The organism is Paraburkholderia acidicola (assembly GCF_002362315.1).
GTDB classification, from domain to species: domain Bacteria; phylum Pseudomonadota; class Gammaproteobacteria; order Burkholderiales; family Burkholderiaceae; genus Paraburkholderia; species Paraburkholderia acidicola.
On record NZ_MTZV01000006.1, the window covers coordinates 1438287 to 1899659 of the forward strand.

The 461373-nt window shown below is 61.2% G+C and carries 401 protein-coding genes, 4 pseudogenes and 2 riboswitches (2 of these 407 running past the window's edge); of the genes and pseudogenes, 190 read left to right on the forward strand and 215 right to left on the reverse strand.

The features are described from left to right. The 4 genes in view from BWP39_RS25180 to BWP39_RS25195 are tightly spaced (each overlapping or abutting the next) and all read left to right on the forward strand, a layout consistent with a single transcriptional unit that may run on beyond the window. Positions 1-644 carry the 3' portion of a sugar ABC transporter substrate-binding protein gene (locus BWP39_RS25180; RefSeq protein WP_096724982.1) on the forward strand. The gene continues 361 nt to the left of window position 1, outside the view, so the window shows 644 of its 1005 coding nt (coding positions 362-1005); its start codon lies off the left edge, out of view; the stop codon is at positions 642-644. Beyond that, positions 645-2210, forward strand: coding sequence for a sugar ABC transporter ATP-binding protein (locus tag BWP39_RS25185; protein ID WP_096724983.1), 1566 nt, complete (start codon positions 645-647; stop codon positions 2208-2210). Beyond that, on the forward strand, positions 2207-3238 hold the full coding sequence (locus BWP39_RS25190; RefSeq protein ID WP_096724984.1) for an ABC transporter permease: 1032 nt from the start codon (positions 2207-2209) through the stop codon (positions 3236-3238). Before BWP39_RS25185 ends, BWP39_RS25190 begins: the two co-directional genes overlap by 4 nt. Next, positions 3231-4190, forward strand: coding sequence for an ABC transporter permease (locus tag BWP39_RS25195; protein WP_096724985.1), 960 nt, complete (start codon positions 3231-3233; stop codon positions 4188-4190). Before BWP39_RS25190 ends, BWP39_RS25195 begins: the two co-directional genes overlap by 8 nt. A gap of 3 nt (positions 4191-4193) precedes the next feature. On the opposite strand, the gene BWP39_RS25200 is transcribed toward BWP39_RS25195, so the two are convergent. The 8 genes from BWP39_RS25200 to BWP39_RS25235 all read right to left on the reverse strand — a co-directional run bounded on the left by BWP39_RS25200 (position 4194) and on the right by BWP39_RS25235 (position 11257). Continuing rightward, the gene (locus BWP39_RS25200; protein WP_235851510.1) at positions 4194-5150 is read right to left on the reverse strand and encodes an ABC transporter permease; all 957 of its coding nucleotides are present in this window, start codon (positions 5148-5150) and stop codon (positions 4194-4196) included. Positions 5151-5278: 128 nt separating this feature from the next. After that, positions 5279-6796, reverse strand: a complete 1518-nt coding sequence (locus BWP39_RS25205; RefSeq protein WP_096724987.1) for a sugar ABC transporter ATP-binding protein — start codon at positions 6794-6796, stop codon at positions 5279-5281. Positions 6797-6914: 118 nt separating this feature from the next. Further along, positions 6915-7850: a 2-hydroxyacid dehydrogenase gene (locus BWP39_RS25210; protein WP_096724988.1), complete on the reverse strand. Its 936-nt coding sequence runs from the start codon at positions 7848-7850 to the stop codon at positions 6915-6917. A gap of 47 nt (positions 7851-7897) precedes the next feature. Continuing rightward, positions 7898-8689 (reverse strand): class II aldolase/adducin family protein, encoded by a 792-nt coding sequence (locus BWP39_RS25215; protein ID WP_096726162.1) that lies wholly within the window; start codon positions 8687-8689, stop codon positions 7898-7900. Between the two features lie 69 nt (positions 8690-8758). Next, positions 8759-10096 (reverse strand): MFS transporter, encoded by a 1338-nt coding sequence (locus BWP39_RS25220; RefSeq protein ID WP_096724989.1) that lies wholly within the window; start codon positions 10094-10096, stop codon positions 8759-8761. 238 nt (positions 10097-10334) lie between these two features. Next, positions 10335-10589: an H-NS family nucleoid-associated regulatory protein gene (locus BWP39_RS25225; RefSeq protein ID WP_096724990.1), complete on the reverse strand. Its 255-nt coding sequence runs from the start codon at positions 10587-10589 to the stop codon at positions 10335-10337. A gap of 23 nt (positions 10590-10612) precedes the next feature. Then, entirely contained in the window at positions 10613-10867 is a 255-nt protein-coding gene (locus BWP39_RS25230; protein WP_133116931.1) for a hypothetical protein, read from the reverse strand. An 81-nt stretch (positions 10868-10948) separates the two neighbouring features. Further along, positions 10949-11257 carry a hypothetical protein gene (locus BWP39_RS25235; RefSeq protein WP_096724992.1) on the reverse strand — a complete coding sequence of 103 codons (309 nt, stop codon included), beginning with the start codon at positions 11255-11257 and terminating at the stop codon, positions 10949-10951. 126 nt (positions 11258-11383) lie between these two features. On the opposite strand from BWP39_RS25235, the gene BWP39_RS25240 reads away from it, so the two are divergent. The 3 genes from BWP39_RS25240 (at position 11384) to BWP39_RS25250 (ending at position 13657) form a co-directional block, all read left to right on the forward strand. Beyond that, complete coding sequence (locus tag BWP39_RS25240) at positions 11384-11944, forward strand: TetR/AcrR family transcriptional regulator (RefSeq protein WP_096724993.1); 561 nt, start codon at positions 11384-11386, stop codon at positions 11942-11944. A gap of 124 nt (positions 11945-12068) precedes the next feature. After that, on the forward strand, positions 12069-12494 hold the full coding sequence (locus BWP39_RS25245) for an organic hydroperoxide resistance protein (protein ID WP_096724994.1): 426 nt from the start codon (positions 12069-12071) through the stop codon (positions 12492-12494). Positions 12495-12637: 143 nt separating this feature from the next. After that, on the forward strand, positions 12638-13657 hold the full coding sequence (locus BWP39_RS25250) for an alpha/beta hydrolase (protein ID WP_096724995.1): 1020 nt from the start codon (positions 12638-12640) through the stop codon (positions 13655-13657). A gap of 96 nt (positions 13658-13753) precedes the next feature. Here the strand turns inward: BWP39_RS25250 and BWP39_RS25255 are convergent, their stop codons facing one another. Next, entirely contained in the window at positions 13754-15157 is a 1404-nt protein-coding gene (locus tag BWP39_RS25255) for an MFS transporter (protein WP_096724996.1), read from the reverse strand. 568 nt (positions 15158-15725) lie between these two features. Between BWP39_RS25255 and BWP39_RS25260 the strand changes: the two genes are divergently transcribed. After that, on the forward strand, positions 15726-16205 hold the full coding sequence (locus BWP39_RS25260; protein ID WP_096724997.1) for a Fur family transcriptional regulator: 480 nt from the start codon (positions 15726-15728) through the stop codon (positions 16203-16205). Between the two features lie 21 nt (positions 16206-16226). On the opposite strand, the gene zigA is transcribed toward BWP39_RS25260, so the two are convergent. Further along, positions 16227-17444: a zinc metallochaperone GTPase ZigA gene (gene zigA / locus BWP39_RS25265; protein WP_096724998.1), complete on the reverse strand. Its 1218-nt coding sequence runs from the start codon at positions 17442-17444 to the stop codon at positions 16227-16229. A gap of 172 nt (positions 17445-17616) precedes the next feature. Between zigA and BWP39_RS25270 the strand changes: the two genes are divergently transcribed. From BWP39_RS25270 to BWP39_RS25285, 4 genes are all read left to right on the forward strand, one after another. After that, positions 17617-18489 carry a LysR substrate-binding domain-containing protein gene (locus BWP39_RS25270; RefSeq protein WP_096724999.1) on the forward strand — a complete coding sequence of 291 codons (873 nt, stop codon included), beginning with the start codon at positions 17617-17619 and terminating at the stop codon, positions 18487-18489. A gap of 128 nt (positions 18490-18617) precedes the next feature. Further along, on the forward strand, positions 18618-20723 hold the full coding sequence (locus tag BWP39_RS25275) for a LamG-like jellyroll fold domain-containing protein (RefSeq protein WP_096725000.1): 2106 nt from the start codon (positions 18618-18620) through the stop codon (positions 20721-20723). Between the two features lie 11 nt (positions 20724-20734). Then, positions 20735-20986 (forward strand): hypothetical protein, encoded by a 252-nt coding sequence (locus BWP39_RS25280; RefSeq protein WP_133116932.1) that lies wholly within the window; start codon positions 20735-20737, stop codon positions 20984-20986. 31 nt (positions 20987-21017) lie between these two features. Beyond that, positions 21018-23144 carry a phosphocholine-specific phospholipase C gene (locus tag BWP39_RS25285; RefSeq protein WP_096725002.1) on the forward strand — a complete coding sequence of 709 codons (2127 nt, stop codon included), beginning with the start codon at positions 21018-21020 and terminating at the stop codon, positions 23142-23144. 56 nt (positions 23145-23200) lie between these two features. Here the strand turns inward: BWP39_RS25285 and BWP39_RS25290 are convergent, their stop codons facing one another. The 8 genes from BWP39_RS25290 to BWP39_RS25325 form a co-directional block, all read right to left on the reverse strand. Then, positions 23201-24196 carry an AraC family transcriptional regulator gene (locus tag BWP39_RS25290; protein ID WP_096725003.1) on the reverse strand — a complete coding sequence of 332 codons (996 nt, stop codon included), beginning with the start codon at positions 24194-24196 and terminating at the stop codon, positions 23201-23203. Positions 24197-24357: 161 nt separating this feature from the next. Beyond that, entirely contained in the window at positions 24358-24960 is a 603-nt protein-coding gene (locus BWP39_RS25295) for an HD domain-containing protein (RefSeq protein ID WP_096726163.1), read from the reverse strand. 44 nt (positions 24961-25004) lie between these two features. Continuing rightward, complete coding sequence (locus BWP39_RS25300; protein WP_096725004.1) at positions 25005-25784, reverse strand: aldolase; 780 nt, start codon at positions 25782-25784, stop codon at positions 25005-25007. Positions 25785-25804: 20 nt separating this feature from the next. Beyond that, on the reverse strand, positions 25805-27130 hold the full coding sequence (locus BWP39_RS25305; protein WP_207557090.1) for an MFS transporter: 1326 nt from the start codon (positions 27128-27130) through the stop codon (positions 25805-25807). Positions 27131-27260: 130 nt separating this feature from the next. Then, positions 27261-28778 carry a carboxylesterase/lipase family protein gene (locus BWP39_RS25310; RefSeq protein WP_157915182.1) on the reverse strand — a complete coding sequence of 506 codons (1518 nt, stop codon included), beginning with the start codon at positions 28776-28778 and terminating at the stop codon, positions 27261-27263. Between the two features lie 324 nt (positions 28779-29102). Next, positions 29103-29552, reverse strand: coding sequence for a winged helix-turn-helix transcriptional regulator (locus BWP39_RS25315; protein WP_096725006.1), 450 nt, complete (start codon positions 29550-29552; stop codon positions 29103-29105). Positions 29553-29726: 174 nt separating this feature from the next. Continuing rightward, complete coding sequence (locus BWP39_RS25320; RefSeq protein ID WP_096726165.1) at positions 29727-30722, reverse strand: LacI family DNA-binding transcriptional regulator; 996 nt, start codon at positions 30720-30722, stop codon at positions 29727-29729. A 97-nt stretch (positions 30723-30819) separates the two neighbouring features. After that, positions 30820-32205 carry an MFS transporter gene (locus BWP39_RS25325; RefSeq protein ID WP_235851474.1) on the reverse strand — a complete coding sequence of 462 codons (1386 nt, stop codon included), beginning with the start codon at positions 32203-32205 and terminating at the stop codon, positions 30820-30822. A 369-nt stretch (positions 32206-32574) separates the two neighbouring features. On the opposite strand from BWP39_RS25325, the gene BWP39_RS25330 reads away from it, so the two are divergent. From BWP39_RS25330 to BWP39_RS25360, 7 genes are all read left to right on the forward strand, one after another. Further along, positions 32575-34389 carry an IlvD/Edd family dehydratase gene (locus BWP39_RS25330; RefSeq protein ID WP_096726166.1) on the forward strand — a complete coding sequence of 605 codons (1815 nt, stop codon included), beginning with the start codon at positions 32575-32577 and terminating at the stop codon, positions 34387-34389. A gap of 78 nt (positions 34390-34467) precedes the next feature. Continuing rightward, positions 34468-35664: a fumarylacetoacetate hydrolase family protein gene (locus tag BWP39_RS25335; protein ID WP_096725008.1), complete on the forward strand. Its 1197-nt coding sequence runs from the start codon at positions 34468-34470 to the stop codon at positions 35662-35664. Between the two features lie 168 nt (positions 35665-35832). Further along, entirely contained in the window at positions 35833-36111 is a 279-nt protein-coding gene (locus BWP39_RS25340) for a hypothetical protein (RefSeq protein WP_096725009.1), read from the forward strand. After that, positions 36108-36398, forward strand: coding sequence for a hypothetical protein (locus BWP39_RS25345; protein ID WP_096725010.1), 291 nt, complete (start codon positions 36108-36110; stop codon positions 36396-36398). Before BWP39_RS25340 ends, BWP39_RS25345 begins: the two co-directional genes overlap by 4 nt. A 24-nt stretch (positions 36399-36422) precedes the next feature. Further along, entirely contained in the window at positions 36423-38072 is a 1650-nt protein-coding gene (locus BWP39_RS25350; protein ID WP_096725011.1) for a PepSY-associated TM helix domain-containing protein, read from the forward strand. Between the two features lie 252 nt (positions 38073-38324). Beyond that, complete coding sequence (locus BWP39_RS25355; protein WP_133116933.1) at positions 38325-38696, forward strand: hypothetical protein; 372 nt, start codon at positions 38325-38327, stop codon at positions 38694-38696. Positions 38697-39083: 387 nt separating this feature from the next. After that, on the forward strand, positions 39084-40226 hold the full coding sequence (locus BWP39_RS25360) for a porin (RefSeq protein ID WP_096725013.1): 1143 nt from the start codon (positions 39084-39086) through the stop codon (positions 40224-40226). 91 nt (positions 40227-40317) lie between these two features. On the opposite strand, the gene BWP39_RS25365 is transcribed toward BWP39_RS25360, so the two are convergent. Beyond that, the gene (locus BWP39_RS25365) at positions 40318-42522 is read right to left on the reverse strand and encodes a TonB-dependent receptor (protein ID WP_096725014.1); all 2205 of its coding nucleotides are present in this window, start codon (positions 42520-42522) and stop codon (positions 40318-40320) included. Positions 42523-42824: 302 nt separating this feature from the next. Next, positions 42825-45137, reverse strand: a complete 2313-nt coding sequence (locus tag BWP39_RS25370; RefSeq protein WP_096726167.1) for an FdhF/YdeP family oxidoreductase — start codon at positions 45135-45137, stop codon at positions 42825-42827. A 177-nt stretch (positions 45138-45314) separates the two neighbouring features. Here BWP39_RS25370 and BWP39_RS25375 point away from each other — a divergent pair, with 177 nt between their 5' ends. The 4 genes from BWP39_RS25375 (at position 45315) to BWP39_RS25395 (ending at position 49961) form a co-directional block, all read left to right on the forward strand. Then, complete coding sequence (locus BWP39_RS25375; protein WP_096725015.1) at positions 45315-46730, forward strand: aminotransferase-like domain-containing protein; 1416 nt, start codon at positions 45315-45317, stop codon at positions 46728-46730. Positions 46731-46744: 14 nt separating this feature from the next. After that, positions 46745-47011, forward strand: coding sequence for a helix-turn-helix domain-containing protein (locus BWP39_RS25380; RefSeq protein ID WP_096725016.1), 267 nt, complete (start codon positions 46745-46747; stop codon positions 47009-47011). Positions 47012-47122: 111 nt separating this feature from the next. After that, positions 47123-48439, forward strand: coding sequence for a YihY/virulence factor BrkB family protein (locus BWP39_RS25385; protein ID WP_096725017.1), 1317 nt, complete (start codon positions 47123-47125; stop codon positions 48437-48439). Between the two features lie 391 nt (positions 48440-48830). Then, positions 48831-49961, forward strand: a complete 1131-nt coding sequence (locus BWP39_RS25395; RefSeq protein ID WP_096725019.1) for a porin — start codon at positions 48831-48833, stop codon at positions 49959-49961. Between the two features lie 166 nt (positions 49962-50127). On the opposite strand, the gene BWP39_RS25400 is transcribed toward BWP39_RS25395, so the two are convergent. The 3 genes from BWP39_RS25400 to pdxR (BWP39_RS25410) all read right to left on the reverse strand — a co-directional run bounded on the left by BWP39_RS25400 (position 50128) and on the right by pdxR (BWP39_RS25410) (position 53521). After that, entirely contained in the window at positions 50128-50997 is an 870-nt protein-coding gene (locus BWP39_RS25400; protein ID WP_096725020.1) for a proteasome-type protease, read from the reverse strand. A 220-nt stretch (positions 50998-51217) separates the two neighbouring features. Then, a complete protein-coding gene (locus BWP39_RS25405; RefSeq protein ID WP_091008254.1) occupies positions 51218-51664 on the reverse strand; it encodes an HU family DNA-binding protein in 447 nt (148 codons plus the stop codon). Positions 51665-52054: 390 nt separating this feature from the next. Continuing rightward, the gene (gene pdxR, locus BWP39_RS25410; RefSeq protein ID WP_096725021.1) at positions 52055-53521 is read right to left on the reverse strand and encodes a MocR-like pyridoxine biosynthesis transcription factor PdxR; all 1467 of its coding nucleotides are present in this window, start codon (positions 53519-53521) and stop codon (positions 52055-52057) included. A 109-nt stretch (positions 53522-53630) separates the two neighbouring features. Between pdxR (BWP39_RS25410) and BWP39_RS25415 the strand changes: the two genes are divergently transcribed. The 4 genes from BWP39_RS25415 (at position 53631) to BWP39_RS25425 (ending at position 56776) form a co-directional block, all read left to right on the forward strand. Beyond that, on the forward strand, positions 53631-54068 hold the full coding sequence (locus tag BWP39_RS25415; protein WP_096725022.1) for a carboxymuconolactone decarboxylase family protein: 438 nt from the start codon (positions 53631-53633) through the stop codon (positions 54066-54068). 289 nt (positions 54069-54357) lie between these two features. After that, positions 54358-54711: a hypothetical protein gene (locus tag BWP39_RS31585; protein WP_133116934.1), complete on the forward strand. Its 354-nt coding sequence runs from the start codon at positions 54358-54360 to the stop codon at positions 54709-54711. Between the two features lie 48 nt (positions 54712-54759). Next, positions 54760-55536 (forward strand): hypothetical protein, encoded by a 777-nt coding sequence (locus BWP39_RS25420; protein WP_207557093.1) that lies wholly within the window; start codon positions 54760-54762, stop codon positions 55534-55536. A 46-nt stretch (positions 55537-55582) separates the two neighbouring features. Then, on the forward strand, positions 55583-56776 hold the full coding sequence (locus BWP39_RS25425; protein WP_096725023.1) for a transporter substrate-binding and LysM peptidoglycan-binding domain-containing protein: 1194 nt from the start codon (positions 55583-55585) through the stop codon (positions 56774-56776). Between the two features lie 156 nt (positions 56777-56932). On the opposite strand, the gene BWP39_RS25430 is transcribed toward BWP39_RS25425, so the two are convergent. Further along, positions 56933-58459 carry a peptide MFS transporter gene (locus BWP39_RS25430; protein WP_235851475.1) on the reverse strand — a complete coding sequence of 509 codons (1527 nt, stop codon included), beginning with the start codon at positions 58457-58459 and terminating at the stop codon, positions 56933-56935. Positions 58460-59332: 873 nt separating this feature from the next. On the opposite strand from BWP39_RS25430, the gene BWP39_RS25435 reads away from it, so the two are divergent. From BWP39_RS25435 to BWP39_RS25465, 7 genes are all read left to right on the forward strand, one after another. Then, positions 59333-59905 (forward strand): cupin domain-containing protein, encoded by a 573-nt coding sequence (locus tag BWP39_RS25435; protein ID WP_096725024.1) that lies wholly within the window; start codon positions 59333-59335, stop codon positions 59903-59905. 183 nt (positions 59906-60088) lie between these two features. Then, positions 60089-61729, forward strand: coding sequence for a peptide ABC transporter substrate-binding protein (locus BWP39_RS25440; RefSeq protein ID WP_096725025.1), 1641 nt, complete (start codon positions 60089-60091; stop codon positions 61727-61729). Positions 61730-61745: 16 nt separating this feature from the next. Continuing rightward, a complete protein-coding gene (locus tag BWP39_RS25445) occupies positions 61746-62684 on the forward strand; it encodes an ABC transporter permease subunit (protein WP_096725026.1) in 939 nt (312 codons plus the stop codon). Positions 62685-62688: 4 nt separating this feature from the next. After that, on the forward strand, positions 62689-63591 hold the full coding sequence (locus BWP39_RS25450; protein ID WP_096725027.1) for an ABC transporter permease: 903 nt from the start codon (positions 62689-62691) through the stop codon (positions 63589-63591). 1 nt (position 63592) lies between these two features. Next, complete coding sequence (locus tag BWP39_RS25455; RefSeq protein ID WP_096725028.1) at positions 63593-64627, forward strand: ABC transporter ATP-binding protein; 1035 nt, start codon at positions 63593-63595, stop codon at positions 64625-64627. Further along, a complete protein-coding gene (locus BWP39_RS25460; RefSeq protein WP_096725029.1) occupies positions 64624-65649 on the forward strand; it encodes an ABC transporter ATP-binding protein in 1026 nt (341 codons plus the stop codon). The genes BWP39_RS25455 and BWP39_RS25460 overlap by 4 nt, the downstream gene beginning before the upstream one ends. A 151-nt stretch (positions 65650-65800) precedes the next feature. Next, positions 65801-67294: an OprD family outer membrane porin gene (locus BWP39_RS25465; RefSeq protein ID WP_096725030.1), complete on the forward strand. Its 1494-nt coding sequence runs from the start codon at positions 65801-65803 to the stop codon at positions 67292-67294. A gap of 79 nt (positions 67295-67373) precedes the next feature. Here the strand turns inward: BWP39_RS25465 and BWP39_RS25470 are convergent, their stop codons facing one another. Further along, positions 67374-68225, reverse strand: coding sequence for an oxidoreductase (locus BWP39_RS25470; RefSeq protein WP_096725031.1), 852 nt, complete (start codon positions 68223-68225; stop codon positions 67374-67376). A gap of 151 nt (positions 68226-68376) precedes the next feature. Here BWP39_RS25470 and BWP39_RS25475 point away from each other — a divergent pair, with 151 nt between their 5' ends. Continuing rightward, on the forward strand, positions 68377-69249 hold the full coding sequence (locus tag BWP39_RS25475) for an AraC family transcriptional regulator (protein WP_170043901.1): 873 nt from the start codon (positions 68377-68379) through the stop codon (positions 69247-69249). 39 nt (positions 69250-69288) lie between these two features. Here BWP39_RS25475 and BWP39_RS25485 read toward each other — a convergent pair whose 3' ends face one another. Next, complete coding sequence (locus BWP39_RS25485; protein WP_096725033.1) at positions 69289-70158, reverse strand: IclR family transcriptional regulator; 870 nt, start codon at positions 70156-70158, stop codon at positions 69289-69291. 58 nt (positions 70159-70216) lie between these two features. Beyond that, positions 70217-70462: a hypothetical protein gene (locus BWP39_RS31590; protein ID WP_133116936.1), complete on the reverse strand. Its 246-nt coding sequence runs from the start codon at positions 70460-70462 to the stop codon at positions 70217-70219. On the opposite strand from BWP39_RS31590, the gene BWP39_RS25490 reads away from it, so the two are divergent. Genes BWP39_RS25490 through BWP39_RS25520 form a run of 7 tightly spaced genes read left to right on the forward strand, consistent with a single transcriptional unit; the run spans position 70461 to position 77251 of the window. Then, positions 70461-71552, forward strand: a complete 1092-nt coding sequence (locus BWP39_RS25490; RefSeq protein WP_096725034.1) for an ABC transporter ATP-binding protein — start codon at positions 70461-70463, stop codon at positions 71550-71552. The genes BWP39_RS31590 and BWP39_RS25490 overlap by 2 nt on opposite strands. Beyond that, complete coding sequence (locus tag BWP39_RS25495) at positions 71545-72444, forward strand: ABC transporter permease (RefSeq protein WP_096725035.1); 900 nt, start codon at positions 71545-71547, stop codon at positions 72442-72444. The genes BWP39_RS25490 and BWP39_RS25495 overlap by 8 nt, the downstream gene beginning before the upstream one ends. Before the next feature lie 9 nt (positions 72445-72453). Beyond that, positions 72454-73248, forward strand: coding sequence for an ABC transporter permease (locus tag BWP39_RS25500; RefSeq protein WP_096725036.1), 795 nt, complete (start codon positions 72454-72456; stop codon positions 73246-73248). Then, the gene (locus BWP39_RS25505; protein WP_096725037.1) at positions 73248-73595 is read left to right on the forward strand and encodes a (2Fe-2S)-binding protein; all 348 of its coding nucleotides are present in this window, start codon (positions 73248-73250) and stop codon (positions 73593-73595) included. The genes BWP39_RS25500 and BWP39_RS25505 overlap by 1 nt, the downstream gene beginning before the upstream one ends. Beyond that, positions 73592-75031, forward strand: coding sequence for an FAD/NAD(P)-dependent oxidoreductase (locus BWP39_RS25510; RefSeq protein ID WP_096725038.1), 1440 nt, complete (start codon positions 73592-73594; stop codon positions 75029-75031). Before BWP39_RS25505 ends, BWP39_RS25510 begins: the two co-directional genes overlap by 4 nt. Beyond that, complete coding sequence (locus BWP39_RS25515; protein ID WP_096725039.1) at positions 75024-76193, forward strand: NAD(P)/FAD-dependent oxidoreductase; 1170 nt, start codon at positions 75024-75026, stop codon at positions 76191-76193. Before BWP39_RS25510 ends, BWP39_RS25515 begins: the two co-directional genes overlap by 8 nt. A gap of 11 nt (positions 76194-76204) precedes the next feature. Next, positions 76205-77251 carry an ABC transporter substrate-binding protein gene (locus tag BWP39_RS25520; protein WP_096725040.1) on the forward strand — a complete coding sequence of 349 codons (1047 nt, stop codon included), beginning with the start codon at positions 76205-76207 and terminating at the stop codon, positions 77249-77251. A 46-nt stretch (positions 77252-77297) separates the two neighbouring features. Here the strand turns inward: BWP39_RS25520 and panE are convergent, their stop codons facing one another. The 4 genes from panE to BWP39_RS25540 form a co-directional block, all read right to left on the reverse strand. Then, positions 77298-78233, reverse strand: a complete 936-nt coding sequence (gene panE, locus BWP39_RS25525; protein WP_096725041.1) for a 2-dehydropantoate 2-reductase — start codon at positions 78231-78233, stop codon at positions 77298-77300. A gap of 141 nt (positions 78234-78374) precedes the next feature. Further along, a complete protein-coding gene (locus BWP39_RS25530; RefSeq protein WP_096725042.1) occupies positions 78375-79874 on the reverse strand; it encodes a serine hydrolase domain-containing protein in 1500 nt (499 codons plus the stop codon). 40 nt (positions 79875-79914) lie between these two features. Then, positions 79915-80970 (reverse strand): ornithine cyclodeaminase, encoded by a 1056-nt coding sequence (locus BWP39_RS25535; protein ID WP_096725043.1) that lies wholly within the window; start codon positions 80968-80970, stop codon positions 79915-79917. A 118-nt stretch (positions 80971-81088) separates the two neighbouring features. Continuing rightward, on the reverse strand, positions 81089-82018 hold the full coding sequence (locus BWP39_RS25540; protein ID WP_096725044.1) for a LysR family transcriptional regulator: 930 nt from the start codon (positions 82016-82018) through the stop codon (positions 81089-81091). Between the two features lie 206 nt (positions 82019-82224). Between BWP39_RS25540 and BWP39_RS25545 the strand changes: the two genes are divergently transcribed. Beyond that, positions 82225-83433, forward strand: coding sequence for a porin (locus BWP39_RS25545; RefSeq protein ID WP_096726169.1), 1209 nt, complete (start codon positions 82225-82227; stop codon positions 83431-83433). A 66-nt stretch (positions 83434-83499) separates the two neighbouring features. Here BWP39_RS25545 and BWP39_RS25550 read toward each other — a convergent pair whose 3' ends face one another. The 12 genes from BWP39_RS25550 to BWP39_RS25605 form a co-directional block, all read right to left on the reverse strand. Continuing rightward, positions 83500-85329 carry a dipeptide ABC transporter ATP-binding protein gene (locus BWP39_RS25550; protein ID WP_096725045.1) on the reverse strand — a complete coding sequence of 610 codons (1830 nt, stop codon included), beginning with the start codon at positions 85327-85329 and terminating at the stop codon, positions 83500-83502. Further along, on the reverse strand, positions 85326-86156 hold the full coding sequence (locus BWP39_RS25555) for an ABC transporter permease (protein WP_096725046.1): 831 nt from the start codon (positions 86154-86156) through the stop codon (positions 85326-85328). Before BWP39_RS25555 ends, BWP39_RS25550 begins: the two co-directional genes overlap by 4 nt. Beyond that, positions 86157-87098, reverse strand: coding sequence for an ABC transporter permease (locus BWP39_RS25560; protein WP_096725047.1), 942 nt, complete (start codon positions 87096-87098; stop codon positions 86157-86159). It lies immediately after the preceding gene. A gap of 8 nt (positions 87099-87106) precedes the next feature. Further along, a complete protein-coding gene (locus tag BWP39_RS25565) occupies positions 87107-88693 on the reverse strand; it encodes an ABC transporter substrate-binding protein (RefSeq protein WP_096725048.1) in 1587 nt (528 codons plus the stop codon). A 38-nt stretch (positions 88694-88731) separates the two neighbouring features. Beyond that, positions 88732-89592, reverse strand: coding sequence for a hydrolase (locus tag BWP39_RS25570; RefSeq protein WP_096725049.1), 861 nt, complete (start codon positions 89590-89592; stop codon positions 88732-88734). 226 nt (positions 89593-89818) lie between these two features. Next, entirely contained in the window at positions 89819-90715 is an 897-nt protein-coding gene (locus BWP39_RS25575) for a GntR family transcriptional regulator (RefSeq protein ID WP_096725050.1), read from the reverse strand. Beyond that, positions 90712-93363, reverse strand: coding sequence for an aconitate hydratase AcnA (acnA, locus tag BWP39_RS25580; protein WP_096725051.1), 2652 nt, complete (start codon positions 93361-93363; stop codon positions 90712-90714). The genes BWP39_RS25575 and acnA overlap by 4 nt, the downstream gene beginning before the upstream one ends. A 77-nt stretch (positions 93364-93440) precedes the next feature. Next, positions 93441-94889 carry an efflux transporter outer membrane subunit gene (locus tag BWP39_RS25585; RefSeq protein WP_096725052.1) on the reverse strand — a complete coding sequence of 483 codons (1449 nt, stop codon included), beginning with the start codon at positions 94887-94889 and terminating at the stop codon, positions 93441-93443. A gap of 30 nt (positions 94890-94919) precedes the next feature. Beyond that, positions 94920-96521, reverse strand: a complete 1602-nt coding sequence (locus BWP39_RS25590) for a DHA2 family efflux MFS transporter permease subunit (protein WP_096725053.1) — start codon at positions 96519-96521, stop codon at positions 94920-94922. Between the two features lie 19 nt (positions 96522-96540). Continuing rightward, complete coding sequence (locus tag BWP39_RS25595) at positions 96541-97626, reverse strand: HlyD family secretion protein (RefSeq protein WP_096725054.1); 1086 nt, start codon at positions 97624-97626, stop codon at positions 96541-96543. Positions 97627-97713: 87 nt separating this feature from the next. Next, positions 97714-98130, reverse strand: coding sequence for a MarR family winged helix-turn-helix transcriptional regulator (locus tag BWP39_RS25600; RefSeq protein WP_096725055.1), 417 nt, complete (start codon positions 98128-98130; stop codon positions 97714-97716). A 99-nt stretch (positions 98131-98229) separates the two neighbouring features. Continuing rightward, positions 98230-98658, reverse strand: coding sequence for a MarR family winged helix-turn-helix transcriptional regulator (locus BWP39_RS25605; RefSeq protein ID WP_096725056.1), 429 nt, complete (start codon positions 98656-98658; stop codon positions 98230-98232). Between the two features lie 168 nt (positions 98659-98826). On the opposite strand from BWP39_RS25605, the gene BWP39_RS25610 reads away from it, so the two are divergent. Then, positions 98827-100011 (forward strand): MFS transporter, encoded by a 1185-nt coding sequence (locus BWP39_RS25610; protein WP_096725057.1) that lies wholly within the window; start codon positions 98827-98829, stop codon positions 100009-100011. A gap of 29 nt (positions 100012-100040) precedes the next feature. On the opposite strand, the gene BWP39_RS25615 is transcribed toward BWP39_RS25610, so the two are convergent. Together BWP39_RS25615 and BWP39_RS25620 are read right to left on the reverse strand one after the other, a co-directional pair. After that, positions 100041-100463 carry a phasin family protein gene (locus tag BWP39_RS25615; protein WP_096726170.1) on the reverse strand — a complete coding sequence of 141 codons (423 nt, stop codon included), beginning with the start codon at positions 100461-100463 and terminating at the stop codon, positions 100041-100043. A gap of 230 nt (positions 100464-100693) precedes the next feature. Beyond that, positions 100694-102028, reverse strand: a complete 1335-nt coding sequence (locus tag BWP39_RS25620; RefSeq protein WP_096725058.1) for an MFS transporter — start codon at positions 102026-102028, stop codon at positions 100694-100696. A gap of 122 nt (positions 102029-102150) precedes the next feature. On the opposite strand from BWP39_RS25620, the gene BWP39_RS25625 reads away from it, so the two are divergent. The 3 genes from BWP39_RS25625 (at position 102151) to BWP39_RS25635 (ending at position 104412) form a co-directional block, all read left to right on the forward strand. Beyond that, positions 102151-103173, forward strand: a complete 1023-nt coding sequence (locus tag BWP39_RS25625) for an asparaginase (RefSeq protein ID WP_207557094.1) — start codon at positions 102151-102153, stop codon at positions 103171-103173. Positions 103174-103175: 2 nt separating this feature from the next. After that, positions 103176-103883 carry a GntR family transcriptional regulator gene (locus BWP39_RS25630; protein ID WP_133116937.1) on the forward strand — a complete coding sequence of 236 codons (708 nt, stop codon included), beginning with the start codon at positions 103176-103178 and terminating at the stop codon, positions 103881-103883. A gap of 97 nt (positions 103884-103980) precedes the next feature. Then, a complete protein-coding gene (locus tag BWP39_RS25635; protein ID WP_096725060.1) occupies positions 103981-104412 on the forward strand; it encodes a nuclear transport factor 2 family protein in 432 nt (143 codons plus the stop codon). On the opposite strand, the pseudogene bamA reads toward BWP39_RS25635, so the two are convergent. Together bamA and BWP39_RS25645 are read right to left on the reverse strand one after the other, a co-directional pair. Further along, a pseudogene (gene bamA / locus BWP39_RS25640) lies at positions 104413-106659 on the reverse strand (outer membrane protein assembly factor BamA); the annotation flags it as partial. 167 nt (positions 106660-106826) lie between these two features. Continuing rightward, entirely contained in the window at positions 106827-107225 is a 399-nt protein-coding gene (locus tag BWP39_RS25645; RefSeq protein ID WP_091008402.1) for a hypothetical protein, read from the reverse strand. Between the two features lie 595 nt (positions 107226-107820). Between BWP39_RS25645 and BWP39_RS32640 the strand changes: the two genes are divergently transcribed. Next, positions 107821-108198, forward strand: a complete 378-nt coding sequence (locus tag BWP39_RS32640) for a GIY-YIG nuclease family protein (protein WP_096725062.1) — start codon at positions 107821-107823, stop codon at positions 108196-108198. 149 nt (positions 108199-108347) lie between these two features. Here BWP39_RS32640 and BWP39_RS25655 read toward each other — a convergent pair whose 3' ends face one another. Together BWP39_RS25655 and BWP39_RS25660 are read right to left on the reverse strand one after the other, a co-directional pair. After that, entirely contained in the window at positions 108348-109619 is a 1272-nt protein-coding gene (locus BWP39_RS25655) for a three-Cys-motif partner protein TcmP (protein WP_096725063.1), read from the reverse strand. A gap of 29 nt (positions 109620-109648) precedes the next feature. Beyond that, positions 109649-110506, reverse strand: a complete 858-nt coding sequence (locus BWP39_RS25660; protein ID WP_096725064.1) for a DUF5131 family protein — start codon at positions 110504-110506, stop codon at positions 109649-109651. Positions 110507-110716: 210 nt separating this feature from the next. Between BWP39_RS25660 and BWP39_RS25665 the strand changes: the two genes are divergently transcribed. Further along, entirely contained in the window at positions 110717-111541 is an 825-nt protein-coding gene (locus BWP39_RS25665; RefSeq protein ID WP_207557095.1) for a three-Cys-motif partner protein TcmP, read from the forward strand. 773 nt (positions 111542-112314) lie between these two features. Continuing rightward, complete coding sequence (locus BWP39_RS25670) at positions 112315-114171, forward strand: ABC transporter ATP-binding protein (RefSeq protein ID WP_096725065.1); 1857 nt, start codon at positions 112315-112317, stop codon at positions 114169-114171. A 138-nt stretch (positions 114172-114309) separates the two neighbouring features. On the opposite strand, the gene BWP39_RS25675 is transcribed toward BWP39_RS25670, so the two are convergent. The 5 genes from BWP39_RS25675 to BWP39_RS25690 form a co-directional block, all read right to left on the reverse strand. Then, on the reverse strand, positions 114310-126942 hold the full coding sequence (locus BWP39_RS25675; protein WP_207557096.1) for an autotransporter-associated beta strand repeat-containing protein: 12633 nt from the start codon (positions 126940-126942) through the stop codon (positions 114310-114312). A gap of 638 nt (positions 126943-127580) precedes the next feature. Further along, entirely contained in the window at positions 127581-127748 is a 168-nt protein-coding gene (locus tag BWP39_RS31775) for a hypothetical protein (RefSeq protein ID WP_157915183.1), read from the reverse strand. 59 nt (positions 127749-127807) lie between these two features. Beyond that, positions 127808-128464, reverse strand: coding sequence for an HAD family hydrolase (locus BWP39_RS25680; RefSeq protein ID WP_096725067.1), 657 nt, complete (start codon positions 128462-128464; stop codon positions 127808-127810). A gap of 3 nt (positions 128465-128467) precedes the next feature. After that, positions 128468-128860: a RidA family protein gene (locus tag BWP39_RS25685; RefSeq protein ID WP_096725068.1), complete on the reverse strand. Its 393-nt coding sequence runs from the start codon at positions 128858-128860 to the stop codon at positions 128468-128470. 28 nt (positions 128861-128888) lie between these two features. Next, positions 128889-130028, reverse strand: a complete 1140-nt coding sequence (locus BWP39_RS25690) for an alanine racemase (RefSeq protein WP_096725069.1) — start codon at positions 130026-130028, stop codon at positions 128889-128891. An 87-nt stretch (positions 130029-130115) separates the two neighbouring features. On the opposite strand from BWP39_RS25690, the gene BWP39_RS25695 reads away from it, so the two are divergent. Together BWP39_RS25695 and leuA are read left to right on the forward strand one after the other, a co-directional pair. Beyond that, positions 130116-131024, forward strand: coding sequence for a LysR family transcriptional regulator (locus BWP39_RS25695; RefSeq protein ID WP_096725070.1), 909 nt, complete (start codon positions 130116-130118; stop codon positions 131022-131024). A gap of 470 nt (positions 131025-131494) precedes the next feature. Next, on the forward strand, positions 131495-133210 hold the full coding sequence (gene leuA, locus BWP39_RS25700; protein WP_096725071.1) for a 2-isopropylmalate synthase: 1716 nt from the start codon (positions 131495-131497) through the stop codon (positions 133208-133210). 124 nt (positions 133211-133334) lie between these two features. Here leuA and BWP39_RS31595 read toward each other — a convergent pair whose 3' ends face one another. After that, entirely contained in the window at positions 133335-133583 is a 249-nt protein-coding gene (locus BWP39_RS31595; protein ID WP_133116938.1) for a hypothetical protein, read from the reverse strand. Between BWP39_RS31595 and BWP39_RS25705 the strand changes: the two genes are divergently transcribed. Genes BWP39_RS25705 through BWP39_RS25715 form a run of 3 tightly spaced genes read left to right on the forward strand, consistent with a single transcriptional unit; the run spans position 133582 to position 135842 of the window. Beyond that, entirely contained in the window at positions 133582-134868 is a 1287-nt protein-coding gene (locus BWP39_RS25705) for a SpoIIE family protein phosphatase (RefSeq protein WP_133116939.1), read from the forward strand. The genes BWP39_RS31595 and BWP39_RS25705 overlap by 2 nt on opposite strands. A gap of 2 nt (positions 134869-134870) precedes the next feature. Further along, complete coding sequence (locus tag BWP39_RS25710; protein WP_096725073.1) at positions 134871-135434, forward strand: SiaB family protein kinase; 564 nt, start codon at positions 134871-134873, stop codon at positions 135432-135434. Between the two features lie 15 nt (positions 135435-135449). Then, positions 135450-135842 carry a DUF1987 domain-containing protein gene (locus BWP39_RS25715; RefSeq protein ID WP_096725074.1) on the forward strand — a complete coding sequence of 131 codons (393 nt, stop codon included), beginning with the start codon at positions 135450-135452 and terminating at the stop codon, positions 135840-135842. Between the two features lie 36 nt (positions 135843-135878). Here BWP39_RS25715 and BWP39_RS25720 read toward each other — a convergent pair whose 3' ends face one another. Continuing rightward, on the reverse strand, positions 135879-137051 hold the full coding sequence (locus BWP39_RS25720) for a 4-hydroxybenzoate 3-monooxygenase (RefSeq protein WP_096725075.1): 1173 nt from the start codon (positions 137049-137051) through the stop codon (positions 135879-135881). Between the two features lie 404 nt (positions 137052-137455). On the opposite strand from BWP39_RS25720, the gene BWP39_RS25725 reads away from it, so the two are divergent. Next, positions 137456-139357, forward strand: coding sequence for a DUF3857 domain-containing protein (locus tag BWP39_RS25725; RefSeq protein WP_096725076.1), 1902 nt, complete (start codon positions 137456-137458; stop codon positions 139355-139357). A 306-nt stretch (positions 139358-139663) separates the two neighbouring features. Next, positions 139664-140137: an Lrp/AsnC family transcriptional regulator gene (locus tag BWP39_RS25730; RefSeq protein WP_091008441.1), complete on the forward strand. Its 474-nt coding sequence runs from the start codon at positions 139664-139666 to the stop codon at positions 140135-140137. 5 nt (positions 140138-140142) lie between these two features. Here BWP39_RS25730 and BWP39_RS25735 read toward each other — a convergent pair whose 3' ends face one another. From BWP39_RS25735 to BWP39_RS25755, 5 genes are all read right to left on the reverse strand, one after another. After that, positions 140143-141405, reverse strand: a complete 1263-nt coding sequence (locus BWP39_RS25735) for an ABC transporter substrate-binding protein (protein WP_096725077.1) — start codon at positions 141403-141405, stop codon at positions 140143-140145. Positions 141406-141442: 37 nt separating this feature from the next. Then, on the reverse strand, positions 141443-142975 hold the full coding sequence (locus BWP39_RS25740; protein WP_096725078.1) for an AMP-binding protein: 1533 nt from the start codon (positions 142973-142975) through the stop codon (positions 141443-141445). A gap of 183 nt (positions 142976-143158) precedes the next feature. Next, positions 143159-143362, reverse strand: coding sequence for a DUF2783 domain-containing protein (locus tag BWP39_RS25745; protein ID WP_096725079.1), 204 nt, complete (start codon positions 143360-143362; stop codon positions 143159-143161). 20 nt (positions 143363-143382) lie between these two features. Then, a complete protein-coding gene (locus BWP39_RS25750; protein WP_096725080.1) occupies positions 143383-145101 on the reverse strand; it encodes an FAD-dependent oxidoreductase in 1719 nt (572 codons plus the stop codon). Between the two features lie 61 nt (positions 145102-145162). Beyond that, on the reverse strand, positions 145163-146122 hold the full coding sequence (locus tag BWP39_RS25755) for an MBL fold metallo-hydrolase (protein ID WP_096725081.1): 960 nt from the start codon (positions 146120-146122) through the stop codon (positions 145163-145165). Between the two features lie 294 nt (positions 146123-146416). On the opposite strand from BWP39_RS25755, the gene BWP39_RS25760 reads away from it, so the two are divergent. The 7 genes from BWP39_RS25760 (at position 146417) to BWP39_RS25790 (ending at position 153101) form a co-directional block, all read left to right on the forward strand. Next, on the forward strand, positions 146417-147247 hold the full coding sequence (locus BWP39_RS25760) for an IclR family transcriptional regulator (RefSeq protein WP_096726173.1): 831 nt from the start codon (positions 146417-146419) through the stop codon (positions 147245-147247). Then, the gene (locus tag BWP39_RS25765; RefSeq protein ID WP_096725082.1) at positions 147244-148101 is read left to right on the forward strand and encodes an IclR family transcriptional regulator; all 858 of its coding nucleotides are present in this window, start codon (positions 147244-147246) and stop codon (positions 148099-148101) included. The genes BWP39_RS25760 and BWP39_RS25765 overlap by 4 nt, the downstream gene beginning before the upstream one ends. A 46-nt stretch (positions 148102-148147) precedes the next feature. Beyond that, positions 148148-149131, forward strand: a complete 984-nt coding sequence (locus tag BWP39_RS25770) for an MBL fold metallo-hydrolase (RefSeq protein WP_207557097.1) — start codon at positions 148148-148150, stop codon at positions 149129-149131. A 12-nt stretch (positions 149132-149143) separates the two neighbouring features. After that, positions 149144-150205 carry a CobW family GTP-binding protein gene (locus BWP39_RS25775; RefSeq protein ID WP_133116940.1) on the forward strand — a complete coding sequence of 354 codons (1062 nt, stop codon included), beginning with the start codon at positions 149144-149146 and terminating at the stop codon, positions 150203-150205. Positions 150206-150598: 393 nt separating this feature from the next. Continuing rightward, positions 150599-151387, forward strand: a complete 789-nt coding sequence (locus BWP39_RS25780) for a DUF4118 domain-containing protein (RefSeq protein ID WP_096725084.1) — start codon at positions 150599-150601, stop codon at positions 151385-151387. After that, on the forward strand, positions 151387-152274 hold the full coding sequence (locus BWP39_RS25785) for an alpha/beta hydrolase (protein ID WP_328590133.1): 888 nt from the start codon (positions 151387-151389) through the stop codon (positions 152272-152274). The genes BWP39_RS25780 and BWP39_RS25785 overlap by 1 nt, the downstream gene beginning before the upstream one ends. Then, positions 152271-153101, forward strand: a complete 831-nt coding sequence (locus BWP39_RS25790) for a MipA/OmpV family protein (protein ID WP_207557100.1) — start codon at positions 152271-152273, stop codon at positions 153099-153101. Before BWP39_RS25785 ends, BWP39_RS25790 begins: the two co-directional genes overlap by 4 nt. Before the next feature lie 31 nt (positions 153102-153132). Here BWP39_RS25790 and BWP39_RS25795 read toward each other — a convergent pair whose 3' ends face one another. Next, the gene (locus BWP39_RS25795; RefSeq protein WP_096725086.1) at positions 153133-153966 is read right to left on the reverse strand and encodes an SDR family oxidoreductase; all 834 of its coding nucleotides are present in this window, start codon (positions 153964-153966) and stop codon (positions 153133-153135) included. 104 nt (positions 153967-154070) lie between these two features. On the opposite strand from BWP39_RS25795, the gene BWP39_RS25800 reads away from it, so the two are divergent. Next, positions 154071-154985 carry a LysR family transcriptional regulator gene (locus tag BWP39_RS25800; protein WP_096725087.1) on the forward strand — a complete coding sequence of 305 codons (915 nt, stop codon included), beginning with the start codon at positions 154071-154073 and terminating at the stop codon, positions 154983-154985. On the opposite strand, the gene BWP39_RS25805 is transcribed toward BWP39_RS25800, so the two are convergent. The 4 genes from BWP39_RS25805 to BWP39_RS25820 form a co-directional block, all read right to left on the reverse strand. Next, a complete protein-coding gene (locus tag BWP39_RS25805) occupies positions 154954-155811 on the reverse strand; it encodes a class I SAM-dependent methyltransferase (protein ID WP_096725088.1) in 858 nt (285 codons plus the stop codon). The genes BWP39_RS25800 and BWP39_RS25805 overlap by 32 nt on opposite strands. A gap of 102 nt (positions 155812-155913) precedes the next feature. Then, complete coding sequence (locus BWP39_RS25810; RefSeq protein ID WP_096725089.1) at positions 155914-156780, reverse strand: MurR/RpiR family transcriptional regulator; 867 nt, start codon at positions 156778-156780, stop codon at positions 155914-155916. A 66-nt stretch (positions 156781-156846) separates the two neighbouring features. Continuing rightward, on the reverse strand, positions 156847-157935 hold the full coding sequence (locus BWP39_RS25815) for an ABC transporter ATP-binding protein (protein WP_096725090.1): 1089 nt from the start codon (positions 157933-157935) through the stop codon (positions 156847-156849). Between the two features lie 48 nt (positions 157936-157983). Further along, on the reverse strand, positions 157984-158757 hold the full coding sequence (locus BWP39_RS25820) for an SDR family oxidoreductase (RefSeq protein WP_096725091.1): 774 nt from the start codon (positions 158755-158757) through the stop codon (positions 157984-157986). A gap of 274 nt (positions 158758-159031) precedes the next feature. Between BWP39_RS25820 and BWP39_RS25825 the strand changes: the two genes are divergently transcribed. The 3 genes from BWP39_RS25825 (at position 159032) to BWP39_RS25835 (ending at position 162169) form a co-directional block, all read left to right on the forward strand. After that, the gene (locus tag BWP39_RS25825; protein WP_096725092.1) at positions 159032-160264 is read left to right on the forward strand and encodes an ABC transporter substrate-binding protein; all 1233 of its coding nucleotides are present in this window, start codon (positions 159032-159034) and stop codon (positions 160262-160264) included. Positions 160265-160415: 151 nt separating this feature from the next. After that, positions 160416-161327 carry a carbohydrate ABC transporter permease gene (locus BWP39_RS25830; RefSeq protein WP_096725093.1) on the forward strand — a complete coding sequence of 304 codons (912 nt, stop codon included), beginning with the start codon at positions 160416-160418 and terminating at the stop codon, positions 161325-161327. After that, positions 161324-162169, forward strand: a complete 846-nt coding sequence (locus BWP39_RS25835) for a carbohydrate ABC transporter permease (protein WP_096725094.1) — start codon at positions 161324-161326, stop codon at positions 162167-162169. Before BWP39_RS25830 ends, BWP39_RS25835 begins: the two co-directional genes overlap by 4 nt. 3 nt (positions 162170-162172) lie before the next feature. On the opposite strand, the gene BWP39_RS25840 is transcribed toward BWP39_RS25835, so the two are convergent. The 5 genes from BWP39_RS25840 to BWP39_RS25860 all read right to left on the reverse strand — a co-directional run bounded on the left by BWP39_RS25840 (position 162173) and on the right by BWP39_RS25860 (position 166881). Then, positions 162173-162424, reverse strand: a complete 252-nt coding sequence (locus BWP39_RS25840) for a hypothetical protein (protein WP_096725095.1) — start codon at positions 162422-162424, stop codon at positions 162173-162175. Positions 162425-162478: 54 nt separating this feature from the next. Next, positions 162479-163012 (reverse strand): GNAT family N-acetyltransferase, encoded by a 534-nt coding sequence (locus BWP39_RS25845; protein WP_096725096.1) that lies wholly within the window; start codon positions 163010-163012, stop codon positions 162479-162481. Positions 163013-163162: 150 nt separating this feature from the next. Beyond that, positions 163163-164893, reverse strand: a complete 1731-nt coding sequence (locus BWP39_RS25850) for an ABC-F family ATP-binding cassette domain-containing protein (protein ID WP_096725097.1) — start codon at positions 164891-164893, stop codon at positions 163163-163165. Positions 164894-165203: 310 nt separating this feature from the next. Next, a complete protein-coding gene (locus tag BWP39_RS25855) occupies positions 165204-165920 on the reverse strand; it encodes an O-methyltransferase (protein ID WP_096725098.1) in 717 nt (238 codons plus the stop codon). 79 nt (positions 165921-165999) lie between these two features. After that, positions 166000-166881 carry a LysR family transcriptional regulator gene (locus BWP39_RS25860; protein WP_096726176.1) on the reverse strand — a complete coding sequence of 294 codons (882 nt, stop codon included), beginning with the start codon at positions 166879-166881 and terminating at the stop codon, positions 166000-166002. Between the two features lie 140 nt (positions 166882-167021). Between BWP39_RS25860 and BWP39_RS25865 the strand changes: the two genes are divergently transcribed. From BWP39_RS25865 to BWP39_RS25875, 3 genes are all read left to right on the forward strand, one after another. Then, positions 167022-168017 (forward strand): alcohol dehydrogenase catalytic domain-containing protein, encoded by a 996-nt coding sequence (locus BWP39_RS25865; protein WP_096725099.1) that lies wholly within the window; start codon positions 167022-167024, stop codon positions 168015-168017. Positions 168018-168505: 488 nt separating this feature from the next. Next, a complete protein-coding gene (locus tag BWP39_RS25870) occupies positions 168506-169561 on the forward strand; it encodes a glycoside hydrolase family 18 protein (RefSeq protein ID WP_096726177.1) in 1056 nt (351 codons plus the stop codon). 158 nt (positions 169562-169719) lie between these two features. Next, entirely contained in the window at positions 169720-171186 is a 1467-nt protein-coding gene (locus tag BWP39_RS25875) for a glycoside hydrolase family 64 protein (protein WP_207557102.1), read from the forward strand. A 77-nt stretch (positions 171187-171263) separates the two neighbouring features. On the opposite strand, the gene BWP39_RS25880 is transcribed toward BWP39_RS25875, so the two are convergent. Next, the gene (locus tag BWP39_RS25880) at positions 171264-172418 is read right to left on the reverse strand and encodes a DUF6765 family protein (protein ID WP_207557103.1); all 1155 of its coding nucleotides are present in this window, start codon (positions 172416-172418) and stop codon (positions 171264-171266) included. Between the two features lie 403 nt (positions 172419-172821). Between BWP39_RS25880 and BWP39_RS25885 the strand changes: the two genes are divergently transcribed. Continuing rightward, on the forward strand, positions 172822-173325 hold the full coding sequence (locus BWP39_RS25885; RefSeq protein WP_096725101.1) for a GNAT family N-acetyltransferase: 504 nt from the start codon (positions 172822-172824) through the stop codon (positions 173323-173325). Positions 173326-173387: 62 nt separating this feature from the next. On the opposite strand, the gene BWP39_RS25890 is transcribed toward BWP39_RS25885, so the two are convergent. Continuing rightward, complete coding sequence (locus BWP39_RS25890) at positions 173388-174359, reverse strand: AraC family transcriptional regulator (RefSeq protein ID WP_096725102.1); 972 nt, start codon at positions 174357-174359, stop codon at positions 173388-173390. A gap of 94 nt (positions 174360-174453) precedes the next feature. Here BWP39_RS25890 and BWP39_RS25895 point away from each other — a divergent pair, with 94 nt between their 5' ends. The 5 genes from BWP39_RS25895 to BWP39_RS25915 all read left to right on the forward strand — a co-directional run bounded on the left by BWP39_RS25895 (position 174454) and on the right by BWP39_RS25915 (position 179800). Next, positions 174454-175287 (forward strand): oxidoreductase, encoded by an 834-nt coding sequence (locus BWP39_RS25895; RefSeq protein ID WP_096725103.1) that lies wholly within the window; start codon positions 174454-174456, stop codon positions 175285-175287. 488 nt (positions 175288-175775) lie between these two features. Continuing rightward, on the forward strand, positions 175776-176090 hold the full coding sequence (locus tag BWP39_RS25900) for a hypothetical protein (protein WP_096725104.1): 315 nt from the start codon (positions 175776-175778) through the stop codon (positions 176088-176090). Between the two features lie 5 nt (positions 176091-176095). After that, a complete protein-coding gene (locus BWP39_RS25905) occupies positions 176096-176995 on the forward strand; it encodes a helix-turn-helix transcriptional regulator (RefSeq protein ID WP_133116941.1) in 900 nt (299 codons plus the stop codon). A 976-nt stretch (positions 176996-177971) separates the two neighbouring features. Further along, complete coding sequence (locus BWP39_RS25910; RefSeq protein ID WP_133116942.1) at positions 177972-178778, forward strand: helix-turn-helix transcriptional regulator; 807 nt, start codon at positions 177972-177974, stop codon at positions 178776-178778. A 512-nt stretch (positions 178779-179290) separates the two neighbouring features. Continuing rightward, on the forward strand, positions 179291-179800 hold the full coding sequence (locus BWP39_RS25915; protein ID WP_096725107.1) for a DoxX family protein: 510 nt from the start codon (positions 179291-179293) through the stop codon (positions 179798-179800). A gap of 48 nt (positions 179801-179848) precedes the next feature. Here BWP39_RS25915 and BWP39_RS25920 read toward each other — a convergent pair whose 3' ends face one another. The 8 genes and pseudogenes from BWP39_RS25920 to BWP39_RS25955 all read right to left on the reverse strand — a co-directional run bounded on the left by BWP39_RS25920 (position 179849) and on the right by BWP39_RS25955 (position 188424). Beyond that, entirely contained in the window at positions 179849-181111 is a 1263-nt protein-coding gene (locus BWP39_RS25920) for a multidrug effflux MFS transporter (protein WP_096725108.1), read from the reverse strand. A 248-nt stretch (positions 181112-181359) separates the two neighbouring features. Then, complete coding sequence (locus BWP39_RS25925) at positions 181360-181620, reverse strand: type II toxin-antitoxin system Phd/YefM family antitoxin (RefSeq protein ID WP_096725109.1); 261 nt, start codon at positions 181618-181620, stop codon at positions 181360-181362. 181 nt (positions 181621-181801) lie between these two features. Then, positions 181802-182815: a porin gene (locus BWP39_RS25930; RefSeq protein ID WP_207557104.1), complete on the reverse strand. Its 1014-nt coding sequence runs from the start codon at positions 182813-182815 to the stop codon at positions 181802-181804. A 71-nt stretch (positions 182816-182886) separates the two neighbouring features. Continuing rightward, on the reverse strand, positions 182887-185316 hold the full coding sequence (locus BWP39_RS25935) for a glucose/quinate/shikimate family membrane-bound PQQ-dependent dehydrogenase (protein WP_096725111.1): 2430 nt from the start codon (positions 185314-185316) through the stop codon (positions 182887-182889). 96 nt (positions 185317-185412) lie between these two features. Then, a complete protein-coding gene (locus BWP39_RS25940; RefSeq protein WP_096725112.1) occupies positions 185413-186516 on the reverse strand; it encodes a porin in 1104 nt (367 codons plus the stop codon). A 327-nt stretch (positions 186517-186843) separates the two neighbouring features. Further along, on the reverse strand, positions 186844-187548 hold the full coding sequence (locus tag BWP39_RS25945) for an SDR family NAD(P)-dependent oxidoreductase (RefSeq protein WP_096725113.1): 705 nt from the start codon (positions 187546-187548) through the stop codon (positions 186844-186846). Between the two features lie 188 nt (positions 187549-187736). After that, positions 187737-187862: pseudogene (locus tag BWP39_RS32695) on the reverse strand (IS6 family transposase); the annotation flags it as partial. Positions 187863-187869: 7 nt separating this feature from the next. Continuing rightward, positions 187870-188424, reverse strand: coding sequence for a substrate-binding domain-containing protein (locus tag BWP39_RS25955; RefSeq protein ID WP_207557105.1), 555 nt, complete (start codon positions 188422-188424; stop codon positions 187870-187872). On the opposite strand from BWP39_RS25955, the gene BWP39_RS25960 reads away from it, so the two are divergent. Beyond that, positions 188404-188973 carry a LysR substrate-binding domain-containing protein gene (locus BWP39_RS25960; RefSeq protein ID WP_207557106.1) on the forward strand — a complete coding sequence of 190 codons (570 nt, stop codon included), beginning with the start codon at positions 188404-188406 and terminating at the stop codon, positions 188971-188973. The genes BWP39_RS25955 and BWP39_RS25960 overlap by 21 nt on opposite strands. Before the next feature lie 275 nt (positions 188974-189248). Here BWP39_RS25960 and BWP39_RS25965 read toward each other — a convergent pair whose 3' ends face one another. Genes BWP39_RS25965 through BWP39_RS25980 form a run of 4 tightly spaced genes read right to left on the reverse strand, consistent with a single transcriptional unit; the run spans position 189249 to position 194789 of the window. Then, positions 189249-189797, reverse strand: a complete 549-nt coding sequence (locus tag BWP39_RS25965) for a hypothetical protein (RefSeq protein ID WP_096725115.1) — start codon at positions 189795-189797, stop codon at positions 189249-189251. Beyond that, on the reverse strand, positions 189781-191535 hold the full coding sequence (locus BWP39_RS25970; protein WP_096725116.1) for a TIGR02594 family protein: 1755 nt from the start codon (positions 191533-191535) through the stop codon (positions 189781-189783). Before BWP39_RS25970 ends, BWP39_RS25965 begins: the two co-directional genes overlap by 17 nt. Positions 191536-191575: 40 nt before the next feature. Then, a complete protein-coding gene (locus tag BWP39_RS25975; RefSeq protein WP_207557107.1) occupies positions 191576-192106 on the reverse strand; it encodes a hypothetical protein in 531 nt (176 codons plus the stop codon). 7 nt (positions 192107-192113) lie between these two features. After that, a complete protein-coding gene (locus tag BWP39_RS25980) occupies positions 192114-194789 on the reverse strand; it encodes a type VI secretion system Vgr family protein (RefSeq protein WP_096725117.1) in 2676 nt (891 codons plus the stop codon). Between the two features lie 570 nt (positions 194790-195359). On the opposite strand from BWP39_RS25980, the gene BWP39_RS25985 reads away from it, so the two are divergent. The 11 genes from BWP39_RS25985 to BWP39_RS26035 all read left to right on the forward strand — a co-directional run bounded on the left by BWP39_RS25985 (position 195360) and on the right by BWP39_RS26035 (position 205477). Further along, complete coding sequence (locus tag BWP39_RS25985) at positions 195360-195635, forward strand: PAAR domain-containing protein (protein WP_207557108.1); 276 nt, start codon at positions 195360-195362, stop codon at positions 195633-195635. Positions 195636-195750: 115 nt separating this feature from the next. Then, positions 195751-195978: a hypothetical protein gene (locus BWP39_RS25990; RefSeq protein ID WP_133116943.1), complete on the forward strand. Its 228-nt coding sequence runs from the start codon at positions 195751-195753 to the stop codon at positions 195976-195978. Between the two features lie 420 nt (positions 195979-196398). Then, positions 196399-198771 carry a bifunctional salicylyl-CoA 5-hydroxylase/oxidoreductase gene (locus BWP39_RS25995; RefSeq protein WP_096725120.1) on the forward strand — a complete coding sequence of 791 codons (2373 nt, stop codon included), beginning with the start codon at positions 196399-196401 and terminating at the stop codon, positions 198769-198771. After that, the gene (locus tag BWP39_RS26000; protein WP_096725121.1) at positions 198768-199559 is read left to right on the forward strand and encodes an SDR family NAD(P)-dependent oxidoreductase; all 792 of its coding nucleotides are present in this window, start codon (positions 198768-198770) and stop codon (positions 199557-199559) included. Before BWP39_RS25995 ends, BWP39_RS26000 begins: the two co-directional genes overlap by 4 nt. Then, on the forward strand, positions 199556-200113 hold the full coding sequence (locus BWP39_RS26005) for a MarR family winged helix-turn-helix transcriptional regulator (protein ID WP_096725122.1): 558 nt from the start codon (positions 199556-199558) through the stop codon (positions 200111-200113). Before BWP39_RS26000 ends, BWP39_RS26005 begins: the two co-directional genes overlap by 4 nt. A gap of 25 nt (positions 200114-200138) precedes the next feature. Beyond that, positions 200139-201002, forward strand: a complete 864-nt coding sequence (locus BWP39_RS26010; RefSeq protein ID WP_096725123.1) for an enoyl-CoA hydratase family protein — start codon at positions 200139-200141, stop codon at positions 201000-201002. Position 201003: 1 nt separating this feature from the next. Next, positions 201004-202206 carry an acyl-CoA dehydrogenase family protein gene (locus BWP39_RS26015; protein ID WP_096725124.1) on the forward strand — a complete coding sequence of 401 codons (1203 nt, stop codon included), beginning with the start codon at positions 201004-201006 and terminating at the stop codon, positions 202204-202206. Then, positions 202203-202655 (forward strand): acyl-CoA thioesterase, encoded by a 453-nt coding sequence (locus BWP39_RS26020; RefSeq protein WP_096725125.1) that lies wholly within the window; start codon positions 202203-202205, stop codon positions 202653-202655. Before BWP39_RS26015 ends, BWP39_RS26020 begins: the two co-directional genes overlap by 4 nt. Beyond that, positions 202652-203056, forward strand: coding sequence for a RidA family protein (locus BWP39_RS26025; RefSeq protein ID WP_096725126.1), 405 nt, complete (start codon positions 202652-202654; stop codon positions 203054-203056). The genes BWP39_RS26020 and BWP39_RS26025 overlap by 4 nt, the downstream gene beginning before the upstream one ends. Before the next feature lie 16 nt (positions 203057-203072). After that, complete coding sequence (locus tag BWP39_RS26030) at positions 203073-204710, forward strand: AMP-binding protein (protein ID WP_096725127.1); 1638 nt, start codon at positions 203073-203075, stop codon at positions 204708-204710. Between the two features lie 95 nt (positions 204711-204805). Continuing rightward, entirely contained in the window at positions 204806-205477 is a 672-nt protein-coding gene (locus BWP39_RS26035) for a glutathione S-transferase family protein (protein ID WP_096725128.1), read from the forward strand. A 10-nt stretch (positions 205478-205487) separates the two neighbouring features. Here the strand turns inward: BWP39_RS26035 and BWP39_RS26040 are convergent, their stop codons facing one another. Further along, positions 205488-206183: a winged helix-turn-helix transcriptional regulator gene (locus BWP39_RS26040; protein ID WP_096725129.1), complete on the reverse strand. Its 696-nt coding sequence runs from the start codon at positions 206181-206183 to the stop codon at positions 205488-205490. A gap of 129 nt (positions 206184-206312) precedes the next feature. On the opposite strand from BWP39_RS26040, the gene BWP39_RS26045 reads away from it, so the two are divergent. The 3 genes from BWP39_RS26045 to BWP39_RS26055 all read left to right on the forward strand — a co-directional run bounded on the left by BWP39_RS26045 (position 206313) and on the right by BWP39_RS26055 (position 209209). Continuing rightward, positions 206313-206753 (forward strand): VOC family protein, encoded by a 441-nt coding sequence (locus BWP39_RS26045; RefSeq protein WP_096725130.1) that lies wholly within the window; start codon positions 206313-206315, stop codon positions 206751-206753. A gap of 31 nt (positions 206754-206784) precedes the next feature. Then, entirely contained in the window at positions 206785-208260 is a 1476-nt protein-coding gene (locus tag BWP39_RS26050) for a DHA2 family efflux MFS transporter permease subunit (protein ID WP_096725131.1), read from the forward strand. A gap of 115 nt (positions 208261-208375) precedes the next feature. Further along, positions 208376-209209: an AraC family transcriptional regulator gene (locus BWP39_RS26055; protein ID WP_096725132.1), complete on the forward strand. Its 834-nt coding sequence runs from the start codon at positions 208376-208378 to the stop codon at positions 209207-209209. Between the two features lie 35 nt (positions 209210-209244). On the opposite strand, the gene BWP39_RS26060 is transcribed toward BWP39_RS26055, so the two are convergent. From BWP39_RS26060 to BWP39_RS26070, 3 genes are all read right to left on the reverse strand, one after another. Continuing rightward, entirely contained in the window at positions 209245-209544 is a 300-nt protein-coding gene (locus tag BWP39_RS26060) for a hypothetical protein (protein WP_096725133.1), read from the reverse strand. A gap of 109 nt (positions 209545-209653) precedes the next feature. Then, a complete protein-coding gene (locus BWP39_RS26065; protein ID WP_096725134.1) occupies positions 209654-209893 on the reverse strand; it encodes a DUF4148 domain-containing protein in 240 nt (79 codons plus the stop codon). Between the two features lie 352 nt (positions 209894-210245). Further along, complete coding sequence (locus tag BWP39_RS26070) at positions 210246-211454, reverse strand: cytochrome P450 (RefSeq protein WP_096726181.1); 1209 nt, start codon at positions 211452-211454, stop codon at positions 210246-210248. Positions 211455-211767: 313 nt separating this feature from the next. Between BWP39_RS26070 and BWP39_RS26075 the strand changes: the two genes are divergently transcribed. Next, positions 211768-212091, forward strand: a complete 324-nt coding sequence (locus tag BWP39_RS26075; protein ID WP_096725135.1) for a DUF4148 domain-containing protein — start codon at positions 211768-211770, stop codon at positions 212089-212091. Positions 212092-212326: 235 nt separating this feature from the next. Further along, positions 212327-213364 (forward strand): alpha/beta hydrolase, encoded by a 1038-nt coding sequence (locus BWP39_RS26080; protein WP_096725136.1) that lies wholly within the window; start codon positions 212327-212329, stop codon positions 213362-213364. 105 nt (positions 213365-213469) lie between these two features. Here the strand turns inward: BWP39_RS26080 and BWP39_RS26085 are convergent, their stop codons facing one another. Both BWP39_RS26085 and BWP39_RS26090 read right to left on the reverse strand, forming a co-directional pair. Then, positions 213470-214024 carry a thioredoxin family protein gene (locus BWP39_RS26085; protein ID WP_096725137.1) on the reverse strand — a complete coding sequence of 185 codons (555 nt, stop codon included), beginning with the start codon at positions 214022-214024 and terminating at the stop codon, positions 213470-213472. A 1-nt stretch (position 214025) separates the two neighbouring features. Then, positions 214026-214742, reverse strand: a complete 717-nt coding sequence (locus tag BWP39_RS26090) for a cytochrome c biogenesis CcdA family protein (protein WP_096725138.1) — start codon at positions 214740-214742, stop codon at positions 214026-214028. A 568-nt stretch (positions 214743-215310) separates the two neighbouring features. On the opposite strand from BWP39_RS26090, the pseudogene BWP39_RS32570 reads away from it, so the two are divergent. Then, a pseudogene (locus BWP39_RS32570) lies at positions 215311-215421 on the forward strand (ESPR domain-containing protein); the annotation flags it as partial. Between the two features lie 207 nt (positions 215422-215628). Continuing rightward, positions 215629-219171, forward strand: a complete 3543-nt coding sequence (locus tag BWP39_RS32645) for a YadA family autotransporter adhesin (protein ID WP_456238527.1) — start codon at positions 215629-215631, stop codon at positions 219169-219171. 61 nt (positions 219172-219232) lie between these two features. On the opposite strand, the gene BWP39_RS26100 is transcribed toward BWP39_RS32645, so the two are convergent. The 5 genes from BWP39_RS26100 to BWP39_RS26120 all read right to left on the reverse strand — a co-directional run bounded on the left by BWP39_RS26100 (position 219233) and on the right by BWP39_RS26120 (position 225642). Further along, positions 219233-219679, reverse strand: a complete 447-nt coding sequence (locus BWP39_RS26100) for a winged helix-turn-helix domain-containing protein (RefSeq protein WP_096725139.1) — start codon at positions 219677-219679, stop codon at positions 219233-219235. A gap of 27 nt (positions 219680-219706) precedes the next feature. Next, positions 219707-220621, reverse strand: coding sequence for an alpha/beta hydrolase fold domain-containing protein (locus tag BWP39_RS26105; protein WP_096725140.1), 915 nt, complete (start codon positions 220619-220621; stop codon positions 219707-219709). 32 nt (positions 220622-220653) lie between these two features. After that, positions 220654-222771, reverse strand: a complete 2118-nt coding sequence (locus tag BWP39_RS26110; protein ID WP_096725141.1) for a cellulase family glycosylhydrolase — start codon at positions 222769-222771, stop codon at positions 220654-220656. A gap of 1 nt (position 222772) precedes the next feature. Then, positions 222773-224056: an SGNH/GDSL hydrolase family protein gene (locus BWP39_RS26115; RefSeq protein WP_207557110.1), complete on the reverse strand. Its 1284-nt coding sequence runs from the start codon at positions 224054-224056 to the stop codon at positions 222773-222775. A gap of 209 nt (positions 224057-224265) precedes the next feature. Beyond that, on the reverse strand, positions 224266-225642 hold the full coding sequence (locus tag BWP39_RS26120; protein ID WP_096725142.1) for a pectin acetylesterase-family hydrolase: 1377 nt from the start codon (positions 225640-225642) through the stop codon (positions 224266-224268). Between the two features lie 576 nt (positions 225643-226218). Between BWP39_RS26120 and BWP39_RS26125 the strand changes: the two genes are divergently transcribed. Beyond that, positions 226219-228780 carry a phosphocholine-specific phospholipase C gene (locus BWP39_RS26125; RefSeq protein WP_096725143.1) on the forward strand — a complete coding sequence of 854 codons (2562 nt, stop codon included), beginning with the start codon at positions 226219-226221 and terminating at the stop codon, positions 228778-228780. A 133-nt stretch (positions 228781-228913) separates the two neighbouring features. Here BWP39_RS26125 and BWP39_RS26130 read toward each other — a convergent pair whose 3' ends face one another. Next, positions 228914-229924, reverse strand: a complete 1011-nt coding sequence (locus BWP39_RS26130) for an AraC family transcriptional regulator (RefSeq protein WP_096725144.1) — start codon at positions 229922-229924, stop codon at positions 228914-228916. A gap of 173 nt (positions 229925-230097) precedes the next feature. Further along, positions 230098-231498 carry an alpha-L-fucosidase gene (locus BWP39_RS26135; RefSeq protein WP_096725145.1) on the reverse strand — a complete coding sequence of 467 codons (1401 nt, stop codon included), beginning with the start codon at positions 231496-231498 and terminating at the stop codon, positions 230098-230100. 415 nt (positions 231499-231913) lie between these two features. Between BWP39_RS26135 and BWP39_RS26140 the strand changes: the two genes are divergently transcribed. From BWP39_RS26140 to BWP39_RS26150, 3 genes are all read left to right on the forward strand, one after another. Beyond that, positions 231914-232690 carry an IclR family transcriptional regulator gene (locus BWP39_RS26140; RefSeq protein ID WP_096725146.1) on the forward strand — a complete coding sequence of 259 codons (777 nt, stop codon included), beginning with the start codon at positions 231914-231916 and terminating at the stop codon, positions 232688-232690. A 175-nt stretch (positions 232691-232865) separates the two neighbouring features. Next, entirely contained in the window at positions 232866-233543 is a 678-nt protein-coding gene (locus BWP39_RS26145) for an RraA family protein (RefSeq protein ID WP_096725147.1), read from the forward strand. Further along, on the forward strand, positions 233544-234875 hold the full coding sequence (locus BWP39_RS26150) for an MFS transporter (protein ID WP_207557111.1): 1332 nt from the start codon (positions 233544-233546) through the stop codon (positions 234873-234875). A gap of 66 nt (positions 234876-234941) precedes the next feature. Here BWP39_RS26150 and BWP39_RS26155 read toward each other — a convergent pair whose 3' ends face one another. The 4 genes from BWP39_RS26155 to BWP39_RS26170 form a co-directional block, all read right to left on the reverse strand. Continuing rightward, the gene (locus BWP39_RS26155) at positions 234942-235718 is read right to left on the reverse strand and encodes a DeoR/GlpR family DNA-binding transcription regulator (protein WP_096725148.1); all 777 of its coding nucleotides are present in this window, start codon (positions 235716-235718) and stop codon (positions 234942-234944) included. A gap of 123 nt (positions 235719-235841) precedes the next feature. Further along, on the reverse strand, positions 235842-238289 hold the full coding sequence (locus tag BWP39_RS26160; protein ID WP_096725149.1) for a GcvT family protein: 2448 nt from the start codon (positions 238287-238289) through the stop codon (positions 235842-235844). A 458-nt stretch (positions 238290-238747) separates the two neighbouring features. Continuing rightward, positions 238748-240277, reverse strand: coding sequence for a family 20 glycosylhydrolase (locus BWP39_RS26165; protein ID WP_170043902.1), 1530 nt, complete (start codon positions 240275-240277; stop codon positions 238748-238750). A 239-nt stretch (positions 240278-240516) separates the two neighbouring features. Continuing rightward, positions 240517-242586 (reverse strand): family 20 glycosylhydrolase, encoded by a 2070-nt coding sequence (locus tag BWP39_RS26170; RefSeq protein ID WP_170043903.1) that lies wholly within the window; start codon positions 242584-242586, stop codon positions 240517-240519. 1050 nt (positions 242587-243636) lie between these two features. On the opposite strand from BWP39_RS26170, the gene BWP39_RS26175 reads away from it, so the two are divergent. Together BWP39_RS26175 and BWP39_RS26180 are read left to right on the forward strand one after the other, a co-directional pair. Continuing rightward, positions 243637-244287 carry an O-methyltransferase gene (locus BWP39_RS26175; RefSeq protein ID WP_096725152.1) on the forward strand — a complete coding sequence of 217 codons (651 nt, stop codon included), beginning with the start codon at positions 243637-243639 and terminating at the stop codon, positions 244285-244287. 164 nt (positions 244288-244451) lie between these two features. Next, positions 244452-246272, forward strand: a complete 1821-nt coding sequence (locus BWP39_RS26180; RefSeq protein ID WP_096725153.1) for a S10 family serine carboxypeptidase-like protein — start codon at positions 244452-244454, stop codon at positions 246270-246272. A 66-nt stretch (positions 246273-246338) separates the two neighbouring features. Here the strand turns inward: BWP39_RS26180 and BWP39_RS26185 are convergent, their stop codons facing one another. Continuing rightward, positions 246339-247760, reverse strand: a complete 1422-nt coding sequence (locus BWP39_RS26185) for an amidase (protein ID WP_096725154.1) — start codon at positions 247758-247760, stop codon at positions 246339-246341. A gap of 155 nt (positions 247761-247915) precedes the next feature. Between BWP39_RS26185 and BWP39_RS26190 the strand changes: the two genes are divergently transcribed. Continuing rightward, positions 247916-248329: an LIC_13387 family protein gene (locus BWP39_RS26190; protein ID WP_096725155.1), complete on the forward strand. Its 414-nt coding sequence runs from the start codon at positions 247916-247918 to the stop codon at positions 248327-248329. 26 nt (positions 248330-248355) lie between these two features. Here BWP39_RS26190 and BWP39_RS26195 read toward each other — a convergent pair whose 3' ends face one another. Continuing rightward, complete coding sequence (locus BWP39_RS26195) at positions 248356-248937, reverse strand: flavin reductase family protein (RefSeq protein ID WP_096725156.1); 582 nt, start codon at positions 248935-248937, stop codon at positions 248356-248358. Positions 248938-249143: 206 nt separating this feature from the next. Here BWP39_RS26195 and BWP39_RS26200 point away from each other — a divergent pair, with 206 nt between their 5' ends. The 5 genes from BWP39_RS26200 to BWP39_RS26220 all read left to right on the forward strand — a co-directional run bounded on the left by BWP39_RS26200 (position 249144) and on the right by BWP39_RS26220 (position 255510). Next, positions 249144-249767: a trimeric intracellular cation channel family protein gene (locus BWP39_RS26200; RefSeq protein ID WP_096725157.1), complete on the forward strand. Its 624-nt coding sequence runs from the start codon at positions 249144-249146 to the stop codon at positions 249765-249767. 117 nt (positions 249768-249884) lie between these two features. Next, complete coding sequence (locus tag BWP39_RS26205) at positions 249885-251306, forward strand: pyridoxal phosphate-dependent decarboxylase family protein (RefSeq protein WP_096725158.1); 1422 nt, start codon at positions 249885-249887, stop codon at positions 251304-251306. A 58-nt stretch (positions 251307-251364) separates the two neighbouring features. Beyond that, complete coding sequence (locus tag BWP39_RS26210; protein WP_096725159.1) at positions 251365-252171, forward strand: isocitrate lyase/PEP mutase family protein; 807 nt, start codon at positions 251365-251367, stop codon at positions 252169-252171. A gap of 215 nt (positions 252172-252386) precedes the next feature. Beyond that, on the forward strand, positions 252387-254078 hold the full coding sequence (locus BWP39_RS26215; protein WP_096725160.1) for a fibronectin type III domain-containing protein: 1692 nt from the start codon (positions 252387-252389) through the stop codon (positions 254076-254078). A gap of 190 nt (positions 254079-254268) precedes the next feature. Next, a complete protein-coding gene (locus BWP39_RS26220) occupies positions 254269-255510 on the forward strand; it encodes a lipase family protein (protein ID WP_170043904.1) in 1242 nt (413 codons plus the stop codon). Positions 255511-255591: 81 nt separating this feature from the next. Here the strand turns inward: BWP39_RS26220 and BWP39_RS26225 are convergent, their stop codons facing one another. Together BWP39_RS26225 and BWP39_RS26230 are read right to left on the reverse strand one after the other, a co-directional pair. After that, positions 255592-256836, reverse strand: coding sequence for an SGNH/GDSL hydrolase family protein (locus BWP39_RS26225; protein ID WP_096725161.1), 1245 nt, complete (start codon positions 256834-256836; stop codon positions 255592-255594). Positions 256837-256889: 53 nt separating this feature from the next. Then, positions 256890-257771, reverse strand: coding sequence for a helix-turn-helix transcriptional regulator (locus tag BWP39_RS26230; RefSeq protein ID WP_157915185.1), 882 nt, complete (start codon positions 257769-257771; stop codon positions 256890-256892). Positions 257772-258025: 254 nt separating this feature from the next. Here BWP39_RS26230 and BWP39_RS26235 point away from each other — a divergent pair, with 254 nt between their 5' ends. Next, positions 258026-259165, forward strand: a complete 1140-nt coding sequence (locus BWP39_RS26235; protein WP_207557113.1) for an MFS transporter — start codon at positions 258026-258028, stop codon at positions 259163-259165. 53 nt (positions 259166-259218) lie between these two features. Here BWP39_RS26235 and BWP39_RS31780 read toward each other — a convergent pair whose 3' ends face one another. Continuing rightward, on the reverse strand, positions 259219-259362 hold the full coding sequence (locus BWP39_RS31780; RefSeq protein WP_157915186.1) for a hypothetical protein: 144 nt from the start codon (positions 259360-259362) through the stop codon (positions 259219-259221). A gap of 51 nt (positions 259363-259413) precedes the next feature. After that, complete coding sequence (locus tag BWP39_RS26240) at positions 259414-260175, reverse strand: sulfite exporter TauE/SafE family protein (RefSeq protein ID WP_096725164.1); 762 nt, start codon at positions 260173-260175, stop codon at positions 259414-259416. An 82-nt stretch (positions 260176-260257) separates the two neighbouring features. Here BWP39_RS26240 and BWP39_RS26245 point away from each other — a divergent pair, with 82 nt between their 5' ends. Beyond that, positions 260258-261163, forward strand: a complete 906-nt coding sequence (locus tag BWP39_RS26245) for a LysR family transcriptional regulator (RefSeq protein ID WP_096725165.1) — start codon at positions 260258-260260, stop codon at positions 261161-261163. 41 nt (positions 261164-261204) lie between these two features. Here BWP39_RS26245 and fabV read toward each other — a convergent pair whose 3' ends face one another. Together fabV and BWP39_RS26255 are read right to left on the reverse strand one after the other, a co-directional pair. Beyond that, positions 261205-262395, reverse strand: coding sequence for an enoyl-ACP reductase FabV (gene fabV / locus BWP39_RS26250; protein ID WP_096726186.1), 1191 nt, complete (start codon positions 262393-262395; stop codon positions 261205-261207). Positions 262396-262505: 110 nt separating this feature from the next. Then, positions 262506-262991 carry an Lrp/AsnC family transcriptional regulator gene (locus tag BWP39_RS26255; RefSeq protein WP_096725166.1) on the reverse strand — a complete coding sequence of 162 codons (486 nt, stop codon included), beginning with the start codon at positions 262989-262991 and terminating at the stop codon, positions 262506-262508. Between the two features lie 161 nt (positions 262992-263152). On the opposite strand from BWP39_RS26255, the gene glmS reads away from it, so the two are divergent. After that, on the forward strand, positions 263153-264982 hold the full coding sequence (gene glmS / locus BWP39_RS26260; RefSeq protein ID WP_096725167.1) for a glutamine--fructose-6-phosphate transaminase (isomerizing): 1830 nt from the start codon (positions 263153-263155) through the stop codon (positions 264980-264982). Positions 264983-265243: 261 nt separating this feature from the next. Here glmS and BWP39_RS26265 read toward each other — a convergent pair whose 3' ends face one another. From BWP39_RS26265 to BWP39_RS26285, 6 genes are all read right to left on the reverse strand, one after another. After that, entirely contained in the window at positions 265244-267097 is a 1854-nt protein-coding gene (locus BWP39_RS26265) for an ATP-dependent nuclease (RefSeq protein WP_328590126.1), read from the reverse strand. Positions 267098-267273: 176 nt separating this feature from the next. Continuing rightward, entirely contained in the window at positions 267274-268803 is a 1530-nt protein-coding gene (locus BWP39_RS26270) for a lysozyme inhibitor LprI family protein (RefSeq protein ID WP_207557114.1), read from the reverse strand. Positions 268804-268857: 54 nt separating this feature from the next. Then, positions 268858-269010, reverse strand: coding sequence for a DUF4236 domain-containing protein (locus BWP39_RS32170; protein WP_207557255.1), 153 nt, complete (start codon positions 269008-269010; stop codon positions 268858-268860). 144 nt (positions 269011-269154) lie between these two features. Further along, positions 269155-275775 carry a DUF3320 domain-containing protein gene (locus BWP39_RS26275; protein ID WP_096725168.1) on the reverse strand — a complete coding sequence of 2207 codons (6621 nt, stop codon included), beginning with the start codon at positions 275773-275775 and terminating at the stop codon, positions 269155-269157. Between the two features lie 475 nt (positions 275776-276250). Next, on the reverse strand, positions 276251-276514 hold the full coding sequence (locus BWP39_RS26280; protein WP_096725169.1) for a DUF2164 domain-containing protein: 264 nt from the start codon (positions 276512-276514) through the stop codon (positions 276251-276253). Between the two features lie 95 nt (positions 276515-276609). Further along, positions 276610-277509: a LysR family transcriptional regulator gene (locus tag BWP39_RS26285; RefSeq protein ID WP_096726188.1), complete on the reverse strand. Its 900-nt coding sequence runs from the start codon at positions 277507-277509 to the stop codon at positions 276610-276612. 137 nt (positions 277510-277646) lie between these two features. On the opposite strand from BWP39_RS26285, the gene BWP39_RS26290 reads away from it, so the two are divergent. The 5 genes from BWP39_RS26290 to BWP39_RS26310 all read left to right on the forward strand — a co-directional run bounded on the left by BWP39_RS26290 (position 277647) and on the right by BWP39_RS26310 (position 282404). Next, a complete protein-coding gene (locus tag BWP39_RS26290) occupies positions 277647-278429 on the forward strand; it encodes an SDR family oxidoreductase (RefSeq protein WP_096725170.1) in 783 nt (260 codons plus the stop codon). 31 nt (positions 278430-278460) lie between these two features. After that, positions 278461-278871 (forward strand): nuclear transport factor 2 family protein, encoded by a 411-nt coding sequence (locus tag BWP39_RS26295; RefSeq protein ID WP_096725171.1) that lies wholly within the window; start codon positions 278461-278463, stop codon positions 278869-278871. Between the two features lie 34 nt (positions 278872-278905). Beyond that, the gene (locus BWP39_RS26300) at positions 278906-279259 is read left to right on the forward strand and encodes a nuclear transport factor 2 family protein (protein WP_096725172.1); all 354 of its coding nucleotides are present in this window, start codon (positions 278906-278908) and stop codon (positions 279257-279259) included. Positions 279260-279427: 168 nt separating this feature from the next. Beyond that, positions 279428-280648, forward strand: coding sequence for an AAA family ATPase (locus BWP39_RS26305; protein ID WP_096725173.1), 1221 nt, complete (start codon positions 279428-279430; stop codon positions 280646-280648). A 4-nt stretch (positions 280649-280652) separates the two neighbouring features. Continuing rightward, positions 280653-282404 (forward strand): cobaltochelatase CobT-related protein, encoded by a 1752-nt coding sequence (locus BWP39_RS26310; protein WP_096725174.1) that lies wholly within the window; start codon positions 280653-280655, stop codon positions 282402-282404. Between the two features lie 32 nt (positions 282405-282436). On the opposite strand, the gene BWP39_RS26315 is transcribed toward BWP39_RS26310, so the two are convergent. Beyond that, on the reverse strand, positions 282437-283420 hold the full coding sequence (locus tag BWP39_RS26315) for a nitrilase-related carbon-nitrogen hydrolase (protein WP_207557115.1): 984 nt from the start codon (positions 283418-283420) through the stop codon (positions 282437-282439). Positions 283421-283522: 102 nt separating this feature from the next. Here BWP39_RS26315 and BWP39_RS26320 point away from each other — a divergent pair, with 102 nt between their 5' ends. Further along, on the forward strand, positions 283523-284413 hold the full coding sequence (locus tag BWP39_RS26320; protein WP_096725176.1) for a LysR family transcriptional regulator: 891 nt from the start codon (positions 283523-283525) through the stop codon (positions 284411-284413). A gap of 88 nt (positions 284414-284501) precedes the next feature. Beyond that, positions 284502-285881, forward strand: coding sequence for an NYN domain-containing protein (locus BWP39_RS26325; RefSeq protein ID WP_096725177.1), 1380 nt, complete (start codon positions 284502-284504; stop codon positions 285879-285881). Between the two features lie 137 nt (positions 285882-286018). On the opposite strand, the gene BWP39_RS26330 is transcribed toward BWP39_RS26325, so the two are convergent. From BWP39_RS26330 to BWP39_RS26340, 3 genes are all read right to left on the reverse strand, one after another. Beyond that, positions 286019-287170 (reverse strand): AI-2E family transporter, encoded by a 1152-nt coding sequence (locus BWP39_RS26330; RefSeq protein ID WP_096725178.1) that lies wholly within the window; start codon positions 287168-287170, stop codon positions 286019-286021. Positions 287171-287264: 94 nt separating this feature from the next. Then, complete coding sequence (locus BWP39_RS26335) at positions 287265-287450, reverse strand: CsbD family protein (RefSeq protein WP_091011695.1); 186 nt, start codon at positions 287448-287450, stop codon at positions 287265-287267. Between the two features lie 141 nt (positions 287451-287591). Further along, positions 287592-289100: a helix-turn-helix transcriptional regulator gene (locus BWP39_RS26340; protein ID WP_096725179.1), complete on the reverse strand. Its 1509-nt coding sequence runs from the start codon at positions 289098-289100 to the stop codon at positions 287592-287594. A gap of 160 nt (positions 289101-289260) precedes the next feature. Here BWP39_RS26340 and BWP39_RS26345 point away from each other — a divergent pair, with 160 nt between their 5' ends. Continuing rightward, positions 289261-289986 (forward strand): ArsR/SmtB family transcription factor, encoded by a 726-nt coding sequence (locus tag BWP39_RS26345; protein ID WP_096725180.1) that lies wholly within the window; start codon positions 289261-289263, stop codon positions 289984-289986. Positions 289987-290011: 25 nt separating this feature from the next. Here BWP39_RS26345 and BWP39_RS26350 read toward each other — a convergent pair whose 3' ends face one another. Continuing rightward, positions 290012-290899: a transglutaminase family protein gene (locus BWP39_RS26350; RefSeq protein ID WP_096725181.1), complete on the reverse strand. Its 888-nt coding sequence runs from the start codon at positions 290897-290899 to the stop codon at positions 290012-290014. After that, positions 290896-293538: a circularly permuted type 2 ATP-grasp protein gene (locus BWP39_RS26355; RefSeq protein ID WP_096725182.1), complete on the reverse strand. Its 2643-nt coding sequence runs from the start codon at positions 293536-293538 to the stop codon at positions 290896-290898. Before BWP39_RS26355 ends, BWP39_RS26350 begins: the two co-directional genes overlap by 4 nt. On the opposite strand from BWP39_RS26355, the gene BWP39_RS31785 reads away from it, so the two are divergent. Beyond that, positions 293527-293685, forward strand: a complete 159-nt coding sequence (locus BWP39_RS31785; RefSeq protein ID WP_157915187.1) for a hypothetical protein — start codon at positions 293527-293529, stop codon at positions 293683-293685. The genes BWP39_RS26355 and BWP39_RS31785 overlap by 12 nt on opposite strands. Here BWP39_RS31785 and BWP39_RS26360 read toward each other — a convergent pair. Beyond that, positions 293660-297172: a transglutaminase family protein gene (locus BWP39_RS26360; protein ID WP_096725183.1), complete on the reverse strand. Its 3513-nt coding sequence runs from the start codon at positions 297170-297172 to the stop codon at positions 293660-293662. The two genes, BWP39_RS31785 and BWP39_RS26360, sit on opposite strands and share 26 nt — an antisense overlap. A 272-nt stretch (positions 297173-297444) precedes the next feature. Here BWP39_RS26360 and BWP39_RS26365 point away from each other — a divergent pair, with 272 nt between their 5' ends. Next, entirely contained in the window at positions 297445-298521 is a 1077-nt protein-coding gene (locus BWP39_RS26365) for a zinc-binding metallopeptidase family protein (RefSeq protein ID WP_096725184.1), read from the forward strand. A gap of 33 nt (positions 298522-298554) precedes the next feature. Here BWP39_RS26365 and BWP39_RS26370 read toward each other — a convergent pair whose 3' ends face one another. Beyond that, positions 298555-299556: an alpha-E domain-containing protein gene (locus BWP39_RS26370; RefSeq protein WP_096725185.1), complete on the reverse strand. Its 1002-nt coding sequence runs from the start codon at positions 299554-299556 to the stop codon at positions 298555-298557. A gap of 72 nt (positions 299557-299628) precedes the next feature. Then, positions 299629-301101, reverse strand: a complete 1473-nt coding sequence (locus tag BWP39_RS26375; RefSeq protein WP_096725186.1) for a circularly permuted type 2 ATP-grasp protein — start codon at positions 301099-301101, stop codon at positions 299629-299631. 484 nt (positions 301102-301585) lie between these two features. Here BWP39_RS26375 and BWP39_RS26380 point away from each other — a divergent pair, with 484 nt between their 5' ends. After that, a complete protein-coding gene (locus BWP39_RS26380; protein ID WP_096726189.1) occupies positions 301586-302779 on the forward strand; it encodes an SGNH/GDSL hydrolase family protein in 1194 nt (397 codons plus the stop codon). A 21-nt stretch (positions 302780-302800) separates the two neighbouring features. Here BWP39_RS26380 and BWP39_RS26385 read toward each other — a convergent pair whose 3' ends face one another. The 5 genes from BWP39_RS26385 to BWP39_RS26405 all read right to left on the reverse strand — a co-directional run bounded on the left by BWP39_RS26385 (position 302801) and on the right by BWP39_RS26405 (position 305636). Next, the gene (locus BWP39_RS26385; protein ID WP_096725187.1) at positions 302801-303319 is read right to left on the reverse strand and encodes a GNAT family N-acetyltransferase; all 519 of its coding nucleotides are present in this window, start codon (positions 303317-303319) and stop codon (positions 302801-302803) included. A 60-nt stretch (positions 303320-303379) separates the two neighbouring features. Then, positions 303380-303832 (reverse strand): GNAT family N-acetyltransferase, encoded by a 453-nt coding sequence (locus BWP39_RS26390; RefSeq protein WP_096725188.1) that lies wholly within the window; start codon positions 303830-303832, stop codon positions 303380-303382. Positions 303833-303847: 15 nt separating this feature from the next. Then, on the reverse strand, positions 303848-304273 hold the full coding sequence (locus tag BWP39_RS26395; protein WP_096725189.1) for an HIT family protein: 426 nt from the start codon (positions 304271-304273) through the stop codon (positions 303848-303850). 91 nt (positions 304274-304364) lie between these two features. Continuing rightward, complete coding sequence (locus BWP39_RS26400; RefSeq protein ID WP_096725190.1) at positions 304365-304889, reverse strand: hypothetical protein; 525 nt, start codon at positions 304887-304889, stop codon at positions 304365-304367. 66 nt (positions 304890-304955) lie between these two features. After that, positions 304956-305636: a TetR/AcrR family transcriptional regulator gene (locus BWP39_RS26405; RefSeq protein ID WP_096725191.1), complete on the reverse strand. Its 681-nt coding sequence runs from the start codon at positions 305634-305636 to the stop codon at positions 304956-304958. 108 nt (positions 305637-305744) lie between these two features. Here BWP39_RS26405 and BWP39_RS26410 point away from each other — a divergent pair, with 108 nt between their 5' ends. Further along, positions 305745-306863, forward strand: coding sequence for an FAD-dependent oxidoreductase (locus tag BWP39_RS26410; RefSeq protein ID WP_096725192.1), 1119 nt, complete (start codon positions 305745-305747; stop codon positions 306861-306863). Between the two features lie 39 nt (positions 306864-306902). Here the strand turns inward: BWP39_RS26410 and BWP39_RS26415 are convergent, their stop codons facing one another. Together BWP39_RS26415 and BWP39_RS26420 are read right to left on the reverse strand one after the other, a co-directional pair. Then, positions 306903-308807: a S9 family peptidase gene (locus BWP39_RS26415; RefSeq protein WP_096725193.1), complete on the reverse strand. Its 1905-nt coding sequence runs from the start codon at positions 308805-308807 to the stop codon at positions 306903-306905. Between the two features lie 79 nt (positions 308808-308886). Continuing rightward, on the reverse strand, positions 308887-309852 hold the full coding sequence (locus BWP39_RS26420) for a GlxA family transcriptional regulator (protein WP_096725194.1): 966 nt from the start codon (positions 309850-309852) through the stop codon (positions 308887-308889). A 149-nt stretch (positions 309853-310001) separates the two neighbouring features. Here BWP39_RS26420 and BWP39_RS26425 point away from each other — a divergent pair, with 149 nt between their 5' ends. From BWP39_RS26425 to BWP39_RS26435, 3 genes are all read left to right on the forward strand, one after another. Continuing rightward, positions 310002-310706, forward strand: a complete 705-nt coding sequence (locus tag BWP39_RS26425) for a GNAT family N-acetyltransferase (protein WP_096725195.1) — start codon at positions 310002-310004, stop codon at positions 310704-310706. Positions 310707-310747: 41 nt separating this feature from the next. Further along, positions 310748-311605, forward strand: coding sequence for an SDR family oxidoreductase (locus tag BWP39_RS26430; RefSeq protein WP_096725196.1), 858 nt, complete (start codon positions 310748-310750; stop codon positions 311603-311605). 80 nt (positions 311606-311685) lie between these two features. Continuing rightward, complete coding sequence (locus BWP39_RS26435; protein ID WP_096725197.1) at positions 311686-312087, forward strand: hypothetical protein; 402 nt, start codon at positions 311686-311688, stop codon at positions 312085-312087. A 3-nt stretch (positions 312088-312090) separates the two neighbouring features. Here BWP39_RS26435 and BWP39_RS26440 read toward each other — a convergent pair whose 3' ends face one another. Beyond that, positions 312091-312882, reverse strand: coding sequence for a PhzF family phenazine biosynthesis protein (locus tag BWP39_RS26440; RefSeq protein ID WP_096725198.1), 792 nt, complete (start codon positions 312880-312882; stop codon positions 312091-312093). Between the two features lie 244 nt (positions 312883-313126). Here BWP39_RS26440 and BWP39_RS26445 point away from each other — a divergent pair, with 244 nt between their 5' ends. Then, positions 313127-314980: an acyl-CoA dehydrogenase gene (locus BWP39_RS26445; protein WP_096725199.1), complete on the forward strand. Its 1854-nt coding sequence runs from the start codon at positions 313127-313129 to the stop codon at positions 314978-314980. A gap of 64 nt (positions 314981-315044) precedes the next feature. After that, positions 315045-315827 (forward strand): SDR family oxidoreductase, encoded by a 783-nt coding sequence (locus tag BWP39_RS26450; protein ID WP_096726190.1) that lies wholly within the window; start codon positions 315045-315047, stop codon positions 315825-315827. Between the two features lie 109 nt (positions 315828-315936). Here BWP39_RS26450 and BWP39_RS26455 read toward each other — a convergent pair whose 3' ends face one another. Further along, entirely contained in the window at positions 315937-316305 is a 369-nt protein-coding gene (locus tag BWP39_RS26455; protein WP_096725200.1) for a DUF4440 domain-containing protein, read from the reverse strand. A gap of 115 nt (positions 316306-316420) precedes the next feature. Between BWP39_RS26455 and BWP39_RS26460 the strand changes: the two genes are divergently transcribed. Continuing rightward, positions 316421-317683, forward strand: a complete 1263-nt coding sequence (locus tag BWP39_RS26460) for an MFS transporter (RefSeq protein WP_096725201.1) — start codon at positions 316421-316423, stop codon at positions 317681-317683. Positions 317684-317739: 56 nt separating this feature from the next. Here BWP39_RS26460 and BWP39_RS26465 read toward each other — a convergent pair whose 3' ends face one another. Then, positions 317740-318696, reverse strand: coding sequence for a DUF1571 domain-containing protein (locus tag BWP39_RS26465; RefSeq protein ID WP_096725202.1), 957 nt, complete (start codon positions 318694-318696; stop codon positions 317740-317742). Positions 318697-318709: 13 nt separating this feature from the next. Next, positions 318710-319189 carry a hypothetical protein gene (locus tag BWP39_RS26470; protein WP_096726191.1) on the reverse strand — a complete coding sequence of 160 codons (480 nt, stop codon included), beginning with the start codon at positions 319187-319189 and terminating at the stop codon, positions 318710-318712. 336 nt (positions 319190-319525) lie between these two features. Here BWP39_RS26470 and BWP39_RS26475 point away from each other — a divergent pair, with 336 nt between their 5' ends. From BWP39_RS26475 to BWP39_RS26485, 3 genes are all read left to right on the forward strand, one after another. Next, positions 319526-320392 carry a DMT family transporter gene (locus BWP39_RS26475; protein WP_096725203.1) on the forward strand — a complete coding sequence of 289 codons (867 nt, stop codon included), beginning with the start codon at positions 319526-319528 and terminating at the stop codon, positions 320390-320392. Positions 320393-320459: 67 nt separating this feature from the next. Next, positions 320460-321713 carry a lanthionine synthetase C family protein gene (locus tag BWP39_RS26480; RefSeq protein ID WP_096725204.1) on the forward strand — a complete coding sequence of 418 codons (1254 nt, stop codon included), beginning with the start codon at positions 320460-320462 and terminating at the stop codon, positions 321711-321713. Between the two features lie 7 nt (positions 321714-321720). After that, entirely contained in the window at positions 321721-322266 is a 546-nt protein-coding gene (locus tag BWP39_RS26485; RefSeq protein WP_207557117.1) for a DUF6886 family protein, read from the forward strand. 64 nt (positions 322267-322330) lie between these two features. On the opposite strand, the gene BWP39_RS26490 is transcribed toward BWP39_RS26485, so the two are convergent. The 5 genes from BWP39_RS26490 to BWP39_RS26510 all read right to left on the reverse strand — a co-directional run bounded on the left by BWP39_RS26490 (position 322331) and on the right by BWP39_RS26510 (position 327771). Then, positions 322331-323092, reverse strand: a complete 762-nt coding sequence (locus BWP39_RS26490) for a glucose 1-dehydrogenase (protein ID WP_096725205.1) — start codon at positions 323090-323092, stop codon at positions 322331-322333. A gap of 77 nt (positions 323093-323169) precedes the next feature. Next, entirely contained in the window at positions 323170-324303 is a 1134-nt protein-coding gene (locus BWP39_RS26495; protein ID WP_207557118.1) for an MFS transporter, read from the reverse strand. A 269-nt stretch (positions 324304-324572) separates the two neighbouring features. Then, positions 324573-324938 (reverse strand): hypothetical protein, encoded by a 366-nt coding sequence (locus BWP39_RS26500; RefSeq protein ID WP_096725207.1) that lies wholly within the window; start codon positions 324936-324938, stop codon positions 324573-324575. 62 nt (positions 324939-325000) lie between these two features. Next, complete coding sequence (locus BWP39_RS26505; protein ID WP_096725208.1) at positions 325001-326476, reverse strand: M81 family metallopeptidase; 1476 nt, start codon at positions 326474-326476, stop codon at positions 325001-325003. Next, entirely contained in the window at positions 326476-327771 is a 1296-nt protein-coding gene (locus BWP39_RS26510; RefSeq protein WP_096725209.1) for an MFS transporter, read from the reverse strand. Before BWP39_RS26510 ends, BWP39_RS26505 begins: the two co-directional genes overlap by 1 nt. A 232-nt stretch (positions 327772-328003) precedes the next feature. Between BWP39_RS26510 and BWP39_RS26515 the strand changes: the two genes are divergently transcribed. After that, positions 328004-328921, forward strand: a complete 918-nt coding sequence (locus tag BWP39_RS26515) for a LysR family transcriptional regulator (protein ID WP_170043905.1) — start codon at positions 328004-328006, stop codon at positions 328919-328921. Between the two features lie 39 nt (positions 328922-328960). On the opposite strand, the gene BWP39_RS26520 is transcribed toward BWP39_RS26515, so the two are convergent. Further along, a complete protein-coding gene (locus BWP39_RS26520; protein WP_096725211.1) occupies positions 328961-329899 on the reverse strand; it encodes a S66 peptidase family protein in 939 nt (312 codons plus the stop codon). A 180-nt stretch (positions 329900-330079) separates the two neighbouring features. Next, positions 330080-331498, reverse strand: a complete 1419-nt coding sequence (locus BWP39_RS26525) for an aminotransferase-like domain-containing protein (RefSeq protein WP_096725212.1) — start codon at positions 331496-331498, stop codon at positions 330080-330082. Positions 331499-332044: 546 nt separating this feature from the next. Between BWP39_RS26525 and BWP39_RS26530 the strand changes: the two genes are divergently transcribed. Further along, positions 332045-332620 carry a helix-turn-helix domain-containing protein gene (locus BWP39_RS26530; protein ID WP_096725213.1) on the forward strand — a complete coding sequence of 192 codons (576 nt, stop codon included), beginning with the start codon at positions 332045-332047 and terminating at the stop codon, positions 332618-332620. Here BWP39_RS26530 and BWP39_RS26535 read toward each other — a convergent pair. Next, on the reverse strand, positions 332617-333114 hold the full coding sequence (locus tag BWP39_RS26535; RefSeq protein ID WP_096725214.1) for a DinB family protein: 498 nt from the start codon (positions 333112-333114) through the stop codon (positions 332617-332619). The two genes, BWP39_RS26530 and BWP39_RS26535, sit on opposite strands and share 4 nt — an antisense overlap. A 73-nt stretch (positions 333115-333187) precedes the next feature. Continuing rightward, complete coding sequence (locus BWP39_RS26540) at positions 333188-339121, reverse strand: autotransporter-associated beta strand repeat-containing protein (RefSeq protein ID WP_170043906.1); 5934 nt, start codon at positions 339119-339121, stop codon at positions 333188-333190. Positions 339122-339802: 681 nt separating this feature from the next. On the opposite strand from BWP39_RS26540, the gene BWP39_RS26545 reads away from it, so the two are divergent. Beyond that, positions 339803-340189, forward strand: a complete 387-nt coding sequence (locus BWP39_RS26545; protein ID WP_096725216.1) for a VOC family protein — start codon at positions 339803-339805, stop codon at positions 340187-340189. A gap of 24 nt (positions 340190-340213) precedes the next feature. Here the strand turns inward: BWP39_RS26545 and BWP39_RS26550 are convergent, their stop codons facing one another. The 10 genes from BWP39_RS26550 to BWP39_RS26595 all read right to left on the reverse strand — a co-directional run bounded on the left by BWP39_RS26550 (position 340214) and on the right by BWP39_RS26595 (position 348612). Then, a complete protein-coding gene (locus BWP39_RS26550) occupies positions 340214-340804 on the reverse strand; it encodes an aminoglycoside phosphotransferase family protein (protein ID WP_207557120.1) in 591 nt (196 codons plus the stop codon). Between the two features lie 149 nt (positions 340805-340953). Continuing rightward, entirely contained in the window at positions 340954-341358 is a 405-nt protein-coding gene (locus BWP39_RS26555; protein WP_207557121.1) for an ASCH domain-containing protein, read from the reverse strand. A 72-nt stretch (positions 341359-341430) separates the two neighbouring features. Next, entirely contained in the window at positions 341431-342780 is a 1350-nt protein-coding gene (locus BWP39_RS26560) for a S8 family peptidase (protein WP_157915188.1), read from the reverse strand. Positions 342781-342881: 101 nt separating this feature from the next. Next, positions 342882-343592, reverse strand: a complete 711-nt coding sequence (locus BWP39_RS26565; protein WP_096725220.1) for a TorF family putative porin — start codon at positions 343590-343592, stop codon at positions 342882-342884. A 166-nt stretch (positions 343593-343758) separates the two neighbouring features. Further along, a complete protein-coding gene (locus BWP39_RS26570) occupies positions 343759-344376 on the reverse strand; it encodes a zf-HC2 domain-containing protein (protein WP_096725221.1) in 618 nt (205 codons plus the stop codon). A gap of 44 nt (positions 344377-344420) precedes the next feature. Continuing rightward, the gene (locus BWP39_RS26575; RefSeq protein WP_096725222.1) at positions 344421-345014 is read right to left on the reverse strand and encodes an RNA polymerase sigma factor; all 594 of its coding nucleotides are present in this window, start codon (positions 345012-345014) and stop codon (positions 344421-344423) included. Positions 345015-345021: 7 nt separating this feature from the next. Continuing rightward, positions 345022-345639, reverse strand: coding sequence for a heme-binding beta-barrel domain-containing protein (locus tag BWP39_RS26580; RefSeq protein ID WP_096725223.1), 618 nt, complete (start codon positions 345637-345639; stop codon positions 345022-345024). 69 nt (positions 345640-345708) lie between these two features. After that, complete coding sequence (locus tag BWP39_RS26585) at positions 345709-346794, reverse strand: TIGR03118 family protein (RefSeq protein WP_096725224.1); 1086 nt, start codon at positions 346792-346794, stop codon at positions 345709-345711. Positions 346795-347102: 308 nt separating this feature from the next. Beyond that, a complete protein-coding gene (locus BWP39_RS26590; protein ID WP_096725225.1) occupies positions 347103-348122 on the reverse strand; it encodes a MerR family transcriptional regulator in 1020 nt (339 codons plus the stop codon). Between the two features lie 97 nt (positions 348123-348219). Then, a complete protein-coding gene (locus tag BWP39_RS26595) occupies positions 348220-348612 on the reverse strand; it encodes a nuclear transport factor 2 family protein (protein ID WP_096725226.1) in 393 nt (130 codons plus the stop codon). Between the two features lie 49 nt (positions 348613-348661). On the opposite strand from BWP39_RS26595, the gene BWP39_RS26600 reads away from it, so the two are divergent. The 7 genes from BWP39_RS26600 (at position 348662) to pqqE (ending at position 353763) form a co-directional block, all read left to right on the forward strand. Then, entirely contained in the window at positions 348662-349138 is a 477-nt protein-coding gene (locus BWP39_RS26600) for a GNAT family N-acetyltransferase (RefSeq protein WP_207557123.1), read from the forward strand. Between the two features lie 305 nt (positions 349139-349443). Next, entirely contained in the window at positions 349444-349518 is a 75-nt protein-coding gene (pqqA, locus tag BWP39_RS26605; protein WP_091012800.1) for a pyrroloquinoline quinone precursor peptide PqqA, read from the forward strand. Positions 349519-349642: 124 nt separating this feature from the next. Beyond that, positions 349643-350647, forward strand: a complete 1005-nt coding sequence (locus BWP39_RS26610) for an alpha/beta fold hydrolase (RefSeq protein WP_096725227.1) — start codon at positions 349643-349645, stop codon at positions 350645-350647. After that, on the forward strand, positions 350644-351564 hold the full coding sequence (gene pqqB, locus BWP39_RS26615; protein ID WP_096725228.1) for a pyrroloquinoline quinone biosynthesis protein PqqB: 921 nt from the start codon (positions 350644-350646) through the stop codon (positions 351562-351564). Before BWP39_RS26610 ends, pqqB begins: the two co-directional genes overlap by 4 nt. 11 nt (positions 351565-351575) lie before the next feature. After that, on the forward strand, positions 351576-352283 hold the full coding sequence (pqqC, locus tag BWP39_RS26620) for a pyrroloquinoline-quinone synthase PqqC (RefSeq protein ID WP_096726194.1): 708 nt from the start codon (positions 351576-351578) through the stop codon (positions 352281-352283). Next, positions 352280-352570 carry a pyrroloquinoline quinone biosynthesis peptide chaperone PqqD gene (pqqD, locus tag BWP39_RS26625; RefSeq protein WP_096725229.1) on the forward strand — a complete coding sequence of 97 codons (291 nt, stop codon included), beginning with the start codon at positions 352280-352282 and terminating at the stop codon, positions 352568-352570. The genes pqqC and pqqD overlap by 4 nt, the downstream gene beginning before the upstream one ends. Positions 352571-352572: 2 nt before the next feature. Beyond that, positions 352573-353763, forward strand: coding sequence for a pyrroloquinoline quinone biosynthesis protein PqqE (gene pqqE / locus BWP39_RS26630; protein WP_096725230.1), 1191 nt, complete (start codon positions 352573-352575; stop codon positions 353761-353763). Positions 353764-353811: 48 nt separating this feature from the next. Here pqqE and BWP39_RS26635 read toward each other — a convergent pair whose 3' ends face one another. Continuing rightward, a complete protein-coding gene (locus BWP39_RS26635; protein ID WP_096725231.1) occupies positions 353812-355605 on the reverse strand; it encodes a c-type cytochrome in 1794 nt (597 codons plus the stop codon). A 1360-nt stretch (positions 355606-356965) separates the two neighbouring features. Between BWP39_RS26635 and BWP39_RS26640 the strand changes: the two genes are divergently transcribed. Continuing rightward, positions 356966-358963 carry an arabinofuranosidase catalytic domain-containing protein gene (locus tag BWP39_RS26640; RefSeq protein ID WP_235851516.1) on the forward strand — a complete coding sequence of 666 codons (1998 nt, stop codon included), beginning with the start codon at positions 356966-356968 and terminating at the stop codon, positions 358961-358963. Positions 358964-359065: 102 nt separating this feature from the next. On the opposite strand, the gene BWP39_RS26645 is transcribed toward BWP39_RS26640, so the two are convergent. Then, positions 359066-359635 carry a cysteine hydrolase family protein gene (locus tag BWP39_RS26645; protein WP_096725233.1) on the reverse strand — a complete coding sequence of 190 codons (570 nt, stop codon included), beginning with the start codon at positions 359633-359635 and terminating at the stop codon, positions 359066-359068. A 260-nt stretch (positions 359636-359895) separates the two neighbouring features. Between BWP39_RS26645 and BWP39_RS26650 the strand changes: the two genes are divergently transcribed. Further along, positions 359896-360237, forward strand: coding sequence for a hypothetical protein (locus BWP39_RS26650; RefSeq protein ID WP_096725234.1), 342 nt, complete (start codon positions 359896-359898; stop codon positions 360235-360237). A 2-nt stretch (positions 360238-360239) separates the two neighbouring features. Continuing rightward, a complete protein-coding gene (locus BWP39_RS26655; RefSeq protein ID WP_096725235.1) occupies positions 360240-361124 on the forward strand; it encodes a 4-hydroxy-tetrahydrodipicolinate synthase family protein in 885 nt (294 codons plus the stop codon). An 8-nt stretch (positions 361125-361132) separates the two neighbouring features. On the opposite strand, the gene BWP39_RS26660 is transcribed toward BWP39_RS26655, so the two are convergent. Both BWP39_RS26660 and BWP39_RS26665 read right to left on the reverse strand, forming a co-directional pair. After that, entirely contained in the window at positions 361133-361642 is a 510-nt protein-coding gene (locus BWP39_RS26660; protein ID WP_268877183.1) for a GNAT family N-acetyltransferase, read from the reverse strand. Positions 361643-361755: 113 nt separating this feature from the next. Beyond that, entirely contained in the window at positions 361756-362346 is a 591-nt protein-coding gene (locus BWP39_RS26665) for a TMEM165/GDT1 family protein (RefSeq protein ID WP_091012803.1), read from the reverse strand. Positions 362347-362359: 13 nt separating this feature from the next. After that, positions 362360-362542: riboswitch (yybP-ykoY riboswitch) on the reverse strand. A gap of 154 nt (positions 362543-362696) precedes the next feature. Continuing rightward, positions 362697-362863, forward strand: a riboswitch (yybP-ykoY riboswitch). Positions 362864-362873: 10 nt separating this feature from the next. Here BWP39_RS26665 and mntP point away from each other — a divergent pair. Next, positions 362874-363443: a manganese efflux pump MntP gene (gene mntP, locus BWP39_RS26670; RefSeq protein WP_096725237.1), complete on the forward strand. Its 570-nt coding sequence runs from the start codon at positions 362874-362876 to the stop codon at positions 363441-363443. Here mntP and BWP39_RS26675 read toward each other — a convergent pair. After that, a complete protein-coding gene (locus BWP39_RS26675) occupies positions 363440-364978 on the reverse strand; it encodes an FAD-dependent monooxygenase (RefSeq protein WP_207557124.1) in 1539 nt (512 codons plus the stop codon). The genes mntP and BWP39_RS26675 overlap by 4 nt on opposite strands. A 52-nt stretch (positions 364979-365030) precedes the next feature. Here BWP39_RS26675 and BWP39_RS26680 point away from each other — a divergent pair, with 52 nt between their 5' ends. Beyond that, positions 365031-365669 carry a TetR/AcrR family transcriptional regulator gene (locus BWP39_RS26680; RefSeq protein WP_096725239.1) on the forward strand — a complete coding sequence of 213 codons (639 nt, stop codon included), beginning with the start codon at positions 365031-365033 and terminating at the stop codon, positions 365667-365669. 188 nt (positions 365670-365857) lie between these two features. Beyond that, entirely contained in the window at positions 365858-367216 is a 1359-nt protein-coding gene (locus tag BWP39_RS26685; protein ID WP_096725240.1) for an epoxide hydrolase family protein, read from the forward strand. 52 nt (positions 367217-367268) lie between these two features. Here BWP39_RS26685 and BWP39_RS26690 read toward each other — a convergent pair whose 3' ends face one another. Then, complete coding sequence (locus BWP39_RS26690; RefSeq protein ID WP_207557125.1) at positions 367269-367781, reverse strand: cupin domain-containing protein; 513 nt, start codon at positions 367779-367781, stop codon at positions 367269-367271. Between the two features lie 128 nt (positions 367782-367909). Further along, complete coding sequence (locus BWP39_RS26695; protein WP_235851477.1) at positions 367910-368779, reverse strand: oxidoreductase; 870 nt, start codon at positions 368777-368779, stop codon at positions 367910-367912. Positions 368780-368862: 83 nt separating this feature from the next. Between BWP39_RS26695 and BWP39_RS26700 the strand changes: the two genes are divergently transcribed. Continuing rightward, a complete protein-coding gene (locus BWP39_RS26700) occupies positions 368863-369798 on the forward strand; it encodes a LysR family transcriptional regulator (protein WP_096725242.1) in 936 nt (311 codons plus the stop codon). A gap of 61 nt (positions 369799-369859) precedes the next feature. Here BWP39_RS26700 and BWP39_RS26705 read toward each other — a convergent pair whose 3' ends face one another. Beyond that, a complete protein-coding gene (locus tag BWP39_RS26705) occupies positions 369860-371335 on the reverse strand; it encodes an MmgE/PrpD family protein (RefSeq protein WP_096725243.1) in 1476 nt (491 codons plus the stop codon). Between the two features lie 267 nt (positions 371336-371602). Between BWP39_RS26705 and BWP39_RS26710 the strand changes: the two are divergent. Further along, positions 371603-372739 (forward strand): annotated as a pseudogene (locus BWP39_RS26710) (thioredoxin family protein); the annotation flags it as partial. Between the two features lie 147 nt (positions 372740-372886). Beyond that, complete coding sequence (locus BWP39_RS26715; protein ID WP_096725245.1) at positions 372887-373315, forward strand: VOC family protein; 429 nt, start codon at positions 372887-372889, stop codon at positions 373313-373315. A gap of 30 nt (positions 373316-373345) precedes the next feature. Here the strand turns inward: BWP39_RS26715 and BWP39_RS26720 are convergent, their stop codons facing one another. Both BWP39_RS26720 and BWP39_RS26725 read right to left on the reverse strand, forming a co-directional pair. Beyond that, complete coding sequence (locus BWP39_RS26720) at positions 373346-373864, reverse strand: AAA family ATPase (protein ID WP_328590127.1); 519 nt, start codon at positions 373862-373864, stop codon at positions 373346-373348. 219 nt (positions 373865-374083) lie between these two features. After that, entirely contained in the window at positions 374084-375001 is a 918-nt protein-coding gene (locus BWP39_RS26725; protein WP_096725246.1) for an alpha/beta fold hydrolase, read from the reverse strand. A gap of 153 nt (positions 375002-375154) precedes the next feature. Here BWP39_RS26725 and BWP39_RS26730 point away from each other — a divergent pair, with 153 nt between their 5' ends. Beyond that, on the forward strand, positions 375155-375736 hold the full coding sequence (locus BWP39_RS26730) for a CGNR zinc finger domain-containing protein (protein WP_096725247.1): 582 nt from the start codon (positions 375155-375157) through the stop codon (positions 375734-375736). A gap of 34 nt (positions 375737-375770) precedes the next feature. Here BWP39_RS26730 and BWP39_RS26735 read toward each other — a convergent pair whose 3' ends face one another. The 5 genes from BWP39_RS26735 to BWP39_RS26755 form a co-directional block, all read right to left on the reverse strand. Next, entirely contained in the window at positions 375771-377045 is a 1275-nt protein-coding gene (locus tag BWP39_RS26735; RefSeq protein WP_096725248.1) for an RNA polymerase sigma factor, read from the reverse strand. Positions 377046-377053: 8 nt separating this feature from the next. After that, positions 377054-377461 (reverse strand): VOC family protein, encoded by a 408-nt coding sequence (locus tag BWP39_RS26740; RefSeq protein ID WP_096725249.1) that lies wholly within the window; start codon positions 377459-377461, stop codon positions 377054-377056. Positions 377462-377538: 77 nt separating this feature from the next. Continuing rightward, the gene (locus BWP39_RS26745) at positions 377539-378075 is read right to left on the reverse strand and encodes an SRPBCC family protein (protein WP_096725250.1); all 537 of its coding nucleotides are present in this window, start codon (positions 378073-378075) and stop codon (positions 377539-377541) included. An 11-nt stretch (positions 378076-378086) separates the two neighbouring features. Next, positions 378087-378512: a YciI family protein gene (locus tag BWP39_RS26750; protein ID WP_096725251.1), complete on the reverse strand. Its 426-nt coding sequence runs from the start codon at positions 378510-378512 to the stop codon at positions 378087-378089. 135 nt (positions 378513-378647) lie between these two features. Further along, the gene (locus tag BWP39_RS26755) at positions 378648-379001 is read right to left on the reverse strand and encodes a YciI family protein (RefSeq protein WP_096725252.1); all 354 of its coding nucleotides are present in this window, start codon (positions 378999-379001) and stop codon (positions 378648-378650) included. 175 nt (positions 379002-379176) lie between these two features. On the opposite strand from BWP39_RS26755, the gene BWP39_RS26760 reads away from it, so the two are divergent. Further along, positions 379177-379365 carry a glycine zipper 2TM domain-containing protein gene (locus BWP39_RS26760; protein WP_096725253.1) on the forward strand — a complete coding sequence of 63 codons (189 nt, stop codon included), beginning with the start codon at positions 379177-379179 and terminating at the stop codon, positions 379363-379365. Between the two features lie 31 nt (positions 379366-379396). Here BWP39_RS26760 and BWP39_RS26765 read toward each other — a convergent pair whose 3' ends face one another. Further along, on the reverse strand, positions 379397-380845 hold the full coding sequence (locus BWP39_RS26765) for a glycosyltransferase family 2 protein (RefSeq protein WP_096726197.1): 1449 nt from the start codon (positions 380843-380845) through the stop codon (positions 379397-379399). 57 nt (positions 380846-380902) lie between these two features. Further along, positions 380903-381508 carry a cytochrome b gene (locus BWP39_RS26770; RefSeq protein WP_096725254.1) on the reverse strand — a complete coding sequence of 202 codons (606 nt, stop codon included), beginning with the start codon at positions 381506-381508 and terminating at the stop codon, positions 380903-380905. A 208-nt stretch (positions 381509-381716) separates the two neighbouring features. Between BWP39_RS26770 and BWP39_RS26775 the strand changes: the two genes are divergently transcribed. The 3 genes from BWP39_RS26775 to BWP39_RS26785 all read left to right on the forward strand — a co-directional run bounded on the left by BWP39_RS26775 (position 381717) and on the right by BWP39_RS26785 (position 384910). Then, positions 381717-382793, forward strand: coding sequence for an asparaginase (locus BWP39_RS26775; RefSeq protein ID WP_096726198.1), 1077 nt, complete (start codon positions 381717-381719; stop codon positions 382791-382793). Between the two features lie 183 nt (positions 382794-382976). Continuing rightward, positions 382977-383759, forward strand: coding sequence for a transporter substrate-binding domain-containing protein (locus BWP39_RS26780; RefSeq protein ID WP_096725255.1), 783 nt, complete (start codon positions 382977-382979; stop codon positions 383757-383759). Between the two features lie 35 nt (positions 383760-383794). After that, a complete protein-coding gene (locus BWP39_RS26785) occupies positions 383795-384910 on the forward strand; it encodes a succinylglutamate desuccinylase/aspartoacylase family protein (protein ID WP_096725256.1) in 1116 nt (371 codons plus the stop codon). Between the two features lie 67 nt (positions 384911-384977). Here the strand turns inward: BWP39_RS26785 and BWP39_RS26790 are convergent, their stop codons facing one another. Continuing rightward, positions 384978-386192: a DUF2252 domain-containing protein gene (locus BWP39_RS26790; protein WP_096725257.1), complete on the reverse strand. Its 1215-nt coding sequence runs from the start codon at positions 386190-386192 to the stop codon at positions 384978-384980. A gap of 210 nt (positions 386193-386402) precedes the next feature. On the opposite strand from BWP39_RS26790, the gene BWP39_RS26795 reads away from it, so the two are divergent. The 6 genes from BWP39_RS26795 (at position 386403) to BWP39_RS26820 (ending at position 390201) form a co-directional block, all read left to right on the forward strand. Beyond that, entirely contained in the window at positions 386403-386831 is a 429-nt protein-coding gene (locus BWP39_RS26795; RefSeq protein ID WP_096725258.1) for a TOBE domain-containing protein, read from the forward strand. Positions 386832-386889: 58 nt separating this feature from the next. Next, positions 386890-387297, forward strand: a complete 408-nt coding sequence (locus tag BWP39_RS26800; protein ID WP_096725259.1) for a DUF2946 domain-containing protein — start codon at positions 386890-386892, stop codon at positions 387295-387297. An 82-nt stretch (positions 387298-387379) separates the two neighbouring features. After that, on the forward strand, positions 387380-388873 hold the full coding sequence (locus tag BWP39_RS26805; RefSeq protein ID WP_096725260.1) for a PepSY-associated TM helix domain-containing protein: 1494 nt from the start codon (positions 387380-387382) through the stop codon (positions 388871-388873). 13 nt (positions 388874-388886) lie between these two features. Then, complete coding sequence (locus tag BWP39_RS26810; RefSeq protein WP_091011774.1) at positions 388887-389069, forward strand: hypothetical protein; 183 nt, start codon at positions 388887-388889, stop codon at positions 389067-389069. Between the two features lie 166 nt (positions 389070-389235). Then, positions 389236-389745 carry a molybdopterin-dependent oxidoreductase gene (locus tag BWP39_RS26815; protein ID WP_096726199.1) on the forward strand — a complete coding sequence of 170 codons (510 nt, stop codon included), beginning with the start codon at positions 389236-389238 and terminating at the stop codon, positions 389743-389745. A 132-nt stretch (positions 389746-389877) separates the two neighbouring features. Further along, the gene (locus BWP39_RS26820; RefSeq protein WP_091012816.1) at positions 389878-390201 is read left to right on the forward strand and encodes a winged helix-turn-helix domain-containing protein; all 324 of its coding nucleotides are present in this window, start codon (positions 389878-389880) and stop codon (positions 390199-390201) included. A gap of 23 nt (positions 390202-390224) precedes the next feature. Here the strand turns inward: BWP39_RS26820 and BWP39_RS26825 are convergent, their stop codons facing one another. Further along, on the reverse strand, positions 390225-391574 hold the full coding sequence (locus tag BWP39_RS26825; protein ID WP_096725261.1) for a DUF2325 domain-containing protein: 1350 nt from the start codon (positions 391572-391574) through the stop codon (positions 390225-390227). A 188-nt stretch (positions 391575-391762) separates the two neighbouring features. Here BWP39_RS26825 and BWP39_RS26830 point away from each other — a divergent pair, with 188 nt between their 5' ends. Further along, positions 391763-392881, forward strand: coding sequence for a 3-deoxy-7-phosphoheptulonate synthase (locus tag BWP39_RS26830; protein ID WP_096725262.1), 1119 nt, complete (start codon positions 391763-391765; stop codon positions 392879-392881). A 63-nt stretch (positions 392882-392944) separates the two neighbouring features. On the opposite strand, the gene BWP39_RS26835 is transcribed toward BWP39_RS26830, so the two are convergent. Beyond that, a complete protein-coding gene (locus tag BWP39_RS26835) occupies positions 392945-393826 on the reverse strand; it encodes an alpha/beta fold hydrolase (RefSeq protein ID WP_096725263.1) in 882 nt (293 codons plus the stop codon). Between the two features lie 86 nt (positions 393827-393912). On the opposite strand from BWP39_RS26835, the gene BWP39_RS26840 reads away from it, so the two are divergent. Further along, complete coding sequence (locus BWP39_RS26840; RefSeq protein WP_096725264.1) at positions 393913-394818, forward strand: LysR family transcriptional regulator; 906 nt, start codon at positions 393913-393915, stop codon at positions 394816-394818. Positions 394819-394835: 17 nt separating this feature from the next. On the opposite strand, the gene BWP39_RS26845 is transcribed toward BWP39_RS26840, so the two are convergent. The 4 genes from BWP39_RS26845 to BWP39_RS26865 all read right to left on the reverse strand — a co-directional run bounded on the left by BWP39_RS26845 (position 394836) and on the right by BWP39_RS26865 (position 399655). Continuing rightward, entirely contained in the window at positions 394836-395396 is a 561-nt protein-coding gene (locus BWP39_RS26845; RefSeq protein WP_096725265.1) for a GNAT family N-acetyltransferase, read from the reverse strand. Between the two features lie 19 nt (positions 395397-395415). Beyond that, positions 395416-396330: a PhzF family phenazine biosynthesis protein gene (locus BWP39_RS26850; RefSeq protein ID WP_096725266.1), complete on the reverse strand. Its 915-nt coding sequence runs from the start codon at positions 396328-396330 to the stop codon at positions 395416-395418. 622 nt (positions 396331-396952) lie between these two features. After that, entirely contained in the window at positions 396953-397597 is a 645-nt protein-coding gene (locus BWP39_RS26860; RefSeq protein ID WP_096725268.1) for an HAD family hydrolase, read from the reverse strand. 141 nt (positions 397598-397738) lie between these two features. Next, on the reverse strand, positions 397739-399655 hold the full coding sequence (locus tag BWP39_RS26865) for a M3 family metallopeptidase (protein ID WP_096725269.1): 1917 nt from the start codon (positions 399653-399655) through the stop codon (positions 397739-397741). Positions 399656-399772: 117 nt separating this feature from the next. On the opposite strand from BWP39_RS26865, the gene BWP39_RS26870 reads away from it, so the two are divergent. Continuing rightward, entirely contained in the window at positions 399773-400183 is a 411-nt protein-coding gene (locus tag BWP39_RS26870; RefSeq protein ID WP_096725270.1) for a GNAT family N-acetyltransferase, read from the forward strand. Beyond that, complete coding sequence (locus BWP39_RS26875) at positions 400152-400988, forward strand: SDR family NAD(P)-dependent oxidoreductase (RefSeq protein ID WP_235851478.1); 837 nt, start codon at positions 400152-400154, stop codon at positions 400986-400988. The genes BWP39_RS26870 and BWP39_RS26875 overlap by 32 nt, the downstream gene beginning before the upstream one ends. 744 nt (positions 400989-401732) lie before the next feature. Here BWP39_RS26875 and BWP39_RS26880 read toward each other — a convergent pair. After that, on the reverse strand, positions 401733-402647 hold the full coding sequence (locus tag BWP39_RS26880) for a LysR family transcriptional regulator (RefSeq protein ID WP_096725272.1): 915 nt from the start codon (positions 402645-402647) through the stop codon (positions 401733-401735). A gap of 104 nt (positions 402648-402751) precedes the next feature. Here BWP39_RS26880 and BWP39_RS26885 point away from each other — a divergent pair, with 104 nt between their 5' ends. After that, complete coding sequence (locus BWP39_RS26885) at positions 402752-403633, forward strand: aldo/keto reductase family oxidoreductase (protein WP_096725273.1); 882 nt, start codon at positions 402752-402754, stop codon at positions 403631-403633. Positions 403634-403674: 41 nt separating this feature from the next. Here the strand turns inward: BWP39_RS26885 and BWP39_RS26890 are convergent, their stop codons facing one another. Then, a complete protein-coding gene (locus tag BWP39_RS26890; protein ID WP_096725274.1) occupies positions 403675-404427 on the reverse strand; it encodes an AAA family ATPase in 753 nt (250 codons plus the stop codon). Between BWP39_RS26890 and BWP39_RS31790 the strand changes: the two genes are divergently transcribed. Continuing rightward, on the forward strand, positions 404426-404578 hold the full coding sequence (locus tag BWP39_RS31790) for a hypothetical protein (protein WP_157915189.1): 153 nt from the start codon (positions 404426-404428) through the stop codon (positions 404576-404578). The genes BWP39_RS26890 and BWP39_RS31790 overlap by 2 nt on opposite strands. Before the next feature lie 202 nt (positions 404579-404780). Here BWP39_RS31790 and BWP39_RS26895 read toward each other — a convergent pair whose 3' ends face one another. The 6 genes from BWP39_RS26895 to BWP39_RS26920 form a co-directional block, all read right to left on the reverse strand. Then, a complete protein-coding gene (locus BWP39_RS26895) occupies positions 404781-405356 on the reverse strand; it encodes a cupin domain-containing protein (protein WP_096725275.1) in 576 nt (191 codons plus the stop codon). 45 nt (positions 405357-405401) lie between these two features. Next, on the reverse strand, positions 405402-406247 hold the full coding sequence (locus BWP39_RS26900) for a protein-L-isoaspartate O-methyltransferase family protein (protein WP_207557127.1): 846 nt from the start codon (positions 406245-406247) through the stop codon (positions 405402-405404). A 91-nt stretch (positions 406248-406338) separates the two neighbouring features. Then, complete coding sequence (locus tag BWP39_RS26905; RefSeq protein WP_096725277.1) at positions 406339-407283, reverse strand: class I SAM-dependent methyltransferase; 945 nt, start codon at positions 407281-407283, stop codon at positions 406339-406341. 286 nt (positions 407284-407569) lie between these two features. After that, positions 407570-408592, reverse strand: a complete 1023-nt coding sequence (locus BWP39_RS26910; protein ID WP_133116946.1) for a hypothetical protein — start codon at positions 408590-408592, stop codon at positions 407570-407572. A 349-nt stretch (positions 408593-408941) separates the two neighbouring features. Beyond that, on the reverse strand, positions 408942-409700 hold the full coding sequence (locus tag BWP39_RS26915; protein ID WP_096725279.1) for an SDR family oxidoreductase: 759 nt from the start codon (positions 409698-409700) through the stop codon (positions 408942-408944). A 65-nt stretch (positions 409701-409765) separates the two neighbouring features. Then, positions 409766-410515 (reverse strand): SDR family oxidoreductase, encoded by a 750-nt coding sequence (locus BWP39_RS26920; RefSeq protein ID WP_096725280.1) that lies wholly within the window; start codon positions 410513-410515, stop codon positions 409766-409768. A 101-nt stretch (positions 410516-410616) separates the two neighbouring features. Here BWP39_RS26920 and BWP39_RS26925 point away from each other — a divergent pair, with 101 nt between their 5' ends. Further along, positions 410617-411537 carry an AraC family transcriptional regulator gene (locus tag BWP39_RS26925; protein WP_096725281.1) on the forward strand — a complete coding sequence of 307 codons (921 nt, stop codon included), beginning with the start codon at positions 410617-410619 and terminating at the stop codon, positions 411535-411537. 77 nt (positions 411538-411614) lie between these two features. On the opposite strand, the gene BWP39_RS26930 is transcribed toward BWP39_RS26925, so the two are convergent. Together BWP39_RS26930 and BWP39_RS26935 are read right to left on the reverse strand one after the other, a co-directional pair. Beyond that, a complete protein-coding gene (locus BWP39_RS26930; RefSeq protein WP_096725282.1) occupies positions 411615-412556 on the reverse strand; it encodes an alpha/beta fold hydrolase in 942 nt (313 codons plus the stop codon). 150 nt (positions 412557-412706) lie between these two features. Next, positions 412707-413447: an SDR family oxidoreductase gene (locus tag BWP39_RS26935; RefSeq protein WP_096725283.1), complete on the reverse strand. Its 741-nt coding sequence runs from the start codon at positions 413445-413447 to the stop codon at positions 412707-412709. Positions 413448-413547: 100 nt separating this feature from the next. Here BWP39_RS26935 and BWP39_RS26940 point away from each other — a divergent pair, with 100 nt between their 5' ends. Further along, entirely contained in the window at positions 413548-414468 is a 921-nt protein-coding gene (locus BWP39_RS26940) for a LysR family transcriptional regulator (RefSeq protein WP_096725284.1), read from the forward strand. A gap of 8 nt (positions 414469-414476) precedes the next feature. On the opposite strand, the gene BWP39_RS26945 is transcribed toward BWP39_RS26940, so the two are convergent. Continuing rightward, entirely contained in the window at positions 414477-415457 is a 981-nt protein-coding gene (locus BWP39_RS26945) for a bifunctional helix-turn-helix transcriptional regulator/GNAT family N-acetyltransferase (protein ID WP_096726200.1), read from the reverse strand. Positions 415458-415525: 68 nt separating this feature from the next. After that, on the reverse strand, positions 415526-416230 hold the full coding sequence (locus BWP39_RS26950; RefSeq protein ID WP_096725285.1) for an SDR family NAD(P)-dependent oxidoreductase: 705 nt from the start codon (positions 416228-416230) through the stop codon (positions 415526-415528). A 173-nt stretch (positions 416231-416403) separates the two neighbouring features. Here BWP39_RS26950 and BWP39_RS26955 point away from each other — a divergent pair, with 173 nt between their 5' ends. Then, the gene (locus BWP39_RS26955) at positions 416404-417321 is read left to right on the forward strand and encodes a LysR family transcriptional regulator (RefSeq protein ID WP_096725286.1); all 918 of its coding nucleotides are present in this window, start codon (positions 416404-416406) and stop codon (positions 417319-417321) included. Position 417322: 1 nt separating this feature from the next. Here the strand turns inward: BWP39_RS26955 and BWP39_RS26960 are convergent, their stop codons facing one another. From BWP39_RS26960 to thrS, 5 genes are all read right to left on the reverse strand, one after another. Next, positions 417323-418216 carry a metal-dependent hydrolase gene (locus BWP39_RS26960; protein WP_096725287.1) on the reverse strand — a complete coding sequence of 298 codons (894 nt, stop codon included), beginning with the start codon at positions 418214-418216 and terminating at the stop codon, positions 417323-417325. A gap of 131 nt (positions 418217-418347) precedes the next feature. Further along, the gene (locus BWP39_RS26965; protein ID WP_096725288.1) at positions 418348-418524 is read right to left on the reverse strand and encodes a DUF1427 family protein; all 177 of its coding nucleotides are present in this window, start codon (positions 418522-418524) and stop codon (positions 418348-418350) included. A gap of 19 nt (positions 418525-418543) precedes the next feature. Next, a complete protein-coding gene (locus BWP39_RS26970) occupies positions 418544-419512 on the reverse strand; it encodes a quinone oxidoreductase family protein (protein ID WP_096725289.1) in 969 nt (322 codons plus the stop codon). A 148-nt stretch (positions 419513-419660) separates the two neighbouring features. After that, positions 419661-420476 carry an AraC family transcriptional regulator gene (locus BWP39_RS26975; protein ID WP_096726201.1) on the reverse strand — a complete coding sequence of 272 codons (816 nt, stop codon included), beginning with the start codon at positions 420474-420476 and terminating at the stop codon, positions 419661-419663. A 104-nt stretch (positions 420477-420580) separates the two neighbouring features. Then, positions 420581-421846 (reverse strand): threonine--tRNA ligase, encoded by a 1266-nt coding sequence (gene thrS, locus BWP39_RS26980; protein ID WP_096726202.1) that lies wholly within the window; start codon positions 421844-421846, stop codon positions 420581-420583. Positions 421847-422186: 340 nt separating this feature from the next. Between thrS and BWP39_RS26985 the strand changes: the two genes are divergently transcribed. The 3 genes from BWP39_RS26985 to BWP39_RS26995 all read left to right on the forward strand — a co-directional run bounded on the left by BWP39_RS26985 (position 422187) and on the right by BWP39_RS26995 (position 426260). Further along, positions 422187-422675: a GNAT family N-acetyltransferase gene (locus tag BWP39_RS26985; protein WP_096725290.1), complete on the forward strand. Its 489-nt coding sequence runs from the start codon at positions 422187-422189 to the stop codon at positions 422673-422675. A 318-nt stretch (positions 422676-422993) separates the two neighbouring features. Further along, positions 422994-424664: a phospholipase C gene (locus BWP39_RS26990; RefSeq protein WP_096725291.1), complete on the forward strand. Its 1671-nt coding sequence runs from the start codon at positions 422994-422996 to the stop codon at positions 424662-424664. 144 nt (positions 424665-424808) lie between these two features. Then, positions 424809-426260: a cytochrome-c peroxidase gene (locus BWP39_RS26995; protein ID WP_096725292.1), complete on the forward strand. Its 1452-nt coding sequence runs from the start codon at positions 424809-424811 to the stop codon at positions 426258-426260. Positions 426261-426594: 334 nt separating this feature from the next. On the opposite strand, the gene BWP39_RS27000 is transcribed toward BWP39_RS26995, so the two are convergent. After that, on the reverse strand, positions 426595-426885 hold the full coding sequence (locus tag BWP39_RS27000; RefSeq protein WP_096726203.1) for a hypothetical protein: 291 nt from the start codon (positions 426883-426885) through the stop codon (positions 426595-426597). Positions 426886-427036: 151 nt separating this feature from the next. Between BWP39_RS27000 and BWP39_RS27005 the strand changes: the two genes are divergently transcribed. Beyond that, a complete protein-coding gene (locus tag BWP39_RS27005; protein ID WP_096725293.1) occupies positions 427037-427570 on the forward strand; it encodes a GNAT family N-acetyltransferase in 534 nt (177 codons plus the stop codon). A gap of 48 nt (positions 427571-427618) precedes the next feature. On the opposite strand, the gene BWP39_RS27010 is transcribed toward BWP39_RS27005, so the two are convergent. Continuing rightward, entirely contained in the window at positions 427619-428659 is a 1041-nt protein-coding gene (locus BWP39_RS27010) for an alpha/beta fold hydrolase (protein ID WP_235851518.1), read from the reverse strand. 193 nt (positions 428660-428852) lie between these two features. On the opposite strand from BWP39_RS27010, the gene BWP39_RS27015 reads away from it, so the two are divergent. Together BWP39_RS27015 and BWP39_RS27020 are read left to right on the forward strand one after the other, a co-directional pair. Further along, complete coding sequence (locus BWP39_RS27015; protein ID WP_096725295.1) at positions 428853-429494, forward strand: helix-turn-helix transcriptional regulator; 642 nt, start codon at positions 428853-428855, stop codon at positions 429492-429494. A 60-nt stretch (positions 429495-429554) separates the two neighbouring features. Further along, the gene (locus BWP39_RS27020; RefSeq protein ID WP_096725296.1) at positions 429555-430520 is read left to right on the forward strand and encodes a threo-3-hydroxy-L-aspartate ammonia-lyase; all 966 of its coding nucleotides are present in this window, start codon (positions 429555-429557) and stop codon (positions 430518-430520) included. Positions 430521-430537: 17 nt separating this feature from the next. Here BWP39_RS27020 and BWP39_RS27025 read toward each other — a convergent pair whose 3' ends face one another. Together BWP39_RS27025 and BWP39_RS27030 are read right to left on the reverse strand one after the other, a co-directional pair. Continuing rightward, a complete protein-coding gene (locus BWP39_RS27025; RefSeq protein WP_407944806.1) occupies positions 430538-431779 on the reverse strand; it encodes an MFS transporter in 1242 nt (413 codons plus the stop codon). 179 nt (positions 431780-431958) lie between these two features. Continuing rightward, positions 431959-432870, reverse strand: coding sequence for a LysR substrate-binding domain-containing protein (locus tag BWP39_RS27030; protein WP_096725297.1), 912 nt, complete (start codon positions 432868-432870; stop codon positions 431959-431961). A gap of 79 nt (positions 432871-432949) precedes the next feature. On the opposite strand from BWP39_RS27030, the gene BWP39_RS27035 reads away from it, so the two are divergent. Continuing rightward, complete coding sequence (locus BWP39_RS27035; protein ID WP_096725298.1) at positions 432950-433600, forward strand: glutathione S-transferase family protein; 651 nt, start codon at positions 432950-432952, stop codon at positions 433598-433600. Positions 433601-433683: 83 nt separating this feature from the next. Here BWP39_RS27035 and BWP39_RS27040 read toward each other — a convergent pair whose 3' ends face one another. Together BWP39_RS27040 and BWP39_RS27045 are read right to left on the reverse strand one after the other, a co-directional pair. Beyond that, entirely contained in the window at positions 433684-434238 is a 555-nt protein-coding gene (locus tag BWP39_RS27040) for an SRPBCC family protein (protein WP_096725299.1), read from the reverse strand. Next, positions 434235-434609 carry an ArsR/SmtB family transcription factor gene (locus BWP39_RS27045; protein ID WP_096725300.1) on the reverse strand — a complete coding sequence of 125 codons (375 nt, stop codon included), beginning with the start codon at positions 434607-434609 and terminating at the stop codon, positions 434235-434237. The genes BWP39_RS27040 and BWP39_RS27045 overlap by 4 nt, the downstream gene beginning before the upstream one ends. Before the next feature lie 217 nt (positions 434610-434826). Between BWP39_RS27045 and BWP39_RS27050 the strand changes: the two genes are divergently transcribed. Continuing rightward, positions 434827-435021, forward strand: coding sequence for a DUF3562 domain-containing protein (locus tag BWP39_RS27050; RefSeq protein ID WP_091011876.1), 195 nt, complete (start codon positions 434827-434829; stop codon positions 435019-435021). 37 nt (positions 435022-435058) lie between these two features. Here BWP39_RS27050 and pdxR (BWP39_RS27055) read toward each other — a convergent pair whose 3' ends face one another. Further along, positions 435059-436576 carry a MocR-like pyridoxine biosynthesis transcription factor PdxR gene (gene pdxR, locus BWP39_RS27055; RefSeq protein WP_096725301.1) on the reverse strand — a complete coding sequence of 506 codons (1518 nt, stop codon included), beginning with the start codon at positions 436574-436576 and terminating at the stop codon, positions 435059-435061. A gap of 121 nt (positions 436577-436697) precedes the next feature. Between pdxR (BWP39_RS27055) and BWP39_RS27060 the strand changes: the two genes are divergently transcribed. Beyond that, positions 436698-437159 carry a GNAT family N-acetyltransferase gene (locus BWP39_RS27060; RefSeq protein ID WP_096726205.1) on the forward strand — a complete coding sequence of 154 codons (462 nt, stop codon included), beginning with the start codon at positions 436698-436700 and terminating at the stop codon, positions 437157-437159. Between the two features lie 259 nt (positions 437160-437418). Next, a complete protein-coding gene (locus BWP39_RS27070; protein ID WP_096726206.1) occupies positions 437419-439116 on the forward strand; it encodes an acid phosphatase in 1698 nt (565 codons plus the stop codon). A gap of 35 nt (positions 439117-439151) precedes the next feature. Here BWP39_RS27070 and BWP39_RS27075 read toward each other — a convergent pair whose 3' ends face one another. The 3 genes from BWP39_RS27075 to BWP39_RS27085 all read right to left on the reverse strand — a co-directional run bounded on the left by BWP39_RS27075 (position 439152) and on the right by BWP39_RS27085 (position 441694). Continuing rightward, positions 439152-439733 carry a DUF3501 family protein gene (locus tag BWP39_RS27075; protein ID WP_096725303.1) on the reverse strand — a complete coding sequence of 194 codons (582 nt, stop codon included), beginning with the start codon at positions 439731-439733 and terminating at the stop codon, positions 439152-439154. A 34-nt stretch (positions 439734-439767) separates the two neighbouring features. Further along, on the reverse strand, positions 439768-441105 hold the full coding sequence (locus tag BWP39_RS27080) for a heterodisulfide reductase-related iron-sulfur binding cluster (RefSeq protein WP_096725304.1): 1338 nt from the start codon (positions 441103-441105) through the stop codon (positions 439768-439770). A gap of 166 nt (positions 441106-441271) precedes the next feature. Next, positions 441272-441694, reverse strand: a complete 423-nt coding sequence (locus tag BWP39_RS27085; protein WP_096725305.1) for a rubrerythrin family protein — start codon at positions 441692-441694, stop codon at positions 441272-441274. A gap of 243 nt (positions 441695-441937) precedes the next feature. Here BWP39_RS27085 and BWP39_RS27090 point away from each other — a divergent pair, with 243 nt between their 5' ends. Together BWP39_RS27090 and BWP39_RS27095 are read left to right on the forward strand one after the other, a co-directional pair. Further along, entirely contained in the window at positions 441938-442297 is a 360-nt protein-coding gene (locus tag BWP39_RS27090) for a DUF3564 domain-containing protein (RefSeq protein ID WP_096725306.1), read from the forward strand. A 177-nt stretch (positions 442298-442474) separates the two neighbouring features. Continuing rightward, positions 442475-443788: a hypothetical protein gene (locus BWP39_RS27095; RefSeq protein ID WP_133116947.1), complete on the forward strand. Its 1314-nt coding sequence runs from the start codon at positions 442475-442477 to the stop codon at positions 443786-443788. A 139-nt stretch (positions 443789-443927) separates the two neighbouring features. Here the strand turns inward: BWP39_RS27095 and BWP39_RS27100 are convergent, their stop codons facing one another. Then, entirely contained in the window at positions 443928-444653 is a 726-nt protein-coding gene (locus tag BWP39_RS27100) for a Crp/Fnr family transcriptional regulator (protein WP_096725308.1), read from the reverse strand. 106 nt (positions 444654-444759) lie between these two features. On the opposite strand from BWP39_RS27100, the gene BWP39_RS27105 reads away from it, so the two are divergent. After that, positions 444760-445302: an Mpo1 family 2-hydroxy fatty acid dioxygenase gene (locus BWP39_RS27105; protein WP_096725309.1), complete on the forward strand. Its 543-nt coding sequence runs from the start codon at positions 444760-444762 to the stop codon at positions 445300-445302. Between the two features lie 13 nt (positions 445303-445315). Here the strand turns inward: BWP39_RS27105 and rarD are convergent, their stop codons facing one another. Next, positions 445316-446239, reverse strand: coding sequence for an EamA family transporter RarD (gene rarD, locus BWP39_RS27110; RefSeq protein ID WP_096725310.1), 924 nt, complete (start codon positions 446237-446239; stop codon positions 445316-445318). 540 nt (positions 446240-446779) lie between these two features. Here rarD and egtD point away from each other — a divergent pair. Continuing rightward, the gene (egtD, locus tag BWP39_RS27115) at positions 446780-447748 is read left to right on the forward strand and encodes an L-histidine N(alpha)-methyltransferase (RefSeq protein ID WP_096725311.1); all 969 of its coding nucleotides are present in this window, start codon (positions 446780-446782) and stop codon (positions 447746-447748) included. A 47-nt stretch (positions 447749-447795) separates the two neighbouring features. Here egtD and BWP39_RS27120 read toward each other — a convergent pair whose 3' ends face one another. Further along, positions 447796-448092 carry an acylphosphatase gene (locus tag BWP39_RS27120; RefSeq protein ID WP_096725312.1) on the reverse strand — a complete coding sequence of 99 codons (297 nt, stop codon included), beginning with the start codon at positions 448090-448092 and terminating at the stop codon, positions 447796-447798. A gap of 180 nt (positions 448093-448272) precedes the next feature. Between BWP39_RS27120 and hpnA the strand changes: the two genes are divergently transcribed. Together hpnA and BWP39_RS27130 are read left to right on the forward strand one after the other, a co-directional pair. Beyond that, the gene (gene hpnA, locus BWP39_RS27125; RefSeq protein WP_096725313.1) at positions 448273-449283 is read left to right on the forward strand and encodes a hopanoid-associated sugar epimerase; all 1011 of its coding nucleotides are present in this window, start codon (positions 448273-448275) and stop codon (positions 449281-449283) included. 93 nt (positions 449284-449376) lie between these two features. Then, on the forward strand, positions 449377-449877 hold the full coding sequence (locus BWP39_RS27130; RefSeq protein ID WP_096725314.1) for a hypothetical protein: 501 nt from the start codon (positions 449377-449379) through the stop codon (positions 449875-449877). A gap of 39 nt (positions 449878-449916) precedes the next feature. Here BWP39_RS27130 and BWP39_RS27135 read toward each other — a convergent pair whose 3' ends face one another. The 3 genes from BWP39_RS27135 to hpnC are packed head-to-tail and all read right to left on the reverse strand — an operon-like array spanning position 449917 to position 452773. Then, the gene (locus tag BWP39_RS27135; protein WP_096725315.1) at positions 449917-450723 is read right to left on the reverse strand and encodes a lytic transglycosylase domain-containing protein; all 807 of its coding nucleotides are present in this window, start codon (positions 450721-450723) and stop codon (positions 449917-449919) included. Positions 450724-450737: 14 nt separating this feature from the next. Then, the gene (locus BWP39_RS27140; protein WP_096725316.1) at positions 450738-451910 is read right to left on the reverse strand and encodes a glycosyltransferase; all 1173 of its coding nucleotides are present in this window, start codon (positions 451908-451910) and stop codon (positions 450738-450740) included. Further along, positions 451907-452773, reverse strand: coding sequence for a squalene synthase HpnC (gene hpnC / locus BWP39_RS27145; RefSeq protein WP_096725317.1), 867 nt, complete (start codon positions 452771-452773; stop codon positions 451907-451909). Before hpnC ends, BWP39_RS27140 begins: the two co-directional genes overlap by 4 nt. 291 nt (positions 452774-453064) lie before the next feature. On the opposite strand from hpnC, the gene ispH reads away from it, so the two are divergent. Continuing rightward, a complete protein-coding gene (gene ispH / locus BWP39_RS27150; RefSeq protein ID WP_096725318.1) occupies positions 453065-454015 on the forward strand; it encodes a 4-hydroxy-3-methylbut-2-enyl diphosphate reductase in 951 nt (316 codons plus the stop codon). An 87-nt stretch (positions 454016-454102) separates the two neighbouring features. On the opposite strand, the gene BWP39_RS27155 is transcribed toward ispH, so the two are convergent. Continuing rightward, on the reverse strand, positions 454103-454708 hold the full coding sequence (locus BWP39_RS27155) for an MlaC/ttg2D family ABC transporter substrate-binding protein (RefSeq protein ID WP_096725319.1): 606 nt from the start codon (positions 454706-454708) through the stop codon (positions 454103-454105). Between the two features lie 175 nt (positions 454709-454883). On the opposite strand from BWP39_RS27155, the gene hpnN reads away from it, so the two are divergent. Beyond that, on the forward strand, positions 454884-457511 hold the full coding sequence (hpnN, locus tag BWP39_RS27160; protein WP_096725320.1) for a hopanoid transporter HpnN: 2628 nt from the start codon (positions 454884-454886) through the stop codon (positions 457509-457511). Continuing rightward, positions 457508-458596 (forward strand): MlaA family lipoprotein, encoded by a 1089-nt coding sequence (locus BWP39_RS27165; protein ID WP_096725321.1) that lies wholly within the window; start codon positions 457508-457510, stop codon positions 458594-458596. Before hpnN ends, BWP39_RS27165 begins: the two co-directional genes overlap by 4 nt. 118 nt (positions 458597-458714) lie before the next feature. Here the strand turns inward: BWP39_RS27165 and BWP39_RS27170 are convergent, their stop codons facing one another. Both BWP39_RS27170 and shc read right to left on the reverse strand, forming a co-directional pair. Beyond that, positions 458715-459422, reverse strand: a complete 708-nt coding sequence (locus BWP39_RS27170; RefSeq protein WP_207557132.1) for a phosphorylase — start codon at positions 459420-459422, stop codon at positions 458715-458717. Beyond that, positions 459422-461373 carry the 3' portion of a squalene--hopene cyclase gene (gene shc / locus BWP39_RS27175; protein ID WP_096725323.1) on the reverse strand. The gene runs 73 nt beyond the window's last position, so 1952 of the gene's 2025 nt are visible here — the last part of the coding sequence; the start codon falls outside the window, past its right edge; its stop codon occupies positions 459422-459424. Before shc ends, BWP39_RS27170 begins: the two co-directional genes overlap by 1 nt.

Below are 461373 nucleotides of genomic sequence, written 5' to 3' on the forward strand. Positions count from 1 at the left end.
AGGCCGGCATCCCGCTCTTCACCATCGATACCGCGTCGCCGTCCAGCCTGAACGTCACGACCTCGGACAATTTCTTCATCGGTGAGCAACTTGCGCTGAAGCTCGTCAATGACATTCACGGCGAAGGCAATATCCTCGTCTTCAACGGTTTCTATGGCGTGCCGGTCTGCGCGATCCGCTATGACCAGTTGAAGGAAGTGCTGAAGTTTTATCCGAAGGTGCATATCCTCCAGCCCGAACTGCGCGATGTGATTCCGAACACCGTGCAAAGCGCCTATGCGCAGGTCAGCCAGTTGCTCGCCAAATATCCGAAAGGACAGATCGCCGCGATCTGGGCCGCATGGGATGTGCCGCAGGTCGGCGCAACCCAGGCCGTTGACGCCGCCAATCGCAGCGAGATCAAGACCTATGCGGTGGATGGCAGTCCCGACGTCGTGACGCTCGTGAAGGACCCGAAGTCGAGCGCGGCGGCAGTCGTCGCACAGCAGCCAGCGCTGATCGGCAAAACCGCCATCGATAACGTCGCGCGCTATCTGGCCGGCGACCACACGCTGGCGCCGTACACGTACGTACCGTCGCTGCTCGTCACCAAGGACAACGCGAGCACCGCGCAGCAAACGCTCGGCCAGCTCGGCGCGAAGTAAATGACGGACACGCATCATCCGCCCGCGCTTGCCCTGCGCGATATCGTCAAACACTTCGACGGTGTGCCTGCGTTACGCGGTGCATCGCTCGAAGTCGCGCGCGGCACCGTGCACGGACTGATCGGTCAGAACGGCGCGGGCAAGTCGACGTTGATCAAGATTCTTGCAGGCATACACACCGCCGATTCGGGCACGCTTTCTATCGATGGCATCGAGCAACCGGCGGCGACGACTCACCGCGATCGTCACGCGGCGCTCGGCTTCATTCATCAGGAGCGCTTGCTGCCGCCGACCTTCACGGTCGCCGAAGCATTGCTGCTCGGTGATGAACGCGCGATCGGGCCGCGTGCCGCAGGCACACTGCGCCTGCTCGTGCCGCGCCGGATGCGGCGCGATGCACGTGCTGCGCTGCTTGCGCACTTCGGTGTCGAGATCGACCCACGCCGGTTGATCGGTGACTTGAGTGTCGCGGAACAGCAGATCGTGCAGATCACGCGTGCGCTAATCCGCGAGCCGCGCATTCTGGTATTCGACGAACCGACCGCGGCGCTCGTCAGTCGAGAAGTCGACCGGCTGCTCGACACGATTCGCCGTCTGCGCGACCGCGGCCTGACGATCCTGTACGTGTCGCACTATCTGAACGAGATCACCTCGGTTTGCGATCGCGTCACCGTGCTGCGCGATGGCGTCGACGTCGAGCACGTCGATGCGCGCACTACCCCCGCCGATGCACTGGTCGCCGCGATGATCGGTACGCTGCCCTCGGCGCGCGCTGCAACCACGACTCGTCCACCCGGCGATGTCGTGCTGCGCGTGCGCGGTCTCGCCGCACCGCAACGCTTCGACGATGTGTCATTCGACCTGCGGCGTGGCGAGATCGTCGGTGTGACTGGTTTGCTTGGCTCGGGCGGCAAGAACGTCGTGCGCAGTCTGTTCGGTCTGGAGCGCGGTGTGCGCGGCAGCATCGAGATCGACGGTCGTGAGGTGCGGCTGCGACGGCCGCTCGATGCGGTGCGCGCGGGCATTGCCTTCGTTCCGGAAGACCGTCGCGCACATGGCGTCGCGCCGGCGCTCTCGGTGCGCGAAAACACAACCCTCGCGAGCCTCGCGCGGTTTAGCCGGTTCGGCTGGCTCGCGCGGCGTCGTGAAACGCAGGCGGTGCAGCAACTGATCGAAACGCTTGCAGTGCGCACGTCGGGCATCGAGGCGCCGGTACGCACGCTGTCGGGTGGTAATCAGCAGAAGGTTGCGCTCGCGAAGTGGCTCAGCCGCGGCTCGACACGTGCGTCTGTCGTGTATCTGCTCGACGAACCGACAGTCGGTGTCGACGTCGGTGCGAAGGCAGAAATCTACCGGCTGCTCGATCGGCTTGCACGCGAAGGCGCGGCTGTCCTGCTGTTTTCCAGCGATCTGATCGAACTACTCGATATCACCGACCGCGTGCTCGTGATGGCGCGCGGCCAGCTTGTGCGCGAACTGGTCTCGCGCGATGCCGATAGCCGCCAGGTGCTCGCGTGGGCTGCGGGCGCGCGGACCACATCGACTGACGAGGAGCTTGCCGCATGAGCAAGGTGCTCGATGCCGCGGGTACGCGCGAACGTTTGCCCGCATCCTCGATCCGTTTCGGCGATCCGCAATGGTGGTTGCGCAGCGGCGCGGCGCTCGCGTTCGCCGCGGTGTTCGCCGGTTTCGCACTGAGTTCGCCGCTGTTTCTAACGCTCGCCAATCTGGCCAATGTGTTCCAGCAGTCGGCCGTGGTCGGAATACTCGCGCTTGGCTTGACGGTCGTGCTGATCGGCGGTGGAGCGGACCCGATCCGCGGTGGGCTCGATCTGTCGGTGGCGGCCAATCTTGGTTTATGTGCCGCGGTCTATGCGGTCGCGCTGCGCGACGGTGCGAGCCCCGTTGCGGCGTTACTGCTCACATTCGCCGCCGGCGCGAGCGTTGGCGCACTCAATGCATTCGCGGTAGTGGTACTGCGGATCTATCCGCTGCTCGCGACGCTAACCACGATGAACCTCTGCGCCGGCTTCGAGCTGGTGTTGACGCAGAACACGTCCGTGCCTGCAGCAAGCCCGCTGCTCGAGTTCCTCCTCGATAACGGCCCGTTCGATATTCCGCTTGTCGCCTACGCACTCGTCGTCATCTCAGCGGTGTTCACGGTGCTGATCCACTACACACCGTTCGGTTTGCGGCTGCATGCAACCGGCGCTCATCGCGACGCCGCGCGCGCCGCGGGTCTACGCACGAACGGTTATGTCGCGGCCAGCTATGTATTGGGCGGTCTCGCGGCGGCCCTTGCCGCACTGGTTTCATCGTCGCTGCTGAGTGGCAGCGCGCCCGGCGCAGGTGAGAATCTGCTTGCCGTCGTCGCCGCAGCGTTGCTCGGTGCCGTGTTCTCACGACGACTCGTGCCGACTATTCCTGGCACGCTGCTGGCGGTGCTGTTCATCGGCATGATCGGCAACGGCTTTCAACTCGACAACGTGTCGAGCTATTGGGTCAACGGCGTCGAAGGCGCGCTGATCCTGTTCGTCGTCGCAACCACTGCACTCGTGCGGCGGCGTCATGCCGGGAGCGATGCACATGATTGACACACTCGCGCGTCTGCAGCGTTTTGCGCTGGTCGGCGCACTCGCCGCCGTGATCGTCTTCTTCGCAATCTATGCGCCCGGTTTCGCGCGTGTCGACAATCTCGCTGATGTGCTGCTGAACAACTTCGCGCTGCTCGCCATCGCCGCGCTCGGCATGACGCTCGCGTTGTCGCTCGGTGCGATCGATCTGTCGCTGGGTACATCGATCGATGTCGCGAGTCTGGTGTTCGTGCTGCTCAGCGCGCATCACGTCGGCGTGCTGCCGGCTGCGCTCGGTGGTCTCGGCGCGGCGTTGCTGGTCGGCGCGTTCAACGGCGTGCTGATCGCGCGGCTTGGCATCGCGCCGTTTCTTGCGACGCTGGGTACGCTGTTCATCGGACAGACCGTGCAGCAACTCGCCACCGATGGCGGTCAGCCCGTCTATCTGCTGAACATCGCGCTGCCGCCGCTGTTTAGCGTGCTCGCGCATGGCACGTTCGCTGGTTTGCCGGTGCCGCTGTGGATCGTGATCGTCCTAGCACTCGCGGTGCATGTCACGCTCGCGCATTCGGTGTTCGGCCGGCAGATCGTGGCGCTCGGCTCGCAACCGGGCGTCGCGCGCTATTCCGGCCTGCCAGTAGCGGCGTTAGGTGGCGCGATCTTTGTTGCGAGTGCGTTGATCTATGGTGTGGTTGGGTTGCTGCTGTCGTCGACGGTGAAGGCGTATGTGCCGCAAGCGGGCAACGCCTATCTACTGAATGCGATCGGTGCGACCTTCATCGGTACGACGCTGTCGCCGACGCGCCGTCCGGGTGTCGCCGGTACGCTGCTCGGCGTGTTGCTGCTGAGTCTCGTCGCGAACGGGCTGCTGTTGATCGGCTGGAATTTTTACTGGCAGCAGGTTGCGACTGGTGCGCTGATTTTCGCGGTGCTCGCGGTGAGTTTTGCGCAGCGGCATGGGCGATATGCATGATGCCTACGTCCGCTGCGTCGTATCGCGCCCCACGCTAAACGTGAAAGCCAGCGCCCCAACCAGCAACACACCTTTGATGAAATCCTGCATGTAGTACGGCGCATTCAGCATCGTCAAGCCGTTTAGCAGCACACCGACGAATACCGCGCCGACCACCGTACCAAACACATTGGGCCGTTTCGCACCCCAAACAGCGTAGCCGACCAGCGCTGCCGCCACGGCATCGAGCAACATCGAATGACCGGCGCTCACGTCGCCGCGCCCCACGCGTGCCGCAATCAGCACACCGCCAAGCGACGCGATCACGCCCGATGCGACATACGCCGCGATCCGGTAGCGCGCAGTCGGCGCACCTGCAAGCCGCGCCGCCGTTTCATTGCCACCGATCGCATAGATCACGCGGCCCCAGCGCGTCGTCTCCATCACGATGCACGCAATCACCGTCAACACGGCGAGCAACACAACCGGCACTGGCACCACGTCGAACAGACGCAGCCGGCCGAGCGCGAGAAACGCGTCGGGGAATGTGCCGGTCGTTTCGGTGCCATCCGGCAGCACCGTGCCGGTCGCTAGCGAACGACCGCCGGTCGGAATCAGTTGCAGTCCAGCGAGCAGGAACAGCGTGCCGAGCGTTGCAAGCTGATCGGGTACGCGCAGGCGCGTGATCAACAATCCATTGAAGAGACCCGCGGCCGCGCCGAGCACCACGCACGCGACGACCGCCGCCAGCGCGTTGCCGTGCCAGACGATCAGCACATAGCTCGCCGCCATCTGCGCAGACGCCGCCACGCTGCCCACCGACAGATCGAAACCGCCCGCAGCCAGCGTAATCGTCACGCCGATACCGAGCAGCGCAACGATCGACACGGCCTGCAGAATGCTGAACAGGTTGTCGACATTGAGGAAGGCGGGCTCCTTCACGGTGAACACGACGACCAGTAGCGCGAGCACGATCAACATGCCGCTGCGTTCGAGGTATTCACGCCACGCGAGCTTCGATCGCGCTACAGGAATCTGCGCAGGAACAGCATCGACCGGAACGGAGTCGTGGTCCGAATGCGTTTCAGAAACGCGTGGTAAGCCGGTCTTCATGACAATGGGGAAAGTTCGGGTTCGAAAGAAGAGATGTGGTCGATCGTGCCGCGATCGAAGCGCACGACGCGATCCGCAATCTCGAACGCTTCTTCGAGATCGCTGACGAAGACGAGGGTCGCACGCTCGTTAGCCTGCGCGCGCAACGTATCGACGATATCGGCCCGTGCACCCGCATCGACGCCCTGGAACGGCTCATCGAGCAACAGTAGCCGCGCAGGCTGTGCGTGCCAGCGTGCGAGCACGACTTTCTGCTGGTTACCGCCGGAGAGCTTCGTCAGGCGATCGTCGGGACCGGTGCAGCGAATGCCGAAGCGTTCGATCGCGTCGGAGGCGGCACGCGCTTCGACTGCACGTTGCACGCGACCGCGCGGAAACCAGCGCGGTAGAAACGGAAAGCTGATCGTGCCTGCTATCGATGCAAACGACACGCTGTCCGCGAACAGCGACGTACGCCAGCGGTCCTCGCCGGCGAGAAACACGCCCGCACGAATTGCGTCGGCGGGCGAGCGCGGTTGCCACGGCGCACCGTCGAGCGACATGCGGCCCGCGACCAGCCGGCTCGCTCCGAAGATCGCACGTGCCAACCGCGATTTGCCGCCACCCACAGGCCCCGCAATCGCGACGATCTCACCGCGGCGCACGTCGAGATCGAAGGGAATCGAATGCTGCGTCAGTTGCACACGCTCCGCGTGAAAGCCCGCTGACCCCGCACGTGCCGCATCGATTGCGCGTGGCGACGTATCGACGGAATCGGACCCCCGCACAAGATGGCTGCGCAACGGCCGACCGATCATCGTCTCGACCGCTGCATCGAAATCGATCGGCGGCCGCAGATCGGCAACGATGCGACCATCGCGAACGATCGCCACACGATCGGCAAGTCGACGCAGATCGCCAAGCCGGTGCGACACGAGCAGGATTGCAACGCCTTCCGCGCGCAACGTGTCGAGCAACGCGAACAACCTCTCTGCTTCCGGCGCGGAGAGGCTTGCAGTCGGTTCATCGAGAATCAGTAACGCGGGCTGCGCGGCAAGCGCGCGAGCGAGCGTCACGAGTTGCTGGGCAGCGAGCGGCAACGTCGCAAGTGGTGCAGCCAGATCGACGTCCAACCCGACGCGCGCGGCCAGCGGCGCGGCACTACGCCGACGCGCAGCAGGCGTAGCGCGCCACGGCCCAGCGCCATCGCACAGGCGATCGAGCAGCAGATTGTCCGCAATCGACAGCGACGGCACGACCGCATCGGCAATCGACTGATGCACGGTCGCAACACCAAGCCGCTTCGCAGCCTGCGTAGATTCAGGCGCAAACGGATGCCCCGCGAGCGACAACGTGCCCACGTCGGCACGATATACACCGCTCAATATCTTCACGAGCGTCGACTTGCCCGCGCCGTTCGCGCCCATTAGCGCGACGATCTCGCCGGCACCGATCGACAGATCGACGTGTTCGAGCGCGACCGTCGCGCCGAAGCGCTTCGATACGGCGGAAACAGTGAGAACGGGAGAAGGCATCGGAAGCTAGCACGGTCGGAAGACGACCAATCATGCTAGCCGTGCGCGTCGGCCAGGTCAACGAAGCGCTATTCACATGGTTATCAGGCAGAAATCCCGCGGAAGCGGATACAACGGTTCAGTATCCGCGCTCGCGATCCACCACATGCCGCAACGCGCCGCCGCTCAACAGCTGCTGCACGTTATACGCGACCTGTTCACCGATACATTCGAAGCTCGCCACTGACGCCATATGCGGCGTCACAATCAGATTCGGCGCGCGCCAGTAAGCGTCGTCGGGCGGCAGCGGTTCGGTGTCGAACACATCGACGATTGCGCCGCCGAGTTGCCCGCTCTCGAGTGCAGCCAGAAGGTCCCCGCGCACTACATGTTCGCCGCGGCCTGCGTGGATCAACCGTGCGCCGCGCGGCAACGCATCGAAGGTCGCGCGCCCTAGGATGCCGCGCGTTTGTTCTGTAAGCGGCAGCAGACACACCGCGAGGTCCAGGTCCGAGCAAAACTCGGTGAATTGATCCGCACCGAACGTCGTGATGCCAGGCAAGTTCTTGCGTTCGCGCGACCAGCCTCGAACATCGAATCCGAAGCGATGCAACTCGGTAGCCACGCGCGCGCCGAGCGTACCGAGCCCCATCACACCGATCCGGCGTCGCGCCGCGTCGATCTGTCTCGGGCGCCGCCAGATTGCCTTCGACTGGTTCGCCAGCACCGCGTCGAAGTGCCGGTGAAAATGCAGCGCGCCCCACATCACGAACTCGGTCATGCCCTGCGCGTGCGCGGGATCGACGACACGGCACAGCGGGACGTCGGGCAAGGTCGGATCGCTGAGGATGTTGTCGACGCCCGCCGCGATGCTGTGCACGAGCCGCAGTTGCGGCAGCGTCGCGAGCGCGCCGGCGGGTGGGTTCCAGCACACTGCGATTTCTGCCGCGTCCGCGCCGGGATCGCCGGGCAGGCAGATGCGCAGGTTCGGCGCGTGTGGCTGAAGCCGCTCGGTCAGTGGACCGGTGAGCGGCGACATGTCGAAGTTGTCGGCGAGTAACAGGAGGTGCGTCATCGGTGGTGCGAGGTCATCGTCAAGGACAGAGATCGAAGATGTGCGGTTCAACTGCGATAGTCAGAACTGGAATCATCGATCAACCGCAACGCCGCTTCCCACGCAAGATCGATGATGCCGTCCGCCTTGTCACTATGGAACTGCGCAGCGGTCAGCTTGCGCACCGCCTCCGGTACCGGATTCAGTTCCGCGCCGCCCGCCAGCGCCTGCACCTGGATCTGGCAGGCACGCTCGAGAAAATAGATCTCGTGAAACGCCGTGCCCGCCGATGCACCACCGGCCAGCAACCCATGATTGCGCAGGATCATCGCGTTGTGCGTGCCAAGGTCCGCGATCAACCGTTCGCGTTCGCCAAGATCGAGCGCGATGCCTTCGTAGTCGTGATAGGCAAGGTGCCCATAGAACTTCAGCGCGTGCTGGCTGATCGGCAGCAAGCCCTGCTTCTGCGCGGACACGGCCGAACCGGCCGACGTATGCGTGTGCACGACGAAGTGCAGGTCCTCGCGTGCCATATGCACGGCAGAGTGAATCGTGAAGCCCGCGGCATTGACGCGATAGCGCGCGGCGTTTTGCTCGTCGTCCGCATCGGGTTCGACGACGCGCCCGGTGCTGTCGATCTTCACCAGATCCGACGCACGCATTTCATGGAACAGCACGCCGTAACGATTGATCAGGAAATGATGCTCGGGGCCGGGCACGCGCGCCGTGATGTGCGTGTCGATCAGATCGGTCATCCGGAAATGCGCGACAAGCCGGTATAACGCGGCCAGATCGCAGCGAACAGCCCATTCTTCGCTGCTGTAGCGATGTGCGGCGGAGGCCGCGAGCGTGGCGCTCATGAACGATGTCTCCATGGATGGTGTTTCAACGTGGAACGTGACAGGCACATATCCGTAATCTGGTGCGCTTCATGCCTGAGCTTGAGGCTGAGTCTGAGCCGGGGCCTGGGAAGCGACGTCGCCGAGCAAAGCGGTCCTCTGCTGATATCGCGCCAACCCGATGATGCCACCGAGCGAGACCAGCGACAGCAGCGAAAAAAATAAGGCGAGCGGCAGCCATTGCCCCTGGAAGCGGTGCGCAAGCATCGTACCGATCAGCGGTGTCGTGCCAGCCGCCACCGTCGCACATAACTGGTATGCGATTGAAATGCCCGAGTAGCGTAGGCGCGTCGGAAACGCCGCCGTCATGAAACCGGCAATCACCGCATACACCGCCGATAGCACGACGACCGCCAGCGAAATACCGGCGACGATCGCCACCGGCTGCTGCGTGTTCACCAGCAGGAACATCGGGTACGGCGTGAAAATCGACACGCTCGCAGCGAGCGCCAGAAAACGCGCATCGCCGACGCGGCTCGCCAGCCACGCGGACACCGGCTGCGACAACAGCTGAATGATCGTCACGACGAACAGGCAATCGAGGATCGTCGTCTTCGGTATCGACAGCCACGTCGTTACGTACGAGATCATGAATGTGTTGGTGAAGAAGAAGCCGGCCGCGCCGATCGTCGTTGCTGCAGCCGCAAGCAGGATCGGCCGCAGATGCGTTCGCAGCACTTCGCTCACCGGCGCCACCGCGAGCTGGCCCGCGGCCCGCGCGCGCTCGAACTCGGGCGACTCCTCGACGCCGAAGCGGATCGCGAGGCCGATCAGCAGCAGCACAAAGCTCGCGAGAAACGGCAGGCGCCAGCCCCACGACACGAAGCTCGCGTGATCGAGCGACGTGACGAGGCGGAATGCAATCAGCGTCAGCAGCAAACCGGCTGGGCTGCCCATCTGCGGGAACGATGCGAAGAATGTCTTGCGGCCCTGCGGCGCATGCTCGCTCGACATCAATACTGCTCCGCCCCATTCGCCCCCTGCTGCAATGCCCTGCACGATGCGTAGCGTAACGAGCATGACGGGCGCCCAGACGCCGATCGATGCGTAGGTCGGCAGCAAGCCGATGCCGGTCGTTGCGCCGCCCATCAGGAACATCGTCAGTAGCAGCATTTTCTTGCGGCCGAGCCGGTCGCCGAGGTGGCCGAAGACCATCCCGGACAACGGCCGCGCGACAAATCCCGCGAAGAACGTCGCAAACGACGCCAGCGTGCTAGCAAAGCGGTTGGTACCTGGAAAGAAGATTTCGCCGAGCACGAGCGCGGCGGCGGTCGCATAGGCGTAGAAATCGTAGAACTCGACGGTGGTGCCGATGAACGCAGCAGCGGCCGCGCGGACCGGCTGGCGGGTGTGGACCGGATGACTCATGGCACCTCTCGATGGGTGGATAAACTGCGGGGAACGGTGCAGTTATCAGGAGCCAATATTAGTCCGTAAAATGGCGTTTTTTTATGAGCGGTATTACTGGGGCTAATGGCGTGCGAACGCTTGCCGGACGGGCTGTAGCGGGGAATTCGAGGTCGCCCGGTCAATGAGGGCGACGTAGTGCGGCGCGTTATTGCATCGATGAACCCGACAGATCAGCCCGGCACGACGCCCGCGCCGCTCAGCATCGAAAGTGTTCGATGTCCTGCCCTGCATTGATCGCCCGTCGGAGCCAGTCGGGCCGCTCGCCCTGACCGTCCCAGCGGTTACCAAACGCATCGCGATATTTCGGCCTGGCGGCTTCGGCGATAAGCGCCGCTTCCAGGACCTCCATCGTGATGTCGAACTCCTCCATGCGATTCCGGATCCACGTGATCAGCCGCTCGCGCGCCTGTCCGTCGAAATCCAGTACCTGTTGTTCCGCTTGTTGTTTCATGACGTACCGGTTTTTCGCAATAGTCAGCCGAAATCGGCCGATTGCGCGCTCGAATAAACAAAGGCAAAAACAAAGGCCTCGCGATTGCCGGCGAAACCTTTACCTGAAATGTGGCTGGCAGGACGAATGAATCCCTTGCGTGCTTCCCCGAACAGGAAACCGCGTGCGACCGACTGATGGGTTACGAAACACACGTCCGCTGTACGGTCCGTGCTTTCGCTAGTGAAACCCTTATGCAAGGGATGCATCTCCGATATAGCGCGGATTTTATCACCCATTCTTTTTGGTTTCTCAACCCATAGCGCCCGCTTTTCAAAAATAACCGTGCGTCCGGTATCTGGACACACGCCGGCGAGGCGCTAGACCTGCGGAAGATCGTCGATGGATTTTTCGATGTGACCGTCGGGGATGTCGGTGTCGATGCCGTCGTTGCCGTCCGTATGCGAAACGGTCTTGATCTTCGGCCCAAGAAAATTCATACCGCCGAGCTTGAACAGCGACCAGACGAGATTGCCCGCGCGAATGGCCCTGACGACTTCGGCCACCTCGACGATGTCGTGCGGCGATAGCCACTCATTCGTCTTCGGGTTGACGAGCGCCCAGCGCACATGCGTAATGCGGCCGGTAACAGGGTTGATGCGAACGCCATCGATAGCATACGTCGCCATATCAGCCTCCCTCATCCTGCTCATGCTGGTCACGGAATCGTAACACTCCTCCGAAAGTGCCCGGCCACAAAAATATTTTCTGAAAATTCCTTGATTATCTACTGACCAGTAGATAGACTGCTGTTCATGGAAACGCCAACCGTCCGCGAACAGCTTCTGCAACACGCCCAGACCTTGCTGATGACCCGAGGCTACAACGGTTTCAGCTACCGGGATCTCGCCGATCTCGTGGGTGTGAAAACATCGAGCATTCACTATTACTTCCCTACCAAGGAAGACCTCGCGCTTGAAGCAGTCGATGCATACAGCAACGAGGTGCTGAGCACGATCCGCGGAATCGACGCTTCACTCGCACCGGAGAAAAAGCTCGAGCGCTATGCGAAGCAGTTTGGTCTCGTGCTCGGTAATGGCGATCAGATCTGTCTGTGCGGCATGCTGGCAGCGGACATCGAATCGCTGCCCGAGAACGTGCGGCAGGCAGTGCAGGCTTTTTTCAAGGCCAACGAAAGCTGGCTGGCCAAAATACTGGCCGAAGGCGAAGCACGCGGCACACTGCGCGTGAACGGCAAGATAGAAAGCGCGGCGCGTGCACTGTATGCGTCGTTTCAAGGCAGCGTCCTCGCTAGCCGGTTGTTTCACTCGAAAGCCCGGCTCGAAGACGTCGTCAATTCAGTACGGATTGGATAACCCGGGCGCGATCGACTCGATCGGCCGTGCCAGGCAAGCAGGAAGCAGGTCGTTTTTTTATAGCCGGTCGTCTACCTATTAGTAGATACCCATCATTCGCAATCTTTTGAACTGGAGTTACATCATGTCGATCGAAAAAGTTTTGTACCGTGCTCATGCCCGCGCTAACGGTGGCCGCGATGGCCGTGCAGTCTCGTCGGATAACGTGCTCGACGTCGCCCTCACGACGCCGCGTGAACTGGGCGGTGCTGGCGGCGTTGGCACGAATCCCGAACAACTGTTTGCCGCGGGCTATTCCGCATGTTTCCTCGGCGCGATGAAGTTCGTCGCGGCCCGCGACAAGATCGCGTTGCCCGCCAGCACGACCGTGGATGGCAGTGTCGGTATCGGCCAGATCGCGACCGGTTTCGGCATCGAAGTCGAACTGCGCATCACGTTGCCGGGTATCGAACGCTCCCAGGCCGAACGCATCGTTGAAGCGGCGCATATCGTGTGCCCTTACTCGAATGCGACGCGCGGCAACATCGACGTCAAGCTGGTTCTGCAGTAACAACACCGCAAGCGCCACAGCCAATGCTCATGGCGTTTTATTTTCCCCGGTTATCTATCTATATGTAGATAGCTATACGCGTGACTGGTGCAGCCGGCATGTGCTGCCGACTGCACACCGATCTCACTGGAAGGAGCAGGATCATGAAGTTTGCGAAGAAGCTGATCGTCGCCGCGGCGACCGGAACCACGCTCGCGTCGGGTGTCCACGCTGCACCGGTACTCGAACCCGTCACCCAGGCCTTCATCGATAGTCTCGCTGCACATGGCGGCCCGCCGATCTACACGCTCTCGCCCGCCGATGCACGCAACGTGCTGGCCGGCGCGCAAGCGCAACCGGTGGCAAAACTGCCGGCGCAGATCGAAGACCGTGTGCTGCCCGTTGGTCCGACGGGCAAGATTGCCGTGCGTATCGTGAAGCCTGAAGGCGCGACCGGCACGTTGCCCGCAGTGATGTATTTCCACGGCGGTGGCTGGGTGCTTGGTGACAGGAACACACATGACCGGTTGATCCGCGAAATTGCCAATGGTGCGCATGCGGCGGTGATTTTCGTCGACTATGACCGCTCGCCGGAAGCGAAATACCCGGTGCCGATCGAACAGGCCTATGCCGCGACGACCTACGTTGCCGCGCATCCGAAGGAGTTTGGCATCGACGCGAACCGCATCGCAGTGGCGGGCGACAGCGTCGGCGGCAATATGACGGCAGCTGTCACGCTGCTCGCCAAAGAGCGCAGCGGTCCGACGTTCCGCCACCAGGTGCTGTTCTATCCGGTCACCGATGCGAACTTCGACGACGGCTCATATAACGAATTTGCGAACGGCCCGTGGCTGACCAAACCCGCGATGAAGTGGTTCTGGGACGCGTATGCGCCGAACGTGGCGGACCGCGCGAAGATCACCGCATCGCCGTTGCGCGCGACGCTCGATCAGTTGAAAGGCCTGCCGCCCGCCCTCGTGATCACCGACGAGAACGATGTCCTGCGCGATGAGGGCGAAGCGTATGCGCGCAAGCTGTCGCAAGCCGGTGTGCGGGTAACCGCAGTGCGCTATGAAGGCACGATCCACGACTTCGTGATGCTCAACGCGCTGACCGACACGCCGGCGACACGTGCGGCGATCGCTCAGGCCAACGCTGTGCTGCGTGAGGCGTTGGCGAAGTAATCGTGTAGCGGCAAACCTGAATGACGAACGACCCGCCTAAACGGGTCGTTTCGTCACTTTCGTCATTTCATTGCAGTTCGAAGTCAGTGCAGCAGATCACACACTCCCATCCATTCTCACCGCAGCCCCTTGTAGCGGCGTATCGGCCATAACGACGCTCTCCTTCGGCAGCGCCCATTGCAGCCAGCGCGTGCGATGCAGCACGACGAGTGCGAACGCCAGCGCGGACAGCACACCGAACGTAGCAAAACCCATCTGGTAGCTGCCCGTGCTTTCCTTCGCGATACCCATGATCACGGGCAAATAGAACCCGCCGATCCCGCCAGCGGCACCGACAATGCCCGACATCAAGCCAGTCTTGCCCTTCCAGCGTTGCGGCACGAGCTGGAACGTCGCACCGTTGCCGAGCCCGAAGCACAGATACGTGACAACCAGCAGCGCAATCCCGGCCGGCAGCGGCGGCATCCACGCGGCAAATGCGAAGTCGCAGATCGAGATGGCCGCGAGCAGCAGCACCAATGCGCGCACACCGGAAATCCGGTCCGCAACGAAGCCGCCGATCGGCCGCACCAGCGCACCGATAAACGCCAGCAGCGACATGAAGAGCCCCGCTTCGATACGCGGCATCTGATACAGCGAGATCAGCAGCGTCGTGACATACGAAGACATGCCGACAAAACCACCGAACGTGATGCTGTACACCAGCATCACGACCCACGTATCGCCTTCGACCAGCACGGAGCGATAGTGCTTCGGCAGCACGGCGATGGCGAGCAGCGCACCGAGTACCGGCAGCAGCAACACCCCCGTCTTGCCTGCACCGAATAGCCCGGCGTGCACAGCCAGTACGAGCGCCAGCAGCCCCACGAGTGTGATGCAGAAACTGCCCAACGCCTTCGGTGCGCTGCCAGTCTTCGGGCTCAGATCCTTGGCCCAGAAGAACAGCGCAACGGCGGCGAGCGCCAGTAACGGCAACGCGGCACCGGTCGCACGCGCCCAGCCGAAACTATCGGCAAGCGATGGGAACAGAAACCCGTCGAGCACCGCACCGATGTTGCCGGCCGCCGCAAGTCCGAGCACGAGCCCCTGCACTTTCGGCGGATAGTTGCTGCCTGCCATCGGCAGGGCGACCGCGAAGCTCGCGCCACCGATACCGAGGAACACACCGAGCACCAGCAGCAGCGTGTACGACGGCGTGCCCGGCATCAACAGCAGCACCGCCGACGGAATCGCCGACAGCGCCACCCCGAGCAGCGCAACGCGGCGGCCATCGTAGGCCTGATAGAGATTGCCGAGCGTCACGCGCAAAATCGCGGCGCCGAGTACCGGTACCGCGACCAGAAAGCCCAGTTCGGCGGGCGACATCGTGATGTCTTTGTGGATGAACGGCGCGAGCGGGCCGAACATCACCCACACCGTAAAGCCCGTGTCGAAATACAGAAAGCACGCGAGTAACGCGCGCCAGTTACCGCTCTTTAGCGAATTCAGCAGGTTTCTCATGGGTCTCTCTCACAGGGCGATGGCGATGACTCTTGCTGCGGACCCGGTCATGCGACCGGCGAAAAAAAAGGCGCCCCGAACCGCGCGAGCCGACCGATTGCTCGATCCGCTTCTGCGATCCGGGACGCCGTTGTCCCTAAAGCCGCTCCATCGAGCGGCCAGTCGATATCCGATACATCGAGGTCTCCGTTGACCTCGGAACGGACAAATGCAATAGCTGTGCCACGCTTTGAATGGGACCCTTCGTGCGCTTCCGCCGATGCCGCAGAGCCCTGCTGCGGACGAGCGCATAGCGTTGCGCGATGGGCCAATCGGGCCGATGAGGATGACGCGGGCAGCCGTAAATGAGCCGCCTGCGATATGCGCCGCGATTCGGCATGCGACATCGCAGGCATTTCTTCGAAGCGCCTGAATGTCTCCTTACGAATAGATTTGGTGCAGTCCGGTCGTGCATCGCACCATCGCCGTGCGCAGCGCAACCGCGCATAACCCTACTGCGGGGTCTTCGCAGGCGGTCGGGCAAAGCGATGGATGTATCATTGAGCGATCGTAAGCCGTGCTTTAAATCATGCCGTCACGACCCATATCCCGAGTCAAAAACACACCGCCCGCCGCATGGCCGGAACGCCTGCGAGCAGCCGGCCTGCGTTCGACCGCGCTGACGCTCGCCGTCCTGCAGCGGCTCGAAACGGCCAGCCAGCCCTACTCCCACGAAGACCTCGCGCAGGAACTCGCCGAGGATAGCGCGAGCGGCAAAGTAGACCGCGTCACGCTATACCGCATCCTGGATCGGCTCACCCTGGTCGAGTTGATTGCGAAGATTCAGGGCTCGGATCGCGTCGCACGCTACACGCTCACGCATGCATCGGCGGCCGGGTACTTCGAGTGCGATCAATGCCACTCGGTCACCGCACTGCCGAGCGACCCCGCGCTCACCGACGTACTCGCGCGGCTCGGACGACGCATCAACCGCAGTGGCGCGCACAGCACGAAGGCTTCACTGACCCTGCACGGCACCTGCAAGAACTGCGTTCATCCGGACCGCTAGCGTGCGCAAACAGCGTTGGCGTTACGCTTCGTCCGAGTCTTCGGACGTCTCGCGCCATACCGGGAACGGGTCCGGAAATTTCATCCATTCGGACGGCCCCGCGTACATTTCAGCGTCGCTCAGCAGGCACGCATCGAGCCTCGCGCGCAATGCCGCTTCATCCATGTCGATGCCGATCAGCACCAGCTCCTGGCGCGCATCGCCGACATGCGGGTCCCACTTCGCGTCGATTGCACTCAACGCTTCCGGGTCTTCCGGCCAGTAAGCCTTCGGCACCGCGGCCCACCACATTCCCGCGGCTCCGTGCCGGCACACGCCGCCGGCCTGCGACCACGTACCGGCATAAGTCGGCCGGCTTGCGAGCCAGAAAAAGCCTTTCGAGCGCACGACTCCCGCCCACTCGCTATCGACCAGCGCCCAGAAACGCAACGGATGAAACGGCCGCCGCGCCCGGTAGACGAAGTTCGCGATGCCGTATTCCTCAGTCTCCGGCGTGTGTTCGCCGCGCAGTTCCTTGAGCCAGCCCGGCGCCTTCGACGCCTCATCGAAATCGAACAGCTTCGTATCGAGCACCTTGTCGAGCGTCAGCTTGCCGAACTCGGCAATCTCGATGCGCGCCCGCGGATTGAGCCGGTGCAGGATGGCGATCAGCCGTTCGCGATCCGCGTCGTCGATCAGGTCGACCTTGTTCAGCACGAGCACATCGCAGAACTCGATCTGCTCGATCAGCAGATCGACGACGGTCCGCTTGTCTTCCTCGCCAAGCGACTCGCCGCGCGCCTGCAGGCTGTCGTGCGAGCTGTAGTCGCGCAGAAAATTGAACGCGTCGACCACGGTCACCATCGTGTCGAGACGGGCGACGTCGGACAGGCTTTGCCCCTTCTCGTCGGCAAACGTAAACGTTTCCGCGACCGGTAGTGGCTCTGAAATCCCCGTCGATTCGATGACCAGTTGATCGAAACGCCCGTCCTTAGCCAGACGGTTGACCTCCAGCAGCAGATCCTCGCGCAACGTGCAGCAAATACAGCCGTTGCTCATCTCGACCAGTTTCTCGTCGGTGCGCGACAGTTCGGCGCCGCCGTCGCGCACGAGCGCGGCATCGATATTCACCTCGCTCATATCGTTCACGATGACAGCGACCCGCCGCCCCTCGCGATTGTTCAGGATGTGGTTGAGCAAGGTCGTCTTGCCTGCACCGAGAAAACCGGACAGCACCGTGACGGGCAGTCGTGCATTCATAAAGCGCTCCGTGGTTTGCCAAATCGCAACTGGATTGCATTATAACCATAACGCAACATAGTAGCGTTTGTAGAAGACAAACTCTGGCGCGGTACCCAACCTGTCGCTAGAGCATGGACGGGCATTTCCCGGCATCCGATATCATGGGCGCTCCGTTCCGCACCCACTTGCCATGCTTGCCCCTTTACTCCATTCGTTCTACGAAGCCGCCCGCCAAGGCAGTGTGACCGTGGCGGCGAAGGTACTCGGGCTCAGCCAGCCGACGGTGACGGCCCACATCCGGCAACTGGAAACGATGTACAAGGTGGAGCTGTTTCATCGCCGGGGCGGGCGCATCGAGTTGACCGAAGCGGGCGCGGGACTGATGCCGCAGGTGCAGCGCCTGTTGCAGAACGAGCGCGATATCGACTTCGCCCTGCGCAACGCCAGCCGGCTCGCGGGCACGCTGTGGGTCGGCGCGACGGGGCCGTACTACATCCTTCCGGGCATCGCCGCATTCCGGCAGCGCTATCCCGCGACGGAAATCCGTGTCGTGATCGGCAATTCGCGCGAGATGCTCGACGCGCTGATCGATAGCCGCATCGATATCGCCGTGTCGTCGCAGCGCGACGACGATCCCCGCCTCGTCCGTCAGACGCTTGCGTGCGACTCGCTCGTGATGGTCGTGCATCGCGACCATCCGCTGACGCGCGTGGGCAAAGCGAGCCTCGCCGATCTGAAGACGCAGACGCTGCTGCTGCGCGAGCCTGGTTCGATGACGCGCGAAATCACCGAGTCCGCACTGCGCGACGCCGACGTGCGCCCCGCCACGACGATCGAGATCGGCAGCCGCGAAGCGATCCACGAGGCGATCCGCCACGACATGGGCTGCAGCCTGATGCCGGTCGGTGAAGTGCCAGCCAGCCCGGATCTGCGAGTCCTGCCGCTCGAAGGCGACGTACCCTCCTCGCTCGAATACGTTTACTACCTGGGCGCGCGTTCAGGAGCCCTGTTGATCGATACGTTCATTGCACTGCTCGCCGACTCGCGCGCGAGCCGCACATAAAAAGTCTGATAGGCGCATCCGTCTATTTGCGCCAAACGACATTCCCCAGTCACCCGCCTTACCTAATCTTGCCGCTGCACGCTGCCTGTGTGGCGTTCCGTTCAATGTAGCGGCAAGGGGAGAAGACGATGGCGAAGTTCATCGGTCGATGGGCGCTGGGCGTCACAATCGGCGTGGTGCTGGTCGGTGCACTGGGTGCATGCGGGGGAGGCGGTGGCGCCAATACGGGGGCCACACGGACGGCGGCAGCGGCTCCTGGCGGCACCGCGTCGGCACCGGTACCCGCTTCCGGCTCGCAGCCGGCGGCGGCCGCGGTCAACAAGACACTGGTCGTCGAATTCGATGGGCTCACCTGGCGTGCGCTGACACAAGGTATCGCCAACGGCACGCTGCCGAATCTGGCCAGACTCTCGGTCGCGCCGGCGTACAGCGGCGGCGTCATCAATACGCTGAGCCAGCAGGCGAATCTCGATACGCCCGGTTGGGCCAGCCTGCTCACCGGCACATGGGCGAATCGCCACCAGGTCAATTCGGATGCGCCGAACCAGGCGTTGCATGCCGACACGCTGTTCAAAACCCTGCGCGCGGCGAACGGCGGCAAGGCAGGTGTCGCGGCCGGTTCGAGCGGCCTCGTTGCGCTGCTCGCACCCGAGCGCAATGCGGGCTACGTCGATAGCGTGGTGAATTGTGCGAGTGTAGACAGCTGCGTTACGCAGAATGCGCTCGGCCTGATCGACAACGGCTACACGCTGGTCGTCGCGCAGTACCACTCCGCGCAGGACGCCGCGCTCAACAGCGGCTTCTCAACCGACTACACGAACACGATCGCCCAGCTCGATGCCGCGCTCGGCGCGTTGCTCGCAGAAACGGCGAAACGCAGCGGCGAAAACTGGCTGGTCATCGTGACAGCGAGCCATGGGCTGAACGCAGCCGGCGGCGCCGATGGCTTGCCACTCCTCAACGAGGCAACGAGTTTTGTCGCGCTGAACCAGACCGCTAATGGCCTGCTCGGCGACAACAGCACACCGGCGACGCTCGCCGCGCTCTACCAGCGGGCGAACATCGCCGATCTCGCGCCGACCGTGCTCGCGTACCAAGGCGCACTGCCTGCGCCCGCGAGCTACACGATGGATGGCGGCGCCCTGGTCGGTACGACACCGGTGTCGCAACTACTCGGCGTGACGGGCGCCGATCACACGAGCGTGGTCCTGACGTGGAGCGCACCCGCAAGCGGCGCGATCACCGTGCTACGCAACGGCACGACGATCGCCAGCCTGCCTGCCGGCACGGCAACCTACACCGACAGCCAGCTCGGAGTGACGACGAGCGGCGCCTATCAGTTCAACTATGCTGTCGTGGCGGGCGGCGCGCCAGTTTCGACGATCGCCCAGGCGAACTATGTCGCACCACCCCCGCCTCCGCCGCCCCCACCGCCGCTCGCCACCACACTGACGAACAGCCTGTCGTCCTACTACCCGTTCGGCACGCTGCCGCCCACCGACCGCCTGAACGCCAGCACGATGGGCCCGTGGCCAAGCGCCGCCGACGGCGGCGCGCTGACCACCGGCGCCGATCCGTTCGGCGGCAAGGGGCTGCAGGTCGATACAAGCATCGTCGATACGAACGGCTTCGACGGCTACAAGCTCACGCAAAACAACGACGTCACGACGCACGCGCAGTTCACGCTCGGCCTCTGGTTCATGACGTCCTGCACGAACGCAACCGGTAACGGCACACCGATCCTCTCGAACAAGAACTACTACACGGGCGGAAACGCAGGGATCGCGATCGGGCTGTTCCCCGGTTCGGGCGGCAGCTGCAACGTGCGCTTCAACATCGGTGACGGTTCGGTGCGCAACGACATCAACAGCCTGAACGTAACCGCAAACCGCTGGACCTATCTCGCGCTCAGCATCGACACCGCAGCAAAGACGATGAACGCCTACGTCTTCGATCCAGTGCTCGGTGAGCAGAAGAGCGTGGGTGTCGCAGTCACGATCAATGTGGCGAAGCTGCCCGGCCTCGGTGTGTTCGGTCTCAACGAGGACGGTACGGGCCGCTACTTCATTAACTCGTGCAAGGACACGCCGCCTTATCACGCGGGTCAGTGTGGCGCGTCGCCGCCCGACGTGCAGTCGTTCGCCGACCTCGCGCTGTGGACCCGTGTGCTCACCGAAACGGAACTGCAGTCGGTCTTCGGTTCGGGCAAACCTCTTTCCACACTGATCCATTGATGGAGATCGCCATGCGCCCGTTTTCTCTTTCCACACTCGCCGGCGCGGCGATTGCGTTGACGCTGTGCGTCGCGCTCGCCGCATGCGGTGATGGCAACTCCATCAACGCGACACCCACGCGAGGCAGCGATGCGGCAGTCGGCGCGGGCGGCAGCAGCGAGCCGCAACCGATCGTCGCCGTGCCGGCCTCTGCGCCGTGTGCCGCGTCCGGCGCACCCGCGAGCCAGCCGGTCAGCAACACGCAGTTGCGCTGCGCACCGTGATCCGTCCCATTCGAGCGAACCGACTCCCGACATGACTTCATTGACCCGTCGTAATTTCCTGCGCGCGGCCGCGGCCAGCGCTGCGGTTTCGGTGTTCCCGCCGGCCATCCGCCGTGCGCTGGCGATTCCCGCCAATAACGCAACCGGCACGATCAACGATGTACAGCACGTCGTGATCCTGATGCAAGAAAACCGCTCATTCGATCACTACTTCGGCACGCTGCCCGGCGTGCGCGGCTATGGCGATCGACTGACGATTCCGCAACCGGGCGGCGTCCCTGTATGGAACCAGAGCGACGGCACACGAACGGTCCTGCCGTTCTATCTCGACAGCACGAAGGGCAATGCGTTGCTCGCGGGCGGCGCGCATTCGTGGAGCGACGCGCACGCGGCCTGGAACAACGGCCGGATGACGAACTGGCCGCAGTACAAGGGCGATGTATCGATGGGGTATCTGCAGCAGAGCGATCTCTCGTTCCAGTTCGCGCTCGCGAATGCATTTACGATCTGCGATGCCTATCATTGCTCGCTGCACGGCGGCACCAACTCGAACCGGATCTTCCTCTGGAGCGGCACGAATGGGCCGACGGGCGCGGGCCTGTCGGTCGTCAACAACGATGGTTGGGACAGCCTCGGCGCGTCGAGTACGGGCCTCACGTGGACCACCTACCCGGAGCGTCTGCAGGCGGCCGGCGTGACGTGGAAGGTCTACGAGAACATGCCGGACAACTACACCGACAATCCGCTCGCCGGTTTCAAGACCTTCCGCAAGGTTAACGAAACGGTGCCTGGGTCGCCGAACGCACCCTACACGCCGCAGCTCGATGCGACCGCGCCGCTCTATAAGGGCATCGGCAACACGATGCCTGATGGTGGGTTTCTGCAGGCATTCAGCGACGATATCGCTGCGGGTCAGTTGCCGCAGGTCAGCTGGATCGTGTCACCGACCGCTTATTGCGAGCACCCCGGTGTATCGACGCCGGGACAAGGGGCGTGGTACATCCAGCAGTTGCTCGATGCGCTCACGGCCAACCCGGACGTGTGGAGCAAGACCGTGCTTTTCGTCAACTTCGACGAGAACGATTGCTTCTTCGATCACGTGCCACCGCCCGCCGCGCCGACACGCAACACGGACGGAACGTACGCAGGCAAATCGACCGTCGATACGCGCTACGAATACTTCGACTTCCCCACGCCACCCGGCAACGACGGCAGCGAGAAACCAGACGGTCTTGCATATGGTCCTGGTCCACGTGTACCGATGTACGTGGTGTCCCCTTGGAGCCGCGGCGGCTGGGTCAACTCGCAGGTCTCCGATCACACGTCGGTACTGCGCTTTCTCGAACAGCGGTTCGGCGTGACCGAATCCAATATCAGCCCATGGCGCCGCGCCGTGTGCGGCGATCTAACGTCGGCGTTCAACTTCAGCAATCCAAATGGCAGTGCGGTTCCGTCGATCGCCGCGCCGACCAAAAGCCAGGCCGACCAGCAGGCGATCCAGCAGAGCACGCAGGGCGCTGTGCCGGTACCCTCGGTGGGCGCACAACAGGTGCCGAAGCAAACGCCGTTTGCCCGGCCATCGCGGGCGCTGCCGTACGAGTTGCATGTCAGTGCGAACGCAGATGTCGCGGGCGGCAACCTCTGGCTGATTTTCAGCAACACCGGCAACGCGGGCGCGGTGTATCACGTGTACGACCGGTTGCATCTTGATCGGACGCCACGCCGCTATACCGTCGAAGCAGGCAAGGAAATCTCCGATTCGTGGGCCGCTGTGAGCGACAACGGCGGTGCGTACGACCTGTGGGTGCTCGGCCCGAACGGCTTTCATCGAGCGTTTCAGGGTAACGTCGCGACGCTGGCTAGCGGCGCGAATCCGGAAATCCGCGTGTGCTACGACATCAATAACGATGCGGTGTATCTGACGTTGATGAATACCGGTAGCGCGAATGCGAGCTTCACGGTGACTGCGAACGCGTATCGCACCGATGGACCGTGGACCTATGCCGTACCGCCGCAGATGCAGGTCGAGCCGTCGTGGAATCTGGGCAGTGTCGGCGGATGGTACGACTTCACCGTTGCGGCGGCAGGCGGTTTCGTGCGTCGTTTTGCCGGACGCGTTGAAACCGGTCACGACAGTACGAGCGATCCGGCTGCGTAAGCCGGTGAGCGGTGTCGAAAGATCGTGCGCAGCTAGCTGTGCGTGCCCGGGCTAACCTAGCTCCCCGCACGCTGCCGGAATTCGCGCGGTGACATACCGAAGCACGCGCGAAAGCGCCGGCTGAAATGCGCGGGATCGTTGAAGCCGTTCCGATACGCGATGCGTTCGATCGACTGCGCGTGCCAGAACGGATTCGCGAGATCGGCGCGTGCGCAAGCAAGACGCTGTTGCAGCACATAACGGCCATACTGCGTGCCCATCGATTCGAACAGCTTGTGCACGTAGCGAGTCGATACGCCCAACGCATGCGCGCACGACTCGACGTTCAGCTCCGGATCGCGCAGCGTTGCATCGATGTAGGCGGTGAGTTGTGACCAGCGCAACGGATTACGTGTGGCGGCGGCGTGCCTTGTGTCCGTCGCATCCGCTCGGTATGTCGACGCCTCGAGGTACGCTGCCGCGAGCAACGCGATCAGCGATTCTTCGGCTGCGGGGATCGCAGCGGCGCTCATCCGCGCGAATCCCGGCAGCGCCGACTCGATAAAACTGTGAATCGTCCTGACGATGCCCGAGCCCGCATCCGCGCGGCCGGGCAGGAAAGCCGGATGACCCGGCAACGCATCGCGTAGCAGACGCGCGATCGGCAGGCGCAGCATCACGAGGCTGGCGGGTTCGTCGACTCTCGCGACGGACGGCATGCGTGCGCGGCGAAACGTGATATCGCCCTTGCCGAACGGCAGCGTGCGCCCTTGCTGCGAAACAACACCCTTGCCGTCGAGCGCGATCAGCACGATCGCGTCGTCGCCACTCAGGTCGCGCAGATGCGCGCTGTCGTGCCGGACTTCCTGGTGACCAAGCTGTGCTGTGGCGAGCACGCCGCCACCTGTCAGACGGCATGCGCGCAACGATCCAGTGGTCGCATTGCGTTCGGCAAAGATTTCGCCGGGTATGACGAGATCGTCCAGTGAGTGCGTCAACTGGTCGATGCCGCATGCCGGCATGTCCCGCAGCGCAGGCGCATAGGGCAGATTCAAACGGATGCTGTCGTGCATGGCGGCTCCCTGGTGCAGCGTCGTCGTGCGATGTAATCACCGCCGTGCGCTGCTGGAACGATGCTCGTGGGCCGCCGGCGTGCAGTCGACGCGAGCGGTTGCGATCGCCCATTATGTCGCAGAGAAAATTCGCCGGCTCCCTGCTTCAATGCGTTGCAGGTTTACAGAACCGCGTCAGGTTCGTGCGGATCAGCGCTATTTGCGGCAATTCTTTGGCGCGTACCTTCATCGAGCACACTGCGCATCAGTGCGAATAACGGATCTGCGCTGGTGTGCTTCTGACCATAGGTCAGGTTGAACTCATAGTCGAAGTCAGGCGGATTGATCCCCTGGTTGTGTTGCAGGATCGTTTCCAGCTTATCAAGGGCTTTGACGGCTTTCGCCTCAGGCGACGCGGCATCCTCATATTCCTGCCACAGTGCCAGGATGCCTGCCCTCTGCGGCTCATCGAGGGAGCGGGTGAGGTGCAGGAGATCCGCCTTTTCCTGCTCGCTTTTGTCGGGATGGCGGTTTTTCTCGACCGCGGGGATGTCGCCGTGAATGGCTTCGCCCAGGTCGTGGACGATGCACATCCTCAAAATCTTGAGCATATCCATTCCGGCCAGTTCGTCCTCGAAAATCATGGCCATCAAACATAGACGCCACGTGTGTTCGGCGGTGCTTTCTGGCCTGCCGGTCGAGGTGTGCGCGCTTCGGAGCACGCTCTTGAGCCGCTCCGCTTCCTGCAGAAAGGTCAGCCGCCCTTTGATGTTCTCGATATTCATGTCCGGCATGGTAAACCGGTTCGATGAACGGATGAAAACAGAGCCTAGAACAGCACCTCCGGCTCGCGCCGGATCACGCGCCGCGCGAACAGCGCAAAGCTCGCCTTGACGATGCTCGGTTGCAGCAGGAAATCGTGTGATTCCTTTGCGCGTGCGTCATCGATGCGACGAATCTCGCCGGCTGACCGCGCGATCAACTGGCTGCGTGCTGCCCGCTCGATCAGCACCGCGAGGTAGGCCGATTCCTCCAGCGAACCCGTCGCCGCGAGAAACCCGTGATTCGCGAGCAGGATGGTGCGTTTCGTGCCGAGCGCTGCCGAAATGATCTCGCCTTCGCTGTCGCCGATCGGCAAACCGGGCCATTCGCGCAGGAACGCGCAGTCGTCGAAGAACGGTGTCGCATCCATGTGCGCGACTTCGAGCGGCGTGCCGGTCATCGACAGCGCGTTGATGTACGGCGGATGCGTATGCACGATGCAGTTCACGTCAGGCCTGCGCCGGTAGATCCACAGGTGAAAACGGATCGCGGGATTCGCCATGCCGCGGCCTTCGATCACGCGCATCGCGTCGTCGATCCGGATCACGTTGTTGCGCGTCATCTCGTCGAAGCCGATTGCTAGCGCCGTAGTCAGAAACGTGCCGTCGGGTTGACGGACTGTCACCTGTCCCGCGAGTGTTTCAGAGTGCCCTTCGTGTGCCAGCATGCGGCACACAAGCGCGAGTTTCTGGCGGTTGTCCCACGTGCCCACTTCGAGTTTCTGGTCCATCTGTGCGGTGACGCTCCGATTCAGATCGTCGCGCTCGTCCTGCTCGTCGTTACTCATTGCTGTTTCTCCACTGGAAATCACACCTGACTGCCCGGTACCGCCTGCGGCTCCGCACCGGTTGACTGTGCCGCTGTCCGCTTCGGCGTCCACGCGACAAAACACGCCGCGAGCAATGCACTGCCCGTGATGTACCACGCTACACCGTACGGATCGCCGCCGCGTTGCGCGAGCAGCGAAGAGTAGATCACCGGGTTGATACCGCCACCGATAACCGCCCCGATCGCACCGATCGATACACCGGAAAAGCGCACGCGCGCGTCGAACATATCGGCGAAGAAGCCGCCTTGTGGGCCGTACATCAACGGATGCACGACACCGAGTGCGACGACGATCGCGAGTGTGATGAGCCGCGGGTCGCGCGTATTCAGCAGACTGAAGTACGGCCACACGTACAGCGCGCAGACGAGCAGGCCGAACAGATACAGTGGCTTGCGTCCAATACGGTCCGACAGTGCGGCAAACAGCGGCACCGTGAACACGCCGACCGCAGCGCCGGACATCAGCGCACCAAGAATCACCGACCGCGGCAGTTTGAGCTGCACGGTCACATAGGCGACGGTGAAAAGCAGCACGAACACCGACCAGGTAATCTCGCCGAACCGCGCCATAAAGACGATCAATACCAGACGCGGCTGATCGCGCAGCAGGTCGCGCAACGGAAAGCGCGCCACGCTACGGGTCGCCTGCAACTGTTTGAACTCGGGTGTTTCTGGCAGCTTCGTCCGCCCGACGAGGCCGATCACCACGAGTACCGCGCTGAACAGGAACGGCACGCGCCATCCCCAGGACAGAAACGCCGGCTCGGGCAACAAGGACGTGAGCAGCAATGCACCCGTCGACAGCAACGCACCCCCATAGCTGCCCGAATTGCTCCAGCTGCCATACAGTCCGCGCCGATGCGCCGGAGCGCTTTCGACGCCGAGCACGATCGCGCCGCTTTGCTCGCCGCCGATCGCGAAACCCTGCAACACACGTAGCGTAGTCAGAAGAACCGGCGCCCAGAGGCCGATCATTGCGTAGGTGGGCAGGAAACCGACAGCGGTCGATGCAACGCCCATCACCAGCAGCGTCGCAAGCAGCAACTTCTTGCGGCCGATGCGATCGCCGAAGTGACCGCAGATCAACGCGCCCGCGCCGCGAGCAAAGTAGCCCGCCGCATAAGTACCGAGCGATGCGATGGTGCCCGCGAGCGGGTCCAGATTCGGAAAGAAGATCTTGCTGAAAACCAGCGCCGATGCGGTGCCGTATAGCAGGAAATCGTACTGTTCGATCGCGGTGCCAAGAAACGCCGAGACGAACACATAGGGCCATCGGGATCGCGAAGGAGCGGGCACGGCTGACATGGCGGCCTCGGTGTGGGGAGTACGGCCAGTATCAATTTTGTCCAGACCGCGCACTTGTCCCTGTGCGAACCGATGTCTTGCCTCGAAGCGAAGTAGCCGGCTTCCTCGCGTGAACCGGCGGATGGTGCGACTACAGTCCCGTCGAAGGCGCTTGCCCGTACCAGTAGCCGCACTGGTGCGCGGTGTACGCATCGTAGGTATTCGAAACCGGGTAGCCGAAGTCGAGCGTCTGACGCGTTTGCGCCGTGTAGAGCGGCCAGTTCGCCACCGTACTCCCCGTGTTCGGATTGCCCGAATGCGCGAATGCCGCGAGCGCTGCTGTCATCGCATCCGAGAGTGTCGCCTGGCTGGCCGTGGGCGTCGGAATCAGTTGCCACCAGTAGTCGAGATCCGACGAATGGAACGCGCCATAGTCGAGGTTGACCGGCGGCAGCGACGAGATCAACGAGTTCACGCTATACGGCGCGGGATCGGAAAAGCGGTACATGTACACGGCCGGCGAGTACTTCGCGAGATTGTCGCCGTCCTGCAGTTCGCCGCAGACGAACAGACGGTCACCAGCGATCGTCGCGAGTGCCGCACTGGGTGACGCGTACTGACCGACCGGATACAGCGCGGCAGTGTCTGTTCCGGAGACGCCGAGAAAGCCCTGAATGGCTGCTGCATAACCACTCGCTGTAACGGGGTTACCCTGTGCGTCGAATGCGGCTGAAACGAAGAAGGTGCCCTCGTTCTGGGTAAAGCCCGACATCACCGGCACACGGTTGTACTGACCGTTCGCGAACGCAACGCTCGTCGACACGGGCAACACCTTGCCGTCGATCGTCGCATACCACGCAGAAGGATTACCTTGCAGCAATGCGGCCGCCGGCAGACTGCGCAGGCACGCGGCGCTCGTCGTGTCCGTGCAGCCCCAGGTCTTTGCATAGTTCACGCCATCTGCTTCGGCCTGTTGCAGCGATTCCTGCTGACGGCTAAAACCACCGCTTTGCGGAACGGCTCGCGCGAACAATCCCGCCGATCCCGGCGACGCGAGATGCACATAGACGGAATGACCGCCCGCCGAATCGCCGAAGATCGTCACGCTCGCCGGGTCGCCCCCGAATGCCGCGATGTTTTTCTGCACCCAGCTCATCGCAGCGGCCTGGTCCATGATGCCGTAGTCGCCGGTGGCGCCGTTCGGGTCTTCTGCGGCGAGCGCGGGATGCGCGAGAAAGCCTAGCGCGTTCAATCGATAGTTGACCGTTACGACGATCGAGTTTGCTTTTTGTGCGAGCGCGGCACCATCGGTTGCATTGCCCGATCCGAGAATGAAACCACCACCGTGTATCCAGAACAACACTGGAAGCGCTGTGCTCGTGCCCGTACTCGTGCTTGTCGTGTCGGGTACGTACACGTTCAGATACAGACAATCCTCGCTACCCGATGGAGCAGTTGCCGTTCCCTGTATGCACTCGGAAGCAAGATGCGACGCGTCGTAGGGACTCGCCGTGTAGGCAGCCGGCGGTGCGGGCGCTTTCCAGCGCAAGGCGCCCGTTGGCGGTGCCGCGTAGGGCAGGCAGAGAAACTCGCGCACGTTGTTCACGGCGATGCCTTTTGCACGTCCTTGCTGGGTCTGCACCACAGTCGGGTCTGCGGGCGCTGTCACGTCGTCGTTACACGCGCTTAGCATCAGAAGGCACGTTGCTGCGATCGCTGTTCGGGCGCGGGTTTGCCTGGACCTTTCCATGGTTGCGTTGTCTCCGGTGTTGATATCTGGCAGATGGCGATGCATCGTCGCGGCCAGTATCGTCGGTCGCCTGCCGTTGTTCCATTCAGCAAATCGCGTTTATTGATTTGCTGGCGATATCAATGCGGAAACGGCGGCCGATATGCTGGACGCCTCCGGGAAAACCGTATGGAGAGGTAGAGACCGGATCGGGCGCGTTTGCCCGACCGGCAAAATGGAAACGAGCGTTGAATGCGGTGAAGATCAGGCGGGCAGCTTCCGCACATAAGTCTGATCGTGTCCGACCGGCGACCCATCGTCACGCATCAGCGGCACCTTTCGCAACGCGCGGCCGCTCGCACGATCGACCAGCACCGAATGTTTTTCCCCGCGCCGGTACAGGTTCGCTTCGCCCCATTGGCGCAACATCACGATCACGGGAAACAGCGCCTCGCCGCGCTCGGTCAGCAGGTACTCCTGATACGCGGAGCCATCGGAAGCGGGACCAAGCACGAGTACGCGCTGCTCCACGAGCTTGCGCAAGCGCTCGGTCAGCACGTTGCGCGCGATGCCGAGGCTCGCCTCGAATTCGCCGAAGCGGCGAATGCCGTCGAACGCATCTCTTACGATCAGCATCGACCACTGATCGCCGACGATGTCCAGCGCCCTCGCCACAGGGCACGTCGAGTCTGCCAGGCTTTTTCGCTTCGCCATTCCGTCCACCATTTCAATCGTGAGTCACAACACCCTATATGCCGGTTGCGTACGATGCGCACCGTCCCGGCTATTGGTTGCATATTAAAACAACCCTTGCGACAACCCAATGAGTTTCAGAATACAACCCTCACAGGAAAATCGGGTTTATCGCCGCACGCAGCCGATAACCTTCTAGGTGCTCTCGCGCACGATCACCTGGAAATCGACGGCACGCCGCTGTGTTTGCGCAGGTACACCGTGTTTGCGCGCATCGGCGGCGGCCAGCAGCATCTCGCCCGCAATCCGGCCGATCGCCAGTGGATCGACCGATACCGTCGATATACGCGGGAAGCAGTGCCGCGACACTTCGAAGTCTCCAAACCCGGCCACTGCCATGCGCGAAGGCACCGCGATGCCACGACGATGGCACTCCATCAGCACGCCGAACGCCGACATGTCGCTCACACACATCACCGCATCGGTGTCGGGCCACGCAGCGAGCAACTGTGTGAATGCCTCGCCGCCATGGCTCATCGTGATCGGCGAGTCGCCGTATTCGATTACGCGCGGCGCACCGAGGCCGAGTTTTTGCAAACCCTCGCGATACCCCTTCTGCCGGTCGAGCCCGCGACGATCGAGCCGCGTCGCCCCGCCGACAAAGCCGATCCGTCGATACCCGCGCTCGTACAGATGACGCATCATCGCGAACGCCGCTTCCACATTCGAAAAACCGACCGCCTGCTGGATCGGTGTGCGCGGCAGATCCCAGGTTTCGACCACGGGCACTTTGGCGCGATCGAGCATCGTGCGCGTGCCGGTCGTGTGGTACGAACCGGTCAGCATCACGCCTTCGGGGCGATGTGCGAGCATCACGCGCAGCAGCCGCTCTTCCTGGTCGGGGCTGTAGTCGGTATCGCCAAGCAGCAGTTGCAGACCGTGCGTGTTGACGGCAGCATTCAGGCCGTGAATGGTGTCGGAGAAATTGGAACTCGACATCGACGGCACCAGTGCGACGATGAACGGCGAGCGTCCCGACGACAACGAACCCGCCGATGCGTCGGGTACATAGCCCATCTGTTCGATCACCGCGAGCACGCGGGCGCGCGTCGTCGCAGCGACATCGCGGCCAGCGAGCACACGCGACACGGTCATCTTCGATACGCCGGCTTGCTTCGCGACGTCAGCCATGGTCGGCATGGGATCAGACATAGGTCCGTCAGGATATCGTTGCAGAACGATCGATATCATACAGGCGGGCCGTTTCGCCGCAGCACGCTATGTGGCGCTACGTAGCGCTCGCTCCCTTGCCCACCGCATCGCCGAGCAGCGTCAGATCGCGTTCGCGCGTTTCAGTCGAGAGGAACGTACCGATCAGCGTCAGAGCGCACAGCACGGCCATGTAGACACCCATTACCCAGAACGCACCGCCCGCGCGACCGATCAGGTACACGCCCAGCAACGGCGCAATGCCGCCTGAAAGCACCGCACCCAGTTCGCGCGAGAGCGCCACACCCGAGTACCGGTAGCGGTTGCCGAACAACTCGGTGAAATGCGCGCATTGCGCGCCGAGCATGCTGTTCGCGCCAAATGCGAGACCGCCGATCATCGCCACGCTCACCCAGACCGGGTCGCCGGTGCTGATCATCCACCACGACGGCAGCGACCACAGCAGCAGAAAGATCGCGCCGCCGCGATACACCGTCAGACGCCCGACACGATCCGAGAGCGCGCCAAACAGCGGCGTGGTGACGATGCTCAACAAACTCGCCGCCAGCGCACCGGTCGTACCGACCGCGGCGAGTTGCGCATGCGGAGCGCCGGTGCGGGCCGCGACGAAGCTGCCGAGAAACGCGATCACGACCGTGTTGTAAATGGTCGAGCCGCCCTGCTCCGCGAAACGCATCAACGTCGCGGCCAGCACCGGACGACGTGCCGTGGTGAGCACCGCTTTCATCGGCGCATGAATCACTTCGCGCGATGCTTCGAGTTGCGCAAACACCGGGCTTTCGCGCAAACGCAGACGAATCCAGATAGCGACGCCGATCAGCACGACGCTTGCGAGAAACGGAATGCGCCAGCCCCACGACTGCATCGCTGGTTCGCTCAACAATCGCTGCATGACGCTGAACGTGAACGTCGCGAGCCCAAGCCCTGCAAAGATGCCGACGAAGGGCAATGCGGCGAAGAAACCGCGGTGCCTGAGCGGCGCGACTTCGGCCATCAACGTCGATGCACCAGCCTGTTCCGCACCAGCACCAAAGCCCTGTACGAGCCGCAACAACACGAGCAACACAGCTCCCCACGAACCCGCAGGCAGACAGCCGATCAACGTCGTCGATGCGCCCATCAACGCGATCGTGACAAGCAGGACGAACTTGCGCCCCTTGCGGTCGCCGATCGAGCCGAAGAACAGCCCGCCGAACGGCCGCGCGAGAAAGCCCGCACCGTAGGTCGCGAAACTCGCCATCAGTCCCGCGGTCGTGCCGAGCGAGGGAAAGAACAGATGACCGAACACGAGCGCCGAGGCGAGTCCGTAGATTGCGAAGTCGTAGTACTCGAGTGCGCTGCCTACGGCTCCTGTGAGCGTCGCGCGCTGCAACTGGCGTGCGGAGACGCGGGGCGAGGCGGCGGGTTCCGAACCGGTCGATAAAGCAGAGGGCTGAGCATTCACTTGCGTCTCCATTCAGGCAGTGCCTGCGCCTGTCGACGACCACGCGTCATATATCGCACGGTTCGTTCGGGTCTTCTTCTACTTCTGGACAAGCTGCAACCGGTTTGATAATGTTACCGGTAACAGTCAAATTCAATTTAGCATGGGGAGACGTCATGCGCAATCAGGGCTTACGGACCTTATCGATCGTCAGGCGATACGCCGCCGGTGACGACGACATGCGTGCTGCAATCGCTACGCGCGTGCGCGACAATCCCCATGAGCTCTTCAGCGATCTGCCGCTGCCGGCAGCATCCGGACAACACCGATCCTGCGGCCCTTGATAATCTGCAACAACGCCCCCTCGTCCCCGACAACAAGCTGACCGCCATGACGACACCCACCGACCGCGATTCCTCCAACCCTCACGACACCACACCCCGGTTGCGCAGTCGCCGCTGGTTCGACGATCCCTCCGATCCCGGCATGACCGCGCTGTATCTCGAGCGCTACATGAACTACGGCATCACCCGCGAAGAGTTGCAGTCGGGCAAGCCGATCATCGGCATTGCGCAGACCGGCTCCGATCTCGCGCCGTGCAACCGCCATCATCTGGAACTCGCGCAGCGCGTACGCGACGGGATTCGCGACGCCGGCGGCATCCCGCTCGAATTCCCCGTGCATCCGATCCAGGAAACCGGCAAGCGCCCGACCGCGGCACTCGATCGCAATCTCGCATACCTGGGGCTGGTGGAAATCCTGCACGGCTATCCGATCGATGGTGTTGTGTTGACCACCGGTTGCGACAAGACCACGCCTGCATGCCTGATGGCTGCCGCGACCGTCAACATTCCAGCGATCGTGCTGTCGGGCGGCCCGATGCTCGACGGCTGGTACCACGGCAAGCTCGCCGGTTCCGGCACCGTAATCTGGGACGCACGCAAGCGGCTCGCGGCAGGCGAGATCGATTACCCGGCGTTTATGGACATGGTTGCGTCGTCGGCACCGTCGGTCGGGCACTGCAACACGATGGGCACCGCACTGTCGATGAACTCGCTCGCCGAAGCACTCGGCATGTCGCTGCCAGGCTGCGCGGCGATTCCCGGGCCGCATCGCGAGCGTGGCTGGATGGCGCATCGCACCGGCGTGCGCATCGTCGAAATGGTCAGCGAAAATCTGCGTCCGTCCGACATCATGACTAAAGCCGCCTTCGAGAACGCGGTGGTTGCAGCGGCAGCGCTCGGTGCATCGTCGAACTGTCCGATTCACATGGTCGCGATTGCGCGGCACATGGGCGTCGATCACACGCTCGACGACTGGCAGCGCCTCGGCCCCGATGTGCCGCTGCTGGTCGACTGCCAGCCGGCCGGCCGGTTTCTCGGCGAAGCATTTCATCGCGCGGGCGGCGTGCCCGCCGTGATGAAGGAACTGCTCGGCGCAGGACGTTTGAATGGCGCCGCACGCACCGTCACCGGCCGCACGCTCTCGGAAGATCTGACCACCGTCGAAACGCCCGACCGCGAAGTGATCCGCGCCTACGATCAACCGTTGAAAGCCGCCGCGGGCTACGTGGTGATGTCCGGCAACCTGTTCGACAGCGCGGTGATGAAGACGAGCGTGATCGACGCAGCGTTTCGCAAACGCTTCCTGTCGGATCCCGACAAGCCGGACGTGTTCGACGGCAAGGCGATCGTGTTCGAAGGACCGGAGGATTATCACGCGCGGATCGAAGACCCTTCGCTCGGCATCGACGAACACTCGATTCTCGTGATCCGCAACTGCGGTCCGGTCGGTTATCCCGGTGGCGCGGAAGTCGTGAACATGCAACCGCCGGCCGCGCTACTCAAGCGCGGTATCGATACGCTGCCGACTATTGGCGATGGCCGTCAGAGCGGTACATCCGCGAGCCCGTCGATCCTCAACGTCTCGCCCGAAGCAGCGGTTGGCGGCGGTCTCGCGCTGCTGCAAACCGGCGACATCATCCGCATCGATCTGAAGCATCGCAAGGTCGATCTGCTGATCCCCGACGACGAACTCGCGAAGCGACGTGCCGCATGGAAGCCACCCGTGTTGCAGCACAAGACACCGTGGGAAGAGATCTACCGCAGCATGGTCGGACAGCAGGCGAGCGGCGCGTGCCTCGAGCCGGCCACGCTGTATCTAAACATCATCGAAACACGCGGCGAGTCGCGCCACAATCATTGATGCCTGTGGGACGGTGGTGCGGCAGTGCCGTACTGCGCCACCGTCCCACGCCTGCGTGCCCGCCTGGAGACACACCTCATGCCCACACCTTCCGTTCTCGCCCATCTGCCTGCCGACCTCGACGACGCGTTACTGATCGGCCGCGTGTGGCGACCCGCGCCCGTCGATGGGCCGTCGGTCATCGTCGTACGGCACGGCGAAGCGTTCGACATCACGCACATCGCACCGACTACCGCCGATCTATTCGAACGCACCGATGCAGCCGCTGTCGCGCGTCATGCAACCGGCGAATCGCTGGGATCGGCCGAAGCACTGCTGCACGCAACACTCGATGCCTCCGCTGCAGGCGCATCGGAAAACGCGTTACATCTGCTCGCCCCATGCGACGTGCAAGCCATCAAGGCGTGCGGTGTCACGTTTGCCGTCAGTCTGCTCGAACGCGTGATCGAGGAACATGCAGGCGGCGATGCAGGCAAGGCCGAAGAAACCCGCGCGATGATCAACCAGTTGATCGGCGCCGATCTGTCGCAGATCGAACCGGGCTCGCCGTCCGCGATGAAACTCAAGGACGAATTGCAACGTCGTGGCGCGTGGTCGCAATACATGGAAGTCGGCATCGGCCCCGATGCCGAAGTGTTTTCGAAGGCACAGCCGATGTCGTCGGTGGGTTTCGGTGCGAACGTCGGCCTGTATCCGACTTCGCAATGGAACAACCCCGAGCCGGAAATCGTGCTCGCGGTGAATAGCCGCGGCGAGATCGTCGGGGCCGCGCTCGGTAACGATGTGAACCTGCGCGATATCGAAGGCCGCTCGGCGTTGCTGCTCGGCAAGGCGAAGGACAACAACGGCTCGTGTGCGATCGGGCCATTCGTGCGGCTGTTCGACGGCACGTTCACGCTCGATTCGGTGCGTGCGGCGAGTGTGTCGCTGCGCATCGATGGTATCGACGACGGCTTCGTGCTGGACGGTGTGAGCCATATGAGCGAGATCAGCCGCGATCCCGAAGATCTCGTGCGCCAGACCTGCGGCGCGCATCACCAGTATCCGGATGGCTTCATGCTGTTTCTCGGCACGATGTTCTCGCCGATCAAGGATCGCGACACGGCGGGCGGCGGCTTCACGCATCACCTCGGCGATGTGGTGACGATCTCGACGCCGTCGCTCGGCGCGCTCGTGAACACGGTGCGACTGTCGACGCAAATCGAGCCGTGGACGTTCGGCGTGCGGGCGTTGTATCGCAATCTGGCGCGGCGGGGGATAGCTACGGACGTTTGATTCGGATCGTGAGAAGGTGCAGCACCTCCGAACCGGACATTTCATGTGCTCCTAACACATCCGCACGAGTTTCGAGCCGGAATGGCCTGAACCCGTGTATGATAATCATTCTCATTAAGATCTCATTTGGATGTTAGCCGCCCTCGACGCTTCCGCGTCCGCTGGATCATGAAAGACCTGTTCATCGTCGCATCGGCACTCGCCGGTGCGTTGTTGTTTTATCTGAGCGCCCCCGGGCAACGCTGGTTTAGCCAACCGTGGCGCGCCCGCCCAAGCCGGATCGGAGCCGCCGCCTGCACGATCGCAGCGTTCTCGACCGGCGCCGATGCCATGCATCCCGCGACATCGCTTTCGCTCGTGATCACGACGATCATGGCGACCCTCGTCGCGTGTCCGCTGCTCGGGGCCGTATTCGAACGCCGTCGTCTGCCGGGACCCGCGCGGTGACGCGCGGTTCGATTGAACGGGACTGGTTGACCAAAACGCTGGCCGGTACCGTAGGGGGCTTCGGGCTCGGGATCGCCGCGAGCGCGCTGCTCGCCGGTCTTGCGCCCGGCGGCCTCGCAATCCCCAACAAGTTTCAGGTTGCGATGTGGCTCGTCCCGCCCGTGTGGATCGGCGTGATCGCGGCCAGCTTCATGTTTCGCAGCGGTATGCGCGCAAGCGCCTGGCTCGGCGGTGCGAACCTCGCGGCGTTCGCGCTCGTTGCGGCCTGCCAGCATTTTCTTTTCTGATTTCTCTGAACGGACCGACTGGACATGCGCAGCGACGTTCTTCGCGTCTATAAAACCGTGCACACGTGGACCGGCATTGTTGCCGGTCTGCTGCTTTTCATCGCGTTCTATGCCGGCGCGGTCACGATGTTCAAGGACTCGCTGACCGAGTGGGTCACGCCGCCTGAAACCGGCACGCACGCCGTCCCGCTCGAGCGCGCCGACACGCTGATCGAACAGACCCTCGCGGCCTACCCTGCCGCGCGCCGGCAATTCACGCTCGCGCTCGGCGACGACGACGGTACCGCGCGTCTCACGTGGCAACCCACAGCGGGCCAGCGCTGGAGCACGTCGTTCGACGAACGCGGACAACTTGTTGCGAAGCAAAGCCGGCCGTCGGATGCCGCGCGTTTCATCGATGTGCTGCACATGACTGCCGGCGTGCCCGGCAGCTACGCGGTCGGGATGGGCGTGATGGGCGTCGTATCGATGCTGTACGGTCTCGCACTGGTATCCGGTGTAATCGTGTTGCTGCCGACGCTGGTCAAGGACCTCTTCGCCCTGCGTATCGGCAAGAACCTGAAGCGCATGTGGCTCGACGCGCACAACACGATCGGGATTCTCAGTCTGCCGTTTCATGTCGTGATGGCGCTGTCGGTGGTGGCGTTCGGTCTCAAGGACAACATCTACGACGTGCAGGACGCGGTCATCTACCGCGGCACACTGCAACCAATGATGACCGCGCAGAATCCGTTCTTCGCCAAAGCGCCTGCTGCACCGGGTGCGTCCGCCACGCCGCCTCTCGTTCCAGTCAGCCAGTTGCTGGCAACCGTGCACGAACGTGCGCCGTATTTCGTCCCGACATCGCTGAGCTATCGCCGCGCGGGCGAGCCGGGCGCAACAGTCTTTATCGCTGGCGACGATCCGCGTTTTCTGGCGCGCTCGGGCGGCTTCGCGCTGATGGACCCGGCAAGCGGCCGCTTCCTGAATACCGAGTTTCTGCCAGGTGTTGGCAACGGCAATGCGTGGTCGGCGGCGACGAGCGCGTTCTACGCGCTGCACTTCGGCAGCTATGGCGGCAGCCCGGTGCGCTGGGGCTACTTCCTGCTCGGCATCGCCGGTGCGTTCCTGTTTTATTCGGGCAACCTGCTGTGGATCGAGAGCCGTCGCAAGGCCGCGCGACGCGATGGTCTGCCGGTTACGCAACGGCGCGCGACGTTCGCGATGGCTGCGCTTACCGTCGGTGTGTCGCTGGGCTGTATCGGCGGCATCTCGCTCACGCTCGTGGCCGGCAAGCTGCTGAGCGGTCGCGTTGCCGACCTGCACGCGTGGCACATCGGCATCTACTACACGGTGTTTCTCGCGAGCATCGTGTGGGCGTTCGTGCGCGGCGCGGCACGCGGATCGGTCGAGCTGCTGGGTCTCGCGACCTGCGCAACGGCGGCGATTCCACTCGCGAGCGTACTGGGATGGCTGGTCCCGTCGAGCAGGCTGTGGGGTTCCTCAACCGTCGACACGATCGGCATCGATATCGGTGCAGCAGTCGGCGCGCTGTGCTTTGCATGGATGTGGCGCAAGACCGCGCAACGTGTTGCAACGGGACGCACGGATAGCGTGTGGTCGCGGCGCCGCGACGAAGCGCCGGGGCAGCCAGTCGCCGCGGCCGATCAGACGGATGCTCGTGGAATGTCGTGAGACTTCGGTGCTCGCCAGCGTCGTTGCATCGCATGCGGAACAGCACTTCTGCATCGGGTCGAGTACAGGAACCGCTGCGTAACGCGCGGAAACGAACCCGTTACACGGGCAAAGGACACGTGCCCTAGACTTGATCAACCGTCTCACCCGTCTGAGTTCGCCCGGGCGACGAATGCGCTCACGCGAGCGCAGGCCGGTGAGTAACCGCTCATGCTCGCTCCGGCGGGCTGGCGAAGTTGATCAGGATTGACCGTGAACGACGTGTTGACACTGGATGTAGTGGAGAAAGAGGGCGAAGTCGCGCTGCGTTTTCGAATCGCGGAGCAAACTTCCGTGCTGAAGACAGACGACATCGACTCGCTCATTCGTCGCCTGATTCTGCTGCGCTCACAGATGCAACCACCGCCCGAAGTTCAACCGGCGGTTTCGAACGACTACCCGCTTGAAATGGATCCTTGCTGGCACGTCGATTATTCGCCGATGCTCGGGCCCGTGCTCATGCTGCGGCATAGCGGCATTGGCTGGATCGCGTACGCGTTGCCTGCCGGGAGCATCGAGCGTCTGACTCGCGCACTGACCGTGAAACCACCCGTCACTGCCAGCACGAGTCTTCTGTGGAACTGAGTTCTTTCTGATCCTCATCGAATCCCGCTGCGCGCGCAAATGCCTTTCACGGTCTTAACTCGCATAACACTGCGCCTGCGCTCATTTGCACCCATAGGCTAGCGAAAACATCGCCTCTCCCTCGACGGCAAAGCGTTGCGCGCGATCACGCCCTGCATTCATCGTCCCGTCGATATTTCAGAAGAAGCCGAGCCGAAACAATCCGTAAATTTGGCGTTGCCGCAGCACCACAGCCGTAGCCATCCGATCGTTTCTAATCGCTCTCCAGCGGCAGACAGATATCAGCAGCCGTTGCATCAGGGCGAAGTGGGACATGTGTTCAAGGTCGAAGTGCACTTGCCCGCACGCCCCATTTCTTTTGGGCGTATTGGAGATTCGGAGAATCGGATGAAAAAGTCGTTGATCACACTGGGCGCAACCAGTGCACTCGCGTTCGCAGCCACCGCTCACGCGCAAAGCAGCGTCACACTCTACGGGCTCATCGATGCGGGCCTCACCTACACCAACAATCAGGGCGGCAGCAGCAACTTTCAGGAAACGAGCGGATCGGTGAACGGAAGCCGCTTCGGTCTGCGCGGCACAGAAGATCTGGGCGGCGGACTCAGCGCGATCTTCACCCTCGAGAACGGCTTCAACATCGCTAACGGCAAACTCGGGCAGAACGGTCTGGAGTTTGGTCGGCAAGCTTTTGTAGGTCTGTCGAGCCAGCAATATGGTGCCGTCACGCTCGGCCGGCAGTACGACTCCGTCGTCGATTATCTTGCGCCGCTTGCACTTACCGGGACACGTTATGGCGGTACTGGGGCAGCCCATCCGTTTGACAACGACAACCTCGACAACTCGTTCCGTATCAACAATTCGATCAAGTACTCGAGCGTCGCCTATGGTGGTCTGAAGTTCGGCGGCCTGTACGGTTTTTCCAACAGCGCAGGTGCGTTCGCCACGAACCGCGCCTACAGCGTGGGCACGTCGTATAGCTACGGACCGTTCAATGCGGCGGCCGGCTACCTGCAGTTGAATAACAGCGGCACCGATCTGAACTCCGGTGGCGCGGTGACCAACGACGCGACCTTCACCGCCAGCACGCAACGCACATGGGGCGCTGGTGCGAATTACACGTTTGCTGGCGCTACGGTTGGACTCGTCTTCACGCAGACGGTGCTCGATAACCTGACCGGCATCGGTGCTTCCGCATCGGGTACGTCAAGCGGTCTTTCCCTTGGGGCCGATAGCGCACGCTTCACGAACTACGAGCTGAATGGCCGGTATCAGCTCACCCCTGCTGTCTCGATCTCAGGCGCCTATACGTTCACGGACAGCCACATCGATGGCGTTGCGCCGAAGTGGAACCAGTTCACGCTGCAGACCGACTACGCGTTGTCCAAGCGCACCGACGTCTATCTACAAGGCGTCTATCAACACGTGAGCGACACCGGTAACAGCGGAATCCACGCGGTCATCAACGGGCTATCGATGTCAAACTCGAACGAGCAGATCGCGGTGACGGCGGGCCTGCGCGTGCGCTTCTAACCGATGACGTCTGATTCCAGCGCGCTCACTCTGTGCTGATCGACCTGGCGACACAGTCCTCAGGCCAGCCGGCCCGGATGGGCCGGCAAGGTCAGAAGTCCGTTGTCATCGACAGCAAGAAGGTACGCGGCTCACCCTGCGTCAGATACGTGCCGATCGTCGACGACCAGTACGCCTTGTTCGCGACATTGCGCACGGTGGCACGGAATGTCGTCGGTCGACCGAATATCGACGTTGCATAGCGCGCACCAAGATCGAAGCGATCCCACGAAGGAATCGACGCCGTATTCGCCGCGTCCAGATACTGCGAGCCGGTGTGAATCCAGCGCGCAGTCAACGTAAGGCCGCTCACCATCGGCACGTCGTATTCGGCACCAAGATTGAACAGGTAGCTCGGCACGCCGATCGGCCGGTTGCCGTCCGTCGTGCCGCCGTTGGTGTCGAGCAGCTTCGCGTTGATCAGCGACATGCCGGCCAGCAACCGTACGCCCTTGTACGGCTCGCCGTGCACTTCCGCTTCGAGCCCACGGTGCCGCTGCGTGCCGTTCGTTCCGTAGATTCTCGTCGTGCTGTCGGTGTAAGCGGACGGTTGCTCGATCTGATAAGCCGCAAGCGATGCACCCAGCCGCTGCGTATCGTATTTCACGCCCACCTCGTACTGCTTCGTACGATACGGTGCGAGGAGCTGGCCGAAGTTGACCGCGGTATTCGGCGCCTGGCCGCCCTGAGCCAGCGCTTCGCTGCGGTTCGCAAAGAACGCGACGTTTTCCCACGGCTTGACGACGAGCCCGAACAGCGGCGTCGTCAAACTCTGGTCGTAGTTGTTGGTCTGCACGCCCTTGTAGTTGAAGCCGTTCGAATGGATCGACTGATGGCGCGCGCCGATCGTGAACAGCACACGATCGTTCAGGAAGCCAAGCGTATCCGACACTGCGACGCTGCGCATCAGCGTAAGCGCGGTCGTGCCCGGATCGGCCAGATTGCCGCCGGTGAATTTGTCGCCGGGGCGCGGCAGTACGGGCGTGTCGTACAGACTGGTCGGCACCGTACCCGACAACGTATAAGCCGACTGGCCGTCGATACGTACCACCGATCCACTTGCCGTCACCATGTGCGTGACCGGCCCGGTCGTGAAATGGCCGCGCACGCCGGCTTCGCCGGACAACGTGTCTTCCTTGTGCGGCACACCGAGCCGCGAGGTCGTCGTCACGCCCGTCGCGCCGTTGTAGGTCGGCGACGCGTAATCGCCGTGCTCGTTCGTATGACGCGCGCCGCCGGCGACATACGCAGTCCACGCCGGCAGGAAATCGTACTCGGCACGCACGATGCCAACCGTGTCTTCAAGATTGCTGAACGACCACGGCTGCGCGTAGTTATGAGTCGCTGACGGGGGCTCCGGAATCTGGCTACCGGTCACGTAGACGATGGGACGTCCGTCGTCGATCTTCTGCCGCTGATACACGAAATCGCCGTACAGGCGCAGCTTGTCGCCGCGCCAGTCGAGCGAGACAGCCGTCGTATTGTTGAGGCGATGTTCGCCATCGATGCTGGTTTCGCCGCCGCGATTCATCTGGTTCACGCGAATACCGAACTGTCCTTCGCTGCCGAAGCGGCGACCCACGTCGATATGTTCGCCGAATTCACCCGAGCCGCTGGTTTCGAGCGTGACGCGGGTGAGCGGTTTGTCGTCGGCGCGTTTGAGCTGCAGGTTCACACCGCCGCCAATCGCCGTGCCGCCCGGCGACGCGCCGTTCAGAAACGCATTCGCGCCCTTGAACACGTCGACGCGTTCGAGCGCGCTGGTCGACACGAGCTGCCGCGGCGTCACACCGTAGAGGCCGTTCAACGAGATGTCATCGCCATTGAGCGGAAAACCGCGGATCACGAAGACCTGCGAGAAATTGCCGAACCCGGAACTCACACGAACCGCCGGGTCGTTATCGAGCACGTCACCGAGCGTCAACGCCTGCTGGTCTGCGATCAGCTTCGCCGTATACGTCGTCATGCTGAACGGCATATCGATCATCTTCTGCTTGCCGAGCACGCCGAAATCGGTGCCCCGCGCGACCTGGCCGCCGGCATAAGTCGGCGAGAGATCGCCCGGCAGCACCGGCACCGAGGCCTCAACCTTGACAGCGGGCAACACCGAACCGGGCGCAGCATCGGTCCCCGCCGACTGCGCAAAGGCAGGTGCAGCAACGCCAAAAGCCATGGAAATTGCGGTGCTGATTGCGAGACGTCCAGCAAGAAGCTTCGCCGGCTGGACCGGCGCAAGGGAAAGGCGGGAAGCAGACATGAATGGAAAAAGCGTAGTGGTCCGAGTTTCCGTCCCAGGGCGTGCTCGGAATCTGGGCGGCATGTTTCTGTGATTCGCTCGCCACGCATCCACATTACAGAACGCGAACGGGAATCTTGTATAAGACCGACGATTATAACGCAAATGAGAATTATTACTATGTAGAAAAATGAGATCTCCGCGTCGGCAACGCGCCCTTTCCCCGTTTGATCCTCGTCCTGTCTGCCCAGGTGCCAGGCTGGATACGACAAGGCCGCCTCGCGGCGGCCTTTCGTTTCGTCCAGCAAGCTTACTTTTCGATATCAGGCAGCGACCGCCTCGACGGTAGCGGACAGCAACACGGGGATCGATTTCGACGTCGGCGTACCGGCACCATCGGCCACTGACTCCAGCGGCACGAGCGGATTCGTCTCCGGGTAATAGGCGCCGAGGCAACCGCGCGGAATGTCGTATTCGACGAGCAGGAAACTGTCGACGCGCCGCTCCACACCGTCGTCCCACACGCTCGTGATATCGACGCGCTGCCCGGCGACAAAACCGAGCATCGCGAGATCGTCGCGGTTCGCGAACAGCACGCGCCGCTGGCCAAACACGCCGCGATAGCGATCGTCGAGACCGTAGATCGTCGTGTTGTACTGATCGTGCGAACGTGTCGTCATCAGCGTCATCAGACGCTCGCCGAGACGCTCGCGGGCGCGATGAATCGGCGTGTCGACTGCGATCGCATGAACGAGAAACTGCGCCTTGCCGCTCGGCGTCTTCCAGATCCGCTCGCGCGATGCGACACCGAGATGGAAGCCGCCCGGATGCTTGAGCCGTTCGTTGTAGTTCTCGAAACCGTCGATCACCTGCGCGATGCCATTGCGAATCAACGCGTAATCGTTCGCGTGCGCAAGCCAGTCGACCTTCGCGCTACCGAGCGTCGCGTGCGCCATCCGCGCGACGATCGCAATCTCCGACAGCAGGTTCGGTGAGGCCGGCCGGTTCATCCCGTACGAGATGTGCACCATGCTCATCGAATCCTCGACGCTCACGCCCTGCGCGATACCGTTCTGCAGATCGATCTCGGTGCGGCCGAGTGTCGGCAGGATCAGCGCGTCGCGGCCATGTATCAGATGGCTACGGTTCAGCTTGGTCGTGATGTGCACGGTCAGGTCGCACGAGCGCATCGCGTCCCACGTACGCGGCGTATCGGGCGTCGCGATCGAGAAGTTACCGCCGAGCCCGATGAACACTTTCACCTTGCGCTCGAGCATCGCCTGAATCGTGCTGACGACATCGAGGCCATGTTCGCGCGGCGGCTCGAAACGGTACACAGCGCCGAGCCGGTCGAGAAATTCGTGGGTCGGTTGTTCCTCGATACCGACAGTGCGATCGCCCTGCACGTTCGAGTGGCCGCGCACCGGGCACAGCCCCGCACCGCGCCGGCCGATATTGCCGCGCATCATCATCAGGTTCGACAGCAACTGCACGGTCGGCACCGAGTTCTTGTGCTGCGTGAGGCCCATGCCCCACGTCGAGATCACCGCGCGCCCCTTCGCGTAGATGTCGGCGAGCTTCAACACGTCGTCGAACGGCACACCCGATTCCGCGACGATCGTGTCCCAGCTTTCGGCGCGCAGATCGTCGGCGAACGCGTCGAAGCCGACCGTATGCGCCGCGATGAAATCGACGTCGAGCACGCGTTCGAGACCGGACACAAGCGCTTCATCGTCGAGTTCGACGACACGTTTAGCAACACCCTTGATCAGCGCAAAGTCGCCACCGACCTTCGGCCGGATAAACACCGAACTGATCTTCGTGCTACCAAGCGTCAGCATTTCCACCGGATGCTGCGGGCTCGCAAAGCGTTCGAGGCCGCGCTCCTTCAGCGGATTGATCGACACGATCGTCGCACCGCGCTTCGCGCATTCGCGCAGTTCGCCGAGCATGCGCGGGTGGTTGGTCGCGGGGTTCTGCCCAAACAGTAGCAGCGTGTCGGCGTGTTCGAAGTCGTCGAGTGTGACCGTACCTTTGCCCACACCGACCGTGTGCGGCAAGCCGCGGCTCGTCGCTTCGTGACACATATTCGAGCAGTCGGGGAAATTGTTGGTGCCGTACATCCGCACGAACAGCTGGTACAGGAACGCGGCTTCGTTGCTCGCGCGTCCCGACGTATAGAAAGCCGCGCGATCGGGATCGTCGAGACCGTTTAGATGCTGTGCAATCAGCGCAAACGCATCGTCCCAACTGATCGGCACGTAGCGATCGCGTGCGGCATCGTAGACGAGCGGGTCGGTGAGCCGGCCGTGCTGCTCGAGTTCGAAGTCGGACTGCGCCATCAGCGCGGTCACGGTGTGTTCCTCGAAGAACGCCGGCGTCACGCGCTTACCGGTCGCCTCGGCGGCCACCGCCTTGACACCGTTCTCGCAGAACTCGAAGGTCGACGCATGTTCGCGGTCAGGCCACGCGCAGCCCGGACAGTCGAAGCCGTTCGGCTGGTTCTGCGCCAGCAGCGTGCGGTAGTTGCCGCCCGCCACCTTCTCCTTGATCAGGTTGATGGCGACGTACTTCAGCGCGCCCCAGCCCGCGGCGGGGTGCGTGTACGGTTCGATGCGGGCTTCGGGTTTCTTCATGATCGGATGGCCGGATACAGACCAGTTAACAAGTTGCACTGCGAAGGCGCACTGCGCCGATGTATGCAGCGTACTGTGTTCCAAAACTGTCACGGCACACAGAAAACATGAAACCCGAGGGATACAGTTGCGCGAATCTGGCCTACACTCGCGTCGTTACCCTCATCGCCCGCCACCGTGACGCTCTACGAACAACTCGCCGACGAAATCGAGGCCGCTGTGCGGCGCGGCGTGTTCGCGGCCGGTGAACGGATTCCGTCGGTGCGCCAGGCCAGCCAGCAGCACGGCGTGAGCATCAAGACGGTGTTGCACGCGTATGGCTTGCTCGAAAGCCGTGGTGTCGTCGAGACGCGACCGCAGTCTGGCTACTTCGTGCGCGATGCAGCCGTACGAGCCCGCACCGCGCCCGGCCGTGCAACGCAAACACAAGTCGTCGCCGCGGAAGTCGACGTGAGCCGGCTCGTGCTGTCCACGCTGCGCAGCATCCGCAGTGAGGATGCGATGCCGCTCGGCTCGCCGTATCCGGACCCGTCGCTGTTCCCGTGGCGGCGCATCAACCAGTATGCGAACGCGATCGCGCGACGTCATGCGAGCTGGAATCTGATCGACGATCTGCCGCCGGGCAACCCCGAGCTGATCCGCCAGATCGCGCGGCGTTACGCCGAAAACGGCATTGCGATCGATCCCGACGAAATCATCATCACGGTCGGCGCCACCGAAGCGATCAACCTGAGCCTGCAGGCGGTCGCCAGACCCGGCGATACGGTCGCCGTCGAATCGCCGACCTACTACGCGATGCTGCACGCGATCGAACGTCTCGGCATGCGCGCAATCGAGGTCCCGACCCACCCGGTGCACGGCATCGATATCGACGTGCTTGCGCAGATTATCGGTAGACAGAAAATCGCTGCGTGCATGGTGATGCCCAATTTCCAGAATCCGCTCGGCTTCCGGATGCCCGACGAGCGCAAGCAACAACTCGTCGATCTGCTCGCCGCGCACGACATTCCAGCCATCGAAAACGACGTCTACCAGGAACTGTATTTCGGCGACACACGCCCCTCGACGCTGAAGAGTTTCGACACGCGTGGCCTCGTGCTGCATTGCGCGTCGTTCTCGAAGAGCCTGAGCGCGTCGTACCGCATCGGCTGGGCGATGCCGGGCCGGTATCGCGCGCAGGTCGAGAAGCTCAAGTTCCTCAATACGCTGACCACACCGTCGGTGCCGCAGATCGCGATCGCGGACTATCTGCGGCACGACGGTTACGACCGGCATCTGCGGCAGGTGCGTAAGTTCTATCGTCAGCAGGCGCGACTCATGATCGCGATGGTGCTGCGGTTTTTCCCCGCCGGCACGCGCACCTCGTCGCCGCAAGGCGGCTATGTGCTGTGGGTCGAACTGCCGCCACGCGTCGATTCGATGCGGCTCTATCAGGCGGCGCTCGTGCGCAGCATCACGATCGGTCCTGGCTATATGTTTTCGACGCGCAACGACTTCAGCCACTTCATCCGGCTGAACTACAGCTACCCCTGGAACGCGCAAACCGAGCACGCGCTCAAGACGCTCGGCGAACTTGCCGCGAGCATGGTCTGACGAGGAGACACGCTATGAACGATGCCATCGACCCCGCCCTCGTCGCCGTGCTCGCGCAGTTATGGCGCGCGGAACAGGAAACGCCGGGCCATGCATGGTCGCTGGCAAAACTGGCCAAGCAGACCGGCCTGCCGATGAGCGGCTTGCGCCGTCAACTGACGGCACTCGTCGACAGCGACATCGTCGAGACGACGTTCACCGAGGAAGGCACGGGTACCGCGCGCCTGAGCGAAGCCGGCCGGTCGCTATGCGCTGAGGTATTCGGCAGTCCGGATGCTTGAGAGGCTGCGCGGCCGCGTTCGCGGGTTGCACTTGTTATAGTTCCTCGGGCATGGTGCTTGCACTTACTTACCGTCGTCACTGCTGTCACGCTTCCGACCACAAGGACCACCATGGACACACTCTCTTCAGAAAAACTCCAGACGGTGGCCCGCAAGCAGGCGTCGTGGGCCATCGGTGCGCTCAGGCAATTCTCAGCGAACCGCTGTGCGGCGATGGCCGCGGGCATCGCGTTCTATGCGGCATTCTCGCTGGCACCGACGCTCGTGATGGTGATCGCGATCGCCGGCTGGTTCTTCGGTGCCGAGGCGGCGCGTGGGGAACTGTTCCGCGAAGTGCACGGCGTGCTTGGCAACGAAGCGGCCGCCGGTATCACGACGATCGTCGAGAACGCGCACCGTAGCGGCAACGCGGGCGGCATCGCTGCGATCATCTCGTTCGCGGCGCTGGCGATCGGTGCGTCGGCAACTTTCTCGTCGCTGAACAGTGCGCTCAACATGGTGTGGCCGCCCACGGGGGCGCGCTCGTCGAGCGTGGTCGCCCTCGTGCGCGTTCGTCTGATCTCGTTCAGCCTCGTGCTCGGTGTTGCGTTCCTCCTGATCGTGTCGCTGGTGCTCGACACCGCGATTACGTTCGTCGGCCAGTGGCTGTGGGGCAATTCGCCCTATGTGGTGATCGGCAACGTGCTGCAGTTGATCGTCGGCCTGCTCGTCCTCGCATTCGCCTTTGCCGCACTGCTCAAGTTCTTGCCCGATGCAATCGTGCGCTGGCAAGACGCGATGGTCGGTGGACTCATCGCCGCTGTCCTGTTTTCCGCGGGCAAGAAGCTGTTCGCGCTGTACCTCGCGCATGCGGGTATGGCGAATTCGTTCGGCGCAGCGGGCTCGCTGGCCGTGCTGTTGATGTGGCTGTATTTCTCGGCGGCCGTGCTGTTGCTCGGCGCCGAATTCTCCGCGGCCCGCGGCCGGTTGCACGATCCGCGCGGTGCATGGGGCCTGCAGGACAGCGAACCGCCGCCGGGCAGTCGCGCCAAACTGGCGTCGGTGATCGCGGCTTCGACGGTCGCGTCCGGGGCACAGCGCCGGCTCGATCTGCAGGATGCGCTCGCGGCCGACGCTGCGTCAGTGTCTTCGCTTCCGCAAACCACCGATGTGGACGCGGATGAGGACACGCCGCCCAAAACACCCGCGACCAACGGTGCAGTGCGTTTCGGCCGTACGGTGGTGCGCGTCGAAAACCAGGCTACGCGGGCCGCCGCTGCAACGCTGGTGCAGGCCGGCCGTAGCGCCGTCGCCGCCGATCGCTACGTGAAGCGGCATCCGTGGGGCTCGCTGCTGCTGGCTGCGGGCGCGGCGCTCGTCGTCACCGCGGTCGCGGGTCGCCGCAACGGCGACAGCGAAGCACCAGAGACCGCCAACGACGACCGTTGATCCCGCCCAGCGCCATCTCGCGAGCGCCTAGTCTCCCTGGGACGATCTGTCCATCTTTGTCTGCCGTTTACCCCGCGAATCGCATAAAAAAGATGCTAACAATCAGCTGACGAATATCAATCGAGACGCCGCATTTATTACGTATAGCCTTCAAAATGATATCTAAATTGTAAATAGCTCCACCCGCACTCTCAACAAAACAACAATAATGCGATATCAGAGAGATAATATTGTCAAATTTGGAACAGTCGGCGAAAGGCTTTATATACAAGGCTTTGAGCGACATGTCACATTTTGGAGACAGTGATTTTTTTTCAGTTCTTGCGCATAGACACACTGCGCTATTCTCCTTTCCGCAACAACGAAACTAATCATCTGCGTGGAGAAATGGATGAAACGAATCGCACTATCTACCCTCTCGCTGGCCCTTCTGGGTGCCGCTGGCGCAGCCCACGCTCAAAGCAGCGTGACCCTGTACGGCGTGCTGGACGACGCTTTCCAGTACGTGCATAACGCCAATACGAATAACAAGAGCTTCGTCGGCCTGGTCGGCGGCAACATGCAGGGCAATCGCTGGGGCCTGAAAGGCACCGAAGATCTGGGTGGCGGTCTCAAGGCCATCTTCCAGTTGGAAAACGGTTTTGATCCGAATACCGGCAAGCTTGGTCAAGGCGGCAAGGAATTCGGACGTCAAGCCTACGTCGGCCTGACGAGCGACCAGTACGGTACGGTCACCCTCGGCCGTCAGTACGATCCGGTCGTCGACCTGGTCCAGCCGATCACGGCAGACAACTACTGGGGCTCCACGTTCACCACGCCTAGCGACGTCGACAACAACGACAACAGCTCGCGTACGAACAGCGCCGTCAAGTACACGTCACCGGTGTTCGGTGGCCTCCAGTTCGAAGGCATGTACGCATTCGGCGGCGTCGCAGGTGCGATCAGCGCAGGCCAGACATGGTCCGGCGCGGTCAGCTACGCAACGGGTCCGTTCAGCCTCGCAGCAGGCTACATCCGCATGACCAACGCCAACACGGCAGCAGCCCGTGCCGGTAGCTGGAACGCGACGTCGGACGCTACGTTCAACTCGATCAACCTGCCGTTCGCATCGGCCAAGTCGATCGGTATCGCGTCGATCGCTGGTCAGTATGTCATCGGGCCGATCACGGCTGGCATCCGCTACAGCAACGCGCAGTACAAGCCGGACTCGCTGTCCTCGTTCGGCGCGACGGAGCGTTACAACGTCGGTGCAGGTTTCGTGAACTACCAGTTGACGCCGGCAGCGCTGCTCGGTCTGGGCTACACCTTTACGCACGCTTCGGGCAACGGCCCGTCGGCGTCGTATAACCAGATTTCGCTGGGTGCGGACTACAACCTGTCGAAGCGTACGGACGTCTATGCGCTCGGCGCGTACCAACGTGCAAGCGGTACGGGTGCAACGGCAACCGTGGCCGACTACGACTACCCGTCGGACTCGACGGCGCAGGAAATCTTCACGATCGGTATCCGTCACAAGTTCTAAGCATGACGTGATGCACAGCTGAAGTTCCAGCTGTCATGAGCCAGCCTGAGGCGCCAAGCCGAAGGCTGGCTTTTTTATTGGCGGAGGCCTGCGTGGATGGTGTGGTGGCAGTTAGCGTTGTAGTGGCCGCGGCAGGGCTCAGGCAGCGGCCACGGCACCGTACCGCTCAGTGCCGCGCCTGCTCTTTTGCTGCCTGCGCGAGGGTCTGCTCGGGCATCGCGTCGGCGGCATTGGCGGCCTCGGGCCCGCGATAGGTCACCGACGCACGCTCGCGCTGCGCGAGCGGCACGTTGGCGGTCTCCAGCCAGTCCGGATCGGGAATTTCACCGAACACCTGGCGCAGCCGTTCGCCCCAGGTGCGGTGGATCATCTGGTAGTACGCGTTGTCCTGATCGATCGAGACGAAACGCGTCACATGCAGCGCGTCGGTTTCGTACACCAGCAGATCGAGCGGCAGGCCCACGGAGAGATTCGAGCGCAGCGTCGAATCCATGGAAATAAGCGCGCATTTTGCCGCTTCGTCGAGCGGCGTGGCAGGCGTCAGCACGCGGTCGATGATCGGCTTGCCGTACTTCGACTCGCCGATCTGGAAGTACGGGCACACCGTCGATGCCTCAATGAAATTGCCCGCCGCGTAAATCATGAAAAGCCGCGGCGTCTGCGGCTTGCCGTCGATACCGATCTGGCCGCCGAGAATAAAGCTGCAATTGAAGTCGACGCCAAATTCCTGCAGCGCCGGCGCCTCGCGCTGATGCACCGCGCGCACCGCATCCCCGACGACCCGCGCCGCGTCCGTCATCGTCCCGACCGTCCACAACGTGGGGCGCCCGTCGTCCGACGGTTCGCTCAGCACGTGTAGCACCGCCTGAGTCAGAGACAGGTTGCCCGCGCCCAGCAACACGAGCACCCGTTCGCCGGGCTGCTCGAATACCGACATCTTGCGCGCGGTGCTGATGTGATCGACGCCCGCATTGGTCCGGGTGTCCGACAGGAACACGAGACCGTCGTCGACGCACATCGCGACACAGTAAGTCATGGATAGATCCGCAAGAAAAAGACCCGCTATTGTAATACTGCGCGGCGCAACCCCGTTTGTGATGCAGTCGGGCACGTGCTGGCACGTCGGTTCATCGTTGCACTACCCGAATACGCAACGCCCATGAAAAATCCCCACGGACGTGAGCCCGTGGGGATCGTGTACTGCCTGTCTGCGGAAAACGCCGCGGCCCCGAAAGGCATCGACGTGTCTCGCGAGATCAGCTCGCTGCTGCGTCCTTCAGCTTCTTCAGCGCACGTGCCTTGATGCGCACGCTTGCCGGCTTGGCCGGGAACCAGCGCTCTTCACCCGTGAACGGATCCTTGCCGAAGCGCTTCTTCTTCGCCGGCACTTGCTGCGCGACGATCTTCAGCAGACCCGACAACGTGAATTCGCCAGCACCCTTCTTGTGCACCGAGCCGAGGATCGTGTCTTCGAGTGCAGCCAGAACAGCCTTGGCAGCCTTCGGTTCAACACCAGCACGTTCTGCGACATGAGCAGCCAGCGAGGCCTTCGTGAAGGTGTCCTTGATCGGCGACGGAGCGCCGGACGCCTTCACGGCGACCTTCTTAGCTGCAGCTTTTTGCGCAGGCACTTTCTTCGCAGCAACCTTTTTGGCAGCTGCCGGTGCGGCCTTCTTGGCCACCTTTTTTGCGGAAGTCGGCATGTTTCTCCTACCTGTTGTGGTCAGTGAATGCACGAAGTACACGCGGTATGCGTGCACTTCAACGCCGGATTCTACAAGCGCTATAGCGTTTCGCGCGAATCTTTTGTGCATCACAGGTGGGGTTTGTTGCGTGGCGCTGACTCCCGGGTGCATTTTGAGGCTTGTTTCAAGGGGTAAACGTGAGTCTCGCGTGACCTTCGCGTGAGCCTCATGTGAACTTCGCGTTGACTTCACGTCCACCGCGCATGAACTCGCACCGCGTTTTTAGACGACCCGTACCCCCTTCCCAGCATCGAAACCGCGGTTATGGCGACCAGTGGCACGTCGCTGGACGCGCGACCTGCGTCGTAATGCCCCGCAATATTCCGCCATAGCCGACACGCAACCGGCTCAACGCGCCAGTTTCGGCATCAGCCGCGCGAGCTTCGTCAGCGCCTCGTCGATGTGATCGGCACCAATACCCCCGTAACCAAAGATCAATCCCGGCTGCGGCCGGGTCCGTACATAGAACGGCGCGAGTCCGTACAGGCCGATCGATGCATCGCGTGCCGCGGCGATCAGCGTCGCTTCGGAGAGCGCCCCCTTCAGATGCGCGGCAAGGTGAATGCCGGCAATCGGTGCCGTCGGCTCGAACCATTCGCTGAGCGGGCCACGCAGATGCGACAGCAGACACATTCGGCGCGTCACGTAGATCTTGTGCATGCGGCGTAGATGCTTCGCGAAATCGCCATTGAGCATGAACGCCGCGAGCGCGGTCTGCGTCAGTGTGCAGCCATGCCAGTCGCCGAGCTGACGTGCCTTGCGCAACGGCCCGCCCAACGACACCGGCGGCACCACGTAACCGACCCGCAGTTCGGGGAAAAGCGTCTTCGAGAAGGTGCCGACGTAGGCGACGAGACCGGCGCGATCGAGGGTTTTCAGCGGTTCGATGGCGCGACCGTCGAAGCGGAATTCGCAGTCGTAGTCGTCCTCGATGATCAACGCGTCGCGCTGTTCCGCCCATTCGAGCAATGCGACGCGCCGCTCGAGCGACATCGGCATGCCGAGCGGAAACTGGTGCGACGGCGTCACGTAAACGAGCCGCGCGTTCTTCGGCAGCTTCGCGACGATGAGCCCTTCCGCGTCGACCGGGACCGGCACGACCTTCGCGCCGAGCGCCGCGAAACATTCGCGCGCCGGCGGGTAACCGGGATCCTCGACCACCGCGACATCGCCGGGGCGCAATGTGATGCGCGCCAGCAGATCGAGCGCATGCTGTGCGCCCTGGGTGACGAACACGTCCTCCCAGTTACTGTTCAACGCGCGGCTGAAAGCCAGATAACGCGACACCGCGAGCCGCAGGTCCTGTTCGCCCGCAGATTCGCGATACATCCCGCGACCACGTGCCTGTACCCGCAGCGCGTGGTTCACGCAGCGCCGCCAGACGTCGAACGGAAACAGCGCCTTGTCCGTCATGCCACCAACAAAGTCGTACGGCGATCCGGTGATCGGCCGCGGCAGCATCGATGCATCCCGCAGTTGTTCCCAGACAGGTCGTGCCCGCACGCGCGCCTTCGTCTGCGTGCGGGCGGCTTCGACTTCGCGGATCTGCGCGGAGCGTCCGGCGGGTAGTCGCTGCAGGCCGTCCGCGACGAAGGTGCCGGAGCCCGCGCGCGCACTCAGATAGCCTTCGGCGAGCAGCCGCTCGAATACATCGAGCGTCGTCTTGCGCGACACGCCGAGCTGGATGGCGAGATCGCGCGTGGAGGGCAAACGTGTGCCGCCGGCTAGCCGACCTTCGATAATCCCCTCCCTGAGCTGCCGGTAGATCTGCCCCGCCAGGTCGTGCCGACCTTCGACCGCGATGTGGATGTCCATGGGAAGTGGTTACCTGAGATATTCCAGAAATGGCTATTTTGCCTGACCACAATGCGATTTAAGCTTGATCCATGGCCCCAATCGCGGGCACATTCAACTGGAGCACATCATGCAATCACGTCTCGACTTCTATAAAACCAACCCGCATGGCACGAAGGCAATGCTGGCGCTGGAAGAACAGGTCAGCAAAAGCAGCATCGAGAAACCGCTCGCCGAACTGGTGCGGCTGCGCGCCTCGCAGCTGAACGGCTGCGCTTTCTGCGTCGACATGCACACGACGGACGCGCGCAAGGGCGGCGAAACGGAACGCCGCCTCGCCACCGTCACCGTGTGGCGCGAAACGCCGTTCTTCACCGATCGCGAACGCGCCGCGCTGGAATGGACCGAAGCGCTCACGCTCATTTCGCAGACGCATGTGCCCGACGCCGTGTGGGAAGCAGTCAAGCCGCATTTCACCGACGTGGAAATCGGCGACCTCACGATGCTGATCATCGCGATCAATGGCTGGAACCGCATCGCCGTGTCGTTCCGCAAGATCCCGGATTGAACGGGCGCCGGCGCCGGTGCCGCCCTGCAGCGCACTGCAGGCGCGGGCGGTAACCGGCCGGGGCGACGTCGACCGCGCGCCCTGCGCGGTCGACGCCCTCATTTCCCTCTGAACCCTTCGTTCGAACCTCCCCCCTCGCAGCGCCGTCCCCGGTTCACGCTTGCGGCCCACGCCGCCTCGCCTTATCCGGCGATTTCCCTCTCTGCTACCCCGCTCCACCGAAAATGCCGCCCATACAAGCGGACAGGTGTAATATTTTCGGTGCCTTTATGCGCGAAAACGTTAAATCATGATCGAAGCAGAAGACCGCGACACCGCCGTGCAGAGCTTCATCGAGCCGTCGGAGTTAATACGGGTTACCGCATTCGAACGCTTTAAAAGTGAACCGTGCACACGTACCGTCCTTTCAACGTGGCGTGCCGTGGCAGACCGGCTGGTATGCCGCAGCGAGCCTGTATGGACGCCGCTGCGAACCCAATGCACAAAACAATCGAAAAAATACCAGGAAAAGCGTCTTAATATGGCGCACGGCAACACGCGCCTGGAAATGTTTCAGAGGCAACCCGCCACAGCACGACCGATTAAGACACTGGCTCAGACAGTCACACCGTTTTCTTTTTGCTTTGCCTCTTTTAACGATTGATTCAAGCTTCACCATTCAGTCCGTATAAACGTCACAGGGGTAGCGCGTATGTCCAAAGATATGACGACCGGCAATTCAGGCACGAATCAGAGCAAGGTCAAGCTCATCAAGTGGGGGATCATCGGCCTCGGCATCATTGTCGTCGCCCCGCTCGTGGTGCTGCTGGTCAAGGGGCTGATCGGCCTCATCGCGGCCGCGGTCATCGGGCTCGCGGCGATCAACTTCGCGCCGGTCATCGCGATGAAGTTCGCGAACCAGAAGGTCAAGATGATGGTCAACGAGGCGGGCACCAACCCGATCGAGACGCTCTATAACCAGCTGGCGGAAAAGGAACAGGCCGCGCAGAAGTTCAAGGACAGCATTACCGGCTTCCGCACGGAAGTCGCGAACTTCGCGACCAAGACCGCGCAGTTCAAGAAGCAGTATCCCGACGACGCCGAGCGCTTCGAAGCGCAACTGGCCACGATGAACAAGCTGCTGACCTTCCGCGAGCAACGCTACAAACAGGTTCAGTCGGAGCTGCAGAATTTCTCGAACGCGATCGATCGCGCGAAAGCACTGTGGGACATGTCGCAATCCGCGCAGCGCATGAACAAGATTGCCGGCATGCAAACCAGCAACACGTTCGAGCAGATCAAGACCGACGCCGCCATCGACGCCGTCACCAATTCGGTGAACAAGGCCTTCTCCGAGATGGAAACCTCGCTGATGGACAACCCGGAAGTTCAGCAGGCTCAACAGGCGGCGAACGCAAGCCTTCTGACAGCGGGATCGGGGGCGTCACCCACACCGATCGCATCGCCGCAGATCGCTTCGAAACAGTAAGCATCGAAACAGCACACTCGACACGTCCAACTACCGAACAGACACAATGAAAAAAATACTAGGCTCGGCAATCTTTCTGGTCATCCTCGTTGCGGGATGGTTGATCTATCAGGGCGGTCTGGTGCAACGCCTCGCGTCGCCTTCTTCGTCATCGCCGTCGTCGACGCAGACCAGTTCCAGCGATAACTCGAATTCCAGCGGCAACAGCAGCAGCAATAACAACAGCAGTAGTAACAACGCCAGCACGAACGTCGTGCAATCGGTCGCGGTGGACGGCTTCGTGCCGAACAAGAACACGCTGAAATCGATCGTCACCAACGGCGTGGCGCGGATCAGCGTAGAAAATCCCTCGCGCCCGTTCTACTCGGAAGACGGCGGCAAACCGCAGGGCTTCAACGTCGATTTCGCGAAGCTGCTGTTCGCGCAGAAGGAATTCACCTCGGGCGATCACAGCACGATCAAGGTCGATACCGGTCACGGCGTAGACACCTATCCGGCCGTTCCCGCGCAGCTCACGCAGACCGACAAGGACGGCAACGCCACCGTCGACATCGCGATGGACGGCCTGACGTTCTCCGACGACACGCCCAACGGCGTGGTCTACACGGTGCCCTACATCGACGACTTCGGTTACGCGCTGATCGTACGCAAAGGCTCGTCGATCCATTCGACCGCCGACCTGGCTGGCAAGAAGATCGGCATCCTGCAGGGCGACCCCGACGTCAAGGCGTTTGTGACGAAGGCGTTCCCGAACAACCAGGTGGTCGAGTTGTCCGATGCCAGCATCAACGGCGAACGCTCGTGGATGGCGCACTTCCTGAACAACGGACAAGTCGACGCCATCGTCTATGACTACCCGTTCGGCGTGGCGGAGATTGAAGGCACCGACCTGACTTTCGCGGTCAGCAAGCTGGAAGGCTCGAACCTCGCGTACAAGATCGGCGTACGCAAGAGCGATAGCGACCTGCTGGTGTATCTGAATTCGGCGATCGCCAAGGTCAGGCAATCGCCCGAGTATCTCGATCTGCTGCGCAAATACTTCATCAGCAACCAGATCGCGACGACCGCCGCACAGGGCAGCGAAAAGACCTACGTCGTGAAGTCGGGCGATACGCTGAATCTGATCGCCTCGAGCCAGCTGGGGAGTGCCGCGCGCTATGTCGAGATCCAGCGGCGCAACAACCTGCCGAACCCGAACCTGATCCTGGTCGGGCAGCGGCTGGTGATTCCGCGCGGTTAAGCGGGAAACGCGCAGCTCAGCGCGAACGCACCCGGTATAGACAAAGCGGCCCCGGCATCGTCTGCCGGGGCCGCCTCTTTTTGATGCGTTGATGCGCGTGTTTTGCACACGCACAACATGCGCCCGTCGATCAATACAACCGCATCGCCATGACCATCATTGCGCCGCAGCGGCCAGCGTAGCCGAATCGCGTTGCGCGTTTTCGCGCGCTTCGTCGGTACAGCGCTGATGTTCGCGCGACAGGCGGCGCATCAGCGGCAGCAGAAGCACGGCCACCACTACACCCGCGGCGGCAAGCCAGCCGAGCCCGGTGAAGAGCTTCGTGTACAGCGGCAGCGACTGCACCGCCGTGAGATCGCCGGAAGGCATCTGTGCAAAATTCGCGACCACGCTGCCGAGATACTGCGACACACCGGTCGCCACGAAGTACGCACCCATCATGAAACCGCTCATGCGGACCGGCACGTAACGCGCGATCATCGCGAGGCCGAGGCCGCTGACGAGCAGTTCTCCGAGCGAGTACAGCCCATAGCCGCCGACCATGAACCACGACGACACGCGACCGTCCACCGCATAGCGGCCGCTCAGCGCATAGACGAAAAACCCCGCCGACACCACCGCAAAACCCAGCGCATATTTCACGGCGACCGGCACGTCCCTGCCGCTGCGCGCGAGCCGCGTGTACAGCAGCGCGAGAATCGGGCTCAGCAGCATGATCCAGATCGGGTTGAGCGCCTGGAATTGCGCCGCGCTCCACGAGAACAGCGACACGCCGAACAGCGAGAACTGCGGGTCGACGTTGCGCAGCGCGAACAGCGTGAGCGATGTCGACATCTGTTGATAGAACACAAAGAACAGAATGACCTGCAGCGTAAGGATCAGCGCGGCGACGAGCCCTGCGCGCTCCGAGCGTTCGCAGCGCGTCAGCATGTAACCGAAAATACCGAGAATCGCGACGCCGGCCGCATACACGCAGGCCACGGCGATGCTCTTGTGCTGCAGCACGTAGGTCGTCGCGACGGCAAGCGCGATCGCGCCCAGCACCAGCGCGCCGACGGCTTTCCAGCGGACCGGTTCGGCATCCGGGGCGGAACCGATATGCGCGAGCGAGCGATATAGAACCAGGAAATTCAGCACACCGAGCAGCATGCCCGCACAGCACACGCCGAACGCCGCGTGCCAGCCCCAGTGATCTTTAATCCACGGCGTGGCGAGCATCGAGCAGGTCGAACCGATGTTCACCGCCATGTAGTAGATCGTGAACGCACTATCGATCCGCGCATCGTCGCCTTCGTAAATACGCCGCACGAGGTTCGCCGCGTTCGCCTTGAAAAGCCCGTTGCCGACCACGATCACGCCGAGCGACGCATACATGTGGCCCAGTGCATCGGTGGGCATCGCCAGCATCAGATAGCCGGCGGCCAGCACGAGCGCCCCGCAGATCATCGTGCGACGCGTGCCGAGAATCTTGTCGCCGATCCAGCCGCCAACCGACGGCGCCGCATACACCAGCGCCGTGAACGCGCCCCACGTGAGCGTGGCGTGGCTGTCCGTGAAGCCCAGCCGGTTGACCATGAACAGCACGAGCAGCGCGGCCATGCCGTAGTAACCGAAACGCTCCCACATTTCGATCAGGAAGACCGTCGAAAACGATCGGGTCTGGGAGACGGGTGATTTCATCATGTACCTCGTGTTCAAACACTAACGCCGACGCGCACAGGCCGCGCGCGTCGCAGGAAAACCAGTCTGGAGATCGTCGGATGCCAGCGTGCGCAATGCAGCGCCGGATCGTGCGCACGGACGCCTCTATCGAGCACGTTCATCGGCACGTCGAAACGGAAAAACCAGGGAATAGGAGGGCAGCCGGACACGCAATGAATCGCGTAACATGGCGCCGCGGCTCCGGTTTGCGGAACGGGCGCAATGATAATGCATGACGGGAAAACCGCGCCGCGGTGCCGGCAAAGCGGGCTGGCAGGCGGTAGACGCTGCTGCGCTGTGCGGGCAACGGCCCTGCGCCAGGCAGACGGGAAAGCTCGGAGTAAAAAGTGTGGTCCATTTCGGTCATACGCGGGCGATCCGGGTGGAATCGGTCCGACTTGCAGCCGTTGCAGGATCGCTGCGCACGGGATTGAGTGTCGCAAGCAGACCGAAAAGTTGTGCCGGCCGGCGAGCGCTCGCGATTCTCCCGACGAACGCTCAACGCGTCACTCCGGGAATGCACTGATATCAAAGCGCATCGCCGCCGCCCGTCTTGCTTTGCGGGGCGACCATTGCGACTTCCTTGCCCGCTGCGTAAGGAAGACGTTATGCGGATCGAGTCGAATCCCTTAATCTCCTGACTGACGCAGATTTCAGCGGGGATGCTGCGGGTTCTGCTGCATCTTTCGTGTCGTTCTGCGGTCAGACGTGAGGCTTCTGGCAACATAACGCGTTTTCCCTGCATGTTTCCGACGTCATGCGCCACGGTGCACAACCCCTTGCCCAGTGCGCGCAGGCTATCAAACAAGATTTACTTATATCAAACAAATTTTGACGGGGTGATTTCGTCCTGCTATGGTCTCGACACTCGAAAAGAAGGACCCGGCGGTTGCGCTGGGTAGCAAGATACGCGCACTGCGGCAACGCCTGAAGCGCACCCTCGACGACACGGCAAGCGCGGCCGGCATTTCGAAGCCGTTCCTGTCGCAGGTCGAGCGAGGCCTGGCGTCGCCGTCCATCACGTCGCTGGCGGGCATCGCCCATGCACTCGGCGTGAAGGTGCAGTACTTCGTGGACACGCCCAGCGAAGAACGCTCGGTGTGTCGCGGGGATCAGCTGAAGTTTTTCGGGTTTGCCGACTCGGCCAACCTGTTTGCCCGGATGACCAATCTGTCCGGGGGTCGCCAGCTGGAGGCGATTCTCGTCAAGATGCCGCCCGGGCAGAAGCGTTCGGAAGTCACGACGCACGCGGGCGAAGAGTTTTTGTACGTGATCGCCGGCGAGGTATCGTTGACACTGGAAGGCAAGACGTTCGTCCTGCACGCGGGTGACAGCGCGCATTATGAATCGACGGTGCCGCATAGCTGGGCGAATACGGCCCGTGCGGAATCGACTGTCGTCTGGGTGGGTACGCCGAGACTGTTTTAGATCGCAGGCATTTCAGATCGGCCGGGTCCGACGCATCGAATCGCATGCCTGCGTTACGACTTGTAAGGATTCCTCCATGCTGGACAGACAACAGGGACCGCCCCGGCCCCGCCCAGGCTAATCACCGGGCGCGTGGCCGCGCACGCCAGCAGTGTTCCCCTCACCCTTTCTGCCACCTTACTTATGAAAAAAACGTCCGCCCTCGCGACGGCGCTGACCGCGCTCACCTGCGCGCTCACCTGCGCGCTCACCCTCGCGTTTACCCTCCCCGCTGGCGCCGTCACGGTCCCCGCAGGCGTCTCGCTCTCCCCTAGCCAGGACATCACCCGCCAGGTGCGCGGCGAAGTCGAATCGCTCGACCCCGCGCACATCGAGTCGTGGAACGGCAATACGGTCGGGCTGGACCTGTTCGAAGGCTTGACGCGCATCGACGCGAGCGGGGCGGTGGTACCGGGTGTGGCGCAGTCGTGGACGCGCACCGGGCCGGACACATGGGTATTCAAGCTGCGTCATGACGCGAAATGGAGCAACGGCCAGCCGGTCACGGCAGCGGACTTCGTCTACGCATGGCAGCGCGTCGTCGATCCGAAAACCGGCTCGAAATACACGATCCTCGTCGAGTTCGTGAAAAACGCCAAGGATGTGATCGCGGGCAAGATGCCGCCGTCGGGCCTCGCCGTGCGCGCGGCTGATCCCTACACGCTCGAAGTCACCACCGAAGTACCCGCCGCGTTCTTCCCCGAACTCGTGGCCATGGCGACGATGGCGCCGGTCGATCGCGCGACGGTGACGAAATTCGGCGATGCATGGACGCGCCCCGGCAACCTGGTGGGCAACGGTGCCTATGCGTTGACCGACTGGCAGCCGAACAACCGCATCGTGATGGTGAAGAACACGCACTACTGGAACGCGCCGAAAGTGGTGGTCTCGAAGGTGACGTACCTGCCGATCGAAGACAACGAAACGGCCATGCGCATGTATCAGGCCGGTCAGATGGACTACACCTACTCGATTCCGTCGGGTATCTATGCGCAGGTTTCGAAGCAGTTCGGCGGCGAGCTGCGCACCGGCCTGCAGATCGCGACGTACTACTACAGCCTCGACAACAGCTACCCGGCCTTCAAGGATGTGCGCGTGCGTCAGGCACTGTCGATGGTTCTCGACCGCGACCTGCTGACCTCGAAGCTCACGCAAGCCGGCGAAGAGCCGATGTACGGACTGATCGTGAAGGGCACCAAGGGCGCCGGCGTCTTCACCCCCGACTGGGCCTCGTGGCCGATGGCCAAACGCGTGGACTACGCGCGCAACCTGCTGAAGCAGGCCGGCTATTCGGACGCGAAGCCGCTCACGTTCACGCTGACGTATGACACCAACGACCTGCACAAAAAGGTCGCCCTGTTCGTCACGTCCGAATGGCGCACCAAGCTCGGCGTCACCGCCAAGCTCGAAAACGTCGAGTACAAGGTGCTGCTCAAGGAGCGCCACGACGGCAAGGTCCAGGCCTCGCGTGACGGCTGGTTCGTCGACTACAACGACGCCATGTCGTTCTTCGATCTGATCCGCTGCGGCAGCGTGCAGAACGACCAGCACTATTGCAACCCGAAGGTCGACGCGCTGATCGCCCAGGGTAACCAGCAGACCGACGACGCAAAGCGCACCGCGCTGCTCACCCAGGCGCACGCGCTCTCGATGAACGACTACCCGCTGATTCCGCTGTTCCAGTACTCCGCGGACCGGCTCGTGAAGTCGTATCTGGGCGGCTATCTGCCGACCAACTACATCGACATGCGCTCGTCGCAGGACCTGTACGTGATCAAGCACTGAGCACCGGAGTCCTGTCATGCTGGCGTACACCCTCAGACGCACGCTGTGGGCGATCCCGACGATTCTCGCCGTGATCACCGCGTGCTACCTGCTGCTGCATCTGACTCCCGGCGGGCCGTTCGACACCGACAAGCATCTGTCGGCCGCCGTGATGGCCAACCTCAATGCGAAGTACCACCTCGATCTGCCGCTCTGGCGGCAGTACCTGCTGTACCTGAACTCGCTGCTGCACGGCGACCTCGGGCCGTCGTTCCGCTACGTCGACTGGTCGGTCAACGATCTGGTGTGGCATGCACTGCCGGTGAGCCTAGGCGTAGGCGGTGTGTCGGTGCCGATCGCGCTCGTGATCGGCGTGCTGCTCGGCACGTTCGCCGCGGTCCGGCGCGACAGCATCATCGATCACATCGTGATGGTGCTCGGCAATATCGGCAACGTGATCCCGCCGTTCGTGCTCGGTCCGGTGCTTGTGTGGGTCTTCGCGATCCTGCTGAAAACCTCGAACGGCGACGGGCTGCTGCCCGCCGGCGGCTGGGGCAACGGCGAGTGGCGCTACCGCGTGCTGCCAATCGTGCTGCTCACCATCATCAACGTCGCCGCGATTGCGCGTGTCATGCGCGGCAGCATGATCGAAGTGCTGTCCGGCAACTTCATCCGCACGGCTCGCGCGAAGGGCCTGCCGGGCCGCACGATCATCATGCGTCACGCGATGAAACCGGCGCTGATGCCGGTCGTCTCGCTGCTCGGTTCGATCTGCATCTCGTCGATCACCGCCGCAGTCGTCACCGAGTCGGTGTTCGCCCTGCCCGGGCTCGGACAACTCGTCGTGAACGGCGCGATCAACCGCGATTACACGCTGGTGCTCGGCCTCGTCGTGCTGACCACCGCCGTGGCCGTCCTGTTCAACCTGCTGGTCGACCTCGCGTACGCGTGGCTCGACCCGCGCATCCGCTACTGATCCCATGAGCCGCCTCTCTCCTGCCCTCGACGCGCCGCCGGCCGCGATTGCGCCGCCGCGCTCGCGCAGCCCGTTCGCCACCGCCTGCGCGCGCTTCCTGCGCAATCGCGCGGGGATGGCCGGGCTCGTCATCCTGCTGCTGATCGTGATCGCGTGTTTCGTCGGCCCGTGGCTGCTACCCAACGATCCGATCAACAGCGACTGGGGGGCGATCAGCCTGGCACCGACCTGGCAGAACGCGCACTGGTTCGGTACCGACGAACTCGGTCGCGACCTGCTCGTGCGCACGCTGGTTGGCGGTCGCGTGTCGCTCGAAGTCGGCCTGCTCGGGACGCTCGTGTCGGGTTTGTTCGGTGTCGCGTGGGGTGCGACGGCGGGCTATCTCGGCGGACGGATCGACTCGGCGATGATGCGTATCGTCGACATGATGTACGCGATCCCCTACATGCTGATCGCCATCCTGATGATGACGCTGTTCGGCCGCGCGTTTTATCTGGTGGTGCTGACCATCAGCGCGTTTTCGTGGCTCGACATGGCGCGCGTCGTGCGCGGCCAGACGCTGTCGCTGCGTACGCGCGAATTCGTCGACGCAGCACGCGCGATCGGCATCGGCTCACGGCCGATCATCACGCGTCACATCGTGCCGAACCTGATCGGCGTCGTGGTCGTCTACGCGACCGTCACGGTGCCCAACATCGTGCTGACCGAATCGGTGCTGTCGTTCCTCGGTCTCGGTGTGCAGGAACCGATGACGAGCTGGGGCGTGCTGATCCAGGACGGCGCGCAAAAACTCGAATCGACGCCGTGGCTGCTGCTGTGTCCCGCCTTGATGCTGTGCGCGACGCTCTATTGCGTGAGTTTCGTCGGCGACGGTCTGCGCGACGCGCTCGACCCGAAGGAGCGTTGAGATGGCCCTGCTGGAAGTAAAAGACCTGAGCGTGCGCTTCACGCGCCGCGACCGCCCACCCGTCGATGCGGTGCAGCGCGTGTCGTTCTCGCTCGATGCGGGCCAGACGCTCGGCATCGTCGGCGAATCGGGCTCGGGCAAGAGCCAGACCGTAATGGCGCTGCTCGGCCTGCTGGCCTCGAACGGACATGTATCGGGCGAAGCAAACTATCGCGGCGAAAACCTGCTGGCGATGAAAGAAGGTGCGCTGAACAAGATTCGCGGCGACCGCATCGGCATGGTGTTCCAGGACCCGATGACGTCGCTCAATCCGTTCCTGACAATCGAACGGCAGATGACCGAGACGCTGCAGCTGCATCGCGGCGTCTCGCGCCGTGAAGCACGCCGCCGCGCGATCGAAACGCTCGAAACGGTGCGCATTCCCGACGCGGCACGCCGCATCGGCATGTACCCGCACGAGTTCTCCGGCGGCATGCGCCAGCGCGTGATGATCGCGATGACGCTGCTGCTCGAACCCGAGATCCTGATCGCCGACGAGCCGACCACCGCGCTCGACGTCACCGTCCAGGCGCAGATCATCGAACTGCTGCGCGAGCTGAACCGCGAGCGCGGCACGGCGATCGTATTGATCACACACGACATGGGTGTGGTGGCGGGTCTGTGCGATGACGTGATGGTGATGTACGCCGGTCAGACCGTCGAACAGGCGAGCGCCGCGACGCTGTTCGCCGCGCCGACGCATCCGTACACGATCGGCTTGCTGAACGCACTGCCGCGCCTCACCGACGACGACGCGCTCGACTACGATCGCGACGCGCCGCTGCGCACGATCCCCGGCAATCCGCCGATGCCAGGTCACCTCGGCGCCGGCTGCGCGTTCGCACCGCGCTGCGCGTATGCGCTCGATGTGTGCCGCACGACACCGCCGACGCTCGCCTCGACGACGACCCCGCCGGTTGGTCCAGGCAAAGCGCCGGGCACTGCACGGCGCGCCTGCCATCGTCCCGTCAATGAAATTGTGGAGGCACTGCCATGACCACTCAGGCTGTGAAACCCGATACCTCGACCGTGCTCTCGGTCAGCGATCTGAAAGTGCATTTCCGCGTCTCGCGCGGCGGCCTGCCGTGGTCAGGCAAGGCGACCTTGCGCGCAGTCGACGGCGTGACGTTCGACGTGCGACGCGGCGAAACGGTCGGACTGGTCGGCGAGTCGGGCTGCGGCAAGTCGACGCTCGCGCGTGCGATCGTCGGTCTCGTGCCGGTCAGTGCGGGCAGCGTGCAGTGGCTCGGTGCGGAAACCGTACATGCGGCAGGTCACGCAACCCGGCGCGACACGACGCAACTGCGCCGCGACGTGCAGATGATCTTCCAGGACCCGTTGGCTTCGCTCGATCCGCGCATGACGATCGAACAGATCGTCGCCGAGCCGCTCACCACGCATCGCCCCGGCGTCGGCCGTGAAGACGTACGCCGTCGCGTGCTCGCGATGCTCGAGCGCGTCGGGCTGAACGCGCAACATCTGCGGCGCTATCCGCATGAGTTTTCCGGCGGTCAGTGCCAGCGTGTAGGCATCGCACGCGCGCTGATCGGCGAACCGCAACTGGTGATCTGCGACGAACCCGTGTCGGCACTCGATGTGTCGATCCAGGCGCAGATCGTCAACCTGCTGCGCGATCTGCAGCGCGAACTGCAACTCTCGATGCTGTTCGTCGCCCACGATCTCGCTGTGGTCAAGGCCATCAGCCAGCGCGTGCTCGTGATGTACCTGGGCCGCGTGATGGAGTTCGGCGACCGTCAGGACGTGTACAAGACGCCGCGTCATCCGTACACGCGCGCGCTGCTGTCCGCCGTGCCGGTACCCGACCCGGCCATCGAAAAGGCCCGCAAGCATCTGCTCCTGCGCGGCGAAATTCCGTCGCCGCTGTCGCCGCCTTCGGGCTGCGCATTCCGCAACCGCTGCCCCGAAGCCATCGATGCCTGCGCAAGCGAAACGCCGTTACCGCTCACGCGCGGCACCGGCACGGCACGCATCGCGTGTATTCGCGTCGGCGCCGACTAGACGCATATCCCCTAACCCTGAAGTAATCCTTTCCCGACAGGGCTGACCCGCCCTGTCGCTGGAGACGCTCGTCCTGCTACCGCAGAACGCGCAAACGCGTGGACTGGCCAACCGTCAGTCGAAGGTTCAACACCATAAAAAAGAGATCTAGATGAAAAGCACCCTTTCTCGACCCGAAACTTCAAGAAACACCTGGCTGATGCTCGGCCTGCCCGCCCTGACTGCGCTCGCAGCGACAGCCGGTGCCTACGCAGACGACGCGATGCCAGCAGCGACCGGCGTTGCCGCGAAAACGGCACCGGCCATCACACTCGCACAGACGGCACCCGTCGGCCCCACGCCGACCGAGAACGTCATCGTCAACGCGGAAGCGGACCAGATCCAATTGCCGCCCGCACCGTTATCAAGTCAGTCGAAAAGCAACGGCTTCATCGCCGATAGCCACCTCGACCTGCAGTTCCGCAATTACTCCGACTATCTGGAGATCAAGGGCGGTCCGCGTCGCCACTCATGGGTACAAGGCGCGCAGGCGAACTACCAGTCGGGCTACACGCAGGGGCTGATCGGCTTCGGCGTCGATGCGTCGTTATTCGGCGCGCTGAAACTCGACGGCGGCCAGGGCGCCGGCAACATGGTGCACGTCGCGCCTGGCGGCGGCTCGAACCAGCTTGCGTGGGCCTACCCCGGTATGTACGACATCAAGGGTCGCATTTCGGAAACCGTCGTCAAGTACGGTCTGCAGACCGTGTCGAATCCGTTCCTCGAACCGCACGACAACCGTGCATTGCCGCCGACCTTCCTCGGCGTGACGCTCGTCAGCAAGGACGTGAAGGACATGTCGCTCGAAGCGGGGAGCTTCACGAAAACCGACGCACGCGGGCAGACGCGGCTGACCTCGCTCAGCACATCGTATGGCGGCGTGAAGTTCGACCGGCTCAGCTATGTGGGCGGCAACTGGAACTACTCGCCGAACGGCACGCTGTCGCTGTATGCGGATCAGGCCGACAACGTATGGCGCCAGTACTTCGCTTCGGTCACACACTCGATCGGCGATCCGTCGACGGTAAAGTGGACCGGCCTCGCCAACATCTACTCGACACACGACACCGGCAACGCGCTGCAAGGTCATATCAACAGCAACGCGTACAGCCTCGCGCTGTCCGCGCAGCACGGCGCGCATTCGCTGTTACTCGGCTACCAGCAGGTGCTCGGCGACCAGTTCTTCGATTATGTGAACGAAACCAACGGCATCTATCTGACCAACTCGATGGACGTCGACTACAACGCACCGCACGAGAAATCGCTGCAGTTGCGCTATTCGGTGGACGGCAAGTACCTCGGCTTCCCGGGCTTCAAGGCGATGCTGTGGGGACTGACGGGCTGGGGCGCGGATGCATCGGCGGAAGCGGCGGCGAACGCATCGGCGTCGAGTCCGTTCCATGATCTGTACTGGAAGAACGGCGAACCGGTGCACGGCCGTCATCACGAGATCGGTTTTATTCCGAGCTATACGCTGCAAAGCGGCCGCTTCAAGGATACGAAGATCACCTTCATCGCGATGTGGCACGTCTCGCAGGCGCACTACTCGGACAGCAACAACATGGAATACCGGCTGGTGGTGAATGTGCCGGTCAAGGTGTTCTAACGAAGGTGTGCACAAGCGCAGTGGAAGCCGCTACGGGCGATGCCCTTCGCAGCTTCCACTCCTGGTGTGGGGAGAGGCGTCATGCTGCCGGAAAGTCGGTTCCCTCCGTCAGATCGCGCCATGCCTCGAAGTTCGTGCGCAACGCATCCAGTCGTTTGAGTGCAACGTCGAGCGCCGATTTGCCGAGCAGCAGGCGTAACGGTGGCACGTCGGATTCCAGCGCGGCGATAACCGCCGCGGCGCCTTTTACCGGGTCCCCCGGCTGATGTCCCGAGACGGATTTTGTCGCCGCCCGGCGCTTACCTGCGGTGTCTGCGTAGTCGTCGATGATCGTCTGTGAGGCTATCATCGAGCGCCCCGCCCATTCGGTGCGAAACGCGCCCGGTTCGACGATCGTGACCGCAATGCCAAGTGGCTTGACTTCATGCGCGAGCGATTCGGACAGTGCTTCGACGGCGAATTTCGTCGCGTGGTAGTAGCCGGTCGCCGCGAACGCAACCAGCCCGCCCAGCGAAGAGAAGTTCACGATATGGCCACTGCGTCGAGCGCGCATGCCAGGCAGCACCGCTCTGGTGAGCGCCAGCAGACCAAAGACGTTGGTCTCGAACTGCGCACGAATGGCATCGTCCTCGCCTTCCTCGATGGCGGCGAGATAGCCGTATCCCGCTGCATTCACCAGCACGTCGATCTGTCCAAATCGTGCCTGCGCGGCTTTCACAGCCGCGGCGACGGAAGCCGGCTCAGTGACATCCAGACGTACCGTCATGGCGGTTTCAGGGTATTGGTTCGCGAGACTCGCCAGTGCCTCGGGTTGTCGTGCCGCCAGTACCACGCGCCAGCCACGGGCGAGCGCCATGCTCGCAATTTCATGGCCTAATCCGGACGAACTGCCGGTAACAAACCATACGGTGTCTTCAGAAAATGCTGTCATCGTTGTGTCCTCTTTTCGCTCGGAAAGTGTGTGCCATGGTGGCTCAGAGGGAACACGACGCGTTAGTCCGTTAATATCAGTGTTTTGCACGATCCTGCCAGAGCGTTCCCCGCGGGCAGCGTGTGCGCCTCACTTCAGAGCGGGTTTTCTTATGCTTGCAGACAACCTGTCGTCGCTGCACCGCCTTGTCCTGCGGCACTGCAATCAGACGCGGCTCGCCACGTCGTTGCCCAACCTCACGCTCTTCAACTGCCCGAATCCGACGCAGCCGGTACGCAGCCTCTATGACCCGCGCTTTTGCGTGGTGCTGCAAGGACGCAAACGCGTGCTGCTCGGACGAACGGTTCATGATGCCGGGGCGTCGCAATGTCTGATCGCCACGACCGATCTACCTGTCACCGCACACGTGACCGAGGCATCGCCGGACAAACCGCACCTTGCGTTGAATCTGACGCTTGACCGCCTCCGCGTCACCGAAGTCTGGTCAACGATGCCGTCACCCCCCACACCGAAGGTGGGCGTATGCGGCCTCTCGGTAGGTGCGCTGGAGGAAGCCCTCATCGACCCGATCACCCGACTGCTAGACATTCTCGATCGGCCAGAGGACGCCATCGTGCTCGCGCCCATGATCGAGCGGGAGATTATTTACCGCCTCCTGCAAGGCGCGTTGGGCCCCATTGTTTCCGCTCTGGTCAATGATCCAGGCCTGAAGCAGATTGATCATGCAATCCGTTGGCTTCGCGACAACTACCACCAACCGCTTCATATCGATGAACTGGCTTCGCTCGTGGGGATGAGCGTCACCTCGCTGCATCGCCATTTCAAGGCGGTCACGGCAATGACGCCGCTCGAATACCGCCGCGAAATAAGAATGGAGGAAGCGCGCCGGCGCATCCTCTCGGGCGTTATGCGCGTGGCTGATGCCGGGATCGAGGTCGGCTACGACAGCGCATCGCAGTTCAGCCGGGAGTATCGCCGGCATTTTGGACGTAATCCGAGTGAGGAGATTGTGCGTCAGCAATGAGACGGGAAGGGTTGTACGCTCACCTGCAACGGAGGGCCGTCAACCGATCCGTTCGCTGACGGCCGCCGCCGCGAGCGCCTGCATCGGGCGGCGTAGCGCGGCATCGAAGGGATTCGTCTGCGGGCCAATCGCATCGGCCTGGCGCCGCAACAGTTCGACGACCATCGGCAGGCGGTCGTCACCGAGCCGCGACGCGAGCGTACCGACGCTGAGCGCCGCCACCGCGATACCGTTGCGATCGAGCACCGGCACCGCCACCCCCGCCATCCCGTCGAGCACACCGCTGCTGCGACCCGCGTAGCCAAGCTGCCGCACGCGCTCGATCTCCGTGCGCAGATAGACCTCGTCCAGCACACCATAGCCGCGAATACGCGGGACATTGAAGCGGATGATTTCTTCGCGTTCCGCTTCCGGCAGAAACGCGAGGATCGCGAGGCTGCCCTGACCGACACCAAGCGCGACCCGTCCGCCGATGTCGCCGGTAAACGAGCGGATCGGGAACGGCCCTTCGCACAGATCGACGCACACCGCGTCGAACCCGTTCTTCGCGAGCAGGAAGATCGTGTCGCCAAGACTCGCGCACAGACGCAGCAGCGCGGGCCGGCAAAGCGTACGCAGGCCGTTGGGGTTGCCAGCCTGCGCCGCGAGCGCGAAGAAGTCGACGCTCAGGCGGTACAGCTTCGATTGCTCGTCCTGCTCGACCATCCCTTCGACGATCAGTGTCTGCAGGATGCGATGCACGGTGCCCTGCGTGAGGCCGACCGTCTTTGCGAGCCGTGTCACGCGTGCGCCATCCTGCTGCATACCCGCGAGCGCGCGCAGTACCGCGAACGCCCGCGCCAGCATGCCGGTGCCTGGCGTGCTGGCGGAACCCGGCGCGGGATCGTCGTCATGAACGGTAGTGATCATCGAGTTTCCTTCAAATTGATTCCATTCAGCGGAAGATTAGCACGGGTTCGATTCGTTATCAGAATGCCTGTCTGCGCCTTTGTATCGGCACAAATTCGTCAATATCAGGGATTACGCGCACATCCTCGAATGGAATCAATTCAACCCCGCATGGCAAATATATTCCATTTAATGGAATTATTTTCGTTTTTATATCGTTTGATGGAATATCAAATTGACGCTGCATAATTTGGCTGGCTAGAGTCGGCTTCATCCGAGCCATCACGGACTCATCGGGTGCGCGCTCACCCAAAGGCCACGCCATGTCGTTCCTCACACTCACGGACCTGACGAAGTCGTTCGGCGATCTGCATGCGGTCGCCGACGTGAACCTGTCGGTCGAAAAGGGCGAGTTCGTGTCGCTGCTCGGGCCATCGGGTTGCGGCAAGACCACGACGCTGCAGATGATCGCGGGGTTCGTCGACGTGACGCGCGGCCGCATCACGCTCGACGGCCGCGACATCACGCAGATGAAGCCGAACCGGCGCGGCCTCGGCGTCGTGTTCCAGAGCTACGCGCTGTTTCCGCATATGAGCGTCGCGGAAAACGTCGGCTTCGGACTCGAGATGCGCGGCATCGACAAGGCCGAACGTAAGGAGCGAATTCGCGAGACGCTCGCGCTCGTGCGGCTCGATACGCTCGCGCATCGCTTTCCGCGCGAACTGTCGGGCGGACAGCGGCAACGTGTAGCGATTGCCCGCGCGATCGTCATCGCGCCGCCGGTGCTGCTGCTCGACGAACCGATGTCGAATCTCGACGCGAAGTTGCGCGAGGACATGCAGTTCGAACTGCGCGCGATCCAGCGCAAGGTCGGCACGACGACGATCATGGTCACACACGATCAGTCCGAAGCGCTGTCGATCAGCGATCGCGTTGTCGTGATGGAAGCAGGACGCATCACACAGATCGATACGCCGTATCACGCATACGAGCGCCCCGAGAATCTGTTCGTGTCGCAGTTCATCGGCAAGGCCAACATGCTGCCGGGCAAGGTCGTGAGCCGCGACGGCGAAGCGATCCGTATCGACCTCGGCCACGATCTCGCCGAAACCGGACGCACGGCGCAACTGCCGCTACGTGAACGCGAGATCGATGTCGGCGATGCCGTCACGCTGTGCATCCGTCCGGAAAAGTTACGGCTGTGCGCACCAGGCACCGGCAGGCTGTCGGCCACCGTGACGAGCCGGTTTTTCCTCGGTAGCCAGTGGCTGTATCGGGTCGACAGCAAGCTTGGCGAAGTGCTCGTGTGTTGTCAGAACGAAGGCACCGAGCCGCTCGCGGAAGGCGCACCGGTCGGCGTCGACTGGAATAGCGAAGCGATCCGTTTTATTCAGCGGGATGCGCATCATGGCTAGCGCACTGCCTGTTACCCGCCGCGCTGCGGCAGCGCGCGCACCGTGGCACGCGTACCTGCCGCTGTGGCTGATGTGCGCGCCGGCCTTCGCGCTGTTTGCGGTGCTCGTCCTCGTGCCGCTCGCGATGACGCTTGTTCTCACCTTCTATCGTTTCGATCCGGCCAGCGGCCCGATCGCCGCGTTCCAGTTCGGCAACTACGCGGAAGTGCTGACGTCGTCGTATTTCCACACAATCTTCGCGCGGACCTTCGGCATCGCCGTGTTGACTACCGCGCTGTGCATCGCGATCGGCACGCCCGAAGCGTACGTGCTGTCGCGCATGCGCGACCCGTGGCGTTCGCTGTTTCTGCTGGTGATTCTCGCGCCACTGCTGGTGTCGGTGGTGGTGCGCGCGTTCGGCTGGAGCATGCTGCTCAACACCGACGGGCTCGTCAATCATGCGCTCGGCGCGTTCGGTCTTGGCCCGTACAAGCTCGAGTACACGACGTTCGCTATCGTCATTGCGCTCGTTCACGTGATGTTGCCGTTCATGGTGATCCCCGTCTGGACCGCGCTGCAAAAGCTCGATCCGCAGACCGAGAACGCCGCGCTGTCGCTGATGGCGTCGCCCGCTACGACCTTGCGCCGCATCGTGCTGCCGCAACTGATGCCCGGCATCCTGTCGGGCAGCCTGATGGTGTTCGGTCTGTCGGCCAGTGCGTTTGCGATTCCGGGTCTGCTCGGCGGGCGTCGCTTGAAGGTTGCAGCAACCGCCGTCTATGACGAATTCCTCAGCTCGCTGAACTGGCCGCTCGGCGCGACGATCGCGCTGTTGCTGCTGGCCGCGAATCTCGTCGTGATGCTGACGTACTACCGCGTACTCGAACGCCGCTACGCGCGCAGTATCGGCTAGGAGCCCACGATGAGAAAGAACGGTCCGCTCGCCCTCGCCTTCCATACGCTCGTCATCCTGTTCGTGCTCGCGCCGCTCGCAATCGTCGTGCTGGTTGCGTTCACGCCCGATGAAACGTTGACGCTGCCCACGCACGGCTTCTCGCTGCGCTGGTTCCGCGCAATTCTCGATTATCCCGACTTCGTCAGTGCGTTTTTTAACAGCCTTAAGCTTGCGTTCGCGTCGGCCACGTTGTCGCTGATCGTTGCGTTGCCTGCGGGGCTGGCCATTGGTCGTGCGCGTTTTCCAGGGCGCAGCTTTCTGAACGGTCTGCTGCTGTCGCCACTGGTCATTCCAGGGCTCGTGCTCGGTATCGCATTGCTGCGGTTCTTTGCACTGGTCGGTGCAACCGGTTCGTTCGCATGGCTCGTACTCGCGCATATGGTGATCATCACGCCATTCGTCATGCGCCTCGTGCTTGCCTCGGTGAGCGGTCTCGATCGCAGCATCGAACATACGGCGCAGTCGCTCGGCGCCGACGCGTGGACGGCTTTCCGCCGCGTCACGCTACCGATGATCCTGCCCGGCATCACCGGCGGCTGGTTGCTCGCGTTTATCAACAGCTTCGACGAGCTGACGATGTCGATCTTCGTGACGTCACCGCAAACGGTCACGTTGCCGGTGCGCATGTACATGTACGCGACGGAATCGATCGATCCGATGATGGCATCCGTCTCGGCGCTCGTGATCTTCATTACCGCAGGCGCGATGCTGTTGCTCGATCGCGTGTACGGACTCAACCGCATTCTGATCGGCCAGCATTGATGTCTTCTTCCGATTCGCATTCATTCGATCCTCAAGCGGCCGGCGCGCAGTTCGTCAGGCTCGCCGAAACGCAGCGCGCGCCGCTTGCGTTCGTGCTCGATGGGCGGCCCGTTGTGGCACTCGCCGGCGATACCGTTCTCACCGCAATCCTCACGCAACAGCGCAGCGTGCGGGCGAGCGAATTCAGCGGCGAACCGCGTGCGGGTTTTTGCCTGATCGGCGCGTGCCAGGATTGCTGGGTCCGTACCGAAGACGGCACACGCATTCGCGCGTGCTCGACGCAGATTGCCGACGGTATGCGTATCGTCACGCGTGCGCTGGCCGGTCTGCCTGGAGCCGACCAATGACGCACGACGACGCTCGCATCGTGATCGTCGGAGCCGGGCCGGCTGGCGTGCGCGCCGCACAGACGCTCGTCGCCGCGGGACTGTCGCCGGTGGTGATCGACGAGAACGCGCGCTGGGGTGGTCAGATCTATCGGCAGCCGCCGGCTGATGCCGCGTTCGTTCGCTCGAAAACCACGCTGTACGGCTTCGAAGCGCGCAAAGCCGACGCGCTGCACACGACGATGGCAGCGCTGTTACCGCAGCTCGACTACCGGCCGGACACGCTCGCATGGTCCTGCGAACCTGGCTACCTCGATACGCTGCACGCAGGCCGCGAAGCACGTGTGCCGTTCTCACATCTGATCATCGCAAGCGGCGCAACTGATCGCGTGCTGCCGGTGCCGGGCTGGACGCTGCCCGGCGTCTATACGCTCGGTGGCGCGCAGGTCGCCTTGAAAGCGCAGGGTTGCGCGATCGGTCGACGTGTCGTGCTCGCGGGTACGGGGCCGCTGCTGTACCTCGTCGCGTATCAATACGCGAAGGCCGGTGCGCAGATCGCCGCCGTGCTCGACACGAGCAGCTGGTCGCAACAGATCGCAGCAGCACCGCGGCTCGCGCGCCTGCCATCGACTTTCGCGAAAGGGCTCTACTACGTCGGTTGGCTGAAGGCGCATGGGGTGCGGATCGAACGCGGTGTGACGCTCGATGGCATTGATGGCGAACGCTTCGTTACGGGTATTGCGTGGCGACGCGACGGGGGTCCTGCCGCTGCTGTTCAGACGCTAGCGTGCGACGCCGTCGGCATCGGCTTCGGCCTGCGGCCCGAGACACAGCTCGCGGATCTCGCCGGTTGCCGCTTCCGCTTCGACACACTCAATCGCTGCTGGCTACCGGAACTCGATGACGCTGGCCGCAGCTCGGTGCGCGGCATCTATCTGGCCGGCGATGGCGCGGGCATTGCCGGTGCCGATGCAGCCGAAGCAGCGGGACGTCGCACGGCACTCGCCCTGCTCGACGATCTTGGCATCGCGCATCCGCGCATTAACGGTCAACCGGATGCCGCACAACTCGCACGCAAGCTGCGACGCATCGCTGTGTTTCGTAGCGGCATCGAGGCTGCGTTCGCGCCGCCCGCAGGCTGCACGTCGCGCTGGCCCGACAGCATGACCGTATGCCGTTGCGAAGAGATCGACGCAGGTACGTTGCGCCAATGCATTCGTGCAGGCGACGCCGTCGAGATCAATCGTCTGAAAGCATTGACGCGTGTCGGCATGGGTCGCTGCCAGGGACGTATGTGCGGTGAAGCTGCTGCCGCGCTGCTCAGCGAGGAAACTGGCTTACCGCTCGAAGCTGTCGGCCGCGTGCGCGGTCAGGCGCCGATCAAGCCGATTCCGATGTCGCCCGCGTTGTACACGGAAGGCGTAACGGCAATCCCCGAAGAGGCCCGCGATGAATGAGTCTCTGCACTACGACGTGGCGATTGCGGGCGGCGGGCTGGTCGGTGCATCGGCAGCGCTCGCGCTTGCGCAACGAGGACTACGCGTCGGGTTGTTCGAGCGGCGCTTTTGCGGCGCGCAGGCAAGCGGTGTCAACTACGGTGGCGTGCGCTGTCAGGGGCGCCCTGCCGAACAGTTGCCGCTCGCGCTGCGCGCACGCCGTGTGTGGGACCGGCTGCCGGAACTGCTCGGCATCGATGGAGAATTTGTCGTGTCCGGGCATCTGCGGCTTGCGCGCAGCGAGGACGATTTCGCCGCGCTCGAAGCCTATGCCACGCTCGCACGCGAGCATGGTCTCGATCTGCAACTGATTGCTGGCGATACCTTTCGCCAGCGCTACCCGTGGCTCGGCCGTGCGGCGCTGGGTGGCTCGCTCTGCGCCACCGACGGCCACGCGAATCCACGGCTCGTATCGCCCGCATTCGCGCGTGCAGCTCGCGCCGCTGGCGCGGACGTCCGCGAACACACCGCACTCGACGACATCGAGCACGATGGCACGCGCTTCCAGCTACGTGCCGGCAACCTGCATGCAAGCGCCGACTGGCTGATCAATTCGGCCGGCGCGTGGGCGAATACGATTGCCGGCCGCTTCGGCGAAACGGTGCCGATGCAACCGATCTACCCGAACATGTGGGTCACCGAGCCACTACCCCCGTTCATCACCCACAACCTCGGCGTGTACGGCGGTGGCATCTACGCGCGCCAGGTTGCACGCGGCAACTGCGTGATCGGCGGTGGCCGCGGACACGGCGACGGCGAATATGGCCAGCCTTCCACCGAAACGACGCGCGCCGTGATGCGCGACGCGTGCGCGCTGCTGCCTGCGCTGCGCGATGCGCTGCTGATCCGCACGTGGAGCGGTGTCGAAGGCTGCACGCCAGATCACAACCCGGTGATCGGTGCGAGCGGTACTGTTCCGCGTCTGCTGCATGCGTTCGGCTTTTCCGGCGGCGGCTTTCTGCTGGCGCCGGGTGTCGGCGAAGTGCTGGCGGACCTGATCGTCGACGGTACGACTGCAACGCCGCTCGATGCGTTTGCGATCAATCGCTTTGCGCCGCCTTCCCTATCGCCCGACGCAGTGAATACCGTGGCGCAGCCTGTTCCGTCTGTCCATCGTCAATGAGGAGACCTTCCATGAAACTGTCTGCAACGATCGCGGCCGCTGCCGCGTTATGTCTGTGCACAGCAGCCGCGCCCGCGTGGTCACAAAGCAAGACGATTTACATCGGCATGAACGGCGGCCCGATGGAAAAGGCTTATACGAGCCAGGTGCTGCCCGACTTCGAGAAAACGAACAACGTCAAGGTCGTGGTGGTGCCGGGTACCTCGTCGGATGTGCTCGCCAAACTACTCGCGAATCGCAACAGCCCGCAGATTCACGTCGCCTTCCTCGACGACGGTGTGATGTCGCGCGCAGTCAGCATGGGCGTGTGCCAGAAGCTCGATGATGCGCCGGTGCTCAAGGAGCTGTATCCGTTCGCGCGCATGAAGGGCGATGTCGGCGCGGGTGTTCAGCTCGGCATGACGGGCATCGCGTACAACAAGAAACTGTTCGCCGAAAAAGGCTGGGCGCCGCCGACGTCATGGATGGACTTCGCCGATCCGAAGTACAAGGGCAAGGTGGTGTTCCAGTCGGCGTCGAGCAGCACGTTCGGGCTGCACGGCTTTCTCGCGATCAACCGTTTGCTTGGCGGTAGCGAGCAGAATGTCGAGCCCGGCTTCACGAAGTGGGCAACGACCGTTGGGCCGAATGTCGTCGAGTACATTCCGAACTCGGCGAAAATTTCGGAAATGGTGCAGACCGGCGAAGCAGGATTGTTCCCGCTCACGCCGACGGCAGTCAGCGACCTGCAGGACAAAGGCATTCCGGTGGCTTACGTGAATCCGAAGGAAGGTCCGGTGTTACTGCTGGTGGATGTGTGCGTCGTCAACCACAACCCGGACCCGCAGCTCGCGCAGAAGCTCGCGCAGTTCCTGCTGTCCGCACCGGCGCAAACCAAAGCCGCCGAAGCGGGCAAGCAGATCCCGACCAACCGCCTCGCGAAGATGCCCGCGCCGATGCAGCAGAGTCTCGGCAATCTCGACGATCTGGTGCGCAAGGTGACGGTGGTGGACTGGGACACGATCAACGCGCATCGCGCGCAGTGGGATACGCGCTGGAATCGCGAGATCGAACGTTGAGGTTCGCGTGCGTGCAGGGTTGGACCTGCACGCACGGTGTTTCTGTCTATGCGCCGCGGGCTTCGCGTGCCGCGTAGGCTTTCAGATGGCTGTATGCGATGCGCAGTAGCGACAATGCATCGCCCTGCTGCGCATCGCCGCCGCGCGCGATCAGGTCGCCGAGAATGTGATCGGCTTCCGTCGGCGCGTGATTCTCGACATCGCGCATCATCGAGGCCGTCATCGGCGAGCCCTCAGTGAACAGCACGGCGTTGGCGCGGCCTTCGAACGCGTCGCCGACCGGATGACCGTTGTGCGCCGACACCGCGCGCGCTTCGGCGAGTATTCCTTCAATCAACTTGCGCCCGTCCGGTGTCGAGAGGATATCGCCGACCGCCGCCCGATATAGACACGTACTGGCTGCGAGCGAAGCGAGGAACACCCACTTTTCCCACATCTGCTGCAACACGTTGTCGGCGGGCTTCGCATCGAAACCGGCGCCTTCCAGTTGCGCGGCGATCGCACGCACGCGTTCGCTCGAGCCACCTGCTAGTTCGCCGAATGTCATCGCGTGCATGTCGTTCAGGTGCACGATCTCGCGTGCGGCGTTCAGCGTCGCAGCAATCACGCACTGGCCGCCGAGTACGCGCGACGCGCCGAATTTCTGTGTGAGCACGTCGATGTGGCGCATGCCGTTTAGCAGCGGCAAAATCGCCGTGTTCGGGCCGACAGCGGGTGCAAACGAAGCGATCGCATCGTCTAGATGGTAGGCCTTGCAACTGAGCAGCACGACATCGAATGGCTCAGTGATGCCGTCGGCGAGTACCGTCTTCACGTCGCGCAACGTTGCATCGCCGCGCGGACTGCGGATCACGAGACCCGCCTCCTTCAGTTGCGCCGCGCGTGCGGGCCGCACAAGAAACGTCACGTCGCGCCCCGCCTGCACCAGACGTCCGCCGAAATACCCACCGACTGCCCCCGCCCCCACTACGAGAATACGCATCGCCCTACCCTCCAGTCTGTCCGGTCAACGGCACGACGCCCCTTGCGTGTGCCGCGAGTACGGTGACTGTAGCAAGGATTGGGGTTTTGCATCGGCAGATGCGCAGGGCTGCGGGAGTGGCACAACGATGCTGGCTTACGGTTATGCAAGCGTCCCGATCACATCGTCGTAACGCAGCGCCCCGCTGTTGATATTCACCTCGCGCCGATACACGATCTGCCGCTCGTCGAATTCGCAGGTCACCGTATCGCGGAACGCGGTCTCGGCGAAAATCCACGTCATCTGCAGGCGCGAGCGGTCGAGCCAGCATGCGCGCGCAACGACCGGACTACCGACAAGGCGGTAGCTGTGATGTAAATCCTGTCCGGGCATCTGGTTGCCGCTCTCGATCCACCGGTCCATGCCTGCCACGATGACATGCTCACCGTCCGCATCGATCAGGCGAAATCTGCACTCCGTCGCGTCGAGGTCGAGTTGCAGCTCGCGAATGCCTTGTGCGTTCGGTTGCATCGTGAACCGTCTCGTACCAACCTTCAATGGATCGTCCGTCGCGCCGCGTGCATGCAAATAAGGCAGCTTCCATGCCACCGGAGCGTCCTCCCTTTGCCACCCGGCGAGCTTCGCAGAGAGTCTTGCATCGGCGGCAGTGGCGGTGCTACCTGCCGCATCGACGGGCAACGCAGCGCCGAATGCCGCAGGAAAGTGCCGCCAGATATGCGGCAGCAGCTTCGAGCTTCCCTTGATAGCACCCGTCACCGCCAGTACCGCATTCTGTTCGGGAAACACGGTCACCATCTGAACGAACACACCGATCGCGCTATATATGCTGTTCTCGTGCACCCACCAGTGGTAGCCGTATCGTCCGGACACATCATGCGCGCGAGTGGCCGCACTCACCCACGATTCCGGCAACACACGTCTGCCTTCCCATACACCGTTCTGCAGATGGAGCATGCCGAGCTTGAGCAGGTCGACCGTTTTAGTACTGAGCCCGTTGCCGCCTGGATTGATATTGTCGGTGCCGATATCCCAGGTTTCGCCTTCGATTCCGAGCGGTTCGAAGAGCCTGGGCTTCAGATAGTCGTGCAACGTCTCGCCGGTCGTGCGACTCAGGATCGCCGACAACATGTAGCTGGCCGCGCTCGTGTACAGAAACACTTCACCCGGGCGCTCCACAATCGGGATCTTGAGAAACTCCGCGATCCAGCTCGTTTCGAGCGTGCGCCATGCGGCACCCGACGTTTCGCTCGCGTGCCCGACGCGCATCGTCAGCAGATCTTCGACGGTCATGGCGGCCAGTCCGTCGCTCACTACATCGGGCAACATCTCGGGGAAGAACGATACGACCTTGTCGTCGAGCCCGAATCGTCCTTCGTCGAGCGCCAGACCGATCGCGCACGCAGTAAAACTCTTCGCGACCGAATGCAGGTTGCGCAGCCGGTCTGCGCGGTACGGCCAGCGCCAGGCTTCGGCCACGACATGACCGTTGCGGTACAGCATCAGCGAATGCAGATCGAGCTGTGCGGCTTCGACGTCGTTCAGAAACGCAATCACCGCATCAGGGTCCACCCCCGCCACCGACGGATAAGCGCGCGTCAGGCCATCGGATTTGATCTCGCGAGCGGCGGAAGGGTCTGGCATGGTCTCTGCACCTGCAATAAGTGGAAAACGAAAACGCGCGCTATGCCGTCAATTGAATGAATCGCGGCTCGGCAACAACATCGTCAGCGACAAACTGAAAGAGGTCTTTCGGGTCCACAGGCTTAGGGATCAGATCGATCTGTCGACCGATGTTGCGCGCGTCCGCGACGTCGCGCAAATAACGTAGCGCCGAAAAATCTTCGAGTGCGAAACCCACCGAATCGAACACAGTGACCTGTGCCGCATATTCGCGGCCGGGTTGCTCGCCGGACAACACGCGCCATAGCTCAACCACCGGGAAATCGGCAGGCAGTTGCTGAATATCGCCTTCGATCCGGGTCTGCGGTTCGAACTCCACGATCACGCGCGCGCCTTTCAGCACGTCCACATGTAGTTCGGTCTTGCCGGGACAGTCGCCGCCGACCGCGTTGATATGCATACCAGGCTCGATCATCTCTGGCGTCAGGATCGTTGCGTTAGCCTTGTCGGCGGTCGCGGTCGTCACGATGTCGGCGCCGCGCACCGCTTCTGCCGTGCTTGCCGACCTGACAATCCGCAGCCCCTTGAAGCTGGACAGATTGCGGATCAGTTTGTCGGTAGCGGCGGGATCGATATCGAACACACGAACCTCATCGATACCGAGCATGGCCCGAAACGCGAGCACCTGGAACTCGCTTTGCGCGCCGTTGCCGATCAACGCCATCGATCTTGCCTCCGGTCGCGCCAGCACCTTTGCCACGAGCGCGGACGTCGCGGCCGTGCGTAACGCGGTCATGATCGTGAATTCGCTGAGCAGCACCGGAAAGCCCGAATCGACTTCCGCGAGCACGCCGAACGCCATCACGGTCAGCATGTTGACGTGGGTGTTCTTAGGGTGACCGTTCACATACTTGAAACCGTATAGCGTGCGATCCGAGGTCGGCATCAGTTCGATCACACCGCCGGGCACGTGATTGGCGACGCGCGCCGACTTCTCGATCTCGTTCCAGCGCAGATAGTCCGCGCGAATATAGTCGGCCATCGTCGTGATGAACGATTCCGCACCGATCGACGTCACCAGCTTTCGGACATCGCTTACATCGATATATCGGGTCATTTTCCTGAGACTCGCAAACGCAATGAATGCCCGCTATGTTAGGTGTTCACCCGGACGGCCGGAAGCACGCTCGCGGCTATCGTGATCGGAGAATCAGATCACTACGCCCCACAGCCGCTCATGCATCCCTACTTCGCGCGACACCGTGTTGCAAACGCGCATACGAAATCAACATACTCGACAGTTCGTGCGCAACCAGTGTTAACGGCGACGTGCTGCGGCGTATCAGGCTGACATCACGCCGGCTAAAAGTCTCGCGAATCGGGATCTTGATCAGCGACCCCGAAAACAGCTTGTAGCTGGCAAGCACACCAGGGTCCATCGTCAGATAGTCGGTCTCGCACACGAGAAACAGCGACTCCAGCAAGGTCTCGGCAGTAATCACGATTTTTGGTCCATCGAGGCCATGTGCAGCGAACAGGCCCACCAGGCGATTCGCCGCAATGCCGACGATGCCTTCCCGTCTGAAGCCCACCCACTCGCAATCGGCCAGTTCGACGATCGACGTCGCATGCGCCTTTGGATGCCCCGCACGCGCGAGCACCGCGGGCGCTGAGGGATACAACCGGTCGATATGCAGATCCGCATCGACCACCTGCGGCGACAGCGGACACAACGCGAAATCGAGCCGACCGTTGCGAATCCGCTCCATCAGCATCTGCGCCGAACCGCTCGATACATGCACGAGCACGCGCGGAAACGCCGCCATGAAGTTTTTCAGCACCGGAACCAGCAGTTCGGCGAGCGGCTCGGACGTCACGCCGAGCGAAATCCGCCCGACCGGTTCGCCCTCCAGTTCACGCATATCGACATCGATGCGTTCGCAATCCTTGAGGATCGCCGAGGCTCTGACCAGCAGTTTCTCGCCGAACGGTGTGAGGCTGATGCCGAGATGCGAGCGCGTCAGCAGCGTCACGGCGAGTTCGGCTTCGAGACTCTGGATCGCATGGGTCAACGCGCTCTGCGCGATATCGAGTGAGCGCGCGGCCGCGCGAAAACTGCCCTGTTCGACGACTGCGCAAAACGCTCTGAGCTGACTCAATGTCATGAGGTTTCCTTGACGACTCGTAGCCACGCGTAACAGGTCTTCTACACGCTGCAAATACGGGTCTCTATTGTGATCTTTCCATTCGATCGCGATGCCATGGATCGAACTTCCTGGACCCAAAATGACCGCTTAGCCTTCAGCTCAGCTTGCGCCTTTCGCGCGAGTCTCATACCGCAGTCGCATCCGGCTTTGCCGAGGATAATATGATGAAAAAGACCATCCCATCACTCGCTGCATTCACCGCATTCGCTACATTTTCAAACCTCGTGTTCGCCCAGAGCAGCGTCACCCTCTACGGACTCGTCGACACCGGCCTCGAGTTCAACTCGAACTCGAAAGGCACGCATCAATACTCGGCGGCGTCCGGCAACCTGCAAGGCGACCGCTGGGGCATGCGCGGTTCCGAAGATCTCGGTGGCGGGCTCACCGCCATCTTTCGTCTCGAAGGCGGCTTCAACATCGACAACGGCACGCTCGGCCAGGGTGGCGCCCTGTTCGGACGCAAGGTTTACGTCGGCCTCGCGGGCCCGTACGGCACGGTCACCCTGGGCCGCCAGTACGATCCGCTCGGCGACTACGTCGGCGGCTTCGAATCGGCAAACGACGAGACGCTCGTCACCGCCAGCGAATGGGGCAGCATCTACGGCGCGCACCCTGGCGACATGGACAATCTCGACAACTCCTATCGCATCAACAATGCGGTCAAGTACGCGAGCCAGAACTATGGCGGCTTCACGTTCGGCGGCCTCTACAGCTTTGGCGGCAAAGCCGGCGAAGTCACACAGAACCAGTTGTTCGGCTTCGGCGCCGGTTACCGCAACGGCCCGCTCGCACTCGGCGTTGCCTACGAAAAAGCCAAAGACCCGAACTACTCGGTGTTCGGCACGAATCCGAACGCGAACACCTCGGCATCGACCAGCGCACTGAACATGTCGAGCCCGGTGTACAGCGGCTTCGCATCGGCCGGCGCGTGGCAGGTGATCAGCGCGGGCGCTGCCTACAAGATCGGCAATGCGACGATCGGCGGTGTGTACAGCAACGTCGCGTTCCAGAATCTCGGCAGCGAAGCGGGGGCTGGGCTGAACCCCAGCCATCTGCACGGTACCGCGACTTTCAATCTCGGCGAACTGAACTTCACCTACCTCGTCACACCGGCGCTGCAACTCGGTGCGGCTTATACGTACACGCGCGGCAGTTCGGTCGGCAGCATCTCCGGCGCGACGTACAACCAGATCAATCTCGGCGCGAACTACCTGCTCTCCACGCGCACCGATCTGTATCTGGTCGGTATCTACGAACATGCCAGCGGTGAAGACTCGACCGGCAAGAAAGCCGTCGCCGCGATTGCGAACCTGTCGAGTTCGTCGAGCAATTCGCAGACCGCTGTGGTGGTCGGTATTCGGCACAAGTTCTAACGACGTCAAGCGACACCGCATTACTTTGAAAAAGGTGCCACGTGGCACCTTTTCTTTGTCTGCTGCTCACGCACCCGCGAACACCGCGACGCGATGCCCCGCATCTGCCTGCATCACATAGATCATTTGCGGCGCACCACGCTTTGCATCGTCGGGATCGAAATAGACCTCAGCCGCGCGGCGCTGCACCGGCACTTCACGCGATACCACCTTGAAGCCGTCCTGCCGGTTGCCGCGCAACTCGGGCACCGCCTGCAACAAGCGGCGTGTGTACGGATGACAGGGATCGTCGAATACCGCATCGCGTGTGCCTTCTTCAACGATGTGTCCGCGCAGCATCACCAGCACGCGTTGCGCGATCTGTTCGACTACACCCAGGTCGTGCGAGATCAGCAGGCAGGCAAAACCGTAGCGTGCCTGCAGCGATACGAGCATGTCGAGCACCTGCTTCTGCACGGTCACGTCGAGCGCGGACACCGGTTCGTCGGCGATGATCACGGCCGGACGACTCGCTAGCGCACGTGCTATCGCCACTCGCTGACGTTGGCCGCCCGATAGCTCGTGCACGAAGCGCTGTGCGTGATCGGCGAGACCGACGTCCGCCAGCGATTCGCTGACGCGCGTCGCACGCTGCGCGGCATCGAGTGTGCGGTCCACACGCAGACCTTCGGCTACCAACGCACCGACTCGCATACGCGGATCGAGCGATGAGTACGGGTCCTGGAAGACGATCTGGATCGCGCGGCGCGCCATCTGTAGACGCTTCGCGCTGCCGTCGAGAAACGGCTCACCGTTCAGGAGAACTTCTCCTTCTGCTGGCGTGACGAGGCCAAGCACGGCCTTGGTCAAGCTCGTCTTGCCGCTGCCCGACTCGCCGACGATGGCGAGCGTTTCGCCGGCCCGCACGCTGAACGACGTGCGGTGCACCGCACGCACGTTACGCGCACCGCGCAGCCAGTTGCCGATGCCGCCACGCGCGGCAGGATAGTCAATCGCGACGTTGCGCACTTCGAGGACTGGCGGCACAGCTGCGGCTCCACCAGGCATTTCGCCCTGCGCTGACGGAGCCGCATCCAGCGATGTCTCTGTACGACGCGGCAACGCATCGAGCAACGCAAGCGTGTATGGATGCGAAGGCCGCGACAGCACCAGCGCAGCGGGCCCGTTTTCGACGGCGACTCCGGCGCGCATCACCAGAACCTGCTCCGTATACGCAGCAACGAGCGCGAGATTGTGGCTGATAAAGATCAGCGCGGTGCCCTCTTCGCGCGTCAAGGCAGTCATCAGGTCGAGCACCTCTTTCTGCACGACGCAGTCGAGCGCAGTGGTCGGCTCGTCGGCGATCAGCAGTTTTGGGCGCAGCAGCATGACCGCAGCGAGCATGATCCGCTGCCGCATACCACCGGAGAACTCATGCGGATAGCGCTTCATGCACCCTTGCGGATCGCGCACCCGTACGCGTTCGAGCATCGCAACGGCCTGGGCCCATGCCTGCGCCTGCGGCACACCGCGTCGCCGCGTGAGCGCTTCAGTCAATTGCGTACCGATACGAAACGCCGGATTCAGCGACACCATCGGTTCCTGAAACACCATACCGACTCCGACGCCGCGCAGTGCGCGCCATTGCGCCGGCGTCTGGTCGAGTAGCGCGTGGTCCGCGAAGGTCGCGCTGCCACCGAGTATCTGTGCGGAGTCCGGCAGCAAACCGAGCAATGCTTTACCGATCATCGTCTTGCCACTGCCCGATTCTCCGACCACTGCAAGCGACCTTCCGGCATCGAGATCGAAACTCACCTGCTGGACTACAGGTTTCGGATGACCGTCGGCGCCGCGAAATGCGAGCGTGAGATCACGCACGCTCAGCAGCGGTGTGTGCACGGATTGCTGGACCGTCATCGGGTCACTCCCTTCATGCGCGGATCGAGCAGATCGCGTACCGCGTCGCCGAGCATATTGATGCCGAGCAGCGCGAGCGAGATCGACATGCCTGGAAAGATCGCCAGCCAGATCGCACGATCGATAGCGCCGCGGCTATCGGCCAGCATGCCGCCCCAGGTCGGCGCAGGTGGTGGTACGCCGAGCCCGAGGAAGCTCAGCGCGCTTTCGGCAAGCAACGCCGAACCGAATAGCGAAGTCGAGAAGATCAGCAGCGGTGCGACGCAGTTCGGTAACACGTGTCGGCATAACGTCCACCAGCCGCTGTTGCCCATCGCCCGCGACGCGACGACAAAATCGCGGCTGCGCAGCGACAACGTGCCACCGCGCGCGAGCCGCATCACCGAAGGTGTGTAGGCAAGGCCGAGCGCGAGGACCACCGCCCACTTCGACGGCCCCAGCACCGTCATGATGCCGAGCGCGAGCAGCAAGCCCGGGAACGCCATCAACGCATCAATCAACACCAGTGCCAACCGGTCGAGCCAACCACCGACATAACCGCACACAGTGCCTAGCGTCGTCCCCAAGGCGAGCGCAAACAGCACCGAGCCGACGCTAACCGTGACGCTCACCCCAGCGCCCGCCATGATGCGCGACAACACGTCCCGGCCGAACTCATCGGTGCCAAGCCAGTGCTGCAGACTCGGCGCCCCATAGCGGGTGACAAGATCGACGTCGCTGGGATCGTAGGGCGTGTAGAACAGGCCGACCAGTGCGATGAATAGCAGCCACCCGACCAGCACGACGCCGATCGCGAGATTCAACCGCTTGAAGGAGGACAGTTTCATCTAGAGCTTCATGCGCGGATCGAAGACCGGATACAGCAGGTCGACGAGCAGATTGACGAGGACATAGAGCAACGCGATCAGCAGCAGACATCCCTGCACGACCGGATAGTCGCGCGCGTAAATACTGTCGACCAGCAAACGCCCCATGCCGGGCAGCGTGAACACCGTTTCGATTACGGCGCCGCCCGCGAGCAGATGGCCGAGGATCAATCCGACCACGGTTAGTGCCGGTCCGAATGCATTCGGCAGCGCGTGGCGCAGCAGTACGCGCGGTTCGGATAACCCCTTGGCGCGCGCGTGCGAGATGTATTCGAGGCGCAGCACTTCGAGGCTGCTCGCGCGCATCATGCGCGTCAGCACCGCAATTTCGCCGAACGCAACGGCGAGCACCGGCAGCACCAGATACCGCACGCTGCCCCATCCCGCTTCGCTGAAACTCTCGTAGCCGAAGGTCGGCAGCCATTGCAGCTTCACGCCGAACAGCCACATCAGCAGGATGCCGACCCAGAAGCTCGGTAGCGATACCAGCAGGATGCTGCCGAACACGATCGCGGGATCGGCGCGGCGGTTCTGCGACCACGCAGCAAACAGACCCGCCGGAATCGCAATCACACTGGCCAGCAGCGTCGCTGCCAGCACGATCTGCGCAGTCACCGGAAACGTCGTGCGGATCAGTTCGGCCACCGGTTGATGACGCGCAATCGACATGCCGAGATCGCCGTGCAGCAGATGCGTGACCCACACCACGAACTGCTCGGGCACGGAACGATCGAGTCCGAACTGATGGCGCAGTTGCGCGAGCAGTACCGGATCGTTGATATCGCCGAGCATCAACGTCGCCGGGTCGCCGGGAATCGCCCGCATCATGCCGAACACCAGCAGCGTCACGATGACGACCGTGGGCACCGCCATCGCAATCCGTTTGATCATGTAGGAAAGCATCGTGCTCGCTACTCTTTGGTCACGTTGAACAGCCGGATCCGGCGCATCGGCCAGGTCGTCACGCCATGCAGACGGCTGCTGACGAGCAGCAGGTCACGCGTGTAGTAAGTCACCAGCATCGGTGTGTCGGCGATCATCATGCGGTGCAGTTTCTCGAAGGTCTGCTTGCGCACGCTTTCGTCGGTGACGCCCTGCAGGCTGCGCAGCAACGCGCGCGCGGCGGGGTTCTCCCATTGGTATAGCGGCGCCTTCGACTTGTCGCCGATCACCTCGCCATACATCAATGCAGGATCGATACGCGCCGTATAGCCGAACGACATCAACTGGAAATGACCCGAGCGGAAATCGCTGAGTTGCGTGCCCCACTCGACGATGCTCAACTCGGCATGAATACCTGCCTTCGACAACAGCGCCTGCATGTACACCGCCTGCTTGTACATGTCCGTGTAGCGCCGGTTGGTTTCGAGCTTCAGCGTCTGGCCGTGGTAACCCACCTGCGCGAGCAGACGCTTCATCTCCGGTAGGTTCTTCGTATAGCCGGTCGCGTCGACGGGAGAAAACAGCTCGCTGGCATCGGGCACGAACGATGGGTTGTAGTGCGCGCGCCCATCGCTCACCGCATTGACGATGCCCGGCAGATCGAGTGCGAGTGCAATCGCGCGGCGCATGCGCACGTCGGCGAGCAGCGGGTCGCGTGTCTGCATCAGCAGCGCGGCCGGGTCGGCGCTCGGACCATCGATGAGATGCCAGCGCGGATCGGGTGGCAACATATCGTCGCCGTCCACTCCCATCACGTCGATCTGTCCCGCGACCAGTGCCGATTTCTGCGCGGCCGCGTCGGGAATCACGACAAAGCGGACGTCGTCGTGCGCGACCTTGGCACCCGCCATGCCGCTTGGCGCTTCGGTACGCGGCCGGTATTGCGCGAATGGTTTGAGCAACACGTATTGGCCGCGCTTCCATTCGGAGAACACATACGGGCCGGTGGCAACCGGTCTGACCCATGCGCCGGTGCTGTCGACGCTCGACGGGCTCAGCACCGCGAGCGGACAACTCGGATCGACCATGCGTTTGAGGAACAGGGTATCGGGCCGGTCGAGTTCAAAAACTACGGTCGATGGATCGGGCGTGTGGACCGCAAGCACGCGAGCCCCGCGGTCGCCGTTATAGAGAAACCGGCATTGAAACTGCGAGCCCGGCTTCATCAGAAACTCGAAGCTCCATTTGACCTCGGCGGAGGTCACTGGCTTGCCGTCGTGAAACCGCACGCCGTGCCGCAGATGGAACGTATAGGTTCGCTCGTCCGGCGAGATGTCCCAACTGTCCGCGAGCATCGGTCCCACGCTCAGATCGGCGCGCAGCGCCACCAGCGACTCGACGACATTGGCCATGATGTTGTCGGTGGCCGTGTTGCGCGCGACATTGCCGGGCATCGACGTTTGTGTATCGATGCTTTGAGCAAAGCGGATTTCGTGCGTCGGTACCGGCGATATCGTTGCGGCAGCAACCGGACGCGATCCCGCCCATGCGACGCATCCCGTCAACGCGACAAGCACGCACAACCGATGTTGCCAGGCACACAGGCAGCGGGGCATCACAGATGCGGTCTCCAGATATTGTTATTGCGCCGTCGCTATTGCGAACGCCGCGCACTCAGTGTCGTTGCGAAGAAATCGAGCACGACGGCCTCGATGGTCTGCAACGCGTTGTGCGCGATATTCGGCAACTCGTCGAACTGCACGTTGACGCCAGCGGCTTCGAAGGTCTGCTGGAGTGTGCGCAGGCGCTCGGGGCGCGTCGCACCGGCATCGTTGGCACCGGGCATGTAGCTGCCGCGGCCTTCGCGATGGGTGATCTCCCACGTCTCCAGATCGGCCTTGCCGACCACCATCTGGACTGGCACGCGCTGCAACGCGGCGAGATCGAATGGTTTACCGAAGCGCTGTTCGATACCACGTAATCCAACCCACCAGTCGCGGTTCACGTCGAGCAACGTCACGGAGCCCGGCGCGCCGATCGATGCCGCCCACAGCCGCTCCGGATGCAGATAGGCAAAGCGGTTGACGAACTGGCCGCCGCCGGAGAAGCCGAACAACGCGAACGTGTCGAAGGTTTTGCCGTAACGGCTACCCACTTCATCGACCATATCGAGCAGCACGCGGTCGTAGCGGATGTCGCCTTCCAGCAGATGCTTGTAGCCGTCGCGATTGTTGTCGCCGAGCACACCGACCGGGAACAGCGGGCACAGCACCGCGCAGTTGTTCCAGCGGGCAAAGCCTGCGAATGCGTCGCGGTATTTGATGAACCCGCGGTCGGTGCCGTGTACCGCGACGACGAGTTCGACGTTGTTCGACGGCTCCCGGATAGCGGGTGGCACGTACAACGTGTAAGCGAAGCGCGGATCGTTGCGATGCGTGAACACGGTGGTCGAGCCGTAGTCATACATCGCATCGCCCTGGGAGACGGCACCGACGGGAAGGTCTTGAGGGGGCATAGACAGACTTGAAGGGTTATTGGAAATCGTCATATGCGTAGTGTGGATTCGCAAAAACAAAGAAAGTTACGATTTCTTCTTACTTACGATAAACGAAAACTTTAGCTATGCAGCCTTGTGTAAGTCCGCATCGGGATGTGTGACGATCGTAAGCACGCCCCTGCCAGCAAGGAAGTCCGGCCAAAATATCGTGATCTGTTTTTTAGATCACAGTGCGCACGGTCCGCTACGGTTGCAGGATGCCGGCGATCTTCGAGAGCGCGTCGAGTGTATGCCGCAGATGTTCGCGCAGCGCCTCGGACGCCTCGTCGTTACGCTCCTGTTCGAGCAATGCAAGGATCTGCAGGTGCTGTCTGCAATGTTTGACGTAGCGCTTGCGGTCGCGCATCGAGCGGTATGAGAGCAACCGGCGCACCCGGTTCACACGCTTGATCGTATCGATGAAGAATGGGTTTCCGGACGCTTCGACGAGCGCTTCGTGAAACCGCACACCACGATCGTGCAACTGGTCTGCGGTATCGGTTTCGATTCCGCCGTCGAGCAGATGTTGTTCCGCGGCACGGCACCGTTCCAGTACCTTGCGTTCCAGACGAAAACCTGGTTCCAGCAACGCGGCCGGCTCCAGTGCGAGCCGCAGGCGATACGACTGCAACAGGCTGTCCGGTGTCGTCAGCATTGTCGAGAAAATCCAGCCGTAACCGGGTTTGCGCTCGGCCCAGCCCTCGCCCGCAATCCGTCCAAGCACGGCATTCAACTGAGTGTGCGTGAGCCCATAGCGCTCTCGCAGCATCAGTTCGGATGACGTTTCGGGTAACGTGCCTTTTAGCAGGTCGTCGGCAATCTGGAAGTACACGCGAGTGACGATGTCCTGCGCGGCCAGACCGAGCCCGTCGACGACTTCCGCAAGCGGCGCGACGACCGGCTTCGCGAGAAAGAAGCCGCGATTGGGTTCGCGGGTCAAGAGGCCCTTTTCGTGCAGCAGCACGAGTGCTTCGTTGACTGGCGAGCGCGATACGCGCAGCCGGTCGGCCAGTTTCTGTGCGGGCAAATGACTACCGACCTCGATCCCTTCCGTCTGGATCAGTTCGACAATCTGGCTGGCGATGGATGGGTCGGGGGTCATCGGGTGTTTTCAGGTAGGCCGGTTGTTGTGCGGTGTGCTGTCAGCGTTTTCTGCAGGATCAGTGGAATTACGCCGCCTACGCGCAGCAGTTCGATTTCGAGCCTCGTTTCCACTGCGGCGCGTGCTTCGAATGCTTCGATGTTGCCATTCGCTCGATGAATTCGCACCGGGATCGAACCGCGCGGAGCCAGTGCGTCGGCATTCGCATCGATCTCCAGTCTGTCGCGCGGCTGGAGATTCAGCGTCGCGGGATTGATGCCCGCTGGCAGGCACAGCGGCAGGATGCCCATACCGATCAGGTTGGAACGGTGAATCCGCTCGAAGCTGACCGCCAGCACCGCGCGAATACCGAGCAGACGTTGCCCTTTCGCAGCCCAGTCGCGCGACGAACCAGTCCCGTAACGCTCACCCGCTACGAGCACGACCGCGTCACCGTTCGCACGATAGCGGCGCGCGGCTTCGAAGATCGGCAGCACGGCGCCGTCCGGCACATGAAGCGTGTGCGCCACCGGCGCATCAGGCTGCAACAGATTGACCAGCGTCTTGTTGTAGAACGCGGCGCGTACCATCACCTCCCAGTTACCGCGCCGCGATGCGAACACGTTCAGGTCGTTGCGATCGTCGCCGCGCTCCACCAGAAAATCGGCGACGAAGCTGTCCTGCGGAATCGCACTGGCCGGCGAGATGTGGTCCGTCGTCACGTCGTCGCCGACCACAAGCAACGGGTACGCACGGTAATGTCCTAGCAGGCTGCCTTCATCGAGTGCAGCAAACGGCGGACGGCGCAATGCGGTCGATGCGGGATTCCACGGGAAAAGCGGACTACTGGGCGCGTCGAGCCGATGCCAGACCGGGTTCCGCGACGCTTCGGTGAACGCACGTGGATAGTCGTCCGGCGAGGCACCGCGCTCTACGAGCGCGGCAATCTCTTCGCGCGTCGGCCAGATTTGTGCGAGAAAAACCGCTGTGCCGTCAGCCCCAATCTGCAACGGGTCGCGCTCCAGGTTCGCCTGCGCATCGCCTGCAAGCGCGAAGGCGATCACGAGCGGCGGCGACATGATGAAGCCGAGATCCAGATCGGGATGGATGCGGCCGGGGAAATTGCGGTTGCCCGACAGCACCGCGACCGGATGGATCGTGCCGTCGGCAAGCGCGGCCTGCACCGGCGCGGTGAGTGGGCCGGCATTGCCAATGCAGGTCGTACAGCCGTAACCGACGATATCGAAACCGAGCGCCGACAGATCGTCGATCAAGCCGGCGCGCTGTAGATACCGCGCCGCCGCCGGCGAACCCGGTGCCAGCGATGTCTTCACCCAGGCCGGCACGCGCAACCCGAGGCGGCGTGCGTTGCGAGCGACGAGGCCCGCAGCGATGAGTAACGCAGGGTCCGAGGTATTCGTGCAACTGGTGATCGCTGCGATTGCAACCGGGTATTCAGGCAGGTTGGGCGGCGCGTTGCCGGGTGCGAAGGCGAGCTTCGCCAGCGCCGCCGCTGTATCCGCATAGCCGAGCAGATCCTGCGGACGGCGCGGCCCCGCCACATGCATACCGATCGCATTCATATCGATATCGACAATGTGCGTGTAGCGCGGTACGGCATCCGGATCGAACCACAAGCCGGTTCTTTTCGTCAGCGCTTCGACGCGGGCAACGACATCCGCGGGTCTGCCAGTCGTCCGAAGATAATCGAGAGTCCGCTGGTCGACCGGGAAAAAGCCCGTTGTTGCGCCGTATTCGGGCGCCATGTTCGCCACCACGCAGCGCTCGCCCGCGCTCAGCGTGCTCACGCCTCGTCCGAAGAATTCGACGAATGCGCCGGTCACGTCGATCTCGCGCAAGCGCTGGGTGACGGTCAACGCGAGATCGGTAGCGAGTACGCCGGCGCGCAACGCGCCGGTCAGCCGCACGCCCACGACATCGGGCAGCCGCTGCATGACCGGCATACCGAACATCACCGTCTGCGCTTCCAGGCCGCCCACGCCCCACCCGAGCACGCCGATGCCGTTGATCATCGGCGTATGGCTGTCCGTTCCGATCAAGGTATCGGGCACTGCCCAGTGCTCGCCCTCGCGGCTCTCGATCGACACGACCGTAGCAAGCTGCTCCAGGTTGATCGTGTGCATGATCCCCGTGCCCGGCGGATGAATACGCACGCCTTCGAGCGCGTGGGATGCCCAGCGCAGGAAGCGGTAACGCTCCGCATTACGGTGGAGTTCGAGTTGCAGGTTGAGCGACGCCGCGTCGGGTTGCGCAAAGTATTCGACGGCGAGCGAGTGATCGACTGAAACGTCGACGGGCAGCACCGGGTTCAGCACGGTGGGATCGACACCGGCTTCCGCGAGCACATCGCGCATCGCGGCAATGTCGACCAGTGCGGGTGTGCTGGTCGTGTCGTGCATCAGCACGCGGCTCGGATAAAACGCGATCTCCGCGTGGCTCGTACCGTCTGCGAGCCAGTCGAAGATTGCTTCGATCGCGTCGTGCTGTTCGCTTCCCTGCGCATTGCGCCCCACGTTTTCCAGCAGCAGGCGGAGCACGACTGGTAGGCGCAGTAACTCAGCGCCGAACGATGCCTTGAGATCGACGAATCGAAACGAAGCGTCGCCGACGCTTAGCGTCGCTGAAGTGGGAATACGGGTAGTTTGCATCCCCGGCATATTGCATTTTTATATTTACAAATGCAATATGCCGGGAACGTCAATTTCCTGGAGCGCGGCTTAGCCGGTCAGCGCGCCGCCGACGCCACATCGGCACGCGCAGCATCCGGGTCCCAGCCGCCGCCGAGCGACCGGTACAACGCTACTGCCGCAAGCGCATGTTCGCGACGCGCCTGGTTCAGCGACTGCTCGTCGCGCAGATACACCTCCTGTGCATCGAGCACGTCGAGAAAACTCGACGCCCCATTCTTGTACAACGTGCTAGACAGATGCAGCGCCTGGTCCGACGCATCGAGTGCGCCGCCCAGGCGCTCCACTTGTACCGCGCCGCTGACGAGATCGCTGCGCGTGTCCTCGATTTCCTTGAGCGCCTGCAGCATGGTCTGCTGCAAACCGAGCTGCGATTCGCGCATGCGGCTTTCGTTCTCGTCGATGTTCGCCGTGATACGGCCCGCGTTGAAGATCGGACTCGTTGCGCTCAACGCGGCGCTGAACAGGTTGTCGGTCAGCGTCGGCAAGCCGAGATATGACGACGCGAGCAGGCCATCGGTCAGACTCAATCGGAACTGCGGATAACGCTGCGCTCTCGCCGCTCCGACTTCGGCTGCGCGCTGCTCGACACCCGCATACGCGGTACGCACGTCGGGACGGCGCAACAACGCGTCGGAAGGCAGTGTCTGCGGAACGTCGGTGGGCGGAACTGGAATCGCTACTGCTCCAGCCAGAGTGTCGCCGCTCAGCAGACCGTCGACGCTCTCCGGTGCCCGGCCCGAATACACGGCAATCAGGCTCAACTGATGCTGGATCGTCGATTGCGTGCGGGGAATCCGCGCCTGCACATCTTCGAGTTGATTACGCGCACGCGCGACATCGAGCTGCGTCGACAGGCCGTAGTGCAGGCGCTCCTGCGTCAGCTTCAGCGCGCGGCTGCGAATCTGCTCGTTGTCTTGCAGGATCTGCAGATCGGCTTGCGCCCAGCGTAGATCGATATACGCGGAGGCAGCGTTCGCTGCGAGCGCGAGTCGTAGTTCGTTCAGCGCAGCTTCGCGGCCGCTCGTCTGTGCCTGTGCTGCGAGCAACGCAAGACGCTCGCCGCCGAACACATCGGGAGTCCATGTCGCCGCGAGGCCAAAGCCAGCCTGCCGCACATAACCAAGCGGCGGCGGCGCATTCTGGCGTTCATCGGCCGCTTGTGCGTTGGCGTCGAGTTCCGGCAGCAGGACCGCGCCACGCTGCGTCGCGACGGCCTGTGCCTGCTTGACGCGCTCAACTGCGGCCTTCACATCGAGGTTGTTCTCGAGCACCGTTTGCACCAGCCGATGCATGACCGGGTCGCCGAACTGTGCCCACCAGGCGGCGGCGTCCTTCGTGTCGTGCGGCGCATCGACGCTCCATGTTGTGGGCGCAACGGTCTGCACCGTCTGCGGCAGATTCGCATGGCTTTCCGGCTGCACCGCACAGGCCGCGAGATTCGCGATCATCATGGCGGCTAGCGCGCGCTTCATCATTGGGTTCATGTCTGTCGTCTCAGTGTCGGTACAGGAGTTTCAATGCGCATCGGGCGGCGGTGCCCGGTTGCCGAACGGCTTTGAGAACACGACGCTCAGCAGACCGACCACGAAGCAGAGCGCGACCGCGAAAAAAGCATCGGAGAACGTCAGCACCAGTGCTTCGCGCAGCAGCAGCGCATGCAGCGTCCCGAGCCCTGCGTTCGCTGCGTTCAACGCACCGCCGCCCACTGCGGCGAAATGCGCGGTTTGCGAGTGCAAGAGCGACTCGATCACGGGACGTCCCGCGGTGACATGCTCGTCGAGCCGCAGATAGTGCAGATTCAGCCGGTCGTTGAGCATCGTGCTGCTCACCGCAATGCCGATTGCACCGCCGAGATTGCGCATCAGGTTAAACAGGCCGCTCGCCGATTTGAGTCGCGACGGGGGCAGCGAGCCGAGCGCCATCGTGACGATCGGCGGCACCGCGAATTGCTGGCCGATACCGCGCAGCGCCTGGGGAATCAGCAGTTGTTGCCAACCCCATTGGCTCGTCAGCGGTACGTAGAGATAGCAGCCAAGACCGAAGCACACGAGACCGAACACCAGCAGCCAGCGCATGTCGAAGAAACGCGCCAGCTGCGAATACACCACCAGCGCGATCAACTGAAAGCAGCCTACCGACAGCAGCGCAATGCCGATCTGCAGTGAATCGAAGCCGCGCACGCGTGACAGGAACACCGGTGTGAGAAACACCGCACAGAACAGCCCAATGCCGGTGATAAACGACAGCAGACTACCGATGCCGAAATTGCGGACCGCGAGCGCCCGTAGATCGACGATCGGTTCTTTCGCGGTGAACGCATGCACGAGAAAGAGAAAGCAGCAGATCGCCGAAATCCATGTGCAGAACAAGATGGCGTGATCGCCAAACCAGTTTTTGCGCGGGCCTTCTTCGAGCACGTATTCGAGGCAACCCAGAAAACCCGACATCAGCACGATACCGAGGTAGTCGCCCTTCTTCAGCAAGGACAGGTCCACGTCATCGATATGCACGAAGCGCGGCACCAGCAGCGTGACAAACACGCCCGGCACGACGTTCAGGTAGAACAGCCATTGCCACGACCATTGCGAAGTGATCCAGCCACCGATCACGGGGCCGATGGTCGGCGCAAGCGACGCGAGCGCGCCGATCGTCGTCGAGGCGATCAGCCGCTGCTTGCCGGGAAACAGCACGAAGGCTGTCGTGAACACGGTGGGAATCATCGCGGCGCCGAGTGCGCCTTGCAGGCCGCGAAACAGGATCATCGAATTGATGTCCCATGCGAGCCCGCACAGCATGCTGGTCAGTGTGAAGCCGAGTGCGGACGCTGCGAACACCCAGCGCGTCGAGAACACGCGCGTGAGCCAGCCGGACATCGGAATCACGAGAATCTCGGCGATCAGATATGAGGTCTGTACCCACGAGAGTTCGTCCTGACTCGCAGACAGACCACCGCCGATGTCCTTCAGCGATGAGGCGACGATCTGGATATCGAGTGTCGCCATGAAGAAGCCCAGGCACATCAGCGCGAATGCGAAGATTTTTGTGCGGGTGGGCTGGTCGGCGGGATTGGCGGGAGCGCGGGTCTGGGCGCGCGCGGTAAAGGTGGTGGCGTTCATGATGCGTCGGGCCGGTGGATTACGAGCGGTTCGACGCGTTGTCGACGTGTACCTCGACCGTCGCCGACAGACCGGGGCGCAGCACGCCTTGCATGTCGTGCGGCACATTGAGACGAATACGCACCGGTACGCGCTGCACGATCTTCGTGAAGTTGCCGGTGGCGTTTTCGGCGGGCAGCACGCTGAAGGTTGCGCCCGTCGCCGGTGCCAGGCTCTCGACCGTGCCGTGGATCTCGCGATTCGATGCATCGAGCGAGACATCGACTGCATCGCCCGCGCGCATCTTCTTCAACTGGTCTTCCTTGAAATTCGCGTCGATCCACAAACCGCTAGCCGGTACAACCGTCAGCAGCGATACGCCAACGTCGGCGAGCAGCCCGACGCGCGCGGTGCGGTTGCCGACATAACCGTCGATCGGCGAACGGATCGTCGTGTATTCGACGTTCAGTGCGGCGACGCGTTGCGCAGCCTGCGCGGTCGCAACGCGCGCCTGCGCATCGCCGATCTGTGCGTCGAGTACGGTCAGTTGTCGCTGGGCGGCGAGCAGTGCTGCGTTGCTGCGGTCCACTGCTGCATGTGCCTTCGTGAGATCGGCATCGGCACGTTCGACCACCTGGTTCGACACCGCATCGTCCTTCACGAGTTCGCGATAGCGCGTCTGGTCGGCCGCGCTGCGCGTCAGTTCCGCACCCGATGCCTTCACTTCCGCGGACTGCTCGTTGATCGTCGCGAGCTGCAGCGACTTGCGGGCCTGCAGTTCCGTCACCGATGCCTGGGCGCTCGCCACTTCCGCATCGGCCTGGGCAAGCCGCGCATCGTAGTCGCGCGAATCGAGCCGGATCAACACCTGGTTCGCATGCACGTACTGGTTGTCCTTGACGAGCACGTCGGTGACAAAGCCGTTCACCTTCGGTGCCATCACCGTGACGTCGCCACCAACGTACGCATCGTCGGTCGTTTCGATGAAGCGGCCGACGATAAACCAGTACGACACGGCGATGGCCACTACGACAACGACCGTCACGATCGCGAGCAGCATCCAGGGAATACGGCGCGCCGGTTTGGCGATATCGGCCGGCGCGAGAGTCGATGGAGAAGTGGACATGGTTGTATGTGCGTATGCACTGTTTAGCGTTGAAAAAAAGCGCTTAAAAGCGCGCCAGTCTGATGTGTCTACCGAAAATTCGTGAAGCTAGCTGCCAGTCATATCGAGCAGCTCACGGCGCAGCGAAGCCGAACGCTGTATGCCGAAGCGTTGCTCGAACTCGTCCTGCGCGGCGTGCCAGTAAAACCTGGCGGCCTCGAGGCGTTCGATGCCGGTTGCGGTCAAACCCAGCGATAACGCGCGGTGGTCCAGTGTCAGTGCTTCGCTCACTACCAGGCGGTCGCGCTGCAACGGCCGCAACGCGCGCAGCAAAGACGTGCGCTCCATCACCATCTGATCGGCCAGTTGCTTCATCGTGAGTCGCCGGCCACGACTTAAGCGGCACAAGATCGAGAACTGCGTGATGGTCAGACCGACATTCGCGAGATGCCGGTCGTACATCTGCGACGTGTAGCGCGCGGCCTGGCGTACGGCGAAGCAGTCGTCTTCAGGAGAAAATTCCATGGGCTCGTGTCGAACTTAAAGTGTATATGCACACAAAATGCTGAAAAAAATCCCGGAATAACCGCGTGCTGCTCGATGCGGTCGATAACCGGGCGTCGTTCATCCTTCTGCTGTGACGTCGAACAGTTCGCTGCGCAGTGCTTTGGCCCGCGCCTTACCGAACTTGCTTTCGAACTCGTCCTGCGCTTCGCGCCATGCAATGGCGGCCTGACCGAACATCTGCTCGCCGCTTTTCGACAGACTGAACAGATAGGTCCGGCCATCGTGTTCCGATGCCTCAGCGATGACCCACTCATCACGCTGCATCGGCTTGAGCGCGCGCACGAGCGTCGTGCGGTCCATCACCATCGAGTCCGCCAGATCCATCATCGTCAGATTTGGCCTGCGAGCGAGCTTGGCCAGAATCGTGAATTGCGCCGCCGTCACGCCAACCTGCCCCATATGGCGCTCGTAGATTTGCGTGACGAAACGCGCTGCCTGGCGCAGCGCGAAGCAATTGCACTCGTCGTAGGAGAGAGGTCCGTTCATGGCAGGCAGTCTATAAGTGCATACGCACATTGTCAAGGAAAGTTGCACCATGCATGCCGTTGAGGTAACGTCCCGGTCCGGGATAACCGAAGCCCAGCCTCGAAACCCAACTGATCCACGAGGGCGCCGCAAACCGTTTGCCGCGCCGCCACGTATCGGAAGGGATTCATGGACACACGCATCTACTGGCTGGCGGCGACGGTCTTTCTCGCCGGCATCGACGAAAACATCTGCATCGGCATACTGCCCTCCATTGCGGCCAATCTGCACGTCTCGCTTGCATCCGCGGGGCAGCTCACCACGATCTTCTCCTGCGTTTTCGCGCTCACTGCGTTTGGCCTTTCTATGGGGCTCGCGCGATTCGAGCGCAAACGCCTGCTGCTTGTCGCCCTCGGCGTATTTGCGTGCAGCAATCTGCTTGCTGCGCTGAGTCCCGGCTATGCGTCGCTATTCGCCGCGCGCATCGCGATGGCGGCCAGCTGCGCAACCGTGATCCTGCTGGCAACGCGCCTTGCCACCGAACTCGCGCCACCGCGCTTTCACGGCCGCGCGATCGGTATCGTTTTCATGGGGATCAGCGGGTCGCTGGTGCTGGGTGTGCCGGTGGGCATGACGATCGCCGACTGGGCCGGCTGGCGCGCGGTTTTCGTCGCGATCGGGCTCGCGGTCGTGCCGCTCGGTTGTTACCTTGCGTACCGGTTGCCGGTCGCGCCGCCGCGCCCGGCTATCGCGTGGCGCACCTACCGCAACCAGCTTGCGCACCCGAAGACGCTCTGCGGTCAGCTCGTTTCCGTCGCGATGATCGGCGGTCACTTCACGTTGTTCGCGTACCTCAGCCCTTATCTGCAGATGTGGCTCGCGCCGCGTCCGGCCGAACTGACGCTGCTGTATGTCGCATTCGGTGTAGCGGGTGTGACCGGAGCGTGGCTCGGCGGCTGGCTGTCGGATCGCGCCGGTGCATCGCGAGCGTTACTGGTCTGCCCGGCCGCGTTCCTGCTGGCGATGGCCGTGTTGCCGCTCAGCGGACACGCGCTCGCGCTGTTCGTACCCGCGATGATGATCTGGGGCTGCCTTAGCTGGTCGATCTCGCCGATCGTGCAGAACTACCTGATTCGCAGCGCACCCGCGGCCGCCGATGTGAACGTCGGCATCAACGTATCCGCGATGCATCTGGGCGTCGCGTTGGGTTCGGGATTCGGTGGGTTGCTGGTGGAACGCGGCGCGTTACTCGCGACACCATGGGCCGGTAGCGGCCTTGTCGTACTCGCACTGTGTTTTGCGTGGCGCTCGACACGCATGCCCGCACCGCAGCATGCGCGCGCATCCATGAAAGCGGAAGCCGCGGACGCGTAATTACACACCAGGTCCACGGCGCAAGACCGCTACTTCTTCTGCTGCAGGAGCGCCTTCAGTTCCTCGACGTTTTCCTCGACGCGCTTCGCGATCACCGCATACGACTCCGCCTGCGACTTGTAAGCCGCCTGCGCGAGCTGCTGCATGTCGGCAAGCGACTTGTGCAGCGACTGCTGGACGAGTTCGGCGGTCTTCGCCGACGGCGTGACGCCCGCAGCGGACACCTGGGTTGCGAGCGACTGCAGTTCTCCCAGCGTGCTGCGCAGCATCTCGGCCTGCTTCTGTGCCAGCGACTGCATGCCTTGCAGCGCAGTCTGATTGGCCGTCACCAGCGCCTCGACGTCCTTGCGGCGCGCATCCATGATGGCGGGCACATCGAAGCCCGGCAGCTTGAACTGCTCGAGCAGCTTGAAGACGTCTCCAAACGGATTGGCCGGGTTCGGTTGTTCCATGCTCGATGCTCCTTGGCGTGTGCGCATGGCCTGCGCAATGGGCGCCGCTGCCCGGGTGGCAGCGCGCCACACGATCATGCCCGTTACCGTCGTATTACGCCAGCAAACGATATTGGCGTCGTTACGTCATACCAGGAGGTCAACCTGAACCCGATAAGCTCGCGAAAGGCAGCGAAGCCATCCATGCATGATCCTGACGAATACCTACCCACGGGCATCGAAGACCGGAATCATTTCGCAGTTTCGATGGCATTCGCCTCGCCTTGCACGCGTGGGCCTTCGCCCGGACGAACCTGCAGCATGGCAAACACGCCCACTGCAGTAGCCACTGACGTGGCAATGAACATCGACGAGTAACCATAGCGCGCCGACAGAATGCCTGCCAGCGTAGGAGCCAGCACCGCAGCAATGTTCGCGATGAAATGCATGATGCCGCTGAAGGTACCGACACGCGAAGGTGCGGTATCGATCACCACCGCCCAGTAGACAGAGTTCGGCAGTGCGTTCAAGGCGTTGCCCAGGGTCATCAACGCGATGATGGTCCACACGCTATGCGCCTGCGACACCGCCAGGAAACACAGCGTTGTCAGCAGCAGCGAGCCCGCGGCAAACCAGCTTCTCGCGATGACCAGCTTGCCCGTGCGCTTGAGCAGCCAGTCGGAAATGCGGCCGCCCAGCAATACCGTAAAGCACGCGCCGACCCACGGAATCATCCCGACATACCAGAGCGAGGAGAGCGTGAAGTTGAACTCGTCGTGCAGGTACTTCGGGGTCCACGTCAGCAACATGAAGTTGACGTAGATGAAGGCGAAGTAGCCGATCGCATTGAACATCAGCGTCCGGCTCTTGAAGAACGCCCACCATGGCAGCGTGGCAACTACGCTCGCCGTCTTGGGCGCTGCATCGCGCTCTGCCCGGATCAGGGCGAGTTCCGCGGCATTGACCTTTGGATGATCTTCGGGACGGTTCGCATACACACGCGAAAACAACGCGATCAGGATCAGGCCCAGCACACCGAGCACCACGTACATGGTGCGCCAGCTACCGGTCAGCAGGATCAGTCCGACGGCCACCGGAGCCGTGAGCAACGCACCCAGCGGCGTGCTCAACAGGCCGATCGACACCGCGAACCCGCGCTCCGACGGCGCTGCCCACGCTGACATGGTCTTGTTGATGATCGAGTAAGCCGGCCCTTCGGAGAAACCGAAGAAGATGCGCACCATGGCGAACCCGCTCAGCGCCGAGCCACCAAAAACCGCAAGGCCAATGTCACCAGCCCAGACCATGCAGATCGCAAACAGCGACCACGCTACGCCCGCGATCATCCAGACGCGCTTGGCGCCGAGCCGGTCTGCGAGCGCGCCGCCAATCAGCGCGCCGAACATATAGCCATAGCCGAAGTAGCCCATTACGGCACCCCAGCCGGCGCGATCGAAACCGTACTCGTCGATGATCTGCCCTGCCGCATACGCAATAGCGCCGCGGTCGATGTAGTTGATCAGAGCAATGACGACGATCAGGAAGAAGATCGTGAAGCGGTATCGACTTGGCGGCGGGACATGCATGAAGCGACTCCGTAACGACTTAAGCGTGTTGAGCGGATTGAAGGAACAGGCTTTGGGTTTGCCTACTGTATATGCACTATATATAATGCACAATGTATACTTTAACGCTACGGGAAAACCATATGACGCGCCCACTGGTTGCGATCGCCTCCCTCGGGGGCACTATCAGCATGACGCCGTCGGATGCCGCTGGCGGCGCCGTCCCCAAGCTGGACGCCGCGCAGCTGGTTGCAGCGGTGCCGGGGCTGGGGGCGCTGGCCGAACTCTCCACGGCGTCGCTCTCCCAGCTGCCGAGCGCTTCGCTTGGCATCGAACAGCTGCTGGCGTGCCTCGCGTGGGCTGTGGAGAAGATCGCTGGAGGCGCGCGGGGCGTCGTCCTGACGCAAGGCACCGACACCATCGAAGAGACCGCGTTTTTCCTCGATCTGTACTGGCCACATCCCGAGCCGCTGATCATCACGGGCGCGATGCGTACGCCGTTGTCCGCGGGGGCCGACGGGCCGGCCAATCTGCTGGCCGCCGTGCAGGTGGCCATCGACGACGAGAGCCGCGGGCGCGGCGTGCTCGTCGTCATGAACGACACCGTGCACAGGGCGCGCTGGGTCTGCAAGTCGGATTCACTGTCGGTCCAGACCTTCGTATCGCCAGACGGCGGGCCAGCGGGACGCGTGGTCGAAGGTCGGCCCGAATATTTCCATGCGCCCGGCCATAGATCGTTGGTACCGCCACCCACGCGCCCCTTTCCAAAGGTAGCCGTCATTCCAGCGCTGCTGGGTGACGATGGCGATCTGGCCGCGGCCGCACTCGATCTGGGCTACGAAGCCATCGTGGTCTCCGCATTTGGCGCCGGGCACGTCTCCTTCGGCTTCGCCGAGCAGATCGAACGCCTCGCGAAAGCGGTGCCCGTGGTGATCGCGAGCCGCACCGGTGCCGGCGCGACAGCCTCCCGGACCTATGGCTTCGCAGGATCCGAAGTCGATCTGGCGCGACGCGGCGCCCTCCTCGCGAAGTGGCTCCATCCGTTGAAGGCACGGCTGCTGCTGGGCGCGCTGCTGGCTGCCGGCACAGCGCGCGAGCAGATCCCGGAGGCGCTCGCCAGGTGGAGTACACTGCCTCGCCACTCGCTCACCCACCCGCAGCCATAACCTTGAAAACTCCGCCGAACGCCCCGCCTAGAGTGCATGCCGCGCCATCACGCCGGCTCACCGCGTACCAGTTCGCGGTGCAGACCTTGCGTGCCGACATTCTGCAAGGCCGGGTGACAGCGGGCGAACGCCTGCGTCAGGACGATCTGGCCCAGCGGCTGGAGATGAGCACGACGCCGGTACGAGAGGCACTGCGTACGCTGATCTCGGAGGGGCTGGTGTTTTTCGACGCGCACCGGGGCGCGGTGGTACGCGGACTGACGCTCGACGATGTGCAGGAAATCTACCGGCTCAGGAAGGTGCTGGAGTCGATGATGGTAGACGAGGCGATGCAGAGCATTACCCCGGAAGATATCGCGCAAGCCGAAGCGCTCCACGAAGAGATGCTGCAGACGCAGGATGTCACGCGCTGGACCGAGTTGAATCTGGAGTTTCATTCGGCGCTCTGGGCATCCCAGGCTCACAGCAGGCTCGCTCACCTGGTCAAGACGCTGCGCGACGCGGCAGCGCCCTATATCTCGCTATCGCTCTATATGAGCCCGGAACACATTGCGCGCAGCAACGCCGAGCACGATGACATCCTGGCCCAGTACAAACAGCGCGATGCCGAAGTGGCCAAAGCACGGACCCTCCTTCATCTGAACGACACGCTCGAAACGATCGTGCGGGCCATCGACAGCTCCGAGGCTGAGGGCAGTGACGGCGCATAGCCGCTCGCGTAACGAACCCTTCGATACGCATCGAAACGTCCGGTACCCTCGCTACGCCACACTAGAAGTTCAACCATGAACCCATGGAGAACTTCCTGTGCTTCCCCAACCCGACGCAGCAACCCGTCATATTTACGAACAGTGGCATAAAGCGGTGGTAGCGCGTGACCTCGAAGGTCTGATCGCGTTATATGCCGACCACGCCATACTCGAAACACCGCTGATCCTGGTCACACTGCCGGACCACAACGAAGGCATCCTGCAGGGCAAACCGGCGATCCGCGCATTTTTCGAAGCGGGCTTACGCAAGTTGCCGGGCAAGCTCGGCCAGTGGTTTCGAACCGACACGTTCTTCTCGAACGACACACGCGTCACGTGGGAATATCCACGCGATACACCGCACGGCGATCAGGTCGATCTCGTCGAAGTGATGGACGTCGCAGACGGATTGATTACCCATCACCGGGTCTACTGGGGATGGGTCGGCTTCAAGTCGCTCGTCGCTGCGATGAAGCAGTCGCACACCTAGCTAGAACGAAGTCCCGATCTGAAACTGGAACTTCTGGTACTGATCGCCGGCGTGCTTCACGATCGGCAGCGCGAAGTCGAGTTTGAGCGGGCCGATTGGCGAGATCCATTCGAGACCTACACCATAGCTGTAACGCAGGCCGTTTGCGCCCACGCTATTGCCTTCGGTACCCCACACATTGCCCGCGTCCGTAAACGTGAACACGCGCAATGTGCGGTCGTAGCCGGTGCCCGGCAACGGGAAGGTCAGTTCGACATTGGCGACCACCATCTTCGAGCCGCCAATCGGGTCGCCGGTCGTGGCATCGCGCGGACCCAGCGAGCCTGGCTCGTAGCCACGCACCGAACCGATCCCACCCGCGAAGTAGTTCTTGAAGATCGGGAACGGTTCGCCGCTGAGGCCGTTGCCGTAACCGCCCTGGAAGTTGAGCCCCAGCACGAAGCCACGCGAGAATGAGTAGTAATACTGCGACTGGAGGTCCGTCTTGTAGTACTTGGTGGTGGCGATCGGTGTGCCGTATTCCGCGTTGAACTGCGTGAAGTACCCCTTGCTCGGCACCAGTGCGCTATCGCGGTTATCGCGCGACCAGCCAATCGTGATCGGCACGTTGTTCGATACGCGGCCGAAACTGTTCACGTAGTCGATATAGCTTTGCGGTGTACTCGAGTCGACGTCCAGCCGGTTCTGCTCGAGCCCCGTGCCGAAGTACACCGTGTCGGATTCCGAGAACGGTACGCCAAACTTCAGGTCGGCGCCCATCGTAACGATGCGAAAGCTCGTGTCGCTGACGTTCGAGTAATAGAGCGGATAGGTCGTACGGTAATAGACGTCGGTAATGCGTTTGATGCCGTCTATCGTGAAGTACGGGTCGACCTGCGTGACGCTCAGCGTGCGCCCGGTCGACGACGTGTTCACGTTGAGCGAGAGCGTCGTGCCCGAGCCGAACACGTTGTCCTGCGTGACACCTGCAGAAATGATCGGCCCTTCGCCGGACCCGTAGCCGAGCCCAAGCGTAATCGAGCCGGTCGGCTTCTCGGTGACCTTCACGTCCACATCGACCTGGTCGGTTGAGCCTTCCACCGGTACCGTCGTCACGTCGACGTCGGTGAAGTAGCCAAGACGGTTGATCCGGTCCTTCGACAGCGCGAGCCGGCCCGAATCGAACCACGCACTCTCGAACTGGCGCATCTCGCGGCGGATGACTTCGTCGCGCGTGCGCGTATTGCCTTCGATATTCACGCGTCGCACATACACCCGCTTGCTCGGATCGACTTGCAGTATCAGCGCGACCTTGTGATGCTCCTGATCGATATCGGGTACCGCGTTCACCGTGGCAAACGCGTAACCGTACTCGCCGAGCTTGTCGACGATCGTCTTCGTTACAGCCTTCAGCTTGTCCGCCGAAAACCGCTCGCCCGGCTTGATCTTGATCAGCTTCGTGAGTTCCGCCTCGCGGTCCAGCAGGTTGCCGCCCAGCTTGATGCTCGAAATCGTGTACGGCTCGCCTTCGTGTATCGTCACCGTCAGGTACATGTCCTTCCTGTCCGGCGAGAGAGACACCTGCGTCGAGTCGATGTTGAACTCGAGATAGCCGCGATTCAGGTAGTACGAGCGAACGTTTTCGAGGTCGCCGGTGAGTTTTTCCTTCGAGTACAGATCGTTCTTCGTGTACCACGAGAACCAGTTCGGCGTGGACAGCTGCATCTCGTCACGCAGCGTGTCCTCGCTGAACACCTTGTTGCCGATGAAGTTGACCTGACGGATCTTTGCGTTCGGCCCTTCAATCACCGAGAACAGCAGCCCGACGCGGTTGCGGTCGATCGGCGTGACCGTCGTCGTGACTTCGGCTGCGTAGTAACCGCGTGTCAGGTACTGGCGCTTCAGCTCCTGCTCGGCCTTGTCGACGAGCGCCTTGTCGTAGTACCGGCCCTGCGACAGACCGACCGAGTGCAGCGCCTTGGTCAGGTTGTCCTTGTCGAATTCGTGGATGCCGGCGAAGTCGATCGTGCCGATGGCCGGACGTTCCTGCACCTGCACGACTACGACGTCGCCTTCCGCCTCGATCTTGACGTCGTTGAAGAAACCCGTCGTGTACAGCGCGCGGATCGCTTCGGAAGCCTTGTCGTCGTTGAATGTGTCGCCCTGCTTGATCGGCAGGTACGAGAATACGGTTCCTGCTTCGAGTCGATGCAGTCCTTCAATACGGATGTCGCGAACGACGAACGGCTCGATGGCGTAAGCCGGCAGCGCGAACGTAGCCGCGCCGATCAAGGTAAATGCCGAGGCGCAGCGCGCCGAAAATTTCTCAAACGTCATGCAGGAGTGTGGAGGAGGTTACAACGCAAACACGAAAGACGAAGGCCGTCCCCGTGGACACTGCGGCTCGCGCCGCGCTTGCACGACGGTGCGCATCGCTACTGCATCCGGACGCCGGCAGGTTTTCGTGGTTGACTCAGGCCCGTGGTCATCGCCAGCACTTCAGTCATGTGCGCGGCCTGCGTGCGGTGCATGCGGAACGACAGTTCGGCACCGCCGGGCAAACGGAACGACAGCACCAGATGCCGGTCGCTGCGCACATCGCCGGCCACCTGCCATGCTTCGCAAGGCATCGCGAACTTCAGGCTCTGCTGGTGCTGGCGAATCCGCTCGGAGCGCGCAATCGCATTGGCCAGTGCGGCCAGCAGTTCATGCATGACCGAGCAATGCAGTGCGATGCAGTCGGGCTGGTTGCTCCTCAACATCAGGTATTGACCGTCTGCGGTAATTTCGAAACCGTTGAGGGAATCGATGGCGAGTGCGACTTGCGATGACATAAGGACACTCCGGGTTCGATGCCGAAATGCGAATGTAGGCAATCGCAGCGTGTCGATGTTTACCTACGGATTACTGATTTTTTCTTTCAACCCGGTGAGGTTTTCATCGCTGCATCGACGGGTCGTTACGGTGCCTTACCGAAGTCGTCGTCATGAGCAGGACGCACATGGCGCAGTTGCCCGGTGGCTAATGTTTCGTCGTGAATCCGTCGAGTAGTTGCAGGAAACAACTGGTAAGAACCTGCGCGATCTGCGCAGGCGGATGACCAACGATCATTGCGAATCTGCTGTGCGCAGCGAACGTTCGTGCTTCGATTCGTGCGTTTTTTCGGTGGTGATGGCGTGTCGCGAACGCGACAGTACGAAGGGAGGTTCCTGCTGCATCGAATGATCGGACACTGAATATCTGCGGTTCGCACGCACAACATCTACCCCCTATTCGCGTATCGGCCCGACGAAAATAAGTTCACGTGCCGCGACCGTGCTTGGCATCGATCCCAAGTACTTGATTCACGACGCCATCGATTGCGCAATCGGCAACGCGGGCGCATCAATTTCAGGCAGTATTATCTAAATTAGCGAATCTCAATAGCCTATGACAGCCGCATGGACCTATCTGCTTGTGTGCCCTGAGGGCAGAACCTATTTGGGTGCAACCTCAAACCTGAAGCGGCGGATACACGGACACAATTCCAAAAATAACTCGGGATGGACGAAGGGCCGCAGATGGTACCTTCTCGCGGCAAAGCGCTTCGAGACTCGTGAAGAGGCCTTTGCATACGAAGCCTTGCTGAAGTCGGATACGAGGCGCCGTAAGCTATGGAAAAGAGAGAGCATTCCAAGGGCAAAGGTCATATTCGCGCGCCATGGGATTGAGTTTGACTTCGAGAAGTGGGGGGCGAGACGTGCTACTCGGGCGCGAGTTAAACCGGAGCCTCGACCGGATTACTGGTCGCGGCGAACGACAAAGTAACGAAAAATGCATGTCGTATGACATCTGCCTTACGCGACTATTGGCGGCGCCCGACAGAATAACGCCCGGAGGCTGCGATACTCACCAGAGAAGTACGGCGGACCATCCCTTAAACATCCAACAGTATTTCTCGGCAGCCGTACGGCTCGCTAACGCGCCGGAGACAGAAACAATTTCAGTTGTCTCGCTCTCTCGATCTGATCTGAATCACAAATGTAGCGCGCCCGGTAACGAGGTTTTCCATCAAACGACCTAACCATGACGTCTCCACTCGCTACGAGTGTTGCAAGGGCGTCCTTATACATTCCTGCTGTCGCGGGCGATCCATTGCACGTTTGAGCAAACACGGTTGAAAAATTGACAGCATGAGGTTGATCGAAGATTCTCACAGCAAGCTGTTCAACCAGTTCCTTGTCGGACCTGTTGCGCGCTACGTCATCGAACTTGAATCCCCCATCGAATTCCTGCATAAATCCCATGGTGTGGGGCGCCAGCATGTTCAACCCTGCACCACCATAGTGGACGAAGTGATTGCTGTGTTGCCAGTGGACCTGCTTCATCACATCCTGTGCACGGTGGTGTTGGGAGAGATGAACGAGCCAGTATTCCCCGTGCCCAGCGCCTGACCCGCGGATGAAGAACGGTGTAAAAAACGCGGCGCCACATTGCTCAACCAACGCCTCATACAGAGCAGCCTGTATGAATCGTCGCCAGTCCGTCTCGTCTGCCTTGATCTGTTCAATGGAACGCGAACCCAGTCGCTTGAAAATGTCGATCTGTAGCGTTGCAGAAATGCGTTGCGCGAACTCGTCGTTCGTGTACGTTGCGAATGACGAAACGTGAAACGTTAGTACGATCTCTGCGTTGGGGCTCGTTTGGAAAATGCGCCGGATCAGCGGTGCCGGCACCTCGGTATATCCATACTGATCGAGAAAGAATAGTGCTGTGCCGGAACGAGGGGTGTGCCGGCGTATGCGCTGCAGGATCTCATCTGCAGCGACGCCGAACTCTGCGTGCAGGAGGTGGATCGAGACGCCGATCGCGTGCTGGTAACCACGGTCACCAAGAACCTTGCGTAGATGCTCAAGTGCGTGCTTGTCTTTGTCGACAAAGACGAACTGCACATCAAGTTCGATTTGTTTGGTTCGATTCGCATTGACGAGGGTGAAAGCGGTATCAACCGCCTCCATCATGCGCAGTGGAGACCCGAGCACGAGTTGGTCCGAGCCTTGAAGGACGTACAGTCCGCCTCCACAAAAACCGTCCACCAGTGTGATCCTGAAGCGCTCTCGCCCTGGCGCATTGAGCGTGCGCTGCTGAAAATAGCGCACGAGATAATCGACGAGCACCTGATGTTTGGTCAGACTGTGTTCTTCAATTTCAGCGAGACCGCTGCTCCAGTCGTAATGGCGTTTGGCCAAGGCTAATACCCCGATTAAGGCGCGACCGTCTATTGTCTGGACACAGGGAATTGGTCCCAATGTTTGCCATCGAGCGCACGTCCAGCTTTCGTTTTACCTATTGCCGCGACCGATACTTCCGAGCCGTCCTGGCGAAGGACCTTCACCGCGGTGTGTTTGGTCATCACATCAGTTACCTGTTCCACCGGCGCCCAGTGACCCCACTGTTTGAAGTGAAACGGCACCCTGGCCTTTGAGCACTGTTTTTGCAGTTGCACTGGCCACATGGGATCCATGGGGCGCGAGCCGGGTCCTGACTCACCACCCGCGATGACCCAGTCAACCCGCGTGCCCCTCTCGCCACGTACAAGAAACCCTGAGAGATCGAGCGGGCCGAGTAACGGCTCGCAGGAGAGGAACCGAACGGACGGAGACGAAAACTCGAGTAGATGCTTGATACGCTTACCCGCGCTCGCCTGATTCTCAACGGTCGTTCCGAGCCACACGTTGCTCGGAAATTCGTATCCCTTTGGTAGCTGCTTTCTGACGAGGTGAATGCGCTTTGTCAGCAACAACCAGTCAAGGTGGGGTGTTTGCGCGATAAGTTCGAGAAGCCTTAAACGCTCGGCGACCAAGTCAGGCCTATTTTCGAAGACATCGGCCATCGACGCGCAGAAAACTCGACGGCGGACCTTGTCAGCCGCGGCTTCCCGATTCCATTTCAGCGGCTCTTTCCAATGCGTATCGCCAAAGAAGCGACGAGGTGTTCCCGGCCCCCAGACGCTTTCACCCAATCTTTTCGCCCATGTTTCTGCGTAGCAATGGTCGCAGGCGGCCGATACCTTGACGCAGCCCCACCATGGGTTAAAAGTGTGGTGAGTCCATTCGATGCGTGAGTCTTTTCCCATGGCGATCAACTATTGTTGGGTGGTACGGCATTGTACGCGTAAGGCCAATCGTAAATAGCCCCGTTTTGAGACGGATGCTGCAGTAGACTTGCTCGACAGATTACGCAGCGCTGTCGCAATACGCGAGGCGTTAGATTCTGGAAACGTTGGAAATCACGTCGTTTGTACTCAAACGATGCCAGCATAAAAATAGGCTGCGAGGGGTGTACTTTGACTGACACGAAACCGGTGGTGCCAGACGAAATAGACGGATTGCCTGCGATGGTAGTAGGTCGTTGGGTGACCGAAGAGAAGCACCGGATCATCAAGAGGTACATTGATGCGTCCTGGGGAGCACGTCAGAGGTTCACCACTCAACGAACATACATCGACCTCTTCGCGGGCACCGGTCGGGTGAAGATCAAGCACACATCAACATTTTCAGACGGTGGCCCGTTAGCCGCCTGGCAAATGGCACAGCAAAGACGGGGAACATTTTCGCACTTTTTCGTCGCAGACACGAACCCCGACTATGTAGCCGCGTGCGACGACCGACTGCGCAAACTGGGGGCCCCGGTCAAATCCGCGGTAGGTCGCGCGGACCAGACCATCGACTGGTTGATCCCGCAACTGGATCGGCGGGGACTTCATCTCGCATTGCTCGATCCATTCAACGCCGGTCATCTCCATTTCACGATAATAGAGAAACTGGCAGCGATGCCGTCAATTGATATCGTTGTTCATCTGAGCACTGGAGACATTCAACGTAATATCGCATCAGGCATCGAAGCAGAACGCTCATCGCTTGACGACTTCGCCCCGGGATGGCGACAGGCGGTTCGCAAACACTCATCGAAGCGGGAAATGCGAAACGGATTTGTTGACCACTGGAAGACACTGGTGAGCAAAACTGGCTTACGCGTGTGCGACACGATGTACCCAGTGCGCAACAGCAAGGGTTCGATCATGTACTGGCTGTGTCTGCTTGCTCGCCACAAGCTCCCGGAGAGTCTATGGCGTGACGCGTGCAAGCTGCAGAACCGCCCCCTCTTTTAACGCCGCGCATTCTTATGTCGTTATTGCGAGAAGTGCGTTTCAACAAGTGCGGCAATCAGCACCACGGCCCGGAAAATTCTGATAGCCCACCGCTCCTGCTCTGCCCCGACATACTCGGAGATTTAAGCCACCGGCAGATTGACCACGTCGGTTAGGCCTGACTCCACAAAACGGCCTCGATGAGCGGCGCCTGATCGTTCACGTACAGATCACGCGAAATCATGGCAGTTCGGGCGCGTCGAAAATGGGAATCTCGAAGTCCAGATCGAAGTCTTCGGGTAGTCCAGGCAGCGGCGCGGATGCTTGTGGCGCCGGTACTCATAGCTCGTTCATCTGTTGCGGGACTCTCCGGCGTGCCTGTACCGCTTCGGTTTTCTGGACGGCCTGCAGCGTTGATGTTCGGTCCTCCCCCAAACCGGACAGTTCATCTTCTCCTAACACGTGCAGAACGACGCTGGCAGATTCGTCGGGCCCCTGATAGAATCCTCGCTCGGGCACTCGTCCCGTTTTGTTTTTCAGCACCACTTTCCAGCTTCAATCACTTCATCTCAACGTTTCAGGGAGGCGTCAAATGCAAATTATGTCTAGCGCTTACCCAAACGTGCCTGCGCGACACCTTTAGGTCGTCGTCCGCCTGGGCGACACACCGCCCGCGCTACTTCCAGACAGTCTGTTTTCCGTTTCACCAGCAAAGCCTGGTCTGTTTCGACTGTCGGTTTCTATTTCTCTTGATGGGATAGCCCCCTGGCGCACCGCGTCACCGGCTATAGAACATGACAAACAAAAAACTCGATCTTGGTGGACAGGCGTTCAAGAACGTCCTGGGTTTCACTTTCCTTCACTGGCGCAGCCAGCCTGCCCGCATCGTCGCAGTCGCCGGGCTCGCCCTGCTGGCAGCGGTCGCCGACGTCCTGACCCCGCTCTTCGCGGGGCGGCTCGTCGACGCGCTGGCCAGCGGCGTATCGAGCAAGGCGCTCGCGTGGCAGGCGGCGATCTCGGCGTTCACCACGCTGGTCGTACTCGGTGTGGCCGGTACCGTGCTGCGCCAGTTCACCTTCCAGAACATCATCGCGTTGACGCTGAAGATGATGAGCGAGATTGCCGCTAACGCGTTTCATCGCGTGCAGCGCTTCTCCACCGACTGGCACGCCAACAGCTTCGCCGGTTCGACCGTGCGCAAGATCACGCGCGGCATGTGGGCGCTCGATCTGCTGAACGACACGCTGCTGGTCGCGCTGTTACCGTCGGTGGTAATGCTGGTCGGCGCAACGGTGTTGCTGGGTGTGCACTGGCCGGTGATGGGCGTCGTCGTCGGTCTCGGCTCCGTGCTGTATATCGCGGTGACGGTTACCCTGTCGGTCGGCTTTGTTGCACCGGCCGCCCGCCTCGGCAACGCGTGGGACACACGCATGGGCGGCGCACTGGCCGATGCGGTGAGCTGCAACGCGGTGGTCAAGGCGTTCGGCGCGGAAACCCGCGAGGAAACGCGGCTCGCCCGTGTAATCGCCAAGTGGAACAAGCGCACGCGGCGTACGTGGATTCGCGGCACGCTCAACGGCGGCGTACAGGGCGCCATGCTGGTGCTGATGCAGGCGGCGATGCTCGGCGCGGCGCTAATGCTGTGGGCCAAAGACAAGGCGAGCGTCGGCGACATCACGTTCGCGCTGACGATGTTCTTCATGCTGCAAGGCTATCTGCGCGAAGTCGGCATGCACGTGCGCAACCTGCAGCGTTCGGTCAACGACATGGAAGAACTCGTGTCGCTAGAGCGCGAACCGCTCGGTATCGAAGACAAGCCTGGCGCGCGCAAGATTGCGATCGACAAAGGCGAAATCCGCTTCGAACACGTCACGTTCCGCTATGGCGCGCAGTCGACGCCGCTCTATGCCGATTTCTCGGTGCGCGTCGCGCCGGGCGAGCGCATCGGGTTGGTCGGCCACTCGGGCTCCGGCAAGACGACGTTCATCAAGCTGATCCAGCGGCTGTACGACATCGACGAAGGCCGCATCACGATCGATGGGCAGAACATCGCCGACGTGCAGCAGGCGTCGTTGCGTGCGCAACTCGCGATCGTCCAGCAGGAACCGGTGCTGTTTCATCGGTCGCTGGCGGAGAACATTGCGTATGCACGGCCGGGCGCGAGCCAGGCGGAGATCGAACGGGCCGCCCGCCAGGCGAGCGCGCACGATTTCATCGCCGCGCTGCCGCAGGGCTACGACACGCTGGTGGGAGAGCGTGGCGTCAAGCTGTCCGGTGGCGAGCGTCAACGGGTTGCGATCGCACGGGCGTTTCTTGCAGACGCGCCGGTGCTGATTCTCGACGAAGCGACATCGAGCCTCGACAGCGAAAGCGAGGTGCTGATCCAGCAGGCGATGGAACGGCTGATGGTGGGCCGCACCACGCTGGTCGTGGCACACCGCCTGTCCACCGTGCGTGCGCTGGACCGGCTGCTGGTGATGGACCGCGGCCGGATCATCGAGGAAGGCAGTCACGACCGGCTGATCCGCATCGAGAACGGGCTGTACCGGCGGCTGTTCGAGCGTCAGGCGCTGGAGCTGACGAAGGGTCTTGTCGATGGAGCCGACGTGTCGGCGCCGAAGCGCACCGCGCGCGAGACAGCGCTCGATTAAACCGGCGACATGGTTCTGCTAACAGGACCATAGGTAGCACGCAGCAAAAAAACAGGGGCGACGCATGCTAATGCGCCGCCCCTGTTCCACATCTACCTCTCTAGCATTACCCCGCCAACGCAACCCTCATCGCCCGCCTCAGAACCTCCACCACAAGCTGCCGATAATCGCGTTGTCATGGTACCCGCCGCCATACTGGCCGCTATACGACAGGCCGAGCGTGACGTTGTGCAGGATGTTCGCATCGATGCCCACTTCGGTCACCGCGGCATCGCGGGCGATCGGCACACCGGCCACCTGGAAGCCCGTCCCGCCACCGACGAACGCGAGGTTCGCGCCCGGCTGCACGCTGCCGATCGCGTGACGCCAGCCAGCCATCACGTGTCCGCTGAACCACTGCTGCGGGCTCGAACCAAACCGCGTCGACAGGCGCAGACCCAACGTCGAGAAGCCGATGTTTTGCGAACTGCCGTTGCTCTGCAGTGCAGCGGCACCACCGCTTTCGCTAAAGCCATCGGTATGCAGGTTCTCGAACGCGATAGCGGCGAACGGTTCGACCGCGATGCGTTCCCACAGCGGGATCTTGTAGCCGACCTCGCCGAACACCTGCGCGAGTCCTGCGTCATAGCTCGAGTGGTCGTGGTCCGTAAAGCCGCTGAAGTTCTGGTAGCGATCCGTCTTGATGTCGTTCCACGAATACGACGTACCGAGCCGCACGCCGAGCGGGCCGTACTCCGCGCCGCCGTACAGCGCGACGTGGTAGCTGTCGATCGACGCGGACGAGCTCAGGCTATTGTCGAGCGAGCTATGCGACACCCCGCCCGCCACACCGACACGCCAGTGGTTGTTGATCGACATGTCCGCACCGCCGATGAAGCCCGTCGTCGTCTGATCGATCCCCGACACGTTGCTGTTGCCGTTCAGCTTGCCATCCGAGCCGAACGCCCGCGCCCACACGACCGGCCGGTACAGACGATTGTCGTAGCAGGCGTCGCGCGTGCCGCGGTGACCCGGATCCGGATCATCGAACTGGTTCTTCGGCAGCACACCTTGCGCGAGACTGCTGTCACACATCGCCTGTCCCATCGATCCGGTCGACGCAAGCGGCCCCTGGGTCGGCGCCAGACTGTCTTGCAGCCGGTCCATCACAGCATCGCGCAGATAGTGACCGTCGAGCAGCAGCGCGGTCTTCGTGCTCGCGTACAGCTCGCCATCGAGCGTGTTGAACGCTTTACGCGCAGTCGGTGCGTCAGACGAGAACAGCGCCTGGAACACCGCGTTGGTCGCTGGCAGAGAGCCGGCCGCGATCGCAACGGCACGCTGGTTCGGTGTCACCGCAACCTGCTGGAACAGCACGCCGTTCGGCACCAGTGAGAGGAACACGGCGGTCGGACTGTAGCTGAGCGTCGGCGTCAGGAACGCGAGGTTCGACGTCACGCCGGCGAAGGTGCCATTCACGCCCTGGTTCGCGCTCAGGATCTGGTACTTGCTCGACGGCGAGTACTGGCCCTGGCCCGCGAGCACCTGCACGTCGCCGCCGCTCAACGTCGCGGTGCCGGTTGCACCCAACGCACCGCTCTGCTGCTGTGCGTTGGCAGGCACGCTGAATATCGAGCCCGACGCAAACGACACGTTGCCCGCGACGTTCAGTGTTTGCCCAGGCGCCGGTGCCGCCGCGGTACCGCCGCTACCCACAGTCAAACTACCGACCGTCCCGGTACCCGTCACCGTCGCGCCGTTCTGCACGGTCACCGCCGAGTTCGCCACCGAGCCGTTCACCGCGAGCGTGCCTGCCGAAACGTTGGTCGGACCGCTGTAGGTGTTCGTACCGCTCAGGGTCAACGTATCGCCGCCCTGCTTGTTCACCGCGCCGGTACCTGCCAGCACCCCGCCGTAGCTACCGCCGTTCACCGTCAGGTTGCCCGAACCGAGGTTCAACGTGCCGCCCGTCGTGCCGTTCAACGAAGGCAGCGTCAGGTTCGTGTTGTTCCCGTTGAGCGTGCCGCCGTTCAACGTCAGACCGCCGGTGCCGAGTGCATTGGCGCTACCGAGCGTTAGCGTGCCGTTGTTGAGCGTGGTACCGCCCGCGAACGTGTTGTTGCCGGTAAGCGTCAGGTCTGCGCCGCCGTTCTTGACGAGACTGCCGTTGCCCGACACCACGCCCGAGAGCGTCAGATCCTGGCTACCGCCGAGCGTCGCCGCCGAGCCCAGGTTCAGCGCGTTGCCGAGGTTCAGCGCAGTCGTCGAATCGAGCGTCGCTGGTGCGCTAACCGTGATGGCACCGCTACCGAGCGACTGGCTGTTGCCGATCACCGTCGTGCCACCCGCGAGCGTCGTCCCTCCCGTGTAAGAGTTCGGTCCAGTCAACGTCTGCGTGCCCGGGCCGCTCTTGATGAGGCCGCCCGTGCCCGCGATCGTGCCGCTAAAGGTGCCGTTCGAACCACCACCCAGCGTCAGCGAATTGCCGCCTAGCGTCACGTTCGTGCCCGCTGCGCCGGTCAGCGAACCGACTGTCGGTGTGCCGGTCGCAGCGGTTATATCGAGCGTCGTGCCCGGGGTCGCGAGGTTCACGTTGGTGCCGGTCGACAGCGTGCCCGCGCCGCTCAGCGCGAGGGTGCCGTTGTTGACCGTCGTCGGTCCGGTGAAGGTGCTCGCGCCGGTCAGCGTCTGCGTGCCCGCACCTTGCTTGACGATGCCGCCCGTACCCGTGATACCACCGCCGAAGGTCTGGTTGGTGCCGTCGCCGAAGGTCAGGTTGTTCGCGCCCAGTGCGACGGTGCCTGCCGTACCGGACAGTGTGCCGAGCGTCGTGCCACCGCCCGTCGCTGCGCTGATATCGAAGGTGCCGGTGCCGCCGAGCGTTACACCGCTGCCCGCTGCAAGACTGCCGCCTGCGCCGATCGCGAGCGTACCGCCGTCGATCGTCGTGCCACCGGTGAACGTATTTGCACCCGTCAGTGTCTGCGTACCAGCGCCGTTCTTGAGGATGCCGCCGGTGCCCGCAATCACGCCGCCGAAGTTGCCGCTTGCGCCGCCACCGAGTGTCAGCGTATTGCCGCCGAGCGTCACGTTAGTCCCTGCGACACCGGACAGCGCGCCGACAGTCGGCGTGCCACTGGTGACACCGCTGATATCGAGGCCTGCGGTCGCGGTCGTGAGATTCACGTTCGTACCGGCGGACAGCGTGCCTGCCCCGGTCAGCGCGAGCGTGCCGCCGTTGACCGTCGTGTTGCCGGTGAAGGTGCTCGCGCCTGTCAGCGTCTGCGTGCCACCGTTGTTCTTCGTGATGCCGCCGGTGCCCGTAATGCTGCCGCCGAAGGTCTGATTCGACCCGTCGCCGAACGCCAGCGTGTTCGCGCCGAGACCGATGGTGCTACCCGCTACGCCGGAGAGCGCGCCGATCGTTTGCGGCGTAGTCGCACCGCCGATGTTAAAGGCACCCGTAGCGCCGATCGTCACCGCACCGCCTGACGTCAGGCTACCGCCCGCGCCGATCGCGAGCGTACCGTCGCCGATCGTCGTACCGCCGGTGAACGTGTTCGCGCCCGTCAGCGTTTCGGTGCCGGTCCCGCTCTTGGTGATGCCACCGCTGCCCGTGATCGCGCCACCGAAGGTCTGGTTGCTACCATCGCCGAAGGTCAACGGGTTCGCGCCGAGTGCCAGCGTACCGGCAGTGCCGGAGAGCGCGCCGATGATCTGCGGGCCGGTTGCCGCGCTGAGGTCGAGCGTGGCGGTTGTGCCAGCGAGCGTCACTGCGCCGCCGACCGCGAGACTGCCGCCGGGGCCGACTGCGAGCGTACCGCTGCCGACCGTCGTGCCACCGGTGTAGGTATTTGCGCCGGTCAGCGTTTCCGTGCCGCTGCCTTGCTTGACGATCCCGCCTGTGCCGTTGATCGAGCCGGCGAACGTGCCGTTCGACGAGCCGCCGAGTGTCAGGTTGTTGGCGCCGAGCGCCACCGTGCTGCCCAGCGCGCCGGTCAGCGTGCCGATCGTCGGCGTGCTGCCAGCGGTGACACCGCTGATATCGAGCGACGTGCCGGCATTCGCGAGATTGACGCCAGTGCCCGCCGACAGCGAACCCGAACCCGACAACGCCAGCGTGCCGGCGTTGACCGTTGCGCCACCGGTGAACGTACTCGTACCCGTCAGCGTTTCCGTACCCGTACCCTGCTTGACGATCCCACCCGTACCCGTGATACCACCACCGAAGGTCTGGTTGGTGCCGTCACCGAAGGTCAGGTTGTTCGCTCCGAGCGCAACGGTACCTGCCGTACCCGACAGCGCGCCGATGATCTGCGGCGTAGTCGCAGCGCTGATATCGAAGCTTGCCCCGGTACCGCCCAGCGTCACCGCACCGGTTGCCGCGAGGCTGCCGCCTGCGCCGATCGCGAGCGTGCCGTTGTTGACTGTCGTGCCACCGGTGTAGGTGTTCGCGCCGGTCAGCGTTTCCTTGCCGCTGCCCTGCATCGTCAGGCCACCTGTGCCCGCGATCGTGCCGCCGAAGATCTGGCTCGTCGCATCGCCGATCGACAGGTTGTTCGCACCCAACGTTACCGTGCCGCCCGTGCCGTTCAGTGCGCCGATGGTCTGGTTGCCCGTCGCTGCGCTGATATCGAAGCCCGTCCCGATGCCGCCGAGCGTTACGCCGCCGGTTGCCGCGAGACTGCCGCCGGCACCGAGCGCGAGCGTGCCACCATTGATCGTCGTGCCGCCGGTATAGGTGTTCGCTCCCGTCAACGTTTCCGTGCCGGTTCCGACCTTGACGAGGCTGCCCGTACCCGCAACCGCGCCGCTAAACGTACCGTTGTTCGCATCGCCGACCTGCAGTGCGTTGGAGCCGAGATTCACCGAGCCGCCACCGGTCAACGTACCGAACACCTGCTGACCGTTGCCGGCCGACAGATCGAAGGTGGCGCCGGTCGCTACGTCGACGATACCGCTCGCCGCCAGACTCGCATTCGCACCGAGCGCGAGGGTGCCCGAGTTGATGTTGGTGCCACCCGTGTAGGTGTTGGTGCCGTTCAAGGTCAGCGTTGCGCTGCCGTCCTTGGTCAGGCTACCGGTACCGGACAGCGAGCCGTTCAACGTCAGGTTGTTGGTGCCCAGAACGGTCAGCCCGGCGTTCAGCAGGATGTCGTTGCCGAGCGTCGTCGCGGTGCTGCTGTCCAGTGTCGAGTTGCCGCCTACTGTCAGCGCGCCGGTACCGAGCGCCGTATTGCTACCGACGATCAGGCCACCCGCGTTCAGCACCGTCCCACCGGTATACGTATTGTTGCCGGTCAGCGTTTCGACGCCACTGCCCTGCTTCACGAGGCCGCCCGAACCGCTGACGTTGCTCGCGAGCGTCTGGTTCGTCGAGTCGCCGAAACTCAGCGACTTCGTACCGAGGTTCACCGTCGAGCCCGCCGCACCCGAGAGCGCGCCGACCGTCTGGTTGCCCGTCGATCCGCTGATGTCGAGACCCGCGCCCGCACCGCCGGCCAGATTCACTGCACTGCCCGCCGCAAGACTGCCGCCACCGCTTATCGCGAGCGTGCCCTGGTTGATCGTCGTAGGACCGGTATAGGTGTTCGCGCCGGTCAATGTCTGCGTGCCGGTGCCGTTCTTGGTAATGCCGCCCGTACCGCCGATCGTGCCGCTAAACAGACCGGCCGACGTGCCACCCATGTTCAGCGTATTCGCGCCGAGCGTCACGATGCTGCCCAGTGCACCGTTCAGCGCGCCGATCGTCGGAGCGGCAGTCGCGCCGCTGATGTCGAGGGTCGCGCCGAGGTTCGCCAGGTTGACGTCGGTGCCTGCGGACAGCGAGCCCGCACCCGACAACGCCAGCGTACCGGCATTGACCGTTGCGCCACCAGTGAACGTGCTGGCGCCGGTCAGCGTTTCGATGCCGGTACCACTCTTGATGATGCCGCCGCTACCGGTGATGCTGCCGCCGAAGGTCTGGTTGGTGCCGTCACCGAAGGTCAGGTTGTTGGCTCCCAGCGCAACGGTACCCGCCGCACCCGACAGCGCGCCGATGATTTGCGGAGTCGTCGCAGCGCTGATGTCGAAGCTCGCGGTCGCGCCGCCCAGCGTCACTGCACCAGTTGCGAGGAGGTTACCGCCTGCGCCGATCGCGAGCGTACCGTCGTTGACCGTCGTGCCACCGGTGTAGGTATTCGGACCGGTCAGCGTTTCCTTGCCGCTGCCCTGCTTCACGAGGCCGCCCGCGCCTGCAATCGTGCCGCCGAATATCTGGCTCGTTGCATCGCCGATCGTCAGGTTGTTTGCACCCAGCGTCACCGTGCCGCCCGTACCACCCAGTGCACCGATGGTCTGGTTGCTGGTCGCTGTGCTGATGTCGAAGCCCGCACCAAGACCGCCGAGCGTCACGCCACCGGTTGCCGCGAGGCTACCACCTGGGCCGATCGCGAGCGTGCCGGCATTGATCGTCGTACCACCAGTGAACGTGTTCGCGCCCGTCAGCGTTTCGGTGCCGGTCCCGACCTTGACGAGACTGCCGGTACCCGCAATGGCACCGCTGAACGTTCCATTGGTCGCGGAGCCTAGCGTCAACGCATTCGCGCCGAGATTCACAGTACCGTTGCCGATTAGCGTGCCGAATACCTGCTGGCCGCTGCCGGCCGACAGGTCAAAGGTCGCGCCGGTCGCCAGGTTCACGATACCGGTCGATGCGAGACTCGCGCTGGCGCCGAGTGCCAGCGTGCCCGAGTTGATGTTGGTGCCGCCCGTGTAGGTATTCGTGCCGTTCAACGTCAGTGCGCCGGTCCCACCCATCGTCAATCCGCCGATGCCGGACAGTGCGCCGTTCAACGTCAGGTTGTTGGTACCCCCAACGGTCAGTCCGGCATTCAGCAGGATGTCATTGCCGAGCGTCGTCGCTGTCGTACTGGCCAGCGTTGCCGCACCGCCTACCGTCAGCAGACCGGTACCGAGCGCCGTGTTGTTGCCGACGATGAGGCCGCCCGCGTTCAGGTTGAAGCCGCCGGTGAACGTATTCGCGCCGCTCAGGGTCTCGATGCCAGCGCCCTGCTTGGTGACACTACCCGCGCCGCCGATGACGCCCCCGAACGCGTTGCTCGCGCCGTCACCGAAGGTCAGGTTGTTCGCGCCGAGCGCGAGGTTACCTGCGGTGCCGGACAGCGCGCCAATCGTCACAGGACCGGTGGCCGCGCTGAGGTCGAACGTTGCGCCCGCGCCTCCCAGACTCACTGCGCCGGTGGCCGCCAGCGAACCGCCCGCGCCGATCGCAAGCGTGCCGTTGCCGATCGTCGTGCCGCCGGTGAACGTGTTCGCGCCGGTCAGCGTTTGCGTCAGCGGTTGTGTGGCGCTGCCATTCAGGTTGAGACCGCCGGTGCCGCTGATCACGCCACCGAAGGTTTCGCTCCCCGAGCCACCGAGGTTCAGCGTATTTGCACCGAGCGTTACAGCAGTGCCTGCGGCGCCGTCCAGCGCGCCGATGGTCGGCGTACCGGTGGCACCGGTGATGTCGAAAGTGGTACCGGGACTCAGAAGATTAACGGTCGTGCCCGCGGACAGCGAGCCCGCACCGGACAGCGCCAGCGTGCCGGCGTTGATCGCTGCGTTGCCCAACGTGCTCGCGCCAGTCAGCGTTTCGGTGCCGGTACCGTTCTTGATGATGGCGCCTGTGCCCGTAAAGCTGCCGCCGAAGGTCTGGTTGGTAGCGTCACCAAAAGTCAGTTCCTTCGCACCCAAAGCAACCGTACCCGCAGTACCCGACAACGCGCCGATGGTCAGACCGCTGAAGTTGCTGCCGCTGATGTCGAGGCTCGCACCCGCTCCGCCCAGGGTCACCGCACCGGTTGCCGCAAGTGCGCCGACTCCACTGAGCGCAAGTGTGCCGTTGTTGATGGTGGTGCCACCGCTAAAGGTATTCGCAGCCGTCAGCGTCAGAGCGCCGGCGCCGTTTTTCACGAGGTTACCCGCACCGCTGATCACGCCGCCCAGGCTCAGCGCATTGCTGCCGCCCAGCGTCAGCGCATTGCCCGGAGCACCGAGGTTGATCGAGTTACCGATCGACAGACCACCGACGTTTGTATCGAGTGTCGCCGAGCCGCCCAGGGTCAGGCCGCCCGTACCGAGCGCCGCATTGCTGCCTAGCGTGAGACCGCCTGCGTTCAGCGTCACACCGCCGCTAAACGTATTGGCACCGTTCAGCGTTTCCGTGCCGGCCCCCTGCTTGACGAGACCACCCGTACCCGCGATCGTGCCGCCGAAGGTCTGGTTCGAGCTGTCGCCGAAGGTCAGGTTGTTCGCACCGAGCGCCACGTTGCCCGCCGCACCGATCAGCGCGCCGATCGTTTGCGGACCCGTCGCTGCGCTAAGGTCGAAGGTTGCGCCCAGGCCGCCGAGATTCACCGAGCCAGTCGCGGCGAGACTGCCGCCCGCGCCGAGCGCGAGCGTACCGCCCGCACCGATCGTCGTACCGCCCGTGAAGGTATTCGCGCCGGTCAGCGTTTGCGTGCCGGTGCCAGTCAGGTTGAGACCGCCGGTACCGCCGATCACGCCGCCGAAAATACCGCCGCCCGCGCTGAGATTCAGCGTGTTCGCGCCCAGCGCGACCGTGGTGCCCGCGAGACCGGAGAGCGCGCCGATGGTCTGCGCGCCCGTCGCCGCGCTGATGTCGAAGCCCGCACCCGCGCCGCTCAGATTCACCGAGCCACCCGCCGCAAGGCTACCGCCTGCGCCGAGCGCGAGTGTGCCGGCGCCGATCGTCAAACCACCGGTGAACGTGTTCGCGCCGGTCAGCGTTTCCGTACCAGTACCGAGCTTGGTGACGCCGCCCGTGCCTGTGATCGCGCCGCCGAAGGACAGATTGCCCGTACCGCCAAAGCTCAGGTTGTTTCCACCAAGTGCCAGCGTACCGCCGATGCCAGACAGCGCACCGATGACTTGCGGGCCGCTCGCAGCGCTCAGGTCGAGCGTCGCACCCACAGCGCCGAGCGTAACCGCGCCGCCCGCGGCAAGACTACCGCCCGCGCCGAGTGCCAGCGTCCCGGCGTTGACCGTCGTGCCGCCGGTGAACGTGTTCGCACCAGTCAACGTTTGCGTGCCGGTGCCCGCCATCACGAGACCGCCGGTACCGCCGATCGTGCCGCCGAAGCTGCTGCTTCCGGTGGTGCCCAGCGTCAGCGAGTTAGCACCTAGCGTTACCGCACCGCCCGTACCGCCCAGTGAGCCGATCGTCTGATTGCCGGTCGCCCCGCTGATATCGAAGCCCGTACCGAGGCCGCCGAGCGTCACGGCGCCGGTTGCCGCGAGGCTGCCTCCGGCACCAAGCGCCAGCGTGCCGGCGCTGATCGTCGTACCGCCGGTGAAGGTATTCGCGCCGGTCAGCGTTTCGATACCGGTGCCCACCTTGAGCAGACCGCCGGTGCCGCCAACCGAGCCGCTGAATGTTCCGTTGAGTGCAGAACCGAGCGTGAGGGAATTGGAGCCCAGGTTCACATTGCCGTTACCGACCAGCGTGCCGAATACCTGCTGACCATTACCTGCAGACAGATCAAAGGTCGCACCGGTTGCGAGGTTCACGGTACCGGTCGCCGCCAGACTCGCGTTGGCGCCGAGCGCCACCGTGCCCGAGTTGATGTTGGTGCCGCCGGTATAGGTGTTCGCACCATTCAGTGTCAGCGCGCCCGTGCCGTTCATGGTCAGTCCACCGATGCCGGACAGTACGCCGTTCAGCGTGACCGCATTGGCACCTGTCACGGTCAGCCCGGCGTTCAGCACCACGTTGTTGGCGAGCGTCGCTGCACCCGTGCTGGACAGTGTCGCCGCGCCGCCAACGGTAAACGTGCCGGTGCCGAGCGCCGCGCTGCCGCCGATCGAGAGACCGCCCGCGTTCAGGTTGAAGCCGCCGCTAAATGTATTTGCGCCGCTCAGCGTCGCCGTACCGGTGCCCTGTTTGGTGAGGCCGCCCGTGCCGCCGATCACGCCCGCGAACGACGTGTTCGTGCTATCCCCGAAGGTCAGGTTGTTCGCGCCAAGCGAGAGAGTGCCGCCTGTGCCGGACAACGAGCCGATGGTCAGCGGGCCGGTCGCTGCACTGACGTCGAAGCCCGCATTCGCGCCCGTCAGATTCACGGCGCCCGTCGCTGCCAGCGAACCGCCTGCGCCGAGCGCGAGCGTGCCATTGCCGCTGATCGTCGTGCCGCCGGTGAAGCTATTTGCGCCGCTCAGCGTGAGCGTACCTGTACCACCCAGGTTGATGCCGCCCGTACCGCCGATTGCACCAGCGAAGATACCGCTCGTCGCGCTACCCAGATTCAGCGTGTTCGCGCCGAGCGCCACTGTGCTGCCCACCACACCGGTCAACGCACCGATCGCCGCAGTGCCGGTGGCACCGCTGATGTTGAGGCCGGTGCCGAGACCCGCCAGATTGACATCGGCGGTCAAGGAGCCCGCGCCCGACAGCGCCAGCGTGCCGACGTTAATCTTCGCAGGCCCGGTGAAGGTGTTCGCGCCCGTGAACGTTTGCGTACCCGTCCCGTTCTTGGTGATGCCGCCAGCACCGGAAATGCTGCCGCCGAAGGTCTGGGCCGTCGCGTCGCCGAAGGTCAGGTTGTTCGCACCGAGCTTCAAGGCGCTGCCTGCGAGGCCGGAAAGCGCGCCGATAGTCTGCGCGCCCGCCGCGGTAAGGTCGAAGACCGCGCCCCCTGCGCCCAGCGTCACCGAGCCGGTCGCGGCGAGGCTGCCACCCGCGCCGATCGCGAGCGTGCCGGCGTTGATCGTCGTGCCGCCGGTGTAGGTGTTCGCGCCGGTCAGCGTTTGCGTATCAGTACCCGCCACCAGGAGACCGCCGGTACCGGAGATCACACCGCCGAAGTTGGCGTTCTCCAAGCCCGACAGCGTCAGGTTGTGCGCGCCAAGCGTCACACTGGTGCCCGCGGCACCAGTCAGCGTACCGATCACCGGGACGCCGGTTGCGCCGCTGACGTCGAGCGTTGCACCCGTGTTACCGAGAACCAGATTGGTGCCGCCTGACAACGTGCCCGCACCGGACAATGCCAGCGTGCCGCCGTTGATCGTTGCGGTGCCGGTAAAGTTGCTTGCTCCGGTGAACGTCTGAACGCCGGTGCCGTTCTTGGTGATACCGCCCGTGCCCGTAATCGCGCCGCCGAAGGTCTGAGCGGTGCCGTCACCGAACGTCAGGTTATTCGCGCCGAGCGTCACCGTGCCACCCACCCCCGACAACTGACCGATGGTTTGCCCGCCAGTCGCGGCGCTGATATCGAAGCCCGCGGTCGCGCCGCCGAGCGTCACGTTGCTACCCGCCAGCAGGCTGCCGGCTGCGCCGAGCGCGAGCGTGCCGGCATTGATCGCGAGACCGCCGCCAAAGGTATTCGCGCCACCCAGCGTCACAGTCGCTGTGCCGATTTTCGTGAGACCACCCGCGCCGCCGATGATGCCGTTCAGACTGAGCGCGTTGCTGCCGCCAAGCGTTAGCGTGTTGCCCGTACCGATGCTGATCCCAGTGCCGACAGACAGACCGGCGACACTCGCATCGAGCGTTGCCGAGCCGGTCACGTTCAATGCGCCGTTGCCCAGTGCTGTGGCCGTACCGAGCAGCAGCGAGCCGCCGCCCAAGGTCGTGCCGCCGGTAAACGTGTTCAGGCCACCTAGTGTGAGACCGCCGGTGACATTCGAGATCAATGCACCGCTGCCGCTCAGCACACCGCCCAGCGTGAAGGCGTTCGTGCCTCCCGCCGTCAAGCCGCCGGCACCCAGCGTGAACGCATTGGCAAGACTAATTCCGGCAAGCGAGGACTGCAGCCCGCCGCCGTTGCTGGTGACCAGTCCGGTGCCAAGCCCCGCGCCGCTGTTGATAATCGCCACACCGCCAAGCGTCGCATTCGACACCGTCGATGCGCCAGTCAACGTCCACGTGCCACCGCTGAGATTCAGGTTCTGGAAATTGAGGAAGTTCGTATTGGTGATCGCGCCGGTCGTCGAGCTGCCGGTGCCCTGCTGCAGGGTGATCGTGTTGTTGGCGCCGCCGCCAGCGTCGACGGTGTTTGTTGCCGCGAAAGACAGCGTACCACCCGTCAGTCCCGTGACCGGGAGCGCGACTCCAGTGCCGGCGGTAGTTGAGAACGTCGAACCTGTATTGGCGATAAACGTGTTGTTGCCGCCCCCGCCGAGCGAGACGCTGCCGTTAAGCGTCCCAGAGTTGGTGAACGTGTTGCCGCCGGCGGAGCCCTGGAAAGCAACACGGCCATTGATGGTGCCGCCTACTGCGTTGTTGAAGGTCACCTGCCCGCCACCGTACACGCCGACTACCGGCGCGTCGCCGGCTCCGAGCGTGGCGCCGAGAATACTCGCCGAATTGATCGTGCCGCTGTTGGTAATGTTCGTTGTGCCGGTAGGCGCGGTCTGCACCACTAGCGCCAACCCGGTCAGACCATTCAGGTTCACGCTGAGCGGACCGGATGTTCCCCTCATCGTGCCGCTGTTAGTGACCGACACATTGGTGGCCGCCGCGTTACCGATAAACGTGCCGCTCGACAGGAAAGAGAGCCCGCCGAGCAGCGACGGATCGATCGTGCCTGCGTTATTCAGCGTGACGTTGTTGCCGGTCAACGATAACGCTGTGCCGCCAATTCCAAGCAGGACCCCGAGGGTACCGGTCGAATCGATGTTGACGGTGACAGGGCTAGTCGTATTCGAATAGCTCGGCGAGAGAATGTTCGCAGCCCCGGTACAGGTAACGATCACGCCCGCAGCCGTACACGCTGCTTCCGCCTCCACGATACCGGCGCCAGACAGCGCCAGAAAGATACACGTGAAAGGGACAATCTTTCGCAGGTCGCGGCTGCGTTTTTGGCCGGTAGTTTTCACTATTTTCTTCCCCCAGAAACCTGAATTGGACATTACTCAAAGACCGCAAATCAGATTAAAACGGCAATATGAAACCCTCACCGTGGTTCAGCTAGAACCGGCGATTCTCTTTCTAGATATCAGGCACAGCCGTAGCCGCGGAGCAGGTGAGCAAACGCAGGGCACAATAAGCCCCAGCGCGTTACTCAACGCACCGAACAGCACAGCCAGCACATTAAAATGAGGCGCGACCCCGCGCGATCAGGACTTGATCATTTATTACATGCCCTCCGGATCATTTTCCGTTTCTCTCAGTCAGTCGTTTTCATTGTTGCCTTGGCGGCACTCATCAGCTTATATCAACCTGACGCTATTGCAAGAAGCAAGCCTTAGGATTTTTGCAGACCAGGCAAAAGGCATGGCAAATTGATTAAAGTATGTCGACTGAATCGGGTATTAGTCGATTTAATGCCGCAAATGACGATGCAGCAGCGGAGGAAATCGCGTGGGGCCGTTCTCGTTCCCCAGGTGGCTTGCTTCCATTTGAAGCGCTTCGTGAAAAAGCCGTGTCAGCGGCTCTGGTTTTTCGCGCGCATCTGCGCGGAAATTTTTGCTGCCTGCTGCTGCGCCAGTTTGGGATCGCCCCAGCCAAGCGCGATGCGGTCGAGTGTGAAGGTCGCGGGATCGCTGGCGTTGTAGCGCAGCGGTAACGTGGCGCTTGGGCGGGTTCGAGACACAAGCGGAAAGGCGCGCTTTCCGTCCCTGCTACTAATATGTATGCCGCTGGTTGCGCCGTTTACCCCAGCCGCAGCAGATCGCCAGGCAGATCATCGAGCGTAGCCCGCGTCGCGAACGGCGCGGGCGCGCCGTCCGGAGCGGACAGACCAACACGGTTGTGCCAGTAAGTCGGCAGCCCAACCAGCGCCGTTCCGAACAGGTCATAAGCCGAGCCGGCGACAAACACTGTGTTCTCGGGGCGCGCACCTAGCTTGTCGAGCGCCAGCAGATAAGGCGCGGGATCGGGCTTATAGAAGCCGGCTTCCTCCGACGTCACCACCACATCGAAAGCAACACCGGGAATCGTCGCCGCGAGATGGCCGAGCGCCACCGAACAGTTCGTGACGACACCAAGCTTGTAGTGCTGCTTCAGATCCGCGAGCACGGCGCCCGCTTCCGGCCACGCCTGCAGTTCACTCCAGCGCCGCTCGAGTTCGGTCGCACACCCTGGGTCGAGGCCAACGCTCGCGGCCGCCTGCGCAACCAGTGACTCATAACGGACATAACGGCCGCATCCATAAGTCAGCTTCAGATAGGCCATGCGCCACTGCCGCCCACGCTCTGCCGAGCCAGCCACCGCATTCCACAGCGTCCACGAATCGAGCACTGCGGTCAGCAGATCGAACAGCACAAACTGAATACGCGGTCGATCCGCAGGCGGTTGCAGAACGCTCATCGTTCAGCCCTCACCGACCGGCGCGCCGACTTCAGCCACCGCGTTGATCTCGATCAGCACGCCGTGATGCAGCGGGCCGACCGGCACGACCGTGCGCGCGGGCCGGTGCTCGCCCATGAACGCGGCATAGACGCGGTTGATCTCCGGCCACAGCTCCACGCTCGTGATAAAGAGCTGCACGCTCACGAGCCCGGCTACCGACGACCCGCCGGCTTCGAGAATCGCCTGCACGTTTTTCAGCGCGCGTGCAGCCTGGTCGGCGATGCCGTCGGGGATCGAGCCGGTGACCGGATCGATGGGCAACTGGCCGGCTACATAAACAAAGCCGCCCGATACGATGCCCTGCGAGTAATGTCCGGCGGGCTTCGGTGCGTGTTCGGTGAAGATGGTTTGCATCAGTACGTCTCCTGTAGATCGGTTCAGATTACCAGCCAGCGATGCGCGGCCAGTATTCGCGCGCGCCAGACTCGTCGAGTACGTGATACCCGGCGTGCTGCGCCGAGGTTGCACAGGCGTGATTCGGCAGGATACGCAGTTGGGTGCCGACCGGCAGGTGCAACGCGTTCGTCGGCCGCGCGTCCGGATCGCGCAGTGCGACGATGCCGTGCTCCTGGTTAGCGGCGATCACGATCAGATCGCCGAGCGGTTTGCCGTTCGCGTCGCACACCACACCGTAGCCCTGATCGACCGCCTGCGCCGCCGTGCCACGGTCGCGCGACAACGCCATCCATCCGGCGTCGACGATCGTCCAGCCCTTTTGCGGCTGATGTCCGATCACGGTGGTCAGCACCAACACCGCGATGTCCGCCTGCGTACATACGCCGAGCCCCGCCATCACGAGATCGAAAAAGATGAACACGCCGGCACGGACTTCGGTCACGCCGGTCAGATCGTCGGCGAATAGTGCGGTCGGCGTCGAACCGACGCTGACGACCGGTGCCGCGAACCCTGCGTCGCGCAACCGCTGCGCGGCAGCGACGACTGCATTGCGCTCTTCGTGCGCGTAGCGGACGATTTCATCGACGGAACGGCTGTCGTAGGAATTCCCTGCGTGCGTCATCACGCCCTGTACGTCGATGCCAGCGGCACGCAACAGTTGCGCGATCTCGACGATCAGCGGCGAGTCCGGCGGCAGACCGGAACGGTGTCCATCGCAGTCGATTTCCAGCAGAACCTCGAACGTCTGGCGATGCGTACGCGCATAGTCAGCAAGCAGCGTCGCGGTTTCCAGACTGTCGAGTACGAGCTTGAGCGACACACCTGCACGGAGTAGATCCGCAGCGGCCTCGAAACGATTCGGCGCGATGGCGACGCCATACAGAATGTCCGTGAAGCCGTGCTCAAAGAAAAACCGTGCTTCGCGCAACGTCGATACGGTAATCGGCCCGACGCCCGTATCGAACAGCCGTCGTGTCGCCTCGATGCATTTGCTGGTTTTCACATGCGGGCGCATCGGTACGCCGAGCCTCGCCAGATGCGTACGCATCCGCGCGATGTTGGCATCCATGCGGGCGCGTTCCAGCAGCAACGCTGGAGTTTCAATCGATGACAGTGAAGCGGGCATGCTCGTCTCCTGAAGAGCATCTAGGATAAACGCGATTGCCTGCCCTACAATTTAGCGCCACTTACTCATAGATTTAGTGGAACTGAAATGAAAGATTCCGCCGATTTGCGCTTTCTGCTCACGATCCGCGCCAGCGAGAACCTGCTCGCCGCCGCCCGCACGCTTGGCCTGACACCATCGGCGGTGACTCAACGGTTGCAGCAGATCGAACGGCGGCTCGATGTCCGGCTCGTCGATCGTTCCGCGCGCCGGCTGCGTTTTACCGAGGAAGGCGAATTGCTCTGCGCGCGTGGCGCCGTGCTGATCGAACAGTTCGATGCACTGCTCGACGATCTCCACGCGCGTCGCGGTGGCATGGTCGGCACGCTGAAGATCAACGCGCCGCTTGGCTTCGGTCGGCGCTACGTGGCGCCCGCAGCGGCGCACTTCCAGGAGTTGCACCCGGAAGTGGATATCGCGCTCACGCTGTCGGACGAGCCGCTCACCGAAGTTGCGGACCGTTTCGATGTCGTCGTGCATATCGGCGAACTGCGTCTGTCGAACCTGATCGGTTACGCGGTCGCGCCGAACGCGCGGTGGGCCTGCGCGTCGCCCGCGTTCGTCAAGCGGCACGGCATGCCCGCTACGCCGGAAGCGCTTGCCGCACTGCCCTGCATCGCCCTGCGCGAAAACAACGAGGACGTGACGCTATGGCATTTCAGCAAAGGCCGCACTACGCGTAGCGTGCGCGTGCCGGGCCGGTTGAGCTGCAACGACGGGGATGTGATCCGCGGCTGGGCGCTCGAAGGACGTGGTGTGATCGTGCGATCGGAATGGGATGTGGACGATGACGTCGCACGCGGCACGCTGGTACGGTTGCTGCCCGCGTGGAAGCTGCCCGATGCGAACGTGATCGCGCTGACGCATCAGCGCGCGGGTCTGCCGATGCGCACGAAGATGTTCATGCGCCATCTGCAGGCGCGGTTTCGGCCGGCTGCGCCGTGGCGTGTGCGGTGAGTTCTGGGCTCGTCTGGGACCTTCGCTCCGCTACTGCGCGCCGATTTCGTGCCGTATCAGGAGCCTGCACGAAAACACGCAAAACTTGACGCGCGCCCAACGATGTGATTTTATGTCGCACCATGTACGCGCCGATTACCTCCCTATCGCTAGACCTACTAGCCCGCTCTACCGGGCCAGGTCTGCTGCTGCGCGCGTACAACATCTGTTTCTGCTGAAGCGCCGCTAAATCCCCAGTTTGCTGACCTTGCCCCGGTTTCCGACCGGAGGCGATGTTTTTTCGTTTGCTCATCCGGTCGACACCCAACCTGTCGAACCCACGGATGACAACGATGAAATCCTCCTACCCCAGCTGTCCCGCCTCCTTCGCCCGAGCTTTTGCGCGAAGCGCCCGCCTACGTCCGCCACATCGCGCGACCTGACCGATTGCCCTCCAGCCTGTCATTCACATTCATTGAGCGAGACCCATCATGTTGAAGAACCCTGCCACCAAGTACCGTCCCTTTACACCCGTCAACTTGCCGGACCGCGCCTGGCCTTCGCGCACCATCACGCGCGCGCCGATCTGGATGAGCACCGACCTGCGCGATGGCAACCAGGCGCTGTTCGAGCCGATGGATGCGCAGCGCAAGATGCGCATGTTCAAGACATTGGTCGCGATCGGTTTCAAGGAAATCGAGGTCGCGTTTCCGTCCGCATCGCAGACCGACTTCAATTTCGTGCGCGAGCTGATCGAAGGCGGCCACATTCCTGACGACGTAACGATCGAAGTCCTTACACAGGCACGCGACGACCTGATCGAGCGCACGTTCGAATCGCTGCGCGGCGTACCGCGTGCGATCGTCCATCTGTATAACGCGACCGCGCCGGAGTTCCGCAAGTGGGTGTTCGGACTGGACCGCGACGGCGTGAAGACCCTGGCGCAGAACGCAGCACGTACGATCAAGCGCTTCGCCGATGCCGCAACGGACACGCATTTCACCCTGCAATACAGCCCCGAAACCTTCACCGGCACCGAACTCGATTTCGCCAAGGAAGTCTGCGACGCCGTCTTCGACATCTGGCAACCGACGCCGCAGCACAAAGCCATCGTCAATCTGCCCGCCACGGTCGAGATCGGTACGCCGAACTTCTACGCGGACCAGATCGAATGGATGCACCGCAATCTCGCACGACGCGATTCGCTGATCCTGTCGGTCCATCCGCATAACGATCGCGGCACCGCCGTCGCTGCTGCGGAACTCGCAGTGATGGCAGGCGCCGATCGTATCGAAGGATGTCTGTTCGGCAATGGCGAGCGCACCGGCAACGTCGACCTCGTGACGCTCGCGTTAAACCTGTACACGCAAGGTGTCGATCCGGGCCTCGATTTCTCGAATATCAACGAAGTTGCACGTACGGCCGAGGAATGCACGCAATTGCCGATTCATCCGCGCCATCCGTATGTCGGCGACCTGGTGTTCACTGCGTTCTCGGGCTCGCATCAGGATGCGATCAAGAAAGGCTTCACGATGCAGAAGCCCGACGCGATCTGGGAAATGCCGTACTTGCCGGTCGATCCGAACGACCTCGGTCGCACTTACGATTCGATCATTCGCGTGAACAGCCAGTCGGGTAAAGGCGGCATCGCCTATCTGCTCGAACAGTCGTACGGGGTCGTGTTGCCGCGCCGGCTGCAGGTCGATTTCAGCGCGGCCGTGCAACGGCTCACCGACGACAGCGGCCACGAAGTCACGCCGCAGCAGATCTTTACGCTGTTCGAACAGGAATACGTCCACAGTCAGGCGCCGCTGCACTATGTCGGCCATAGCCTGAGCGAGCGTGGCGAGCGCGAGCACATCCAGTTGACAGTCGATATTCACGGCAAGCGCACCGTCGTGAGTGGCGAAGGCAACGGTCCGCTCGATGCGTTGATGCATGCGCTGCGTACCCCCGTGCGCATCCAGCACTATGAAGAACGCGCGCTGACGCAGGGTGCCGACGCGCGGGCGATTGCTATTGCGGAGATGGCCGGCGCAGACGTGGTGGGCAATGCGTTCGGCGTCGGGATCGATGCGAATCTGATCACCGCCTCGATTCGTGCCGTGATCAGTGGGATCAATCGTGCGTATGCGCGTTGCGACGATGACGCGCAGCAGCGTTTCTTCGACGCGGTGTTGCGTGAGGCAGATCACGCTGCGGTGTAGAACCGGGTTGCGATAACTTGCTTGAATGAAAGGGGTGTCCGCAGAGGCAGGCGGACATCCCTTTTTTACGCTTCAACGATGTGCCTTTCGTGGACCTGCCACGCCCACACATAGCGCCGGGCCATCATTTATCGGCCGCTACGCAGAAAACTTTAGCCCTGTATCGCAGTTTTTTTGCATTACACAGTGCGCGTAAAAAAAAGCACATCACATCGCGCGATTCACCCACTCCATTAACGATTCTGTCATGCGTCAGCGCTAATTTCGCGGGCACTGCGCTTCTTTTGCTGCTCACGTGCGTGCCGGACACGCACAACACAGCGCTAAAAGCGGCCAGCACTTCCGACTTCCGCGTTGCAACGAGATCCTTCATGGCAAGTATCGAACAGCTATACAGCGCACTGGCTACCGCCAGTTCCGATCAACAGGACGCGACGCAACCGGCGCTCGTCGTACACGCAGGCCAGATCGCCGTCGACACACCCGCTGTCGCGTCGGAGATGAGCAACGCCGATCTGCAGAACTGGTTTCTCGACGCGCCCGACGTCGAAGCCGTTGCGGTGGTCAAGAACGGCGCACCTGTTGCGCTCATCAACCGCAACGTGTTCATGGAGCAGTACGGCCGGCCTTTCAGTCGCGAGGTGTTCGGCAAGCGGAGCTGCCTGTCGTTTGCGAATCAGGAACCGTTGATTGTCGGTGCCGATACGCCGATCGAAGTCGTCGTGCGTAACGCGGTTGAGCCTGAGTCCCGCGTGATGAAAGACGGCTTCATCTGCACGCGAGACGGCCAGTACTTCGGCATCGGCAGCGGTATGGCGCTGATCCGCGCGATGTCGGATATCGAAGCCGCGAAGACTCGACAGCTGCTGTCGAGCATCGAATACGCGTCGGCGATCCAGCAATCGAACCTGCGACATTCGCAGACGGAACTCGCCGCATGCCTGCCGTCCGCACGGCTCGAATGGCTGCCGCGCGATGTCGTCGGTGGTGACTGCTACTTCTTTCGCGCTACTCGCAACGGCATGTTCGGCGCGCTGATCGATTGCACCGGGCATGGCGTACCGGGCGCGTTCATGACACTGATCACGCTGTCGTTCCTCGAGAACCGCGTCGCGACCGGTTGCGAAGAACCCGATCCGGCACAGGTGTTGTCGGAACTGAATCGTTACATCAAGAAGGTGCTCGGTCAGCACGCAACGGGCGGTGAAGCGCACATCGTACGCGAAGGCAAATCTGACGACGGTCTCGATGCCTTCATGTTCGTGCTCACCGGCAACGGCCTCGATCTGCAGTATGCGAGCGCGCGCCTCGAACTGGCCGTACTCGATGCACAGCAGCCCGATGTGCTGCTGCTCGAAGGCGACAGGATGGGGGTCGGCTACAGCGACACGCCCGACGACTTCGCCTTCACAACGCGTCGCCATACGTTGCAGACCGGCTACCGCGCGTTCGTCACAACCGACGGCATCATCGATCAGGTCGGCGGCCCGAAGCAGATCGCGCATGGCCGCAAGCGTCTGTACAAGCTGTTTGCCGATCATCGCGAGGAGCGCCCGCAACAATTCGGCGACACGCTGCTCGCCAGCTTCGCTGAGTGGCAAGGCCAGCAGCATCGACGCGATGACGTGTGCTTCTTCGCTTTCACGAACGAGGCATAACGATGGATTTCCGCGCGTTCGAAAGCTTTCGCGATGCGGCCGGCGACGCCGGCCTCGTGTACTACTACGCTGGCCACTTCGACGAAGAAGTGCGGCGCTCGCTATCGGCGAACCTGAAAAGCAGGCTCGAAATGGAGAGCGTAGGCGGTACCGCCAAGCGCAAGCTGTTCTCCACTTTCATGGAAATGGCGCAGAACGTATTGCACTACGGCGGCTGCGTCGAGACACCCAGCGAAACCGAAGCACGACCCGGCGCCATCGCGGTTGGCCGCGACGCGTCGTCGTACTGGATCGTGTGCGGCAATCTGGTGCCAGTCGAACACGTTGCGCGCATCGCCGGCAAGCTGGACCAGTTGAAGCAGATGTCGCTCGACGAAATCAAGGCGGCGTATCGCGAACAACTCGCCAACGACGACCACGCGAACACCGACACGATCAGCAAAGGCGCCGGTCTCGGCCTGCTGACGATCGCGCGCGACAGCATCCAGCCGGTCGAGTACGCGTTCTATGACGACGAAGCGTCGGTTGGACGCTTCTCGCGTTTTTATATCAAGGCTTTTGTCTAACCCCGAGGCTGCATCATGACGCCGATCAAACTTCCCCGTACCGACTTCACCCCGGAGATCGAGTTTTCCCCCGCCGACCAGCGTCTTTCGGTCGAAGGCGAATGTCATCCGGAGAACCCGAATACTTTCTTCGGCCCGATCATGCAGTTGATCGGCCAGTACTTGCAGACCGCGCAGCCGCCACACTTCGTGATGCGTGTGCGTCTGACGTATATCAACAGCGCGTCGACGAAAGCGATGCGCCAGCTCTTCATGGTGCTGAGCGATGCGTCGAAGCGCGGTTGCAATGTCGACATCGACTGGGAGTTCGATCCCGATGACGACGCGATCCAGGAGCTCGGTCAGGATCTGCTCTACGGAATCGGCGCGACCCACGTGGTGTTCAACGAAGTGCTGATTGAGACGTGACGCGCCGAGGCTCAGGCCTCGTGCGTTAATCGTGCGTTACACCGCGACTGCGCCGACGTAGTTCTCCGCCATCGCGGTAGCCGCGGCGCGCGAGGTCGTCACGTGTTCGAGTTCGGCGATCTGTAGTTGTTGCTCGAACGGCGAGGCGTCGTCGAGGCGGTGCATCATCCGTGTCATCCAGTAGGAGAAGTGCTCCGCGCGCCAGATCCGCTTGAGCGCAGTCGCGCTGTAGGTATCGAGCAGATCGATGCGGCCTTCCTTGTAGAACGAATCGAGCGCGTGCGTCAGCACGCGTACGTCGGCTACCGCAAGGTTCAGCCCTTTCGCGCCAGTTGGCGGCACGATATGCGCGGCGTCGCCGGCGAGGAAGAGCCGGCCGTGCCGCATCGTCGTCGACACGAAGCTGCGCATCCCGACGATATTCTTCTGGAAGATATTCCCCTCCACCACATGCTCGCCTTCGGTCGAATCGACGCGCGCATGCAGCTCGGCCCAGATGCGATCGTCGGACCAGTGATCGACCGTGTCCTTCGGATCGCACTGAAAATACATACGCTGCACGTTCGGCGAGCGCGTGCTGACGAGCGCGAAGCCGCGCTCATGTCGTGCATAGATCAGTTCATGCGATGAAGGCGGCGCCTCGACCAGAATGCCAAACCAGCCGAACGGAAACACGCGCTCGTAATCGCGTCGCAGTGCCCGGGGAATCGCGTTGCGCGATACGCCCTGCGAACCGTCGCAACCGATCACGTAGTCGCACTGCAGTTCGTGCGCTTCGCCTTCGTGGTGAAAGCGAATGAACGGTGTCGTTGTATCGATACCGTGCAGCGAGGTCTGCGAAACGTTGAACAGCAACGCACCGTTTGCTTCGATGCGCGCCGCAACGAGGTCCTTCAGCACCTCGTGCTGGGCATAGACCGTGATGGACTGACCCGTCAGGCCGGTGAGATCGATCCGCCGGCGCTTGCCATCGAACGCGAGTTCGAAGCCGTGATGCTGTGCGCCTTCGGCTTTCATCCGCGTACCGACGCCCGCTTCGGTGAGCAGGTCCGTCGTGCCCTGTTCGAGCACACCGGCGCGTATCGTCGATTCGATCTGTTCGCGGCCGCGCGATTCGAGCACGACCGATTCGATCCCGCGCAGATGAAGCAGATGGGAAAGCAGCAGGCCCGCAGGCCCCGCGCCGATGATGCCAACCTGAGTGCGCACTGGAATGTCTCCTTCCTGTTCGGGGATTCGTTTGCGCAAGTGTGGCGGGGATCGGCGGTATCGCACAACGCGATATGGTGGATATGTACTATCTCTGAATCGAATAGTGATCTGGAAGCGTTGACCGGATCGATGTGCCCTAAAGATTCGGCACCAGCAAAGTCGCGCTTCGCAGGTCAGCTGTCTTCTGGGGCATCCTGGCAATCTGCATGTTTGCGTTTTTTTATCATGTGCAATAACTGCGGTAGTCTTGACGTACCATCGCAAGCAGCATGACAAGAATGAAAATGCGCGGGAATCCTGCTCATTTGTTAACTCTTTCAACCAGGGGTTCTGATCGCTAACGAACCCCTTGCCATGCCAAAACACCGACCGTCAGCTTTTACCGCCCCGGGGAAGTCTCTATGCATCACCTGATTCGCGTGGTATCCGCAGCCCTGATTTTTGCCAGCTCGTATGGCGCCGTCCAGGCCGCCAACACCGCAAAACCCGCCGATTTCCAGCCCAACATCACGATCATCACCGACGACACCGTCTATAACGTCAACGCGGACGGCACCTACACGAAAGACATCAGCGAGAGCTTTCGCATCAATACGGACCAGGGTGTCCAGCAACGCGGCCAGGTATCGCTACGCTACAGCACGTCGCTCGAAGAACTGAGCATCGAGCAGGCGTACACGACCACCCAGGACGGCCGGCGCATCGACGTCACGCCCGACAAGATTCTCGAGCAGCAAAGCGCGGAGGGCGCCCAGGCGCCGATGTTCGACGACAACAAGGTAAAAGTCGTGGTCTTCCCGAGCGTCGCAATCGGCACGACGCTTACGCTGCGCTATAAAAGCACGCAGAAAAAGCCCATGTTTCCGGGGCAATTCTCGACGCTTGAGTACTACGGCGTCGGAACGCCCAGACAGTCGATGCATCTGACGATCCGCGCGCCAGCCGCGATGAAACTGTATGTCGATGCAATCGGTCTCGACGGTGGCCGCGTCGATGCGGACAAACCGGATGTACCGGGTACGCAGCTCTGGAAGTGGTCGCTGACGAATCGTCCGGCGCAGCCGCCCGAACTGGGCTCGGTCAGCAGTGTCGACTACAGCCCGCGTGTGGCAGTGAGCACGTTCCCGAATTTCGCGGCTGCCGGCGTGGCCTATCTCGATCGGGCGGCACCGAAGGCTGCCGTGACGCCGACTGTCCAGGCGCTCGCGGACAAGCTCACCCAGGGCGTCACGGACCCGCGGCAACAAGCCGAGATCCTCTACAACTGGGTTAGCACCAACATTCGCTATGTAGCGATCTACCTCGGCTTCGGCGGTGTCGTGCCTCACGATGCCAGCGCGATTCTCGACGCGGCGTATGGCGACTGCAAGGATCACGTGACCCTGCTCGAAGCGCTACTCGCGGCGAAGGGCATCAAGAGCGCGCCCGTGCTGGTCAACGCGTACGACAGCTACTGGGTTCCGAAAGCGGCCATGCCGGTTGGCGTGTTCAATCACGCGATCACCTACCTGCCCGCCTTCAACCTGTTTGTCGATTCGACTGCGGGGCTCGCGCGTTTCGGCACGTTGCCCGACTCCGAACTCGGTAAGCCCGCCCTGGTGACCGACGATGGCAGCGGCACCGCGCGTCTTGTGACGCTGCCGGTCGCCAACCCGGACAGCGCCCGCGTGAAGGTCACGACGCAACTCACGATCGATCGCGCAGGCAACGTGCTCGGCACCAGTCAGGTCGACAATCAGGGTGCTTTCGATCTGCTCTCGCGGCAACTCTTCTCGTCCATTCGTCCGGGCCTTGAGACGCAGGTTGCGGCACGGGTCCTGACGATGACCGGTCAGGACGGCACCGGCGTCTACACCCACGGCGAGGCACGCGATCTGACAAAGCCCTTCGATTACGCCACGCAGTTTACGTTGCCGGATTACGCACTGTTCCCCGGACCGGGCGCGATCCAGGTGCCGGCGGGGCTCGGCAGCTTCAGCAACATCGGCTCGACGTTCGAGCAGGCCTCTCAGGAAAAGCGTGAATACGCGATGCCCATGGCCGGGCGACATGTGACGGAGACGACGGCCATCACGCTGCCGGACGGCGTCAAGATCCCTGTCTTGCCCAAGCCGGCAAACATCGTCTCGCAATGGGGAACGTATACGTCGGCTTATCGAATCGACGGCCAGACCATCACCGTGACGCGCAATCTGGATATCACCCTGCCCGGTGGACTGATCGAACCCGATCAATATCCAGAGTTCAGGAAGATGGGACGCGCAGTGAAGCGCGATCTGCGAACCCAGCTGGTTTACTACTAGGCAGACCAGCCTTCGCTTAAAGAAAGCAACCATGCCCGGCGAGCGCACCCCGGCTTCGATGAAGCCGGACCTCGCTCGCATCGCCGCCCACGGTAAAGGCGGCGTAACACCCGGGCACAGCTTGTGGCTGTGGCGAACCGCCGCCGCAGGTAAGCGGCCTGCGAAGCGTTTCCGGGCACGGAAGCGTGATGTAAATATACCCAGCTTCCGCCTGTAAGGGCTTCCTGTTTTCCGCCAGACATCGGTGTTTTGCAGAAGCTTCTTCCGGTATCATCGTCATTAAATTGATAATGTTCCGGAGCCCCCATGACCTCGCGTAACCGCCCGCTCGACCCGCAGGATCTCAAGATCATGCGCGAGTTGCAGACCAATGCGCGCGTGAGCAATGCCGATCTCGCCGAGCGCGTCGGCATGTCGACCACCGCGTGCTGGAACCGGACCCGGCAACTGGAAAGCGACGGTTATATCCGCGGTTATGTCGCGCTGCTCGACCACCAGAAGCTCGGGCTCGCCGATATCGTGCTCCTCGAAGTCACGCTAGATCGCCACGATGACAACGCGCTCGCACGCTTCGGCGCGGAGCTGGCCGAGTTACCGGAAGTGCTCGAGGCGTACCTGGTATCGGGGGAATACGACTACCTGGTGAAAGTCGCGGTGGACGGCACCGCGGGCTACGAGCGCTTTCTGCGCGAGAAGCTCTACAAGATCGCCGGTATTCGCCACAGCCGCTCGATGTTCACCCTGCGCTGCATGAAGAGCATCCCGTCGGTGCAGGTTTAAATCCGCTATTGCTGCACAGGTGGCTTCACAAGCGGGCACGCACTTTCGGCAAGCGGCCGAAACGCCTTGTCGGCGGGAATCGTCGCCTTGATGGTGTAGTAATCCCAAGGGTATTTCGACTCAGACGGCTTCTTCACCTGCACGAGGTACATGTCGTGCACCATGCGGCCGTCTTCGCGAATCCGGCCGTTTTTCGCGAAGAAATCGTTGATCGGCAGTTCCTTCATCTTCTTCATCACGGCAGCGGTATCGTCGGTGCCGGCTGCCTTCACCGCGTTCAGATAATGCATCGTCGACGAGTAATCGCCCGCCTCGATCTGCGTCGGCATCTTCTTCGTGCGTGCATAGATCCGCTTGGCCCACGCGCGGGTTTCGTCGTTGCGATCCCAGTAGAACGCCGTTGAAAATTGCAGACCCTGTGCGGTCTGCAAACCGAGCGCGTGAATGTCCGACAGGAACACCAGCAGCCCGGCCAGTTGCTGTTTGCCTCCACGTGTGAGGCCGAATTCATTCGCGCTCTTGACCGCGTTGATGAAATCGCCGCCGGCGTTCGCAAGGCCGATCACTTTCGCGCCCGAGCTCTGCGCCTGCAACATGTACGACGAGAAGTCGGAAGCGTTGAGCGGCGCGCGCACCACACCGATCACCTTGCCGCCGTCGGCCTTGACGGCCTCCGAGGTGTCCTTCACGAGCGCCTGGCCGAACGCGTAGTCGGCGGCGAGAAAGAACCAGCTGTCGCCGCCCTGCTTCGCCATCGCATCGCCGGTTGCATGGCCTAGCGCATACGTGTCGTAGACGTAGTGAATGCTGACCGGCGAACACTTCGCTCCGGTGATGTCCGAACTCGCCGGCCCGGTGGCGATGACAATCCTGTTCTTCTGCTTCGCGATGTCGATGACCGCGAACGCAGCACCCGACGAAGCGAGGTCCGTGATCATGTCGACGTGCTGCACGTCGAACCACTCGCGAGCGCGTGTCGCTGCGATGTCGGCCTTGTTCTGGTGATCGGCGGCGACCACCTCGACCTTGATGCCGGGGTTCGCCTTCATGAAGTCTTCAGCAGCCATGCGCACTGCCTCGACGGCACTCTGTCCGGCCACCGACGCATACACGCTCGACAGATCGGTCAACACGCCGATCTTCACGACACCGTCCGAGAGCTGTGGAGTCTGCGCATGCGCAGGCAACGAAGCAAGCGCCATGACGGCGGCTGCAAGGCCTGCAAGCGCCGCAAGCGGTCGGGCCGTTCGAAGTGTTCTGGCGGTCATGTGCGTGGTCTCCTTGATGGTTTCTATTTATGAATGGTTAGCGGTTCCACGGCGACGTCGCATACGCATCGCGTAGCCGTCGCTTCGCGATCTTGCCGTTGTCGTCGCGCGGCAGATGTGCGACGAACGCGATCTCGCGCGGAATCTTGTAGCCCGCGATCAGCGGACGCAAAAAGTCGATCAACGTCTCCGCTGAAAGACCGTTCGCAGCCGCATCACATTCGATCGCGGCAACGAGCCGCTCGCCGTACTCGGCATCAGGCACGCCGAACACGGCGACATCGCCGATCGCCGGATGCCGCGCAAGTGCGTTCTCGATCTCGGCCGGATAGATGTTGACGCCACCCGAGATGACCATGTCCGACGCGCGGTCGCAGACGTACAGATAGCCGTCAGCGTCGAGATAGCCCATGTCGCCGAGCGTGACGAGTCCGTCGCGCTCGATCCGCTCGCGCGCCGCGTGGTTGTTGCGATAGGTGAAGTCCGGATAGGCGGGCTGGCGCGCATAGATCAGGCCGATCTCGCCGACATCGCACGGTTCGCCCGGTTCTCCCGATTGGCGGCGAATCTGCACCCGCGCCTCGCCGATCGGGCGCCCGGCACTACCAGGGCGCGCAAGCGCATCGTGCGAATCGATCACGGTGACCATACCGACCTCGCTCGACGCATAGGTCTCGTACACGATGGGGCCAAGCCATTCGATCATCGCGCGCTTCACATCCGGCGAGCACGGCGCGCCCGTCGATGCAATGAAACGCAACGACGACAGATCGTGCCGCGCGCGTTCGGCGGCGGACAGCTTGAGTAGACGCACATACATGATCGGCACGAGATAGACCGTGTCGATCCGATGGCGCTCGATCAGCTCCAGGACACGCAACGCATCGAAGCGCGGCATCAGCACCAGCAGCGCAGCGGTTTGCATCGCGCTGCGCGCGAACAGCGTGGGCGCGCTGTGATACAGCGGCGCGGGCAACAGCACGCGACAACCGGGCACGATCCCGAAGGCGCTCGCGAGCACCCTTTGCGACTGCTGATCGCGTGCCTGCAACTGATCGAGCGGCACTGCATCGCGCACGACACCTTTCGGCCGGCCGGTCGTACCCGACGTGTAGACGAGATGTCCGCGCGGCGAGACAGTCGGTCCGTCGTAAGGCGCCTGGTTAGCGAGCCAGCTTTCGTAGCGCAGCGCCGCTTCGACGCGCACCGGTACGTGATGACCGGCGACCGGATTCGCATCGACGGCGAGCAGCACCGTGCCGCGCGGTACCACGTGCAGACACGCGGCAAGCAGCCCGGCATCGGCGATCAATGCCTTCGCCGCGGAATCGGTCAGCAGGTATTCGATCTCCGCGGGCGTGAAATGCCAGTTGATCGGGCAATACATGCAGCCCGCTATGCGGCATGCCTGGATCACATCGAGATATTCGGGGAGATTGCCCATCAGGACCGCGACCGTGTCGCCTTCGCGGATGCCGAGCCGGTACAGGCCGCCCGCCAGACGCTGACCGCGTGCGAGCAGTTCGTCGGCGGGGCGCAGGCGGTCTTCGAAGATCAGATCAGCGGGCATGGGCGATCACCATCGACAGACTGCGGGAGCACAGCGGCGTATGGAACCGGGGTGTCGGCATAGGCGTCTCCATCGTAGATCGTTCGGTCCGGGGGCGGCCCCCGTCACGCGTGTGGACGACTATGCTTGACTATCGGCGTGGCGACAATCCCGTTGATTCCCCTGGTCAGCTGCGTCTAGCTGCTACGCCTGACGCGTCGCCCCATTACGTGCGATTTGCATCGCTTCGAGCAGCGTCGCGTGGTCGCCGATGTGATTCGCCAGCAGCAGGATCAACTGCGCATTCGTCGACTGGCTCTGGGCATCGTCCAGATCGCGATGCATGTCGATTAGCGCTTCGTAGAAATCGTCGGGGCGCGCGAGGTTCGGTTCAGTGTTGAGCGGCATCCTGGTCTCCTTCTTGTGGGCTACTGCGTGCTGTCCTGCATGCAGAGCGCGCGGTCGAGCGCCTGTTCGATACGGCGTGCATCGATATTTCGCCAGCGCGCGCAGACATGCTGGTCGGGCCGCAGCAGATAGAACGTGCCCGCCGTTGCGTTGTAACGCTCGGCTGCGAGCCCTTCGCTATCGATCGCCACAGTTGCGTAAGGCATACGGCGTGCAAGCGTCGTGACAAGATCGCGTGCGTCCGCACTCACGATCAGCACGAACCGTAAAGGCACGGCCGCATGTTTGAGCACCTGCAATACATGCTGCGTATCGTCGTCGATACCGCCCGCACCGCAGAACAGCAACCCGGTGAACTGCTGACCTAGTTGCGGTAACAACCAGCCGGGCTGTCCGTTGTGCTCGAGCGGCGCATCGCAACACGCGGCGCCCGGCACCATCCGGCCATTGAACGCGTCGCTATCCGGCGTGTTGAGTGTGGAATCGTGCAGCACCGCCGGCACCGACAACCGCCCGCTATTGACGAGCTGCCGCGCAAACGCGTGATCTCGCGCGAGCGTCAGCACGGCATCGCGAAACACGCGGCTGACCGCACTCTTCGGCGTGATGAAATCGGTCGAGTGCGTGGAATGGCGGATGTTCTCGTCGGCGGCGTATTCGCGCTCGGTCGCATAGCTGTCGAGCAGCGCATCGGGCGCGCAGCCTGCCACCACCATCGCGAGCTTCCACGCAAGATTCTCCGCGTCCTGCACGCCGCTGTTCGCACCACGCGCGCCGAACGGCGACACACCGTGCGCGGCATCGCCAGCGAACAGCACGTTGCCGTGACGAAAGCGCTCCATCCGCAGACACGAGAACGTGTACACGCTCACCCACTGCAGTTCGAATTTCGCGTCCGCACCGAGCAGTGCGCGCACGCGTGGAATCACGCGCTCGGGGGTTTTCTCGAGCACCGGGTCTGCGTCCCAGCCGAGTTGAAAGTCGATCCGCCACACGTTGTCCGGCTGACGATGCAGCAGCACCGACTGGTTCGGATGAAACGGCGGGTCGAACCAGAACCAGCGCTCGGTTGGAAAATCCGCTTCCATTTTTACGTCAGCGATCAGGAAGCGGTCCTTGAACGTTCGGCCGCGGCTGTCGAGTCCCATCAGCGCACGCAGTGGACTGCGCGAGCCATCGGCTGCGACGACATAGCGGCCGCGTAGCGCATACGGACCATCGGGTGTATCGACCGTCAGCGTCACGCCTGCGCCCGGCGCACCCGCTTGTTGCAAACCGGTCACGCGATTTTTCCAGCGGATCTCAAGGTTCGGCAGTTCGCGCGCGCGCTCGAGCAGATAGCCTTCGACGTAGTACTGCTGGAGGTTCACGAACGCGGGCCGGTGATGACCGCTTTCCGGCAGCAGATTGAACGTGTAGACGAGATCGTCGCGCAGGAACACCTTGCCGACATTCCAGCTAACGCCCTTGTCGACCATGCGCTGGCCGCAGCCGAGCCGGTCGAAAATATCGAGCGTGCGTTTCGCGAAGCAGATTGCGCGCGAACCCGTCGACAGCGTGCAGTCGTCGTCCACCAGTACGACGGGCACGCGTTGCTGCGCGATATCGATGGCGGTCGCGAGGCCCACCGGCCCCGCGCCGACGACGATCACCGGATGCACCACCGCCTCATCCGCGTCGTGCTGCTGCTCGCGGCCCGGCCGGTATTCGAACGATAGCGCCTGGTAGTCGATGCTCATTGCAGTGTCTCCATCCGTCTCCCGCGCGCTTTGTTTAACCTTGTTCAACCATGCGCGTCGCCTAGCTTTGCAGTGCGCTCCACATATCCTTGTCGCGCTCCGCAGTCCAGATGCGCGGATGCTTGATCCCGCTTGCTTCGTCGAACGCACGCGACACATCGAACGGCAGACAGTGTTCGTAGATGAACACCTGGCCGAACTTCGGATCCATAGCCTTGCGCGCATGCGCCATTGCCGCCTTCAGATCGAGCTGTTGTGCAACCGCTTCACGGCCGCTTTGCAGCAATGTCGTGACGAAATCCTTCGTGTAGTCGAGGCCCTTGTGAACGTCCTGCGGCGTCGTCAGCGCGGGGCCGCGGCCGGGCACCAGCTTGTCCGCACCGAGTGCGCGCAGCGCTTCGAGCGTGGCGGGCCACTGTTCGAGGTGTGCGTCACCGCAATAGCACGCAGCGTCGTACTCGACGAGGTCGCCTGAGAACAGCACCTTCTGCGACGGCAGCCACACGATCGTGTCGCCCTTCGTGTGACCCGCGCCCAGGTGCGCGATACGCACTTCGAGCTTGCCGAGAAACAGCGTGATCTCACGCTCGAACACGAGTGTCGGCCACGTCAGGCCCGGCACGGTTTCGACGCCCGCGAACAGACGCGGAAAGCGCTCGATCTCCGACTTCATATCGGCTTCGCCACGCTCGACGATCATCTCGTAGGTACCGCGGCTCGCGATCACCTGCTGCGCGCCCTCGGCGAAGTACGCGGATGCGCCGAGCACGCGCACCGCGTGGTAGTGCGACAGCACGACGTACTTGATCGGTTTATCGGTGACGGTGCGGATCCTGGCGATCAGGTCCTGCGCCATCGCAGGCGTCGCGGTTGTATCGACGATCAGCACGCCGTCGTCGCCGACGATCACGCCGGAATTCGGATCGCCCTCGGCCGTGTAGGCGTAGGCGTTCTCGGACAGTTGCGTGAACGTGATTTTCTTTTCTTCGAGATCGGCCTGCGATGCGAATGCTTTTGCCATGTCTGCCTCCAGTGGGACCGTGACGGGACGAGACGGCCGGTGGATTGGCAGGCAAGCAGCCTGCGGCATGGCGGGGATTGTCTCGCCCCGCATTGATTGTTTGCTGCTCGGATAGCGGGGTGAAGCCATCTTAGGATGTCGCAAGTTTATTTGTCAATAGCGAAATGTATCGCTATATACAAATCCTGAGCGGCGTACGATGAGGGTCGGGAAGCCGGTCGGCTTCGGCTAACATGGGCGTTTTTTCGAACGGCTGGATGGTTGGGCACAGCGGTGGGCACAGCGACGAGACAGATGACGCAACGTACAGAGAAAGCAGACGCTACTGCGCAGAAACCGCAGCGCGGCATACAGAGCGTGGAAGTCGGCGGCCGGTTGCTCGCTGCGCTGGCGCATGCCCGTGCGCCGCTCGCGCTGTCCGATCTCGCCGCGAGCGCGGCGCTCCCGCCGGGCCAGGCGCATGCATACGCGGTCAGCCTCACGCGGCTGGGGCTCATCAAGCGCGATGCCGTGTCGGGGCGCTACGAACCCGGTCCACTGGCGTTGCGGCTCGGTCTGCTGCATCTCGAACGACAACCGGCGTTTCGCGCGGCGGTGCCGCGCGTCGCGGCACTCGCTGAGGCAGTGGGCTTCAGCATCGCAATCTGCATCGCGGGGCCGCAGGGACCGACGATCGTGCGCTACGAGCACGCAGGGTTTCCGCTGCACGTGAATCTGCATGTGGGCACTGTGATGTCGCTCACGACCACATCGACGGGACGCGTGTTCTGCGCCTGGCTGCCACCACCCAAACTACACGCGATGCTGGCAAACCAGACCGGGCTCACCGATTACCCGGTTCCCACTGCAGAACGCGACGCGTTCGACGCAACGCTCGCTGCAATCCGGCGGCGTGGCATCGAGCGCGGCATCGACGCGCCGAGCCCGGGTATCAGCAGCCTGAGCGCGCCCGTGTGCGACGCCGCGGGCGACCTGCACCTTGCGTTGACCGCGATCGGCCCCACCGGCGCGATCGACGTCACATGGAACGGCGCGCTTGCTCGCGCGTTGCTTGGCACTGCACAGGCCATCGCTGCGGATCTCGCCGCGCTATCACGATCGCCGGCGCTGGAGGCGACGCCATGACGACCGAAGCGATCGACGCATCCACCGCCGATACGAAACCGCAACGCGGTATCCAGTCGCTCGACAGCACCGGTGAGCTGCTCGCCGCTTTAGTAGCGGCCGGCGTCCCGCTCACATTGAGGGATCTCGCCGCGGCCGCCGGGATGCCGCCGGCGAAGGCCTTTCCACATCTGGTGAGCTTGCAGAAGATCGGCTTGCTGAGTCGAGACGCCGACGGCTGCTTCGCGGCCGGTCCGCTTGCGCTCGAACTCGGATTGATCGGCCTGCAGCGTCTGTCGCCGACCCGCGAAGCCGAAGCCGAAGTCGTCGAACTCGCGGCATCGACGGACATGAGCGTCGCCATGGCCGTGCTCGGGCCGCTGGGGCCAACCGTCGTGCGGCTCGAAGAATCGCCGCGGCCGTTGCACGTGAGCCTGCGCGTCGGCACCGTGATGTCGCTCGTCAACACGGCGATCGGTCGTGTGTTCGGCGCTTATATCGCCGACGACGTGCGGCGCGATCTGCTCGGACAAGATGGCTTGCGGCTGGCCGGCGCCGAGCCTGCCGAGATCTTCGCGCAACCGGCCGCGCGCAGCGTGGCCGCGGCACGCCTGCAGCCCGGCTATCTGCAACGGCTTGCGCAAATCCGCGCTAGCGGCATCGACACCGCGCTGAACAAACCGATTCCCGGCATCAATACGCTGGCTGCGCCGGTGTTCGATCACACCGGCAGCATCTGCGTAGTGATCGCCGTGATGGGGCCGGCGGGTAGCTTCGATAGCGATACGGCGGGGCACCCTGCGTTGACGCTGCTTGCCGCGACGCAACGTTTGTCGCACCGGTTTGGTTATATGGCGGCGCCGGCCGGTAGCTAGCGGGGCCGAACAAGATAAGACTCTCAACTTCAACGCAGAGACCCACATGAGCGATCAACCCTTCGGACGCAACCGCCGCGACTTCATGCGCCTCGCCGTCACCGCCGGTGCCACGGCATCGTTGCCGTGGATGCAGCAAGCCGACGCGCAAACGCCCGCCGCACCGACAACCGTGTTGTCGTCGAAAGGCACGCAACTGGTCCTGCTCGGTACGAAGGGCGGTCCGACACCGTCCGACCTGCGCGCAGCACCGGCAAACGTGCTTGTGGTCGATGGTCAGCCGTATGTGGTCGACTGCGGCAACGGCGTCGCATTGCAGCTGACCAAGGCCGGTATCAAGCTGCCAAAGCTGCGCGACATTTTCATCACGCATCATCACTCGGATCACAACGCCGATCTCGGCAACCTTGTGTTTCTCGCGTGGGCCACGGGGCTGCATACGCCAGTTCATCTGTACGGACCGCCGCGCATCACGAAGATGATCGACGACTTCGTCGACATGAACGCGATCGATCTCGACGTGCGCATGCGCGAGGAAGGTCGTCCGCCGTTGCGGCCGCTGATCAACATTCACGAGTTCGACGGGCCGCGCCTCGTGATGGAAGACGAGCGCGTACGCGTAACGTCGACGCTCGTCGATCACTACACGATCAAGCCCGCGTTCGCGTACCGCTTCGAAACGCGCGATCGCACGGTCGTGTTCTCCGGCGACACAACCTACTATCCGGCGCTCGCCGAATTCGCAAAAGGTGCGGACGTGCTCGTCCACGAAGTGATGTATCTGCCCGCGCTAGCCAGGCTGATGAAGAGCGTCGACAACGCACCGACGCTGCTCGACCATCTCGTGAAGAGCCACACGTCGACCGAACAGGTCGGCAAGATCGCGGCTGCGGCAGGCGTGAAGACGCTGGTGCTGAGCCATTTCGTGCCGGGTGGCGACCCCGCGATCACCGACGACATGTGGGCCACCGACGCGCGCCGTCACTTCGATGGCGAAGTGATCGTCGGACGCGATCTGCAGATCATCTAGGCACGAGGTCACGTGACTCAGACGATGCAAGCAACGCACGCCGCAGCCGTTCCGGTCACGCTGCTCACCGGCTTTCTCGGTTCCGGTAAAACGACACTGCTCAACCGGTTGTTGCCGCAACCCGTGCTCGGCCGGTGCGCGGTGGTCATCAACGAGCTGGGTGCGATCGGTCTCGATCATCTGCTCGTCGGCGCGACGCGCGACGATACCATTGCGCTACTCGAAAACGGTTGTCTGTGTTGCGGCGTGCGTGACGGTCTTGCCTCGACGGTTGCGGATCTGCTTGAGAAGCGCGCACGCGGCGACATTCCCGCCTTCGAACGCCTGCTGATCGAGACCACCGGCCTCGCGCGGCCGGGGCCCGTCATCTCACTGCTGCTCGGCGACGAGGCGCTGAGCGAACGCGTGCGGCTCGATGGCATCGTCGCAACCGTCGATGCAAAGCACGGCGCGGCGCAACTTGCGAAGCACGAAGAATCGCGTCAGCAGGTTGCCGTCGCCGACCGCCTGCTGCTCACCAAAGCCGATCTCGCCGACACGGCGGCACTCGCTGCGCTCGAGATCGCGCTCGCCGCGCTGAACCCCGGCGCGCCACGTATCGCGGTGCGCAACGGCGAGATCGATGCGACGCAACTGCTCGACATCCTGACGCCGCGCGCGCTGCGACCGTGGTTGCGCACCGAAGCCGCGCCACGCAAGCTGATGCGCGGCGCGGCAGCGCCTCATGCAATCCACGCGGCCCATCCGGACATCGCAAGCTTCTGCCTGAGCTACACGCAGCCGCTACCGATGCACGCACTCGAAAACGCGCTGACCGTGCTGCTCGGCTATCACGGCGAGCGCATTTTGCGCATGAAGGGCATCGGCAATTTCATCGGCGAAACGCGGCCTGTCGTGTTGCATGGCGTGCAGCAGTGGCTACACGAACCACTACAACTCGACCACTGGCCCGACGACGATCGCACGACGCGACTCGTCTTCATCGTGCAGGACCTCGACGCATCGATCGTCGAGGCGACCATCGCACACTTTCTGCGCGAAGCCGGCGTGGAGTGCGTGGCGACCGTCGATTGAATGCCTGTCGTAGGCATGTCGTAGGCGTTTCGCAGCCGCGCAGCCCGGTATCAATCCCCATTGCCGGCAAATCGAGCTTTATCACCCATGACAAAAGCGTGTAAGTTTGCGGTTACGCCGTATTACACGCGGTCGCGCCGACCCGGCGGCGTCTGACGCGAAATTCGCGTTTTCCGCCGTCAACCTTTGGTAAGGGGTGCCGTTATATATTATCGACCCGGTTGTGGAGTCCCGTTCCCGTACACCCGGCGCCACGTGTCGCGGATTCAGCGCGCCAGCGCGCAAATGCAGGAATCCGGACAAGTTGCGAATGATTCGCGATCCACAACCGCTCGCTTCAACCGGCCGTGCGTCACCTCGTCTTTAACCGGACCGGTCAAACAAAAGAATTCTATGCATGTTCAAAACGCCCGACGCTGGGCCCCGCGGGGAACCCGCCCATGGATCGCCGTGGCGGCCGCGGTCGTCATTGCCGCCGTCGTGCGGCTACTGCTCCACCCGCTGATCGGTCCGGTCATGCCCAGCGCCACGTTCGGTGTCGCCGCCGCGCTGATCGAATACTACTTTGGGCTCGCGCCCGCGGCGACCGTGATGGTGCTCGGCCTCGGCATCGCCGATTACCTGTTCGTGCCGCCGTACGCGCAAATCGACGTGTTCGACCGCCGGGACCTGATCCTCGTGATCTCGTACCCGCTCATCACACTGATCATCATCACGCTGATCGAACGCCTGAGACGGGCGCAATTCCGCGCGGAGCTGATCGCATCGGTCGCGCAATCGCGCTACGAAATGCTGCTGCGGCACGACAACGAGCGCGCTATCGCGCGTCGCGCCGTCGATGAAACCCATCGTCTGCTCCGTCATCTCGCGCAGCACAACAAGGCGTTCATCCTGATCCAGGCGCTCGAGCGCAACGGGGCGGTGGCGATCAACGGTGCCAGCCCACCGGCTATGGCAGGAACGTCCGGCTTGCGGCTTGCACTGCCCAGTGAAATCGCGCCGGGGCCGCGCTATGCCGACGTGCATCCCGAAGACATCCAGCGCTTCTGGAACGGTTTGTGGCCCGGTAGCCATCGGGTTCGTATCGCCTCGACCAACGGCCCGTCGAAACTCGTGGATTGCATCTGCGAACGCTTCACGACGCACGCGGGGGATTTCCTCGTGCTGCGCATCGGAGACTGATCATCGACCGGCCTTCTACTATTTTCAACGCGGGCGACCAGCACGCCGTGCTCCTGCTGCACGGCCTGTCGAGCTCGCCGCTCGAACTGCGCTTTCTCGCGCGATTTCTGCATACCGAAGGATTCACGACCTGTGCGCCGGTGCTCGACGGCTATAGCGCGGGCATGCCGGAACAGCAGATGGAGCGCTGGCTCGACGCCGCGATCGCCGAATACGACGCGCTCGCGAGCCGCTATGCGCGCGTATCGATCTGCGGGCTATCGATCGGCTCGACGCTCGCGCTGGCGCTTGCCCGCCGTCGACCGACCGCACAGGCACTCGTGCTGCTGTCGATCACGCTCGCCTACGACGGCTGGTCGATGCCGTGGTATCGCTTTCTGCTCGACTGGGCGTACTTCACGCCGTTGCGCAAACACTGGCGCTATCGCGAAGCGGCGCCGTTCGGGTTGCGCAACGAAGCGCTGCGCGCAAAGATCGCGCGGGCGATGCAGCGCAGCGACTTCAGCGAAGTAGGACCGTCGACGATCTCGCTGCCCGCATTGCACGAAGCGAGCCGGCTGGTGCGTTGGGTGCGCTCGCAACTAAGCGAGATCCGCAACGACTGCCTGATCATTCACGCCATCGACGACGAAACATCGAGCCCGCGCAACGCGCTCCTCGTGGCCGCCGAAATCGATACGAGCTTTCTGCGCACGATCTGGCTCGACGACTCCTATCACATGATCACCTCCGACAACGAACGCGAAGTCGTTGCGCGCGAAACCGCTGCGTTTCTACGCGAGAGCGAAATGGCGAGCACCGGCGACCACACGAAGACGCCCGTCGTCTCGAAGGCGCTGGCGCGACGGCTGCGGCAGTTGTCGGCGCTTAGCAAGGAACACGCATGATGGTTGTACGCGCTACCTTTTTCTCTTTGCTGCTTGCCGGGCTCACGGGGGTCTCCTGTGGCGCGTATGCGGACGAACCGGCAGGTGCTGTAGCGCCTGCGGGCGTTGCGTCCGATACGGCTGCAAGTGCCACCCCGCCGAGCAAATGGAAGATCGCATTCGGCCCGGGTGTAATCGTCTCGCCCGCGTATCCAGGCTCGAGCAAACTGAAGGTCTATCCGTTCCCCGCACTCGATATCTCCTACGACGACCGATTCTTCTCGCAAGGTCCGGATGTGCTCGGTGTGAACGTGCTGCGCGACCCGAATTACCACATAGGCGCGGCGCTGACCCTCGACTTCCAGTCGCGCAGCGAATCCGACGATCCGCGTCTGCGCGGCCTCGGCGGCGTGCACTGGACCCCGAAACTAAAACTGTTCGGCGATTACACGTGGTGGGCATTTACCGGTTCCGTCGCGATGTATCAGGATATCGGCGGCAACCGGCAGGGCAAGACGATCGTGAGCGATCTATACGCATCGCTGCCACTCGACAGCTGGCTTTTCTCAGTCGGTCCCGGCTTCACATGGGCCGATGCGGAGTACACGCGCACCTTCTTCGGTGTGTCGTCGCAGCAAAGCGCGGCTTCGAAACTGCCGACTTTCGATACCGGCTCCGGCATCCGCGACATCCACATGAACTTCTACGTGAGCCACGATTTCTCGAAGCACTGGACGAGTTCGATCACGGTGGTGGCGGGCCGCCTGCAGCACTACGCCGCCGACAGCCCGATTACTTCGCGGCGCTTTGAGCTTAATTCGCTTGCGTCTGTGAACTACCGTTATTGACACGAGCATCCAGCGTCACGCAATCGCGCCGTCACGCCGATGGAAAACGGGCGCGCATGAAATCGACATAGGCCTGGTCGTCGAGCGTGCGGCGCGCCCGGACATAGCCGCGTGCGTCGTCGCCGACCAGATAACGCAAGCGGTCGCTGCCGTCGGTTGCTGCGCCGTAAATCACCGAGGCGACTTCTTCCGCGGTGATCGTACTCGCCGCCGCCAGGCTCGCGAATGCGGTAGCGGTACGTGCCACAAACGCATCGTAGTCCTTCAATGCGTCGCCGTTCGCGTCGCCCACTGCCGCGCTTTCCGCCGACCGTTCGTTAAAACGCGTGCTCGTCACACCACCATGCGGATCGACGAGCTTCACGCCGATGCCCTGCGATGCGAGTTCGTACGACAGCGCTTCCGTGAATCCCTCAAGTGCGAACTTGCTTGCGCAGTAGAGCGAGATCATCGGTAGCGTGAAGATGCCTGCGCCCGAACCGACATTCACGATCAAGCCGCTCTTGCGTTCGCGGAAGTGCGGCAGCACCGCTCGCGTGACATCCATCACGCCAAATACGTTGACGTCGAACTGCGTCTGGATCTGTTCGCGCGACAGCGCCTCGAACAGCCCGTACTGACCGTAGCCGGCGTTGTTCAGCAGCACGTCGATAGCCCCGAAGCGCTCGATTCCCGCCTCCACCGCGTGACGGATACTGTCCGCGTCCTGCACATCCAGCTTCTCGACCAGCACATTGCTGGACGCCAGCGAGGTGTCCGGACGACGCATCGTTGCCACGACGTTCCAGCCCCGGCTCGCAAACAGCGCCAGGCTGGCACGGCCGATCCCCGACGACGCGCCGGTAATCAGGATGGTCTTGCTCATGATTCGCTTCCTTCAATCGTTGATGAACTGCGAGCAAGGTAGCAACGCATCATCGATGCGACAATACACACCGGGCCGCATGGGTTGATGCAGGAAACAGCACAATGAACCGCACAGCGTTATCCGAACTGAGCGCAGTCGCCGCGGTGGCCGCCCATCGCAGCTTTCGCAGCGCCGCGAAGGAACTGGGCATGTCGCCGTCGGCGCTGAGCCATGCAGTTGCCGCGCTTGAGCAACGTATGGGCGTGCGCCTCTTTCACCGCACCACACGTAGCGTGTCGCTGACCGAAGCCGGCGAGCAGTTTCTCGCGCGCGTCAGTCCCGCGTTGCGCGAGATCCCCGCGGCGATGGACGAAGCGAACACGCATCGCGCAACACCGACGGGCACGCTGCGCATCAATGCATCGGAAGGCGCCGCCACGCGGCTGATGAATCCGGTCGGCTACGAATTCCTGTGCCGCTGTCCCGACATGAAGCTCGACATCGTGACGGATGCGCGGATGGTCGACATCGTCGCCGAAGGTTTCGACGCAGGAGTCCGTCAGATCGGCCAGGTCCCTCAGGACATGATCGCGGTGCCATGCAGTCAGGCGGTGCGATTCGTGGTGGTCGGCGCGCCCGCGTACTTCGCGAAACACAAAAAGCCGCGCGTGCCCGACGATCTGCGGGCACACGTATGCATTCGCGCGCGATTGCCGGGCGGCGCGCCGTACAAATGGGAATTCTGCCGCCGCGGCGAACGCGTGCAGATCGAGGTAAACGGCGCACTGACGCTCGACAGTCCGAATCTGATGCTCGACGCCGCGCTGCACGGCGTCGGCCTTGCGTGGATGAGCGAATGGGCCGTGGCCGCGGAAATCGCGGCCGGGCGGCTGGTTCAGGTGCTCGATGCGTGGTCGGAAGAGGCGCCCGGGTTGTGCCTGTACTACCCGGGGCATCGGCATGTGCCCGCTGGGCTGCGGGCATTTATCGAGGTGGTGCGGGAGTTCAGCGCGGAGGATTTGCAGCGCTTGCGCTGATCATCCAGCAGGCCGCGGTAAAACGCACGTCCGCTCCGTGCACATAAGGATCGAAAGCGCGGCGGACAACGTCGACAACCTGCTTGCGAGTTTGCTCGTCCGCATCCTGCAGGACCAGGCCAACGGGGCCCAGCGTGCTGAAGTAATCGACCAACGCGCTCTCGGGCAACGTGCAATCGACATCGACCGGCCGGATCTCAATCGCGGCCCAACCACTTGCTTCGAGAATCGATGCAACGCGGTGCTGGTCCGCGAACGCGAACTGCCCCGGCGCACCAGGGCGACGAGCGGGAAGGTTCGGCAATAGCGGCGCCGCGGCGCGCTCAGCTGTCGTCATGAACGGATTGTCCGCGGCACCGCGCCAGGCGATGCAGTGAAGTCGCGCGTCATCGGTTGCCGCGCGTCGCAGGTTCGTGAAGGCAATGACTGGGTCGTCGAAGAACATCACGCCGAAGCGCGACATGATCGTGTCGAAGCTGGCGGGATCGAAGGTGTGGCGCTGCACGTCGGCGCGAATGAAGCTTGCTTGCGTTGCTTCCCGTTGGGCGCGCGCCCGGGCGGCTGCGATCATCGGCTCCGAGATGTCGGCACCCGTGCACTGAGCTTTCGTACCGAGCAATCGCGCGACCGCGAGCGTGGTGCCGCCCGTCCCGCAACCGACGTCGAGTACCCGCCGCCCCGCTTCTGCACATACCGCGTCAACGAGCAGGTGTTCGAACGGTTTGAGCATCTGGTCGAGCAACCCTTGCGCGTTGACCCAGGCGCATCCGGCGCGGCCGTTCCAGAACGCCGTCTGCTGGTTATCGGTGTGAGGTGTGTCGCTCATGATCGGTTTCCTCGCTGGGCCTCAAGAGGCGGAAACCAGACTGTGCCGGTTCAAGTCGACTTGAAGTCAAGGGGTAAAAACCAAACCGGAAGCAGCCGCTCTTCAGGCCTCACCCCCCGCCGGCTCCGCTTCATGCCCAAGCCGCGCCTTCGCATGCCGCATCTTCTCCAGCGTCTTCGGCCCAAGCCGCAGCGCAACGCCAATTGCAAGCGCATCCATAATGCACAGATGCACAAGCCGCGATACACCCGGCGTATTTGGATCGATCGGGCTCGGCACGCGCAGCAGCAGCGGAATATCGACGAGCCACGCGAGCCGCGAACCGACGTTGGTCAGCGCAATCGTCGTTGCGCCGCGCTCTTTGGCGATCTGGATGCTTTCGTTCACTTCGACACTGCGCCCCGCGTGCGAAATCGCGAACGCCACGTCACCCGGTTCCATCAGCCCCGCGTAAAGGCGCTGCAGATGACTGTCGCTAAACGCACTCGCCGCGATATCGAGGCGCAAAAAACGCAGCGCGGCATCCTGCGCGACCAGCCCGGAACCCGAGCCAACGCCGAAGAAAAACACGCGCCGCGCATGCGAGAGCGCTGTAATCGCGGCATCGACGGCGACCGGATCAAGCTCGCTGCGTGCATGCGTAATGCCGTCGACAGCCGCCTCGCCCACCTTGTCGAGCAGCGTCTGGGTATCGTCGTCGCGTGCAACCGCCGTCGACGCATACGGCATCCCACCCGCCACGCTCTGCGCGAGCTGCATCTTGAAGTCGCGCAAACCGTGCGCACCGATCGCACGGCAGAAGCGCGTCACCGACGGCTCGGACACGTCGGCACGCTGCGCCAGTTCGGTGATGCTTGCGCGCATCGCGAAGTCGACGTCGGACAGCACCATGTCGGCGACCTTGCGCTCGGCAGGCCGCAACGACGTCAGTGCGCCGCGGATGTGGGGAATCAGATTCGGTGCGGACACCCCTGCGTTCCTTATGGGTTGAGGTCTGGAATCCGCGCGCCGGTCACGGCTTCGACCACGGCGGCGTCAGGCGATTCTGCGTCCGCTCTCCGTATCGAACAGATGAAGATTTCCGGCGGGCAGGCCCAGTGTCACGCGTTGCCCAGGCTCGAACGCCGAGCGCAGACGGCTGGTGACACACCACGTATTGCCGCCGATTTTCCCGTACAGATGCGTTTCCGCACCGGTCGGCTCGACGACCTCGATGTCCATCGCCACAGCAGCTACGCCGGCCGAGCCCTGGTTCGCAAGAGTAATGTCGACGTGTTCGGGCCGCACGCCGAGCGTGCATTTCGTGCCCACCGGTGCGCCCGCTCCGGGCAAGCCGATCTCCGCGCCGTCGCCGAGTTTCAATACTGGACCTTGTGCACCGGATGCCACGACGCCTTCAGCGAAATTCATCGAAGGCGAGCCGAGAAAACTCGCAACGAACAGGTTCGCGGGTCGATCATAAAGATCAAGCGGTCGGCCAACCTGCTCGATGCGGCCAGCGTTCATCACGACGATGCGATCGGCCATCGTCATCGCTTCGATCTGGTCGTGCGTCACGTAGATGATCGTGTTCTTCAACCGCTGATGCAGTGCCTTGATTTCCGTGCGCATCTGCACGCGCAGTTTCGCGTCGAGATTCGACAGCGGCTCGTCGAACAGAAACAGCGACGGTTCGCGCACCACCGCGCGCCCCATCGCGACCCGCTGCCGCTGGCCGCCCGATAAAGCACGCGGCAGACGGTCCAGATAGCCGCTCAGGTTCAGCATCTTCGCCGCGGCCTCGATGCGCGGCTTGAAACTCGTCGGCGATTCCTTGCGGATGCGCGGGCCGAACGCGATGTTCTCGTACACCGACAGATGCGGATACAGCGCGTAGCTTTGAAACACCATCGAGATGTTGCGCTGCTGCGGCGGCAGGCTATTCGAACGCGTGCCGCCGATCAACAGATCGCCGCCGCTGATCTCTTCGAGCCCGGCCACCATCCGCATCAACGTGCTCTTGCCGCATCCTGATGGGCCGACCAGCACGACGAATTCGCCGTCATCGATCGCGAGGTCGATGCCGTGCACGACCTGGGTCTCGCCATAGCGCTTGAAGATGCCGCTCAGTTGCACTGCTGCCATGCTGTCCTCATTACGGTTCTTGCATCGAACGCGGTGTGTTCACCGGGCTCAGATCGATTCGAGCGTCAGTTCCTCGGCCATCGGCCGGTTGCCCGCCATCAGGCCACCGTCGACGGGCAGCGCCACGCCGGTAATCACCCGCGCCTGCGGCGAAGCGAGGAACAGTACGGCGTCGGCGATATCGTCCGGGGTCGCGAAGTCGCCCAGCGGATACCACTTCTTCAGGTCCTCGAAAACCTGCGGATGCTTGTCGACACGCGCCTGCCACGCCCTCGTTTTCACCGTGCCCGGGCAAACGATGTTCGCGCGAATACCGTAGCGACCCAGTTCGATAGCGAGCGCCTTCGTGTAACTGATGAGCCCGGCCTTCGCCGCGCTGTACGCCGGGTGGCCGAGCGCCGCCATACCGTTCACCGAGCCGATCAGCACCAGCGCGCCGCGCTGCCGCTCGATCATCGACTTGCGCACCGACTCGACGACGTAATACGTGCCGTTCAGGTTCAGGTTGATGTCGCGCTGCCAGCTTGCGGCGTCGGTGGTCGCGAGGGTGGGTCGCTGCGCGCCGCCTGCGTTCGCGACCAGTACGTCGACCGGACCGCGCACCGCGACCGCCTCGGCCACTGCGGCCTGCACCGCCGCCGCGTCGCCGATGTCGACCGCAACCGGCGTGACGTGCTCGGCGCCCAACGTCGCCGTGAGTTCGCCGAGCGCCGCGGCGTCGATATCGAGCGCCAGCACCGTGTCGCCTTCCGCCACAAAACGCTTGCACAACACGCTGCCGATCCCGCCGCTTGCTCCCGTTACCAGTACGACACGCTTCATGTCCGTCCTCGTCAAATTACCCGTCAAGCTTGTAAATTTCCAACATATGGGTTAGCGGGCGGTGCGCGGGTGCAACCGCCCCAGTCCGCCACTCCAGCCTTGCAGCGCACAAAATCCCCCTGCTTTTACAGTATCTTATGGCAGAAACGGGTTTGAGAAAAAATATCGACAACCCTACGTGACAAGCTTTTTTTCGTCATGTAGGATTTTTACAAACAACAATTCCAACCCAGCGGCCGGTTGCCGGGCGCAGACCACCCCAAGGAGAGTCGAAATGTCGTTGCATGCACGTGCTTCCCTCGTGCTCGGCAGAATTGCCGTAGCACTTGCATTTGCAGGTATCGCCCATGCGGCGCAGGCCGACACGGTCCGCGTCACCGTCGCCCACTACAGCGATGCGACGGCGCCGTACTTCGAAAAGATCGCCCGTAACTTCGAAAAAGCGAATCCCGGCACCACGATCAAGATCGAGGACGTGAACTGGGACACGCTGCAGCAGAAGCTGCAAACGGACATCTCGGGCGGCGCCAACGCCGATCTGGCGATCGTCGGTACCCGCTGGCTGCTCGATTTCGTGAAGGACGACGTGGCTGAGCCGCTCGACGGCTATATGGACCCGACCTTCAAGGCGCGCTTCATCGGTCCGTTCCTGGCCCCGGGTGAAATCAACGGCAAGGTGTACGGCCTGCCCATCGCTGCCTCGGCCCGCGCGCTGTACTACAACAAGGATCTGCTGGCCAAGGCCGGCTTCCCCGATGGTCCGAAGACCTGGGACGACGTGATCACTGCGTCGAAGAAACTGAAGGCACTGGGCATCGCCGGGTTCGGGCTGCAGGGCAAGGAAATCGAAACCGACGTCTACTGGTACTACGCGCTGTGGACCAACGGCGGCGACGTGGTCGGCAAGGACGGCAAGGCTGCGTTCAATTCGCCAGCTGGCGTGAAGGCGGCGACGCTGTACAAGACGCTGATCGACGACGGTTTGACGCAACCTGGTGTGACCGGCTACAGCCGCGAGGACGTGCAGAATCTGTTCAAGCAGGGCCGTGTCGCGATGGTGATCTCGGCACCGTTCCTCGCCAAGCAGATCAAGAAGGAAGCACCTAACCTCAAGTACGGCATCGATCCGATTCCGATGGGCACGACGCACGCCACCTACGCGGTGACGGATTCGATCGTGATGTTCAAGAACTCGAAGGTGAAGAAGAGCGCGTGGAAGTTCCTCGACTATCTGTTCACGAAGGAACCGCGCGTCGAGTTCACGAGCACCGAAGGCTTCCTGCCTACGACGAAAGCTGAAGCCACCGACCCGGCGTTCAACGATCCCGACACGAAGGCTTTCGTCGCACTGCTGCCGACCGCGAAATTCGCCCCGACCATCACCGGCTGGGAAGATACCGCGAAGGCTGTCTCGAACGCGATGCAGTCGGTCTACCTGGGCAAGGCGAAGCCGGCCGATGCATTGAATGGCGCAGCTACGGAGGCTAACAAGGCACTCGGCCACTAAGACGTTCCGCGTAGTCGCTGCGCGTGAGCCACCGCTGTTCGGTGGTTACGCCCAGTGACCACGATAGCGACATTCGCAACACAGCACCCCGCCCTTCCCGTCGCGCCGACCCATGTTTCACCGGGCCGGCGCTTCCTACGATCGAGCACGCATGAGCCGTCCCCGCAGTACGCCCAGCCGTTCCATCACGCAGCGCCTGTCGGCGCCCTGGTTGCTGATCGCGCCGAGTCTGATTCTCGCGCTCTTTATCATCAGCTATCCGATCTACAACATCGTGTTCCAGTCGCTGCACGAGGTATCGCGCTTCGGTGCGATTCGCGGTTTCAGCGGGCTGCAGAATTTCTACAGCGTGTTCTCCGATCCGGTGTTCGCCGATGCGGCACGGCGCACGATCGTCTGGACCGCGTGTGTGGTCGGCGGCACGGTGCTGGTTTCGGTGCCGGTCGCGCTGGTGCTCAATCAGGATTTTTATGGCCGCGGTGTCGCGCGGACCATCGTGATGCTGCCGTGGTCGGTGTCACTGACGATGACCGCCGTGGTCTGGCGCTGGGCGTTCAACGACGACTACGGCATGGTCAACGTTACGCTGCAGCGGTTGGGATTGATCGGCGGACCGATTCACTGGCTTGCTACACCCGAATTTGCTTTTCCCGTCGAGATCGCCGTCGGCATTCTCGTATCGATACCGTTCACGGTAACGATCCTGCTGGGCGGATTGTCGTCAGTACCAGGCGATATCTACGAAGCGGCGCGCATGGATGGCGCGAGCGCATGGCAGCAGTTCCGCAAACTGACGATGCCGCTGCTGCGGCCGTTCATCAACATGGCGATCCTGCTGAACGTGATCTACGTGTTCAATTCGTTTCCGATCATCTGGGTGATGACGCAAGGCGGCCCGGACAACGGCACGCATATCCTCGTCACCTATCTGTACGAACTCGGCTTCCGGCTCGGCCGGCCTGGCGAGGCAGCCGCCGTATCGCTGATCATGCTGGTCATGCTATTCGCGTTTTCGATGGTGTATCTGCGCATGCTGCCGCAAAAAGAAGGGGACGCCGCATGAGCCTGAAAATGAAACGCACACTGTGGTGCTGGCTCGCGCTGGCACCGCTCGTCGTGCTCGTGCTGTTTCCGTTTGCGGTGATGCTGTTCACTGCCTTGAAACCCGCCGATGAAGTGTTCGTCTATCCGGCGCGCTGGCTGCCGGTGCACTGGCACTGGCAGAATTTCGCCGACATGTGGGTCGCAGCGAATTTCGGCATCGCGCTGCGCAACAGCGCGGTGATCAGCGTGCTGTCGACATCGCTGGCACTCGCCGTAAGTCTGCCCGCCGCGTATGCGCTCGCGCGTTTCCCGTTTAGCGGGCGCAGTGCTTACCGGCAGTTCCTGCTCGTCACGCAGATGCTGTCACCGATCCTGCTGGTGGTCGGCCTGTTCCGGCTCGCCGCGATGATCCCGTACGGCGATGGCAACCTGGTCGATTCGAAGATCGGTGTGATCGTCTCGTACGCAGCGTTCAACATTGCGTTCGCAGTGTGGATGCTGTCGTCGTATTTCCAGACTGTGCCGCGCGATCTCGAAGAAGCGGCGTGGCTTGAAGGATGCGGTCGTACGCGTGCGGTGTTCAAGGTGTTCTTGCCACTTGCAGTGCCGGCGATCGTCGTGACCGCGATCTTCACGTTCATCAATGCGTGGAACGAGTTCGCCGTGGTGTACACGCTGATCCGTTCGCCGGAGAACAAGACGCTTACCGTCCAGGTGACCGATATGGTGGCGGGGAAATATACGGTGGAGTGGCACCTCGTGATGGCCGCCACGCTGTGCGCGACGTTGCCGGTTTCGGTTGTGTTCGCGTGGTTGCAGCGATATATGGTGAAGGGGCTGGCGTTGGGGGCGGTGAAGTGAGCATTACCGCTCCTTCCTCTGCGCCTCCACCGTAACGATCCAGCAGATCACCGCACCCGCAGCCCAGGCGCACGCGAACATCAATTCGACATCCAGCAGGCTTTGAAAATTTTCCGCGTTTTCGAAACTGCATGTCTTGTGCGTCTGGAACTGGATGCACCCCGCCTGCATGTCCTGAAAGACCGCAAACAGTTTATACAGACCCCATGCCGTGAATGTCAGGGCAAGGAGAGCGAGCTTCTTCGATTTTTTCATCGCACGTTCCGTAGGTCTGGTCCAGCAAGATAACACTCCGCCGTGTCGAAGCGCTCACGCGCGGTCGAACTTCAACTGGCCAGGAATCGCGTACACGACGGATTTGTACTTCGGTGTCTCGCGACTCTCCACGACAACCCCGCCGAGTGATTCCGCAATGCGTCGGCTCGGGTAGTTGTCTTCGGCCACCGGATAGACAAAGCTCGCGGTACGCAATGTCCGGCTTGCCCATTGCGCCACGAGCGTCACCGCTTCACAGCCGAAGGCTTCCTTATGACGATCTTCGCGAATCCAGACGCCCAGTTCCGGGCTGACATCGCGCAGGCGATGAAGTCCGACCAGTCCAAGGAATCCTCCGTCGTCGCGATGACGGATGGCGAAAACCACCTCGGTGCCTTCATCGATTGATTGCAACCATGCCTGCCAGACACGCTCGAATTCCTCACGGCTAGCGGGCGGATCCCATGCCATGAAACGCGTCAGCGAGGGCGTGATGCACTGAAACGCCGGATCGGCATCGGTGGCCGAGAATGGTCTGATCGAAAGCCGCGGGGACTCGATGTGGATTTCGTGCAGGTGCGGCACCATCTTTTGTTCCTCGATCTATTTGAAGGTCACTGGCAGTGCGGTCTGCACGAAGGCGATCCGCACTGTCAGCTAACCAACCCCTGGCATATTCCCGCTGTTCAAAGCCGAACGATAGACAGGGCAAACTCCAGGGCTACGCTCGTTCAGGTTTTACAGCCCGAGCATCTGTTTCAGTTGCAACATCTCCTGCTGCCACGCCTGCTGCAAATGCGGCTTTTGATGTTTTGGCTTGCGCGCCAGGTCTGCGGCCAACCAGTCTTCCAGTTCGCACAAACGCTGCCATTGCAACTCGGCCTCACTGTCGGTGGATGGCTCGCCAGCGTGAACCGGTGCTGTAGCGGGAGCAACCCCGGACACCGGTACATCATCACGCGCCGTGAACAGATCCTGATACGCCCTCGCCGCATCCGGCCACTCCTGCAACCGACCGTTATTGATCGCCCAAAAGCGATTGCAACTGTGCTCGATCAACTCGCGGTCGTGCGAAACCAGTATAAAACCGCCCGCAAACTCAGCCAGCGCAACGGCCAGTTCATGTTTGCCTTCCATGTCCAGGTGGTTGGTCGGTTCATCGAGCCACCACAAGTGATAACTGGCCATCGATAGCGCGAGAAACAGTAGACGTGCCCGCTCGCCGCCACTAAGCGTCGCCACGGTCTGGCTGTGCCGCGAATAGGCAAACCCCGCGGCGATCAATGCCTGTCGTCGCTCCCTGTCGCCCACCGGAGCAAACTTGTAGAGCGCATCGGGTAGCGTCGCGTTGTCGTCCAGTTGCTGCAACGACTGATCGTAGTACGCAATGCGCGCCGCGGGATGAAAACGCCAGCCGTGGCGCGCTTCACCTTGCTGCACATCGCTCCAGCACTGGCGCAACAACGACGACTTGCCGGTGCCGTTGCTGCCCAGAAGCGCGACCTTGTCACCGGGCCGCAGCCACAAGTGATCGATCTCAAACAACAACGGCTGCCCGGGTTGCGCGCGCACCTGCAAGCCTTCGAATGCGAGCAGACGGTCGGCCGCCAGCGGTCTGCCCTGCAATTTCAGGCGCCAGGGGCTACCGCGGCTGACGAACGTTTGATCGTCTTTCAGCTTATCGACGCGCCGTTGAATGGACTTCGCCTGGCGCAGCAGTTTCTCGTTGTCGTGCTCACGGCCCCATATCGCCAGACGTTTGCTGCTGGCAGCGAGGCGGTCGATTTCCTTTTGCTCGCCGGCATGGCGCGCCTGCGCGGCCACGTCAGCCTCGGCCAGCGCAGTCAATGCCCGGCTACACGGCATATCGAAGCTGTACAACCGCCGATCGCGCAGGATCCAGCTCTTGTCGCTGAGCGTGTCCAGCAGTCGCGGATCGTGGGACACCAGAATGAAACCGCCCTGCCAGCGGCGCAGAAAATCTTCGAGCCACAGTAGCGAAGGCAGATCCAGATGGTTGCTCGGCTCATCGAGTAACAGCAAGTTCGGCTCGAGTAACACAGCGCGCCCCAACAGCAAACGGGTGTGCTGACCACCGCTCAGGCTGGACACCACCGTGTGTGCTTCCGCCGATAACGCCAGTTCGTCCAGCAGGCTATCGACGCGCCAATGCTGCGCCGGTTGTGCGCTAACAACCTGCAGCAATGCATCGCGTGTCGTTAGACCAGCCAGTCCCGGTGGCAGATGCTGCTCGACGTGCTGCAGGCGACACTGCCCCGCGTACTGCACGCTGCCAGCACTGGGCTCGCGACTGCCGGCCAGGATGCCGAGCAAACTGCTCTTGCCACAGCCGTTGTGGCCCAACAGGCCGATGCGGTCACCGAGTTTTACGGTAAAGGAAAGATCGTGAAACAGCGGACCGTGAACGGTGTCCAGCTGCAGGGAAAGTGCGGAAATCAGGGTTGTCATGCTCTTGCTCGCGTTTCATTGGGACGTGCTTGTCCCTGTCAACAGGAGCGCTGGCGACAACGGTAGAGTCGAGAAAGGACTCGGGAGGGTGGAGTGGGCTTTGCTCTGACCGGGTTATCGCAGCGCGATGGAACTCAGGCAAGAGCGGGTAAATGTGCTGGACAGATGTGCCAACCACAGTGGGCGCACGAGCAAAACCATATTTACCTCCTTTTTAAAAAAGAGTGAGAAGTGCGCGGGAGTTTAACCCCGCTCGGGGCCTGCATACAAGTTGCTGGCGCAACCGTACCTGACGCTGCGGGAGTTCCGGCTAGGAAACAACGACCGTAAACTCGACTCCCGATTCGAAGTCCAGGGTCGTGCTGGAAAAACGTGGGTTGTGCTCGAGGTAGTGCTTGTAGGCCTGTACGGCGTCTTCGGCGGTGTACATATTGTCGGCAAGCACGATCGATCCCGGCCGCAGAAGAGGCTCGACTTGCCTGAAGAGACGCAGATACGCATCGGCCCAGATGTCGATAAACACGATGTCGAAGGTTCCGTCCAGTTCCGCGACAGTCTCGAACACATCGCCTTCGCGAAGATCGACATACGACTCGACGCCTGCGGTCCGGATATGTTCGCGAAGCTGGGCACACTTTGCAGCGTCGCGTTCGGTGGCGATGACGGTCCCGCTACCCAGCGTGCGCAACGCCTCGGCGAAATACAGTGTCGACACGCCGCAGGAACTGCCGAGTTCGAGGATTCTCGACGGCCGGTGCGCAAGCACCATGTTGCGCAGGAACTGTCCCATGCCCGCGGATATCGCCAGCAACAGCTCGACGCCTTGCGAGGATTCCGCATCCTCGCTCGATAAACCGTTTTCGCGCAGAAACCTGCCGCGTAGTCGCGGCACAAGCGCACTGTATTGCTCCGCAAGGTCTGCGAGTTCTTCGCTTGATCCGTGGAACTGTGCGCGCGCACGGGCCATCGTTTCAGCGGTGCTCTGTTCGTGAAGTCGATTCAGAAGCGCAGTGCCTGGTGATGGCATGTCCTCTCCCTGTCAGATCGGTGGCGTTGATCGGTTGTCACCGTGAGGACGTCCTGAAACCGCGAATATTGTGGCCGGCCTACTGAAACGCGGCGACAAGATAATCGATGAGCACCCTCACCCGCATCGGCACGCGACGGCCCGCCGCATAGACGAGATGGATGGGTACCCGCTCCGGCTGCGCTTCCGGTAGCAGTACCTGAACCTGGCCGGAACGGATCTCTTCTGCCAGCAGCCAGAACGGCGCCTGAGAAATACCCAGGCCGCACAGTACAGCGGCGCGAATATGCTCGGCGTCGCCGGTCAGCAGCGAACCGTGCGGAACGTAGGAGACGGTTTCGCGCCCGACCTTGAGTGACCAGGGGTAACGTTCACGGCCTTTCGCAAAGACAATGCAGGTGTGCGTGTCCAGATCCGCGATGCGAGCCGGCACACCTTTCGCGGCAAGATACTCAGGGGTGGCCACCAGGACGAAATCGGTCTCGGACAACTTCCTCGCCGTGAGCGAAGAGTCCACCAGTTGCCCGTGGCGAATAGCCAGATCGACACCCTCTCCCACCAGGTCGACCTGGCGCTCCGATACCGACAGTTCGATCGAGACATCCGGATACCGTCGAAAGAACTCGGGAAGTAGCGGCGTAATGCAAAGCCGGCCATGCGCCGGCGCGGTATTGATCCTGATCAGCCCGCGTGGCAATTGCTGGCGCTCGCCAACGGAAGACTCGATCGCGTCGAAATCGTCCACCCATTGCTTGGCCGACTCGTAGAACGTCTGCCCCGCTTCCGTGATCACGACGCGGCGCGAGGTACGCAAAACCAGTTGAGCGCCCAGATGCCGTTCCAGCGCAACGATCTGCTTGCTGACGGCAGGCTGTCCGATCCCCTCCTCGCGCCCCACGGCAGAAAAGCTGCCGCGTTCGACAAGGCGCACAAACAGGCGAATTGCATCCAGTCGGTCCATGTATGGCATCACCATCAATTCCAGAATGGAATCGATGGTATGTCTCGAAGCGACGTTTCGGCAATGGATGAAGTTGCTTATGTTACGGGCTGCGCCATCACGGCGACCTGAACCGACACCGAAACAAAAGGAGCGTATTGATGAAAGCGATTTGCGTCACGCCCAGCCGAGGGCTAGAAGTTCGCGACATCCCGACCCCGGACCAGCCCGCGCCGGGCCATGTCGTCATCGACATGGATGCGTCCGCAATCAACCATGGCGACAAGACTTTCCTGAGAGCACCCAACGCGGCGGGCAGCATACCGGTAAGCGGTCGCCACGATGTGTGGGGTGCTTCGGGATCGGGGCGTGTCGTCGCGCTGGGAGCAGGTGTCCCGCAGGAATATGCGGGCAAGCAGGTGGCGATCTACCGCGCGCTCGCCAGAAGCCCGGAGAACGTCGGACTGTGGTGCGAGAAAGCGCATATGCGTTACACGAGTTGCCTGATCCTGCCCGATCATGTTCGCGCAAGGGACTATTGCGGCTCGCTCGTCAACGTCATGACGGCCTACGCTTTTCTCGAAGAGATCGCTGAAGCGGGTCACAAGGGCGTGATTGTCACGGCCGGGAATTCGGCGACCGGCTATGCGCTCGCTGCGCTCGCACGCAGAAGGAACGTACCCGCGATTTTCCTCGTGCGCACCGAGGCAGCGCGTGAAGCGCTGCGCGGGTCGGGTGTGGAGCATGTCATCGTCACGCGTGAAGGCTTCACCGATACGCTTGCCGCGTTATCCACCGAACTCGAGACGACCGCTGTGTTCGACGGCGTCGGCGGTGACCTGCTCGGGAACATTGCCCCCAGCCTGCCGATGAACGCCACGATCTATTTCTATGGGTTCCTTGGCGGGAGCACACCGGCATCGATCGAGTCCGCACTCTTCATGATGAAGAATCTGACCATGCGGCGTTTCAGCAATTACGACAGCAGGACCGTGAAGGATCAGGACAGGCTCGTTGCTGCACTGAAGGCGCTTGAAGGTGTGATCGACGATCCGATGTTCGCGACCCGAATCGGCCAGGAATTCAGCCACGATCAGATCGAGCTGGCCATGGCGTACAAATCGCTCGACGGGAGTAAAGCTGTCCTGGTTGCATAGATTTCGGCATTTATTGCATTCTTCGTTTTATCGAGTGGATGCCAATCGGATAAATTGCGGAGCGAATAAATTGCGAATTGAATAAATCGATAAAATCATTTAAAAGAATTTGACAACGAGTCACCCGCATGATCCCATCCAGCTATACCCGATCGGCAGACCGATTAATTTCTTTCAATTAGAAATTAATTGAATTTGGCTCGGCATTTACACGGAAACCAGGAAGTTCTGTAGTTACATAATTTGCGCTGATATTTAAGGTTTTCTTTTATAAAGAGAAAACCCTTATCGAATTGCGTGCTCATTATCTGGGTAACGCCGCTCGACGCCTGCTGACTGCGTCTTGTAGAGACGCGTCCAGCCGCAGGCCACACCACAACTATCCGCATACGCGCTTCAAAGAAAGTGCGTGAGTCACTGGGACTGGGCATGTTCTCGCGAATATGCCATCCCAGCAGTTGTTCCCCTATCGCAATCAGGAGATGTTCATGAGAACAGGAATGCTCAAAGGTCTTATAGCGATTCTTTCCGGATGTGCACTGGCGGCATGTGGAGATAGCGGTTCTGGCGGCGTAGCAAGCGTGGCACACCAGGAAAAGGCAGTGGCGGCAGCAGCGGTACCGGGCGGATTTCTATTTAGTCCCTATAAGGACATCACGATCAGCCTGAACTGGAACACAAATGTGATCTCCACCAACGTGACCGGTTCGCTTCAACCGATCCTGAACGTATTGCCGGGCAACCTCAGCACCCTGACGTGGGCCTTTGCCACCGGAGAGTGCGGTAGCGAAAACTGGGGCGGACTGCAGCCGTCGATGGTCGCCAGCGCCAACGTGCAAAACATGGTGAATGCCGGGAAGAAGTACATCCTGTCGACCGGGGGCGCGGCGGGGACGTTTACCTGCGGCACGGATGCCGGATTCCAGAAATTTATCCAGACCTACAACTCGGCCAATCTCGTGGGCGTCGATTTCGACATCGAACAAGGCCAGAGCCAGGACATCATCAACAATCTGGTCCAGCGGGTCATCACCGCGCAGCGCACCTATCCGCAGTTGCGTTTCAGCTTCACGATCGCGACGCTCGGTGGCAATACGCCGCAAAGCCTGGGGGGCGAGGGCGTCATGGTCATGAACGCCATCAAGAGCTATGGGCTGACCAACTACACGGTCAATCTGATGGCGATGGATTACGGCAGTACCAGCGCATCGAACTGCACGATCAGCAACGGGCAGTGCGAGATGGGCCAGTCTGCCGTGCAATCGGCGATCAATCTGCACAGCTACTACGGCGTTCCGTATTCGCAGATCGAACTGACACCGATGATCGGCGGCAATGATACGCAGGGCGAAACGTTCACGCTCGCCGATGTGGCCACGGTCACCTCGTTCGCCCAGCAGAACGGGCTCGCGGGGGTTCATTTCTGGTCATTCGATCGCGATGATGACTGCACCCAAAGTTACTCTTCGCCGACCTGCAACAGCTATGGACAAGCCGGCACGCTGGGCTTCACCAACCGGTTCCTGTCCGCGTTGAATCTCTAACGTCTCTGGACATAGGCGTGCGGAGCAGGCGACGACGCCTGCTCCTGTCGAGAGAAAAATCCTGGTCGACCCCGGCAGGGGTGAGACAGCAAGATAAAAACGGAGAGAAAGAGATGAGACAGCAGCAAGCGAAATTAACGGCTGGCAGGCTCGCAAGAATGCTTTCTACGGCGCTACTGATTGCAGCGGCCGCCAATGTGCTCTATGCGACACCGGGTCAGGCAGCCACGCCGCCGGCATCATCCGCGGGTAGCTACACGATCGTCAACAGCAACACGGTCCGGTTTAACGCCTCAGGTGGGTCGTGGGTCATCTTGCACTACGTCGTGGGTAGCGGATCGCAACTCAACGTCGCCATGACCATGTCTGGAACGAGCGGAACGTATACCGTGCCCAACCTTCCCGCTGGCAGCGTAGTGAACTATTCGTTCACTGTCGGCCAGGCAAACGGCTCCGCGTATGACACGGCATGGAGCCAGCTGACGATGGGCTCGTCGACACCCGCCTCCGGATCGTTCCCGGCCACTGGAACCACGATCAATCTGGTGAACGGCACCAACGGTGCGTACCCGGATAGCCAGGTGTACTGGACGATGGTCGGAATGGACCCAACGAATAACAACGCCTATGTCCACGTCAATTGCTCGGGGGCGCTCGTCCCCATGAGTGCCGGCGACGACTCCGAACAGACCAAGAACGGTATCGGCTACGCGAACTATTCGATTCCGCTGTCGCAATGCAAGTCGATCACGATCCCGCAGATCACGTCCGCGCGGCTCTATCTGAGCGTGGGTAGCACCATGTACCTGCAAGCGGTAGGCAGCCCCGTAACGGGCTATACAGGGCCTAATATCGACAATCCAACCGATCCGAACATCGACGTCACGTTCGACTTCGTCGAGCTGGACGTGAATACCGCGAATTTCTTCGGCAATACCACGCGCGTCGATCAGTTTGGTTTCCCGGTGCAGTTGCGACTGCAAGGTCAAGGCGGGTACGACCAGACGGTCGGCGAGACGGAAACGCGTGCGGCGCTGTTCCAGGAGTTCCAGGCGCAGGTGCCGGGGCCATTTCAGGGACTCGTGCAGTCGCCGTACCGGATCGTTGCACCGGCACACGGCAGCTTCAATACGGGCGGTGCGAACGGGACCTATCTGGATAGCTACATTCAGTCCGTCTGGAATCAGTACACCTCGCAAAGCCTGACCTTCACCGATGCGCAGGGGACCTTCACGGGCCATGTCGTCAATGGACAGTTCCAGTTCACGGATGGCCAGGGCACGTACTACATCAACGCCAAACCAACGACGGCCGAAGTACTGCTTGGCAACGGTGTCCTTAACGATGCATCGAACGCCGCACCCGGTGTACCGACCGCCAAACAGTTGCAGATCCAGGCCCAGCTATGCGCAGCGTTAAACCGCCATGTTGCGGAGAACGCCGCACTCTGGGCCACTTCCGGCAACTTCTATGCGACGCAGCCGACCAACTCGTACTCGCAGTTCTGGCACGCGCACGCGATCAACAACCTGACCTATGGATTCCCCTATGACGATGTGAATGGATTTAGCTCTTCGCTGGTGGGCACCAACCCGACCATTGCAACGATTACGGTGGGCTGGTAACTGCAGGCATTCGTTGGCACGGGCATCGCGCCCGTGCCATTCGCTCCGTGGGACGCCGTTGCGAACCACGGGGCACCTCAAACAAGGCGCAATCCGTTCTCCGGCAACACTTCCTGAATGACGGCGAACCGATGCTCCTTCACTGCATCGTGGAATTTCCGGTAGTCGCTTTGCTCGAACGCCGGAGTCCAGAGCGGCATTGAACCGCCATCGCCCTTAACCTTGATGCCTGTCGCCTTGTGCTTCCAGGAACCGGGTCCTTTAGGGACGTAAGCAACCAGTTCCTCCTTCAAACCCGGGAACGCACCCGCTGCCAACCAGTCGTGGATGACCTCCAGCCGTGCGTTTTCGTCCGTGTTCACATTGGTCGAAAGCAGTTCGCGCAACACACTCTTCGCATCGGCTTTCAGGCCCGGCTGGGTATCCAGATCATCTGCGCCTGCGCAGTACGCCTGCACGGCGCGGCAAGCCATGTCGGCGGCGACGAGGAAGTCGGGGAGATTGTCCCGTACCACGCGATGTCCCTTGCCGTTGATGTAGTGCCATTTCGCCCACGGCTGGTCGGGGTAGTGCAGAGCGGCGCCATGTCCTAGCGGAACGGTACGAGAAAGCACTTCGGCCTCGACATCTTCGACCAGGTGGTCAGTTGCGCGCCGGAGATGTTCAAACCATTGTGCCGGGGTACAGTCTTCGGCTTCGAGGTGGCTGACCTTGTTGTAGTCGGACTCGATGCCGGAGAAACCCTGATGTGCCCAGGTATCGACATACGTGTGCAACGTCACGCCAAGCCGATGCAACGCGTTATCGGTACCTTTCTTCGCAATGGCCTTGAGAATGACGTCACGCGCAACCTTGCTGTCGGGACGGCAGACTGCGCGCTCCTCGAGGGTATCCCCTTCCCCTGCAGGGAGAAAATGAAACGGCGTCCAGACAAGTCGGTTCAACTCGTTGAACAGGTTCTCATAATCGAAAATCTTGTGGGCGCTGGCAATGCGCTCGAAGCGCTCGCCGCCCGCGAAATACAGCAAGCCCGGCGTTGTCGCATCGTCGACGTACTGACACGCGTGTGCCACGGTCGTTGCGTCCGCAACCGGTAGGCCGGCAAGTCTCGATACGACGTAAATGACGCCATAATGGAAATCGATATTCATGACTGGTCTCTCTTTTCTTCGCCTGTTGCGTAGTGGGGTCGCGGGCAGATTGTCTGCAAGTGTGCCCGATTCTTTACGCACGGTTGACGGTTCGCGTTGGCGCTGCCTAAAGAACGAGTGTTACAGGACTTAATTTCAGCTTCAAGTCCGGAAACCCCTCACGGGGTACTTTTCCGGAATGGCGGGGGATATGTCGACTCCGGATGTTGGCCGTGGAGACAGGCGTACGGCCAGCGTTTCGCATTGTGGATGGACCTTTGTGACGAATTCCATTTCTGCGTGATAGGCGCTGTTTCATCGGCTCAACGATGTTGAAGACGCATCCATCCAGGTCGTCAACCGTGCTCATTCGACATGTCTGGCCGAATCGCTGAGAATTCAGGGGACGACTCACTTCAATACCCTGGCCGAACAAAGCGCAACGGCCAGGGTGAATGTCCGACGCCGATAACCCGATCTCCGAAAGAAGAACAAGGCGATAGCCATGCATTCCATAAGACCAGCAACAGTAGAAGACGCGGCACGTATTGCGGTACTTGGCACGCATGTGTGGGTGCATACCTATGCGACGGAGGGTGTGTCTGACCTCTTTGCGCAATACCTCCTGACGTCGTTTGCGCCAGAAAGAATCCGGGCACTCGTGACCGATCCAGGCGTCGTTCTACTGGTTGCCGAAGTAGAAGCGAATCTTGTCGGATATATCGTCATGCGCTTCGGTTCGTACCATGCCGATGTCCCTGTCGAAATCGAAACGCTCTACATCCAGGACTCGTTTTCCGGCCGCGGGATCGGATCGGCGTTGCTGACTCACGCGAGAGGCATTGCAATGGCGAGAACCGGGAATCGTGCGGTCTGGCTGATCGTTAACTCCCGAAATGAGAAGGCGATCGCTTTCTATCGGTCTCACGGAATGACGCAGGATGGGATAGCGTACTTTGAGCTTGGTGGTTTCAAGTATGAGAACAAAGTGATGGTGGCGAGGGATTGACGAGTGTGTGCCTCGCGCCGCTTGTCAGTGAGGTCAACGCACTAAACCGAAACGCGTCAAGCTCAATGCGACGAAACATAAGTTGCATCCGCAAATACCTCCGGGATGGCGAAGCTCTCGCGCATGCGCTTCGCCTCCGCTGCCGGTGTCAAGCCGAACAGACGCTTGAACTCCCGGCTGAACTGCGACGGACTCGTGTAACCCACCGCGTGGCTCGCCACGTCTGCGGTCATGTCATGCCGCACCATCAACAGGCGAGCCTGATGCAAGCGCGTCGACTTCACATACTGCATCGGCGATACCTGCGTCACTGCCTTGAAGTGACTGTGGAAGCTCGGCACGCTCATCCCCGCTTCTTCGGCCAGTTGTGTGACGTCGAGGGGTCCTGCGTAACCAGCATGGATCAGGTGAATTGATCTGCCTATCCGGCCAAACTGTCCTCGCATCGCTAGAGCCTCTCTCATCGAGCTGCCCTGTGCGCCGGAGAGCACACGGAAATACACTTCACGCAGCAACCCTGGACCGAGCACGGCAGCTTCAAGCGGTCGATGCAGTGCCTCGAGAAAACGCAATACGGACGCCTGCATGGCTTCATCCATCGGCGTCGACATCATGCTCTGAGGCGCTTGCACACGCTCCGCTATGCCTTCGCGGTCGATCTGCGCCGCCAGCTCGGCAGCCATTGTGAAATCGAGGTGCAGATACAGTGCGAGCAGCGGGCGCTGCGGCGTTGCATCGGTTTCCATGCTGAACGGCACCGGCACGGACACGGCGAGGTAGTGGCGCTCATCGTAGAGATAGAGCTGGTCCCCAAAGTGACCTCGTTTGCGACCCTGGCAAACGATCACGATGCCGGGATCGTACAGTACCGGCGTGCGCGATAGCGCCCGGTTCGAACGCAGGATGCGCACGCTCGGCAATGCCGTCAGGTTGTAGCCCTCCTCGGGCGCCAACGCGCGCAGCAACGCAACCATGCGTTGCTGGCTTTGAGAAGATAGATCCCCGCGCTGGGTATTGATACGCCTTGTGCTCATAGTTTTGTGCAATAAATTAAGCGGAATTTGGCTTATTTAGCCATGTTCATCAGACTAGTATGCACTCTCCAATCAAGTTTCGGGAGAGGTTTCAATGGCATCCAGCAAAGTTCTGCTCATCACGGGCGTCAGCAGCGGCTTTGGCCGCGCACTTGCAAAAGAAGCGCTGGCGGTGGGTCACAAAGTCGTAGGTACGGTGAGAAGTGCGCAGGCAAAACATGAGTTCGAGTCTTTGCATACGAGCGCTGCCTTTGCGCGTGTACTCGATGTGACCGACTTCGACGCGATCGATCATGTCGTGGCGGAAATCGAGGCAAGCGTGGGACCCGTCGATGTTCTCGTCAACAATGCGGGCTACGGCCATGAAGGCGTCATGGAGGAATCGCCGCTGTCGGAGATGCGCAGACAGTTCGACGTGAACGTATTCGGTGCGGTCGCCATGATGAAGGCCGTGCTGCCGTTCATGCGCGAGCGGCGTCGCGGTCACATTCTGAATATCACGTCGATGGGCGGCTACATCACGATGCCGGGCATCGTTTATTACTGCGGGAGCAAGTTCGCGCTCGAAGGCATCTCCGAGGCACTCGGCAAAGAGGTCAAGCCTTTCGGTATCGCCGTGACTGCGGTGGCGCCGGGTTCGTTTCGTACCGACTGGGCAGGCCGTTCGATGACGAGAACGCCCCGCTCGATTTCAGACTACGACGACATCTTCGAGCCGATTCGCCAAGCGCGAGAAGAGAAAAGCGGCAAGCAATTAGGCGATCCTGCGAAAGCCGCGCGTGCGATGCTTGCTGCAATCGCCTCAGACTACCCGCCCGCGCATCTTTTGCTCGGTAGCGATGCGCTCGGGCTCGTGCGAGACAAGCTGTCAGCGTTAGAGAATGAAATCGGCGCGTGGCAGGCCGTTACGCTCTCGACGGATGGTTGAAAACGGCCGCGGCGGGGACGCTGAACGGGTCCCCGGTTATTCACTCACACGTGCATGCCTGCCCTGCAATGCCAGGGCAAATCGCGCTGAGCAGCCGTCACGAGGAACGCCTGCAGTAGAGTAGTACCGTCTCGTCAATCTCCGCACCGTGCGCGCGCAATGCCGCAATCAGGTCATCCGGTGCGAATACATATACCATCCTGCGATTGCGCTCCCACCTGTCCGCACCCACATCGATAGGTAGCACTCGACACTAAATAGCGCTCCGCTATTCGCGCGCACGCAGCTATCTGTTCGCCACGTTATCAAGGCGACACGTTTCTCCGAAACGATGTTTCGCAATTGCCATCGGTTGATCGCCACTACATCAGTGCGTCATCGAGTCGGTGCTATTCTCCGGAACGATGTTTCGCCAGGACAGGCGTTGAGTTGCTAGAAGATGATGACGTTTTGATGCGATCTGCATCGAAAAGAAAAACGCATACAGGATGTTGATTGAGATCCGGCTGACCAGATATCTGCAACGCATGATTGTCGGAACCGTCGCGCATCAAACGACAATCCTGCCGATGCCTGCGCACATGAATCCTGGCTACGCACTAGCGATGCTGAATTGCTTTCAGTTGATGCACGCGACCAACAAAAAGCACATGATACGTATGGGCAAAACTGATGTGCACGGGCAAAGTTGCACAGCTAGTCGTCACGTCGTTCGACTCATTGATAACATAAACCATGCTGATCATATCGGGATGTCCTCGCCTGTCGGCCCTTACCGCAATACAGTCGTAACAAACCAGTAACGCTATTGCAATACGAAGATTGGCCAAGTGTCCTTTTCATCAACGCCCCGCGATTGAACGAACCGGACGGAGACGAGTACGACACCCGCGAAGAAGGGTGTGTCTCTGCGGCGTTCATTCGTGAAACAGTACAGGCCACTATGCGCGACAGCATCGTACAACTCGGAAGAGTGATTTCTAACGTAGGTACGACCAGGTTCTTTCCAGCCATGAAGCGGTTCATCGGCGACACGGTCGCGATCGATGCCATGCACGTGTCGATCTGGAACAGCGACGAGCAGCGCGGTCGCTTCATCGATGGATTTGCGGTTCATGGCTCCGCGCTGCATGGCGCCGATATGCGCGATCATCTTCCCGAGCCGTTGATGGCGGAGATTCTCGATCTGAACGGCCCGCAGGTCCTCCACGTGCAGCCGCAGGCAGCCAGTGCGACCGATTTGATATCGCCCATGTATCGATGTCTCATGTTGATGCGACGATTCAATTCGCATTTCATCATCGTGCTGCAACGAAACGCGGAACGCGGCGATTTCCGCCCGGATGAACTGACATCGCTCGGCGATCTGTCATTGGTGTTGTTGCCGCTCGTCGAGCAGCACACGTCGCCGCAACCGCCCGCCCCGATCGACGACACGCCCGCGATCACCGCTGCCGACACGTTGTTGCCGGACAGCAGCGTCGCCACGCTTTCACAGACCTTTCTGACGCGCCTCGAGCAGAGGCACATCACGCTGTCTTCACGCGAGCAACAGGTCTGCATCCTGATCCTCTCGGGGCACACGCTGCCCTCGATCTGCGAGGAACTGAACCTCAGGGCGAGCACGGTAGAAACCTATCTAAAACGTGCGCGCATCAAACTTGGACTCAGCGGACGTCACGGCCTGTCGCGCTGGATGATCGAATAGGATCGCGGCACGATCGGTCGTTCTATGACCGATCCCGCCATGCAAAAACGCCATTCGTACTAACAGCAAGGAGACGCGGTGGACTGCCGCGGTCTCTTCGGACTGGCGCGGCTATCGAAATGCATCGGGCATTTCACCAGAGCGGATTTTATGCTCCACCTCGAAGATTAACTAATAATTATCATAGTTTTTCAATGATTAATAATCGGCCAGATTAACTATCTGACGCCAATTGGATGTCGGACCATCTGCGCTGCCACTCCGGATGATTGAATGGATATGCACCCGTCATTACTTCACTCGCGGGGCCGTTATATTCATGACAAAATCCTGTTTTCAGCATATATTACCCACTGATCAGATCCCCCTCTTGCAAGATTTGCCGGCTTCCCGATTCACGGAAGATGCAAAAATTTCTCTGGGTGGTTTGTCGATTTTCATCGAACTTTCGCCCGATACATGGTATGTGCTGAATGTCGATTTCCACAGTTATTATGCACATGGCATTGAATAACACCAGTCAAATCCATTTTGAATTGTCTGAATGATTTTGTAATTTTTCGGAACTTGCGAAATGAATTGTCATTAGGTTATTTATGGTAATCGATTAAGATTTTAAATGAGAAAATATCGAGTCACTTGACGTATCATCACTTCCGGCCAACAAGACTCGTGTTATCGCCGTGTATTCGTCGGTGCTGGATCCGGCAAGGCTTTGCGACTCACCCCGTCGATACCAGCAATCGTTCCTGAAAGCCCTGAACCACAATACGAAACGCCGGAATCGAATCGCCGGCGCGGCATCGCCTTACCCACGTACCCTGATATTCACTGATAGCAATATGAAAGATTCGAAAGCATTTCGATAACTCACTTTCAACGTCCATTAGCGTCGAAACATCGGCGTAAGAGTCAGTGAGCAGCGAGATCATTTTCCCGGTGACAAGCAGGTCGTGTAGATTTCGAGGAGTTCGAATTGAACGGTTTTTTTGCGAAGATGGGACAGGTGATCACCGACAGCGGGACGGATAACTTCGTAGCTGGTGTACACAGACTGATCAACGACTACGTACCGGTCGACGTGACCGAGGCGACGAACTGGATTATCGACAAGACGAACAAAAACGTGGCCACGATTCAGCGCCTGGGCACGTGGGGCGCGGCTGCCAACCAGTTTAGCTTCGACCACGAGTCGCGCCAGTCGTGTGAAGACAGACCCGAATCGTCAATATTGAGCAGAATCGTTAACTCAGAAGATTCTCAGTTGATTCACTTAAAACCGCGCACCGTGTCTCATGACACTCGCGAGAATTCTTCGGGTATCGTTTATCAATGCATTCTCCTCTCTCATCAAGATAATAGACGACACGTCATTTCATTATCCCGGGCAGCGCAACCGCGAGATTTTTCGTTGCAGGAATTATCGGTATTAAAACAACTTTCCGATGCAATTCTGCCGGCAGTCGGATATCACGCTCGCAGAAGAATTCGGGAGCCGAAGCGTGATGGATTAATTGCCGCTGCGACGGGAGCCGCGGAAAACCATGCAATGCAGTTACAGCGAAACTTCGACGAGCGTCTGAATGAGATGGGCGTCGTGCTGTCGAGCCGGGAGTATCAGGTCTGCCTCGCGCATCTACTGGGCAACACGTTGCCGGCTATCGCCCGTCAGCTCAGCGTACAGGAAAGCACCGCGGCGACGTATTTCAAGCGGGCAGGCATCAAGCTGAATCTGAGCGGCCGGCACGGATTTGCGAAGTGGATGCTCGGCACTGCGTCCTAGCGGTGGGAGCAGGCCTGGGGCCGAGGTTCATCGCCGGATAGAGGCCCGTACATCGTCGCCATCCCCCATGTCGTCCCACTCGTTGTAAGTGGCGTCGACCTCGCTATGCCCTTCTGAAATGCCGCAATTGTTGCAGCATTCAATTGTTAAAAAGCCTTCAAGCGACCTTTCAATTTATCCAGAAAGGCTTAATGAAAAAGGCTGCCCGGGCTCTGAAATACTTTTGCTCCGACGACAAACAATTATTCATTCGCGCGCCGCAACAATAATCCGCTGCCTTTACGCGCCGAATCGCGCTACCCGTTTCGGCCGTCAGTACTTCTCGCCACAATGAAAAATGCGCGGGCCGAGAGGAATCAAACGGTCCCGGCAAGCTGCTCACGAGAAAAACTCCCGCCTCGCTGTAATAACCGCCCCTCCAGCTCCGACGAACGGCATGGGAATGCACGATGCAGCCACCCTGGCATCGCCCTCCTGTTTCTTTGCCAATGCCCACGAGGAGCCCCCTGCGCATGAACACCGTACGTTGTCTGTTTCGTCTAGTCGATTCCGCCACACTGGCCAACCGTTGGGGGCTCGCGCGATGGGCGCCGTTGCCATTGCGGCTGATCGTCGGATATGGATTTATTGCGCATGGCTACGCGAAGATCATCAAGGATCCCGAGAGCTTCGCCGCGATTCTGCACGCGCTCGGCGTGCCGGCCGCACACCTGATGGCGTGGGCGACGATTGTCATCGAACTGCTCGGCGGCACGGCCATTCTGGCGGGAGCATTCGTACCGCTCGCGGCTGTGCCGATGATCGTGGTGCTGGCTGTCGCCATCTTCACGGTACATCTGCCGTTCGGGTTCACATCGATCAAGCTGATGGCGGTGACCAGCGCGGGCCCGCAGTTCGGCCGGCCCGGCTATGAAACGGACCTGCTCTATATTGCCTGCCTTGTCGCGCTGGTTTTCGGTGGCTCGGGCCCGTTCTCGGTTGATGGTTGGCTACACGGTCGCAAGGTAACGAGAGGGGAATGAAGCGCCCGCGTGGCGTAACCTGCGCCAGGTCGACCGAAGGTTACGCGCTTACGCCACCTCGCCGCTGCGGCAAACGACCGCCTCGGGCTGCACTTGCGCGAGATGTCGCAGCAGCTTCGTCACCATCCCGACCACGGTCAGCGCGAGAATCACGAAGAACCCCGCGAGCGGCGTCAGCACCTGTATCGACACGAACCCAGCCAGCCCCATCATCGCCGACGACACAAGCAACAGCGCACACCCCAGAATCGCGCTCGTCAGCCCCGCGATATGCGGAAACAGCGAATTGCCCTTGGCCATCAGGGTCGGATACATCGCCCCGGCGCAGAACCCCATCACGAGCACGGGGGTGGCGAGTGTCCAGACACGCAGGCCGACCGTCAGCGCAAGCACCAGCATCGCGATCGACGCCGCGGCCATCACGCGCGCACCGATACGCAGCCGCTGCTCGGCGCTCGGCAGGCGCGCGCTGTGTATGCGATTCGACAGACCGCCCAGGAAGTACATCAAGCCGATGCCGAGCGCGAGATAGGCGAAGAAGGTGGGCGGCTCGTGCAAGGTGTTCTGCACCATGAACGGTCCGACGATGTTGAACACCAGCAGGATGCTGTAGCACAGCCCTTGCGCGAGGAAGCAGCTCTGGAACACCGGGCTCGAGAGCACCTTGCCCGCGTTCGTCAGCAGCGTACGCAGTTCGAGATGCACTGGCCGCGGCAAGGTCTCGCGATAGCGCCAGACCAGCGCCCACATCACCAGCGAATAGACGAGCAGGAAGACCAGGCAGGACTTCCAGCCGAACCACGTTTGCAGATGGGCGCCGATCACCGGCGCGACAATCGGCGCGAGCCCCCATGCAATCGCCATGTACGTGAACGCATGGATCAGCGCCTGCCCGGAGAAGGAATCGGTGATGATCGCCTTCGCGAGCAGGTTGGTGGCGGCAATACCGAAGCCCTGCAAACAACGCGCGAGCAGGAACGTTTCAAGATTCGGCGCGGCAAGCGACAGCACGCAGCCGATCGTGAATATTACGAGGCCGAAAGCCAGCACGGGCTTGCGGCCATATGCGTCGGCTACAGGCCCGAAGACAAGCTGGCCGAGCGCGTAAGCGGCCATATAGCCGGACACGCTCGACTGGATCGCCTGAGGCGATGTCGCAAAGAAACGCGCCATGGCGGGGAGCGCGGGCACGTAAATGTCGATCGCGAGCTGCCCCGCAGAGGCAAACAGACAGATCAGGAATAACAGGAAGCGCGGCGAATTCGGCGCGCGCGCAGGAGTCAGCGCGTGCTCAGGGACAGTGTGGTTCATGACAGCTTGAAGAGGCGGATTCGGGGGACGTGCATGGTTCGCTGCGAGGGACCACAGCGTGTATGTGGCGTCATCTATGCGTATTGTGCCTGTTATCGCGTGATGGCGCGTTCGTCCCGGCAAGTGCTGGGGTTACTGTTCAGACGGTGTCGCTGCGTGCGTGGCTGGTGATTCAGTAGTGGTAGCGGCACGAGATAACGTTGAGTTGCGGGCCGGCGATTTCGTAAACATGATGTTCAAGGCACCGCTCATTTGCCACCTTCCACCAGCTTGCGGGGCTTGACCTTGCTCGCCCGTGCTTGCGCGATAGAGCGCTCCAGATGGGCAACGTTGGCTGGGGAGCGCAGCAGGTGAACAGTTTCCATCAGGCTGTCGTAATGCGATTGCGACATGACGATCGCATTGGGCGCGTCGCGCCGGGTGATGAGCGTAACGCCCATGTCATCGACGACCTGATCAATGACGCTCTTTAAGTTCGCTCGTGCGTCGGTGAACGGAATGGTGCGCATGGGCTCCCCTCGATGGATAACATGTACCGCAGCAGGTACAACTCTATCGCACCGCCATTGACATGCACGGCACATGGTACATGTGTGTCATTCCGTTAGCCCTTGAGCAGGTGTTGCCACGACGCGCTAAACGCACTCGCACGACGACACGTCCATTCGAGCCTTCACTCCGTTCATCAACCTAGAAGCGATCAAGCATGCCGAATTGCACGCCCCGCACCGACGCACCGGGCCACGAAGGCGTCAGTCCCGTGACATTCACGCCGCGCAGCGTGAATTCGCCTTGCCCCCGGTTACGCAGCCAGCCGGCGCTCGCATAGAGCAGCACGCGCTTCGACAGGTCGTACTCGCAGGCCGCGCTGAACTGGTCGGCGTTGTTGTCGCCGCCCGAGCGGTCGCGCATATAGGTATAGCCGAGCGAGGCACGCAAGTGCGCGTCGATGGCATAGCGCGCCGACACCGATATGCCGTCGTCGTGATAGCGCGGCGTGCCGCCGTCGCCATTGAAGAACGACACGAAGCCCGTCACCGGACCGTAACCGTACGAAACGCCACCAAGGTTCGCGCGTAGCGCACCGGCGCCGTGTGTCTGCTGATGCGCATAGGAAATGCGGAACGGGCCGTTGCGATATGCGAAGGTTTCGATGTGGCCCGCGAGGCCGTTGCCGTCGCCATCGCTCGCATCGCGCAACGCGGCCATCAACGTGGTCGAGAAGCCGTGAAATTCGGGCGACAGATACGTGATCGCGTTGCTCACGTAGGGCGTGATCTTCGAGAGGTTGTCGAGACCCGAGGCGATAGTGCCCGCCCCGAATGTATCGAGGCCGCCCTTGAACGGGATGTAGATCGGTGAGTACTGGCGGCCCATGCGCACCGTGCCGTAAAGCGTGCCCACACCGATCCACGCCTGCCGGTTGAAGATCGTATTGCTCACGGCATAGGTGCCATCGGCGGAACTGAAACCGTTTTCGAGTTCGAACAGGATGTCGATGCCGTTGCCGATGTCCTCGGCGCCGCGCAGGCCGATGCGTGAGCCACGATAGGCGCCCGAGTCCATGCGCGCGACGTAGCCTGCGCCGGGATTGGTGATTTCAATGCTGGTGTCGAACGCGCCGTAGAGCGTGACGGAGCTTTGGGCATGCGCGCTCATCGCGTGTGCGGCGAGTGCCGCGAGCGCCGCCTGAGCAACAAACACCGCCAGCGCGCGCGGCGCGCGACGGCGGTGTTGTGCCCAGAAAGCACCGCACGCCGCGCTCGACCGCCCCATTACTGCGGCGGCAGCGCGTAGGCGATCACGTAATCACCGAGTTTGGTGCCGAACGAGCCGTGGCCGCCCGCGGCGATCACGACGTACTGGCGACCGTCGATGGAATAGCTCATCGGCGTGGCCTGGCCGCCCGCGGGCAGACGGGCCTCCCAAACCTGCTCGCCATTGTTCACGTTGAACGCGCGGATGTAGTTGTCCGCCGTCGCGCCAATGAACGCGACACCGCCCGCAGCGACCATCGGACCGCCCAGCATCGGCATACCCATCTTGAACGGCAGGGGAATCGGCGAACTGTCGCGCACGGTGCCAATGCGCTTCTTCCACACGATCTCGTTGGTCTTCAGATTGATCGCAGAGATGTAGCCCCACGCCGGTTGCTTGCACGGCAGACCCAGCGGCGAGAGGAACGGATTAATCGTCACGCCGTACGGCACGCCGTACTGCGGCTGGACGCCCGACTCGGTGCCGCTACCCTTGGCACCCGCCTCCGGTTCCAGCGGGTTGCCCGGCCCACGTGGAATCAGTCGCGAGACGAACGGCAAGCCGATCGGGTTCGCGACGGCGATCTGGCGGTCGGTGTCGACGGCAAGACCACCCCACTCGAACACACCCAGGTTGCCCGGGAACACGAGCGTGCCCTGCAGCGACGGCGGTGTGAACGTGCCCTCGTAACGCAGCTGGTGGAACATCACGCGGCACACGAGCTGGTCGAACATCGTCGCGCCCCACATGTCGGCGTCGGTCAGATTCTTCGACGGACGATACGTGAGCTGTGAGAACGGCTGGGTCGGCGCAAGGTGGTCGCCGGGGGCCGCGCCCTGCGGCACGGGCGTTTCGGGTGCCGGCACGACCGGCACACCGGTGCGGCGGTCGAGCACGAACAGGTTACCGGTCTTGGCCGGCGCGTACACGACCGGCACGGTTTTGCCATCCTTGTCGGTGATGTCGGCGACCGTGGGCTGCGACGGCTGGTCCATGTCCCACAGATCGTGGTGCACGCTCTGGTAGAACCAGGCGAGCTTGCCGGTCGAGGCGTTGAGTGCGAGCAGCCCGGTGGCGTATCGCTCCAGCTCCGGCGTGCGGTCGCCGCCCCAGATATCCGGCGTCTTTACACCCATCGGCAGATAGACAATGTCGAGCTTCGCGTCGTAGGCGGCGGGTGCCCACGAGTTCGGCGAATTCCATGTGTAGTGTTCGCCCGGGCCCGGTATGTGATTCGGGTCCTTCGCGCCCGGATCGAACGCCCAGAGCAATTCGCCCGTGCGTACGTCGAAACCGCGGATGACACCCGACGGCTCGCGGTTCGAGAAGTTGTCCTCCACAGCGCCTGCCACGACGATCACCTTGTTCGTGACGATCGACGGCGAGGTGGGTTCGTACATGCCTGGTGTCGTGACCGGCTGGGCGTGTTGCAGGTCGAGGTCGCCGTTGCTGGCGAAGCCCGCGCAGCGCTCGCCCGTTTGCGCGTCGAGTGCGTAGAGATGGCCGTCGTTGACGGGCAGATAAATGCGACGCGTACAGGCGCCGTTGGCTGAGGGTGCGACTGCCGCCGCTGGTGTCGTTGCTGCGTCACTCGCGGCTGCGGCAGACTGGGCCGGTGCCGCGCTCGCCGATAGATCGACATACGACACACCGCGGCAGGTCACGTGCTGGAACGACGGATCTGCCTTCAGTTTCGGGTCGAACTTCCACTTCAGCGCACCGGTCTTCGCGTCGAGCGCAAACAGGATCTGATGCGGCGAGCACAGATAGAGCAGATCGCCGATCTTGATCGGTGTGACTTCATTGGTGATCTCGCCCGGATCGTTCGGGCCTTTCATGTCACCCGTGCGGAAAGTCCAGGCCACCTGCAGGTTCTTCGCGTTGTCCGGTGTGATCTGCTGCAGCGGCGAATAGCGCGTGCCTTCCTGGGTGCGTCCATAGGCTGGCCAGTCGGCGGGATCGATGCCGTTCGGATTCGCTGCGGGCGTTCCGGTCGCTGTACTGAATGAGCCGTTGACCGTCTGCGGATCGTTGAAGCTCGCGTAGACCAGCACGCCTGCCCAGATCACGAGTGAGGCGACCAGCGAATTCACCGCGAACCTGCGCGGCGCATCGAGCCGCCAGCTCACGAGCAGCAGCAGCCACACACCGAACACGACGAGCACACCGGAGCGCGGCGCGAGCGCCCAGAAGTCGGGACCCGACTCCCACAGTGCCCAGATCGCCGTGCCGACGAGTACCAGTGCATAGAGCGTGAGTGCCGCCGGGCGGCGGCGGTACAGCAGCCAGGTCACGCCGAGTAGCAGGATGCCCGTCACGACGTAATACGCCGACCCACCGAGCGAGAGCAGCCATACGCCGCCTATCAGCAGATACAGCGCCGTTAGCGCGGTGAACAACAGGGTGATGACGCCGATGAAACCCGCGGATGTCGATTGTCTGGGCATGATGATCTCAACCTTCGTTTGAGGACGCCGCTCGCATCGCCTGTTACGCGATGCCCGCAGCACGGGCATACCGGAAATGCGGGAAAAACAGTTGCGTCAGAACACGTGCATCATCCCGACGTATGCGCCGGTCTGCGATTCGCCAGCGATCGGGCTGGTCGGCGAGTTCGAATCGCGCGGCGTCGCGAACACCGAGAAGGTGCCGTTCTTGCTGTTGTTCACGTACGCAACAGTGCCGTACAGGAACGTGCGCGCGCTCAGGTTGTAGGTGGTGCCAAGCGCATAGAGCATAGCGTGGCTGCCCGGATCGTGCGCGGCGTCGCCACCGCCGTCGCCCACGCGGATGTAGAAGCCCGCCGCCGTCACGGCCCAGTGCGGCGTGGCCTGGTAGGTGGCGCCAAGCCAGTAGTGATCGGCGCGGTCGGCCACGCCCGCGGGAGAATCGGGTGCCGCATAGTGTGTGTAGGCGGCCTGTATCTTGAACTTCTGCACGCGTATGTTGGCGCCCGCAAAATACTCACGCGAGGCCGTGAAGATGTTGGACAGGCGACCGTTCGAATCTCGCAGTTCGTCGTAAATGCCGCGCAGATCAAAGAGCGTCGAGTGATAGCTGAGCATGATGCCGTCCGAGCGGCCGAACTCGCCCTGGGCGCCATTGTTGAAGCCGTTCGCCTGGTTACCGAACGCGTATTGCCCCTGCACGTCGACGCCGTGCCAGACGGGGCTGTGATATTCGACGTTGTTGCTGGTCTGTTGCCAGTTGCGCCCGCGTACCAGCGAGGCCGACGAGACCGCCTGTTGCACGAACGGATCGAATTCCCACACGCCGTCGCTGTCGATGAAGAGATTCCGGCCGGCTTGTAACTGGCCCCACGTCTCGTTCTTCAAGCCGACGTAGGCGCGGCGCGAGAACATCCTGCCGCCGCCTGACGTACCGTTCATGATCTGTAGTGCGGTTTCGAGGTCGAATAGCGCGGTGTTGCCGCCGCCCAGGTCCTCGGTGCCCTTGAAGCCGAGCATGCTCGTGCCCCAGTCGCCGCCTTCCGCGCTCCAGCGGCTCGAACTGCCACCCGTACCGTTGGCGATGTGATTCAGGTATTCGATACCGCCGTCGACGCGGCCATAGAGCGTCACGCTCGATTGCGCCAATGCGGCGGTGCTGGTTGCGAGTAGAACGAATGCGCCTAGTTGATATTTCACGTCAACTCCCAGGTGGATTCTTCTTTAGTTCTCCGCATCGCACCGTGCCCTGTCTGGGTTGGTGCAAACGCGGTGATTTATCCAGCATCGCGGGCATGCTCTGCGCGACGCCAGGCGGCAACGCGTAATTCAATGCGGATCGGACGGACGGATGACGCCGGGTAAATATAGCGCGTGATGTGCGCTGTGACTAGGGCGGTGACAATGGCTAGACGGGTCACAGGAAAGAGGTGGTCGGCGCGACGAAGGGAGTGAATCGTGCCGATGACTTGTCGTTCGCTCCTCCGCACCAGCCCCGCAGCATGGTAATTCCGCGGCGACCTTGAGCTAACCGCGCCCGGTGACCGGCAGCAATGCGCCAGTGATCGCGTCGGCATCCGAAGAAAGCAGGAAGGCGATGATCGAGCCGATCTGTTCCGGTTTCACCCATTGTGTGAAATCAGCGTCGGGCATGTCCGCACGATTCCTCGCGGTGTCGATCGTGCTCGGCAGGATGGCGTTGACTGTTACGCCCTTCTGTTTCAGCTCTTCGGCGAGCGCTTCGGTGAGACGTGCCACCCCGGCTTTCGATGCGGAATAAGCACCCATTCCCAGGCCCGCCTTGAGTGCAGCCATGGCACTGATATTGACGATACGTCCCACGCCGTTCTCCAGCAAAAAGGGAATCGCCGCTTCCGACGCCGTCAACACTGTTTTCACGTTCATCTGGTACATCAGATCCCAGGTATCTGCACTTCCTCCGGCGATCAACTCCCAGCGAAACCCACCCGCGATATTGACCAGTGCGTCCAGACGACCAAAACGGGTTTTGATCTCCGCGAATGCCTGCCGGGTTTGCGCAGGGGAAGCCAGATCCACTCCACCGATCGCAATCAGGTTGTTGCCCGATTCTTCCGACAGATGCGGTGCTGCTTCTCGACCCAGCAGCACGACCTGCATGCCACGCGTTGCCAGTACCTTGCCGGCAGTGCTACCCAAGGCACCGAATCCACCGGTTACGGCAACGACTTTTCCGTTCAGGCTATTGTTCATGTTCGAGACACCAAAGAGGGATCGTCCCGCAAGTGTAGGCCAACGCGCGGTCGTCGTCCGTCAGATAGACAAGAAATTGATCCGGGAGAATAAAGTCAGGAGGCGACGATATCGTGGTTCGCGGATTCAGCAGCTGGCGTTGTCACATTGCTGATCAGTTGACGAGACATTAGCAAGAGCGGCGTAGCTCAGCACACGGTCGAAAGATCCCGGGCAGTGCCGGTGAAAAGACGCCACGCCTGGAAGTGCGCGGCGAGTTGCCTGCGATAGAGCGAGGCGCGAAGCAGATGATGTTTGAGAGCGAAGTCCTGGCGAGGTGTGCTAGGCCTGCGTCAAGCCATGACGTAGTTTCACTGCTTCGGCCCCGGACGCAACCATGAATCGAAGTAGCGCCTTCGCAGCATCGGGTTCAGTTGACGAACAACCAATCGCAGCTGAGAAAACCGTGTCCAGTTGAATCTCCGGCGGCAATCCACCCACTACGTCGATGCCCGGCAAGTGGATCAATTCGCTCAATTGCTGGAAACCCAGTGCGACATCTCCACACGCGACCAGATCTCCCACAGGAACGCCGGGCGGCACCTGCACAGTACGTGCGGCAATGATGTCGGCAATGCCCCAGCGCTCGAACAATTGAGTCAAATACCTGCCGCTAGGCCCCGTCGAATAGCCGATGCTGCGCGCACTCAGAATAGCGTCACGAAGCGCCGCTTCGGTAAGCAAGTCCGGACGCGGCTGCCCGGCCGCGATGGCAACGCCGATCCCTGACCTCGCGAAGGCGACACGACTGACCGGATCGACACGGCCACCCGCATGTTTCGCCTTTGTATGTCGGATGTCGGCCAACGCATCGTGATGCCCAAACTGCTCGACCACTTGCGCACGGCCGCGCCGAACGTGCGTATCGATGTCAGTTACCCATCCGAACTGACGGGACACCTGCTCGAGTCAGGCGAAGTCGATCTGGCGATCGGGTTCCTGGCGCAGCTTGAAGCGGGGTATTTTCATCAGAGCCTTTTCAAAGACCGCTTCGTATGCATCATCAACCGGCAGCATCCGCGACTGCGCCGTAGCAAGATCACACTCGAACAATTTCAGTCGGAATCGCATCTGATCGTGGCGACGCAGGGAACGGGGCATTTCGTCGTGGAGCAGACACTTGAGCGCCTGGGAATAAGGCGGAAAATGGGACTTCGCATTCCAAACTTTCTAGGCGTTGTATCGACTATTGCGAGCACCGAGTATCTGGCCATCGTCCCGGAGCGGTTCGCCCGGATCATCGCGAATAGCAATCCAATCAAAGTGGTGGAACTGCCCTTCGATGTCCCGTCGTATCGCGTCATGCAGCACTGGCACGAGCGTTATGCGAAAGACCCCGCCGTGACGTGGATGCGTAACACCATCAGCACTCTGTTTCGGGAATGAACGATAAGGGCCGGTTCAAAAGCGTGGCGTGACTTCCGATCCGGGAAAATAAATTCGCTCGGCGCGAACACCCCACCGCCTCAGACGGATGGCACGCGACTACGCACACCTCTCCGAAACTCTTGCGGCCCCGCCCCTCGCTCGGCTCACCACGTTCATGCTTGTTCATACCGTACGCCTAACACAATCCGGTACCAACACAGGTCATCCGGGAGCCTGTCTCCGACTCAACCCCATTGCACCTATACAGGTCGTACCCCCTGAAAATGTGCACGTTACTCACAGTTCTCCATCGCGATCTGCACACCTTGCAACTCGATCTTTTTGAAATCCTTGATAAACGAAAGACGCAATGCACGCACGCGTTGCCCTGCTATGCATCGTTTGTCGTCGGACTCGAAATGGAACATTGAGACACATTGGCCACTCGGGTACTCGTTCGAAGTTTTCACCATCTCTGCACGATGCTCATTTCCAACAAAGTAGAGATACGTTGATCGATGGTTACTCTTGAACGACGAGAAGTGCTCTGGATGATTTGCCATAAACAAGGCCAATTTCGCCGCTCGATCGCGTCCCGTTTTCTGGGCCGAATTGATCTCCACCACATCGACAATATTGGTCGTAATTTTCATATCGACTGCAGCATAGCGGGAGAACTCCTCTGCAGAAGGATAGCGAGCCCAGAAACCCTCATTCATCATCTTGATTTCTGACGGCACCAGACATTCATCAGCACTTCCTGCAGCAAAACCCGCTGCACTGGTGCCAAGCGTTGCCAGGCAGACAATGACGCCAAATAACAATCTATCGATCGGCATCATGGGTTTTTTGTTTAAACTGGATATGAAATTCTTCGTTCAGGTCGGCAGGCGTAGATGTTTCCAACACGTCGCCTTTATCGATGCTATTTTTTGCATATTTCAAATAGGACGCGGGTACATAAAAACCCTTTAATTCAGATGGCTGCATCATGGCGAAATCAATTGCATCACTTTGATTTCCTCCAAGCAAGATCGGGTCCCCGTGCACAGTTTTCGCATAAACAAACGCGGCGTGTCCGCCCCTCGTATGCTTGTACACTGCGATGGAGCCAAAAATCGCCTTCTCAATTTTTACGAAATTTTTGCTTCTTCGGAAGGATTGCGAATTCGTCGGATTTTCAGTGATCGGGTAGCCAGCCTGCATCACGCACCAGTTAACAAACGATGCACACCATGCATTGCTTGAGCCAACCAGTGATTTAAGCTTCGACCCGACTTCCTTGTGATAGTTAATTTCTTTCGTTATCACCTCCTCTTTCTGCCCGTGCCAGTACCTGGCCTGCTCCAGCGCTCTCTCCATCCACGGAGCCTCTTGAGAAACAGCAGGGATCAACGCCAGCGGATGCCCTTGTCCAAGCTTGCTGCGGTCCAGACTAGTGGCCCGCGACGCCCCCACCTGGGCATCAATCGTTTTCACCGGCGCGCTAGCCTGCATGGCAGGTGTATCGGATCCGGGTTTGTCTGCACCTGAATCTGTCGATGCACGACTAACCTCATCAGACAAATTGCTGTGGATGCCGCCTGATTCTGTTTGCTTTGAGTGATTGCTGGGCAAACCCGTGTTGCCCGCAGGTAATCGCCGTGGCTTAGGCGCTGTGCCATTGATCATCAGGAAGCCTCCCGCGAAAATACGACTCGACTTAAGATGATTGTCGATCTTCAGTTGCTCGGTGGTTGTTGCGAATTTTGTTGCGATGTGGCTGAGCGTATCGCCAGCAATGATCTTGTAGCGGAATGGCGCCTTCTTTTCATCGCGCTTCGGGTTATCGGAGTAATGCGCGGGCGCGATAGCTGTTGCGGAGAAAAAGTCACGGAAAAACACATGTGCTGAGGATGTGGCCTGAGTAGTAATCGCACCGATCTTTCTCAATCCATCCGTTGCATCATCGACGAACAGTTGAATTTCCTGATCAATCTTGTCATAAGGTATCAGTAGTTGACCAAATTGATTACTCGACACCTTGCTTTCCTTGCCATTACTCTTAACGACCAGTGCCTGATTGGGTATCGGTTGTGCGCCATCAGATAGCGTGACCGACACCGTTTTCACCCACTGTTCGTGCCGGGTGTTCATCTTCGCATAGTAACCCTCACGCCTCTCCATGGCGTCCATCATCGCATCGAGTTGATTGTTGCCCATCGAACCGATTTGTTGATCCCGTGAAAACCCCGTGTGATCACAGATGAAATTTATATATGCCTCAGTATCGTTCTCGCTCGGTGGCGCATATATTTTCATTGCAGAGGAGACTGTTTTATTGTTGTATTTTCGTCGAAGCAATGCTTTCTTTTCCGCACGACCAGTGGCGTAATCGGGAAATATAAAAAAATCCCCGCTGGCTGTGCTGCCGATTCCTATTGATGTCCTGATATATTGAGATGGTGGTCGTATATTGCCGGGATTGTTGAATCGCCACGCGATAGTGCCACCGCTTCGCAACAGAATGCCACCATTATCTGCAACGTATTGCACGGTTAGTGTGGGTTTGTTGTGTGTTGCCGATACGAACTTAAGCATGACCGATTAACTCGCGGACAGATACGAAATATTTGAATGCTCAATGCAACGTTCTTTCTGTTTCAGACAGTGCACGTTCGACCGTGTAGTTTTTCTGCTCTGTGTATTCACTCCTGGCGACCGGTACGAAGTAGTATTTCCATTGCACCTCGCCGCCGTGGAAGAGACGATAAGTTTGAGTCGTGATGCTTCCTGGACTGCCATACCCCTGCATGGCTTTTTTGTGCGCTGTCACGAACCATGTGTTTTCCCCTTTCACAACTACCATTGCATCGCTGATGATTTCTCCACCACCATTGAAGGTATTGAAGTGAAGGTCGTAGTCGTGGAGCCTGGTCTCGTCCTTCACGATCGGAATCATGACGAGAGCTTTGTCTGGCTCTTCCAGATAGAGCGAGTAATTGAGGTAGTAGAGGCGTGAGTTGTCGGTCAATACGCCCGCCACCAACATCAGCTTGCCTTCCTTGACCTGCCAGCTGGTTACTCCACTTTGGTATTGCTCAGCATGTGTCAACCCGCCACACACAGAAAATATTGCTGCAACAATCAAGTGAGAATATTGTCGTTTCATGACTCGTTCAGCCTTCACCTTGACTTGCCCGCGCAAGATCGTTTTCTGGAATGACCTTAACCAGATCGTCTTCAGTAATAAATGGCGACGAGACTTCTTCGACGGAGAAAGGGTTGCTGTTGTCGTCTGGTTTAAGTGCATCCGACTCCAACCCGTCGTCAGCATGACTTATCTCAACCTGATGCGCCGTCCATTTATCCTCCCCGATCTTGAGAGTCAGCGTATCGGGCGTATCGAGGATGGTTCGTGGCATGCGTCCGTCTTTGCCAATTTGACCTGCCTGCAAGATCGATCCTGTTGAGTCAACAATCTTGAACGATCTGCCAATCCAACCGAGATCTTGCATGAGCAGGTTTGAGCCAAAGGTTGCAAAACGCAGACTGTACTTTCCACTGAGTTCACTGCGGGGCAAAACTGGGAGAACTGGGTACTGGGATTCCTTACCCTGTTTCTGGACAGTGATGACCTTGTAGAACAGGTCACCTGGGCCGCCGAGCGTGATGTTGCCGTCCTTCAACTGGACGAATGCGCCGCCGCACTCAAGGATAAGCTCCTTCTTCGCGCTGATGCGCACCGTGCCGTTGACACTCGCCACAGTTACATCCCTGTCAGCCAGCAACGACATTGCACCTCCCTGGGCCTGAATCTCGACCGGACCCTTCGCAGCGAACAGCTTGATGCCGAGCTTCTGCGCGAACACCGACACCAGTTCGCCAGTTGCTACCGTGAAGCGCTTCACAACGCTGATATCGAGGTTCCTGCCCGCCGCCGTCGAGATGTTCTCCTGCGTCGTGACCTGCACACCTGCGCCCGACACAATACCAATGGAGGCAGGCGCGCTCGCCAGAATCCCGGGCTGCTTCACGCCGTCCAGTTCATCCTTGACCTGCTTCTGCGCGTCTGTGTCAGCAGGGATGGCCTTCGCCGACATGGCCGATGCCGCCAACGCCCTCGCGATCTCCAGCGCACTCTCAATCTGTGCGATGGTGGCCTGCATGTCTAGCTGCTTCCCGGCAGCGTTGGGCTGATCGTGCGCCGACAGATGCAATCCCCTGCCCGCTCGTAGCGCGCCGTGCCCCGACGTACGCAGCTCAAATCCTTCGCCACGCTGCTCTTTCTTCCCGTCCACCAGATACCCGAGATTCAACTGGCTCTTGCCCGAGTGTTCGGTCGACAGCTTGATGCTCTCCTGCCCTTCCCAGTCCTCCATGCGCAGCTTGTTGTTGCTCTGCGTGCGGATCACGTTGCGCGAGAGCCACCGGTCCTGATTCGTGATCAGGTCGACGGCCTGGCTGTGGTGATGGAACTGCGAAATGTAGGGCTTGTCCGGATCGCCGTCGCGGAACGCCAGCACCGCCTCGTCACCGTCGAGCGCCGGGAAGTGGAAGCCCGTCTGCAATTTGCCGGCGAAGGGTTTCGCCAGCCGCAGCGGCACACTCTCGCCGCCCGGATTCCACTCATCAAAATCGCAGTCGAAGCGGACCGTGTAATAGCCCTGCTGCGTCAGGTACGCGTACTTGTAGTCGCCCGGTGAAGTGACGCGCGCGGAGAGCGTGCCGCTGATCTTCGACCATGTGCTGTCTTCGAGCTTCAGACGAAAGCGCCGGTCCGCGGGAATCGCCCGGTAGGTGTTGCGGTACGCCTCGTCACGCGCGCCTGTGTGCGTGACCTCAATCACGACCTGCCCGTTCGGCGCGTCGGGCAACACCTCGTCCATCTGCAGGACGCGCCCCGGTCGCAGGTCGAACGCATTGCTCTCGCCTTCGTACACGATCTGCCAGGCGATTGCTGCCTCATGGCGCAACTGGGCCTCCCACTTCGCTCCGTCCTGGTCGAGGTGATGCGTGCCATAGATATACGGCTGGCCATACGTCGTCGTGTCCTTGCTTGCGACATTGGCTTCAGCCCTGAAGCGCTCCCACGCCTGGTCGGGGTTGTAATCGGCAACCCGGAACGATGCCGGTACCGTATGCACATGGGTCTGCAACGCAGACACGGCTTCGACGCCCGACTCCATCCCCGCTGTTTCGCGATACCGCACCTTCAGTTCCGGCTGGTAGATGTAGTGATCGATGTCGTCGGCAAACACGACGACATCGCCATGCCTGCCTGGCACGATGTAGCTGTAGATCCCCTCCTGCTCCATCAGGATGTGAATGTACGGCCAGTCGGCAATCTGGTACTGGAAGCGGAACGTGCGCTGGGGATACTGCCGGCGTAGCCTGAAGACGAACTGGTGGCCCTTGAACCCATGACGGCGCAGGATCGCCTCGATGATCTGCGGAGCGGTCTGGTGCTGGTAGATCCGGCTCGTGCGTGTGATGTTCAGACGCACGATGTGCGCCTCAACAACGAACTGATAACTGCTGAAGTCCTTCGTCGTCTTCGTCTTGCTGAAGTGAGTGACGCAGCCCGAGAAGACCCGTGGCGCGCTACCGTCGGCCGGAACAATCGAGAAGGATGCATCCCTTCCGAGATAGTCCGCACGCGAGAGCCTGTCCCGATGCGTCAACTCGATTGTGATCCGGTACGGCTCGCCCATGCGCTCGACTGCCCTGAACGACACGACCGACAGGTCCTTCGTATTCGCGGTGCCCAGCACTTCCAGAAAATACGATTGCCTTCCGGTCAGCGACTTCAGATCCTTCGCGTATGCCGCGACTCCATCAAGCAGATCGGCCATTGCTCTTTCCTATTTGTTGCGTTGCTTCGAATCACTGCACTTCTGATCACTGCGTCGATTATTCATGTCCGCCCAGCGCGAACATTTTTACAGGAAAACTAAACGTTTTTCACGCTTCTGTGAAGCCGTGCTGCGTCGGATTCAGACAAATTTCCACCAACCGACCATCTTTGACAAAAGTTCACGCTCTGTGTATTCCAGAGGATTACTATTGCCTGTTTTTCTCTACACATAACCTTTGTTGTACTGATAGATATCTAATAATTCATTGCAATTCTCAAGAACGTCAAATAGCGAAAAATTAATTTTACGATGAGTAAGAGCTTCCAGAGCGAGGTGTCCAAGGCACGCGTGCGCTCGCGGAGCGCACCAAGGTGGACGTTAGCAAGAACAACTTTAATGTCGTGCTTGGGGGTTCCGGCCAAAGGCAAAAATTGCAGTCGAGAACACGATGCCAGGTGACGGTTCGGGACGCACTCCAAGCCCGATGGACAGACGCAGTCAAGCCGCCGAAAGCCGACCACGATCGCGACTGACGGCACCGCATCACACGGAGAGGGAAAATCGATCATGAAAATGATGGCGGTAAAAGGAAATCGCACCACCACCAACGGCTATGTGCTCGATGGTGACCCAAGCTCACTGGACAACGGGCAACCCATCACCCGTCACATGGATCTCGCCTCGTGTGGCCGCTGCGGCAGGAATGGACCGATTTTCGGGACGGCGAAGACGTTTGGAATAGGCAATGCACGAGGCGTACTCGATGGCGACATCGTCATGTGCGCTTGCCCCCAGGGGACGAACCGTGTGATCGCCCGCTCGACGACGTTCTATCAGGAATAACAGACGACACGCGAGGCCGCGCAAAGTCCATACACGCTCAGTCTGACGCCTGCGCGACTGAGATCCAGGCGTGTCGAGGTACCCATGCTCCATCCAGAACGGAAAACCTGCACGTATGACCACGACTTCCGGAAAGACCTCATCAAAAAATGACGGGCGCGTGCGCGACCACAGAACAACGCTGCTCCGCATTGCCGATGAAACGACGCATGACGTTTCCAGACTGATCCACAGCAGTGGCGGGCTGGCATTTGGCCGAGGGCTGATCACCACTATCATCGCTCTCGTGCTCGGGTTCCTGGGTCTGCTGGGAGTGCCGGTCTTCCACTTTCCCAGTACCTGACACACCAGAATTGCGTCACATGTATTCCGTGGACCCCGATACGTTGAACGAGGCAGATGATAGTCAAGAGACGTAATTGGCGCGAATCCGCAGAATGGGCACCGCCGCAGTCCGGCCTGCAATCTGGTGCGAAGGCGAGCAAGACGACCGCCGAACTGTGTTGCGTCATATCCCTCGTAGACGGCCTGCGTGGTAATGGCAGGAATATTCGGAGCTTCGAGTTCTAGGCAAACCTCCCAGATCCGCGATCAAGGGATCCAGGAGTCTCGCCCTGACGCATTCCATATCGTTGAAAGTTCATGACGGACTTTATTCTCTCGGATCAATCCGGAATTCCGCCGAAACGCCATTCCCATCATTTACTTGACATCTAAACTATCGAAGACTAAATTAACCTCATCACCTACTCGAGGAACGAGCATGCGTATCGTCTGTATCGGGGGCGGCCCGGCGGGGCTGTACTTCGGGCTGTTGATGAAGGGTCGAAATCCGGCTCACGAGGTCACGGTGATCGAACGCAACCGCCCGTACGACACGTTCGGCTGGGGCGTCGTCTTCTCGGACCAGACGCTCGGCAACCTACGCAATGCCGACGCGCCCAGCGCCGACCAGATTCTCGACGCGTTCAACCACTGGGACGACATCGAGATCCATTTCCGCGGCCAGCAGATTCGCTCATCGGGCCATGGTTTTTGTGGCATCGGTCGCAAACGTCTGCTGAATATCCTGCAAGCGCGCTGCGAAGCGCTCGGCGTGAAACTGGTGTTCGAAACCCAGGTCACCGACGACTCCGTCTATCACGCCGATCTGATCGTCGCCTGCGACGGCGCAAACAGCGCGATCCGCCAGAAGTACGCCACCACCTATCGTCCCGACATCGACATGCGCGACTGCCGCTTCGTCTGGCTCGGCACGCGCAAGCTGTTCGATGCGTTCACGTTCGCATTCGAAGAAACCGAATGGGGCTGGTTCCAGGCACACGCGTATCGCTTCGACGACGAGACCTCGACGTTCATCGTCGAAACGCCGGAACATGTCTGGCGCGCAGCCGGTCTCGACAAGATGGAGAAGGAAGAAAGCATCGCGTTCTGCGAGAAACTGTTTGCAAAATATCTCGACGGTGAACCGTTGCTTTCGAATGCCGCGCATCTGCGCGGCTCGTCGCAATGGATTCGTTTCCCGCGCGTCGTCAATCAGGAATGGGTGCACTGGCGCAGCAACGAAGACGGCAGCACCACGCCGGTCGTGCTGATGGGCGACGCGGCGCACACCGCGCATTTTTCGATCGGCTCGGGCACAAAGCTCGCGCTCGAAGATTCGATCGAACTCGCCAATAGCATCCGCGCGCATAGCGACGATCTCGCCGCAGCACTCGCGCACTACACCGAGGTGCGCAGCGTCGATGTGCTGCGCATCCAGAATGCCGCGCGCAATTCCACCGAATGGTTCGAACACGTCAGCCGCTATACGGCACTCGAACCGGAACAGTTCGCGTACTCGCTACTCACGCGCTCGCAGCGCATCTCGCATGAAAATCTGCGCGCACGCGACGCGGGTTATCTGTCCACGTTCGAAGACTGGCTCGCCGCACGCGCCGGTGTCGAACGGCCGCCGGCAAAGCGCTCCGTGCCGCCGATGTTCACCCCATTCACACTGCGCGGCGTCACACTGAAAAACCGTGTCGTCGTGTCACCGATGGCGCAGTACTCAGCGGTCGATGGTGTTGCCGGCGACTATCACCTCATGCATCTCGGCGCCCGCGCCATGGGCGGTGCCGCGCTGGTGATGGCCGAGATGACCTGCGTATCGCCGGAAGCGCGCATCACACCAGGGTGCCCTGGCATGTATGCCTCCGAGCATCTGACCGCATGGAAGCGCATCGTCGATTTCGTGCATAGCCAGACCGACGCGAAGATCGGCATCCAGCTCGGACACGCGGGTGCAAAAGCGTCGACGCGCGTGAGTTGGGAAGGCATCGACCAGCCACTGCACGATGGCAACTGGCCGCTCGTATCGGCGTCGCCGCAGCAATATCTGCGCGGCATCAGCCAGCAGTCGCGTAAAGCGAGCGTCGATGAACTGCGTGCCATTCAGGCGCAGTTCGTGCGCTCGACTGAAATGGCCGCGGCTGCCGGGTTCGACTGGCTCGAACTGCACTGCGCGCATGGCTACTTCCTGTCGAGCTTCCTCTCACCGCTCACCAATCACCGCACCGACGAATACGGCGGCTCGCTGCAAAACCGCCTGCGCTATCCGCTACAGGTCTTCGCTGCAATCCGCGCGGTATGGCCTGCTGACAAGCCAATTTCGATCCGTATTTCCGCACACGACTGGGTCGACGGCGGCACCACGCCCGACGACGCCGTCGAGATCGCGCGTGCATTCAAGGCGGCAGGCGCCGACATGATCGACGTATCGTCGGGTCAGGTCAGCAAGGAAGAGAAGCCCGTCTACGGTCGCATGTTCCAGACGCCGTTCGCCGATCGCATCCGCAACGAAGCCGGCATTGCAACGATCGCGGTCGGTGCGATTTCTGAAGCCGATCACGTGAACAGCATCATCGCAGCCGGTCGCGCGGACCTGTGTGCGGTGGCGCGACCGCATCTCGCGAATCCGTCGTGGACGCTCAACGAAGCCGCCAAGATCGGTTATTTCGACGTTGCATGGCCGAAGCAATACACGGCGGCGAAGTCCCAACTCGAACGGAACTTCGAGCGCGAACGCGCCGTCGCGCTCGCAAACGCGCAACTGTCGCCGCTCGAAATCGCGCAACGCGCGGAAGGCACGGTATGAATACGACAACGTCTACCGCATCGCTCGCGGGACAGCATGTGGTCGTTACTGGCGGCGGCAGCGGTATCGGCGCTGCCACTGCCGCCATGCTGCTGCGTGCCGGTGCACGCGTCACGCTGATGGGCCGCGATGCCGCACGGCTTGCTACGCAGAGCGAGCGACTGGCCGCACCGGACAGGGTCAACAGCGTGAGCGTCGACGTCACGCAGGAGGCGGCAGTCGAAGCGGCGTTCGCAGCTGCTACAGCCCGCTTCGGCCCCGTCGACATCCTCATCAACAACGCAGGGCAGGCACAGGCCGCGCCTTTCGCAGCAACCGATGCCGCGCTATGGCAACGAATGCTCGACGTGAACCTGACCGGCGTGTTCCTGTGCACGCGCGCCGCGTTGCCAGCGATGCTCGAGCGCGGCTTCGGCCGCATCGTCAACATCGCGAGCACGGCTGGCCAGACCGGCTATCCGTACGTCGCTGCTTATTGCGCGGCCAAGCACGGCGTGATCGGCCTCACGCGTTCGCTCGCACGCGAGGTCGCAACTCGCGGCATTACCGTCAATGCGGTGTGCCCGGGCTATACGGAAACCGAACTGCTGCAAGCCTCGCTCGATCAGATCACGCAAAAGACCGAGCGCAGCGAAAAGGAAGCGCGCGACGCACTGCTGCGCCAGAATCCGCAACGCCGTTTCATCGCCCCCGACGAAGTCGCGAGCACTGTGCTGTGGCTGTGCGCAGCGGGCTCCGAAGCGATCACCGGCCAATCGATTTCCATCTCCGGTGGAGAAATCACATGACACAGGCCACCCACGCAAAGAAGAGCGCAACCGCAGACACGAAAGCCACGCGCAAAGGCGTCGAAAAACCCGCCGATAACGTCGTCGACCTCGAAATGAGCACCGGCGCGGACAGCCATATGGGGCTGCGTCTGTGGCTGCGCATGCTGACCACGACGAACCTCGTGCAGGCGGAATTGCGCAGGCGCCTGCGCACCGAGTTCGATACGACGTTGCCGCGCTTCGACATGATGGCGCAGCTCGAGCGCCACCCCGAAGGTCTGAAGATGACCGAACTCTCGCGCCGGTTGATGGTGACGGGTGGCAACATCACCGGCATTACGGACCAGCTCGAAAACGAAGGATTCGTCGTGCGGGACGTCGATCCGAACGACCGCCGCTCGATCAGCGTACGACTCACGCTTGAAGGCCGCGCGTCGTTCGACAAGATGGCAATCGCACACGAGCAATGGGTCGTCGAACTGTTCGGCGGTCTCGGGCTCGACGAAAAATCGCGGATGCATCAGCGTCTCGGCAAGCTTAAGAAGCATCTGCTCGACAACGTCGAACGCTGATGCGCACGCACTGGAGAAACATCCCATGACTTCATCCGATAACAGCTCTCTCGTCGACAAGCTGCTTGCTGGCAATCGCACGACGCTCACCGGTTATGCTGCGCAACACTTCGGCTGGTCGGTAACCGACGGCGTCGCGACCGTCACGCTGAACCGCCCCGAACGCAAGAACCCGCTGACGTTCGAGTCATACGCCGAACTGCGCGACCTGTTTCGCCAGCTCGCCTATGCCACCGATGTAAAGGCTGTCGTCATCCACGGCGCAGGCGGCAACTTCTGCTCGGGCGGCGACGTGCACGAAATCATCGGGCCGCTGATCGATCTGCCGATGCCCGAACTGCTGCTGTTCACGCGCATGACCGGCGACCTCGTGAAAGCCATGCGCCATTGCCCGCAACCGATCGTCGCAGCCGTCGACGGTGTCTGCGCAGGCGCAGGCGCGATTCTCGCGATGGCCGCCGACTTGCGGCTCGGCACCGCGCGCAGCAAGCTCGCGTTCCTGTTCGCGCGCGTCGGTCTTGCCGGCTGCGACATGGGCGCGTGCTCGATCCTGCCGCGCATCATCGGTCAGGGGCGCGCAGCGGAACTGCTGTTCACCGGTCGCTCCGCAAGCGGTGACGAAGGCTATGCGTGGGGTTTCTACAACCGCCTGTGCGAGCCGGACGCATTGCTCGACGAAGCCGCGCGTCTTGCCGCCGACCTTGCCGCTGGGCCAACGTTCGCACACGGCATCACGAAGAAGATGCTGCACCAGGAATGGAGCATGAGCATCGACGAAGCGATCGAATCGGAAGCACAAGCGCAGGCAATCTGCATGAATACCCGCGATTTCGAGCGTGCATATCGTGCATTCGCCGCGAAATCGCGCCCTGTGTTCGAAGGAGATTGATGTGAGCGCATCCGTTCAAACCGATCTGCACAGCGCGCTCGCGTGGCCGTTCTTCGAGGACCACCACCGCGCCCTCGCCGCCGACATCGAAAGCTGGGCCGTCAATCATCTACGTGACGTGCCGCACGACGACGTCGATGCAACCTGCCGCAAGCTCGTGCGCGATCTCGGCGCCGCGGGCTGGCTGAAGTACGGCGTCGGTGGCACAGCCTACGGCGGCCACGGCGACGGCATCGATGCACGCGCCGTCTGCCTGCTGCGCGAAACACTCGCGAAACATTCCGGGCTCGCCGACTTCGCACTCGCGATGCAAGGGCTCGGCTCCGGTGCAATCTCGCTGGCAGGTACGCATGAGCAGAAGTCGCTCTACCTGCCGCGCGTCGCGAACGGCACTGCCCTCGCCGCCTTTGCACTCTCTGAGCCGGACGCGGGCTCCGACGTTGCAGCGCTTGCGCTATCCGCGCGCCTCGACGGCGACGCGTGGGTACTCGATGGCGACAAGACGTGGATCTCGAACGGCGGCATCGCCGATTTCTACGTGGTCTTCGCCCGCACCGGCGAAGCGCCGGGCGCACGCGGCATCAGTGCGTTCATCGTCGACGCCGATACGCCGGGTCTGCAGATCGCCGAACGCATCGATGTGATCGCACCGCATCCGCTCGCACGGCTGCATTTCGCAGGCGCACGCGTGCCGCGCAGCCAGTTGCTCGGCACCGCTGGCGAAGGCTTCAAGATTGCGATGCGCACACTCGATATCTTCCGCACCTCGGTGGCCGCCGCATCGCTCGGCTTCGCGCGCCGCGCGATGGCAGAGGGTCTCGCGCGCGCCGCGTCGCGCAAGATGTTCGGCCAGACGCTCGGCGATTTCCAGTTGACGCAGGCAAAACTCGCGCAGATGGCATTGACGATCGACAGCAGCGCCCTACTCGTCTATCGCGCAGCATGGCTGCGCGATCAGGGCGAAAACGTCACACGCGAAGCTGCAATGGCGAAGTGGCACGCCAGCGAAGGCGCGCAACAGGTGATCGACGCAGCCGTACAACTGTGGGGCGGCATGGGCGTGCAAAGCGGCACCGTCGTTGAAACGCTGTACCGCGAGATTCGCGCGCTGCGCATCTACGAAGGCGCGACGGAAGTGCAGCAGTTGATTGTCGGGCGCGATGTGCTGAAGGCGCATGCAGCCAGCGTGGAGCCACTGCGATGAGCACCACGACATTCGACATGCCCGTGCGCATCCGCTTCGGCCATTGCGATCCGGCCGGCATCGTGTACTTCCCGCATTACCTGGTGCTGACCAACGCGCTTGTCGAAGACTGGTTCACCGATCGCCTCAGCATCGACTACGCGCATCTGATCGCGCAGCGCCGCACCGGTCTGCCGATCGTCAAGCTCGACTGCGAGTTCTCGCGCCCGAGCCGGATGGGCGAAACCGTTACGTTGTCGCTCGCACTCGCATCGGTGGGCCGCCGCTCGATCGGCATCGACATCGTGTGCCGGTGCGGCGACGAGTTACGTTTTCGCGCACACCAGGTGCTGGTGACAACGTCACTTGAAAGCGGTCGCTCGATCGACATACCCGACGATATCGCGGCTGCACTCGCGACGTTCGCACCAATACCCCTTTCCACCGATACCGAGGAAGCCCGCTCATGAAACAAGCTCTTCTGCCTGCCGGCTGGACACCGCCGCGCGGTTACGCGAACGGCGTTGCAGCTAGCGGCGTTCAGGTGTTCATCGCCGGTCAGATTGGCTGGGACGCGCAAAACAACTTTCACACCGATGTATTCGCGGAGCAGGCCGTTCAGGCATTGCAGAACGTCGTGGCCGTGCTGCACGAGGCCGGCGGCAAGCCCGAGCATCTGGTTCGCATGACCTGGTACGTCACCGACAAGCGCGAGTACCTCGCCTCATTGAAAGACATCGGCCGTGCGTTCCGCGAGCTGATCGGCGACTACGACATCGCCATGAGCGCAGTCCAGGTCGTCGCGCTAATCGAGGATCGCGCGAAGGTCGAGATCGAAGCCACCGCAGTTATTCCCCACGAAGCGCAGTAACGCCCGGGAGCCTCTGATGGAACCGTCTGCACACGTCGACACTTTTGCGCGCGATCATCTGCCGCCGCAGTCGCAATGGCCGGTGTTTCTGCTCGATAATCCGGACGTCGCTTATCCGGCGCGTTTCAACTGCGCGACCGAACTGCTCGACCGGACGATCGAAGCGGGCCATCGCAACCGGACGGCGATCTGGTCGGAGGTCGACGGCAAGCCGCACGCGACGACGTACGGCGAACTGCTCGCACTGGTGAACCGCACAGCACACGTACTCACTGGCAAGATGGGTTTACAGCCCGGCAATCGCGTGCTGCTGCGCGGACCGAATACGTTGCAGATGGCGGTGGCATGTCTTGCCGCGCTGAAGGCGGGCCTTGTCGCCGTACCGACGATGCCACTGCTGCGCGCCAAGGAACTCAAACAGATCATCGACAAGGCTGAGGTTTCGGCTGCGCTGTGCGACGCACGGCTCGCCGATGAACTGGCGCGTTGCCGCGACACTCAAGACGAGTTCTTTTGCCCGGGGCTCGCGCAGGTTTGCCTCTTTCACGACGACGCGCCCGATTCGCTCGACACACTCGCGACTACACAACCCGACCACTTCGACGCATGCGACACCGCCGTCGACGATGTCTGCCTGATCGCATTCACCAGCGGCACGACCGGCGCACCGAAGGGCTGCATGCATTTTCATCGCGACGTCCTCGCGATGTGCGACCTGTTTCCGCGCCACGTGCTGAAGCCATCCGCAGATGACATCTTCTGCGGCACACCGCCGCTCGCGTTCACGTTCGGACTCGGTGGGGTGCTGTGCTTTCCGCTGCGTGTCGGTGCATCGACTGTATTGATCGAGAAGCTGACACCGGAGACGCTGCTGCAAACCGTCGAACGCTTTCGCGCGACCGTCATGTTCACCGCGCCAACCTTCTACCGGCAGATGGCGCCGCTGATCAGCCGCTTCGATACGTCGAGTCTCGTCAAGACGGTATCGGCCGGCGAAGCGCTGCCCGACTCGACACGCGAACTGTGGCGCAATGCGAGCGGGATCGAGATGATCGACGGTATCGGCGGGACGGAGTTGATTCACATCTTTATTTCGTCGGAAGGCGCGAACGTGCGGCCGCACGCCATCGGTCGCGCGATACCGGGCTATACGGTGTGTGCGGTCGACGACGACATGCAGCCGGTGCCGCCCGGCCAGATCGGCAAGCTTGCGGTGCGCGGACCGACCGGCTGCCGCTATCTCGCCGACGACCGGCAGTTGAAGTTCGTCCGCGACGGCTGGAATCTGCCTGGCGATGCGGTCTATCTCGACGAAGACGGCTACGTGTTCTACCAGGCGCGCGCCGACGACATGATCGTTTCGTCGGGCTACAACATCTCCGGGCCGGAAGTGGAAAGCGTGCTGATGCAGCATGCGGCCGTCGCGGAGTGCGGCGTGATCGGTGTGCCCGATGAAACGCGTGGGCAGATCGTGAAGGCGTTTGTCGTGCTGCATCCGGGCTTCGACCAAAACGACGCGCTCGTCACCGAGTTGCAGGACTTCGTCAAACGCACCGTCGCGCCGTACAAATACCCGCGCGTAGTCACCTTTGTCGAGGCGCTGCCGCGCACCGAAACGGGCAAGTTGAAGCGCTTTGCATTGCGCACGATGTAGCGTGCCGATGTAACGGCGCACAGCTGGACAAATAGAGCCACAGCTCGGTCGGGTGTCGATATGATGGGGCCTCGCCGCCACTCTCCCGAGCCGCCATGCTGACTGTCCATCACCTGAACAACTCCCGTTCGCAGCGCGTTCTGTGGCTGCTCGAAGAACTCGGTGTGCCGTACGAGATCAAGCGCTATGAGCGTGACTCGAAGACGATGCTCGCGCCGCCCGAACTGCGCGCGATCCATCCGCTCGGTAAGTCACCGGTCATTACCGACGACGAACAAACCATCGCCGAATCCGGCGCAATCATCGAATACCTGCTGGAGCGCTATGGCAACGGCCGGCTCGCGCCGCAGGCAGGCACGCCCGAACGCCAGCGCTTCACCTACTGGATGCACTACGCGGAAGGATCGCTAATGCCGCCGATGCTGCTGAAGCTCGTTGCGTTGCGCATCGCCAGCGCGCCGATGCCGTTCTTTGCAAAGCCGATTGCGAGGAAGATCTCCAGCACGCTGCAATCGAGTTTCGTCGATCCGCAGATCGGACTGCATCTGTCGTATATCGACGATGCACTACGGCCGACCGGATGGTTTGTCGGCAACGATCTCAGCGCCGCCGATATCCAGATGAGCTTCCCGCTCGAGGCCGCGACCGCGCGCGGCGGCTTCAAGGACAAGTTCCCTGCATTGAGCAGCTTCGTCGAGCGGATTCATGCGCGCCCCGCGTATCAGCGCGCGCTCGAACGCGGCGGTCCGTACCAGCTGCTGAGCTAACCGCTAACCCCTAACCATTCGCCGCATCCAGCTGCGCACGCTCGCTCGGCGCAGCTGGCTCGGGTAACGTGAACAGCGACAAGAAACGCTTCACGGCCGCCTTGTTGCCTTCGATCTGAACATCGCCCGCGCGCAACGCTTCGTCGAGCTTGCGTCCACCGTAAGCGATTGCGGCAAGCGTATCCGGATCGCTTTCGATAATCGCATCGGGTTGGTCCGCGTTGCCGCGCCCGATCTTCAACTGGCCGTCGTCGATCCGCGCATCGAAGCGGTACGCACCCATCCGCAGTTCATAGCGAGCGTCGAGTCCCGCCGCTGCATCCTCATCGAACATCGTCCTGAACGACAGAATTAGCGAATCGATACTCATCGGCAAGCCGCGCGGCAGCGTCGGCGAGCGAGCGCCCCAACGTCCTAACTCCATCATGATCGGACCGAGTTCCTGTCCCCATTCGGTCAGCTCGTATACCCATACACCTGCTGGCGGCGGCAGCTGACGCCTTCGTACGACTGCTGCCAATTCCAGCTCGTCGAGACGCTGCGTGAGCACATTCGGGCTGATGGTCGGCAGGCCGGCGCGCAAATCGGTAAACCGCTTCGGCCCGAGGACCAGTTCGCGCACGACCAGCAGCGCCCACCGTTCACCGACCAGATCGAGCGCGTGCGAACTTGCGCAACCGTCGTTGTAGCTTCGTTTGATGGCCATGGCACCGTCGCTCAAAAGACATACTGTGCGGCAGTATAGCCCACCAATCCAGGATCAGGAATCGTCAGTTGTTTTTTAGGAGTAACGAGTGCTAGACTGGAATTTCCCTATCCTGACCAGGAGTTGATCATGTCGAGACCCGATCCGTACCTGATGTTCGACGGCAATTGCGCAGAAGCCATGCGTTTCTACGAACGCACGCTGGGCGGCAAGATCGAGGCCATGCTGAAAACCAGCGACACACCGATCGCGCACCAGATGCCGGCTGCCAGCGCCGGGCGTATCATGCACGCGGCACTCGAATTCGACGGCGGGATGTTGATGGCGTCGGACACGATGATGGGCGAGCCGTACGAAGGCATGAAGGGTTTCATGCTGGCGCTGCGGTATTCGACCGTTGCCGAAGCGGAACGCATCTTTGCCGCACTCAGCGAGGGCGGTAACGTCACGATGCCGATGCAAAAGACCTTCTGGGCCGAATCGTTTGGCATGGTGGTCGACCGCTTCGGTACGTCGTGGGCTATTAACGGTGTGCCGGTCGCGCCCGATGCGCTGTGCAAGCAGTCGTAGGTGTCACACACAAAACCGTAGGAGCAACTGCATGACCCACAATATAGAAGGCCGTAAGCGCTGGCTCGCGCTCATCGTGCTCTGTCTCGGCGTGTTGATGATCGTGCTCGACACGACCATCGTCAATGTTGCGCTGCCGTCTATCGCAACCGATCTCGGCTTCTCCGAGACCTCGCTCGTGTGGGTCGTGAATGCATACATGCTGACGTTCGGCGGCTTTCTGCTGCTCGGCGGACGCCTGGGCGATCTGTACGGACATCGCAAGCTGTTTCTTGGCGGCATCGTGCTATTTACGGTTGCGTCGCTTGCCTGTGGACTCTCGAACTCGCAGGTGCTGCTGGTCTGTGCGCGCGCTGTGCAGGGGCTGGGCGGTGCGGTGGTATCGGCCGTGTCGCTGTCGCTGATCATGAACCTGTTCACCGAACCCGCTGAACGCGCGAAAGCGATGGGTATCTACGGCTTCGTGTGCGCGGGCGGCGGCAGCATCGGCGTGCTGCTCGGCGGACTGCTGACCAACGTGCTGAGCTGGCACTGGATCTTTCTCGTCAATCTGCCCATCGGCATAGCGGTCTACGCGCTGTGCATCGGCCTGCTGCCCGACGGCCGTGGCCATGCGGAAGGCGAAAAACTCGACGTGGCAGGCGCTGCGACCGTGACGGTGTCGCTGATGCTCGCGGTCTATGCGATCGTCAATGGCAACGAGGCAGGCTGGACGTCGGCACAAACGCTCGGGCTGCTAGCTGCCGCGGTCGTGCTGTTTGCCGTGTTCCTGCTGATCGAGGCACGCGTACAGCATCCGCTGATGCCGCTCGGCCTGTTCCGCCTGCGCAATGTTGCGGTGGCCAACGTGACCGCTGTGCTATGGGCCGCGGCGATGTTCGCGTGGTTCTTCATTTCGGCGCTGTATCTGCAGCGCGTGCTCGGTTACCGGCCGCTGCAGGTCGGCCTCGCCTTCCTTCCCGCCAACGTGATCATGGCGTTCTTCTCGCTGGGCCTGTCGGCAAAATTCGTGATGCGCTTCGGTATCCGGATACCGCTCGCCGTGGGGCTCGGTATCGCTGCCGTGGGTCTGCTGCTGTTTGCGCGCGCACCGGTCGATGGGCACTTCGTCGTCGATACCTTGCCTGGCATGCTCCTGCTTGGCTTCGGCGCGGGGATTGCATTCAACCCGATGCTGCTCGCGGCCATGAGCGACGTCGAGCCGGGCGAGTCGGGTCTTGCGTCGGGTATGGTCAACACCTCGTTCATGATGGGCGGCGCACTCGGCCTCGCCGTGCTGGCGAGTCTTGCTGCGGCGCGCAGTGGGACGCTCGCCGCCGCCCACGCGCCGGAAGCGGTGGCGTTGAACGGTGGCTATCACGTGGCGTTTGTGTTCGGCGCGGCGTTTGCGGCGCTCGCGGCGCTGGTGGGTGGGCTCTTTCTGCGCGTAGGTCTGCATGCCGGTGCGCCCGATGCAGCACACGGCGCGCAGGACGGCGACACCGGTGCGGCAACCGGCAATACGTGACGCGAAAGGCGGTGCGCGACATCGTCCTTCACGTCAGATGCATCTGAGCAAGATCGATCAAATGAGCGGCAGCGGCGCTGGCTATGCTGGCTTCATGCTGACATGAGAGTTGACGATGAACCCGGCAGGCAAGGCACTCTGGTTTATCGAAAGCCATTTCGCGAGCGAGCTGACACTCGATGACATCGCGAACGGCGGATGCGTGTCGCGCTTTCATCTGGCGCGCGCATTCGAAGCTGCAACCGGCTACCCGGTGATGCGCTATGTGCGCGGACGCCGGCTGACGGAAGCGGCCCGGCGTCTGGCCAACGGTGCGCCGGATATCCTGGCGGTCGCGGTCGAAGCGGGCTACGGCTCTCATGAGGCATTCACGCGCGCGTTTCGCGAGCAGTTCGGGCTCACGCCCGAGGCGGTGCGCGCGCAAGGCCGTCTCGACGGTCTCACCCTCATGGAGCCGCTCAAAATGAATCAAACCCTGCTTACCGAGCTTGCATCGCCACGCTTCGAAACAGCTGTTCCGCTCTGCATCGCTGGGCTCAGCGAACGCTACACGTGCGACACGAGTAGCGGCATTCCCGCCCAATGGCAACGCTTTTCTACTCACTTCGGCAAGGTGCCCGGCCAGGTCGGTATGGTCGCGTACGGCGTGTGCTACAACGCCGACGAGAGTGGCAATTTCGACTACCTGTGTGGTGTCGAAGTACGCGATTTTTCTGGCGTGTCGGCACCCCTCGCGCATCTGCGTATTCCTGAGCAACGCTATGCAGTGTTCACGCATCGCGAGCATGTTTCGACGATCCGCCGCACGTGGAGCACGATCTGGAACACGTGGCTGCCGGAATCCGGACATGCTCCCGCCGATGCGCCCTCATTCGAGCGCTACGACGAAGCGTTCGATCCCGTCAGCGGCATGGGTGGTTTCGAAATCTGGTTGCCGCTGAAAACCTGAACGCCGAGCGATGTCCGATTCGATCGCGTGCACGACTAGTGATGTGCATAGAGCGAAAGCAACGCAAGCGATGTATCGGGCGCGGCGCGCATACCCGATTGAGACGTCGTGTCACGTGTGCCGCCGTACGACTGCGCCGTGACATCTGCGCTTGCCATCGCCGCATCGGCCTGTTCGGCGCGCACGGTCTGGTTGCTCTGGCCACGTTGCGAAGCGGGAGCACCGACAAGCGGGCTGTAGTGAGGCGCCGGACCATAGCCGCTGCTGGCGAAAGCGGGAGAGACGATTGCAGCGCTCGCAGAGACCAGCGCGACGACGAAGAGATGCTTGATCATGATGAAACCTCAACAGATTGGATTGGAAGAAGGCGATCTCTTTGCATGAAGCTCGGGCATTGGAATGAGATCGCCTTGTGCGGCATGGCGTTACTCGAGGCACTGATGCTCAGCTACCGTGATAGACCTGTTTCAGCGACTCGAGCTCGCCGTCTTTCTGCGCGAGCGCTAGTTCCTGACGGACCTGAGCACGCGTCTTCCCCTGTGCGGCAGCCTGGACCGGCGTCCATTGCTGCGTCAGATGAGTGTCGTTGCTAGCGGTGGTCGTCGCGTCAGCCGAAGTGGCGGCAGACACGGAGGTTGCGGAAGCACAAACAGCAAGCGCCAAAGCGATCGTCGATACTTTCATGTCGTTCTCCAGAGTCAGGTCAAGTGGGAAAAATCAACCCGGATCTCTTGAGGGCAGCAGCATGAGCTTCATGTCTGCGTTGGCCCCGGTCAGATTCCGGCGTTGATGCATTTAACCCAGGCGAGGTATCTGGTTTGTTTCCGGAGAACGCGCTATTGCAACGTCATGTATCGAATTGGCGGTAGATACAGTGGGACACAAATCTGCAGGCGCAGCGTGTGCCTGGTTTTGAAACGCTCGAGGCTTCAGGAGCCGGTATGGCGGGAGATTCGACGGGGGGAACGAAGTTGGCGAAACACCGGGCAGCGCTGCGCCGCCCGGTTTCATGCGTCATGATTGATGTAGCAAGACCTCAGGCCGCAACAGTCTTCACCCGCAACGACTCCACGCCTCGCAGGTTGTTGCGGGGATGCCAGGTCAACTGATCCAGATTGGTCGGTTGCATATCCGGAAAGCGGCCCAGCAGCGCGCCGATCGCCACTTCGATTTCAAGCTGCGCGAGCCGCGCGCCGAGGCAATAGTGAATGCCGCCGCCAAACACCAGTGACGGTACATTGCCCTCGCGATTGAAATCGAGCTGATCGGGATGCGCAAACACCGCAGGATCGCGATTCGCCGCGCCGACCAGCATGAACACGATGGTTCCGCGCGCGAGGGTCACGTCACCGATCGCGACGTCCTCAAGCGCAGTACGTACCACCATCTGAACCGAACTGTCGTAACGCATGCACTCCACGATCGCCTTCGGAATCAATGCCGGCTCACGCTTGAGTGCAAGCAGCTGCGCCGGCTGGCGGAACAGTGCAATAAATGCATTGCCGATCATGTTCGACGTCGTTTCGTGACCGGCGATAAACAGCAGGATCACGTTCGAAATGATTTCCTGGTCGCTCAGGGTCGCGCCGTCGTCCTCGACGCTCGCCAGCGAGGAAATGATGTCGTCGCCGGGGCTGGTACGCCGCTGCTCGAGCACCTGCTGGAAATACCACTCAAGGGTGAGCGCGGCCTCGTTCGCGATGGCTAGCCGCGCTTCATCGAGTGGCGCGAGATCGAATGCGGCGATCAGACGGCTTGCCGCTGCGCCGAGTTTCAGACCATCCGCCGGCGAAATGTCCAGCAGGCGACAAATGATTTCAACCGGCAACGGCAATGCGTATTCGGTAACCAGATCGAATTCGGCCTTCGACCCGATCCTGGCGAGTAGATCGTCGCTCGTTGCTTCGACGATTTCTCTTAGTTTTTCAATCTGTTTTGCATTGAACGCCTTCATCAGCAGCGTTCTCAACCGGGTGTGAGAAGGCGGGTTCATCATCAGGAAGGTCCGGCTCAACGCCTGAAACACCGGGTACTGGGTCGCCGCCTCCCCGTAACGCACGCTCACGCTTTGCAGATAGGTTTTGCCCATGCGCCGGTCGCGCAGCAACGCATCGATGATTTCAAAGCGACCTGTCACCAGGACGTTGGGCGCAACGGGTAGCAGCGGGCCCGCTTCACGCACCTTCTCGTATATCGGGTAAGGATCGGTGAAAAAAGCCGGCGATGAAAAGCTTGCGAAATTCATCATGCAGGTGGATTCCCGGAAGACAGTTGGACGATCGTTATCGCTGCATACATCAGCGATAACGGTTGGCGAGCCCATTTATTTCACTACCGCACCGGATTTTTACCGAAGAAGGGCTTATTCCGCATCGCCTTCTTTGTATCTCAATGTATCTGCACCGCCCACCGGTACACAACGATTCGCTAGCGGCCATTGCGGACATAAGCCAGATACGTCCCCGGAGCCAAATACGTCCAAGCCAGCTTGTCTGGCTTTACTAACCCGAAACGCAGACAGGCGTTTGCGTCCAGAACCATTCTCTTGAGGTGAAATCATGAAAGTTATTCAATCGCTTATCGTCGCTGCTGCTGTCGCTCTCCCGGCCCTGTCGTTCGCCCAGTCGAACCAGGCGAATCAACCGTTGACCCGCGCGGAAGTCCGCGCACAACTGGTGGAACTGGAACAGGCCGGATACAACCCCGCCAGCGATCAAACGCAATATCCGGCGAACATCCTGGCGGCGCAGGCACGCCTCGATGCGCAAAAGGGATTAACGGCATCGTCGTATGGATCGGCGGCGGCTGGCACCTCGGCGTCGGGCTTCCACTCGTCGGAAGACAACGTGGTCGGTCTCGGCCCGATTTACGCCAAGCCGTAACCCAAAACGCAAGGTCCGGGAAGCGGTATTCCCGCTGGCCCGGCCTTACGAAATGTTTCCTCAACTGCCCGGTGCGCCCTTCGGCGCACCGTCTCACGCTTCCACCCACGCGCGTCTGGCTTGAACGTCGGCTTACCCCACGGTCTGCGGTGACGACATGGGCCGGTCGACGTATCTCTTCCCCAGGCGAGCGCGGGCCTCTCAAAGCGCATCGATCTACACAAGGGGAATCACCATGTCTGACCAGATCAACAATCGGCGGCGGCGTCTGCTCGGCACGACGATGGCAGGTATCAGCCTGATGGAGCTGGGCTTGAGCGGACTCGCTCGCGCGCAGTCGCAGTCCGGCGGCGCACCCGCGGGCTCCCGCGCCGTTTCGTTCGACAACCTTCGGCAGATCGACGCGGGCACGCTCAGCATCGGCTACGCGGAAGCGGGGCCGCAGAACGGACCCGTCGTTATCCTGCTGCACGGCTGGCCCTACGACATCTACAGCTTCGCCGAAGTCACGCCACTACTCGCGGCCGCCGGCTACCGGGTCATCGTGCCGTATCTGCGCGGCTATGGGTCGACACGGTTTCTCTCTGCTGATGCGCCGCGCAATGGTCAGCAGGCAGTCATTGCAGTAGACATCATTGCGTTGATGGATGCGCTGAAAATCGACAAGGCAATTTTCGGCGGTTTCGACTGGGGTGCGCGCACGGTGAATATCATCGCCGCGCTCTGGCCGCAGCGCTGCACGGCGATGATGTCGGTAAGCGGTTATCTGATCGGCAGCCAGGAAGCCAACAGGACACCGCTGTCGCCAAAGGCCGAGCAGGCATGGTGGTATCAGTTCTATTTCGCCACGGAGCGCGGGCACGCAGGCTACGAAGCCAACCGCCACGATTTCAACAAGCTGATCTGGCACACCGCATCGCCGAAGTGGAATTTCGATGATGCGACCTTCGAGCGCTCCGCCGAATCGTTCAACAACCCGGATCATGTCGCGGTGGTGATTCACAACTATCGATGGCGCCTCGGGCTGGTCAAGGGCGAGGCGCAATACGACGATCTCGAGCAGCGCCTGGCGATGGCGCCGACCATTTCTGTGCCGACCATCACGATGGAAGGCGATGCCAATGGCGCACCGCATCCGGAGCCGGCGGCTTATGCGAAGAAGTTCACGGGCAAGTACGCGCATCGAAACGTTAGCGGGGGTATCGGACACAACCTGCCGCAGGAAGCGCCGAAAGCGTTCGCCGATGCTGTTATCGATGTTGCGCGTTTTTAGGTCTCGCTTCTAATCGAACAAACAACCCGGGCCGCAGCGATCTTGTCGATCGCTGCGGCCCGGTTGTTCACTACAGCGCTAGCCCGGCAACACTCGATACTTCAGTTAGCTCTTTTGAGCGAGCAACGTCTGGATCGCCGCTTCCGTCTGCGCGTAGTCGCCCTCGCCGAAGTGCGTATAGACCACCTGCCCTTTCTTGTCGATCAGATAGAACGCGGGCCAATACTGGTTATCGTAGGCGCTCCACGTCGCGTACTGATTGTCCTGCGCCACCGGGTAAGTGATGCCGAAACGCTTGATCGCCGTCTTGACGTTATCCGTATCGCGCTCGAACGGATACTCGGGTGTGTGGACGCCAACGACAACGAGTCCCTGATCCTTGTACTTCTGGTTCCAGCTTTTCACATAGGGCAGCGTGTTGATGCAGTTGATGCACGTGTAGGTCCAGAAATCGACTAGCACGACCTTGCCGCGCAGCTTCTGGATCGTGAGTGGATCGCTGTTCAGCCAGGTCGAGATGCCGGTGAATTCGGGCGCAGCCGAACCGCTCTTATGCGGCTCGGCGACACCCGCGGTGCCGGTTGCTGCGGTTGCGGCGATAGTGACTGCCGTTGCAGCGAGGGTAGCGGCCACGGCAAATTTTTGCAGTCGATTGAGCATGTCACAGTCCTTTCAGGGTAGGGAATAAGGCGCCAATCCGCGCGTAGATCAACACGTCGTACTGGAGATAGATGGCGAGCGCGGTCAGCATCACCAGCAAGCCGAATGCGCGTTGCAGCAGCGGTGCATAACGCGCGACGAGGCGTACCCGTCGTGTCATGTAGTTGCCGCCGTAGATGATCGCCAGCATCGGAATGCCAGCGCCGATCGCATACAGGGTGAGTAGCAGCGCCGACCATCCGAGGTCCTGGGCTTTCACCACCAGCACGAGAATCGACGCGAGCACGGGTCCGGCGCAGGGCGTCCAGACCGCGCCCAGCGACATACCGAGTACGAAGCCGCCGGAGTTACCGTTGCTGTTCCCAACGTTGGGTACGAGCGTTGCGCCAATGCGCTGCAGCGGCGTGTGCAGTGTCGACACCAGCCAGTCGTAAGCGCCCGGCCACAGACGCAGGAAGCCCGACAGCGCGAGCAAGGCGAGACCCGTGTTGCGCAGCGCCTGCTGTGCAACGTGAACCGTGCTCGATACCGCGCCTAGCAGCATCGCAAAGGCGGCGAAAGTCAGAATGAAGCCAGCGACGATGAATAGCGGCCGCACGCGGCTCGGTCGTTCAACGGAAGTGCCGAGCAGGATCGGCATCACCGGCAGGATGCACGGCGACGCGATCGTCAGCAGCCCGGCCAGCAGGGCAAGGGGGAATTCGAGGACGTTGTGCATGACCGGCGTTCCAGTGGGCGATGGCTGTATTGGAACGTCGGCTGGTATCTGGTTTGTGTCGGTTCACCGTGCAGGTGCAACGGTTTGTGTATGGCGGTGGCGTGGATACATTGCGAGACAAATCGGCGGTCGGGCAATCGGGCGGTCAGCGACCTGTTCCATGACCATCAGTCTGCGTTTAAGAATGCCCTAAAGGAGATCAAATACGCTGGCGATACCGGTAACCTCCGAGGCTTTTTCTCCTTTTATCTTATGCGCCGTATTCCCGTTGCTGTTAAAGCAATCGCGGCAAAACGTCATACACCGCTTCAAAATCGCATGAAAACAGGCGCCGCGGCATGGAAATACCTGCACCGAGATATACCCGAGTCATGAAAAATCCACAAAATCTATTCCGCATCGGGATTTTGTCACACGAGTGTCAGCAGATTGTTAATTAAACATTAATCCGATAGGATAAATGGCCAAAACCCGATCGCGAAATCAAAAAGACCGCCATCGCGCTGGCACCAAACCGGCTGGCCCCATGGTCAGGTAACGGGGCGGCCACACTTTCCTGGAGGTGGTCGTGAATCGCGCTTATCGGACTATCTGGAGCGATGTACTTGGTGTTTGGGTCGTAGTTTCTGAAATTGCTCATGCTCGCGGTAAAAGAGCCACAAAATGCGTCACGCATTCAAATACTGCGTCTTTTTCACCGGTTAACGGGGCGATTATTCAGCGGTTAACGATAATCGGCGCGGCCATCTTTGCGATGTCGCCGGTGCAGGCACAAACGATCATCAACGATAACGGCGATTCAAGCTGTTATCAGATTAACGATGGCGGGGCGGTCGGTTCTCTCAACGGCAATAGCATCTGTAATAACGTGAGCCTGACACGGACGATGTCCAACAGCGGCATGCTGGTCGTGGGTGGGACCAATGGGACCAGTACGTTGGGCGGATTGCCGACGTCGACGGGGGGCACGACGACGGCGGGTGGATCGACGGCGAACGTCTACGGCTTCTATGTGATGTCGAACGGCGCCTACATCAACGGCGGCACGAACGGCACCCAGATCGTCGGCACGATGCAGGTGTCGGGGCTGGCTTCGTTGAACGGCGGTGCGAGTGTCAATAACCAGAAAGTCACCAATCTCGCAGCCGGAACTGTGTCGTCGACGAGCACGGACGCGATCAACGGCAGTCAGTTGTTCAGCCTGTCGACTGCGACATCGACCAGTCTGAGCACGACGAATAGCAATGTGACAACTCTGTCGACTTCGACGTCTAGCGCGGTCGGGTCGTTGTCGACTGGGGTAAGTTCGTTGTCTACGTCGGCCTCGACTGGCATCACGAGTCTATCGACTTCTACTTCGAGCGGGATTGGGTCGCTGTCGACCGGTGTGAGTTCGCTGTCCACCTCGACCTCGACCGGTATCACCAGTTTGTCGACTTCGACTTCAACCGGCATCGCCTCCCTGTCGACTGGTGTGAGCTCTCTGTCCACTTCTACTTCAAGCGCGGTCGGTTCGTTGTCGACCGGTGTGAGTTCGCTGTCCACGTCGACTTCGACCGGTATCACCAGCCTCTCGACCTCGACTTCAAGCGGCATAGCTTCTCTGTCGACTGGTGTGAGTTCGCTGTCTACGTCGACCTCGACTGGCATCACAAGTCTGTCGACTTCTACTTCGAGCGGGATTGGGTCGCTGTCGACTGGCGTGAGTTCGCTGTCCACGTCGACCTCGACTGGCATCACGAGTCTGTCGACTTCTACTTCAAGCGGCATCGCTTCGCTGTCGACCGGCGTGGGTTCGCTGTCCACCTCGACTTCGACTGGCATCACGAGTCTGTCGACTTCTACTTCAAGCGGCATCGCTTCGTTGTCGACCGGTGTGAGTTCGCTGTCCACGTCGGCTTCGACTGGTATCACCAGCCTGTCGACCTCGACTTCAAGCGCGGTCGGTTCGTTGTCGACCGGTGTGAGCTCGCTGTCTACCTCGACCTCGACCGGCATCACCAGCCTCTCGACTTCCACTTCAAGCGGCATCGCTTCGCTGTCGACCGGTGTGAGCTCGCTGTCCACGTCGACATCAACCGGTATCACCAGCCTCTCGACTTCCACTTCAAGCGGCATCGCTTCTCTGTCGACCGGTGTGAGTTCGCTGTCCACGTCGACATCGACCGGCATCGCCAGTCTCTCGACTTCGACTTCAAGCGGCATCGCTTCGTTGTCGACTGGTGTGAGCTCACTGTCCACCTCAACTTCCACAGGCATCACCAGCCTTTCGACTTCGACCTCAAGTGGCATCGGGTCGTTGTCGACCGGCGTGAGTTCGTTGTCTACGTCAACCTCAACCGGTATCACGAGCCTGTCTACCGGTCTCAGCACAGCAAACAGCAATGTGACAAGTTTGTCGAGTTCGACATCGACGAGCATCAATTCGCTGTCTACGTCGACTTCGAGCGGCATCGGTTCGCTATCGACTGGCGTAAGTTCTCTGTCCACCTCGACTTCGACCGGTATCACCAGCCTGTCTACCGGTCTGAGCACGACCAGCAGTAACGTAACCAGCCTCTCGACGTCGACATCAAGCGGCATCGGCTCCCTGTCGACCGGCGTGAGTTCGCTGTCCACCTCGACATCGACCGGCATCACCAGCCTGTCCACCGGCCTGAGTACGACCAACAGCAACGTAACGAGCCTCTCGACATCGACGTCAAGCGGCATCAACTCCCTGTCGACGGGCGTAAGCTCACTGTCCACATCGACGTCGACTGGCATCAACAGCCTGTCCACCGGAGTGACCTCACTGTCGACGTCGACCTCAACGGGCATCACCAGCCTGTCCACCGGCCTGAGCACGACAGACAGCAACGTAGCGAGTCTGTCGACTGGCCTCAGCACCACCACCAGCAGCATCGGTAGCCTGTCGACCTCGACCTCCACCGGCATCAGCACCCTGACGACCAACGTCACCTCCCTGTCGACGGGACTGAGCACGACTAGCAGCACCGTATCGAGTCTATCGACGCTGACCTCGACCAGCATCGGTTCGCTGTCGACTGGAGTCATCTCGCTGTCAACGGGCATCGCCAATTCCGTCCAGTACGACGACCCGTCGCATACGAGCGTGACGCTCGGCGGAGTCGGCGCGACCGCACCGGTCAGGTTGACCAACGTTGCCCCAGGCGTGAACCCAACCGATGCGGTCAACGTAAGCCAGGTGTCCTCACTGTCGACATCCGTGGCCTTTGCGATCAACTCGCTGTCGACCGGCCTCAGTACGACGAACAGCAATGTAAGCAGTCTCTCCACGTCGACATCGACCGGCATTGACTCGTTGTCCACGTCGAGTTCGACAGGCATCGGCTCGCTGTCGACCGGTCTCACGTCACTGTCGACCGGTGTCAGCACCACGATCGGTAGCCTCTCGGCATCGACCTCGACCAGCATCGGCTCTTTGTCTACCGGCGTGAATTCGCTGTCCACCACCGTGAGCAGCGGGCTAAGCACGATCACCAGCGCCATTGCGAGTGGTGCCGGTGGAAACGGTGTAGTCCTGTCCAGCCTGTCGACATCGCTCGCGCCCATCAACGCCGCATCCACCACGGCAAGCTCGCGCGGCGCGACTATCGGTGCCACGCTCACGGGTGGCGTCGACTCGTCCGGTGCAGTCGTCTCCCAGGGGCGCGCAACCAACAACACGAGCACGCAGGTCGTACAGGCTTCCGGTTGCGGTGTAGCCAACGGCACGGATACGACGGCAACCGGGTTGTGCGCGGGCGCAGGTACGATCGCCGGCGTCAACGGCGCCACCACTACCACGGTAGCCAGTGGCGCAACCGCGTATGGCTCGCAGTCGCTCGCACAGGACACGAACAGCACGGCGATCGGCTTTCGCTCGACTGCGCAATTCAACGGATCTGTTGCCATCGGCTACCAGGCGCAGGCCATCGCCGACCCGGCGACAGCAGTGGGCGCAAACTCACTGGCCTCCGGCAACAATTCGGTGGCGCTCGGTGCGAGTGCGCAAGCCACGGCTCAAGGCTCAGTCGCGCTCGGTGCAAACTCCGTTGCGAACGAGGCCAACACGGTATCCGTCGGCTCGACAGGAAACGAGCGTCGCATCACCAATGTAGCGGCGGGCATCAACCCAACCGACGCGGTCAACGTGTCTCAGCTGGAGAGCGTGCAAGGCAACGTCAATGACGTGGCGCGTCGTTCGTACGCAGGTATCGCGGCGGCTGCCGCGTTGTCGATGATTCCAGAGGTCGACCCGGGCAAGACTTTGTCAGTGGGATTTGGGTCGGGAAATTATCAAGGCTACTCGGCGGTTGCGTTCGGGTTCACCGCTCGCGTGGCGGAAAACATCAAGGTGAAGGGGGGTGTTAGCGGTGGCAGTGCAGGGACTGTGTACGGGGTGGGTGCAGCGTACCAGTGGTAGTGCAGAGGCATGCCGGCGGGCATCGAATGGTTTATTCGATGCCCGCCAGCATCTGCAATCTTCAGGCGTGGTCTTCGTCGACTCTCTCAAGACGATAACCGTAGCCGTATAGCGACATCAGACGAAAGCCGCTGTCCGGATAGAGATCAAGTTTTGCGCGCACGAGGCACACATGTGTATCCACTGTCCGCGACTGCGTGTTGAACGTTTCTGGCCAGACTACGTCGCGAATCATGGTGCGCGACACAGGACCGCCCAGGTGAAGAAATAGCAGAAAGGCGAGGTTGAACTGTCTGCGTGTCAGGCGTACCGCGACTCCGTTGCGTAGAACAGACCGGTTAGTCGGATCAAACTCAATCTCCCCAAACGCTCGCCTGGTTGAAACGACATGCTGCTCGTGCTGACTGCCCGAGCCGGCTTCGTCGTGGACAAGTCGCAAGTGCGCCGCAGACGGTTTCAAAGAACAACCGACCCTGGAAGTTTCAGATGATGAGAAAGCACTGAGCATGTTGTCGTACTCCGGTTTAGATCCACTTCAATGCGCACCAGCAGGCTCCGGAAAAAGAACCGATCGGAAAATCAGGTTCTGGGCGGCCCGGGCCTCGGGAATCGGCAAGATCGGCCACACATGAATCATCTCTGGTTCGTAGACAATGTTCACGTTGGTGGTCTGTTTCGCCGCAGTAGCAAACTTCACGCAGTCGGGCAGAAATATGTCGCGCCCGCCAATGAACACGGTTATGCGATCGATACCGCTTACCGAGCCATTGATCGGGCTCACGAACGGGTGATCGGCACTCTCGCCGCCTGCGTACATGCGACCGCATTCCACGAGCTCATGACAGTCAAGCCACGGATCTCGTGGTTCAACGAACGATATATCCGGGTTACTCATCGTGACATCCAGCCACGGAGAAATCAGCACGAGTTCGCGCGGCGGCGTTCTGTTAGTCGCCACGAGATGCTGTGCGAATGCCAGCGCCATACCACCACCCGCCGAGTCACCCATGATCACGAACCGGTCTTTGGACACGTTACCGAGCAGATTCGCATAGGAGGCATCGACCATCGCCAGTGCGTCCTTGAACTGATGCTCGGGCGTGCGCGGATAGAGCGGCACGACAACCCTGCAACCTGTTTCGTGGACAAGCCGTTGCAAAAACTTCCAGTGCGCGGGATGGATGGGATCGACGTAGCCACCACCGTGCAGATACAAGACGTGGTTAAGCAAAGTGGGCTCAACCGTCGATCGAGGTGACAGCACGTAGCAAGCTCGACCGAGCATATCCGTACGCTCGATGCGCAAGTGAGCCGGGAACCGTTTCGGCGGTCCGCCGGGTTTTGCGCAGGCCTCGGCGAGTTTTTGCGGTAGCTTGCTGCCCCATGATCGCCGCTGATACTGAACACCCTTTAAGAGGAGCACGATGAGCTTGTGCCTGAGGCTGGTCATACTTTCTCCTGCTGGGCGTGATTACTTTAATCTCACGGATACCCCGTGCCTGCCATCGTTCCGGTCAGGTAAACAACGCCGCGTCGATCCCGGCAAAGCGCCTTGATCAGATCCTGACGCAGTGTCTCCAGTTGAGATGAACCGACAGCGGGAGCAGTCAAGTTGTCCTGGTTGACGACCAGCGCAAAGTGAATGGAATTGGCGTCTTCTCCTGCACCGGGATCGTCCCAGACCAGTACACGGCTCGCGGTCCTGCTGATCGAATCCGAAGCCAGCGCGACTTCATCCGGCAACTGGGTCAATGGCGCGTTCTTCGTCAGATCGCCATTGTGCAAAGCCTTGTCTGTGAGCACGGCGAGGTTTTCTGGCTTCCAGCTTCGGGGCAAAGCAATTTCCGTCGGTGCATCCGAGCGGCGGCCACGCCACGTTACAAGCATGAATTGGGTATTACCAAACCACTCCGTCCCACCTTGCTGGGGACGAATCGACGCCCAGCTCAACGGCTGCGACGACGCATCCTGCGCCATGTCGTTGTAGTAGAAATTCATCAGGTCGCCCTGCGATCTGCGCGGGTATGCCCGTTCGACGACTCTGGCATCGAGCGTATAGGCCGTCGAAAAATCCTTCGCCACCGAATAGTTTTCGCCATTCCATCCATCGGTGGCCGTGATCAATTTCGACGTATTGAAGTTCATGTACTCGTGATGGTGATCGTAGTAGTGATCCCATTGCCACTGCGTACCCGAGATCGGTGCGGAATAGAAATCGACGTAGCGTGTTTTCCCGCCAATCGCATCGCTCGCTTCCGCTGCCTGGTACATCGCCTGGATCGTGCGAACCGTATCCTGTCTTCCGGTGCCGCCTACCGAAGCGCCAAACTCGCTGAGCAACGTCGCATTACCCCGGTAGCGACTCTCCTTGCGGATGTCGTCAAAGCTCTGGAAATACGTTGCGTTTTCAACAGGACTAAAGTCCAGTGCCTGACGGCCCGCATCATAGAAATGCGGATTAAACACAAAACCAGGACCTGGCTTTGTGTCGAGCAGTTGTCCGCCCGTGGGTGCAACGATGCCGACGTTGGTGTTCCAGAAGACCAGTGGTTCCGAGTACACCCATTTCTGGTTCCAGCCGGCCTGGTCCGCAACTGTGCGCGCTTTGACATAGAACGGCCAGAGCTTTTGATTGTCCCATTGCTTCGGCGTGAGTCCTTGCATGCCGCCGTCGATAGGTTCATTCCACGCATCGACACCGAGCACGTAAGTGAATTCCTGCGGGCTAAGCTTTGACTTCAGATATTGCAGAGACTTCTGAAGCTGCCACAGGTAGACGTCCTGCAGCTGATACAGCTTTCCGTTTGGCGCGGTGAATGGCTGGTTGTTCCAGAAGTTTCTGGAAGCGAGGCGGATCGCTTCGTCTGTTAGGGAGAGCTGCGACCAACCCGTGCAGATGATCCCGCAGTATTCCTGCGGATAGTCGGACTTAGGCAGTACCCACGCAGGCGCGCCCTCACCCGTGTACCACGATCCCTGATTGAACAGGTACCGCGAAAACAGATCCTGGTGGAAGTCGACAAGGATATAGATTCGTCGGGATATCGCGGCATGCATCTGGGCGGCGATCTGATCGAGATAGGTGTAGTCGATTGTGTCCGGCGCAGGGTTGGTTCCCTCCCACATCACCAGCAAACGGATCAGGTTGGGCGCGGTCATGTCCGCCATGCTGGCGATGCTCGTTCGCGCATCGCTCATCGAATTGAATGGTTTGTATCCACTCTCGACGAGCTTGGACGTACCTGACACGTTCCATCCACGAAAGTACGCTTCGCGTCCGAGACCGTCACGAAATACGACGTCGTCGATTCGCTGGCCAGATGGTGTCAGATAGGATTTGAGTCCGGTCGTGATGGTTTGCGCAGCCGGTTGACGCTCGAAAGCCAACGAGTGAAACGGCAGCGCGCCGCTGGTCTCAGGCACGAATGCACCGAATGAAGCCGTTTCAACAACGGCGCCGCTATCGGCGGCTATGGCAACCGGACCGCTTGCCGAATAGCAGACTGCCAGCACGAGCCCGATCAGATATGATTTTTTCACCGCTGTCTCCTCCACACAGAAATACCGAGAGTGTTCATTCGCAAAGCGCTTGCCGAACACATCACCGGTTAAGCAGATTCAGATCGATCGCGTTGGCCATGGCCTGATACCCTACATCGTTCGGGTGAAGGTGATCACCGCTGTCGTAGGCGGGAAGCAACGTCGCAGGATTCGACGGATCCTGCATGGCCTTGTCGAAGTCAATCACGCCATCGATACCTGAAGCAGAACGGATATAGGCGTTGATTGCCTGGCGTTTCGTCTCGCCGACAGCGTCGAAATAGTCGGCACCCTGATAAGGCAGTAACGTCGCGAGAAACACCTTCATCTTCCGGGTCTTCGCCTGCGCAATTGCCGCATTGATCGCAGCGATGATCTGATCCGATGACTCTGCTTGTGCAGGTATAGCCATACCGAAGCCGATATCGTTGATGCCCAGCAGAATCACGACGTGAGTAGCGCCCGATACGCCCGTTACGTCGCGCGCAAAGCGGCCCTGTCCAGCCGGTCCGATGATGTCCTGCAACCAGCGGTTCCCCGAAATCCCCGCGTTCACGACGCTTGCCTTGCCGACACTGCCCACCGCGGCTTGCACGCGATTGTCGAAGAAGTTCGGCCAGCGATGATTGGCGTCGACAGTGGACTGGTATCCGTCCGTAATCGAATCGCCAAACGTTACGATGACCTTCACCTTATCCGCACTCGACACGTCGACTTCGCTCAGCCAGTAGTACGGCCAAACGCCCGAGAGGTTGGTTGTCGCCCCGCTCAGTGAGTCCGCACCAGACTGATTGCCGGGCGCAAGGTAGTTGGTTTGCTGACCCGTCACGTGTGCTGTCACAACCGGCGCGCTAGCCTGAATGAACAGGCTGACCGCGAGATCCGACTGTGCTGGAGATGAAATGGTTATGCTGTCGCTCCACATCTCCGCGCCGGCCGGCAGGGTTACGCTGCCCTGGCCAGAGAAGGTCGCTGTCCTGTCGGTCGTCGTATCGACGTTTCCGTTCCCTGTGCTTCGCGCCACGTGCACCGCTGCAAACGTCACTGGCGCGGTGCCAAAAAGATTGGATAGCTTGATGCGAATCTGACTACCGCCGTACGACGTATGTACGATCTGACGAACCGTCTGGTTCGAAATCGTGAGAGGCGGTAAGGACGGGTCGATGATAGGGGGTGGTACCTCGTTGTAATTCTGCTGCGCGGCATACCAGCTTGCGACCCACTGGCTCGAGTTGCTGTCGACGCCACCACATGCTGCCACTGCGGCGGTCAGCGACAGGCCCGCAACCCATCGCCAGACATTCGCGAAAAACCGTCTACGCTCTGCCAATGCACTTCTATTCATGCGGTTTCCGATGATTGTTATCGCAAGCGAATCGGCCGGAATCGAAGCAGAGCGCAATTCGGTCAGTAAGCAGATGACTCGCTGCGCTCCGAAGCGCTTGTTCGTCTGTTCCGTTGGCTGCCGCTTTGGTTTCCCAGGCGACGTCTCACATAGATTCGTATCGCGCCCGCTACGCCGTCCTGAACGGACGGCGACTGGCGCAACAGAGATCAGGATTTGTGAGTGGAGATCGGGCCAGCTTCTCCGGTCAGATTGAAAATGCTGTCGACCCACGCGAGGAAGGTCGAGAACGAGAAGTCCGACCATTGCTCGGTTCTGAACACCTTCATCACCGGGGTATCGGATGGATCTTTCTGGTTGAGCAAGTCATTAACGAAGTCGCCGACGTTCGAATTGATGCCGTTCTCGTGAATGTCCGATCCCGTGAAGCTGATCGCGGTCACCTGATGGTTGTGCATGAAGTCGCTACGCGCCCACGGCATGTAGTAGCCGAAGTTCGGCAGTGGATTCAATACCTGCTTCAGGCCATCCAGTTCCTTGTCGTACATGGCCAGCGATAGCGAATCCTTGGTCGCATCGTCCGGTGCCGCGATGACCGCCGGCACGAATGCCCGATAGTGGTAGGCCGCTTCGATCGCGTCCTGCTGATAGGTCGAGTAACCGAACCTGTCGTGCGGGAAGGTTGTCGATAGCGACACATACGCGCTACCCATGTTGTTGAGATCGTAGTTCTTGAGGAGCTTGCTGTTCAGCGTGATCATGCCGTTCGGTCCGGCCAGGTCCCATTCGGTGCGAACCCTCGTGTACAACCCCACCGACGGATGCGTTGCCGGGTCGGCATTGAACGGCGTATTCAGGACCGTCCCCGCGTCGTTCAGTAACGAGCTGTTGGCCTGTGGCTGCAGTGCTTTACGGATCGATGCGTAGTTGCCGAGCGTCCCGTAACCACCCGCACTTGTCCCGTAGACCATCAGGCGACTCGGCTTGCCGAAGCCATGGTCGACCAGCCATTGCGTGACGGCCTGAATGTTCTTCAAGCCACTAAAATGCTGAACCCGCCAGTCACCCGTCGGTGACGAGTAGGTGCGCACCGAGCTGCCCATGTGAATATCGCCGGAGCAATATGGGACGAATACCTGCGTCCAGTTCTGCGTTTCGATCGCGGGTTCACCGACGAGAATGTGGATAAAGTCCATTCGCGTCATCAACGGTGAGAGCAACGATGAAAGCAGGCTGTCGTTCAACGTCGCATTCATGTAGTTATGCGGAATGCCATCGGGATTGAAGCCGCCCAGCCCTGCCTCTGCACCCGTCGACGTCTGCGTGCACGTGCCGTAGTCCCAGCAGGCGCCGCCCGGTTCCATCATGTACAGCATGTTGTCGGACTGGGCACGGTTCACGTAGAACCGCAGCGGTGTTCCGTTGCCGCAGCTTGCACCCGTGCTCTCCGGCAAGGTCACTTCGTACCACGAGTAATACGGAATGGATGAATCAGGCGGGGTTGTATCCGACGCATGGCTGTTGAAGGCCGCCATGCCCAACAGGATCATCGCGAGAAATTGCCTGAGCTGCTTTAGCGTCAACATTGTTCCTCCCTGTGAATAGATATCCGTTGTTCCGCCGGTCTCTATCGGAACGGTGCGGTTATGCGGGAACTACGCCCGATGCGTGCGACATGAGGCGTACTGCGAGAAAGCGACCTGCTACACACGGCCGACGAACATGAAGATGGGATAGCGAACTGTTCGAGCGCAACGCCGGATTCTGAAGATCTGGCGACCGGGAAATCACCGGTAACGTGCAATGTAGGAGCAGTCAATCATCTGTTGAAGTGGGCAAATGGCCATCGGTGGGTCCGATTCGGTCATTCGTGTAGACAGACCAGGGACTCGCTTCCAGCGGCCGACTACCTCCTTCCATCTTTCGCACATGTTTTCCTTGCCCATCCAGTTCTGGTGAGCTACCGTTGCGACGGCATGAGGCAATATATGACAATTTGTGGATTTTTGAGGTATTGCCATCCGACGGTCATAAACCTTGGCCAAGCTCTGGGCTGCGTCAGCAACCAGGGCTGACGCACGTCGTCTACGGGTTGTGAGACACGGCAGTGCGACCGATGCAGAAGTCTTCTGGAGTTGAATTCCGCGCTAAGGATCTGACTCATGTCCTCATACGACCGCCGTGACTTCCTGAAGCTGAGCGCCCAGACAGCGGGCGCCGCCGCCTTGCTATCTGTCTTTCCACCCAGCATCCGCAATGCGCTCGCCGTCAGTCCAAACCGCGTAACCGGCACGATTCAGGACGTCGAACACGTGGTCATCCTGATGCAGGAAAACCGTTCATTCGATCACTACTTCGGTAGCCTCGCCGGCGTGCGCGGCTTTGGCGATCCGCGGCCCGCGCCGCTACCAACCGGCAAGCCAGTCTGGTATCAGCCGGACCCGAGCAACGCGGACAAGTACGTGCTGCCGTTCCACTTCGATGTCAACGGCACGAGCGCACTAGAGACCTCGACGTCCAACGCCTGGAAGGGCAGTCAGGTTGCGTGGCAAAACTGGGACGCGTGGATCGCGCAGAAGACTTCGATGACCATGGGTTACTTCAACCGTGGAGATCTACCGTTCTACTACGCGCTTGCCGATGCGTTCACGGTCTGCGATGAGTACCATGCCTCGTTTTTCGGTAGCACCAATCCGAATCGGACCTACTTCTGGTCTGGAACATGTACGGATTCCGCCGTGCTTCCCACCAGCACGGTAGGTCTGATCGACGTCAGCGACATCCGGTATGACGACAACTCGCAGATTGCGCAGATGCCGAGCTGGCAAACCTATGCCGAAGTGCTGCAACAGGCGGGCGTGTCATGGAGGCTGTATCAGGAACTCGATAACTTTGCCGACAACGGGTTGCAGTTTTTCAAGCAGTTTCGCGTCGACTCCAACGGGAAAGTGCTGAGCGCAGACACTCCCGATCCTGTCAGCCGGGCGCTTTACCTGAACGGCCGGACCTTCATCGATCAACCGTTCGGCGACGATGCCAGTCACTCGAACGGTGATGCGCTGGTCCAGGCACTGCACAAGGACGTCCTGGCCAATACGCTTCCGCAGGTATCGTGGATTGTGCCGCCGGCATGGGTGAGTGAACATCCGGCGAACACACCCGGAGCAGGTGAGGATTTTGTGGCGAGAGTGCTGACCGCCCTGTCCAGCAATCCTGACGTGTGGTCAAAGACGGTGTTCATTCTGAACTACGACGAGATCGACGGATTCTTCGATCACATACCGGCACCCATTGCGCCGGTTTCGATCGCGGGTCAGAGCTATGGCGCGGCCACGATGACGGACTTCGGTCCCGACGAGATCTGGTTGGGGCAGCCTACAGGCCTCGGGTCGCGTGTACCGATGCATGTCATCTCTCCGTGGAGCACCGGAGGGAAGGTCTGTTCCGAACTGTTCGACCATACCTCTGTATTGCGCTTTCTGGAGACCTGGCTTATCGCCAAAGGCAAAAGCGCGAGCGACGTGCAATGCAAGAACATCTCGCCATGGCGCAGAGCCATCTGCGGCGATCTGACATCGGCATTCGACTTCGCGGGATCGCCGGCCTCCTGGCCGAACAACCTGCCCAGCTCCGTCACCCATCTCGACACGTACCTCATGCCAGCGCCGACAGTACCGTCGTCGCAAGCACTTCCGGCATGGGAGACCCAGCAGCGCACTGCACGCCCTCTGCCCTACAAGCTGCTGGTAAACGGCGCAGTGCATGGCGGCAAGGGACTTGAGCTGACATGCGCGAACAACGGGCCCGCGGGCATCGCACTGATTGCGTACACCAATCCTGGCACCGCCTCTCAACGGCCTTTTCACTACACGATCGAAGCAGGCAAGACGCTAAGGACCATCCCGCAATCGACGGGTGCCTATGCATGTTCCGTGTACGGTCCTAACGGCTTCCTCGTGCAGTTCGCCGGTGTTATCCCTGCCGACAGGGCCGCAGCCAACGCACTTCCGTCAGTGGGTTTCACGCAGAATGCATCGTCCTTCGACAACATCGTTCTAGCCTTCACCAACCCGTCGACCCAACCGGTTACGTTCAGTCTCACGGAAAGCTATGGCAACACCACGCAGTCGTTGATCGTTGCCGCTGGCACATCGAAGACATTCACCGTGTCGATCGAGGGCCACGATCACTGGTACGACGTGACCGTGTCCTGCGATATCGGTAGCCGTTTTATCTGGCGTTACGCGGGTCACCTGGAAACCGGCCTCGAAAGCCGTACCGATCCGAAGATGACGAACGCGAGTAGCGCCGGTGGCAATCCGGACGCGCAGATCAACATCGGGCAGGACCTCGCGCAAACCGGTGATGCCGTGAAAACAGGCGGCGAGACGGTGATCAATGGCGTCACCACCGTTGTAGCGGAAACGGGATTGACAATAGCAGGCGTTCTGTCCGAAGCATTCTCGCCTATCGCATCAGCTGCGCAGAGTCTGTTTAGCGGAAGCGGAACGGGTATCGCGCTGTTGACCGCTGTTGTTGCAGCACCGCTCGTGCTTTTGGCGGGTGTTCCTGCGATTGCTAAAACCGCGCTTCAAAGTGTCGGTGCGGCGATCTCTTCAATCGGCAGCGCTGTCGGCAACGTTGTGCAATCGACGGCGAAGCTGGTCGCCGATACGGTGACTACAATCGCAAAGACCATCGGCTCGTGGTTTTCATGGCTTTGAACGATACAACCGGAAGAGATCGAACAGAAGAAGCGGGCTTATCTGGAGCGCCGTGAAAGATTGGCCGATATTCCAGGTGGCCCCACTGCCGCTGTCCCGGGTCACGAGGCTGAACTGACGACCGTGAGCATCACTACCGGGACTCGCGTGGACCATGACCGGTCCATCGCTTGAACGCGCGCCGGAAGTTGTGGCTGTCGGTGAAACCTACCTCTCTCGCCACATAGTCGACGGTCAGGCGTGGGTTATTCAACAGCTCGTATGCGCGCTTCTGACGAATATCATTGACCAGAGTTTGATACGACACACCGCTCCCGGTCAGTCGACGGCGCAACGTTCGTTCGCTCATACACAGTTGGGTGGCGACCGTAGCAAGCAATGGCGCGTTCCGCAGATCGCGGCGAATAATGCGTGCGATGGATTCGAGAAAGTCGGTTCCGCTGTCTTCCTGCGTGTCTGCAGCCTGCAGAAGCAGAAGCGCCTGGCGATGCGCAAGCGGATCATAGGTCGCGATGGGCCGGGTCCCCCATGCAGCATCGACTGAAAACACGTTACTTGCCTGCTCAAACCGGACGGGGCATTTGAAGATCCGGCTATATTGCGCTGCGTACGATGGGGCCCGGTAGGTTAGGTCTACCGCAGCCGGTCTGAACCCGTCGCCGACGAGCGCATACGCGAGCTTCATGGCGCTGCTGAACGCTTCTTCGACCAGGAATATCTCGACGTCTGACTCAAAGAAATGGTTGGTGGCGCAGATCGAAGCGATTCGTTCGTCTGTTGTCAGATCGAAGTGAAGCAATGGGCCTGTGTGTTTTTGCAGGCGAATGTTCAACGCGGCGGCGTCCATCAGCGTCCGGCTTGTCAGCATCGCATAGCCGACCAGACCTATCGATGCGATGGTCTCTCGAGTGCCGGTTTCCAGCCCAAGACCGCAGCCCGGTGCCAGACTGAGCGCCCTCTGGATCATCGTGCCTGCTTGCCGCAACGACACACGGCAAGACGGATCGGACAGGTCCGCAACATCGAAACCGAGACCCATGCATAACCGTTCAGGGTCGATACCCATGTCCTTGCACGTGTCGGCGAGACATCTGAGCAGATGAACTCTTAGATTGGCCTCTGCATTGTGCTCTACGCTGTTCATGATCGCTCCATGCCATCACCGTCGAAAATTCGCGAATGGCATGGGTACCGGGACATCAAACGCTCCAACATGTTGCTCACCTGATACGAACCGCCCTGGCGCGGAAAACCAGGGCGCATTAAAACGTGCAGTCACTGCCAGCGATTGGCTCGACTCGATGTCAGGAGCAGATGCTAGCCCAACTGCAGTTTGATCACCAAGGGAGATTCCGCCGATGCAGACGCAGAACCCGGTAGCTGAATCGTGACATCGCCGCTCGGGCTGGTCAGCACGGCGAGCGCACAGTTCGGGTCCATCACAAGCGAGGCACGTTTGATGGAGTGCGGATAATTTCCCAACTGCAATTGCCCTGACGAACTGTCACTGACAAACAGGTAGACATACTCGCGACCGCTTGCGGTGGTTCGCGAAGTCGAGGTGGGAAAGTATTGAACTGGACCCGCCTGTGTGTCGTAAATCGCTTCCGCGTTTTCGCTCATCCACCGGCCGACCTGCGCGAGATTGTCTATCAGAGCGGACTGCAGTTTGCCGTTTGCCATCGGCCCGATATTCAGAACGAAATTCTTGCCGACAGAAATGTTGGTGATGATGCTGTCGAGCATCCATGCCACAGGCTGAATGCTTGCGTGAGCGTCGTAACCCCATGTTCCGGCATTCGCTTGAGCATCGGTCTGGCTGGTGTCGATGGTTTCGCCGAAACTTCCGACCGTTGGATTCTGGCCTCGTTCGTAGACAGCGAAGTCCTCGCCCGGTAAAACCGCAGACCCTGAACTCAGCCCCTTGTTGTTGACGATCAGGGTGGCAGGCTGCGTGACGTTGATCGTATGGTAGATGTCCTCGATGTCCCACATCGCTGGATTCCGGGCCGCCCAGTATCCGTCGAACCAGACAGCGGCTATCTGGCCATAGTGGGTAAGCAGCTCTTTGAGCTGCGCTTTCATGAACGCGAGGTAGTCGGCCAGGTTCCCCTGGTTGCTTTGGTAAACCGACAACACATCGTCGCTTGCAGCCTGGGTCGTCGGGAACGCCGGGTTGGTCCAGTCCAGCAGCGAATAGTAGAGAACGAGCTGCAACCCCTGTCTGCTGCATTCGTCCGCAAAACCTTTGACTACGTCGATGCGAGGACCGTCCACTGCGGTGTTGTACCTGCTCGCGTAGAGGTCTGCTCCGGTATTCCACAGGCTATAGCCGTCGTGATGTCGTGTCACCAGGTTGATGTACTTCGCCCCCGCATTCCTCGCGACGCTGACCAGATTGCGGATCGATGCTCGCGTTGGGAGGTACTTGTCGGCGTTCTCCTTGTAGGCATCTACGCCGCTCGCCGTTCCATTGTTGAAGTGACTGTTATCGTCCAGCAGGATCCATTCGCCCTCACCGAAGCTGCTGTAGATCCCCCAGCAGACCATCATCCCGAACTTGGCGTTCTCGTACCACTTGAGCGTTTCCGCCTTGGTCCTGAAGACTGGATTCGGCCCATGCTCGAGCGCAGTCGTTTCGGCTACACCGCTCTCGGACAACAAAGTCCCTGCATATAGCGCCAGGCTTTGTGCGATGAAACGTCGTCTATCAACCATCAGTCTCGTCTCCGGTTTGGTCTTGCAGAGCCTTGCCCCGATCCTTGTGCACGATGACCGCCTGGTTCAGACACTTCTGTCGACCATCGCTTCACGTTGGATCAAGCGGTGCAGATCGCTAAACGCGGATACTCGGGGCCGCGCTACTGACGGATTGCACGGCCGAGCTGACGTACATTTTCATCCGGGCAGTGATTCGACCGAGCGCGGACAACTTCATGGTCGAGTCTTGCTGGCAGTTCTACTTACAGGTAAGTAGAATACTTATATATGAGCATCGAAATCAAGAAACAATACTGTTAGGTGTGTTGGTATTTTCCCTGGCAGGTGGTCGGGCGCAGGAGGTCCCGACAACGCCTGGTATCAAAAGCCGCACACTACGGGCACAGCATCGCTGGACCAAGGAGAAGATCAATTGGAAGAAGAACTGGACCGCTATCGCGCCCCGGCGCTCGACAAAGGCCTGGACATTCTGGAGTTGTTGTCGGAGCAGGAGCATGGCCTCACGCGCGGCGACATCGTGAAGGCCTTGGGGCGCAAGCCCAACGAGATTTACCGCATGGTTGAACGGCTGGTTGCGCGTCAGTATCTGACCCGTTCGGTCGGTGGTGACCGCTACTCGTTGAGCCTGAAGCTTTTCTCTCTCGCGCACCGCTATCCGCCGGTGAACCGTCTGATCGCCGAAGCGCTGCCGCACATGCATACGTTTGCAAAGACAGCAGAACAGTCGTGCCACCTCGCCGTCTACGACGAAGGGAGCGTCGTCATCGTGGCACAGGTCGACGGCCCGGGCGTCTGGGGTCTTTCGATCCGGCTCGGTTCTCGTGTGAGCCTGCTCAACACCGGTTCCGGTCACGTGTTACTGGCCTTTCAGAACGAGCAGCAGCGCGCCAGGATGTTGTCGGAGCATCGCGAGGTCGAGGGCGAGATTCCGATGACAACTGAGGCCATCAACCGCACGCTGGCAACGGTCACCGAGCTTGGACACGAGGAAATGGACAGCCTGCAAACCGCCGGCGTATTCAATGTTTCATTCCCGATCCTGGGTTCCGACGGACACGCGATCGCCGCACTGACCACCCCTTACCTGCGGCGCCTCGACCAGCGCAGTGCGCCATCGCTTCACGAGGTTCGGAGCTGCTTGCAGCGAGCCGCAACGGCACTTTCGATGATGCCACCCTCGCCCACATAGGACGCTCAAGGACCGGAGCCGGGAAAGCGCCTGGGAGTGCCACGCTTGACGCAATATGCCTATTAGTAAATAATATATTCATATATAAGCGTACCGACAACTCACCCAACTACAGGTCAGCAGGCCGGGATTGCGCACGCTCCCTACGCCATCCCTTCGAAGGAGACGAGACGAGATGAGCAAACCCGAAGAGATCGACCAGCAACAGTCGGCTTATCTGGAGCGCCTGGAAAAGTGTTACTCCGGAATCCTTCACGACGTCATGCGAGCCGACGGACTGCGCGATTTCACGCTCCCGCCTACGTTGCGCCCACTGATCCCCGGTCAAAAGATGTATGGCCCGGCGTTCACCGTAAGCGGCCGGGTCGACCCCACCGCTAACGGTCACGAGACCCTGCTTCAATGGACCGGATTGCTGTCCAGCGCCAGGCCGGGTCACGTGCTCGCGATCCAGCCGAACGATTCCACCGTCGCGCACATGGGCGAGTTGTCGTCGGAAACGCTCAAGTACAAAGGCGTGCGGGGCGTCATCGCCGATGGCGGTGTGCGCGATTCGGAATTCATCATCGGTATCGGATTTCAGGTCTGGCATCGCTACTACACACCGCGCGATGTGGTGGGTTACTGGTTGCCCGATGCCTTCGATGTACCGGTCAGCATCGGCGACGTAGTGATTCACCCAGGCGACTATCTGTTCGGCGACCGCGACGGTGTGGTGTGTATTCCGCAAGCCCGTCTCGAACGGATACTGCAGCTAGCAGAGCAGGCGATGAGCAGCGAAAACCTGGTTCGCAAGGCCATCCTCGAAGGTGTCGATCCGCAGCAGGCGTATCTGCAGTACGGGAAGTTCTGATTGACGCCGGGAGCAGACAAGGTGGTCAATGCGCACTCCAGAAGGATCGTGCGAATCCAGCGTCTGGCCGTTGGCTTTCTGCTGGTCGCGGGTATCGTCAACTATCTGGATCGAAGCGCGCTTTCAATTGCCAACGTACTCATTCGCGAAGAACTGGGTTTGTCGACTACCCAGATGGGGCTGCTGCTATCGGTGTTCTCGATCGCGTATGCGATAGGACAGATACCCAGCGGCGCATTGCTGGACCGTCTGGGAGTACGCGTGGTTCTCGGTGTCGGCATGTTCCTGTGGTCGATCGCCCAGACGCTGAGCGGTTTTACGCATACAGTCAGGGGTTTGCTGTTGTGCCGGTTCTTCCTGGGAGTCAGCGAAGCACCGTTGGTGCTCGGCGGCGTCAAGGTAGTGAACGACTGGTTCAACTTCCGTCACCGCGGATTGCCGACGGCACTCGTTGCCGTATCGCAAGCCGTCAGCTCGACGTTTGCTCCGATGATCCTGACTGCGATCATGCTCGCATTCGGGTGGCGCATCATGTTTGCGATCATGGGTGTGCTCGGCATCATGGTGGCGGTGGGCTGGTTACTCATTTACCGCGATCGCAGCGCAGTCGAACTCACTGCGTCGGAGCAGCAGTATCTCGACGAAAACCGGACCGGAGGCGACGTCGGTATGCGCCCGACGCGTGCCGACTGGATCGGACTCTTCAGGCAACGTACGACGTGGGGGATGGTCTTCGGCTTCATGGGGATCGTCTACATGGTCTGGCTGTTCATGACCTGGTTGCCCGGTTACCTGGAAACGACCCACCATCTGAGCATTGCCAGAACCGGCGGGATAGCCGCCATTCCGTTTGCATGTGGGGCGCTTGGTCAACTGCTTGGCGGCGCCATGATCGATGCGCTGATCAAACGCGGTGTCGGGCCAATAGACAGTCGCAAGTGGTTGATCTGTGCGGGACTGGTCGTCGCTGCACTACTCACCGCACCGGCGGCATTCGCGACGAATCTGTGGGTCGCGGTGGCGCTGATTAGCGGCGCTGTCGGGGCGATCAATCTTGCGGGCGCCTGCGCCTGGGCGCTGGTGAATGCGGCGACTCCATCGCGTCTTGTGGCGTCGCTGGGTGCCATCCAGAACTGTGGGGGATTCCTCGGCGGATCGCTTGCTCCGTGGGTTACCGGATGGGTCGTCAACCGGACGGGTAGCTTCTTCTGGGCGCTGCTGGTCAGTTCTGCCGCTTGCGTGCTCTCGGCACTCAGCTATGCATGCCTTGTACGCAAGCCCATTCATGAACACAAGGACGGGGCGACGATAGTTTCAGAGCCGGCCGCGTAGTCAGGATTCGCGTACAGCGCATCGGGCTAGCCGCCTATCGATATATCCGTCCCCTGCTCAGTCGATTTATTGATCGATGACTGACTGCGCCCAGCTGACCTCAAGATCGGTTTGCGCAAAAACCTGCATGAGCGCCGGGACCGGCTCACCGTCGGTCACCAGCCTATCGACCGATTCAGGACCGAACCCGGTGACTAGTGCGCTTTGTCCAAACTTCGCGAGATCCGCGACCACCACCCGTTGCTCGGCTTGTGCCAGGGCAGCTCGGGAGAATTCAGCGTCGCACAACTGTGAGTACATGAACGCGCCATCGGCGGTAACGCATGAAACAGAAACGATCGCATACCGGACACGGAATTGCCGAATGAATGCTAGTGCGACCTCGCCGAATGCCGACGAGTCGTCAGGGCGTAATTCTCCGCCGGTAATGAACACCTTGTTATCGTTGCGAGGTGCCAGGATGCGGGCGACCTCGGCGGAGTTGGTGACCACCGTCAACCGGTTGTGCTGGCATAGGGCATGCGCGACGTGAACGCACGTTGTGCCACCATCGATGATCAGCGTGTCGCCATCCTTGATGAGCTGGCTCAGATGGGCCGCAATAGCCTGCTTGGCTTCGCGGTTCTTGAGGATGCGCTGTTGAAACGGAGGCTCATCGAGATGCGTAGGCAGCACGATGCCACCGTGCACCTTGAGCACTAACCCCTCGGCAATCAGCGGCTTGATGTTGCGACGAATCGTCTCGTCGGATACATCCAGTGCTTCCGCCAGCTCACCGATCGTGCACGTTTTCTGCGCGCGCACCATGCGCATGATTTCACTTTCTCGTTGTGTCGATAACATGGCTGTCGGGAGAACAATCGCTGCGGCCGTCTGGCAAAGACACAGAGTAAATCATCCTGGCGAGATGTTAAATGGCGATGGAGGCGCAAACCGCACAACAGGGTGGCTAGGACCCGCGTGCTTTCATTTCAGCACCGCCGTGCGTTGAGGATCATAGAGCGGCTTGTCGTGACGCGTCGCAGGATAACGCGCTCCCATGATCTCGACGGTGAACTCGCGATCTTCCAGCTCCTCAACCCCGATGTACGCAGCGAAGATATTTTTTCCAACGGTGAAGCCGTAGTCCGCGCTGGTGACGCCACCCACGACACGCTCCTCACGCAGCAAGGTTTCGCCACCGAACATCGGTACGTCGCCCACGGTCGAAAACCAGCACAACTTGCGTTTCGGACCGTCCCGCTTGATCGCAGCAAGTGCCTGGCCCGCGATGAAGTCCACGTTGCCGGCGAGTTTGTCCGCCGCAACACAAAAGCCGAGACCCGCTTCATACGGGTTGTAGTCCGGAGAAATGTCGCTACCCCAAACCAGAAAATGTTTTTCGATGCGCAGGCTGGAAATTGCCCGATAGCCTACGTTAGCGACACCGAACGCTTTTCCCGCATCGTGCAGCTTGCGATACAGATCCTGCGCATACTCCGTCGGGACGTGCAGTTCCCAGCCCAGTTCACCCACGTAGGTGACGCGCAGCGCACGGACCGGCGCATAACCGATGTCGATTTCTCGCGCGCTCATGTAGGGGAAGGCATCGTTGTCGAGCGGTGCACTGGTCAGCTTTGCCAGAATGTCGCGCGCGTACGGACCGCACAGATTGACCACCGCGTACGCCGACGATACGTCCGTAACCGACACCGCGCCATATTTTGCGGCGATCGCCGGCACGTGTGCCTCGAGCGTCGAGCGGTCGCGGACACCGAGCGCGCTCCCGGTAACGAAGTAGAAGCGCTCCGGCGCAAGCCGCGTGATCGTGACATCACCTTCGATGCCACCACGCTCGTTGAGCATCTGTGTGTAGATGACGGTGCCGATCGGGCGATCCATATTCGATGCGCACACATACTGCAACAGTGGCAATGCGCCGGGACCGGTCACTTCGTACTTGGAGAACGAACTCATGTCGATAAGCGCGGCACGCTCGCGCACCGCACGATGCTCGTTGCCGACGGCTTCGAACCAGCGGCCCCGCCCGAAGCTCGGTGCATCGTCTGCGAGGATGCCGCCCGTGGCAAACCAGTTCGGTCGTTCGTAGGCGAACTTCGAGCCATATACGGCGCCCTGCATTTTCAGCGTTTCGTACAGCGGACTGCAGCGTGCGTTACGTGCCGCCGTATTCTCGTGACCCGGGTACGACACCGCGTAGTAGCGCGCGTAACTCTCGATCGCGCGCTCGATCATGAACTGTTCGACTACGTGAGGTTGCCCAAAACGGCGCACGTCGAACGGCCACAGATCCATCCCCGGGTCGCCGTCGATGATCCAGTTCGACATCACCGAGCCTGCTCCGCCCGATGCGGCGATACCCGAAGTAAAGCCACAGCACAGATAGAAGTTGTCGTGCGCAGGCGAGCGGCCGATGATCGGTTCGCCGTCGGCAGTGATCGGGATCGGACCGTTGATCATGTCGCGCATGCCGAGCTCGTTGAGAACCGGGATGCGCTTTGCTGCATCGAGGCCGTATTGCTCGAAGCGATCGAAAGAAGGTTGCAACAACTCCGGGCCGAAATCGAGCGGCATTGGCCTGGTGCCCGTACTACCCCACGGAACCGTTGCGTCTTCCCAGCCACCGACGCACAACGCTCCCGGTTCTGGCTTGATATAGAAGCGCGCATCGGGGTCGCGCAAGGTCGGGAGATTGTCGGGAACCCGTGCGCTCTTCTCGGTGACGAGGTATTGATGCTCGACGGCGCAGACTGGAACACGAATGCCCGCCATGCGTGCAATGTCCCGTCCCCACATGCCCGCACAATTGATCACGACGTCGGCTTCGATGATCCCTTGATCGGTCTCTACAGCCTTCACACGTCGTCCATCGGAGTGCAGGTTCGTCACCAGCACGTTCTGTATGATCTTCACGCCCATCGCGCGTGCGCCGGCCGCGTATGCCTGCGTCAACTGCGACGGGTCGACATAGCCGTCCGATTCGATCCAGGCCGCGCCGACGAGCCCATCGATGTCCATCAGCGGAAAGAGCTTCTGCGCGTCTGCTGGCGAAATCAGTTCGACATCGAGTCCGAATCCTTTTGCCGCAGTCGCTGAACGCTTCAGCTCCGACCACCGATCTTCGGAAGCTGCGAGCCGCAAACTGCCCACGCCATGCCAGCCGGTCGACTGACCGGTTTCCGCTTCAAGCGTCCGGTAGAGGTTCGCGCCGTATTTCATCAGACGCGTCAGGTTATTCGACGAACGCAACTGACCAACGAGACCCGCCGCGTGCCAGGTCGTGCCGTGCGTGAGCATCAGGCGCTCCAGCAATACCACGTCCGTCCTGCCGCGCTTGGCCAGGTGCCAGGCAATGCTGCAGCCGATCACACCGCCACCGATGATGACGATTTCGCTTCGTTGGGGGATATCCATTTGTCTTCCCTGGCTCACGTATCACTCCGTTTTCGGCTTCGCGGCACATCGGCGATGATGCGCCAATATCCACACAAAACCAAATATACGGTCACAATGTGACGAATTCTATCGTACACATCGTGAAAATCAACACAAATCCAAAGAAATTTCCAGAATCCCACGTGTCCCACACAAGGCAAACCCGATCCCGATGGAGTTCCCAGGAGCGAGTCAGGGCGCAAGCTGGTGGTTGACCGTTGCTTCGATTGCGGAAACACGCGCGGCGCTTTCCAGCATGGCGAAGTAGATGGAATGTCGTAGCCGTATTGGATCAACTGATCACACAGCGTCGTGTGTGATCAGCTGCAGAAAAATTGAAATGGTCCGAAGAAATCAGGCGGATCACCCTGACCAGGACGCGTTGCCGCAGAGCAATGCATTGGAATACAGGCCTCCGCGACAACGCAACCAGAAGATCAAGGGGTGCCGAGCGTCCCCGATAGCGTCCTGGTACCAGGACCATAGTTCAACACGGACACTTTCGTCGCAACCGAAGCGTACGGAACGGTATTCCCACTCGCGTCGATCTGCCGGCCCGACCAGAAAATCTGCGCCGAGGCCGGAATCATATCTTTTAGCGCGCTATTAATTCCGCCCTCGTTCAACCCAAGAATTGCATTGTCGTTCCATTCACATATCTGGCCGCCTATCACAGCGTTGCTGGCTTGCCATGTTGCATACAGACTCTCTGCTTCCCCAAGGCTCGATGTCGTATTGTTCTTCGGTACGACATACCAGTCCCCGCTTGAGTTGATCAGTTTCCTGATACCGTCGCCGACGATATAGCTATCGTCATCGCCATCCCAGTTCTGAACGATCAGATTGTTCTTGATCAAACTCAGGTTCGTGCTTTTGTCATATGCATCGTTCCATATCGTGACGGTGCGACGTTGCCCCTGCCGGTTTCTTGTCGCTCCCACGTAGTGCGCCAGCTGCGTGAGAAACGCTCCGCGAACCTGATCATTCGTGCCGATATCGCTGGATGTCGCTTCGTCTCCGCCGATCGAGATGTTTCTCGAATGGAACCAGGGCATGAATTCGTCGAAGACCGATTCGACATAGCCTATCGTGGCCGGATTCGTCATGTTCAGCGTTCCACCCCATTGGGCGGAGACATTCGGCAAAGTCAGATCGGGACGATCATTGAGGAAAGCGCCGGAATGCGAGGGCACATCGATCTCCGGCTTGATCTCGATGCCATACGATTCCGCGACTCGCTCCATCTCCTCCCAGTCAGCATGCGTATACCCTTTCTGTTCCGCGCCGGTCACACCATCCGGATTGCCATCTGTTGGACGCAGCTTCGGAAAGTTACTGCTAAGCAGACGTAACGCGCGATTGTAGTATTGCGGATTCGCAGGGTTGATGCCGGTGTGGGTCGCGTTCCATCCAAAGCCTTGATCGTTCAGATGCAGCTCCAGCGTATTGAGCTTGTACCAGCTCATGAAGCGCAGATAGTCCTCGATAAATTCCTTGGACATATAGAGCCGACCGACATCGAGCATGACACTGCGCACAGGCAGGCGCGGGTAATCCACTGCGTAGCCGTTGCTCACGAAACGATGCATGCCCGCGGGTTGCCCGTCGACCGAGAGCATCTGCAACAGTGTTCGGGTTGCATGCAACACACCCACCGCGGTATTCGCACGCAGTACAACACCGTCCGGTCCGGCATAGAACGTGTTGCCCTCGTTACCGATCTCCTTGTACACGGTGTCGTTACACGACTGGAGACTCAGCGTGATATCGCCAGGACGGGTTCTGCCGCTCTCGACGACCGGTACGGTAAGACCTGTAACGGCAGCGAGATCTTCGGCAAAGCGGTATGCGACCGGACGAAGTTCTTCCGCGGAACGCGGGTGGACTACGATCCGGCTGTTGCCCGACAGACTCCATAAGTCGCTTCCCCCGTTCCATACCCGCAGGGTCGGGATGACCGTCGGCATGGTGTTGTTCCCGGTCATCGAGTTATTCGTCTCAGCCGCACGGCATGTCGATACGTCAGCCGCACTCTCCGCAAAGGCGGAATTGACTGCAACGAAGGTCAATAGAGAGGCAAATAAAATCCGTGCTCCTGTGGAATGCTTAGGCATGTTCGATTCCTGGAAAGGCGATTTCAAATGGGGAGAGCTCCTTCAAATAGCGAGCCCCAGCGCTGCTCATCACATCCAAGCCTGGTTGTCTGTCACCGCGACGGCTGAAGCAGCGGCGTCCCCAGGCCTCCGATGTTCGGCATACCGGTCGTCGGGTTCGAAAATTTGATCGTGTTGATGCCTGCCTGCAGCGTGACGAAGGTTCCCACGATCACTTCCTGATCGGTTCCCGACAGGTTGTTCGTGCTGCTGGTACCGCCGCTGCCTCCTCCGGTGAGCGGAAAGGTGACCGTAACGGGAGCGGCGCCGTTGATGGTCAGCAGTGCGGTCTCTGGAACGGTGGTGCCCATCACGTAATAGATCGGCAACAGGTAGGTGCCCGCGGACGGAACTGGAATAGTCATGGTCAAGGTGCCATCTCCTGTGCCGTAGTGCCCGAGATAACCCACTTCACCGCCTCCGCAACTTCTACAGTTGTACGGGACGGCAAGACCGCTCAGCACACCCGCTTGCGCCGGGTAATCCGGTGTGACGACATAGGCGGGCGGATCGCTAAAGGCAGGTGCAGTGGCGGACAATGGACTACCGCTGAACATTGCAACGCTCTTTACACCTGGGCCGTATTGCAATACCGCGACACTCGTTCGCAGCGTGGCGTACGGTATGACGGCACCGGCTGGATCTCTGCGCTGACCGTTCCACCAGATCTGTCCGGCAGCGGGGATGACGTCCTTGACGACGTAGTGGGCGAGGTCTTCGTAGGTATAGGGATTGTGGTACGTCATGTCGCTCCACAACGCTATCTGGCCACCGGCGGGCTGATAGGTCGACGTTGCGCCTATAAAAGCCGTGTTGCCGAACCAGTCGAATACTTCGCCGTCGCTGGTTGGGTGTGTGAAGGGAAGGCCGGCATCGGTGCCATAGAAGCTGTCGCCGAGGAAGCCCGACGACTCCTCGTAACCGCCGGCATTCGGTGTGACGTAAAACGACCCGCTACTGTTGATCCATTTAAATTTTGGCGTGGTCCACGGTAGCGGGCCGTTGGTACTCCAGTTCTGAATCACGAGATTGGGATCGTAGTTCGATTGACCGCTCACCGTGTCCTGCCACATCTCCACGGTCTTCCCGCGGCTTTGCAGATATCTGGCCAGATTGTTCTGGAACGTCTGAATCGACGCCGTGTCGCCTGCCTCGTCGCCACCGATATGCACTTTCTGCGAGCGGAACCATGGGAGAAATTCATCCCAGACACGCTCGACGTATCGCAGCGTGGCCGGGTTGGTCGTATCGAGTCCTTCGCTGGTGCTCGATGGATCAAAGGCGCGCGCCATCGCTTGCGAATGTCCCGGCGTGTCGAACTCCGGAACGATCGTGATGCCGTATGCCTCAGCTACGTCCTCGAGTTCGTTCCAGTCGTTCTTCGAGTAGTACAGGCCGTCGTACGACAGCGGTTGTTGCGTGAAATTCGGGTTGTGGCTATAGAGCCGGAACGCGGCCTTGATCCCTGTTTGAGTATTGGGCGTCCGGTCCAGCAGGTCGCCGCTGATGACAAGGTGCAGCGTGTTGATCTTGTACCAGGCCATGAACTTCATATAGGCCTCGAGGAAACCCTTGTCGGCGAATTTCCGCCCGACGTCGACCATGAAAGTGCGTTCGGGATAGAGCGGTGCATCGATTGCATAGCCTTGAGGAACCGTGCGATGTGCACCGGCCGGCCGACCATCGAGCATCAACATCTGCAGCAGCGTTCGCGTGGCATAGAACAAGCCATTGTCCTTACCGCGTGCGCCTCGTTCGTGGTTGGCTCGAAGGATGATGCTGTTACTTGCAGAGAGCGTATATCCTTCATCGCCGATCTGTTGCGTCGTACCTGGACAGGGTTTCAGACTCAGGCCGATATCCCCCGGATGCACGTACGGACCCACGACGATTGGCAAGTCGAGCCCGGTGACTTCAAGAAGATCCGCTCGCAACCGCGTGCCGACACGCCACAAGCTTCCGGCATCGGCTTGCTCGACGACGATGCGACTAGTCGGGCTGAGACTCCACGTGCCTCGCGAGCCGTGCCATGTCCTGATGCCGGGTACCACGGCGGGCGCAACATTGGCTGCCCCAACGGGGAGCGTCTCGTCGGGAATGCTGCAATCCATCTTGCGCCCCATATCAGTCTGGGCTGCGCTCTTTTCAACCGACCTGGCGGCTACCGATGCTGTTCCGCCTGTGGTGTCAGAACCTCCGCCGCAGGCTGTCAATAGCGCCGCCGACAGCAATGTCCCCGCATACCGTGCCAGGTGTTGTGCAATGAAACGTCGTCTGCCAACCATTCGCCTTATCTCCGGTTAGTTTTCACCGGACGTTGATCCTGAACCACGTGCACGATGGCCACCTGGTCCAGGAACCGTTCACCGGTTATCGGTTCCCCTTCAATCTGGCAAGACGGATTGTTAAGCAGCGTATTTCCGATTGCTCTTTTGTCGTTGTACTGATTTCTGGCTTGAAGCGAACTGGATCGAGAAAAATCCTGGGAAGAGCGAGAGATGCACGCACTGCGTCGCCGCCGATGGCCGCTGCTGCGTTTGCGGCGAACAGTACTTCTACTGCGCATCCAGCAGGACAACGGCCCAAGTTTGCGTCCCGATATTTAGTTTACTAGTAAATATATTACTTATGTATGAGCGTAACGCGCAAGCAATGATACAACCGCTCACGTCGGTGTTTTCCCTGGCATTTGGCGAAATTAATCGGAGAAATTTCGGAGACGCTGCACCATGTTCCGCGAGTAAAACCCATTAATGAGCATTAAATTTACCAATGGGTCCATTTCTCGTCCTTGTACCTGCAAGCTCGTGAAGCGGCTGGATCGACCTCACTGCTTCAAGGCGGGTCACGTGTCCAGATTCGCGTGGAGCGCAGTTCAAGCCTGGTTCTCTTCAAACGAAACGTCCCGTCGAACAATATTTGGCCTGACCGTTCGTCACCGATGCAGGAGTTAGCCACGGACACGGCCGTGCCAACGGTTCGGAAATCATCTTCCATGCCGTGCCACTCCCTTGAGGATCACTAAGCCACTCGCGATGAGCAGTCACGCAACTTGACGTACCTGGCCAGATTTCCCGGTTATCGTCAGCCTGGGATAGTTGTTACGTTAAGGCTCGATGCGTCCGCGTCGCTGAAGTTGATCGACACCACCGCATCCCATCTGGACTTCAATCTTGAACACACTATCCAGCACTCCGCTTGCACCGCTGCTAGACCAACTCTTTGCAGATTCCGAGAGCAGTAAATCCGCGCTCATGCAGCGCATGAGTCACCTGACTGAAGACGAGAAACAAAAGCTGCGCACGTCCGATCCTTTCACGCTCTATTCCCTGGTCAAAGATGTCCATCTCGCCGTTTCCCGAGCTACGGCAAACCTGTTGTATATCCTGGCGCGCAATCACGGGATGAAGTCGATTGTCGAATTCGGCGCGTCCTTCGGCGTTTCGACGCTGCATCTGGCTGCCGCGTTAAAAGACAACGGTGGAGGTGTTCTCATCACGTCGGAATTCGAGCCATCGAAGGTCGCCAGAGTGCGTGCCAACCTCGAGCAGGCCAATCTCTCAACCTATGTCGATATCCGCGAGGGTGATGCCTTGCACACGCTCGCGACAGATCTGCCCGACACCGTGGACATGCTCTTCCTGGACGGCGCCAAGCAACATTACAAACCGGTTTTGAGCCTTGTCGAATCGCGCCTGCGCGAAGGTTCAATCATCGTTGCCGACAACGTCAACGATGCGCCTGACTTCGCCGACTACATTCACGAGAGCGGCCGATTTGTCTCAGCCCGATTCGATGACGTTGAAGTTTCAATGCTGGTCTAGTCTGATACCGCTATGTGTTCGATCTTGCCATTCGCGTGGCAAACGCGAACTCAAAAATTCCTCAACTAAAGCAATACAACGGAAAACAATGGTACCAATGCATCGTTAACGAACCCCGACACTGGCTTTGTGAAATGGTCTCTCAACCCCCACCAAGGATAGAGATGAAAACAGCGAAGAACTGTACCGCTAGCCATCGCTACCATCACAGCCAGCGGGATCGCCTGGCAGCACCGGCCGCTATCACAATGGTCGTGATGATTCTCGCCGGTTGCGGCGGCGGGGATGGCGCCGCTTCAACCTCTGCGGCCAACCTGAAGCAGACTGCCAGCCAGCAAGCCAGTCCACCGACAGGCAATCAGACCTACATCGATCCGGTTGCCTATTCGGTGAACGCCGCCGATGGCCTCGCTGCGTCGCAGGTTTCCGAGAAGACGGCAGTCATGCAACATCGGTGGGTCTCCGGCAACACCACGATCAACTACACGACGACCACGGGCCACCTGACCGCAACCGACTCGAAAGGCAATCCCGAAGCATCGATGTCTTACGTCGCGTACACCGCGCCGAGCACGAACGGTGCACCGCGGCCTGTCACCTTCTTCTATAACGGCGGTCCCGGTTCGTCGTCGATCTGGTTGCGGCTCGGTTCGTTCGCGCCCACGCGTGTCGCGACGCCCGACCCGCTGTTCGGCAACAACTGGCCGAACTATCCGCTCGTCGACAACAAGGAGAGTCTGATCGCCACGACGGACCTGGTATATATCGATCCGCCGGGCACCGGACTTTCCGAAGCGGTCTTGCCGAACACGAACCAGTCGTTCTGGGGTTCCGACGAGGACGTCGACGTCATGCGCGATTTCGTCGAGCGCTACATCGCGGTCAACAACCGCAGCAAGTCACCGCTGTATCTCTATGGAGAATCGTACGGCACGCCGCGTACCAACATGATGGCGCTGGCGCTCGAATCCGCAGGTGTGCATCTGACGGGAATCGTGCTGCAATCCTCGATTCTGAATTTCTTCGCGGACGCCTCGTACGCGGTCGGCGTGACGGGCACACCCGCGGGTCTACAGCTCGCTACCGATACGCTGGAAGGATTCCTGCCGGAGTACGCGGAGGTGGCGGCGTACTACAACCTGGTATCGCCCGCACCGGTCAGTCAGGCCGCTTACGCACAGCAGGTAGAGCAGTTCGGCACGCAGCAGTACCACCACTTCCAGCCATATGCAGCGACCTGGGCGCTTAGTCAGGATGGCGTACCCAGTCTGTTCGGGCCGCCGGTATATCCCGCCACGCGAACGCTGCAGTCGTGGACGACGTCGTCTGGCATGACACTGCAGGCGTTACAGGGTTACTTCAGCGCCAATCCGATTTACAACAGCCTGATACCGGGTACGACGATCGGTGCATACGATGGCCGCGTGTCACTGCCGAATTCGGATCCGCGACTGCAGGCGGACCCCGATCCGTCGGACATCATGATCTCGCAGCCATTTACGAACGCGCTCGCTACGCAAATGCCGGACTACCTCGGCTATACAGCGCCCAACGCGACCTACGTGCTGTTGAATCGAACCCTCGTCAATACCTGGGACTTCACGCATGACGGACAGCCGATGCCCGATACGATCCCCGATCTGCTGGGCGCGCTGACGCTCAATCCAAGGCTCGAGGTGTATTCGGAAAACGGCTATCACGATCTGGACACACCGTTCTTCGCTACCGAGAAGCAGCTCGCGCGACTCCAGACAGTACCGGGTCTGAATCCGAACCTGCAGGTGACGTTCTTCCAGGGCGGTCACATGATTTATCTGGACGACGTCGCGCGTCCGCAGATGAAAGCGGGCCTGGAACTTTTCTATGGCGCGAAGGCGATCCCCGGTGCTTTGACACTCGCGACCTTGCCTCTGCCGTGGCGCGACGAAGACCCGGCCAGCGAACCGACTGGCAGCACACCCACCACCCAGGCGATGGCGCCTTGAGCGCAGCTCGCGGGGCGTTAAACGACAGTGTCGATTAGCGCCCCGAAAGGCGTCGTGATTCGCCGTTCACACAAACACCGGTGGCCGTTTATCCGCCCACGGCTTCGCCGCTTCCAGTTCATAGGCCAGTTCGAACAAGGTTCGTTCGTCGCCGAAACGGCCTGCGAATTGAACGCCGATCGGCAGGCCCGCCACGCTCCAGTGCAGCGGAACACTCATGGCCGGTGCACCGAACGCGTTGTGCATCATGGTGTAGATAGCGTAACGACTGACGCGCTCAAGGACGGTGTCGAGTGACAACCCACCGTGTATCGCGCCAATCGGCACAGGTGGTTGCGCGAGCACCGGTGAAACGATCACATCGAAGCGATTGAACCAGTCGTTGTAGGTCGATGCCGCCGCGGTCAGTCTGGTCTTCGCATTCGCCAGCTCGCCGGTAGGCAATTGCTTGGCGTAGGTCGCCATTTCCAGCGTCAATGGTTCGAGCAGAAACCGGTTGGGTTTGATACCCAGCAGCGCCTTGCGAGCGATGCCCACGGTTTCCGCGGCAGCGCTCGTAAAGAGCGTAAGAAAATCGTTGAAGGTGGCCGCGCCGTCGAACGGCAGTGAGGTCGATTCCACGTGATGCCCAAGCCCTTCGAGCAATCGCAGCGTGCTCTCTATGGACGATACGACCTCTGGGTCCGGCGCCTGACCGTCAACCACGTTGTCGACGAAGTAACCGACACGCAGGCGCCGCGTGGACGGTCCTGTGACAGCGCCAACAGGCGACAGAACCGCCGAAGTTCCACTACGCTCCATCACCGCAAACAGACCCGCGGAATCGCGCACCGTACGCGATACGCAGTGTTCGGCGGTCAGATCGAATCCCGCTGCCTGCTCCTGATCCCCGATCAGGCGACCAAACGACGGCTTCAGCCCGAACAACCCGCAGCACGACGCGGGAATGCGGATCGAGCCACCGCCATCGGCGGCATCGGCCATTGGCACCACGCCCGCAGCGACCGCAGTAGCAGAACCACCCGAAGAGCCTCCGGGCGTGTGGCCCAGATTCCAGGGGTTGCGCGTCGGCCCGCACGCGAGTGCCTCGGTGGTCGGCAGGAAACCGAACTCGCTCATCGACGATCGTCCGATGATCACGAGACCCGCGGCCTCGTAGGCATCCACCTGCGGGCTGTTCGTCCGCGCAGCAGGCATGAGCCAGGTCAGCCGTGAACCCCAGCGCGTCTTGCTGCCCTTCATGTCGTACATGTCCTTGAGCAGGAACGGTACCCCGGCAAACGGCCCGGTGAGATCACCCGTTCTGGCGCGCTGACGTGCACGTGCGTATAGCGGCTTCGCCATGAAGTTGAGCTGGGGTTGAACGGCTTCCGCACGCGCAATGGCCGCGTCCACCGCTTCCAGCGCACTGATGTCGCCGCGCCGGATCATGGCGGCTAACCCGGTGGCATCGATAGACGCTATGTCGTTGCTGTCTTTAGTGTTCATGCTTGCCTTGCAAGGTGCTGTTCGAATTAAATTCGTCACCCGGCGATCTTACATGGGGCCGCGGCAGGCGTTGTATCGCGAGTAGTAGACTCTGCGGATCCGTTGGGCGTCGCACAATAATTCAATCGATTAGTCACCCGAACAGGGAGAACATCTTGGCCGCAAAAATCCTCATGGTTCTGAGCGCAGGCATTATGTTTTTACTTGGCGTTGTTCACCTTGCCTATACGTTCTTGGGGAACAAGCTCACACCCCGTGATCCTGCGCTGCAAATGAGCATGGATCAAATCTCACCTGTCCTGACAAGACAAACCACCATGTGGCGTGCCTGGGTGGGCTTCAATGTCAGTCACAGCATGGGACTCATGCTGTTCGGTCTGGTGTTCGGTTTTCTCGCGCTGGCCCACGGCGACCTCCTCTTTCGGTCGCCGTTCCTGCTCGCTGTCGGGCTCGCAATGCTGGTGGCTTTTGTCGTGCTCGCCAAAGCTTACTGGTTCAGTGCACCCTTCACAGGCGTGAGCATTGCTTTGGCCTGCTATGTCGCGAGTATCGTGCTATCGCGGATCTGACCATACGTGTTAGCCGACCCGCTGGCCTAAGCATCCGCTGCGCGCGCCGCGGGCTCGACTTCGAACGCTTCGCCGGTTGCGAAGAACGTACCACCCGCGACGTAATGGCAAGTGCGTAGATCAGGGTCGTCGAAGTGCCAGCGATTGTCGGTATAGACCCGGCTGTCGGCATACGCGGCCACCACTTCGCCGATAAACAGATCGTGGCGCTGGCTCGCATCGGGGATGACCTTGCACTCCATCCACGTCACGCAACCGGCCAGCATGGGCACATCGATCTTCTGGCCGGGGAAAGTCTCCAGATCAAATGCAGCGAACTTGTCGAGCCCTTCGCCGGTATTCGAGCCCACCGCCAGGGTCTGCCTGGCGAATGCCACCGACGGCAACTGCAAACCGAACACACCGCTCGCCTCGATCAACTGGCGCGTTAGCGTGCGGCTGTCGATCACGACGACGATCTTCGGTGGATCGAAATCGAGTGGCATCGACCACGCTGCGGCCATGACATTCGAACGCCCGCCGTGTGCACTCGTGATCACCGTGACCGGACCGTGGTTCAGTAGCCGCGTCGCGCGCGACAAATCTACGTCTTTTCTCGTGGCTTCCATGTTTCGTCCTTCTGGTGCGATACGGCGCTGCGCTTCGATGCGCTCGCGCCCAACGATTCCCGTGGCTTCCGTGCGTACATTGCACTCACGGCATTGGACAGCATTCTAGACATCTATCCGTTCCTTCACACGTCCACGCCAGCAGGCCCCGCCGCGGTTATCATCGCAAGCACCCTGCTCCCTCTTCCGTCTCATCTGCAACGCTGATGAAAAAAATCGAATCGATCGTGCTCGCCGCCGATCTGGCCGGCACTGCGGTATTCGCCCTCGAAGGCGCCATTGTCGCGATGCGCCATGGGCTCGATCTGCTGGGCGTCATGGTGCTGTCGTTCGTGGTTGCGCTGGGCGGCGGTGTGATCCGCGACTTGCTGATCGGCGCCACGCCGCCCAACGCCGTGCGTGACTGGCGCTACCCGGTGCTCGCCTTTGTCACCGGCCTGCTGACCTTCGTCTTTCACGACACCGCCCGCGCACTTCCCTTCATGCCGATCATGACGCTCGATGCCGCCGGGCTCGCGCTGTTCGCCGTCGCGGGCGCACAGAAGGCGCTCGACTACCGCATCGGGCCGTTCATCGCGACCTTGATGGGCACTGTCACGGGTGTCGGTGGCGGCGTGGTTCGCGACATCCTGCTGGCGCGTGTGCCCATGGTGCTCGCCGCCGATATCTATGCGAGCGCCGCATTCGTCGGCGCCGTCGTGCTGGTAGCGGGCCGGCGGTTCGGCCTGTCGCCGATGCTTGCCGCGCTGCTGGGCGGCGGCGCGTGCTTTGCGTTGCGCATCCTCGCCGTGATGCACGGCTGGCAGTTGCCGAAGGCAACGCCTTGGTGAAGCGGTTCACCGTCTGCCATGCAGCCCGATACTGATGTCCGAATCTGGCCAGTCAAAGCAATCGATATTGGCTAAACTGGGCCTCCGCTGTCGGTCGCGTCTATTCGGGAAAGGTGCATGAACAACGATTCCATTTTTCGTCCCGTGCTGGAACGTGCATTGAGCCACTCGCTCGCGCACCTCGATAATCTGGCGCACAGCCCGGTCGCCGCCATTGCCAGCCTGCAAACGCTGCGCGAACGTCTCGCGAAGCCGCTGAACCCGCAGAGCCTGCCTGCCGAACAGATCGTCGATGAACTCGTTGCGGACACGGCCGGAGGAATTCTTGGTAGCGCAGGTGGACGGTTTTTCGGCTGGGTGATCGGCGGATCGTTACCCGCTGCGCTCGCGGCGGACTGGCTAACCAGTGCCTGGGACCAGAACGCCGCATCGTATTCTTGCGGGCCGGCCGAAGCGGTGATCGAAGAAGTCTGCGGCGAATGGCTGAAGGACCTGCTCGGCTTGCCGGCTCACGCGAGCTTTGCACTGACGAGCGGCTGCCAGATGGCCCACGTCACCGCGCTCGCAGCGGCACGTCATGCGCTGCTCGCGCGACGCGGCTGGCAGGTCGAACGCGATGGTCTGTTCGGCGCTCCAAGGCTGCGCATTCTTAGTAGCGATCAGTTCCATGGCAGCATCACGCGCGCCACGCGCATGCTCGGCCTCGGCACCGCGTCCGTCGTTGGCTTGCCCGCAAATCAGGCCGGGCAACTCGATGCCGCCACCCTCGAACACGCGCTGCAAGACAATCCCGACACGCTCACGATCGTGCTGCTGCAGGCAGGCGATCTGAACATCGGTGCCTACGATTGCTTCGCCGATCTGATTCCGCTTGCGCATCGCTACGACGCGTGGGTTCACGTCGACGGTGCGTTTGGCCTGTGGGCCAACGCCAGTGCGCAGCACCGGCATCGGCTGGCTGGTGTCGAACAGGCAGACTCGTGGACCACCGACGGCCACAAGTGGCTCAACGTCCCGTACGACAGTGGCTTTGCATTCGTCGCAAACGCCCAGGCGCATCGCAGTGCGATGTCGTACGAAGCGAGCTACATCACGCACAACGACGACGTACGCGAGCAGAAAGACTGGAACCCGGACTGGTCGCGGCGCGGCCGCGGTGTCGCCACCTACGCGGCGCTCCGGCAGCTCGGCCGCGAAGGTGTCGCGGCACTGATCGATCGCTGTTGCGATGCCGCACATCGCATCGCGACCGGCATCGGTGCGCTTCCCGGCGCGGAGCTGGTGTGGGAGCCGACGATCAACCAGGGCCTCGTTCGCTTTCTGGACCCAACGCCCGGCGCAACCGAACACGATCACGACACACGTACCGATGCCGTGACCGCCGCGGTACTCGCAAGCGGTGAAGCGCTGTTTAGCAATACGACCTGGCGCGGCAAGCGTTGCATGCGGATATCGGTGTGCAACTGGCAAACCGGCGCGCAGGATATCGCGCGTGCGGTGGCCGCCGTCGAGCAGAGCGTGCGTTCGCAGAACGATTAGGTTCACCGTCCATTCCATCGTCGTCGATGTTTCTCAATCTGCAGTCTCCGGAGCCACCATGTCTGAACTCACGCAAAAGTTTCGCGCGCTACACGTCAACACCTTGCCGCTTCGTCTGCCGAACGCATGGGATGCCGGCAGCGCCAGGCTGTTCGAGAGTCTTGGTGCACCGGCAATCGCAACAACCAGCGCTGGTGTCGCGTGGGCGATGGGCTACCCCGATAACCGCGCGCTGCCGGTGGAGCGTGTCATCGACGGTGCAGCGAATATGGTGCGCGTGCTGAAGGTCCCGCTATCCGTCGATATCGAGAACGGCTATTCCGACGACCCGCGTGCTGTCGCCGATCTTGCGCTGCGGCTCATCGATGTCGGTGTGTCCGGCATCAATATCGAAGACGGTCCCGACTCACCGAGTCTGCTCGCCGCCAAGATCGAAGCGATCAAGCAAGCCGCTGCGAAGGCCGGGCTGGATATCTTCGTCAACGCGCGGACCGATGTTTTTCTTGCCGGTCTCGTCGATGCGCCCGCACGACCCGGCGAGGCGATTGCACGCGGGTCGTTGTATCGGTCGGCCGGGACCGATGGTCTGTTCGTGCCCGCACTCCACGAGCCTGAGGCGATCAAGGCGGTGGTAGCCGCCGTCGATCTACCGGTCAACGTGATGGCATGGCCGGGCCTGCCCGCTGCCGCCGAACTCGGCGCGCTAGGCGTGCGGCGTCTGAGCGCCGGTTCCGGCATTCCGCAACTGCTCTGGGGGCAGGCCGAAAAACTGGCGCGCGAGTTTCTCGAAAGCGGCCGGTCCGAACCGATGTCGGAAGGCTCCATGCCGTACCCGCAGTTGCAGGGGTTGTTCAAGAACCTGTAGCGCGCGAATCTCGTCCGGCACGGCTACGTTTGAGGCTCCTTGAGCATCGTTGAGGCCGATGTCATAGCCCGGTAACAGGTCCTGGAATATAAGGTAAGTTTTTACAACCGGCCGCGGAGCGCTTGCGGCCGGCGATGACTTACTTCATACCGGCCTGTGCTTCCTGCGTTGCAGGAACCTTGCGCCGGCTTCCTCCCCCAAGGACGAGACAATCCATGTCGAACAAGAAGACTACCGATACCCCGTCAACCGAGCCCACCGCCACCGTTTCGCGTCGCGGCTTCCTCAAGCTCGCGGGCGCATCCGGATTTGCTACCGCCACCGGCAGCCTGACGTCGTCGGCCCGTGCGGCCACGGCCACGCCCGACGGCACACCGGAACAGATCCATCTGACGTGGGGCAACAATCCGGCAACGGAGGTCGTGATCTCGTGGGCATCGCTCGCACCGGCCACCAATCCGCGGGTGCACATCAGTTGTGGCGGTGAACGGAAAATCACCGTGCACGGCGTGCAACGCACCTATACCGACGGACTCAACGGCACGGTCGTGTTCACGTACCATGCGCGCCTGCACGGCCTGCACCACTCGACCGACTACGAATACGAAGTCACCGCCGACAACGACAGCAACGCGGGCCAGCCGTTTACCGCCAGCTTCCGCACCGCGCCACATGGCCGCGCACCGTTTCGCTGGACCAGCTACGGCGATCTCGCTACGCCGAACACCGGTTGGGTCCTGTCGTCGCCGCAAAGCCGCTTTGCCGTGCAGGCCGTCGAGCGTTTCCAGCCGCTGTTCCACCTGCTGAACGGCGATCTCTGCTACGCAAACCTGAACCCCACGCATCAGCCCGATGTGTGGCGCGACTTCGGCAACAACAACCAGACCTCGTCGGCGAATCGTCCGTGGATGCCCTGCCCGGGCAATCACGAGATCGAATTCAACAACGGTGAACAGGGCTACGAATCGTATCTGACGCGCTACACGCTGCCGGAGAACGGCACACGTTTTCCGGGCCGCTGGTACAGCTTCCGCGTCAGCTCGGTGCTGTTCATCTCGCTCGATGCCGACGACGTCGTGTACCAGGACGCAGCCGCATTCGTGGCGGGTCCGAGCCCGTTGGTGCCGGCTGCCAGCACCGGCAACCCGCCGATCGAACCGGGCACGTCGTTCTACGTGCGCGGCTATAGCAACGGCGAACAGACTCGCTGGCTCGAAAGAACGCTGCGCTGGGCTGCGGAAGATCGCGAGGTCGACTGGATCGTCGTGCAGATGCACCAGGACGCGCTCAGCTCGTCGAAGACCGGCAATGGCTCGGACAAGGGCATTCGCGAGGCGTGGCTGCCGCTGTTCGATCGTTATGGCGTCGACCTGGTGCTGTGCGGACACGATCACGACTACGAGCGCAGCTACCCTGTGCGCGGCTGCAATCACCACGCGGGCACCGACGTCGCAACGGGCCAGGTTGTGGATACGTTGCAACCGCGTCCCGTCCCGTCGCCGAGTCCCGACAGCACGCGCTTCGACACGACGCACGGCACGATCCACCTGATTCTGGGCGGTGGCGGCACGAGCGCGCCGCTCGACGTCTACGGCGTCGACCAGGGCGATGGCAAACCTCAAGCGCAGATATTCACGCGCCCCAACCGTCCGGTACCGAACACCGCCAAACCGGGCGCTTTCGTCCGCCCGGGTGCAGATGCTGTAGAAGACGCCATCTGGTCGGCACAACGCGACACTGGCACCGGCTACGGCATCGCCGTGTTCGATCACGATCCGGGCGAGCCGGGCGGCAAGACCACGATCACGATGAACTACTACCATGCGCCGGGCGCTGACCAGACGCCGACCGCGAACTACGAACTGTTCGAGACGATCGAGCTGTCGAAGCAACGGCGCGGCTGGTAAGTCGAGCGGTTCGGCGAATAGCCGCTTCCTTTCCGGTAGTACCTGCGGGGTTCGAGCTAGACACTCGAACCCCGCGTTGCATCGTGGTCAGGCATGACGAGGTTGTAGAATCAAACCCGCTGCCGATCTCCATGTCGCGCGGCAAACACCCAGTCAGTCGATATCACCTCGAAGCCAAGGAAACCTCGTGATGTTCCGGGCAAAACTCACACGACTCTTCATGCTGGCCTTCGCAGCCAGCCTGGGCACCTCGGCGGTATTCGCCGAGGCATCGTCCGTTGCAGTTCCTGTTCCGGGCGACGGTGGTGTCCCTGCGTTCTACAGCTGGGCCGACGAGGTGCCAGCAAAGCCCGGACAGATGTTGCGCAGCGAGCCGCTAACAGCCGAGCAAAGCCTCGCTGAAGCCGGGCAGGATATCCGCATCCTCTACACATCGACGGACGGTATCGACAACCGCACGCCGATCGTCGTATCCGGCGCACTGTTTCTGCCGAAGGGCACGCCGCCATCAGGCGGCTGGCCGTTGATGGCATGGGCGCACGGCACGGTCGGCAGCGCAGACGTGTGTGCGCCGTCGTTCACCAAACGTAGTGCACGCGACACCCGTTATCTGAACCATTGGCTCGCGCAGGGCTACGCGATCGTTGCAACCGACTACCAGGGTCTTGGCACACCTGGCCTGCATCCGTATGGACTTACACGTCCGCTCGCATACGGCGTGCTCGACAGCATTCGCGCGGTGACGCACGGCAGCTTCGATCTGTCGAAGCGCGTCGTCGTATTCGGACAATCGCAAGGTGGTCGCGCCGCGTTCGCGACGGCCGTCTATGCGAAGGACTATGCGCCCGAGCTGGAGATTGTCGGCGTGGTCTCGACGGGTACGCCGTACGCGGCCGTTCACGAGCGCGCCGACGATGCGGCGGTGGCCAACGCGCACAAATCGGTGGTGCCGACCTTCGCGTACGACATGCTGCGATTGAGCACCGCTGCGCTGCGCGATCCTTCATTCGTCCCCGCCGATTATCTGAACGACCGCGCAATGCCAGCATTCGAAACCAGTCAGCGCGATTGCCTGCATGCCATCGAACAGAAGATCGTCGCCGACGGACTCACGTTCGACACGAGCTTCAAGCGTTCGCCCAAATCGGCGCTCGCTGCGATCAGTCGTGAAGCCGCCTATCCGTCGCTGCAATCGGATATCCCGATCTTCGTCGGAACGGGTGGCAAGGATCTCGATGTGTTCGTGCCGGGACAGGTCGCGCTCGTCAACGGGGCATGCAAGGCGGGCGACCGGATCGAGTGGCATTACTATCCGGCGCTTGATCACTCGGGAACGGTGAACGGATCACTGCCCGATTCGACGCAATTTGTTGCAAGGGCATTTGCGGGTGAGCGTATTAGCGGCAATTGCGACGCTTTGCCAAAGCCTTAGTCTTAGCGGAATGCATGAAACGACAAGGCCGGCTTCACGCCGGCCTTGTCGTTTTAGCCGCCAAACTTCCGGACGACGACCTTACCTCCCGGTCAACGTCGACAACCGGATCGCCTCACCCATCTTGCGATACCCCGCGTCGTTCGGATGCAGGTGGTCGCCAAAATCGTACTCGGCGGCAATATGATCGGGATGCGCGGGGTCACGCACTACGGCGTCGAAATCGATCACACCATCGAACGTCCCGCTTTCCCGGATCCATCGATTCACCGCCTGACGCTCAACCTCACCTTCTTGCGTGAAATAGCCAGGGAATATCGTGCCGGCATACGGCGTGAGCGTAGCGCCCAACATCCGGATGCCGTGCGCATGCGCGCGATCGACCAGTTGATGCATGGCGGCCGTGATGTCATCGGCCGTCACGGCCTGGTCCGGAAGACCTGCCGAGCCCGGATGACCGATATCGTTGATCGATTCCATCAGGATGACGGTTCGAACGCCGGGCACCGACAGGACATCGCGATCAAAACGGGCCAGCGCCGCCGGACCGAACTGCACCTCGGGCAGATCATGCAGAATGCGGTTACCGCTAATGCCCGCATCCACGACGCCAAGCGGAATATGCGCATCCGCCAGGCGCTGTGCGAGCACATCCGGCCAACGGCGATTCGCATCGATCGTCGAGCCATAGCCATCGGTGATGGAATCGCCAAGCGTCACGACCGCGCCGATATTGGGCGCGTCGACCTCGATACCGCTAATGAAAAATCGTGCGGTACTGGTGGTCGCTTGCGGCAAAACAACCGCGGTAGTCGAATCGGCGCCACCCGACATATAGGAGGTGGCCTGACCAAGGGGATGCGTCGCAGCAGGGCCGGTATCGCTCGACACATACATGCTGACTGACAGACTGTCTAGCGCCTTCACGTCGAGGCTGACTGGATCGCTCAGCGCCGGCGCACCTACCGGTATGGTGATGGACGGTCGTCCGCCGAACGTCAGACGAAGGTCGGTGGATGGATCGATCGTTCCTGGCGTCTGCCCCGGTCGCGCAAGATGCGCGGAATCAATCACCAGCGGGGCGGTGCCCAACTCATTGGTAAAACGCACTCGCACTGCACGTCCGCCAATCGATAAGCGCACAACCTGACGGATGGTTTGCTTCGTAACTTCAGGGCCATTAGGAAAAGCAGGAGAAGCCCCCCAGCTTCCGACCCAATGCGCCTGGCTGGTTGACACGGATTGCGCGCCGGCCAGGGTGGCAAATCCGAGCAACATCGAAACGACAACTGCCGAGGTCGCGTTCAGTATCTTATGCATGGACATTCATCTCCTCCTGTTAGCTTTTGCGTTTTGCGTAGGGAAGCGTGTTTCAGCACCTAACAACGTCTCGCCAACCGATAACCACTCGGCGTACAACCCGTCACCCGCCGAAACGTGCTGCTGAAATGCGAGTGACTCGAGAAGCCCAACTCCACTGCGAGCGACGATAAGTCCTGCTCGCCTGACAGCAACCGCGTCTTCGCGAATTCGATGCGTTGCGCGAGCATGAACTGATAAGGCGAAACACCCATCGTCATGCGAAACACACGGCAAAAATAGTGTGCCGACATGCCGATCTCAGCCGCCATACCGGTCAGATTCACAGGCTCGCCCATACGGGCTTTCATGAAGTCGAGTACGCGTTTGACCTGCCAGTCGGCCATGCGCGCCGGCCGCGCAGCGGCCTCGTTCGTCGCGTCATAGCGCGTCAACAGATGCGCTGCGAGATAGGTACCTGCTGCATCGGTCAGCGCACGCGCAAGCGGATGCCCCGTGCTCGCGGTATCGATCAATCCGTGCACGGCGTTGGTCAACACTGGATCGTGAACAGCAAGCGGCATATGCAGCGCGAACGGACGACCGTCGGTCAGCGTCTCCAGCCAGTGTGGCCGCACGAACAGCAGCGTCAACCGCATCGCGCGATCCCATGACCAACGTTGCTCGACATCTGCCGGGCTGATCGAAATCTGTCCGCACGAACGAAAACCGCTTTCGCTGCGCTGGCCCAGCTTCCTGATCATCCGCGGGGATGCGGCTTCCTGAATGGCGACGCGCACCCAGCCAATGGGGACGTGGCTCCATCCGCCGGGCTGACAGTCGTAGCGCTGCACATGAATGCCTGCAGATTCAACCGTATCGACCAGACGATGCCCGTCGCGCTCGGCCTGCGCGCTGAAGTACGTCATCTCGTCGATGCCGTGCGAGAGGGACTGCTGCATCGTGGTTTCCTTTGTTCCAGAACATGCTATTCGGTGCCGTTCTTCGACAGCGGCACGCGCGGGCTCGTCACATGATAGCGAAACCGCCGATCGGCGTGATTCGACCCGACACACGTCGGGAATCACGTGCCAATCATGTTTCGTGCGCCATGCACCGCCAGTCCACCGCTCTACCAATGAATACCGACCCATCGAGACTCTCCGTTCAACCCCACAGCCCCGCCGTTTCGCTCGACTTGCGGACCACCCTGGCCATGGCGGTTGCTTGCGGCATCGCCATCGCGAACATCTACTACAACCAGCCGATGCTCGGCCTCATGGAAGCCAGTTTTCCGGGCGCCACGGCCATAACGGGTCTTGTCCCTACCGCAACCCAGCTCGGTTATGCGCTCGGACTGATCCTGCTGATACCGCTCGGCGACCGGATCGAGCGTCGACGCCTGATCTTTATGCAACTCGCGGCACTCGGTGTTGCGCTCGTCGCGCTGGCGCTTGCACCAAGCGCCTGGGCGCTGGTGGTGACATCGGCGGTGGTCGGCATCCTGTCGACGGTTGCGCAGCAGATCGTTCCATTCGCCGCGGAACTCGCCGAACCGCATCGTCGCGGCGCGACAATCGGTACGGTCATGAGCGGCCTGCTATGCGGGATTCTGTTTGCCCGCACGCTAGCGGGTTTCGTCGCGGCGCATTACGGCTGGCGCGCGATGTTTGGACTAGGCCCGTTGCTCGTCTTCGGCGCACTGCTATTGCTCGCTACCGTACTGCCGAAGTCCACCCCAAAAACCCAGGCACGCTATAGCGAACTGCTGCGCTCACTCGCCGACCTGTGGCGCGAAGAGCCCGAGTTGCGACGTGCAACTGCAGTGCAGGCGATGCTGTTCGCGTCGTTCAGTGCGTTCTGGACCCTGCTCACGCTGCACCTCGCGCGTGACTATCAGCTGGGTGCGGAAGTGGCCGGACTGTTCGGCATCATCGGCGCGGGCGGCGTGCTGATCGCACCGATGGCCGGCCGTTTCGCGGATCGCCGTGGACCGTATGCGGTGATCGGTCTGAGTTGCGTCGTGATGCTCGGGTCGTGGATCGTCTTTGCGTGCTGGGGGAGCATCGCGGGGTTGATCGCCGGGGTGATTCTGCTGGACTTCGGCCAGCAGGGCTCGCTCGTCTCGAACCAGCACGTGATCTACGCGCTGCGGCCTGAAGCGCGTAACCGCATGAATACGATCTTCATGGGCGGAATGTTTCTCGGCGCGGCGCTCGGTTCGGCGGGGGCCACGTTCGCGTGGCAAGTGGCGCGCTGGCCGGCAGTGTGTGCGATCGGCGGTGGGTTCGTGGCCATTGCGTTGGCCGCGCATAGTGCAGGTGCGCGCAGGTTGGCGCGGGCCCAGCAGGGCTGAGTTGAGCTAAGTGCGGTACAGAGGGATATCGCTGTATCGCAGGCTTTAGTTCGTCAGCGATGCCGCGACATCTTGACCACGGACACGGCCTCACGCTCGGTCCCACTGTTACGCATCTCGCGCATAAGCGTAATTCTCGCGGCAATGCTCGCCAGTACGGCGAGCGCACCGATCGTTTCGATGAATGCTGAGAGCATGGGGTTCTCCCTTTTTCATAAAGACATCGTCTGCGCATGGTTCTTCGCCAGTCACAACAAGCCCGGTGCATAGGCGCGGATGAAGAAAACCACAGTGATGCATGCGGTCAGCACTAAAGTCCCTGCACGAATGATGGACACCGGTGCACGCCGACCGATCTGCGCGCCGCCATACCCACCCGCGATCGCCGCAACCAGCATGACGAGCGTCTCGGGCCAGTGCACGACGCGTGCGGCGATAAAGATCAGTACCGCCATCGAGTTGGCCACGCTGACGAGCAACGTGCGCGGTGCACTCAAACGTTTCAGATCGCTGCTGTCGAGCAGACCCCAGACAGCAATCATCATGATGCCAACCGCGCCGCCAAAGTAACCGCCATAGATACCAAGCGCGAACTGTACGGCCAGAACAACTGAAGGACGAATCGTCCAGCGACGGCGCATCTGCTCGCCCAACTGGCGCCCAAAAGCGAGCGCAAGGCTCGCGAGCAGAAGCAGCCAGGGAAGCACGAAGTTAAACGCTTTCGGCGATGTGTATAGCAGCAGGATGGCGCCGAGCGCGCCGCCCGCCAGCGTCATCACCAGCAGCGGTCGAAGTGACACGGCCCCTACCGGCCCGAGCCCATCGCGATAGGCCCACGCACTCGCAAGACCGCCGGGGAACAACGCGACGGTGCTCGATGCATTCGCCTGAACCGATGGCACACCCGCAAAAATCAGCGCGGGAAGGCTCACGAACGACCCGCCACCGGCGAGCGCATTCATGGCTCCAGCGAGAAAACCAGCCCCAGCGACGAGTAAAAGTGAGTTCATGCGGCGATCGTAAGGACAAACCTCGGCTTTCACAATCTGGCAATTCCAATGCTAGACTTCGCGAAAACCGAAGGGATCGACAATGCGATTCGACCTCACCGACATGCGTTTATTCCTGACCGTGGTCGAACACGGCAGCCTCACTCAGGGCGCCCAGGCGATGAACCTGGCGCTTGCCTCGGTGAGCGAACGGATCTCCGGCATGGAATCCGCACTCGGTGCGCCGCTGCTCGAGCGAACCCGCCGCGGCATCCATCCGACCGCCGCCGGCGAGGCGCTGGTCCGGCATGCCCGCCTGATTCTCGGCAACGTTGAGCAGATGCGCGGCGAGTTGCGTGCGTACGCAACGGGATTGAAGGGCCGCGTCGGCTTGCTGTCGAATACCGCGGCGCTCGCCGCGTTCGTGCCTCAGCAGTTGCGCCGCTTTCTGGCGGCCTACCCCGACCTCTCCGTCGATCTTGACGAGCGCCCCAGCAACGAGATCGTGCTGGCGATTGCCGAAGGACGCGCCGACGTCGGCATCGTCGCCGACATCGCGGATCTCGCGATGCTGCAAACCCATCTGATCGCGCAAGATCAACTGATGGTCGTGGCAGGCAAAGACCACCGCATCGCATCGCAGGAACGTGTCGCGTTTGCGGATATCGTCGACGAAGCGTTTGTCGGTATCAAGGACACGGCGCTGGAAATCCATCTGGCGGAACGGGCTTCCCGCCTCGGCCGTCAGATCAACTACCGCGTGCAGCTTAGAAACGTGGAGCAGGTCGGGATGTTCGTCGAAGCGGGTATCGGTCTCGCGATCCTGTCCAAAGCGTTTATCGGCGAGCTACGTCATCCCGGTCTTGCAGTGCTGCCGATTCTCGATCCGTGGGCATCGCGCCAGCTTCATCTATGTGTTCGCGATTTCACCGCGCTTACGCCGCAAGCGGGGCTGCTCGTGCAACATCTGCTGGATGCGGGCACGTTGCCGGATGGCAAGCCGGCATAACATAGGTCACGCTCGGCGCTACACGCTAAAGTCGCTCAGACCTAAACCAGATCGCGAATCGCCACGTCGGGATCCACATCGGCCTCGTAGTCGATCCCTTCGATCCCGAATCCGAACAGCCGCAAAAACTCCTGCTTGTAGCCGGCGAAGTCCGTGAGTTCGTAGAGGTTCTCGCTCGTCACCTGGTCCCAGAGTTGCAGCACGCGCGCCTGCACGGCGGGATCGAGTTCCTTGTAGTCGGCACGCAGGCGGCCGTCCTGATCGATGTGCGGCGCACTGCCCGACAGACTGTCGCGGTAAAGCCCGTAGACCTGCTCGATACAGCCTTCGTGCGTGCCCTGCTCTTTCATCGCGCGGAATAGCAGCGACAGGTAGAGCGGCATCATCGGAATCGCCGAACTTGCTTGCGTTACCACCGCCTTCAGCACTGATACGCGCGCATCGCCGTTCACCGCTGCGAGCTTGCTGCGAATCTCGAGCGCGGCACGGTCCAGGTCTTTCTTTGCGGCTCCGATCGAACCGTCCCAGTAGATGTCGTGCGTGATCTTCTCGCCGATATACGTGAAGGCGGTCGTCTTCGCACCGTCGGCCAGCACACCGGCTTCGAGCAGCGCGTCGATCCACATTTGCCAGTCCTCGCCGCCCATCACCGCGACCGTGCTGTCGATCTCCTGCTGCGTCGCCGGTTGCAGCACGCTTTCCTTGATCGCTTCCTTGTCGGTATCGATCGTGCGTACGTTGACTTCGCGGCCGATCGGCTTGAGCGTCGAGTTGAACACCTCGCCGGTTTTGGGGTGCGTGCGTCGCGGCGCCGCGAGACTGTAAATCACCTGATCGACCTGGCCGAGATCGCGCTTGATGATGTCGATCGTCTGTTGCTTGATCGCGTCGGAAAAGCCGTCGCCATTGATGCTCTTTGCGTACAGCCCTTTAGCCGCTGCAAGCTGCTGGAAGGCCGCCGTGTTGTACCAACCCGGGCTACCTGGCTTGCCGTCGCTGGCGGCACGTTCGAAGAACACACCGAGTGTATCGGCGCCGCAACCGAAGGCGGCCGTGATGCGCGCGGCGAGCCCGTAACCGGTCGATGCGCCGATCACCAGTACCTTCTTCGCGCCGTGTTCGATCGGCCCTTGGGCCGTGACGTAGTCGACCTGTTCCTTGACGTTGGCTGCACAGCCGACGGGATGCGTAGTCACACAGATAAAGCCGCGTACGCGTGGTTTGATGATCATGACAACCTCGGTAATGAAATGCCCGATGAGGGCAGACGGCGCAACGCCAGGCGAGCATTGTAAATGACGCGATCCGCGTTCAATTTGATCTGCGGCGCGCAGCGGTTGCTTCAACTCACCCGCGGCTCCACACGAATGCGCGCGTTCGCCTCGAACTTCGCGCGATGTGTCGAGAAGAAAGTCCGCACGTTGCGAATATTCGAAGAGGCCCGAAACAGCCGGCGTGCGAGTTCGTCGTATTCGGGCATACCGGCCACCTCGGCGACGACGATGAAGTCCGGCCCCGGCGACACCCGATAGCATTGCGTCACCGCGGGCTCCGCGCAGATATATGTTTCGAAGGCGTCGAGATCTTCCGCGGCCTGGCGATCGAGACTCACTTCGACGAGCGCGATCAACGTTGTGCCGATCTTCGCGTGATCGAGTACTGCGATCTGCCGTTCTATTACGCCGGCTTCCTTGAGGTTGCGCACTCTGCGCAGGCAAGTCGGCGGCGACGCATGCACGCGGCCAGCCAGATCGAGGTTCGAGACCGACGAATCGGCTTGCAGGACTGCGAGAATCCGCAGGTCCAGGTCGTCCAGATAGATGCCCACTTGGTTGGCTCCCTGCGTCGCCTGATGATGAAATTAAATTTCATCACGGCTATCAATGCGCGTCCAGTTTCATTTACCGAATAATTCTGCAATTAAATTTCATTCCTGTCGATCTACCATCGCCTCACCGGTTCCAGCAGGGGCCATTCTGGAGAAACGCGATGTGTGGAATTGTCGGAGCGGTGGCACAACGGGACATCCTGCCCAACCTGGTCGACGGTCTCAAGCGCCTCGAATACCGTGGCTACGACTCGTGCGGTGTCGCCGTCTATCGCGACCGGCAGTTGCTGCGCGCACGCAGTGTCGATCGGGTGGCGAACCTGCAGGACGACATCGCGAAGCGCGCGCTGTCCGGCTATACCGGCATCGCGCACACCCGTTGGGCGACGCACGGAAAACCCGTGACCGAAAACGCCCATCCGCATTTTTCTCCCGATGAACAGACGCCGCGCATTGCGCTCTCGCACAACGGCATCATCGAGAACCACGATGCATTGCGCGCGATGCTGCAGGACCACGGCTATGTATTCACGAGTCAGACCGATAGCGAAGTCATCGCGCATCTGATCGATCATCTGTACGACGGCGATCTCTTCGAGGCCGTGCAACAGGCGGTGCGCCAGTTACGCGGCAGCTATGCGATTGCCGTGCTTTGCCGCGACGAACCGCATCGCGTGGTCGGGGCCCGCGATGGTATGCCGCTCGTGATCGGCGTCGGTGAAGGCGAAAACTTTCTGGCCTCGGATGCGATTGCGCTATCGAACGTCACGGACCGGATCGTCTACCTGGAAAACGGCGACGTCGTCGACGTGCAGTTGTATCGCTACGCGATTGCGAATGCGCAGGGCCAGCGCACCGAGCGTCCGGTGCATACCGTGGCCGCGCATAGCGGTGCCGCCGATCTCGGCCTCTATCGCTACTACATGCAGAAGGAAATCTTCGAACAGCCGCGCGCCGTGACCGACACGCTGCAGGACATCACGTCGATCATGCCCGAGCTGTTCGGCGACTCTGCGTGGCGCGTGCTGAACAGTGTCGATTCCGTGCTGCTGCTCGCGTGCGGCGGCAGCTACCATGCGGCGTTGACGGCGCGTTACTGGATCGAGAGTCTGGCGCGGTTGCCTGTCAGCGTCGAGATCGCCAGCGAATACCGCTATCGCGACGGCGTGCCGAATCCGAACACACTGGTCGTCGCGGTATCGCAAAGCGGCGAGACCGCCGATGTGCTCGGCGCGATGCAGGTGGCGACACAGCAAGGCATGCACAACACACTCGCGATCTGCAACGTGCCGAACAGCGCGCTGGCTCGTGAATGCGCATTGACGTTCTTCACGCGCGCCGGCATCGAGATCGGTGTTGCTTCGACGAAGGCCTTTACGACGCAACTCGTTGCGCTGTTTCTGCTCGCGCTCACGCTGGCGCAGGTGCGCGGGCGACTATCCGACGAAGATGAACAGCAGCATCTGCGGGCGCTTAGGCATCTGCCCGATGCGATGACGAAGGTGCTTGCACTGGAACCGCAGATCATCGCGTGGGCTGAAGAGCTGACTCGCAAGCAGAACATCCTCTTTCTCGGGCGCGGCATGCACTACCCCATCGCGATGGAAGGCGCGTTGAAGATGAAGGAGATTTCCTACATTCATGCGGAAGCGTATGCGGCGGGAGAATTGAAGCACGGTCCGCTTGCGTTGGTTAGCGATGAAATGCCTGTGGTCGCGGTTGCGCCTAACAATGCGCTGATCGAAAAGCTTAAGTCGAACATGCACGAGGTCAGCGCGCGTAGCGGGAAGCTTTTTGTCTTTGCTGATATCGACTGTGGGATTTCGCCGGGTGCCGGTATTGAGGTGATTCGGTTGACGGAGTACTACGGGCCGCTATCGCCGATCCTGCACACGATTCCGATGCAGTTGCTCGCTTTTCACGCGGCGCTCGCGCGGGGAACGGATATTGATAAGCCGAGGAATCTGGCGAAATCGGTGACGGTTGAGTAGGGGGGGGTGCCCGATTTCCGCGGTAAGTTTCGCGTCACAAGACAATATCGCAATTTGCAGCCTCAACTGAAAGCCTCCGGTCAAGTGAAGTTCGCATTAGCAGTGCCCTGGGACTTGTGGTGCGATATGTTGGATCAACGCGGCGGCGTCGTTCGCATCGGCACTAAAATGCCCTCAGCCACGCACGCGGTTACGCGACGCTCTCTATACCTCCGGCTTGCTCTTCCGCCCCAATGTCACCTCAAGCCAACGGCTCGTTGTTCACTGCGGTTCTACCGCAACCCCAAAGTAGGCGATGCGCACTGCGTCCTGAAATGCGTTGGGTAATTGCCCTAGACTGTGGAGGCGCTCGACGTAACTCACAGCTGCGAATGGTTTGTTCTTTCCAGGTGCTTGATAACCCAACAAGCCCTCAAGGTCCGGAGATACAAGGTGCACTTGGGCGACTCCATTCGGCAAGAGAGCGAGAATTCTCCGGTTTTCCGCTTGCGAGACGGCGTTCCCCGAGTCTTCATCATGAAGCACGCGATACGGAATATCGAATGCGTTGAGCACCCTAAGAAACGCAACAATATTGTTTTTCCCGTTGCAGTCAATTAGCGCCACTTCGCGACGCAGCCGCGGATGTCGCTCAAATAGCCCCATCAGCTCTGCCGCACGCTCGAATGCGGCGATGGCGCTGAACTCCTCCAGCAATACCACGCGCTTTGCGAAGAAAAGCTCATTGACTGTCGGGTCGAACTTCGCAACTGTGTTCAAGCGAAGCTTATCAGCGTGGTTTCCTTCACCGGGAAACAACTCTTCGGTCACTTGATTGACCGCCGTATCCCCCTGAGCATTCTTGAACATTCGTACAATTGCGCGATAGTTGTCAGCGATGTCCAGAAAAATTGGAGAGTGCGTACAACACGCAACCTGCGTTCCCCCTTGCGAGGCGAGCCGCTGCAACACGTCCCGCATGAGCCGCTCCATTTGCGGATGGAGATAGAGCTCGGGTTCTTCGACGAGCAGTATCGTAGACCGGCGCGGTCCAACTTGAATTCCGGCCGCCGGCTCTGCCTGGGCATCAGCTAGCTGCTGTAGGAGCGTGATAATTAGAGTTCGCTGAAGGCCGTGGCCTTGATGACCCACTTCGGTTTCGATTCCAGCAAGTGTGTCGCGAATCACCAGGGACGTTGATGGAAGCACCATCGTGCGAGTCTGAGGCGCTTCCGTGCGTATCACCGCGTGGCCGCCAACCACCTCGTTCAGGCTTCGATTGATACGCTCCTGAAGGTCTCTGACTTCTTGTGCCTGGCGTTCAGGATGTGCTTCATCTGGCCTAAATAGGGCGAGCACCTCGTCCATCGCCGCCTGAAGGCGCGTCATTTCCGGACGCTGCATCAGGCTGCGTTCGATAATTAGGTTCACAAGCTTGCCAAATGTCGACGCGTCCTTCGCGTTCGTCTCGTCGCTGGCCTCCTGTACTGCTCTCACCAGTATCGGACGCGGAAGGATGGAGTTAGCATTGCTCTTCCAGTTCCCTCCACCGCCCGGGTTAGGCACCCAGTTCGGTGCGTCTCGCACAATCAGGTCCGGACGCTGTTGGCGCACCACGGCTCTGAGAGCATCCTTTTGTACAGCGTTCGGGCGCGCTCCACGGTCCTGCAAAGCCTCGATTAGAGGTCGATATTGCTCAGGAAACGCTCCCCAAGTATTGTCTGCTTCGGGCCAATCGACGAACCGCTCCGTGCTCGAATATGAGAAAAGTTGCTCCTTCCATCCGCCGGCTTCGCCATCATTGCCTGCCTCGTACCAGTACTTCTTTTTCAAGATCCATCGCTCACCGTCCATACGTCCACGAACGGCAGTTTGATCCTTCTCTTCGTCACTCAAGTTATCGAAATACCCGGTGAGTTCGATAGCACGCGGCTCCTCCGCTTGATGCCTTCGAAACAGTGACACGTCTTTGATCGCGCTTCCGCTGAGAAAAGTGGCAATCGCTGACAGAACCGATGATTTTCCAACATTGTTCTCGCCGATGAGGACGAGCATGTCCGTCCACTCAAGCCTCGCGTACTCGATACATTTGAAGTTGCGAATTTCGAAACGCACTAACCTCATTGTCTCCTCCATCGATGTTCTGGATAACCTCTCCGAAATATATTTTGCTGTTCTTCAAGTAGAGCTTCGTTTTTTGCGAGCGTCGTGTGTCACCAATCGGACTCGCGCAAACAGACGCGCCATCCTGCCCCAAGGTTCTGGAGTGATTTCAGTGGGTATTCCGATCTCCGCTTTTCTTCGATAAAACGTCACTGTTCGGCTACCTTACCGGTAGTCGCAATTTCCGTAAGGACCACCTTCTGGTCGGTGTACCACCGGAGGAGGCACTCGCGGTCATGGCATTGCTGTTCGCGGTAATTCCATTGCGCGCGGGACCGCTCCTTGAATGCGGCGGAATCATTCGTCGCTGCCTTTGCCTTGGCAAAAATGGCTGCTAACTGAACGTCGTCAGCGGCTAGTTCTGCATCACCGCAAATGATGTGCTCGGCATCGGAGCGTGCATTTTCACAGTTAAAACTTGCCTGCAAAGAGGACGCCATCGGTGCAGGTTGTGATGCAACTGTCGCCATCGGCGCGTCTCCACCGGTCCCCGTTCCGTTCTCTTGTACCCAACTGGCCAACGGGGTCGCACTCAGAGGCAGGTCCGGCCATTGGTACGACCTTGTGGAGGCGTTGCCGGAGGAGCTTGAGATTTCCTTCACGATAATCACCCCTTTGCCAGTCGCGACGTTGATGGCGAAAGCAGCCTGATCGCTGTTGCACGCATGTTCTTTACATCCCTGCGCGACCATGTAGCCGCCTTGCAACTGCATGCCCGCAGAGTTGGTAACGGCGAGCCGCTCCGAGATTTTCCTCCACTCGGTGCGCGAGATGCCGTTGAACGCGGACCGGAAGCGCTTGTCGTTCACGACGTCTGAAGGATACTTGCCTGCTAGCCAGCTGAAGTCCTCGACTGGCTGGCTTCGATTGTCTGCCGGAGCGGCGACCACGCCCGGCGCCGTGCCAATCGTACCGGCGGTTGCGGGCGTAACAGCGTCTGCCTGGTGCGTGACCTGCTCGACAGCGCCGTAAGGAGTGGCTTGATGCGGATACACGATCAGGGTATATGCAGCAGCAGCCGCGACGGCTGCCGCAAAGCCTGCTGCCTTGAGTGGAACGTAGTCGTTGTGAGCACGTACGGTCGGTCGGGGCGTCACTTCCACCACTAGCTGAGACTCAAACCATTCGTTCGCTTCCTCAATCGCTTCGGAGGCGACCGCTTTCTTACGGATGAAGCTGAATGCCTTGTACCCCCCATATGCAAGTGCGAGTCCGGTCAGAGCGAGCCCGGTGGGCACGCTTAATACGACAATCAGCAGGCTTCCCAACAGCCCTGCAAACAGGGGACCCATGAAGTCCGGGGCGCGCGGCCATGCACGCACTCTCGCCAAAAGAGTGCCTGCGGCGGTCTGTAGATCGCGGTAGCCTCCGCGAGCAGCAGCACATCGCCGCTCCAGCTCGTAAACCGCCAACATGGCTTTCTCTTTCTCGGCAAGAGAAACTGTCCCAATATCAATGGCCAGCTTGACGGCTTTCGTCGTCAGCGACAAATCGTGAGACAGCGTGTTGAGGAACGGTTGATGCTCTTCAAGAGTAACGGCTTCGCTGATGTCGGCCTCATCAACGTAAACGCCGTGCGAGAAGAAATACTGCAACAGGGCGTTTGTTGTGCGAGCTCGCACCATATGCACAAACTCCTGTGTCGCCTGTTCCCTTTTCGAAAGATTTTCAGTATTCATATATCCAAAGCCCGTGCTCGCGGTCGCGCCGGGACCAGCCCGGCGATTTGATTTCTAGCCTCTTAGATTTGTCATGCATCTGACTCCGGTTCTCGGAATATTTGCTGAGACACAATCGCGCATGTTGTAGGTGAAGCACTTCCCACCGAAAGACGCGCTGATTCCGCTTTTGCTGAGATCGATGCGGATACTAGGCGCAATTTTTATGCGCTTCCTGACGCCTCAACCCATGTTGACTCCCCGTGGGCCTTGTCCAGGGGCAGGTCGTACCCCTGCGCAACAAGACAAAAAGTCTGCTTGTCATTCCGACGGCCGGACACTGGACGTACGGGCCGCCGGGTCAACGTATCTTCAAACGTCGGCCCCACGAGAATAGGAGCTGCGCGCCTCCAGCCAAGCTAACGCCAAGCGTGCTCTGGTACCCGCGTTCAGCTTGCGAAGACCAACTTCCCGAGCCATCGCAAGTACACCGGATACTTCGTCGTGCCCCGCACGCATCATTTCACATGCGAGTGCTAGAAGTTCAGCAAGCGAAATTTCATCGACAGACCGAGCCGCGCCATCCACAGGTCGCCGGAATCTAATCTGCACATCACCGGAGTCGCCTTTAGCATGAAAGAACGTACCCACATCCTCTGCATCTCCCTTGTAGTGCTGAGATGCTAGCCGTATTACACGGTCCTGAATTTTTGCGCCGGTTCGAACCCAGCCATGAGCTCGCGCGATACGACGCGCCAAAACCTCATCCCGAACCGGACCCTCCACACGTACTACATGTTCAATCAAACGCAAAAGCATCGGGTCGTATGCGACGTCGAAGAATGCGTTGGCATCAACTTCGTAACCCTCCACCGCAAGGTCGACCTCGACGAAGCGCGCCTCGATTTGGTCGTTCGAATGCGCCGCGACCGCATTGCATCCATAAGTGGTCGGAGGCATCGCGCTGTCTTCTGGCTTATCAGTCGTGGCTTCGACGTGCTCAACAGTGTCTATTGAATTGCCTGCCCTCTCGTCAGGCATTGCCATGACGTTCGCGATGACCTGCTCTGCCAGGACGCTCGCTTCTTGCACGGTTTTTGCCCGATTTGCGCGTTGCCCATTCAACAAAGCATTGAGCTGGTCGTGAATCTGCTCGGCGGTTCCCTGCATATCAATCCACCAGTCGGTCGACCAGATGCGCAAAATGTCCCAGCCAAGCCCACGCAACACTTGCTCACGCAACTTGTCCCGGTCGCGTGCTGTGGCGGAACGATGATAAGTTGCTCCGTCACATTCGACACCCGCGAGGTATCGACCTGGAGCGTCCGGGTCGACGACGCCAAGGTCGATACGGAAGGCCGATACACCGACCTGAGAATGCAACGCCCATCCCTTCTGAGTCAACGCAATCGCGACGGCCTTTTCGAAAGGACTTTCAAAGTCGCCAACGCTGCCCGCGACCACTTCGCCCAATGCACGTGCACCGCGGTCCGCAAACTCGAGGAAGTGTTTCAAATCGCGTACACCCAGTGCCTGCGTTCTCGACAGGTCCATCTGTTCCGGCCTGAAGCTGCCAAAGACGCGCAACTCCTGACGGGCACGGGTGATGGCAACGTTCAATCGACGCTCACCGCCCTGCTGGTTCATTGGCCCGAAGTTCATCGGCATCGTGCCATCGATACCTGGACCATAGGTGATGGAGAAGTACATGACGTCCCGCTCATCACCTTGCACGCTTTCGAGATTCTTGACGAATACTGGTTCAAGCTGCGCCTCAAGGAAGTACGGTTCGATAGTCGGGTCCTTACGGCGCTCCTCGTCCAGTAAGTCCTCGATAAGAGATTGCTGCTCGGCGTTGAACGTGACGACGCCAATAGTGAGTCCACTATCACGGAAGCCCGACGACTTCATTCTGCCAACAAGGTCGGCGACGAGCGCTTTCGCTTCCGGCTTGTTTGTCCGAGCGCCACCGCGTTCGTACTGTCCGTTCGAGACGTGGTTAAAGCTCACTGCCCGATCGCTCGTCACCGGGCTTGGGAACGTTACGAGGTCCCCACCGTAATAGCGATAATTTGAGAACGCAATCAGGCTTTCGTGACGACTCCGATAGTGCCACGACAGCTTCATCGTCGGCAGGTTTGCACCGATACACTCTTCGAGAATACTTTCGAGCTCGGTCTCGACATCGACGTCGTCGACGTCAGACTCCGCCCGGTCGAAGAAACTTGTTGGCGGCAGTTGCTTCGGGTCACCCACCATGATTACCTGTTTCGCGCGCGCCATGGCGCCGATAGCGTCCCACACCGGAATCTGAGAGGCCTCGTCGAAAACAACCACATCGAAATTGGCTGTTTCCGCCGGCAGATACTGGGCGATGGACAGTGGACTCATTAATAGACACGGCGTCAGACGCATCACCGCACTCGAAGCTTGCGACATCAGTTCACGAAGCGGCAGATGGCGAGTCTTCTTCTGCATTTCATATCGTAGAAGACCCCACTCTGAGCTCCGAGATACCCGCTCTGGAGAAGGGTGCCCAGCAGAAAGCTGCGCTCGGACCCACGCCTGCGTAAGATTAATGAAGCGTTCGTCGAGCTCGCGGAAATCGCGAATGCGCTTTTCGTGCTCCGCAGACACGAATGTGCGCAGAACCTCGTCGGCATCGACCACTGCGTTGAGCCACCAACGGCAATAATCTGTCTCGAACGTCTCCTGGACGCGGCCTAGCTGAACTTCGCCCTGTTCGAGCCCGCTGACGATGGGAGCGAGTCCGAGCGAAAACGCCTGCTGACGCGCCTTGCGCCAGGCGCACCATGCGTGCAAACGATTTGCCGAGCGAATTACGTCGTCTGCCCGCTTTGCCATTTGCGTTGGCAGCAGCTCCCCGAGCGTCGCCTTGTCGAACTCGGGTACTCCGCTCGCGCGGGAGAAACGCGCGACCGCATCGTTCAATACCTGTAGTGCCCCGATATAAGTGTGGCCCGCTCCGGCGACAACACCGGTTGGTTCCAGAAGAACGTTGCTGTCGCCAAGCAAAAGTCCGACTGGGGCCTTTACTGCCGCGAGTGTTTCGGGGTTGCTAGCGAGGTTGGCAAGCGCCGCCGACAATGCCTCGAAGAACTTGAGGACAGGTTCGATTCCCTCAATTTTTGTTTGCAGGCCACTCCACAGACCAGACGTCTTGGCATTCAAGTCCTGGTAGTCCTGCAAACGACCTTGCAGCGAGACCATCTCACGCATCTTTTTCAAGTCGGCAGCGGCGGTCGCGCCAGCGCAACCATTTTCAATGGCGACCAACCCCTCGTCCTGCCAATTGCTAGTGGCACGGGCGGCCGCCAATGCGCCTTGGTAAATGACATAGGTTTTCGCAAGGGTCAGGTCAGTTTCGTAGCCAGACCAGACGCCGTCCGTCTCACCGCCAAGCACAGTCAACCGGGTTACGATCCGGTCAATCTGGCGCATTTCGCGCATGCGCTGAAGGTCCTCGCGCGCGGCATCGCCACATTGTCCGTGGCTCACAGGGTCGAGACCGACGTCCTCCCAAGTACCCCGAACGCGGGCCTGCTTAAGCGCTCCCTGGAACCCAAGCGATGCACGCGCAACGTCTAGCTCTGTTTTCAGTCCGGCCCAAGCATTGGAGGTGAGTAGCGACAGGTCGTCGAGTGCTCTGATATCAGTTTGGAGCGCGTCTATCTTCACGAGACGCTCGATGTCGGCGCCAATGTCTGGCTCCGCTCCCCCGTTTGCCAGCTCCTTCAGCTTCTTGGTCAGAGCACGGCGTCGCATCATGCTCATCGGCCACGACGAGTCTTCCAGTTCGCGCCAATCCGACTGGAGTTGCCGAACGATTGCCGTAGAAATCTCCTCTCTGTAGGACAATGTCATCTGGCCCAGCAATTCTTGCCGGTCGCGCAACAGCACGACGCCCAACGAAAGTCGGGAACACAAGGTATCGCTCCACGGCCGCGAAAGCTGTGCCTGCAGCTCGGCATATCTAGTCAGATGAGCAACACCAAGTCGTATGTCTTCGAGGACCTGGCCGCCACGAGGCAATGACAGGGAGCCGTGTAGCTCGCGGTGGCGTTCAACTAGCAGAACGGCCTGACGCAAGCTATCAGCAATCGTCTTCGCATCCGGCCGCAAAACGAACCGCCAATCGCGGCCTGACGCAGCAGGCAGCGTCGTCGCGAGTAACCGAAGACCTTCGCGAATTCGTGGTTCCAACGGCAATGCCGGCAGTCCAATCGCTGTCCTCAGCGCTTCAACTGCTGCTTCATATTTGTCGGTAGCAGGGCTGACACCGCGAGCCGCGTCCAGAAGTGCCGCCTGCCAAAGGGGTGACCATTCGATCTGGGAGATGTGGGCCAGAGGGCTTTCGGTAAGTTGTCGCTCTCCCATGACTTTTGCGTGGACGTCGAGAAGCTCGGCCGTCTCACGAAGCATCCGCATCGCTTCCGAGTTATGGATTTGCGCAGATGACCAGGATAGCTGGAGGACGGGCAAGTCGTGCCCAGCCACCACCTTGCCGATCGCTTCGTAGACGCTCAGTCCGTTCGAATGGCGAAGATGCAACCGTTCGACGTAGCCATTCAACTGCGAACGAAGCCCCTCAAGACGGACAGCTTCAGCGTGCCATTCGTCAGGTGCCATCGCTGAGGTGGCGTCCCACGAGGTTCGAAGTTGTTCCAGCACCTCCGTCTTGCGTGCCTTGCTCGAATGCAACTCGAGACAGAAGTTACCGAGGCCAACGTCGGCGAGGCGTCGGTACACGACATCGAGCGCTGCCATCTTCTGCGACACGAAGAGAACGCGCTTACGTTCAGCCAGGCATTGGGCGATAAGATTCGAGATGGTTTGGCTCTTGCCCGTGCCCGGCGGGCCAATCAGGACAAAGTCTTTGCCCTTACTCCCAGCCACAACTGCTGATAATTGTGAGGAGTCGGCCGGCAGCGGACAGAACGTCTCCTTCACCGGAAGCTCGACATCCAGCCTGCGAACATCAGGAAATTCGACGGTGCTTTCATACGCATCACGCGGTGTCTCGATAAGGTGACGGACCACGGCGTTCTGTTTCAACTGCTCCGTACGTTCGGTCAAGTCCTTCCACATCAGATACTTGGCAAACGAGAACGTGGCAAGCACAACGTCTTCCGCAACTTCCCAACCTTTTATGTCCTTCACTGCGCTGGACACGGTCTTCCATATTCCCGCGATGTCGAGGCCGGAGTCGTCCTTCGGCAACTCCGTGTCTCGCACACCAAGCTCGAGCTCAAAGTCCTGCCGCAGCATTTCGAGGAGCGTCGGATTAAAACGTGCCTCATCATCGTACAGCTTCAGACTGAAGCCTGAGCGCGCACTGCGACGTTCAAGCGACACCGGGACCAAGATGAGAGGCGCGCGGTACTTCTTGTCATCCCTATCATCCCGAGTCCACGACAAAAAGCCAAGCGCAAGGTACAACGTATTGGAACCACCCTCCTGAAGGGTAGTCCGCGAAGTCCGGAAAAGCTCGACGAGGCGCGAGTCCATTTCGTCCTGAGGCAGACCGACGAATACCTCTTTGCGCTTCAGTGCATCAAGCGCATGCTGGCGGTGAATATTCTCGCGCTCGCGTCCCTCGTGGATAGACTGACTGCGAGGGTCGTTGCCGTCCATCAGGTCGGGACGGGTCAAAAGCTTTACAGCATGGCCCTCCGAGAGAATGTCTTCCAGATGACCGGCGTCAGGGGCATCGAGCTTCAGCGACTTCTTCCCCGCCTTGAAGCTGAGCAAATTGTTTCGCAGTGACAGGTCAAGAAGCTTGCGCTGCCATCGGGTCAGCCGGTCTTCGGGACGCTCAGGTGCGTCATTAGCTTGCCCCTCGTCCAGTTCGTCAGGTAGGTCGGGCGCCTGTTCGAAGGCTGCCTCGATGGTTTCGGATTCTGTTCCCACTGTGCCTCGCGCGACCGCCTGCTCGCTCGCCAACGGTTTGATGCGTTGCAGCCGAGCACGTCTGATATCGACTGCCAGTTGGAACTTCTGCTCCTCTTCCTCGGAAATCTGCTCTTCGCCACGGGAAATCGCATAGCTGAAGACGGGAAGCGGACGTTGTGTCAGCAGCGTCGACTCGAAAAGCACCATCTCTTTGAGCTTCACGCGTTTGCGCAGCGCCGTTATGTCGTCCACGACAGACGTCGAAAATTCTTCGGCCTTCAGCCAGACACCTGGAAACGCGTGCCCCTGTGTAAACACGAGCACGGAATTGAGGCCGGCCTGCTCAAGCGCTGCACACATGAATAATGCGAGGTCGAGGCACGTTCCAAGCCCCGAATCGACAATCTGACTGGGACCGCGGACCTTCTGGCCGGTATGTTCGAAACTGGCCGGCGGCAACGCGTAGTCGAGCCCCATCGCGCCGACGGCGTTCCAGATGGCGGACGCGAGTTCCCATGCCCGCCGAGCTCCGCCCTGATAGCCATCAAGTGCCCCAGGCTTCCCAGCTTTCCTAAGGACTTCTGCGGCCTGCTTCAGCACTCGTTCGATGGCCGGTTCGTTCGGTTGGACGAACGCAGCGACCATATCTGGGAGGGATGAAAGACCACCCCATTGGTTGCGCGGAAGGAGTTCGACCGTCGACTCGCTCGACGCGAGCTCGACCGGGACTTCCTGCCCTGTAATCAACTGGAGCCTTACGACCGCTTTCTCGGATTCGGTCAGACGGCTGAGTAGCGGGCCGTCGAGCGAAAGGTCAAGGTCGTTGATGCGTACTGCTTGCCCGGCACCGACATGGTCAATGTGCCAGGTTTTTGGCTTTAGGAATGAAGGTTCGGACGATGCGATTAGCCGCAATCCCGTGATTTCAGCCTCGGTGTCGTTCACAACAGACAACTCGCGGACGACGGGTACGGCATTCTGGAAGTCGGCCAGATTGACCTTGCCGGCAAGCGTGGCCTGAATCTGCACGCAACGCGGCTCCTCCGGCGTACCCGCCGGCTCGACACTAATGCTGTCCATCTGGCCTCCGAATCGGCTTTGCCGATTTCGCTCTCTCGATTCTGATTTCGCTGCCGACCACCCAGATTCAAATCGCCGAATAGGCCAACAAATAGCTGGCTACTTGCAGGTTATCCCAGCAGCCCAGATTCTGGCGGACGCGCCCCACGACATGATCGCATAAATAGACTCGACAGCAACAATACCGGCTTGTTGCCCGCTTCCGCACTGGTGTCAAAATGCGACGCAACAGCCACGACGATATCGGTCATGTCAAAGAACGCGCTCATCGCCGGACTGCGGCAGCCAAAAGAGCCGCAACAACGCAAAAAACGCGCGGCTTCCCTGAAGTGGAAGACTAATATGAAGTGCAGCAGCAACTTAGAGTTCAGTCGAACAGCCTCGCTGACGAACCTCCTACCCCGCGGAGAAGATTCTTGAAATTCATTCACGCCGCAGACATACATCTTGACGGCCCGTTGCTGGGATTAAGCATCTACCGCTTCCTCTCATACTTCTTCCAATACCCAAACGCCTCCTCATGGCACTCCAGGTCCAGCTCTGACACACGCGCCTGCAAGCGCTCCTGAGCATCCTGAATCGCGATGTTGTAAATCACAGGCCCAAGCTCTTCCACGAAGAAATTCAGCAGCGCGCCAGCCTGGATATTACCGATGCGCTCTTCATGGTTCTCAGTGAAGTACCGCTGGATAGATTCAATTGCTTCCTTGCGTACGTCCTTGTCCAGTTCAATCGCCATGGCGTAGTCGCTCCGCTGTCACGAGGGCTGATGATATAAGCGCACAAAACCGACGCGCCGCTCCGATAAATCGATTATGCCGCAGCCCATTCACCTCACATCGACCCGAACAGCGCAGTCACCCAGTCGACGAACACCCGCACCTTGGTGCTATATCGACGGCTAGGCGGATACACCACGTACACATCCATTGGATCGGGTCGCCACTCGGTGAGAACAGGCACCAGTTTCTTCTGCCTGATAAACGGTCGCACCATGAAGTCCAGCGTGTGCACGATGCCGAGACCCGCAAGCGCCGTGGCAAGATGCGCATTGCTTTCGCTAACGATCACATCGTTACGCACCTGGTCGAGCGTCAGCACCTCGTCGCCTCGCCGGAAAGCAAGCCGTTGCGTAGTACCGCGGCTTGCCGAGAAGTAGCCGACCACAGGCATGTCCTTATCGACGATTTCCTGCGGATGTTTGGGCGTGCCGTACTTCGCCAGACACGCCGGCGTCGCGCACGTTGTCCATATAAGCCCGCCGATGCGGTGCGTGATCAAACCGGGATCGTCGGCGGTGCTGCGAATCGCGCAGTCGATGTTCTCCGCGATGAGATCGGCGGTCCGGTCCGTCACGCTCAACTGCACCTGGATGTCCGGATACCGCTCGCGAAACGCCGGCAGCGCAGGAATCAGGATGCCGCTCGCGGTCGACCCGCCCATATCGACCCTGAGTGCGCCGCGCGGACTCGCCTGGGCACGGCCCAGCGTCGCTTCGATGTCATCGAGTTCGCTGAGCAGATGGCGGGTGCGTTCGTAGTACGCGGCACCGTCGGTGGTTACGCTAACGCTTCTCGTACTGCGTTCCAGCAGTTTCACGCCAAGGTGCGCCTCCAGCGATTTGATCCACTTGCTCACCGTGGCATTGGGCATCTTCAGCGAGAGCGCGGCGCGTCCGAAACCGCCCGTTTCGACGACGCGGGCAAAAATGCGGATGGCCTGCAGATGATCCATCGGTTCGACTCCAGAATGACGTGCGACGGCGTCCATTATTCACATCTGTGTATAAAGAATCCACAGATAGCCTATTTATATCCGTACGTGTTTTCAATAAGCTGCAGTTATTGAACCCGGCCGCAAGGAGGCCAGCCATGACTGCTTCGCTCTACACCAACATCCACACGACAAAACATGCCGGCAAGGTTGCGCTCGTCACCGGCGGCAGCACCGGTATCGGTCTTGCTACGGCAAAGCGTCTCGCTCGCGAGGGCGCCACGGTATTCATCACCGGGCGGCGCCAGGCGGAGCTCGATGCCGCAGTCGCCGAAATCGGCCACGGCGCCACGGCGATTCGTGGCGATATCTCGGTGGCGGCCGATCTCGAGCGCATCGTGAAGGTCGTATCGGCGGCTCGCGAGCGAATCGATATCCTGTTCGCCAACGCCGGCGGCGGCGAATTCGTGCCGCTTGGCGAAATCACCGAAGCGCAATTCGACAAGTACGTCGGCATCAACATGAAAGGCACGCTGTTCACCGTGCAAAGCGCGCTGCCGTTCATGCCTGCGGGCAGTTCGATCGTGATCACCGGTTCGATCACATCGGTACAAGGTGTGCCGGCATTCGGCGTCTATGCGGCCACGAAGGCTGCCTTGCGCTCATTTGCGCGCACCTGGTCGTCGGATCTCAAAGGACGCAACATCCGCGTCAATGTCGTCGCGCCGGGCGTGGTCCCTACGCCTGCCTACACGACCGAGCTCAAGATGACCGATGAGCAGATCGAGGCCTACAGCCAGCAAATGTCCGCAACGACGCCGCTGGGCCGCGTCGGCACCACCGACGAAATCGCCAAAGCCGTGTCCTTTCTCGCCTCCGACGATGCGAGCTATATCACCGGTATCGAGTTGTTTGTCGACGGCGGCCTCGTGCAGGTCTGATTGATCAACGCGGCACAAACGGAAAACCATCATGAGTTCAGCAGAGAACCTTCGCGTTGCCCAATTGTTCCTTGAAAAAATGGGCTCGGGAGCGAGCGTCGATGAGATTGCAGCGTTGTGCGCCGCCGATCTCGACTTCAACATTCCGGGCGATACCGGCGTGCTGCCCTGGGTCGGTCACAAGACGGGACGTGAGGCCATGTCCGATTTCGTGAGCGGTATACGGGCTTCGGTCGAGAGCGTCAGTTTCAACATTCAGGATGTCCTTGCAAGCGACGCAAGGGCCGTCGTTCTCGGCCACCTGCAATCGCGAATCAAAGCCACCGGCAAACTGATCGACACCGCATTCGCGTTCGTCCTGACGTTCTCCTCGGAGGGAAAGATCGCGAGCTTTCTGATGTTCGAAGACAGCTTCGCCGTATCGGTAGCGGCTCGACATTGATAGGCGTGCCTTCGACTACTCAAAGGAATCCGTGATGCATTTCACAGTGAATGAGCTTCTCAAACGAAACCTGCTCGGTATTTTCGGCGAGCGGGATGCCACAGCGCGCATGGCGGAACTGAAAGCTATCTGGCAGCCAGACGGTGTCTTCGTCGATCCGGACGGTCGACATGTCGGCATCGACGCCATCGACCAACGGGTTGCCCAGTTGCAGGCACGATTCCCCGGTTTCGATTTTGTCGAACGGGGAGATGTACAGGCCATGCATGGCGTCGGGCGCGTTGCATGGGGCTATGGGCCTGAAGACAATCCGTCCACTGTGACCGGCGTCGACGTCGCCGTCTCGCGCGACGGCAAGATTCAAGAGCTATACGTGTTTCTGGACTGACGAACTGCGCTCGTCGTAGTCACGTGTTCCGCCGCGCTGGTCGTACGCCCCGGTTTTGCACGGCCGCGGGGTTGCTGATAGCATCGGACGGCATCTGTAACGTTACGGACCCGCTGCAAGCCGATCATCGCTTCCCCACGCTTCTGCCCTTCCCGCCCGGCGCCGACCATGAACGCATCTCTTCTATCCGATGACAACCCGAGCCTGGGCGTCTACACGCGCGCGATCGGCAGCGGCACCGAGTGGTGGCGCGTATCGCTATCGGAGCGTGCGTTCATGTACCGGATCGAGCACGGCCGCGACGACGGTTCGGTTGATATCGACACCGTGGTCGATCAGGAGAATCTCGACGCGAAGCTGCAGAAGTGGCATCGCGAGGGCTATCTGTCCGAGGCGCAACGCGAGCAACTTGCCGCCGCGCCACAAGCCTCCGCCAATTTCATGGTCGACCTCGTACGCGCATCACATGCGTTCGCGCAATCAACTGTCAGCGCAGCTACGTCGCGAAGTACCGCTCAGGTGGTGACCATCGGTCGCATCGAAGTCCCGCTCGGCACACCGAACCCGCTCGTGCCCGCAGTCAACCCCGCGTGGCTCTTTACCGAACGTTTCAACGACATCATCGAGGACGTCGTCGAGAACCGCCGCGTGATGCTGATCGGACACACGGGCTCGGGCAAGACGAGTCTGATCGAACAGATCGCCGCGCGCGCGCAATACGGTGTGCTGCGCTCGAACATGAACGGCCAGACGACGGTCGGCGATTTCGTCGGCTTCTGGACCGTGAAGGGCGGCGAGACAGTATGGGTCGACGGAGTATTGCCCACCGCGATGCGCGAAGGACGCTGGCTGATCGTCGATGAGGTGGACTTTGCAGAACCGGCCATTCTCGCTGTGCTCACTGCCGTACTCGAGCCCGGCGGCCGGTTGCTGCTGAAAGAAAAAGGCAACGACATCGTCGAGCCGCATCCATCGTTCCGTCTCTTCGCCACGGCCAATGCGGTCGGCGCGATGAGCCAGTTCCGCCATCTGTACCAGGGCGCGAATCTGATGAACGAGGCGTTTCTCGATCGCTGGCGCGTGTATCTGATCGACTATCTGTCGCCTGATGAAGAAGCCGATGTGTTGATGCGCACGCTTGCACCGCATCTGTCGCAAACCATGGCCCACACGCTCGCAGCGATTGCCGCCGATTGCCGCGCCGCCTTCGCACGCGAGGACCTCGCGAGCGCATTCTCGACGCGCCGTCTGCTCGACTGGGCGCAACTGATGCTGCGCACCGGCGACCCCGAGCGCGCCGCGGACCCGGCCATCTATGCGAAGGTCAGCCCCGAAGATGCGGCGTTGATTCGCAGCATCATCCGTCATTACATCGCGACGCAGGCGTAGCGCCATGCAACCGGCACGCGGCACCGATACGTTCGGCTTCGAATCGACACTCGGCAAGATTGCGCGCGTGCTGACGGGTCAGTACGGCACCGCGGTTGCGTTTAGCCCCGAAGGGCCGCGCGTCGAGCGTGATCGCATCGTGATTCCGTCGTACGACATCTTCGACGAGCGCGATCGCGATACGCTCGTCGGCTACCTCGATCTGCTGGTCGCGCGTTCGAAATATTCGTCGAACGATGCACTTGCTGCGCTCGGCAACGGTACCGATGGGCGTCTTGCTCAGGCGATCGAAGATCAGCGTGTGTGTCGCCGGTTGCTCGACAACTATCCTGGCGCACGCTGGTTCATCGGTCAGTTGCGCCAACGTGCCGCGCAGGACGCACGTAACCGCTGGCAAAAGCTGTCGTGGCGCGACAAGCTCGTATGGCTCGTTGAGCGGCGTTTGTGGCTCGAATCGCCGGAACCCAGTGAACTGAGTCCATCGCTATCGGCCGCGTTGCATGCGGTCGATGAAACAATCGCCGCCGCCCGTTCGAGTCGCTCAACCGATGAGAGCATCGCCGCCGCGCGCGCCGTGATTGCAACGGTGCGCGCATTGTCATCGTCGGGCGGCGCGCACAACATGATGCTCACCGCAGGCGATGCTGACGGCTACGACGCGGAATCGGTGCCTGCAACGTTCGACGGACCGCCCAGTCATGGCGATGGCACCGCGGCGCCCGATAACGCGTCGGACGCATCCATCACGCAAGCCGCCAGTAGCAACGTCATCGATGGTGCTGGCATGGGTCACTCGCCGCTCGGTACGCCAGCGGAATCGGTTGCATCAGCGGTTGCCTCGGGTGGGTCGCAACCAGGCGGCCAATCGCGCCCGCTGCTCTCCGTTCCGCTCACCACAGAATTCGACCTCGTCACTGACCGCACCGGCCGCGGCGATGCGCGCAACTGGCACGCACTGCGTTCGCTCGCGCGCGCCGAAACGTCGCCGCTAAAAGCGAAGCTTGAACGCGCGCTCAAAGCCGACGAACTCACGCACTGGAAGCGCGAACAGGAACGCGGTGAAATCGATCGCACAGCGCTCGCGCGTCTTGCGATTGCGCCCGGTTATCGCACGCCATTCCGCGTAAAACGCGTGACGAAGGGACGCGATGCGGCCGTGACGCTGCTGATCGATCGCAGCGGCTCGATGGCGGGTAGAAAGATCGAACTCGCGCGCCTCTGCGTAGCTGCGCTGTGCGATGCGCTCACACAACTCGGCTTCGACTCGGAAGTGCTCGGCTACAGTTCGATCGAATCCGCGGAGATGCGGCTTCTGTACGAACGTCAACGCGCCAGCGGGGTTGATCTGAGCGCCTACAACCGCACAGTTGAACGGCTCGATCTGCAGATCTATAAACGCTTCGGCGCCGCCGATCTAAGCGGCCTCGCCGATATCGAGTGCGGTCACGAGAACCCCGATGGCGAAGCGCTCGCGTGGGCTGCCGGACGGCTCGCCGACCATCGCGCAGACCGCAAGATCCTGATGGTGCTCTCCGACGGCGACCCTGCTACCGGCGATGGCAACCCAGCCATCCTGCGCAGCGATCTGCACGCACGCATCGATGCGATCGGCCGTACAGGGATAGAGATCGTCGGTGTGGGCATACTCGATGATGCTGTCGAAACGTTCTATCCGCGCAGTATCGTCGTCAGGAAGCTGCATGAGCTGCCTGGTACCGCGTTTGGTGTTTTGAGCGCGATGTTGCTCGACCGTTGAGCGTTGCCGGGCGTTATACGTTTTCGCGCTAGCTAGCGCATCAACCGGTGTCGACTGACTACGGCAAAACCCAGCGCCACAGAACCTCGCGCCGACGCGTGCTGCGCCTCATACACACGCGATCGATCCGCTTCCGGTTGCGCCAGCAGCGCATACAGATCGGGACGGCGCGCGGCCAGCCATTGCCGGCCACGGCTTCGCTCGATCAACGCCAGATCGAGATTCGCTGCGGCATAAGCCCCCGGAGTCTCACTCGCCGCAAGCACCCGCCCCGACGGATCGACGATGAGCGCAGTCGCGTCTGTCGCCTGATCATTCGACGCTTCGTGGCCATCGCTGAAGACGATGAACATCCCGTTGTCGGCCGCGCGTGCGCACAGCCATCCGTGCATGCTTTCCATCGTGTCCGCGTCCGCAGGCGATCTCGATCGGTGCATCATCGGCAGCGGCTGCACCGGATGTTCGCCGGTGTGGCTCGCGCGCCCGGTCCGATGCGGCGCGATCAGCACGCTCGCGCCGAGCAGCGCCGTCATGCGAACGTTCTCGACCAGATAGCTGTCGCCGCCGGTCAGAATGCCGATCCGCACGCCCGATCCGGTATCGAACACGGTATAGCGGTCGCCGCTGACAATGCGCCGATGGTCCGCCGCATGCAGCTTGCGATGACAGTGCCGCGCGCCGTCCGGCAGACACACCACGTAGCTGTTGAAGAAACGCCCATCCGGCGCTCGTTCAATCAATCCGACACCGCATGCCACACCGGTACGCTCCACGGCCGCAGTGACAATGCGGATCGACGCGCCATCGAGCGGTTCCGCCAGCGCCTCGATCGAAACGCGATGCAGCTTCGTGATGTCGGCATAACCACTCAGGCATAGCTCCGGAAACACCGCGAGCGCAACACCGTCACGTGCCGCATCGGCGAGACAAGCCGCCACCCGTGCGGCGTTATGCGCGCCATCGCCGTCGCGCGAAACGAACGGCACCGATGCAACCCGCAGCATTGAGCCGGCCAAAATATTCTCCTCGAGTTGAATCGTTGAACACAGTGTTCCATTGGACCTCCCGGCATTCGATAAGTAAAATGAATGTTTTTACCGATCTGATTACTCTGCGGAATGGAACTCAAACTATTGCGTGCCTTTCTGACCGTCGCCGAAACCGGCCACTTCAGCCGCGCCGCGGACACGCTGCACATCACCCAGCCGGCGCTCAGCAAGCAGATCGTCGCGCTCGAAGCGACGCTCGGCGGCCGGTTGTTCGAGCGCGGGCGGCACGGCGCCGAACTGACGGTGTTCGGTGCAGGCTTTGCCGCAGATGCCAGATCGCTGGTGCGCGAAGCCGACGAGGTTCTCATGCGCGCCCGCGAAACGAGCAGCGGCAAGCGCGGTCATCTGCGCATCGGTCTTGGGCTTTCCACGCTCACGCTCACGCCCAGGCTGATCGCCGAATTCCGCCGACGTAATCCAGAAGTTGGTGTGACGTTGAATGATCTGTCGTCGGCGGAACAAAGCCGGTTACTGCTGTTGGGCAAGCTCGACGTCGGCTTTCTGCGGCTTCCCGCCGAAGCGGGCCTGTCCGCGTTTCCGGTTGTCGATGAGGCGCTCGCGCTCGCGGTGCCCGAGCACGCGCCGTGGAAACGCCTGCCCGCCAATCTGAACGAGTTGAACAAGATCGGCTTCATTGCGCTTGCACGGGGTCGTGGACCAGGGCTTGCCGCGCAGATCGACCGCTGGTGCGGCAAACACGACTTCGTCCCGCGCGTGATCCAGCACACCGACGATATCCAGTCCGTGCTCGCGGCCGTTGCAGCCGGCGTCGGTGCGGCGCTTCTACCGTCGCGGGTTCGATATCTGCTGCGCGATGCACGCGTCCTGTCGCTGCGCGACCCATCGGCGCGCTGGCACGTCGGTCTCGCGTGGCAGTCCGCGCGCGACGATGCAGTGGTCGAGCGCTTCGTTTCGTTCGTGCGCACCGCCATGAAGAAAAACACGCGTCGAGCGGACTGAATACGTGCGCGTACGGTCCGTACCGCGTAACCCGCTATGATGTGCACATTACCCTCTGCCGCCTTCGCGGTAGACAGCCGGAGAAGATATGGCCTCAATCCAGGAAAGCGCGAGCATGGCGCTGTTTTGCGACTTCGAAAACGTCGCACTCGGCGTGCGCGATGCCAAGCTCGAGAAGTTTGACATCAAGCCGATTCTCGAGCGGTTGCTGCTTAAAGGCAGCATCGTCGTGAAGAAGGCCTATTGCGACTGGGAGCGCTACAAGGGCTTCAAGGCCGGCATGCACGAAGCGAGCTTCGAATTGATCGAAATTCCGCATGTGCGCCAGTCGGGCAAGAATTCGGCCGATATCCGCCTCGTCGTCGATGCACTCGACCTCTGCTATACGAAATCGCATGTCGATACGTTCGTCATCATCAGTGGCGATTCGGATTTTTCGCCGCTCGTGTCGAAGCTGCGTGAAAACGCGAAGAAAGTGATCGGCGTCGGCGTCAAACAGTCGACCTCCGACCTGCTGGTCGCGAACTGCGACGAATTCATCTTTTACGACGACCTCGTGCGCGAGCAACAGCGCGCTGCCGCACGGCGCGAGCCGAATGCAGCCGCACGCCGCTCGCCCGATGAAGACCGGCAGCGCAAGAAGGAAGGCGATGAACGCAAGAACATCGCGATTGCGCTAGCCGTCGAAACCTTTGATGCACTCGCCGCCGAACGTGGCGAAAGCGGCAAGATCTGGGCTTCGGTGCTCAAGAGCGCGATCAAGCGGCGTAAGCCGGATTTCAGCGAGTCCTATTACGGTTTCCGTGCGTTCGGCAATCTGCTGGATGAGGTTCAGGCGCGTGGGCTGTTCGAAGTCGGGCGCGACGAGAAATCGGGTGCGTTTGTGTATCGGTCGAGCCCGGCAGAAGCGGCGCAATCGGTGGCAGCGAGTGCTCCTGCAAGTGCGAACGAAGGTGGTACGAAGGGTACCAGGTCGAAATCGGGCAATAAGTCCGGCAACCGGTCGGGCAACGACAAGAAGGGGCATCGCAAGGGTACGGACTCGGGCAGACAGGTGGTCGAGCAGCACGGGGCAGATGCATCTGTCGATGAAGCGCACGGCACGCATCACCAGTCCGACCTGTACGAAACGCTCGATCTGTACGAGACGTACGAAGCGTCACGTGAACCGGACCGTGCCGACGAAGCACCGCATGCGCCCATCGAGACGCATAGCGAAGGCGAGTCGCAACCCGCGCCTACACCGGCACCGGCACGCAAACGCCCGACCGCGCGCCGCGGTAAGCCTGCGGCAAAGAAGACGGCAGCGGTTGCACAGCCTGCTGTCGAGGCGCCCGCTGCACCGCCTGTCGCTGCCCCCGCCGACGAAAGTGCAACGCGCAAGCCGGCTCAGAAATCTGCTGCGCGTAAATCGGCGGCACGTCCGCGTCGGCCACGCAAAGCTGCGGGCGCGGTTAACGAAGAGTGAAAACCACATACACGCGATGCCGGCCTGCAGCAGGCCGCATCGCGCGTAGACAGCGACACCACGGCACGCTCGAACCGAGCCTTCGAAGTATCCCTACACTGCCGAAACATCGACTATAGAGCGGGATACTTCAACGCTCAAGAACCACGCCCTTTCCCCGCACCCGGCGCAGTCGATTCAGCAGCCTCAGCCACCTCAATAGCCCCCCCATCCGCAGGCACATTCCCCACCGCATTCTGCGGCGGTGCCTCGATATCCCAGCACGAGATAAACAACGCGGCGATCAACGGCCCGATCACGAACCCGTTGATCCCAAACACCGACATCCCGCCCACCGTCGAGATCAGCACGACCCAGTCCGGCAGCTTGGTGTCCTTACCGACGAGAATCGGCCGCAGCACGTTATCCACGGTACCGATCGCCAGCGTACAGAACAGGATCAGCACGACCGCCTTCCACATCGGCCCGGCCAGCAGGAAATACACGGCCGCCGGCACCCAGACGAGCGCCGAGCCGATCGCGGGCAGCAGCGACAGGAACGCCATCAGCGTGCCCCACAGCAGCGCGCCCTTGATGCCGAGCACCGCGAAGATAATCCCACCGAGCAGTCCCTGCACCGCCGCCACCGCGATGTTGCCCTTCACGGTCGCACGCACCACCGTCGCGAAGCGGATCAGCAGACGGTCCTTGTGCGAGCGTTCGAGCGGAATCGCGTCGCGGATGCGCCGCGAGATTGCGCGGCCGTCGCGCAGCAGGAAGAAGACGAGGTACAACATGATGCCGAAGCCCACCGCGAACTGCAGCGTGTTCTGGCCGATCACGACAGCCTGGCCGGCAACGAACTGACTGATGCGTGCCGCGCCATCCGTAAGCTTTGCCTGCAGACCATGCATGTCGGCGAGGCCGACGTTATCGAGTGCGTTCTGCGCGAAAGCGGGCAGTGCCTGCACGATCTGCTGGAAGTACAGGCCGAAGTCCCATTGCCCCTGCCTGATCTGTTGATACGCGTAGGCGGCTTGCTGGACGAGCGTGCCAATCATCACGATGACCGGCAGGATCACGATCAGCACGCATAGCGCGAGCGTCGTCAGTGCAGCGAGATTGGGCCGGTTACCGAAGCGGAACGAGAGACTGCGTTGCAGCGGTTGAAAGAGGATCGCGAGTATCGTCCCCCAGAAGATCGCGCCGAAGTACGGCAGCAGGATCCAGATAAGCGCCAGCGAAACCGCGGCCAGCAGCATATAGAAGCTCTTCTGATTGCGGCTGTTCTGATCGTTGTCGTGGTTCATGGTTCTCACGCATGCGTGCCGCCCCGGCAATCCTGCCGGGGCGGCTGTCTGGAGAAACGCAGCCGGCCATGAACCGCGGCCGGCAACGAATAGCTTACTTCTTGTCGAGCGCGTCGCGAGCCTTGTCCTTCGCCTCACCGAAATTACGCTGCACCGTACCGGTCGCTTTCTCGACCTTGCCTTCCGCTTCGGTTGTGCGATTGCCGGTCACCTTGCCAACCGCTTCCTTCACCGAACCTTTGATTTCCTTTGCTGCGCCTTTGATCCGATCTGTGTCCATGATTGCTCCAAAAAGGTTATGCATCTGGAATCCACCTGCATGACGTGGATGTAGTGGATGCAGGTCAATGTACCTGTGAGCAATCCGTGGGCCTAGATGCCCGGATACTGGTTAAACCGGTACTTTTACACCAATCTGCGATCAATCTGCCGTGCCGCCCGTGCGCCGCTTCGGTTTCTCGTAGCCGACTATGCCGCGCTCGCGCGCCCACACAATCGCCGCGCTGCGCCGGTGCACGCCGATCTTGCTGTACAGCGTCGCGACATGGTTGCGGATGGTGTTCGGCGCAAGATGCAATGCTTCGGCAATCTGTTCATTGTCGTAGCCCTGGCACATCAGTCCCAGCACTTCGCGCTCGCGCGATGTCAATTCCGACAGATCGCCGCCCGCCTGCTGCGCGCCGTTCGGTTGTCTGATCTGCGCGAGCTTCTCGATTACCGTGCGGCTAAACCACGACGTGTCCTTCATCACGGCTTCGATCGCGGCCAGCAGTTCCACCTCGGAGCGCTTGCGCTCGGTGATGTCCTGGATCACGCTCAACAGGCAGCGCTCGCCGTGAATGGTCACCGCCTCTGCGGAAACAAGACAATCCACCGCCGCGCCCGATTTCGTCTGCAACTGGATCTCATAGTTGCGCACGCTGCTGTGCGTTTCCATTTCCGCGCGCAGTTTCCGGTAGGCGTCGTTGCGTGCCCACAGGCCGATCTCTTCGGGTTGTCGCGCGACGACTTCCTCGGCCTCGTAACCGGTCGCCGTGACAAACGCATCGTTCACGTCCATCAGGACGAAACCGTCGAGCGAGCTGACCGTCATCGGTACCGGCGCAAGCCGGAATGCCTTCGAAAAGCGCTCTTCGGTATGTCGCAACGCGTCTTCGGCCTTGCGCCGCGGCTCCATGTCCATGAACGTGAACAACATGCAGTTCTCTTCACCGATCTCGATCGGCTGGCCGGCCACGATCACCAGTTTCGTCGACCCGTCCGGCAACTGCAGCGTGGCTTCCATCTGTCCGATCGTACGGCCCTCGTTGAGATTGACGATCGCCTGCTCGCGCTTGTCCGCACCTTCGAGCACGTCGACTTCGTACGTCGAACGGCCGATCACGTTTTCGCGCGTGTAGCCGGTCATTTCTACAAAGCCCTGATTCACCTTCACGTAGCGCAGATCCGCGAGCCGGCAGATCACGGCCGGCGCAGGGTTCGCGTTGAAGGTCTTCTCGAAGCGTTCTTCCGCGCTGAAGCGTTCGGTCACGTCCTGCACCACCAGCGCCAGCGATTCCGACGCACCGCTTGCGTCGGTGAGGATCAGGCTGCGCACCTGGTGCATGTGCCGGAAGTCTTCGTCGTCGGAACGCGTGACTTCGACGATCACGTCGCTGAACAGCTCCCCGGCGATGACCCGGGCAATCGGATACTGGTCCGCCTGCAACGCGTGGTTGTTGCGGTAGGTCAGCTTGAACTTCTTGCGAAAACCGCGTGGGTTACCGCCCAGCGCTTCGACGGCGTCGACACCGTGAATCGCAAGCGCCGTCTCATTGGCCCAGACGATCGACCCATCGGGATCGATGAGGATGATGCCTTCGGTCAGCCCCGCGATGATCTGCTGCAACTGCCGCCGGTCGGCCTGCGGCCTCGCGTCGCTCCTGTTCATCCAGCCTCCGTGAGAGATACCGCATTCTAGCGGTGCGGCGCGGGTTTCCACGTTTGGGGCGGGTTCGGGGCGGGTTTGGGTCATTTTCGACGTTTCGATACGCATCGAAACGTGGCGGCGGATTGGCAGCCTATGATGACGACATCACTGGAGACCGGACATGTGTTCTCAACCGAATATCGCCTCCACCGCGTTCCTGATCGCCGACCCCGCCCGCGCGAACATGCTGATGGCGCTCGTCGCCGGGCGCGCGCTGCCTGCCGGCGAACTCGCGTATGCCGCGGGCGTCACGGCGCAGACCGCCAGTACGCATCTTGCGAAGCTGCTCGATGGCGGCCTCGTCACCGTCGAAGCTGAAGGACGGCACCGCTACTACCGGCTATCCGGCGCACATGTGGCGCTCGTGCTGGAAAATCTCGCTGCCATCGTGCCGGCCCGCGAGGTGCGCCGCCGGCCACTGGGCCGTGAGGCGCAGAACCTGCGTTTTGCGCGCTGCTGCTACGACCATCTCGCGGGACAGGTCGGCGTCGCGGTCACCCAGGCGTTGCAGCAGCGTGGCTTCATCGTGGCCGCACAGGACAAGCGCTTCGATGTGACGGCGGACGGCCACGAATGGTTCGGGCATATCGGGCTCGATATGGAGCGGCTACGGGCCACTCGTAGAGTCGGGCGCGGCATCGCGCGGCAGTGCCTCGACTGGACCGAACGGGAGCATCACCTGGCCGGGCCGCTCGGCGTGCAGTTCATGAGCGCGCTGTGCGCGAACGGCTGGATGCGGCGCGTCAACGCATCGCGGGTCGTACAGGTCACGCCGGTGGGGTGGGCGGGATTGAAGGCGGAACTGGGTATCGAGGGCAGGCTTGGGGCGCTGACGCAGGAGGCATAGCGGGGTCGATGCTGGCCACCGCCGCTCAAAGCGCCAGCACACTCACCGCGACCTCGACCTGATGCGCGCCGCCACCGAGGATCATCCCGCGCAGCAGCGACACATCGCTGTAATCGCGACCGAGGGCAAGCGTCACGTGATCGAGATCGGCGAGCACGTCGTTAGTCGGATCGAGATCGATCCAGCCGCTCTGCGGACAATGCACCGACACCCACGCATGCGATGCATCCGCGCCGATCAGGCGTGGCTGCCCCGGCGGCGGATCGTTGCGCAGGTAGCCGCTCACATAGCGGGCCGGCAAACCCAGTGCACGCAGACAACCGATCATCACCTGCGCGAAGTCCTGGCACACGCCGCTGCGCAGTTCAAACGCGCGTTGCGCGGGTGTATCGAACGTCGTCGTGGCGGGGCGGTATTCGAAATCCGCGTGGATGCGGTGCATCAGGTCGATCGCGCCCGCGACGAGCGGCGTACCCGGCGCGAAACTCGGCAGCGCGTAGGCACGCAACGCGTGCAGCAGCACGATGTTCGGCGACGCGAAGCAGAACTCCGATTCCGGGAAGAATTCGCCACCGGCGCGAAAGCGCAGCCGTTCGGCGACCTCTTCCCATGCGGGGGTCGCCTCGGGATCGAGCGCATGCCAGCGCGGCGATAACCGCACGACCGTTTCGCTCGTCATTTGCAGCGATTCGTGCGGGGCATCGAGCGAAAAATACAGCACGTCGTTCCCGAACGCATCGATGCGGCTGTTCAGATACGAAGGCGTCGGCTCGATCTGCTCGGTGTGTGAAACGACCCGCTGCCACGGGCACGCGAGCGGCCGGATGGTGGCGAGATGCTGCGCGGTTTCGACCGGCGTCGAATAGCGATACGCCGTGCGGTGCGACACCGACAGTACGGTCGCGGCCGTCATGCCGACACCTGCGTCTGTGTCTGCACTTGGACCTGCGCGGACAACTGCGTGTTCGCGTGGCTGAAATAGCGCCCGCTGATCTCGTTCGATGCCGCCGCCATGTATTGACTCAACTGGTCGCACAGATCGATCAGCGCCGGATAACCGCCATCGGCATCGCTCTCGCACAGTGCTTCGAGCGGGGGTAGTGACGCTATCGGCGGCATCAGCTCAGAGAACGGCATGCGCCGTGTGCTACCCGCGGCAGCCGCGATCTCGTCGAGCTTCTTGCGCAGCCTCGTATAGACGCCGTACAGGCCGCGCGGATTGGTCTGGTCGACCACGAGCATATCGATCAGCGCAGGCACCTCGAAGCGGCCCGGATACAGCGAACGGTACGTCAGCGTGCAATCGAACAGCTGCAGCAGCAGATCGAAGCCCGCGGGCCGCGCCAGCGTGCCCTGCCCGGCAACCGCACGCAGGAACGTGCACATCGTCACCACCCGCTCAATGTGCCGCCCGACGAACAGCAGACGCCACGCCTCGTCACGCATCATGCGGTCGCCTTGTGCGCCGCTAATCGCCGAGAGCTGCGTCGCGAGATATTCGAGTGCATCCGCGAGCATCACCCGGTCATAGCGGCCCACGCCGCTTGCAAGCACGAGCCGGTGCTGCGCGTCACGGAAATCGTTGCGCGCGGCGAGAATCGTGCGCCAGTGATCGTTAGACAGCCGCCCGCGGATCTCGCCACACGCACGCACCTGGCTCGCGAGATTCTGCCCGATGCTGGTCTCGCCGCTTGCCTCGCTCATGCCCGCGATCAGCGTGCGCTCGAAGGCCTGTGGCGAGGTATGCGCGAGCGTATCGACAGAGGGAATCAGCCCGCATTGCGAGGCGAGTTCGGCGAGCGTCGCGAACATTTCGTCGGCGTCGCTGCCTTCCAGCGAGCCGAGAATCAGCCGGCACAGCCGCACGTTATTTTCCGCGCGCTCGCCGTAGCGACCGGCCCAGAACAGGTTCTCCGCAGCGCGGCTCGACACCGTGCGATGTTTGCGCGCGAGATCGCCAGGCTGCATCGGCGATGGCAACAGCGACAGCGTCGAACCTGCCTGGCTCGACAGCACCCACGTATCGACGCTGCTGCCGCCGTGCTGCATCGACACGGTCGCCTGGCGCTCGGCAGCAAGCCGCGTGAAACCGCCCGGCAGCACGCTCCACTGACCATCGATACCGGCAATCGCATACACGCGCAGCACCGACGGCCGCGCGCCGAGCGTGCCTTCCTCATAGCGCGGCGTGCACGAATACGGCAGCGGCGCCTGAATCGTGTACGACTCGGGCGTGCTTTCGATCCGCTCGCGCCAGTCGGCGAGCCGCTGCGGACCGGGCGCGATGCCGAGCGGCCAGCCCGCCGAGGCACCGGACGCGCCGGACGCACTGGAGGTACCGCCCTGCGCGCCAGGCCAGGTCGGCAGCAGGAACGCGCTATCGCGCTGTGCGAACGCTTCGAGCCGCGCCGCTTCCTCGCCGCACCACCAGGTCGGCACGGCCGGCAGCGCAAGCGGTTCGCCGAGCAGCGCCTGAGAGATACCCGGCATGAATCCGTGCAGCGCGGGCGACTCGGCAAAGCCGGAGCCCGGTACGTTCGACACCATCACGTTACCGGCCCGCATCACCTGCAACAGGCCCGGCACACCGATGGTCGAGTCGGCGCGCAGTTCGACGGGATCGCAAAACGCGTCGTCGAGCCGGCGCAGCACGGCGTGTACGCGCTCGAGCCCGGCCAGTGTCTTCAGATAAAGCTTGTCGTCGCGCACCGTGAGGTCCTTGCCCTCCACCAGCGTCACGCCGAGATAGCGCGCGAGGAACACGTGCTCGAAGTAGGTCTCGCTGAACGGACCCGGCGTGAGCAGCGCGATATGCGGCGATTCCTCGCGATCGCCGTCGCGCATCGTCGTGCGTGCGGCTTGCGCAAGCGTCGCGACCAGTTGCGAGTACGACGGCGCGAGACGGCTCACGCGCATGGCGCGGAACGGGTCGGCGAACAGGCTTGAGACGATCAGACGGTTTTCGAGCGCATAGCCGAGACCCGATGGCGCCTCGGTGCGATGCGACATCACGGTCCATGCGCCGTCCGGCGCGCGTGCGAGATCGACGGCGACGATCTGCAGATATTGACCGGAAGCGGGCTTAAAGCCGCGCACGGCACGCAGATAACCGGGGTGCCCGAACACCAGTGCGGGCGGCAGCAGGCCGCGTTGTAGCAACGTCTGCGGGCCGTAGATGTCGGCGACGATCGCTTCGATCAGCCGCGCGCGCTGCGCCACGCCGCGCGCGATCAGCGCCCATTCTTCTTCGTCGATCAGGAAAGGCAGCAGGTCGAGCGCCCAGGGCCGCGACTCGCCCTTGTCGGCATAGACGTTGTAGCTGATGTCGTTGTCGCGGATCTGCTGCGCGACCGATGCGATGCCGTGATCCAGACCCGCGATCCCCTCTTCGCCAAGCAGATCGAAGAACTGCCGCCACGGTGCACGCAGTGCGCCGGTTTCATCGCGCAACTCCTCGCGGTGACCGTCCCTTGCGGGTAGTGCGTGCAGCAGCGCCAGCGCATCCGGTTGCGTGGCGGTGATGTCGAAAGGCAGGGTCGATTGAAAAGCCAAGATCGTGTCGCGTCGAAGGGTTCGGTGTGGTTGTCATGGGCGGCGGCACAGCAGCGCCGGATCAAGCGGGCTGCTGTGCCGCCGGACTGGCCGGCAGCCGTCGAAACACTCGACGTGCGGATCAACGATAGCGCAGGTCGAGGGTGAACGGAAACTCCAGGCTGCGCTCGCGCGGCTCGGGTACGAGCGCGCCCGGCGTATGGCCGATCGTAAAGAAGCGCGAGCGGCGCCGGCTTTCAGCCTCATAGGCGTTGACCGGGAACGTGTCATAACTGCGTCCGCCAGGATGAGCGACATGATACTGGCATCCGCCGAGCGAGCGGCCCGTCCATGTATCGACGAGATCGAACGTGAGCGGCGCATGCACGCCGATGGAGGGATGCAGCGCCGTCGGTTGCGACCAGGCGCGAAAGCGCACGCCGGCCACATGCTCGCTGACTCGGCCCGTCGGCTGCAACGGCAACGGCACGCCGTTCACCGTGATCACATGACGATTGCCGTTCAGCCCCAACGCCCGCACCTCGAGCCGTTCCACCGATGAATCCACATAGCGCACCGTCCCGCCCGACGAGCCCTCCTCGCCCATCACGTGCCACGGCTCGAGTGCATTGCGGATCGTGATGTCGACGCCGTTCGTCTGCAGTTCGCCGACCACCGGGAAGCGGAATTCGAAGTGCGGCGCAAACCATTCGCGATCAAACGCATAGCCTGCGTTGCGGAGATCGTCGAGCACGTCGTCGAAGTCCATCTGCACGAAAGTCCCGAGCAGGAAGCGATCGTGCAGCTCGGTGCCCCAGCGCGTCAGCCGCGTCGTGTACGGCTTGTGCCAGAAACGCGCGACGAGCGTGCGCAGCAGAAGCTGTTGCACGAGGCTCATGCGCGCATGCGGCGGCATTTCGAAACCGCGCAGCTCAAGCAGACCGAGGCGACCGGTCGGACCATCCGGCGAATACAGCTTGTCGATACAGAACTCGGCGCGGTGCGTATTGCCGGTCACATCGATGAGGATATTGCGCAATGTGCGATCGACGAGCCACGGCGGCAGCGTCGCGCTCTCGCGTCCGCCGAGCAGATCGAGCTGATGCTGAAGTTCGCGGAACGCGAGTTCCAGTTCGTAAATCTGGTCGTTACGCGCCTCGTCGGCACGCGGCGCCTGGCTCGTCGGCCCGATGAAGAGCCCCGAGAACAGGTACGACAGCGACGGATGGTTGAGCCAGTAAGCGATCAGGCTGGCGAGCACGTCGGGGCGGCGCAGGAACGGGCTGTCGGGCGGCGTCGCACCGCCCAGCACGAAGTGATTGCCGCCGCCAGTGCCGGTGTGGCGCCCGTCGGTCATGAACTTCTCCGGGCACAGCCAGGTTTCGTGCGCGGACTGATACAGGTACTCGGTGTTATCGACGAGTTCGTTCCAGCTCGACGCCGGATGGATGTTCACTTCGATCACGCCTGGGTCTGGCGTGACCTGGAGCATCTTCAAACGCGCGTCGCGCGGCGGCGGATAACCTTCGACGATGACCTTCACGCGCAACTCGGCCGCGGTCGCTTCGACGGCGGCGAGCAGGTCGAGGTAGTCATCGAGCGCGGCGAGCGGCGGCATGAACACGTGCAGCATCTTGTGGCCGCTGCCGAATGTGTCGGTCTCGACCTTCGGACCGGCGGCGCGCGCGGGGTCGCGGGCCTCGACGCAGATTGCCGTGCGCATGAGCCAGGCCGCCGATTCTCCGGCTTCGGGTGCGCGCTCGCTGCGGGCATCGCGTGTTGCGGCTGATGCGGTTGCCTGGGCAGCACGGTGATCGCCAGCCGCGCCCGATGCACCCGATGCACCCGATGCACCCGATGCACCCGATGCACCCGATGCACCCGATGCACCTAACGTGTCGTGCGACAACGCAGCGTTTACGGCGTCGCCATACTGCATCCGCAGCTCGGTTGCGTTACGCAGCGGCGCGACCGGTGCGAACGGATCGTGCTCGTGCTGCCACGGATAATCGGCCTTCGACACCCACGGCAGTGAATCGAGCGGCAACCGGTAGCCCATCGGCGAATCGCCAGGAATCAGGTACATGCGGTCTTCGCGGAAGAACCACGGACCGCTGATCCAGCGCGCCGGCTGCAGCGGCACATCGTTCTCGCGTGCGAGCGGCAATACATAGCCCGTCACCGACGGCAAACCCGCATCGAACACGCGGCGCAGCCGCACGCGTTCGAGTTCGTCGTCGAGCCGCGAATCGAACGGATCGACGTTGACCGGCAAGCGCCGTTCGCGCCACAGGTAGTACCAGACGTCCTCGTAGCCGGGCACGATGTGCTGCGTATCGAGCGCGAGCTTGCCCGCCAGATGGCGAACGAACCGTGACGCGTCTTCCGCTGTGTAGGAATCGGGTGTGCGCTCGTCGGCGAATAGCGTCGGGTCCTGCCAGCACGGCTCGCCATCCGCGCGCCAGAACAGCGACAACGCCCAGCGCGGCAGCTGCTCGCCCGGATACCACTTGCCCTGGCCGATATGCAGGAAGCCGTTCGCGCCGTAGCGCGTGCGCAGCTTGTCCATCAGCGCGACTGCATAGCCGCGCTTGGTCGGCCCGAGTGCGTCGGTGTTCCATTCGGCCGCATCGCGGTCGCGCACCGACACGTAGGTCGGCTCGCCGCCCATCGTCAGCCGCACGTCCATGTCGGTCAGTTGCGCGTCGACGTGCGCGCCCATCTGCTGAACTGCTTCCCACGTCTCTTCGGTATACGGCTTGGTCACGCGCGGCGTTTCGAGCACGCGCTGGATCGACATCGTGTGGGTGAATTCGACTTCGGATTCGTCGACGGCGCCCGAGATCGGCGCGGCGCTGCCCGGCTCCGGCGTACAGGCCACCGGAATGTGGCCTTCGCCTGCGAGCAACCCCGAGGTCGGATCGAGCCCGATCCAGCCGGCGCCCGGCAGATAGACCTCGCACCATGCGTGCAGATCGGTGAAGTCGACCTCGGTGCCGCTGGGGCCATCGAGCGCCTTGGTATCGGGCGTAAGCTGCAGCAGATAGCCCGACACGAAACGCGCGGCAAGACCGAGCTGACGCAACGTTTCGACGAGCAGCCAGCCCGAGTCGCGGCACGAGCCTGAACCGTTCGTGAGCGTCTCTTCCGGCGTCTGCACACCAGGCTCCATCCGGATCAGATAACGGATGTCGTGTTGCAGGCGCTGGTTCAACTCGACGAGGAAATCGATCGTGACACGCGGCTTCAGGTCGATGCTTTCGACGAACGCAGCAAAACGCGGTGTCGGCTCGCGTTTGACGAGGTAAGGCGCAAGTTCGCGCCGCAGCTCGTCCGCGTACTTGAACGGGAACTGCTGGGCCTCGGGTTCGAGGAAGAAATCGAACGGGTTGTAGACCGCCATCTCGGCGACCAGGTCGACCGTGACCTTGAACTCGCGGGTCGGCTCCGGAAACACGAGCCGTGCCTGGTAGTTCGCGAATGCGTCCTGCTGCCAGTTGATGAAATGCGTTTCGGGCTCGATACGCAGCGAGTACGACACGATCGGTGTGTGGCAGTGCGGCGCGGGACGTAACCGCACGACCTGCGGCGAAAGATTGACCAGCCGGTCGTAGCGGTAGTGCGTGACGTGGTTCAATGCGACTCGAATGGACACACCGGACTCCTCGATGAAAAAACGATAAGCGATACCTGCCGGCGAGGCGCAGGCCAGACAGGGCGAACCGGCACCTCAGCACTGTGCAACGGCCGATGATGCCTGTGTCCGGCGAGAAAAACGTGACAAGCGACATGACAACCGGTACGCGCGGCACGATGCTTGCGATAACCTGACGGGCCCACACGAGCCGCGACCCGTCCGCAGGCCACTCGCGGGCCATACGAAACCGGCGTGCAGCACCGGTTGCTTTCCTCTTTCTGGTCAACGCAATGAAAACGTTCCACTGCAACCGATGCGATCAAACGGTGTTCTTCGAGAATATCCGCTGCGAACACTGCGAAGCGCTGCTCGGCTATGTGCCCGAACTCGGCGAGATCAGCGCCTTCGACGACGCGGGCGACGGCCGCTGGCGCAGCCTGCATCCGCAGGCTGACGGCGCGCTGTTCCGGCAGTGCCACAACTACGCCGTGGAGAACGTGTGCAACTGGATGATCCCCGCCGACTCCCCCGACACGCTGTGCCGCTCGTGCCAGCTCACGAGCACGATCCCCAATCTCACCGCGCCCGATAACCGGCTCTACTGGTACCGCATCGAAAGCGCGAAGCGGCGGTTGCTGTACACGCTCGCGACGCTCGGACTGTTCGCGCCGTCCCGCGAGGCGGACTGGATGCACAGCCTGCAGTTCCAGTTTCTGGAAGGCGATACCGCGGATGGCAAGCCCGTGACGACCGGACATCAGAACGGCCTGATCACGCTCGACATCGCCGAGGCCGACGACGCACACCGCGAGCGCACCCGCTCCGCGCTCGGCGAACCGTACCGTACGTTGCTCGGGCATTTCCGTCATGAGTCGGGCCATTTCTTCTTCGATCGTCTGATTGCCGGGTCGCGCTGGCTCGAACCGTTTCGCCAGTGCTTCGGCGACGAGCGCGCCGACTATGCGGCGTCGCTCGACAGCCATTATCACAACGGGCCGCCGGCCGACTGGCCGCAGCACTACGTCAGCGCCTATGCCACGATGCATCCGTGGGAAAACTGGGCGGAAACCTGGGCGCACTACCTGCATATCGTCGACACGCTCGATACCGCCGTCTCGTGCGGACTCAAACTCGTGCCAGACAGCCCGCACGAACCGAGACTCACCGACCAGACTCCCGTCGATGAAACCAGCTTCGATAATCTGATGAAACGCTGGTTTCCGCTCACTTATGTGCTCAACAGCCTGAATCGCAGTCTTGGATTGCAGGACGGCTATCCGTTCATGCTCGCGCCGCCGGTGATCGACAAGCTGCGCTTTGTGCATCGGGTGATTGCGGCGAGTGCTGCGGGTGCGATACGCGCTTGAACGCACGACGCCGCTCCGGCTGCGGGTCCGGCTTCACGCCGCAGTTCTCGTCTGGCTCTGGGTTTGCGTGGCCGCACCGGCCTCCGTTTCGGCCGCAATCGGCACCAGAAAATCGCGACTCACACGGCTCGCCAAGTCATTGACGCGTGCGAGGAAGTCGACGAGGTACGCGTGCAGCCCGCCAGCCAGAATGTCACCGACACGCGCGCCGCGCAGTTCGGCGGACAACTGCGCAGCGAGCCGCGACGTCGCCTCCGACCGGCCGTTCGTGACACGCTCGACGATCTGCCCGACCTCCGTCATGCTCGCCGCTAGCGAACGCGGCCAGTCGCCGTTCAGGATCAGCAGTCCAGCGACGCGTTCGGGCGTAATCACATCGCGATACACCTTGCGATACACCTCGAAACCCGACACCGAACGCAGCACCGCGGCCCAGTGGTAGTAATCGAGCGACTGCGCAGAAGTATCGGCGCGCTGTTCGAGCATCTCGAACTTCACGTCGAGAATCCGCGCCGTGTTGTCCGCGCGCTCGATGAACGTGCCGAGCCGCATGAAGTAGAACGCATCGTCCTTGACCATCGTGCCGAGCTGCACGCCGCGCGACAGATGCGAGCGGAACTTGACCCATTCGAAGAATTCGTACGGATCGCGCTCGAGAATGCCGTCGAGCAATAACCGCTGGCAATCTAGCCACGTCGTGTTGAGCGTTTCCCACAGCTCGGTGGTAATCGAGCCGCGCACGGCTCGCGCATTTTCGCGCGCGGCGCGCAGGCAACTGACAATCGACGACGGATTAGCGAGGTCGCGCGACATGAACTCGATCACGTCGTGGCTCTTCATGCCCTGGTGCGCGGCGGCGTAGACGCCGCTCAGTTCGGAGATCGACAGCATCGCGCGCCAGCCCAGTTCCGCGTATTCGTCGGATTGAGGCAGCAGCGACATCTGGTAGTTCGCATCGAGCATCCGTGCGGTGTTTTCGGCACGCTCGGTATAGCGCGCCATCCAGAAGAGGTGGTCGGCGGTACGGCTCAGCATGGGTGCTCCCGAAAGTTCTCGTTCTCGTTGACGTGGACTGGAGATTGCGGATCGGCCGGTGTTAGCGGCGGCCTAGCGCTCCAGCACCCAGGTGTCCTTGGTTCCACCACCCTGCGATGAATTCACGACCAGTGAACCCTCGCGCAAAGCGACCCGCGTCAGACCGCCCGGCACCATGCGCACCTCGTGCCCGGACAGGACGAACGGCCGCAGATCGATATGGCGCGGCGCGATGCCGGACTCGACATAGGTCGGGCAGGTGGACAGCGAGAGCGTCGGTTGCGCGATGTATTTGTCCGGCTGCGCGAGTAGCGCGGCGCGGAATGCTTCGATCTCCGCGTGAGTCGACGCCGGTCCGACCAGCATGCCGTAGCCACCCGCGCCGTGTGTCTCCTTGACGACGAGTTCCGCCAGATGATCGAGCACGTACTTGAGATCGTCGGGCTTGCGGCACATCCACGTCGGCACGTTGTTCAGGATCGGCTCTTCACCGAGGTAGAAGCGCACCATGTCGGGCACGTACGGATAGATCGATTTGTCGTCGGCGACGCCGGTACCGACCGCATTGCACAGCGTCACATTGCCCGCGCGATACGCACCGATCAGACCGGCAACCCCCAGCGTCGAATCGGAGCGAAACACCGACGGGTCGAGGAAGTCGTCATCGACGCGCCGATAGATCACGTCGACGCGCTGCGGCCCCTGCGTCGTGCGCATGTACAGGTAGTCGTTTTCGACGAACAGGTCCTGACCTTCGACGAGTTCGATACCCATCTGCTGCGCGAGAAACGCGTGCTCGAAATACGCCGAGTTGTACATGCCCGGTGTCAGCACGACGATGGTCGGATTGTCCGCGCCTTCGGGCGCTGCTGCGCGCAGCGTATCGAGCAGCATGTCCGGATAGTGCGCGACCGGCGCCACGCGATTGCGCGAGAACAGATCGGGGAACAGCCGCATCATCATCTTGCGATTTTCGAGCATGTACGACACGCCCGACGGCACCCGCAAGTTGTCTTCCAGCACGTAGAACTCGCCTTCGCCCGCGCGCACGATGTCGATGCCGGCAATATGCGCGTAAATATCGCGCACGACGTTCACACCGCGCATTTCGGGCCGGTACTGCGTATTGCCGGTGATCTGCGCAGCGGGAATCACACCCGCGCGAATGATGTTCTGCTCGTGATAGATGTCGTGGATGAAGCGGTTCAGCGCATTGACGCGCTGACGCAGGCCGCGTTCGAGTGCGCCCCATTCCGCGGCGGGAAAGATGCGCGGAATGACATCGAATGGAATGGTGCGCTCGGTGCCGACGCCGGTTTCGTCCTTCGCGCCATACACCGCGAACGTGATACCGACGCGCCGGAAGTTGAGTTCGGCCTCTGCGCGCTTGTTGGTGATCTGCTGGACGCTCTGCCCGCACATCCACGTGAAGAACTCGCGATAGTGCGTGCGCGGATCGCCTGCTCCGGAAAAAGCCGCCGCCGGCAAGCCGGCCGCGTGCATCTCGGAGCGCTGGAACATTTCATTGAAGAAAGCTTGCGTCATAACCGGTCTTCCATGTGATGTGCATACCGAAGTGGCGACTTCCAATCTCCTGGTTGCACTCGCCCTCGCTCGCTTGACGCGGTTCCGATCGAGGCTCGCTACTCCGCTACGCTTGCGCGCAACGGCAGAAGCGGGTCAGTCATGACTCATTCGCCCGATCCTGAACTCACGCATGCTACCGCGTCTCCAGACGGGCATGCATCTTTCGTCTTGTCGCGAAAAACCCTGGCTACTGGCTGGTGCCTACACGGCACCGATTGCAGTATCAGTCGCGACGACTAGACAACCAGGCGCCAGTTCGTACGACGCAACTTCCATGCCGATGAAACACCACGGCAGACGGAGCGCGCCGCCGGGATTGCCTCTCCGCGATTTGCACCGTCGCGGTGCGACCTGGGCCGCATCCGCACAGAATCGGGGTTTCACATTCTTCGCGGCGAGGCACGCAGGTAAGATCGCACACTCGCAACCTGCCATCGATCATATGACAAACGACCAGAGCCGCTGGGTCACCACGCCGATTACCGCTGAGTTCGTACGCGGCGCACTCGAGCTGGAACGCACCGACCGTGGGGTATTGCCGCATCGACTGCCCGCGTGGGCTCGTGCCCAGTGCGCGGATCCGCAACTGGCGATGGCGGAGTCGCAGCCGTCGGGGGTGCGCCTCGTTTTCCGCACGCTGGCGACCGAAATCGAGCTCGACGTACTGCCGACGCGATATGTCTACGCGGGTGTTCCGCCTCGTCCGCTGGGGGTGTACGACCTGTTGATCGATGGCCAGCTTGTTGATCAGCGCAACGCAGACGGTGGGGATATCGTGACGATCGATATGGCTGCCGGGACGGCGTCGCGTCGGCAGGGTCCGGTCGGTACGGTGAAGTTCACCGGTGTAGTGACTAGCCGTGGCCGTGACGAAAAGACCGTCGAGATATGGTTGCCGCATAACGAAACGACCGAACTCGTCGCCCTACGCACCAACGCTCCGATCGAGCCCGTTTCCAGCGATGCCCGAAGAGTCTGGCTGCATCACGGCAGTTCGATCAGCCACGGTTCCAACGCGGACAGTCCTACTGCGACGTGGCCCGCGCTCGCTTCGTTTGCTGGCGACGTGGAACTGATCAATCTTGGCTTCGGTGGCAGTGCGTTGCTCGATCCGTTCACGGCTCGGACCATGCGAGATACCCCCGCTGATCTGATCAGTCTCAAGATCGGTATCAACCTGGTCAATGCGGATCTGATGCGGCTCCGTGCGTTTGGGCCAGCGGTGCATGGGTTTCTCGATACGATTCGCGAGGGCCATCCCGCTACGCCGCTACTCGTCATCTCGCCGCTCTACTGCCCGATTCATGAGCACACGCCAGGCCCTGGCGCATTCGATATGACGGCACTGGCTTCCGGGAAGGTGTCGTTTCGGGCGACGGGCGACCCGGCTGAGCGTAAGGCCGGGAAGCTGACGCTCCGTGTTATCCGCGACGAACTGCGGCGCATCGTAGAGCAACGCGCGGCTGACGATCGTCATCTGCACTACCTCGATGGACTTGATCTCTACGGTCGACAGGATTTCGCGGAGTTGCCGCTTCCCGATCAGCTTCATCCGGATGGGTCTACGCATCGTCGCATGGGTGAACGGTTTGCGAGGCTGGTGTTTGGGGATGGCGGGGTGTTTTCGGCTGGGTGATGGGTGTTGTGAGGCTCGCCTTTATTCATCGAGTCGCAGCATCATATGTTCTTCGTCGTAAAACCGGTCTCCAACGCGAATCGCACGCTGTTCGATGCCGTAGGAGACAAACCCAACCGATCGATACAACTGTTGCGCGCGCGGATTTTCCGTGTGCACGAAGAGCCGGATTTGCAGCACCTTCGTCTCGCGAGCATGGGTAACGGCCGCCTCGAGCAACATGCGAGCGACGCCGCTTCTACGCCACTCGGGTTCAACGAACACGCCCCACAAGGTGGCGTTATGAGTGATCTTCTCAAGCGATTCGCGCCGTAGGCCAGTGACACCGATCAGTCCGGTACCGCTAAAGGCGCCGAAGACAACCTGGTTTTCGGTGGGTCGGATCCGGTTGCGGACATCGTCCACTGCAAGCCGTGCTTCTTCTTCGTAGGTCGGCCAGAACGATGCGGGCGCATCCTGAATGGCGTGCAGGCGGAGTGCCTTGAATGCGTCGGCGTCGTCTATCGTCAATGGTTTGATTACCACTTGATCGGTATTCACTTGCGGGTTCCTGTGTGAAGGCTCGTTTGCATATGACACTTCCGCGCTGGGAGTGCCCGGCTACGGTTTGGTTTCGAGGTGAGCAGCACGGACGTAGTAGATATCCCACTCCCCTTCATCCACTTTGACGAAGCCACTTCGTTGATAGAAGCGATTCGAGTCACTGCCACGCAGGGCGCCGACTTTAATTGGCATCGATTTCGAGTTCGCATCTGCCACAACGTCTCGCAACACCGAAGCGCCGATGCCTTTGCCCTGGTGTTCCGGGAGTACGTAGAGATGATGGAGGAGGATGTGGTCAGCCATGGGCCTCACGACCACGAAGCCAACCGTTGTTCCGTCGGCAACGATGTAGCGGCATAGCGACGGATCGAAGGATGCGAGAAACCGGTCTCGCGCGCGCTGTGCGTCGAATCGGCCGATGCGCTCGAGGCTTTCTCTCATTGCGAGGATGCGGATTTCGACGAGTGTGTCGGCGTCGGCGGATGTGGTTGGTGTGTAGGTGATGTTCATTTGGGTTTTCTAGCGTCAGGCTCGCAGATATTGCCGCGCAGAGCGAACAAATTCACGAATGTCCGCGTCCGAGTAGTCGAGGTCTTCATGGTTGGCCCATATCCAGCTCATGATTTCTGCACCGTTGAGCCCGGGGGTGACAGCCGCCGGGAGGCAGTACTTTTGTGCAATTTCTCTGGTGCGTGGCACAACGTGGAAATGTATAGATTGAGTCGTCTCACCGAACCGCGAGAAGTAGATGCGTTCGGGACGCAGCAACGCGTTAAGAAGTCGCTCTGCAACACGAAAACATTTCGCAAGATCTGCATCGGCTGCGATCGGGAGGTCGCTAAACCCGGCGACCGGCGAGAGGGATTCGAGGATCAGATAACCTGGCAAGCGGAAGCTATGCGCCTGGCTCAGTTTATAGAAGTCGGATCGATATATTTCGAATTCATCCATGTCGTCGATGTATGAACGAAGTGGCAGGGTTGCGGACAATCGGAAAACCCGCGGGAGTGTCCAAGGCCGGTCAGGGCCAACTGCACGCAATCTACCGCGTGTCCTCCCCCGCCATCGAGTTCCATTCAAGCCAACCAATGGTACGTCCAGGAAACGCGACAGCGGTAAAAGGCCAGGATGTCTGAACCCATTGCACCAATTCCTCCGCAACAACCTTCGGGAATTCATGGTCGGTGGCTACCGGAGAAAACCAGCAGAATGCTTGAGCGTCGAACAACGCTTTGCGCCGATCATTCTCAATCTTCGATTTGACCGGCTTGATATATAAGCAACCTGCGTAACACCGTTCCTTTGACTTATCGAAAACGGCATAAGCAAACGCCTCTCGATCATGGAATTCCCGCTCATGGCGATCGAGGTCCGCAAGGTTCTCGGCAAAAGTCATATCTCTTGCAGGCCAATCGTTGCCCGCACCAAAAACTCCACGAATCGCGTCAGCGCATGACATCACACATTCGTAGTCTTGAACCGCGTGAACCGTTGAGAGGATCTCCAAGACCACACGCGGCGTTTCATGAACGCGAGGAGGGACGAAGCTATCCGGAATGAAGGCCATTGGTGCATGCACTCTTTGGTAAGCGAAAAGGAGTACGTCACTGGTACGCCACGGATTGTCACCGATCTACCGATCACGCGCCGATTCAATCCCGCGAAGAATCAGATCGATCCCAGCAAGAAAATCAACCCGATCGTCACGAGTGCGCAACTGCCCCGCTACGCTGCGGGTGAACGGATACTCATCCGGATCGAGTTCGGACCACATGGTCGCCACCTCATCCAGAAAGTCGGACCTGTCGGTCTCCTGCTCCAGCGCGAGGTGCGTGTTCGCCGCGTTCTGCCCACCGACGCCAAGGATGTAGCTCAACAACGCCGACACCGTTACCCACTGCGCTTCGTCCGGCACACCAAGCGCACGAAGCTGCTGACCGATACGTTCGAGTATGCGCACCGCCGGCAACTTGCCCGGAGCGCGTGTTAGCGCTGAGCCCACCCACGGATGCGCATCGATCGCATCGAACATGCCCAGCGCGACGGCGCGAATGGTTGCCTCGGGCGTCGTGCTGTCCACAGATGCGTCCATTGTGCGGGCGACGATCGCGTCGCTGGCCGCGATCAACAGATCGCTCTTGCTCGCGATGTGCCCGTAAATCGCACCAGGACCGGTAGCGAGCTGCTCGGACAACGCGCGGAACGTCAACCCGCTCTCTCCGCCGCTATCCAGAAGCGCGATCGCGGTCTCGATGATCTGATCCCGCGAAAGCGATTCTTCCCGTCGTTGCGTGTTGCGTGCTTTTTTAACCATCTCTCGTCTTGACACGTATGGAATGTTGTTCCAACATTACCATGGAATGTCGTTCCATAGATAATCGGCGGCAGATCTCCTGGCAACCAGCACCCTCATGGAATCAGAATGAATACTTCAATTGCGATCGTCGGTGCAGGGCTCGGCGGGCTGATGCTCGCCCGCGTCCTGCATGTCCACGGCATTGCTGCGACGGTCTATGAGGCGGACGCGTCGGCGGACGCGCGGGCGCAGGGCGGCATGCTCGACATCCACGAAAACAACGGCCAGCTGGCCCTCAAGGCAGCGGGACTGTTCGATAAGTTTCACGAGATCATTCACCCTGGCGGTCAGGCAACGCGCGTGCTCGACAAGGACGGCAACGTTCTGTACGACGAGTTCGATGACGGCACAGGCGGTCGACCTGAGGTACCGCGAGGAGAGCTTCGGCGGATTCTGCTGGAGTCACTTCCTGCCGGTACGGTCCGCTGGGGACACAAGATCACGGCGGCAACTTCGCTCGGTGGTGGGCAACATGTGCTGACGTTTGCTGACGGATCGACAGTGACGAGCGATCTTCTTGTCGGTGCCGACGGTGCCTGGTCGAAAGTTCGTCCGCTTCTTTCCGAGGCCAAACCGGCCTATGCCGGCGTCTCGTTCATCGAGACGTATCTGTTCGACAGCGACACGCGTCACGCGGCGAGCGCGCAAGCGGTGGGTGGTGGCTCGATGTTTGCGCTAGCGCCGGGAAAAGGGGTTCAGGCGCATCGCGAGCCCAATAGCGTGCTGCACACTTACGTAGCGTTGAACAAGCCGGAAGACTGGGTTGCCTGCCTCTTCTTCTCCGACTCCGCGACTGCCCTCGCGCTCGTCGCCGCGGAATTCGATGGCTGGGCACCAGCGCTGACAGCGCTCATCACCGATGGTGAGACAGCGCCTGTGCCCCGCCCGATTTATGCGCTGCCAGTCGAGCACAAATGGGATCGCGTACCAGGAGTGACGCTGCTTGGCGATGCGGCACACCTGATGATCCCGTCTGGCGAAGGCGCCAATCTCGCCATGTATGACGGCGCCGAACTCGCGAGAGCCATTGCCGCCAACCCTCGCGATGTTGAAGCCGCGCTTCTCGCGTATGAGCAGGACCTCTTTCCCCGCAGTGCTGCCGAGGCTGTGGAGGCTAGCCGGGTCATCAAGATGTGCTTCGGCGACAACGCGCCTCAGAGCCTCGTGGACTTTTTCACTCACTGACCGCTTGTCGAGTATCGGCCGTTGCAAGTCCAGACCCGGTCACTTTCTCGACACACCGCCAATATGCTCGGCAAAGAAAGCGTCCATCGCTTCATAGAACTCGAACTGGTTCTCCTCGTTATGAAAACCGTGCCCTTCGTTTTCCTTGAGGATGTATTTCACATCGACGCCACGCGCACGCAAGGCACTCACGATCTGATCGCTCTCGGCCTGTTTGACTCGCGGATCGTTGGCGCCTTGTGCAACGAGGAGCGGTGTCACGATCTTGTCCACGAAAAATAGCGGCGACGCATCGTGCAGTGTCCGCTTGCCCTCTTCGGTCTGCGGGTTGCCGATCATCTCGTACATCATGTCGCGTATCGGCTCCCAATACGGCGGCATCGATTCGAGCAACGTGAAGAGGTTCGATACACCGACATAGTCGACGGCAGCCGCATATCGATCCGGAGTAAACGCAATGCCCGCAAGCGTGGCGTAGCCGCCATAACTTACGCCGTAGATCCCGACCCGCGCTGGATCGACGATCCCTTGCGACACAAGCCAGTCGACACCGTCATCGATATCGTTCTGCATTGCGCGACCCCATTGCCCGAAGCTTGCCTCCCAGAACGCACGCCCATATCCCGTCGAACCACGGAAGTTAACCTGTAGCACTGCATAGCCGCGATTCGCAAGCAACTGCGCTTCTGCATTGAAGCCCCACGTGTCTCTCGCCCACGGGCCGCCGTGCGGATTGACGATCAGCGGCAACGGCTCGGCGAATATCTGTCCAAGCTCGAATCCTGCAGGTAGCGTCAGATAGCCGTTGATCTGCAGGCCATCGCGTGCAACGAAGTGAACGGGCAGCATTGGCACCATATCGTTAGGGTCGAGCCACGGCGCCATGTCCGCCAGCTTCGCGAGGCGCCGTCGCTCGATGTCGTAGATCCACATCGAACCGGGCGATCTATCGCTAGCGGCATACACGATTGCACGCGATTCGTCGCGCGTGTTGCTCACGATGGTGGCTTCCTGATCTGGCAACTGACGTTCGAGATCTGCTCTGATGTCTCGAGTTTTGCTGTCGAAGAAATGACGATGAATCCGGTCGTCGATATAAAACGCAGCTGTCAGCACACGTCGATGTTCCGAATACCTGAGCCCACCCACATCGACATGCGCCGTCTCAAACAGCAGGGTGCCTTCTTTTGCCGTTTGGGGATCGAACTCGAAAATGGCGGTTTTGTCGCGCCCGCGGTTCGACAGAACGTAAATCTGTTTGTTGTCGAACGTGAAGAACAATGGCGCAACGGTCTCGCGGAAGTCGGTCGTCAGAATGGCGCGGAAAGGCTCGGTCTCGACGTCACGGTAGAGCAACGTGTTGTTCACGCCATCGGTCGCGATCGCGACGCGCAACCGTCCATCGTGATCTGTCATCCAGCCTGTGACGTTGCCTGGGTTCTCTGCGATCGGTGTTAGTTCAGCCGTCTTAACATCAACGCGAAAAACGTCGAAGACCTGCGGATCGCGACGATTCATCTCGATCAGCACATGGCGGTCGTCATCCCTGAGTTCGTCGACAATACTGGCCCTGACGCCATCGAACGGCGTCAGATCGCGCGGCTCGCCACCGTCGATCGGAACAGATAGCACGTGGAAGTTCTCGTCACCGCCGAAGTCTTTGGCAAACAGAATCTGATCGTTGCCCTTCCACATATGGAAGGACACGTCGCGTTCTGTTTCGCTGGTCAAGGGGCGTGGCTCGCCGACGGGGGAGCCTTCGGCATCGATCCCTTGCACGAATATGTTCTGGCGGCCCGCGTGTAGCGCAGCAAAGGCGAGGTGCCGCCCGTCGGGCGCAATGTCGAATGCGTGCTTGTCTGGTCTGCGGAAGAAGTCTCGTACCGCGTATCGTTTGACTGCGCTACCGCTACCCTTATCCGTTCGCTGATTCTCAGCAACCATATGCACCTCCAAGAAAACTGCATTTTTGTCGACATGGCAAGACGGCAACGCCAGGCTTGCAGATCCTCAACATCAGCGCCTATCGCTGCATCTCCGCCCGAAGCTCCCGCACCCCCCGCCCCAGCCTTCGACGCAACAAAGTCCGCAGCGTCGCCGAGTCGGCATAACCCACCTCGCTTGCAATCCTCTCGATATCGTAGCCAATCGAAACGAGGTTCTGCGCCCGTTCGATTCGCAGATCCTGAAAGAATGCCAAAGGTGATTTGCCAAGCACCGCCTCGGTACGGCGCTGCAATGTGCGCGGTCCAACGGACAACGCACTCGCCGCTGCCTGCAACGAAAAACCCACCGAAAGATTGTCGCGCGCCCATCGCTCGAATCGCTCAACCAAGGGATCGGCGTGCGCAAGATGATCGGGGATGATGTATTCGGCCTGCGATGACCGCTTGTCGATCAGCATGAGACGCGCAACGAGCGTCGCAAGTTCGGGACTCGTTTGACGCAGCAGCCATAGCGCGAGATCGAGATGGCCCATCGCAGAACCCGCGGTGACCACGCTTTGTGACGCGACGACCATGCGTGAATCATCCAGATTGACGGCCGGATAGCGTTGCCGGAAAAAAGGCGCCAGTGACCAGGTCGTCGTCGCCTCACGGTTATCCAGAAGCCCGGCTTCGGCCAGCAGAAAAGTCCCGATACAGGCCGCCGCGACACTGACGCCGTCAGCGTGCCAGGTACGAAGGGCCGCCATCGCGTCGCGCGTATCGCGACGCTCCAGCGCCTCGATCAGCCGATCCGGCTGCCGCACACTCGGCGCGGGCACCACCACCCAATCCGGACGACCGATCGTGCTGGCCAGTTCGACCGCTGTCGACAGCCCGTGCGCGGTACGGATGCGTCTGCGCACGCCCACCACCCGTACGTCGAAGGGCGGTGCGGGGAACCCTTGGGCTGCGGCTTGTTCATTGGCCATCGCGAAGGTATCGAGAAACACCGTAAGCCCGGTATCGAACAATCCGTCCAGCGCGAGGATGGCTACTCTCATGTCGCAAACACCTCTATTAATGTCATTTACGACTATAGCCTCGCTCCCGGTGGAAGTCTAGACTGCGTAGCAATGTCGGCAGGTTAACGCTCTGGCCGGGCATTCGATCAACCCGTTGGAACACCGCTACGCCTGCGCGCGGAGATAGCATGAACGATTCGATACAGACTGACCTCGACCGTCCGATCTGGGCGGCACTCAACACGCACCAGGCGCACCTTGGGTATGGAGACGCGCTTGTCCGTCGATACCATCCCGATGTAGCACCCTTTGCTGCGCTCGCATCCGAAACGCCCGCCGCCTATCAGGCGCTGCGCCAGCTTCTGCTGCCGCACGAACAGGCTGCCCTGCTGCAATCCGCGGAACCGATCGATGCAATCGACGGGCTACAGCTAACGCCCGTGGGCGTCATCCACCAGATGATCGCTTCGCGCGTTAACGCAACGCATGCTGACAACGCGGAGGTCATCCGGCTCGGTAACGCGGATGCGAAAGACATGCTCGATCTGACGCAGAAGACAAAGCCCGGACCTTTCGGCAAGCGAACTCACGAGATGGGCCATTACATCGGAATCCGCGACCACGGGCGGCTCATTGCGATGGCTGGCGAACGGATGCATGTCGCGGGATACGTCGAGATCAGCGCCGTGTGCGTAGACGACGACTATCGCGGACGCGGCCTTGCAGGTCGACTCATGAATGTCTTGCGCAGCGAGATCGAGCACCGCGGAGAAACGCCGTTTCTGCACGTGCTCAGCCACAACACGTCAGCGATCGGGCTGTATGAGCGTCTTGGCTTCAGCTTGCGTCGCACGTTTCACCTTATCCGCATCGGACATACCAGTCCGGTTTAACTCATCGCTCTATAAACGCTAGCAAGTGCAAGGAAGTCACCATGTCTAAAAACATTCTTATTACCGGGGCTAGCAGCGGTTTTGGCCGCGATACGGCGCAAACGCTCGCTCACGCCGGACACCAGGTATTCGCGTCCATGCGCGACGTCGCCGGACGTAACCGGGCCCATGCCGATGCCTTGCAAGCCAGAGGTATTCATGTCATCGAACTGGACGTGACAGACGAAATTTCCGTCGAACGCGGCGTGGCTTCCGTGCTCGACAAAGCCGGACACCTCGACGTACTAGTCAACAATGCGGGCATCGGTTCAGCGGGCATCTCCGAAGCGTTTACGACAGAACAGTTACGCGCGCTCTTTGACGTCAACGTATTCGGCGTTCAACGGATGCTAAGAACCGTGTTGCCCACTTTCAGGCAACAGGGGCACGGCCTGGTGATCAACATCGGCTCGATCCTTGGTCGCGTGACCTTTCCTTTTTTCGGTCTGTATGGCGCATCGAAGTTCGCAATCGAAGCGTTGACCGACAGCTATCGCTATGAGCTATCGAAGTTGGGCATCGACGTGGTGCTCATCCAGCCCAGCAACTATCCGACGAACATTTTCGCGAGCGCCCAGCGGCCCAGCGACACCGCGCGCAGCCAGGGCTACGGTGAAATCAGTGCCATTCCGGACAAGATGGTGGATACCTTGATGGCGCTGTTCAAAGGCGACAACGCGCCGAACCCGCATGACGTAGCCGAAGCCATTGCACAGGTCGTTCAGCAACCAGATGGCAAGCGTCCCGCACGTCTGGTAGTGGGTCAGTCATTTGGCGCTGACGCCATCAATGCGCAAGCTGTGTCGATCCAGGCGCAGTTGCTGGAAGGCCTTGGTCTCGGACAACTCACCGAAGCGTAAGCGGGTTCTACGCTTTCGCACCTCACGGGCGGGATGCCATTACAATCGGACACTTCGATCCGACAACCGTGATTTGCGCCATGAGATACCTACTTGCATCGACACTCGCGGCGATTCTCGCGGCCACCAGCATGGCCGCGAACGCCCAGGCATCCGGGAGCAGCGATACGTCCCAGCGGCAATGCGCTATTGGCTATGTCACTGGCGTGGGTGGGTCGGTACAGAGCGTGCGCGAATACCTTGCAACCCGCAGCAGAGACCAGATTCGCTACATTACGGAGAATCCGATTCAATGCAAGATTTCCGACGAGGGTCGCGCGACCGACTGCACCGGCATCACCAGTCTTCGGAATGAGAAAGTCAGCGTGTACGACGACAGCGACAGTACGACGACGTCCGTAGTCGCTCGCGTCGAACTCGAACGCGGAACGTACCCAATCATCATTGCTGTTCCCAAGCAGGATGTGCGATGTGAGGAGTGACGGTCACCCTGTGCTGCTGACCGCACGCCCACCAACCTGAACCGCTCCGTCCAGATATCGGGCGGTGAGCGTACAAGGCTGACCCAGCGCATCGCCTTGTAGCAACGTAATACTTCGCTCCAGCAATACAGCCAGCGCCCCTGCCGCCACGCCCGTTGCGGCATCTTCGAGATGCGGCTCGAGATGATTGAAGTTGCGGCCCACATAGATATCGTCGGCAAGACGGCAATAGGCATAGAGGCCCGACACGCCGTGTGTGCGGCTCCATCCGGCAATCGCAGCGAGATCGGGGCGCAACGCCTGCAACGTCGATTGATCCGCCACTTCCACCAGCAGCTTTGCGCTGCCCACCGACGCAAGCCTCGGTATACCAGTCAGCTCAACCGGTTTCGCGCGAAGTAACTGCGCTGTTTCCGCGAGATCGATATTCAGTGCCGGACAACGCTGCGGCTTCAAGCCAATCAAGATGTTGTTATGGGTACGTTCGACTTCGAGAATCTGCCGATGCATGCTCGTGACGAACTGAATCCGCGCGCTGTCCGGGTTTCGCTCAAACAACAACGCGCTCGCCGCAAGTGTCGCATGCAGGCAAAGCGGACTACGGGTATGCGGATAGTAGTAATCGAGCACGATGTTGCCAGCAGCATCGGTTGCTATGAATACCGTCGCAGCCGCGTCTTGTTGCCGCGCAAACTCGAGCCGTTCCGATTCAGTCAATGCAAAATCCTCGACGACGATAGCAGCGTTGCCGCTCGCATCGGTACGGCCAAAGCAAAGCATGCGGTGAGTATTCATCGTGGATCGAGTCTCTTAGGTTATCGCCGACGCATCAGAAAAGCTGTAGAACATCCATACGTGCACCATTCTAGCGTTCCAACGTACCGCTAGAACCGCGCCAATTTCGGATTCCGCGGGCCGGGCCGTCCTGTCAAAAAAGAAACGACCGTACTATTATTTGTGTATCCTTGTTCCATTCCGCAAAGTACGGCCCGTGACGGGTGCCGTGTAATGACGATCTTCCTTTGTGAGTGCAGACCCGATGCCTTCCATGCTGCTTTCCCGGCGCGACCTCGCCTTTCAGTTATATGAATGGCTCGATGTCGAAACGCTGACACAACGCCCGCGCTTCGCGGATCATTCGCGTGAAACCTTCGATGCAACGCTCGATACCAGCGAACGCATGGCCACCGAGCTGTTCGCCACTCACAACAAGAAAAACGATCAGCAGGAACCGCACTTCGATGGCGAGCGCGTTCATATCATTCCCGAGGTCAAGACAGCGCTCGATGCTTTCGGCACGAGCGGGCTGATTGCATCGAGCCGCGATTACGAGGTCGGCGGTATGCAACTGCCGACGGTGATCGGCAAGGCCTGCTTTGGCATGTTCACGGCGGCTAACTGCGGCACCGCGTCCTACCCCTTCCTGACCGTGGCAAACACAACGCTGCTGCTCGCGCACGGCACGCCTGCGCAGATCGACACCTTCGCTAAACCGCAACTGGAAGGGCGCTGGTTCGGCACGATGTGTCTGTCGGAACCGCAAGCCGGTTCCTCGCTGTCCGACATCGTGACGCGCGCACAGGCCGACGGCGATTCGCCGTTTGGCCCGCAATACCGTCTGACCGGCAACAAGATGTGGATCTCCGCCGGCGAACACGAACTGTCCGACAACATCGTGCATCTCGTCCTCGCCAAGATTCCGGGGCCGGACGGCAAGCTGATTCCAGGCGTAAAAGGCATCTCGCTCTTCATCGTGCCGAAGTTCATCGTCGATGCAAACGGTACGCTTGGTGAGCATAACGACGTCGTGCTCGCGGGCCTCAATCACAAGATGGGTTATCGCGGCACCACCAACTGTCTGTTGAATTTCGGCGAAGGCACGAAGTATCGACCGGGCGGCAAGAGCGGCGCAATCGGCTATCTGGTGGGCGAACCGCACAAAGGTTTGTCGGCGATGTTCGTGATGATGAACGAGATGCGGATCGGCGTCGGCATGGGCGCGGCCATGCTCGGTTCGACGGGCTATCTGCATTCACTCGACTACGCACGCAATCGTCCGCAGGGCCGGTCGATCGGCCCGGCGGGTAAAGATCCGGCCAGCCCGCAAGTCAAACTCGTCGAACATGCCGATGTGCGTCGCATGTTGCTCGCGCAAAAAGCCTATGTGGAAGGTGCGATCGGTTTGAATCTGTACTGCGCGCGGCTGGTTGACGAAGAGCTAAGCGCCGCAGATGACAGCGCACTCAAGCAAGCATCGCTGCTGCTGGAAATCCTCACGCCGATCGCGAAGAGCTGGCCATCGAAGTGGTGCCTGCACGCAAACGATCTCGCGATCCAGATTCACGGCGGTTATGGCTACACGCGCGAATACAACGTCGAGCAGTTCTACCGCGATAACCGCTTGAACCCGATTCACGAAGGCACTGACGGCATCCACGGTATGGATCTGCTAGGCCGTAAGGTCGTCATGCAGGACGGCGCAGCGTTCAAGCTGCTCGGTCAGCGGATCGGCACAGCGATCAGGCGTGCGATTGAAAGCGGCCATCCCGAACAGGAAGCGCAGGCAGAGGCACTCGACACCGCAATCAAGCGACTCGCCACCGTCACGCAGGCGCTATGGCAAACCGGTGACCCACAGTTGACGCTCGCCAACGCAACGATCTACCTCGAAGCATTCGGCCACATCGTGCTGTCGTGGATCTGGCTCGAGCAGGCGATCGTCGCCGCAGCGGCACTCGCAAAAGCCGAAGGCGACGAAGCGGGTTTCTATCAAGGCAAGCTCGCAGCCGCGCGCTATTTCTTCCGGTGGGAATTGCCGAAGACCGGCCCGCAGTTCGATCTGCTGGCCTCGCTCGATCGCACCACACTCGACATGCAGGACGCTTGGTTCTAAAGCCGCGCTTCTAAAGCAATCCCATTCGCATCTCAACCTCGACACCGACATGGCAGGAGACAAGATGAGCACCATCGAACGACTATTCGACCTGAAGGGCAAAACCGCGTTGATCACGGGTGGCTCGCGCGGTCTCGGTTTGCAGATTGCCGAAGCGCTCGGCGAGCAAGGTGCGAAGATTGTTTTATCGGCGCGCAAGGCCGATGAATTGCAGGCCGCACAAGCGCATCTGCAATCGCTTGGCATCGAGTCAAGCTGGATAGCCGCCGATGGCGCTAAAGACGCCGACATCGCACGCCTCGCCGACGATGCGCTGAAAACGCTTGGCCACGTCGATATTCTCGTCAACAACGCTGGTGCGACCTGGGGCGCCCCGGCGGAAGACTATCCGGTCGAAGCGTGGGACAAGGTGATGAACCTGAACATCCGCGGCCTGTTCCTGTTGACGCAACAGATCGGCAAACGCAGCATGATTCCGCGCGGCTACGGCAAGATCGTCAACGTTGCGTCGATAGCGGGTCTGAAAGGCAATCAGCCGGGCACACTCGACACGATCGCCTACAACACATCGAAGGGCGCCGTGGTGAACTTCACTCGTGCGCTTGCGGCGGAATGGGGCGAGCACGGGATCACCGTCAACGCACTCGCACCGGGCTTCTTTCCTTCGAAGATGACGCGTGGATCGCTGGAGGCATTGGGTGTCGACCGGTTGTCTGCGGGCGCGCCGTTGCGGCGTATCGGTGATGATGAAGATTTGAAGGGTGCTGCGCTGCTGTTCTCGACCGATGCGAGCAAGCACATCACAGGGCAGATTCTGGCGGTGGATGGTGGGGTCAGCGCGGTATAAGTGCTTCCGGTTTCTACACGATCTCGGCCTTGACGGACGTTCGCGACTACTTGAAGCGGACGTCCTTCGCGATACCAGCTTCTAGCGATTCCCATAACGCCGCGATCGATCAGGCCGGCGCGGGGCCAAGATGCTCATGAATAATGAGCCATCGCGCTCCTTCACGAACCACCACCGTCGTACCTCGCCCTCCTCCCGTGCCACGCTTGCCTGCAATCAATCCAGACCACGCAAAGTCATAGATGCAGATAGCACTGCGGTCGCTGACGTAGGTCCACACGACATTCTTGATCGCGTAGTGCTCGTCCTTTATCTGATCGAAATTCGCCGTAACGGCTGATCCGATTGCAGCTTTTCCGAAGTACGTTCCGTCGCTGAAAACGAAGCACGCGTCTTCATGGACCAGCGGCGCGACCACCTCCCAACTGTGACGCGCCAATGCGTTCTCGTAAGCCGTGAGCAATGTCTCGTGGTTCATCGTTTTCTCGGCGTTTTGAATGGATCGATTGTTCAGGAACGGCAGTTGCTAGCCTCTGCGACGTGCAACGCCCATTGTAAGGAATCGGCATCGTGACGAACCGGATTCTCATCCCATGAAACCTGACCGTGCCCTCGAAGCCCTGAATTTCTTCGTGGCAGACGTGCAGGCCGGCATCGGCCCGTTTCTCGGCGTGTTTCTTCAGGCGCGCGGTTGGGGTACCGACCTGATCGGTACCGTCATGACGATCGGTGGCATTGCCGGCATGGTTGCGACCTCGCCGGCTGGCGCGCTCGTCGATGCAACCCGTCATAAGCGCATGCTGATCGTGGTGGCCGGCGTGATGACGGTAGCGGCATCGGGGCTATTGTGGGTGTCGCATGATTACTGGATGGTCGCGGCATCGCAGATCGCGACTGCGATCACGGGCGCGGCCCTTGGGCCCGCGATGGCCGGCATCACGCTCGGCATCGTGCGGCAGCGCGGTTTCGACCGGCAGTTTGGACGCAATCAGGTGGCCAATCATGCAGGCAACGTCGTGGCGGCCGCGCTGTCCGGCTGGCTCGGTTGGCGTTACGGCTTCGGCGCTGTCTTCGCACTCAGCGCGGTGTTCGGAATTTTGTCGTTGATTGCGGTTGCGATGATCCGCGAAGACGCAATCGATCACGACGTCGCGCGCGGACTCGAAGCCGACAATTCGAGCGGCAACGCTAGCGAAGCAAAAGTAAGCGGCTTGCGCATCCTGCTCGAATGCCGGCCGCTAGTCGTACTCGCCGCAGCGCTAGCGCTCTTTCACCTCGGCAATGCCGCGATGCTTCCGCTCTATGGGCTTGCCATCGTCGCCGCGCATCAAGGAGACCCCAGTGCGTTCACGGCCGAAACCATTGTGATCGCGCAACTGGTGATGGTCGGTGCCGCCGCATTCGCTTACCGTCTGATCCGCTGGCGTGGTTACTGGTGGGTGATCCTCGTCACGTTTCTTGCATTGCCGGTGCGCGGGATGATTGCCGCGTCGGTGATTCATCAGTGGGGGGTGTGGCCGGTGCAGGCACTCGATGGCATTGGCGCAGGGTTGCAAAGCGTTGCCGTCCCGGCGCTCGTGGTCCGGTTGCTGGAGGGGACCGGACGTGTCAACGCCGGGCAGGGCGTCGTGATGACCGTGCAAGGTGCGGGCGCGGCTTTGAGCCCAACGTTGGGCGGCCTATTGGCGCATCACTTCGGCTTCCCCACGGCGTTCATCGCGCTGGGTGCGATTTCGACGGGTTCGCTGGCACTCTGGCTTTGCTTTGGCGCCGGGCTTAGACACGCATGTCGTGCATGCGCTGGGCCCGCTACCGATACCGACGCTACAAACGCGCGTCCGGCTGTGTCGTCTTAGTCCGTTGGGAGTGTCTAACAGAGCGCCCATCGCGCGACCGCTTGCTTTACACGGCATCAGCGAAAACCGTATTCGGAGTTATGTCGATCGAAGGTCGACTCACTCCAGTGCCGAGGCACGACATCTTCGAAATGAATCATCTCCAGGAGTTTGCCGTGTGCGTCCCATGCCGCTTCGCCGGTCGGCCAGGGGTGCTGCAGATCGAAAATCAGTCGCACACGCTGCGCGTAGTGCGCGGGCGGCCCGGACGGAGCAATCCACGTCCAGGCAAGCATTCGCGTCCCCTGCACATTCACGAGTTCGATGTGAGCCGGCTTTTCCATCAGACCCTCTGCGCGAAAGCTGCGCGCGTCGTGCTCGATAGTGCGCGCGACGAACTGCAAACCGATGTCGCGCACGCTGTGGCGCGACTGGGCGAGCGCGAACGGCCCATCGATCGCGACCTTGCCTGACACGATACGCAACGGACCGCCCACGTGACCGTAGACGCTATCCGGGTCCGTCGTTTCGTCGTACAGAATCTCCTGTCCCGCATGCGCACCGTCAGGCAACCACTTTGCGTAGACTTTTCGTGGGTTGTCCTGGTAGCGGACGATCATGTGATCGGGCCGGGCTGACCATCTGCCGAATACCCGCTCCTGCCGGAACATGCTGTATTCGTAGGCGTTGTGGAGAATCATGTCGGATCTCGCGTACTCGACGAAGGCCTCCGGTTTCATCGCATCCATCAGCGCGAGAATCTGATTGTCTGGCAGGGACAAAAGCGAGTGATCTTCGATCCGCGCTCTCCACGACGCGGCCTGTTCGTCCGCGGTGAGGCATCGGAAGTGATCGACGTCCGTGTTCACGGAATCCGTCGTGGCGGCGCGCGTGCATTCCGCCGATGTGCCAGATAAAGACGGCGAATTCGGGTTGATCTCTTGAGCGAATGTGCCCGTTGAAATTACCAGGCACAGTCCCGCGAGCGCGCACAGCAGTGTCCGTGCGGCTAGCGGGTTGCGAGAAGTGCTCATAGAGAAAGCCGGACTAGCGCCGACCCATTCCACCGAAGCTGTGCGCGCCACCGAATCCACGCACCCCACCGCCACCGAACCCACCGCGATGAAAACTCCCAGCGACAGGTACACGGAAACGGCCACGATCCATCAGATGGTAATGATCGAAGTGGTGGAAGCGATGAAAGCGATCGACAAAGATCAGGTTCACACCGGCGCCGATGAAGACTGGCGGCCCCCACCACCACGGGTCGAGGTAGGGATAGTCCGCGACCGGGTACCACAGCACGCTACCATCCTGGCCTTGCACGATCTGCCAGGTTCCATCACTTTGCAGGCACGCACGTCCGACAATCTGCTGTGTCGTGCCGTCGATATCTGCCTGCCCCACCACGGCACGACAATTCGCGCCGTCGGCCGGCGCGGGTAACTCGTCGGATGTCTGCGCGAGTGCAGGCACAGCAAAGCCGAGACACGCGAGCAGAGTCCCAAAACGAAGCAATCGATTCATCATGTATGGCCTCGTAAATTCCCGACGTTTTCGACGTCGCATCACTGGCGTCACCCGGCACATCGGTTTGCCCAGGCAAATTCACGCCTCGAGGCCACGGCGATTGAAACCTGCCGCGCGGGATGTGAATGCCTGATAACAAAACGTTGGAGCACACCGGCTTATTCCAGCATCGCTCGACGAAACACGAGCGTCCCGCGCGACATAACCGGTGAATCCCGCTCACATACACATGAGAATTTCTGACTTAGCGATCACGCCCATAGCGGGTTACTGTGACGGCGCCCGACTTATGGCCTCGCATGGGGTCGTCGTAGCGCACTGACCGAGGGAGAAATGGCGATTCTGATGGGATTGATTTCGGCTCTATGCTGGGGGATCACCGATTTTCTGGCAGGGCATACCACTCGCCAGATTGGTGTGACCCGGTCGCTGTTCTATAGCCAGTCGTTTGGATTTCTCGTTTTGACTGTGTCGATGGTGTTTCATCCATCGCTGTTCCATTTCGGCGTGAAGGGCTTTGGGCTTGCCATGGCGGTGCTGGCAGCAGTTTGTAATCTGATCGCAATGGCGTCTTTGCTCAAGGCATTGTCGATCGGCAAGGCCTCCGTCGTTGCGCCGATCGTCTCACTGTATGGGGCGGTAACGACGGTCCTGTCGGTGATCGCCGGCGAACGGATTACAACAATGGCCGTGGCTAGTCTCGTGCTTTGTATTTTTGGAGCAAGTCTGGCCGGTATTTCGAAGTCATCGGACGGTAAGCCGGAAGCCCCTGCTTCTATTGGCCTCGCATTGCTCTCCGCGTTGATGTTTGGACTCGGCTTCTGGTTTCAGGGAGCGTTTGCTGTCAAGGACTTAGGCATCGTCGGGACGTTATGGGTGTATTACCTTGTCGCCGTGGTTGTCCTGTTCGCCGTGCTAGTCGGGAGCCGCAACCTGTCCCCGCCACGAGGTTCGATACTTGCGCTGATCCTTACCATCAGCTTGCTTAGCCTGTTCGGGTTTTCTGCTCTGGCGTACGGTTCGGGCACAGGTCACGTGGCGATCGTCACGGTGCTCAGCTCGTTGGCGAGTGCGGTTACGGCTGTGCTTGGATTTGCTATCCGTGGTGAACGCCCAAGCGTGCCTCAATGGATAGGCATCTCGATCATCACTTTCGGCGTCGTGTCGCTCAAGCTGACTTCGGGGATCGTGGCAGGCTAAGTAACATCCCGATCGAACGGACTGGTACGATCATCGTTCCATCCGCCCACGAAGCGTCGTTCCACCGATGACACTTTTCGACCCCGCACGACACGAGCCGCTGATCGGAACCGACTGGGACGAACACGCCGCCCGGACAACGATCCAGCACATAGCCGCCGGTACGCACGCTAGCTTCAATCCAGACACGTATTGGCCCACGCACGCGCTTGATGGAGATCCCTCCGACACGCTCACGCAGCTTTATCACGGCGCGTGTGGAACGTTCTGGGCGCTCGCCTTTCTGGAATCGATCGGCGCAGCAACGCCCGGCGTGGATTACGCCCCGCACTATTCGACGCTACTGGAGCGAAACCGGATTGCGCTGCAAGACGAATCCGCCCAGTCGCTTGCCTCATACATGATGGGCGACGTGCCAATTCTGTTGCTCGAATACCAACGTACGCCAACTGAACAGCTCGCCGACAAGCTGGCGGCGCTCATCCTGTCGAATCTCGACAATCCGACGCGCGAACTCATGTGGGGCTCGCCCGGAACGCTACTGGCATCGAAGTTTCTCTATGAGCGAACCTCGGATGAACGCTGGGCCGATCTGTTTCGGTTGACCGCGGACAAGCTGTGGTCCGAGCTGCTCTGGTCACCGGAACATGCGTGCTTCTACTGGACGCAAGATCTATATGGCAAGCAATCGACTTACCTCGATAGCGTCCACGGCTTCGTTGCCACGGCTCTACCGCTGATCGCCGGTCGGCATTTGCTAACCGACGAGCGCTGGAACGGCTGGCGCGAACGCATTACCACCACCATAGCCCGCACCGCAGTCGTCGATGACGGAAAGGCGAACTGGCACGCCCAGTTGATCCGCGAAAACGTCAATGCCGCGCCACACCTGATGCAGTTCTGCCACGGCGCGCCGGGGTTTGTCATATGTCTTGCCGACATGCCTGGCGATGAGTTGGACACGTTACTGCTGGCGGCGGGCGAAGCCACCTGGGCAGCAGGCCCGTTGAAGAAAGGTTCGAACCTGTGTCACGGTACAGGTGGCAACGGGTTCGCTTTTTTGTCGCTCTATCGGCGGACTGGTGATAGTCGATGGCTGCATCGCGCACGCGCATTCGCCATGCACGGTATTGCGCAAACGATGGAAGCGGAGCGTCAGTACGGGCAGCTACGCTATTCGTTGTGGACCGGAGATCCTGGGTTTGCGATTTATCTATGGAACTGCATACACGGGACGGCTTTGTTTCCGACGCTTGATTTCTTTTTTACGGATGTGTCGACTCGCGACATGCAACGTTCAGCGACGGCTACCAGAACCTAGGGATAGCATGGTGCGACTGTTCCATTTCAGCGACGAGCCCGACATCCGGATATTCAGGCCGCGTCCTATCCGCGTCGCGGTAGAAAGACCCGCAGGTAAAGAGTGGCTAAACGATTCTCTCGTATGGGCAACCGACGAGCACCACGAGATGCTGTACATGTTTCCTCGCGAGTGCCCACGCATTCTGGTCTGGCCGACACCCGAGACCACGCCGGACGACAAAGCAGCGTGGTTTGGCAGACGTAGCTGCCGCGCGATTGCCCATATCGAGCGCACATGGTTCGAACGATTGAGGACAGGTCTCGTCCATCGCTACGAAATGCCCTCGTCCACGTTTGAGGAGGTGGGCGAGGTCGGGATGTGGGTTTCTCGCACCGAGGTGAAACCCGAGCGAGTTGAGACGCTACATGATTTGCTCACACAACTTGAGTCTCTAAACATCGAGCTTCGGGTGATGGAAAGACTAACGCCTTTGAAAACGGTGTGGCAGACCTCGCTTCATGCAAGCGGTATCAGGCTCAGGAACGCTCAAGACTGGGGAAAGCCGGCGTAGAACCATTCCAAACCGGGTAGGAAGGTGGCCATCGAGTAAAGCCCTCGACGTCGCACCCAGCTACTCACTTGCCACCGGTGACATCGAGAAACGTGCCCGTGATGAAGGAAGCCTCAGCGCTTGCCAGCCATAAAATCGCCCGCGCAACCTCTTCAGGTTGACCGCCCCGTCCCATTGGGATCGAGTCTCGCACGCGATCCACTCGCCCCGGCTCCCCACCGCTAGCATGCATGTCCGTGTAGATGTGTCCTGGGCGAATGCAGTTAACGCGTATTCCGTCCCGCGCGACTTCCTTCGCGAAGCCGATGGTGAACGTCTCAAGGGCACCCTTCGACGCAGCGTAATCGACATACTCGTTTGGACTACCGAGCCGCGCCGATGCCGACGAGATGTTGATCACGACGCCGCCTCGACCATTATGGCGAGACGACATCCGCTTCACTGCCTGCTGTGCACAGAGGATCGGGCCTATCGAGTTGACCGCGAAGATACGTTGCATCCGCTCGAAGCTGAGATCCTCTAGCCGCGATTGCTGCGCGATGATCGCGGCGTTATTCACCAGCACATCGATCCGGCCAAACTTCTCGTCGATCGCGGCGAATAGCTGAACGATCTGCTCTGGATCCGCGCTGTCTGCGCGCATCGCTAAAGCCCGACGCCCGACCGCTTCCACATCGGCTGCCACCGCAAGTGCAGCCGACTCGTCGGAGACGAAGCTTATCGCTACGTCGTAACCTTGTGCAGCGGCAAGCCGCGCAGTCGCCGCGCCTACGCCACGGCTTCCTCCCGTTATCAGAATCAACGGGGCCTGTGAAACAGAATTCATTTAGCGAACCTCCACGTGATGTTTGCGACAGTGATTCAGGCCGAGCCTGACCAGGCACGCGAAGCAACTGGCCTGGATCAATACGCGCTGAATCTTCCGGTACGTGCCATCCATGCCAGTCCGATAACGGCAACACCGCCAAAGAGCGCAGGCAGCAGAAAGACATTGGGCAGACCCAGCAACGCGACACCGAAGCCACCCGCGATACCTCCCAACGCTGAGGCAAGCGCCGTCGAACTCATGAAAATTGCCGACGCAGTCGCCACCGCGTTAGGCAGCAGGCGTTGAGCAAAGATGATGCCCAGCACCATAAAGATGCCCCACACGCCGCCCATCAGTATCTGTCCAGCGAACATCCCCGCTGCGGACGGCCACAACGCAAAACAAAGATTGGCCAATATCCCCATGGCTGCCGCGATACACATCAACCATACGTTGCCGAACCTGCGGCCAAGCCCGATGCTGAAGGGCATGATGAGCAACTCGATGAACGGCTGTATCCCGATGACCGCGCCACGTACAGCCGGACTTAGCTTGAGCTGCTCTTCCATATAGATCAGCAAGAATCCAAACTTCACCGGTTCGCCTGCGTAGACCAGGACGAACAGTCCTGTGAAGGTCAGCAATGGAAGCATGGCGCGCAGGCTGGAGTGATGCGCAGGTTCACTCGTCGACTCCGGCTTGGGCTTGACGATCGGGTTCAGTGTTCCGAGTGGCACGATCTGTAGCAGCATGCAGATGGCGGTCAACCACAGCATGGGGCGCAGACCATAGACAGCCGCTACCCACGCTCCGAGGACAGGCCCGACGATCCATCCACCGGTAAGCGCCATCCGGATGATGGCCACGACACCTTCATTTGCATCGCCCGGTTTATCGCTGAGTTCATCATGGACAGCCGCAAAAATCTGCGAGGCCGTAGCACCGGCAACGGCCAGCAAAACGACCGCGATGATGAACGCCATCCAGACCGAAGTCGCGAGCGCAAGTCCCGCCCAGCCCAGAAAACCCGCCACCGCGCACATGCGAAAAAGACCAAGACGATTGCCTGTGCGATCGGAGTAGCGCCCGATGAAATACCCCGCAACGGGCGCTGCAAGACTGGTCAGGTAATAGAGTCCCGCCAGCGGTAGCGAGGCGCCAAGTTCCTTTACCAGGAACAGAACGATCTGTGGTGCCGCCGCCGACGTGCCGAGGCCCGACAGAAACATGGCAATCGTTGCGCCGAGAAAAAACCTCGAAGCTGCAACCTGACGCAGTGCAGATCTACGACCAGTTTGGTCAGGCATCGTGAGATGAGTCCCCTGGATAGGTTCTTAAGAATGGGCGCCGGTAACGCTCGGTCCGGCGTGCACGCTGGAGATTATCGCAACGGGTTCTCGATTGCTATGGTCGAGTCGAGGGGGTTGTTCCGGCAATGATGGAACGAAGGTGACGAGGTTTGAAACTGGGAGAAAGCGGACTGCCGGAGTCCGTCACCCTATTCGTGTCGAACGTCCATCAGACTCTTTCCGGTCAACGCTAGGACCGCCGAAGCCTCGGCAAGCGCATCTTTCTCTTCCACACTCAGCGCCTCCGACTTTTCGGACCACGTGGCGACGAGGCGCGCTAGCGCTTCTCGCGTTCGCAATTGAAGCTGGCGCGACGAATCCGCCTCTTCGGCAAGATTGCGAAGGCTGCGCCGTGCGTTGCTCCTCCCGTGTTCCGTGCCATGTTCGATGGCGGAAAGCAGGATCGGAACCAGCGTTCTCCATCGAGGAGCGAGATCGATCATGTCATGGTCGGGTGCCCAAACGGCGTGTCGTGACGTGCGCCGATCTGAAGATCCCTTGATGTTCCTGTTCATTTCAATTGCTCCTTCAACTACTGGCTGCGAGATGCCAGCGCCGCAGGCAAACACCCTTTCCACTACGACTCAAAAGTTTTCCCGTTAGGGCTCACCTTCATGCCATGAGCTAATCGCGTCCACGGGATGTCGGCGGGATCGGCGATCATCGAACCCGGAGATTTGGCAATCAACACCGCTTCGGCTATGCGCTCAAAATCCGCTCTGAAGTGCACCGAGCTTTTGTTGACGATGATTTTTGCCGTCTCCGGATCAATCCCCGCCACCCTGTAGAAGGCCCGATCCAGCATCTGCACTTTCGCGGAGGCGACGACAATCCGCACCCCAGCGATGCTCAGACAGGCCGTGAGTCCGAGTTCAATCGTTGCTCCAGCGAGCATTTCTCCATGGCAGACGCAACGGCCGCCCGAAAGATGCTCAACCCGGAACATGCCCTGAAAACCATCACCTGAATGTGCCCCCAGTTGAAGGGGAATCACAGCACCCACGCCAGCCATGTGCGCAGCGCTAGCCGCATCGGGATCGTAAAAAATACCCAGCACCGCATTTTCGGCGCCCTGCCCGACCAGCGCTTTAAGAATTCCCGTGGTGTTAGAGTCGCCGCCCGCGCCTGGATTATCTTGCGTGTCCGCAATGACGACCGGCTTGTCCGCAACCTGAGCGATCCTGATCGCTTCGGCGACCGCTTCGTCTGCGGACAGAAATTGAACACGCCAGCAGGATTCCTGCGCGACGACACACTCATACAACTCGTCGACAGCCCTGCTGAGCGCATCGAGATCATGCCCATAACCCCAGATAACCGGGCCGCATTCTGGAAAATCGGCAGCGGGGAATCCGGGAGTAAACGACAACGATGCGACATCTCCCACTTCAAGCTCGGCGAGCCGTTCGTACACCGCTTTCGCGGGCTCAAACAGGGTGCTCATTGCATTGATCGGAATCAGGAACGGCACGCGTCGTACTGCAAGATGTAACGACTTGCCTCCCTGCATGACTTCCAGCAGCCGCGCCGTGCGTTTCCCCGTTTCAGCCATGTCGACGTGTGGATACGTGCGGTATGCAACAAGTCCGTTCGCACCATCCAGCATCTGGCCGGTCATGTTGGCATGCAGATCAAGCGAAGCCACGATCGGAATGCTGCGCCCTATCGCCGTTCTTAACCGCGACAGCAGCTCACCCTCGCCGTCATCGATATGCTCAGCCACCATGGCGCCATGAAGATCGAGGTAAATGGCATCGGGCGTATGTTGCCGGGCTGCACTCACAATTTCGTTGGTCAGGCGTTCAAACGTTTCGCGTTCGACAGGCGCAGAGGGAATCGCATTGGCCCAAACGGACGGAACAAAGGTGTGTCCGTTCACTTCCGCTTCCTTCATAAAACCTGCGACAGGCAGGTTCAATGACTTGAACGTCAGGATTTCCGCACCCCGCGACAATGGCGGCCCGCTCCCACCATGAACAAAGTCTTCGTAAGATGCCTGGGTGGACGCAAACGTATTGGATTCATGCCGAAACCCGGCGAGCATAATCCGCATCACGCCTCCCCGCGCTTCGCGACAGGGCGCGTTATCGCCAGAGATACGGCACCGACAATCAACAGTCCCACCATGACGGCCAGGCCGCCCCGGATATCACCTGTTGCGGCTTTCGCCCAACCGATAATCGTCGGGCTAACAAAGCCGCCGAGCAAACCGATCGAATTGACCAGCGCGATCCCGATCGCCGCATCCGGTCCCTTCAGATAGTCAGAGGGTATCGCCCAGAACACACCGTATGCGGCATAAACCAGCGCTGTCGCCAACGTGAGCGACACCAGGGCGATCATGAAGCTATGCATGGCGTATGTCGCCACCGCCAAAGCGAGTGCGCCGGCCACTAACGGTATCGTGCAATGCAAGCGCCGCTCTACCAGGCGGTCTGACCGTCTGGCTAGCACCATCATTGTTGGGATTGCAACCAGATAGGGAATCGCCGAATAAAAGCCTATGCGGACCGTGCTGTTTTCGCCTGCAATCTTCAACAACGTAGGCAACCAGAATGCGACGGTATAAAGCCCACTGATCATGCAGAAGTACGGCAACGCCAACGCATAGATTTTCGGATTCCGCAGTACTCTTAGCACCTCTGCGAACGAAGCGGCCCGCGGCGTGCTGGGTTCCCCGCGTGCAGCATCGAGTTGCCGCCGCTCGTCATCGGATAACCAGCGAGCATGTACCGGGTAGTCGTCGAGATAGAAAAATGCCACCACGCCCAGGATGACAGCAGGCGCTCCTTCAATCAAAAACATCCATTGCCATCCGGCCATTCCGTGAGTTCCGTCTAACGTCGTCATCACCCAACCGGACAGTGGTCCACCCAGGATGGCAGCGATTGGCGTGGCGCTGAGCACGATGGACAATGCCCGAGCCATTTGTGTTCGTGGATACCAGCAGGTCAAATAGAAAATCATGCCTGGCGCAAATCCCGCTTCGAACACACCGAGCAGAAACCGCAATGCATAAAAAGACTGCTCGTTTCGCACGAAGAGCATCGACACCGACGTCAGTCCCCACAGGACCATGATGCGGCTCAGCGTTTTACGCGCGCCGATTCGGGTCAGCAGGAAATTGCTGGGCATTTCGAACAGCACATAGCCCAGGAAAAAGATGCCCGCTCCAAAACCGTAAGCGGCGTCACCCAGGCCGATCGCCCCCGCCATCTGCAATTTTGCGAACCCGATGTTGGTTCGATCGAGGCTTGCAAACGCGTAGCACAAAACCAGAAACGACAGAATTCGCCTGTCGATCCGACCAAACAACTGCGCCTGCTCACCACCCGATGCTGCCGTCATTGTCTTGAACACCGATTTCTCCAGGAAAAAGGAATCTGCCCCACCACGCTGTGCGATCCATTGCGTGCAACCAGCCGCGCTCGCGGATGAACGGACACCCCTCTTCCGGAAACAGTCGGTCACCAATATAGTCGGGGGGAGTGCACCGCGTGCTAGCTATTTTTGTTGCGTGCCAAACCAGAAAAGGCAACGCACCGTAATAAACCAGCAACTTATATGCTAGATGAATCTCATGAGAATGAATGATCGACGCCGCGCCTACTTTATCGAGGTCATGAAACACTCCTCGATACGTGAAGCCGCATATCACCTGAACACTGCCGCATCCGTGGTTACCCGGCAACTTGATCGTCTGGAAGAAGAGATTGGTACCGCGCTGTTCCACCGACGCTCCTACGGCATCATTCCAACTGAAGCGGCCCACCGGTTACTCGACTACTACCGGACCTGTCAGATAGCTGCCGAACGTTTCAACGAAGACCTGCAGGGCGAGTTACACGGCACCGTCCACGTAGCGATGACGGAAGGCTATGTCACGCCGCTAGCCGCAAGGGTGATTCCGGCATTCTCCGCGGCTCATCCCGGCGTGGATCTGCAACTGTTCGTGCTCACGGCCAACAGCGTCATTAGCGAAATACAGGGTGAACGCGCGCATATTGGATTGTCGTACAACCCGCCCGATCTGCCCGACGTGCAGATTTACGCCAGCGCTTCCCGCCCTGTCATGCTGTGCGTGTCTCCGCATCATCCGCTTGCATCGTTCTCCTCGCCCATTTCATTGCGGGACGTGCTGCCGCATCGCTTCGCGATCATGCCCGACCCTTATGGGCTCGGACAGCTTATACAGGCCGTCGCGTTGAGTGAAGGCGTTCGTCTCACGCCTTTTCTGACAACGAATTCTGTTGCCATCACGAAAGGTTTTGTCTTATCCGGCGTAGGTTGCGCCTTTCTTCCTCGCACGGCGATAACGGAGGAAGCCAAATCTGGCAAGCTGGTTGCCTTGCCGTTGGCTAATCCGTTGTTCGAACGGGCGCAAATGAAAATCCTGATCAAGGAGAACCGCCCATTGCCACGAGCCGCGCAAGCGTTTCTGGATTTCATCAAGGAGCGCGCTGGAATATTTGATGACGCTGGTCGCCCAGCTACGTAGCCTTCCGCGATGGACGAAGTGTTAGCGGTCAGGTGGGTCTTAGATCACGACCGGCTGCTCGAGTCGCAACGCGCGCCGCGTGGTATCGAGCCGCACTTGTGCGCCTAGCGGCAGTGTCAAATTCGGATCACAGTGACCGCTAGGCCAACCGGCCAGGACGGGAATGCCGAGTGATTCAAATGTCCTGCGTAACAGCGGATCAAGTACAGCGGGATCGACAGCATCATTCGGCTGATCGCCGAGTTCAGAAAAGCTCCCTACCAGCACACCCTTAAGGGTGGCGAGCTTACCGGCTAGCCGCAGTTGTGTTAGTAACCGGTCGACTCTCGAAGGTGTTTCGCCGACATCTTCGATAAAAAGAATCGCGTCTCGGGTATCCACCTCGTAAGACGTCCCGACCATACTGCAAAGCAAGGCGAGGTTGCCGCCGACCAGTCGCCCGGTTGCGACGCCCGGTGCAAGTACGGTCAGAGTGAAATCTGATGGAGGTTCAATCCATTCTCCTGCTACGACGCCTCCCTGAATCATCGCAAACACATTTGCCTCGGTGGGTGCCCGCTTGTTGATCAACAAGTCGGACGACAGCATGGGTCCGTGGAACGTAACGAAGCCCGAGTGCCGCTGAATGGCCGCGTGCAGCGCAGTGATGTCGCTGTAGCCGATGAAAGGTTTCGGGTTCGCGCGCAACAGATCGTAGTTAATCTTGTCGACCAGTTGTGTTGAGCCGAAGCCGCCCCGCAGGCACCACACCGCGCCGATGTCGGGTGCGGTGAATGCGGCATGCAAATCGTCCCGCCGTGCGTCGTCGGTGCCACCCAGATACTCGAACGGTGCCTCCAGCGAAGCGCGTGTTGCCGGCATGACGCGCGCCGCGAACCCGCGTGAAGTCAGCCAGCGCGCCGCTTCATCGACCTTGTCTGGTGCGGTTGAAGCAGGCGCCACGATAGCCACCCCTCCACCTGGCTTTAACGCCGGCACAGGCGTAATAGCAAACCTAGTAGAAGGCGACCCCGCGCCAGAAGAGAGAGAAGCGCACCCGCTAACGGTTGCGCTTGAGATGGACAGCGCACTCGTGCGAGCCAGGAAGTGTCGTCGGTTCATTTCGGTTTTTTGTTCACGCTCTCAGGAAATCGAACTTCAGAAGGAAGGCACCCGCCGCTACGTGATGCGCAACTGCGCCAGCTCTTCCGATATCAGCTGGCCCAGCGCTGCGATATTGCGTTCGATACGATCGTCAAGCGGCATGCCCATGTTGAGACGAAAGCAATGATTCAAGCTGCCGTCGGTACAAAATAGCTGACCTGGCGCAAACGCGATTCCATTCGGGAGCGTCCTACGCAACAAGGCCACGGAATCGAAGCCGCGCGGCAATTCTACCCATAGCCAATGGCCACCCGAGACCGCATAGCTACGCGCCTCCATCGGAAAGTGCCGTTGCACGGCTGCCCGGTACGATTTGGCATAGCCTGCGAGCGTCTGACGCAAACGACGCAAGTGTGGTTCGAACAATCCGCTGGCCATAAACGCAGCTAACGTGTGCTGAAACAGCGGCGCTGGCTCCGGCATAAAGTCGAGCTGCCTGTGCAGGTTGGTTACTGCAAAACCCATAGACATGCCAGGGCTAATCAAGTCGCTTAGATTCGTGATGTAGTGCACCAGCCCAGCTTGATCAAACGCCTTGAAAGGTAACGGACGGCTCTTGCCAAAATACAGTTCTCCGTTGTGATCGTCCTCGATAAGTGGCACACCATGCTTTGCCAGCAGATCGACGGTGGAACGCTTGGCTTCATCGCTCATCAGTCCGCCGGTCGGATGCGAAAAGTTCGCCGAGAATACGCATGCGGTCACGCGCTCTCTTTTCAATACGAAATCGAGCGTGTCGGTAGACAGGCCGTGCTCCGGATGAGCCGGTATTTCGAGCACTTTCAGTCCCATCGCATCCAGGTCGCGTAACAGCCTCATCGAAGCGGGCGATGCAATGGCGACGGTGTCACCCGGTTGGGTTAGCAGTCGCAGCAGCGCCCGGTGGCTGAATTTCCCACCAGGCGTGATCGTGATGTCTTCGGCACGCCAGTTGCAACCCATCAATCGCCCGCGGCGCGCAAGTTGATCCGCGAGTGGCGATTGGGCGCACATGTCTCCCAATGTAAAGAAGGACGGATTGCGGCGAGCCTGAGCGGTCATGATGCGTTGCAGTGCCACGACCGGATACAACTCCGGATCGATCACAGCAAACAGCATGGGCTGATCCTGCACTTCCAGCCGATCGAGTTCGCGAAGCAAGGCGCGTTGCGCTGGCAACGAAGGCTGCGCGACCACTTCGTGGCTGGACTGTTGCGGCAACCCTGCGATTGCCCGCCGCTCTCTGACATAGAAACCAGAACGCGGGCGCGCCGCGATCAGGCCCGCGTCTTCCAGCAGGTACAGTGCATGCGTGACTGTGGCACTGCTTCCCTTGAAGCGCGAACATAAGGCGCGGATTGACGGCAACTTGTCACCGGGGCGAAATGTCCCCGCGCAGATTTCTTCGTGCAGTTGACTGGCGAGTTCGCCGTAACGCGTTGTTCGATCCCACATCCGCAGTTCACCTGTTTTCGGAACACCGCCACACGGTTTTCGGTGTCGGCTTACATCAACGAATATCGAAGACGGCTTGACGCCGGATCGGTCAATACAACGGCGGGATCTACAGCGTAGCGAACCAGACCGGTAGGGAAGTCGCTGCGCCCGTCACGTAATGGGACTGCGCCTGCGCGAGCGTCGACTCTGATAGCGAAGAAACAACCAGGTCAATTCTAACAGTGCCCCACCCCAGTGGTTGCACTCTGGTGGGCGCCGTAACTGTACTGATCGACCAGGGGATACAGACAGGAAAAAGGATGCGGTGCGACGGTCCAGATTGTGATGCCTGCTGCTATCGCGCGATATCGCCGTTACGCAGAATGTCTAGACCACGAAGTTGACCGAAAACAGGAGAGCGCACCATGAACCCGCGACAACCATGCTTGAACCAGGATCACGCGACATCGGAAGATTCAGTCCAGGAGCGCCTTGATCAGGCCGCTCGATTGCAGCGATTGATACGGCATCTCTGGCATTAATCGTTGCACGCACCTTTACTTTATGCTCTCCAAACTTGAAGAAGCGACGCCGGCGATCCTGCTCGGCGGAAAAATTCGTGCGTTAAGGCAGCGGCTAAAACGCACGCTCGACCACACGGCAACCGCAGCGGGTATTTCGAAACCGTTTCTTTCCCAGGTTGAACGAGGACTCGCTACGCCGTCCATCCGGTCGCTGAACGGGATTGCGAGTGCGCTCGGTGTCGCTGCGCAGTACTTCGTGAACACACCAGGCGAACAGCGCCCGGTGTGTTACGGCGCTCAGCTGAAATTTTTTAAGTTTGCGGAATCGGCGAACCTGTTCGCACAGCTCACGCGTGAATCGGCTTCTCAACAACTCGAGGCTGTTCTCGTCAGATTTCCGCCCGAGCAAGAGCAGCCTACCGACATGTTAACCAGGGCGAGCGAAGAGTTTCTTTACGTCATCTCTGGTGAGGTGTCGCTGACATTGGGGCGTGAGACGTTTGTATTGCAAGCCGGGGACAGCGCGCACTATCCCTCTGCGCTGCCACGTGAGTGGATGAATAGTCAGCGCGTCGAGGCACTTGCGCTTTGGGTCGGTACGCCGCGGTTGTTTTAGAGGCTTTGAGCTGAAGACGTAGCAGCTTCCTTCAAGATCGAACACATCCTCCACCTGTGATCGCGATCGTGATCGGCAAGCTGTTCGATCAGAAAATACACGTCGGCCTCACTACCGTCGTGACGAATCCCCGTGCGCTCAAAGTTAATGTCTGCGACCGTCTCTAGCTGATCCACCAGTCTGGACCGGAGTTCGACGAATTCCCGGACGGCCTGATCTCCATCGCGTAGATCGTAGCGTCGCTCGGCCGGCCAGCCGCTCACATCCATCGGTTCAAGCCGGGGACGTACTTCGGCAAGCACGCGCTCGATTCGCGGCCCATAGAGATCACTCTCGCAATCTCTCACATGCCACAAGTGCTCAATAAGCGGTGAATGGTCGTTCGCAGACACCATCGTGAGCAGATGCCGAGGCATGCCCAGGAAGGCTCGCTCAAGGAAGTCAGGCATCTCACGTAGCTGATTTAGAACGTAAGCTCGTCGGGTTGCAGTCATGCTCTCTATCCGTTCACTGGCTCGCTTGAACTGCGATTGTCAACCAGTCGGGCCACGAAGTCGATGGTCAAGGTCAGAACCGATACCCCACCTTCAAACTCCCCGCCTGCGCAGACGCATGAGTCGTATTGATCAGCGCGTCATAACCGAGCGACACCGTCAACGCTTTAGTCGGCTGCATACTCACACTCACGCCCGTAGTCAGATATCCACGTGGCAAGCTCGTACCCGGCGCCGTAAACAGCGTCCCATCCTGTGACGTCACCGTCACAGAGCGACCCGCATCGAGCACTTCATGCGCGTACCCCAATCGCAGTTGCACATTCACCGGCCGCATCGCATCGCCGAATGCCTTGTCGATCGTCACCTCGGCATAAGGCTGCAAGCTATGCACATTGTCGGTACCGACATCCAGATTCTGCCCGCCGGCCCCGCTCTCACCGAACCCGTTGCCATGGAAATACGCATAACGTAGCCCAATGCGCGGCGTGATGACGAAACTACCCAGCGTCAGCGGCAAGCTCGCCTGTCCACCTGCCGTCAGTTCCTGTCCGGTATGGTCGCCCTCCGCCGTACCCGGCGTGCCGAACGGCCGCTTCTGCGACAGGAAGTCGAGCCCGTAGCCCAACGTCGCCGACACCCCCACCGGACCGAGCCAGCGGCTGCCATACAGCGCCGCGCGCAACGTGTCGATCGCACCTGAATCGCCGGTGTTCTGTTCGTCGATATCGGTGTGGGTGTAGCCCGCAGCGACACCCACGGTGTAGTCACCGAAGCGCTGGTCGAGTCCTGCAAGGAAGCCGTACTGGTTGGCCTGGAAACCGGGCTCGCCGTTCGCACCACCGACATTCGTATGCGTGCCCGTGGCATTGATCCAGCCATCCGACACAGCTGAAGTTGCCGCGGACGCACGACCCATGCGGTCCAGCAGTGCTGCGTTCATCGCCTGGGCATCGAGCGAAGCGATCGATCCCACCGCGGTGTAGATGCTGGTATCGGTCGGTGCGACGACGACCGGATTCGTCGAGCCACCAGTCCCGGTATTGCCCGGACCGGTCGCATTCGCGAGCACGAGCTGGACATTGTTCGCACCGTAGGTCACAGACTGTTGCAGTGTGCCGAGATTCGCCCCCGTCGCCATCGTGCTGGTCGTACTGGCAAAGCGTCCATTGACTCCGTTCGCAGCCGAGACGATGGTGTACTGAGTCGCGCTATAGGTACCCGGATCGTAGGTGAGCGCCAGCACACCGTTAAGCGTAGCTGTGCCGCCAACCTTCAGTAGCGAGGCAGCGGTAGGACTCACTTCGATGGAAAGCGTCGAGTTATTCGCCTGGCTGTAGTTGCCACCGATCGTCAGCGTACCGATCGTGCCACCAGGCACAATCGTGCCGCCATTGCTGATCACATCGCCGCCGACAGTGCCGTGGCCGCGCAGCGTGCCATTCGCATTCACCGTAACGTTACCGCCTAGCACCGCTCCCGGCGTGTTGATATCGCCGACTTCGAGTGTGCCGGCATCGATTGCAGTCGTACCACTGAAGGACGTGCTCGCCCCATCGAAAACCATCGTGCCCGTGCCTTGCTTCACGATGCCGCCGCTACCGTTGAATGCACCGTTGAAGGTGCCGTTTCCATTAGTCAGCGTCAGGGTTTGTTTGCCCACCGCAACCGCGCCGTTGCCCGCCAGATTCGCAATTGATGCGCCACTCGTCGTGCCGGAAATATCGAACACGCTGTTATCGACCACGCCGCTCGCACTGCTGATGCTGCCACTGCCAGTCAAGGCCAGCGTACCGGCATCGATCGTCGTGGCGCCGGTGTAGGAGTTGGTGCCGCTCAAGGTCAGGGTGGCGTTGCCATCTTTGGTCAGGGCCCCGCTACCCGATATCGCGCCGCCAAGCGTCAGAGCCTGGCTGCCCAGCACATCGAGCGCGCTACCCGCAGCGAGGCTCACATTGTTTGCGAGCGCGGTAGCGACGCTCGCATCCAGCGAGGCCGCGCCGCCGACAGTCAGCACACCGGTACCCAATGCCGAGTTGTTACCCACCACCAGACCTCCCGCGTTGAGCGCCACGCCACCACTGAACGTACTCTCGCCGTTCAAGGTCAGCGTGGCGTTGCCATCTTTGGTCAGAGCTCCACCGCCCGATATCTGGCCGTTAAGCGTCAGCGCATGGCTGCCCAGTACATCGAGCGCGCTACCCGAAGCGAGGTTCATATTGTTCGCGAGCGCGATAGCGACGCTCGCATCCAGCGAGGCCGCGCCGCCGACACTCAGCGCACCGGTACCCAATGCCCCACCGTTACCCACCACCAGAGCTCCCGCGTTGAGCGCCGTGCCACCACTGAACGTACTCGCACCGTTCAAGGTGAGCGTGGCGTTGCCATCTTTGGTCAGGGCTCCGGCGCCCGACAGCGTGCCGTTGAACGTCAGCGCCTGGCTGCCCAGTACATCGAGCGCGCTACCCGCAGCGAGGCTCACATTGTTTGCGAGCGCGGTAGCGACGCTCGCATCCAGCGAGGCCGCGCCGCCGACACTCAGCGCACCGGTACCCAATGCCGAGTTGTTACCCACCACCAGACCGCCCGCATTGAGCGCCACGCCACCACTGAACGTATTCGCGCCGCTCAATGTCTGCACGCCGCTACCGACCTTTACGAGCCCACCGGTACCGTCAATGTCACCGCCAAAACTCGTGTTCCCCACACCACCGAGCGTCAGCGCATTGCCGCCAAGATTAACGCTCCCGCTCGTACCCGCCAGCGAACCAATGGCCTGGTTGCCGGCCGCGGAGATATCGAAGACACCTGTACCGCTCAACGCCACCGCGCCCGTGGCCGACAGGCTCCCGCCTGCGCCGAGCGCCAGCGTCCCGGCTGTGATGGAGGTGCCGCCGGTGAAGGTGTTGGCGTGGGTCAGCGTCAGTGTCGCTGCACCGCTCTTGATCAGGCTGCCCGCACCATCGATCTCACCGTTAAACGTCATCGCATTGGAGCCGAGGACGTTTAGCGTCACGCCATTGGCAAGTGTGACGTTGTTGCCAATGTGCATTGCCCCATTGTCATCCAGCGTCGCGTCGCCTGTGACACTGAGCGCGCCGGTGCCAAGCGCGCTATTGTTGCCGAGCACGAGTCCGCCGGCTGCGAGCGTCACGCCACCTGAAAACGTGCTTGCACCGCTGAGCGTCTGGATACCCGCCCCGCTCTTGATCAAACCGCCACTGTCCGAGATAATGCCGCTATAGCTCGCATTGCTCAGGTCATTCAGCGTTAACGTGTTGGTGCCGAGCGACACGCGGCTGTTGGCAACGCCATTCAAGGCACCGATCGACTGATTGCCGCCAGCGGAAATATCAAAGCGTCCTGGACCAGCAAGATTGACGGTGCCGCTTGCATAGAGGCTGCCGCCCGCGCCGATCGCCAGCGTGCCGGCATCGATGGTGGTGCCCCCGGTGAAGACGCTGTTGCCGGTCAACGTTTCAGTACCCGTACCCTGCTTGGTCAAGCTGCCGGTACCGGCAATCGATCCGCTAAACACACCGTCACTCGCACTTCCCACCACCAGTTTGTCGGCACCGAGATTGACTTCGCCGGAGCCGATCAACGTACCGACTGTCTGCGTGCCGCTGCCCGCGGAAAGATCGAGCGTCGTTCCGGATGCCAGATCGACAGTACCGGTACTCGTCAGGCTCGCTCCGGCGCCTAACGCCAGCGTGCCGGAGTTGACGAACGTGCCGCCTGTGTAAGTGTTGTTGCCATTGAGCGTCAACGTCGCCGAGCCGTCCTTGACGAGGCTCCCTGTGCCCGACAGCACACCGTTGAGTGTCAACGCATTAGTGCCTTCAACCGTGAGCCCCGCATTGAGAACAATGTTGTTATCGAGCGTGATCGCGTTGCTGGAATCGAGTGTCGCATTGCCACCTACCGTCAACGCACCCGTGCCAAGCGCGTTGTCGTTACCGACGATCAGTCCTCCGGCATTGAGTACCACCCCGCCGCTAAACGTATTGGTCCCGGACAGCGTTTGCACGCCCGCGCCATCCTTGATCAGACCGCCCGCACCGCTGATCACCCCCCCGAAGCTGCTATCGCCCACGCCGCCCAAGGTCAGGTTATTGCCGCCAAGATTGACCGCGCCGGATGTGCCGGCGAGCGATCCGATGGTCTGATTGCCGCCCCCGGAGATATCCAGTGTGCCGGTTCCTGCCAGCGTCACCGCGCCCGTCGCCGACAGGCTACCGCCTGCACCAATGGCCAACGTACCCGAGAGGATGTTCGTGCCGCCGGTATAAGTGTTTGCGCCCGTCACGGTAAGCGTCGACGTGCCGTTCATGGTGAGACTGCCGGCGCCGGAAATCGTACCGCCTAGCGTGAGCGCGTTACCGCCCTGCACAGTGAGCCCAGCCGCCGTACCCAGCGCTACGTCGTTGGCCAGAGTGATGTTCGCGCTGGTGGCAAGCGTAGCTGCGCCATTTACGTTCAGCGCGCCCGCTCCCAACGCGGAGTTGTTACCCAGCACCAGACCGCCCGCGTTCAGCACAACACCTCCGCTGAAAGTGTTGGCTCCATTAATGGTTTGCGTACCGGGGCCGTTCTTGATCAGCTCACCGGTTCCGCCGATCGTGCCGGCAAACGTGGAATTCGCAACGCCGCCCAAGGCCAGGTTATTGCCGCCAAGATTGACCCCGCCGGATGCGCCAGCAAGCGATCCGATGGTCTGATTGCCGCCCCCGGAGATATCCAGTATGCCGGTTCCTCCCAGGGTTACCGCGCTGTCTACCTCAAAACTGCCACCGCTGCCCAGCACCAACGTACCTGCGCTAATGTCGACGCCGCCGGTAAACGTATTGGCATTGTTGAGAGTCACGGTAGCCGCACCGTTCTTGACCAAACTCCCGGCGCCCGAAATCACGCCGCTGAGCGTGAAGGGATTGGAACCCTCGAGCGCAAGACCTCCCGTGTTCAACACTATGGCGTTGGTTAGCGTCAGGCCCGCCACGCTGGACGCAAGGGCTCCGCCGTTGGCATTCAAGGAACCGCTGCCGAACACCCCCCCATCGTTGATATTAACCAGCCCACCATTGAGCGTCGCGCCTGCGCTAAGCAGCGCACCCTGCAGGTTCCACGTCCCGCTATTGACAATGAGATTCGGGAAATCCAGGTAGGAGGCGGAGCTGATCGTGGTAACGGGTCCGCTCGTGCCGGAGCCTGTGCCGGTCGCCGAGTTCTGCAGAATCAGCGTGTTGCCGCTGCCGATACCGCCGTCGACTTTGCCCGCAGCCGCAAACTGGACCGTATTGCCATTGGCGTTCATCGTGCCGGCGGTAGCAACCCCGGCATCGTTGACGCTCGATCCCGATACCGCAATAAACGTATTCCCCGTGGCAGCGTCGCCAAGATAAACACTGCCGTTGATCGTGCCGGCGTTGACGAACGTGTTACTTGCACCGTGTGCGGTGGGTGTCGCAAACCCGATACGCCCGGTGATTGTGCCGGAGTTGGTGAAATTTACCTGACCACCGCCGTAACTCAGGATGGCGGGTGCATCGGCGGTGGTGAACGTGCCGACGCCGAAGATCGACGTACCGATGCTGCCGCTGTTCTGGATCGTCGTTACACCGCCGCTGCCGTTTTGCAACACCAATGCCTGTCCGCCAAAACCCATCAGCGACGCAATATTGACGAGGCCTTTGATAGTGCCGCCGCTCAGGTTGTTGACGTTGATCGTATTGGCCGTGCTGTTGCCGAGCACCGCGCCACTGGCGGCAAGACTCAAGCCGCCATTGATGGTGGGATCGATCGACCCCTGGTTGTTCAAGGTGATGCCATTGCCGTTCAGGGTCAGCGACGCACCGCCGATGATCGGCGCAACGCTCAGTACCGCGCCGCTCTGCACATTGGCGGTCACACTGTTGATGGAACTGGAGAAGCTATTGGTATTGGAACCGGTAGCGCAGGTAATCGTCGTGCCGGCTGTGGTGCACGCCGCGTACGCAACGTCACTCACCCATGACAACGCCATGGTCGGCGCAAAGGTAAGTAATACGTTTTTAGCGAGACGATTCAGTCGAAAATGCCGAACCCGCCGTTGATGTACAACGCCTCTGATCCTGTTCATGCGACTGTCCTCCAAAGCGGCCCGCAAGCGGGTGCGCCTTCGCCTTTGTCATCGTCACGAGGTCCCCTTATCGTGTGGGACGCTCTCTTGCCTCGTAGGCTGGCTTCTTGATTGTTATTGCAATCGTCCTGGTCGACGATTTAATGCGTTCTTTTTCGAATATTAGAACGATCGCACTGCGTCTTAAACGCGGTCAACCGTTCAGCGCGAGATTAGCATTTTTCTTTGAGAAAACAGCCTGTTTTAGGGAGTAGGTTATTTGTAATATTGCAAAATGCAAAACGTAAACAAACGCTAGTTTTTATCATCAGATGATTAATTGAGCGCGATAAGAATCCATACCTCGCTTCATTGAATTTCGCATTCATTTTTGCTGGGATTTCCAGGCATTGTGGCGAGTCCGGCTCTGGTATCTATTGTGAAGTTTTAAAGACAATGGCCTCGCTTAAGGTCGCTCTCGCCGTGCTGCCGGGTCACATCGGGATCGTATAATCGGCTAGCAAGTTCGCATCCGTCGGCATCAGCGTTGCTTCCTGCCGTACCGGTCAACACATAATCAGCGGAGAAAAGATGATCGATCACACTGGCGTGTCAGTCAGCGATTATTCGAAGAGTCTCGCGTTCTATACGGCGGCACTGGGCGCCATCGGTATCGTCAAGATCATGGAAATTCCCGCTAGCGTGACCGGTGATACCGATGTGGCGGGTTTCGGGCCGCCTGGCAAGGCGGAATTCTGGATCGGTAGGGGTACGCCTAACCAGCCGCCCATTCATATCGCGTTTCGGGTGGATAGCCGCGCGGCGGTCGACGCGTTCTATCAGGCTGCTATTGCTGCTGGCGGACGTGATAACGGGGCGCCTGGAATTCGTGCTTACTATCATCCGGACTATTACGGCGCCTACGTACTGGATCCGGATGGGCACAATATCGAGGCGGTTTGTCATCTGGCGGTTTGAGCGATCGATACGCTGAGCGGGCAGTTAAGCCCCAATCGCGCTTAAGAACAGATCGCTATGAGCGTCGGTGAATTCCATTTCACGCCGGGACCAGGCGACACGGTCGCGGATTTCCGCAGAGCTTGTCGTGGGACCTTCGAAGACATCGATTCGCTCGCTCCAGAACGCGATGTTTTGGGACTGACGTTGAAGCATTGCAGTGATGAGCCCGGGGCGATCCTGAAGAGCTAAACCATACGCGTTGGCGAGTACGCGCAACTGCGCGGCCTGTCGCTCAACAGGCCCTCGCTCTGGCTTGGAGGAGATGCACCACGTCCAGGCCATATAGCCCACATCCTCGAGAATGGCTCCAGGCGCGGCGAAATCGAAATCTATAAAGGCTACTGGTAACCCGTTCTGAAAAACGGTGTTGTTCGGCCCGGGATCGTGGTGACACACCACGGCTTGCGCACCCGCTAGATCACTCCCGCGGGTAGCGTCATGAAACGATCGGAGCATCGCTCCTGCGGCTGCGATCTGTTCATCTTCGAAGTACTGGAATTTCTGCGGCACCCATCCCGGCAAAAAGCTCAGCACGTCGCGGCCAGAGTCGTCCTGACCGAGATGGCGAGGCACGCATTGGCATCCGACGGCCTCCATGTGCAGAAGGAGACTTCGGACAAAGGGCGAAGACGAGCTGGCGGGTCTGCGGACCGTGTCTCCGACGCGGACAACGCCTACGGTGTATCGCCCTCCGCTTAGCGGGATCTCGGTCATTGGTCGTGTCAGGCAGTGATTTCGCGCGCGATAACCTCGACCAGCTCAAAATGTAACGTCACCAGTTCGAATTGGTCATGCAGGTCCAGATGCGGCATACAGCGAATATGGCATTCCCGAAACTCCTCTGCGCTGGAAAATGCTTCACCACGCCAGACCTCTTCTGGAATGTTTCCAAACTCGATCGTGTACACCCTGGTTGCCTTGATGATGCAGCGAAGCCGCTGCTTCAAATCATAGACTTCGATGATGTCACCCGGCGCATAACTGCCGTCGCCGTATTCGCCGTAGGGCTTGTAATATTCCGCGACCGTATCGGCAGTGACGGTCTTACGACCATCCATGACGGCACGCGGCAGGCTGTCGTCGTTTTCGTCAGCGCCCCAAAAAGTCAGTCTCTTTCTTCTGTTCATCTTGCATCCTTGTGTGTTGCTACTCCCTTAACTGGTCGTTTGGCAAAGTCCGCGTTACGGAATCGGCAAGACTCACTCCACCCCGTCGCATGGACGTTGAATGCCTGCCAAAGCGCGGCACGCGTTGATAATCCGGTCATGCTGCTTCGTCGGCCCGCTCGTGCGATCGAGCAGCGATCCGATCGCATGAGCATCGAGTTCTGGCTGCAATTCGAGCAGCAACGCTACCGTACCCGTCACATGCGCGACTGCGAGTGACGAACCAGAGGCGAAGTCATAATGCCCTCCCGGCGAAAGCGTCAAAATGTCCGTGCCAGGTGCATACAGAATCTGTCCAAGACGATTAGCGACAGGGTCGCCTGCCGAACGAGCACTTTCAACTGCGATCACGCCATGCACGCCCACCGGAAAGGCTTTCAGGTCCTCACCCGGAAGTACCGCCCCGACGACTATCACGCCTTTCTTGATGGAAAGCTCGACAAGTTCAGTCAGGAGCGGATCGGACGGCCCGCCAAGGCTAAGATTCATGATCTGCGCATGCGCGTCGAGCGCTGCCTGGATAGCTTTGGCGAGCGTAAACGAATTACAGACCGAAGGCCCGCCGTGAATCCCTGATTGCCAGCATGCCTTGATCGCAATCAGCCTTGCGTGCGGCGCCACCCCTTCGATGGCACTCCCCTTACCGTCGGCGTCGATAGCCCGATCAGCAGCGATCACCCCTGCAACCTCAGTCCCATGAAGATCGCGGTTGAACTGGGTCCAGTCATCATCGACAAAGTTTTGCGCGGACGCAATGCGATCCCGCAAACCAGGATGCGACGTGTCGACACCCGTGTCGATCAACGCCACCCGCACAGAATCACCCAGGGCTACCCGATGCGCAGCACCCGCGTCGATTTCGCGAAAACCTTGCTGCAGATCTGCATAGCCATCGCGACCCGTTGTCGTGCCAAGCAGATTGAAAGTTTGAAGCGGTTGAGCGAGGCGCACCCGGGAATCGGCGGAAAGTTCAGCAAGTACCTTCTCCCGCGAGGTGTCGCCGATAATTTCCAGCACAGCGCAATGCACTTTCAACGAAGGAATCGGCCACGCCGAAATTTCCTTCAACCCGTAGTCTTTTGCGAGCGCGCTTACCTGCGCGAGGGCGCTACCGCCTGCTGAATAGCCCCCGCCGCCCAGGATGTACCCAGCGGCCGTTGTGCCCGCGCGCGCCGTTAGCGTCTCGGGTGGATTGGCGACGACCAGCACGATCATTCGCTCGGGATGCGCGTCCATTTCCCGTGCGACAGTGGCAGGGTCTGGAGCATGTGGTACGACCACGCAAGAGGAAACAGCAAAGGCGATGCACAGCGCCAGCAACCGTAGCAGAGCCGTGCGCCATGACGCGAAAAGTCTGTTGTGATTTTTAACCGAGTCAGCCATGGGCGACTCACCCCCGCAACACTTCACGAACGTCATGAAAATTCGCATCATCACCTAATGGCTGTAGGTGTCAGACGCCCGATAAAAAGTTGCGATGTCGATCAGAAATGCCAGATCACGTCGGCAACCCAGCGATCGGAGACGCTACTGCCGAACTGCTTTTTCGCCTCCCCATTCGTCAAGACGTACAACAAATCGAATTGCAGCGCGCGATACTGGTAGGTCAGACCTGCATCACCATAAACATATCCCGATCCGGTCACTGAATGCAGATCGTAGTAGCCAATGCCCGCTGTCGCCATCCATCCATGCACAAGCGGTACGTGACCCACCAGGTCGTAGGAGACGGCAAATGACCGCGGGGACCAACCAAAGGCCGTATCGGGAGACACAGCAACGGATGCGAACACCAGATCATGCCATCCTGTAGTTAGCACAAGTTCGTCGTAGTTGTACCGTGCCGCTTCAGATCCCCCGAGAAACTGGTAGTGAGAAAGCATCAGCCCCACACTCCAGTCGTCGACCGTGCGCCATGCATACCCAACGTCGGTCGAGAACTCGACACCAGCCGGTGCAGCAGGAAACACCCTGACCGACGATGCCGACACACCTGCAAAGAAGCCGTTGCCCGGGTACCAGCTTGCGGCTAGCGTTGCCGAGGGTCGTCCATCACTGAGATCCATCCCTCGCGAAACCTTGTCCGTCGCCGTGCTGATCTCGAACTGCCAGTCCGCTGCCGCAGCGGGTGCATGCAGGGCCACGGCGAGGGCAAACGATGCGAGCCATCGGATCGGGCTAGCGGCAAATGACACCGCAGCTCCATTTTCTTTTCACGCAGGAGATCGGCGGCCGCGCAAGGAGCCGTCCATTTTTCGACACTGTCGTAGCAATCCTGCGCATACGGGCTATCACGATACAAGCTGCTCACTAGCCGTTGAACACCCGCGCCATGCTACCTCAGGAAGATTCTCCGAACGCTCAGGGACCGTTATCGGCTCCTCCGACCGGCTCTGCAAATCGAACGCCCGTTGCCGCTCGCAGCGCCGCGATCTGTTCGCTGACATTGCCGTGGCCATGTACTGGAGCGAGCGAATAGACGCCCAACTTGCTCGGACCACCGACGATCTGCAGGTCAAGCGACACGAGCAATGTCTGCAACTGTCCCACCGTCACATTCGAATCCACCACTAAACGAATCGTCGCTGAGCTAGCGGCGGTGTCCAGTTGAGACAACGTGCGATAGCTGGCGGACCGGTCGTCGTGCGCGTTGCGCATGCCGAACACATAAAGTCCTCCGGCCTGCAGTAACACCAGCGCCGCGAGCCCATATACCAGCGCCGTCATACGGCGAGATCCGGACGACACGGCGCTGCCTGGAACAGCACCCGGCAGTTTCTCCGTTTCGTCAAAGCGCTGCCACAAATGCTTCAGACCTTGCTCAACGTCGCAATCGATGTTCTCGTCGGGTTGCATCGCCATGATTAACTGATGCTGAAACGCCAGTTCCACCCGGCACCGCTCGCAGTCACGCAAATGCTCGTCGACAAAGCGACGCTCCCTATCGGTCGCGCGCCCGTTTGCGATCCACGGCAACATTTCCCACGACCGCAAGTGAACCAGTTCATCGTTTGCTGGAGTGTTCATTGATCGCCCCGTCCCGAACCCGCGAGCGCCGGCATCAAGTTACGTAACTTGACCCGCGCATGAAACATACGCGCTTTAATTGTGCTGACTGGACACTCCGCGATCTCAGCGATCTCTTCAAGCGAATGCCCCATGACGTATGCCAGTTCCATGACAACGCGCTGCTCGGGCGGCAGGCGGTCAAGACCTTTAGATACCCAGTCGGCCAGCTCATGCTCAACAAACGGTTCAACCGGATGATCGTAATCGGGCGGCAAGGGCTCGGTGCGCAGATTCCCCTGGCGCAGGGCGTTCAGCGTCATACGATAGGCGACGCCCATCAGCCACGTCGATACGCGCGATTGTCCGCGGAACTCGCCGGCCTTTTGCCAGACGATCATAAAGGTGTCGTTGATGACCTCCTCGATCACATCGTCGCGCCTCGTAAAGCGGCCGAGAAAGCGGACGAGACGTCTATGGTAACCACGATAGAGCTCCGCAAGTGCGAGCCGGTCCCCCGCTGCAACGCGTCGCAACAACGTTGCGTCATTGGCGTCAGTGCTGCGCGATTCGAAGGAAGCGTTGGCCGGCGCAAACGGTTCGGGTGACATATAGCACTTACTTGACACGAACAAGTGCGCTCGAATCTACATGCTGGAAGGGCTTGTTGTATACGTACAAACTGGTCTGCTGCGAATATTTCAAAGCACTTCCAGAAAGATCATAGGTGATCGTAAAACCGGTGGTCTTGTCATTTCTCGACATGTACTGTGTCTCCGCAATACCCTGCGGCGAAGACTTAAGTGTCATCTTGTCTCCCGCCTTTCCTTCGGCTACCACGCATACGGCACGCGGAATACAGAATGTGTCGTAGACCATCTGGTTCTTCTTGTCGTAGATCAGGTATCCGCGCTGATCGTGGAATTTCTTGTTGTCAGATCGTCTAAACACTTCCTGCTTGTAGTACATCGCAGCCAGATACTGGTCGCTCGCGTTCGTGGCGTCGGCGGCCGGCTCGAACGTCAACACCTCGTAGTAAGGTGATACCGCTGGCGCACCCTTGCCTGCCTGAGAATGCTCCTGACCCGGTGCGACGTCGACACCGCTGCTATCCGCACTCTTCCATGTACCGGCCAGCTTCCCCAACGGACCGAGGTCCATACCACTGACGGGCGCGTCTTTAGCGTAAGCAATCGCGGAAATGAAAATCGCGAGACAGGCGAAGTATCGTTTCATGGGTATTCCTCGTTGTGAAATTTTTACGTCAACTTTCCAGCGATAAAAGCTCGAATGGGCGGCACACACTTACTGCGCATCGATACGGCCATAAACCCCATCTGCTCCGCCGTTCGGCCCTGCCGTGAAGAACAACGTATTCAATGGCTGGTTGTCCACGCCGTTGCCGAATGCGATGCCCCACAAACCTTGCTGCACGAACGCGCCGCCGCCCTTCTGCTGCAGGCCGACGATGAACTTGCCAGTTGCCGGATCGAAGGCATTCAAGGTGCCGTCGCCGAAGTTACCGATCAGGATGTCATTGCTCAGCGCTCCAAAGTTCGCCGGCGCCTGCGTAACACCCCAAGGAGCGTTCAATGAACCCGCCGAGGCAAATCGCTGCAACAGGTTGCCCGCGGTATCGAATACGTCGACAAAGCCTAGACCGGGACCATTAACGTTGTCGTTCCTGGTGGCGTTCTGCTGCGCGTAGGTGACAAAAAGCTTTGAGCCTATCGTCTGGATTCCGAACGGCGCGAATCCCGCGGGTAGCGTCGGGTCCTTGAACGCACCTGACATCGCGAGCTTCGTGAAGTTTTTGTCGAAGACGTCGATCTTGTTGTTGTGGAAGTCGGTCGCGTAGAGAAAGTTCGCGCCGCCATTGTTCGCGAGGGCTAGCCCCTTATATACGGCACCACCGCTACCGTCGTCGTAAACAGTTATAGCAGTATTGAGGAGCACGGCGGGCGACCAGGCGGCGATCGTACCGCCCTCTCCTGCGAAGATGAACACGCCTGCTCCTGAATTCCCGCCCTGCGTCACTGAGAAGTCCGAGGTGCCGTTGAACACTATGCCAGTTGGATTGGCAGATCCGCTGCTGCCGGGCGGGATACTTACGATGAGCGATTGCGGGACTCCATTGCCGTCGTACAGCGTGGAGACTGAAGTCGCGTTGTCCGCAACCCAGACATCTCCCTTCGGGTTGAACGCTATACCCCAAGCATTCTTCAGGTTCGGATCGGTATGCGCTGCGGCAACCGCGCCGTCGGAAACAAGCGTCGTCGCCACGAACGATTGTGCTGGGGTTGAAGGCGAATCCGATCCGCCACAAGCGGCGAGTATCGATAGGGCTACTCCGCTTCCAGCAACCTTCAACATCGTCGACACAGATTTCATGTTTGCATCCCTTGATTGCACTGTCGTGAGTAACGACAGCCGCAAAGAAAGTTGCAGACAAGATAAAAACTTGTGCGAATTCAGGCGCTGGTGCAGAACGCATTTCTGTAGGTGCGCGTTTGATTCGTGGCGCATAGAGATCGCTTCCGCAATCTCTCGCGCGCTATCGATGCTCAGCGAATGATGCGTTGTCGCTGGCGGGCACGCTGCGCACATGCCCTTCCCAGACCATCATGACCGCGATGTCGAGCGAGCGACCACGCTAACTCAATCCCAATCGCGTCGCCGTGTCGTGCCTTCGCAGATAGCTATGCAAGCCGCCTCATCGCCTCCCGCATAAACCCAAGCAACGCCTCATCGGCCCACGACCCTTTCGTCAACTCAGGCTCATCCTGCAGCGCCTGACGAAACTTCGCATGCGTCGCCGGATCATCGCCCGCGTAGCTGCGAAACAGATCCATCCACCGCAGCGCCAGCTCACGCGCCTGCAGCGAATCTGGCGTGGCGCCTGCGTCGATTGCATCACGTACATCAGCCATCAACTGCGGCCATTCCATCGCACGCTTACCGTAGTTCGCACGCAGAAAGGAAAACTCCTCAGGCGACAGATAGCGCTCATAGACCGCCATCTTCGACTCGCCAAAAGCGCGCACCACGTAATCGCGCAACGCGGGAGAGATGCCGATGCTCGCCTGCATCGCGGGTTCGTTGTCGTGCATGTAGTTCAGCTTTGCGAGCATGCGCGGATCGTTGTTGGTGTCGTGCGCGAGTAGCGTCATCCAGCGGTCCGCGAGTGCGCGTGGACGTTCATCGGCAGGCGGCACGCCCGCATCCATCAGCGCACGCACCTGCCCGACAAGTTCCGTCCATTCGGGGGATTGCGTCTGCGTCTTGCGATACATCGGCAAACGGTCCAGTTCTTCTTGAGAAAAGTAGCGGTCGAACATCGTCATCAACTCCAGCGTATTGAGCCAGTCGGCCAGCTCGGGCTCCTTGCCGTCCATCAACGTACGGTGCAGTTCCTGAAGACGACTGCGCAAGCGCGCCGCCTCATCGATCTGCGTGTCGAGCATCGCAATCTGACGCGCGACGAGGTCAGCAAGAGGTGTATCGGGCTGGGCTAGATAAGCGCCGATGTCGGCCAGCGAGAGACCAAAGCCGCGCAACGCCTGGATCCGATGGAGCCGGGCAATGTCGTCGCGGTTGTACAGCCGGTAGCCGTTATCGGCGCGCGCCGAAGGGACAAGCAGGCCAATGGCGTCGTAGTGATGCAGCGTGCGGACGGTCAGTCCGCTCTTCTTCGCCAGTTCCCCTACTTTCAACAGCATGAAAGCCTCCGTTCAGTGCGCACGATGAAGGCTAGAACCTTACGTTACGTGAGGGTCAAGCGGATTGGGCACCTCACTTCCTTACCCCCTTACTCGCTTATTCGATCCGCTCGACAAACTGTGGGCGATCGAATGGCGGTTCGTAGGGCTCAGGCCAGAATTCCACCATGCGGACAATTTTGCCGTGCTCGACCGTAAAGAACGAGACTGCGCGGGCATGCTGGACGCCATCGGTGACGAGCACGTCCGACACAGCCTCCTGCTCATTTCCGACGATCCGGTTGATCGTGAAAATCCACGTACCCTGCGCCGGGTATTGCGCATTGAACTGAACAAAATTGGCGGCGCCGCGAATGCGCTCTTTCGATTGTGGGTACTCGAGGACAAAGTCGTCAGCCAGAACCGCTGCGACGCTGTGAAAGTTGTTCGTAGCCATGAGACGCCAGAACGCTTGAACCACATGAACGGCGGTGTCGGAAGCAGTAGTCATGGTGTGGGTCGCAAAGGAGGATTATGAGGGGCGTCGCTAACGCGGCCCCGTGCAACAATATCAACTTTTTGAGCGGACATCTTCTGCGGCTATGATCGAATCTCATCGCATCACGCTGGAAATCAAACGACTCTCGCCCGCGGAATGGGTACAGGCCTACCCCGTTATCGCGCAGCTCCGTTCTCTCGATGAAGCAAAATTCCTAGAACGGGTTCGCCGGCAATCGTATTCGGGCTACGAGCTTGTTGCAGCTTTCAAGGACGCAAAGATTGTCGGCGTGATGGGTATGAGGCCCGTCCACACATTGGCGCGTGGTGCACACCTGCACATCGACGACCTCGTAGTCGATGCGAAAGTACGCGGGAGCGGTGCCGGCCGATCGTTGATGGAATATGCCGAAGCCGATGCCCGTGCCCGCGGCATGGCTGCGATTTTTCTCGATGCGCGACCGGAAGCCATTCCGTTCTATGAACGCGAGCGTTATGCGCTACACCTCGCGCCGTCCATGAAGAAGGCTCTGGTGTGATCGCCATCCAATCGTTTGCCGGACAGACATGCGCGGTGGAACGATTGACCGCGTATCGAGAAGCGCATTTTCGGGTACGCTAGAGCGACTGACGAATCGTACCGGTCGGGCGATAATGCAAACCGCACGACAGCGATTGAACACCTTGCTACGTTTTCGCCGCACCACGCGGTGTAATCAAACGGAAGTACCGTGCAAAGCAGTGTTGGGCATGGAGCTTGCGTGCTGTTGAGCGCCCATGAAGTCCGGTATCGCGCCGGGCCGACGGCGACAAATCTGTATCAGTCACATGGAGGAACGCAACGATGCAATGGACAACTCCTAGCTACACCGATATTCGTCTTGGCTTCGAAATCACGATGTATATCGCAACGCGTTAAGCCTGTATGGGCCGCAGCCGTATGCGGCCCTTCTGCGGAACGTGTAACCGCAGCGCTTGCATGGCGGAAACACACTAGTGCATCGATTCACCGATCACGACAAGCCGCTCGCAAGGATGTCTCCATGACGAAGCACAGCCCGCGGCAAACAACACCCCAACTTGAACTTCACACGCTGCATACAAGCGACGGCCATCGCGTCTCGTTCGCGGTAGCAGGCGCTGCCGACGGCGTGCCGATCGCCGTTCTGCACGGCGGCCCGGGCAGCGGCAGTCAGCCTGGTGCTTTGCGGCTCTTCGATCTGACACGCTTCAGAGTGGTGTTGATCGATCAGCGCGGCACCGGCGCCTCGACCCCACACGGCAGCATCCGTCACAACCGCACTGACCATCTGATCGACGATCTCGAAGCGATTCGCAAGCGGCTCGGCTTCGAACGCTGGGGCGTGCTCGGTGGATCGTGGGGGGCCGCTCTTGCACTTGCGTATGCGGGACGACATCCGCAAGCGGTCCTGGGCGTCGTGTTGCGTGGACTATTCCTGACTTCTGCACGTGAAGTGCGGGGGCTCTTTGTCAGATCGCGGCGCCGCGCGCCGCGCGCGTCGTCCCGGCTGTGCGTTGCGGCGCGCTGCGAGCACCCCACCGCTTTGATCTCCCGCTGCGGCGCGACGCTTCAAGACGGCACTCACCCGGCACGGCAACGTGCGGTCGCGCTTGCGTGGCGTAACTACGAAGAAGCCGTGCTGAGTGGTCGCGATGCGCGTCAGACACATCGAGCGGCAGCGGAATCACCGCGCGAAACGCGCAGGCTGATCGGCAAATACCGCATCCAGGCACACTACCTCGCGCATCGCTGCTGGCTCGGCGAAACCCGTCTGCTTGAGCTTGCGCGCTGCGCCGCCAGGGCCGGTGTACCACTTGCGGCGGTACACGGTACGCGCGATCCGGTTTGTCCACCAGGTAATCTGCGGCGCCTTGCACACGCAGTTCCCACGGCGCAGATTGAATATGTGCCTGGCGCAGGTCATCTGGCGAGCGACCCGGTGCTCCACGAACGCGTTGCGCGCGCGCTCGAAACGATGTTCACCCCACCCGCTCACGAGGGGCGCATCGTGCGCCGCGCAGCATGAAGATCAAGGTACTCGGTTCATCGGCGGGCGGCGGTTTTCCGCAATGGAACTGCAACTGCCGCAATTGCGACGGCGTGCGGCGCGGCACGCTAAAGGCAACTCGCCGCACCCAATCGTCGATCGCGATCAGCACGAACGGCGATGACTGGTTGCTCGTCAATGCATCGCCCGATCTGCTCGCGCAGATCGCCGCGCATCCGGAATTGCAACCGGCTCGTCGAGCACGCGACAGCGGCATTGCCGCCGTGCTCGTCATGGACGCACAGATCGACCATGTCACCGGCCTGCTGATGCTGCGCGAGCGCGACACGCCGCTGCCGCTCTATGCCACCGACGCCGTATGGCAAGACCTGTCCAGCGGCTTCCCGGTCGGCCCAATCCTGTCGCACTACTGTGGCGTCGAGCATCGCCGCATCGCGCTCGATGGCGCGCCGCTCGCAGTCGCCGCGCTGCCTGGCGTGCAGATCGACGCATTGCCGCTGTCGAGCAAAGCACCGCCGTATTCGCCGCACCGCCACGCGCCCGAGCGCGGCGACAACATCGGTCTTGCGATCACAAACCTGGCGTCCGGCAAGCGCGTGTTCTATGCGCCAGGCCTCGGCGCAATCGAGCCACATGTGCTCGCGACAATGCGCGAAGCAGACTTGCTGCTAGTCGACGGCACGCTATGGACCGGCGACGAAATGATCCGCCTCGGTCTGTCGAAGAAGAGCGCCGCCGACATGGGTCATCTACCGCAGTCGGGCCCGGGCGGCATGATCGAGGTGCTCGACTCGCTTGGTGCTGATCGCGCGCGCAAGGTGCTGATCCATATCAACAACACAAACCCGATCCTCGTCGAGGATGGTCCCGAACGGCGCGTACTGGCCGAACACGGGATCGAAGTCGCCTATGACGGGATGACCTTCGAACTATGAACGGAGACGGCATGAACGCAGAGGACGCGGCACAACCCGCCTGGACACGCGACGAATTCGAAGCGCAGTTGCGTGCAAAAGGCACCGCCTATCACATCCATCATCCGTTCAACGTACAGATGAACGCCGGTGGTTGCTCGCGCGAACAGATCCGCGGCTGGGTCGCAAACCGCTTCTACTATCAGATCAACATTCCGCTAAAAGACGCGGCGGTTCTGTCGAATTGTCCCGATCGCGACACGCGCCGCCGCTGGGTGCTGCGCATTCTCGACCACGATGGTTACGGCGACGAGGAAGGCGGCATCGAGACATGGGCGCGTCTCGCGGACGCAGTCGGTTTGTCGCGCGACGAACTGTGGTCGCTCGAGCATGTGACACCCGGCGTGCGATTCGCCGTCGATGCCTACGTGAACTTCGCGCGCCGCGCTCCGTGGCAGGAATCAGTCTGTTCGTCGCTGACCGAGATGTTCGCGCCGCAGGTGCATCGCGACCGGCTTGCGAGCTGGCCGGAGCATTATCCGTGGATCGATCCTGCGGGCCTCGCGTATTTCCGTTCGCGCATTTCGCTGGCACAGCGCGATGTGCAGCACGGGCTGGAAGTCACGCTCGATTATTTCAAACGACGCGAGCAGCAGGAACGCGCGCTCGAGATCCTGCAATTCAAGCTCGACATTCTGTGGACCATGCTGGATTCGATCGAAAAGGCCTTTCCGCAATGAACGACCTGTCACACACCGCCGGCGATGAGTCGACGCTTCATCGTCCAAAGATCAGAACGTTGTTTCGCCTGCAATGGGAGCCAGCGCAGAACGCGCATGTGCTGCTCTATCCCGAGGGCATGGTGAAGCTCAATCAGAGCGCTGCGGAAATCCTCAAGCGCTGCGACGGTACGCGCGAGGTGGACACGTTGATCGCCGATCTGGAACTGGCGTTCAATACGACCGGACTCGGTGTCGAAGTGCGCGCGTTCCTCGCCGATGCGCAGGCACACGGCTGGCTGGAGTAGCCATGAGCGATCCTTCTGCTCCCGTTGCACCGCCCGATGTCGGTATAGCGCCACCGCTCTGGCTGCTCGCGGAGCTGACGTATCGTTGCCCGCTGCATTGCGCGTTCTGCTACAACCCGGTCAACTATACGGAGCACAATCGCGAACTCGACACCGCGCAATGGATCGAGGTACTACGCCAGGCTCGTGCGCTCGGCGCCGCGCAGCTCGGGTTTTCCGGAGGCGAGCCGCTCGTGCGCGACGACCTCGAAGTGCTCGTCAAAGAAGCGCGCGAACTCGGCTTCTACACGAACCTGATTACGTCCGGCGTCGGCCTCACCGACAAGCGGCTGGGTGATCTAAAAGCCGCGGGCCTCGATCATATCCAGCTGTCGTTCCAGGATTCGACGCAAGAGCTGAATGATTTTCTGAGCAGCACGCGCACCTTCGACCTCAAACAGCGCGTCGCGACATCGATCAAGCAGCATGGTTTTCCGATGGTACTCAACTGTGTACTGCATCGCTTCAATCTTCCGCACGTCGACAAGATCATCGACATGGCGCTCGCGATGGGCGCCGAATACCTGGAGCTGGCGAACACACAGTATTACGGTTGGGCGCACACGAACCAGGGGCAACTGATGCCAACGCGCGAGCAACTCGACGAGGCCGAGGCTGTCGTGGAACGTTATCGCCGCACACATGGAGACCGCTGCAAGATCTTCTTTGTCGTGCCGGATTATTTCGAGCGTCGCCCGAAGCGCTGCATGAACGGCTGGGGCACGGTGTTCCTCGGCATCGCACCGGACGGCGCAGCGCTACCGTGCCATAGCGCACGCAGTCTGCCGGGACTCGATTTTCCGAATGTGACACAGATGCCGCTACGCGAGATCTGGTATGAAAGTGCGGCATTCAACCGCTTTCGCGGCCTCGACTGGATGAAGGAGCCGTGCCGCAGTTGCGATGAGAAAGAACGCGACCTGGGCGGTTGCCGCTGCCAGGCTTACCTGCTAACCGGCGATGCAGCGAATGCCGATCCGGTGTGCGACAAGTCGCCGTCGCACGATGCCGTGGTGCAGGTTGTGCGTCGTGCTGCCACGACCGCGGATGCAAACGTCGCCATCCAACCGCGCGAGCAACCGATCCTGTTTCGCAACGACGCCAATTCGCGCCGGCTTGCAACTACGCCTCTATCGGGGAAGCGCATCGCTTAGGTCCAGGCGCATCATCGAACGATGCGCCTGGACCTGGACCGAAAGGCATTACTGCCCTTGATGCCCTATCGCCCACACGTAAGCGGTCACTGCCTTAAGGTCCTTCTGCGACAGTTGAACGCCACCCATCGGCGGCATCAGGTCGTTGTGCTCCTTCGGATGCGCCACACCTTTGGCGATCGTCTCGCCAAGACCCGACAGGCTGCCGTCGCTCCACAGCCATGTCCCCTTCGTCAGGTCCGCGCCAATCCCCGAGCCCTTGCCGTTCGAGCCGTGGCAACCGGCACAGGTCGCGCCGCCCACCTGGCCGAGGAACACGCGTTGGCCGAGTTCAACTTCGGCTTTTGACGAACCCGGCGGCACAGGCAAATCGGCGGTCGGTTTTCCCGCGTCCGGATGGATGCCTTCAGGTGGCAACTGCGAACCCGACGACGACTGTGCGGCTGTCGGCACCGGCGCGGCTGCGATCGGTGCATTCGCATCGCCGCTATAGGTCACACGCCAGATGCGACCGTGGACATCGTCGGAGATGAAGAGCGCGCCATCAGGTGCCACGGCGAGACCGGTCGGACGAAACGCGGCTTGCCCCGGCTCCTTTACGGCTCCCGCGAAACCATCCGCGAAGATCACGTAGTTGCCAACGCCCTTACCATCACGGAACGGCTGGAACACGACGTTGTAGCCTTCCTGACGCGCAGGCGCCCGATTCCACGAGCCGTGAAAGGCGATGAACGCACCGCCCCGGTATGCGCTCGGGAAGCCGCTTTTGGCTTCATAGAACGTCAGGTCGTTCGGTGCCCAGTGCCCCGGAAAAGCAGCGACCGGCCATGTGCGGTTAGCACACAGTCCGATCTTCTTTCCATCGCCGCCGTATTCCGGTGCCAGCATCAGCTTCTTCTTCGTGCCGTCGTAATAGCATTCGGGCCAGCCGTAGTCGGCGCCCTGTTTCAATTCGACGATGACTTCCGCCGGCAACTCCTGGCCCTCCTTCGCCGTGAAGCGTTCCGGCCAGTCTTCGTGAAGTTGATCGCGACCATGCTGTGTCGAGAAGACCCGGCCCGCACCGTCGAGCGCAATCCCTTCGCCGTTGCGCAGACCGCTGATATAGCGCTCGGCGGCCGAGAACGTTTGACCGGTCTTGTTCGCGTCATAACGCCAGATGCCGGCGCGGGTTTCCTTCTCGGTACAGGGCTGGTTGCCTGGCGAATGCGGCGTGCGATTCTGCTTCTCGCACGCGTTGGTCGCCGAACCGAGATCGACCAGCAGATCGCCCTTGGGAGTGATCGCGAACGGGTGCATCGGGTGATCGCCGGTGACCGGCATGCCGGACACGATCACTTCGCCTTTACCGGTCGGTGCGACATCGCCGGTCTTCAGCGCATAACGCATGATGCGGTCGTTGCTTTCGGCGTAGACCGCGTTGTTGTAAAGCTTGAGACCTGTGCCGCCGTGACCGCCGTCAGCAGCGGTCTCGCCGAAATGCTGGATCACGTCCGCGTGCCCCTCGCCTTTAGTGTCCTTTAGCGCGACGAGGTAGCCGCCGTCAGGCGGTGTGTTCTCCTGGTAATAGCGACCACTCCACATGTTGACGTAGAGCGTGCCATCCGCGGCTACCGCCATTTGCCGCACATGGCCCAGGTTGTCGGCAAAAACTGTCGCGCAGAAGCCCGCGGGCAACGAGATGCCGGTTGCCGCGTTGTTACAGGTCGCGGCGCTTTCGGCTGCCTCGACCGGTTTGATCAGATGAACAGTCGGCACGAGGGCCAGCGACACGGCTGCCAGGCTTGCAGCACTGGCTAGTCGAGTGAGTAAACCAAGCGTTGATGCAGACGGAACGCGCATTGAAGTAGCCTCCCTAAGACGGGTAGCAAATGGAACAAACGGAACAAGCGGAGTGGGGATGCAACGAAAAACGGAGGGACGTGGTATCGGAATCGATGCGACGAGCCGGTACGCTCGGTGGCACCGGTCGCCGGGAATTGCGCTCAGCAATCAGCAGCCTGTGCGGTAGGTCCGCACCGGCCTGTCTCCATGATGTCATCTGTGATGACCTCATTCTTTGGAATTCGCGAAGCGCCCCTCGCCTCTCTTTACGACAGGCAAGTCTGCAAAGACTTCCGATTCCAGATTGAAAGGCTGAATTGAAGCAAAAAGACCCGACTCAAAGAATCGGGTCTGTCCAGTATAGGTGAAAAGCGAGAGCGCGTCAGAGAAGGACCATTGTGTGCGCAATGCAATCGCCGTCAGGAAAAGCGGAATGAAAAATCGTAGGAAAATTCTGGGAATCTAAGGAAAAATCCAGGAAAGTGAGTGCACCAGGAACGTCTTTTGGCTATCTTTGTGGGTTGGATCTTAGGTGTATCGATTTACTAAAGGCAATCGCATTCGTAAACGGCGAAATTCATGCGAATTGACTTGGAAAATTCAAAGGTGCTCGCTAAGTGCTCAAGAGATTTCTTTAGCGATTCGTAACTGCAAGCGATGAGCTGGCATGTATCTCATCCGGGGTTCATCGGCTAAGCCGTCGTGATCGAGTGGTCCATCGAAGCACTGCGCTGCCTCTAAGGTTTATCGCCGCGCGTACCTCACCGTTCACCGCCCATCGTCCGTGACAACGCAAGTTGCACAACCTGGGCAGCCCCGAATATTCAGTTCGCACGCTTCAATCGCCACGCACGCTCGACAGCCATCTCGTCGCTTTCGAATTAGTAATATTAAGCATAATATTTCAAATCACCGAGCCTCTTGCACTCCGCGCTCCAGTATCTGGGCACAAATTCTCGCTCTATCTCACATAAATACGGGATTGTCCTGAGACGGAAGAGCGAAATTGTTGACTAATATTATTACCTGACGAGGCTGTTACACCGCCACGCCACTGGCAAGTTCCCGCACGACCACGAGCAGGCATCGCGTCACGGCTCGAGTGCAGCGCAGCTTGCCGGGATCTTCACGCTTTACCCAACCACCGACCTCATTGCCAGGCGCTGCACGACCGAAGCGGCGTGTTGCGTCACCCCTGTAGCGCACGTTCTAACCCGCGGGAGTAAGTGACCGTTCTACGGATTACCTGCTTGACCAGTGACGATTCCCGGCAACTCAGCCTTTACAACCCGGTTGCGCGGGCCCAATCAGAAGCGTGGTTTCATCGGAGGAAGTCATGATGTCCAGAGGAATTGGATTAATTTCCGTTTTGTTGGCGATGACAGTCGGGCTTGCTGCATGTGATGGATCGAGTAGCGGCGCGTCCGGTTCTCAAGCGGCAGGTGTGGCGAACGCGAATGCGTCGACACAGAATGCAGCGACGCAATCAAATGCTGCAGCGCCGTCAAATGACAGCGCATCAACGGAAGAGGCTAGCGCTTCGCCTCTACCTTGCGACGCCGCCGCAACGGCCAATACAGCGTGCTCCGCGGCTCATAGCGTGACGCGTCTGCTAACGAGGAATTACAAAGGCCCTTTGTTCCAGATACAACGTGCATCTGACAGTGCGACGCAGAACGTCTACCCCTATACGTCGGGTACGCTGCCGCGCGGTACGGACCGTTCGTTGATCGGTTCGGCCAACGTCAAGAGCACGACCGCGTTCTGCAGCAATACGACCTGTGCCGTTACGTACATCTACGATCAGATCGATCTGGTTGCGCCTCTCAAGGGCGGAGCGTTTGGCAATGTGCCCGCCACGCTCACACTCAACCAGGATGGAACCGAGTCGCTGACCGTTCCGGGCAGCACATCGGGATCGCAAAAGACGACCACCGTTCCGGTCCTCAACGGCTTTGCGACGATCACGCTACCGGGACGAGCATTGACCATTCAACTGAGCCAGCCGCCCACCGCGCTGACCGCCCAGTCGCCAACCCTCCAGCTCACGATCGGCAACGATTTGCCGGCGCTTGCTGGCACACCTGCGGCGCTAAGCTTCGTGCCACTGCAGGGCGCACAGATTCCTGCTCTCGGCACGTTGGCGGGACAGGCGTACCGCAACCGGTTCGGCACGGTGAACCAGTCGATTGGCGATAGCGACATCGCCGAATACATGGTGGCAGGCGCGCATTACAGCCAGTCCTCCACGTGCTGCGGAACGTACGGGAATATGGAAAACACGACGCACCCCAGCACGGAAGTCGAAGGAGAAATGTTTGGACTGGCGTTCGCAAACGGCGCCTCGGCCCCCTACGGCTACTGCGATGGTGATTCGAGCCAGGCACCCGGCGTAAAAGACCCCGCATGCAACGCGCTCGATACGAACTGGCCAGGTGTCGACGCAGAGGCAGGCGTTTATCTCTACGGTCCGCAACAACCCGCAAAAGAAAAGTTCGTCACGGTGCTCGCCAAATACTCGCCGTTGACTGCCTCAAATGTCTTCGCAGTTAAGGGCGGTTCCGCTTCGCAAAGTGTTCTCACAGCAGTCTTTGACCAGGCGCCGCCGGAAGCCTATCAATTCGGCGGCCTTGCGGGTCACGCATTTAACGGGCAATGGCAAGGCGGTTTGTCGCTTGGCGAAGGCGGCGACGGTAGTGCGGCTCCCATCCAGTTCTTCGAAGGCGCGGTCATCACCAAGGCGACATCCAACACGACCGATAACGCCATCCAGGCAAGCATCGCGAGCTTCTATGGGCCGCCGGCCAATAAGGCGGCGTCTGCGTGCTATGCAAACAATCTGATCAATTCACCGTTGAGTCTTGCCGCACCGGATGCATGGTCCCAGTCAAACGGTGGTACTGCCGAACCTGCAACGGATATCTCCAGAGTCAACAAGGGCGCCGCGGAAGTGATCAGCACAAACGGTTCGTCGGTTTCAAACATTCATGAGGTCATCCGGGTTCAAGGCGGGCAATCGTATAGCTTCACCGACTACGTTCTCGCTACCACGAACGCAACGGTCTTTCCGGGTGGATCGATCCAGACCGACGATTCGAACGGCACCGAATTCGGCTGGGTTATCAATACGAATACAGGTGCCGTAGTGCGTGGGACATGGGGGTCGGGACAGGCGACGTCGCTAAGCGCAGTGAAATCGGGCAACTGGTGGAAGGTGACGATGACGCTCACGGCGCCCGCGGGATCGAACAATGCGTCCGTGTTTATCGATCCTCCTACGTCTAGTGCCAGCGGAGTTCGTTCGCAGCAAGCGGCTTATCTGAGCGCTACGCATTACTGCCCTGGTCTGGCGATCGTGTCTAGCCTGGGGATGTAGGTCTGAAGAGCGAAGTGCTGGCCGGAAGTTTGTGAGCAGGTAGTTCGGGTGGTGCTTCGGCACCACCCGATATGAATCGATGTAGAGGATTCACATACAGCTTTAACTCGAGGAACCGGATAAAACATCCGCAGTAACAACTGTGCAGTATTCGGAATCCAGGTTGGCTAGCGACATGGCATGTACGTCTTCAGCACTTCTGTGCGTCCCATTCCAGTCAGTCCGGGCGAACGTGAAACAACCATCGGCCACGACGTAGGTGTGGAACCCAAGATTTCCCGCCATGCGAACCGTTGCCTCGACTGAATTGTTTGTAATAACGCCTGCTACAACCAACGTGTCATGACCGCCAGCTCGAAGCCGATCTTCCAGATCGGTTCCGATGAATGCGCTGTTCGTCTGCTTCGGAATGACGGGTTCGCCAGCCACCGGCGCAACCTCGGGTTTGAAGTCATGTCCTGGCTGGCCCGGTCGATAGTATGACTGCGGATCTGTGGAGTCATGCCGAACATGCCACACCGGCCAACCTCGATCGCGCCAGTAGACAAGCAACCGGGCAATCTGCACCTCTGCATGCGGGTTGTTTCGCTCGCCCCAACTCGGATGGTCTATCGCTCGTTGCAGGTCGATCAGCAGGAGTACGGCGCCGGGAGCAGGAAGTAGAGGACGCATGTGTCAAGAGAGATAAATTTTCAAATCGATTCGACAGAGGTTTCATTCAGACTGGCGGAAATCGCTAACGCAGACGCTACAACACGGTGGAGGATCATCACACGAAGCGTCTCAGTTGTTACGGGCCACCCATAGAGCGGACACGTCGCAGGTCGCCACGATTTCTTGACACCCAACAACCGAATTTTTGCACCGCGTTTACACCGGGAAGTCTACTCTCGAAGCTGTCTGGAACAACCACAGTGGCTCGGCCACATCTCATGGCTCTCACACAATCGCTGCAGATTTTCGACGCCGTGCCCCAACGCGCACGACCGGTCTCACGCAACAACGTCATCCCGTTCCGCGCCCCGCGCGTACTGCTCCCCGTAACGCTTCCTGGCCGTACCGAAGCGGCTTCGCGCGAGCTGCTGCGAACGCTCTTGTATTCCCCGCTAGGCGTCTACGTCGTCCGCACGGAAATCGTCCGCGGTAACGTCCGTGTGCATTTCGACATTGCACCCGATGATCTCGACTGCACGCTGCACACGTTGATTGCCACACTGCCCGAAGCAGTCATTGGACAGCTTCGACGCCGTGGCGCCAGCGCGGAGGTACGCTAATCATGTACTCAGGCGTCTGGTTGCCAATTGTCACGCCGTTTCGCAACGGCACCGTCGATATCGAAGCGCTGCAGCATCTCGCCGACTACTATCTGCGCACGGAGATCAGTGGCTTCGTTGCACTGGGCACCACCGGCGAAGCGGCGCTGCTGTCAGAAGGCGAGCGCGTTGCGGTGTTGCAGGCGCTCACGGACGTCGTCGGCACGCGTCTGCCCGTGCTGGTTGGTGTGGGCGGTTCCGACACGCGCGAAGTTCTGCGTGAGATCCAGCGTTACGAACACTGGGATTGTGCCGGCTATCTGGTCTCGCCGCCGTCCTACATCTGCCCCGATCAAGCCGGCATCCAATGGCACTTCGAACAGGTGGCGCGCGCAACCGATCACGCGATCGTGCTGTACGACGTACCACATCGCACCGGCGTAGCGATCGCACCGGCTACGGTCGAACGGCTGCTCGAACACGACAACATCCTCGCGATCAAGGAATGCGTCAAAGATCACTTCGACGCATTGCGTAGCTTGCCGATCAGTGTGCTGTGCGGTACCGACGACGCATTTGTCGACTGCGTGAGCGGCGGTGGATCGGGTGGCATTCTGGCCAGCGCACATGTCTGTGCGGATCTGCTGGTCGAAGTGCAGGAACTGGTCCAGACCGATCGCGAGGCGGAGGCACGCACGCTATTTGCGAGCTTGCTGCCGGTATTGCGGTTGTTGTTTGCCGCGCCGAATCCTTCCGCAATCAAGGCGATGCTGGCATTCGATCACCCCATGACCGACGAAACCCGCATGCCTATCACACGTGCTTCCGCGCAACTGGTGGAGCGTTTGTCCCAGGCGCGTGACACGTTGCAGGATCTGCGTGCTGAGTTTGCTCTGGCGACAAACTAGTCTTCGCCTCAGAGCGAATAGTGATACTCGTCGCTGACAGAACCCTTGAACTCGTCGGCGTTCTTTACGACTTGAGTGAGGACAAAACCAAGAGATTCGACGAGTCGAATCGACGCGACATTGCGCGTGTCGATGGCGGCATTGAACCTGGCAATGTCGTACGCTTCCCGAAGAACGGGGAGCAGTCCGCCTAAAGCTTCCTTTGCATAGCCTTGCCGTTGACTCGTTGAGAATACGAAATACGCCACCCAGGCTTCTTTCGAATTCAGGTCTACCGTGGCCTGAACATAACCGTGCGCCTTGCCATCAAGGTCAATGAGCACCCAGTTCAACCAGGCCTCGGTACCATCCGGAGAGCGGCGGCGTTCGAGCATGCGATATCTGGCGGCCAGATCCTCCACATTCCCTGGCGGCTCGTCCGGGATGTATCGATAGCAAGCAGGGTCGCTCAATCCGTCGAACATCGTTGCTGCGTGGCTCACAGCAAGAGGCTCGAGTCTGATACGGGACGTCGACAAAACTAAAGAATCAAAAGATGTCGTGCTCAGGATTGTCTACCTCGTTAGCGTTTTCAGGCTCGCGCACATCGTCTGGAACTCCCGCATTTCCTCACCTTTCCACGCACCGTGCGTCAGAACATCGGATGCGCCGCCGGATAAAGCGCCGTTCTCAAGGCAAGTCCACCGAGCACCACAAAGATAATGGCAGCAAGAATATGCACTGCCTTGGTCGGCAAGCGGTCGGCGAACTTATGTCCAAGGTAGATGACCGGCACGTTCGCCAGCATCATACCCAACGTCGTACCCGCGACGACGCCAAAGAACTCATGAAATCGCGCAGCAAGCGCGATGGTCACGATTTGAGTCTTGTCGCCCATCTCGGCGAGAAAGAACGTCACGGCCGTCGTGCCGAATACACCGAGCGTATTTTTCGTGACCGCTGCATCGGCGTCGTCGAGTTTATCGGGAACGAGAATCCACACGGCCATCACGGCGAACGACGCAACGACTGCCCAGTTCAGGATGCCGGGACTCAGAACGCTCGCGAGCCACGCGCCTAGCGCACCGGATGCCGCGTGGTTTATCAGCGTTGCAGCAAACACACCCAGGGCGATAGGAATGGGCTTGCGATAGCGCGCCGCTAGCACGAGAGACAGGAGCTGTGTCTTGTCGCCGATTTCGGCGAGGCCGACCACGCTGGTCGAAACAAGGAAGGATTGCATGTGGAGTTGTACCCGGGCCGCGCTGATAAAACGCGATGACGCGCATTCCGGCGACCCGGTTAGGTCGGAATGCGTGTCATCGGTCTTGCCAGGCATATCGCTGCGTACGCCATGGAAGGTCTTGCGACTCTCCAAGTATGTTGACGTGCGCCCCCGAACATCGCGTCCGGGGCGGCTACTCCCCAATGAGCTGGCGCGATTCTATCGCGCCAGGCATGACAGCAGCAAGTCGATTGAATGGTTCAAGGCTGCAATGCCTGCGGGCAATTTCGCGCATTACCGCTGCAGCGTTGCGTGTCGCCCGCAATGAATGGCCAACATTACACAAGCCTTTCTGCCGTGATATGCTCGCCCCTGTCTTTGGGGAGTAGCCGGCTTCCGCCCGGAAGCGCCTGCATCAACATGCTCGGTCGCACAGACCGTGGTGCAGGCAGCCGTCAGGTTGGCAAGACCATCGACACACCACGCGACCGGTCGGGCGCGGCGGTGTGTCGTGGTTTTCTGCCCGACCTCGAGTGCCTGCTCTCATGAATCCTGTCGCAACCCTGTTCCTCGCTTTCGCCATGTCCACCGATGCCTTTGCAGCCGCAATCGGCAAAGGTGCCACGCTCCATCGTCCTCGCTGGAGCGAAGCGGTCAGGACGGGATTGATCTTCGGCGTGATCGAAGCGCTTACCCCTCTGGCCGGATGGTTTCTTGGCAAAGCAGCCGCGCAATACGTCTCTGCGTGGGATCACTGGATCGCATTCACGTTGTTGCTCGTCCTTGGCGCTCGCATGGTTTTCAACAGCTTCAGTGCCAAAGAGGTTGAAGAGACAAAACCCGCGACTCATTCGTTCTGGTTGCTTGCGCTAACCGGCTTCGCTACGAGCATCGACGCGATGGCGGTCGGTGCGGGTCTCGCCTTTGTCGACGTCAATATCTATTCGACGGCCGCAGCGATCGGGCTCGCCACCATGACGATGGTCACGATCGGGGTGATGCTTGGTCGTGTGATTGGTCGCGTCGCGGGCCGGCGCGCCGAGATGGCGGGCGGCGTAGTGTTGATTGGAATCGGCAGCACGATACTGGCCGAGCACCTTAAAGTTTTCGGTTAAGCGTTTGCTTCTCGTTTATCAAGCGAAACATCGAGCGCCGGAATACACCAGCGATGCAGCGCTTCTTCCAGGCCGTCTACGCTGTCCTCTTCACCGACCCAGGCGATGCAGGCATCGGGACGAATCAGCATCGAAGGCCCTGCGGCGACGGCAACGCAACGTACCCTTTGCGTGTTCGCAGTAACGAGTGCGGAAACCTTGCCGTCCATTGAAGCATCGAGAAAAACACCCATGCCATCCTGCATGACATCGTAGAGCGAGACATGTGCGTCGTTAAGCTTGATCGGCATGTCGCCGATCAATCGTCCGACATCATCCAGCTCCGAGCCGAGGTCGTAACGAATGGAAAGGCCGCTCATGATCTCGCCGATGAAACGGTTGACGTCGTCGAACTGCATGAGGTTTGCAACGATGTCCCGCATCGCGCCCGCTTGTGGATCGGGCCGCATGATGGCGATCTGCGCAAGCGTATTTGCCAGAACCGCTTCGGCAACCGGTCGACGTTCGGCGGTGTAGCTATCGAGCAGGCTTTCAGGCATCTCGCCGCGCACGACGGCGGCGAGTTTCCAGCCGACGTTCGCAGCATCTACGAGCCCAAGACTCAGGCCCTGACCGCCGAACGGCGAGTGAACATGGGCCGCATCGCCGGCAAGCAGCACTCTGCCTTGACGATAGGTCTCGACGAGCCGCGTGTTGTCGGTCCATCGGCTCGCACTGTCGAGCGCCTTCACCCGCACATCTTCTCCGCTGATACGACGCAGAACGGCTTCGATCTCCTCACGCGTGACCGGAGCCTCGCGATCTTCCGGCGGACCGCTAAAGTCCAGCATGAAGAATCGACCGGGAAACGGTCCGTAGGAAAACACACCACCTGACGTGCGGCGCCAACCGGTAGGCAACAGGCGTTCGGGATGATCGATCTCGGCAATCGCCTGGTACATCGTCATCGTCGGCGGTGTGCCGGGGAACGCGAAGCCCGCCATCTTGCGAATCTGGCTACGGCCGCCGTCGCAACCCACGAGGTAGGCGCAGCGAATACGACCGCCACCCGCCGGAGATGCCCACTCCACATCGACGCCGTCCACCTGCTGAACAAAGTTCGTGACATCGCACTCGCGACGTACCTCGATGCCAAGCGCGCGCACGCGCTCGGCCAGCATCGCTTCGACAGCCTGCTGATCCACCGGGTACGCATGCCGCAGCGGCTCTTTCTGCGCGTCCTTGCGGATCAGAGACAGGCCAGCAAAATGACCGCTGAACTTCGAGCCTTTCCCACGCGTATTCGGCCCGCTGTGCTCGGTGGCCTTCTTTATCGCGGCAAAGGTGTGCTCTTCTGCGGCGGCGATCGCTGCTGTCATGCCGCGACGCTGCAACGCTTCGCTACCCAGCGGTCCGATCCCCAATGCCTTGCTGGCCATGCTCGGAGCAGCCAGGCGTTCGAGCACGAGGACGCGCGCGCCACCCAAAGTCAGCTCGATTGCGCTCAGCAGTCCGACCGGGCCGGCGCCTACAACGACAACATCAACAAGTTTCATGTACTTCATTCCAATATGTACTCAGTACATATTTTGAGATATCATCGATGCCATGTCAACGCCACCTGACCGCCGCTCCCGTAAACGCCTCGCCACGCGCCAGGGCATCTCCAATGTCGCCACGCGCCTCTTCCTCGAACGAGGCTTCGATGAAGTGACGGTGGACGAGATCGCAGAAGCCGCCGACGTCGGACGGATGACGGTGTTCAATCACTTTCCGCGCAAAGAGGACATGTTCTTCGATCGCGATGAGGAGTTCCGCGAGATCCTGCGCGAAGCATTGCGGCAATGCGATCCATGCGTTGCGCCGATCGAGACGTTACGTCTGCTCGCTCATCGGCTTGCCGAGGAACAAAGTCCGTTCGTTGAATTCTCTACGGCGAGCCAGGGCTTCATCGAAACGATCGAGGGCAGCGAGACGCTCAAGGCGCGGGCGCGAGCGATACGCGACGAACTCACGCAAGTTCTGGCGGTAGCCTTATCCGAATGCGTAGAGGAACAACCTGCAGATCCCGTCGCTCATCTAGCCGCCGGTTTGTTCTTTGCCGTGTGGACCGTGGCCCTCATCCAGGCTCACCAGACCTTTCGACAGCGGCAAGATACCGAGGCAGCGAAAACGGTGTTTCTCGCTATGGTCGAGCAAGGAACCGTCGGCGTTAAAGCTGCAATGGCGGGCACGGCTTACGGCTGAGCAAGCATTGCATTTGTACCGTAACGTATCCGTGGCACCCGTTGAAACACGCCTATACAAAAGCCACATTCTCCGACACATGCGGGATAACTCCGTGCGCTCGAATACGGTCTTCGAGCGTTGGGCTCGAGAGGCAGTGCACCTTTCACTGCCTCAGGAACCCGGCTTCATTGCCACCCGGAGACCCTATGTCCGACAACACCTCTCCCCAATCGCCGTCGCGCCGTCGTTTCGTGAATGTGGCAGCGGCAACGGTTGCTGCCAGCTCATTGAGCCAGCTCGCGTTCGCAGAAACGAATCCGTCTATCGCTCAAATTACGCAACCGGCCAACGGCGACAAGACCGCGATTCGTCCGCTTCGTGTGCACGCTCCCGAATCGCAACTGATCGATTTGCGACGACGCATCAAGGCAACGAGGTGGCCCGACCGCGAGACAGTCACCGACGACTCGCAAGGCGTGCCGCTCGCGATGGTGCAGGAATTTGCACGCCATTGGTCGACAGACTACGACTGGCGCACATGTGAAGCGAAGCTGAACGCGTTGCCGCAATTCATCACCGAGATCGATGGGCTGGATATTCATTTCATCCACGTTCGTTCGAAACATGAAAATGCCATGCCGCTCATCGTCACGCACGGGTGGCCCGGTTCGATCATCGAGCAGTTGAAGATCGTCGATCCGCTAACCAATCCCACCGCCTATGGCGCGAGCGCGTCGGATGCCTTCCATCTGGTCATTCCGTCTCTACCGGGTTACGGTTTTTCAGGCAAACCGACGACGACAGGCTGGGGACCGGAGAAGACCGCGCGTGCCTGGGTCGTACTCATGAAGCGCCTTGGGTATGAGAAATTTGCAGCGCAAGGCGGCGACCTTGGTGGCGTAGTCTGCAACGTAATGGGTAAGCAGGCGCCGCCGGAATTACTGGGCATACACGTCAGCTTCCCCGCTACAGTTCCGCCGGAAATCGCAAAAGCGCTTCAGGCTGGCGACCCAGCACCCTCCGGTCTCTCCGATGACGAAAAGCACGCTTACGAGCAGCTCAACTCGGCCTTCAAGAAACGACGCGCCTACGCACTCGAGATGGGAACACGCCCGCAAACGCTGTACGGACTAGCGGACTCACCGGTTGCACTAGCAAGCTGGCTTCTCGATCACGGTGATGGTTACGTTCAGCCGGCTGCGGCATTGACGTCGGCGGTGTTTGGGCGCGACGTCAATGGTGAATCGGCCGGTAGCCTGACGCGTAACGATGTCCTCGACGACATCACACTCTACTGGCTGACTAACACGGGGATTTCCGCCGCACGCTTCTATTGGGAGTCGCACTTCAACTTTCTGGCCGCCGCCGATGTGTCCATCCCGGCTGCCGTCAGCGTCTTTCCGCGCGAGAACTATCAGGCCCCGCGAAGCTGGACAGAACGGGCGTATCACAATCTGATCTATTACAACAGGGTTGAGAAAGGCGGACACTTTGCGGCGTGGGAACAACCGCAGTTGTTTGCGGAAGAAGTTCGTGCGGGGTTGAGGCCGTTGCGTCAGCAATGAACCGTCGGAAGCCCCGGGGGGTTTCCGACACTGCGCGAGAAACGATGCGGCTTTATACAGCCCGAACCAGCGGCTTGTCCGTCTCCGCCAGCCGGATATCCACCGGACCGATTCCGCAGATGGCAATCACGACCGGCTCGGGTTCGCCGCGACGAACACCGTCGTAATGCCAGGTTCGCGCGATGCGCCGCACGAAGGTGCCGGCCGGCACCGGCACCGTGTGCGCGGGATCGAAGTCTTCGCCGCTGTTGATCCACCAGGTACCGGACAGCACCACGCATAAGCGATCCGACGCGTAGCTGTGAGGCGCGCTCATGTAGCCCGGATACCAGCGTATCAGCGTGTAATAGATGCCTTCCTTCACCGGATTGCTATACAGGTACGCGCTCTCGATACTCTTCGGCGGCGCGTCGGCCTGCGGGACGAACTTGATATCCGGTGGCAGCGTATACATCGTTTCGCTGGTATTGATCGGACTCGCCTCGGCTGCGCCGGTCAACAGCAACGGGGCTATGCCTCCTAACATCGCTAGCATCTGGCGCCGGCTGACGCTGTCTCCTGCCATCACGACTCTCCTTCTCTATTTCGTGGACATTCATCGCACGCGGTAACGCGTTTCATGCGCGACCGCGCGAAGATCACTATAGGTCAAGCGGAGACGGACCAGAAGGAAGGATCTGCTTTACACGCGTGTCAGGTCTTCTCGGGCTCTTTGAAACTGGTGCTTCTCGTCAAGGTTTCCCACGTGTCGAGATCGTGATTGAGGTCCGAGAGTTTTTTGCGGATCAGATCGAGTGCGTCTCCACCGATCACCAGATGCATCGGCGGTCGATCCGACTCCACAGCGGCAATGATCGCCTTGCTGCCCAACACTGGATCGCCCTGCTGCGCCCCATGCGCAGCGGATACGTTGTCGCGCGCTTTGCCGGCGGTCTCCGCATAGGCCGGCAGTCTTGTCTTCGACTGCTTCAAGGACCCGCCGCGGAAGTCGGTTCGAAAAGCGCCCGGCTCGACGGCCATCACACCGAGACCAAAAGGCGCAATCTCTTTGGCCAGTGTTTCGGATAACCCCTCTACGGCGAACTTCGCCATATGGTAGAAACCGACCGCCGGAAAAGTCGTCAGCCCGCCGACCGAACTGATGTTGACGACGTGTCCGCGGCCACGCTCGCGCATACCGGGCAGCGCCGCCTTGATCATGTTCCAGGTGCCGAAGACGTTGGTCTCGAACATTGCCCGGACATCATCGTCTTCACCTTCCTCGATCGCTGCGAGGTACCCGTAGCCCGCATTGTTCACGAGCACGTCGATGGCCCCAAAGCGCGCTTCGGCCGCCGCCACTGCCGCTTGCACCTGATCGACTCGAGTAACGTCGAGCTCCACGGCAGCGGCGGCCTCGTCGTATTCCTTCAGGATGTCCTCGAGCGTGGACACATCCCGCGCACTCATGACAACGCGATAACCCGCTTTGAGAGCCTCCAGAGCCAGCGCCCGACCTAAACCTTTCGAGCAGCCTGTAATCAGCCAGACAGCATTTTTCCTGATCATGTCTTTACCTTTCATCTTGTGAACGAATCAAAATCGCACCTTGACGCTATGGTAGAGACGCTTATCCTTGCAATCATCCTGGATAATTCGAATGAGTCATGCCATCAGATCGCACGATACCGAGAGGCAGCCTTGACGATCTGTCGGCGTTTGCCATGGTTGCGCGAACCCGCAGCTTCACGCGCGCAGCCGCCGATCTCGGCGTGTCGAACTCCATGCTCAGTTACACGATCAAGCGGCTGGAGCAACGTCTCGGCATCGCGTTGTTGCGACGAACCAGCCGCAGCGTCGCACCGACGGAAGCGGGAGAAAAGCTGTTGCTCGCACTGGAGCCCGCGCTTGCCGCAATCCACGACACCTTAGGCACGTTAGGGCGGGAGCACGATCGCGTTTCCGGCACGCTTCGCATCACGGCGACGCGCCAGGCCTATGACGCCGTCATCCGGCCGGTGCTTGCTGACTTCTGCGCGGCGCATCCGGAAGCGACAGTCGAAGTCATCATCGATTATGGGTTTCGCGACATCGTGGCCGATCGCTTCGACGCGGGCATTCGACTCGGCGAGAAACTGGAGCAGGACATGGTTGCGCTTCGCGTGGGACCGGAGCTTCGTATGGCGGTCGTCGCGTCGCCCACATACCTGGCGCGCTATCCCGCGCCGCGCACACCGGAGGACCTCCAGACGCACCGTTGCATCAACTACCGGATGGTCAGCGCGCACACGCTTTACGCCTGGGAGTTTGAAAAGGACGGCCGGCATCTGAAGTTAAAACTGTCGGGCCCGCTGACGTTCAACGAACCCGAGCCCATGCTTCAAGCCGCCGTGGATGGACTCGGTGTCGCTTACGTCCTGGAGCATGAGGCGGCGGCCTCGATCAAATCGGGTCGCCTTGTCAGGTTGCTGGAAGAGTGGACGCCGCCCTTTCCCGGGTTCTTCCTGTATTACCCATCGCGCAAGCAGGTTTCCTCTGCGCTTGCGGCATTGTTGACGCTCTTAAGGGGGCGGCATAATGCGTCGCTAAAGTCCGCGACTTAAGAGCCACCTTCGCAGAAGAGCGAGCGAGCGAGTGACCGCTCGCGCGTCCGCGAATGCACCATCAAGCGGCCGCTGCATTCTTCGCAATGTCGCCAGCACTTGTCAGGTCTTCCACCCCCCAGCACAGATCCATAACGCGACGAGCCTGTTGAGCCGGGATGATCCCGTCTGCGAGATCCGCAAATTTCTTCTCGAGCGCCTGATCGCTCATCGGCACTTCGAGACTGCCGATGGCGTGCTCGATATATTTGTGCAGCGATCGTCCGTCCTTTAGCACGATGGTCATATCGACCTGCTCAGGCTTGATCGCGGGATCGATGATCGGCACGACCTTGCCACGCAGGTCGACGATGACCGGGTCCCGCACAGCCCGATCGCTGAACTGCTTCTCGCCACCAGCTCCTTCGACAAGCGCCACCGCGGTCGCGTGATAGATGCTGAACTTGCCTTCAAGCCCATCGCGTGGCGTCTTCTTTCCCGTGAGTTCGAGCACCAGCGGATTCACCTTGAGTTCAACCCGAGCGATCTGGTCTGGTGTCAGCCGGTTCTCGTTGCGCAACTGGATTGCGGCATCGATGGCCGGATGCATGACGATGCCGCAGGCAAATGGTTTGTACGTATTGAGCGCCGCTTCGTAATGCTGGCCGAGCCCGTCGGTGATCTGCGTATAGTCCTGCTTCGTGCTGAGCGTGTTTGCCCAACCACGCTTCGCTTCGATCATCCTGTCAGAACTCGTGAAGTTCTTCGACGCGAGAATCGCCGCGAACAAACCGTTGCTCGCCGCGCGACCAGGATTGAAACTCTTGTTCATCGAACCGAACGATTCGCGTAGCCCGACCGGTTGAGAGGCTGCAAGGCCGAGGGCCCAGATCATCTGCTGTTCATTCAATCCCATCAGCTTGCCGACGGCCGCGGCGGCACCGAATACACCGGTGGTACCGGTGATATGCCAGCCCACGTCGTAATGGTTTGGATACACCGCATTACCGATCCGGCATTCCGTCTCGACACCGAGCACCAACGCATTCAGGAAGTCCTTGCCGTTCACCGGTTGCATTTCTGCGAGTGCGAGAATGGCAGAAGCGACCGGTCCGGCCGGATGGATGATCGTCTTCAGATGCGTATCGTCGTAATCGAAGATATGACTCGATACGCCGTTCAGGAACGCGGCGTTCATCACGTCGAATCGCTCCCGACGACCGAGCAGATTCGCCTGCGGTGGCCCCGAAAATGGCGCGAGCGCCGACACGGCGATATCGACGGTTTCGTGATGGGAACCGCCTATCGCCACGCCGACCCAGTTGAACAGCGTGCGCACGCCTTCCTTACGGACCTTGGGCGGAAGATCGTCGTATTTCGCTCCGACTATGTAGTGAGCGAGTGTGCGTGTGACGTCTTGCGGTTCTGGTGTTACTGGTGGCCTGGCTGATGACGCACTCTCTGCCGCCTGGACGACATCCGTGGCGCGAAAGCCGGCGAGAGTGAGCGGTATGGTTGCAGAGGCGAGCAGCATTGAACGGCGATCGACTGGGGGCATCACGACTCCTCGAGTGGGCCAACGTTTCGGTGGCGCGATGTGTGCAGCCGTGAAGGCCAAAGCGCTTTTTGTGTCGCAGTGTATCTGCGAATCGCCGTGATACACGACATTGCAATCGACCCGCCTCTCAGACACAAACCAGATACTTCGGCGCGTTCAAATGCATCAACGCCAGACGCTGCGTGCATCCTGCCTCTCAACCTGAACGGTCCAGTATCCATGCTCTCCATTATCTTCTCCAGTCTGCCCGGTATCTTCACGATCCTCGGTATGTACATCCGGCCGCCACGGCGCTTCGTCATGTTTTGCCTCACGGCGGCCATTGCACTTGGCGTCAACACGGTAGTGCTGGCTCGCGTGCCGACGGTTGTCGACTCCGGACGCGAGGAGAAACCAGTCGACCCGCTTCCGCGCAGCGCTGCGGCATTGCCCGTGGAAGGCGTACTGCCGACGCTTGACGGCGCAGTGGCGTGGTTGAACTCCCCGCCGCTGACCGCTCAGAACCTGCGCGGCAAGGTCGTGCTGGTCAACTTCTGGACCTATTCGTGCATCAACAGCTTACGTTCGCTGCCGTATCTGAAAGCGTGGGCGCAAAAGTACAAGGCCCAAGGGCTGGTTGTAATAGGTGTGCATGCGCCCGAATTCACTTTCGAGCATAACGTCAGCAATGTAAAGAAAGCCACGCATGACCTCGGCATCACCTACCCGGTCGCAGTCGACAATAACAACGCGATCTGGCGCGCGCTGGGCAATGAATACTGGCCTGCTTTGTATGTGGTCGATGCGCAGGGACGGATCCGCTATCACTATTTCGGCGAGGGCGACTACGTACAATCGGAAAAGGTCATTCAGCAACTGCTGATCGACGCGGGACATGCAGACGCGGCAAAGATCGCACCGGGGCTGGCCGATATCCCTGCGCAAGGCGTGCAGATGGCCGCTGACATCACCGATATCCAGTCTCCCGAAACCTATATCGGCTACGCGCGAGCAGACAATTTCGTTTCACGCGGTGGCGAAACGCAGGACCAACCGCGTACGTATGTCGCCCCCTCGCAGCCAGCCTTGAATGACTGGGGACTTGCGGGCACCTGGAAGGTCGGCGCTGAGCGTGCGGTACTGACGGCTCCGTCCGGGCGCATCGTCTTTCGTTTCCATGCACGCGATCTGCATCTGGTGCTTGGGCCTGGCAATGACGGGAAACCGGTGCGGTTTCGCGTCAGCATCGATGGCGCCGCGCCTGGCGAAGCACACGGCGTCGACGTCAGCGCTGATGGAAGTGGAGCCGTGACTGAGCAGCGACTCTATCAACTGGTGCGGCAAACCGGCAACATCCAGGACCACACGTTCTCGATCGAGTTTCTGGACCCGGGTGTCGAGGCGTATGTATTCACGTTCGGCTGATGATCGACGAAACGATGCATGTGCATTCGTTGCTCGAAGGCTGCCGTCACGTCATTTCTCGCGCTACCGGAGCGCAGGACATCCTTAGGTTTGATATCGTTAGATGTAGTCAGACAAGCAATATCCATCCAAACTAAAGGCACTCAAATGATCGACCACGTCTACATTTCCGTCATCGACATCGACAGGTCACTGGCTTTCTATTCCGAAGCCTTGAAGCCACTCGGCTGGCGCGTATTTGGCAACTACGACGCCGCTTCGGGCCCTAAGGGCGTCCCCGATCTTTACGGCATTGGTGACGACGTGTACGGCAAGGGCGATGCGGTCGGCTCAAGCATCTGGTTACGTCGACGCAACCCCGGCGAGACCGGGCTGTACCTCGGGATCGTCTGCGACACCAATGAACTGGTTGACGCCGCTTACGCAGCTGCAATCAAAGCCGGTGGCACCGATGAAGGGAAGCCTGCGGATCGCGCCTACTTCGCCCGCGGCTACTATGCTGCCAACGTCGCCGACTTCGATGGCAACCGGCTTGAGTTTGTACACAAAGCGTGGAATCCCAAGCGACACGCATAGTGGCGGGCCGACTCTTCCCGATATGGCGACCTATCCTTCCGGCGTGTGCAACACGATGTAAAAGTCTTCGGCCGACGAAGGCGGGACGAAGTACTGCGTTATCTGATCAAACTCCGCGTCAGTTGCTTTGAACGGATGCTCGCCTGAGGCGTTACGCGCCCTCAAGCGAGCCTTGCAAACGTCGTCGCTAACATCCAGATAGTGCAACCGGTGCTCCACCCAGGCTCCGCTAAATAATTCACGCCCCCAGGCGCGACTGTTTCTTGTGTTGAAGGGAAAGTCCAGAACGATGGACACCCCGGCCGATAGAAGTGCCTGCACATGCTCCGAGAGCACTCGTCTGATCCGCACCGAACACCGCACGTAGTCCTCAAGCGTGCGGATCTCGCCCGGATAGAGATGCGTAAGCCAGACATCTTCGCTGATCACCACGGCATTCTCGGTGCGCGCCAGGTGTTTCGTCAGTGTCGATTTCCCCGACGCGATCTTCCCGCAGAGCATGTGAAGAACCGCTGTGTTTTCCAGACTTCCTTTGCTCTTGCTCATCATTTCCGGGTCCTTTGGTAAGGAGGGCCCAGAAAGCAAAAACCCGCCGTCTGGGCGGGTTGCTTGCGAACTTTCAGGTCGAGAGCTATTCCGCCGATAGGGAAGCGGCGGGAATAATCGACGTGGTGTGGAATCGGTTCATGAAAAAATACTACTGCGATAAGCGGGGAGAGACAAGCCACCCCCCGCTACATCGCGCAACTAAACCGGCACAACCCTCACTCAACTGCCACTCCCCTTCAACGCCGACCTCAACAACCGATCAATCGCCACAGCAATCTCATCGACATGCGTTTCCAGCGCGAAGTGTCCCGTGTCGAGAAACTCGACAATCGCATCCGGGTTATCACGCCGGTAAGCATCCGCACCCGGCGGAATGAAGAACGGATCATGCTTGCCCCAGATCGCAAGTGTCGGCGGCCGGAACTCGCGGAAATAAGCCTGAAACTTCGGATACAGCGCGAGGTTCGACCGATAGTCGAGAAACAGATCGAGCTGGATATCGCGATTACCAGGCCGCTCGAATAGCGCCGTATCGAGCGTGTATGTCTCTGGCGCAACAGTCTGCGGATCAGCAACACCGTGCTCATACTGCCAGCGCGTACCTGCAAGCGTCAGCACTTCATCGGCAATCGTCTTGCGGTTCGCGTCGGTCGGGTTCGACCAGTACGCGCGAATCGGAGCCCATGCATCGCCAAGTCCCTCCTCGTACGCATTGCCGTTCTGCGACACAAGCGCGGTTACCCGCTCCGGATGCGCAAGGGCAAGCCGGAAGCCAACCGGCGCACCGTAGTCGAACACATACAGCGCATAGCGACCAAGCCCAAGCGCATCGACAAAAGCGAGCGCAGTCTTCGCGAGCCCGTCGAACGAATAGGTATAGCCGCGCGCATCCGGCACCGTCGTAAAACCGAAGCCCGGCAGATCAGGCGCGATCACACGATAACGCGCCGCCAGACGCGGTATCAGCTCACGGAACATATGCGACGACGTGGGAAAACCGTGCAGCAGCAACAGCACCGGCGCATCGGCCGGGCCGGCTTCGCGATAGAACACGTTGACACCATCGGCATCGACGCGCTTGAGCGACACATGGGGAATGGCAGGCAACCCGGCTTCGGACAGCAACGACGTCGACATGATGATGTTCTCCTGGGAAAATGGACGGTGAAACCATTAAAATTGACTCAGTACGGTTACATCATTGACGACACAATGTAACTTGTCAAGGACAATTTTGACGGTTACAGTGAATTCACTGTCCCTTGTGCTCTCCAGCCAGACGCTTCTGCCATGAACTCGCCCCGGCCCCCGGCCGTCCTGATCGAACCGATGTTGATCGGCGACCACGCCGCGCTCGATCTGTTGAACACCGTCGCGCAGGTGGACGGCGCGCCGCGCGATTTCCTGCAAAGCGACGCGGATGTATTGCGCTGGCTCGATCGAATGGGGTTACCCGCGGACGCACCAGCCTTCACGCCGCACGCGTTGCTCGACGCGACACGCACGCTGCGCGAGACGGTTCGAACGCTCGTGGCGCAGCGCAAGGCAGGGAAAAACGTGGACGTGGCCGCGCTGAATGCCTTTCTCGCGCGCGGTCACTATGCCGTGCAGGTGGTAGCGGATGAAGGAGGCTGGCGTGTCGAGCGGCGCACTGAGCAGCGCTGCGTCGAACATCTGTTGATGCCGCTTGCCGAAGCGGCGGCGGAACTACTCGCCAACGGCGACTTCAATCTCGTGCGCAAATGCGAGCAGTCCGATTGCACCAAGTGTTTCTATGACCGGACGAAATCGCATCGGCGCCGCTGGTGCAGCATGGCGACCTGCGGCAACCGCCACAAGGTTGCGAATTTCCGCAAGCGGCAGCAGGGCTGAGCCGCGTCGTCGTCACGCGCAACGCGCCCGGCGTTCAGGTACCCGCTGTGCGAGCTCGCTCCAGCAGCAATTCACGTTCGCGGGCATTACGGGTCATCGACGCAGCCCGCGCGAATTCGGCACGCGCCTCGTCGATACGACCGAGCTTGGCGAGCAGATCGCCGCGCACGCTCGGTAGCCAGTGGTAGTTCAAGAGTGCGGGTTCGGCCGCCAGTGCATCGACGAGTTCGAGCCCGGCAGCAGGACCGAACGCCATCCCCACCGCCACCGCGCGGTTCAGCTCGACCACCGGCGATGGCGTGACCTGCACGAGCGCATCGTAGAGCGCGACGATCTGCACCCAGTCGGTGTCGGCCGCTTGATGCGCACGCGCGTGGCAGGCGGCGAGCGCGGCCTGCAGCGCATACGGTCCGCTCGCGCCGCCGAGCGTCCCGGCGCGTTCCAGCGAGACCAGTCCGCGGCGGATCAGCAGCGGGTCCCAGCGGCTACGATCCTGGTCGAGCAGCAACACCGGCCGCCCTTCCGTATCGACGCGTGCATGCGTGCGCGACGCCTGGATTTCCATCAGCGCGACCAGACCGTGCACTTCGCTCTCGCCGGGCGCGAGCCCGGCCAGCACACGCCCGAGCCGCACCGCTTCTTCGCAGAGCGCGGGGCGCATCCAGTCGTCGCCGGCAGTCGCCGAATAGCCTTCGTTGAAAATCAGGTAGATCACTTCGAGCACCGACGCGAGGCGCACCGCGCGCGCATCGGCCTGCGGCACTTCGAACGGCACTTTCGCCGCCGTCAACGTGCGTTTCGCGCGCACGATGCGCTGCGCAATCGTCGGCTCCGGCACGAGAAAGCCGCGCGCGATTTCGTCGGTGGTGAGGCCGCCTAGCAGGCGCAGTGTCAACGCGACGCGCGCATCGGTCGATAGCACCGGGTGGCACGCGGTGAACACGAGCCGCAGCAGGTCGTCGCCGATGTCGTCGGCGCGCGCGGCATCGAGCGCGTCGACGAAGTCGGGCACGACGTGCGCTTCGAGTGCGTCCAGGTCGAGGCCGAGTTCCTCATGCTTGCGCGCATGCAGCGAATCGAGCCGCAACCGGTCGAGCGCACGGTTTTTTGCGGTCGCCATCAGCCAGGCCCCCGGGTTATCGGGCACGCCCGCTTCGGGCCAATGCTCGAGCGCGGCCACGAGCGCGTCCTGCGCGAGTTCCTCGGCCACGCCGACGTCGCGCACGACACGCGCGACGTAAGCAATGACCTTCGCCGCCTCGATCCGCCAGACCGCTTCGATTGCACGATGTGTCGCTGCCGTAGTCACGGCCGGCCTCAGGAAACGCGCTCGGCGTTGGGGTCTAGATGGACCAGCTCCCACATGTGCCCATCGATATCCTCGAAGCCGTGTCCATACATAAAGCCGTAGTCCTGCGGCGCACGCGGCACCTTCCCGCCCGCCGCCACCGCTTTCGCCACCAGGCGATCGACTTCTTCACGGCTGTCGCACGACAGGCACACGAGCGCCTCGGTGCTCTGCGCCGGATCGCACAGCGTCTTGTGCGTGAAACTCTGGAAGAACGGTTTGACGAGCAGCATCGTGTAGATATCCTCGCCGACGATCATGCACGCCGCCTGATCGTTGGTGAACTTCGGATCGAACTCGAAGCCGAGGTGGGAAAAGAACGCCTTCGAGCGACCCAGATCGCCGACGGCCAGATTGACGTAGATTTGCTTGTGCATGATCAAACAATCCTTTGTACCGTGAAGCTGGCAACGCACGACGCGGCCAGCGATGTGCATGTGTGGGCTTAGTGGGTTCAGCTCGCTTCGGCCAGTGTCTTCAGGTCGTGCAGTCCGCTCTCGAAATCGTTGCCGACCATCTTGTCCATGCTGACGAACACCTCCATCAACTTCGACACATACGGCGAGGGCCCGTGCATTGCCCAGGTGACGTCGGTGGCACCGGGGGTATCGGCAGCAGGCGTGAGCGTGAAATCGGCCATGTTGTGCGCTTCGAACGGCTTGATGAAATCGAGCTGCATCGTCACGCGTGAAGGCGCTGTGTTATCGACGATGATCATCTGTCCAACGCCGATCTTCTCGCCTGTCCACGCGTAGCTCGCACCAGGACCGACATCGGGTCCACCGTAGGTGCCCTTCATGTTCGGATCTTTCTTCTCGAACGGGTTCCATCTATTGAAGTTGCGCAGACTGTCGATCAGCGCATAAATGCGCTCGGGCGGCGCCTGGATGCGCACGGTACGCGCGATGTGAAACGTATCGGGCCGGGTCGCCGCGTAGATCAGCACCAGACCGACGATAGCAACGATAGCGATGAGCAGGGTCTTGAACATGACGTGTCTCCTCAGTCCGCTGCCGTGTGATGGACGGTGTCGAGCTTGCGAAAACGATCTACCGCATCGCTCGGTCCGAAGTCATCGAGTTCGAAGATCTGACGCACCTCGATTTCGCCGTCGGCCAGTTCGCCGAACGGCGCGGGATAACGCCGCGCCCATTCCATCGCTTCCTCGCGCGAGCGCACCTGGATCAGCGTGTAACCGGCGATCAGTTCTTTCGTTTCGGCGAACGGCCCGTCGATCACCCGGCGTTGTCCGTTCGAATACTGGACGCGCCAGCCTGTCGCACTCGGCTGAAGGCCGGTGGCATCGAGCAGCACGCCTGCCTTCGCCAGTTCCTCGTGATAAGCCGTCATCGCGGCAATCAGCGCTTCGGACGGCATGTCGCCGGCTTCGCTCGTTGCGGTCGCTTTGATCATCATCATGAAACGCATCGCAGTCTCTCCGTTGGGTGGTCAGTGGGAGGAACCGTTTGCAGGCTCCTTACCGACACGACGAACGGCGAACAGCGAGATCGACATGGAACGACGAGACCAGGGTAAATACCTGGTCACGACGCAATACGACATTTATCTGTAGCAGGGTGCGACTTCGCGGACCTCGATGGTCGCCCATTCAGCGGCCGGGCAATGGGCAGCGAGTTCGAGCGCTTCGGCGCGGGTCGCGCAATCGAGCAGAAAGAATCCACCGACCATTTCCTTCGTTTCGGCAAACGGGCCATCCACCAGTCTGCGTTCGCCGTTACGCACCTGCAACCGCGCGGCCTGCTTCGTCGATGCGAGCGACTGCGCTTCGAGCAAAAGCCCGCGCGACTGGAGATCGGCGCCATAAGCCAGCATGCGGTCGTACAGCACGCGCCCTTCCGCTTCGGTGCGATCGTTGCGCTGGTCGGCGGGTTCGACGATGAGCAGCATGTAAGTCATGAAGTCTCCGTGATTAGTCCAGGGTCCGACGCGTCGGGCAAATGCGGTTGGGTGGATTGCGCTCGGAGTCTAGCAAGTGGAACCCGACCAGGCAAACGGGGTTTAAACGCAGACAATTCACGCGGCACGTGGCTTGCTACATCCCGTAGTACCGGCTTTTCCTACGGAGTTTGCTATGTGGAATCGAATCAGATGGATCGGTGTAACGGCGGCGGCCGTTCTGGTACCGCTCGCGGCAGGCTGCACGCTAGGTGGCGCGGCCGCGGGCGGTGTGATCGGCAACGAAGCGACAAACCACAGTGCGATTGGCACCGTGGGTGGCGCAGTGGCGGGCGGGATTATCGGGCACGAACTGGGTAAGTAGCGGCAACTAGCGGCGACGGCAGCGCCGTCGATCAATCGCCGCCCGCGACCAACCCCGAGCGATGCTGCTTGCCCCACGAGCGTCCGCCGCGCAAAAAATGCAACCAGCCAAGCACCGCCCCGGTGTGACGCAGCAACTGGAACGTGAACGGCTCGGTGATCGCCGCGGCCGTTGCGGCCCACAGGCTCGAGTTCGCGCGATCGCCGGTCCAGCGGCGATACAGATGCACGCACCATAGATAGAACGCGAGATCGAGCGCGGTCTTCAGACCGATCACGCTGAAGATCGACAGCACGATCCCACCGTGTCCGCCGAACACAAAGCCGAACAGCAACGCGACTGCGGTCAGCCCGTAAACCGGCTGCATCGTATCGAACGCCTTGACCGGCAGCATCAACATGCCCAGCGTACCGTAGCGCGGATTGCCGGTCATGTCGCGATTCCAGTATTGCGTCTGCAGAAAGCCCGCAAACCAGCGGCGGCGTTGCCGCAAAAACGTGCCGAGTGTGGCGGGTGCGTCAGTGCGCGCGTGCGCGTCGCCGACGACATGCACATCCCAGTCGAGCCCATGATCCACCGAGTAACGACGCAAACGGTGAATCAACTCATAGTCTTCGACGAGGCACTGCGGATCGAACCCACCAACGGTCAATAACGCATCGCGACGAAACGCGGCAAACGCACCCGATACCAGCAGCAGACTGTCGGCACGCATCCACGCAAAGCGCGCGATGAAGTTACGCATGTACTCGTAGGTCTGGAACCACTGGAACAAACGCCCCGATACGGTCTTGCCGCACACCGGCACGATCACGCCTGCCGCCGCCACGACGCGCGGATACTGCGCAAACGCGCGGCGCATCGCGAGCGTTGCGTCGTCGGCTAGCAACGTGTCGGCGTCGACGGTCATCACCGTGTCGGTCGATACCATCGTGATCGCGGCATTCAATGCGCGCGCCTTGCCGCCGTGCGGCACACGTAACCAGTAGAGATTCGGATAGCGTGTGCTCGGTGCGCTCAGTTCGCCCTCGCGTGGCTCGATCAAGCCGAATTCGCGCACGAGCAACGCCTGCGTCCCATCACTCGAACCATCGTCGGCGATGACGATCTGCGCGGGGCCCTGTGTCTGTCTTAACAGCGCCGCAAGCGTTATCGGCAGCACGGACGCTTCGTTGTGCGCGGCGACAAGCACGCCCATCGAAGGCAACTCGCTGTCGCTAAAGGCAACCACCGGCGGCTTCGCACCGCGCGCGAGCGGCAACGTTTTCAGCGTGACGAAGATCAGCAGCAGCGTGTCGTAGATCACGTACGCCAGCCCCGTGGACCATGCCACGACGCCATGCAGAAAAAACGCGCGGGCAAACAGGATCAGCCACAACGCTCCTACGCTGCCGTGTATCAGCAGGCCCGTCAGCGTGACGGGGCGTGGCACGATGCGCGGCGAGGCGGCTGCCAGCGCCTGTTCCAGAGAAGTCTTCAAGTTGCTCACTCGTTACGTCGATGGGTGTGATGTTCGATCGGGCAGTGCGGCATGCCGTTAGGGAACCATGCGTTTGAGAACCGAATGCCGGTCGATCCACTGATGCTTCAGCGCGCCGCCGATATGCAGCGCCAGCAGCGCATACAGCCCATAACCGAGCCACACGTGCAGCGCGCCGAAGCGGTCGTGCAGCGTTTCCTTCAGCACAGGATCGAGATGCATGATGTAGCCGATGCGCGGCCACGGCACCAGGTTGAAGAGGTGCATCGGATGGGTCGCCGCATCTTTCCACGCGGAATCGTGCAGCCATCCCGACAGCGGCAAACCGATCATCAGCACATACAGCAGGATGTGCGCGACATGCGCGGCGCCGCGTTCCCAGCGCGCAAACGCCAGCGGCAACTCAGGCGGCCGGTGCCGGATGCGCCACAGAATACGCAGCAGCGCGAGGCCGAGCACCGTGATGCCGATCGATTTGTGCGTATCGATGACCGGACGCACCCAGTCGTCGGGCAGCCAGTCCGCGCTCAGACCCAGCGCCACGTTGCAGAGAATCAGGACCGCGATGATCCAGTGCAGCGCCATCGCCGTGCGCGTATAGCGCGACGGCGCGTCGACATCGAGCTGCTGCGCGGAAAGTTCAGGACTGGTTCGAGGAATCATGGCGCTTCGCTGTCGAAATGTAAGGTTAGGCGGAGGTTCTTGTCAGGTGAAAGCGTCTGCGATGTACCGCAGTCCTTGCAGAACGCAATGTGGGCCAGTTTTATTCCGCACCGGTTGCGATCGGATGACGATCTGCGTGCGCGAGCGCAATGCGCCGAATCCGTACAATGCAGATGCCATTCACATTCACACTTCCGGAACACCGCCGATGACCGCTCGCGCTGCCACGCCCGTTGCCGCCACCGCCTACCGCGGCGACGCAATCGAAAACACCCACGTCGCCCACGTAGCCGTCACCGATGCCGCCGGCCGTCTGCTGTATCGCTTCGGCGATCCGGCGCGGGTCACGCTGGCGCGCTCAGCGGCCAAGCCCGCGCAGGCGCTCGCCGTCGTCGAGACCGGCGCGCTGGAGCGCTACGGCTTCGACGCTGCCGATCTCGCGCTGATGTGCGCGTCGCACAACAGCGAGGAGCGCCACATCGAACGCGCACAGCAGATGCTCGCCAAGGCGCATGCAAGCGAAACCGATCTGCGCTGCGGCGGCCATCCGCCGCTATCCGACGATGTCTACCGTGCGTGGATCAAGCGCGATTTCGAGCCGGGCGCTGTATGCAGCAACTGCTCGGGCAAGCATGTCGGCATGCTCGCCGCGGCGCAGGCGCTCGGTGCATCGATGGTCGATTATCACCTTCCCGCGCATCCGCTGCAGGTTCGCGTGCGGCACACGATGGCCGAGCTATGCGATCTGCCCGACGCAGCGGTGCAGTGGGGCATCGATGGTTGCAATCTGCCTACGCCAGCCTTTCCGCTTGACCGGCTTGCGCGGCTTTACGCGAAGCTTGCGGACGCAACCGATCGGACGGAGCAGACCGACGGCGCGGCGGGGCACGATGCGCGCACCGTCGCGCTCGCCCGCATCTATCACGCGATGACGACGTACCCCGAACTGGTCGCCGGTGAAGGCCGTTTCTGCACGGCATTGATGCAGTCGTTCGGCGGCGCGCTGGTCGGCAAGGTCGGTGCCGAAGCGAGCTACGCGGTCGGCGTGCGCGCGTCGGCGCAGACGGCGCGGCACGGTGCAAGCGGTGCGCTCGGAATCGCGGTGAAGGTCGAGGACGGCAACAAGACCGTTCTGTATGCACTCGTCGCCGAACTGCTTGCGCAACTGGATATCGGTACGCCCGGGCAACGTGCCGCGCTGGAAATCTTTCACACGCCGCCGCAGCTCAACACGATGAATGTCGAGACCGGGCGGCTGGCGCTGTCGCTCGCGCTCAATCGATAGCAGTAAGGCGCCCGCACAACGGGAGGGCATGAGCGACATCGCCGACCCGCGATCGAAAAAAGTGAACACGATAGTCCGAAGAGGTCTTCGACCCGGCGCCGCGCCGTTTTACCATGTGCGCAGCGCAACCACTCGCCCCGTACCCCCTGTGCCCCCCGTGCCCCGTTTCACTCCGGAGACCTCATGAGAAAAAATCTGCTTGCGCTCGCGGCCATCGTGGCTGCGCTGTGCGCCGGCGTCAGTCCCGCGGCGTTCGCGCGCGACCCCGGCGAGATCCGTCTCGGCATCGATCCGACCTACCCGCCGATGGATTTCAAGGCGCCCGACGGCAGCCTCAAAGGTTTCGACGTCGATCTCGGCAACGAGCTGTGTCGCCGGATGCACGCGAAATGCACATGGGTCGAGATGGAATTCTCCGGCATGATCCCCGCGCTGCAGGCACGCAAGATCGACGCGATCCTGTCGTCGATGGCAATCACCGACAAACGCATGCAGACCATTGCGTTTTCGTCGAAGCTGTTCCAGTTCAAGTCGCGTCTGATCGCGGCACAGGGCTCGCCGCTCGCCGCCAATCCGGCTGCGCTCGCGGGTAAGCGCATCGGCGTGCAGACGGGCACGCAGTTCGAAACCTACGGGCTCGCACACTGGGCGCCGGGCGGCGCTCAGGTGATTGCGTACAAGAGCCAGGACCAGGTGTTCGAGGATCTGCGTAACGGCCGGCTCGATGGCGCGCTACTGGGCTGGGTCGAAGCCGATATCGGTTTTCTGCGCACGCCGGCCGGCAAGGGGTTTGCGTTCGTCGGGCCGCAGCTGTCGATGGGCGATCACGGCACCGGCATCGGTCTACGTAAGGACGACACTGCGTTAAAGGCTTCGCTCGACGAAGCCATCGCGGCGATACGCAAAGACGGCACCTATAAGCAGATCGCGCAGCGTTATTTCGATTTCGATCCGTACGGCGACTGATTCGCCGTTCATCTTCACTCCATTTCTCACACCTTATGCGCCAGCACATCACCCCGCTTCTGTCGCCTGCCGTCGGCACGCGGCGCGAAATCACGAGCTTCCATTTCGGCACGCCCGGCGACGGCCAGAAAATCTACATCCAGTCGTCGCTGCATGCAGACGAAACACCGGCGATGCTCGTCAGCGTGCTACTGCGCCGCCGTCTTGAGCAGCTCGAAGCCGACGGCGCGCTTGCCGCTGAAATCGTACTCGTGCCGGTCGCGAACCCGGTCGGACTCGCACAGCATGTGCTCGGGCAGTTCATCGGTCGCTTCGATCTGGCGAGCGGCAAGAACTTCAACCGGCACTTCATCGATCTGGCGAAACTCGCCGGCAATGCGCGCGAACAGTTCGGCGACGACGCGCAACGCAACAAGGCGCTCATGCGCAGCGTGCTGCGCGATGCGCTCGCCGCCCAGCAACCGCTGACGGAATACGAATCGCTGCAGCTCACGCTGCTCGCGTTGTCGGTGGATGCGGACGTTGTCATCGATCTGCATTGCTCGCTCGAAGCCGCGATGCATCTCTATACGAGCGAAGTCGCGTGGCCGGAGTTCGAACCGCTTGCGCGCTACCTGGGCGCACAGGCATCGTTGCTCGCCACCGACTCCGGCGGCCAGGCTTTCGACGAAGCACACAGCCTGTGCTGGTGGACCTTGCAGCAACATCTGCCGGAGGGCACGCCGCTCGCCACCGGTGCGATCGCGACGACGATCGAATGCCGCGGCCAGCGCGATGTGACCTACGAGATCGCACAACAGGATGCCGATGCAATCATCGAATTCCTGCGCGCACGCGGTGCGATTCGTGGCACGGCAAAGCCACTGCCGCCACTGCTCACACCCGCGACACCGCTCGCAGGCAGCGAGCAATTCTATGCGCCGACGAGCGGGATCGTCGTGCATCGTGCGCCGATCGGCGCCACGATTCGCGCGGGCGATCCGTTATTCGACATCGTCGATCCGCTGACCGATGCGACGACCACGCTGCATAGTCACACCGACGGCGTGTTTTATATGCGCCGCGCAATCCGCTTTGCGACGGCAGGTGCGCCGCTGGGGCGTGTGACGGGAACGCGGCCGATTCGTACTGGTGTGCTGTTGGGCGCGTAGGCACGGCGCGACATATTCCGCTGAATTTTCCCTGAAGAACGGGAGCGGTGCGACACCTCGCACCCGCTCAGGCTTTCGTTTCCACCTTGAACGCGCCGCTATCGTACGCATCGCAATAGGTTTTCCAGTCGGCGGCAATCTGCGCTTCGCACTGCGTGGCCAGTTCGATGAGCGGCAACTGCCAGTCTTTGCGGCTACCGAAGGCGATCAGGTCATCGGCGATGGCCGATCCTTCGCGTCCACCGCTGCGCAACTGCGCCCACGCGCACAGTTGCGCCATGCTGTTGACCACCGCTTCGAGCCGCGGCAGCTTGCCGTTCCAGGCGCTCAGCGCGACGCGATCTTCCGACGGCTGCAAACCGCGCAGCACATAGGGCCGCTTTTCGTACTCGACGGCATGCAGAAACGCCTGCGATACCGCCTGCACACGCTGCTGAACTGCAACGACGCGCTGCGCTTCGCTCGCCCATTTCGGCTGCTTCGTCTTCACGTGCGGCACCACCGACGAAGACAGCGCCTGCTTCAGGTCGAGCAGATAGTTGCCATCGGGCGAGCCCTTGCCTTCCACCAGCATCACGTAGCGATCGACACCCAGACTGCCCGTCCCCGCAATGCGCCGTGCGACGTCGAGCACGCGGTAGAACCCCGGCGTCTCCAGATGGCTCGCGAAATCGTCCATAAAGGCCGTGACTTTCTCGCGTGTGCTGTCGTCGACGGGCAACGCCTTCTTGCCGTCGATGCGCAACACGCGACGCTTGCCCTTCACGTCGCAGCGCCGGTTCAGATAATCGACGCGTGTGCGCGCATGTAGTGCGTCGAACAGGTCACGGACCATACCCGTCGAGGTTTCTTCTTCGATCCAGCGCGCCTTACCGACTGTGAGCGCGCTCGCGTACGCATCGATTGCGGTATGACAAAGCGCGAGCGCTTCAGCCCGGCTCACGTTCAGATCGCTGGCGCCGACCAGCACGCTCGTCAGCAGACGAATCAGTTCGAACAGGCTCGGCGCAAGACATGCCTCGTCGAAATCGTTGATATCGAAGTAGATCAGCCCGTTATCGCCCTTGTAGCTGCCGAAATTCTCCAGATGCATATCGCCACAGATCCACACGGTGGGCGAGGTATCGAGCACGCTGCCGGCAGGCAGGCGTGCATAGAATAGATGGCACGTGCCACGCAGAAATACGAACGGCGACGTGCGCATGAGTTTGTATTTCATGGCGAGCCGTTCGGGGTCGCGGCCGGTGTTGAATGCTGCGATCTGTTGTGCGATATCAATCATGTCTGCTCCGCCTGCGTGTTCGTGGGCCGGTCAGCCCGTTGCGCCTGTTGCGTTTTGCTCGATGCGCGCCTTTACAGCGCTATACGCGCCACGCGAGGGACCATATCACGGCTGCCTGTGCGCAAGCTTTCAGGTTCCCGGTACACTCGTGGCCTATCTTTAACCGAGGCCCGCTCGCTTTCGACAGCGGCCTTATCTGTGGAGACCACCATGCGAACCAGTGCCCGTAACCATTTTGTCGGTCAGGTGACCGAGGTCAAGACCGGCGCAGTCAACGACGAAATCGCGCTGCGCACCCAGGATGGCCTGGACATCGTCGCCGTCATCACGCACGGCAGCGCGACGTCGCTTGGGCTGGCGGCCGGCAAACCGGCCTTCGCGCTCGTCAAGGCTTCGTCGGTGATCGTGATGGTCGATGCCACCAGCAGCAGCGTGTCGGCACGCAATTACATCGCCGGTACGGTAGCCTCGGTGACGAAGGGCGCCGTCAACGCCGAAGTCATCATCGCCGCGCCGGGCGGCGCGCAGATTGCGGCCATTGTCACGAACGACAGCGTCGACCGGCTCGGGCTCGCGAGCGGCAAGGCAGCGGCGGCGATCTTCAAGGCATCGAGCGTGATTATCGGCGTCGATCAGTAAGCGCACGGCGGAGAACGTCGCTTTGCAGTGCTAGAATCGCCGCGTTCATCCGCCCATCATGACGACTCCAGACACCCGCAACCGCCTGACCGCATGGCTTGGCCTCGTCGCCATGTGGCTCATCGTGTTCGCGCCGGTCGTGAGTCAGTTGCTGGTTTCGCAACGCGCAAACGAACCGATTGCCGCACTCTGTTCCGCCCTGCAGCCGCGCGACCTCAGTGCGGCAATCAGTCACACGGGTTACACCGAGCCAGCGCCGGTTCATCTGAGCCATGACGACGCCTTCGGCGCGTGTGGCTACTGCCATCTACTCGGGCATCACGTCGCCATGCCAACGCTTGCGGCCACCACGCCGCCGGCCGGCTTCGCGATAGCCGGCACTGCGCCGCCCGCCCTCTCCACCCGCTTCACGCCACTCGGTGCGTTCCCGTCCGGACGCCCCAGAGACCCGCCTGCCGTCTCCTGACCGTCATTGTTTCTGATCGCGTATTTCGTTGCGCCCGCTGAGGGAGCGCGCGATCGGCCGTTCAATGTTTCAGGAGGATTGAATGTCCACCACCCTCGCTCAACCCTCGACCGCGACGACAGGCGCGGCAAACGCCGGCTACCGGACGCTCTGGCGCTGGCACTTTTACGCGGGCCTCTTTGTGATGCCCTTTCTCGTGGTGCTCGCGATCACCGGCACGTTGTATTGTTTCCAGCCGCAGATCGAGCCGCTGCTTTATCCGCAGCGTCTGATCGTCGCACCGCAAACCACACCCCGCCTCACCGAAGACGCACTGCTTGCGAATGCACGCCAGGCGATGCCGGCAGACGCGCGCGCGGTCACCGCCGTGATTGCGAGCGCACCGGATCGCAGCACCGAGTTCATCTTCCGTCTCGCCGATGGAGAGAAACAAAGCGTCTATCTGAACCCGTATAGCGGCGCAGTATTAGGCACGCTGAGCGTCGAGCATCGTTTCATGCAGGTCGACCGGATGCTCCATCGCAAACTGCTGCTCGGCAAACCCGGCGAGCTGCTGATGGAACTGGCCGCCTGCTGGACGCTAGTGATGATCGGCACCGGTATCGCCCTCTGGTGGCCACGCGAGAAAACCACGGCACGCGCGGCGCTCGTGCCGCGCTTCACGCTCAAGGGACGCGCACTGTGGAAGAACGTTCACGCCGTGATGGGCATCTGGCTCGCGCTCGGTGCGGTCGTGTTCGTCCTGAGCGGCCTGCCCTGGACGGGCTCGTGGGGCAAGCAGTTCAAGGCGCTCGCCAACGCTGCGAATCTTGGTTCGCCGCCGGGCACGTGGGGCGGCCTGGCGTTGCGCTCCGTCATGCCTGGCGTTCCTGCTGGACGTGACCTCGCTACCGGTGACACGACGACGCAAGTGCGCACTGAACACGACGCCCAGGAAACGAAAATGGCTTCTTCGATGCCGGGCATGGTGATGGACGACCTGCCCTTGCCACAGACGCCCTGGGCGGTCGGCAACACGCCGGTGCCCGCCTCCGCCGATGCGCACCCGGCACAGGCACTGCCGCTGCCGCTCGGCCGCGTTGTCGGGCTAGCGGCCTCGCTCGGCGTGTCGAGCGGCTACAACATCGTGCTGCCTGCCTCCGCCACCGGCGTCTACACCGTGTCGTACTTTCCCGGCGATCCACAAAGCGAGCGCACGCTATACATCGATCAATACAGCGGCGCCGTGTTGAGGGACATTCGCTACAGCGACTACGGTGCGGTGTCGAAAGCCGTGTCGTACGGCACGTCGTTGCATATGGGCCGCTATTTCGGCGTGGCCAACCAGATTCTCTGTGCCGCGATCTCGCTGGGACTGGCGGGTATGGCCGTCACCGGCTGCGTGATGTGGTGGAAGCGCCGGCCGCAACGCTCGCTCGGCGCGCCTTCGCGCGAACGTGCCGCACCGCCGATGTTCGGCTGGAAAACCGGCCTCGTTCTGCTCGGCATCGTCTTTCCATTGATGGGCGCAACGCTGCTGGCCGTGTGGATCGCCGACCGGATGATCTTCGGCCGCTTCACGCGACAAGTTGCCTGACCCGGGAGCGCATATGAAACGGGAACCTCGTTCGATTGTTGAACTGATCCTTCGCTACAAGACGCATCTGAACATCGGCGCTTTCCTGGCGGTGGCCTTGTGGGTCGCGTGGATTGCGTGGATGACCCGCCCTGGCGACGTCGATCTGCCCGCTTCGGGAAGCGGTCCGATCTGCTGCATGCGGCAGGTGCGCTGACGATGTAGGTGGGTGCGGGCTCTGCTTTGCACCCGCCATGCGCAATACGTAAATCGCTATGACGGGTATCGCATGTCGCCACACGGCGATTTTCCCCATCCGCGCGTAATATATCGACGCATATAGCGACGAACCGGCCGGCTGCTCCGGCCTGTGGGGAATGACGATGACGACAACGGGCCTTGCAGACACGGCGGCCGCAACGGCCGCTCCAGCAAACGATACGACCAGCAGTATCGTGTCGCTGACGGGCGACGTCGTTTCCGCACAGTCGTTCTCGCTCGATCAGTTGCGGCAGCTGCCCAGCGTGCTCGCCCAACCATTCGATCTGCGCTGCTTCACGACCAACCGTTTTATCCGTCCCGTCGGCCGCTATCGCGGCGTGCTACTGAAAGGCCTGATCACCGAGGCCGGTCTGCGCTGCGAAGAGCCCGGCGATTTCAAACGGATGATCGTCATCGCGGTGGCGCACGACGGTTACGCGGTCACGTTCTCGTGGCACGAACTGTTCAATACGTCGATCGGCGAGCAAGCGTTGATCGCGCACGAGTGCGGCGGCCAGCCACTCGCCATCGAGGACGGTGCGCCGATCCTGTTCTCCGGCGCCGATACGCTGCCGGCACCACGCCATGTGAAGCGACTTGCGCGCATCATCGTGCGGACGGTGCAGGTGTAGATTGGGCACCGCTTCCCCGACGGCCGCTAGGCGCGGGCAACGCCAATCGCATCGTGTATGCTTGCTCGCATGGCTAAACCCACCCACGATCCGAAGATTCCCACCGCCGCAAAACCCGAGGTCCGCTTCCGCATGCGTATCCAGCAGGCGGATACGATCGCGCTCGGTCCGGGCAAGGTTGCGCTACTCGAAGCGGTGCGCGAGCACGGTTCGATTTCGGCGGCGGCACGCAGTCTGAAGATGTCGTACCGGCGCGCCTGGCTGCTGATGGATGAGCTGAACCGCTCGTTGAAGTCGCCGGCCACCGTCTCAGAGCACGGCGGCCAAAGCGGCGGCGGCAGTGTGTTAACGCCGGTTGGCGAAGAGATCATTCGCCTGTATCGCGACATCGAAAACCAGGCCTATACGGTCTGCTCCGAGCAGATCGCCGCATTGACGCGGTTTATCAAGCGCTGAGATTGAGAACGGCTGGACTGCGCTTAGCCGTGCCGCAGGCAGAAGCGCGACGCGGGCGGCTGGCCCGTCATGTCGCGCTCGGCCGTCCGGGTCAGCCATTCAACGAAGCTCGCCACACTCGCGGTACGCAACGGAAAGTACGCAACCTGGTGACGCTCGCACACCCGCTTGAGCATGTTCATCGAATCGTGATCGATGCAATCGACGGGAAACACGACGTGATCCGCGCCCGGTAGCGCCGCGGCCAGCAAACCCTTGCGATCCTCGATGCCGCCGTCGTGCACGATAAGCACCGCCCCCGCCGCTTCGACGATGCGCCGGATCACCGCATTCGATCCCGGCCGGCCGCCCACGTAGACAACGCGCTTGCCCTCCAGTCCCGTGAACTGCGGACGGCTGGACGCGGCAGCGTCGGTTGACTCGGCGGCGCTTGCCTGCAGCGTACGTTCCATTGCGTGCGCTTCGGCCTGCACGGTCTTGAGCAGCGCGAGCGTTTCGTCGAGTGTCGCGCGCAATACGGTCACGCGCTCCTGTTCGTCGGCGGCATGCTGTTCGGCGGCTTCGCGGCGGCTCGTATGCAGCGCGAGACGCGCATCGCGGGCGGCCAGCGCGTCGCGCAGCGTGGCGACTTCGGCTTCGCGCGCGGTGTCATCGGCGGTGCGCGGTTGGCGCGCCTGCGTCTCTAGCTGGCCGATCTGCGCAGTCAGTTCGCGCGTCTGGGCATCGTGCCGCGTACTCATCTCGTGCAGACGGCTCTGCTGACGCTCGACCTTGCTGCGTAGCTCGGCGTTCTCTTCCTCGAGCGCCACGAGCCGCCGGATGTCCGCGCGATTGGCCGCGCCGACCAGATGCGACAGCATATGCAGTTCGCCGAACGCCGCCTGACGAATATCGAGCGTCGCCTGCGGATGCGTGATCAGTGCCCAATATCCAGGCGGAATATCGCCACTGGCGAGTGCCTCGTTCCATAGCGCCAGCACCGCCTGCGGATCGGTCGCCTTGTCGAAGCGGCGGATCGTCGTCGCATAACGCTCGTCGAGCGCCTTGTGCAGCGCCTTGCCGCCCTCACCACCTTCGATGGCGAGTTCGACGGCTGCGTGGTGGATTTCGAGGTCGGTGGCGTGTTGCCGGTCCAGCATCTTGAAGCGTGGCACCAGCTTGCGCAGCTCGTGCGTGCTCAGACACGTGCCGATCACCGAACAATGCAGGTGCGAATCGAGCTCCCACAGCCGTGTACGGCGCTTCGCGGAATGAGTTTGGGGGCGGGAAGAAGGCGCGCAGCAGGCGTCGCCCTGGCGCGGATAGCGGCCGGCGCTGTCGTCGAGTTGACCGAGGCCCGGCGTGCGGGCAAGACGAAACGGAGGAGCCTGCATGACGATCCCGAATCCGGTTCCGGTTGCAAGGACGAGGCCGGTTACAGCGGCGCAGGCACGTTCTTCATCAGCCGCACCGCCTCGGTCCCAGTTCCGCGAAATATACCACCGAATATATCGGTCCGCAGCCCGGGGAACCCGATGCGAGTACCATTACGGCCTTCCCCACGCGGATTCCGGAGACTGACTTGAGCCGCATCGACAATCCGTTGCATGACCAGGAGGTCGGCGTTGCCGACGCTACCCAGGACACCACGCGTATCGACGACACCCGTATTGGCGCCGTCCGTCCGCTGATTTCACCCGCGTTGCTGCTGGACGAACTGCCCGTTCCGGCAAGCTTGCAGACACTCGTCGAGCACAGCCGCCGCGAAATCGCCGACGTGCTGAAAGGTCGCGATGACCGGCTCGTGGCCGTCGTTGGCCCGTGCTCGATCCACGATCACGACCAGGCGATCGATTACGCGCGACTGCTGAAGACCGCCGCCGACGAATTGCGCGACGATCTGCTGATCGTCATGCGCGTGTACTTCGAAAAGCCGCGCACGACGGTCGGCTGGAAGGGTTACATCAACGACCCGCGCCTCGACGGCAGCTTCCGCATCAACGAAGGGCTACGCGCGGCGCGGCAACTGCTGCTCGACGTCGGCACGCTCGGCCTGCCGACGGCCACCGAGTTCCTCGACCTGCTGAGCCCGCAGTTCATCGCGGATCTGATCGCGTGGGGCGCAATCGGCGCGCGCACGACCGAAAGCCAGAGCCATCGGCAGCTGGCTTCGGGTCTAAGCTGCCCGATCGGTTTCAAGAATGGCACGGACGGCAGCATCCAGATCGCGGCCGATGCAATCGTAGCCGCACGCGCGAGCCATGCGTTCATGGGAATGACGAAAATGGGCATGGCGGCCATCTTCGAAACCCGCGGCAACGAGGACACGCACGTAATCTTGCGCGGCGGCAAGAAAGGGCCGAACTACGATCGCGCGTCGGTTGAGGAAAGCTGTGCCGCACTGCGCGCGCTCGGCTTGCCCGAACAGGTGATGGTCGATTGCTCGCATGCGAATTCGGGCAAGTCGCATCTGCGCCAGGTCGATGTCGCGCAGGACGTGGCGGCACAGTTGTCGGATGGCGAGCGGCGCATCATCGGTGTGATGATCGAGAGCCATCTCGAGGAAGGGCGGCAAGACCTGAAGCCCAATGTGCCGCTGCGGCGCGGTGTGTCGATTACCGATGCGTGCCTTGGATGGGCGCAAACGGAGCCGGTGCTGAATACGCTCGCGGCAGCAGTGCGGGCGCGGCGCAAGCGCTGACGCTAGCGCGCCAGGTTCGCTCCGGCGTGTTTAAACGCGCCGGAGCGAGCGCTAATCCGCTCATCACAAACCTTGCAGAAACGGCAGCACGCGCTCGAGCAACGTATCGGGCGCTTCCTCGGGGATGTAATGGCCGCACGGCAGCGCAGCGCCGGTGACGTCGCGGCTCCAGCGCCGCCATTCGGCGAGCGGATCGAAGCACTGGCCAACCACACCATCGGCACCCCATAGCGCGACGAAAGGACACTCAATCTCTCGGCCCGCGGCCAGATCGGCACGGTCGTGTTCAAGATCGATTCCAATCGACGCGCGGTAGTCCTCGCAGATGCCGTGCGCGGTCGCCGGGTCTTGCAGGCACCGCAGATACTCGGCATAGGCTTCGCTCGTGAACGGCTTGAGACCCGCACTGCGCGCGCCGATAGTCTGCTTCAGATAGAGATCGGCATCGGCGCGGATCAGCGATTCGGGAAACGGCGCGGGCCGCACGAGGAAAAACCAGTGCCAGTAAGCGCGCGCGAATTCGAACGATGTCTGCTCGTACATCGCTAACGTCGGTGCGACGTCGAGCGTGACGAGCCGCTCGACGATACGCGGATGATCGAGCGCCATCCGGGCCGCGACGCGCCCGCCGCGATCGTGGCCGATCACCGCGAAGGTGTCGAAGCCGAGCGCGTGCATCAGATCGACCTGATCCTGCGCCATGCGTCGCTTGGAATAGTTACTGTGATCGGGCAGACCGGGCGGCTTACCGCTGTCGCCGTAGCCGCGCAGGTCGGCGGCGACGACGGTGAACTGCTGCGCGAGCGTCGGCGCAACCTTGTGCCAGATTGCGTGCGTTTGCGGATGACCGTGCAACAGCAACAACGCAGGCCCATGACCACCGCGCACCGCGCGAATCGTGATGTCGTCCGTGTTGACGGCCACCGGTTGAAAATCATTAAACATTGCTGACTCCTTTGCCCCTAGTCTAATTGCTTCCTTTCAGGTTATGGTTTCGATGAAAGCAAACCGTTGTTACCCGGGGAGAAACAATGGACAGCGTGTCGGATCTGGCTTTCTTCGAACTCGTGATGCGTCAGGGCAGCCTCACCGCGGCGGCCCGCGAACTGGGCGTTACCACACCGTCGGTAAGCAAACGGCTTGCGCACATTGAACGCCGGCTCGGCGTACGTCTGCTGAACCGCACGACGCGCAACATCAGCCTGACCACCGAAGGCGATCTTTATCTGACGAACGGGTCCCGCATCCTCTCTGAGCTTGCCGAACTCGAACAGCTCGTCACGAGTAGCCGCGCGGAGCCATCGGGGTTGCTGCGAGTCAACGCCTCGTTTGGCTTCGGGCGCGCGCATGTTGCGCCAGCTATTTCCGCTTTCGTCGAACGTTATCCGACGATGGAAATCCAGTTACATTTGACCGACCGGCCCGTGAGCCTGCAGGAACAGGCGTTCGACGTCGGTATTCGCTTCGGCGATGTGCCCGACGCGCGGATCAACGCACGGCTGCTGGTAGAGAACCGGCGCCTGGTGTGTGCATCGCCGGCGTATCTGAAACGATGCGGGACACCCAGGGCACCGCGCGATCTCGCTCACCACGACTGCATCGTGCTGCGCGAAAACGACTCGGCATACGGCAACTGGCATTTTCTGCGCGGCAAGAAATCGGAGATTGTGAAGGTGCGTGGTGCGCTAAGCAGCAATGACGGGAGTGCCGTGTTGCGCTGGGCGCTTGAAGGTCGTGGCGTCGTGGTGCGCTCGGAGTGGGAGATTGGCGACGCGCTACGCGACGGTACGCTTGAGCTGCTGCTCGGTGAATGGGCGCTGCCGAATGCTGACATCTATGCGGTGTATCTAGAGCGGCATCGGTTGTCGCCGAAGTTGCGGACGTTTATTGATTTTCTTGGGGTGTGGCTTAAGGAGAGTGTGGAGAAGAAGGTATGAGTGCGGTGTGCTGCTGGCTACTGCGGTAACGTGTAGTGGTAGCGAACTTCTGTCAGTTGAACGCCGCCGATCTGGATGAGTTTGCTGGAGTCGTCTTGAGCGAATCCGTTTCGGTCATAGAACGCTCTGGCGTGGTGGTTCTCCGAGAGCACCCAAAGCGTGGCAAATGAATACCCGGCAGTGTGCAGCAGTTGACGTGCAGCATCGCTTAACCGTCCGCCTATGCCTTTACGCCAGAATTCGGGCAGGACGTAGAGCGCTTCTATTTCCGCCCAGTTGTTGTCTTTGTCTTTGTCCCGACAAGCGCCGCAAGCAGTCCAACCGATGATCGTCTCATCCACCTGGGCTACGAGCACGTGTGGCGTTCCCGCCTGAAGCAATTTTCGCCATGTCGCTGCGCGTGCCTCGATGGAAAGGGTCTTCAGGAACTGCTCCGGCATGATTCCTTTGTACGCTGCCTGCCATGAGGCCACGTGAACTGTTGCGATGGCCTCGGCGTCTTCGAGTGTGGCTTCTCTTATTTTCACGGGCACGGCGCTCGGCGGGTTCCTTGTGTTGCTGCTGGAAGGGATGTTCATTTCTAACGTCAACGGTCGATTAGCCTTCACCCACGAGCTGAAACGATCCTTCCATCACGCTCACGCATTTACCGCCGACGCGAACTCGTGCATGACCATCCTGCGTGTCGACTGTCGCGAACAGGATGCTTGGGCGCCCCATGTCCACGCCTTGGGCGACGCGCAATGACAGCTCATTCAAACCTCGAACCTGAGCGATGAGCGCGGCGGTGGCGGCGGTCGCGCTGCCTGTGGCCGGATCTTCTGTCATACGCGGTGTGAACATCCGCGCCTCCAGATCGCAGTCAGTTCCGACCCTGGCGCGGTCGGTGTCGCGTGTATAGGCATAGATGGACACGGCACCGTCGATCGGCAGCAAGCTTTTATACTCGACGAGATTCGGCACACAGCGCCGCAGCGCATCGCGTGAAGCAAGTTCAACGACGAGAAATGGAAGACCGACCGAGGCGACCTGTGGAGCATGCGCGTCGGTTCGAATGTCGTCGGAAGCGAGTGAGAGACACGCGGCCACCCGGTTTGCGGCGGCGTGTGACAGGCGAGTTAACGGCTCTGGCGCAGTGAGTTCGGCGCCAACAACCACCCCGCCCTCTTTCAACTGATTGACGGGAACCAGACCCGCTAACTCCTCGAAGACGAGCCGATCTGGCAACGGATTCCGGTCGGATGCCGCCTTTGCAGCGAGCACAAACGCCGTACCGATGTTCGGGTGTCCCGCGAACGGTATCTCGCGGCTTGGTGTGAAAATTCTGACCCAAGCGGTGTGGGCGGTATCGCGGGGAGGCAATACGAACGTCGTTTCAGAGTAAGCAAACTCGTTCGCGATTGCCTGCATCTGACTCGTCGACAAACCGGCAGCATCAAGGACGATCGCAACCGGGTTGCCTTTGAATTTTTCGTCTGTGAAGACGTCGGCGGTGATGTAGCGGCGGTTCATTGTGTTCCTGGCCTGATCGACGGTTCGCTGGTGATGTGGATCATTATCGCTATGAGTTGCCGCTGGGACAGATACAGTTCTGCAGTGACGGGCCGGGCCAATGCGTCGAATGAGTGGGGCGACTGACTGCAAGATTCGTTCGGCCGAACCATGCCTGACGTACCGCGACAGACGTTCGATCACCGGCCTTTCCCGCTGGGTATTCCCCGAGGCACAAACCAACCCACCAGCACAAGCGCGAGTCCGAGTACGAGATATATCCAGTCCATCTGGATTTGCCCGTGCAGTTCCGCGTATTGTGCCGTCGTAACGGTGTTACATATCGTGTGGTATTTCGTTCCGGTGCAGAATTCCGCGTGCCCATAGACCAGCGCATCGATTAACCCCTTAGTGGCATAAGCAACGACAGCGAGACCTGGCGCGAAACGCACCAGCGCTAACCACGGTAGAACGGCCGCGAACCGCTTGGGATTCATGTTCAATCCTCTGAGGACGTAAGCGCTATCTCGGATGAAGACGAGAGGTAATTCCATTCAACTCGTCGCGGTTTAAACATTGGGTACTGGTTGCCAGCAATCGACGCGGCTATGTCGAACGACCGCTTCAACGTTAGGGATTCGGTTCAAACGTCCAGAAGTGGTAGAAGCATTGAAAGATCATCGATCATGTACGGAGGAACGGGGAAACGTCCCGCCGCGGATTGAATCAACGCCCATGGTCCACGCCGCACAAACACCGCATGCATACCAGCCTCGATAGCCGGTGCGACATCGTTATCGAGGCGATCTCCTACGTAGGCAATCTGTGACGGATCAAGTCCGCCACAGCAAGCAATGACACGCTCGAAAAACGCACGCGCTGGTTTCTCCACACCCCACGACGCAGATGAAGCAACGATGTCGGCGGGCACGCCCAGAGCGTGTAGTGCATGTTCGGTCTCGACGGGTTGATTGCCCGCAATTCCGATGAGCACGCCGGACTCGCGTAGGAGTTTGAGGCAAGCCGTCGCGTCAGGATAGAAGTCGTCGAGCGTGATCGAATATGCGTTGCCGCGCAATTCACGCTCTCGCTGCAGAGCTGAAAAATCGACGCCGGGTCTTACGACCTGAAAAACTTCGCGATGATGCAGGCCGCGCTCGATAACTGCGCCCAAGGCAGCAAAGAACGCGAATCGTGTGACTCCGAGATAGTCTGCCCATTCACCCCAAGCGCGGCTTTCGTCAACGAGTGTCTCGCCGACATCGAAGAACACCGCTTTGATTTTCATTTTTTACTCCGGAGTAAGGTCCACCAGGATAGTCGACAAGACGCAAGGCAGCAGGATTCATGCACGGAACGTGCGAGCGATTGTCCGCGCTTAAGCCGCTCCATCGACGGTGGCTTTATCGTCGGTCGCTGTTCGATACCGCTAGCTGTCTCCAACTCGGGTGGACAGCTCTCCAATCCACGCTTCAAAATCGTCAAACATCGACCTGGACGACACCGCATTTGTCGCAACGCACTGCTCCCCGTGAACAACGAAGATGCGCGCATCAAGATCCTCAACTGACGGCGTCTGACTTCGCAAATCGAATTCACGCATCGCCTGCCCGGCAACACGCCATGCGTCGGCAGGAGCACGATTGCATTCCTCGGCCAGGTAGCTCGCTGACAGCCGTTCTCCAGTCAGGCTAACAAGCGCATCGTCCAGCGTGATGCCGTTGCCTGCTTTCCAGCAGTGTTCCGTTAGCAACGCACCCACAGCCGGGTTGTCCACGATATATCCCAACCTGCGCGTCAGATAGGCACGCATTTGCGCCGCAGCCATCTTGGCCAGCAGATAGCCGTGATAGTAGACAGCGATATCGTGAAACACGAGGTGAGGCATCGCAAGAACATGGTCCGTATGATCCGCGACGCCGAGGATATCGTTGGTGATCGCACAAGCCGCAGCAATAACGCGGTCAGGTGTGCGCTCCTCGTCGCTCATGCGATACAACGCTGCCTCAAGATAGGTTGGAATCAGATCGCGACGTTCCATATGTGCAAGCGCCGCCTGTTGCACCGCCAGCCGCTCCTGAATCATTGAGTCAGGCATCGAATTTCCGTCGCGGTCCGTCGCGTAGCGCTTCAACCAGCATGGATCGGCAGGCAACGCGTCGAAGAACTTGGCCTGCGTTTCCAGAAAAGCGGGCGTAGTCGGAGCAAATTCCTGGGCGAAACACGGCGAGTTGCGCGCAACGTTCGCAAGATGTGCGGCATGTCCGGCTTCATGGAAGAGCACCTTGAGGCCCTTCGATCCAGCACCCGGTTGAGCCGGACGCGCAGTCGACGTGAAGCGTATGTCCGCGGGCATCCAGCCTGATGTGTCATCAACATAACTGGGTACCGGTACAACGCAGAACCCGGTTGGAAATTTGCCAGGCCGGTCGAGCATATCGATCTCAATGCGTGCACCCCGATACGACACACCCATCTGTCGGAACGACTCTGACCAACGCTCGAGCGCCTTGGCAAACGGGAAGTACTGGTCGTCGCCGCCCGTCATCTCACCGCGAAGTCGGTACATGAGATTGTGTGGCAACAGCGCGTGCGCTCCGTGCTGTTGTACAAGCCGCCGTTGCGATTCGCGATGCGACTCGCGTGTCATTCTCTCGAACTGATCGAAGACCGCGAATAGTTGCTTTGACGTTATGCCGCTACGTGTGTGCAAACGGTATTCAAAGAAGTCTTCGAAACCCAGCTCTCGGGCAAGCGCGTTGCGCTTCGACACGATGTCAAGGAAGCCGCTTTCAAGCACCCAGCGCTCGAGGCCATGCAGCGCCTCGTGCGAACTCTTCCGCGCTTCCTCGTCGTAGTTCGTCGCCAGGTTGGTGCGAAGCGCGGCGGGAGATGCGGATACGCGCGCACCAGAGTCATCGATATGTTTTAGCTCATAGGACTGCCGCCGGGCATACAGATCGGCATCGAGTTCGGACAACTCCTTCAGTAAAGCTTCCGCATGCGGGCTCCCCGTCGCATTGCTTTCGAAAACTCGGACCCAACCTTTCAATCCGTTGACCAACGCATCATCGGACGATGCCGATGCGGCAGCGCCGAGCGTAGCAAGATGGTGTTTGCACTGAGCAAGACGCGATGCATCGCCTGTGAATAACTTTCGTTCCAGTGACGCAGCCGCAAGCGCCGCGTGGTCATCGCTCTGTCCGGTGTGCGTCAACCAGTAAAGCTCGCCTTCCCGGCGATGAATGCTCAGATAGTCTTGATTGAGGTTGTCGAAGAACGACTGTGCGGAATTCACGGCGATGGGCTCTCGGAGGTGGATACTGCTTTTTTTTGGAGCGCTCATCCTGACGCTCCACACGTACTGTCGATTGTCGATGATTCATGTCGCGACGTCGAATGACATGTTCAATGTGCTAAAAAAATCTGTGACAATGACCTCGCCATCTACGAAGAAAATGCCATGCACCTTGATCTGACAGACCACCCCGATGCCGACGACGAAGCTTTCGTCATCGAACAAACCCGAACGTATAACAGACGCTTCACGCCACGTGACGTACAACTGCTTTGTGTATTCGCCCGCGATGACGATGGCCAGATCATAGGCGGACTGACCGCCAAAACCTACTGGCAGTATCTGGACGTTTCATTTCTCTGGGTCGACGAACGACATCGAAAATCCGGTCATGCAACGGCATTGATGTCCGCTGCTGAGGCAGAAGCAAGGCGACGTGGTTGCAAGCATGCGATCGTCGATACCCTCAGCTTTCAAGCGCCCGAGCTTTATCGAAAGCTCGGTTACGCCGAGTGGGGGCGTCTCACCGAAATGGCAGGGGAGTATGAGCGCTATTTCTTTCGCAAGCGTCTTTGAACGACAACCATCCCAGGAAATCATGCCTCAATCATTCCCGTCTCGCCGGCTTGAAGATCGCGTCGCACTTGTCACTGGAGGTGGAACAGGTATCGGGCGTGCCGCTGCTTTGGCCTATGCCGCGGAAGGTGCGCAGGTAGTCGTCGCTGGCAGGCGCAGCGAGGAGATCGACGAGACGGTCCGGCTTATCAGAACGAATGGGGGAACAGGTTGCGCTGTTCCCACCGACGTGGCCGTCGCTCAACAGGTACGCGACATGGTTGACATGACCATCGAGCGCTATGGCCGCCTGGACGTCGCGTTCAATAACGCGGGGATCGAAGGGTCCTTCGCTCCGATTACAGAACTCACCGAGGAAGATTTCGACGAGGTCATTGCGATCAACCTTAAAGGCGCGTGGCTGTCGATCAAGTACGAGATTGCCGCCATGTTGAATCTCGGCAACGGCGGCTCGATCGTCAATACATCGTCCTTTCTGGCAAAGGGAGCGTCGCCTGGATCAACCGCTTATTCCGCCAGCAAGGGCGGCCTCGATGCCTTGATTCGCGCCGTAGCGATCGAGTACGGTCCACACAACATCCGCATCAACAACATCAATCCCGGCGCCATCAGAACACCGATGTTCGAAAGACTCGGCGGTGATGAACACGTTGATTTGATCGAGTCCTACACGCCTCTACGCCGCATCGGAGAACCAGCTGATGCAGGCGATGTCGCTGTCTGGCTGTCGACTGACGAAGCGCGTTTCGTTACCGGACAGACTTTGATGGTTGATGGCGGTGTTTCCATTCCACACGTTCGATGAAAATCGATCAACCACACTCCCATCCAACCGAATGTCGTCAACAAACGACAGCACATCAGTTGACAACGCACGCAATCACATCGAAACTGCTCGAATGTTGACACCAATCGCCTCCTCCTTCGCTAAGTACAACCGCATGGGCGCCCATCTGGGCGTGCCACTGGAGGCCTGCTTGCGTTAGATTTGCAGCATTGGAGTCAACGGGCCTCGCCGGGAATACGGACGAGGCCTTTTGCTTTTATGGCGTCTCCGTTACCGGCATCACTGCATCACCAACGGAGATGAAAAATGGAAAACACCAAGCCGTCACACGACTACACCAGCTCCTCGAATGAGGCGATCTACCCGACCAGAGGTCCGGCGCGGTCGACAGGTTGGGAAGCCGAACAGCACCACGCCAGCGGAAGGAACGCAGTACACCTCCCGCTCACGAGGATCTTTCAACCTTACGAATACTGGCAGCACACAGCGCGTGACGAAGCGGAGAACGACGCATATGTATCGTCGGCTTCCGAGCCCGATCCGCCGAAGAGTGGCTGGCCCACGGCCCCTCCTGTAGCCATCGCTAGCTGGTTACGGGGCTGGGCAATACGCGGTCTCGTTTATTTTCGTGTGCTTTAAGCATGTCGTAAGCAAACCGCTTTAAGGAGCGGACACGCTGGGAGAGCGCCTGATTCGTCAGGCGCTCTCCCACGTCTAGCCATACCTAAAACGCTGACCCTTTAGCAAGCGACAACTCGCGGTTTAACGCTCCACGCCCGCAACCTCGACGCCAGCCTTCAAAAAATCGACAAAGGCACGCAGCGGCGCAGGCAGATGACGACGGCCCGGATAGTAGAGAAACGGCCCCGAAAAACGCTGCCACCACGGCTCGAGAATCGGCTCAAGCGCGCCGCTATCCAGATGCGGACGCAACATGTCCTCAAACAGGTGAATCACGCCGACGCCGGCAACAGCCGCGCTGATCGCAAGATCGACTGCTGCACCCGGTCTGACGAGTAGCGGCCCCGTTGGATCCAGCCGTACCACTTCGCCGTTCTGCTCGAAGTCCCAAGTCGGCTTCGCGCCGCCCGCAAACTGGCCGCGCAAACATGCATGCCCAAGCAATTCGCCCGGATGATCAGGTCTTCCATTCGCATCCAGATAGGACGGCGCCGCGGCCGTAGCAAAGCGCTGCACACGCGGCCCAATCGGAACCGCGATCATGTCCTGCTCGAGTCGTTCGTCGTAACGAATGCCCGCATCGCAACCAATCGACAGCACATCGACGAATCCATCCTCAACCACGACTTCTACGCGAATGTCCGGATAGGTTTTCAGAAACGCGGCAATGACGGATGGCAATACGATGCGCGCGGCACTCGATGGCACGTTGAGTTTGAGCGTCCCACTCGGTTTGTCCCGGAACGTGTTCAGGACATCGAGCGCCGCTTCCATCTCGCTGAATAGCGGAGTCAGTCTTTCGATGAGACGCAATCCCGCTTCCGTCGGAACCACACTTCGTGTGGTCCGGTTGAGCAGCCGCAAACCGAGCTTCGATTCGAGGCGACGCACGGCAATGCTCAGGCTCGACGCGGAAACGCCGCCTGTTCTGGCCGCGTCGCGAAAGCCACCCGCGCGAGCAACCGAAACGAACGCTGCAAGATCGTTGAACTCCATGGCGATTGTTCACTATTTTGAACGACCCGTTCAATCTAGATCGGATTATCAAACAACGCAAGGCTACCCATACTCCGGCTCAACACTTGCCAAGGAGTCACACCATGTCGAAATTCATTCCCACCAACACATTTCAGTTTGCCGGTCGTCCCGTGTCCCGCGTAGGTTACGGCGCCATGCAGCTTGCTGGCCCCGGCGTATTCGGGCCGCCGAAAGACCGTGACGCAGCCGTCGCCGTTCTGCGTGAAGCGATCGCGCTCGGTGTCGATCACATCGATACAAGCGATTTCTACGGGCCGCACGTCACCAATCAGATCATTCGCGAAGCGCTCCATCCCTACCCGGACGATCTGCTGATCGTCACCAAAATCGGGGCGCGCCGCGGCGAGGACGGTGCGTGGATTCCGGCGCAGGAACCGGAAGAAATCGAGCGCGGCATTCACGACAACCTGCGTAATCTCGGCCTCGACGCGCTCGATGTCGTCAATCTGCGGATCATGGGCAACGTCCACGCGCCTGCGGAAGGATCGATTGAAAAACAGGTCACCGCGCTTGCCGAACTGCAACGCAAGGGACTCGTCCGTCACATCGGTCTGAGCAACGCAACGTCGACCCAGGTCGCCGAAGCGCAACGCATTGTCGAGATTGTTTGCGTTCAGAACCAGTACAACCTGGTTCAACGCGACGATGACGCACTAGTGGATGAACTGGCTGCCAAAGGCGTGGCGTATGTGCCGTTCTTCCCACTGGGCGGATTTACACCGATACAGTCGTCCGCGCTGTCGACGATCGCCCAGACGATCGGTGCAACGCCGATGCAGGTCGCGCTTGCCTGGCTTCTTTATCGTGCGCCGAACATTCTGTTGATCCCGGGCACGTCATCGGTGGGGCATCTGCGTGAAAACATGCAGGCGGCGCAGTGTGTGCTGACCGACGAGGTTCTTGCTGAGCTGGATGCGATCGGTCGAGGCAATACCGCGCATTGATTGGAGAAGGTTTTACGGAGAAATGAGCGCTACTTGAACGATTACTCGTTACGCAGCAAATTGCGCAGCATGCGCTCCGGGTTCATCAAAAACGAGCGCATGACCTGATAGTGTTCGGTTTCTTCGTAGGCCACCTTCGACATACCGTTCGCGTCGAACTGATAGATAGTCGCATCGGGATAGGCCATCAGGATCGGCGAGTGTGTGGCGATAAAGAATTGAGAATCGTCGGTGACGAGATCGTGGATACGCGCGAGGGCGGTAAGTTGCCGCTGCGGTGACAAGGCTGCCTCAGGTTCATCGAGCAGATACAGACCCTTGCCGCCGAACCGGTTCATCAGGAGCGCCATAAACGACTCACCGTGCGACTGTTCATGCAGCGAGCGGCCGCCATAGGAATCGATGATGGGCGGTGAAAACGCTGGCTCTTCATCGAGTTTCTCGATTTCAGTCGCGACGTTAAAGAAACTCTCCGCCCGAAGAAAGAAGCCGTCTTTCGGACGCCTCACGCCCTTGGCTATCCGTAGATAGTCTGCGAGATTCGAATGCGAGGTCCGCGTTCCAAAGTTGAAGTTCTTTGTTCCGCCCTCCGGGTTGAAACCCATCGAAACCGCGATGGCCTCCATCAACGTCGATTTACCCGAACCGTTCTCACCGATCAGGAACGTCACCTTGGGATGCGGGACTAGCGTGTCGAATGAACGGACCGCAGGCAGCGAGAATGGATAGCGGTCGAAAGACTCGACTTTCTCTCGCTGGAGGGAAATCCGGCTGATGTGCTGGGTGGAGAGCATGGCGGTCTCGCTGACAGGGCTTCGCCGTATTTTAGAGGAAGCGGTCATTCGCTATCGGCTAAAATGCCTTTCGCCAGAACTGGTCGGAGTTTCCAGCAAAATCGCAGGGCAAGTTCTTGCTCTCGCTTTTAAAGCAACGGGCGATGCGTGAAAAAAGGTCTGTTTCTCGTTCTCATTGTGAGTGCCGTGTTAATCATCTTTGGGGTCCGTCAGTTTCACTGGGAGGGTATAGATCTCTGCAATGGGGGGTTCCACGGCCGCGTATACGTGCGCACGTGTCATCGATGATTACGCATCGATTTCGCGCGATCGGACATGGTTCGAACCAGTAATTTCTTGCTGATTGCGGCCGGTCATTTTTTGAGTTTTTTGCGGCGGCCCGCCGATTTGTCCTTGATCACAGTCGTGAACCGTTGCGCCAGATCAAACACATGGGGCCGTTCAGACTCGCCGTCCAGGTAGAGTGTTTTTTCCAGTCGACCAACCGTCTTCAAGCTACGAACCATCACCTTGCCGCTATCCGGATAGGTGCAAACCTCGTGCGGATCATTCAACCCCACGGCGAAATAAATCAGTTCTTCATCGAACGGATTGGCCAGTTGATGAGCGATGCCCGTACCTGCCGCACAAGAGATGCAATCGCCTGCGCCAATTTCTTGCACTGTGTCGCCGTAGCGAAGCACCCCACGCCCGGACAGCACGAAAAAAATCTCGTCCTCGCGCGTGTGCGTATGAAATGGACAGGCAGTGCGGCCGGGCGGCACACGTGACAGGTTAGCGCCAAGTCGACCGGGTATCGCATCGAGCGCAGGCGTAAGCGGCTTCCAGGCGCTACCCCAGTGCTTGCCATCCTTCTGCTCGATTTCCTTGACATCGTTGACGTTCACAACGACGGGTGGTGCGGCTTTCTTCGTGGATGGTTTTTTCATGTCTCTGTCTGATTGTGGGAGTTGTAATCGCAAATAGAGGGCATCTCAGGCAACGGAATTGTTAGGCCCCGAAGTCGATAACCACCAGCCGGCTCCAACGAACCACGCGGAGTGGTCGGCGAGTGTTTTCAATCTTAGCGACCTGACGGCATCAGCCGTGTTCGACGCGAAAGCGTTGACCAGAGATTCCCCGGTCGCGTCATCGCGCGCTCCAATGCATTCGATGAACATCGCCGGGCAGATCAACTTCGCCGCGTAGGTATCAGTGCCCATGCGTGTCACGCGCAGCATGCCACCGAGACCGCGGTTTGGAGTCAGCGGGAAAATCAGACGACCACCGTCGTTCAGCGCTTCGAGCCAGCTATTCAATGGGTGTGTCGCACCGGCACTAATGTAGATCAGATCGGACCGCGCCAACACGGCGCTAGTGCCGCTCTCTTCGACTACCCGGACGTGCTTCAAATGAGCAAGATTCGATGACGCCCGAACACTGAGACTCGGGTCAATCTCATACGCAGCCACCTCCCCGGTGTCGCCGGTGAGGTGCGCGAGAAGCGCTGTGTAATAGCCGGTTCCCGATCCGATGTGTGTAACGGTTTCGCCCGGCGAGATCGCAGCCGCGTCGAGACAACGTGCGTGGAGGCTAGGTTCACCGTTGTTAAGACCTCGATCGGTTCTGAGCCCAAACAGAATGTCCTGATAGAGAACGGCAGGGTCAGCGGTGTCGGTCGAGATATATCCGGTCGGCGTAAATACCTGCCATGGGCCGGGACCGAGATAGTTCTCTCTCTCAACTGCCGCAAACGCCTGCTGGATTCTCGGGTCTTTGCATTCTCCGTGCGCTGTTACGTAGCGTGCATAGAAGGTACGGAGCATGTCTACGTTTGTCATCGATCGGCTCTGTAGAGAGATCGAGTCATCGTAACAGGTACGCTCTTGCAGAGTCTCGCGGGCAACCTGCCCGCGATTCCCCGCTTACTTGCTACTTACCGGCCGAAACCAGATAGGTCAGCGTCGCTCCAGAGTCCCAATAGCAGTGTGTGTCGATGAGTGCCTGCAGTCCGTGCCGGCCTTCCTGACTCGTCGCATGAATGCGCGCGACGAACGCTTCCGCTTCTGGATCGTTTAGCGCAGTGGTCCAGTCGTTGACCTGTCTTTCCCACAAGGCCGACCGTGTGTCGCCATACGCATCAACCAGCTCATCCAGATTGACACGGGTTTCCATGTCCAGATACGGTGGCAAAATCGGCGCCGCTTTATCTGAAAGCCATGTGCGAATGCCGGAGAATCCAGCAAGCTGAAACAGCCTGGGTAAGCGATCGCCTATCGACAACCCGCCTTCACCAGCAGCGCGCTTGCCCTTCTCGCAAATCAGCGCGTACCGGAATGCGTCGCAGAGTTCGTCGATCGACAAATCCACTGTTGCCGCATTGGATAAGGCGACGTGCGCGAGATTGCAAGGCTCGACGCAGATCACAATGCCTCCAGGCCGCACTACTCGCTTCATCTCCTGCAACGCCGCGAGCGGATCGGCGAGGTGTATGAGAACGGTCTGACACGTCACCACATCGAAGCTGTCGTCGTCAAAGGGCAACTTATGAGCGTCGCCGCTTTGAAACGTAACCGTTGCGCCAAGCGTGGCAAATGCCGATGTAAGTGCCGCGTCGCCACCCGACCATTTCACGTCCCGGTCCATCGCGGTGATGTGAACGCCTTCCGCCATGCGTGGCGCAAGTAACAGACTCCAGTGACATTGCCCACAACCCACATCCAGAAGGCTGCGACGCTGCGCCAGCTGCCAGCGATGCGACATCAAATCCAGGAACTCAGCGTTCCACCAGAAATTACGAGAAGGACCGAACCACTCTTCCGAGTGGGCGAGCGAAGATAGGAGCGCCGATGCGCCCGCAGTTTGATTCTGTTCCATGAGGAATCCCTTATCCGTGCAAAACCACCGCAATCAAAAGATTGACGGTCACCAGAAACCAGACGGCGGGATAAGGGCTTACATAGGTAGCTAAAGTCGCGACCAAAGGGAGGAGGTGTGATCCTAAGCTATATCCGGCGGGAAATGCAAGTCGAGCAATAAAATCCAGCACCACAGCGGCGTTCGTTCGAGTGATGACTTCTGACTGTGTGTGCTGACCGGTAGGTCGGTAGGTCACCCCCAACTGGCGACCTACCCTCAACAAAACCACTAACAACAACGCCAGTTAGAAATACAACGTAGCCCCATACGGTGCAGAGTAGATGCTATAGCTACACTGCGGCGTAAGCGACCCACTCGCATTTGCCGAATTCCAGGGCGGCGAAGCGATCTGTGTTTGATTGATGTCGTAGACCCCGATGTCGTAGGAGTTGATCAATCCGTTTTGAGGGTACTGGTCACAGGTATCGATGCCATAGGCTTCCAGTACACTGCCAAACACCCATGTCAGCGAACCTTGCGGATTGGTATTGAGCGTAGTGCTTTGGCCTGTATGAAGATCCTTGGACACGATCGCCCAGGTGCCGCAATTCTGAGTGCCTGCTGCGCAAGTCGAGTGCGTGTCGCCAACAATCCCATCACCGGCAGAAACATTGATCGGATCGCTATGGTAAGTCGTGCCGCTCACGCAACAGTTCCAGCTTGCCATCGTCCACGCGTGGTCGTTGTAGCCATTCCATCCGAGCACCGGTTGAAGAATCGACACCACGTTAGGAAGCTGCTCGAGACCCGGGAAGAAATACACAATCTGATTGCCGACGTTGCTCGGATTCGACGGCACCGTCCAGCTCGCTACGATGCGACCGATATTCGTTCCGCTCTCGTAGTTGGTGGACTCGACCCAACCACTGATGCTGGGATTCGCACTCTTCACCTGCGCGCTGGTCTTGCCATCAACTTCAACCTTCGCGCCATTCATGGCGTAATGCGCCTGCGTGCATAGCGCAGGTTTGCGAAGCGCCCCTTTGCTTTGCGCGATCGTGCCGTCCACGTTCAACGTTTCTCCCGAATGCACGGTCTGCACGCACTCGGGTGAAAAGTATCCGTTGGGGGTGACTACAAAATTACTGGGCACCCCTTGCGGACGAAGCGTCTCCTTGAGCATGCCAACCGATGTCAGTTTCACATCGGCAGAAGCGACGCCTTGTGCTTTTGCTTCAGACAACCCGGCAACAGTTGTTAGCACCAGTAGCGAGGCAACTGCCCAGGTGCAGTTACGCCGTATAACATTCATCATGAATTTTTTCATCACGCTCACGCTCCTGTTTTGTTTTGCGAAAACGATGAGACGATCGCGATCGCATCGCGACGCTTCATCGAGGCTTACTAAGAGGCTGTGCTAAATGAACTTTTGAGTCGATCGATCCGGATCAGCAACAATCTGTACCGGCATTCACCTCAATGCCGTTGCATAGCTGTCTGAATTCGATCTATGTGGCTAAATCAGCTTAGTCCACACATGACACTTTCACGACCTATTCATGTTGATAGTCAGGCGGTTTCAATGTGACGAGCTGAAGCGATCAGTAATTGGGAATTTGAGTTTTCCTTGATCTTTGAGCCTTGATCTTTGAGGCAAGGAAAACTCCATGACGACATCACCACGGAATCGTTTGATCTTCCCAGCGTGTGAATGTCCCTGTCGGGCTATCCGGACCAAGCAACGCGACACGTACCGCTTCGCGCGCACCTTGCTCGACAGTATCGGTGCCTGCATATCCGTTGAGGTTCGTTTTGGTAAAGCCCGGAGAAATCGCATGGACCTTGATCCCTTCCGGCTCCAGCTCGAGTGCCATAGCAACGGTCAAAGCATTGAGCGCCGTCTTGGACGCCGGATAAACGGGCCCGAAAATCCCGCGATAGTGAAAGGCCGGATCCAGGTTCGTCGTCAGCGATCCAACGCCACTCGACACATTGATAATGCGAGCGGTCGCCGCCTTGCGTAGAAGCGGCAACATTGCCTGATACACAGCGAGGACACCAAACACGTTCGTGTCCCACACGGCACGCATCTCGTCGATTGACACGATGCTAGGGCGCGTCGTCTTTGAATACTCTTCAACGGACTGATCGGGCCGCTTGTTCGTATTCGAAATCGCAGCGTTGTTGATGAGCAGGTCGAGACGACCCAGCTCTTTACCGATGCGCTCCGCCGCGGCCGCAATCGAAGCCTGATCGGTAACATCGAGCTGGAGCGCGCGTGCGTCCGGCCCAACCTCTTTAGCAGCAACCTCACCGCGCTCCAGATTGCGCGACCCGACCAGCACCGTGAAGCCATGCGTGACTAGATCTTTAGCGATCTGAAGACCGATTCCTTGATTAGCCCCGGTGACGAGAGCGATGGGTTTGTCATTCATAACAAGCTCCTTATGGCATTACGTTGTAGCGTGAGTTTGAAATTCAGCGCAAAGGCGCGGGTGCATCAGCGAACCTCGGCTGCCCATGCTTCGGCGTCGGCGCCGGCGGGAATACGCATCGGCGATGACGGATCGGTTGCCGCGCGCCATACGGCTTCGGCAACGTCCGTTGCATGGGTAAGCGGAGAAGACGTATCGCCGAGCCGCGCCATGACTTCCTTGACGAGATCGGCATAGTCCTCGTGATCGAAGCCGTGCATGTGAGCGCGTGCGTTGTCGCCAAAGCGGGTTTCAGACGAACGGCCCGGCAACACGAGGCGCACGCGAACGCCGAACTGCTCGACTTCCGCTGCCATCGATTCGGTGAATGCGTTCACCGCCGCCTTGCTCGCGCTGTACGCCGCAATCAGCGGCAATGCCTTTAGCGTCACGCTCGAGGTGACATTCACAACGACGCCCGCCCGACGTTCGCGAAACTGCGGCAGAACCGCTTGCGTGACGGCGATCGTGCCGAACGTGTTGGTCTCGAACAGTTCGCGCACCGTTGCGGGCGGAACGAGTTCGGCTGGTGCCGCCGCGCCAAAGCCGGCGTTGTTGACGAGGACATCGATTGGGCCTGCGGCCTCGATTGCCTCGCGAATGCTCTCCGGATTCGTGACATCGAGCGCCAGCACCTGCAGGCGCTCTGAAGGCGGGAGCACGTCGGCACGCGGCGTGCGCATCGTAGCGACGGCGCGCCAGCCGCGCGCGAGGAAGTAGCGAGCAGTCTCAAGACCGAAACCGGATGAGCAGCCTGTGATCAGCACCGTTTGCATGGGGACTCCTGTGAGGGGGTTGGTGTGTGCCCATACGATAGATTGCCGAGACCGTACTTGCTACAATCAACAATCCAAATTTCATTTGCGAGAGTCCGGCGATGATCGATCCATTAGCCGAAGTAGTGACGCTGCTGCAGCCGGGGGCGCGGTTCTCGAAGCTGATCCACGGCGCGAGTCCGTGGAGCGTCAGTCGCTCGGATGCCGGGCAGCCGTTCTATTGCGCGGTCCTCGAGGGCGGATGCCGCATGGCCATCGACGGACATGAACCCATCGAACTCCTCGCGGGCGACTTCGTCCTGATTCCCGCGGCGTACGGTGTCGCGATGTCCAGTCTCGAGCCGCCGCCGGCGGGCGTCGAGACGGCGGCGCCGGTCAAGCTGGGCAACGGCGAATTCAGAATCGGTGCGCCCGACAATCCGATCGACGCGCGGATGATGGCGGGCCACTGCAGTTTCGGTTCGCCGGATGCGTCGCTGCTGGTTTCACTGCTGCCGCAAATCGTGCATGTGCGCGGCGAACAGCGGCTCGCTACGCTCGTGCAACTCGTACGGGAGGAAACACGCGAGCAACGGCCTGCGCGCGAAGTCGTGCTCTCGCGACTGCTGGAAGTGCTGCTTATCGAGGCGCTGCGCTCGACGGCAGAAGGAACGAACGCGTCACCGGGTCTCGTGAGCGGACTCGCAGATAGCCGCCTCGCGGCCGCGATCCGCGGAATGCACGAACAGCCGACGCGCGCGTGGACGGTGGCCGAACTCGCGAAGCAAGCCGCGCTTTCGCGCTCGACCTTCTTCGAGCGTTTCAACCGAGCAGTCGGCATTGCGCCGATGGAATATCTGCTCACGTGGCGCATGGCGCTTGCGAAGGATCTGCTGCGCCGTAATGAAGGTCGTATTGCGGAGATTGCGGAGCGTGTTGGTTATAGCTCTGCTAGTACGTTTAGTGTTGCTTTTACTCGGCATGTTGGGCGGCCGCCTACGCAGTATGCGCGGGAGGTGCAGGCGGTGGCGGACGGGGTGTGAGAGTGGGTGAACCGGATGGTCTCAGTTGTAGAGATCACGTGCGCGGGGATCAAGAGGAAATACGAACATGGCCTGATTCAACTCGCAGCAATCCCAGCCAACAATTCAGCAAGCACTTCCGGCTGCGACATAAACGGCGAGTGGCTCGCGTTCATCTGATACACAACAGTTGGCAAGCCAGGCACAAAAGCATCCGCCTCTTCAATGAAGCGTTTTTGCAGCGCCGGACGAATCGCCCAGTCCTGAAGACACATGATGTAGTGGCGGCGCACGCTACCCCATCGTTCCCGTGTCGTGACAATAGGCGTAGCAAACGGTGCGACGGGAACATCCGGCGTCAACAGATTGGCAACTGCGAGGTATTCCTCCTCGCTGACATCGCCGTAAAAGGTCTGCTTGCCGTTCGCCCGATAGCTCGCATCCTCGCTGCGATGATCCATACGCAGTGCACCGATGGTCGCCGGGTCCGCCTTTAGCTGGGAGCCGACGAGTTGGCCTGCGTTCTCGGGCTCAGTGATGTATGCGATGCCTGGAACCCCCGATCCCGGCATGAAGGCCGCCAGGTACACGAGGTCGGCGATATATTGCGGAACACGTTCGGCGACTGCGGTAATTGGCACGCCGCCCATGCTGTGTCCCACCAGAACAACCTTGTCGTGACCCAACGCGCGCACTTCCTCGATGGTTCGAACGATTGAGTCGACATAGTCGTCGAGTGTCGTGTCGGCTACCGGAGATCTTTCGGTGGCGAACGCTGCACCGTCGAGCGGCCTGCGCAAGTACGACAGCGGAATCCTGGCGTTGAGTCCATGTGCGGGCAAATCGCGGGCGACAGCCGCGTGACCTCGACCGGCCAGCAGCGGAATGATGCGTTCATAGGTCCACGCACCATGCCACGCGCCGTGAACAAGGACGAAAGGCGTCTTGCCGCGGGCTGGCGATTGCCCGCTTAAAGTCGCATTCGTACTAGCGTTAAGCGCAGCAGTTCGGCCGGATGATTCCCGATCTTCGATCGACATGAGTGTGTCCTTATATCGGCACTGGAAAGTGCGGATGATTCTCTCATACGGACAATTCCAGGCAACTACGCGCTGCACCGATTATTGCTCAGAGACACGCTCACTATTTTCTCTGTCACAGCCGTTCCGAATGCTGCCGTCTTTCTGGCATCACCGCGTAGCCGTCGGCCTGATCACAATCTCATTCGTATCCACATCCTCCGGCTGCGTGATCGCGTGCAGGATCGCACGCCCAATCGCTTCCGGTTTAATCGCAATCTGCCTGTACGTACGCATCAGTTCGATCGCTTCAGGATCGGTGATCGTGCTCGCCAGTTCGGACTCGACCACACCTGGATAGACGCAGGTGACACGCAGCTTGTCGTTCTCCTGTCGCAAGCCGTCGGAGATCGCGCGAACCGCGTACTTCGTCGCGCAATACACGGCTGCAGTCGGCGACACGCTCAAGCCGCCCACCGACGAAACATTGATGATGTGGCCGCTCTCCTGTGCTTCCATGATCGGCAGCACCGCGGCGATGCCGTACAGCACGCCGCGAATATTCACGTCGATCATACGGTCCCATTCGTCCACCTTGAGCGAACGCATCGGCGATAGCGGCATAACGCCGGCGTTATTCACGAGCACATCGATTCTGCCGAAGCGCTCGAGTGCGAATGCCGCGAAGCCCTGCATCTCCTCGCGGCTGGTGACATCCAGCGGCATGTACTCCACTGTGCCGCCCGCGCGGCGAATCTCTTCTGCCAGTATTTGCAGCCGATCGCCACGGCGGGCGCCGAGGACGAGCTTTGCGCCCGCCGCCGCAGCGACGCGGGCGACGCCTTCACCGATGCCCGCTGAAGCGCCGGTGATCAGAATGGTTTTTTGCAAGGTCGAAGTGGAAGTGTTCATGACTGGTTGAGGTCGTTGGTTGCGGTGACTGGACAATACGTGGATGGCATGCAAAGATCGAGTAGCTACAATTACATGGGCCATTAAGACCAATTAACCAATGACCGATCCATTCGACGGCATGACCGCATTTCTCGCCGTGGCGGAGACCAGCAGCTTTCGTCAGGCAAGCGAGCGACTGGGTGTGACGCGCTCGGCGGTTAGTCAAACCATCGCCAGGCTGGAGTTACGCATCGGTGCGCCGCTGTTCCAGCGCACGACCCGCAGCGTGCGGCTCACAGAAGCCGGCGAGCGCCTGCTCACCGTGTTGCAGCCGGCCCGCAGAACTCTCGAAGCCGCGCTGGAAACGATCGGCGACGCGCATGGAGCACCGGCAGGGGTGATTCGCATCGCGGTGTCGTCGATAGCGGAACGCATCCTGGAAGGCCGCTTGTTCGCGACGTTTCTCGAAGCGTTTCCTCAAATCGAACTAGGTGTGTGGGTCACCGATGACGAGTTCGATATCGTCGGCGCGGGTTTCGATGCGGGCGTGCGGCTTGGCGAAGTGATCGAAGCCGACATGATCGCCGTGCCGGTTTCCGCGCCGCAGAGGCAGGTGGTGGTTGCATCGCCGGGCTTTGTCGCACGGTGCGGCGTGCCTGCGAGTCCGGGCGAGTTGATCGACTATGACTGCATCGGCTGGCGGCCGGCACCAGGAACCGCACCGTATCGCTGGGAGTTTGCAGACGACGGCCGGTCGTTCGATGTCGCCGTGAACCCGCGCACCACCACGAACGACATGCGCCTGATGATCAATCTGGCGCTCGCGGGCGCGGGCATCACCTTCGGCATGGAAGAGACGTTCCGCCCTTATGTCGCGCGTGGTGAGCTGCAGGTGTTACTCGAAGCGTTTTGCCCGCTTATCCCTGGCTTTTACTTGTACTTTCCGTCGGGCCAAAAGATACCGGCAAAACTGCGTGCGCTCGTCGACCATGTGCGATCGGCAGTGCCGGCGTGGCCGCCAAAACCGGGTTCGTCATAGCGCAGAGTTCAGGCAGAACGACGACTGAACCGTTGCTCGACAACCGTGGTGCCCCACTGCGTGCCTTCTGATTCCTCGGTCAACTGAAAGCCAAACGATTCGTACAAATGCCGCGCAGCATCGAGACCCTTGAATGTCCAGAGATAGGTTTCACTGAATCGCCCGTCGACGAATTTCATCGCGCGTGCCATGAGTTGTCGCCCGACACCGGAACCACGCAACGAATCGTCCACGATGAACCACCGCAAATGAGCGACACCTGTTTCATCATTTCCATCGATTGCCAACGAAGCCAGCGTCCGGCCATTTTCAACGTAGAGCCATAGCGCCTTGCCATCGGCGGGCAACGTGTCGACGAACCCGGCAAGCCCGGTCGCCACCTGCTGTTCGAAGAACGCACCGAAGCCCCAGTGCTCCGAATAGAACCGCGCGTGCAAGCTCGCGATGTCACCGATGCAACCGGGCTGGTAGCCCTCCACAATCCGCGCTGCTGTGGCAGTGGCAGCGGCATCGGCTGAAGTCGGTTTGACGGCATTGTCCTGCGCGAGTGCGTCGGCGTACAACGCGAGCGAACGGACCAGGGTTTGCTGGTCGGCAGGCACCATCCGTCGAAGCGCGTTGGACACCTGGTCTGTCGCAAACCGGTCGATCTTTTTCCGCAGCTTCTTCCCTGTATCCGTCAGATACAGCTCGGACGTGCGGGCATCTTCGTCCGCAACCGTGCGCGTGACCAGACCGCTCGCTTCGAGCCTCGCGACCTGCCGGCTCGTATTCGATTTGTCGAGGCGCAGGATGTTGCCGAGGTCCTTCGCGCTTATCCCCGGTGCCGCGCCGATTTCGATGATCGCATGCACCGCCGAAGGCGCGAGATCGCTATCGGCCAGCGTCGTTCGCATGAAACCGAGTTCGCGAACCAGTCTTCGGGAGAAGTCACGAAGTTCGAGAATGGTCGTTTCCCTAGGTTTAACTGGAGCGTCGACGAGGTCCATGAACAGGCTCATATAAGTTGCGATCCGCAACCAATATAGTTGCGACCCACAACTTATGCAAGCTGGGTTTACCAGGGAACGGTTTTGCCGAGATAGTCGACGTAATGCAAGCCGGCGTGCCCTTCATGAGCCTCGATCGTATTGACCAGGTTCGGAATGCTTTCTTCGATGGTCAGGCGCGCCGCGGGACCGCCCATGTCCGTCTGGACCCATCCAGGCGCCATCAGCAGAAGGCTGCGCGGATGCTCGGCGCTGCGCACCGCGTAGGTACGCATGAACATGTTGAGCGCCGCCTTGCTCCCTCGATAGACCTGGTAGTTCGCGTTGGTGGCATTGGTGATGCTGCCCTGTCCCGACGACATCACACCGATCGTTCCAGTCGGCGGGACAAGGTCTTCAAGCGCGTCGATGACGCGCATCGGGCTCAGCGAGTTCGTCACCATCACCCGAACGAATTCTTCGGTCGATACGTCCGCTATCGTTTCACGGTCGTCGTTCTTGACGCCTGCATTCACAAACAGAACATCGATCCGCCGATCGGCCAGGCGGGCGCGCAGCGCTGCGACCTGCTCCGGGATTGTGATATCGACCGCTTCTACTTCGAGTGCACCAGCAGAGGCTTCTGCGAGACGCCGCAGCTTTTCTGTAGAGGTCGCCCGCCCGGTGGCGATAACCCGGTAACCGCGCTTCAAATACTCTTCAACCATTGCAAAGCCAAGGCCACGTGAAGCGCCAACAAGGAGAATGGTTTTCTGTGAAAGTGTGTTTTGCATCGAAATCCTTTGTATACGAGGCCGCTTTCGAACGCCAAAGTCACGAAAGCAATCCTCTTCAATCAATCGTGCAGAGAATATAGGCGCCCAAAAGGGATGGCGGAAGCCGCACCGAATGCAACTAAACTATGCATCGGACGCCATACCCCTTTCCGCCTGCTACGGGTCAAAAGATGTCTGAACCGGACCTCAATCTTCTTTTCGCGCTCGATGCATTGCTCACCGAGAAAAACGTGACGCGCGCGGCCCGGTCGTTGCATTTGAGCGCCTCCGCCATGAGCCGCACGCTGACCCGCCTTCGCACTGCAACCGGCGATCCGCTATTGGTCCGCGCCGGGCGCGAGATGGTACTGACGCCGTACGCCGAGCAGATTCGTGAGCCGACACGCAATGTCGTTCAGGAAGCGCGTTCGTTGCTGCGCCCGTCACCGGCGACACTCGATCTTTCGACGTTGCATAAAACCCTGACGATCCGCGTCAACGAAGCGTTCGTAGAGGCTTTCGGCGCGCCATTGATCGCTGAAGTAACCGAACTCGCGCCGCACGTGCGTTTGCACTTCTCATCGAAACCGGAGAAGAACGCGGAATCGCTACGAAATGGTTCTGCCGATCTCGAGATTGGGGTTCTGGAAGGGATGGGGCCTGAGGTACGCATTCAGGCATTGTTTCGAGACCGCTACCTGGGGGTGGTCAGAAAAGGCCACCCGCTCCAGCTGAAGAAGGAAGTGACAACGGAGCAATACGCAGCATTCGGCCACGTCGTCACGCGGTACGGTCACCAGACCATCGATGCGCTTGACGCGGCGATCGCACGGTTTGGCCTGGAACGAACGACTGTTGCGATCGTGCCGAGTTTTCCGGCCGCGCTGGCGGTGGCGCGAGCATCCGATCTGATCGCGCTGCTGCCTGCGTCTTTCATCGACACCCAGCACGCCGCCACATCCGATACCGTCTACGCGTTTGAACTTCCTGTGGCGATCGAAGGCTTTACGGTTTCGCAGATGTGGCATCCCCGTTTAGAGAATGATCCGGTTCATCGCTGGCTGCGGCAGCTGGTTCTCAGAGTCTGTCGTCAGGTGGTACCGCTCTGACTTAACCCGCATCGAGACTCGCGAGTGGCGCATTCAAAGGCGGCTGCCGTTCGGTATTCGCAGCCGCGATCCCATCGACGCGCGACAGATGATGCCGATTGTCGTGATCCCATGGATGAAAGCCTGGCCGGAAGAAACTCAACCACTCCCCTGCAATGCGCGGAAACACCCCATGGCGCGGACCGTAGAGAAACTTGATCACCCGCCACAAGCCGCGCACGCGATGGTCGGCATACCGGTCGGAGCGGATCAGTTGGGTATGCAGCAGGAACACGACGGGCCAGAACGTCGCCGTCGCTAGCAGAAAGACGCCGACGCGCTTCAGGTAGCGTACCGGACCCGGCTTCATCACGGTATTCCAGACGTCGAACGCTACGGACTTGTGTTCGGTTTCCTCAAGTGCATGCCAGAGCCACATCTGCCGGTAGCCCTCCTCCGATCCTTCCAGGCGAGACGGATCATCGAGCATCAGCCCTGCGAGCATCGCCGTGTAATGTTCGATAGCGACGGTATGGGCAAGCTGCATCCAGTGAGGCATCACCCGTTTCATCCAGCCTGTCACCATCCAGTTCTGCTGGTCGAGCCTGCGGGCGGGCAGATGGTTGGCTTGCAGCAGCTCGTTGTATTCCACGTGTTCACGGCTGTGCATCGCCTCCTGACCGATAAACGCGAGCACCTGCTTCTTGAGCACCGGGTCGTCGATCTGGTCGCGATAGTTGCGCACGGAATCCATGAAGAAGCGTTCGCCCGCCGGGAACAGCAACGACAGTGCGTTGAAAAAATGCGAGACCTGCGTGCCTTGTCCGTGCCAGTTTTTCGCGCGCTCGACCGGCAGACTGAAATGCACGTCGCGACGGACGGGCATCACGAACGTTGGGTTCGATTGGGGAGGCATGAGCCACCTATCATTACATTGATGAATGTAACGATAGGACGATGTGGGCTTCGGATGCAAGGCGCGCGCTAGTGGCGGACTTCCAAACGCGGCGCCTGCCCGGTGGACGCGGGTGGGACCCGCTCACGCAATCAGCCCGCCAGATGCGCGATCAGGCTGCGCGCCACCGGTATCAGGTTTTCGCCACCCAGCATACCGAGCAGGCCGACCAGCGCAATCATCGGCGGCGCCGGTGATTTGACGTTGACCACGCTGTACAGCAAGCCGACCGCGACGCCGACCGCAAGTGAAATCAGATAGGGTTTCATCTCGGGTTCCTCGCGTCAGTCATTGCATATTGATCACGACACGGCCGCGCGTTCCCGCCGCCACCGCTTCGTACGCTTCGCGAGCTTGTGCGAGCGTGAAACGCTGCGCGATCACCGGTGCTTCGAAGCGACCGCTTTCGAAGCCCTCGGCAAGCGCAGTCATCAGTCGCGCGGATTCGGTCACACCGAGCTTCGCGCTGTCGGTACCGAAGAGTTGTGTCTCGTTGTGATAGAAATCGATCAAATCGAATTCGACGCGACGCTTGCCCGTCGCACTGATTTCGACAACCCTGCCGCGCTGCTTTGCGAGTCCGAGTGCGATCTCGAACGCGACGCCACCCACTGCGTCGTAGACGACGTCCGCACCGTGTCCGTTTGTCAGCGCCTTGACGCGTTCCACTGCGTGCTCGTCGAACGGTACATACGCATCGATCAGGCGAGCCGCTGGCGAATCGGCCACGGGCGGTTGACGATCGACGGCAATCACGCGCGCACCACGTGCCTTCGCGATCTGCGTGACCGCGCCGCCTACGCCGCCGGATGCACCGATCACCGCAATCGTTTCGCCTGCGGCGAGCTGCGCGTAATCGACGGTACCGAGCCACGCGACTACGAAGTTCACACCGATCGCTGCGGCCTGTTCGTGGCTGAGTGTCGACGGCTTGCGGCTGAGTGCCGCAATGGGAATTTCGATCAGCTCCGCGTGCGTGCCGTCGCGCGTAAAACCGATGTCGCCACCGGTGCCCCATACTTCTGCGCCGAGCCATTCGGCGGGACCTGCTACGACGACGCCGCTGAAATCGCGGCCGGGAATGCGCGGCGCTTTCGTATGCGCGAAATGGCCGCCGACGTTCTTCACATCGCTCGGATTCACCGATGCGCTTTTGACTCGCACCAGCGCGTTGCCGGCGGCCGGTTCTGGCGTGGCGAGTTCGACGTGTTCGAGAACGTCGGGGGCACCGAAGGTTTTGAACTGAATGGCTTTCATCACACGACTCCTGGTTGACCGGGTGCTGCATCGAGCAGCTTCAGGACGAAGTCTAGATTGCCGGTTCGCGGTTGTCTGGACAGATGCTTTCGAATTTCGGACAACTGCCGGGGGTCGTGTTTACGCGTTGCTCCGGCCTGTGACCGGTTTAGTTGGCACCGTTTGAAGCGAGGTCCTCGGTCGATACATCGAGCGTCTGATGCGGGTGGAAGCCGGTCGGCGGTGCGCCGAGTTCGCGGCGGAACATATCGCTGAAACTGCTCGGCAGATAACCGAGCGCACGCGCAACACTGCTGACCGCCTGGCCTTCGGCAAGCCACGAGATCGCCACGGCAAGCTGCACCTGGCGACGCCATTCGGCAAAACCCATTCCCAGTTCGCGCTGAAACAGCCGCGACAGCGTGCGCGAACTCGCCCCGACCGAAGCCGCGTGGTCGTCGAACCCGATATCGAGTGACGGGTTTGCGACGACCGCATCGCACAGCATCGCGAGCCGTCGGTCGGAGGTGCCCGGCAACGGAATACGCTGCACGTGACGGCGTGCGTGCGCGAGTTCCATTACCGTGAGCCGATAAGCCGTCTGCAGATATTTTTCATCGCGTTCGGCTTCACGCTCGGCCAGCGTCGTGATCAGTTCGCGCAGCAGGCCGTTCACTTCGAACACATCGGGTCGCCGGCTCAGATGCTGCACGTAGCGCTTGTGCAAATAGACGTTGCGCATGTCGACGCTACTCATCATCGAGATCGCGTGGTCGGTGCCGGGCGGTAACCAGACGGCGCGCTGCGGCGGCACGATGAGCGCCTCCCTGCCGATCTCCACCCACATCACACCAGCGACCGCATACAGCACCTGCGCCCAGTCGTGCTGATGCGGATCGATGCGCGTGCCGCGCGGGTAGTGCCGCGCAAGCGAACGGCCGTGTTCGGGGCCGGCGTGCAGATCGGGAGGAAGTGCTCTGGGCATGTGGAGCTGTGGTGGAAAGGGACGCGCGGGGTGGTGCGGCAGTCGATGCGCCGTAGCATACCGCAGCGCTACGGCCGTGCGACTGCCGCGCAACAAGAGCATCGTTACGTCGCAACGAAGGCTGCATTCGACAACACAGAGCTTGCGCGCAACGCTTCACGCAACGCCGCGTTGTCCGCCGACGGCGCGGCGAATTCGCGCTGCAACTGCGCGAGCGCTTCATCGACGGGCAGCGTGATCTGCGCACCATCGCGTCGACGCAACGTGACACTCTCGCTGTCCGCTTCGCGCGCACCGGCAATCGCAAGCACCGGTACGCGCCAGGCACGCGCGTCGACGATCTTGCGTGGCAACCGCTCCGACCGGAGGTCGGGCAGCACCCGCAGACCCGCATCGGCGAAACGCATCGCCAGTTCGTCCGCATATGCGTATTCCCGCTCGCCGACATTGGCCACGACAATCTGATCGGGCGCGAGCCATCCCGGCAGCCAGCCGTCGTGATGCTCAAGCAGAACGCCGATAAAACGCTCGAGGCTGCCCAGCACCGCGTGATGAATCATCACCGGCCGCGCTTTCGCACCATCGCGACCGATGTAGTTCGCCTCGAGCCGCTCGGGCAGCACGTAGTCGAGTTGCGCCGTTCCGCATTGCCAGCTTCGTCCATAGCGGTCCGTCAACTGAAACTCAAGCTTCGGGCCGTAGAACGCGCCTTCGCCCGGCTGCATCCGCACCGCGAGATCCGCCGCCACAGCGGCCTGCGCGAGCAGCGCCTCGGCGCGGTCCCACATCGCATCGTCGCCGGCGCGCTGCGCAGGCCGCGTCGATAGCGCGACATCGAAGCCCGCAAAACCGAAATCCGCATACACGTGACGCAGCAGCACGCAAAACCGCACGAGTTCGCTTACCACCTGTTCTTCCGTGCAGAAGACATGCGCATCGTCCTGCGTAAAGGCACGTGCCCGCATCAAGCCGTGCAGCGAACCGGAAGACTCCGCGCGATGCACTGCACCGAACTCCGCGTAGCGAATCGGCAACTCGCGCCAGGAACGCACGCGCTTGTTGAAGATCTGCACGTGGCATGGGCAACTCATCGGCTTCAGGCACGCGTCGTGACCGTCGCTATCGAGCGCATACATGTTGGCGCCGAACTTGTCCCAATGACCGCTCTGCTCCCATAGCGAGCGCGCAAGCAGCTGCGGCGTGCGGATCTCTCGAAAGCCGGCCTGCTGCATGCGCGCGTGGATATAGCCTTCCACGGCGCGATACAGCGCGAGCCCGCGCGGATGCCAGAAAATCATCCCGGGACCTTCGTCCTGCTGATGAAACAGATCGAGCGCATTGCCAAGCGCACGGTGATCGACGTCTTCCACGATATTCTCCTTCGGGTTACGCACGCGAACCGGACGGAGAATGAAAAAAGCCCCGTCCTTTGCGGGCGGGGCTTTGGGTGTCTTGCGACGCGTCTACCTCAGCGCATGCGACCTCCCCGCGACCCGCCCATGGCGGTCGTGGTGGTGGTCGTGGTGGTGATGAGATGTGCGTGCATGGGACGACTGTAATGGCGGCGTTGCGCGGTGTCAATTTGCACGGAACCGCGCGAAGTCGTCGTACGATAGTGCGTTGCGATTGTGCAAGCTATGCCGTCACGCTTTTTCCCTGCTTCTTTCAAGCTACCCGCGCCTCTACAAGCGCACCCCGGAGGACCCACCGTTGCCGATTCACATCCGTCCTGCCGTCGAACACGACGCACCGCTGATCCTGCAATTCATCACCGAACTCGCCATCTACGAGAAAGCCGAACATCAAGTGATGGCCACCGCCGATACCATCCGCACGAGCCTCTTCTCAACCGGGTCACCAGCCCACGCGTTGATCTGCGAAATCGACGGCGAGCCCGCGGGCTTTGCGGTGTACTTCTTTTCGTACTCGACGTGGCTCGCGCTGAAAGGGCTGTACCTCGAAGACCTGTACATCTCGCCGCGGTTTCGCGGTACCGGTGCCGGCAAGCGCTTGCTGCATCATCTCGCGCAACAGGCCATCGCCGATGGTTGCGGACGCTTCGAATGGAGCGTGCTCGACTGGAACGAGCCGGCCATCCGCTTTTACGAAACGGTCGGCGCGAGCCCGCAGTCCGAATGGGTTCGCTATCGCCTCGCCGGTGACGCACTGCGCGCGTTCGCCGGGCAGAACGTCGCTTGACCCTGGCGACGTAGCCGCACCATCCGTCGTGCCCGCCCGGCCCGCGCAACGCGGGTCCGGGCCCGTCAAGCACCCGGGCGCTTGCCCAGATCTTGCAGCCGCCCTCTCCATTCCTTTCGAAACTGCATCTTTCGGTAAGAACATCGAAAGCGAGCCGTCTCTATAGCTTCACACCTGAATGTTCCAATGCGAACGCTCTGATGCACGCCCCAACCGGCTCCGCATCGGCAGTGCGCCGACCCCACACGCATGGCGCGCAGTCCGCCGATACCGGAGACCCGAACAATGAAATCAACCAACCAAGTGGAGCCTCGCAATATGTTTCGTCGAGCCTTGATCGCTGTCCCGCTCACTGGACTGGCGCTCGCGATGTATGCCTGCGGCAGCAACAACGACATTAAAAGCGTCACCGCGCAGAACGCGCTGAAGACGGCCACCCCCATCAAGCACCTCGTTGTGATCTACAACGAAAACATCTCGTTCGACCACTACTTCGGGACTTACCCGAACGCGACGAACCCGAGCGGTGAGCCGACCTTCAACGCCGCATCCGGCACGCCGACCGTCAACGGTCTGACGGGCTCGCTGCTGACCGCGAACCCGAACTCGACGAACACCGCCAACGGCGCGAACGCCGCGAACCCGTTCCGTCTCGATCGCACGCAGGCCGCGACCGCCGACCAGAACCACTCGTACACCCCGGAACAACAGGCTGAGGACAACGGCGCCGCCGACCTGTTCCCGAAATACACCGGCAACGGCACGAGCGGTGGTGCAGGCGCATTCGGCACGAAGGGCCAGGTCATGGGCTACTTCGACGGCAACACGGTCACTGCGCTGTGGAATTACGCACAGAAGTTCGCGATGAGCGACAACGCGTACACGTCGACCTACGGTCCGTCGACACCGGGCGCCCTCGAAGTCGTGTCGGGCCAGACCAACGGCATGCAGATCGTCAAGACGACGAAGCAGCCGTCGACGCTCGCCGCCACCTCGTACTACATCAATGACGGCCAGGGCGGCCTGACGATGATCAACGACGTCGATCCGGGCAACGACGTGTGTTCCAGCACCACCGATACCGCGCTGATGTCGGGCAAGAACATCGGTGACCTGCTGAACGCGCAGAAGATCACGTGGGGCGGCTTCATGGGCGGCTTCAACCTGGGTACGACCAACAGCAACGGCACGACCGGCTGCAAGCGCAGCACGATCGCGACTGCCGTGAACGCCGCAACGGCCGACTACATTCCGCACCACAACTGGTTCCAGTACTTCGCATCGACGGCGAACCCGCAGCACACGCGCCCGAGCGCAACGGCCGCCATCGGCCAGAGCCTCGAAGCCGACGGCAAGACCGCGGAACCGGCAAACCACCAGTACGACACCGACGATTTCTTCGCCGCGGTGAAGGCCGGCAACTATCCGTCGGTCAGCTTCCTGAAGGCACCGGCCGCGCAGGACGCGCATGCTGGCTACTCGGATCCGCTCGACGAACAGGCTTTCGTCACCAAGGTGATCAACTTCCTGCAGCAGCAGCCGGACTGGAACAGCACCGCAGTCGTCGTCACGTATGACGACTCGGACGGCTGGTACGACCATCAGTACGCGACCCCGACGAACCCCTCGTTCAGCGCCATCGACCAGTTGAACGGCAACGCCGTATGCGGTACCGGCTCGCCGCTCGCGGGCGTTGCTGGCACGGGCCCGGTCAACGGTCGCTGCGGTCCCGGTGTGCGGATTCCGTTCCTCGTGATCTCGCCGTGGGCCAAGACGAACTATGTCGATCACACGCTCATCGACCAGGCATCGGTGGTCCGCTTCATCGAGGACAACTGGCTGGGCGGTACGCGACTCGGTGGCGGTGCGTTCGATGCAACGGCAGGCGACATCCGCGGCTTGCTCAACCTGAGCGGCACCGCGAACACGACACCGCTGTACCTCGATCCGACGCTCGGCACGCAGGTCAGCACGCCGCCGGCACTCTGATTCCGGTCAGCAGCACAGTTGTTCACCGTTGTTGCGGCCGGCGCGAAAACGCCGGCCGCCGAATAGGTCTCCCGCCGTGTTGCAGCCGGATCATCGGTTGCCACACGGCTCTTTTGCTTGTCAGTCCCGCATAGAAAACGCCACATGACCGAGCTTTCTACTTCGCCTGCCCCGTCTTCCGGATCTTCGACGCCGGCCGGGTCCGCCGTGCAGCCCGTTCGCCGCGGACGTCGGCTGCTGCTTTCCCTCGTTGCCGTCGTCGTCGTAGCCGGACTCGGCTTCGGCGCGTTCGCGCTCGCGTTTCCGGCCCAGGTGCCGGACCCGATCGGCGAGGCAGTCGGCAATCTGACCGGCGCCAACCCGCATCCGGTGGCACTGGTGCGGCCGCCGGTCGCGCCGCTCAGCGCGGTCGCATTGCTCGGCAAGCAGCTCTTCTTCGATCCGAAGCTGTCCGCGTCGGGGCAGCAGTCGTGCGCGTCGTGCCATAGCCCCGCGCATGCGTACGGACCGCCTAACGATCTCGATGCGCAGCTCGGTGGGACCTCAATGGCGCTGCAGGGTTATCGCCCGCCGCCTTCGCTGATGTATCTGTATCGCCAGCCGAACTTCATGATCGGTCCGGATCAGGGCGAAAACGACGACGCGCCGAGTGTCGCGCAGCTGGCGGCTTCGTCGGCGGGGGTGGTCAAGGCGCAGAAAACCGCGGGCGCCGCGCCGGCCGCCGCACCGCAGATGGTCCCGCAGGGCGGTCTGTTCTGGGACGGTCGCGTGGACACGCTGCAGCAGCAGGCGTTCGGTCCGCTGCTCAACCCGGTGGAAATGGCGAACACGAGCATCGATACCGTCGCGCAAAAGCTCGCCGATGCACCGTACAGCAAGCAGTTCACGCAACTGTTCGGACCACGCATCTTCAGCGACAAACAACTGACGGTGGCCGAAGCGATGTTCGCGATCGCGCGCTACCAGGTCGAGGACCCGTCGTTCCATCCGTATAACAGCAAGTACGATCGCTGGCTCGAAGGCAAGACGCGTCTGTCTCAGGCCGAACTGCACGGTCTGCATCTGTTCAACGATCCGAACAAGGCGAACTGCGCCGGCTGCCACCTCTCGAAGCCCGGCAGCGACGGCCTGCCGCCGATGTTCACCGACTACCAGTACGAAGCGCTCGGTGTACCGCGCAATCGCGCACTTGCACAGAACCGCGATCCGAAGTTCTTCGATCTCGGTGTCTGCGGGCCGTTCCGCCAGGACTTGAAGGACCAGACGCAGTACTGCGCGATGTTCCTCACGCCGACACTGCGCAATTCGGCGACCCGTCAGGTGTTCTTCCACAACGGCGTCTATCACACGCTCGATCAGGTGATGGCGTTCTACAACGACCGCAATACGAACCCGGCCAAGTTTTATCCGCACGGAGCGGACGGCAAGGTCGACAAGTACGACGACATTCCGGCGAAGTACCAGAAGAACGTCGACGTGACAGATGCGCCGTTCGATCGCAATTTCGGCGACAAGCCAGCGATGACCGATCAGGAGATGCGCGACATCATCGCCTTCGTGCACACGCTGAATGACGACCCGGCGCCGACACACTGAGGCTTGCGACCGGAGTAAGCACTAACCCGGTCGACTGCGGGACATGGAACCGGCATCGCGGCGAACCCAGCGCCGCGATGCCGTTTTTTTGAAAACCTTTCTTTTTCCTTTCATTCAGGCTTAAATAACGCTTTCAATGAATGCGGGGAAACATCCATGTCGGACTTCATGCGAGGCGCGGTAACACTGGGCGGCTGTATCGGCGCCTTCACGCTGATCGTTAGCGCGATCGAATTGCTGGCCAACTGAACTGATGCACCGCCCGGCGGCCAGGCCTTCCAGGGCCCCGCCGCCGCGGCACACCTGCCGTACTCATTCCCCTGAAAATCCCCTTCTAGCGGCCTGGAAAATCCCCAAACGGATCGTCCGCCGCTGCCGATGTCGTTTCTTCAGACAGGTTGTATTCGGCCTGCACTTCATCGAGCACCGCCGCCACATCGCGCTCGAAGCCGGCAATATTCCCGAAGTGCTTCATCGTCCAGTTGCAGCCGGTCTTGTCGGGCTCCTGCAATTGCGGGCGCGGCACGCGAATCTTCACACCGTCTTCGACGATCGTATGAAGGCGGTGAATGCGCCGGCTGACTTCGTCCTGTAGCCGGGATGCGTTGAGTGTCTTGCGGTTCATCGGGCCTCCTTGCTCCATGTGCGGATGCAGACGTGCCACGCCACGTTGCAGCGTGCGCCGTACCGCGCCGCGAAAGCATAACCCTTCCTGTCCGTATGGCCCGCAAATCTGCGATCATCTGCAGTCCGTTTTGACGAACCGATGCCCGCCTATGTCCTCTGCCTTCCACCTCGAAACCGACCGCCTGATCATGCGGCCGCACCTTCGCGACGATCTCGACGACTGCCTCGCGATGTGGTCCGACTCGACCGTTACCCGTTTTATCGGCGGGAAGCCGTCGACGCGCGAAGAAATGTGGGCGCGGTTGCTGCGCTATATCGGGCACTGGACGCTGCTCGGCTATGGCTTCTGGGTGGTGCGCGAAAAAGCGAGCGGGCGCTTTGTCGGTGAAGTGGGCTTCGCCGACTTCAAGCGCGATCTCGATCCACCGCTAGGTGATTATCCCGAGATGGGCTGGGTGCTAACGCCGTCGATGCACGGCAAGGGCTACGCCACCGAAGCCGTGCAAACCGCGCTGCGCTGGGCCAATGCGCACTGGCCGACTACCGACAGTGTTTGCCTCATCGTGCCGGACAATGTTGCGTCGCTACGTGTGGCCACCCGATGCGGGTTCGTCGAACATGGTCGCGCGACGTACAAGAACGCGCCGTCGATCGTGTTGCACCGCACCGCCCAGTCTGTCTGATCGTCACCGTCGATCCAGGCACGAATCCGACAAGCTTCACTAAGCGTCTCACTGAGCGCGCCCGGCCGCGCTGTCGTCGAGCAACTGGACCAGATACGGCTTCCATACCTCCGGATGCGCAAGCGTCTGGTGGCCGTACGATTGCGCGGTCTCCGGAATCTCAACGAAGCGCCCGTGCTGGACCGCGGTGATCGCGTGTTGCATGACGCCGAGATCGGCGGCATTGATCAGGTCATCGGCGAAATTGACAGCGTAAAGCGGCGCGCGAATCCGCGACAGTTGCGGCGCAGGATCGTAATCCCACGATGATTCGAACCAGTACAGCGCGTCGTTTGCGTCGATCTTCTGCGCGTCCGCAACGGTCGCATCGTAGAGGCGCGTGGCGGAATCGCGATCGGGCGCAGCCGCCTGCATCCGCGCGGCGTTACCGGTGATCACCGCGAAGATCGGCATCGTGCGTACCCATTGCGTAGGCTGCGTTGTGTAGTCGCCGTTGTTCCAGCCAGGATCGTTGCGGATCGCGCCGACCACCATCTGCCGCCAGAACCAGTTGCGACCGGCCATTGCGATCGGCTGGCTCGCGATCGGCATCAACGCGTCCGCCATCTCCGGATAGCGCTCGCCCCACATCCACGTCTGCATGCCGCCCATCGACGTACCGAGCACAAGCCGCAGATGATCCACGTGCAGCCCATCCACCAGCAGGCGGTGATTCGCTTCGATCACGTCGCCGTATCCATAGTGCGGAAATTTCGTGCGCAGACCATCGCTCGGTTTGCTGGAACCGCCGCGGCCTAGTCCGTCGGGCATCACGATGAAGTAGCGCTGTGCATCGAGTGGTGCACCAGGCGCGAAGAGTTCGCGGCGCATCGTCGGTGTCAGGAAGGCCCGGCCGGTGCCCGTCGTGCCATGCATCAACAGCACTGCATTGGTCACCGTGCCGTGCGCATCGCGCTGCGGTGTGCCGAGCGTCGCGTAATGGATATGAATTTCCGGCAGCGTGGAGCCGTCGGAGAAATGAAAGTCATGGATCGTGAAGTCCACGGAACGCTCGGGCACACTGTCCGACGCCACCGCGCTACCGGCCATGCCAAGCGCGAGAGCCGTCCACATTCCCGCCACGGCCACTACGAATCTGGATCGCAACACCGCATTCTCCTGTCGGCAACTGGCCGCTGATCGGTACGCGCGATATGGTAGGACAAAACCCACGCAGAGGTCGTGCAACCGGGCCGAGCGGCCTACCCTTGACGAATTGTCCATCTTTAGACATTATATCCAGATGGCAAAGCAGACTCGACGAACTCCCGAACAGACGCTGTTGATCGACCAGCTCAAGCAGGTCGCGCACGGACTCGGCGAGACCTTCGCGCCGTTTTGCGAAGTCGTCGTGCACGATCTGCTGCATCCGAAACACGCCATCGTCGCAATCCACAACAACCTGTCGGGCCGACAGGTCGGCGCACCCGCTACCGAACTCGGCCTCGCACGGATTGGCGACGCGGACTATCCGCAGGTGCTCGCGAACTACCCGAATCAGTTCGTCGACGGGCGGCAGGCAAAGAGTACGTCGATCGGTATCAAGGACTCGACCGGCCGTTATGTCGCGGCGCTATGCGTCAACGTCGATCTCACACTGTTCCGCGGCATGCAGGCCATGCTCACGCAGTTCGGCACGTCCGATCCGAACGCCGCACCGCAGGAATCGCTCGACCCCGCGGGGGCCGATACGATCCGCTGCCGTATCGACCGGTTCGCGGCGAGCCTCTCTACCACGCCGCGGTCGTTGAAAGCCGAAGACCGGCGCCTGCTGATGCAGGAGCTGAAGCAGTCTGGCTGCCTCGAGGTGCGTCGCGCGATGGAAATCGTTGCGCAGTATCTCGGTGTATCGCGTGCAACTGTGTACGGCGATGCGAAAGAATAGTCATGAACGGCGCTTGCCGCACGCAAGCCGCCGGGCTCAACCAGTCACGCTCACGAGGGAATGAACATGCTTACGCTGCCCACTTATGACGACGTCGCAGCCGCCGCGCGGCGCATCGAAGGCCACGCGCATCGCACGCCCGTCATGCAATCGCGCACGATCGATGCCGAACTGGGCGCGCAGGTGTTCTTCAAGTGCGAGAACCTGCAGCGCATGGGCGCGTTCAAGTTTCGCGGCGCCTTCAACGCGTTGTCGAAATTCGACGACGCACAGCGGCGCGCGGGTGTCGTTGCATTTTCGTCGGGCAATCATGCGCAGGCCATCGCGCTGTCGGCTTCGCTGCTGAACATTCCCGCGACGATCACCATGCCGCACGACGCGCCTGCCTCGAAGGTCGCGGCAACGAAAGGCTACGGTGGCAACGTCGTGATGTACGACCGCTACACCGAAGACCGTGAACAGATTAGCCGCAAGCTCGCCGAAGAACGCGGCCTCACGCAGATCCCGCCGTACGATCATCCCGATGTGATCGCCGGCCAGGGTACTGCGGCGAAAGAACTGTTTGACGAAGTGGGTCCGCTCGATGCGCTGTTCGTGTGTCTTGGCGGTGGCGGCCTGCTGTCGGGATCGGCACTCGCCACCCGCGTGCTCGCTCCCGACTGCAAGCTGTACGGCGTCGAACCGGAAGCGGGCAACGATGCGCAGCAATCGTTCCGCACCGGCAAGATCGTGCATATCGACACGCCCAAGACCATCGCCGACGGCGCGCAGACGCAGCACCTCGGCGCTTATACGTTCGAGATCATTCGTCGCGATGTCGACGATGTGTTGACCGCGACCGATGCGCAACTGGTCGACTGCATGCGCTTCTTTGCATCGCGGATGAAGCTGGTCGTCGAGCCCACCGGGTGCCTCGGTTTCGCGGCCGCACGTCAGATGAAGGCGCAGTTGCAGGGCAAGCGCGTGGGGGTGATCGTCAGTGGCGGGAACGTCGACATGGAGCGGTTCTGCGCACTGCTGGCGTAACGAAACGATGCTTGGTCTTATGCGTCGTGTCGTGGCATCGCGCGCAGGGTGAGCGCCCAGAACACCAGCCCGGCAAGCGTGATCGTCGCACCGAGTACGCAGACGCCGGTCCATCCCGCCCACGCATAAACGTGCGTCGACGCGAGCGCGCCGGCGCCGCTACCGGTCGCATAGAACAGCATGTAGCAACCCACCAGCCTGCTGTGCGCATCGGGACGTGTGCGAAAAATCATGCTCTGGTTGACCACGTGAATCGCCTGTCCGCTCAGGTCGAGTAGCAGCACGCCGATCACCAACGTCCACAAGCCCGACGACAGAAACGCGGCGGGCAACCACGACAGCAGCAGCACGATCCACGCAACGCCGGTTGTCCATTCGCCCTTACCGCGATCCGCCCAATAGCCGGCACGTGCCGCCGCCAGCGCACCGGCCGCGCCCGCAAGGCCAAACGCGCCGATCGCCGTATGCGGCAACGCGAACGGCGGTGCACTGAGCGGCAAGGCCATCGCACTCCAGAACACACTGAACGCCGCGAACATCAGCATGCCGATCGTGCCGCGAATCTGCAGTACGCGGTCGTGTGCGAGCAGCGAGAACATCGATTCCAGCAGCCGCAGATACGGCATGCGCACGCGCGGCGCCGGCTGCGCAGGCAACGTGTGCCAGAGCACCGGCAGCATGACAACCGCGAGTGCCGCCGACGTGAAGTAGACCGCACGCCAGCCGGCAACATCCGCGATGAGCCCCGACATCGTGCGTGCGAGCAGCAGACCGATCACCACTCCGCCCTGCGCCGCGCCGACCACGCGCCCGCGTTCCTGTGGCGCTGCAACGGTCGCCGCATACGCGATCAACCCCTGCGTCATCGCGGTGCCGAGCAGGCCTGTTGCGAGCATGCCGGCCAGCAGCAGCGGTGCAGTCTGCGCCGTCGCGACCGCCACCAGCGCGATGCTCAACAACACCAGTTGCACCGCCATCAACCGATGACGGTTCGCGCGATCGCCGAGCGGCACGAGCAATACCAGCGCCAATGCACAGCCAACCTGCGTCGCCGTGATCACTCCGCCGATCGATGCCCGGCTCACGTTGAAGTCGTGGGCCAGCAGGTCGAGCAACGGCTGAGCGTAGTAGACGTTTGCGACACTCAGACCGCAGGCAACGGCAAACAACAGCACCATCGATTGCTTCATCGGCAATGCCGCGCACGGCGTACCACTGACCGCAGCGTCCGGCAACGACTCGATCTTTCCTGCACGCATGTCGATCCCTGGTGAGAACAAGTTTCGAATTGAAACTTTCACGCAGTGTAGGAAATGTAGTTTTCTAATGCAACTAGAACGACGAAAGACCGCAGTCGCAACAAGGCGAATAGGTGAGATAAAACGGGAGCCGGAAAAGCGATCAGGCCAGTCCGAATTGCGCGCCTGGCCCGGTGGTCTCAGCGCAGCGCCACTGCGCCCGCTTCCGAGTGCAGCCACGCGCGCAGCGCGTCGATCGCCGGGAGCTTGGTACTGTCCGGCCGCCAGACGATGAAATAGGCGTACACATCGATCACGCTGCGCTTCCACAGTTGCACCAGCCGGCCGGACGCGAGATCCGCTTCGATCACCGAGCGACGCGCGAGTGCAATGCCATCGCCGCGCAACGCCGCATCGAGCAGTTGCGCGCCATCGGTAAACGACACTGCACCGGACGGCTCGGTCATGTCGAGTCCAGCGGCCTGAAACCACGGCTCCCACGGCTGTGCCTTGTGCCGCAACAGCTTGCAGTGCGCAAGATCGGCAAAGCGGCGCGGCAACTTGCCGCCGCGATAGTGCGGGCTCGCAACGGGAAAGATTTCTTCATCCATCAGCTTGTCGGCGTGCAGTCCCGGCCACTCGCCAGGACCATAGCGCAGCGCCACGTCCACGCGATCGCGGTGGTCGAGTTTCGCCAGTGCAACAGCCGGGTGGATGTCCAGCGCGATCTCGGGATGCGCGGCCTGGAACCGCGGGAGGCGCTGCGCAAGCCAGCGCTCAGCGAAGACCGGCAGCACAGCCATCGTCAGCCGTACGCGTGCACGGACGGGCGCACGAGCCTGCGCCGCCTCGCCGAATGCACGTTCCAGCACGCGCAAGCCCTGACGCACCTGGAGCGCAAGATCATGCGCGTGCGGTGTCGGCATGGCACCGCCCGGCGTGCGCTCGAACAGCGACACGTCTAGTTGCGACTCGAGTGCGCGCACATGCTGGCTGACTGCGCCCTGCGTTAGCGCGAGTTCATCGGCGGCGCGCGTGAAGCTGCGCAGCCGCACGGCGGCTTCGAAAACGCGCAGCGTTTGCAGCGGTGGGATGCGGGAAGAAAAGGTCATGACCACATTAGTATCACTAATGCCGCGACCGTACAAATCATCGTTTGTGGGCGAGCTGGGCGGCTCATAAACTCGCTGCATGAACTACACCCTTTACTACTCCCCCGGCTCCTGCTCGATGGCCGTTCATATCGCGCTCGAAGAACTCGGCGTGGCGTACGACCTCGAAACCGTGCCGATCGCGCAAGGCGCAACGCAACAAGAACCGTATCTGTCGATCAATCCGAAAGGGCGCGTGCCCGCGCTGCGCATACCCGGGGAAACTCGTGTGCTCACCGAGTTGCCGGCCATACTCGTGTATCTCGCGCGCCAGCATCCGGCAGGTGGCCTGCTACCCGTGAACAACGCCGCCGCCGAGGCTCGCTGCTACGAATGGCTTGCGTGGCTCGTCGGCTGGATACATGGCATCGGTTACGGCGAACTCTGGCGCCCCGCGCGCTTCACGCCCAACGAAGCGACGCACGATGAGATTCGCGCGAACGGCAGACAGGTCGTGCTCGGTGCGTACACCAAGATCGAACAGGCGCTCGCGGACGGCCGCGAATGGGCCGTGCCGGGTAGCTACACGATCGTCGATCCGTTTCTGCTCGTGTTGTACGGCTGGGGCAGCAAGATCGGTATCGACATGCACGCAAATTACCCCGCGTGGACCGGGCATACGCAGCGACTGCTCGAACGCCCCGCGATACAGCGGGTGCTGCAACGCGAAGGTATCTCGATCGGTAGCTGATTGCTCAATGACCGGGGGCGATTCCGGATGACATCCATCGCCCTCGAACCGCTACGCGAGCACACGCGCGTGCAGCGTATGCATCACGCCCTCGGGTAACGCTGCTCGTACTGTTCCTCAACCCCTTCGAACAACGTCCAGAACGACACCGGCACGCGCCCGTTCAGTCGCTCATCGAGCACGGCCAGATGCGTGTGCCAGCCGCCCGAAACATTGACTTGCGCGTGACGCCCCGACAGCTTGCGATGCGTCAGTACGAAACGCACCTTGTCGCCGAGCGCCGCAAGCTCGATCAGCACATCCGAACGGCCGCCATCCGCGCCGTCGCTCCATGTGAAGCCGAGCGTATGCGGCGGTTCGTAGCGCGTCACGCGATGCATCGACGCAATACCGTCTTCGTATTTTTTGAAGCGTTCGGGCGTGGGCGTCTGCTCCGGGGACAGACTGCCATGATGAAAGAACATCTGGAATTCGCCGCCGACCTGCGCCGGTACATCGTCGCCGCTCGCGAGCCACTGCCCGCGTTTGTCCGACTCGACCAGATACGTCCATACGCGTTCGATCGGCCCCGGTAGCAGGCGCTCGAAACGCACCGTCTGCGTCCCGCTTGCGACGCCGAAATCGCTTTCGTCGCTCATCTGCGTGTCTCCTTACGATGGGGTAAAAGCATGCCATCCGAGGTGGCGTCGTCCTGCTGCAGAAGCTGTTCGAGCGTATCGAGCCGCGCGCTCCAGAAGCGCTCATAAAAACGCAGCCACTGGTCGGCCGCGGCAAGCGGCCCCGCCTCCATCCGGCAGACATGCGAGCGGCCTTCGATGCGGCGCCGGATCAAACCCGCACTTTCGAGCACCTTCACGTGTTTCGACGCCGCCGCGAATGAAATCTCGAATGGCTCAGCCAGTTCGCCGATGTTGCGCTCGCCATCGGCGAGGCTCGCCAGCATCGCGCGCCGGGTCGGATCGGACAGCGCGTGAAAGACATCGTCGAGGGAAGATTCGGGGTTCGCCATGTGCCGGAGTATAGGTATTTCCCATTCTTTATTCAACCGAATGGTTGAGCAATTTTGTGCAACGGCGGCTCAGGGCCGCCAGGATTGCGGCAGAAAAAGTGTCGGGTCGCAACGTCACGCGCGATAGATTGATTTAATTGGCATCGCGACTTTCGGCGTCCTCTAATGAAACTCCCGTTGTCTGTCGTCCGCCTGCCCTTTCCCCCCGGAGAATCCCATGGCTCAGCCTCAGCCGAACGTTGACGAAGTAGTAAAGGCCATCGCCGCTGAAACGAATACCCCAGCGGAGACAGTCTCGAAGATCTACGCCGACACGCTGGCCGACTACAAGGCGGATGCCCGGATCCTCGATTACATGTCGGTTCTCGTCGCGAAGAAAGTTCGCGAAACGCTGCGGCAATCGCGGCACTGAATCGCGCAATCGGCTGCGCGCTCGCGCGGCCGGGATTTCACACCAGTTCCGTACTCGGCAGGCGCACAGCCTCGAGCCGCTGCGTTGGCTTGCGCTCGCCAAGCGAGCGGATCACGCGCGCGAGCCGCGCTACTAGCGCATCGGCTTTGTCCGCGGGCACACCCGCGTAGCCGAGGATGAAGCCGTTGTAATCGCTGGCATCGGTGCCGGGCAGGCAATACGTGCTGAGCGGCGCGATGTAGAGCCCGTGGTCGCGCATTGCATCGCTGACTTCGCGATCCTGCAGCGGCGCATCGAGGCGCACCGTCAGATGCATGCCCCCGCCATCCGCCGATAGCGTGACGAGATCGCCCATCTGCCGGTCGATCGCGGCGACGAGCGCGACCCGGCGTTGCTGATACAGCCGCCGCATCCGCCGTAAATGACGCGCGTACTTACCGCTGTCGATGAAATCCGCCAGGGCGATCTGCTCTGCCACGCGCCCCTGACGCGCGATCTCGCCCAACGCTTCATCGATCTGCTGCACGAGATGCGCCGGCACGATCATGAAGCTCATCCGCAGCGCCGGGAACATCGTCTTGCTGTAAGTGCCCAGATAGACCACCGGCGCATGCGCCGCGAGCCCCTGGATCGCCGGTAGTGGTGGCCCGCTGTGCCGCAACTCGCTGTCGTAGTCGTCTTCGATGATCCACGCGCCGCAGGCCATCGCGTTCTCGATGATCGAGCGGCGCCGCTCGAGGCTCAGCACGCAACCAAGCGGATACTGGTGCGACGGCGTCGTATAGACGAGCCGTGGAGGTGTCTCGCGCCAGTGACGCGACGTCGGCGCGATACCCGATGCGTCCACCGGAATCGGCTCGAGCCGCAGCCCCGCCGTCTGGAACGCGGCCTTTGCGCCGTGATAGCCAGGATTTTCGACCCACGCGGTTTCGCCAGGATCGGCCAGCAGGCGGGCGCATAGATCGAGGCTCGCCTGGGTACCTTGCGTGATGAACACCTGATCCATCGAACAGCGCACACCGCGCGAAACGCGCACGTACTCGGCAATCGCGCGCCTGAGCGCAGGGTGCCCGGCGCTGTTGCCGTAGCCGAGTTCGTGCGGATCGATCGTGCGCCATGCGCGCTCCACCGAGGCACGCCACTGCGCCACCGGAAACTCATCGAGTGCCGGCACGCCCGGGCGAAACGGCGTTGGATTGTCGGGCCCGCCGCGCTCGCGCGGCAGATCGGCGACCCGTCGCGACAGACGGCTCGCGGTGCCGCCGGTGCCGTGTAGATCGGCGGATGCGGAAAACGCCACGCGGCTCACCACGGAACCATGCCGGCTCGTCGTGATGAAGCCTTCCTCGGTCAGCCGCTCGTATGCGTACAACGCGGAATTGCGCGCAATGCCGAGCTGCTCGGCCAGTGCACGCGTCGGCACGAGCTGAGTGCCGTAGCGCAGATCGCCATCGAGGATCGCCTGACGCAGGCTCTCGTACAGCAGATTCTGCTGGGTCAGCTTACGGCCGTTTGTCCGCTTCGCGAAGTTCGACATCAGCAGCGCGTAGTCCAAGGTGCGTGGCTCCAGATTTTGCTTTCGAGGTGGAGCTAACAATGGTGCCACAAATTTTCTATCCTGCTTCCTATCGAACAATCGAAGCCATGCCGAAGCCATGCACCAAGGAGCCCGACCCGTGACAGACACACTCCAGATCCGCCCCGTGACGCCCGCCGATTTCGACGCGTGGCTACCGCTCTGGGACGGCTACAACGCGTTCTATGGGCGCGCCGGTGCAACCGCACTGCCACGCGCGATCACCGACCTCACGTGGAGCCGTTTTTTCGATGGCTACGAGCCGATGCATGCGCTGGTCGCCGAACGCGACGGGCAGCTCGTCGGTCTCGTGCATTACCTGTTTCATCGCAGCACGACGCTCGCGGGGCCGACCTGTTACTTGCAGGATCTGTTTACGCTCGCTAGTGAACGCGGCAAGGGTGTCGGCCGTGCGCTGATCGAAGCGGTTTATGCGCGTGCCAAGACAAGCGGCTCATCGCGCGTGTACTGGATCACGCAGGAAACGAACACGACTGCGATGCGGCTTTACGACGACGTAGCCAGTCGTCCGGGGTTCGTCGTTTATCGCAAGGAACTGTAAACACACGCCGTGGGCGCGTACCACGCCTCGTCACGGCTCCACCCCACATTCCCCTTTCATCGCATAGCGCTCATAGCGCGTCCTGCCGATCCGCCGAAGCGAAGCAGCGTCCTCCCATCCGTCCCAAGTTGCGGTCCGCACCGACCGCATGTCACGATGCGCGTTGCTCAGCGCGTACACGCTGCCGCGCATCGCTGCGGCTCGCTGCCATGCGTCGCCGATGCCGCCACTTCCGCCCACGGATTCAGGAGCCATGCCGATGAACGAGAACGATCTCAACGATCCGAACCTGCCCGCCGCCAGCGACGATACGCCGGACGATCCCGAGCGCCGCCGCGTCTTAACGGGGATAGCCGCCGTCGGTATGGGGCTGATCCTCGCCGGTTGCCAGACGGAGGACCAGACTTCGACAACCGGCGGCGGCCCGCGTAGCGCGGCCGATCTGCGACTCGATGCAGCGTTGCGCGACCAGGTGCGCAACATCGTCGTGATCTACGCGGAGAATCGCAGCTTCGCGAATCTGTACGGCAACTTCCCCGGCACGCTGCATCCGCTCGACACGGTGCCAGCCGCGCGGTCCACGCAACTCGATCGCGACGGCAAGACACCGCTCGCACAACTGCCGAAGTTCTGGGGCGGACTCGTGCCGCAGGCACAGGAAGTGGACGGCAAGCGTTATGCGATCGCCGAAGGCGATATCACGGGCCTGCGCAATGGCCCGTTCCATCTCACCGACGCGCAGGGCGCACCACTGCCGAACGGTGTGATTACGCGTGACCTGTGGCATCGCTTCTATCAGAACCAGATGCAGATCAACGCCGGGCGCAACAATCAGTTCGTCGCGTGGGCCGATTCGGGCGGCCTCGTGATGGGCCATTACCGCAATTCCGCCGAAACACTCCGGCTCTGGAATCTCGCGCGGCAATACACGCTCTGCGATCACTTCTTCATGGCGGCGTTCGGCGGTTCGTGGCTGAATCACATCTTCCTGATTTCCGCGCAGGCGCCGCTCTACCCGGATCTGCTGAACAGCCCGGCAAAGCGTTTTGTTTCGGTGGTGGAAGGCGACGACCCGACCGGCACGCGCCTGAAGGTTGCGACCGATTCGCCGGCGTCGGCACTCGACGGCCCGCCGAAGTTCATCAACGACGGTCTCTTCACGCCCGACGGCTACGCGGTCAACACGATGGCGCCGCCGTATCAACCGAGCTTCGTACGGCCTGCTGCGGGTGGCAATCCGTTGCTGGCGAACCCCGCCGATCCGAAGGTGCTACCGCCGCAAACGTACGCAACCATTGGTGACCGCCTGTCGGCAAAAGGCGTCGACTGGGCGTGGTACAGCGGTGCATGGCAGTACGCACTCGATCACCGCGATATGGGCACGGTGCCTGACTTCCAGTATCACCACCAGCCGTTCAATTATTTCGCGAACTACGCGCCGGGCACCGATGCGCGCCGCCGCTATCTGCGCGACGGCGGCGTCGGCGAGGACGCATCGACCAATCGCCTGATCGCCGACATCGACGCGGGCCGACTGCCGGCCGTCACGTTCTACAAACCGCAGGGCAACCTGAACATGCATGCAGGGTATGCGGATGTCGAATCGGGCGACCGCCACATCGCCAATGTGATCGATCATCTGCAGCGCAGTCCGCAGTGGGCCAACACGGTGGTGATCGTCACGCACGACGAAAACGGCGGCTGGTGGGACCCGGTCGCACCGCCGAAGGGCGATCGCTGGGGCCCGGGCTCGCGCATTCCCGCGCTCGTGATCTCACCGCTCGCGAAGAAGGGCTACGTCGATCACACGCTCTACGACACGAATTCGATTCTTCGGTTGATCACGCGTGTGCACGGTCTGGCGCCGCTCGACGGTGTGCTTGCGCGCGATCGCGCGTTCGCGCAAAACGGCCAGGTGCCGCCAGGCGATATGACAGGGGCGCTGGACCTCGCGTGATTTTCGCGTGAACCGTACCGAAGCGCTGCGCGCGGCTACTTGAAGTCCGCGAGCAGCGCCGTCCGCACCTGCGGTCCAACGGTCTGCACCGGCACCGGATAGTGCGGATGATCGCAACCGATCTTCAACGCCGCCCCTTCGCGTAGCCGCGCTTTCATCGCCGGTGTGAACTCGAACCGCACGAAGTGCACCGCGGACGTTTTCTGTGCGTTATCGCGCTCGAGATCCTCATCGGCAATCGCGTAGGCCGGCGGCTCGCCGTCCACTTCAACGAATACGCGGTCTTCGATGCCGATCAGTCGCGCGAGCGCGGCAGCGCGTTCGACCTCGTTTGCATACTCGATCTGCATCGTCGCTTTCAGGTTGCTGCCGTCGGGCACGAGCGGCAGGTACGCATCGAGTTCGCCCTGAATACCGTCCTCATCGAAGATCTTCTCGATGTGCAGCATCTCCTGAATCTGATAGCGGATAGTCAGCTCGTCCTCGAACAAAAACGTGACGTGATTGCCGAGCGGCACGGTGCGCAGCTTCTTGTGCTCGATGACCTGCGCGCGCATCGTCTTGCGCGCCTTCGAATAGTTTTCGAGCGACAGCAACGAATTCCTGGCAATGTTCATCGGGGATCCTCGCGATTCGGTTACAGCATGGACGTCAGATACCGTACGCCTTGCGCAGCAGCGTCAACGGATGAGCGAGCTGCGCTTTCGGCAGGCCGTTCTCCTCGATGCCCTGTTCGATATGATGGCCCGCGAGCTGGCAATCCGACGAAATATAGTCGGGCTGCGGCTGCGCCATCGCCTTGAAGACCGGCGTGCCGATCTGCATCGACGTGCGGTGAAATTCCTTCTTCACGCCGAACGTGCCTGCGTGCCCCGAACAGCGCTCGACCACCGTCACCTTCGTATCGGGCACGAGTGTCAGCGTGTCGAAAGTCTTGCGGCCGATGTTCTGCACGCGGCCATGACACGGCACGTGGTATGAAACCTTGCCGAGCGCGGTCTTGAAGTCGGTGTTCAGCAGACCATCGCGATGGCGCGCCACGAAGTATTCGAACGGGTCCCAGAACGCTTCGCTGACGGCGCGCACGTCGGCGTCGTCGGGGAACATCAGCGGCAGTTCGTGCTTGTACATCAGCACGCAACTTGGAATCGCGCCGATCAGCGCATAGCCTTCGCGCGCGTACTTCGCGAGCACCGGCAGATTCTTTTCCTTCTTCTGTGCGACGCCCTTCAGGTTGCCCTGTTCGAGCAACGGCATGCCGCAGCATGCTTCGCTCTTGACCAGCTCATACGGAATCCCGTTGTGCGCGAGCACGGCGAGCAGATCGTGGCCGATGCCGGGTTCGTTGAAATTCACGTAGCAGGTCGCGTAAATCGCAACCTTGCCGGGCGTGCGCTCGCCGTCGTTCACAGGCGTAGCCGGCGACTTCTTCGCCGCACTACGGAATTTGCGCGTGGCGAAATCGGGCAGCCACGCGTCCTTGTCGACACCGAGCGCCTTTTCCATCAACCCGCGCGCGGCACCCGTGTGATTCACAGCGTTGACCGTCTGGGTGACGATCGGAATACCAGCGAGATGCCCGAGCGCATCGGTATTCGACAGAAAGCGGTCGCGCATGCTCACGTCGCCGCGCTGATAATCGACCGCTTTCGCGCGCAGCATCAGATGCGGAAAATCGACATTCCACTGATGCGGCGGCACGTACGGGCATTTCGTCATGTAGCACAGGTCGCACAGATAGCATTGATCGACGACCTTGCCGAATTCGCGCTTGTCGACTTCTTCGACTTCGCCGCCATCGGTTGCATCGACGAGATCGAAGAGCTGCGGAAACGCGCCGCATAGCGACACGCAACGCCGACACCCCGCGCAGATATCGAAGACGCGCGCCAGTTCCTTGTCGAGCGCGTCCTGATCGTAGAAGCCGTCCGAGAGCCAGTCGAGCGGATGCCGCGTGGGTGCTTCGAGACTGCCTTCCTTGTGGGGCATATCGTCAGTCTCCTGGGGATGGTGGTTTTGTCGTGCACGTGCCGCACGTCGATGCGATTTGCAGATCGCACCGCACGCGGTCGTGCCCGTGCGTGCGGACCTTGCCGCACGCATCCATAGCGTAACCAGCGCGCGCCGCTAGACCCTTCAGGCGCGCGCCGGCACGTCAATCCACCAGGGCTTCGAGTGCTTTCGTGTAGCGGTTCGCGTGACTGCGCTCAGCTTTCGCGAGCGTTTCGAACCAGTTGGCAATTTCATCGAAGCCTTCTTCGCGCGCCGACTTCGCCATACCCGGGTACATGTCCGTGTATTCGTGCGTTTCGCCCGCGATCGCCGCCTCGAGATTCAGACGCGACGAGCCGAATGGCAAACCCGTGGCCGGGTCGCCCGATGCTTCGAGATATTCGAGGTGGCCGTGCGCATGACCGGTTTCGCCTTCGGCGGTAGAACGGAACAGCGCGGCGACGTCATTCTGGCCCTCGACGTCCGCCTTGGCGGCGAAGTACAGATAGCGACGATTTGCCTGCGATTCGCCGGCAAACGCTGCCTTAAGGTTGTCCTCTGTCTTCGTTCCCTTGAGTTGCGACATCTAAACCTCCTGGAAAGCCGTGTATGTGGGGTGCGCGAGGGGATCAGCGAACGATCGTCTACGCGATGTCTACGTAAGCGATGCAACGACAGCGGGGCGCGCGGTCCGCCAGCGTGTATCTAAATCTAGAAGCCAGGCAAGGGGTTCCCCAATTGTGTTTTTCAATCCCGCCGATAGTCGCGCACCTTGCATAATGCGCACCCCCGTCTACACTCGTAGAGCTATACCCTCGGTGGAATTGCCATGCGCCTCACCATCCTGATCAACGGTTCCGATCCCACCGTCAACCACGATTACGCCGTGCTCTGGCTCGATACCGACGAACATCGGTGGTCGCGTGAAGCACATGACGGGATCGATCTGCCCCCGTGGGGCGAAGTGCGCGATGTCGACGGCGTCACCACGCTGTGTGCGCCGAGTACCGATGCGCCGCTGTGCACGCTGCGTGGTCTGTCGGTGGACCGCAGGCAGCGCGTCAGCTCTGCGCAAGGTCCGGCTGCGTGGTCGTGCGTGCAGGCACATGCACCTGCTACCGGTTACTGGCGTCTGCAGGCGGTCGATCGACAGACCGTGCATGCTGAGCACAGCGTGTTCAGTCGCTGAACCGGTCTCGCTGCGCAGCACCGCTTTCGTGTTGCACGTATCCGCTGGCCACGTCGGCGGTGTACGCCTGCCTTGACAGACGCTGAGCCCCCTCTCGATACTCCGGGCTATTCGATCTTTTCGCCGTGTCCACGACAAGCAGCATGCCGAGTGGCACGTCGGAATCCGGGGGAATGGATGCGGCATCCTGCAGAAGACCTGCTTGCACGACGCAGCCGATGGTTGACGCGCGCGGTCAGCGTGCTGGCCTTCGCTGCGCTAACTACGTTCGCTGCACTTCCACTCGCGGCCCACGCCGCCGCATCGGATGCAAACGCTCCCGACGCCGATGCCTGCAAGCTCGCGCAGGAAGCCAATGCCGAGCAACTGATCGTGCCGGCCGACAATGAGACCAACTCGGACACGGTGATCGACCGGTCGTCGAGTCACCCAGCGCCGGGCAAGTCCAACTGCTTCTGGCAGACGCATAAAAGCGGCGCCGCGAGCAATGCGCCGCCGGACGCCACGCTCTCGCTCGACTTCTATCACTTCGTCGATGCCGCCCATGCGCAAGCGAACACCCGCGATCTCGGCGTACCTCCGATCCCGCCACTGCTCACCACCACCGACGATGCCGCCGACCGGATCTTCCGACTATCCGGCAAAGAGATCGCTGCGCTGCATGGTTCCGACGTCGCGGTAGTACGCGCAGAAACGCCCGCGACCATTTCAAATCATCCGGCCTGGAGTGCGCGTCTGGAGGCGCTGGCGCTCGGTGCGGCCGGGGCGCACGTGCATGCGTCGGCCAACGCAAACTCAAATGCAGGCGCAAGTGCTGGCGAAACCACCACATGGCATCCCGCAGCACACGCCGCGCCTGCTGTGGGCATCACACTCGCACCGCTCGTGCACGTGCTATGGGCGCTGATCCGCTGGCGTTTCTTCGTGCCGCCTGCCCTCGTTGCACTGATATTCATCGCGGGTGCATTTCTCAAAGGTGTGCGCCGACATTTTGGCTGGTCGGTCCCGCTGGTCGCCGTGCTGGCTGTCGTGAACATCATCTTCGGTCCGGACCTTGGTGTGCGGCTCATCTATCGCATGGGCGAACAGGGACAGGGCGCCATTACCAGTACTTACGGGACCAGTACGAGATATAACAACCATCGCGTGATCGGCTACAACGTGCTGTTGCGCACCGCCGATGGCAAGGTCGTTGAAACCACCTTCGAGGACATCGACTTCAACGTCTATCCGCCGCACAACTCGACGTTTTATCCGCATGAGGGCGATGAATTTACGGTGCGCTATGTCGCGGGCTTTCCTGGCGATTTCGTGATCGTCAGCGATGACGACAGCCCGTGGGCGAAGCGGATGCGTTGCCGCGCACTCAACCGCGACGCGTTCAGTGCACAGGAAAAACAGCGCTTTGCACCCGACTCCGCGGCGTTCCGCGATGCGGCGAAAGCAGCAGATCAGGCGCTGCAAGCCGCAGGTTGTGATGCGAATCAGTAAGGTCGCGTAATTAGAACCGGAAGTACGAATCGCGCCGAACCACGCGGATTTAAGCCGTGCTTAAGAGTCGATCCCTAGAGTGGGAAATCCACGCATTGGGGTCGCCGAGAGGCGGCCCGTTTTTTTTGCCGCCGTAATTTCAGCGCGGCGCCAGACTCGCAAGCTCAGCCAGCTTCTGCGCATCGACGATTTCGATCTCGGCATAACGCAGTTGCAATGCACCCTGCATTTCGAACTGCCGCAAGATCTGGTTCGTCGTTTGCCGCGACAGCGCGAGCATCATCGCGAGGTCTTCCTGCGGCACCTTGAGCACGCGCCGCAGCGTGCCAGACTCGCCGTAGCCACCAGCCATCAGCAGCAGACGGCGCGCCACGCGTTGCGCGGCCGGCAGCAGCGCCGCTTCCTCGATGGCATCGAAAGCGAAGCGCAGCTTCTGCGTCAGCAGCAGGCCAAACGCATGCCACCACTCGGGCGTGCGTTCGAGCATCGCCGCAAGCGCCGCGCGCCGCACATGAAACAGCACCGAATCGCGCTCGGCATAAGCGTCGTGTGTGCGCTCGCGGCCGTCGAACAGCGTAATCTCGCCGAACCAGTTCACCGGCTCGATCACGGCGAGCAGCGCTTCTTTGCCCGCGAAACTGGCCGCGCCGATGCGCATCAGGCCATCGAGCACACAATAGAGGCCATCGTCGGGATCGTTGCGCATGAACAGGCGCTCGCCGGCCGCAAGCCGCTGCAGGCGGCCCGATTCCACCAGTTGCGCGCGCAATGCCTGCGGCGCGGCGCGAAACCACGCGCTGCGATCGAGCGTCGCGATCAATGCGGCGCCTGCAAACGGCTCGGACGGCGAGGCACGCGAGGCCATGGGGACCTGTCTCCTGGGTGGACAGTTATGCCGGATTGTCGGCTAGCTGAAGGTTTTATTACCGGTTGCCCGCGATTATGAGGGTTTTGCATCAGGAGCGTCATCCATGAGAACGCTGACCGAACAACTCACCCAATACGCCGCGTATCACCGGGACCGGCGCAATATCGCCACCCACTTCATCGGCATTCCAATGATCGTACTCGCGCTGGCCGTGCTACTGAGCCGGCCGTCGTGGGCGATCGGCGGGCTGCCGTTCATGCTGTCGCCAGCATGGGTCCTGTTTGTCGGGGCAACCGTCTATTACCTCGTACTCGACGTGCCGCTCGGCGTGATGATGGCCGTTTTCTCCGCGCTGTGCCTCGCCGTGGGCCGCTGGCTCGCCACGCAAGCCACGCTGACGTGGCTCGTCGCCGGTATCGGTCTGTTCGTGGTCGGCTGGGTCTTTCAGTTTGTCGGTCACGCCTATGAAGGTCGCAAACCGGCCTTCGTCGACGACGTGATGGGCTTGCTGGTCGGCCCGCTGTTCGTGCTCGCCGAGGCGCTGTTTGGTTTCGGCTGGCGGCCGTCGCTGCGCGAAGCGATCGAAGCGCAGGTCGGACCGACCCGCATCAACCCGGGCCGTACCGCGGCGCATTCCGGGCACTGAGGCCCTACAGCGCTCAACGGGGCGCGAAGCGCACGAGCCGCACGCCATGCAGTGCGGTCAGTGCGACTGCGATCCAGATTGGTATGTAGGTGGCGAGTTGCTGCGCGGAGAGCGTCTCACCGAGCAGCGTGACGGAAACGAGCACCAGCAGCACCGGTTCGACGTAGCCGAGAATACCGAACAGCGCCATCGGCAGCAGACGGCTTGCCTTCAGATTCGACGCGAGCGCGCACGCACTCAGCATGCCCAGTCCGGGTAGCAGCAAACACCACATGTCGATTCGGCCGGCGATTCGCGCGAGCGAACCGCCGGTGACGATCAGCACCACGGCGACCGGCAGCAGCAACAGCATCTCGAACGCGAACGCGGTCAACGAATCCGCGTTGATCTTGCGGCGCAACACGAAGTACGGCGGATAACCGAGCGCGACCAGCAGCGTGGGCCACGAAAACGCGCCGGTCACCCATAGCTCGTGCGCGACACCAACGGCTGCACACGCGACCGCCAGCCACTGCAGCCCATCGAGCCGTTCGCGAAAGTAGAAGCGGCCGACGAGCACCATCGTCAGCGGCAGCAGGAAATAGCCCAGCGATACTTCAAGCATCCGTCCGTGCAGCGGCGCCCAGAGGAATAACCACAGTTGCGCGCCGAGCAAGGCCGCGCTGACGAGCAAAGCAAGCGCAATGTACGGGCCGCTCACTGCACGTATCGCGAGCGCACGCAGTTGCGGAAGGCGTCCGCGCAGCGCGAGCAGGATCAGCGCACCGGGCACGGTCCAGACGATGCGCCACGCGAAGATATCGAGGCCGGTCAGCGGCGCGAGCAGCGTTGCATACGCCGACAGCAACGCAAATAACGTCGACGCTCCCACCGAAAACGCAATGCCGCGGCCGGGTTCCTCGTGATCAGGCGGATTTTTCGAGCTTGTAGCGCTCATCGGCGGTCCTGCGGGTTCTGCGCAGGCAGGCGGTGCGTCGCCGCACAGAACGGCGCGATACTGCGGTGTTTCATCAGAGGTTTATCCCGGCGCGCAGCGTGTCGCACGATTCAAGGCGCACACTGTCATTTCAGATTCAATTCAACGCGGCATTCTAGACGGATTCGCCGTTGTCGGCGCCGCAGTAGTGTTATGCGCCGCGCATTCAGTCCGTGCGAATCTGCGGCAAATGGACTAGAACATAACTTCACGTCGCGCCTGCGCGATCTAGATCAGCTGGATCGGCCGCTTCGGTCGGATCGGTCTAGCCGCGGGGCAAGCGCGTTTCTTGCTGCACCGCTTTTTCACCATCGGGCTCGCCCGGGGGCCCCGATCCACAGCTGGCCCCTGACGTTTGCTACGAGCCCGCGCTTCCCGTGGCTTCTGCGCCCATCACAGCACGCCGCGCATTTGCCCCGCATCATGGCCGCACCAGCGGCACCTCAACGCCGGACTGACGCCGCCCCGCGGCCCGGCGACACACAGATCAATGGAGAACGCATGACTCAGCCTGCCCTCTCGCCCGACGTATCGCCCGCCTTCGCCGCCGAAGTCCGCGCGGGCCTGACCCACGCCCCGCAGAAGGAATTGCCGTCGAAATACCTGTATGACGAAGTCGGCTCCGCGCTGTTCGAAGTCATCACCGCGCTGCCCGAATACGGTGTGACACGCTCCGAGGAACGTCTGATGGCACAGCACGCCGCGGACATCGTCGCGCACCTGCCGCACGACGTCACTGTCGCCGAACTCGGCAGCGGCAGTGGCCGCAAAACGCGCCGCATTCTGGAAGCACTCTGTAAAAAACGCCCTACTTCTTACTGCCCGATTGAAATTTCGCGCACCGCGCTGCAGTTGTGCCGGCGAGAGCTCGGCGATATCGAACGGATCTCGATAGTCGGTTACGAGCGCGACTATCTTGCGGGGCTCGCGGAAGTGAGCCGTCAGCGTGCGTCCGGCGAGCGGCTCCTCGTGCTGTTTCTCGGCAGCACGATCGGCAATTTCGCGCGGCTCGCGGCCACGCGCTTCCTGCGCGAGATCCGCGCCATGCTTGCCCCCGGCGATGCCCTGCTGCTCGGCACCGACCTCGACAAGCCGGTGCCCGTGCTGCTCGCCGCCTACGACGATCCGATCGGCGTCACGGCTGCGTTCAACCTGAACCTGCTCGCGCGGATCAATCGCGAGCTGGGCGGCGATTTTCCGCTCGATGCGTTCGAACATGTCGCACGCTTTAATCGCGACGCGCGCAGCATCGAGATGCATCTGCGCGCCACGCGTCACGTGACGGCTCAGGTGCGCGCCGCGCAGTTGACGGTCACGCTCGAAGCCGGCGAAACGATCTGGACCGAAAGCAGCCACAAGTACCGCGTGGAGGAAGTCGACGCGATGGCGCACGACGCGGGCTTTGCGTGCGAGCATCAGTGGCTCGAACGGGACTGGGGGTTTGCGGAGAGCCTGCTCGTCGCGCGTTGAGCTGATAGCGCCAGAAGGTGTTCCAGATCGCGGCGCGTGCGCCGCGATCAATGCTGCTCGAAACGTTCGAAGCGTTTTTCGGTGGCGCGCTCTTCGCCGGTCACCTCGCTCACGCGTGCGGCCGGCGGCCCGTGGCGCAGCCACGATAGCATCCGGTCCACCTGATTGGCTGTGCCCTGCAGCATCGCTTCGACCGAACCATCTTCGAGGTTCGCGACCCATCCCCGAATACCGAGCGCGTGCGCCTGGCGCACCGTCGCATGGCGAAAACCTACGCCCTGCACGACACCGCGCACGCGTACGTAATACGTTTCGATCCGTGCATCCAGATCGGGACCCGTCATGGCTTCAGCTCCTCGCAAAAACTTTCAAGCCGGCATTCTAGTCGTCTCGCGGCGCTTGCGTGTTGGGCGCGTTGCGCGTGGTGCGATCGCGCACACGCCATGCCGCGCAACGCAACGCGCGACACGCGAGCGCCGTGCCACGTACAATCCGACGACTTATTTGCCATCACCGGAACCAGAATGACCGATCAGACCCGCGATCTCGTGCTCATCACCGGCGCCTCGGGCTTCGTCGGCTCGGCGGTCGCACGTATCGCGCAGGAGAAAGGCTTTGCCGTGCGCGTACTGGTACGCGCCACCAGCCCGCGACGCAACGTCGAGGCGCTCGACGCGGAAGTCGTCGTAGGCGACATGCGCGACGAAGCGTCGATGCGCACCGCGCTGCGCGGCGTGCGCTATCTGCTGCACGTCGCCGCCGACTACCGGCTGTGGGCGCCCGATCCGCTCGAGATCGAGCGCGCGAATCTCGAAGGCGCCGAAGCGACGATGCGCGCGGCGCTGAAGGAAGGCGTCGAGCGCATCGTGTACACGAGCAGCGTCGCGACGCTGAAGGTCACGAGTTCGGGCGCTTCCGCCGACGAAACATCGCCGCTCACGCCCGAACGTGCGATCGGCGTCTACAAGCGCAGCAAGGTACTCGCCGAGCGCGCGGTGGAACGGATGATCGCGCAGGACGGTCTGCCGGCGGTGATCGTCAACCCGTCGACGCCAATCGGCCCACGCGACGTCAAACCCACGCCGACCGGCCGCATCATCGTCGAAGCAGCGCTCGGCAAGCTGCCTGCGTTCGTTGATACCGGCCTGAATCTCGTGCACGTCGACGACGTCGCGGCCGGCCACTTCCTCGCACTCGAACACGGCAAGATCGGCGAGCGTTACATCCTCGGTGGTGAAAATCTGCCGCTGCAGACAATGCTCGCGGATATCGCGGCGCTCACCGGCCGCAAACCGCCGACCATCAGCCTGCCGCGCTGGCCGCTCTATCCGCTCGCGCTCGGCGCCGAGATGGTCGCGAAGTTCACGAAGCGCGAGCCGTTCGTGACCGTCGACGGCTTGCGGATGTCGAAGAACAAGATGTATTTCTCGTCGGCGAAAGCGGAACGCGAACTCGGTTACCGCGCGCGGCCGTACCGCGAAGGGTTGAGCGATGCGATCGACTGGTTCAGGCAGGCGGGGTATCTGGACCGCTAGGCAAGCATGCCGGGCCGCACGCGTGAGCATTTTGTTACAGCGTCGGCTGACCCGCAGCGAGTAAAATCGCGGGTCCTATGAGAGAACCATCGCATGAATCTTGACGAACAGATCGGCGCGCTCGAAGCGGGCGTCGATCAGATCAACCAGCTTATTGAAGCCGCCGTTACACCGCAGGCCGATGCATCGCCCGCAAGTGCCACGCAACCTGCCAACGCAAAAACCGCAGCAGAAGCGCAGCCGCCCGCAGTCACGCCCGATGCCGCCGACCAGCCCACGCTGCAGATCAACCGCCCGAATCGCGACGAAATCACGATGACGATCGGCGACCAGACCGTGTCGCTGCATCCCACGCAGGTCGGCCAGCTGATCGAAGAACTCGCGAACGCGCGTGCCTCGATGCAACCCGAACCGCCGGCGAACCTGCCGCCCGGCTGGCGCTTCGTTTCGACGAAAAACCCGGTGATGGCCGTGCAGAAGCAATCGAACGGCGACCGTCTGCTGGTGATGCGCCATACCGGTCACGGCTGGGTGCCGTTCACGTTTTCGCCGGATATGGTGATTCAGCTGTATATGCTGCTCACGCAGCGCTGAGGTGTGTCACTCAGCGTGAAGCTGAAGCGCTCACGCGATTCACGGTGCAACCGGTAACGGCGGCGGAAACAGCCCACCGCCCAATCCGCTCACCGTAGCAGGCGCGACCGGCAAACCACTGCCCGACGCCCCGGAAACCGCGGCAACATTCCCCAGCCAGACGACCGGGCCGATGCAGAAGGTAGTCCAGCGGGTATCGCATGCACCGCCCTGGTCGGATCGGAATGCAGTACGGAACGTGGCGGGCAACATCGCGTGGCCAGCATCGTCGTCACCGACCACGCCCGCAAACGCCTTCGTGCGCTCACTCACCATCTGCGCATACGCCTTCGATCCGCCATACGACTTGAGCGCCGCATTCAGATCGCCGCCCGCCGAGCGACGGTATCCATAGAGAATCGCGGAACCGACCTCGATGTTGGTATCGGGCTGCGTCAGATCCTTCACGTGTCTCAACAGATCGCGATGCGCGCCCGGCACGACCTGCATCAGCCCGGTCGCGCCATTCGTGCCTTTGGCCTTTTCCTTGAAGCGCGATTCGATCGAGATGATGGCGAGCAGCAACGCCGGCGGTAACGCGTACTTTTCCGAAGATGCATTGACGGCCTTCGCGATCTGCTCCGCCTTGTCTCTCGCCACGCCGAACTTGCGTGTCAGATAGTCGGTCATGCGCTGGCGCAGGTGCTCGCTATTGTCTTGCGCAGCGCTGTGTCCACTCGCGCTATCACTGGCCGGCTGAGCAGCGGACGGAGCATCGGGCTGACTGCCCTGCTGCGCGCTCTCGCCAGCCAGACCGCCCTGGATCAATCCGAGCGTGAGGGCGAGGGCGCAGAGCAGGCGGTTCATTTTCGTGGGACCGGTTACCGTTCCTGGACCGGCGCCTGCACGCGCGCCTTCCACTGGCCACCCTTGCCGCGCCAGTAACGTACCGCCGACGCGAACGTCGCGCCGACATAGAACAACGCGATAAGCGGCAGGAACGGCGCCCACAGCGGCGAGCGGCCGTAATAGCGCAGCATCGGCGCGTAGGCACAGCACATCGCCGCCCACGCGAGCCAGGCGGGCAACCCGGTCGGACCGAGTGCAAGCGCCGCCAGCGGCGGCAGCAGATAGATGATGGCCATGCCCGCCAGCGTACCCCCAAGCAGCCACGGCGAATAGCGCAGCTGGGTAAACGCGGTGCGCGCGATCATGTTCCAGATATCGCGCCAGCTGTCGTACGGACGCAGCGAGACGCTGCGCGCGGCCACATCGAGGCGGATCGGATGACGGCCGGTGCCGCGATGCTTGATACGCGCCGCGAGGCTGCAATCGTCGATCAGCTCGGCGCGGATCGATTCGATCCCGCCCGCTTCCTCGAGCGCCGTGCGCCGCACCAGCATGCAGCCGCCCGCGGCCGCAGCCGTCCGGTTGCGCGGGTTGTTGACCCACGCGAACGGATACAGCTTCGCGAAGAAAAACACGAACGCCGGTATCAGCGCCTTTTCCCAGAACGAATCGCAACGCAACCGGACCATCAGCGAGACGAGATCGCGCTGTTCGGCGTCGGCGCGCTCGACCAGTTGTGCGACGGCATCGGTGGGATGGCCGATATCGGCATCGGTGAGCAGCAGGAAATCGGCGGGAACGCCGAGCGTGCGGACCGCCTCGATGCCCTGCGACTGCGCCCACACCTTGCCGGACCAGCCAGCGGGCAGCGGCTTCGCGGCGATCACGGTCAGGCGGTCGGGACATTGCAGCTGCAGCGCTGCGGCGCGGGCGGCATCGGCTGTGCCGTCGGTGCTGTGGTCGTCGACGACGATCACGTGGAACGCACCCGCATATTCCTGCGTGAGCAGCGACGACACCGCCTGGGCGATCACGTCGGCCTCATTGCGCGCCGGGACGACGGCGGCGACTGCCGGCCACGCCTCGCGCGGTTGCACGGTAAGCGGCGGCGCCGGCCGTGTGCGCCAGAAACCGCCGCGCGCGAACAGCAACACACACCAGATCAACAGCGAGACGCACGACAGCGCAAACAGAATCACCATCATGCGCTGCCCTCGATTGACGGTGCGCGCACGCCGACGCGCCGCGACAACCACATGGCCAGCGAACGCACGCCGACGACACACCAGTCGAACCCACCGAGCGCCGGACGATGGCGGAACACATCGTAATTCGTCTTCTCGATCTGTTCGAGGATGCGCAAAGCGCCATGCACGATGCCGCACAGTTCGAGGCCGAAGCGGCCCGGTATGCGTAACGCGAGCGGCGCGCCGCGTACGATCATTGCGCGGGCGTAGGCGACTTCGTGCGCCATCAGCGCGCGCCACGCGTCATCGGTCACGCCCTGGGCGATGTGCGCTTCAGTGACGCCGAAGCGCCCGAGGTCGGTTTGCGGCATGTATATACGGCCCTTTTGCCAGTCGATGGCGACGTCCTGCCAGAAGTTGATCAGTTGCAGCGCCGTGCAGATCAAATCCGCATCGGCGAGATTGTCCGGGGTCGCCGCATCGAACAGATGCAGCATCAGATGCCCAACCGGATTCGCCGAACGCCGGCAGTAGTCGAGCAGTTGAGGCCAGTCGGCATAACGGCTGGCGTCGATATCCTGGTCGAACGCGGAAACCAGATCGTAGAACGGCTGCATCGGTAGTGTGTATTGCGCGACCACCTCGGCCAGCCGGGCGAACAGCTGCGGGTGAACCGGCGCGGGGCGGCCATCGGCCACGGCATCGAGCCCGGCGCGGAAGTCGGCGAGGCGCGTATGGCGCTCAACCGGACTCCAGTCGCCTTCGTCGGCGATGTCGTCCGCGGTGCGCACCACGTTGTAGATCACGTCGATCGGAGCGCGTAGCGCCTTCGGCAGCAAGATGCTTGCGACCGGAAGGTTTTCGTAGTGATCGACTTCCATCCAGCGAGCCTCAAATCAATCCATACGGTAATGCAGTTGTAAGAAAAACTGCAGGATCGTCTAGTTTAAGGGTTCCGCTGCGGCGATGCATGTGCCGAAATAGTCCGTTACCGCCTGTGTGGACACCTGTTCCACGGAAGCAAACGGGCCCCGATAGCGTTAGAATGCGCGTTTAGTTTTGCGTACCGGCCTTTGTGTCGGTATCAGGACGCCAATATTAATGATGATTGCGGCGATAAAGCCGGCTTGCCGACTTCTTCGAAACCCGCGTCAGTCGGAGTTCGCCAGCCTATGCGAGTCATCCTTGCCCAACCCCGCGGCTTTTGTGCGGGCGTGGTCCGCGCCATCGAAATCGTCGATCGCGCATTACTGCAACACGGTGCGCCGGTTTATGTGCGCCACGAAATTGTCCATAACCGGCACGTTGTCGACAACCTGCGCCAGAAAGGCGCGCGCTTCGTCGAAGAACTCGATGAGGTGCCCGAAGGCGCGGTCGCGATCTTCAGCGCGCACGGTGTTGCACAAACCGTCGAGCGCGCAGCCGAACAGCGCCGTCTCGATGTACTCGACGCAACCTGCCCGCTCGTCACCAAGGTCCACGTGCAGGGGCGGCAATATGTGTCGGCGGGACGTACGCTGATCCTGATCGGCCATGCGGGCCACCCGGAAGTGGAAGGCACGATCGGACAGATTCCCGGCACGGTCATCCTCGTGCAAAGCGAAGCTGAAGTCGCGACGCTCGAGCTGCCGCTCGACACGCCGCTCGCCTACGTGACGCAGACCACGCTGTCCGTCGACGACACACGCGGCATCATCGATGCGCTGCTGGCCCGTTTTAGCGACATCGTCGGTCCGGATACGCGCGACATCTGCTATGCAACGCAGAACCGCCAGGCCGCGGTGCGCGAACTGAGCACCCAGGTCGATGTGCTGCTGGTGGTCGGCGCGACGAATAGTTCGAATTCGAACCGGCTGCGCGAGATTGGCAGTGAAACCGGCGTACCGAGTTATCTGGTTGCGGACGGTTCGGAAGTGAAGCCCGAATGGTTCGCGAATGCGCAGACTGTCGGCATCACGGCGGGCGCGTCGGCGCCGGAAGAAATGGTCAAGCACGTCATCGACGCGCTGCGTGCACTCGGTCCCGTCGATGTCACGACGATGGCCGGCCGCGAAGAGAAGGTCGAGTTCAAACTGCCGACGAAGCTCACGCAACCGGTGGTCACGGGCGAAACGCAGTCGTAACCGGCAGTCAGGTCAGGTTGTCCACGATTGAAAGAGCGCGACGGCATCGACCGTCGCGCTCTTTTCGTTTCTTGCCACCTGAAAATTTCAGCCTGCGTTACGCGCGTTGTGGTTCGTGAGGAACTTGATCAGACCGTCGATCCCGCCTTTCGCGAGCTGGTCTGCAAATTGCGTCTGATACACCTGAATGAGCCATGCGCCCATCATGTTGATGTCGTAGACCTTCCAGCCGGACGCTGTCTTTTCCATCCGGTAGTCGATCGCATCGTCGCCGCCCTTGCTGATCACATGCGATTGCACGACGGTGTCTTGCGCCGATGCCGGCACGTTGACGGGCAGAAAGCGGAACGTCACGTCCTGATCGCGCAGTTGGGCAAGCGAAGTCGCATAAGTGCGCACCAGCAGCAACTGGAACTGCTCGTACAACTGCTTCTGCTGGTCGGGCGTCGCCGTGGTCCATGCCTTGCCGACCGCGATGCGCGTGGTGCGCTGGAAGTCGGTGGCGGGCACGAAGCGCGTTTCAACCAGTTGGGTAATTTTCGCCATGTCGCCGCCGCGCGCCTGCGGGTCGGCCTTCATCGCGTTGACCGTCCCTTCGACGGCGTTCTTGACGACAGCATCGGGCGCACTTTGCGCGAAGGCCGCGGTCGACACCACGGCAGCAGCCAGAAAAGCAGAGAAATAACGTTTCATACGCTCGCCAGAACAGGAAAAAAGAGCGCCGGGTAACCCATGGGCACCGGCGCGAACCAGTATACCGGCTTTGCCTCGCCCGGCCTTGCAGCCCTAAGCGAGGGGCAAGCCGCCGCATCGGTATACTTGTGACCTTCCTGTGAACCCAGCATTCCGTGACAGGCCCTTTCGCCTCATGCTCAAGTCTTCCATCGTCCGTCTCGTCGCTGTCTCGGTACGCTATCCGGTGCAGATCATCGCGCTGTCGCTGATCCTCGCTGTCGCAAGCGGGTATTACGTCGCCCATCACTTCAAGATCAACACGGACATCAGCCGTCTCGTCGAAACGGACAAGCAATGGTCGGCGCTCAGCGACTCGATGGACCAGGCTTTTCCGCAGCGCGGCACGACGCTGCTCGTTGTCGTCGAGGCTCAGGCGCCCGAATTCGCCGATGCCGCGGCCAATGCGCTCACTGACGCCCTGCGCAAGGAAACCAGCGAATTCGTCGCGGTCTCGCAGCCGTCCGGCGGCCCGTTCTTCGAACGTAACGGCATGCTGTTCCCCTCGCTGAAAGACGTCGAATCGACGACCTCGCAGCTGGTTCAGGCGCGGCCGCTCGTCAATACGCTGGCGCACGATCCGAGCCTGACCGGACTCGCCGGTACGCTGAACACGACGTTGCTGCTGCCGCTGCAGATCGGCCAGGTGAAGCTGCCCGATATGAGTCATCTGCTGTCGCAAAGCGCAATTACGCTCGACCGCGTGCTGGCCGGCCAGCCGGCGGCGTTCTCGTGGCGTGCGCTGGTCGACAAGGATGTCGCGACGAACCCGGCGCGCGCGTTCATCACCGTGCAGCCGGTCGTCGACTTCGGTGCGCTCGAACCGGGCGCGCGTGCGTCGAAGGCCATTCGCGCCGCCGCTGCATCGCTTGATCTCGACACGCACTACGGCGCGCAGGTCCGGCTCACCGGCGAGCAACCGCTCGCCGACGAAGAGTTCGCGTCGGTGCAGGACGGTGCCGCGCTGAACGGTATCGCTACCTTCATCGTCGTGCTCGTGATTCTCTGGCTCGCGCTGCGCTCGGGCCGTCTGATCCTCGCCGTGTTCATCACGCTGTTCGTCGGACTTGCGATCACCGCTGCGCTCGGGCTCATGATGGTCGACGCGCTGAACATGATCTCGGTGGCGTTCATGGTGCTGTTCGTCGGGCTTGGCGTCGATTTCGGCGTGCAGTTCGGCGTCAAGTATCGCGAGGAGCGCCATCGAGACGACCGGCTTCCTGCCGCACTGGTGCAGACGGCGCATAGCATCGGCGTACCGCTGACGCTCGCGGCCATCGCTGTCGCCGAAAGCTTCTTCTCGTTCCTGCCCACCGCGTATCGCGGCGTGTCCGAACTCGGAAAGATCGCCGGCGTCGGGATGTTCGTCGCGTATCTGACCAACATGACGCTGCTGCCCGCCCTGATCAAGGTGCTGAATCCGCCGGGCGAAGCAAGTTCGCCTGGGTTCCGGCAGCTCGCGCCGGTCGACGATTTTCTCGACCGTCATCGCAAGCCGGTGCTGATCGGCACGCTCATCGTCGTGATCGGCGCGCTGCCGCTGCTCACGCATCTGCGCTTCGATTTCAACCCGCTGCATCTGAAGGACCCGCATACGGAATCGATGGCGACGCTGCTGTCGTTGAAAGATTCGCCCGAGGCTGCGGTCAACGACGTGCACGTGCTCGCGTCGTCGCAGGCGGACGCGGCGCGCATCGTGGCGCACCTTTCGACGCTGCCCGAAGTCGGCCGCATCACGACGCTCGCCACCTTTATCCCGCCCGATCAGCCGCAGAAGATCGCGCTGATCGATGCGGCCGCGCAGCAGTTATTGCCCGCGCTCACGCAGACGCCCGCGCCGCCTGCCACCGATGCCGTGCGCGTAGCCGCGCTCAAACGCGCGGCGAACCAGCTGTCGCTCGCCGCCGACGACCACCCTGGTCCCGGCGCCGCCGAAGCGCAGCATCTGTCGGCCACGCTGATGAAACTCGCCGCCGCCGACGCCGCCACCCGCGACCGCGCCGAGCACGCGATGTCGGATCCGCTTAAACTCGCGCTGCAGCAACTTGCAGCACTGCTGCAGCCAACGTTGATCACGCAAGCCACGCTGCCGCCGCAAATCGTGCGCGACTGGCTCGCATCCGACGGCCGCGCGCTCGTCGACATCTCGCCGAAGATCGCGGCAGGCGCCGATCCTGGCGACGACACCGTGCTGCGCCGCTTCGCGAACGCGGTGAAGGCCGCCGAGCCCGGCGCGATCGGTGGACCGATCTCGATCCTGCATTCCGCCAACACGATCATCAAGGCGTTCCTGCAGGCCGCCGGCTGGTCGGTGCTGTCGATCACGATCCTGCTGTGGTTGACGCTGCGCCGCTTCGGCGACGTGCTGCGCACGCTGATTCCGCTGCTGGTATCGGCGGTGGTGACGCTGGAGCTGTGCGTGGTTTTCGGTATGCCGCTCAACTTCGCGAATATCATCGCGCTGCCGCTGATGCTCGGCGTCGGCGTCGCCTTCAAGATTTACTTCGTGATGGCATGGCGCAACGGCCAGACCGGTCTGTTGCAGTCGAGCCTCACGCATGCAGTCATGTTCAGCGCCGCTACGACGGCGACCGCGTTCGGCAGCCTGTGGCTGTCGCACCATCCGGGTACGGCAAGCATGGGACGGCTGCTGGCGCTGTCGTTGCTCTGTACGCTGATCGGCGCGGTCGTGTTCCAGCCGGTATTGATGGGTAAGCCGCGCCCGAAGCGCGCCAGGAAAAAATTGCAAGGGATTGACGGATGAAGATGCGAAACCCCGCACTGGCGCTGCTCGCAGCAGGCCTCGTCACGGGCTGTGCGACAGGCCCCGACCGGAAACCAGGCGACCCCTTTGAACCGGTGAATCGTGTGATCTTCAAGGCCAATGACGCGATCGACACGCACATCGCCGTACCGATCGCCAAAGGCTACGAGAAAGTGACGCCGGAGCCGATCCGCACGGCGCTCAGTAACTTCTTTTCGAATCTCGGTGACCTCGGCAATGCGGCCAACAACCTGCTGCAGCTGAATATCACCGACGCCACCGAAGACGTGATGCGCTTCACGATGAATTCGGTGTTCGGTATCGGCGGCCTGATCGACTTCGCAACGCCCGCCGGCCTGCCGAAGCACAACCAGGACTTCGGACTGACGATGGGCCGCTGGGGCGTGCCGGCAGGTCCGTATCTGGTGCTGCCGCTGTTCGGCCCGAGTTCGGTCCGCGACGGTATCGGCCTTGCGGTCGATGTGCGCTTCAATCCGTTGAACTACGCGGAACCGGCGCTGCGCAATCCGCTGTATGTGGCGCAGTTCGTGAGCAAGCGCTCCGATCTGCTCGGAGCGTCGGATCTGCTGCAGCAAGCGGCGCTCGACAAGTACACGTTCGTGCGCGACGCGTACACGCAGCAGCGGCAATCGCGCGTGCATCGCAACGGCACGGCGGCGCCGCCGCTGCCGGATTATGGTGATCCGGATGCGCCGGGGGCTGCGGCGCCGGCTTCGGGTGCAGCCAGTGGCTTGCCGAACTATGCGGACCCCGGTGAATCGGCGGCGCCTGCGTCGGGCAGTGGCACGGCGCAACCGGCGGTCAATGTGCCCAATTACAGCGATCCTGGCGAATCGGCTAAACCGGCTCAGCCTGCGTCGAGCAGTGGCGCCGCGCAACCGCCGGTCGATGTACCCAACTACAGCGACCCCGGCGCATCTGCCAAACCCGCTCAATCCGCGTCAGGCAATAGCGCAGCACAAGCACCGGTCAACGCGCCCGCTTACACCGACCCCGGCGCATCCGCGAAACTGGCTCAACCTTCGGCAAACGGCGCAGCAGCACCGACGCCCGCTGCACCGTAAAGCGTCGCCCAGCGGTCGTCCCGCCGCTGCGCCTCAACGCAAAACAGCCCGACATGCTCACGCATGCCGGGCTGTTTCGTTGTGATCGACGGAAATGCTGCCTGAGACTGCTCCGCGCTCAGCGCGTCGTGCGCGGATGCAGCGCACCGGCTTCACCAAGCGCCCGACGTGCCTCGACCAGCGACTTCCGCGCCGCGCGCGCATCGCTGGCAAGCTGGAGCAACGCGCCCAGTTGCGACGGCTGGCGAATCAGCTCGCGCAGGATCGGCGCGAGCGCGGTCCGGCCGTCGTCCCGCAACCCGGCAGTCGCCGCGGGCGGCAACGTGCGCCACGCCGGATCGACGATCGCGCGACATACCGCGAACGGCATTCCGTGCGCCGCCGCGGTTGTGCCCGCGACATGCGATTCCATATCGACTGCGAGCGCGCCCGTCGCCCGGTGCAGCGCGGCCTTCGCGGCGGCACCGGTAAGCGGCGCGGTCACCGCGGCCTGCAAGCCACGACGCAAGCGCGCGCCGAGCGGCGTAGCGGCCAGCGCGGCGGCGATCAGGTCGCTCCAGGGTTGATCGGTGGCAATACGGCCGAGCGGCCCATCGACGGCATCGGCCACGATCAGCGTGCCCGCCGTGAGCTCCGGCGCGAGCCCGCCGGCCGTGCCGAAACTGACGATGCCCGAACAGCCGCGCGCCACGGCCTCGTTCAATGCGCGCTCAAGAAGATCGGCGCGCGCCGCGAACACCGTTTCGACACCCGCGCCGCGCGCAATCCGCGCCTCGAACGCCATGCCGGTCACGACGATGACCGGTAGATCGGACATCGTCTTCATCACATCCCGACCGTGACGCGCGTCTCGCCGTCGCGTTTCAACTGTCGATAGCGCGCGAGCGCCCATAGCGGGAAGAACTTGCGATACCCGTGATAGCGCAGATAGAACACGCGCGGAAAGCCCGTTGCGGTGAAGCGCGTCTCGTCCCACAAGCCATGTTCGCGCTGCTCGCGCACCAGGTACGCGATGCCGCGTGCGACCGCCGGGTGGTCGACGTCGCCGGTCGCCATCAGGCCGAGCAGCCCCCATGCGGTTTGCGACGCGGTGCTCGGCGCCCGTTCGTAGCCGCGGTAGTCGAGCTTGTAGCTCGTGCCGTCCTCGCCCCAGCCGCCGTCGTCGTTCTGGATCGCGATGAGCCATTGGGCGGCGCGACGCATGCGCGGATCGTCGTGAGCCATACCGGCCGCGTTCAGCGAGCACAGCGCGGTCCACGTGCCGTACACGTAGTTCATCCCCCAGCGGCCGTACCAGCTGCCGTCCGGCAACTGTTCCTTGAGTACATAGTCGAGCGCACGCTGCGCCGGCTCGCTCGCGGCCGGCAGTTCGCCGAGCTGCGCGAGCATCGACAGACAGCGGCCCGATACGTCGGCGGTGGGCGGATCGAGCAACGCACCGTGATCGGAGAACGGAATGTTGTTCAGGTAGTACTGAGTGTTTTCCGGCTCGAATGCGCCCCAGCCGCCGTCGCTGCTCTGCATGCCGACCACCCATTCGCGCGCACGCGCAATGGCTTCGCGATCGACATTCGACTGCGTGAGCGCGGCCGCACGATGCATCGCCATCGCGACCACCGCCGTATCGTCGACATCCGGATAGTGCGGATTCGCGTACTGGAACGCCCAGCCGCCGGAGCGGATATCCGGGCGGCGCGAGATCCAGTCGCCGCGCACGTCGAGGATCTGCAGCGGGCGCAGCCATTGAAGCCCGCGCAGCGCCGCTTCTTCGGCGCGCGCGTCGCCGGTTTCGAGCAGCGCGTGCGCCACCAGCGACGTATCCCACACCGGCGACAGGCAAGGCTGGCAATACGCCTCGTCATCGTGGATCACCAGCAGCTTGTCGAGCGCGCGGCGCGCAGTGGCACGCTGCGGATGGTCGGCCGGATAGCCGAGCACGTCGTACATCATGACAGCGTTCGCCATCGCCGGGAAAATGGCGCCGAGGCCGTCCTCGCCGTTCAGCCGTTCATCGACGAACGCGACCGCGGCATCGACGGAGCGGCGCCGCGTGTGCTGCGGAAACAGCCCGTCGACGAGGCGCAGCACGCCATCGACCGCGCGGAAGAACACGAACCAGCTCTGACTCTGATGCCCAGCCTTCGGCAGCAGCCCGGTCGTAACCGGCGCGCCGCGAAACAGCTCGTCGATGCGCACGCCAAGCGGATTGCGCGCGACCGGCCGCTTCGCGTTCAGCACCAGCAGCGGCACGATCACCGTGCGCGCCCAGTACGACACCTTCGACAGATGGAACGGAAACCATTTCGGCAGCAGCATGATCTCGACCGGCATCATCGGCACGGCGTACCACGACACGACGCCGAACAGCGCGAGCATGATGCGCGTGAAGACGTTCGACGCTTCCGCGCCGCCGTGCGCGAGGATCGCTTCGCGGGCGCGGCGCATGTGCTCCGCGTCTTCGGGATCGCCGATCATCTTCAGTGCGAAGTACGCTTTCACGCTCGCGCTGACGTCGAGCGCGCCGTCGGTGAAGAGCGGCCAGCCGCCGTCCGGCAACTGGATACGGCGCAGATAGCGCGCAATCTTCTGTTCGAGTTCGAGGTTCGGCGTCTCGCCGAGATAGTGGACGAGCAGCACGTATTCGGCGGGAATCGTCGCGTCGGCTTCGAGTTCGTAGACCCAGTGGCCGTCGGGACGCTGTGCGTCGAGAATCGCCGTGGTTGCGTGCTCGACGGCGGTATTGAGCGCGGCATCCGGTACGCCGCCGCCGTGGGCAG

Bases quoted from the DNA above. Each gene is read 5' to 3' on its own strand.
- BWP39_RS25185 (WP_096724983.1), top strand. From the start codon at position 645: ATGACGGACACGCATCATCCGCCCGCGCTTGCCCTGCGCGATATCGTC.
- BWP39_RS25190 (WP_096724984.1), top strand. From the start codon at position 2,207: ATGAGCAAGGTGCTCGATGCCGCGGGTACGCGCGAACGTTTGCCCGCA.
- BWP39_RS25195 (WP_096724985.1), top strand. From the start codon at position 3,231: ATGATTGACACACTCGCGCGTCTGCAGCGTTTTGCGCTGGTCGGCGCA.
- BWP39_RS25200 (WP_235851510.1), bottom strand. From the start codon at position 5,150: ATGTTGATCGTGCTCGCGCTACTGGTCGTCGTGTTCACCGTGAAGGAG.
- BWP39_RS25205 (WP_096724987.1), bottom strand. From the start codon at position 6,796: ATGCCTTCTCCCGTTCTCACTGTTTCCGCCGTATCGAAGCGCTTCGGC.
- BWP39_RS25210 (WP_096724988.1), bottom strand. From the start codon at position 7,850: ATGACGCACCTCCTGTTACTCGCCGACAACTTCGACATGTCGCCGCTC.
- BWP39_RS25215 (WP_096726162.1), bottom strand. From the start codon at position 8,689: ATGAGCGCCACGCTCGCGGCCTCCGCCGCACATCGCTACAGCAGCGAA.
- BWP39_RS25220 (WP_096724989.1), bottom strand. From the start codon at position 10,096: ATGAGTCATCCGGTCCACACCCGCCAGCCGGTCCGCGCGGCCGCTGCT.
- BWP39_RS25225 (WP_096724990.1), bottom strand. From the start codon at position 10,589: ATGAAACAACAAGCGGAACAACAGGTACTGGATTTCGACGGACAGGCG.
- BWP39_RS25230 (WP_133116931.1), bottom strand. From the start codon at position 10,867: ATGGGTGATAAAATCCGCGCTATATCGGAGATGCATCCCTTGCATAAG.
- BWP39_RS25235 (WP_096724992.1), bottom strand. From the start codon at position 11,257: ATGGCGACGTATGCTATCGATGGCGTTCGCATCAACCCTGTTACCGGC.
- BWP39_RS25240 (WP_096724993.1), top strand. From the start codon at position 11,384: ATGGAAACGCCAACCGTCCGCGAACAGCTTCTGCAACACGCCCAGACC.
- BWP39_RS25245 (WP_096724994.1), top strand. From the start codon at position 12,069: ATGTCGATCGAAAAAGTTTTGTACCGTGCTCATGCCCGCGCTAACGGT.
- BWP39_RS25250 (WP_096724995.1), top strand. From the start codon at position 12,638: ATGAAGTTTGCGAAGAAGCTGATCGTCGCCGCGGCGACCGGAACCACG.
- BWP39_RS25255 (WP_096724996.1), bottom strand. From the start codon at position 15,157: ATGAGAAACCTGCTGAATTCGCTAAAGAGCGGTAACTGGCGCGCGTTA.
- BWP39_RS25260 (WP_096724997.1), top strand. From the start codon at position 15,726: ATGCCGTCACGACCCATATCCCGAGTCAAAAACACACCGCCCGCCGCA.
- zigA (WP_096724998.1), bottom strand. From the start codon at position 17,444: ATGAATGCACGACTGCCCGTCACGGTGCTGTCCGGTTTTCTCGGTGCA.
- BWP39_RS25270 (WP_096724999.1), top strand. From the start codon at position 17,617: ATGCTTGCCCCTTTACTCCATTCGTTCTACGAAGCCGCCCGCCAAGGC.
- BWP39_RS25275 (WP_096725000.1), top strand. From the start codon at position 18,618: ATGGCGAAGTTCATCGGTCGATGGGCGCTGGGCGTCACAATCGGCGTG.
- BWP39_RS25280 (WP_133116932.1), top strand. From the start codon at position 20,735: ATGCGCCCGTTTTCTCTTTCCACACTCGCCGGCGCGGCGATTGCGTTG.
- BWP39_RS25285 (WP_096725002.1), top strand. From the start codon at position 21,018: ATGACTTCATTGACCCGTCGTAATTTCCTGCGCGCGGCCGCGGCCAGC.
- BWP39_RS25290 (WP_096725003.1), bottom strand. From the start codon at position 24,196: ATGCACGACAGCATCCGTTTGAATCTGCCCTATGCGCCTGCGCTGCGG.
- BWP39_RS25295 (WP_096726163.1), bottom strand. From the start codon at position 24,960: ATGAATATCGAGAACATCAAAGGGCGGCTGACCTTTCTGCAGGAAGCG.
- BWP39_RS25300 (WP_096725004.1), bottom strand. From the start codon at position 25,784: ATGAGTAACGACGAGCAGGACGAGCGCGACGATCTGAATCGGAGCGTC.
- BWP39_RS25305 (WP_207557090.1), bottom strand. From the start codon at position 27,130: ATGTCAGCCGTGCCCGCTCCTTCGCGATCCCGATGGCCCTATGTGTTC.
- BWP39_RS25315 (WP_096725006.1), bottom strand. From the start codon at position 29,552: ATGGCGAAGCGAAAAAGCCTGGCAGACTCGACGTGCCCTGTGGCGAGG.
- BWP39_RS25320 (WP_096726165.1), bottom strand. From the start codon at position 30,722: ATGGCTGACGTCGCGAAGCAAGCCGGCGTATCGAAGATGACCGTGTCG.
- BWP39_RS25330 (WP_096726166.1), top strand. From the start codon at position 32,575: ATGACGACACCCACCGACCGCGATTCCTCCAACCCTCACGACACCACA.
- BWP39_RS25335 (WP_096725008.1), top strand. From the start codon at position 34,468: ATGCCCACACCTTCCGTTCTCGCCCATCTGCCTGCCGACCTCGACGAC.
- BWP39_RS25340 (WP_096725009.1), top strand. From the start codon at position 35,833: ATGAAAGACCTGTTCATCGTCGCATCGGCACTCGCCGGTGCGTTGTTG.
- BWP39_RS25350 (WP_096725011.1), top strand. From the start codon at position 36,423: ATGCGCAGCGACGTTCTTCGCGTCTATAAAACCGTGCACACGTGGACC.
- BWP39_RS25360 (WP_096725013.1), top strand. From the start codon at position 39,084: ATGAAAAAGTCGTTGATCACACTGGGCGCAACCAGTGCACTCGCGTTC.
- BWP39_RS25365 (WP_096725014.1), bottom strand. From the start codon at position 42,522: ATGTCTGCTTCCCGCCTTTCCCTTGCGCCGGTCCAGCCGGCGAAGCTT.
- BWP39_RS25370 (WP_096726167.1), bottom strand. From the start codon at position 45,137: ATGAAGAAACCCGAAGCCCGCATCGAACCGTACACGCACCCCGCCGCG.
- BWP39_RS25380 (WP_096725016.1), top strand. From the start codon at position 46,745: ATGAACGATGCCATCGACCCCGCCCTCGTCGCCGTGCTCGCGCAGTTA.
- BWP39_RS25385 (WP_096725017.1), top strand. From the start codon at position 47,123: ATGGACACACTCTCTTCAGAAAAACTCCAGACGGTGGCCCGCAAGCAG.
- BWP39_RS25395 (WP_096725019.1), top strand. From the start codon at position 48,831: ATGAAACGAATCGCACTATCTACCCTCTCGCTGGCCCTTCTGGGTGCC.
- BWP39_RS25400 (WP_096725020.1), bottom strand. From the start codon at position 50,997: ATGACTTACTGTGTCGCGATGTGCGTCGACGACGGTCTCGTGTTCCTG.
- BWP39_RS25405 (WP_091008254.1), bottom strand. From the start codon at position 51,664: ATGCCGACTTCCGCAAAAAAGGTGGCCAAGAAGGCCGCACCGGCAGCT.
- pdxR (WP_096725021.1), bottom strand. From the start codon at position 53,521: ATGGACATCCACATCGCGGTCGAAGGTCGGCACGACCTGGCGGGGCAG.
- BWP39_RS25415 (WP_096725022.1), top strand. From the start codon at position 53,631: ATGCAATCACGTCTCGACTTCTATAAAACCAACCCGCATGGCACGAAG.
- BWP39_RS31585 (WP_133116934.1), top strand. From the start codon at position 54,358: ATGATCGAAGCAGAAGACCGCGACACCGCCGTGCAGAGCTTCATCGAG.
- BWP39_RS25420 (WP_207557093.1), top strand. From the start codon at position 54,760: ATGTCCAAAGATATGACGACCGGCAATTCAGGCACGAATCAGAGCAAG.
- BWP39_RS25425 (WP_096725023.1), top strand. From the start codon at position 55,583: ATGAAAAAAATACTAGGCTCGGCAATCTTTCTGGTCATCCTCGTTGCG.
- BWP39_RS25430 (WP_235851475.1), bottom strand. From the start codon at position 58,459: ATGATGAAATCACCCGTCTCCCAGACCCGATCGTTTTCGACGGTCTTC.
- BWP39_RS25435 (WP_096725024.1), top strand. From the start codon at position 59,333: ATGGTCTCGACACTCGAAAAGAAGGACCCGGCGGTTGCGCTGGGTAGC.
- BWP39_RS25440 (WP_096725025.1), top strand. From the start codon at position 60,089: ATGAAAAAAACGTCCGCCCTCGCGACGGCGCTGACCGCGCTCACCTGC.
- BWP39_RS25445 (WP_096725026.1), top strand. From the start codon at position 61,746: ATGCTGGCGTACACCCTCAGACGCACGCTGTGGGCGATCCCGACGATT.
- BWP39_RS25450 (WP_096725027.1), top strand. From the start codon at position 62,689: ATGAGCCGCCTCTCTCCTGCCCTCGACGCGCCGCCGGCCGCGATTGCG.
- BWP39_RS25455 (WP_096725028.1), top strand. From the start codon at position 63,593: ATGGCCCTGCTGGAAGTAAAAGACCTGAGCGTGCGCTTCACGCGCCGC.
- BWP39_RS25460 (WP_096725029.1), top strand. From the start codon at position 64,624: ATGACCACTCAGGCTGTGAAACCCGATACCTCGACCGTGCTCTCGGTC.
- BWP39_RS25465 (WP_096725030.1), top strand. From the start codon at position 65,801: ATGAAAAGCACCCTTTCTCGACCCGAAACTTCAAGAAACACCTGGCTG.
- BWP39_RS25470 (WP_096725031.1), bottom strand. From the start codon at position 68,225: ATGACAGCATTTTCTGAAGACACCGTATGGTTTGTTACCGGCAGTTCG.
- BWP39_RS25475 (WP_170043901.1), top strand. From the start codon at position 68,377: ATGCTTGCAGACAACCTGTCGTCGCTGCACCGCCTTGTCCTGCGGCAC.
- BWP39_RS25485 (WP_096725033.1), bottom strand. From the start codon at position 70,158: ATGATCACTACCGTTCATGACGACGATCCCGCGCCGGGTTCCGCCAGC.
- BWP39_RS25490 (WP_096725034.1), top strand. From the start codon at position 70,461: ATGTCGTTCCTCACACTCACGGACCTGACGAAGTCGTTCGGCGATCTG.
- BWP39_RS31590 (WP_133116936.1), bottom strand. From the start codon at position 70,462: ATGGCGTGGCCTTTGGGTGAGCGCGCACCCGATGAGTCCGTGATGGCT.
- BWP39_RS25495 (WP_096725035.1), top strand. From the start codon at position 71,545: ATGGCTAGCGCACTGCCTGTTACCCGCCGCGCTGCGGCAGCGCGCGCA.
- BWP39_RS25500 (WP_096725036.1), top strand. From the start codon at position 72,454: ATGAGAAAGAACGGTCCGCTCGCCCTCGCCTTCCATACGCTCGTCATC.
- BWP39_RS25505 (WP_096725037.1), top strand. From the start codon at position 73,248: ATGTCTTCTTCCGATTCGCATTCATTCGATCCTCAAGCGGCCGGCGCG.
- BWP39_RS25510 (WP_096725038.1), top strand. From the start codon at position 73,592: ATGACGCACGACGACGCTCGCATCGTGATCGTCGGAGCCGGGCCGGCT.
- BWP39_RS25515 (WP_096725039.1), top strand. From the start codon at position 75,024: ATGAATGAGTCTCTGCACTACGACGTGGCGATTGCGGGCGGCGGGCTG.
- BWP39_RS25520 (WP_096725040.1), top strand. From the start codon at position 76,205: ATGAAACTGTCTGCAACGATCGCGGCCGCTGCCGCGTTATGTCTGTGC.
- panE (WP_096725041.1), bottom strand. From the start codon at position 78,233: ATGCGTATTCTCGTAGTGGGGGCGGGGGCAGTCGGTGGGTATTTCGGC.
- BWP39_RS25530 (WP_096725042.1), bottom strand. From the start codon at position 79,874: ATGCCAGACCCTTCCGCCGCTCGCGAGATCAAATCCGATGGCCTGACG.
- BWP39_RS25535 (WP_096725043.1), bottom strand. From the start codon at position 80,970: ATGACCCGATATATCGATGTAAGCGATGTCCGAAAGCTGGTGACGTCG.
- BWP39_RS25540 (WP_096725044.1), bottom strand. From the start codon at position 82,018: ATGACATTGAGTCAGCTCAGAGCGTTTTGCGCAGTCGTCGAACAGGGC.
- BWP39_RS25545 (WP_096726169.1), top strand. From the start codon at position 82,225: ATGAAAAAGACCATCCCATCACTCGCTGCATTCACCGCATTCGCTACA.
- BWP39_RS25550 (WP_096725045.1), bottom strand. From the start codon at position 85,329: ATGACGGTCCAGCAATCCGTGCACACACCGCTGCTGAGCGTGCGTGAT.
- BWP39_RS25555 (WP_096725046.1), bottom strand. From the start codon at position 86,156: ATGAAACTGTCCTCCTTCAAGCGGTTGAATCTCGCGATCGGCGTCGTG.
- BWP39_RS25560 (WP_096725047.1), bottom strand. From the start codon at position 87,098: ATGCTTTCCTACATGATCAAACGGATTGCGATGGCGGTGCCCACGGTC.
- BWP39_RS25565 (WP_096725048.1), bottom strand. From the start codon at position 88,693: ATGCCCCGCTGCCTGTGTGCCTGGCAACATCGGTTGTGCGTGCTTGTC.
- BWP39_RS25570 (WP_096725049.1), bottom strand. From the start codon at position 89,592: ATGCCCCCTCAAGACCTTCCCGTCGGTGCCGTCTCCCAGGGCGATGCG.
- BWP39_RS25575 (WP_096725050.1), bottom strand. From the start codon at position 90,715: ATGACCCCCGACCCATCCATCGCCAGCCAGATTGTCGAACTGATCCAG.
- acnA (WP_096725051.1), bottom strand. From the start codon at position 93,363: ATGCAAACTACCCGTATTCCCACTTCAGCGACGCTAAGCGTCGGCGAC.
- BWP39_RS25585 (WP_096725052.1), bottom strand. From the start codon at position 94,889: ATGAACCCAATGATGAAGCGCGCGCTAGCCGCCATGATGATCGCGAAT.
- BWP39_RS25590 (WP_096725053.1), bottom strand. From the start codon at position 96,521: ATGAACGCCACCACCTTTACCGCGCGCGCCCAGACCCGCGCTCCCGCC.
- BWP39_RS25595 (WP_096725054.1), bottom strand. From the start codon at position 97,626: ATGTCCACTTCTCCATCGACTCTCGCGCCGGCCGATATCGCCAAACCG.
- BWP39_RS25600 (WP_096725055.1), bottom strand. From the start codon at position 98,130: ATGGAATTTTCTCCTGAAGACGACTGCTTCGCCGTACGCCAGGCCGCG.
- BWP39_RS25605 (WP_096725056.1), bottom strand. From the start codon at position 98,658: ATGAACGGACCTCTCTCCTACGACGAGTGCAATTGCTTCGCGCTGCGC.
- BWP39_RS25610 (WP_096725057.1), top strand. From the start codon at position 98,827: ATGGACACACGCATCTACTGGCTGGCGGCGACGGTCTTTCTCGCCGGC.
- BWP39_RS25615 (WP_096726170.1), bottom strand. From the start codon at position 100,463: ATGGAACAACCGAACCCGGCCAATCCGTTTGGAGACGTCTTCAAGCTG.
- BWP39_RS25620 (WP_096725058.1), bottom strand. From the start codon at position 102,028: ATGCATGTCCCGCCGCCAAGTCGATACCGCTTCACGATCTTCTTCCTG.
- BWP39_RS25625 (WP_207557094.1), top strand. From the start codon at position 102,151: ATGACGCGCCCACTGGTTGCGATCGCCTCCCTCGGGGGCACTATCAGC.
- BWP39_RS25645 (WP_091008402.1), bottom strand. From the start codon at position 107,225: ATGTCATCGCAAGTCGCACTCGCCATCGATTCCCTCAACGGTTTCGAA.
- BWP39_RS32640 (WP_096725062.1), top strand. From the start codon at position 107,821: ATGACAGCCGCATGGACCTATCTGCTTGTGTGCCCTGAGGGCAGAACC.
- BWP39_RS25660 (WP_096725064.1), bottom strand. From the start codon at position 110,506: ATGGGAAAAGACTCACGCATCGAATGGACTCACCACACTTTTAACCCA.
- BWP39_RS25670 (WP_096725065.1), top strand. From the start codon at position 112,315: ATGACAAACAAAAAACTCGATCTTGGTGGACAGGCGTTCAAGAACGTC.
- BWP39_RS25680 (WP_096725067.1), bottom strand. From the start codon at position 128,464: ATGAGCGTTCTGCAACCGCCTGCGGATCGACCGCGTATTCAGTTTGTG.
- BWP39_RS25685 (WP_096725068.1), bottom strand. From the start codon at position 128,860: ATGCAAACCATCTTCACCGAACACGCACCGAAGCCCGCCGGACATTAC.
- BWP39_RS25690 (WP_096725069.1), bottom strand. From the start codon at position 130,028: ATGCCCGCTTCACTGTCATCGATTGAAACTCCAGCGTTGCTGCTGGAA.
- BWP39_RS25695 (WP_096725070.1), top strand. From the start codon at position 130,116: ATGAAAGATTCCGCCGATTTGCGCTTTCTGCTCACGATCCGCGCCAGC.
- leuA (WP_096725071.1), top strand. From the start codon at position 131,495: ATGTTGAAGAACCCTGCCACCAAGTACCGTCCCTTTACACCCGTCAAC.
- BWP39_RS25705 (WP_133116939.1), top strand. From the start codon at position 133,582: ATGGCAAGTATCGAACAGCTATACAGCGCACTGGCTACCGCCAGTTCC.
- BWP39_RS31595 (WP_133116938.1), bottom strand. From the start codon at position 133,583: ATGAAGGATCTCGTTGCAACGCGGAAGTCGGAAGTGCTGGCCGCTTTT.
- BWP39_RS25710 (WP_096725073.1), top strand. From the start codon at position 134,871: ATGGATTTCCGCGCGTTCGAAAGCTTTCGCGATGCGGCCGGCGACGCC.
- BWP39_RS25715 (WP_096725074.1), top strand. From the start codon at position 135,450: ATGACGCCGATCAAACTTCCCCGTACCGACTTCACCCCGGAGATCGAG.
- BWP39_RS25725 (WP_096725076.1), top strand. From the start codon at position 137,456: ATGCATCACCTGATTCGCGTGGTATCCGCAGCCCTGATTTTTGCCAGC.
- BWP39_RS25730 (WP_091008441.1), top strand. From the start codon at position 139,664: ATGACCTCGCGTAACCGCCCGCTCGACCCGCAGGATCTCAAGATCATG.
- BWP39_RS25735 (WP_096725077.1), bottom strand. From the start codon at position 141,405: ATGACCGCCAGAACACTTCGAACGGCCCGACCGCTTGCGGCGCTTGCA.
- BWP39_RS25740 (WP_096725078.1), bottom strand. From the start codon at position 142,975: ATGCCCGCTGATCTGATCTTCGAAGACCGCCTGCGCCCCGCCGACGAA.
- BWP39_RS25745 (WP_096725079.1), bottom strand. From the start codon at position 143,362: ATGCCGCTCAACACTGAACCGAACCTCGCGCGCCCCGACGATTTCTAC.
- BWP39_RS25750 (WP_096725080.1), bottom strand. From the start codon at position 145,101: ATGAGCATCGACTACCAGGCGCTATCGTTCGAATACCGGCCGGGCCGC.
- BWP39_RS25755 (WP_096725081.1), bottom strand. From the start codon at position 146,122: ATGGCAAAAGCATTCGCATCGCAGGCCGATCTCGAAGAAAAGAAAATC.
- BWP39_RS25760 (WP_096726173.1), top strand. From the start codon at position 146,417: ATGACGCAACGTACAGAGAAAGCAGACGCTACTGCGCAGAAACCGCAG.
- BWP39_RS25765 (WP_096725082.1), top strand. From the start codon at position 147,244: ATGACGACCGAAGCGATCGACGCATCCACCGCCGATACGAAACCGCAA.
- BWP39_RS25770 (WP_207557097.1), top strand. From the start codon at position 148,148: ATGAGCGATCAACCCTTCGGACGCAACCGCCGCGACTTCATGCGCCTC.
- BWP39_RS25780 (WP_096725084.1), top strand. From the start codon at position 150,599: ATGCATGTTCAAAACGCCCGACGCTGGGCCCCGCGGGGAACCCGCCCA.
- BWP39_RS25790 (WP_207557100.1), top strand. From the start codon at position 152,271: ATGATGGTTGTACGCGCTACCTTTTTCTCTTTGCTGCTTGCCGGGCTC.
- BWP39_RS25795 (WP_096725086.1), bottom strand. From the start codon at position 153,966: ATGAGCAAGACCATCCTGATTACCGGCGCGTCGTCGGGGATCGGCCGT.
- BWP39_RS25800 (WP_096725087.1), top strand. From the start codon at position 154,071: ATGAACCGCACAGCGTTATCCGAACTGAGCGCAGTCGCCGCGGTGGCC.
- BWP39_RS25805 (WP_096725088.1), bottom strand. From the start codon at position 155,811: ATGAGCGACACACCTCACACCGATAACCAGCAGACGGCGTTCTGGAAC.
- BWP39_RS25815 (WP_096725090.1), bottom strand. From the start codon at position 157,935: ATGGCAGCAGTGCAACTGAGCGGCATCTTCAAGCGCTATGGCGAGACC.
- BWP39_RS25820 (WP_096725091.1), bottom strand. From the start codon at position 158,757: ATGAAGCGTGTCGTACTGGTAACGGGAGCAAGCGGCGGGATCGGCAGC.
- BWP39_RS25825 (WP_096725092.1), top strand. From the start codon at position 159,032: ATGTCGTTGCATGCACGTGCTTCCCTCGTGCTCGGCAGAATTGCCGTA.
- BWP39_RS25830 (WP_096725093.1), top strand. From the start codon at position 160,416: ATGAGCCGTCCCCGCAGTACGCCCAGCCGTTCCATCACGCAGCGCCTG.
- BWP39_RS25835 (WP_096725094.1), top strand. From the start codon at position 161,324: ATGAGCCTGAAAATGAAACGCACACTGTGGTGCTGGCTCGCGCTGGCA.
- BWP39_RS25840 (WP_096725095.1), bottom strand. From the start codon at position 162,424: ATGAAAAAATCGAAGAAGCTCGCTCTCCTTGCCCTGACATTCACGGCA.
- BWP39_RS25845 (WP_096725096.1), bottom strand. From the start codon at position 163,012: ATGGTGCCGCACCTGCACGAAATCCACATCGAGTCCCCGCGGCTTTCG.
- BWP39_RS25850 (WP_096725097.1), bottom strand. From the start codon at position 164,893: ATGACAACCCTGATTTCCGCACTTTCCCTGCAGCTGGACACCGTTCAC.
- BWP39_RS25855 (WP_096725098.1), bottom strand. From the start codon at position 165,920: ATGCCATCACCAGGCACTGCGCTTCTGAATCGACTTCACGAACAGAGC.
- BWP39_RS25860 (WP_096726176.1), bottom strand. From the start codon at position 166,881: ATGGACCGACTGGATGCAATTCGCCTGTTTGTGCGCCTTGTCGAACGC.
- BWP39_RS25865 (WP_096725099.1), top strand. From the start codon at position 167,022: ATGAAAGCGATTTGCGTCACGCCCAGCCGAGGGCTAGAAGTTCGCGAC.
- BWP39_RS25870 (WP_096726177.1), top strand. From the start codon at position 168,506: ATGAGAACAGGAATGCTCAAAGGTCTTATAGCGATTCTTTCCGGATGT.
- BWP39_RS25875 (WP_207557102.1), top strand. From the start codon at position 169,720: ATGCTTTCTACGGCGCTACTGATTGCAGCGGCCGCCAATGTGCTCTAT.
- BWP39_RS25885 (WP_096725101.1), top strand. From the start codon at position 172,822: ATGCATTCCATAAGACCAGCAACAGTAGAAGACGCGGCACGTATTGCG.
- BWP39_RS25890 (WP_096725102.1), bottom strand. From the start codon at position 174,359: ATGAGCACAAGGCGTATCAATACCCAGCGCGGGGATCTATCTTCTCAA.
- BWP39_RS25895 (WP_096725103.1), top strand. From the start codon at position 174,454: ATGGCATCCAGCAAAGTTCTGCTCATCACGGGCGTCAGCAGCGGCTTT.
- BWP39_RS25900 (WP_096725104.1), top strand. From the start codon at position 175,776: ATGTTGATTGAGATCCGGCTGACCAGATATCTGCAACGCATGATTGTC.
- BWP39_RS25915 (WP_096725107.1), top strand. From the start codon at position 179,291: ATGAACACCGTACGTTGTCTGTTTCGTCTAGTCGATTCCGCCACACTG.
- BWP39_RS25920 (WP_096725108.1), bottom strand. From the start codon at position 181,111: ATGAACCACACTGTCCCTGAGCACGCGCTGACTCCTGCGCGCGCGCCG.
- BWP39_RS25925 (WP_096725109.1), bottom strand. From the start codon at position 181,620: ATGCGCACCATTCCGTTCACCGACGCACGAGCGAACTTAAAGAGCGTC.
- BWP39_RS25935 (WP_096725111.1), bottom strand. From the start codon at position 185,316: ATGCCCAGACAATCGACATCCGCGGGTTTCATCGGCGTCATCACCCTG.
- BWP39_RS25945 (WP_096725113.1), bottom strand. From the start codon at position 187,548: ATGAACAATAGCCTGAACGGAAAAGTCGTTGCCGTAACCGGTGGATTC.
- BWP39_RS25960 (WP_207557106.1), top strand. From the start codon at position 188,404: ATGCCCAAACTGCTCGACCACTTGCGCACGGCCGCGCCGAACGTGCGT.
- BWP39_RS25965 (WP_096725115.1), bottom strand. From the start codon at position 189,797: ATGATGCCGATCGATAGATTGTTATTTGGCGTCATTGTCTGCCTGGCA.
- BWP39_RS25970 (WP_096725116.1), bottom strand. From the start codon at position 191,535: ATGCTTAAGTTCGTATCGGCAACACACAACAAACCCACACTAACCGTG.
- BWP39_RS25975 (WP_207557107.1), bottom strand. From the start codon at position 192,106: ATGAAACGACAATATTCTCACTTGATTGTTGCAGCAATATTTTCTGTG.
- BWP39_RS25980 (WP_096725117.1), bottom strand. From the start codon at position 194,789: ATGGCCGATCTGCTTGATGGAGTCGCGGCATACGCGAAGGATCTGAAG.
- BWP39_RS25985 (WP_207557108.1), top strand. From the start codon at position 195,360: ATGAAAATGATGGCGGTAAAAGGAAATCGCACCACCACCAACGGCTAT.
- BWP39_RS25990 (WP_133116943.1), top strand. From the start codon at position 195,751: ATGACCACGACTTCCGGAAAGACCTCATCAAAAAATGACGGGCGCGTG.
- BWP39_RS25995 (WP_096725120.1), top strand. From the start codon at position 196,399: ATGCGTATCGTCTGTATCGGGGGCGGCCCGGCGGGGCTGTACTTCGGG.
- BWP39_RS26000 (WP_096725121.1), top strand. From the start codon at position 198,768: ATGAATACGACAACGTCTACCGCATCGCTCGCGGGACAGCATGTGGTC.
- BWP39_RS26005 (WP_096725122.1), top strand. From the start codon at position 199,556: ATGACACAGGCCACCCACGCAAAGAAGAGCGCAACCGCAGACACGAAA.
- BWP39_RS26010 (WP_096725123.1), top strand. From the start codon at position 200,139: ATGACTTCATCCGATAACAGCTCTCTCGTCGACAAGCTGCTTGCTGGC.
- BWP39_RS26020 (WP_096725125.1), top strand. From the start codon at position 202,203: ATGAGCACCACGACATTCGACATGCCCGTGCGCATCCGCTTCGGCCAT.
- BWP39_RS26025 (WP_096725126.1), top strand. From the start codon at position 202,652: ATGAAACAAGCTCTTCTGCCTGCCGGCTGGACACCGCCGCGCGGTTAC.
- BWP39_RS26030 (WP_096725127.1), top strand. From the start codon at position 203,073: ATGGAACCGTCTGCACACGTCGACACTTTTGCGCGCGATCATCTGCCG.
- BWP39_RS26035 (WP_096725128.1), top strand. From the start codon at position 204,806: ATGCTGACTGTCCATCACCTGAACAACTCCCGTTCGCAGCGCGTTCTG.
- BWP39_RS26040 (WP_096725129.1), bottom strand. From the start codon at position 206,183: ATGGCCATCAAACGAAGCTACAACGACGGTTGCGCAAGTTCGCACGCG.
- BWP39_RS26045 (WP_096725130.1), top strand. From the start codon at position 206,313: ATGTCGAGACCCGATCCGTACCTGATGTTCGACGGCAATTGCGCAGAA.
- BWP39_RS26050 (WP_096725131.1), top strand. From the start codon at position 206,785: ATGACCCACAATATAGAAGGCCGTAAGCGCTGGCTCGCGCTCATCGTG.
- BWP39_RS26055 (WP_096725132.1), top strand. From the start codon at position 208,376: ATGAACCCGGCAGGCAAGGCACTCTGGTTTATCGAAAGCCATTTCGCG.
- BWP39_RS26060 (WP_096725133.1), bottom strand. From the start codon at position 209,544: ATGATCAAGCATCTCTTCGTCGTCGCGCTGGTCTCTGCGAGCGCTGCA.
- BWP39_RS26065 (WP_096725134.1), bottom strand. From the start codon at position 209,893: ATGAAAGTATCGACGATCGCTTTGGCGCTTGCTGTTTGTGCTTCCGCA.
- BWP39_RS26070 (WP_096726181.1), bottom strand. From the start codon at position 211,454: ATGAATTTCGCAAGCTTTTCATCGCCGGCTTTTTTCACCGATCCTTAC.
- BWP39_RS26075 (WP_096725135.1), top strand. From the start codon at position 211,768: ATGAAAGTTATTCAATCGCTTATCGTCGCTGCTGCTGTCGCTCTCCCG.
- BWP39_RS26080 (WP_096725136.1), top strand. From the start codon at position 212,327: ATGTCTGACCAGATCAACAATCGGCGGCGGCGTCTGCTCGGCACGACG.
- BWP39_RS26085 (WP_096725137.1), bottom strand. From the start codon at position 214,024: ATGCTCAATCGACTGCAAAAATTTGCCGTGGCCGCTACCCTCGCTGCA.
- BWP39_RS26090 (WP_096725138.1), bottom strand. From the start codon at position 214,742: ATGCACAACGTCCTCGAATTCCCCCTTGCCCTGCTGGCCGGGCTGCTG.
- BWP39_RS32645 (WP_456238527.1), top strand. From the start codon at position 215,629: ATGTCCAACAGCGGCATGCTGGTCGTGGGTGGGACCAATGGGACCAGT.
- BWP39_RS26100 (WP_096725139.1), bottom strand. From the start codon at position 219,679: ATGCTCAGTGCTTTCTCATCATCTGAAACTTCCAGGGTCGGTTGTTCT.
- BWP39_RS26105 (WP_096725140.1), bottom strand. From the start codon at position 220,621: ATGACCAGCCTCAGGCACAAGCTCATCGTGCTCCTCTTAAAGGGTGTT.
- BWP39_RS26115 (WP_207557110.1), bottom strand. From the start codon at position 224,056: ATGAATAGAAGTGCATTGGCAGAGCGTAGACGGTTTTTCGCGAATGTC.
- BWP39_RS26120 (WP_096725142.1), bottom strand. From the start codon at position 225,642: ATGTTGACGCTAAAGCAGCTCAGGCAATTTCTCGCGATGATCCTGTTG.
- BWP39_RS26125 (WP_096725143.1), top strand. From the start codon at position 226,219: ATGTCCTCATACGACCGCCGTGACTTCCTGAAGCTGAGCGCCCAGACA.
- BWP39_RS26130 (WP_096725144.1), bottom strand. From the start codon at position 229,924: ATGAACAGCGTAGAGCACAATGCAGAGGCCAATCTAAGAGTTCATCTG.
- BWP39_RS26135 (WP_096725145.1), bottom strand. From the start codon at position 231,498: ATGGTTGATAGACGACGTTTCATCGCACAAAGCCTGGCGCTATATGCA.
- BWP39_RS26145 (WP_096725147.1), top strand. From the start codon at position 232,866: ATGAGCAAACCCGAAGAGATCGACCAGCAACAGTCGGCTTATCTGGAG.
- BWP39_RS26155 (WP_096725148.1), bottom strand. From the start codon at position 235,718: ATGTTATCGACACAACGAGAAAGTGAAATCATGCGCATGGTGCGCGCG.
- BWP39_RS26160 (WP_096725149.1), bottom strand. From the start codon at position 238,289: ATGGATATCCCCCAACGAAGCGAAATCGTCATCATCGGTGGCGGTGTG.
- BWP39_RS26165 (WP_170043902.1), bottom strand. From the start codon at position 240,277: ATGCCGACGGTCATCCCGACCCTGCGGGTATGGAACGGGGGAAGCGAC.
- BWP39_RS26170 (WP_170043903.1), bottom strand. From the start codon at position 242,586: ATGGGGCGCAAGATGGATTGCAGCATTCCCGACGAGACGCTCCCCGTT.
- BWP39_RS26180 (WP_096725153.1), top strand. From the start codon at position 244,452: ATGAAAACAGCGAAGAACTGTACCGCTAGCCATCGCTACCATCACAGC.
- BWP39_RS26185 (WP_096725154.1), bottom strand. From the start codon at position 247,760: ATGAACACTAAAGACAGCAACGACATAGCGTCTATCGATGCCACCGGG.
- BWP39_RS26195 (WP_096725156.1), bottom strand. From the start codon at position 248,937: ATGGAAGCCACGAGAAAAGACGTAGATTTGTCGCGCGCGACGCGGCTA.
- BWP39_RS26200 (WP_096725157.1), top strand. From the start codon at position 249,144: ATGAAAAAAATCGAATCGATCGTGCTCGCCGCCGATCTGGCCGGCACT.
- BWP39_RS26205 (WP_096725158.1), top strand. From the start codon at position 249,885: ATGAACAACGATTCCATTTTTCGTCCCGTGCTGGAACGTGCATTGAGC.
- BWP39_RS26210 (WP_096725159.1), top strand. From the start codon at position 251,365: ATGTCTGAACTCACGCAAAAGTTTCGCGCGCTACACGTCAACACCTTG.
- BWP39_RS26215 (WP_096725160.1), top strand. From the start codon at position 252,387: ATGTCGAACAAGAAGACTACCGATACCCCGTCAACCGAGCCCACCGCC.
- BWP39_RS26220 (WP_170043904.1), top strand. From the start codon at position 254,269: ATGTTCCGGGCAAAACTCACACGACTCTTCATGCTGGCCTTCGCAGCC.
- BWP39_RS26225 (WP_096725161.1), bottom strand. From the start codon at position 256,836: ATGTCCATGCATAAGATACTGAACGCGACCTCGGCAGTTGTCGTTTCG.
- BWP39_RS26230 (WP_157915185.1), bottom strand. From the start codon at position 257,771: ATGCAGCAGTCCCTCTCGCACGGCATCGACGAGATGACGTACTTCAGC.
- BWP39_RS26235 (WP_207557113.1), top strand. From the start codon at position 258,026: ATGGCGGTTGCTTGCGGCATCGCCATCGCGAACATCTACTACAACCAG.
- BWP39_RS31780 (WP_157915186.1), bottom strand. From the start codon at position 259,362: ATGCTCTCAGCATTCATCGAAACGATCGGTGCGCTCGCCGTACTGGCG.
- BWP39_RS26240 (WP_096725164.1), bottom strand. From the start codon at position 260,175: ATGAACTCACTTTTACTCGTCGCTGGGGCTGGTTTTCTCGCTGGAGCC.
- BWP39_RS26245 (WP_096725165.1), top strand. From the start codon at position 260,258: ATGCGATTCGACCTCACCGACATGCGTTTATTCCTGACCGTGGTCGAA.
- fabV (WP_096726186.1), bottom strand. From the start codon at position 262,395: ATGATCATCAAACCACGCGTACGCGGCTTTATCTGTGTGACTACGCAT.
- glmS (WP_096725167.1), top strand. From the start codon at position 263,153: ATGTGTGGAATTGTCGGAGCGGTGGCACAACGGGACATCCTGCCCAAC.
- BWP39_RS26265 (WP_328590126.1), bottom strand. From the start codon at position 267,097: ATGGAGGAGACAATGAGGTTAGTGCGTTTCGAAATTCGCAACTTCAAA.
- BWP39_RS26270 (WP_207557114.1), bottom strand. From the start codon at position 268,803: ATGAATACTGAAAATCTTTCGAAAAGGGAACAGGCGACACAGGAGTTT.
- BWP39_RS26275 (WP_096725168.1), bottom strand. From the start codon at position 275,775: ATGGACAGCATTAGTGTCGAGCCGGCGGGTACGCCGGAGGAGCCGCGT.
- BWP39_RS26280 (WP_096725169.1), bottom strand. From the start codon at position 276,514: ATGGCGATTGAACTGGACAAGGACGTACGCAAGGAAGCAATTGAATCT.
- BWP39_RS26285 (WP_096726188.1), bottom strand. From the start codon at position 277,509: ATGGATCATCTGCAGGCCATCCGCATTTTTGCCCGCGTCGTCGAAACG.
- BWP39_RS26290 (WP_096725170.1), top strand. From the start codon at position 277,647: ATGACTGCTTCGCTCTACACCAACATCCACACGACAAAACATGCCGGC.
- BWP39_RS26295 (WP_096725171.1), top strand. From the start codon at position 278,461: ATGAGTTCAGCAGAGAACCTTCGCGTTGCCCAATTGTTCCTTGAAAAA.
- BWP39_RS26300 (WP_096725172.1), top strand. From the start codon at position 278,906: ATGCATTTCACAGTGAATGAGCTTCTCAAACGAAACCTGCTCGGTATT.
- BWP39_RS26305 (WP_096725173.1), top strand. From the start codon at position 279,428: ATGAACGCATCTCTTCTATCCGATGACAACCCGAGCCTGGGCGTCTAC.
- BWP39_RS26310 (WP_096725174.1), top strand. From the start codon at position 280,653: ATGCAACCGGCACGCGGCACCGATACGTTCGGCTTCGAATCGACACTC.
- BWP39_RS26320 (WP_096725176.1), top strand. From the start codon at position 283,523: ATGGAACTCAAACTATTGCGTGCCTTTCTGACCGTCGCCGAAACCGGC.
- BWP39_RS26325 (WP_096725177.1), top strand. From the start codon at position 284,502: ATGGCCTCAATCCAGGAAAGCGCGAGCATGGCGCTGTTTTGCGACTTC.
- BWP39_RS26330 (WP_096725178.1), bottom strand. From the start codon at position 287,170: ATGAACCACGACAACGATCAGAACAGCCGCAATCAGAAGAGCTTCTAT.
- BWP39_RS26335 (WP_091011695.1), bottom strand. From the start codon at position 287,450: ATGGACACAGATCGGATCAAAGGCGCAGCAAAGGAAATCAAAGGTTCG.
- BWP39_RS26340 (WP_096725179.1), bottom strand. From the start codon at position 289,100: ATGAACAGGAGCGACGCGAGGCCGCAGGCCGACCGGCGGCAGTTGCAG.
- BWP39_RS26345 (WP_096725180.1), top strand. From the start codon at position 289,261: ATGTGTTCTCAACCGAATATCGCCTCCACCGCGTTCCTGATCGCCGAC.
- BWP39_RS26350 (WP_096725181.1), bottom strand. From the start codon at position 290,899: ATGACGGCCGCGACCGTACTGTCGGTGTCGCACCGCACGGCGTATCGC.
- BWP39_RS26365 (WP_096725184.1), top strand. From the start codon at position 297,445: ATGAAAACGTTCCACTGCAACCGATGCGATCAAACGGTGTTCTTCGAG.
- BWP39_RS26370 (WP_096725185.1), bottom strand. From the start codon at position 299,556: ATGCTGAGCCGTACCGCCGACCACCTCTTCTGGATGGCGCGCTATACC.
- BWP39_RS26375 (WP_096725186.1), bottom strand. From the start codon at position 301,101: ATGACGCAAGCTTTCTTCAATGAAATGTTCCAGCGCTCCGAGATGCAC.
- BWP39_RS26380 (WP_096726189.1), top strand. From the start codon at position 301,586: ATGACAAACGACCAGAGCCGCTGGGTCACCACGCCGATTACCGCTGAG.
- BWP39_RS26390 (WP_096725188.1), bottom strand. From the start codon at position 303,832: ATGAACATCACCTACACACCAACCACATCCGCCGACGCCGACACACTC.
- BWP39_RS26395 (WP_096725189.1), bottom strand. From the start codon at position 304,273: ATGGATGAATTCGAAATATATCGATCCGACTTCTATAAACTGAGCCAG.
- BWP39_RS26400 (WP_096725190.1), bottom strand. From the start codon at position 304,889: ATGGCCTTCATTCCGGATAGCTTCGTCCCTCCTCGCGTTCATGAAACG.
- BWP39_RS26405 (WP_096725191.1), bottom strand. From the start codon at position 305,636: ATGGTTAAAAAAGCACGCAACACGCAACGACGGGAAGAATCGCTTTCG.
- BWP39_RS26410 (WP_096725192.1), top strand. From the start codon at position 305,745: ATGAATACTTCAATTGCGATCGTCGGTGCAGGGCTCGGCGGGCTGATG.
- BWP39_RS26415 (WP_096725193.1), bottom strand. From the start codon at position 308,807: ATGGTTGCTGAGAATCAGCGAACGGATAAGGGTAGCGGTAGCGCAGTC.
- BWP39_RS26420 (WP_096725194.1), bottom strand. From the start codon at position 309,852: ATGAGAGTAGCCATCCTCGCGCTGGACGGATTGTTCGATACCGGGCTT.
- BWP39_RS26425 (WP_096725195.1), top strand. From the start codon at position 310,002: ATGAACGATTCGATACAGACTGACCTCGACCGTCCGATCTGGGCGGCA.
- BWP39_RS26430 (WP_096725196.1), top strand. From the start codon at position 310,748: ATGTCTAAAAACATTCTTATTACCGGGGCTAGCAGCGGTTTTGGCCGC.
- BWP39_RS26435 (WP_096725197.1), top strand. From the start codon at position 311,686: ATGAGATACCTACTTGCATCGACACTCGCGGCGATTCTCGCGGCCACC.
- BWP39_RS26440 (WP_096725198.1), bottom strand. From the start codon at position 312,882: ATGAATACTCACCGCATGCTTTGCTTTGGCCGTACCGATGCGAGCGGC.
- BWP39_RS26445 (WP_096725199.1), top strand. From the start codon at position 313,127: ATGCCTTCCATGCTGCTTTCCCGGCGCGACCTCGCCTTTCAGTTATAT.
- BWP39_RS26450 (WP_096726190.1), top strand. From the start codon at position 315,045: ATGAGCACCATCGAACGACTATTCGACCTGAAGGGCAAAACCGCGTTG.
- BWP39_RS26455 (WP_096725200.1), bottom strand. From the start codon at position 316,305: ATGAACCACGAGACATTGCTCACGGCTTACGAGAACGCATTGGCGCGT.
- BWP39_RS26460 (WP_096725201.1), top strand. From the start codon at position 316,421: ATGAAACCTGACCGTGCCCTCGAAGCCCTGAATTTCTTCGTGGCAGAC.
- BWP39_RS26465 (WP_096725202.1), bottom strand. From the start codon at position 318,696: ATGAGCACTTCTCGCAACCCGCTAGCCGCACGGACACTGCTGTGCGCG.
- BWP39_RS26470 (WP_096726191.1), bottom strand. From the start codon at position 319,189: ATGAATCGATTGCTTCGTTTTGGGACTCTGCTCGCGTGTCTCGGCTTT.
- BWP39_RS26475 (WP_096725203.1), top strand. From the start codon at position 319,526: ATGGCGATTCTGATGGGATTGATTTCGGCTCTATGCTGGGGGATCACC.
- BWP39_RS26480 (WP_096725204.1), top strand. From the start codon at position 320,460: ATGACACTTTTCGACCCCGCACGACACGAGCCGCTGATCGGAACCGAC.
- BWP39_RS26485 (WP_207557117.1), top strand. From the start codon at position 321,721: ATGGTGCGACTGTTCCATTTCAGCGACGAGCCCGACATCCGGATATTC.
- BWP39_RS26490 (WP_096725205.1), bottom strand. From the start codon at position 323,092: ATGAATTCTGTTTCACAGGCCCCGTTGATTCTGATAACGGGAGGAAGC.
- BWP39_RS26495 (WP_207557118.1), bottom strand. From the start codon at position 324,303: ATGTTTCTGTCGGGCCTCGGCACGTCGGCGGCGGCACCACAGATCGTT.
- BWP39_RS26500 (WP_096725207.1), bottom strand. From the start codon at position 324,938: ATGAACAGGAACATCAAGGGATCTTCAGATCGGCGCACGTCACGACAC.
- BWP39_RS26505 (WP_096725208.1), bottom strand. From the start codon at position 326,476: ATGCGGATTATGCTCGCCGGGTTTCGGCATGAATCCAATACGTTTGCG.
- BWP39_RS26510 (WP_096725209.1), bottom strand. From the start codon at position 327,771: ATGACGGCAGCATCGGGTGGTGAGCAGGCGCAGTTGTTTGGTCGGATC.
- BWP39_RS26515 (WP_170043905.1), top strand. From the start codon at position 328,004: ATGAGAATGAATGATCGACGCCGCGCCTACTTTATCGAGGTCATGAAA.
- BWP39_RS26525 (WP_096725212.1), bottom strand. From the start codon at position 331,498: ATGTGGGATCGAACAACGCGTTACGGCGAACTCGCCAGTCAACTGCAC.
- BWP39_RS26530 (WP_096725213.1), top strand. From the start codon at position 332,045: ATGCTCTCCAAACTTGAAGAAGCGACGCCGGCGATCCTGCTCGGCGGA.
- BWP39_RS26535 (WP_096725214.1), bottom strand. From the start codon at position 333,114: ATGACTGCAACCCGACGAGCTTACGTTCTAAATCAGCTACGTGAGATG.
- BWP39_RS26545 (WP_096725216.1), top strand. From the start codon at position 339,803: ATGATCGATCACACTGGCGTGTCAGTCAGCGATTATTCGAAGAGTCTC.
- BWP39_RS26555 (WP_207557121.1), bottom strand. From the start codon at position 341,358: ATGAACAGAAGAAAGAGACTGACTTTTTGGGGCGCTGACGAAAACGAC.
- BWP39_RS26560 (WP_157915188.1), bottom strand. From the start codon at position 342,780: ATGGCTGACTCGGTTAAAAATCACAACAGACTTTTCGCGTCATGGCGC.
- BWP39_RS26570 (WP_096725221.1), bottom strand. From the start codon at position 344,376: ATGTTGCCGTGGATCGCAAACGGGCGCGCGACCGATAGGGAGCGTCGC.
- BWP39_RS26575 (WP_096725222.1), bottom strand. From the start codon at position 345,014: ATGTCACCCGAACCGTTTGCGCCGGCCAACGCTTCCTTCGAATCGCGC.
- BWP39_RS26580 (WP_096725223.1), bottom strand. From the start codon at position 345,639: ATGAAACGATACTTCGCCTGTCTCGCGATTTTCATTTCCGCGATTGCT.
- BWP39_RS26585 (WP_096725224.1), bottom strand. From the start codon at position 346,794: ATGAAATCTGTGTCGACGATGTTGAAGGTTGCTGGAAGCGGAGTAGCC.
- BWP39_RS26590 (WP_096725225.1), bottom strand. From the start codon at position 348,122: ATGCTGTTGAAAGTAGGGGAACTGGCGAAGAAGAGCGGACTGACCGTC.
- BWP39_RS26595 (WP_096725226.1), bottom strand. From the start codon at position 348,612: ATGACTACTGCTTCCGACACCGCCGTTCATGTGGTTCAAGCGTTCTGG.
- BWP39_RS26610 (WP_096725227.1), top strand. From the start codon at position 349,643: ATGACGAAGCACAGCCCGCGGCAAACAACACCCCAACTTGAACTTCAC.
- pqqB (WP_096725228.1), top strand. From the start codon at position 350,644: ATGAAGATCAAGGTACTCGGTTCATCGGCGGGCGGCGGTTTTCCGCAA.
- pqqC (WP_096726194.1), top strand. From the start codon at position 351,576: ATGAACGCAGAGGACGCGGCACAACCCGCCTGGACACGCGACGAATTC.
- pqqD (WP_096725229.1), top strand. From the start codon at position 352,280: ATGAACGACCTGTCACACACCGCCGGCGATGAGTCGACGCTTCATCGT.
- pqqE (WP_096725230.1), top strand. From the start codon at position 352,573: ATGAGCGATCCTTCTGCTCCCGTTGCACCGCCCGATGTCGGTATAGCG.
- BWP39_RS26635 (WP_096725231.1), bottom strand. From the start codon at position 355,605: ATGCGCGTTCCGTCTGCATCAACGCTTGGTTTACTCACTCGACTAGCC.
- BWP39_RS26640 (WP_235851516.1), top strand. From the start codon at position 356,966: ATGACAGTCGGGCTTGCTGCATGTGATGGATCGAGTAGCGGCGCGTCC.
- BWP39_RS26645 (WP_096725233.1), bottom strand. From the start codon at position 359,635: ATGCGTCCTCTACTTCCTGCTCCCGGCGCCGTACTCCTGCTGATCGAC.
- BWP39_RS26650 (WP_096725234.1), top strand. From the start codon at position 359,896: ATGGCTCTCACACAATCGCTGCAGATTTTCGACGCCGTGCCCCAACGC.
- BWP39_RS26655 (WP_096725235.1), top strand. From the start codon at position 360,240: ATGTACTCAGGCGTCTGGTTGCCAATTGTCACGCCGTTTCGCAACGGC.
- BWP39_RS26665 (WP_091012803.1), bottom strand. From the start codon at position 362,346: ATGCAATCCTTCCTTGTTTCGACCAGCGTGGTCGGCCTCGCCGAAATC.
- mntP (WP_096725237.1), top strand. From the start codon at position 362,874: ATGAATCCTGTCGCAACCCTGTTCCTCGCTTTCGCCATGTCCACCGAT.
- BWP39_RS26675 (WP_207557124.1), bottom strand. From the start codon at position 364,978: ATGAAACTTGTTGATGTTGTCGTTGTAGGCGCCGGCCCGGTCGGACTG.
- BWP39_RS26680 (WP_096725239.1), top strand. From the start codon at position 365,031: ATGTCAACGCCACCTGACCGCCGCTCCCGTAAACGCCTCGCCACGCGC.
- BWP39_RS26685 (WP_096725240.1), top strand. From the start codon at position 365,858: ATGTCCGACAACACCTCTCCCCAATCGCCGTCGCGCCGTCGTTTCGTG.
- BWP39_RS26690 (WP_207557125.1), bottom strand. From the start codon at position 367,781: ATGGCAGGAGACAGCGTCAGCCGGCGCCAGATGCTAGCGATGTTAGGA.
- BWP39_RS26695 (WP_235851477.1), bottom strand. From the start codon at position 368,779: ATGAAAGGTAAAGACATGATCAGGAAAAATGCTGTCTGGCTGATTACA.
- BWP39_RS26700 (WP_096725242.1), top strand. From the start codon at position 368,863: ATGCCATCAGATCGCACGATACCGAGAGGCAGCCTTGACGATCTGTCG.
- BWP39_RS26705 (WP_096725243.1), bottom strand. From the start codon at position 371,335: ATGCCCCCAGTCGATCGCCGTTCAATGCTGCTCGCCTCTGCAACCATA.
- BWP39_RS26715 (WP_096725245.1), top strand. From the start codon at position 372,887: ATGATCGACCACGTCTACATTTCCGTCATCGACATCGACAGGTCACTG.
- BWP39_RS26720 (WP_328590127.1), bottom strand. From the start codon at position 373,864: ATGATGAGCAAGAGCAAAGGAAGTCTGGAAAACACAGCGGTTCTTCAC.
- BWP39_RS26725 (WP_096725246.1), bottom strand. From the start codon at position 375,001: ATGTCGACGTCGTTGCTGTCCGAAGCCGGGTTGCCTGCCATTCCCCAT.
- BWP39_RS26730 (WP_096725247.1), top strand. From the start codon at position 375,155: ATGAACTCGCCCCGGCCCCCGGCCGTCCTGATCGAACCGATGTTGATC.
- BWP39_RS26740 (WP_096725249.1), bottom strand. From the start codon at position 377,461: ATGCACAAGCAAATCTACGTCAATCTGGCCGTCGGCGATCTGGGTCGC.
- BWP39_RS26745 (WP_096725250.1), bottom strand. From the start codon at position 378,075: ATGTTCAAGACCCTGCTCATCGCTATCGTTGCTATCGTCGGTCTGGTG.
- BWP39_RS26750 (WP_096725251.1), bottom strand. From the start codon at position 378,512: ATGCGTTTCATGATGATGATCAAAGCGACCGCAACGAGCGAAGCCGGC.
- BWP39_RS26755 (WP_096725252.1), bottom strand. From the start codon at position 379,001: ATGACTTACATGCTGCTCATCGTCGAACCCGCCGACCAGCGCAACGAT.
- BWP39_RS26760 (WP_096725253.1), top strand. From the start codon at position 379,177: ATGTGGAATCGAATCAGATGGATCGGTGTAACGGCGGCGGCCGTTCTG.
- BWP39_RS26770 (WP_096725254.1), bottom strand. From the start codon at position 381,508: ATGATTCCTCGAACCAGTCCTGAACTTTCCGCGCAGCAGCTCGATGTC.
- BWP39_RS26775 (WP_096726198.1), top strand. From the start codon at position 381,717: ATGACCGCTCGCGCTGCCACGCCCGTTGCCGCCACCGCCTACCGCGGC.
- BWP39_RS26780 (WP_096725255.1), top strand. From the start codon at position 382,977: ATGAGAAAAAATCTGCTTGCGCTCGCGGCCATCGTGGCTGCGCTGTGC.
- BWP39_RS26785 (WP_096725256.1), top strand. From the start codon at position 383,795: ATGCGCCAGCACATCACCCCGCTTCTGTCGCCTGCCGTCGGCACGCGG.
- BWP39_RS26790 (WP_096725257.1), bottom strand. From the start codon at position 386,192: ATGATTGATATCGCACAACAGATCGCAGCATTCAACACCGGCCGCGAC.
- BWP39_RS26795 (WP_096725258.1), top strand. From the start codon at position 386,403: ATGCGAACCAGTGCCCGTAACCATTTTGTCGGTCAGGTGACCGAGGTC.
- BWP39_RS26800 (WP_096725259.1), top strand. From the start codon at position 386,890: ATGACGACTCCAGACACCCGCAACCGCCTGACCGCATGGCTTGGCCTC.
- BWP39_RS26805 (WP_096725260.1), top strand. From the start codon at position 387,380: ATGTCCACCACCCTCGCTCAACCCTCGACCGCGACGACAGGCGCGGCA.
- BWP39_RS26810 (WP_091011774.1), top strand. From the start codon at position 388,887: ATGAAACGGGAACCTCGTTCGATTGTTGAACTGATCCTTCGCTACAAG.
- BWP39_RS26815 (WP_096726199.1), top strand. From the start codon at position 389,236: ATGACGACAACGGGCCTTGCAGACACGGCGGCCGCAACGGCCGCTCCA.
- BWP39_RS26820 (WP_091012816.1), top strand. From the start codon at position 389,878: ATGCGTATCCAGCAGGCGGATACGATCGCGCTCGGTCCGGGCAAGGTT.
- BWP39_RS26825 (WP_096725261.1), bottom strand. From the start codon at position 391,574: ATGCAGGCTCCTCCGTTTCGTCTTGCCCGCACGCCGGGCCTCGGTCAA.
- BWP39_RS26835 (WP_096725263.1), bottom strand. From the start codon at position 393,826: ATGTTTAATGATTTTCAACCGGTGGCCGTCAACACGGACGACATCACG.
- BWP39_RS26840 (WP_096725264.1), top strand. From the start codon at position 393,913: ATGGACAGCGTGTCGGATCTGGCTTTCTTCGAACTCGTGATGCGTCAG.
- BWP39_RS26845 (WP_096725265.1), bottom strand. From the start codon at position 395,396: ATGAACATCCCTTCCAGCAGCAACACAAGGAACCCGCCGAGCGCCGTG.
- BWP39_RS26850 (WP_096725266.1), bottom strand. From the start codon at position 396,330: ATGAACCGCCGCTACATCACCGCCGACGTCTTCACAGACGAAAAATTC.
- BWP39_RS26860 (WP_096725268.1), bottom strand. From the start codon at position 397,597: ATGAAAATCAAAGCGGTGTTCTTCGATGTCGGCGAGACACTCGTTGAC.
- BWP39_RS26865 (WP_096725269.1), bottom strand. From the start codon at position 399,655: ATGAGCGCTCCAAAAAAAAGCAGTATCCACCTCCGAGAGCCCATCGCC.
- BWP39_RS26870 (WP_096725270.1), top strand. From the start codon at position 399,773: ATGCACCTTGATCTGACAGACCACCCCGATGCCGACGACGAAGCTTTC.
- BWP39_RS26875 (WP_235851478.1), top strand. From the start codon at position 400,152: ATGAGCGCTATTTCTTTCGCAAGCGTCTTTGAACGACAACCATCCCAG.
- BWP39_RS26880 (WP_096725272.1), bottom strand. From the start codon at position 402,647: ATGGAGTTCAACGATCTTGCAGCGTTCGTTTCGGTTGCTCGCGCGGGT.
- BWP39_RS26885 (WP_096725273.1), top strand. From the start codon at position 402,752: ATGTCGAAATTCATTCCCACCAACACATTTCAGTTTGCCGGTCGTCCC.
- BWP39_RS31790 (WP_157915189.1), top strand. From the start codon at position 404,426: ATGGCGGTCTCGCTGACAGGGCTTCGCCGTATTTTAGAGGAAGCGGTC.
- BWP39_RS26890 (WP_096725274.1), bottom strand. From the start codon at position 404,427: ATGCTCTCCACCCAGCACATCAGCCGGATTTCCCTCCAGCGAGAGAAA.
- BWP39_RS26895 (WP_096725275.1), bottom strand. From the start codon at position 405,356: ATGAAAAAACCATCCACGAAGAAAGCCGCACCACCCGTCGTTGTGAAC.
- BWP39_RS26900 (WP_207557127.1), bottom strand. From the start codon at position 406,247: ATGACAAACGTAGACATGCTCCGTACCTTCTATGCACGCTACGTAACA.
- BWP39_RS26905 (WP_096725277.1), bottom strand. From the start codon at position 407,283: ATGGAACAGAATCAAACTGCGGGCGCATCGGCGCTCCTATCTTCGCTC.
- BWP39_RS26910 (WP_133116946.1), bottom strand. From the start codon at position 408,592: ATGAAAAAATTCATGATGAATGTTATACGGCGTAACTGCACCTGGGCA.
- BWP39_RS26915 (WP_096725279.1), bottom strand. From the start codon at position 409,700: ATGAATGACAAACCCATCGCTCTCGTCACCGGGGCTAATCAAGGAATC.
- BWP39_RS26920 (WP_096725280.1), bottom strand. From the start codon at position 410,515: ATGCAAACGGTGCTGATCACAGGCTGCTCATCCGGTTTCGGTCTTGAG.
- BWP39_RS26925 (WP_096725281.1), top strand. From the start codon at position 410,617: ATGATCGATCCATTAGCCGAAGTAGTGACGCTGCTGCAGCCGGGGGCG.
- BWP39_RS26930 (WP_096725282.1), bottom strand. From the start codon at position 412,556: ATGTCGATCGAAGATCGGGAATCATCCGGCCGAACTGCTGCGCTTAAC.
- BWP39_RS26935 (WP_096725283.1), bottom strand. From the start codon at position 413,447: ATGAACACTTCCACTTCGACCTTGCAAAAAACCATTCTGATCACCGGC.
- BWP39_RS26940 (WP_096725284.1), top strand. From the start codon at position 413,548: ATGACCGATCCATTCGACGGCATGACCGCATTTCTCGCCGTGGCGGAG.
- BWP39_RS26945 (WP_096726200.1), bottom strand. From the start codon at position 415,457: ATGGACCTCGTCGACGCTCCAGTTAAACCTAGGGAAACGACCATTCTC.
- BWP39_RS26950 (WP_096725285.1), bottom strand. From the start codon at position 416,230: ATGCAAAACACACTTTCACAGAAAACCATTCTCCTTGTTGGCGCTTCA.
- BWP39_RS26955 (WP_096725286.1), top strand. From the start codon at position 416,404: ATGTCTGAACCGGACCTCAATCTTCTTTTCGCGCTCGATGCATTGCTC.
- BWP39_RS26960 (WP_096725287.1), bottom strand. From the start codon at position 418,216: ATGCCTCCCCAATCGAACCCAACGTTCGTGATGCCCGTCCGTCGCGAC.
- BWP39_RS26965 (WP_096725288.1), bottom strand. From the start codon at position 418,524: ATGAAACCCTATCTGATTTCACTTGCGGTCGGCGTCGCGGTCGGCTTG.
- BWP39_RS26970 (WP_096725289.1), bottom strand. From the start codon at position 419,512: ATGAAAGCCATTCAGTTCAAAACCTTCGGTGCCCCCGACGTTCTCGAA.
- BWP39_RS26975 (WP_096726201.1), bottom strand. From the start codon at position 420,476: ATGCCCAGAGCACTTCCTCCCGATCTGCACGCCGGCCCCGAACACGGC.
- BWP39_RS26990 (WP_096725291.1), top strand. From the start codon at position 422,994: ATGTTTCGTCGAGCCTTGATCGCTGTCCCGCTCACTGGACTGGCGCTC.
- BWP39_RS26995 (WP_096725292.1), top strand. From the start codon at position 424,809: ATGACCGAGCTTTCTACTTCGCCTGCCCCGTCTTCCGGATCTTCGACG.
- BWP39_RS27000 (WP_096726203.1), bottom strand. From the start codon at position 426,885: ATGAACCGCAAGACACTCAACGCATCCCGGCTACAGGACGAAGTCAGC.
- BWP39_RS27005 (WP_096725293.1), top strand. From the start codon at position 427,037: ATGTCCTCTGCCTTCCACCTCGAAACCGACCGCCTGATCATGCGGCCG.
- BWP39_RS27010 (WP_235851518.1), bottom strand. From the start codon at position 428,659: ATGGCCGGTAGCGCGGTGGCGTCGGACAGTGTGCCCGAGCGTTCCGTG.
- BWP39_RS27015 (WP_096725295.1), top strand. From the start codon at position 428,853: ATGGCAAAGCAGACTCGACGAACTCCCGAACAGACGCTGTTGATCGAC.
- BWP39_RS27020 (WP_096725296.1), top strand. From the start codon at position 429,555: ATGAACATGCTTACGCTGCCCACTTATGACGACGTCGCAGCCGCCGCG.
- BWP39_RS27025 (WP_407944806.1), bottom strand. From the start codon at position 431,779: ATGCGTGCAGGAAAGATCGAGTCGTTGCCGGACGCTGCGGTCAGTGGT.
- BWP39_RS27030 (WP_096725297.1), bottom strand. From the start codon at position 432,870: ATGACCTTTTCTTCCCGCATCCCACCGCTGCAAACGCTGCGCGTTTTC.
- BWP39_RS27035 (WP_096725298.1), top strand. From the start codon at position 432,950: ATGAACTACACCCTTTACTACTCCCCCGGCTCCTGCTCGATGGCCGTT.
- BWP39_RS27040 (WP_096725299.1), bottom strand. From the start codon at position 434,238: ATGAGCGACGAAAGCGATTTCGGCGTCGCAAGCGGGACGCAGACGGTG.
- BWP39_RS27045 (WP_096725300.1), bottom strand. From the start codon at position 434,609: ATGGCGAACCCCGAATCTTCCCTCGACGATGTCTTTCACGCGCTGTCC.
- BWP39_RS27050 (WP_091011876.1), top strand. From the start codon at position 434,827: ATGGCTCAGCCTCAGCCGAACGTTGACGAAGTAGTAAAGGCCATCGCC.
- BWP39_RS27070 (WP_096726206.1), top strand. From the start codon at position 437,419: ATGAACGAGAACGATCTCAACGATCCGAACCTGCCCGCCGCCAGCGAC.
- BWP39_RS27075 (WP_096725303.1), bottom strand. From the start codon at position 439,733: ATGAACATTGCCAGGAATTCGTTGCTGTCGCTCGAAAACTATTCGAAG.
- BWP39_RS27080 (WP_096725304.1), bottom strand. From the start codon at position 441,105: ATGCCCCACAAGGAAGGCAGTCTCGAAGCACCCACGCGGCATCCGCTC.
- BWP39_RS27085 (WP_096725305.1), bottom strand. From the start codon at position 441,694: ATGTCGCAACTCAAGGGAACGAAGACAGAGGACAACCTTAAGGCAGCG.
- BWP39_RS27090 (WP_096725306.1), top strand. From the start codon at position 441,938: ATGCGCCTCACCATCCTGATCAACGGTTCCGATCCCACCGTCAACCAC.
- BWP39_RS27095 (WP_133116947.1), top strand. From the start codon at position 442,475: ATGCGGCATCCTGCAGAAGACCTGCTTGCACGACGCAGCCGATGGTTG.
- BWP39_RS27100 (WP_096725308.1), bottom strand. From the start codon at position 444,653: ATGGCCTCGCGTGCCTCGCCGTCCGAGCCGTTTGCAGGCGCCGCATTG.
- BWP39_RS27105 (WP_096725309.1), top strand. From the start codon at position 444,760: ATGAGAACGCTGACCGAACAACTCACCCAATACGCCGCGTATCACCGG.
- rarD (WP_096725310.1), bottom strand. From the start codon at position 446,239: ATGAGCGCTACAAGCTCGAAAAATCCGCCTGATCACGAGGAACCCGGC.
- egtD (WP_096725311.1), top strand. From the start codon at position 446,780: ATGACTCAGCCTGCCCTCTCGCCCGACGTATCGCCCGCCTTCGCCGCC.
- BWP39_RS27120 (WP_096725312.1), bottom strand. From the start codon at position 448,092: ATGACGGGTCCCGATCTGGATGCACGGATCGAAACGTATTACGTACGC.
- hpnA (WP_096725313.1), top strand. From the start codon at position 448,273: ATGACCGATCAGACCCGCGATCTCGTGCTCATCACCGGCGCCTCGGGC.
- BWP39_RS27130 (WP_096725314.1), top strand. From the start codon at position 449,377: ATGAATCTTGACGAACAGATCGGCGCGCTCGAAGCGGGCGTCGATCAG.
- BWP39_RS27135 (WP_096725315.1), bottom strand. From the start codon at position 450,723: ATGAACCGCCTGCTCTGCGCCCTCGCCCTCACGCTCGGATTGATCCAG.
- BWP39_RS27140 (WP_096725316.1), bottom strand. From the start codon at position 451,910: ATGATGGTGATTCTGTTTGCGCTGTCGTGCGTCTCGCTGTTGATCTGG.
- hpnC (WP_096725317.1), bottom strand. From the start codon at position 452,773: ATGGAAGTCGATCACTACGAAAACCTTCCGGTCGCAAGCATCTTGCTG.
- ispH (WP_096725318.1), top strand. From the start codon at position 453,065: ATGCGAGTCATCCTTGCCCAACCCCGCGGCTTTTGTGCGGGCGTGGTC.
- BWP39_RS27155 (WP_096725319.1), bottom strand. From the start codon at position 454,708: ATGAAACGTTATTTCTCTGCTTTTCTGGCTGCTGCCGTGGTGTCGACC.
- hpnN (WP_096725320.1), top strand. From the start codon at position 454,884: ATGCTCAAGTCTTCCATCGTCCGTCTCGTCGCTGTCTCGGTACGCTAT.
- BWP39_RS27165 (WP_096725321.1), top strand. From the start codon at position 457,508: ATGAAGATGCGAAACCCCGCACTGGCGCTGCTCGCAGCAGGCCTCGTC.
- BWP39_RS27170 (WP_207557132.1), bottom strand. From the start codon at position 459,422: ATGAAGACGATGTCCGATCTACCGGTCATCGTCGTGACCGGCATGGCG.